Genomic DNA, 460,275 nt, shown 5'->3' with positions numbered 1-460,275 from the left:
ACGGTAGTCATGCACCGGGTCGGGATCCTGATCATCGGCCTTGTATTCAAAACAGATGTGTTCGCCACGGGCGTTCATGCTTTCGCACAGCAACCAGCTGGCGATTCGCCCTCGGGCCTCAGGATCGGCGAGCCGTGTGGCTTCGGTCTTGCCGTAAAGGTGTAGCGAGCCGTCGGCGCCGTGTATCAACCAGAATACCGGTGGATCTGCTTCTCGGGTCTGGCGCTGCCAGCGCTCGCGCAAGGCAAAATCGCTTTCGACTCGAGGCCAGTAGCGCACCACCCTGTGCGGGCCGATGTCGACGCCGTTGTAGGTGCTCTCTTCACGGAATTTGAGCTCGCCATCCTCGTCCAGCTCTGGCATCCACACTTCCCCATCGACGCCGATGATCTCGTCGTGATCGGTGTAACGCGGCACACCTTTATGGGTTCGGCGGCTGATCTGACCCACGCCGCCCAAGTGCCAGGACAGACCGAATGGACCGTTGCCGCTCTGACTGTTGTAGCTCAGCGAAAACTGTGGATCCCAGCCCCGGCCGGGGGAAGTCGGGATCGGCAGCTCGAACGATGCCGCGCCAGTCGGCCCCACGGCGCCCCAGCTTTTACCGATGGTGGCGAGCGATGCGCTTTTGGCGATGGCAGGTGTGGTGATGCTCAGTTCTTGTCGGTCAGGCATGCTCGAATCCATTGCGCACGGGGTTGGCGTGAATGGATTGACGCTATCAAGAATGGCATTGGAATTAACCTGTCATATCTGACAGGTGCGCAAGAACATTTTGTATGCTTTGGCAGGTTTTTTATCGCATTGGGTTTGCACATGCAAAAACGGCCGGTCATCCCTGGGGATGAGCCGGCCGTTTTCATAGGGCGAAGCGCTTACTGCACTTCGACCGCCAGGCTTTCGCTGATCTTCTGTTGCCAGATCGCAGGACCGGTGATGTGCACCGATTCACCTTTGCTGTCCACCGCAACGGTGACCGGCATGTCCTTGACCTCGAACTCGTAGATCGCTTCCATGCCGAGCTCGGCGAATGCCAGCACCTTGGACTTCTTGATGGCCTGAGCCACCAGGTACGCGGCGCCACCGACGGCCATCAGGTACACGGCCTTGTTGTCCTTGATCGCGTCGATCGCGGTCGGGCCGCGCTCGGACTTGCCGATCATGCCCAACAGGCCGGTTTGCTCGAGGATCTGCCGGGTGAACTTGTCCATCCGCGTTGCGGTGGTCGGGCCAGCCGGACCAACCACTTCGTCACCGACCGGGTCAACCGGGCCAACGTAGTAGATGAAGCGACCTTTGAGGTCTACCGGCAGGGTTTCACCCTTGTTCAGCATCTCGACCATGCGTTTGTGCGCAGCGTCGCGACCGGTGAGCATTTTGCCGTTGAGCAGGACGGTTTCGCCCGGCTTCCAGCTCTGCACGTCTTCCGGGGTCAGGGTGTCGAGGTTGACGCGGCGAGCCGACGGGCCGGCTTCCCAGACGATTTCCGGGTAGGCGTCCAGCGGTGGCGCTTCCAGCGAGGCTGGACCTGTACCGTCGAGCACGAAGTGCGCGTGACGGGTGGCGGCGCAGTTCGGGATCATGCACACCGGCAGGGATGCGGCGTGTGTCGGGTAGTCCATGATCTTCACGTCGAGCACGGTGGTCAGGCCACCAAGGCCCTGGGCGCCGATGCCCAGCTGGTTGACCTTCTCGAACAGCTCCAGGCGCATTTCTTCAATGCGGTTCTGCGGGCCACGGGCCTTCAGCTCGTGAATGTCGATGGATTCCATCAACACTTCCTTGGCCATCACCGCGGCTTTCTCGGCGGTGCCGCCGATGCCGATGCCCAGCATGCCCGGTGGGCACCAGCCGGCGCCCATGGTCGGAACGGTCTTGAGTACCCAGTCGACGATCGAGTCGGACGGGTTGAGCATGGCCATTTTCGACTTGTTCTCGGAACCGCCGCCCTTGGCTGCCACGTCCACTTCCACGGTGTTGCCCGGGACGATGGAGTAGTGGATGACTGCCGGGGTGTTGTCCTTGGTGTTTTTACGAGCGCCCGCCGGGTCGGCGAGGATCGAGGCACGCAGGACGTTTTCCGGCAGGTTGTAGGCGCGGCGCACGCCTTCGTTGATCATGTCGTCCAGGCTCATGGTGGCGCCATCCCAACGTACGTCCATGCCCACACGCACGAACACGGTGACGATGCCGGTGTCCTGGCAGATCGGCCGGTGGCCGGTGGCGCACATGCGCGAGTTGATCAGGATCTGCGCCATCGAGTCACGGGCCGCTGGCGATTCTTCGCGCAGGTAGGCTTCATGCATCGCCTGGATGAAATCCACGGGGTGGTAGTAGGAAATGAACTGCAGGGCGTCGGCAACGCTCTGAATCAGGTCGTCTTGCTTGATCACGGTCATGAGTCGCGCTCCTCTAAAAAACGGTGGGGCAGCTACAAGCTTCTAGCTTCGAGCGGCAAGTTAAAGCAGTACGCGGACAGCTTGAGCTTGAGCTTGAGCTTGCCGCTTGAAGCTTGCGGCTCGTAGCTGTCCCTCTGTGGCGCGACGCTAAAAAGGCGCGGCAGTATACCGCGCCTCGATGGGGCGTACACGCGCCGGCAGTCATTCGTTGGTCGCATGGGTGGGCGAATATCGGACAGCGGGTTTGCACTTCAAGAGCTATCCCCTCACCTGAGTCCTCTCCCCAGAGGCGAGGGGGCCGATCTTCACACTGTTCAAACCTGAGTTCGACTCAGGAAAGGGTCCGATCTTCATGCTGTTCAAACCTGAGTTCGGCGCGATGTTTCAGGTCGGCGTACCTCGGATAAACCACTCGGTCAGTCCCCTCTCCCTCCGGGAGAGGGTTAGGGTGAGGGGCTTTTCAGGTCATGCATTTGACGTCAATTTTCGAGCCCGAAAATCGGTGGTCATTTATCGACTACGCCACTAAAGTGGCAGCCGGTCTGTAGAGTAGGACACTCGGTCAGCCTCTTATCGCACGGTGAGTCAACGATTGACCCATAACGCCATTCAACGTCTTTTGCTCAAACGCTTCGCCCTTGCTGCGGCCACCTATGGATTGGCTTTGCTGCTGCTGTGGCTGACGTTTTTCACCGGTCATTACGACCAGTCCCTGAGCTCCGTGGCCACTGGCAGCGCGCTGGTGGTGATCAGTCAGGCGACGCTGTTCGCGCTGTTCTGGAGCGGACGCAACCAGCGCTTTTCCGACCCCAGCCTGACCGAAGCGCAGGTGCTGCTCGGGCTCGGCTGGCAAACCTGGCTGATGGCGCATCTGGATGAAGCCCGCGGCGCGTTTCTGGTGTTTTACGTGCTGATCCTGTTGTTCGGCCTGTTTCACCTCAGTCGGCGGGCGTTCATCCGCTGTGCGCTGTTGGTGTTCTTCAGTTTTTGCACGATCACGCTGTGGGACGCCTATCAGTTTCGCCTGCGCGAGCCGGCACTCGCCGCGTTGCAGGTGTGCATTCTGGCCATGGTGCTGGCGTGGCTGGTGCTGTACGCGCGCTTCGTTCAAGTCTCGCGCCAACGCATGCGTCAGCGCCGGTTTGCCTTGCAGGCGCATCAGGACACCCTGCGCGGGATGATGCGTCAGCTCGAAGACCTGGTTGCCACCGACGAGCTGACCGGGTTGTTCAACCGCCGGCACTTTCTGCGCCTGGCCTCGCGCGAACTCAATACGATGGACAGCGATGTCGTGCACGGCCTGGCGCTGATCGATCTCGATCATTTCAAACGCATTAATGACCTGCACGGCCATGCCGCCGGCGATCAGGTGTTGCAGGCATTCGCCGGTGTCGCTCAGGCCTGTCTGCGCGACGGCGATGTGCTGGCGCGTTATGGTGGTGAGGAATTTGTGCTGCTGCTGCCCGATTGCGACGCCGAACGCCTGACCGCCTGCTGCGAGCGCTTGCGCATCGCCTTCACCGATGTCGAACTGGTCGGTCTGAATGTGGGCTCGCTCAGCCTGTCGGCGGGCATGACCTTGCTCGGCCTGGGTGACGATCTCGACGACGCCTTGCAACGTGCCGATCAAGCGCTTTACCGGGCCAAGCGTGACGGGCGCAATCGCTGTGCGGCGGCCTGGGAGAATGTCGATGCCTGAACTTCGTGTCGGTGAACGACAGTGGTCGGTGGCGGCGGGCAGCAACCTGCTCGACGCCCTTAATCAGAACGGTGTCGCCGTGCCTTACAGCTGCCGCGCCGGCAGTTGCCATGCCTGTCTGGTGCAATGTGTGCAAGGCCTGCCGGCGGACAATCGCCCGGACGCCTTGAGCGCCGAGCAACGCCAGCAGGGCTGGCGGCTGGCCTGTCAGTGTCAGGTGGTCGAAGACTTGCAGGTGCACACCTTCGATCCGCTCACCGACGGACGCCCCGCCGAAGTCGAGGCGCTGGACTGGCTCAGTGACAGCGTGCTGCGCCTGCGCCTGACCCCGCAACGCCCGTTGCGCTACAGCGCCGGACAACACCTGGTGCTGTGGCTCGATCACATCGCCCGGCCGTATTCGCTGGCGAGTCTGCCGGAAGAAGACCGCTTTCTCGAATTTCACCTCGACTGCCGCCAGCCCGGCGAATTCAGCGATGCCGCTCGACGTCTGCAGATCGGCGACCCGGTGCGCCTCGGCGAACTGCGCGGCGGCGCGTTGCATTACGACCCGGACTGGCACAGCCGGCCGCTATGGCTGCTGGCCGCCGGCACTGGCCTGGGCCCATTGTTCGGGGTGTTGCGCGAAGCCTTGCGCCAGGATCACCAGGGCGCGATTCGCATCATTCATGTGGCCCATGAGGCGAGCGAACACTATCTGGCCAAACCCCTGATGGCACTGGCCGCGCAGCGCGAAAACCTCAGTGTCGAGCTGTGGACGGCGGCCGAGTCAGCCGCCGCTTTGGCGCAACTGCGCCTTGTATCCCGGCAAACCCTGGCCTTAGTCTGCGGCTCAACCGCCAGTGTCGATGCCTTTGCAAAGCGTCTGTATCTGGCCGGACTGCCGCGCAATCAACTGCTGGCCGATGTGTTTCTGTCCCGCGGTTAAGCGCTGATATTCATGGGTTCGAAGAGCCTCTGATGAGGGGGCCTGTGTTGTGGAAGTGTCTGTGGCGAGAGAATTTATCCCCGCCGGGCTGCGCAGTGGCCCCATGATTTTGTGAGCGCTGCGCACTCAAACGGCGATAACCCCCCTCGCCACAGCCTCCCTTCACCCTCACTGAACTTCGCAACCCGGCACTGTTGAGAGATGCCATGACCGAAGCCATCCTGCTGGAGCGCGAACGCGGTTTACTGACCCTGCGCTTTAACCGTCCGGACAAGAAAAACGCCCTGACCCGCGCCATGTACAGCCGGCTCGCCGAGGCGCTGAAACAGGCCGACAGCGATCCTGCGATCACCGCCGTGCTGATCACCGGCAGTGCCGAGTGCTTCACCGCCGGCAACGACATTGCCGACTTCATCCAGCAACCGCCGAGCGACCTCGATAGCCCGGTGTTTCACTTCATGCTCAACCTGCTCGAATGTCGCAAACCGGTGATCGCGGCCGTGGCGGGGGCCGCGGTGGGCATCGGCACGACGCTGTTGCTGCATTGCGATCTGGTCTACGTCAGCCGCGACGCACGACTGCGCATGCCGTTCGTCAATCTTGGCCTGTGCCCCGAGTTTGCGTCCAGCCTGATTCTGCCGCGCCTGCTCGGTCAGGCCAGGGCGGCGCAGTTGTTGCTGCTCGGCGAAGGGTTTACCGGCGAGCAAGCGGCGGCGTGGGGCATTGCCAGTGAGGCGTTGGGCAGTGGCGCTGCGGCTTTGGCCAAGGCCCGGGAAATGGCGCTGCGCTTCGATGAATTGCCGCCGCAAGCGGTGCGGATCAGCAAGCAGTTGATGAAGGCGCCGGATCGTGAATTGATCCGCCAGGTGATCGAGGAGGAGGGCGCGCTGTTCACCCAGCGGCTGCGTTCGCCGGAAGCGCTGGCGGCGTTGACCGGGTTTATCAAGCGGCAGTGAAAGATCGCTGCCTTCGACAGCAACGGCCGCAGGTGTGTGTTGACCCGACAGCGCTGGCGAAGGTGGCGACCAATGGGTTCTTCAGGGGTCGCTCAGTCATGCTTGCGGGGCGATAAGCCCCCTGGCAACCCCCAACTGGTGATGATTATTGACGCGGACTGCTGCAAAAAACAGCACCGTGCGATCCGTGATCAAGGCGGACGCCATCCCGAAGGGGTCGGCATCGAACTGCAGCCAGCCCGTGCCCGCACCAAAGTTTTTGTCCAGGATGCCGGCGTCGGTGAATCGGGCCACGACGACCTGCGCGGGCTTATAAATGTGGCCATACACCAGAATGCTTCCGTCCTTCTGGACAGACGCGTGATGCCAGTAAGTTTCACGGTCGTCCAGACTGGTCAGCAGCGGCTTGCCGCGATTGAACTGGATGTTGGCACTGCCATCGGATTCACGACTGACCAACAAACCGCATTCTGCGTCATCCAGCGTGTAACCGATGCCAAGCAAGCGTTGGTTCGTCTGCGCAACAAGACGTTCTAACAGAAAGCTCATTGAAGCTTCCTGCGGTTCAATTAACCGATAGCCATTGTTGCCGAATGAGACGTCAGTTGCGCCAGTGGCAAGCAATCTCGTGAAGAGCGCACGGGATCCTTCATTAGCCAGGTCCCGGCAATAACCACTGAATACGTATTTGCCGTCAGCGCTGACCAGAACGTCGGTGAGGTGGGTATGCGCAAAATCGGCAAAGGCAATCCGGACGATGCCCGTCTGGTTGAAGTCGGGATCGAGCGCACCGTCCGGTGTCAGGCGAATGATCGCCGTTTGGGTTTCTTCCACGCCGTCATACACAGGTTCATGCAACAGGATTTTGCCGTCAGGCAGAATCACACTGTTACCTGCGGCAGCGATGCCGGAGGAGGTCGACGGCGCTTCAAAACTGTGCGCCTGAATCTCGCCGATGCTGCCAAGTGCAATCAGCACTGTGCCGTTATTGCCGAATGTCGAGTCCGGAGTGCCATCGGGATGCAGACGGATCAGGCCTTTCCAGGTGTTGAAGGTGCCATCGTAATAGTGGCCGATCAGTAAGATTTTTCCATCGCTGAGTTCAACCACCTCGCTGATCTGCGAGTAGGAGCGCCCTTCATCGTTTTCGACAAACGCCGCGATGACATAACCGTCCTTGCCAAATGTCGGGTCGATCATCCCGTTTGCCGTCAGCCTCACGCAGTAGTAATCAACCCGCTGACGCTTGAGCTGCACATCGCCGACCACATACAGTCGACCGTCAGCATCAACGCCCATGCCTTTGGGGTTAACGCTGCCTTCGGGAGCGCCGGGAGCATTCAGCAAGACCAGGCCGCCGTCACCAAAGGCGGGGTCGAGCTGTCCTTCATTGCGCAAAACCTTTGAATCAATGCTCATGTTCATCTCCTTGAAATAGCCCGCCCCTTGTTCAGTCACGCCCGTGGTAACGCAGGACCCATCCTTGATTCGTCGAGTCTTTGAGGTAGGTTCCGGCCACTACGATTTTTCCATCCGCCTGGAGCGCGAGGCTGTCGAAAGAAAGCGCCCCGGTAAATGGCGTGCCCACCCAGCCGGCGTTGCCGAATGTTGAATCGAACGAGCCGTCGCTCAACATTCTGCCGATGACGGCGGGGGACGGTTGGTCGGACTGCTGGTATTTACCGACCAGCACGATCTTGCCGTCCGGTTGCATGACCCCGCTGCTCCAGTAGGTGGATGCATACTCCAATCGGGTCAGCAGAGGCTTGCCGCGATTGAACTGGATATTGTATTCACCATCCGGTTCCAGGCTGATCAGGAGACCTTCAGTGCCGGTTTTGCCGATGCCCAGCAGCCGCTTGTTCGGTTGCTGGATCACGCACTCAAGAACCGGAGACCCCGACATCGGCTCAATGACAAACCCGTTGTTGCCGAACTGCGGATCGAGGCTGCCGTCGCGCAGGTAGCGTGCAAACAGGGCGGCGGATGTGCCGGAGCGGGGTGCCAGTGCGCCGCAGATGACGAGCTTGCCATCCTGATCGATCAAGCCGTTGCGCACCTTTACATCGGCAGGCGCCGCACCCGGGTAGAGGACCTGAACATAGCCTTTGTTATTGAAGGAGGTGTCCAGAGAACCATCGCTGTTGAGCAAGTACAGGAACGCCTGTGTGTCCTCTCCGTGCGTAATGGCGTAGGTGTACACCACGAGGATTTTTCCGTCGTTCAGCGACACGATGCTGCCCGATGAAGCCTGTTCGCTACCACTGGCTGCCTTCGCGGTCTGTTCGTCAGCACCTGCGGGCAACCGGAGGATGACGTAGCCCTGGTCTCCAAACGTGCTATCCAGCACACCTGCGGATGTAAAGCGCGCCAGTGCAGGTCTGCTTTCAGCGACGGTGCCCAGAAGCAGTTTCTTGCCGTCGCTCAGGCAGATGACCGATCGCCCCTTGGACTCGGTTCTGACGGTAAAAGCACCACTGGCAATGCCCTCGTTTCCAAAGGTCGGGTCCAGCTTGCCGTCCAGCGTCAGGCAGCCCAGAACGTAAGCCTGATCAGTGACCCCGGAGCCTGCCTGACCTGCGAAATACAAGCGTGTCGAGGCGCTGTCCGAACTGATCCCCCCCACATGGCTTTGCCGTCCGAGGGCCGGCAGCGTCAGCCGGAAAACGCCAGCGTCGGCAAAGTCTTCATCCAGCGTTCCCGCTTTTGGTGCCTGTCGGTTCGAGTGATCCATGGCGTTCTCCTTGAGTAGAGGATTCTCGACTCAAGTAACTGCCCGAATGCTTGCCCCGTCTACTGTCAGATCTGACAGTTGACACAGTGCTTGCCACAAAATTGCAGCTGCGGCCACGCTTGAAAGGACCCCGCCAATCACGTGCAGGTGCTGCACAAGGCTGCGATTTTTTGATGGGCCGGAAAACAAAAAGCCCCGCCGTTCACACGGCGGGGCTTTGGTTTTTCAGCAACCGGTCACTCAGACCTGCGGGTCGCCCACGTGCAGGATCTTCATGCCGTTGGTGCCGCCGGTGGTGTGGTAGCTGTCGCCCTTGGTCAGGATGACCCAGTCGCCTTTTTCCACTACGCCGCGCTTGACCAGTTCGTCGATCGCCTTCTGGCTGACTTCGTGCGGTTCCAGCGAAGCCGGGTCGAACGGGATGGTGTACACGCCACGGAACATCGCCGCACGCGCCTGGGTCTCGCGGTGTGGCGAGTAGGCGTAGATCGGCACCGAGGAGCGGATGCGCGACATGATCAGCGGGGTGTAACCACTTTCGGTCAGGGCGATGATCGCCTTGACGCCCGGGAAGTGGTTGGCGGTGTACATGGTCGCCAGTGCGATGCTTTCGTCGCAGCGGGTGAATTCCTTGCCGATACGGTGGCTGGAGGTCTTGCCGGTCGGGTGCTTTTCCGCGCCGACGCAGATGCGCGCCATCGCCTGCACGGCTTCCAGCGGGTACTGGCCAGCGGCGGATTCGGCCGAGAGCATCACGGCGTCGGTGTAGTCGAGCACGGCGTTGGCCACGTCGGACACTTCGGCGCGGGTCGGCATCGGGTTCTGGATCATCGACTCCATCATCTGGGTCGCGACGATCACCGCCTTGTTGTGGCGGCGTGCATGCAGAATGATTTTCTTCTGAATGCCCACCAGCTCGGCGTCGCCGATTTCCACACCCAAGTCACCACGGGCAACCATCACCGCGTCGGACGCCTTGATCAGGCCGTCGAGGGTTTCGTCGTCGGCCACGGCTTCGGCGCGTTCGATTTTTGCCACCAGCCAGGCGGTGCCGCCGGCCTCGTCGCGCAGTTGACGGGCGTATTCCATGTCGGCCGCGTCACGCGGGAAGGACACCGCGAGGTAGTCGACTTCCATTTCCGCTGCGAGCTTGATGTCGGCCTTGTCTTTTTCAGTCAGGGCCGGCGCGGTCAGGCCGCCGCCGCGACGGTTGATGCCTTTGTGGTCGGACAGCGGGCCGCCGATGGTCACCACGCAGTTGAGTTCGGTGGCGGTGGCGGTTTCGACGCGCATCACCACGCGGCCGTCGTCGAGCAGCAGCTCGTCGCCCACGCCGCAGTCCTTGACCAGGTCCGGGTAGTCGATGCCGACCACTTGCTGGTTGCCTTCGGTCAACGGATGGCTGGTGGAGAAGGTGAACTTGTCACCGATCTTCAGCTCGATCTTCTTGTTGGCGAATTTGGCGATACGGATTTTCGGGCCTTGCAGGTCACCGAGCAGGGCGACGAAGCGGCCGTGCTTGGCAGCGAGGTCACGCACCAGTTTTGCGCGAGCCTTGTGCTCGTCGGGGGTGCCATGGGAGAAGTTCAGACGGGCGACGTCCAGGCCAGCCAGAATCAGCTGTTCGAGAACTTCCGGCGAGTTACTGGCCGGGCCAAGGGTAGCGACGATTTTGGTACGACGGACGGACATGCAAAGACTCCTCAGGTTCAAGCGCCAGCGAAGGCTACTATGCTCTTTGGGTGTAGTCATTGTTCGTTTGCACTACTTATCATTTTCTTTATTGAACGCGGCAACTTTGGGACAAACGCGCCTGAAGATTTCCGACCATGGGTCGATACAGAGCTCAAGACAGGAGAACCCCCATGCGATTGTTGCCCATTGCCGCCCTTGCCCTCAGCGTCCTCGCCGTCACGGGCTGCACCCGTTGGTCGATGAACCATCATTTGAACAACGCTTACAGTGCCTATGACCGTGGCAATTGCGAGCAGGTGATGCTCGAACTGTCCAAGGTCGAACGCGCCAGCCGTGCCCGCCCGTATGTGTGGCCGGAAGTGTCGATGATGCGCGGCCAGTGCCTGGAGCGGCAGAAGATGTTTGTCGATGCGGCGCAAACCTATCAGTTCATCATCGCCTCGTACCCCAACAGCGAATACGCCTTCCGCGCCCGCGCCCGTCTGGAAACCCTGCAGAGCCTGGGCCATTACCCGACCCGCAGCGCAGCAGCGGTGGTGCGCCCGACGGGCTCTTGATGACAGTTGTCATACAAAAGCTGGCCGGTTGTACAGGCTGAGCTATAGTCGAATGAATCGGGTCGCCGGTGAATCCGCGATGACCCGTGCAACACCTGCGACTGGCAGTTGTAAGGTGATGGCGTATTAGCGACCGTCACACCGGAAGCGGGGAGAGCGTGCCTGCGACACAGGCGCGTTCCGAAGCAAGGGTGCGGCTCTGTGAGGGAGCCTTGCAGGACGAACTGCGCATCATGTTTACCGACCGCCGGATCGAACGGCATCAGCTGCCGTACTTCCTCAGAGTGTTCAACAGCGTCACCGACAAACCCATCGGTTTTCTGGGCAATGTGTCCGAAGACGGGCTGATGCTGATCAGCCAGTTGCCGATGATGGTCGGTGCGGATTTCCATCTGCGCCTGAAAATTCCCTGCGGTGACGGTTGCCAGCAGGTGATCGACCTGGCCGCGTCATGCCTGTGGTGCCACGAGGATGCGACGCCGCTGCATTACGACGCCGGTTTCAGTCTGCTGCGAGCGCCGCCCGAATACGGGCAGTTGGTCGAGGCGTTGCGTCAGTACTTCAGCTTTCAGCCGTTGCCGGCCTCGGCCTGAGTGCGGCGGCGCCGTCATTATTGTTATCGCTGGCAAGCCAGCTCCCACAGGGTTTTCGTCGCGCTCGGAGGTTGTGTCCGCGCGCAGAACCTGTGGCAGCGGGCTTGCCCGCGATGGCGGCAGTGCAGGCCCGCAGGGTTAACGATCAGGTCACGGCAATCGCCCGCTCACGGTCGAGCGTCTTCTCCGCCAGCAACAGGCCCATTTCGCTCAATTGATAGATCGCCATCGCCAGATGGCGCGGCTTGTCGTCCAGGCTGTCGGCCAGGTCGAGCAGCAGAATGCTGACCGAGGAAAAGGTTTCGTAAGTCTGGATGGCCACGGCTTCGGGGTTGAGGTCGGGGCTGACCATGAACATCTGCATGCCGCGATCCACGGAGTTGCGCGATGGGGGTTCGGGTTTGAGGTAGTGGTCGAGGGCGCGCTCGGCGGCCTCGTTGAGTTTTTTTGAATCGGCTGAGGTGTAGGGGGAAACCGGGTCGGTTGCCGGGGGATTCGGTGTGTCTTTGAACATAGTGATAACCCTTGTAGTGAGGGCCTTCACCACTTCGCGACTAAACGAAGGGTGGCGGCTGGACGCAGGTTAGTCGACCGGGGGGTATCACCAAAAACCGGCGCGCCGAAGCGCCCTGCGAACAGCCACCATCGAGTGCGGGGATAGGGAATACCCGACTGGATGACGCTTATACACATTGGTGACACACCCCTGGGCGACTAAACCCGACCACTGATTGGCAGCGGCACGGACCAAGTTACGGGGCATCACCAAAGCGCACAAGTCGGCGGATTCTGAGGGATGTGTAGGCAACGGCGCAAGGCACTGTAGCCATGTGCGTATGGCTGAAGGACGTTGCCAGCCTGCGTTGTAGGAAAAGCTACCGTCTGTCGGGACTGTCAGATTTTACAGGTAGGCAGCCGGTTATCCGGCGGCGTACACATACCTCTCGGACATAGCGACGATGAGGGCAGAGTCATGTCAAAGGATACGGATCTGGAAGGTGCACCCGGCGAGGCCGACGTGTTTGGCGCCAATCAAGAACCGCCGCTTCTCTCGGATGGGGTGAGTCCGGACGGACTGTATGTCGGGCCTTTGCAAATTCGGGATTGGGAGTTTACCGAAACCGTCGATACCAACAGTTCGATCATCTTCAATGTCCCGCAGTCTGACGGAGAGCATCAGGTCTGGATTGATTACTACGGCCCCAACGGATATTACGTGAAATTGCTTGAGGGGGTCTGGTACAAGGGCCGCCAATGGAACGAATGCCTTGCTATTGGACTTCCGGAGGGTTATGGCGAGTATTCCACGGTATGGAAATACAAAACCGATTGGTCCGAGACAAGAAACAAACCGGTATTCGTCAGAAAGCTACCTGTTATCACCGGTAAAGATGAACTGACAGCAACAGTCTTCGGCACGGGTGTTACGAGTGGCTATCTTGACATCGTCGAAGACAGCACTAACGCCTCCATGAGTCCGGCGATTCTCGGCAACCAGGCCAACTGGACCCTCAAAGTGCGCGAGGGCTTAAAGCCCTGGACTTACAGCATCAAGGTCAGGCATTCGCAAACTGGATGGGCTACTCGTTACTCGACGCCGATCAGTTTCAATTATTACGGCGTCCCTACCATCCGTGAGCCGAAACAGGATGATGTCGTAAGGGAAAGCAGACCCAGGGTTGAAGGCCAAGGGTTTCCGTCTGCAACCGTGAAAATTTATCAATCAGGCTCGGGCATCATTACCTATGGTGAGGCCCAGGTTGGCAATGACGGGCTCTGGTCGACGTATTTGCAGCACGACTTGCCCTATGGATCCTTTACGTTTATCGCTCAACAGTCGATGGGCAATTCTGTATTGCCCGGCTGGTCGAATCTGGTGACGGTCAATGCCAAATTTCCGCCCGGTACCCCTGCAATAAATTCCATGATTCCTGTCACGGAGCAGAATCAGAGTTTTACCCTGACTGGATCGAATGGCGGGGTCGGGGGGATTGTTCGAATTTTCATCGACGGGACGTCAACCCCGGTCGGTGAAAGCGCCGTGCTGACGCAGGCAAACTGGAGTGCCGAGGTTCAAGTGCCCGTAGGGCCCGCCTCGTTGGTGGCCATAAACGTGCGGGACGAATACGAATCCGGGCGCAGCGGTCCCCGCGCCTTCAAGATCCGCCCCCCGGCGCTGCTGGAACCACAAATGACCGTTCTCGCGGATGGCGGCATTCGGTTCTCAGGCAGCGGCCACTCCAGTGCAACGGTCGAATTCACTCTGCCCTCAGACTCGGGAGTCACTGCACCGCCGTCTGTTGTAGTCAGAGACGGCTTCTGGCAAACAACCGCGACAGGCTGGCCATTCGGCACTTATAAGCTCAAGGTCATTCAAAAGGTTCGGGACGGAGCCAATGGCTGGATCGAGTCAGTCAAATTGGAGTACACGGTCGACAAGCAAATGCCTGATGTGTATGAAACGGACTTCTCAAGGGAGTACCAACCCACCTTCAGCGGCAAAGGTTACAACGGCGCCACCGTCAGGCTCTACCATCCCGGCGGCATACATCTGGCCGCCCCCGATGTCGTCGTGAAGGGCGGGGAATGGTCCAGCATGGCCATCGAGCAATGGGGGCCGTCGGACGAACGGGAAGTTCATATCAAGCAGTTCATCGGCGTAGAGTGGTCGCCGACCTGGGTGGCACTGAAGGTCACGATCCCGCCACGGGCTCCCGGCGTGGATGATCCGCTCGAGGATGGCCTCTCACCCATGTTCCGTGGCACATGCTGGCCGGGAGCAGACGTCAACATCCGCTTCAGCGACGAAGAGCACGTTGTGTACCCGGGCATTGTCAGTGAAGGCAGCTGGCAATTTCGGCGTGACAAGGCGTTTGCCGCGGACGTGGTACATACCGTGACCGTGACTCAATTCGTCGACGAGCAACCCTCGGATCCGGCATCGAAAAGCTTTACCGTCCATCTACCCATGCTGGTGCCGGTGATCACTCAGCCCGAAGGCGACGCGAAAGTCGGCCGCGTCATGACGGTCGCAGGCCAGAACGGTATGCAAGGCGCCACGTTGCAGTTGCGTGACTTCCTTTCCGAGAGTCCTCTGGGGGCGCCAAAAAAACTGGATCAGGACGGTGACTGGTCGATCGATCTGAGCGATCTGGAATTCAGGCGCTACACCATCGATGCTCGGCAGACACTGGCCGGACGGCACTCTGAGTACAGTGACCGGCGCTCGTTCGAGGTGGTACTGCTGCCTCCGTTCATCACCCAGCCGACGATGAACGACAAGCTGCCACGTACCGCGATGCTGGAAGGAACGGGGATGGCGAATGGGCTGGTCGATGTGTTTCTGCAAGGTCTCTCCGAGCCTTGGCTCAAGGATGTGGCGGTGAACCAGGAGGGCTACTGGAAAGCCGAAGTGACCTTGCCGGTGGGCCACAAAACCATCTGGGCCCGGCAATGGTTCATGGATGACACCGGCAAGCGGCGCGAGTCGGACAATACCGAACCTGTGAACTATCAGGTCGTCCCGGCCGCCCCGTTCATCGAAACCCCGGTCGAGGGCGACGTCATCGGACGGTGGGTGGTGGTGTCGGGATTCGGTGTACCCGGCGATACCGTCAGTGTGACGTTGGCCGGGGCTGCGCGGGCAGTGCTGGCAAGCGCCATCGTGCAGGACGATCGCACCTGGTCGGTGGCGAGCGATGTCGGCCCCCTCACCGGGGGGCATTACCGGTTGCAAGCGGTAGCGTCACTGCAGGAGTTCGAATCGGTCGAGGCACTGCGACCGGTCATGCTGGGGGCGTTTTTGCCCAGCCTCGAGCGGCCGGCGGCGGGCAAGTGGGTCAGCCAGCCGGTGCAGTTTTCCGGTCGCGGCCGGGAGGGCATGGGCGTCGCCGTCAGTTGGTACAACCCGGATGTGCAGTGGGCGCAATTGCCCGTTACCGGCCAGCAGTGGGACGCAGAGGCGACGCAGACATTGCCCGAGGCGGGTCACTGGTACCGATTCCGGCAGACCCTGACTGACGGCGCGGACGACGCAACGATGTCTGACTGGGTCGACAGTGCGCGTTTTGAAGTGGAGTCCGCGCGCCCGCTCCGGAAGGATTCCTGAAGTCTGTTTCCGACTAACGGTCTGTGCACCTGTCAGATCTGACAGTAGACGGCGCTGCTGTCGAAGCGCTCAATCTTCCTCATCGAATGTGCAACCTGACACCAAGTGTCAGGTTGCTCGGACCTTCTGTCGCCTCAAGGAACCCTGATCATGGCTGATTCGCGCCGTCCTGCCGTGCAACTGTTCGAGCAGTTGTTTGGCGAAGAAAAACAATCCCGGGATGCTGGGCTGGAAAGTCTCAGGCAGTACCTTGAGGAGGGAGGCTCGATTTTTCCACTGGTGGAAAAAGGCGTTCAGGGCCTGGTGCTGGAGCACACGCTGGGTGCGGAGGATGCCCGGCAAATTCTGCGCCGGTTGAACAGCATGGCCACCTACGTGCGTCGCCAGTTCATTCAGCGGACCCTCAGCGGCGATAAAGGGGCGCAGGCAGCGCGGTCGAGCGGGATTCTGGCGATGGTCGATGGTCCGAGTTATGAACGCCTGTTCCCCACCTCTTTTGATTCGCTGTGCCCACCGGATGGCCTGGAGTCGATCACCTCGCCGGTGGCGTATCTGATCGATCTGTTGCGCTGGATCCGCGACCGTATCGAACTTTACGGCGTCGAGACAGAAAAGTTGCCGCTGCATGATCGACGCAAGGATCTGAAGCGGCTGTCGGTCGATTTCAATGCGGTGTACCGCTCGGTATCGTCGGTCGACATCATTGTCGCGGTGCTGGAAACGTTCATCTCCGAACACCAACCCGGCGTGCCACTGGAAGATGCGTTGCTCGCGGCGCGTTACCCCAACGGTCTGCCCTATTACCAGCACTGGGTCACGATCGACACGGTCGCCCGTCACCACGGATTGTCGGTCGGTGATTTTTCCCGACGGGTTGATCTGATCTATCCCTATTTTTTGTCGCCGCTCCCCGGCGATACCGATGCTGCGCGTGCTGCCATGATCCATGCATCGCGGCTGGGGCCCAAACAGCGGCAATTGCTGACTGAGCCGGCCGCAGTGGTGGGCGAACGTAACGATTTTTACCGGGACAACTATGGCGCCGACGTGCTGGATTGGCAGAACCTCAACCAGGTGACGTTCTTCGGTGGACGGACAAAGCTCGATACCCGGGCAATCGAAAGCCTGTTGTCGGTGCGCACCTTTGCTCCGGTGCGTTCGGCCAATGTGAAATTCACCCCTGAAGTACCGCCCAATGAGGCGGAAAGCGGTCATTCCGGTTCGATTTACATCAACAAGAACCAGCATTCGGCGATCGGACTCACCGAAGACAGTTCAGCCCCGTCAATTCTGCACAAATTGACAGCAAATCCTAGCGACGCCGCAGGGCTGAACGGCTATGACCGAATGAACCGAATGGTGCGTCTGGCCAACTGGCTGGAGTTGCCGTTCGATCAGGTGGACGCGCTTCTGGCGGCTGCCATGCGCGCTGAAAGTCGCGGCACCGAAACGGCGAACAATTGGGAAATTACCGAAGGCGTGGTGCGGGCTCTCGGCCTTTACCAGAGCCTGCGCGAGCGCTACCAATGCACGCCGGCGGACTTTGCGGTGTTTATTGACGAATTGGCGGTTTACGGTCGCGCCGAGGTGCTGTCACCGTTTGATCAGGTCTTCAATCATCAGGGCGACTACCGCCAACCGTTCAAGCTCGATGGCGCGACGTTTCCGCTGATGCCGCTACCGGGCGTCTCGGACCTGACCATCAGCCAACTGTGCGAGGGTCTGGCGATCGACCTGCAGACTTATCATTACCTGGCGTTAGCGGTGGCCTCTGCACACGGGCTCTCCCAAGACCTGACGCGCACCGCGGCGATCGTTTCCAGTTTTTATCGGCTGGTGAAGTTGCCTCGGCTGTTGAACATTACACCGATGGAAGGTTTGCTGATGCTGACATTGCTCGGTGGCGAGCACGAGCAATGGCTTCCTGCTCTCGCAGGCGAGCCGGCCATCCACGCGCCCAATTCGGGCACACCGGATGTGTTGAACCTGATCGAGGCCATGTCCAGCTGTGTGCAATGGTGCGAGGACAGCGGGCTGTCGGTGTCGTGGATGCTGCAACACGTGGCACCGGTGCAGCCCATGAGCGAGGCGTCGGAGTCGGATCGGCAGTTTTTCGAGCAGATTCGCAATCTGCTGTCGACGGCGCTGTTGAGCAACGGCGCCTTGTTGATGGCCGGCGTACCCTCTGCAGGCGCGGCCAACTGGCTGGACTTTCTCACCAGTCACGCGGACAACCTCGACCCTGTCGTGGATGCTGACGGCCTGGTATTGGCCCCAGTGGGAACAGCAGACGCTTATTTGAGCTTCCTGCGTGCCAAGTTGGCGTGGGCGGTTGAAAGTGCTCTGGGTGACATCGGCACGCCGCAGCGCGATTCGATTGTCGAAACCATGCTCAGTGTGGTCTTGCAGGCGCGGGACGCTCAGGTGTCGTTGGTCAGGGAGACCCTGGCTGTCTATGCAGGCGTTCCGGTCGATCGGTCCATTGCCCTGCTCGATTGGTCAAACGCTACGGTCTACCAATTACTGCGACAGGTGATCGAACACGTCGGTCTCGATGTGCAGGAAACATTACGCGGGCGCAACGAAGAACCGGATCCGTTACTGACGCTGTTGGGCGAGGTGCGCCGGCGGGCGGAGGTGACGACGACGCTGGGGTTGAGCGCCACGCTGTTGCAGGACTATCTGGATTACGGTCATCTGGCCTGGCTCAATCAGGCGGACAAATATGCGTTCACCGTGCGTACGCTTTATTACCTCACCACGCTCACACGGGCGTTCAGCCTGAGTGAACAGCCAGAGCAGGCGCTTCTGGACTATCTGCGTCAGGTCAATGCACTGCCGAAAGTCACCGGCCATGCTGCGCGTCTGGCGCAACAGGCCGCCGCGATCAAACTGGCCGGGTTCTTCGGCTGGAGCGTGCAGGAAGTCAATGAGTGTGTCAGCCGCGTTGACGAGTCAGAGCTCAAAGTGTTGAAGGACCTGACACAACTGGATCTGTTGATGCGCGTGCGTGTGCTGTCAGCCGACAGCGGCATGGATGCGCTGACGATTTTTCTGATGGGCCGGTTGCCCGCGACGCTCGACAAAGGGGCCTACGCCGAAGCGGCGGAACTGGCCTTGCTGAGCGAGACTCGGGCGCGAGTGCCGGTTATCCAGGCGCAGGGCGACCTGAAACAACTGGTCACGATCACGTGCAACGTCGACAACTCGACCGTTGTAGCCAACAAGTCCGATTCGAAAGCCACCTACACCGTGACCCTCACGGATGCTGAGGGGCAGGCGTTGAAGTTCGTTACGGTTTATTGGCGTGCGACGCTCGGCACGGTTGAAACTAAACAAACCGATGTAAACGGCGTGCTTCAAACCGATTTTGTTCCGGGCAAGGTCATGGGAACGGACACGCCGCAATACTGGCTGGATTTGTTTGAGCCCGAGAACGCTCCGCCCATCCAGGTGATGGCCGATTTCGACTCGCTGAGTTTTTCGGAGAGGGACAAATCCCCAGTGCCCCTGGAAACCGTGCCGCGGGGCCAAGAGGTCGAGCTCTACGCCAGGCTGCGGGATAACTATGGAAATCTTGGCCAAAACCTGCTGGTGGACTGGAGTTACAGGCCTGTCAATTCGAATAAAAGGCAGAGTGTGAGCATCCGGCCTGCGCAAGGCTTCACCAATCAGGAAGGGCTGACGCGTGTCTTTGTCTCCAGCGCTACTGGCGGGACATTCGTGTTCATTGTCTTCAGTCAAACCGGCAACACCTCTGCCAATTTTGAGGCCATCACCTTTGAAGGCGATGAGGTGCCGGCATGAGCCTGCGCAACAGTTTCACCCCGAGTGATACCCCCAGGGAGCAAAGATCATGGCATTGAGCAATATTGGCGGGCTGTTGGAAAAACGTCGTTTGGCGCTGCTTGAATACTGCATCGGACAGTTCGGCGCACAGACTTATGATTTTCTGGAAACACCGGATGACCTGTTTGAACTACTGCGCATGGACCCGCTGGACACCTACCCGGTGCAGAGCTCCTGGGTGGCCGAAGCGACCAGTTGCGCGCAGCAGTACATCCATGCCGTTTATCGCAAACTAGAGCCAGGTTATACCACGCACCAGTTCGACCCGCGCCATCTGGCCGAGTGGGAACTCACCAACAATTACCCGGACTGGGCCGCCGTGCAGTTGATCGCGTGCTACCCGGAAAACTTCATCAATCCTTTTGTACGGCAGCGCAAGACCAGCCTGTTCAAAACCCTGGAGAGTGCTCTCACTCAGAGCCGCTTGAGCAACGATTCGGCACAGGCGGCGCTGCGTGATTACCTGCAAACGTTCGAGCAGACCTGCAATCTGGATGTCATCAGCGGCTACATGAACGGCAAGACCCCGGCCCGCGCCGATTATTACTTTGTCGGGCGTCAGCGCGAGCAGCCGTTCCAGTATTTCTGGCGCAAGGTCGAGGTTGAACTCACTTCCATGGATAAGGCCATCAATCCGGCGGCCTGGAGCGAATGGCAGGCGGTGGACATCCCGGCGGGTAATCGCGTGCTGGATATTCGCCCGGTGTTCTGGAATGGCCGCTTGTGTCTGGTCTGGGCAGAGTGGCGCGACCGGGTGCCCCTTAAGAAGGCGGACGAATACATTCCCTACAAACTGGAGATCAACCTGGCATTCATGACGCAGAACGGCCAATGGTCGGCGCCGTTGGCTGTGCACAGTGCGGAGTATGAAGAGGATCTCAGTGCCGGTGCGCGGCTGATTGCGACGGTGCGCGAGAACTATCTGCACCCCAAGGGCAAGCTGGGTGTGTTGATCACCAACGACGAGACGAGTGACAAAAAGAAGCTGAGCGCGCAGGTCGTCCGTGATGTGCTGATGCAGCCTGTCACTGACGATGGTGGTGCCTGGCTGGAATCGGCGCTGCAGCATCGTTTTGTCAGCGCCGAGACGGTGCAGCACCCAATCGGCAGTCAGGTAACGGTGGTCTCTCGCGTAACGACGCTGGGCGCCATGACGCCCTATCTGGATGTGCAATTCACGGCGTTGCGTGTGGATGGCAAAGATGTGCTGACGGTTCAGGGTTTTTGCCGGCCAACGGGACTGGGCGACGGCGATGCGACCATGAAACTGGCCTTGAACTTCAGAACCGAGGATGACCCTGCGGATGTTGTTCAAACCTTTTCAATAGCGGGCGGCTGGACAACTGATGTGCTGACCTACTCGCGAAGAGCCGGTAGCTGGGGGGCAACCACCTTCTCCTTCGGCGATGCTGCCGGCAAACTTGGAGGCAAGGCATTTGACCTGACCATTGTCGATCTCATGGATTTCTCCGCGCCGACACTGGTAAAAAACAGCATCGACGCCGCGCAATTTCTGTCTCTCAATCAGCCCGGCCTGGCGCTGAAATTCTCCCGTCTGAATTCACTGTTCGCTCCGGAACTGGTACAGCGCGCCGGTATTTCCGTGGATGCGGTACTGGATTGGGATACCCAGTTTCTGTCCGAACCACCGCCTACCGGCGTCGTATTCACCGAGCCCAACGGTGCTTTCGACGGTGCCAACGGTCTGTTCTTCTGGGAGTTGTTTTTTCATCTGCCGCACTTGATGGCCACGCGTATGCGCGACGAGGAGCGCTTTGGCGAAGCGCAGGTCTGGCTGCATTACCTGTTTGATCCGCAAGCCGTCGCCGATCCACAAACGCCGGCGAAGCTTGTCAATCCGAAACCGCGGTATTGGCGCTGCCGTCCACTGGCGGACCTGGGCAATCCGGGGTTTGAGGCCATGGCCCCCACCGACCCGGATGCCATCGGTTATGCAGCACCGGAACACTTCAAGGTTCTGGTGTTCAGCGACTACGTGAGAAACCTGATGGCATGGGGCGACTGGTATTACCGGCAACTGACCCGTGACAGTCTGGTGGCGGCCAAGTTGTGCTATGTGCAGGCCGGGTTTCTGATGGGCAAGGCACCGACGGCACGCACCGTGACCCGTTGGCAAACCGCGACGGTTGAGAGCTTGCTGACCCAGTGCGGTGCGCGCACGGCGCTGGATGAGTTCGAGCAAACGCTGGATTACAGCCTGGCGGATCTTCCTGCCGCTTCCGATACCCCGCCCATTCTCGGGGTGGTGGGTTGCGGGCCTTTTGAAATACCGATCAATCAGTCACTGCTGGACCTGTTCGCGGCACCGCAACAGCGTCTGGATAACCTGCGCAACAATCTCACCCTCGATGGCAAACCACTGGATATCCCGTTGTTCAGCCCGCCCACCGATCCCAATCAATTACTGCGTGATCTGGCAGCGGGCGGTGTCGCCGGGCCGCGGCCGATGGGCGGGCGGTTGGTCGTCAACGCGTTCCGCTGGCGGGTGATATTCGAGGTCGCGTTGCGTGCGGTGCAGTCGCTGCAGGATTACGGCAGCCAGGTGCTGAACCTGCTGGAACGCAGGGATCGTGCCGAGCAGGAAGAGACGCAGCAAAGCCATATCGTCGAATTGGGCGCTTACGCCCGGTCCATGCAGGAGCAATCCATCGCCCAACTGGAGGCGAATGTGACCGCGTTGCAGCAAAGCAGCCTGGTGGCCAGCGAGCGCGCCGAAGCCTACAACAAACGCTATGTCGAAAATATTTCGCAATACGAATATGAGGTCATGGACAACCTGGCCACAGCGAAAGTCCTGGCGGTGACGTCCTCCAGTATCAAGCCCGCTGCGGCGTTGATGGCGGCGCTGCCGAATATTTTCGGCTTCGCCAATGGCGGGCACCGCGCCGACCAGGTGCTTGAAGCCGTCAGCTTCGGATTGGGCATCGCCTCGAACATGAAGCAGCTGGATGCCGACAGGCAAGCCACCACCGAAGCGTATCGCCGTCGTCGCAACGAATGGGCGCTGCAACGTGATCAGGCCTTGGCGGAAGTGCGGGCCATCGACGCGCAAATCGTGGCGCAGGGTTACGCCATCACGGCGGCCCGATTGAATCTTGAGCAAACCCTCAGGGCCAACGATCAGGCATTGACGGTTTACAACTTTCTGAAAAAACGCGCGAGCAATGCCGAGCTGTACGGCTGGCTGTTGGGCCAGCTCAAGGCCTTGCACTATCAGGCTTACGATGCCGTCATCAGCCTGTGCCTCAACGCCCAGGCATCCCTGAGCGCCGAGACCGGTGATTACGATGCGCAGATTCCCCTGCCCAATGTCTGGCTTGATCATCGGCATGGTCTGACGGCCGGCGAGCACCTGCGTGGGCATTTGCTGCGTATGGAGCGTGAATACCTGCAGCGCCACGAGCGGCGGCTGGAACTGGTGAAGACCGTCTCCCTGCGGCAGTTGTTCGAGGACCGGGTGGACTTGCAAACCGGCGCTGACGGCTGGGCCAGTGCGCTCAAAATATTGCGCGAGAGCGGCACGCTGGAATTCAAACTGACGCAGCTATTGTTTGATCGTGATCATCCGGGGCACTACTGCCGCCAGATCAGTGGGGTAGAAGTCGATCTGCCGGTGTTGACCGGTCCCTACGAGGACGTGCGGGCCACTTTGCTGCAGATCGGCAGCATGACGGCGACCCGAGCCACGGCGCAGTCGGTGGCCTATTTGCACAAACCGACAGGCACGGCGCCTTCGGATGTGTTGTTCAACCTGCGTAGCGGTCAGCAGATTGCCTTGTCCACAGGCGTTGCCGACAACGGTCTGACGGCGATGAAACCCGACGAGGGTTTGCTCAATCCTTTTGAAAATACCGGGGTGGTTTCCAGTTGGAAAATCAGTTTTCCCTGGCCGTTGAAAAGCCCGCAAGCGGCCACGCTGAACTCGCTGACGGACATCATCTTGCGTGTTCGCTACACCGCAAAGGCCGGCGAGCGGACCTTTGCCCGAACGGTCGAAGACATGGTGACCAAAGCTGAACGTACCGGTCAAAACACAATGCTCAAGGGAGTGCGCAATCATGAATGAACCGGTGATTCAAGCGAACGAGAGTCTGGTGCGCAACGGCGAATTTACCGATCTGGAGCACTGGAGCAGAAGTGGCCTGGTCGGCACCGGCAGTGAAATGTATGAGGGTAACGTCACCTCCTTTCTGCAAGCCGTGGACGGAGGCTGGGTGAGACAAGAGATGACCTTGCCCAAAGACCCCGGCGTCGACGCGCATTACACCCTGACTTTCCTCTGTGAGATACGGCACGAGGAATCAGGCTGGCTGCGCCTCTGGAGAGATACGCAGTTGTTATTGGAGATTGAACTCAAGCCTGGAGACTCGCGCAATAGCGAGCAAGACCGGGCCCGACTGGCAGCGGGACAACCGCTGGAGTTCAGGCCGATTAAATACGAACAGGCGCTGGAACTGCCGATTGCGCGTGGCGACATACTTCGTCTTGAAATTACCAGCCCTCTGAATGAAGCGCATATTGAGGCTTCGAGACTGCGTATCACCCACGTCGACATCCAATTGCGTCTGGCGCCGCTGGCGTTGCAGGCGTTGCAGATAGACCAAGAGACCCTGGCGCCAGGCCGTACGTTGCACCTGTGCATTGGCGCGACAGACACCGATTCTCACCGATTGACCTTTGTGCCTGAGCCGGACAATAGCTGGCGTGAAACCAAGGCTGCACTGATCATCCAGGGCAATCCGCAAGACGCCATTCTGGCGACACCCGACTGGCAGGTTGATCAGCCGCTGCAAGACCAATGGTTGCTCGACTGCCCCTTCCTCGGCGATGACCAAGAGCATGAGTTGACGCTGAACCTGCTCAACCAGTACCGCGCCGAGGCTTACACCATTCCCGTATCGCTGGGGCATCACCGTTTGGCTTTCGGGGCGGAAAAGGACGCGGCTTACTACCCGATTTTCGAATACGGGCAACAGGTGCAATTGGGGGTTCGAGTGGTGTCGTTTTACACCGCGCAGGCCATCAGCGGGCGCACCGTGACCTGGGCGCAAGCGGGTGCAGGCGTCAAAGGCGCCGCTGTTTCCGGTGACGATGGTTGGGCGTATTTCGATTACCAGCCAACGCAGGCCGGTGAGTTCGTCATCGAAGCGTCGGTTGTCAGCCCTTATTACGCTGGCGGTGTGGTTTCACGCCGCTTCGATGTCCGCGTACTGGCCACGGACCCGTGGCGTGAGCTGTCGGTGATTGTCGACGAAAACGCGACGGGCTGGGAGGCGACCGGTTATCCGAATCGTGGCAGTGCCCATCCCTTGCAGATCCGCGTGCCTGTCGACAGTCCTTTGTTGGACTCTGAACTGTCGCTGCATTGGCGCGGCGATAGCCAGACGCAATTGGGCGTCGTGGTCAGCCCGGCGCTTGAACAACCCGTGCCGGTCGACAGCGTCGACACGGTCTGGACGCTGACCAGCGACGACAGCAGTGACGGCCGGTTTGTATTGTCACTGGTCTGCTCGAAGCTGCTGTTGCCGTCACCGGATAAACCCATGTCACTGGCGCGCAACCGGGTCAAGGTCGGCGAGGTGCGCGGCGCCAATAAGTTTCCGATTGTCGATGAGCAAGAAAGCGTGTTGCTGCGCGTGCAGGTATTACACGACGTGACCCTGGGGGACGGCGATCCGGTGACCAATGCGTTGGTCGACTGGGAGACACCCGAGGACGACATCGTGCGCACTGTCACCGGGGCCGGTGGCTGGGCCAGTTTGCTCTACACGCCAAAAAGCGCCGGGGCCAGGACGGTCACGGCCAGCGTCAAGGCACATGCCGAGGCCAGTGCGATCGAGCAGTCGTTCGATGTCACAGCTGTCGCGACCAGTCCGTGGAAAAACCAGGTCAACATTTTTCTGGACGGGGTGGAAGTCGAGCGCAATACGCTGGGCGTGCTGTGTCGTCGCGGGCAGATCCATACGCTGCGAGTCGAACCGGTTAGCGGCAGCCCGTGGACCGATAAAAACATCAGTTTGCACTGGCGAGGTGAGGCGCCCGCGATCGGCTTGCAACCTGCCGATCTGGACATGCCCAAGGCATTGGTACAGGCAGGGGTGCAATGGCAACTCGCCTCAACGGCGGAGTCCAGCATCAGCAGCCTGTTCGATCTGGTGTTGCGCCTTGAAAGCGTTGAGCTGCCACGGGAATTGTCCGGGCGTCTGATCGCCGCAGACCTGACTGAAGAGTTGAGTCTGGTGCTCGATCAAATCCACGCTGAGCTGGATTCTCGCAGCCTTTTTCCGTGCCTGGGCGCGCGGCACCGCTTCAACGTTTTGCCCAATGCATTGAGCCCGTTGGTGGGTTTGCAGGCATGGCTGGTATGGTCGGGTACCTCCGCCGAAGCATTGGCCGCGACAGTGCAGCCAGCGCTGAATGCCGGGCAACCGTTGAGTGATGGCGGGGCGCTGTGGACATTGGATTTTTCCGCCAGCGAGCAACCTGGCCAGTTTTCATTGTCGCTGGCGCTCCCTCAGCTGGACTTTGCTGCCACGCCCAAACCAATGGACCTGGCGCACAACAAAGTCCGCATCGAAGCGTGGCGTGAATCGCCGATCGAGCCCGTAGTGAACGAGGATTCGGCGTGGATGTGGGTCCAGGTGGTTTCGAATTTCACCGACCGTGCCGTCGATCAGGCCCCCGTCAGTTGGGTGGCGGAGGAAAAAACCCACGAAATGAATACCGCCGCCGATGGCTGGAGCGGGTTCCCGTTTGTGCCCACCTCTGCCGGGCAGAAAACGGTGCAGGCATCGCTGTTCAGCCCCTATGACGGCTATCGGGATTCGCAGTCAATGACCGTCGAAGCGCTGGAGGTCGATCCGTGGAAGGGCGTGACGGTCAGTTTCGATGGTCAGCCAGCGCAGCCCTGGGGGGAGGTAACCTGCTTCCCGCGCCGCCGCGCTCAGCACACCATCCATGTGATGGCTGCGCAAAACAGCCCCTTGTTCGATCATCAACTGACCCTGGGGATGAGCGGGGCAGGGCCTGCCGAGTCTGGGATCCGTTTCGAATATCCCGGCCTTGGAACGCCTATATCTTTCAGCAACGCGGGTTTTCCTTACACCTTCGTGACCGGCGATCTGAAGGACGCCAGCTTTGCCCTGCGCCTGGCCTCATCGAAACTGGCCAGGCTGTCCCCGGCCAATGCAATGTCATTGGGGTCGGGAACTCAAGTGCTGAAAATCCTTGCCAGTCAGCGAGCCACGCAGACGCTGCTGTGGGGCGAGGCGGTGTCTGAACAGATCAGCGTGGTCTCGTCTGTCAGTGGCAGGCCGATGGCGGGCCTGACGGTAACCTGGCGCAGCCCGGAGCTGGGCGTGGTTACCACGGTGACGAACTTCTACGGGGTTGCGAAGATCCGTTTTGTGCCCACTACGCCGGGGGCCATTGAGCTGACGGCGACGGTGGGCGATGCGCAGTATTCGGAATCGGTTTCGTTTGCGTTTTTCCTTGATGAACCTCGTCAAATAAAGTCGCTGTTCAGCGTCGATTCACCGGGGCAGCAAGTCCATGTGGGTGTGACTGTTGTTTCGGCCTTGACGGGGAAACCTCTGCCGGATGTGTGGGTGAAGTGGACATTTGAAAACGTCTCGCTCTTACAGAGCAAAACGAATGAAGACGGGATCGCAATGGTCATCTTCAAACGTCCCTTGATCAGGCAGGGTTTTTTACAAGCCTTGGTCAAGGGCGGCCTTGCCGGCTGGGAAATACAATCTCTAGCGGTGCCAATTGATGTTCCCTAGGTGAAGCGACTGACTGTACCGGGAAATCAAGTGATTCAGGTGGGAGAATTGACACTCATCTCTGCGCTGATCTTTTCTGCTGTCAGTCAAGCGCCCCTTGAGAGCGTGGAGGTAGTCTGGATCAAGAACGGCGTCGAGCAAGAGTTGCGAACTAAAACCAATATTCGAGGCGAGGCGTATGAAAACTTCAGGGCCAGTGCAGCGGGAAGCATGACCATCCAGGCACAAATTCGTGACCCCAAAGGAAAGCCTTTCGACAGTAAGCAATTTGTATTCACCGTGGTCGAGCGGCCCTGAGGCTGGGAGCGAAGACGCTACAGGTTTCCCGCTCGTTTCCACTGCAGATACTGCGTCACCAACTCGGCCCCTAACTCCGGGGGCCGAACATCCACCACCGGAACGCCATGCGCACTCAAGCGCTCATGGAGTTCTGCCCGCTCATTCAAGTAATTCACTGTCCCGCAATAAGCCAACGCCTCAGGCAGCGTTTGTACCGTGGTCTGGCGTAACGTATCCAGCGTCTCTTCACGCAGACTGGCCACCAGCACCCGATGTTGCGTGCTCAGGCGTTTGACCGCGTTGAGCAGTTCATCATCGTCTTCATCGCGCAGGTTGGTCACGAGAATGACCAGCGCTCGGCGCTTGTGCCGAAGCAGTAGCTGATTGACTGCAGCCTGATAGTCGGCAGGGTGTTGCGTGCTGTCGAGATCGTAGACGCTGTTGAGCAACACATTGAGCTGGCCGCTGCCTTTGACTGGCGCCAGATGGCGCGGTTGATCGCTGGCGAAGGTGCTCAGCCCCACCGCATCGCCCTGACGCAATGCCACATGACTGAGCAGCAGGCAGGCATTGAGTGCGTGATCGAAATGCGACAGCTCATCGTCCTGGCTGCGCATCCGTCGACCACAGTCGAGCATGAAGATGATTTGCTGATCGCGCTCGTCCTGATACTCCCGGGCAATCGGCGTGCGCTGGCGGGCGGTGGCTTTCCAGTCGATCTGACGCAGGCTGTCGCCTTCGCGGAATTCGCGCAGCTGATGGAACTCCAGACCCTGCCCGCGACGCTGCCGCTGGCGTACGCCGAGCTGGCTGAGCCAGTTGTCCACGGCCAACAGTTCGCCATCGTAGAGTCGGGCGAAATCCGGGTAGACGCGGGTGTTGTCGACGACGCTGAGCAGGCGCTTGCCTGACCATAATCCCAATGGGCTCGGCAGGTTGATCTCGCAATGTTCGAAGCTGAAGTGACCGCGTTTGAGCGGGCGCAGGCGATAGCCGATCAGGCTGCGCTGGCCGGGTTGCAATTCGACCGACAGCGGCAAGTGCTCGAAACTCAAACCCTCGGGGACGTGATCGAACACTTGAACCTGCAACGGCTCGGTAAATTCATGCGCGACCTCCAGACTTACCTCGCTCCAGCGACCGAGCGCCAGGCTGCCGGGAATCTGTCGACTGATGCGCACTGCGGGCAGGCGTTTGAGGCGCATTGCATCGAGCGTCGCCAAGGCGAGCAAGGCCAGTAGCAATCCCCAGTTGATCGACAGCAGGCTCGCCGGGACATTGATCTCCAGTGCTTGCAAGGTGCCCAGCACGATGCCGATGGCCGCCAGGATCAGCAGCCAGATCAGCAGCAGGCGCGAGGGTTTCACAGGCGCGGCGCCGGGACTTGATCGAGCAATTGCTGCAACACCTGATCGACTTGCAAGCCTTCGATATCCAGCTCCTGGGCGAGGCGCACACGATGGCGCAGCACGGCCAGGGCGCACCCCTTGATGTCGTCGGGAATCACGAATTCACCGCCACGCAACAGGGCGCGGGCGCGTGCGCAACGTGCCAGTGCAATCGAGGCGCGCGGCCCGGCGCCAAGGCTCAGGCCCGGCCAGGTGCGGGTGCTGCGTGCGAGTCTGACAGCATAGTCGAGCACCTGATCGTCCAGCGGCAAATCGCTGGCGATGCGCTGCAGTGCCTGCACATCCTTGGCCTGCAATACCGTGCGCAGCGGCTGCACGTCGAGCATGTCGGCGCGGGTCGAACGGCTGACCTGACGCACCATGTTCAACTCTTGATCGGCATCGGGATAGTCCATGTGCACCTTGAGCATGAAGCGGTCGAGCTCGGCTTCCGGCAACGGATAAGTGCCTTCCTGTTCGATCGGGTTTTGCGTGGCGAGGACCATGAACGGTTGAGCGATCGGCAGGGCCCGGCCTTCGAGGGTGACCTGGCGCTCCTGCATCGCTTCCAGCAACGCCGCCTGGGTTTTCGCCGGGGCGCGGTTGATCTCGTCGGCCAGCAGCAGGTTGGTGAACAGCGGGCCTTTGCGCAGCTTGAACTGTTCGGTCTGCAGGTCGTACACGGCGTGGCCGGTGACGTCGCTGGGCATCAGGTCCGGGGTGAACTGGATGCGCGCAAACTCGCCGCCAAAGCAGCGTGCCAGTGCCCGCACCAGCAAGGTCTTGCCGAGCCCCGGCACGCCTTCGAGCAAGACGTGGCCACCGGCAATCAGCGCGGTCAACACGTCGTCGATCACGGCGTTCTGGCCAATCAGTGCCTTCTGCAATTCGCCGCGCACGGCCTGCGCCAACTGACTGGCGCGCTGGCGCTGCTGGGCGGCGTGGCTGGCGCTGCCGGGCTCGATCTGTTCAGTCATAACGTGTTCCTCAAGGTTTGCAGATGGGCGACCTGACGGCAGAAGTCAGCACTGGACAGGCGCCGCTTCGACACCGGGCTCAGGGCCTGGCTGATGGCGCGGGTGGGTTGCCGGGTCAGGCGTGACAGCGCCAGCCATTGCTCGGCGACGTTCAGTTGAGCGAAACCGGGATGTCGGCGGCGGGCGCGGCGCAGGACGTCCTGTTGCAAGGCCTGCAACAACGCCTGCTGGCCCGAGTGGCGCAGGGTGAAGTCGGCACTCGCGCGCAGGTGTTCCTGCAACTGTCGGCGCCCCTTCGGCGCCGGCGCCTGCAGCGGACCATGACGTACGCCGGCCTGCCACAACCACAGGCCAATCAGCGCGAGCAGGGCGACGATGGCCTGGGGGAAATAGCGCCAGAGCAAGGTCAACAGGCCGTCGTGCACGGTGTTGTAAATCAGTGTGACGTCGGTGTCGGCGCTCAGATACCAGAGCAGCCAGGCGTTGTCGTACTGGCTGATGGCGGTGGATTTCCAAAGGTCGGCATCGGTGACCACGGTGATCGAGCCGAGGCTGTAGGGCAGTTGCATCATGTGCGTGGCCTTGGCGCTGTTGGCCCAGGCCTGTGCGAGGTTCTTCGGGTCATCGAGATGGAAGTCGGTGTCGAACCCGGCGTAGGCCGGTGCGTCCTCATCTTCCAGGTACAACCTGGTCAGTTTCGGGAAGCGCTCTGATTCCGGAACAGGGGGGGAGTCTTTCAGATCCTTGCTCAAGGACTGATGCAGTTGCACCCGGTCGAGCAGCAGGTCGTTGCTCTGCTTGGTCTGCTCGTCCCATATCGACTCCGCCACGAACACCAGACGTCCGCCGGCGCGCGCCCAGTTCAATACCTGATCGACCTGACGCGGCGTCATCCGTGAACGGTCGTTGAACAGCAGAAGCGTGTGTCGACGCGGGTCGATCTGCGGCAATACGGTAAGGCTTTCAGCGTGGCTGACATTGAGGCCGCGCTCACGCAGAAACATCTCCGCTGCCAGATAGGGATTGGCTTGCGCCGCCGGCGATGGGCCGTGATCGACCACTTCTTGATAAGGCCTGGCCTTGAGATACATAAAAACGCTCAATACGCCGAGCAGCATGACGATCAGTGCGCCAAGCCACCACACCGTACGCCGGCTCAACGCGCAGTTCCGTGGTCGAACAACGCGCGCCAGCCATCGCACAATTGTTGTTGCAGATGCGCCGCCGGCAGGCGATGCCCATAGGCCATGTTTTGCCAGTGCGTGGTCAGGGTGCGGCTGAAGGCGAGCAGTTCCGGGCGCTGCAGTTGTTCGATCCGGGCGAGTACCTGATGTTCGGTGTCGGCGGATTTCAGCGGCAGATCGAAGTCATGGAGCAGTTGGCTGAGCAGCCCGCGATAGAGCAGGCTCAACGCTGCACGGGGCTGGCTGTGCCAGAGTTGTTCGGCACTGCCGGCGATATCGTCAGGCAGGGTGTCCCGGTTCAGATCCAGACCGAACGCCTGCGCTGGCAGGGTTCGTGCAGGCTTGGCCGGCAGTGTCGGGCGGCGACTGACAAAAGCTTGCAGAAACTCGCGATAGCGCCAGATCAAGCCGCCGAGCAACGCGATGACAATGCCCCACAGCAGCACTTCAATAAACTTGGCGAGGGTGTTGAGGTGCTGACCGTCGAGCCAGCCCAACAGGGTTTTCAGCCACTGCGGCAATTCACCGGGCGTTTGCTCTTTGGCCGGGGCCGCCGGGTCATCGCCGAAGCGGTAACGAGTAACGCTTTCTTTGTTCTTGAACGGCGGTTGTTCAAGCAGGGCCTTGATGCTGTCGCGCGACGCCTGACTGGTCAGGGGCTGATTCAGCAGTCGTGGGGCGTCGGGGTCGGTGTCGGGTTCGCCAGCCCGGACTGACGGTACATTCGGCAACACCAGGCAGACCGCCAGGATCAGCCCCAACACACTGTGGTTCAGACGCTGGCGCAAGCGGCGGAACACCAGTTCGATGTCCCAGGCTTCGAGTTGCGTGCGGCGGTTCAGATACAGGCTGAAACCACAGGCGACATATATCGGTTCCCACACCACAAGCACCAGCGCATACAAGGCATTGGTCAGGTGTTCGAGCCAGCGCCAGTCGTGATCCGCCGCGAGGATCAGCGACTGCCAGTCCCAGTCGGTTTCGATCTGCTGCGGCAAGAGCATGTAGAACAGCACCATCAGGCCGATCCACAGTGCGGTTTCCAGATGCACGCCGATGATGGTCAGCCATTGCGCGGCGCCGGCGTTGCGCTGCAGCAGTACGTGCAGACGTTGCTGCCTGGCATTGCCGTCCAGCCCTTCGAGCTGCATCACCGGCATCAGAAAACTGCGGCTGACACTCAGGCGTCGCCAGGTCAGACTGGCCAGCAGTTGTGGCCTGAGCAGGCGCGGCCATTCGCGCAAGGCTTGTCCGAGTGTCGGCGTTTCCCCGAACAGCGCCCTGGACAGGATGTACAGCGGCAGTCGTTCATACGCCGGCTTCAGCCACCAGAAGATAAACACCGCCAGTGACGGCGAGTCCCACAACACCACCGTGAGCAAGGCAAACAGCGGCAGGGTGACGATCGCCCAACTGGTCATCAACAAACGTCCATGTTGCTGACACATGAGCACGCCCAGATCCATGGCTTCCCAGGTCGTGCGCGGACGGATCACCACGGTGGCGTCACTCAGGCGCATGGCGTGTCCTTCCGGCGAACAGCAAATAAGCGGCGACCCCTAACCACAGTCCCGCACCCACCAGATATTTGGTGTGCGGTGCAACGCTGGTTCTGGATGACCAGTACGCCTCGATGAACGCCGCAATAAGCAGGAACAGCATCACGCCGCAGACCAGCAACACGCTTTTGCGCGCCGCCCGTTTCAACGCCTCGGCGCGAGTCAGGCGGCCGGGGGCGATCAAGGCCCAGCCGAGTTCAAGACCGGCTGCGCCGGCAAGCGCGATCGCGGTCAGTTCAAAGGCACCATGGGCGATCACGAACGACCAGAAGGTCTGGCCGAAACCGATTTCGGTGAGGTGCCCGGCCACCGCGCCGATAACCAGACCGTTGTAGAACAGGAAAAACGCACTGCCCACGCCCATCAGCAAACCGCTGGCAAAGGTCTGAAAGGCGATGCCGATGTTGTGCATCACGTAGTAACCGAACATGACCCAGTCTTCACTGGCGGCACGTTCGACGGGGCGCCCGAGGTGACCGGCCACCGGGTCGTACATGCCTTGCATCTCACGCACCTGGTCGGCCGGGATCAGGTTGTAGACCAGTTCGGGAAAGGCATACACCAGCACGCCAACGCCGATCAGGCTCCCGAAAAACAGCAGGCCGGCGACCAGTACGAAGCGCCATTCGGCGCGCACCAGCCTGGGGAAGTCGGCAAGAATGAAACTCAAAAGGTTGGCGCCCAAACGGCTGCGATGCCGGTATAGCTGTTGATGCCCGCGCAGTACCTGCTGTTGCAGCGAGTCGATGAGGAAACTGCTGTAACCGCGTTCCCGGGCCAGTGCCAGGTGGTGGCAGAGGCTGCGATAGGCTTTGGGGAAACCGGCGACTTGCGAGGTGTCCTTGCCGCGCTCGAGACGTTCGAGGGTCAGCGCAAAACGCTCCCATTCGGCCTTGTGACGACTTTCGAAAAGGCTTTGCTTCATGTCGGCCCCAACAAGCCACGGGCGATGCCATTGAGTTCCGCGACTGCCTTCGGCGCGGAGATATGCAGTGGCTGGGCCAGCAATGCTGCCAGTTCATTGACCCGCGACACTGACAACTCGCCCTGACGTTCGGCAAAACCGAGGATGGCGCGTTGTTCGTTGAGGCTGAGGGCAATGGGCGATCGACGAGGTTCGGCGCTCGGCAATGGCGGGCGCGTCAGTGGCCGCTCGCTGTAGACCACCAGCGTGCCCGCTGCCATATCGCCAAGCCGTTTGAAGGTCGGGTGTTGCAGGCAACTGATGGCGCCGAGGAAGTAGCCGAACGGCAGCAGATCGACGAAGCGCAGCAGGTTGCGCAGCAGCGAAGCCGACCAGCCGACGGGCGTACCGTCGTCGTGCACCACGCGCAGGCCCATCCACTGTTTGCCCGGTGAGCGGCCCTGACGCAACACTTCGAACAGCACCATGTACCACCAGCTGATCGCAAACAGTAGCAGCGAGCCCAGACCCATGCCGAGCTTGCCGAGAAACGCCAGAGCGATAAACAGCACGGCCATGATCGCGCCGCGAATGCCCAGATCGATCGTGAAGGCCACGGCCCGCACCATCAACCCGGCCGGGCGCAATGGCAGGTCGATGCCTTCCGGCGTTTCGACCTGATACCGCGTATCCAGCGGCGGGGTCAGCGGTGCTTTCCTTGGCAGTGCTGTAGGCTCGAGCATGGGCTACCTGATGTTCGCCTGTTCGGGGTGCAAGTGAGTCCGATGCTAGCAGTCTCTCGGGGGAAAACGACATAACTATGTATTGCACATCGTGTGTCGCAGGGTGCCTGAATGACGCGAGGCTGGCCGCGACCGCAGTTGAACGCCTAGACTTCGCCGATCTTCAGTTCAGGAACCGCCCGTGACTTCTATCTTCTGGTACGACTACGAAACCACTGGCATCAATCCCCGTAGCGATCGCCCGTTGCAGGTGGCGGGGATTCGCACTGACCACGCGCTCAACGAAATCGACGAGCCGGTCAACCTCTACTGCCAGCCCAGCGAAGACATCCTGCCGCATCCGGCCGCCTGTGCCATCACCGGTATCACCCCGAGCCAGCTCGCCGAACAGGGCTTGAGCGAAGCCGATTTCATGACCCGCGTGCACGCGCAGCTTGCTGCGCCAGGCACGTGTGGCGCGGGTTACAACACCCTGCGTTTCGATGATGAGATGACGCGTTACAGTCTGTATCGCAATTTCTTCGACCCCTATGCCCGCGAGTGGCAGGGCGGGAACAGTCGCTGGGATCTGATTGATGTGGTGCGTGCGGCCTATGCCTTGCGCCCCGACGGTCTGGTCTGGCCGACCGATGACGAAGGCCGGGTGACCCTCAAGCTCGAACGCCTGACCGCCGCCAATCACATTGATCACGGGCATGCCCACGAAGCGTTGTCCGACGTGCGCGCGACCATCGCCCTGGCGCGCTTGATCCGCGAGAAGCAGCCAAAACTCTATGACTGGCTGTTTCAGTTGCGCAGCAAGCAGAAGGTGATGGATCAGATTCGCCTGTTACAGCCTTTGGTGCATGTGTCCGGGCGCTTCTCGGCGGCGCGCAGTTACGTCGGTGTGGTGCTGCCACTGGCCTGGCACCCGAAGAATCGCAATGCCTTGATCGTCTGCGATCTGCACCTCGATCCGCAGGGCTTGCTCGATCTTGACGCGCAGACCCTGCGCCAGCGGCTGTACACCCGTCGTGACGATTTGCCCGAAGGCCAACTGCCGGTGCCGCTCAAGCTGATTCACATCAATCGTTGCCCGGTGGTCGCGCCCCTGGCGGTGTTGCGTGGCGAAGATCAGCAGCGTCTGGGGCTGGACATGGCGTTGTATCAGGCACGAGCGCTGCGACTAACTGACGCACAACAAGTTTGGAAAGATAAAGTCGCGGCCATTTATGCCAGCGAAGATTTCATCCCCAGCGAAGATCCGGAGCAACAGTTGTACGACGGATTTATCGGTGACCGCGATCGACGTCTATGTGAGCAAGTCAGAAGCGCTGACCCTGCTCAACTAGCGCAAGAGCAATGGCCTTTCGATGATGAACGTTTGCCCGAATTGCTCTTTCGATATCGAGCGCGCAACTTTCCCGATACGTTGAATTCTGAAGAGCAAGAACGCTGGCGGATATTTTGTCAGCAGCGTTTGTCTGCTCCGGAATGGGGCGCTCCGAATACCTTGGCATCTTTTACAGAGGCGGCCGGCGAATGGATGCATAGTGCGACGGCGAGTCAGAAAGAGGTGCTCAATCAATGGCAGAATTATGTCCAGGCATTACGCAAACGTTTGGATCTTTGAAAACGAACATGACCGGCTCTGAAAAACGCACATAAAAAACGCCAGCATTCGCTGGCGTTGTTTTTTTCGCGGATTGCTCTGCGAAGGCGTTGCGGCTTAGCCCAGCAGGGTAGCCCAACCTTCAACCACGTCGCCGCCCCACTTGGCTTTCCACTCTTTCAGAGTTTTGTGGTTGCCACCTTTGGTTTCGATGACTTCGCCATTGTGCGGGTTTTTGTATTGTTTAACTTTGCGTGCACGCTTGGTGCCAGTAGTTTTTACTGCACCGCCACGTGGTGCCTTGGTTTTTGCATCCGGATCCAGCAGTGCGATGATGTCGCGCAGGGATTTGGAGTATTCGCCCATCAGGGTGCGCAGTTTGCCTTCGAATTCCAGCTCGGCTTGCAGTTTGTCGTCTTGCGACAGGTTCTTCAAACGGGCTTGCAGCTCTTTGATTGCTTCTTCGGTGGCGCGATATTCGTTGATCAAGGACATGATTACTACCTTAGTAGAGTGCTGGATGACAGGGGACAGTGCCGCAATAATAGTCAGGCTGTTTCATCAAGTAAACATTTAACCGGACTTTTTATTTAATTTAGTTACAAGAGTTAGCGATAAATTGAATGCCCCGTTAAATAGTGTGATGCAGTCATCACAGATATTCACAGTTGCCTGATCAATCAGGCCATCGGTGCGCCACTGTCCTGACGAATCATTCCGTCAAAAAGCCGTAATTCGGAGCGGTAGCCACGGTAACGGTCATCCAATACTGCAGTTTTCCTGCGCAGTCGCTAGAATGGCGGCCTTTGCGAAGTTCTGGAGTTTCCCCCTCATGCGCACCTATCGGCTGGTGATCTCTTGCCCGGACCGCGTTGGCATCGTTGCCAAAGTCAGTAACTTTCTGGCGTCCCACAACGGCTGGATCACTGAAGCGAGCCACCACTCCGACAATCAGATCGGCTGGTTCTTCATGCGTCACGAAATTCGTGCCGATTCGCTGCCCTTCGGTATTGAAGTATTGCGCGAGAAGTTTGCGCCAATCGCCGAAGAGTTCTCGATGGACTGGCGCATCACCGACACCGAGCAGAAAAAGCGCGTGGTGCTCATGGCCAGCCGCGAATCCCACTGCCTGGCCGACCTGCTGCACCGCTGGCACAGCGATGAACTGGACTGCGAAATCTCTTGCGTGATTTCCAACCACGACGACCTGCGCAGCATGGTCGAGTGGCACGGCATTCCTTATTACCATGTCCCGGTCAATCCGCAGGACAAGCAACCGGCGTTCGCCGAAGTGTCGCGCCTGGTCAAACAGCACGATGCCGAGGTGGTGGTGCTGGCGCGCTACATGCAGATTCTGCCGCCGGAGCTGTGCCGCGAATATGCGCACAAGGTGATCAACATTCACCACAGCTTCCTGCCATCGTTCGTCGGTGCCAAGCCGTACCACCAGGCTTCCCTGCGTGGGGTGAAACTGATCGGTGCGACCTGCCACTACGTGACCGAAGAGCTGGATGCCGGCCCGATCATCGAGCAGGACGTGGTCCGCGTCAGCCACAGCGACAGCATCGAAGACATGGTGCGTTTCGGTCGCGATGTCGAGAAGATGGTGCTGGCCCGTGGCTTGCGTTATCACCTCGAAGATCGCGTGCTGGTGCACGGCAACAAGACCGTGGTGTTCTGATCGAACGCACGTGCGCTTGAATTCTGAAGGGCCTGGGCGTTCAATCGCTCAGGCCCTTCTTCATTCAGGCCCCTTCGCCGTTTCCGACCCGAGGACATGCTGATGAGCGATCCACTGGACAAAGCCACTTCCAAAGCGCCCGCCACATTGGGCGAAGGTTGTCTGAGCCGCTATGACCCGGAGGATATGAGCCCGGAGGATGGTACGGAGTTTCCCGGGGCTGCCGAGTTGTGGGAGCAGTTAAAGGAAGAATCCGACGATTCAGATTCCAGACGCTGAAAAGAGCGCTGCCGGAGTCTGTGATCTTTTTACGTCTGCGACACCTTCATCAACTTGCGCAACAGCGGCCGCCCCAACATCAACAGAAACACCGGCCCACCCACCAGCAAATAGAAGTAATACGTCACCACTCGCCAGATCAGGATCGCTGCCGCGGCGGTGGATTTGCCGACCATGGGCGTCAACAGTGCCGCCGAGGTCAACTCCGCAGCGCCCGCGCCGCCGGGTAACAGGCTGAACTGCCCGGCACCCAGCGACAGCATCTGTACCAGAAAACTCCACGCCCACTGCAGGTCCGCGCCCAGCCCGCGCAGGGCCAGATACAGCACGCTGTAGCGCAGCAGCCAATGCACGCAGGTCAGGGCGAAAACCTTGATCAAGGTCTGTGTCGGCAGTTTCAGGGTGTCGATGAACGCCGCGAGAAAGTGCAGGAGTTTGCGCGCCCAGCGCCGGCGTGTTCGGTGCTGGACATTCATGCCGGCGAGCAGGCGTCCGCTCATGCGAATCAAGCGGCGATGGTAGCGCGCCAGGACGACGCAACTGAGCAGGCCGCCGAACAGGGAAACCGCGCTGACGATCAGCAGCCACTCCAGGCGATCGCTGAGGTGCTGAAACAACGCGTAGATCAGAATCGCGCTCAGGGCGCAGAGAAAGAACAGCAAGTCGCTCAACTGATCCATGGCAAACACCGCGCTGCCACGGGCCGGGCGTACCCCGCAGCGGGCCAGCAGCGCCATGATCGTCAGCGGTCCGCCGCTGCCGCCGGGGGTGGCGCAGTAGGCGAATTCGGCGGCCATCACCACCCCCAGACTCTTCAGCGGTGTGACGCGCTCCCGTTGATCGCCGAGCAACAGCCTCAGGCGCAGGGTGTTGATCCCCCAGCACAGCAGAATCATGCCGAACATGATCAGCAACCAGTTCAGCGGAAAGCTTTGCAGGCGCGCCCAGGTGTCGCTGCCGCCAAGCACGACAGGGATCAGCACCGCCGCGAGCAAGCCGATCAACAACAGAATGCCGCGGCTCATGCGGCGTGCTCCAGGCACTGGCGCTGTTGCGTCAGCCAGTCGATCTTGGTCATTGGCACTCGTCCTTCAGCCAGCAGTCGTTCAAGGGTGTGCAGCCAGTAATCCCGAGAGAAGGGGTGGCGCATGTCCACCGGGTGCAAGCCTAGACGAATCACCGGTGCCTGGCGCCAGCGCTGTTCGCGCTGGGCACTGACTATTTTTGACACGCCCCGACGCCAGGCACTGCGTGCGCTCCAGACCAGCCCCGGGGCAGCGATGGGGGTGAAATCCGGCAACCGATAGAGATGTTGCGGATCACTGGTGTAGCTCAGCGGCAATTCGCGCAAGGCCTGACGGGTGCCGTCGCTCATCAGCCACGCCGGGGCGACAAAACCGTGCAGCGGCCAATCGTGGCGTTGGAACGTTGCAATGCCGGCACGCAGGCGGGCGAGGGCGGCCTCGTTTGGCAACTGATAGAACTCGCCCTCATGGGTGTAGAGACGACGCATGAACCAGTCGCGCGGCGTGCTCGGGCCGGGTTCCTGGTCGTCATGGAAATAGCCGTGCAGGGCCAGTTCATCGCCACGGGCAACGCGTTCGCTGAGCAAGCGACAAAACCCCGGATGGGCGTCGAGCGCGTTACGGCGGTGAAAATCCGGCACGACCAGCCAAGTCATCGGCACGTCGCCCATGGCGTCGACGGCTTCGACAAACGCTTGGTAGTCCGCCCATGTTTGCGGTGCCACGTCGTGCAGCACCAGTAACACGGCGGGACGATTCAGTGGCTCAGCCATTGGCAACCTTGGGCAGCGCGTGGCCGAGCACGGCGTGATAGTGGCCGAGCAGGCTGTCGACCACCGTGTCCCAGGCGTAATGCCGCTCAACATGCTGGCGTGCCTGCTGACCGAGCTTTTCAGCGCCGCGACTGAACAGCTCGCGCACGGCATTGGCCATGGCTTGCGGGTTATTCGGTGCACAGAGCAGGCCGCAGGATTCGCTGACGATCTCTGTGAAAGCGCCGGCCGCCACGGCCACCACCGGAATGCCACAGGCCATGGCTTCAAGGATCACCAGACCGAAGGTTTCCTGATCGCCGGCATGCAACAGCGCATCGGCGCTGGCCATCAGGCGCGCGACGGTCGCCGCCGGGCAGAAGCTGTCGATCACGCTGACGTTGTCTGGCACCCCGGCGGGCATTGACGAACCGACCAGCAACAAGTGATAGCGTGGGCCCAGGCGCTGCATGCATTTGAGCAGGATCGGCAGGTTTTTTTCTTTCGAGCCGCGCCCGGCGAAGATCAACAGGCGTGTGTCCTCACCGATGCCCAGTTCTGCGCGCAGTCCGGGGTCGCGGGCGTCAGGATGGAAGGTTTGCAAATCGACGCCCAGCGGTTGCACGAACACATTGCGCACCCCAAGGCCGATGAGTTTGTCGGCCATCACCTGACTCGGCGCCAGGACCCGGTCGAAGTTGCCATAGAGCCGGGTGACATAGGCTTCGATATTCGGCGTGACCCAATGGCCCATGCGGTTGCTGACCAGCAGTGGCAGGTCCGAGTGATAAAAGCCGATCACCGGCACATCCAGTTGCCGCCGCGCATCAAGGGCAGCCCAGGCGGTCAGATACGGATCGCCCACTTCGATCAGATCGGGCTGCAAATCCTGCAGGACGTTGCGCCACGGCGCGAGCCGCACCGGGAAACGATAGCCTTTGCCAAAGGGCAGAGCGGGGGCGGGAACCGTGTAAACGCCATCGTGTTCACTGAAGTGGGCGCCAGGGATCAGCAGGCTGTGGCGAGTTGCAGGTTTAACGCCCAGCCGGCGGTGTTTGGCATCCAGATAAGTCCGCACGCCGCCGCTGGCCGGGGCGTAGAACATGGTGATGTCGGCGATGTGCACGGTGACCGTCCCTCCGCTGCGTGGTACTCCCTAGGTTGACCTTTATCAAGAATAGATGTTCGGTCGGGATTGCGCGGTGGGGCGGTTAGTGAAGTTTTGCCGTGTTTTGCGGTCCGTAATCGCTGGCAGGCGGGTTTCCACAGGGATTTGCGATAACGCAGCTCCCATGTGTGAGCCAGCCTGCTGGCGATGAGGGGCGTGCAGACGCTAGATGCGGAAACTGCCGACCAGTTGCTTCAACCGCGAAGCCTGTTGTTCCAGATCGGAACAGGCGCGCAACGTTGCCTGCAGGTTTTCCACGCCTTCCTGGTTCAGCGTGTTGATCTCGGTGATGTCGACGTTGATCGACTCCACCACCGCCGTCTGCTCCTCGGTCGCCGTGGCCACCGACTGGTTCATCCCGTCGATCTCGCCAATGCGCTGAGTCACGCTGTTCAGACGCTCCCCGGCGAGGTTGGCAATCTCGACGCTGTCCTGACTGTGGCGCTGGCTGTCGCTCATGGTGCTCACCGATTCGCGGGCACCGACTTGCAGCTCCTCGATCATGGTCTGCACCTGTTGCGCCGATTCCTGGGTGCGGTGCGCCAGGTTGCGCACTTCATCCGCCACCACGGCAAAGCCACGGCCGGCTTCACCGGCACGCGCCGCTTCGATTGCGGCGTTGAGCGCCAGCAGGTTGGTTTGCTGGGAAATGCTGGTGATCACTTCGAGAATCTGACCGATGTTCACGGTTTTGCTGTTCAGCGACTCGATGTTGCTGCTCGACGCGCTGAGCATGCTCGACAGCTGATTCATTGCCTTGATGCTGCGATCGACCACTTGTTGGCCGTCTTCGGCGAGGCCACGGGCGTCGCTGGCCTGGTTCGAGGCTTGCGCGGCGTTGCGGGCGATTTCCTGGGCGGCGGCGCCGAGCTGGTTGATCGCGGCGGCCACGCTGCTGGTGCGCGAAGCCTGTTGATCGGAGTTGTACATCGACGAATTCGACGCCGCGACCACGCGCAACGCGACCTCGTTGACCTGTCCGGTGGCCGACGACACTTCGCGGATCGAGCCATGAATACGCTCGACGAAACGGTTGAACGCCGTGCCCAGCACACCGAATTCATCGTGATTGACGATAGTCAGCCGTTTGGTCAGGTCGCCTTCGCCGTCGGCGATGTCTTCCATGGCGCGGGTCATGACGTGCAGCGGCTGGATCAGCAGGCGGATCAGCATGCCGAGCAGGGCGATGATGATCGCCACCGCAATGACGGTCGCAATCACCGCCGAGGTGCGGAACTGGCTGAGCATGGCGAAGGCTTTGTCCTTGTCCACCGACAGGCCGATGTACCAGTTCACCGACGGCAGGCCTTTGATTGGTGCGAAGGTCACGATACGGGTCTTGCCATCGACGGTGACTTCACTGAAATCGCCGCTGATGCGCGGGGTGTCCTGGGGATAGGCTTCCTTCAGTGATTTCATCACCAGTGCCTTGTCCGGGTGCACGAGGATCTTGCCGTCCGAGCTGACCAGGAACACATAACCCATGCCGTCGAAATCCCGTGCGGCGAGGGTGTCGACCAGCGATTGCAGGCTCAGGTCGCCGCCGACCACGCCAACGCTCTGGCCGGCCTTCTTCGAGGCGGTGGCGATGGAAATGATCAACTGGCCGGTGGCCGCGTCGATGTATGGTTCGGTCAGGGTCGAGGTGCTGCTGCTCTCGGCGCCCTTGTACCAGGGACGAACCCGAGGGTCGAAACCGTCCGGCATCTTCGTATCCGGGCGAATGGTGAAGTGACCGGTGGCGTCACCCAGATAGGTGGCCATGAACGTCGACGTCAGGGTTTTCTGTTCCAGCAGGCTGGCGACGTTGGCGGACTCGGGGTTGATGGCGATGTTCTGGGCGGCGTTTTCGATCAGCAGGATGCGACCGTTGAGCCAGGTCTGGATATTGCCGGCAGTGACTTCGCCCATCTCGTTGAGATAGTTCTTCAGGTCATCGCGGATCGCGTTGCGCTGGAGCCAGTCGTTGTACAGCGTGAACGAGGCGAAGGCGGCGATGACGATGAGGGCGGCGGCAAGCAAAATTTTATGGCTGAAGCGCAGATTTTTGTTCATGGCTTGGGGTTCCGCTAAGGTCTTAATGTCCAGGGCGTGCTTTTATAGAAGCGCGCGTAATGGGCAAGGGTGAAAGTAAGCTGATATTTCCGTCTCTCCTTAGGGAAATGTCCGGCCCGACTTGTGATCGGGCTCTCACCTCTGTTTATCGGCCATGCAGAATCAAAGATTAACCATTGGGTGACAAAATGCCTGACTCCTCGCAACTCGTAATCGGTGCCGATCTCACAGGACAGCAGGTGGGGCAGGCCATGCGCCTGGCGAACCGCCACGGGCTCGTCGCCGGCGCCACCGGTACGGGTAAAACCGTCACCTTGCAGCGCCTTGCCGAAGCGTTCAGCGACGCCGGCGTGGCGGTGTTTGCCGCCGACATCAAGGGTGATCTGTGCGGCCTTGGCGCCGCTGGCAACCCACAGGGCAAGGTCGCCGAACGTATTGCCGGCATGCCGTGGCTCAATTACCAGCCCAAGGCTTACCCGGTAACGTTGTGGGACATCCACGGCGAGTCCGGTCATCCGTTGCGCACCACGCTGAGCGAAATGGGCCCGCTGTTGATCGGCAGCCTGCTGGAACTCACCGACAGCCAGCAGTCGGCGCTGTATGCCGCGTTCAAGGTCGCAGACCGCGAAGGGCTGTTGCTGCTGGACTTGAAGGACCTCAAGGCCCTGCTTAACCACCTCAAGGACAATCCGCAGTTGCTTGGCGAAGACGCGGCGCTGATGACCACCGGTTCCAGTCAGGCACTGTTGCGGCGACTGGCGATCCTCGAACAGCAGGGCGCCGAGGCGCTGTTTGGCGAGCCGGCGCTGCAACTCGAAGACATTCTGCAACCGACCGCCGACGGCCGTGGACGCATTCACCTGCTGGACGCCAGTCGTCTGGTGCATGAAGCACCGAAGGTCTACGCGACCTTCCTGTTGTGGCTGCTGGCCGAGCTGTTCGAGCAGTTGCCGGAGCGCGGCGATGCCGATAAACCCCTGCTGGCCTTGTTCTTCGATGAGGCGCACTTGCTGTTCGGCGACACGCCCAAGGCCTTGCAGGAGCGCCTGGAGCAAGTGGTGCGGCTGATTCGTTCGAAAGGCGTCGGCGTGTACTTTGTGACCCAGTCGCCGGCGGACTTGCCGGATGACGTGTTGGCGCAGCTGGGTCTGCGCGTTCAGCACGGTTTACGTGCGTTCACCGCCAAGGAGCAGAAATCCCTGCGGGCAGTGGCCGATGGCTTCCGGCCGAACCCGGCGTTCGACAGCCTGGCGGTGTTGACGGAGCTTGGCATCGGCGAGGCGCTGGTCGGCACGCTGACAGAAAAAGGTACGCCGGAAATGGTCCAGCGCGTCCTGGTGGCGCCGCCGCAGTCGCGGATCGGGCCGCTGAGCGAAACCGAACGCACGGTATTGATCGCCGGGTCGCCGTTCAAGGGCCGGTATGACAAACCGATCGACCGCGAGTCGGCGTATGAAATTCTGATGGGGCGCAAGGGGCTGGCGCCAGAAACTGAGGTCCCGGCAGGTAAGCCCGTGCCCGAAGAGCCGAGTCTTGCCGACAGGGCCGGGGAGTTTCTCGGGACGGCGGCCGGGCAGGCGTTGAAATCCGCCATGCGCCAGGCGGCCAATAATTTGGGTAAACAACTGGTGCGCGGCTTGATGGGCTCTTTGCTTGGAGGCAGCAAACGCCGCTGACCATTCTTTGCCGGCGAGCTAAATGTGGGAGCGAGGCTGCTCCCACATTGGATCTGCGCCCACGTTCAGATAGATTTCAGGACTTGTCTTTAGCGTGCGCCGCCAGCCGTTCCAGTGCCGCCCGCAGCCCCGGATCACTGATCCCGTCGGCCGTGGCCTGAATGGTCGCCGCCGCATCCGTCGACAAATCCATCGTATGTCCGGTCGCCCCGCGCTGCACGGTAGGCGGCTGCACCTTGAACAGAATGCGCGTCAGGCTGGCGAACTCGTCGAACATCTGCAATTGCCGTTGCAAGCGTTTCTGCTGATAACGCAGACGGGTGGCCCAATGGCCGTCGGTGACAATCAGCAACAGACTGCCTTCACGCCAGGACGCCACATGACAATGTTCGCGAGCGGCGGGTTGCAGCTGGCTTTCGAGCAAGCGTTGCAGATGCCCCAGACGTTGGGCATGGCCGAGAATGGCTTTGAGCGGCTTGGCTTCGCGCAGCAGAACGGCGGGTGCTCTGGCCGTAAGAGGGCGGAATGCCATGATCGAACACCTGAAGTAACAGAAACGCCATGGTAGCAGAAAGCGGCAAAATCACTCGCCCATTGCTTTTGTCCCTGCTTTACCCATTAAATCAACGACTAACTTCTTTCCTGTACGGGTTGAAGTTGAGCAAAACGCCCCTATCTTAAGTGAGCCCCGTCAAAGCGCAGTGCCAGCATCGTGGAACATCGCCACTTTCCTCACTTCCGTTTCCGGGTAGAATGCTCGTTCGCATGCGGCCATGAGGGCTGCACGGGCGACGCTCACGGGGCCGCCCTCCATCCCTTTAGTGTGGAAGATCCTGCCGATATGTTTGCGCCTTTGTTAAAGAAACTTTTTGGAAGCAAGAACGAGCGTGAAGTCAAACGCATGCTCAAGACGGTGCAGCTCGTCAATGCCTTCGAAGAGCAAATGGTGGCCCTTTCGGACGATCAATTGCGTGCCAAGACCGCCGAGTTCAAGGCCCGCATCGCCAAAGGGGAAACCCTCGACAAGCTGCTGCCAGAAGCCTTTGCGGTCGCCCGCGAAGCCGGCAAGCGCGTCATGGGCATGCGCCACTTCGACGTACAGCTCGTCGGTGGCATGACCCTGCACGAAGGCAAGATTGCCGAAATGCGTACCGGTGAGGGTAAAACCCTCGTGGCGACCCTGGGTGTTTACCTCAACGCGCTGTCCGGCAAGGGCGTGCACGTGGTGACGGTGAACGACTACCTGGCCCGTCGTGACGCCAACTGGATGCGTCCGCTGTATGAATTCCTCGGCCTGACCGTCGGCGTCGTGACGCCGTTCCAGCCGCCGGAAGAGAAGCGCGCCGCCTACGCCGCCGACATCACCTACGGCACCAACAACGAATTCGGGTTCGACTACCTGCGCGACAACATGGCGTTCAGCATGGAAGAAAAATTCCAGCGCGAACTCAATTTTGCCGTGATCGACGAAGTCGACTCCATCCTCATCGACGAAGCGCGTACCCCGCTGATCATCTCCGGTCAGGCCGAGGACAGCTCCAAGCTGTACATGGAGATCAATAAACTGATCCCGCAGCTGGAACTGCATGTCGAAGAAGTCGAAGGCGAAGTCACCAAGGCCGGCCACTACACCGTTGACGAGAAGACCCGTCAGGTCGAGCTCAACGAAGCCGGTCACCAGTTCATCGAAGACATGCTCACCCGCGTCGGCCTGCTGGCTGAAGGCGAAAGCCTGTACTCGGCACACAACCTGGGCCTGCTGACCCACGTGTATGCCGGTCTGCGTGCGCACAAGCTGTTCAATCGCAACATTGAATACATCGTGCAGGACGGTCAGGTCGTACTGGTCGACGAACACACCGGTCGTACCATGCCGGGCCGTCGTCTGTCCGAAGGCCTGCACCAGGCCATCGAAGCCAAGGAAGGTCTGAACATCCAGGCCGAGAGCCAGACCCTGGCCTCGACTACGTTCCAGAACTACTTCCGTCTGTACACCAAGCTGTCCGGCATGACCGGTACCGCCGACACCGAAGCGTTCGAATTCCACCAGATCTATGGTCTGGAAGTCATGGTCATTCCGCCGAACAAGCCGTTGGCGCGTAAGGACTTCAACGACCTGGTGTTCCTGACTGCCGAAGAGAAGTACGCGGCAATCGTTACCGACATCAAGGAAAGCATGGCCGCCGGTCGTCCGGTGCTGGTGGGTACCGCGACCATCGAAACCTCCGAGCACATGTCCGCATTGCTCGTGAAGGAAGGCATCGAACACAAGGTTCTGAACGCCAAGTTCCACGAAAAAGAAGCCGAGATCATCGCGCAGGCCGGTCGTCCGGGCGCCCTGACCATCGCCACCAACATGGCCGGTCGTGGTACCGACATCCTGTTGGGCGGTAACTGGGAAGTGGAAGTCGCGTCGCTGGAGAACCCGACCCCCGAGCAGATCGCGCAGATCAAGGCCGACTGGCAGAAGCGCCACCAGCAAGTGCTGGAATCCGGCGGTCTGCAGGTGATCGCGTCCGAGCGTCACGAATCCCGTCGTATCGACAACCAGTTGCGTGGCCGTGCCGGCCGTCAGGGCGATGCCGGTTCCAGCCGCTTCTACCTGTCGCTGGAAGACAGCCTGATGCGCATCTTCGCCTCTGACCGGGTGAAGAACTTCATGAAAGCCCTGGGCATGCAGCCGGGCGAAGCGATCGAGCACCGCATGGTGACCAACGCGATCGAGAAGGCGCAGCGCAAGGTTGAAGGCCGCAACTTCGACATCCGCAAGCAACTGCTCGAGTTCGACGACGTCAACAACGAACAGCGTAAAGTGATCTATCACATGCGTAACACGTTGCTGGCCGCTGACAACATCGGTGAAACCATCGCCGATTTCCGTCAGGACGTGCTCAACGCCACCGTCAGTGCCCACATTCCGCCGCAATCGCTGCCAGAGCAGTGGGACGTCGCCGGTCTGGAAGCCTCGATTGCCAGCGATTTCGGCGTGAAGCTGCCGATCCAGCAGTGGCTTGACGAAGACGATCACCTGTACGAAGAAACCCTGCGCGAGAAGCTGATGCAGGAGCTGATCGCCGCGTACAACGAAAAAGAAGACCAGGCCGGTGCCGACGCACTGCGCTCCTTCGAGAAACAAATCGTTCTGCGCGTACTGGACGATCTGTGGAAAGACCACCTGTCGACCATGGATCACCTGCGTCACGGCATCCACCTGCGTGGCTACGCCCAGAAGAACCCGAAGCAGGAATACAAGCGCGAGTCGTTCACGCTGTTCTCCGAGCTGCTGGATTCGATCAAGCGCGACTCGATCCGTGTGTTGTCGCACGTTCAGGTTCGTCGCGAAGATCCGGAAGCCGAAGAACAACGCCTGCGTGAGGAGGCCGAAGCACTGGCCGCCCGCATGCAGTTCGAACACGCCGAAGCCCCGGGCCTGGACCAGCCGGAAGCCCTGGTCGGTGAAGAGGTCGATGTCGCCCTCGCCACCGCCCCGGTTCGCAACGAGCAGAAGCTGGGCCGCAACGAACTGTGCTACTGCGGTTCGGGCAAGAAATTCAAGCATTGCCACGGGCAGATCCAGTAAAACCCGTTTCAGTCGCTGAAATACCCGCGCCGCGACCGGCTCCTGCCGTCGCGGCGTTTTGCCATTCAAGCCACCGTCCCTACGATTGGCGGTGCTGACATCATTGAGTAAGGAGCGCATTCATGGCTGTTGGTCTTGGTCCTTTGCCAACGTTGCACCCGGTTGCCGGTTTTGAACTCGGTATCGCCTCGGCCGGCATCAAGCGCCCGGGGCGCAAGGATGTGGTGGTGATGCGTTGCGCCGAAGGCTCTACGGTGGCGGGCGTGTTCACCCTGAACGCCTTTTGTGCGGCGCCGGTGATCCTGGCGAAACAACGTGTGCACAACGCTGTGCGCTACCTGCTGACCAACACCGGCAACGCCAATGCTGGTACCGGTGAGCCGGGCCTGGCTGCGGCCGAGCGCACCACGGCGAAGCTCGCCGAGCTGACCGGTGTCGATGCCAGCCAGATCCTGCCGTACTCCACCGGTGTAATCGGCGAGCCACTGCCGGTCGAGAAGATCGAAGGCGCCCTGCAAGCGGCGCTGGACGACCTGTCGGAAAACAACTGGGAAGCCGCAGCCACGGGCATCATGACCACCGACACCCTGCCCAAGGGTGCCAGCCGCCAGTTCCAGCATGATGGCGTGACCATCACCGTGACCGGTATCAGCAAAGGTGCGGGCATGATCCGCCCGAACATGGCGACCATGCTCGGCTACATCGCCACCGACGCCAAAGTCTCCCGTGATGTATTGCACAACCTGATGCTCGACGGCGCCAACAAGTCGTTCAACCGCATCACCATCGACGGCGACACCTCGACCAACGACTGCTGCATGCTGATTGCCACCGGCAAGGCTGCGCTGCCGGAAATCACTCGCGCTGAAGGCGAGCTGTTCACCAAGTTGAAGCAAGCGGTGTTCGAAGTGTGCATGGACGTGGCCCAGGCCATCGTGCGTGACGGCGAAGGCGCGACCAAGTTCGTCACTGTTGAAGTCAACGGCGGCGGCAATCACCAGGAATGCCTGGACGTCGGCTACACCGTGGCGCATTCGCCGCTGATCAAGACCGCACTGTTCGCCTCCGACCCGAACTGGGGCCGTATCCTGGCCGCTGTCGGCCGTGCCGGTGTGCCGGACCTGGACGTGAGCAAGATCGACGTGTTCCTCGGTGACGTATGCATCGCCAGCCGTGGCGCCCGCGCAAGCACCTACACTGAGGCGCAGGGTTCGGCTGTGATGCAGCAGGAAGAAATCACCATCCGCATCGAGCTGGGTCGCGGTGATTGCAGCGAAACCATCTGGACCACCGACCTGTCGCATGAATACGTGAAGATCAACGCCGAGTACCGCACTTGATCTAAAAGGTGGGGGCGGGCTGTCGGCCTCTTCGCGAGCAAGCTCGCTCCCACAGTGGTTTCGGCCGTTCACACATGCTGTGTACACCCAAGAACCTGTGGGAGCGAGCTTGCTCGCGAAAGCGATGGTTCAGACTCGACAAGTTTAGAAGCTTCCTCTGACGAAAAGGCGCCACACCCATGTCCCTGCACCTGATCATCGGCGACAAACTGCTTTCCTCCTGGTCCCTGCGCGCGGCACTGGCCGTCGAGCTGACCGGCGCACCCTACACCGAAGAGTTGATCAGACTCGGCAAACCCGACACCCGTGAGCGTCTGCTCAAGCATTCGCCAACCGCCAAGGTCCCGTTGCTGAAAACCTCACGGGGCACCATCGCCGATTCGCTGGCCATCGCCGAATACCTCGCCGAACAGTTTCCGTCCGAACAGCTCTGGCCGAGCGATCTGTTCGCCCGCGCCCAGGCCCGATCCGCCTGCGCGCAGATGCACAGTGGCTTCTTCGCCATGCGCAATCACATGCCGTTCAACCTCAGCCATGACGCGCCGCTGAGCCCGGTGCCGCCAGAAGTGAAGGTCGACATCGAGCGCATGCTCGCGCTGTGGGCTGAATGCCGTGCTGCTGCCACCGAGAGCGGGCCGTACCTGTTTGGTCGGGTGAGTCTGGCCGATGCCTTCTTCGCGCCGATTGCCGTGCGCCTGCGCACCTATCAGGTAAAGCTGCCGGCGGCCGACGAAGCCTATGTTGAAACCGTCTACCAATGGCCCGCCTTCAAGGCGTGGCAAAAGGCTGGACTGGAGGAGTTGAATCCGTGAAACGCGTACACGTCGCCGCCGCCGTCATTCGTGACGACAGCGGCAAAGTTCTCATCGCCCGCCGTGCCGACACCCAGCATCAGGGTGGCTTGTGGGAGTTTCCCGGCGGCAAGGTCGAGGCCGACGAGTCGGTGGAAACCGCGCTGGCCCGTGAGCTGCACGAAGAATTGGGCATTGTCGTCGGTGCTGCCCGTCCACTGATCAAGGTTCACCACGACTATCCCGACAAGCAGGTGTTGCTGGATGTCTGGGAAGTGTCGAGCTTCAGCGGCGAACCCCACGGTGCCGAAGGTCAGCCGCTGGCCTGGGTCACCGCGAAGGAGCTGGTGGACTATGAGTTCCCCGCCGCCAATCAGCCGATCGTCGCGGCGGCGCGCTTACCGGGCGACTATTTGATCACTCCGGAAGACCTGGAAGCCCCGGCCTTGTTACGCGGCATCCAGAAAGCGATTGCCGGCGGGATCAAGTTGATCCAGTTGCGCGCACCGAACGGCTATGACCCCAAGTATCGCGATCTGGCGGTGGACGCGGCCGGTCTGTGTGCCGGCAAGGCGCAGTTGATGATCAAGGGTCCGTTCGAGTGGCTCGGCGATTTCCCGTCCGCCGGTTGGCACATCACGGCCGCGCAATTGCGTAAATACGCGGCGGCGGGGCGGCCGTTGCCGGCGGAGCGCTGGCTGGCGGCGTCGTGCCACAGCGCTGAAGAACTGGCACTGGCCGAGCAGATGGGCGTGGACTTCGTCACGTTGTCGCCGGTGCAGCCGACCTTGACCCATCCGGATGCGCAGCCATTGGGCTGGGAGCAAGCGTCGACGTTGATCGACGGCTTCAGCAAGCCGGTGTTTCTGTTGGGTGGAGTTGGCCCGGCGGAGCGCGAAAAAGCCTGGGGCGTCGGTGCACAAGGCGTGGCGGGGATTCGGGCGTTCTGGCCGGATTCTCTGTAACGGCTGCTGGCCTCTTCGCGAGCAAGCTCGCTCCCACATTTGACTGCATTCCAACTGGATGAACCGAATCAACTGTGGGAGCGAGCTTGCTCGCGAAGGCGGCCTGTCAGACGCTACTTTTCTGCAGGTTTTACCGCCGGCTGCCAAAGAATCTCCGCAACCCCCTGCCGCCGCGCAATCAACCTTGCCGCGACGAACAACAAATCCGACAACCGATTGATATACGCCAGGCCGACTCCGGCCAACGGCTCAAGCGCATTCAAATGCTGACAACGTCGCTCGGCACTGCGCGCCAGGCTCCGGCACACATGCGCCTGAGCAATCAGCAGCGAACCGCCGGGCAGTATGAAGTTCTCCAGCGGCCCCAATTCTTCATTCCACACATCAATCGCTGCTTCCAGACGCTGGATTTCCGCCGTATTCAACGCCTGATATTCCGGCATCGCCAGCTCGCCGCCGAGATCGAACAGCCGGTGCTGACAAGGCGCCAACACGTCAATCAGCTCATTCAGCCCCGGACAGGCCTCGCGCTCGGCCAGCAACCCGGCCAGCAGCACGCCGAGCTGACTGTTCAGCGTATCGACTTCGCCAATCGCCTCGATCCGCGGATGATCCTTGGGCACGCGACGTCCATCGCCCAGGCCAGTTTCGCCTGTGTCGCCGGTGCGGGTGTAAATCTTCGACAAGCGAAAGCCCATGCTTTACCTCGGTAGTTGATTGTTTTCGGCCGCTATCGGCGCAGGTTGCGTCAGCGGCAGGCGCAGGGTGAAGCAGGTACCCTGGCCGGGCGCCGATTGCACTTCCATCTGGCCTTTGTGGTTGTTGGTGATGATGAAATACGACACCGACAAACCCAGCCCCGTGCCCTGGCCGATTTCCTTGGTGGTGAAGAACGGCTCGAACGTGCGTTTGCGCACGCTCTCGCTCATGCCGATCCCGTTGTCTTCGACCTGAATTTCGGCCCACGGCGGATTGAGCCGGGTGCGCAGGATGATCCGCCCGGGTTCGCTGTCATCTTCGCGCTGGTGAATGGCCTGCGCGGCGTTTTTCAGCAGATTGAGCAACACTTGCTCCAGCTCGTTGGCGGTGCCTGGCACCGGACCGAGGGCCGGGTCGAATTGACGGATGATTGCTTGCCCCTTGAAGTCGAAGCCGATGGCCAGGTCGAAGTCGTTGCCGGCGATTTCCACGGCCTGATCAATCAGCGCCGGCAGATCGCATGGCGCCATTTGCCGGGTGCTGCGACGGCTGAAGCTGAGCATATGGGTGACGATCTTCGCGGCCCGTGCGCCGGCCTGTTGAATGCCGTCGAGCAACTGCGGGACCTCCCGGCCCTGCAAGTAACGGTTGACCGTGTCCAGATCGATGCCCAGTTGCTCGGCGGTTTCGAGGTTCTTCGGCAGGTCCGCCGACAGCCGCCGACGAATGTTCTGCACGTTGTGCAGGATCGCCCCCAGCGGGTTGTTGATTTCGTGAGCCATGCCAGCGGCAAGTCCACCGACCGAAAGCATTTTTTCCGACTGCACCATCATCTCTTCCAGCGACAGGCGCTGGGTGATGTCGTCGATACGGATCACCACGCCACGCCCGGCGCCGCCCATCAATGGGTAGAAGGTCAGGGCGTAGTGCTTGGGTTCGTCGTCCTTGAACCAGGTCACCCGCTCGATTTTCGCCACGGTGTGTTCTTCCACAGTCTGCTTGAGTTGTGGCAGAAATGGCTTGAGTGGCTCGAACGCGAGGAAGATCGGCTGGTTCAGCGCTTCGTCCAGGCGCGTACCGGAAAGCGCACTGGCCTCCTGGTTCCACTGGGTGACATAAAGCTGTTCGTCGAGGGCGATCAGTGCCGAGGGCATCGAGTCGATGATGCTGTTGAGGTAATTCTGGAAGCCGGTGAGCTTCTTCTCGATCTTGCTGCGCACCTGGACTTCCAGTTCCAGTTTGCGGTTGGTGTGGCGGGTCTCCTCGGCAAGCCCCTGCGCCTGATCGTAGGCGGCTTGCGAGTCATCGCGCGCACGCTTGAGCTGTTGCTCACGGGCTTCGATGCGCGACAGCATGGTGTTGAACGCTTCCGCGAGGCTGCCGATTTCGTCGTGGTTGCCCCGTGAGGCGCGCAGGGCATAGTTTTCCTCGCGGGTCACCTGGCGCGACAACTCTTCAAGTTGATGAATCGGATGGGTGATCAGGCGTTTGATCTGCCGGGCAATCACCAGCCACAGCAGCACACTGAAGATCAGGATGCCGAGGCTCGCGGTCAACGTGCCAGTGTAGAACGCCATCGGCAGCTCGCTGCTCGCGACCAGTAGCAAATGGCCCGGTGCGGTACCGGGGCGGGGCAGGGTGATCAACTGGTTACTGCGAAACTCGGTGAGTTGCCAGGCTTCGATGTGCCGGTAACGTTCCGGCAGGTTGAGTTTGTCGCCGCGTTGCATCTGCGCGAGCCGTTCGCCTTTGCCGTCATACAGCGCGGCGGCGCGCAGCGGAGAATAGCTGTCGAGTTCCTTGAGCAGGCGCTCGGCGCTTTGCGGCGATTCCAGGGCTTGTGACACCAGGCTGGGGTTGGAAATCAGCCGGCCGATGGTCTGCAGTGCCTGCGGCGCCATGCTTTCCTGGGAGATGTAGTAGGCGGCACTGATGAACGTCAGGTTGGCAACCAGCAGGACAGTGGTCAACAGCACCAGCAGGGCGGCCAGCAGTTTCTGGCCGACCGGCAGGTTTTCAAGGCGCTGGCGCAATGGCATCAGAGTAATCGCAGCAAAGGAACAAGCGGTCAGCGTAGCGGGTGCTCAGTCGCCGGGCAATCCAAGGCTGTGCAGATGAGCGACCAGGCGCACTTGCAACTGATTGAGATGGGGCAAGTGCAGTTGATGGCGCGTGGCAACTTTGCAGGCGTGGCCCAATAGATAACTGATTTCGGTACGGCGTCGGCTGGCCACGTCCTGATACATCGAAGAGTAATTGGCCGCGGTGGCCAGGATCACCCGCTCGACTTCCTGTTGCAGGTTGTCTGCCGCTGCCGGTTGGCCGCAGCGCTGCAGTAACTCGGTCAGTTCCGCGCACAGGATAGTGACTTCACAGTGATGCGCCTGCAATCCACCGTTACGGCAGTCATGCAGCACGGTCAGCGGGTTGATCGCACAGTTGAGCGCCAGCTTGCGCCACAGCCGGGTGAGGATATCGGTGCTCCACTCATGAGGGATTTTCGCCGCGTCCAGATCATCCAGCCAGATCGGCGCCACCGCATGCGCGACGTCGCCGAGCCAGGTGTAGCCGTGACCGGCAAACACCACCCGCCAGTCGCCGTCGCGAAAGGCGCCTTCGGTGCTCGAGGCGCTGATGCAGCGTGCCTGCGGGACGCGGTTGGCGACGGCCTCCTGACTGCCGATGCCGTTTTGCAGCAAGATCAGTTCAGCGTCGGCTGTCAGGCGTGAAGCGAGGCCGGCGACGGCGTTTTCGGCGTCGTATGCCTTGCACGCCACGAGCAGGCGGCGGATCGGCTCTGGGTCGTCGGTCGTTTGCGCGGGGACGGCATAGGTGTTGGCTTCGCCGTGTTCGACCAGCGTCAGGCCGCCGGCTGCGTTATAGCTGCGCAAACGCTCGGCATCACGCACGATCAGCCGCACCGCCAGCCCCGCCCGGGCCAGGCGGGTGGCCCATAGCGTGCCGAGGCTGCCGGCGCCGAGAACGTGCCAGGGGGTGGACATCAGTTTTTCACTCGGTAAGGTACTGGCATGCAAGGCTCGCCGTATCGGTGGGAAAAGACCCGTTATAATGAGCCCGATTTTAACCGCAAGCCAAGCGCGCTCCATCCTCATCGGGCGCGCCTTTTTATTGGAGAGATTACATGCCGTCGTTCGACGTGGTATCCGAACTGGACAAACACGAGCTGACCAACGCGGTCGAGAACGCCGTGAAGGAACTCGATCGTCGTTATGACCTGAAAGGCAAAGGCAGCTTCGAGTTCAAGGAAAAGGACCTGACCGTCAACCTGACCGCTGAAGCCGGGTTCCAGCTGGAAGCGATGATCGAGATCCTGAAGCTGGCCCTGACCAAGCGCAAGATTGATGTGCAGTGCCTGGAAGTCAAAGACGCTTACGCCTCGGGCAAGCTGATGAAGCAGGACGCCATCCTCAAGGAAGGCATCGACAAGGAGCTGGCGAAGAAGATCGTCGCGCACATCAAGGACGCCAAGCTCAAGGTCCAGGCCGCCATCCAGGGCGAGCAGGTGCGTGTGACCGGCAAGAAGCGCGACGACCTGCAGGAAGCCATCGCGGCCCTGCGTGCCAAGGAATTCGGCATGCCACTGCAATTCAACAATTTCCGCGACTAAGCTTTCCGGTCGGGGAACCTCTCGGCGTTTTCAACGTCCGAGGGCCCAGCAGCGGCAGAAACGATTGAGCCCCAACAGGTTCAGTCTTTCTGCCGTTGATTTTTTACAGGCCGGGTAGCCGGAAATCAGGAGATAGAAGATGGATTTGAATGCTGAGGTAGACAACCTGGTCAAGGCATCCCAAGCGTGGATTCCGATGATCATGGAATACGGCAGCCGCGTGTTGCTGGCGGTGATTACCCTGGCGATCGGCTGGTGGCTGATCAACAAGGTCACGCAAAAACTCGGCGGTCTGCTGGCCCTGCGCAATGCCGACCTGGCGCTGCAAGGTTTTATCAGCAGCCTGGCGAACATCATTCTCAAGGTGCTGCTGATCGTCAGCGTGGCCTCGATGATCGGTGTGGAAACCACCTCGTTCGTGGCTGCGATCGGTGCGGCCGGTCTGGCCATCGGTCTGGCATTGCAAGGCAGCCTGGCGAACTTCGCCGGCGGCGTGCTGATTCTGCTGTTCCGCCCGTTCCGCATCGGTGACTGGATCGAAGCGCAGGGCGTGTCGGGTACGGTCGACAGCATCCAGATTTTCCACACCGTGCTGCGTACCGGCGACAACAAGACCATCATCGTGCCGAATGGCAACCTGTCGAACGGCATCATCACCAACACCAATCGTCAGCCAACCCGCAAAGTGGTGTTCGATGTAGGTGTCGATTACGAAGCCGATCTGCAAAAGGCCCGTCAGGTGCTGCTGGATCTGGCCAAAGATGAGCGTGTGCTGCAGGATCCTGCGCCGCAAGCCGTGATTTCGACACTGGGTGACAGTTCGATCACTGTTTCCCTGCGTGTCTGGGTTAAAACCGTAGACTATTGGGATGTAATGTTCATGTTTAACGAACAGTCGCGTGATCGTTTGAAGGCGGCCGGTATTGATATCCCGTTTCCACAGCGGGTGATCCGTGTGGTGCAGGAATCGGCAACATAATGATAGGTTGCTAATTAATTGCCTGACTTGTCGGTCAGTCAACTATGACAAGTGACAGGCAATAAAAAAGGCCCATCGCAAGATGGGCCTTTTTTTATGCTTCCAAACTAACCACTGACAATTACAGGATGTTCAGTGGGTATTCGGTGATCAGACGGAACTCTTTGACATCGCCTTCGCCTTCATCAGCGTTAGCAACGTGCCAGGCTTGACGGATGCGGAACGACAGATCTTTCGCTGGGCCAGACTGAACAACGTACTTGGCTTCGAAGTTGGTTTCGTGGTGTTTGCCGTCTTCACCGTAAAGACCGGTGTAAGCGCTACCCGCTGGGGTGTGGGTACCGTCGATATCCCAACCTTTAACGTAACGAACCATGAAGCTCAGACCAGGAACGCCGTACTCGGCCATTTTCAGGTCGTAACGAGCTTGCAGGGATTTCTCGCCTGGAGCGTTGAAGTCAGAGTACTGGATAGAGTTGGCGAGGAAGATCGAGTCGCCACCACGGTTGTTCTTGCCCACACCGACGTAGTCGAACGGGGTGTCGCCGTTGACCTTCTGGAAGCCCAGGGTGAAGGTATGTGCCTTCAGGAACGACAGGGCGGTTGCCAGCGAGAAGGCGGTGTTGCTGATGTCGCCCGCTTTGGCGCTGCCGGTGTCGGTGGTGCGGTAGATGTTGAAGTCAGTGTTCAGCGAAGTGTCACCACCGAATGGCGTGGTGAGGTTCACGTTCGCGTAGTACTGGTTCCAGATGTCTTCCAGCTTGGCGCCGTAGAGCGAAGCAGTCAGGTTTTCAGTGATGCCGTACTTGCCGCCGAAGTAGTCGATGGACTTGGCTTCAACGCCAGCGTAGTTAGCGTACAAGCCGCCGTTACGGGCGTTTTTGTCCTGGCTGGTCGCCGAGTAGAAGTGACCGGCTTCGAGGTCAAGGTCTTTGACTTCGCTGCTCTGCAACTGGAAGCCACTGGCAGATTGCGGAATAACACGCGAGCCGCCAACTGCGAACACAGGAGCCGTGCTTGGCTGCTGGTCGCCGATTTTCAACTCGGTTTTGGAAATACGGAATTTAACGGCTGCGCCGGCTTTGCCTTGGCTGTCGTTAACGTCGTGCGCATAACCGTTGGCCTTGACGGTGTCGCTACGGCTCATGTTGCCGGTGCCGGAAGTACCATCACCGCCATCCAGTTTGACCGCCAGGTAACCGAATGCATCGATACCGACGCCTACGGTGCCTTGGGTGTAGCCGGAAGTGAAATTGCCGAGGAAGCCCTGGGTCCAGTCTTTCTGATCGTGGCCACCGTTCTTGTTGTCGCGGTTGAAGTAGTAGTTCTTCAACGTCTCGGTGAGTTTCGCGTCTTCAACGAAACCTTTGGCTTCTGCCTGGTCACTAACAAACGGGGCGGCCGTAGCCACTTGAGTACTGGCTGCTGCTGCAACTGCCAGTGCGATCATGCTCCACTTCATCACGCGCATCGTGATTTGCTCCTTTGGTTTTAGAAGAGTACTGCCGTCCCACCTGTTTTATTATCTGGGCGGCTCTTTCTTTTTGTGTCGGCGCAAACTTATATCACGCCGACAATGTTGGCGATACTTGCTGATCCAACCTTTCAGCATCTTTACGACGTTGTCGCAGATGGCGTGGTGGATGTCGCAAATTCACAGTACCGACGCAGCCGGACTGACAACTTTCTCGCTGTTTTTTTTGCCTTCAGCATCGGTAAAAAAGAGTCCCTGGCAAAACACTTGAATCTCCATCGGGCAACCCTGCCACTGTTCTTATGGGGCTTAAGGCATCCACTTCCAGTGGTGCGCTTATAGTCCATATGGGTATGAATGCAACAAGCGTGCACAAACCGCAATTTTGCTGCGGTTATTTTTCTGAACACCCGCTTGAGCATGTGAAAACCTTGTGAAACCTAGGCTTCAAGACCGATTTTTTCAGTGCTTGACGCCTTTCCTTCTATGGTGTTGCCGCACCGTAAAGTGCGCGTGACAACCAAAAACGTTACCGGTTCACCCCGCCAGTGAGTATTTGGCGGATACCCGACGCACTCAGCGTAGACGCACTGTGCGGTTTTGGTGCAAAAAATTTTACAGCTGTTCCGGATTCATACAGTTGAGATCGGGCTGGAGGCTGAGCGCATCAGGGTTTTTCAGTCATTTCCTTGCTTTTGAAACCGATATGGGTGCTGTACTGGTGCGCGGCCTCGATAAATGTTCCATGCCGGGGCGGGCGCAGCGCTCGCGATCACAGCCTTCGTGAAGGTCGGCGCAATCGCAGGTATGCTGCCGTCCTGTCGCTTGGTGCGTCTTTCGCGAGAAGGGCCGCTAAGCTGAATAATGTCGATCAGCCGGGAGTGCGCGCAGTGTTTGCTTTAGATTCACGACTTCAACAGGACACGCTGGTCATCGGTGACTTTCCGCTGTGCCGGCTGCTGCTGTCCAATGACGCCAACTACCCGTGGTTCATCCTGGTGCCTCGTCGTGACGATATCAGCGAGTTGTTTCAGTTGGATGTCGCCGACCAGCAGCAGCTGTGGCAGGAAACCACCACGCTGGCCGAGTTGCTCAAGGATTCGTTCGACGCCGACAAGTTGAACGTGGCGACCCTGGGGAACGTCGTCAGTCAGTTGCACATGCATGTGATTGTGCGTAAGCGCGACGACGCCGCATGGCCGGCGCCGGTCTGGGGCAAGCACCCGGCCAGACCTTACAGCGCCGGGCAGGTGGCCGCGATTCGCGAGCGCCTGCGCCTGGTGCTGACCGAAGATTTCACGTTTCTGGAGGGCTGAATCATGAGCCTGGAACAACGCGTTACCGATCTGGAAAGCCGTCTGGCCTTTCAGGATGACACCATTCAGGCGTTGAACGACGTCCTGGTGGCGCAGCAGCGGGTAGTCGAGCGGCTGCAATTGCAGATGGCCGCATTGCTCAAGCGTCAGGAGGAGATGGTCGGGCAGTTCGAATCGTTCGAGGAAGAGGCGCCGCCGCCACACTATTGAGCCAGGAGCTCTTCTCCAGGCATAAAAAAACCGCGTACAGCCCAGGCTGTTCGCGGTTTTTTTTGCTTTGGATCAGCGACGCGGCAGAGCGGCGATCACGTCTTCGGCTTGCAGACCCTTGTCCCGGTTCATCACCGAGAACTCCACGCGCTGGCCTTCGACCAGAACGCGGTGGCCTTCGCCACGGATGGCGCGAAAGTGCACGAAAATATCATCGCCGGAATCCCGGGAGATAAAGCCGAAGCCTTTGGAAGTGTTGAACCACTTGACGGTACCGGTATCGCGGTTGCTCATGTCGTAGCTGGTTGGCGCGGCGGCAGGTGAAGACTTATAGAAGCTGACGGCCAGGTGCAGGATCACGGCCACCAGGGCAATCGCCAGGCTGAACAGCACGGCTGGCTGGCCGGCGATGACAGGCATCGGCGCGATCAGGGTCAGCGTTTGCAGGACGACGGTCAGAATCAGAAGCGCGCTGACCAGGTTTTGCAGATGCTGACGCGGGCCCTTGTTCCAGTACGGGATCACTGGGGCGAGAAGCAGGTTCAGCAGGCCGAAAAAGGCCAGGTAAAGTGCATCGGGTTGTTGCAGGTAGGGAACAGCTTCGGATTTCAAGCTAGGGATGAACGACAGCAGCAATGCCGCTGCGCCCATTAGCAGGTGGACGATTTTCAACATTTTGATTGGCTCACGTTTTATGACGGCTCACAAGGAAGAGCTGAAGGCGCACGGTTCGCTTCGAACAAAATAAAGAGGCGGTAGGCACGTACACGTCATCAGCCTATGCGCCACGCCCCGAAAAATGGGGCGTGGCGACACACTGCCTATTTAACAGCAAAGCCTGCGGCTACTCAAATCAGCCCGGCCAGCGGCATGGCGACGGTCGATTTGTCGCAGGCTGTGCACCCGATCAGGGCTGCGGGCTGTCAATAGCCTTGCTAGAGTGGGTCTGCACCTGTTGGATGAATTCAATCGCCGTTAGGGGGTAAACATGGCAATCGATATCGGTATCAGTGAAGAGGATCGCAAGTCCATCGTTGAGGGGCTGTCGCGTCTGCTGTCGGACACCTACGTGCTGTATCTGAAAACCCATAACTTCCACTGGAACGTGACCGGTCCCATGTTCCGTACGCTGCATTTGATGTTCGAAGAGCAATACAACGAACTGGCGCTGGCCGTGGACTTGATCGCCGAGCGTATCCGGGCCCTGGGGTTCCCGGCACCGGGCGCCTATGCCACTTACGCACGTCTTTCTTCTATCAAGGAGGAGGAGGGTGTCCCGAGCGCGGAGGCCATGATCAAACAACTGGTCGAGGGACAGGAAGCCGTGACCCGCACCGCGCGCGGCATTTTCCCGCTGCTGGACAAGGTCAGCGACGAGCCGACGGCCGACTTGTTGACCCAGCGTATGCAAGTGCATGAGAAAACTGCATGGATGTTGCGCGCCTTGCTCGAGGCCTGACCGACGGCGCGCGCGGGCAGGCCTGAGGGTTGCTCGCGCGCTGTCCGCAATCTTACTGCTGTCGTTGGCTTATCCTACGTTGATGGTCAATAAGTCATCTGGATATAACTTTGCGTCTGCGCTTTTATGAAGGCCACAGGGAGTGACTTTCACAACAGGCAGAGATGACAAAGGAGTGTCACCGATATGGTAGATGGAGACAGGCGAGGCGACAGCCATACTGGCGTGCCTCATGCGTTGAGAGTCGATTCGTTCGTCAATGAATTCGACATGTCATTGATCCGGCCGTTATCCCGGTCCGTTCGTTTGAATGGTTATGCGACCTGCCTGAGACTGGAGCAGGTCTACTGGAACATCCTCGGCCAGATGGCCGCCGACAATCGTTGTTCGGTCAGTTCACTGTTGTCCCGCGTCGATCGCGAAGTGCAATTGCGTCACGGGGGGGTGAAAAACTTCAGTGCACTGGTTCGGGTCGTGTGCGTGATGAACGGCGCCAAGGAGAAGGCGCCCGCCATTGCGCTTTGAAAACGGCGGTCGTCAGTAAGGTCGCGGCCTGTGCAGTCTTACGGCTGCACAGGCCGCATTTAATGGATATAATCCCGCTCTTTCGCCGCAAAGCCCTGCGCGCGGTGGCAATCTGATCGCCGAGACACCCCCATGCCGATGTACGATTACCAATGTGCTTCCTGTGGTCATCAGTTGGAAGCCATTCAAAAGATCAGCGAGGCACCGCTGGTCGACTGCCCTGCCTGCCAGGCGCCAGAGCTCCGGAAACAGCTGTCCATGCCAGGCTTTCGCCTCAGCGGCAGCGGTTGGTACGAAACCGATTTCAAGACCGGCGCCAAGAAGAATCTGGCCGGTGGCGACAAATCTGACTAGGGTTCAGGCCCAGGTCGAACGACACGCGTGAGTTTCTACATGTCGCACAATGCTTGAGTGCGGCGGGATCTCCACCGAATTTCGAATTACGAGAAGCGAACCACTACCATGATGCGCAGCCACTATTGCGGCCAACTGAATGAAAGCCTGGAAGGCCAGGAAATTACCCTTTGCGGATGGGTTCACCGTCGCCGCGACCACGGCGGGGTGATTTTCCTCGATATCCGTGACCGTGATGGTCTGGCTCAGGTGGTGTTTGACCCGGATCGCGCCGAGAGCTTCGCCGCCGCTGACCGTGTGCGCAGCGAGTACGTGGTGAAGATCACCGGTAAAGTGCGTCTGCGTCCGGCCGGCGCGACCAACGCCAACATGGCGTCGGGCATGATCGAAGTGCTGGGTTACGAGCTGGAAGTGCTGAACGAGTCGGAAACCCCGCCGTTCCCGCTCAACGAATACTCCGACGTCGGCGAAGAAACCCGCCTGCGCTATCGCTTCCTCGACCTGCGTCGTCCGGAAATGGCCGAGAAGCTGCGTCTGCGTTCGCGCATGACCACCAGCATTCGTCGCTACCTCGACGAGAACGGCTTCCTTGACGTGGAAACGCCGATCCTGACTCGCGCAACGCCAGAAGGCGCCCGTGACTATCTGGTGCCAAGCCGTACTCACGCCGGTTCGTTCTTCGCCCTGCCGCAATCGCCGCAGCTGTTCAAGCAACTGCTGATGGTCGCCGGCTTCGACCGCTACTACCAGATCGCCAAGTGCTTCCGCGACGAAGACCTGCGTGCCGACCGTCAGCCTGAGTTCACTCAGATCGACATCGAGACCAGCTTCCTCGACGAAAAAGACATCATGGGCCTGACCGAAGGCATGATCCGCAACCTGTTCAAGGAAGTGCTGGATCTGGAATTCGGCGAATTCCCGCACATGACCTTCGAAGAAGCCATGCGTCGTTACGGCTCCGACAAGCCGGACCTGCGTAACCCGCTGGAACTGGTCGATGTTGCCGATCAACTCAAAGAAGTTGAATTCAAGGTCTTCAGCGGCCCGGCCAACGATCCGAAATGCCGTATCGCCGCACTGCGCGTTCCAGGCGGCGCGAGCATGCCGCGCAAGCAGATCGACGACTACACCAAGTTCGTCGGCATCTACGGTGCCAAGGGCCTGGCGTACATCAAGGTCAACGAGCGTGCTGCCGGTGTTGAAGGCCTGCAGTCGCCGATCGTGAAGAACATCCCTGAAGACAAGCTGAACGTGATCCTCGATCGCGTCGATGCTGTCGATGGCGACATCGTGTTCTTCGGCGCCGACAAGGCCAAGATCGTCAGTGAAGCCCTGGGCGCGCTGCGGATCAAGCTCGGTCACGATCTGGACCTGCTGACCTGCAAGTGGGCACCGATGTGGGTCGTTGATTTCCCGATGTTCGAAGAAAACGACGACGGCAGCTTCTCGGCCCTGCACCACCCGTTCACTGCGCCGAAGTGCTCTCCTGAAGAACTGGAAGCCAATCCGGCCGGCGCACTGTCCCGTGCGTACGACATGGTTTTGAACGGCACTGAACTGGGTGGCGGTTCGATCCGTATCCACCGCAAGGAAATGCAGCAAGCGGTGTTCCGTCTGCTGGGTATCAATGAAGCAGAACAGGAAGAGAAATTCGGCTTCCTGCTCGACGCGCTGAAGTACGGTGCACCGCCGCACGGTGGTCTGGCCTTCGGTCTGGACCGTCTGGTGATGCTGATGACCGGCGCCCAGTCGATCCGTGAAGTGATCGCCTTCCCGAAAACCCAGAGCGCTGCCGACGTCATGACGCAAGCACCGGGTGTGGTGGATGCCAAGGCGCTGCGCGAACTGCACATCCGTTTGCGCGAAACGCCAAAGGCTGAGTAAGACGGGCCTGAAGGCGCATCTTCGGATGCGCCTTTTTTCTTTCCAGAGAGAGCAGGTCGAGATTTTTTTGTTTGCCGGCCAGCGCAGTTTCGCGCGGCGGGCAACGTTTCAAAGAGAATTCGGAGCGAGTTATGGCAGGTCATTCCAAGTGGGCGAACATCAAGCACCGCAAAGAACGTCAGGATGCCAAGAGAGGCAAGATTTTCACCAAGTGGATCCGTGAACTGACCGTTGCCGCCCGTCAGGGCGGCGGCGATCCGGGTTCCAACCCGCGTCTGCGTCTGGCCCTGGACAAGGCGCTGGGTGCAAACATGAGCCGCGACATCATCGACCGCGCCGTGGCCCGTGGCGCCGGTGCGACCGAAGCGGACAACGTCGAGGAGCTGACCTACGAAGGGTACGGCCCGGGCGGCGTGGCGGTGATGGTCGAGTGCATGACCGACAACCGCAACCGTACTGCCGCCGCCGTGCGCCATGCGTTCAGCAAATGCGGGGGCAACCTTGGCACCGACGGTTCGGTGGCCTACCTGTTCGAACGCAAGGGCCAGATCAGCTTCGCGCCGGGCGTTGACGAGGACGCCTTGACCGAAGCGGCGCTGGAAGCCGATGCCGACGACGTGGTGACCCACGACGACGGTTCGATCGACGTGTTCACCTCGTTCACCAGCTTCTACGCCGTGCGCAACGCGCTGGAAGCGGCCGGGTTCAAGGGCGATGACGCGGAAATCGTGATGCAGCCGACCACCAGTGCCGAGCTGGATCTGGAAGGCGCGGAGAAGGTGCTCAAGATGATCGACATGCTTGAGGACCTGGATGACGTGCAGAACGTCTATTCCAATGCGGACATTCCGGAAGACGTGGCCGCTCAGCTCGGTTAAGAGCGACTAGGCTTGAATGTGGGAGCTGGCTTGCCAGCGATGGCGTCGACCCATCAGGTAATGATGGCGCTTGACACTCCGTCATCGCTGGCAAGCCAGCTCCCACATTTGTTTTTGTGTTATTTCGAACCAGCAGGCCTATGACTTTAATTCTTGGTATCGACCCCGGCTCGCGCATCACCGGTTACGGGATTGTTCGCGATACCGGGCGCGGTGGCTGTATCTACGTGGCCTCGGGCTGTATCCGCACCGGCGCCGGCGAGCTGCATGAGCGTCTGCAGATCGTCTATCGCGGCGTGCGTGAAATCATTCAGACCTACGGTCCGGTCACCATGGGCATCGAAAAAGTGTTCATGGCAAAAAATGCCGATTCAGCGCTGAAGCTGGGACAGGCCCGCGGGGCTGCTATTGTGGCGGGCGCTGAAGAGTGCCTGGAGATTGCCGAGTACACTGCAACACAGGTCAAGCAAGCCGTGGTCGGCACCGGGGCGGCTAATAAAGAACAAGTGCAGATGATGGTCATGCACATGCTGAAACTGACCAGCAAACCGCAGATCGATGCTTCGGATGCCCTGGCGATCGCCATTTGTCACGCGCACACCCGCTCCAGTCTGTTGCCTCACGGTCTGGGCGCCGCACGCAGTCGTGGCGGGCGCTTGCGTCTCTGATAGCATCAGCATCAATTTTTCCGGAATGCGGATGGCGCCCCAGGGTTGTCGGCACGCAACCCGCATTCCAACAGTCGCCAGCCCCCGGCTGGCCAGTGCTCAAGGATCTGAAACGTGATTGGACGCTTGCGCGGTACTCTGGCTGAGAAGCAGCCGCCGCACCTGATTCTGGATGTAAATGGCCTTGGGTATGAGCTGGAAGTGCCCATGACCACCCTTTATCGCCTGCCGTCGGTCGGTGAACCACTGACCCTGCATACCCATTTGGTCGTGCGCGAAGACGCGCAGTTACTCTATGGTTTTGCCGGCAAGCGTGAGCGAGACTTTTTTCGCGAGTTGATCCGTCTCAATGGTGTCGGGCCGAAGCTGGCGCTGGCACTGATGTCGAGCCTGGAAGTCGACGAGCTGATTCGCTGTGTGCAGTCGCAAGACACCTCGGCGTTGACCAAGGTGCCGGGGGTTGGCAAGAAGACTGCCGAACGTTTGCTGGTCGAACTCAAGGATCGCTTCAAGGCCTGGGAAACCTCGCCGGCGATGTTTGCTCTGGTGCCGAACCAGCCTGACGGCCCGGCGCCGGTCAATACCGCCGAAAACGACGCGGTCAGCGCGCTGATTTCCCTGGGTTACAAGCCGCAGGAAGCGAGCAAGGCGATTTCCGCGATCAAGGACAAGAATTTGAGCAGTGAAGACATGATCCGCCGCGCCCTGAAGGGAATGATTTAAGTGATTGAAGCTGATCGTCTGATCGCCGCCGCGCACAGTCCGCGCGAGCGCGAAGAAGTCCAGGACCGGGCCATCCGCCCGGTCAGTCTGGCCGACTATATAGGCCAGCCGACGGTACGCGAGCAGATGGAGCTGTTCATTCAGGCTGCCCGTGGCCGAAACGAATCCCTCGACCATACGTTGATTTTCGGCCCGCCGGGGCTGGGCAAGACCACGCTGGCCAACATCATCGCCCAGGAAATGGGCGTGTCGATCAAAAGCACGTCGGGCCCGGTGCTCGAGCGTCCCGGCGATCTCGCCGCGCTGCTGACCAACCTTGAACCGCACGACGTGTTGTTCATCGACGAAATCCATCGCCTGTCGCCGATCGTTGAAGAGGTGCTGTACCCGGCGATGGAAGACTTCCAGCTCGACATCATGATCGGTGAAGGACCGGCGGCGCGTTCGATCAAACTCGATTTGCCACCGTTTACGCTGGTGGGTGCAACCACCCGGGCCGGCATGCTGACCAATCCGTTGCGTGACCGTTTCGGTATCGTCCAGCGTCTTGAGTTCTACAGCACCGCTGACCTGTCGACCATTGTCAGTCGCTCGGCGAACATTCTCGGCTTGCCGCTCGATCCGGACGGCGCCTTTGAAGTGGCACGCCGGGCTCGCGGGACGCCGCGAATCGCCAACCGGCTGTTGCGCCGGGTGCGCCGATTTCGCCGAAGTGCGGGCCAAGGGGCATATCACCAAAGCAGTGGCGGACCTGGCGTTGAACCTGCTGGATGTCGATGAACATGGTTTCGATCATCAGGACCAGGCGTCTGTTGCTGACCATGATCGAGAAGTTCGATGGCGGTCCGGTGGGGGTCGACAGCCTCGCCGCTGCCATCAGCGAAGAGCGCCACACCATCGAAGATGTGCTGGAGCCGTATCTGATTCAGCAGGGCTACATCATGCGCACGCCGCGGGGCCGGGTGGTGACGCGACATGCCTATCTGCACTTCGGTTTAAACATTCCGTCACGAATGGGCGAAATGCCCGTGGCAGACGAGTTTCTCGATGCCGTCGACGACTGATACACATTTTTTGGCGATTTATTCAGGGTTTGTACTGTCAGAGGACGGTACTTTTGCGGTAAAGCCGCGAATCAATGAAAAACAGTTGTCTGGCCGGATTGGCAACCTGAGGAGTAAGCACTAGAGTATGCGCGCGCAAAACGGGCTTGAGCCGTTCGCACATCGTTGTCGCGTTTATTACGAGGACACCGATGCGGGCGGCATCGTGTATTACGTTAATTACCTCAAGTTTATGGAACGGGCTCGAACCGAGCGGCTCCGCGAGCTGGGCTTTGCCCAATCGCAGCTGGCAGGGGAGGACCTGTTGTTCGTCGTGCATTCCAGCGAAGCGCGTTATCACGCGCCGGCGCGACTGGACGATGAACTGCTGGTAAGCGCTGATGTAATCGAATTGAACCGTGCCAGCCTGCGCTTCAAACAGCAGGTCAGGCGGGCAACGGATAATGTGCTGCTCTGTGAAGGGCAGTTTTTGGTGGCCTGTGTGCGCACTAACAGTTTGAAACCCCGGGCCCTTCCCGATGATCTGCGTGCGGCCTTCGCCGACGCGGTCGGTCCGGGTACACACTCTAAGCAGGAGATAAAGCGTGGAAGCTAACGTCGTCGACCATTCCTCCATGTGGAGCCTGGTCAGCAATGCCAGCATCGTGGTGCAGTTGGTAATGTTGACTCTGGTGGCCGCATCGGTGACCTCATGGATCATGATCTTTCAGCGCAGCAACCTGCTGCGTGCCGGTCGACGCGCCCTGGAGAGCTTCGAGGAGCGCTTCTGGTCGGGCATCGACCTGTCCAAGCTGTACCGTCAGGCGGGCAGCAACCCGGACCCGGATTCGGGTGTGGAGCAGATCTTCCGTGCCGGTTTCAAGGAATTCTCCCGTCTGCGTCAGCAGCCTGGCGTCGATCCTGAAGCGGTGATGGAAGGCGTGGCCCGTGCCATGCGCGTCGCCATCTCCCGCGAAGAAGAGAAACTGGAACAGAGCCTGCCGTTCCTCGCCACTGTCGGTTCGGTCAGCCCGTACATCGGTCTGTTCGGTACTGTATGGGGCATCATGAACTCCTTCCGCGGTCTGGCCAGCGCCCAGCAAGCGACCCTGGCCACCGTGGCTCCGGGTATCGCCGAAGCCCTGATCGCCACGGCGATCGGCCTGTTTGCCGCGATCCCGGCCGTTATCGCTTACAACCGTTTCTCTGCCCGCAGCGAAACCTTGCTGAGCCGCTACTACACCTTCGCCGATGAATTCCAGGCGATCCTGCACCGCAAAGTGCACACCAGCGAAGAATAAGCAGGTATTTCCGATGGCTTTAATCGCTCGAGCCCGAAACAAGCGCAAGCCGGTCGCCGAGATGAACGTAGTGCCTTACATCGACGTGATGCTGGTACTGCTGGTCATCTTCATGGTGACCGCGCCGATGCTCAATCAGGGCGTGAAAGTGGATCTGCCCAAGGTTTCCAGCGAAGCCTTGCCGCAGGACAACAACACTCAGGTGCTGACGATTTCGATCAAGGCTGACAAGACCTATTACTGGAACCTTGGCAGCGAAGTCGATACCGAGAAGCAGCAGGACAGGGCCATGACCCTGCCGCAGATGACCGACGCGGTGACCAAGATCATTCGTGCCGGCACCGAAGGCGGCAAGCGTACCCAGGTCTTTATCCGCGGCGACAAATCCGTCGATTACGGCGCCGTCATGGGCGCCATGGGCGGGTTGCAGAAAGCCGGGGTCGGTAATGTTGGTTTGATTACCGAGGCCCCCTGATGCAGCAACAGCGAGAGCCGTCCGCCTCGGAAAGCTACTTCTGGCCTAGTGTTCTGGCGATTGTCCTGCACGTGCTGGTGTTCGGCATGCTGTTCGTCAGTTTCGCCTTCACACCAGAACTGCCGCCGGCCAAGCCGATTGTCCAGGCGACCCTGTATCAACTGAAATCGAAAAGTCAGGCAACCACCCAGACCAATCAGAAGATTGCGGGTGAGGCGAAGAAATCCGCCGCGCGCCAGACTGAAGTCGAGCAGATGGAGCAGAAAAAGGTCGAGCAGGAAGCGGTGAAGGCTGCGGAACAAAAGAAAGAAGAAGCGGCTCAAAAGGCCGAGGAAGCCAAGAAGGCCGACGAGGCGAAGAAAGCGGACGAAGCGAAGAAGGCTGATGAAGCCAAGAAAGCCGACGACGCGAAGAAAGCCGAGGCCAAGAAGGCAGAAGAGAAACAATTGGCTGATATAGCCAAGAAGAAAGCCGAAGAAGAAGCCAAAAAGGCAGCTGAAGAAGAGGCCAAGAAAGCGGCCGCTGAAGAAGCCAAGAAGAAAATCGTCGAAGACGCGAAGAAGAAAGCCGCCGAAGACGCCAAGAAGAAAGCTGAAGCTGAAGAGGCGAAGAAGAAAGTCGCCGACGAAGCGAAGAAGAAAGCTGCTGCCGATGCTGCGAAGAAGAAATCGCAGGAAGCGGCACGTAAATCCGCCGAAGAGAAAAAGGCTCAGGCCCTGGCTGATTTGCTTTCCGACACGCCGCAGCGTCAGCAGGCCTTGGCCGATGAGCAGGGTGACGAAGTCGCGGGCAGTTTCGATGACTTGATTCGTGCACGGGCAGCAGAAGGTTGGGCTCGTCCTCCTTCGGCACGCAAAGGCATGACGGTCGTGCTGCAGATTGGCATGTTGCCGGACGGTACGGTGACTTCGGTCAGCGTGGCCAAGTCCAGTGGCGACGGTCCGTTCGATGCCTCGGCAGTGGCGGCGGTGAAGAATATTGGACGTTTGACAGAAATGCAGGGAATGAAGGCGAGCGATTTCGCTCCATATCGTTCATTCAAGATGACATTCACACCTGAGGACTTAGCCTTGTGAGAAACCTTCTTCGAGGAATGCTGGTCGTGATCTGCTGCATGGCAGGGATCGCGATGGCTGATGAAAAGAACATTCTGGTCACCAGCGGCAGCGATCGGGCTACTCCGATCGCCGTTGTACCGTTCGGTTTCCAGGGCGGTGCCGTCCTGCCGGATGACATGGCTGAAATCATTGGTAACGATTTGCGCAACTCGGGCTATTACTCGCCGATTCCAAAGCAAAACATGATCAGCCAGCCAAGCCAGCCGAGCGAAATCATCTTCCGTGACTGGAAGGCGGTGGGTGCTCAATACATGATGGTCGGCAGCATCGTTCCAGCGGGCGGTCGCCTGCAGGTGCAATGGGCGCTGTTCAACGTGGCCACCGAGCAGAAAGTGGCTGACGGCAGCGTTTCCGGTACCACCGAGCAACTGCGTGACATGGCGCACTACATCTCTGACCAGTCGTTCGAGAAACTCACCGGTATCAAAGGTGCGTTCTCGACCCGTCTGCTGTACGTCACAGCCGAGCGTTTTTCCGAGAAGAACACTCGCTACACCCTGCAGCGTTCGGACTACGATGGTGCTCGCGCGGTGACCCTGCTGCAATCGCGCGAGCCGATCCTGTCGCCGCGTTTCGCGCCGGATGGCAAACGCATTGCCTATGTGTCGTTCGAGCAGAAGCGTCCGCGCATCTTCATGCAGAACATCGACACCGGTCGCCGTGAGCAGATCACCAACTTCGAAGGCCTGAACGGTGCGCCTGCCTGGTCGCCGGATGGCAATCGCCTGGCGTTCGTGCTGTCGAAAGACGGTAACCCGGACATCTACGTGATGAACCTCGGTTCGCGTCAGATCACTCGCGTCACTGCGGGCCCTGGCATCAACACCGAACCGTACTGGGGCAAGGATGGCTCGACCATCTACTTCACGTCGGACCGTGGCGGCAAGCCACAGATCTACAAAACCAGCGCCAGTGGCGGTGGTGCCGAGCGTGTGACCTTCATCGGTAACTACAACGCCAACCCGAAACTTTCGGCTGACGAAAAGACCCTGGTGATGATCCATCGTCAGGACGGTTTCACCAATTTCAAAGTGGCGGCTCAGGATTTGCAGCGCGGAAGTGTAAAAATCCTAACTGATAGCACTCTGGACGAGTCGCCTACTGTTGCGCCCAACGGCACCATGGTAATCTACGCCACCCGCCAGCAGGGCCGGGGAGTCTTGATGCTCGTGTCCATTAATGGACGCGTGAGGCTCCCGCTTCCTACCGCTCAAGGCGAAGTCAGAAAACCGTCCTGGTCCCCTTACCTGAACTGACGCGGCGCTTTACGTTTTACTTAACACACTGGGGTTCATTAGGAGTTTCACGATGGAAATGCTGAAGTTTGGTAAATTTGCTGCGCTGGCTCTGGCCATGGCTGTAGCTGTAGGTTGCTCGTCCAAAGGCGGCGACAACGCCGGTGAAGGCGCTGTTGATCCAAACGCTGGTTACGGCGCAAACACTGGTGCCGTTGACGGTTCCCTGAGCGAAGAAGCTGCTCTGCGCGCAATCACCACCTTCTACTTCGAATACGACAGCTCGGACCTGAAGCCAGAAGCCATGCGCGCTCTGGACGTTCACGCCAAAGACCTGAAAGCAAACGGCGCTCGCGTTGTTCTGGAAGGCAACACCGACGAACGTGGTACTCGTGAGTACAACATGGCACTGGGCGAGCGTCGTGCGAAAGCCGTTCAACGCTACCTGGTACTGCAAGGTGTTTCCCCAGCTCAGCTGGAACTGGTTTCCTACGGCGAAGAGCGTCCAGTTGCTACCGGCAACGACGAGCAGTCCTGGGCTCAAAACCGTCGCGTCGAACTGCGTAAGTAATTCGATATGCGAACGTGCCGTCGTGCTGTAACTGTTCTGGCTCTCAGCCTCGCGCCGCTTGCGGCGTGGGCTGCGGTTCCTGTGGTCGATGACAACTCCGGTTATAACAATAGCGGGAGCAGTTATCCGCCTGCGGGTTACGGTACGAACGGCGCCTATGCCGGGGGAGCGGCTTCGGCCCCTGCCTCGGCACAAGGCATGCTGTTCAACCAACTGCAACAGATGCAGGATCACGATTTCTCGCCAGCAAGGCGTGATCGAAGAACTGCAGAATCAGGTTGCGCGCATGAAGCAAGAATCCCTGGAGCGATACCAGGATCTTGATCGGCGCATAGGATCCGGTGTTGCACCAGCCGCGACTCCTGAGAATTCTTCTGCCGGTGGCGACGCAAGTGCTGCTGCCGGTGCTGCTGCCGGTGCCGGGGCTGCTGCTGCGGCCCAAGCGCCTGCCGCGAGCAGTGAACCGGGTGATCCGGCCAAGGAAAAGCTGTATTACGATGCCGCTTTCGACTTGATCAAAGCCAAGGATTTCGACAAGGCCAGTCAGGCTTTTGCCGCTTTCCTGCGCAAATACCCGAACAGCCAATACGCGGGCAATGCCCAGTACTGGTTGGGTGAGGTGAACCTGGCGAAGGGTGATCTGCAAGGCGCAGGTCAGGCGTTCGCCAAGGTTTCGCAGTTGTATCCGAAGCACGCCAAAGTGCCGGATTCGCTGTACAAGCTGGCTGACGTAGAGCGCCGCCTCGGTCACACCGACAAGGTCAAGGGCATTCTGCAGCAGGTGGTTTCCCAATATCCGGGTACCTCCGCCGCTCAGTTGGCCCAGCGCGATCTGCAGCGCATGTAATTCAGCTTCACCCGTTTGGAAGAAACCCGCGCTTGTCGCGGGTTTTTTCGTTAGAATTCACGCCCTTTTTCTGAAACACGCTTCTGGTGATCTACGCGATGGCGGGGTTGCCTGAGGTGCCTGACGGAGGCGGACAGCCTGTTTAGCTGTTACGCCCGTGGCGACTATGCAAGACACATTGAGAATCACCGAAGTTTTCTACTCGTTGCAGGGGGAAACGCGGACTGCCGGGCTGCCCACGGTTTTTGTGCGCCTGACCGGTTGCCCATTGCGTTGCCAATACTGCGACAGCGCCTATGCGTTCAGCGGCGGTACGATCCGCACCCTCGACGATATCCTCGAGCAAGTGGCTGGCTATCGTCCGCGCTATGTCTGTGTCACCGGCGGCGAGCCGCTGGCACAGCCGAACGCTATCCCTTTACTCAAGCGTTTGTGTGATGCCGGTTACGAAGTGTCACTGGAAACCAGTGGTGCGCTCGATATCTCGGCAGTCGATTCGCGCGTCAGTCGTGTTGTCGACTTGAAGACGCCGGACTCGAAAGAGGCTCATCGCAACCGTTACGAGAACATCGAGCTGCTGACCGCCAACGATCAGGTGAAGTTTGTCATCTGCTCGCGGGAAGACTATGACTGGGCGGTGTCCAAGCTGATTCAGTACGGTCTCGAGCGACGTGCAGGCGAAGTGCTGTTTTCCCCAAGTCACCATGACCTGAATGCTCGAGATCTGGCGGACTGGGTGGTGGCGGATAACCTGCCGGTGCGCCTGCAACTGCAGCTGCATAAATATCTTTGGAATGATGAGCCGGGGCGCTGAGATGACTGAACCACTGAACACTGGCGAAAAGCGTGCAGTCATTCTGCTGTCCGGTGGCCTGGACTCGGCCACAGTCGTGGCGATGGCCCGGGCTGAAGGCTATGCCTGCTACACCATGAGTTTCGATTACGGACAGCGTTCGCATGCAGAGTTGCATGCCGCCGCGCGCGTTGCTCGCGACCTCGGTGTGGTCGAGCACAAAGTGATCGGCCTGAACCTGAACGGCATGGGCGGCTCGGCGCTCACCGATACCAGCATTGATATCCCTGAAGCACTGGGCGAGGGCATTCCGGTGACTTACGTGCCGGCGCGCAACACCGTGTTCCTGTCGCTGGCCTTGGGCTGGGCTGAAGTGCTTGGCGCCCGTGACATCTTTATCGGGGTCAATGCCGTGGATTATTCCGGTTACCCGGATTGCCGTCCCGAGTTCATTGAGTCGTTCGAGCGCATGGCCAATCTGGCGACCAAGGCGGGCGTGGAGGGCAATGGCTTCCGTATTCAGGCGCCGCTGCAGAACCTGAGCAAGGCGCAGATCGTCCAGGCAGGTGTGAAGCTGGGTGTCGATTACAGCCTGACCGTTTCCTGCTATCAGGCCGATGATGATGGCCGTGCCTGCGGCAAATGCGACAGCTGCCGCCTGCGAGCGGAAGGCTTCGCGGCAGCCGGTGTAAGCGATCCAACACCTTATTTTTGATTTTTTTCAAAAAGGTGTTGAATAGTCCTTAAAAATCAGTATTATACGCGCCACCACACAGCGGGTCGTTAGCTCAGTTGGTAGAGCAGTTGGCTTTTAACCAATTGGTCGTAGGTTCGAATCCCACACGACCCACCATATTTGGCGGTTTAGAAAATCCGGAAGGCCCACGAAAGTGAGGATTTCCGGGTTTTTTTTTGCCTGCGATTCGGGGGTGTGTTCTTTCCCGGTGTCCGCGCTGACGCAGGTCAGAATCATCTTTTGCATCTACGGGATATTCTGTAGCCTTGCGCAGCTTCAATGTTGTCCGTGCCTGATAATACTCACTCTCCCGGCGGTACCCTCAAGCGGTCCGGAGCCGGGTGTATACTCGACTTTCGCGCGAACGCGCCTGCAGGTCTTGCGAACATGACGCAGATTTCCGAACGCCTACTGGTTCAAGCCCACCTCGACGCCAAACAGCCAAAACCGCTGACTGCCGAGGAAGAGGCTTACTACCGTTCCGCCATCGCCGCCGAGCTCAAGGCTCAGGACGCGGTACTGGTGGCTCACTTTTATTGCGATCCGGTGATTCAGGCCCTGGCCGAAGAAACCGGTGGCTGTGTTTCCGACTCCCTGGAAATGGCTCGCTTCGGCAATGCCCACCCGGCCAAGACCGTGGTGGTCGCCGGCGTTAAATTCATGGGTGAGACCGCGAAGATCCTCAATCCGGAAAAACGCGTGCTGATGCCGACCCTGGACGCCACCTGCTCGCTGGACCTGGGGTGCCCGGTCGACGAGTTCTCGGCGTTCTGCGATCAGCACCCGGAGCGTACGGTGGTGGTTTACGCCAACACCTCGGCAGCGGTCAAAGCCCGGGCTGACTGGGTCGTGACGTCGAGCTGCGCACTGGAGATCGTCGAAAGCCTGATGGACAACGGCGAGACCATCATCTGGGGCCCGGACAAGCACCTGGGCACTTACATTCAGCGCAAGACCGGTGCCGACATGCTGCTGTGGGACGGTGCCTGCATCGTCCACGAAGAGTTCAAGTCCAAGCAGCTTGAAGACATGAAGGCGCTGTACCCGGATGCCGCGATTCTGGTTCACCCGGAATCGCCGACCTCGGTGATCGAACTGGCCGACGCCGTCGGTTCGACCAGTCAGTTGATCGCCGCCGCTCAATCGCTGCCGAACAAGACCCTGATCGTCGCCACTGACCGTGGCATCTTCTACAAGATGCAGCAGCTGTGCCCGGACAAGGTCTTCATCGAGGCGCCTACCGCCGGTAACGGCGCTGCGTGCCGCAGTTGCGCACATTGCCCGTGGATGGCCATGAACACCCTTGAGCGCACGCTCAAGAGCCTGAAAGAAGGGACGAACGAGATCTTTGTTGATCCGGCGTTGATTCCCCAGGCGATCCGACCTTTGAAGCGCATGCTGGATTTCACCCAGGCGGCACGGATGAAGCTGGCCGGCAACGCTTAAGCTCAAAGGCATTACACAAAACCTGTGGGAGCGAGCTTGCTCGCGAAAGCGGTGTGTCAGTCACCATTGGAATCGACTGATACGACGCCTTCGCGAGCAAGCTCGCTCCCACAGTGGTATGGGGTGTCACGAAGTTATTTGGTCTTTTTCGGAATTCGCACGAGGCGGGTGTCGGAATAGATGTCGTGCCAGGTGCGCTTCTGCTTGTCGTACAGCGACCAGAAGAACCCAAGCCCCACGCACAGCCACGAAGCGATCGACACCATGAAGCGCAGCAGCGCCTGCCACAGGCTGATCGCGCTGCCGTCGGCGTTCTGCACACGAATCCCCCACACCTGCATGCCCAGCGTCTGCCCGCCATGGGTCCAGAACTTGGCGAAGAACGCGAACAGCACCAGCAGCAGCACCGTGGAGTACAGCGGATCACCGTCCAGTTGCCCGGCGTCCGTCATCACCCGCAGGCGTTCTTCACCGATGATTGCCGCCTGGATCAGCTTGTAAACGAATCCGGTGACGATCAGCAGGGCGGTGCACAGCAGGAAGTCATAGAACATCGCGGCCAGGCGACGGCCGAGGCCAACGGCAGGAAAGTCGCCCTGTGGGATGAGCAAGGTTTTCGACATGGCAGCCTCTGGACGCAAAATGAAGCGCCATTTTACGGATTCGCGCGCACAAAAAAGCCCCTGATATCAATATCAGGGGCTTTTTCGTAACAGAAATCAGGCTTCTGCTTGTACTTCGTCAGCCTGCATGCCTTTCTGGCCTTGCACAGCAACGAAAGTCACTTTCTGGCCTTCTTTCAGGCTTTTGAAGCCGTTGCCCTGAATAGCGCGGAAATGCACGAACAGATCCGGACCGCTTTCTGGAGTGATAAAACCAAAACCTTTCTCGTCGTTAAACCACTTGACGGTACCGCTCTGACGTTGGGACATTTCTTATTTCCTTTGACGCAAAAATTGATGACAGTCTCTTCCTCATGAAAGAGTACTGGGGCTGGTTGCAGGAGAGTAAGAAGACGTCGAACGGGATGTAGCTAACTTGTAGGCTACTGCCCAGGTCACGATTCCAAGCTGACCCATGCAAACACAGTGGACAAACTCTACGCCAACTACGGGAGAAAAAACAAGCCCCGCGAAGCCCCCGGTTTTCCTGCACTTGCTGGCAGTTAGTCAATTCACTAGTGCGGCTTAGACGATTAGCTCGTTCAATTGTTTTCGAACGTTATAAGCAAAGTTCATATTCGAATCAGATGTTAGAAAATGCACTTTTTTGTGGCGATTGCGTTACACATTAGTGCACGCATAACGCAATCGCGTTACTTATAGAAACAGTCAATCAGCCACGATAGTAGCGTTGTGGAACAAATGGCATTTTGCTTACAAGCATTGGCACCTTTTTCCCACGGACGATTGCCCAAACGGTGGTGTCGAGGGTGACATAAGCGCTGTCGAGGTATCCCATCGCCAGAGGGCCGCCCAGGGTCGGCCCGAAACCGCCGCTGCACACGCTGCCGATGATCTCGCCCGCCTCGTTGACGATTTCCGCGCCTTCACGCACCGGGGTGCGTTCCTGCGGCAACAGGCCGACGCGTTTGCGTGCGACACCATTCTGCTGCTGGGCAAATACCTGTTCCGCCCCCGGGAAGCCGCCGGCTCGCGCGCCGTCGGCACGGCGTGTCTTCGAGATCGCCCACAACAGGCTGGCCTCGATCGGCGTGGTCTCGGTGTTCATGTCGTGGCCGTAAAGGCACAGGCCGGCTTCCAGACGCAGTGAATCGCGGGCGCCGAGGCCGATGGCCTGGACTTCCGGTTCAGCCAGCAGGGCGCGGGCGAGTTTTTCCGCATCGGCGGCTGGCACCGAGATTTCGAAACCGTCTTCACCGGTGTAACCCGAACGGCTGACGAAGCAATCGACGCCCAGCAGTTGCACGCGATTGAACTGCATGAAGGTCATTTTCGCCACGTCCGGCGCCAGCCGCGCGAGCACGGTGACGGCTGCCGGACCTTGCAGGGCGAGCAGGGCGCGCGCTTCGAACAGCTCCGTTATGGTGCACTGATCGCCGATGTGTTTTTGCAGATGCGCCAGGTCCTGATCCTTGCACGCGGCGTTGACCACCAGGAACAGCTCGTCGTTACCGAGGTTGGCGACCATCAGGTCGTCGAGGATGCCACCGTTGTCGTTGGTGAACATCGCATAACGCTGCATGCCCACCGGCAGGTCGATGATATCCACCGGCACCAGGGTTTCCAGGGCTTTGGCGGCATTGGCACCGGTCAGGCGGATCTGGCCCATGTGCGAGACATCGAACAGGCCGGCGTGCTCACGGGTGTGTTGATGTTCCTTCATCACGCCCAGCGGGTATTGCACCGGCATGTCGTAGCCGGCGAACGGCACCATACGGGCACCAAGTTCGAGGTGCAGAGCGTGCAGCGGGGTTTTCGACAGTTGTTCGGTGGACATGCGTGGCTCCTTGAAAATGTGATTCGGGATCGGGGGCAAGATCAAAAGCCCCTCACCCCGGCCCTCTCCCGGAGGGAGAGGGAGCTAGTTACGTTTGTCTCCCGGAGGGAGAGGGTGCCAAGTACGATCGTCTCCCTGAGGGAGGCGGAGTTAAATAAGGTTCAGCATTCGATAATGTTGACCGCCAGACCGCCGCGGGCGGTCTCCTTGTATTTGCTTTTCATGTCGGCGCCGGTCTGGCGCATGGTGCGGATGACCTTGTCGAGGGAGACGAAGTGTTGGCCGTCTCCGCGCATGGCCATGCGTACCGCGTTGATCGCTTTCACCGAGCCCATCGCATTGCGTTCGATGCACGGCACCTGCACCAGCCCGCCAATCGGGTCGCAGGTCAGGCCGAGGTTGTGTTCCATGCCGATTTCTGCGGCGTTTTCCACTTGCTGCACGCTGCCGCCAAGGACTTCGCACAACGCACCGGCGGCCATCGAACAGGCGACACCGACTTCACCCTGACAGCCGACTTCAGCGCCGGAGATCGAGGCGTTTTCCTTGTACAGAATGCCGATGGCGGCAGCGGTCAGCAGAAAGCGCACGACGCCGTCATCGTTGGCTCCGGGAATAAAGCGCATGTAGTAATGCAGCACTGCGGGGATGATTCCCGCCGCGCCATTGGTGGGGGCGGTGACCACGCGTCCGCCATTGGCGTTTTCTTCGTTGACCGCCAGCGCGTACAGGTTGACCCAGTCGAGTACCGACAGCGGATCGCGCAGTGCCGACTCCGGGTTCTTGCACAGTTGCCGATGCAGCGCCGCCGCCCGGCGCTTGACCTTCAGCCCGCCCGGCAGGATGCCTTCGTTTCGGCATCCGGCGGCGACGCAGTCCTGCATCACTTGCCAGATGTTCAGCAGGCCGGCGCGGGTTTCCGCCTCCGGACGCCAGGCGCTCTCGTTGGTCAGCATCACCTGACTGATCGACAGCCCATAAGTGGCGCAATGACCGAGCAAATCCTTGGCGCTTTTGAACGGGAAGGTCAGCGGCGTAGCATCTTCGACAATCCGGTCGGCGCCGGCAGCGTCTTCGTCGACGACAAAACCACCGCCAACCGAGTAGTACTCGCGGCTGCGAATCTGAATGCCGGCGGCGTCGAATGCGCGAAAGATCATGCCGTTGGGGTGATAGGCCAATGGCTTGCGGATCATCGCCAGATGTTCTTTCTCGTTGAACGCAATGCTGTGTTCGCCGAGCAGGTTCAGCTGGCCATTACCGCGAATGGCTTGCAGGCGGGCGGCGACGGTTTCGGTGTCGACGGTGTCCGGGTGTTCCCCCTCAAGGCCGAGCAGCACGGCCTTGTCACTGCCGTGACCTTTGCCGGTAGCGCCCAGCGAGCCATACAACTCGACGCGCACACTGGCGGTTGCGCTGAGCAGGTTTTCCCGGCGCAGGCCTTCGGCGAAGCGCGCAGCGGCACGCATCGGGCCGACGGTGTGGGAACTGGAAGGGCCGATGCCAATCTTGAACAGGTCGAACACGCTTAACGACATGAGTGGTTCTCCTGCGGAGCAGTTGTGAGCTTCAAGTTGCAAGCTACAAGTGAAAGCGGATCGGGTTTTTCCTTGCGGCTTCTATAAGGCCGCAGTGCATGCAGCGAGACACAAGCCGCAAGTAAAAAGCAGATCGGCCCTTACTTGCAGCTTGTAGCTCAAAGCTCGCAGCTGCTTTCCTTAAGCGTAGCTTTCGATCGACGGGCAGGCGCACACCAGGTTGCGGTCGCCGAACACGTTGTCGACGCGGCCGACCGGCGGCCAGTATTTGCCTTCAACCAGCGACGCCACCGGATACACCGCTTGCTCGCGGCTGTACGGGTGGGTCCACTCGCCGACCAGCTCCGCCGCAGTGTGCGGGGCGTTCTTCAGCGGGTTGTCGTCCTTGTCCAGTGTGCCGTTTTCCACTGCGCGGATTTCTTCGCGGATGCGGATCATGGCGTCGCAGAAGCGATCCAGTTCTTCCTTGGATTCGCTCTCGGTCGGCTCGATCATCAGCGTGCCGGCGACCGGGAACGACATGGTCGGCGCGTGGAAGCCGAAGTCGATCAGGCGCTTGGCAACGTCATCGACGCTGATGCCGCTGCTGTCTTTCAGCGGACGCAGGTCGAGGATGCACTCGTGCGCCACCAGCCCGTTGCTGCCGGTGTACAGCACTGGGTAGTGCTCTTCCAGACGACGGGAAATGTAGTTGGCGTTGAGGATCGCCAGTTGCGAAGCGCGCTTCAGACCGGCGCCACCCATCATGCGAATGTACATCCAGGTGATCGGCAGAATGCTCGCGCTGCCGAACGGTGCCGCGCAGACCGCGCCTTCCTTGCGCTCCATCTGGGCGTGGCCCGGCATAAACGGTGCGAGGTGTGACTTGACGCCAATCGGGCCGACGCCCGGGCCGCCACCGCCGTGTGGAATGCAGAACGTCTTGTGCAGGTTCAGGTGGCTCACGTCGCCGCCGAACTTGCCCGGCGCGCAGAGGCCGACCATCGCGTTCATGTTGGCGCCGTCGATGTACACCTGGCCGCCGTTGTCGTGAATGATCCCGCAGATTTCGCGGATACCTTCTTCGAACACGCCGTGGGTCGACGGGTAGGTGATCATCAGTGCAGCGAGGTGTTCGCGGTGCTCGATGGCTTTGGCACGCAGGTCTTCGATGTCGACGTTGCCGCGGGCGTCGCACGCGGTCACAACCACGCGCATGCCGGCCATATTGGCGGTGGCCGGGTTGGTGCCGTGGGCGGACGACGGGATCAGGCAGATGTCGCGGCGCTCATCGCCACGGCTCTGGTGGTAAGCGCGAATCGCCAGCAGGCCTGCGTATTCGCCCTGCGAACCGGCGTTCGGTTGCAGCGAGATCGCGTCGTAACCGGTAGCGGCGCAGAGCATCGCTTCCAGTTCGTCGGTCAGTTGCTGGTAGCCGGCGCTCTGTGCGGCAGGAGCGAACGGGTGCAGTGCGCCGAATTCGGCCCAGGTCACCGGGATCATTTCGCTGGCGGCATTGAGTTTCATGGTGCACGAGCCCAGCGGGATCATGGTGCGATCCAGGGCCAGATCCTTGTCCGCCAGTTTGCGCAGGTAGCGCATCAGCTCGGTTTCCGAGTGATAGCGGTTGAACACCGGGTGGCTGAGGATCGGCGACTGACGCACCAGCGCAGCCGGGATGGTGCTTTGCACCGAGGCGGCCAGTGCCGCGAAGTCCGGCAGGGTCTTGCCGTCGGCGAACAGACTCCACAGGGTTTCAATATCAGCCTGAGTGGTGGTTTCGTCCACCGACAGGCCCAGACGCTGAGCGTCGATCACCCGCAGGTTGATCTGCGCAGCGTGTGCCTTGTCGTGCAGCGCGGCGGTTTGCGCGCCGGTGGCGAGGGTCAGGGTGTCGAAGAAGCTGTCCTGCTCGACGTTGGCGCCCAGTGCGTTCAGGCCCTTGGCCAGAATCGCGGTCAGGTGATGCACGCGGTTGGCGATCTGGGTCAGGCCTTTCGGGCCGTGGTACACGGCGTACATGCTGGCGATATTGGCCAGCAGCACCTGCGCGGTGCAGATGTTCGACGTGGCCTTCTCGCGGCGAATGTGTTGCTCGCGAGTCTGCATCGCCAGGCGCAGGGCCGGCTTGCCGAAACGGTCAACCGAGACACCGACCAGACGGCCCGGCATGTCGCGCTTGAACGCATCCTTGGTGGAGAAGTACGCGGCGTGCGGGCCGCCGAAGCCCAGCGGCACGCCGAAGCGCTGCGCCGAACCGATGGCGACGTCCGCGCCGAACTCGCCCGGGGCGGTCAGCAAGGTCAGCGCCAGCAGGTCGGCAGCCACGGCGACCAGCGCGTTGGCGGCGTGGAAGCGTTCGGTCAGTTCGCGGTAGTCGAACAGGTCACCGTTGCTCGCCGGGTATTGCAGCAGCGCGCCGAAGAACGGCGTCACGTCAGTCAGTTCACGCTCGTCGCCGACGACCACGTCGATACCCAGCGGCTCGGCACGGGTGCGCAGCACGTCGAGGGTTTGTGGGTGGCTGTGGATCGAGGCGAAGAATTGGTGGCTGCCCTTGTTCTTGCTCAGGCGTTTGCAGAAGGTCATGGCTTCGGCAGCAGCGGTGGCTTCGTCGAGCAAGGAGGCGTTGGCGATCGGCAGGCCGGTGAGGTCGCTGATCAGGGTCTGGAAGTTCAGCAGCGCTTCGAGACGGCCCTGGGAGATTTCTGGCTGGTACGGGGTGTACGCGGTGTACCAGGCCGGATTTTCCAGGAGGTTGCGCAGGATCGGCGACGGCGTGTGGCAGTTGTAGTAGCCCTGGCCGATGTAGGTCTTGAACAGCTGATTCTTGCCGGCGATGGATTTGATCATCGCCAGGGCGTCGGCTTCGCTGAGGCCGTCGTCCATGCCGAGCACGCTGGTGCCCTTGATGCTTTCCGGGATCACGCTGGCGCTCAGGGCTTCGAGGGAATCGAAGCCGAGGCTGTTGAGCATGGCTTGCTCGTCAGCGGCGCGCGGGCCGATGTGACGGGCGATGAATTCGTTGGCAGTGCCGAGGTTTACTTGGGTCATGTCGCTACTCCTCAGGCTTCGGCTTGGGCTTTGATCAAACGATCGTAGGCGTCTTGATCCAGCAGTTTCGCCACAGCCGAGGCGTCGCTTGGCTGGAAGCGGAAGAACCAGCCTTCGCCCAGCGGATCTTCGTTGACCAGTTCCGGTGCGTCTTCCAGTGCCGGGTTGATTTCCAGTACGTCGCCATCGAGGGGCATGTACACGCCGCTGGCGGCTTTCACCGATTCCACGGTGGCGGCTTCGGCGCCTTTTTCGTAAGCCTGCAGCTCAGGCAGTTGCACGAACACCACGTCGCCCAAGGCGTTCTGCGCGAAAGCGGTGATGCCGACAGTAACGCTGCCGTCAGCTTCAGTGCGCAGCCATTCGTGATCTTCAGTAAAACGCAACTCGCTCATGGAAACTCCTAAGGGGGCCAGACTCGTCTGGTGGACGCGGTGGAAGGCTCGGGCGGCAAAGCCCTGATTTTATGAACGGTTACTTAGCAAGAACGCGGCCATCTTGAATTTATCGTTATAAATCAATTGGATAGCTATTTATGGCGATGCCGCAGATTGTGTGCGTGTAGCGAAATCGCTACAGCTTGGGGCGGGGAAAAAAGCTGAACGGGATCAAAGCCTTGCACTGTGGTCGCCGGAGGAGGGTGTAGCGATATCGTTCCGCTGTAGCGCTTTCAGTACAGATGGAGGTCGCTTTTGAACGGATTTCGAATCCGTCACAAATCATTGTAGGAGTGAGCCTGCCAGGGGATTTGCGGCGTGATCAGGGCTTGTTGGGAATGCCGTACTTGCGCAGGCGATGGGCGATGGCGGTGTGCGAGGTTTGCAAGCGGCTCGCCAGTTGCCGGGTCGAGGGGTAGCTGACGTAGAGCTGTTCCAGCAGCGATTTTTCGAAGGACTCGACGGCTTGTTCGAGGCTGTCGACATCGCTGTCGGTCTGGCGCGCCACGGAGGTGCCGGCGATGTCGAGATCGCCGATATCGACCAGGCTGCTTTCGCAGATCGCGGCGGCGCGGAAGATCACGTTCTGCAGTTGCCGCACGTTCCCCGGCCAACGATTACCGAGTAGCGCCGGATAGGTGCCGGGGGCGAGGCGGCAGACCGGGCGCTGGATCTGCGCGCAAGCCTGCTGCATGAAATAGCGCGCCAGCAGCAGGATGTCCTGACCGCGTTCGCGCAGCGGCGGCACTTCAACGTTGAGCACGTTGAGGCGGTAGAACAGGTCTTCGCGGAACAGGCCTTCGCTGACCATTTTTTCCAAGTCGCGGTGGGTGGCGCTGAGGATCCGCACGTTGACCTTCACTTCGCGATCACCGCCGACCCGACGGAAGCTGCCGTCATTGAGAAAGCGCAACAGCTTGGCCTGCAAGTACGGCGACATCTCGCCGATTTCGTCGAGAAACACCGTGCCCTGGTTCGCCAGCTCCATCAGCCCCGGTTTGCCACCACGCGCCGCGCCAGTGAAGGCGCCGGGGGCGTAGCCGAACAGTTCGCTCTCGGCGAGGTTCTCCGGCAGCGCCGCGCAGTTCAAGGCGAGAAACGGCGCACTGTGCCGCGCACTGATGGCATGGCAGGCGCGAGCCACCAGTTCTTTACCGGTGCCGGTTTCGCCCTGAATCAGCAGCGGCGCGTCGAGGGCCGCGACCCGTTGCGCGCGCGCCTTGAGGGTGCGGATCGCCGGGGATTCGCCGAGCAATGCATCGAAACCTTCGGCGTGGTCGTGGTGCAGTGCCGACAATTGTTCGCCGATGCGGTTGGGTTGATAGAGCGTGAGCAAGGCGCCGGCATCGGTGATCGGTGTGGCGTCGAGCAACAGGGTCTGGCCGTTGACGGTGATCTCGCGCAGCGGCAGGCGGAAGCCTTGCTCGAGCAGGGTGTCCAGCAGGCCGGGATCGTTGAACAGCTCGGAGACGCTTTCCCCCGCCGGTTCACGCCCGTACAGCGCGATCAAGGCCGGGTTGGCCAGCAACACCTTGCCGGCGCTGTCGAGGGCCAGCACCGGGTCGGTCATCGCCGCGAGCAAGGCATCGAGCTGCAAGTGCCGACGCTGGCCGGGGAGGATGTCGACGACCGTCACCGCTTCCACACCGCGCACGCGAAACAGTGCATCTTTCAGCTCTTCGAGCACTTGCGGGCTCAGGGTCGGGGCGTCGATGTAGACGTTGGGTGGAATCATCTCCACCGCATCCAGATTGAGATTGCGCCCACCGAGGATAGCCAGGACTTCCTGGGTGATGCCGACGCGGTCGATGAAGCTGACGTGGATACGCATGGGGCGGTTCAGTGATCTGCAGTGCGAAGGGTGGCAAGTATGCCTTAAATCAAAAACACCCTCACCCCAGCCCTCTCCCGGAGGGAGAGGGGGCCGATAGTGGAATGCTCACGAGGTACGCCGATCTGAAAATACGGCTGTGAATCACGAGGTACGTCGACCTGAAAAATAGGGCTGTGAATCCAAAATCGACCCGGTCTTTCAGGTCGAAGCCTGTCATCTGACACTTCGGTCAGCCCGTCTCCCTTCGGGAGAGGGGCCGATAGTGGAGTGCTCACGAGGTACGCTGACCTGAAAATACGGCTGTGAATCCAGAATCGACCCGGTCTTTCAGGTCGATGTCTGTCATCTGACACTTCGGTCAGCCCGTTTCCCTTCGGGAGAGGGGGCCGATAGTGGAGTGCTCACGAGGTACGCCGACCTGAAAATACGGCTGTGAATCACGAGGTACGCTGACCTGAAAAATACGGCTGCGAATCCATAATCGACTCGGTCTTTCAGGTCGATGTCTGTCCTCAGACACTTCGGTCAGTCCCCTCTCCCTTTGGGAGAGGGCTAGGGTGAGGGGCTTTTGAGGTTACTCGAAGTGCTCGAGATTGACCGGGTCGCCGGATTTCATATCGAGCTGCTTACGGATGTCTTCGAACATCAGATCGTAATGCTTGTGCACCGAGCCGATCTGGCTGTGGGTTCTGGGGATGCCGTATTTCTCGGCGATTCGTGTCACGTTGTTGGCAAAGTTGTAAGCCTCTTCCTTGGGCAGGAAGAAGGTCTCTTTCATGTCCTTTCCCTGAAGGCTGCCATGCATCGTGAACTGGATGCCTTTGCCTTTTTGCGGATCGGTGAACACTTCATAGTCGAGGCACACGTTGTAACTGACGTCATCTGGCGTCAATGCGTGCCGCTCGATATGCAAATGACCAGGTTCGAATTGGGCCATGGGTTTCTCCTTTCAAGGCATGGGAGAAGGGCAGACCCTGGGTCTGCCCCCGGAGTTTCTATTTATCGATAACGGATGCCCGGCTTCGCGGTGCTGACGCGAGTACCGGCGGTGCCCTGGACGATCGCTTCGATGTCCGCGAGTGAGCCGATCACCGCGACCTTGCCAGTATGGCGTGCGAATTCGCATGCTGCCTGCACCTTCGGTCCCATGGAACCGGCGGCGAAGCCCAGCCGTTCCAGTTCATCCGGATGCGCCTCGGCGATGGCTTTCTGCGTTGGCTTGCCGTAGTCGATGAACGCCGCGTTGACGTCGGTGGCGATCACCAGCAAATCGGCTTCCAGCTGTTCAGCGAGCAGCGACGAGCACAGGTCCTTGTCGATCACCGCCTCGATGCCCTTGAGGTGGCGATTCTCGTCGTACATGGTCGGAATCCCGCCACCACCGGCGCAGATGACGATGCTGCCCTTGTCCAGCAGCCACTTGATCGGACGGATTTCAAAGATGCGTTTCGGCCGTGGGCTGGCGACCACGCGGCGGAACTTGTCACCGTCCGGGGCGATGGCCCAGCCTTTCTCGGCGGCGAGTTTTTCCGCTTCGGCCTTGTCGTAGACCGGGCCGATCGGTTTGCTCGGGTTCTGGAAGGCCGGGTCCTTGGCGTCGACTTCAACCTGGGTCAGCAGGGTGGCGAATGGCACCTCGAAGTCCAGCAGGTTGCCCAGTTCCTGTTCGATGATGTAGCCGATCATGCCTTCGGTTTCGGCACCGAGCACGTCCAGCGGGTAAGGGGTGACGGAGGTGTACGCCGCCGCCTGCAGCGACAGCAGGCCGACTTGCGGGCCATTGCCATGGGCGATGACCAACTGGTTGCCGGGATGGATCTTGGCGATTTGCTCGGTGGCGATGCGGATGTTGGCGCGCTGGTTGTCAGCGGTCATCGGTTCACCACGGCGGAGCAGGGCGTTACCGCCCAGAGCTACGACGATACGCATGGTGCATGTCCTTCTAGAAAACAGTGAGTTCGTGCAGGACGAATACGATCCCTGTGGGAGCCGGGCTTGCCCGCGATGGCGGTGTATCAGTCAGCATTGCTGTCGGCTGACACACCGCTATCGCTGGCAAGCCAGCTCCCACAGTGACCGTGTCGATCAATTACAGATCAGCCAGGGTCGAGACCAGAATCGCCTTGATCGTGTGCATGCGGTTTTCCGCTTGCTCGAAGGCGATGCAGGCGGGCGACTCGAACACGTCGTCGGTCACTTCGATGCCGTTGGCCAGGTGCGGATACTGCTCGGCGATCTGTTTGCCGACCTTGGTATCGCTGTTGTGGAAGGCCGGCAGGCAGTGCATGAACTTGGTGCGCGGGTTGCCGGTGGCTTTCATCAGTTCGGCGTTGACCTGGTACGGCAGCAGTTGCTGGATACGTTCGGCCCAGGCTTCCACCGGTTCACCCATCGACACCCAGACGTCGGTGTGGATGAAGTCGACGCCCTTGACGGCGGCTTTCGGGTCTTCGGTCAGGGTGATGCGTGCACCGCTTTCTTCCGCGTATTTGTTGCAGCGCTCGACCAGATCGTCATGCGGCCACAGGGCTTTCGGCGCGCAGATGCGCACGTCCATGCCGAGTTTGGCGCCAACCAGCAGCAGCGAGTTGCCCATGTTGTTGCGGGCGTCGCCGAGGTACGCGTAGCTGATTTCATGGATCGGCTTGTCGGCGTGCTCACGCATGGTCAGCACGTCGGCGATCATTTGCGTCGGGTGATATTCGTCGGTCAGGCCGTTGAACACCGGCACCCCGGCGAACTTCGCCAGCTCTTCGACGATTTCCTGTTTGAAGCCACGGTACTCGATGGCGTCGTACATGCGACCCAGCACGCGGGCCGTGTCTTTCATGCTTTCCTTGTGGCCGATCTGCGAGGAGTTCGGGTCGATGTAGGTGACGTTGGCGCCCTGGTCATAGGCCGCCACTTCGAACGCGCAGCGGGTGCGGGTCGAGGTTTTTTCGAATATCAGGGCGATGTTGTTGCCCTTCAGGTGTTGCTGCTCGGTGCCGGTGTACTTGGCGCGTTTCAGATCGCGGGACAGGTCGAGCAGGTAACGCAGCTCACGTGGGGTGTGGTGTTCCAGGCTGAGCAGGTTACGGTTGTGAATGTTAAAAGCCATGATGGATCTCCTTCGGTGTCGGTTATCCCCCTGGCCGCACTTTATAAGTGCCGGCCAGGGCTCAGAGGTTTAGTAATCGATTGGTTCGCGGATGATCGGGCAGGTCATGCAGTGGCCGCCGCCACGGCCGCGGCCGAGTTCGCCGGCGCTGATGGTGATGACCTCCACGCCCGCCTTGCGCAGCAGGGTGTTGGTGTAGGTGTTGCGGTCGTAGCCGATGACCACGCCCGGTTCCACGGCCACCACGTTGTTGCCGTCGTCCCATTGCTCGCGTTCGGCGGCGAAGCTGTTGCCGCCGGTTTCCACCACGCGCAGCTTCGGCAGGTTGAGGGCTTTGGCCACGGTGTCGAGGAAGTTGGTTTCTTCGCGGCGAATGTCGATGCCGCCCTGTTTGCTTTCGTCAGGGCGCAGGGTGAACGCGACGATCTGGTTGACCACTTCCGGGAAGATCGTCACCAGGTCGCGGTCGCAGAAGCTGAACACGGTGTCCAGGTGCATCGCGGCGCGGGACTTCGGCAGGCCGGCGACGATGACTTTCTCCACGGCTTTGTTCTTGAACAGGTTCAGCGCCAGTTGGCCGATGGCCTGGCGAGAAGAACGTTCGCCCATGCCGATCAACACCACACCGTTGCCGATCGGCATCACGTCGCCGCCCTCAAGGGTGGCGCTGCCGTGATCCTTGTCCGGGTCGCCGTACCAGATCTCGAAATCGGCGTTGGTGAACTGCGGGTGGAATTTGTAGATGGCGGTGGCCAGCAGGGTTTCCTGACGGCGCGCCGGCCAATACATCGGGTTCAGCGTCACGCCGCCGTAGATCCAGCAGGTGGTGTCGCGGGTGAACTGGGTGTTCGGCAGCGGCGGCAGAATGAAGCTGGAGTGGCCGAGGAAGTCGCGGAACATCTGGATGGTCTTGCCACCGAAGCTGTCTGGCAGATCATCGGCCGACACGCCACCGATCAGGAACTCGGCGATGTGCCGTGGCTCTAGGCTTTTCAGCCAGGATTTGACTTCGCTGATCAGGCCCAGGCCCACCGAGTCGGCGGTGACCTTGCGGTCGAGAATCCAGTCCAGCGCTTCAGGGATGGCGACGATGTCGGTCAGCAGGTTGTGCATTTCCAGCACGTCGATCCCGCGTTCACGCATCTTGGTCACGAAGTCGAAGTGGTCGCGCTTGGCCTGGGCGACCCACAGCACGTCGTCGAACAGCAGTTCATCGCAGTTGTTCGGGGTCAGCCGCTGGTGGGCCAGACCTGGGGAGCAAACCATGACTTTGCGCAGTTTGCCGGCTTCGGAATGGACGCCGTACTTAACTTTTTCCGTGGTCATTGCAGTGATCCTCCAGAGATAAAATTTTGGGCAATTACAGAGTCAGGAAGCCGTCGTAGAGACCGTAGGCAGCCACCAGGGCACCGACGACCACCGCGGCGAAAATCAGCTTCTCGACGTTGGTGAAAACCGCTTGTTTGAGTTCGAGCTTGGCCTTGGCGAACAGGATCGCGCCGGGGGCATACAGCAGGGCCGAGAGCAACAGGTACTTGACGCCGCCGGCGTACAGCAGCCAGACCGCGTAGACCAGGGCGATGCCGCCGATGATCAGGTCCTTGCGCCGCTCGGCCGCGAAGCCTTCGTAGGTTTCGCCACGCACCGCGATCAGCAGGGCGTAGGCCGCCGACCACAGGTACGGCACCAGAATCATCGAGGTGGCGAGGTAGATCAGCGACAGGTAAGTGCTGGCCGAGAACAGAGTGATGATCAGGAAAATCTGCACCATCGCGTTGGTCAGCCACAGGGCGTTGACCGGTACGTGGTTGGCGTTTTCCTTACGCAGGAACTCCGGCATGGTGTGGTCTTTGGCGGCGGCGAACATGATCTCCGCGCACAGCAGCACCCACGACAGCAGCGCCCCCAGCAGCGAGATGATCAGCCCGACGCTGATCAGCACCGCGCCCCAGTGACCGACCACGTGCTCGAGCACGGCGGCCATCGACGGGTTCTGCAACTTGGCCAGTTCTGGCTGAGTCATGATGCCCAGCGACAGCACGTTCACCAGCACCAGGAACAGCAGCACGGTGATGAAGCCGATTACAGTGGCCTTGCCCACGTCGGTGCGTTTTTCTGCCCGCGCCGAGAAGATGCTCGCGCCCTCGATGCCGATGAACACCCACACGGTGACCAGCATCATGTTGCGCACCTGGTTCATCACGCTGCCCAGGTCGGGGTTTTTCAGGCCCCAGATGTCAGCGGTGAAGATGTCCAGTTTGAACGCGAAGACCGCGATCAGGACGAACAGCAGCAGCGGCACGACTTTGGCGACGGTGGTCACCAGGTTGATGAACGCCGCCTCCTTGATCCCGCGCAGCACCAGAAAGTGCACGGCCCACAGCAGCACCGAGGCGCCGATCACCGCAGCAACGGTGTTGCCCTCGCCGAAGACCGGAAAGAAATACCCGAGGGTGCTGAACAGCAGAACAAAGTAACCGACGTTGCCCAGCCAGGCACTGATCCAGTAACCCCAGGCGGACGAGAAACCCATGTAATCGCCAAATCCGGCCTTGGCGTAGGCGTAGACGCCGCCGTCCAGGTCAGGTTTGCGATTGGCGAGGGTCTGAAAGACAAAAGCGAGGGTGAGCATGCCGACTGCGGTGATGGCCCATCCGATCAGGACCGCGCCGACGTCGGCGCTGGCGGCCATGTTTTGTGGTAACGAAAATATCCCGCCACCGATCATTGAACCGACTACCAATGCAACGAGTGCACCGAGTCGTAGTTTTCCGGGAGCTTCAGACATTGCATAACTCCATTGCAGGAGAGAAGAGTTCACAGCGTAGTGCTGTTATCTGTACAAACAGCTGACTTGGATCAGTTCATGGTCACATTCCATTGTTAATGAATGACTTATGAAAAGACTGGTGGCATAAAGCTGCTGCCTGAAGAGCCCTGTTCCAGAGGCTTTCGGCAGATGTGGTTGGGAATTGCTCCTATTACTTTCGAATTATCACGCTAGTTGCTTTTCAGCTTTTGGCAAATTTTTGGCATCTGTTTTCAATACAGAATCGATTAATCAGGATTGGTGCACAAAACGGATTAACCGTGTTATGCGTTAGCGTTGTTGGCTATATATAAAAGGCGTTAATTGGCGTTATTCAATAAACGTACTTACGCTTATCCGTTTAGTTAATACCCAGAAATAGACACACCTTGTGGCGAGGGGATTTATCCCCGATGGGTGGCGTAGCCGCCCCAGATCCATTCAGCGCGGTGCATCAGGCAGAACGAGTTCTCAGGTTTTGGGGCGGCTTCGCCACCCATCGGGGATAAATCCCCTCGCCACAGGTATAAACAGGTTTCGAGAACCTTTGTCAGGAAGAGGGAGACTGGAATGTCGCAACCGACGCAAAAGCTGCGACTGGGGGCGTTGATCGCCTTGGTAGTGGGTTCGATGATTGGCGGGGGGATTTTTTCCCTGCCGCAGAACATGGCGGCCCGCGCCGATGCCGGGGCGATCCTGATCGGCTGGGGCATCACCGCCATCGGCATGCTGACCCTGGCGTTCGTGTTCCAGACCCTGGCCAATCGCAAACCCGAACTGGACTCCGGTGTCTACGCTTACGCCAAGGCCGGGTTTGGCGACTACATGGGGTTCTCGTCGGCGTGGGGTTACTGGATCAGCGCCTGGCTGGGCAACGTCGGTTATTTCGTCCTGCTGTTCAGCACCCTCGGCTACTTCTTTCCGGTTTTCGGTCAGGGCAACACCCCGGTCGCCATTGCCTGCGCGTCGGTGTTGTTGTGGGCCGTGCATTTTCTGGTGATGCGCGGGATCAAGGAGGCGGCGCTGATCAACCAGTTGACCACCATGGCCAAGGTCGTGCCGTTGATCATGTTCATCGTCATCGCGGCGCTGGCGTTCAAGGCAGATATTTTTACCCGTGACATCTGGGGCCACAGCAACCCGAATTTTGGCGGGGTGATGGATCAGGTGCGCAACATGATGCTGGTCACGGTGTTCGTGTTCATCGGCATCGAAGGCGCCAGCGTCTACTCGGCGCGAGCAGAGAAACGCAGCGACGTCGGCCGCGCCACGGTGATTGGTTTCATCGGGGTGCTGGCGCTGCTGGTGCTGGTCAACGTGCTGTCGCTGGGGATCATGAGCCAGCCGGAACTGGCGACCTTGCAGAACCCTTCGCTGGCGGCGGTGCTCGAGCATATCGTCGGGCCGTGGGGCGCGTTGTTGATCAGCGTCGGCCTGGCGATTTCCCTGCTCGGTGCGTTGCTGTCGTGGGCATTGCTGTGCGCGGAAATCCTCTTCGCCACGGCCAAGGACAAGACCATGCCGGCGTTCCTGAAAAAGGAAAACAAGAACCACGTGCCGGTCAACGCACTGTGGCTGACCAACGTGATGATCCAGATTTTCCTGTTGATCACGCTGTTCTCCGCAGGCACCTACACCAGCCTGATTTACCTGGCCTCGTCGATGATTCTGGTGCCGTATTTGTGGTCGGCGGCGTACGCGGTGCTGTTGAGCGGTCGCGGCGAAACCTATGAGCACGCGTCGGCCGAGCGCACCAAAGACCTGCTGATCGGCGGCATCGCCCTGTGCTACGCGGTGTGGTTGTTGTACGCCGGCGGAGTGAAGTATCTGCTGCTGTCGGCGTTGTTGTATGCGCCGGGGGTGTTGCTGTTCGCCAAGGCCAAGCGTGAGCAGGGCGAGCCGTTGTTCACCCATGTCGAGAAAGCGATTTTCACCTGCGTGATCATCGGCGCCGGGCTGGCGGCGTACGGTTTGTACAGTGGTGTGCTGTCGCTGTGAGGTTGATGCTGGCCTATCGGCCACCCTATGACTGGACGGCGATGCTGGGCTTTCTCGCTGCACGGTCAGTGGTCGGCATGGAAACCGTGGTGGACGGCGTGTACTCGCGCAGCATCGGCGTGAACGGTGTCCACGGCTCGCTGTCGGTCTGGCCGGGGAGGGGCGATGCGCTGGAGGTCGAGCTGGATTTTCCCGATCCGGCAGCACTGCCCGAGATTGTTGTGAGGCTGCGGCGGCTGTTTGATCTGGATGCCGATCTGCCGTCGATGCAGCGGCATCTGGCTGACGACCCGTTACTGGCGCGGTTGATCGCCGAACGTCCGGGGCTGCGAGTGCCGGGGGCGTGGGACGGTCTGGAGCTGGCCTTTCGTGCGGTACTCGGGCAGCAGATTACCGTGGTCGCGGCGATCCGGCTGGCGGGGAAACTGGTGGCGCAGTATGGCGCGCCGTTGTGCTCGGCGGTACCGGGTTTGGCTCGAGTATTTCCCGATGTCCAGGTGCTGGCGGCGGCTGATCTGGCGGCGCTGGGCATGCCGAAAAGTCGTGGACGGACGCTTTCGGGCATGGCGCAGGCGCTGCTGGAAGATCCGCTGTTGTTCGAGCCGGGGCGCGAGAGTGGCGTGGCGCGTTTGCTGGCGTTGCACGGGGTCGGCGAGTGGACGGCGCAGTACATCGCGTTGCGCCAGTTGCGCGATATGGACGGGTTTCCCCATGGCGATGTCGGGTTGCTGCGGGCGCTGGAGGTGCTGGAAGGTGTGCGACCCGCAGCGCGGGAACTGGCTGATCGGGCTGAGGCCTGGCGACCCTGTCGCGGGTATGCGGCGCAGGTGTTGTGGACGTCTTTGAGCGCTGTGCCCGCAGCCCAGCCGTCTCCTGGAGGGAGAGGGGGCTGACCGCGGTGTCTTTCGTGAGACATCGACCTGCAAGATCGAGTCGATTATGGATTCAACTTCGATCTTTCAGGTTGGTGAGCCACTTCAATATCCCCCAATCAGTCCCCGCGCCTCGGGGAGAGGGTCAGGGTGAGGGGCTGTTATTAAAACCACTGTGGGCGATGCGTACCCAATTCGCTGGCCGGCAACGCCCACTGCAGCGGCGTTCCGCTGATTTTCAGCGGTGCCAGCAGCCGGTGTGCCGGCCCCCAGGGTGTCTGCTCCAACACTGAGTTTTGATCCTGCGCATCTTCGGCGCGCAACGCCTCGCTCGTCCCCGGCCCATGCTCAATCAACAACTTCGCCGTGCGCGCCAGTGACAGACGCGCCGCGCCACCCCGACCAGTCTTTAAACGTTCAGTCAAAAGGCGCATCGCACTCGCCGCCAGCAGATACCCGGTCGCATGGTCCAGCGCCTGCACCGGCAGTGGCGTTGGCTTGTCAGCGGTTTTCCAGCGCTGCCCGGCCTCGGCGATGCCGCTGCTCATCTGCACCAGGCTGTCGAAGCCGCGGCGGTTCTGCCACGGGCCGCTCCAGCCGTAGGCGTTGAGGCAGACGTCGATCAGCGCCGGGGCCAGTTGTCGGCGGCGCTCGGCGCCGAAACCGAGGTGTTCCAGCGCGTCGGCGCGGTAGCCGTGCAACAGGATGTCGGCGTCCTTGAGCAGGTTTTCAAACACCGCACGATCTGCCGGAACATGCAGATCCAGCCGAGCGCAGCGTTTGCCAAGGGTGACTTCCGGGACCACGCCTGGTTCGTTCCAGCCCGGTGGGTCGATACGCAGCACGTTCGCACCGAGGCCCGCAAGAAAACGGCTGGCGGTGGGGCCGGCGAGTACGCGGGTCAGGTCCAGCACCTTGAGGCCGGCCAGCGGTTGCGCCGCCGAGCCTTGCCACACACTGACGTTTCCAGCCTGCGAATGGATGACATGCACCAGCGGTTCGGCATTCACCGCCATTCCCTGCGGATGCTGCTGCCACTGTGCCCAACTGCGCATTTCGGCGGCGCAGCCCTTGGCCTCGACCAGTGCTTGCTCCAGATCGGCACTGGTCCACTGCGCGACTTTTGCTGCCATCGCGGCACGGTCGGCGCAGGCGCCGAGCACACGTTCAGCGGCGGCGCGGTGGTGCGGGGCGTTAGTGTGCAGGCGGATCCAGCCGTCCCGGGTTGCGTAGTCACCGGCCACCGCATCCCACAGTGGTGGGACTTCCCAGCCCATCGGACGCAACGAGGTGGCGAACCAGAACGAGGCCAGTCTTCGGTCGACTTCGACGGCGGGCAAGTGTCCGGTTTGTTGCTGGAGCAGTTCGCTGACGGCCTGACCGGCCGCGGCGATGCTCGCGCAGGCCAGGTCGGTGACGGCGAATGCCGAGGGCAGGGCGCCCTGTGCGGTGAAGGGAATCGGCGTGTGCGGCAAGCCGAGTGCGGCTTGAATGGACGTGAGCAGATCAGTCATCGAAGGCCCTCCGGAAGAGAGGGCGATGATAGTGCAAAACAATCTCGAGTCAGATGAAAACGCCAGCGGGTGAACACTCACCACTGTGGGAGCGAGCTTGCTCGCGAAGAGGTCATCACATTCAACATCATCATTGAATGGCAGACCGCATTCGCGAGCAAGCTCGCTCCCACAGGGTTCAACGGTGTGGCTTATACGCGGAACTGATCCATCAACTTCATCTGCTGACTGGCCAGTGCATTGAGCTGGCTGCTGATCGCCGCCGACTCAGTGGCTTGCTCGGTCAGTGTCTCGGTGACGGTGCGAATCGCCGAGACATTGCGGTTGACCTCTTCGGCCACTGCGCTCTGCTGCTCGGCGGCGCTGGCGATCTGCAGGTTCATGTCGCTGATCACCGTCACCGCATCGCTGATCTTGCCCAGTGCGTCCACCGCCTGACGGATCTGCCCGGCGTTGTTGTGGGCCTGGGTCTGGCTCGAGTGCATGGTCGCGACCACGCCACGGGTACCAGTCTGGATGCGCTCGATAACGATGCGGATTTCTTCCACCGAATCCTGGGTGCGTTTGGCGAGGTTGCGCACTTCATCGGCCACCACCGCGAAACCACGGCCGCTCTCACCGGCACGGGCCGCTTCGATGGCGGCGTTCAGGGCCAGCAGGTTGGTCTGTTCGGCGATGCTGCGGATCACTTCCAGCACCGAGCCGATTTGCTCGCTGTTGACCGCCAGCGCTTCGACTTCGGTCACCGCTTTGCTGACTTCGTCGGCCAGTTGATTGATGTCGCGGGTGCTGCGTTCGATGATCGACATGCCGTCCCTGGCCGATTGATCGGCACCCTTGGCCGCGTTTGCGGCGTTCGAGGCGCTGTTGGCGACGTCGTGGGCGGTGGCGCTCATTTCGTTGGACGCGGTGGCGACCTGATCGATTTCGCGGAACTGCACCTGCATGCCTTCACTGGTCTGGCGCGCAATTTCCGAAGACTGATCGGCGGTGCCCCGGGCCTCGGTGATGCTCTGCTTGATCTGGGCGATGGTCGGTTGCAGCTTGTCGAGGAAGCGGTTGAACCAGTTCACCAACTCGCCCAGTTCGTCCTTTTTGCTGTAGTTCAGACGCTGAGTCAGATCACCTTCACCGCTGGCAATGTTCTTCAGCATTTCGGCAACGCTGTTGATCGGCCGGGTGACGCCGGACGCGGTCAGCCAGATCAGCAGCAGACCAATCAGGCCGGCGACCACAGCGACCAGCAGCGCGGTGATCACACCGGTTTCCTGCGCGTCGTCGAGCACCGCTTGCAGCTTGACCGAGTCGGCCAGCAGCACCTGTTTCGGCAGGTCGATGACCACGCCCCAGGCCCGCGAGTTGCCAATCGGGTCGACCGGATACACGGCGCGAATCAGCTCGCCCTGTTCGAGAATCTTCGGTGTGCCGCTGTTGATCAGTTGCAGCAGGTCCTTGCCGTCGGCGCCGAGGGTGTCAGTGATTTTCTTGCCGACCTTGGTTGCGTCGGAACTGTCGGCACCGAGCACGCCGCTGCCGGAGACGATCAGCATGTGCCCGGCGTTGTTGAACAGGTTGCGCTGGGAATCCACGGCGGCCGCTTGCAGGGCGTCGAGGGCGATGTCGACCCCGACCACGCCAATGGCCTTGCCGTCGACGATCAGCGGCACGGAAATGGTCGTCATGAGCATTTCCTTGCCACCGACGGTGTCGGCGTACGGGTCAAGCAGGCAGGTACGTTTGTTGTCGCGAGGGCAGGTATACCAGCTGTTGTACGGCGTGCCGCTGAGGCTGAGGGTGGTCTTGGTCATGTCTTCTTCGACCATGATCGTGTTCAGCGCCGAGCCGGCAGCGCGGCTCCAATACGTCGCGAAACGCCCGGCCTCGTTGGACTGACGTGCGGCGTCATTGACGAACTCACTGTCCTTGCCGTCGAGGCCGTTGGGTTCGAAGGCGAGCCAGATGCCGAGCACTTTGTCGTTGCGCTCGAAGGCGGTCTTCAGGCTCAGGTTCAGCTCTTCGCGCAGGGCGCCGGCGTCCAGCGAACGCTTGGCGGCCATCACCCGCATGTCCTTGATCTGGTCGGCCAGGGCGGTGATCACCGTCAGGCTTTCGCCGAAGGTTTTCTGCACCCGCACTGCTTGTTCCGCAGCCTTGGCCTGCAACAGGTTCTGCACGCTGGCGGTGAGCAACTTGTTGCTGGAGTCGCTGACCAGTTCGTCGTTCTGGTTGGTCTGGTAAATGTTCATGCCGACGATCAACGCGACCACACCGAGCAGGCACAGACCGGAGAGCAGGACGATTTTCAGGCGAATGGAGAGAGAGTCGAACATGGGGCGATCTCGTGAATGAATAAACGGGTGGCTTCGGGTACGCACGACCCGTTTCGCCAAATCCATTCAGCGCCATGCCATGCACATCGGCGCCTGGCGCAGGTGCATGAGGACGTTGCCGACGAACGGTCAGCGCTAAACGTTTGCGCAGGGGATTGTGCTGAAAAGGCGATTAATTACAGGGAAGTTTCAGGCTGATGAACGCCGGAGTGTTTTTGTGCTGATGAGGCTTTTGTGGCGAGGGAATCAGGCAGGGATAGATTCCGGGCGCGACCAGATCCACAGATTGCCCAGGCTCATCCCGGCAATCGCCAGGTAAACCGGCCAGCCGTGATCGAGCATGATCAGCATCAGTGTCGCGCACAGCAGCATGCTGACCGTGGCGCTGACCTTGGCTTTACGCGCGATGATCTTGCCGTTGCGCCAGTTACTCAGGATCGGCCCGAACAGCCGATGGTTTTCCAGCCAGGCACTCAGGCGCGGCGAGCTGCGGGTCGCGGCCCAGGCGGCGAGCAGGATGAACTCGGTGGTCGGCAGGCCGGGCACGACGATGGCAATCAGGCCAATGCCGAGGCTGACGTAGGCCAGCAGGCCGAACAGCAGGCGGGCGAGTTTCGAGGAGGCGGGTTGCGGCATGGGCTCGGGATTGCAGTGAGGCGAAACGGGGATTCTACAGGCTTGCAGAGATCCCTGTGGGAGCTGGCTTGCCAGCGATAGCGGTGGGACAGTCGACATCGTATTGACTGATCTATCGCCATCGCTGGCAAGCCAGCTCCCACAGGGTCTTGTGTTGTGTCAGTCAGGCCGGTTCTGCTTCGGTGGCGTAAGCCTGTTCCAGCAGCACGGTGAAGCGGTTGAACGCATCCAGTGCGCCTTGCTCGACGTCAGCCTCTTCTTCAGCGCTGAACTGCAGCGAATCGAGCGTACGCACAAAGCGCTTCCAGCCTTCGGCACGGCCGCCTTCTGGCTCGCCGAGGTGACGGGCACCGAAGGTTTCGCTCAGCTCCAGCGCGACGGCGCGCTTGATCAGGAACGCCGCGCCGAGCTTTGACCCTTCGGAAACAAACAGCCAGCCCAGGGCGCGGGCCTTGCTCGGGTTGGCCACGGCACCCGCCACTGGCGCCGGGACTTCGGTGTCCAGATCAGCGAGATCAGCCTTGGCCGCTTCCGCGCGGCAACGGGCCGGCAGATCCGGAACGATGGCGCTCAGTTCAGCGTCGTTGTAGAGGTCAACCAGTTCCGACTGGAACAGGTACTGCGCGACCACAAAGCGGGCGAAGCTGGCGCGGGTCTCGAACGGCGCGTGGGCTTTGACCAGGGCGTCGAGCTTGCTGTGCGGCGCGTGGGTGATCTGGTTCAGGCGTTGTGAACGCAGGGCTTTTTCCGAAATGGTCATGACATGTCCTTGATAAAAGAGGCGCTTGATAACGAGACGAACAAGGCAACGTGCAAGCGTAAAAAAACCTCACGGCGCGGTGCCTGAACACACGCCGTGAGGTTGACCGGATCAGATGTCCCAGATCAGGTTGATCGCGAAGTTGCGGCCCGGTTGGGTCAGGCGATCAAGGTTGGCCGGTTGCGTTACCGAAGCCTCGCCGACGCTGTCGTAACCGCGCACGTCATCCCACAGCCAGTACTTCTTGTCGGTCAGGTTGTAGATGCCGCCGCTGACAGTGACGTCGTCGGTGACTTTGTAGTACCCGGCCAGATCAAGAATGCCGAAGCCCGGGGTTTTGAACTGACTGCTGACGCCATCCGGCGACTTGAAGTTGCTGTCGTCGACGCGGTCCTTTTTCTTCACCACGGTCCAGCTCAGCAGGCCGCCGTAGTGGTCCTGGTCGTAACCCAGGCCGAACACGCCGGTCAGCGGATTGACGCTGTTGAGTGGCTCGCCGTTGTCGTTGTTGCGACCGTAGGCGTAGGCGATCGAGCCCTGGGTGTAGAGGCCTTGCGGGGCACCAAACGCATCCAGATTCAAGCGCCCTTTGACTTCCGCGCCCTTGATGGTGGCGTGCTTGATGTTGGCCGACTGGAAGGTCAGTTCGTTGCGGCCCGGGGTCACAGCGTCTTCGTTGATGAAATCGCGGTACTTGTTATAGAACACCGCCACATCGAACGAGCCTTGTTCGAATTGGCCACGCAGACCGGTTTCGTAGCTTTTGCTTTTTTCCGGTTCGAGGTCCGGGTTCGGCGCCACGCTATAACCGGTGGTGGTGTTTTCGAAGCGGCCGTACAGGGCTTTCGCGGTCGGCGTGCGGAAACCTTCGGCGTACTGACCGTACCAGGTGTAGTGGTCGCTCAGGGCGTAGGTCAGGCCGAATTTTGGCGAGACTTTGTGCCAGGTCTTGTTCTTGTCGCTGACCGTGCCCTGGCCGTCAGCCGCCACGGTATTGAGGAATTCCTGAGTGATGTGCGGTTTGAGCTGGGTGTAGTCGTAGCGCAGGCCCGGCAGGAAGGTCCAGTTGTTCCAGCTGATCTGATCCTGAGCGAACACGCTGTAGGTGTTGATGGTCGGGTCCGGGAAATCGGTGGCCTTGGCCAGCACGTCAGCGCTACTGGTCGCACCAATGGCGGTGCAGCCACGACCGACGGCCAGGCACGTGCCGTTGCCGCTGCGCGAGCCGGTGACTTTCTGTTGCTTGATGGTGGTGCCGTAAGTCAGGACGTGATCGGTCTCGCCGATGGCGAAGGCCTTGTCCAGTTGAGCGTCGAACACCCACTGCTTTTCTTCGTAAAGGGTGTCACGGGTGCGCAGCACTTTACGGGTGATCGGGTAGTAGAACTCGGTGGTGCTCTGGTCGGTCTTGGCGATCTGGTGGTTGAGGCTCCACTTCACGTTGTCGACCAGCAGGCTGTCGAGGGCGAACGAGTGTTCGATGCCGAAACGCTCACGGGTGATGGTGTCGTTGCCGGTCCGCCACTGATACATGCCGCCGGGCAGTACGCTATTCGGAATGGTCGGTGCGCCATTGAAGTACGGCCCGCCATAAGCACTTTTCTGATCGGTGTCGCGATCATCCTTGTACTTTTCGTAGGTCAGGCCCAGACGCGCATCTTCGTTGTAGTTCCAGCCGATCTTGGCCAGTACGTTGTAGGCGTTGACGTCTTCCGGGTTGGCGGCGGTGCGTTGCAGACCGGTGCCGTTGTTGCTGCCGTAGGAGTCGGTTTCATGGCCGTCGCGCTGGCTGTAGTGCAGTAAGCCGTCGAACTGCTCGGCGCGACCGGCGACGGTGGCGGATTTCAGCCAACTGTCATCGGCGGAGCTGTAGCCGGTTTTCAGGCGTGCGCCGACGTCCTTGCCGGGCTTGATGATGTCGTCCGGGTCGAGGGTGTAGTAGCTGACGGCGCCGCCGATGGCGTTGCTGCCGTACAGCACCGAGGCCGGGCCGCGAAGGATTTCCACGCGTTTGACGATTTCCGGGTCGACGTAATTGCGCTGGGTCTTGGCGTACGGGCCGTTGAAGAAACCGTCCGGCACTTCGACACCGTCGACTTGGGTCAGGATGCGGTCGCCGTCGATACCACGGATGTTGTAGCCGCTGATGCCGCCGCGCTGGCCGGCACCGCCGACGGACACGCCCGGCTCGTAGCGCACCAGATCCTTGATGGTGTTGACGTTGTTGCGATCCAGATCCTGGCGGGTCTGCACGGTGACAGTGGCCGGCACGCTGTTGACCGACTGTTCCTGACGGGTGGCGCTGATGGTCACCTGATCCAGATTGAGCGTGCCGCTGGCGTTGCGTTTTTCCAGTACGACGTTGTTGTTGCTGATTTTGCGGAAGCTCAGATTGGTCCCCACCAACAGACGCTCCAGGGCTTTTTCCGGTGGCAGCGAGCCACGCACGCCCGGCGAGGACACGCCCTGACCCAGTTCTGCCGGCAAGCCGACCTGCCAACCGGTCACGGCGGTGAAGGCATTGAGCGCCGACACCAGAGGTTGCTGGCCGATCGAGAACGAATAATCACCCATGTTGCGCGCCGGTTGTTCGGTGGCAGCCATCAGCGGTGCAGTGCCGGCCATGAGGATGGCGGCCGTCAGCAGCGACAATACGCGGGAAGGGGAAGCAGTCTGGCGGGTAAGGCGAGAGGACATCGATAGCGCTCCGTGTCGCACGAATCTTTATAGGTGCTGATCCGCATCAGAAGATGCGAATCAATTGCATTGGCTATAACGAGACGAACGGACTTTCGCTATCGAGTAAAAATAATTCTCATTTAGTTCAGGATCACCAGCGCCGGGAATTCCTGCAGGCGCGCCGATGTGATGTGGGCGAGGGAGCGCACTGCGTCCAGTGGCTGGTCGAGGCGATAGTTACCGGTGACGTTGACGTCGGCCAGCTCCTCGTTGGTGTTGATGATCCAGCCCGGGTAGTAGCGGCGCAGTTCCGCCAGGACCTGATTCAACGGGCAGTTCTCGAACACCAGCCGGCCCTGGACCCAGGCCAGGTCGGTGGTGGCATCGAGCTTGGCCGGGCGATCAAAACCGTTGGGGCCGATGCGGATGCTCTCCCCGGCGGACAACCGCACCCGTGCATCGTTGTGGGTGGCGCGCAGATCGACATCGCCACGTTGCACATTGACCTGCGCCACGCCGTCCAGATAACGCACGGCGAACGCGGTGTCGCGCACGCTGGCCTGTACCGGGCCGGCGTCGATTTCCAGTGGCTGAGCACGGTTGGCGGCGACCTCGAAAAACGCTTCACCCTGATACAGCCGTGCTACTCGCTGGCGCTCGTTGATGGTGCTGGAGAATGCGGAGTTGGTGTTGAGCAGCACCTTGGAGCCATCCTCCAGTTGCAGGCGCTGACGCTCGCCGACCACGGTCAGGTGATCGGCCTGGAGGCGCATCGGCAGGTTGCTGAAACTGAACAGGCCGAGGATCAGCACGGCGGCGGTGGCCAATGGTTTCCAGTGCGGACGCAGACGTTTGAGGACAGTGATTTTTGCAGGCTGCGCAGCGAGACTCTGCGCGCATTGCACCACTTGCGGTCCATCCCAGATCGCCTGAGCCTTGGCGAACGCCTCGGCATTCAACGGATCGGCCGCCAGCCAGGCGTGGAACTGCCGGGTCTGCTCCTCGTCCGGGCTGCCGAGCACGATGAGCCAGTCCAGAGCCTGGTCCATTGCACGGGCGGCGTCCTGCGCCGTTGCGGGCGAAGGCGGGCGGTGGGTGTCCGTCACGGTGTGTCCTCGAGCTTTTGCAAAGCAGTTTCAAGTTTCAAGCCGCAAGCTGCAAGCCAGATGCGTGTACTGCTTTTGGTTTTTACTTGGGGCCTGAAGCTTACAGCTTGCCGCTGCTGTCGTGTCGTTCAGCGACACCGATGCAGATCGACATGATCAGCTTGAGTTCCTTCTGCACGGTGCTGAGGGACACGTTCAACTCGTCGGCGATTTCCTGATAGCTGTGCCCGTGCAGGCGGCTGAGGATGAAAATCTGCTGCTGGCGGGGGCTGAGTTGACTGAGGCTCACGTTCAGGCGCTCCAGCAATTGTTCGGCGTGGGCGGCGTCTTCGGCGCTGCTGGCGGGGGCAGCGACGCTGTGCACGACATCCTGCGGCACGTCGTCGACCATGGTCCGCGAGTGAATCTTGCGCGCACGCAAATGATCCAGCGCCAGATTGCGTGCGGTCTGGAAGACAAAAGGTTCGAGGTGATCGACGGTTCGTTCGCTCAACGCCCGCGTCACGCGCAGGTAGGTTTCCTGCAGCAGGTCTTCGGCGGTGCTGTGGTTGTTGACCATCCGTTCCAGCGTACGCAGCAGCGAAGTGCGCTGCGTGAGGAAGACGTGGTGGAAGCGCGACTGACTCACGGGAGGACCTGATCGATTTCAAGCGAATGATAATGCTTATCATCTAGTTGAATGGTCAAGTGTTGATTTCAAATTGAAATCGAAACCCTGTGGGAGCGAGCTTGCTCGCGAAGGCGTAGTGTCAGCCAATTCAACTAGCGACTGACCCACCGCTTTCGCGAGCAAGCTCGCTCCCACAGGGATAGGGGGATTACTTGAGATTACTCGGCGTTGCACAGCGCCAGGCAGTTATCCAGCATGCGGTTGGAGAAGCCCCACTCGTTGTCGTACCAGGCCAGCACCTTCAGCAGTTTGCCGCTGGCTTTGGTGTGGTTGGCGTCGAAGATCGACGACAGCGGGTTGTGGTTGAAGTCGCTGGAAACCAGCGGCAACGTGTTGTAACCCAAAATTTTCGAGTGCTGGCTGGCCGCCTTCATCAGCGCGTTGACTTCGTCGGCGCTGGCTTCCTTTTTCAGCTGCACGGTCAGGTCCACCAGCGATACGTTGATCACCGGTACACGCACGGCCATGCCGGTCAGTTTGCCCGCCAGTTCCGGCAGCACCAGGCCCACCGCTTCAGCGGCGCCGGTCTTGCTCGGGATCATGTTCTGCGTGGCCGAACGTGCGCGGTACGGGTCGGTGTGGTAGACGTCGGTCAGGTTCTGGTCGTTGGTGTAGGCATGAATGGTGGTCATCAGACCGCTTTCGATGCCCAGCTCGCGGTGCAGCACCTGCGCCACGGGCGCCAGGCAGTTGGTGGTGCACGATGCATTGGAGATGATCTGGTGCGACTGGCGCAGAATGTCGTGGTTAACACCATAAACGACGGTGGCGTCGGCGCCTTTGGCCGGGGCCGAGATGATCACTTTGCGTGCGCCGGCCGTAATATGCGCGGCCGCTTTGGCGCGATCGGTAAAGAGACCGGTGCATTCGAACACCACATCAATCTTTTCCGCCGCCCATGGCAGTTCGGCCGGGTTGCGAATCGCGCTGACCGCAATGCGGTCGCCGTTGACGGTCAGACTTTCATTGTCATGCTCGACTTGCGCGTCGAACGTGCCGTGAACGGTGTCGTATTTGAGCAGATGGGCATTGATCGAGCTGTCGCCCAGATCGTTGATGGCGACGATCTGCAAATCCTGTCGATAGCCTTGGGTATACAGTGCGCGCAGGACATTACGGCCGATGCGGCCAAAACCATTGATTGCGATTCGAAGAGTCATTGAACAGCGCCGCCGTCGTTTTGTTGTTGGAATTACAAGATTATTCGCATAAAAATAGAAAACAAGCCTTTTTAGTGGCAATATTTTGTTTTATCTACAACGAGTGACCTGAATCAACTGGTCCGAATGGTCAAAAAAGCCGTCTGTCATTCCAACAACAACGGCGTTTGATCAGCATAGACAATCAGGTCGCCACATCCGTTAGCCTGGAGTTCTACACATGCATCCCCGCGTCCTTGAGGTCACCGAACGGCTTATCGCCCGCAGCCGCGCCACGCGTCAGGCTTACCTTGCACTGATTCGCGGCGCCGCCACTGACGGGCCGATGCGCGGCAAGCTGCAATGCGCCAACTTCGCCCACGGCGTGGCCGGGTGCGGCAGCGAAGACAAGCACAGCCTGCGGATGATGAACTCGGCGAACATCGCCATTGTTTCGTCGTATAACGACATGCTCTCGGCGCACCAGCCATACGAAGTGTTTCCGCAACAGATCAAAAATGCCCTGCGCGAAATCGGGTCGGTCGGCCAGTTCGCCGGCGGCACGCCCGCCATGTGCGATGGCGTGACCCAGGGTGAGCCGGGCATGGAGCTGAGCCTGCCGAGCCGCGAAGTGATCGCCATGTCCACGGCGGTGGCGCTGTCGCACAACATGTTCGATGGTGCGCTGATGCTCGGCATCTGCGACAAGATCGTCCCGGGCCTGATGATGGGTTCGTTGCGTTTCGGTCATCTGCCGACGATCTTCGTCCCGGGCGGACCGATGGTCTCGGGGATTTCCAACAAGGAAAAAGCCGACGTGCGGCAGAAGTACGCCGAAGGCAAGGCGACCCGTGAAGAGCTGCTGGAATCGGAGATGAAGTCCTACCACAGCCCGGGCACCTGCACCTTCTACGGCACCGCCAACACCAACCAGTTGCTGATGGAAGTCATGGGCCTGCACTTGCCGGGCGCCTCGTTCGTCAACCCGAACACGCCGCTGCGCGATGCCCTGACCCGCGAAGCCGCGCATCAGGTCACGCGCCTGACCAAGCAGAACGGCAACTTCATGCCGATCGGCGAAATCGTCGACGAGAAGGCGCTGGTCAACTCGATCGTCGCATTGCACGCCACTGGCGGCTCGACCAACCACACCCTGCACATGCCGGCCATCGCCATGGCCGCGGGTATTCAACTCACCTGGCAGGACATGGCCGACCTCTCCGAAGTCGTGCCGACCCTGAGCCACGTCTACCCGAACGGCAAAGCCGACATCAATCACTTCCAGGCGGCGGGCGGCATGTCGTTCCTGATCCGCGAACTGCTCGAAGCCGGCCTGCTGCACGAAGACGTCAACACCGTGCTCGGCCACGGCCTGAGCCAGTACACCAAGGAGCCGTTCCTCGATAACGGCCAGTTGGTATGGCGTGAAGGCCCGACCGACAGCCTCGACGAAAACATCCTGCGGCCGGTCGCTCGCGCATTCTCGCCAGAGGGTGGCTTGCGGGTGATGGAAGGCAACCTTGGCCGCGGGGTGATGAAAGTCTCCGCCGTCGCGCTGGAAAATCAGATCGTCGAGGCGCCAGCGATGGTGTTCCAGGATCAACAGGATCTGGCAGACGCGTTCAAGGCCGGTTTGCTGGAGAAGGATTTTGTCGCGGTGATGCGCTTCCAGGGCCCGCGCTCCAACGGCATGCCCGAGTTGCACAAGATGACGCCGTTCCTTGGCGTGCTGCAGGATCGCGGCTTCAAAGTCGCGCTGGTGACTGACGGGCGCATGTCCGGCGCGTCGGGGAAAATCCCGGCGGCGATTCACGTCAGCCCCGAGGCTTATGTCGGTGGTGCTTTGGCGCGGGTGCAAGAGGGCGATATCATCCGCGTCGATGGCGTCAAAGGTACTTTGGAACTCAAGGTCGACGCCGCCGAATTCGCAGCGCGCGAACCCGCCAAAGGCCTGTTGGGCAACAACATCGGCAGCGGCCGCGAACTGTTTGGCTTCATGCGTTTGGCCTTCAGCTCGGCGGAGCAGGGCGCCAGCGCCTTCACTTCTGCCCTGGAGACGCTTAATTGAAACTGGCTTTGGTCGGTGACATCGGAGGCACCAACGCGCGGTTCGCGTTGTGGAAAAACCAGCAACTGGAATCGGTTCAAGTGCTGGCCACGGCCGACCATGCCAGCCCGGAGGAGGCCATCAGCCTCTATCTGAGCGGCCTCGGTCTGGCGCCGGGTTCGATCGGTTCGGTGTGCCTGTCGGTGGCCGGTCCGGTCAGTGGCGATGAATTCAAGTTCACCAACAACCACTGGCGCCTGAGCCGTACGGCGTTCTGCCAGACCTTGCAGGTCGAGCAGTTGTTGCTGGTCAATGACTTCTCGGCGATGGCGCTGGGCATGACCCGCTTGCAGCCGGGCGAATTCCGCGTGGTTTGCGAAGGCACGCCGGAGCCGTTGCGTCCGGCGGTGGTGATCGGTCCGGGCACTGGCCTTGGCGTCGGCACGTTGCTGGATCTCGGTGAAGGTCGTTTCGCGGCGTTGCCGGGGGAGGGCGGTCACGTCGATCTGCCGTTGAGCAGCCCGCGTGAAACTCAACTCTGGCAGCACATCCACAACGAAATCGGCCATGTCAGCGCGGAAACCGCGTTGAGCGGTGGCGGCTTGCCACGGGTGTACCGGGCGATCTGCGCGGTGGATGGCCACGAGCCCGTACTCGATACGCCGGAAGCGATTACGGCAGCTGGCCTTGCGGGTGATCCGATTACGCTGGAAGTGCTGGAGCAGTTCTGCTGCTGGCTCGGACGCGTCGCGGGTAACAACGTGTTGACCACGGGGGCACGTGGCGGGGTTTATATCGTTGGCGGTGTGATTCCACGCTTTGCCGATTTCTTCCTCGAAAGCGGTTTCGCCCGCAGCTTTGCTGACAAGGGGTGCATGAGTGATTACTTCAAAGGCATTCCGGTGTGGCTGGTGACAGCGCCGTATTCCGGCCTCGTTGGTGCCGGTGTGGCCCTGGACCAATCAATCCCAACCTGAAATGCAATCCCCCCTGTGGGAGCGAGCTTGCTCGCGAATGCGGAGTATCAGTCAACCCAAATGTTGAATGTAATGACGCCTTCGCGAGCAAGCTCGCTCCCACAGTGGTTCTGTGGTGTTTGTTAGTTTGATGCTTAAGGCATAATCCGCCCCAATTCCAACAACAAGGATGCCTTCGAAGTGAGCTCAGTCAACAAGTCGATATTGTTGGTCGATGACGACCAGGAAATACGCGAGTTGCTGGAAACCTACCTGACCCGTGCCGGGTTCCAGGTACGGGCCACCGCCGATGGTGCCAGTTTCCGCCAGGCCCTTAACGAGGCGCCGAGCGACCTGGTGATCCTCGATGTCATGCTGCCCGACGAAGACGGCTTCAGCCTCTGCCGCTGGGTGCGCCAGCATCCGCGTCAGGCGCAGGTGCCGATCATCATGCTCACCGCCAGTTCCGACGAGGCCGACCGGGTGATCGGTCTGGAGCTCGGCGCTGACGACTACCTCGGCAAACCGTTCAGCCCTCGCGAACTGCAAGCACGGATCAAGGCGTTGCTGCGTCGCGCGCAGTTCGCCCACGAACGCAGCGGTAGTGAAGTGCTGGCCTTCGACGAGTGGCGGCTGGACATGGTCAGCCATCGGCTGTTCCACACCGACGGTGAGGAAGTGATTCTTTCCGGCGCCGACTTCGCCCTGCTCAAGCTGTTTCTCGACCACCCGCAGGAAATCCTCGACCGCGACACCATCGGTAACGCCACCCGTGGCCGCGATCTGATGCCGCTTGATCGCATCGTCGACATGGCCGTGAGCCGGTTACGCCAACGCCTGCGCGACACGGAAAAACCGCCACGACTGATTCGCACCGTACGCGGCAGCGGCTACCAACTGGCAGCCAACGTGGTTGCCGGCAATGGTCACTGAGTCGCTGCGCAAACTTGCCGCCAGGGTGCCGGTGCCGCGTTCGCTGCTCGGGCGGATGTTGCTGCTGACCTTGCTCGCCGTGTTGTTTGCACAGACGTTGTCCAGTGTGATCTGGGTCTCGCAACTGCGCGCCACGCAGCTTGAAGGGCTGGTCACCAGCGCCCGCAGCCTCGCCCATTCGATGACCGCCAGCGTCAGTTACTTCCGCTCGTTGCCGGTGGCTTATCGGCCTCTGGTGCTGGATCAATTGCGCAGCATGGGCGGCACGCGGTTCGTGGTGACGCTTAACGACAAACCGCTGGGCATGGATGTGCTGCCGGTCACCCCGCGCAAGGCTGCGGTGATGAAAGCGGTCGATGAAGTGCTGCGCCAGTCGCTGGGCAATGACACCGATATCTCGGTGACCTTCGTCAGTCCTGAAGATCTGCGCATCTTCAATGCCGGCCTGAAGCTCGACGAACTGCCACGCTCCTGGGCGCATTACGCGCTGACCCTGGAACCGGTGAACCCGCCAGTGCTGGTCACGCAGATCCAGATGGCGCCGGGCGAATGGCTGTACATCGCCTCGCTGTTGCCTGAGCCCTACACCAGTCTTGAAGAACAAGGTCTGCCGGCGCAGCAGGTATGGTTCATCGTGCTCACCAGCGGCTTTTTGCTGTTGTTCATTGGTCTGCTGGTGCACTGGCAGAGCCGGCCGCTCAAGCGCCTGGCGCGGGCGGCGCGGGATCTGTCGCTGGGCGCCGACGTCGAACCGGTGGCCGAGGGCGGCGGCAGCGAAGTGGTGGAAGTGGGCCGTGCGTTCAACACCATGCGCGAACGTATCAGCCGCTACCTGACCGAACGCAGCCAGTTGTTCAGTGCGATTTCCCATGATCTGCGCACGCCGATCACCCGCCTGCGCTTGCGCGTCGAGCTGCTGGAGGACGAGCAACTGCAAGCCAAGTTCGGCCGCGATCTGGATGAGCTGGAGTTGCTGGTCAAAGGCGCATTGCAGTGCGTGAAAGACACCGATATCCACGAAAACATCGAGCCGGTGGACCTGAACCATGTGCTCGACTGCCTGGTGGAACCGTATCTGGCGCCCAACGGCAATGGCCGCGTGACCCAGCAAGGCAAGGCGCTGGCGACGTATCCGGGCAAGCCTTTGGCGCTGAAACGCTGCATCGGTAACCTGATCGACAACGCGTTGAAATACGGGCAGAACGCTCATCTGCACATCGACGACGATGAGCGCGCGTTTGTCCTGCACGTCGACGATGAAGGCCCGGGTGTGCCGGAGCAGCGGCTGGAGCAGGTGTTCGAGCCACACTTTCGTCTGGCGGGGCAGCAGCAGGGTTATGGTCTGGGTTTGGGTATTGCGCGCAACATCGCCCATAGCCATGGCGGTGAGGTGACGTTGCAGAACCTGCGTGAGGGTGGGTTGCGCGTGACCCTGCAACTGCCGCGCTCGGTGGATTAGCTCAAAAGAGCCCCTCACCCTAGCCCTCCTCCCAAAGGGAAAGGGGACTGATCGGGGGATGCTGCAGAGATACGCCGACCTGACCGTACAGCGCCGAATCCATAATCGGCTCGGTATTTCAGGTCGGCGGAAAGCTTGTTACACGCCGGTTGGCTGCCTCTCCCTCCTCCCAAAGGGAAAGGGGACTGATCGGGGGATGCTGCAGAGATACGCCGACCTGACCGTACAGCGCCGAATCCATAATCGACTCGGTATTTCAAGTCGGCGGAAGCTTATTACACCTCGGTTGGCTGCCTCTTCCTCCTCCCAAAGGGAGAGGGGACTGATCGGGGGATGCTGCAGAGATACGCCGACCTGACCGTACAGCGCCGAATCCATAATCGGCTCGGTATTTCAAGTCGGCGGAAGCTTACTACACCTCGGTTGGCTGCCTCTCCCAGGGTGGGGTGAGGGGGCTGAGCGCGTTGTTCATTCGAATTGCGCCGACCTGATGCATTGAGTCGATTGTGGATTCGGTACAGCACTTTCAGGTCGACGTAACTCTTCAGTATCGTGCGGTCGGCCCCCTCTCCCTCCGGGAGAGGGCTGGGGTGAGGGTTGCTCTTTGTCACGGATCAGTGACAAAAACCGCCCCCTTCGTTACAAGCCCATCCCGACCCGTTGTTTAGACTGCCCGCAGTCATAACAACAAAAAAGGCCACCCATGGATCTCTTCCACCCAGGCTTCAGCAGTTGGCTGAACGCCCCTGCCCACCAGCAATGGCTCGCCGACGAAGGTCTGCGCCTGCTGGCATTCGCCAAGGCTTCAAAGCTGCCTGAAGGTTTCGGCAACCTCGACGAACGCGGCCGTCTGCCAGCGCACGCGCAAGCCGAAACCATGAACACCGCGCGCATGACCCACAGCTTCGCCATGGCCCACATTCAGGGCCTGCCGGGTTTCGCCGAACTGGTCGATCACGGCATCGCGGCCCTGCGCGGCCCGTTGCGTGATGCACTGCACGGCGGCTGGTTTGCGGTCGCCGAACACCGCGACGGCAATACCGGCAAGAACGCTTATCTGCATGCCTTCGTCGCGCTCGCGGCCAGCTCTGCAGTGGTCGCACAGCGTCCCGGCGCCCAGGCCTTGCTGGATGACGCCATCGACATCATCGACACGTATTTCTGGAGCGAAGAAGAGGGCGCCATGCGCGAATACTTCAATCGCGACTGGAGCGAAGAAGAAGCCTATCGCGGTGCCAACAGCAACATGCACGCGACTGAAGCGTTCCTTGCATTGGCCGATGTCACCGAAGATCCGCGCTGGCTGATCCGTGCACAACGCATCGTCGAGCGGGTGATCCACGGTCATGCTGCCGCCAACGGGTACATGGTCATCGAGCACTTCGACCGCGATTGGCAACCGCTGCGCGACTACAACCTCGACAATCCCGCTGACGGTTTCCGCCCTTACGGCACCACGCCGGGCCACGGTTTCGAATGGGCGCGGCTGTTGCTGCACCTCGAAGCGGCGCGGGTTCAGGCCGGCATGCTCACACCCGGCTGGCTTGCCACTGATGCGGCAAAACTGTTCGAGAACAACTGCCGCCACGGCTGGGACGTCGATGGCGCGCCGGGGATCGTCTACACCCTCGACTGGGACAATAAATCCGTGGTGCGCCATCGCCTGCACTGGACGCACGCAGAAGCCAGCGCCGCCGCCAGCGCGTTGCTCAAACGCACCGGCGATGCGCAATACGAAGCCTGGTACCGACTGTTCTGGGAATTCTGCGAAAACCATTTCATCGACCGCTGCGACGGCAGCTGGCACCACGAACTCAATCCGCAAAACCTGCCCAGTGCCGATATCTGGCCGGGCAAACCCGATCTGTACCACGCCTGGCAAGCCGTGCTGATCCCTCGTCTACCCTTGTCGCCGAGCATGGCGACTGCGCTGGCGCAGTTGTCCCAGAGCTGTCCTGTGTAACCATGTGGTGACATTCGCGCGTCCCTTCGTTACCTGCGAGGGGAAACGTCCTGTTTAAACTCCTATGCAGCGCAAGCACCAGACTTGCAATGCATAACAACAAGAAAGGTACATCTCAGATGAATGCGATTTCTCGCCTCGCTACTGTCATTTCTGTCGCCTCCCTGTTCCCGCTCGCAATTCTGCCTCTCAGTGTTTCCGCTGCCGAATCCAAAGGTTCGGTGGAAGTCGTGCACTGGTGGACGTCCGGTGGCGAAAAAGCTGCCGTTGATGTGCTCAAGGCCCAAGTCGAAAAAGACGGTTTCACCTGGAAAGACGGCGCTGTCGCCGGCGGTGGCGGTGCCACGGCCATGACCGTGCTGAAAAGCCGTGCCGTGGCTGGCAACCCGCCGGGCGTCGCCCAGATCAAAGGCCCGGACATCCAGGAATGGGCGTCGACCGGCCTGCTTGACACCGACGTGCTCAAAGATGTCGCCAAGTCGGAAAAGTGGGACAGCCTGCTCGACAAGAAAGTCTCCGATACCGTGAAGTACGACGGTGATTACGTGGCCGTGCCGGTGAACATTCACCGCGTCAACTGGCTGTGGATCAACCCGGAAGTATTCAAGAAAGCCGGTATCGCCAAAGCCCCGACCACCCTCGAAGAATTCTACGCCGCTGGCGATAAGCTGAAGGCAGCGGGCTTCATTCCGCTGGCTCACGGCGGTCAGCCTTGGCAGGACAGCACCGTGTTCGAAGCCGTTGTGCTGTCGGTCATGGGCGTTGATGGCTACAAGAAAGCCCTGGTCGATCTGGACAACAAGGCGCTGACCGGCCCGGAAATGGTCAAGGCGCTGACCGAGCTGAAGAAAGTCGCGACCTACATGGACGTCGACGGCAAAGGCCAGGACTGGAACCTGGAAGCGGCCAAAGTCATCAACGGCAAGGCCGGCATGCAGATCATGGGTGACTGGGCCAAGTCCGAATGGACCGCTGCCAAGAAAGTCGCCGGCAAGGACTACGAGTGCGTAGCGTTCCCGGGCACCGACAAGGCGTTCACCTACAACATCGACTCCCTGGCGGTGTTCAAGCAGAAAGACAAAGGCACTGCGGCTGGTCAGCAGGACATCGCCAAAGTCGTGCTGGGTGAAAACTTCCAGAAAGTCTTCAGCATCAACAAAGGCTCGATCCCGGTGCGTAACGACATGTTGAACAACATGGAGAAACTCGGTTTCGACTCCTGCGCGCAGACCGCGGCCAAGGACTTCCTGGCGGATGCCAAGTCCGGCGGCCTGCAACCAAGCATGGCGCACAACATGGCGACCACGCTGGCGGTGCAGGGCGCGTTCTTTGACGTAGTCACCAACTACATCAACGACCCGAAAGCCGACCCTGCCGATGCGGCCAAGAAACTGGGCGCGGCGGTTCAGTCGGCTAAATAAGCCATAGCGGCAAGCTGCAAGCTGCAAGTCAGAGCGCTGCCCTGCTTATCTTGCAGCTTGAAACTTGTAGCTTGTAGCTGCTCTTTTCTTTTTTATGGATTTCCCCATGAGTTCTGTTGCTGTGTTCAGCAAAGCCTCGCCGTTCGATGCACTGCAGCGCTGGCTACCGAAACTGGTGCTGGCGCCGAGCATGGTCATCGTGCTGGTTGGCTTCTATGGCTACATCCTGTGGACGTTCGTGCTGTCGTTCACCACCTCGACGTTCCTGCCGAACTACAAGTGGGCCGGCCTGGCGCAATACGCCCGGCTGTTCGACAACGACCGCTGGTGGGTGGCGAGCAAGAACCTCGCGGTGTTCGGTGGCATGTTCATCGGTATCACGTTGGTGATTGGTGTGCTGCTGGCGGTGTTCCTCGACCAGCGTATCCGTCGCGAAGGCTTTATCCGCACCATTTACCTGTACCCGATGGCGCTCTCGATGATCGTCACCGGTACCGCGTGGAAATGGCTGCTCAACCCGGGCATGGGCCTGGACAAATTGTTGCGTGACTGGGGCTGGGAAGGCTTCCGTCTGGACTGGCTGATCGACCCGGATCGCGTGGTGTACTGCCTGGTGATCGCCGCAGTGTGGCAAGCCTCGGGTTTCATCATGGCGATGTTTCTCGCCGGCCTGCGCGGTGTCGATCAGTCGATCATCCGTGCTGCACAGATCGACGGCGCGAGCATGCCGACCATCTACTGGAAAGTGGTGCTGCCCAGCCTGCGTCCGGTGTTCTTCAGTGCGGTGATGATCCTCGCCCACATCGCCATCAAGAGCTTCGACCTGGTCGCGGCGATGACCGCAGGGGGGCCGGGTTATTCCTCCGACCTGCCGGCGATGTTCATGTATTCCTTCACCTTCAGTCGCGGCCAGATGGGCATGGGCTCGGCCAGTGCGATTCTGATGCTCGGTGCGATCCTCGCGATCATCGTGCCTTACCTGTACTCCGAGCTGAGGACCAAGCGTCATGACTAGTCTCGCTGCCAAACCTGCCATCAGCCTGAGTCGCATCGCGATCTACGCGGTGCTGATTTTCGCCGTGTTCCTGTACCTGGTGCCGCTGGTAGTCATGCTGCTGACCAGCTTCAAGACCCCGGAAGACATCAGCACCGGCAACCTGCTGAGCTGGCCGACCGTGGTCAGCGGTATCGGCTGGGTCAAGGCCTGGGCCACGGTTGACGGTTACTTCTGGAACTCGATCAAGATCACCGTGCCGGCCGTAATCATCTCCACCGCCATCGGTGCGTTGAACGGTTACGTGCTGTCGATGTGGCGCTTCCGTGGTTCGCAGTTGTTCTTCGGGCTGCTGTTGTTCGGCTGCTTCCTGCCGTTCCAGACCGTGCTGCTGCCGGCCTCGTTTACCCTCGGCAAGATGGGCCTGGCGAGCACCACCACCGGGCTGGTGTTTGTTCACGTGGTTTACGGCCTGGCGTTCACCACGCTGTTCTTCCGTAACTACTACGTGAGCATTCCCGATGCGCTGGTGAAGGCTGCACGTCTGGATGGCGCGGGTTTCTTCACGATCTTCCGCCGCATCATTCTGCCGATGTCGACGCCGATCATCATGGTCTGCCTGATCTGGCAGTTCACCCAGATCTGGAACGACTTCCTGTTTGGTGTGGTGTTCTCCAGCGGTGATTCGCAACCGATCACGGTGGCGCTGAACAACCTGGTCAACACCAGCACCGGGGCCAAGGAATACAACGTTGATATGGCAGCGGCGATGATCGCCGGGCTGCCGACCCTGCTGGTCTATGTGGTCGCAGGCAAGTATTTCGTGCGCGGGCTGACGGCCGGCGCAGTCAAGGGGTAATCATGGCAACGCTCGAACTTCGCAACGTCAACAAGACCTACGGTGCCGGCCTGCCGGACACCCTGAAGAACATCGAACTGTCGATCAAGGACGGTGAGTTCCTGATCCTGGTCGGCCCGTCGGGCTGCGGCAAGTCGACCCTGATGAACTGCATCGCCGGTCTGGAAACCATCAGCGGCGGCGCGATCATGATCGGCGATCAGGACGTCAGCGGCATGAGCCCGAAAGATCGCGACATCGCCATGGTCTTCCAGTCCTACGCGCTGTACCCGACCATGAGCGTGCGCGAGAACATCGAGTTCGGTCTGAAAATCCGCAAGATGCCACAGGCGGCGATCGACGAAGAAGTCGCGCGCGTGGCCAAGCTTCTGCAGATCGAACACCTGCTGAATCGCAAGCCTGGTCAACTTTCCGGTGGTCAGCAGCAGCGTGTGGCGATGGGCCGTGCATTGGCGCGGCGGCCGAAGATCTATCTGTTCGACGAACCGCTGTCCAACCTCGATGCCAAGCTGCGGGTCGAGATGCGCACCGAAATGAAACTGATGCACCAGCGTCTGAAAACCACCACGGTCTACGTGACCCACGACCAGATCGAAGCGATGACCCTGGGCGACAAAGTGGCGGTGATGAAGGACGGGATCATCCAGCAATTCGGCACGCCGAAAGAGATCTACAACGACCCGGCCAACCTGTTTGTGGCGAGCTTCATCGGTTCGCCGCCGATGAACTTCATTCCGCTGCGCCTGCAGCGTAAGGACGGTCGTCTGCTGGCGCTGCTCGACAGCGGCCAGGCCCGTTGCGAGTTGCCGATGGGCATGCAGGACGCCGGGCTTGAAGATCGCGAAGTGATCCTCGGCCTGCGCCCGGAACAGATCGTGCTGGCGAATGGCGAAGGCAATGGTTTGCCGAGCATCAAGGCTGAAGTGCAAGTCACCGAACCGACCGGTCCGGACACCCTGGTGTTCGTCAACCTCAATGACACCAAGGTCTGCTGCCGTCTGGCACCGGACGTGGCACCGCAGGTGGGCGAAAGCCTGACGCTGCAATTCGATCCGTCGAAAGTGCTGTTGTTCGATGCCAAGACTGGCGAGCGTCTGGGCGTTGCGGGCCAGGCGCAGGCCGAAGCGCGGTCGGCGAACGTCGCGCAATTCAAGGGGCGCTGAGGACCAAATGTGGGAGCGAGCTTGCTCGCGAAAGCGGTGTGTCATGCAACACATGTATCAACTGACATAAAGCCTTCGCGAGCAAGCTCGCTCCCACAAAGGAGCACGCGGTGGATGGCCTGTTATCCATCGCACTTTATGTAAACCGCGTTAGATAAAAACAGTTAATAACAATAAAGACGAGGATGTAGGGATGAAAAAGAAACACGTCAATGCCCGCTTGATCTGCCAAGTGTCAGCGGCAGCAGCACTGGTGCTGGCCGGCAATGCAATGGCGGCCGATGCGTTCAGCTCCGATTCCAAGTGGATGACCGGCGACTGGGGTGGCGAGCGGACCAAGCTGATCGAGCAAGGTATCGACATCAAGGCGGACTACGTCGGGGAAGTCGGTGGCAACCTGCACGGCGGCTACAACGACGACAAGACGGCGCGTTACGCTGACCAGTTCGGTCTGGGCGTGGCACTGGATCTGCAAAAACTCTGGGGCTGGGACAACACCCAGGCGAAGATCCAGCTGACCAACCGTAACGGCTACAACATCTCTAACGATCGCGTGGGCGATCCGCGTGCCGGCACCTTGTCTTCCTCGCAGGAAGTCTACGGTCGTGGCCACATGGTGCGTCTGACCCAGTTGTGGATTCAGCACCAGTTCTTCGACAACAAGCTCGACGTCAAGGCCGGTTACTTCGGTGAAGGCGAAGACTTCAACACCTTTCCGTGCGACTTCCAGAACCTGGCGTTCTGCGGTTCGCAAGTGGGTAACTGGGCGACCAACATCTGGTACAACTGGCCCGTCAGCCAGGCCGCGATCCGCGTGAAGTACAACATCAACGACGAGCTCTACGCGCAAATCGGTGCATACAACCAGAACCCGTCGCAGCTGGAACACGGCAACGGCTTCAAACTCAGCGGCAGCGGCACCAAAGGTACCGTTCTTCCTGTCGAGCTGGTCTGGTCGCCGAAGGTCAACAGCCTGCCGGGCGAATACCGCGTCGGTTACTACAAGAGCACTGCTGATGCCAGCGACGTTCGTGAAGACGTCAACGGTTTCGACGCTGCTACTACTCGCGACGCGTACAAAACCCACAGCAGCAAAAGCGGCTACTGGTTCGTGGCGCAACAGCAACTCACCAGCCACAACGGCGACGCTTCCCGTGGTCTGAACATCGCGGCCAACGCCACTTTCCACGACAAGGACACCAACTTCATCGACAACTATCAGTCGGTGATGTTTGTTTACAAAGGTCCGTTCGACGCGCGTCCGAAGGATGACGTCGGTATCGGCGCGGCGCGTATCCACGTCAACGATGACGTGAAGAAAAACGCTGAACTGCTGAACGTTTCCAACGGTGTGTCGGATTACGACAATCCGGTGTTCTCGCCAATTCGCGAAACCGAATACAACTACGAGATCAACTACGGCTTCCACGTCACCAACTGGCTGACCGTACGTCCTAACCTGCAGTACATCACTCACCCGGGTGGTGTGGATGAAGTGGACAACGCTTTGGTCGCCGGCCTGAAAATTCAGTCTACGTTCTGACGCGTCTGCGATAAGCTCCTCTCTATGTGCGCATATTTGCGGACAGCGGGGGGGCGTTCTCAATTGTTTTGCCCGGCGCGGTGGGAAAAACAATTGAGAACGCCCCCTAGGCTGTCCGCTTTTTTTTGAGGGCTGGCGCAGCCCGTAACAGATGAATTCGGAACCGTGGCCAATGCATGAGCATCCGCTGCAACGCTTCTTCAAATCCCTGCGTGAACAACCGGTGTTCGCCTGGGAGCGCTATCAGATGCGCGACGTGTTGGTGATTGATCATCCGCTGTGTCAGGCGGTGTTCAGTCGTCAGGGCGCGCAGTTGCTGCACTTTCAGCCACGCGGGCAAAAGCCGTGGTTATGGTGTGCGGCGAAGTGGCCGCACGTTGGCGCCATCCGTGGCGGCGTGCCGGTGTGCTGGCCGTGGTATGGCCGCCATCCGAGCGAAAACGCCTGGCCGTCCCATGGTTGGGCGCGGCTGCTCGACTGGAAACTGCTCGACAGCAGCAGCGCCGAGGATGGCGTGCGCCTGCACTGGCAATTGCAATTGTGCGACTGGCAGGTCGACCTGCACGCGCACCTCGGAGAACGCATGGAGTTACGCCTGAGCACTGAGCATCAGGACGACATGCCGTGCCAGTTGAGCCAGGCGTTGCACGCTTACTGGCGTATTGGCGATGTCGGTGAGATAGCGCTGTCTGGCCTCGAAGGCGCGCAGGGTTATGACCAGTTGAGTCGCCAGTCTTGTCAGCAGGAAGGCGAGTTACGCGTCGATGGCGGCTGCCAGCGTGTGTTCCAGCACGACGGCGAATTACAGCTCAAGGATCACGCCTGGCAGCGCGAGTTGTGCATTGATACCGGTGACAGCGGCGACACGGTGGTCTGGCATCCTGGAGCGCGGCCGTTGTTGGGCGTGAGCTGGGATGAGATTTCCGAGTTTGTCTGTGTTGAAGCGGCGGCGGGTGGGACTGACAGCTTGCATCTGGCGCCGGGGGAGAAGGCGCATTTGAGTTTGCAGGCGTGGGCGGCGGCTTGAGTGTGTCAGTCACATCGTAGCCCCTCACCCTAGCCCTCTCCCGGAGGGAGAGGGGACCGAATGGGGGATGCTTAAGCGTTACGCCGACGTGAAAGTGCAGCGCTGAATCCATAATCGACTCTATTTTTCAGGTCGATGTATAGCGCAAGACACCTCGGTCGGCTCCCTCTCCCCCCGGGAGAGGGGGCGAATGGGGGATATTCGAGAGATGCACCGACCTGAACGGATGACGTTGAATCCATAATCGACTCGGTGTTTCAGGTCGATGTATAGCGCAAGACACCTCGGTCGGCCCCCTCTCCCTCGGGGAGAGGGCTGGGGTGAGGGGCTTTTGATCTTTAGTTGAATTCATCCCCAACCGGATACCGGCTGGCATTCAAGCTCTCTTTGATCTTGCGCAAATGCGGCTGGAAATCCACCCCGCGCCGCAAGGTCATGCCGGTCGCCAGCACATCCAGCACGGTCAACTGAATGATCCGCGAGGTCATCGGCATATAGATGTCGGTGTCTTCCGGCAGTGGAATGTTCAGGCTCAGGGTGCTGGCCTTGGCCAGCGGCGAATTCTCCGCCGTCAGGCCCAGCACCGAAGCGCCGTTCTCCCGAGCAATGCGCGCCACTTCCACCAGCTCGCGGGTGCGCCCGGTGTAGGAAATGATCACGAACAACTCACCGGTGTGCGCCACCGAAGCAATCATCCGCTGCATCAGCACATCGGCATGCGCGGTGACCGCCAGGTTGAAGCGGAAGAACTTGTGCTGCGCATCCAGCGCCACCGGTGCCGAGGCGCCGAGGCCGAAGAAGTGGATCTGCCGCGCCTGAATCAACAGGTCGACGGCGCGGCTGATCAGGTTCGGGTCCAGCGCCTGGCAAGCGCTGTCCAGCGAGGCGATGGCACTGCCGAAAATCTTCTGCGTGTACGCCTCTGGATTGTCATCGGCTTCCACCGCACGGCTGACATACGCTGCGCCACTGGCCAGGCTCTGCGCCAGTTGCAGCTTGAGTTCGGGATAGCCGCTGACACCGAACGAACGGCAGAAACGGTTGACCGTCGGCTCGCTCACCGACGCCGCCTGGGCGAGGGCGGCGATGCTGAAGCGGGTGGCCTGCTGCGGGTTGAGCAGGATCACCTCGGCGACTTTGCGTTCGGCCTTGTTCAGCTCTTCAAGGCGACTCTGGATCTGTTCCAGTAAATTTCGCACGCGGTCCATATGAAATTCCTAATTCACCTGCGCAAAGGTGCGCCGGGCTATGCAAATTGGGCCTTTGATATGGCCCGTAACGGTGGCCTATCCTACTGATGGCTCCGACCGACCACCACTCGGAATCTGTATTTTGCGAAAATGTTGTGGTTATTACTACATTTTCCCTTGAGTGATGCCTTGAAAAAAGGTATTTGTAGCTTAACTTGATAAAAGAACAAACATCATGCCTTCGATTACGGTTGAACCGTGCACCTTTGCCTTGTTCGGCGCTCTTGGCGATCTGGCCCTGCGCAAGCTGTTTCCTGCCCTTTACCACCTCGATGGCGCTGACCTGTTGCACGAGGACACGCGGATCATCGCGCTGGCCCGTGAAGCCGGTAGCGAACAGCAGCACCTGGCGTTCATCGCCGCCGAATTGCGTCGGTATGTCGGCAAAGAGCTGGACGAAGCCGTGGCCGAGCGCTTTCTGGCGCGCCTGACTTATCTGCACGTCGACTTCCTCAAGGCTGAAGACTATGTGGCGCTGGCCGAACTGGCCGGCAGCGCGCAACGCATGATTGCCTACTTCGCCACACCGGCGGCGGTGTACGGCGCGATCTGCGAGAACCTGGCGAAAGTCGGTCTGGCGGAAAATACTCGCGTGGTCCTGGAAAAGCCGATCGGCTCCGACCTTGAATCCTCACGCAAAGTGAACGACGCCGTGGCGCAGTTTTTCCCGGAAAACCGCACCTACCGCATCGACCACTATCTGGGCAAAGAGACCGTCCAGAACCTGATCGCCCTGCGTTTCGCCAACAGCCTGTTCGAAACCCAGTGGAACCAGAATTACATCTCCCACGTGGAAATCACCGTGGCCGAGAAGGTCGGCATCGAAGGCCGTTGGGGCTACTTCGACAAGGCCGGCCAACTGCGCGACATGATCCAGAACCACCTGTTGCAGCTGCTGTGCCTGATCGCCATGGATCCGCCGGCCGACCTGTCGGCTGACAGCATCCGTGACGAAAAGGTAAAAGTGCTCAAGGCCCTGGCGCCGATCAGTCCGGAAGGCCTGACCACTCAGGTGGTGCGCGGCCAATACATCGCCGGCCACAGCGAAGGCAAGTCCGTACCGGGCTATCTGGAAGAACCGAATTCCAACACCCAGAGCGACACCGAAACCTTCGTCGCTTTGCGTGCCGACATCCGCAACTGGCGCTGGGCCGGCGTGCCGTTCTACCTGCGGACTGGCAAGCGCATGCCGCAGAAGTTGTCGCAGATCGTCATCCACTTCAAGGAACCGTCGCACTACATTTTCGCGCCGGAACAACGCCTGCAGATCAGCAACAAACTGATCATCCGTCTGCAACCGGACGAAGGCATTTCCCTGCGCGTGATGACCAAAGAGCAGGGCCTCGACAAAGGCATGCAGCTGCGCAGCGGCCCGCTGCAACTGAATTTCTCCGACACCTGGCGCAGCGCGCGGATCCCCGACGCCTACGAGCGGTTGTTGCTGGAAGTGATGAACGGCAATCAGAACCTGTTTGTCCGTAAAGATGAAATCGAAGCCGCGTGGAAGTGGTGTGACCAGTTGATCGCCGGCTGGAAAAAGTCCGGTGACGCGCCCAAGCCGTATGCGGCCGGGTCGTGGGGGCCGATGAGCTCCATTGCACTGATCACGCGGGACGGGAGGTCGTGGTATGGCGATATCTGATGTGCAACTGCCTGCGGGCGTGAATGCCCACGAGTTCAAGAGCCCGGTGCTGTTGGCCGAAGGTCTGGCGCTGAATGTGGCCAAGCAACTGAGCGAGGCCATTGCTGCACGCGGCAACGCGGTGCTGGTGGTGTCCGGCGGTCGCAGCCCGGTGGCGTTCTTTCAGCACCTGGCCAAGCAGGCGCTGGACTGGTCGAAAGTCGTCGTGACCCTGGCTGATGAACGCTGGGTCCCGGTTGAGCATGCCGACAGCAATGCCGGTCTGCTCAAGCAGTACCTGCTCAAAGGTCCGGCGGCGAAGGCGCAGTTCCTCAGCCTCTACAGCGCTGCGGCGAACGTTGAGCAAGCTGCCGAACACGCCGATCGCCTGCTCGCCGAATTGCCACCGATTGACGTGCTGGTGCTGGGCATGGGCGATGACGGTCACACCGCATCGCTGTTCCCCGACAGCCCGAACCTCGCCGAAGCGTTGCAGGCCGATGGCAGCCGTCGCTGCTGGCCGATGCTGGCGCCGAGCGTGCCGCGTCAGCGCCTGACCATGAGTCGCGCGCTGCTGGCGTCGGCCAGGCACAAGATTCTGTCGATTTCCGGTCAGTCGAAACTGACCACCCTGAATGCCGCACTGGCATCCGACGACGTCGCGGCCATGCCGGTGCGCGCGTTTCTGCAACCTACGTTAGAGATTTACTGGTGCCCATGAGCCAAGGAACAGCCGCTATGACAACCCCATCCCCGACCGTTTCCATGGCGGACAAAGTTGCCCTGATCGACAGCCTCTGCGCCAAGGCGCGGATTCTGCCGGTGATCACCATCGCCCGTGAGCAGGACGTACTGCCGCTGGCCGACGCCCTGGCCGCTGGTGGCCTGACGGCGCTGGAAGTGACCCTGCGTTCGCAGTTCGGTCTCAAGGCAATCCAGATCCTGCGCGAGCAACGCCCGGAGCTGGTTACCGGTGCTGGCACCGTGCTCGATCGCAACATGCTCGCGGCGGCTGAAGCGGCCGGTTCGCAATTCATCGTCACCCCGGGCATCACCCGTGATCTGCTCGAAGCCAGCGTCGACAGCCCGATTCCGCTGTTGCCGGGCATCAGCAACGCCTCCGGCATCATGGAAGGCTACGGTTTGGGTTATCGCCGCTTCAAGCTGTTTCCGGCGGAAGTCAGCGGCGGCGTGGCCGCGATCAAGGCGCTCGGCGGCCCGTTCGGCGAAGTTAAATTCTGCCCGACCGGCGGCGTTGGCCCGGCCAACATCAAGAGCTACATGGCGCTGAAAAACGTCATGTGCGTGGGCGGTAGCTGGATGCTCGATCCGGAGTGGATCAAGAACGGCGACTGGGCGCGCATTCAGGAATGCACCGCTGAAGCCCTGGCGCTGCTGGATTAACAGTTTTATCTGACACTTCGTTGTGTGTTCTACGGCTTTACGGTGCGCTTGGTCGGTGCACCGTTTTTTTTGCCCGGCAAAAACCTGTTCCGGCCAGCGCTGCCACAATTGAAGTTACGCGGCGATACATAGTTACTGCACACAGGTTTTTCCACGGCGCTAATCTGCGTTCATCTTATGGATGAGAGAACGTGTCATGGACCCAGACTTCGCAATCCCCGTACCCTGTCCGGTGTATCAACTGGCCCCCGAGCAAATCGCCGGGCCGTTTTTCCGTAATCCGAAACTGCTGCGTCGCAATATCAGCGAAGGTGCGGATGGTTTGCCACTGTTGCTGCGCCTGACCATTGTCGATGCCATGACCGCAGAACCGGTGGTTGGCGCGAGGGTGGATATCTGGCATTGCAATGCGCGGGGCGCGAACGCGGGCGGGTGTCCGGTCAATCAGGGCCTCGATGCCAGGACAGCAATCACCGGCGACGATGACACCTACCTGCGCGGCAGCCAGTTCTGCGATGCCCGGGGCAGGGTGCGCTTCACCACGATTTATCCAGATTCCCATGCCGGCCGGGCGCTGCATCTTCATGTGGCGGTGCGCATGGTTGTCGGCGACGAATATCCCGCCGAGCACGATGTCGCCTGGACCGGCGAGCTGCAGCTCCCGGAAATCATCTCGCGCCCGACACACCACGCCAAAGCCTGGGGCGGGCGCACTTCGATGCGGTTGAACAATGCTTCGGACAGTTTGCCACCCGGCATTGGCCGCGAAGCCTCGACCCTGTATGTATGGCCGATCGGCCGTGACTCCCACGAGGACGGTTACTTCGGGCACCTCACGATCGGCATCGACACCTTTGCGGTGTCGTCGCAGATCAAACCCGAGGACTTCGACAAATACACGCTTTAGCGCATCAGCGCAGTTCGTTCAGCGCGCGAGTCAGCCGTTGCATGTCGCCTGCGGTGGTGGTCAGTCCCGGCGTGATGCGAATGCACGGCCCGCAGGCGGCACCATTGCGGACCACGGTGAACAGGTTGAAGTCATTGAGCAGGCGGTCGGCCATGGCCTTCTGGTCAGCATGTCGGCTGAAGCGCAGCGCGGTGATGCCACAATAAAGCTGCGGATCGTCCGGTGTCATGACCTCGATACCCGGCAGATGACGCACCGCGCTGACCCACAGGTTGCGCAGGTAATTGAGGCGTGCGCCTTTTGCCGGTGCACCGCCGATGGAGCGGTGTTCTTCAAAGACCAGCGGCAAGCTCATCAGCGCCGGAATGTTCGGCGTGCTGTACGGCGTGCGGGCGCGGATGTCGCTGACCGGGTAGTGCATCTCGCCCATGTCCGGGTCGATGTCGGCCAGACGCTGCGGCGCGATATACATGAAGCCGAGTGTCAGCGGCGCGCCGATCCATTTGTGCAGGTTGTAGCCGGCGAAGGCGACGCCGAGGGCTTCGAGGTCGAACTCGATCTGGCCGAGGGCATGGGCACCATCAAGGATGATGTCGATGCCATGCTCTTTGGCCAGTGCCGCGATGGCCTGCACCGGCATCACCAGTCCCGTACGATGGGTGACATGGGTCAACGCCATCAGTTTGAGTTTCGGGTGGCGGACGAAGGTTTCGCGATAGGTCTCCAGCAGGCTGTCGAAACTGGCCGGGTGCGAGTGCGCAATCTCGATGACGTCGACGCCGCGATGCTCGCCCAGCCAGCGCATCGCGCCTTTGACCGTGTCGTACTCGAGGTCGCAGATCAGCACCTGATCCCCCGGTTGCAGGCGGTTGTAGTTGCGGATCAGCGATTGCAGGCCTTCGGTGGCATTGCGGGTGAACGCCACACTCTGCGCGTGTACGCCGATCAACTCGGCCAGTTGCGCGCGAATGTCGAGGTGGTCGCGTTGTTCGAATTGCTGGCGCACGTACACCGAGTTGCTGGTGTTGATCAGCTCTATGTTGCGCTGATACTCCTCGATCACCGTGCGTGACATCCGTCCGAAGTAACCGTTTTCCAGGTTCACGGGGCCTGGTTGAACATCGTAACGGTCGGCGAACGTCTGCCAGAAGGCTTCGTCACGGGCGCGGCGGGTGTTATCGGGCATGGTCGGCAAGCTCAGTAGAGGAGGGCGTTTCAGTGGCGCGGGGCGGGTTTGCCGTGTTTGGCGCGCAGCGGTTCGAGCAGATCCGACAAACCGTTGTGATCGATTTCCTGCATCAAGGCCAGCAGTCCGCCGAGCTCGCCGTTCGGGAAACCTTCACGGGCGAACCAGTTCAGGTAGGGGCCGGGCAGGTCGGCAATGATCCGGCCCTTGTATTTGCCGAAAGGCATTTCGCGGGTGATCAGCAGTTCGAGTTTTTCGGGATTCATCAATGCATTCGTCTGGCTTGAAATCAAACTGGAAAATACAGGCATTCTGCATGCAGGCCAAATGACAGATCATGCAAATAGCCGTGATACAGATAGTTCAATCGTCTTTAAATAATTGATAAATAACGATTTTTTATAGAAATAAAAACTGGCACGCACACTGCAATATCCCTTGCATCTTCAACCAACCGCAAGGAATTTGAAAAATGACTGACATGAATAAAGAAGCCATCTCTGTACTCAACGACCTGATCGAAACCAGCAAAGACGGTCAGGAAGGGTTCAAGACTTGCGCCGAAGATATTAAGCACCCGGAACTGAAAGCACTGTTCGCCAAGCGCTCGGCCGATTGCGCCACCGCCGCTGCCGAACTGCAAGCCACCGTGCGTTCGATGGGCGGTGATCCGGAAACCTCTACCAGCGTCAGCGGTGACCTGCACCGTCGCTGGGTCGACGTCAAAGCCATGTTCACCGGCAAAGACGAAGAGGCTGTGCTCAACGAAGCCGAGCGCGGTGAAGACCACGCCCTGAAGGCTTATCGTGAAGCCATCGAGAAAATCAACAAGCACAATCTGGTTGGCATTCGTGATCTGGTTGAACGCCAGTATCACGGCGTACAGCGTAACCACGACCAAGTGAAAGCCCTGCGTAACGAGGCTCGTGCCCGTTCTTAAGCGCTTGTCGGTTATAAAAAACGCCAGCTAGTCTGGCGTTTTTTTATGGGGTTGGGAAAAGCAGAAGTCCCTCACCCTGGCCCTCTCCTGGAGGGAGAGGGGACTGACCTGATCTGGCTTAATGATTCTGGACACCCTTAAAGGGCGGTAATCTACGCCCAGCGAAGAGGTGGCATTTGACTAGACGATATTTTTCGACAGATTTCAAACGGGATGCAGCTTGCCTGGTTTTGGATAAAGACTATTCGGTGAGTGAAGCCTGCGAAGCAATGGGCGTCGGACCTACAGCACTGCGTCGCTGGGTTGAGCAGTTGCGAGCTGAGCGCAACGGTAAGACGCCTGAGAAGTCCAAGGCCATGACTCCTGACCAACAACGCATCCAAGAACTGGAAGCAAAAATCCGACGGATTGAGCGAGAGAAGGAAATCTTAAAAAAGGCTACGGCTCTCTTGATGTCGGATTCCCTCGATCAGTAAGGCTGGTCGAGGAATTAAGCGAGCAATATCCAAGATCCGAGTTGTGTGGCGTGTTTGGTATCAACCGCAGCAGTTATTACGAGCGTCTGAAACAGCGGACAAAAGTGGATGCCGAGCGCGAGCGCCTCAAGATCAAGGCTGCTGAATTACATAAGCAAAGTCGCGGTTCAATGGGCGCGCGCAGCCTGTCAAAGGCGTTGTGTAACGAAAAGGAGTCGGTAGGTCGTTACATGGCTCGTAGCCTGATGCTCGAGATCGGATTGAAGAGCCAGCAACGACGCAGACATCGTTACAAACCTAGCGGCGCAGAGGCTCAATACGCCCCCAATCATTTGGAGCGTAAATTCAACGTTGAGGTGCCCAATCAAGTGTGGTGTGGCGATGTGACTTACATTTGGGCCGGTACTTACTGGGTTTATCTGGCTGCGGTACTAGACCTGCATGCCCGACGCGTCGTCGGTTGGGCGATATCCAGAAGTCCCGATTCGGCTCTGACCTGTAAAGCGTTGAGGATGGCTTTCGAGTCGCGAGGACGCCCTGAAAACTTGATGTTCCATTCGGATCAGGGTTGTCATTACAGCAGCAAAATGTTCCGAGAAACGCTGTCGGAGATGCGAATAAAACAAAGCATGAGTCGACGAGGAAACTGCTGGGATAACGCCCCGATGGAACGTTTCTTTGGCAGTTTGAAATCTGAATGGATACCCAAGGTCGGTTATCGAAACGAAGATGAAGCCAGTAGCGATGTGCTGCGCTACCTGACCCACTATTACAATCGGATCAGGCTACACAGTCACAACGGCTATCGAACTCCGGTAGACATGGAAACCCTGGCGGCATGAAAAGGGATAAAACCCTATAACTGTGTCCAGGATCGTTTGACCAGATCAACCGAGGTGGATGTTGGAGATGCACCGACTTGAGCGACCTGAGGTGAACTCAGGTTTTGAAAAGCATCAAGATCAGCTCCATTCCCCTTCGCGCCCCCCTGGGGGAGAGGGCTGGGGTGAGGGGGAAAAGCTCTCACTGACACCCCACCAATCAATCAGCCGATGCTGATCGCCGGCAACGTTGGCAGGGTCACGGTCTGCTGCTTGCGCGGCGCGAGGATCTCGGCCTCGCCATCCACTACCAATTCATCACGCTGATTGAATACGCGAGTGGCGATGCGCACACGAAACTTCGGCAGCTTCTCGAGAATTTCCAGGCGCACGGTCAGGGTGTCGCCAATCTTCACCGGCTTCTGAAAGCTCATTTGCTGACCGATATAAATAGTGCCCGGCCCAGGCAGTTCGCAAGCCACCGCAGCACTGATCAGCGCACCGCTGAACATACCGTGGGCGATGCGTTCCTTGAACATGCTGGCGGCGGCGAACTCGGCGTCCAGGTGCACCGGGTTGTGGTCGCCCGACATCGCGGCAAACAGCTGAATGTCGCGCTCTTCGACCGTCTTGCTGTAGCTCGCGGTCTGGCCGACTTCGAGGGCTTCATAAGGGATGTTGGTAACCTGGGTCATCGGTCTTGATTCCTGTGACGGATTAAATGAATCCACAAAAATTATTCGCTGCGATGCGGGCGCGGATGGCTCAGCGCCTGGTCGATCCAGGCCAGCACATCGGCGATCACTTCGTCGCGATTGGTTTCGTTGAACAATTCGTGCCGGGCCTGCGGGTAAATCTTCAATTGCAGGTTCTGGCTGCCGGCGTTGCGCAGTGCATTGGCCAGATCTGTCAGACGTTTGCCTTCACTCACCGGATCACATTCACCGCCGATCACCAGCAGTGGCAGGCCCGGGTCGATCTGCGCGAGAGTGGACGCTTTGCTGATTTGCTGCAAGCCGCCGAGCAGGTCGATCCACAACTGGTTGGTGCAGCGAAAGCCGCACAGCGGGTCGGCCACGTATTTGGCGACTGCGGCCGGATCGCGGCTGAGCCAGTCGAACGGTGTGCTCACCGGTTTGAAGGTGTTGTTGAATGAACCAAACGACAACCATTCGATCAGCGCACTGCGGCCCTTGCCACCCTGACGCAGTTTTTCCAGGCGGGCAATTTGCCGGGCGGCGCGATAGAGGGCCGGGGGCTGGAAATTCGAACCACTGAGAATCGCCCCGTGCAGGCTGGCGCTGTGGTGCAGCAGATAACCCTGAGCGAGGTAACTGCCCATGCTGTGCCCGAGCAGAATGATTGGCACGCCGGGGTGTTGCTGGCCGATGTATTGATTGAGGCTGGCGAGGTCGCTGACAACCTTGCACCAGCCGTCGTCATCGGCGAAATGGCCGAGGGTGCCGTTCTCGGCTGTCTGGCCATGACCGCGCAGATCCGGGGCGTAGACACCGTATCCTTTGTCGCAAAACGTTTCCGCCAACTGTTGATAACGCCCGCTGTGTTCCGCCATGCCGTGGGCAATCAGGACCACCGCTTTCAATGGTGCGGCCGGCAGCCACTGATTGACGAAAAGCCGGCTGCGGTCATTCGCATCAAGCCATAGGGTGTGGTGGATCATGGCGATTCCTTTGCTCAGGGTCGAAACATTGTATAGCGCATCCGCCAGGTTAAGTCTGATCAGCCCACGCCACGGCAGGAAGATTCACGCGATCAATGACGAGATGGCCCATATTTGCCTGAATGGCCATAGCTGCTAGTGTCCGGGAAGCACCGCTTTTTCAGAAATGACAGAGAGCGGCCCGGATCAGCTCAGGTAAAGAGGACAAAAACAATGCAACCTGATTTCTGGAATGACAAACGCCCGGCCGGCGTACCGCTGGACATCGACATGGGGGAGTTCAAGTCGGTGATCGAGGTGTTTGAACGTTCCTGCAAGAAATTCGCTGATCGCCCGGCCTTCAGCAACATGGGCGTGACCCTGACGTATGCCGAGCTGGAGCGCCAGAGCGCGGCCTTCGCCGGTTACCTGCAAGCCCATACCGATCTGGTCCCGGGGGATCGCATCGCGGTGCAGATGCCCAACGTTCTGCATTATCCGATTGCTGTGTTCGGGGCGCTGCGCGCCGGGCTGATCGTGGTCAACACCAATCCGTTGTACACCGCGCGGGAGATGCGTCACCAGTTCAAGGACTCCGGGGCGCGGGCGCTGGTGTACCTGAACATGTTCGGGCAGAAAGTCCAGGAAGTGCTGGCCGACACCGATATTCAATACCTGATCGAAGCGAAGATGGGCGACCTGATGCCCACTGCCAAGGGCTGGCTGGTCAATACTGTGGTCAGCCAAGTGAAGAAGATGGTCCCGGCGTATTCGCTGCCCCAGGCGATCTCTTTCAAAAGTGCGTTGCGCAGGGGCCGTGGCCTGGGCATCAAGCCCTTGAAGGTCAGCCTCGACGATATCGCCGTGCTGCAATACACCGGCGGCACCACCGGACTGGCCAAAGGCGCGATGCTCACCCACGGCAATCTGGTGGCGAACATGCAGCAGGTTCGTGCCTGTCTCGCGCAACTCGGCCCGGATGGCCAGCCCCTGCTGCGTGAAGGTCAGGAGGTGATGGTCGCGCCGCTGCCGCTTTATCACATCTATGCCTTTACGGCGAATTGCATGTGCATGATGGTTTCCGGCAATCACAACGTGCTGATCACCAACCCGCGGGACATTGCCGGGTTCATCAAGGAACTGAAAAACTGGCGTTTTTCGGCCTTGCTGGGGCTGAACACGCTGTTCGTCGCGCTGATGGATCATCCGGATTTCAAGACCCTCGACTTCTCCAGCCTGAAGCTCACCAACTCCGGCGGCACCGCGCTGGTCAAAGCCACCGCCGAGCGTTGGGAACAGCTCACCGGTTGCCGCATCACTGAAGGTTACGGCCTGACCGAAACCTCGCCGGTGGCCTGCACCAACCCGTATGGCGATCAGTCGCGCCTGGGCACAGTCGGCTTGCCGGTACCGGGCACATTGCTCAAAGTCATCAACGATGACGGGGTCGAACAACCGATGGGCGAGCGTGGCGAGTTGTGCATCAAGGGCCCGCAGATCATGAAGGGCTACTGGCACCAACCCGACGCCACCGCCGAAGTGCTGGATGCCGAAGGCTGGTTCAAGTCCGGTGATATTGCGGTGATCGATCCGGACGGCTTCGTGCGCATCGTCGACCGCAAGAAGGACATGATCATCGTCTCCGGTTTCAACGTGTACCCGAACGAAATCGAAGACGTGGTCATGGCCCATCCGAAAGTCGCCAACTGCGCGGTGATCGGCGTGCCGGACGAGCGTTCCGGGGAGGCGGTGAAGCTGTTTGTGGTGGCGCGGGAAACCGGCGTGAGCCTCGAAGAGCTGAAGGCGTACTGCAAAGAGAATTTCACCGCGTACAAGGTGCCGAAGCACATTGTGTTGCGTGATTCGTTGCCGATGACGCCGGTTGGCAAGATTCTACGGCGGGAGTTGCGCGATATCGCCTGATCGGTGAATGGCCGCGCTGTGCGCGGATCGCGGGCAAGCCACGCTCCCACAGGGATTTTCATCAACCTTGTGGGAGCGGGCTTGCCCGTGATGCTTTTTGGAGGGGGCAAAGGCCCGGAAAACCGGGACTTTCACAGGTTTCTAGGATTTTTGCTCTAAAATGACTGTTAGAAAGTCTTGAGTCATCAATGTGACTGTGTGGGCCGCTTTTGGCTCTAGTCGGCACTTGGCAAAGCTGCTACTCTCGGCGCGCTTTGTGACTTCTCGGCCTATATAAAAGCCAGATTCACCAATACAAAACACACACCAATAATAATCGCATCAAATGCGGTGAAGAATTCGCGTTGCTGAGGAGTGGGCTTCCATGATCGAAGACTTTTGGAAGGATAAATACCCGGCTGGAATTGCTGCCGACATCAATCCAGACGAGTATCCGAACATTCAGGCAGTGTTGAAGCAATCCTGCCAACGCTTCGCCAACAAACCGGCTTTCAGCAACCTGGGCAAGACAATCACCTACGGTGAACTGTACGAATTGTCCGGTGCCTTTGCCGCGTATCTGCAACAGCATACCGATTTGCAGCCCGGTGATCGAATCGCCGTGCAACTGCCCAACGTTCTGCAGTACCCGGTGGCCGTCTTCGGTGCGATCCGCGCCGGGCTGATCGTGGTCAACACCAACCCGCTGTACACCGCGCGGGAAATGGAACACCAATTCAACGACTCCGGTGCCAAGGCCCTCGTCTGCCTGGCCAACATGGCTCACCTGGCGGAAGCCGTGGTGCCGAAAACCGGGGTCAAGCACGTCATCGTCACTGAAGTGGCCGACCTGCTGCCGCCGCTCAAGCGTCTGCTGATCAACAGCGTCATCAAGTACGTGAAGAAGATGGTGCCGGCGTATCACTTGCCCAAAGCCGTCAAGTTCAACGACGTACTGAGCAAGGGCCAGGGCCAGCCTGTGGCCGAAGCCAATCCGCACAGCGGCGATGTCGCGGTGCTGCAATACACCGGCGGCACCACCGGTGTGGCCAAGGGCGCGATGCTGACTCACCGCAACCTCGTCGCCAACATGCTGCAGTGCAAGGCGCTGATGGGCTCCAACCTCAATGAAGGTTGCGAGATCCTGATCACGCCGCTGCCGCTGTACCACATCTATGCGTTCACCTTTCATTGCATGGCGATGATGCTGATCGGCAACCACAACATCCTGATCAGCAACCCGCGCGACCTGCCGGCGATGGTCAAGGAGCTGTCGAAGTGGAAGTTCAGCGGCTTTGTCGGCCTGAACACGCTGTTCGTCGCACTGTGCAATAACGAAGGTTTCCGCAAGTTGGACTTCTCCAATCTGAAAGTCACCCTGTCCGGTGGCATGGCCTTGCAACTGGCCGCTGCCGAGCGCTGGAAAGCGGTGACCGGTTGCTCGATCTGCGAAGGTTACGGCATGACCGAAACCAGCCCGGTGGCCACGGTCAACCCGATCCAGCAAATCCAGATCGGCACCATCGGCATTCCGGTGCCGTCGACCCTCTGCAAAGTCATCGACGATGCCGGTGTCGAGCAGCCGCTGGGCGAAATCGGTGAGCTGTGCGTCAAGGGCCCGCAAGTGATGAAGGGCTACTGGCAGCGCCAGGAAGCCACCGACGAAATCCTCGACAGCGAAGGCTGGCTGAAGACCGGTGACATCGCGCTGATCCAGCCGGACGGCTACATGCGCATTGTCGATCGTAAGAAAGACATGATTCTGGTCTCCGGTTTCAACGTCTATCCGAACGAGCTGGAAGACGTGCTGGCGACCCTGCCGGGCGTGTTGCAGTGCGCCGCCATCGGCGTGCCGGACGAGAAGTCGGGCGAGGCGATCAAGATTTTCATCGTCGCCAAACCGGGCGTGACCCTGACCAAGGAAACCGTGATGGAGCACATGCGCGCCAACGTCACCGGTTACAAGGTCCCGCGTTCGGTGGAGTTCCGCGATGCGCTGCCGACCACCAACGTCGGCAAGATCCTGCGCCGCGAGTTGCGTGACGAAGAGCTGAAGAAGATCAAGGCGAAGAACGCCGCATAAAACAAAAAGCCCCGCAGATGCGGGGCTTTTTGTTGGGGCGGAGCAGGGCTGGGATTTTGTGTTGAACCTGCCCCTCACCTGGCTGGGGTGAGGGGGCCTTTCATAACCTGAGTTCAACTCGATATCTCAGGTCGATGTAGCTTATCCAAACACCTCGGTCAGTTCCCTCTCCCTTGGGAGAGGGCTAGGGTGAGGGGAAGGGCGGCGGCACAAATCCTACTGACGGAACGGCGCAAAATTCACGTTGGTCCCCGCCGGCCGCATGTCCTGCAGGTACGAATCCTTGTCCGCACTCAACTCCAGGCTCAACGCGGCCTTGCGCTTGCCTTCGTTGCGAATCACCAGGCCTTCGAGTTTTTCCCGCAGGAACACCGTCGGCACTTTCAGGTGCAGCAGTTCGTCGGTCGCCGGGGTGTGCATCAGCAGGTGAATCCACTCGTACTGACCGACGGCCAGGCGCGACACCGGCAGGTCGAACCACCAGATGTTGCGGTTGCGGTTCAGTTCGGCGAAGTGGCAGTTGTTGGTGCCGAGCACCGCGCCGCCCAGTTCCTGGTTGCGACGGGCAATGGCCTGCTTTTTATCGAGTTTCATAACATTCCTGCGGGATCTGATCGTTGGCGCACCGCGCCCATAGCTGCGCATTCTCGGGGCTTGGGGGGCAAACATAAAGCCCAACCTGCATTGCCCGACGAAAAGAGGAGCAAAAATAAATGAAACTCGTGGCAAACCGCGCCAGTCAATCATTACGTACTGACTTTTCCCCTTCAATGCACCAAGGAGAAACACCATGAGTAGCACTGGCGATAAAGTAAAAGGCATGGCCAACGAAGCGGTCGGCAACATCAAGCAAGGCGTCGGTAAAGCCACTGACAACACCAAGCTGCAAGCCGAAGGCAAGGTTCAAGAGAAAAAAGGCGAAGCCCAGCAAGCAGTCGGCAAAGCCAAAGACGCAGTGAAGAAGACCATCGACAAGGCGTAATCCGGCCTTGAACGAAACACACGAACGGCCATCCAAGGATGGCCGTTTTTGTGTCAAAGCCCGACAGTCATCCACGAAGGTCGCCAAGTAGGCTACCGTGATGTAAAAAACGGCCCCTGAGTCGCCACGACTTCAACCTGTTTCTGCGGCGAAAGGAGACGCGAATGATTTTTCCGGACATGAAAGGTCTGCCCTTGCACCGGGTGATGGTGCGCACGGTCACTGAGTTCGTTGACGACGAGATGTCGACCTACGCTTCGGCACTGGCCTACCAGATGCTGTTCTCGCTGTTCCCGTTCATTCTGTTCCTGATTGCCCTGATCGGTTTCCTGCACCTGCCGGATTTCTTCACCTGGCTGCGCCTGCAATCGGAACTGGTCCTGCCACCGCAGGCGCTGGAACAGGTCAACCCGGTGATCGACCAGTTGCAGCAATCCAAGGGCGGCCTGCTCTCGGTCGGTATCGTTATTGCCCTGTACACCGCGTCTGCCGGTGTGCGCCTGATGATGAGTGCGATGAACGCCGCCTACGACGTGGTCGAGGGCCGGCCGATCTGGAAGCGTTTCCCGCTGTCGATTGTCTACACCGTCGGCATTGCCGGCATGCTCCTGGTGGCCGCCGCGCTGATGGTGCTCGGGCCGCAGGTGATGGGCTGGATCGCCGCGCAGGTGGGGCTGGAAGACTTCATCGTTACCGTGTGGACCATCGCGCGCTGGCCGGTGATCGTGATTCTGATGATGGTCGCTGTGGCACTGATCTACTACGTCATGCCCGACGTCAAACAGGAATTCCGCTTCATCACCCCCGGTTCGGTATTGGCCGTGGTGGTGTGGATCATCGCCTCGTTGGGTTTCGCTTTCTACGTGAAGACCTTCGCCAACTACAACGCGATGTATGGCAGCATCGGGGCGATCATCGTGCTGTTGCTGTATTTCTACATTTCCGCTGCGGTGCTGTTGCTCGGCGCCGAGATGAACGCGGTGATCGAGCACATGTCCAGCGAGGGCAAGGATGCGGGTGAGAAAGTCCCCGGCGAACTCGATGCACACCCCAAACAACACGTCTCGGGCCTGGGGCGCGATCACTCGCTCAAGCCGGACACTGACGAAGCCTGATCATGATTCGTGAAATCCTCAAAATGGGCGACGAACGCCTGCTGCGCATCGCCCCGCCCGTGCCGCCGGAAATGTTCGACAGCCCCGAACTGTGGCAACTGATCGACGACATGTTCCAGACCATGGAAAGCGTCGGCGGTGTTGGTCTGGCCGCGCCGCAGATCGGCGTCGACCTGCAACTGGTGATCTTTGGCTTCGAGCACAGCGAACGTTATCCGGACGCTGAAGCGGTGCCGCAGACGATCCTGATCAACCCGCTGATCACACCGTTGAGTCCGCTGACCGAGGAAGGTTTTGAAGGCTGTCTGTCGGTGCCGGGATTGCGTGGCGCGGTGGATCGCTATCAGCAGATTCGTTACGAAGGTTTTGATCCGAAGGGCGAGCCGATCGTGCGCGTGGCGTCAGGTTTTCACGCACGGGTGGTACAGCATGAATGCGATCATCTGATCGGCCGCCTGTATCCCTCGCGCATCACCGATTTCAGCAAGTTCGGCTTTACCGAAGTGATGTTCCCGGATCTCGATCCAGCCGCCGACGACTAATCCGGGTCAAACGCGATTCTCCCCTGTAGGAGTGAGTCACGAACGATCCAGCCCCATCGCAATCATCGGCTTGCTCCGCGCATACCGGCTCAACCGCTCGGTCATCGCCTGGGGCAGGGCCGGGTCGAAGCTGAACCCGCGCCGCTCATAAAAACCGCGCAAATCCGGATGACAGAACAACCACACCGGTTCCATCACATCCTTGACGGCCGCCGCGATCAACTGCGCGGCAATCCCTTGTTCGCGGCACTGTGGATCAACAAACAAACCGGTCAACCAACGCCCGCCCGCGACCGGCCGCAAACACAGTGCGGCAACGATTTCCTCGCGCCGCGCCACCCACAATTGCGCATCGCGCACGGCTTTCATCGACGACTGGTGGCTGCGGTAGAACTTGTTCATCAACGGCCACAACGGCTCGTCGAGCAGGACGTACTGGGTATCGGGCATGGGATCGGACTGTCGGCGGGCAAAGCGGCGATTATAAAAGAACGCGCGAGGCGCGATAGGTGTATACCTGAGCCTACATCCCCTGTGAGTGGAGTACGCATCATGTCCAAAGGTATGGATTCAAAGAAAGCCGCGAAGAAGAAGCCGGCCAAGACCGCGATTGAAAAGCGTGCGGAGAAGAAAGCCAAGAAAGTCGACATCTTCGGTCATTGATCACGCCTTTCCGGAGCCCGGTTCTCGGGCTCCTGCCTGCACCCGGAAAATAATCTGCAAGATTTATCAATGTTGTTGCACAGAAGGGGAAGATTCCCGTTCCGAGCAACGCCATGCCCCATTACTTCGACGCCGCTCATCGCCAGTACATCGAAACCCTGAGAAAGTCGACTTGCCGATTGATCTGCTGAACCAGACCCTGGCGGCCATGAGCGAAAAGCGCCAACAGCCGAGAGTGGTGGCCGAGGCGTTCCTGCGTGATCAGCCGCAGGTGTGGAAGTCTTGGCTACCTGCGGATGTAGCTACCAAAGTGACTGGAAGTCTGTAAGTCATTTCTGTTGTTTCTGTAGTGCTTGTAATGGCCTCAGCACTGGCAAGCCAGATCCCACAAGACCTGCGCTGATTTGATCCAGCGCAGCCCCTGTGGGAGCTGGCTTGCCAGCGAAAGCGTCAGACCCGCCAACACCTGCCACCGCGCTGAACCGATTCTTGTGCAAAAAGTGCCAGATACTGGCCGACTAGTGGCCTTGCGCAAGGCTTCGCGCTGTCTATGCTGACCTTTAACTGACTATGTTGACCGTCATGTCAATCCAATGAGGGTCGTACACGGTTGGTCCGTGACTTCATGCTGCCAGAGTGCGCAATTAAAGGCACCGACACTGAACCGACAAGGAGCATCGTTTTACATGGAAGTTCTTCAACGCGTTAGGGCTGGCCCGCGTGCGGGCTATCAAGAGAAGGATGTCTTGATTAGAGCGTCGCTGCATGGACTCTCCGATTGACCATCATTTATCACCTGACAACTTCCTCCCGTGGAGGAGTGCGTGTGCCTGTTCTATGGAACGTAGTGGTGGATCTTGAAAGACCTGAACTTTCATCAAATCAAAAGACCGCGCGGAAGGTGATACAACCATGTTCAACCTACATCACAAGGCTGACCTGCAGGAAATCGAGCGTTTCAGCTGCGCCTTGACCGAAGCCAATGCCAAACTCGAAGCGATCAGCCGCTCGATGGCGATGATCGAATTCACGCCCGAAGGCATTGTTCTGGATGCCAACGAAAACTTCTGCAAGACCATGGGTTACAGCGCCGAGGAAGTGCGCGGCAAACATCACCGGGTATTTTGCGAAGAGGTGTATTACCGCAGCGAGGACTACGCCAGGTTGTGGCGTGACCTGGCCCGGGGCGAGCCGATCAGCGGCACGTTTCTGCGCTTGAACAAAAGCGGCAAGGAGATCTGGCTCGAAGCCAGTTACATGCCGGTGTACGGCGCGGACAAACAAGTCAAAAGTGTGATCAAAGTGGCGGCGGACATCACCGCACGGGTCAATAAAGAGCATGAAGAAGAAAGCATGCTGGCGGCGATCAGCCGTTCGATGGCGGTGATCGAGTTCACTCCGGAAGGCAACGTGATTACCGCCAACGACAACTTTCTCAGAACGATGCAGTACTCGCTCAATGAAATCGTCGGTCACCACCACAGCCTGTTTTGTCACCGTTCCGAATCCGAGTCGGCGCAGTACAAGGCGTTCTGGGCATCACTCAATCGCGGCGAATACCACTCGCACCGTTTCGAGCGCAAGAACAAGTCCGGGCAAATGGTTTATCTCGAAGCCTCGTACAACCCGTTGTTCGATACCAAGGGCCGTTTGTACAAAGTGGTGAAGTTCGCCAGCGACATCACCCAGCAGATGACCACTTTGCAGAACGCGGCGGAATCGGCTCACAGCACCTCGGTACAAAACGACGCCTGCGCGCAAAAAGGCTCACAGGTCGTGCAGCAAACCGTGCAGATCATTCAGGACATTTCCCGCGACCTCAACGAAGCGGCGCGAAGCATCGACGCGGTCAACAAGCAGTCGGACATCATCGGCACCATCGTGCAGACCATTCGCGGGATTGCCGACCAGACCAACCTGCTGGCACTGAACGCCGCCATCGAGGCGGCGCGGGCCGGTGAACACGGGCGTGGTTTTGCGGTGGTGGCGGATGAGGTGCGAAGTCTGGCGGCGCGCACCAGTCAGGCGACGCTGGAAATTGTCGACGTGGTGCGCAAGAACCACGATCTGTCTTTGAGTGCGGTGTCGAGCATGCAGTCGAGCCTGAGCCGCACCGGGCTCGGGGTGGAACTGGCGAATGAAGCGGGGGAGGTGATCCTGGAAATTCAACAGGGCTCACGGCATGTGGTGGATGCCATCGGGCAGTTCAATGCGACGCTGCAACTGAACTAGCCACCCCTGAACAACTGTAGGAGTGAGCCTGCTCGCGATTGCGGCGTGTCAGTCACCGGATAAGTAACTGATGTACCGTTATCGCGAGCAGGCTCACTCCTGCATTGGGTTTCATGCAACTTTCAGATCAAAGCGCAGCGAGAAACTTGTCCGCCAGTTTGTCACTGTCCTTGACGTCGTTGACGTTCTCTTTCTCCGATTGCGCCAGTTGCATCTTGTCCTGCAGGCGCTGGGCGATCTCTTTGGCCACCGCCAGTTGTTTCTCCGGCGGCAGGTTGGCGATGTCTTCTTCGGTCAGGCCCATGTCCTTGAGGATACTGTCGCGCAGCCGTTGTTCCGGCGTCTTGCTCATGTAGTCCTTGAACTCGTCGGTGGCGCTTTTGCCGGTGCCGCCGGTGGCATCGGTCGATTGCAGATTGACGCGGGTCTTGGCGAACGCTTCATTGACATTGTCGCTGATGCGCGAGGCTGCACTGACCTGTTGGGTCGCATTCTGGGTGGCCGAGTCCTGCACCTTGGCCGTGGCTTCCGTGCTTTGCGTCTGCACCTGGTTCTGCAGGGCTTGCAGCATCGCGCCGTGGAGGCCGCCTTGCAGACCTGCCGCCGCGGTGGCAGTGGCGTCTTCAGCCAGCCGCTTGGGCAGCGGGAGCGTTTCCATGTGTTTTGCACTGACCAACATGATGAATTGACCTGTAGGTAATGACTGACTGCCGTACAGGAGCAATTACCGTGCCCGTTGCATAAGTTGTTGTGTTTCAGGGGGTTGGCGTGTCAGCCAAGCGAAGAAGCGGTCAGCCGTTGCCGTCTCGCGGCAGAGGATGACCGCTCGGCTGTCAGCGATGGGCAATGTTCTCCAGCGCCAGATTGCGGGTGCGCGGGCCGAAATAGCCAATGGTCAGCATCACGATGAGCATGCTGCTGACGATGAACGCCAGCACCCCGGGTGTGCCGAAGTGATCGAGAAACACGCCGATCAACAGGCTGCTGAACACGGTCGACAATCGACTGAACGAATAGCAGAACCCCACCGCCCGGGCGCGGATGTTGGTGGGGAACAGTTCGCTTTGGTAAGAGTGATAACTGAAGCTCAGCCAGGCGTTGCAGAAGGTGATCATCACCCCGCAGACAATCAGGCCGAACGCACTGGTCTGCCAGGCGAACAGGGTGCCGAAGGTCATCGAACCCAGGGCCGAACCGACGATCTGCCACTTGTTTTCGAACCGGTTGGCAAACTTCACGAACAGTAACGGCCCGAGCGGGTAGGCGAGGGTGATGATGAACGCATACATCAGGCTATGGGTGACGCTGACGCCCTGACCGGAAAGCAGCGCCGGCAACCAGTTGCCGAAACCGAAGAAGCCGATGGCCTGAAAGATGTGGAAAACGATCAGCATCAACGCGCGCCGACGATACGGCGGTTGCCAGATATCAGCGAAACGCCCCTTGCCTTCGACATCGACCGGCACAGTTTCGGGCTGATCCAGTGGCTGGCGATGATCCTTTTCGCAGCGCGCCTCGATGTCATCGAGGATGCGGTTGGCTTCGTCGAAGCGGCCATGTTGCGCGAGCCAGCGCGGCGACTCCGGCAAGCGCTTGCGCAACCACCAGATAAACAGCGCGAACACCGCGCTGGCCAGCACCACCCAGCGCCAGCCGCTGATCCCGAACGGCGCCTGCGGCACCAGCCACCACGACATCAGCGCCACCGCTGGCACCGAGAGAAACTGCACGAAAAAGGCGAAGGCGAACGCCGAGCTGCGCATGCGCTTGGGCACCAGTTCCGAGAGATAGGCGTCGATGGTCACCAGCTCGATACCCAGGCCAATGCCCACCAGAAAACGCATGCAGATAATGCCCAGCGCCGAACTCTGAATGCCCATCAGTACCGTGGCCACCGTGTACCAGACCAGCGCAAAGGTGAAGATCGCCCGCCGGCCGAAGCGATCGGCCAATGGGCTGAGCAGGCTGGCGCCGAGGAACAGGCCAAGGAACGTCGCCGAGGCAAACGCGGCCTGATCGGAGAAGCCGAACACGCCCTGATTGCCGGTGGCGAAGAGGCCGTCGCGGATCAAGCCGGGGCTGATGTAGGCGGTCTGGAACAGATCGTAGAGTTCGAAGAAACCGCCGATCGACAACAGCGCCACCAGTCGCCAGATCGTGGCGACGGCAGGGAGGCGGTCGATGCGGGCGGAAATCTCGGCGGCGCGTATCGGGTCGATGCCATCGCGTAGCGCGGTGGCGGGGGCGTGAGCAGTCATCGGCTGATCCATTTTTTATTGATGGAAAAGCTTAGCCTGCTATCGGAGTTCACGGATTGTGAATATCGGCGGTTTACCCGGAAAAGCCGCCGATTTCTTGCAATAACTGGTTACCAATTAACGATTTATGCCGCGGCGGGCGAATCGGGCAGCGCCGACGCCGGCAAGCCGAAGACGCGATCGAACAGCCAGTTGAAGGCGAACGTGTAGCACGGGATGAAGATGATCAACGCCAGATCCAGCAGGAATGCCTGCACCAGACTGATGTTCATCCACCACGCGATCAGCGGAATCAGGAACACGATCAGCGTCAGTTGAAAACCGACCGCGTGGGCGATCCGCCGTTTGACCGTGCGCGTGCGCGATGGCTGATGGCTTTCCCAATGCTCGAACAGCGAGGTGTAGATGAAATTCCAGGTCACAGCGATGGTGGTGATGATCACGGCCAGCGGCCCGGTGCTGCCCGGCGAGGTGCCGGACAGCAGCGCCAGACCGAGGGCGGAGAAGGTCATGCCGATCACTTCATAGAGCGACACGTAGATCAGTTTGCGTTTGACGCCTTGCATGGGGTTTTGCCTCTTTCTTGCAGCGTGTTGGCCAGTGGGGCTGGCGAAGGCGACGAAAGATAGCTTCAATAAGCGTGACAGAAAAAGTCAGAAGCTTTCAGTTTCATTGATAGGTGAGTGGAGTGAATTTCAACAGTGACAGCATCGAACTGTTCCTCGCGGTGATCGAGCGCGGTTCGTTTTCCGCCGCCGCCCGGGCCTTGGGTAAAGTCCCCTCGGCGGTGAGCATGGGCATCGGCAACCTTGAGGCGGAACTCGGTTATTCGCTGTTCGACCGCAGCCATCGCGAGCCGAAACCGACGGCCATGGCCCTGTCGCTGGTGCCTCACGCACGGCTGATCGCCGAGCAGCTCAAGCAGTTACAAGTCCACGCGGTGGAACTGTCGTTGGGGCTGGAGAGCAAGTTGTCGATTGGCGTGGTTGCCGATATCGACCGTCGGCGTTTACTGGCCGCGATCAAGGTGATTGCCGAGCGCCATCCGCTGCTCGACATCGAAGTGCTGACTGCGCCGCAGGATGACGTGCTGGCGATGTTGCACAGCGGCCGGGTCAGCGTGTGCCTGGCGTTTGCCGGGTTGAGCATGCACGTGCTGGAGCGCTTTCAGTTCGTCGGCAGCGAACGGATGATCGCCACGCTGGCGGCGGACAGTCCGTTGTTGCAGGGGCAGGATCTGTTTCTCGAAGACCTGGTGCACGTGCGGCAGATCTTCGTCGCCAGTCGTGATTTGCCGATCAGCGAAACCCGACCGCTGGTGGCCGAATCGCACTGGCGCACCGACACCCTGGAGGCGGCGCTGGAGATGGTCGAGGCGGGACTGGGCTGGGGCAATTTCCCGTTGTCGGTGGTGCAGCCGTGGCTGGACAGCGGGCGTTTGAAGCGGCTGAATTTCCGCAACATCGAAAACGGTCTGGTGCTGCCGGTGCATGCGGTGTGGCTCAAGAGCCAGCCGTTACAGAAGGGCGCGTTGGCGCTGGTCGAACTCCTGGGCGATTGACCCCGCGCAAATCCCACAGGGATTGCGGCTAAACCTCGGATTTGAGAACGCCACAAAAAACTGTGGGAGCTGGCTTGCCAGCGATAGCAGGGGGTCAGTCAACAATTTATCGACTGACTTGACGCCATCGCTGGCAAGCCAGCTCCCACAGGGATTTCGGGGTCAGGTACTTTCGCGGATTTTCAGTTCGAAGCCCATGTCTTCGACCGGCCGCGCCACGCGGTTGCCGGCCATCAACGTCAACATCTGCTCCGCCGCGCGCCGGCCAATCGCCTCGCGCGGGGTGTTGATACTGCTCAGGCGCGGCACCATGTGCTCGGACATCGGCAAGTCGTTGAAGCCAAGAATCGCCACCTGCTCAGGAATCTTGATGCCATTGCGCAACGCTTCCAGCAACGCTCCCTGCGCGAGGTCGTCGTTGCCGAAGAAGATCGCATCGACATCCGGATGCGCCGCGAGCAGTTGCAGGAACAACTCGCCGCCCAGGCCCACCGACGATGATCGCGGGGTCAGCACTTCCAGATCCGGGTCATACCGCCCGGCCTCCTGCAACGCTTTGCGGAAACCTTCGCCGCGCAACAGCGTGCGCTGGTCGAGTTGCGCGCCGATGTAGGCCAGACGCTTGCGCCCACGGGAGAGCAGATGCTGCGCTGCGGTTTCGCCGGCACTGAGTTGCGAGAAACCCACGCAATTCACGCCGGCGGCGCTGTCCAGTTCCATCATGTAGACGCAGGGAATGTTGCTGGCCTCGATCATCCGTCGCGAACTTTCCGTGCGATCAAACCCGGTCAGCAGCAAACCACGGGGCTGATAGGCCATGTAGTTACGCAGCAGGTTCTCTTCTTCATCGCGCGAATAGTGGAAGTTGCCGATCAGCACTTCAAAGCCCTTGGGCGTCAGCACGCGATGAATGGCTTCCAGCGTATCAATGAACAACAGGTTGGACAGCGATGGCACCAACACCACCACCGAGTGGCTCTGCGCCGAGGCCAGGGCGCGGGCGGCAGGGTTGACCACGTAGTTGAGTTCGAGGGCGGCTTTCTGGACTTTTTCCACCAGTTCAGTGGCCACGGTGCTGACCCCGCGCAGGGCGCGGGAGGCGGTAATCGGGCTCACCCCGGCGAGGCGGGCAACTTCGTTAAGGGTGGGACGGCCGGTGGTGCGAGTGTTTTTATCGTTTTTAGGGGTGGTCATCGGGCGGCTTGCCAAACAAAAATCAAGGCACTAAGGTAGCGCTGTCCTGATGCAGCTGCAAATGCGTGAGCGAGGTCCTGCCTGATCCTCGCTTTTTGGCGTTGGACGAAAACCTGCTGCAACCCAAAAAAACGACAAGAAGGCGTCGGCAACTTCTGCCTGTGCACTAGAGTCATAGCTAGCAAAGGTAGCGCTGTCTGCGCGCTGAGGTGTTATATGAGTCATCCCATCACCGCCCTGGTCATCATGGGCGTTGCCGGTTGCGGCAAGACGTGCGTCAGCGAGGCCCTGTGCCAATTGAGCGGCGCCACTGCCATTGAAGGCGATACTTTCCATCCGGCCGCGAACATCGAAAAGATGAGCGCGGGGATCCCCCTGAACGACGACGACCGTGCCGGCTGGCTCGACAGCCTGTGCGATGAGTTGCGTCGTGTCGATGCGTTGGGCGAGCGCCCGGTGCTGACCTGCTCGGCCCTTAAACACAGTTATCGCGAAGTGCTGCGCAGTGCCTTGCCGGGCCTGGGCTTCGTGTTTCTTGAGCTGACCCCTGAAGTGGCCGCCGAGCGTGTGTCCCACCGCCCGGGTCATTTCATGCCGGCCACGTTGATCGAAAGCCAGTTCGCCACGCTCGAATCGCCGAAAGGCGAGCCGTTGACCCTGGCGCTGAATGCCTCGATTCACAGTGTTGAAGAACTGGCGGCGCAGGCTCATGTCTGGTGGCAGGCCCACGGTCTGAAACAGGCGGTATGAGTGTGTTGAAAGAGATAGCGCTGTCCTCCCGACTTCTGTTTAACCCGTTTTAATAACAACAACAATCCAGGAGACACCCCCAATGTTTGGCATGTCCCACGACGCCTACCTGCTGCTCGATGCAGTGGTCACGGTAATCGGCCTGATTATCCTGATCACCAAATTCAAGATTCACCCGTTCATTTCCCTGACCATCGCGGCCGCGTTCCTCGGCCTGACGTCCGGCATGCCGATCGGCACCATCATCAAGGCGTTCCAGGACGGCTTCGGTGGCGTGCTCGGTTTCGTCGGCATCATCCTGGCGCTGGGCACCATGCTCGGCAAAATGATGGCCGAATCCGGCGGTGCCGACCAGATCGCCCAGACCCTGATCCGCGCCTTCGGCAAAGACAAGGTCCAGTGGGCGATGATGTTCGCCGCGTTTCTGGTAGGCATTCCGCTGTTCTTCGAAATCGGTTTTGTGCTGCTGATTCCGCTGGTGTTCATCGTCGCCCGACGCACTGGCGTGTCGATCATCAAGATCGGTATCCCGCTGCTCGCCGGCCTGTCCGCCGTGCACGGTCTGGTGCCGCCGCACCCGGGGCCGCTGCTGGCCATCGGCGTATTCGGTGCTGACATCGGCAAGACCATTCTTTACGGTCTGATCGTTGCGCTGCCGACGGCAATCATTGCCGGTCCGATCTTCGGTACGTTTATCGCCAAGCACATTCCGGGTCACCCGAATCAGGAACTGGTCGATCAACTGGCCCGCGAAAATGACGACTCGACTACGCTGCCTAGCTTCAGCATCACCCTGATCACCGTGCTGTTGCCGGTGTTCCTGATGCTGCTGAAAACCTTCGCGGACGTGGCGCTGCCGGACGGTCATTTCTTCCGCACCTGGATGGACATGATCGGTCACCCGATCTCGGCACTGCTGCTGGCCTTGCTGCTGTCGCTGTACACCTTCGGGCACAAGCAGGGCATCGGTTCCCAGCAGATGCTCAAGTGGCTCGACGCGAGCCTGGCGCCGACCGCTGCGATCATCCTGATCATCGGCGCCGGCGGTGGCTTCAAGCAGATGCTGGTGACCAGTGGTGTAGGTGACGTGATCGGCCACATGGCGGTGAGCGCACAGATCTCGCCGATCCTGCTGGCGTGGCTGGTGGCGGCGGTGATTCGTATCGCTACCGGTTCGGCAACTGTGGCGACCATTACCGGCGCGGGCATTGTCGTGCCGGTGGTCGGGATGATCCCGGGTGTCAACCGTGAGCTGCTGGTACTCGCGACTGGCGCGGGCTCGTTGATCCTGTCCCACGTTAACGACGCCGGTTTCTGGCTGGTGAAGCAGTACTTCAACATGACCGTGGCCGAGACGTTCAAGACCTGGACGGCGATGGAAACCATCCTGTCCATCGTCGCCTTGGGCTTTATCCTGCTGTTGTCGCTGTTCGTTTAAGCGGCTTCTTGCAGGCACAAAAAAACCGCAGCGATGCGGTTTTTTTGTGGGTGATGATTTCTTCGCTACACACAAAGCCAATGTGGGAGCGAGCTTGCTCGCGAAAGCGGTGGCTCAGTCAGCATTGATGTAGCTGACACGACGCCTTCGCGAGCAAGCTCGCTCCCACAGGGGATAGGTGTCAGGCGGAAGTTTTTGGACTCAGGCCATCGGCCCGGAACATCCCGCGAATCCCGCGCACTGCCTGACGAATCCGGTCCTGGTTTTCGATCAGCGCGAAGCGCACGTGATCATCGCCATACTCACCAAAACCCACCCCCGGCGAAACGCAGACCTTGGCCTCGGCCAGCAACTTCTTGGCGAACTCCAGCGAACCCAGATGCGCGTACTGCTCAGGAATCTTCGCCCAGACATACATCGAAGCCTTCGGATTCTCGACCATCCAGCCCAGTTCATGCAGGCCTTTGACCAGCACGTTGCGGCGCTGGCGGTATTGTTCGGCGATGTCGCGCACGCACTGTTGATCACCTTCCAGCGCGGCAATCGCCGCCACTTGCAGCGGGGTGAAGGTGCCGTAGTCGTGGTAGCTCTTGATCCGCGCCAGCGCATTGACCAGCTCCGGGTTGCCGACCATGAAACCGATCCGCCAGCCAGCCATGTTGTAGCTCTTGGACAGGGTGAAAAACTCCACCGCGATGTCCTTGGCGCCCGGCACCTGCATGATCGACGGGGCTTTCCAGCCGTCGTAGACGATGTCGGCGTATGCCAGGTCGTGAATCACCAGCACGTCGTACTGTTTGGCGAGGGCGATCACCCGTTCGAAGAAATCCAGCTCCACGCACTGTGCGGTGGGGTTGGACGGGAAGCCGAGGATCATCATCTTCGGCTTCGGGATCGAGCCGCGGATGGCGCGTTCCAGTTCGGCGAAGAAGTCCACGCCCGGCACCAGCGGCACCGAACGTACCTGGGCACCGGCAATCACTGCGCCGTAGATGTGAATCGGGTAACTCGGGTTCGGCACCAGTACGGTGTCGCCCTGATCCAGGGTCGCCAGCATCAGGTGCGCCAGGCCTTCCTTGGAGCCGATGGTGACAATGGCTTCGCTTTCCGGGTCGATGTCGACCGCGTAGCGTTCCTTGTACCAGTTGGAAATCGCCCGACGCAGGCGCGGAATGCCCTTGGACGTGGAGTAACCGTGGGTGTCTTCGCGCTGGGCGACCTGCACCAGTTTTTCGACGATGTGCGGCGGCGTGGCCCCGTCGGGGTTGCCCATGCTCAGGTCGATGATGTCTTCACCACGCCGCCTGGCGGCCATCTTCAGTTCGGCGGTGATGTTGAAAACGTAAGGGGGGAGTCGATCTATGCGCGCAAAGCGGCGCGGCGAACCTTGTTCAGCCATTGTTGCCTCGGATAACGTAAGCGCCCGGAACCGTCCGAGCGACGCTGGTCACTGCGGTGACCTGTTGGCGAAGATAAGGGCTGTGATGGCAGACTGTCCAGCCCCCCGGTGTTCAAACAATCGTTAAACAAATTTTCCCAAGGAAATTGGTAGATGGAATTCACCAGCGGCTTCTTGCTGAGCCTCTCGCTGTGCCTGGACATCGGCGTGGCCAACATCGCGATGATTACCCTGGCGATGCAGCGCGGTTATTTCCAGGGCTTCGCGCTGGGCCTCGGTACCTGCGTCGGTGATCTGATCTACGCGGTGCTGGCGCTGGCCGGGATGACCGTGTTGCTGCAATACGAAACGGTGCGCTGGGTCCTGTGGATCGGCGGTTCGGCGCTGCTGATCTATTTCGCGGCGAAGATGATCTATTCGGCGATTCACCACGAGGCGCAACTGGCGGCGACCGCGGAAGTAGGGCAGAACTCGCACCGCAAGGAGTTCTTTCGCGGGATCTTCCTCGCCATGTCCTCGCCAAGCGCGATTCTGTGGTTCGCGGCAGTGGGCGGCACCTTGATCGCCCGTTCCGGCGGTGGTGGTCCGGTCAGTTCGGCGCTGTTCCTCGGCGGGTTTCTCTGCGCCGGGCTGCTGTGGTCGGCCGGTTTGTGCTTTGCCGCGAGCCACGGCGGCAAGTTGCTCGGCGACAAGCTGTTGCGCTACTCGTACATGGCATCGGCGGCGATCTTCTGCTATTTCGCGGTTTACGTGATCGTATCCGGTTATAACGAGTTCGTTGGCTCCGGGGCGGCCGACCAGTTGCACGCCTTGTAACATTGCGAATCGGGTTTGGCTTCTATACTCACCTGCCGAACCCCTTTTTTTGTTCCAGGAGTCGAGTCATGGATGAGCAAAAACGCGTCGAAGTGTCAGAACCTCGCTTCGAACATGGACACTTCCTGCTGATTGCAGGATTTCGTGGACGATTTACCCAGGACAGCGCCAAGGACATCCCCGCACTGTGGGAAAAGTTCTTGCCGCACCTGGGAAAGATACAGGGACAAAAAACCGAAGTGACCTACGGCGTCTGCAGTAACTTCGATGGCCAGGGCGGCTTCGATTACATCGCCGGGGTGGAAATCAGCAAGCTCGATGACCTTGACCAGAAGGTCTACCAGTGGATCGAAGTGTTGCCCAGGCAGTATGCGGTGTTCGAGCACAAGGGACCGCTCGATCAGTTGCCGCAGACTCTGCAGTACATCTACAAGACCTGGTTGCCGACGTCCCATTACGTGGAACTCAACGCGCCGGAAATCGAGCGTTACAGCGCCGATTTCAATCCGCGGCTGCACACCGGCAAACTGGAAATCTGCGTACCGGTCGACACCCGGGCCTGAGCGCATAAGCATGAGGCGGATCAATGATCCGCCTCATGCTGTTCAACCGCGTTTACCTTTGCCCACCCGTCGCGCCCGCAACAGGTCGATGCCCAGGGTGATAAAGCCGAACGTACTGATGCCCAACACCATCAACAGGCCGATTTCCACGCTGCTCATAAGCGGTTTCCCCCAAGGGTGATCAGAGACACGCCTCAGAAATAGCTCGCCGCCGGCACGAAGAAAAGCGCTTATACGCAGGCTTTACGCGCCCTGCACAGATCGATATGGGCACCTTATTCCTTTATGCTTTGCGCACTTTTCTCCGCTGATTTTCGAGCTGCCATGAACACCCTCATCCGCAACGTCACCGCTGCCGACCTGGACCGCTGCTACGCCATCGAAACCGTTGCCTATGAAGGCGATGAAGCCGCCACCCGCGAGAAGATCGCCACCCGCATCGCCACCTGGCCGGAAGGCTTCATCGTCGCCGAGGTGGACGGGGTGGTCGCCGGTTTCGTCAACTCCGGTGCGGCGTTTGATGTGCAGATGTCGGACGAGGCGTTCAAGGAGCTGATCGGCCACGATCCGCAAGGGCCGAACGTGGTGATCATGTCGGTGGTGGTGCACCCGGACTACCAGGGTCAGGGCCTGGCCAAGCGCCTGATGGCCGAGTTCATCGAACGCATGCGCGGGATGGATAAAGCGACGATTCATCTGATGTGCAAGGAGAAGCACATCCCGCTTTATGCCGGGTTTGGCTTTGCCTACATCAAACCGTCAGAGTCCGATCATGGCGGGATGGCGTGGCACGAGATGATCCTCACTATGTAAGACATCACTCATAACCTGTGGGAGCTGGCTTGCCAGCGATAGCGGTGGGTCAGTCGACATCAACGTCTGATGTGCCGACGCCATCGCTGGCAAGCCAGCTCCCACAGGTTCTAGCGGTGTTTGCAATTCCCCGTTCAGTAGAGAGTGTCGCTTACTCTTTTCGGCGCTTCCCGGTCGTAGGTCTCGGCATCAAACTGCCCGTCATTCAGGCGCTTGTGAAAGGCGCCGGCGGAGGGCAGGGCCGAGCGCGGCAGGTGGGTTTGCGGGTTCCACGCATCCGAACGCACAAACGCTTTCGAACAGTGGAAAAATGCCGCCTCCACCGTCACCAGCAACACCGTTTTCGCCGGTTTGCCATTCACCGCAAAGCTTTCCAGCAGTTCGGGATCTGCACTGATGGTCGCGGTGCCATTGACCCGCAGTGTCTCGCCAATCCCCGGAATGATAAACAGCAGCGACACTCGCGGATCGTGCAGCACATTGCGCAGGGTGTCGATGCGGTTGTTGCCCGGGCGATCCGGCAGGGCCAGGGTGTTTTGATCAATGATCCGTACAAATCCTGGCGCATCACCCCGCGGCGAATTGTCGAGACCGTCGGCGCCCACCGAACTGACGATCACCAGCGGCGACAGGCGCACCATCGCCTGATAGTCCTCGTTGAGAAAGCCGATCTGCTTGCGCACCGCGCGCTCGTGGGGCAATCCGTATATCGCTTCCAGTGCTTCCAGTGCTTCGATTGATTCGATCATCGTGCAATCCTTGCTGACTCAGAAAAACAGCCCCATGCGCCGCTCGTAACCGACCCGGCCCTTGTACGCTTCGCCGCTGTCAACGAAGCCGTATTTGGCGTACAGCGCGATCGCTGCGTCGTTATCCGCATCCACCGACAGCTCCAGGCCCTTGATCTCCGGCCATGCTTCACGCGCCACGGCGGGCAATGCTTGCAGGCAGGCCTTGCCGTAACCCTTGCCCTGCGCCCGATGGTCGACCTGCAAAGCGTGCAGGGTGGCGCTGTGTGCATCGGCCCAGTCCGGCAACACGGGCGGGCGCTTGAGCAGCAGGAACGCCACCGGTACTTCCTCCGCCAGCAGCGCGAAGCCCTTCACGCCGGGGCCGGGTCTGGACAGCAGCGTGTGCAGCGCGCCGTGGATGTCGCCGGAAAACTTGATCTGCTCGGGATGGATTTCAATCGCCTCGACTTGCTGACGCTGCAAAGGGCTCAGGCTGTCGTACGGCACAAGTTGGGCTGACACGGGAATTTCCTTTTTCCTACAAAGATAAGCCTCGGATTCTAGCGATTTTGTCTTCGGCGGAAATTTTTTGTTTCGTCTGTCGATCCGTTCGATGGCTGAACGACTAAGGGTGTCTTCACCACAAAAACCGGAGAACACCATGAGCGCACACGCTGACATCCAGAGCCTGATCAATACTTACCGCGAGGCGGTGATGAGCAAAAACGTCGAGCAAGTCATGGCGTTGTACGCCGACGACATCGTCTCGTTCGATGCGATCAAGGCCCTGCAATTCAAGGGCAAGGCGGCCTACCGCGCACACTGGGAAGCCTGCATGGAAATGTGTGCCGGCCCGCACGTTTTCGAGTTCCACGAAATCGCCATCGAGACCGCCGACAACCTCGCCTTCGCCCACTGGGTCGCGCATTGCGGCGGGACCAACGACAAGGGCGAAACCCAGAGCTGCTGGATGCGCGCCACCGCGTGTTATCGGCAGGTGGGCGGGACGTGGAAGATTGCCCACGAGCATTGGTCGGCCCCGTTCGATCCGATGAGCGGCGCCACGCTGTTCGACGTGCAGCCCTGATCTTCAGCCATAGTTGATCCGTTCGAATCAGGAGAAAGCCATGAAGTATCTATGCCTGGTCTACAGCGATGAGCGCCTGCTGCACACGTCGCCCGACAGCCCGGAAGACGCCGAATGCTGGGCGTATGCCGAGTCGATTCAGGGCAGCGGCCGCATGGTTGCCGCCGAAGCGTTGGAGTCGGTGCAGACCGCGACCACGGTGCGCATGCGCAACGGCAAGCTGTCGATCACCGATGGCCCGTTCGCGGAAACCAAGGAGCAACTGGCCGGTTTCTACCTGATCGACGCCAAGGACCTCAACGAAGCGATTCAGGTCGCCGGCAACATTCCGGCGGCCCGGGTCGGCAGCGTCGAAGTGCGCCCGGTGCGGCAGCTGAATGTCTGACGTCCGGGCGCGGGTCGAGCAGGTCTATCGCGAGGATTCGCGGCGGATCCTCGCGACGCTGATTCGCCTGCTCGGCGATTTCGACCTCGCCGAAGAAGCCTTGCACGAGGCGTTCTTCGTCGCGGTCGAGCGTTGGCAGCGCGACGGTGTACCGGACAATCCGCGCACCTGGCTGGTGTCCACCGGGCGCTTCAAGGCCATCGACGTGTTGCGCCGACGTGCGCGTTTCAAAGCCTCGCAGCCATTGCTGCTGGCGCAACTTGAAGAACTGGAACAGGCCGACTGGAGTGGCGAAGATGTGGAAGACGATCGCCTGCGGTTGATCTTCACCTGCTGTCACCCGGCGCTGGCGGCGGATGCGCAAGTGCCGCTGACCTTGCGCGAAGTCTGCGACCTCACCACCGAAGAAATTGCCCGCGCCTTTCTCTCGGCGCCGGCGGCCATCGCCCAGCGCATCGTGCGGGCCAAAGCCAAGATCCGTGACGCGAAAATCCCCTATCAAGTCCCCGGCCTGAGCGAACTGCCCGAACGCCTCGACAGCGTGTTGCGGGTGATCTATCTGGTGTTTAACGAAGGCTATTCGGCGTCGATGGGGGCTGAACTGATCCGTGAAGACCTGACCCGCGAGGCGATCAGGCTCGGGCGTTTGCTGATGGAGCTGCTGCCGGAACCGGAGGTGATGGGGCTGTTGGCGTTGATGCTGCTGCACGAGTCGCGGCGGCCGGCGCGCACCTCGCCGGACGGCGAGTTGGTACTGCTGGATGACCAGGACCGCTCGCGCTGGGATGCCGGGCTGATTGTCGAAGGTTGCGCACTGGTGGAGCGGGCGCTGACCACGCGGCGATTCGGTCCGTATTGCCTGCAAGCGGCGATTGCTGCGGTGCATGCCGAGGCGCCTTCAGCGGCGCAAACGGATTGGCAGCAGATCGTCGGGCTGTATGACGTATTGCTCCGAGCGATGCCATCGCCGGTGATCGAACTGAACCGCGCGGTGGCGGTGGCCAAACGGGATGGGGCGTTGGCCGGGTTGACGCTGATCGAGGGGATCCTGGATCGCGGCGAATTGCAGGATTACCACCTGGCGCATTCGGCGCGGGCGGAGTTCTGTCGGAAGTTGGGGCGGGTGGAGCAGGCGCGGCTGGCGTATCGGCGAGCGCTGGAGCTGACGCGGCAGGAGCCGGAGCGGCGGTTTATCGAGGGGCGGTTGAGCGAACTGGATTGACCCGAGACCTTCAGTGGCAGTGTCGGCCTCTTCGCGAGCAAGCTCGCTCCCACAGGTGATCGCATTCCAAATGTGGGAGCGAGCTTGCTCGCGAAGAGGTCAGTAAGGCCAGTATCAATAAACCAGGCCTGCTCGCGAATGGGCGCGCCACCTATTCCAGCATCTTGCTCAACAACCAGCTCCCCGCCGGCCCTGGCGGATAAATCCGCGACCACAACGCATCGACGTACACCGGTCGTGGCCAGCCGCGCACGGTCAGTTCCACCAGCGAGCCATTACCGAAGCGCCCCACCAGCCAGCGCGGCAGCGCCGCCCAGCCAAAGCCCATCTCGGCCATTTCCATCAACATCAGGTAACTCGGTGCGGACCACACCCGGCCCTTCGCCCGGCTGTCGTAGGGATTGACGATGGTCGCCAGCCGCAACTCGCGATGCTGCTGCAGAACCGCCTGGTCGATATTTTCGACGTCGGTCAGGTTGTGGTCGTCCTTCACGAACAGGGCAATGTCTGTGCGCTCGGCCACCGTCGAGGTCACCAGGTCGGGCGGATAGCTGTCCTGCATTTCGGCAAACGCCAGATGTGCGCGACCACGCTGGACCAGTTCGATGAGGTCGTCGCACTCGGCGATCAGGCATTCCAGCTCCAGATCGGGATAACGCTGCTCGAACTCGACCAGCGCCGCTTCGAAGCGCGCCGATTGGTAGGTATCGGAAAGCGCCACGGTCAGCTTCGGCTCGACGCCTTCGGCCAGTTGCCGCGCCGTCATTTCCATGCGACTGCTGGCCGCCAGAATCGCTTCGGCCCGTTGCAGCATCACATGGCCGGCCGGGGTCAGGCTCGGTTTGCGGCTGGTGCGATCGAACAGTTGCAGATCGAGGTCGATCTCCAGGCTGGCCACTGCCGCGCTGATGGTCGACTGACTGCGCCCCAGTTTGCGCGCCGCCGCCGAGAACGAACCTTGGGTCGCCGCCTGGACGAACGCCAGCAGCACTTCCTGCGAAATCATCAACTATCGCCTTGGTAGATGGTTATTGGTTATGAAGTATCGGTATCCAGGTGGATCATGGCAACCATCTTCACAGAGGAATCAGGCCATGACTGCCAATAAATCCATCGTTGAACGAATTTGCCAGGCCATCGGTTTCGAACTGCTGGCGATCCTGATCTGTACCCCGTTGCTAGCGTGGATCATGGATAAACCGCTGCTCGACATGGGCGCGGTGACCGTGCTGATCGCGTTGTTGGCACTGGCGTGGAACGTGGTGTTCAACCGCTTCTTCGACCGCATGCTTGCGCGCCTGAACGTCGCCCACACCGCTTGGGTGCGCGTGATCCATGCGCTGCTGTTCGAAGGGGGCTTGATCGTGATGGGCGTGCCGCTGATTGCCTGGTGGCTGTCGGTCAGCCTGTGGCAGGCGTTCCTGCTGGACATCGGCGTTCTGCTGTTCTTCCTGCCGTACACCTACGTGTATCACTGGGGCTATGACGTGGTGCGGGAGCGCTTCTTGATGTCGCGTGCGGTTTAAATCCGCACTACAACCTGTGGCGAGGAGCGCTTGCTCCCTCGCCACAATGTGTGTTCGCGGATTTCAGTGTCAGAGGAACATCCCGCCCGACGCTTCAACCCGCTGGCCATTGATCCACTGGCCACCCGGCGACAGCAGCAACGCCAGCGCGCCACCAATGTCGTCCGGTTGCCCGGCACGGCCCAGTGCGGTGTTGCTGGCGACCATCGCATTGATAGCCGAGTTGTCGCGCACCGCACCGCCACCGAAGTCAGTCTCGATTGCCCCCGGCGCCAGAATGTTCACGCCGATCTGCCGTGTACCGAGTTCCTTGGCCTGATAGCGGGTCAGCACTTCCATTGCCCCTTTCATTGCCGCGTAGGCGCCGTAGCCCGGCAGGCTGAAGCGGGTCAGGCCGCTGGAGATGTTGATGATGCGCCCGCCGTCGTTGATCAGCGGCAGCAATTGCTGGGTCAGAAAGAACGGCCCTTTGAGCTGGATGTTCATCAGCAGGTCGAACTGCTCTGGCGTGGTCTCGGCGAACAGCGCGTGCACACCGATCCCGGCGTTGTTGATCAGGAAATCGAAGCGCGAACGTCCGAAGGTCTCTTGCAACGCCTGCTCAATCCGTACGCCGAAATCGGCGAAGCTGTCGCTGCGGCCGACGTCCAGTTGCAGCATCACGGCTTTGGCGCCGCGGTGTTCCAGTTCAGTCACTAGCGCCTGGGCTTCATCGGCGCGGCTGTGGTAAGTGCCAATGATGTCGATGCCCTGGGCGGCGAGGTGCAGTGCGGCGTTTTTGCCCAGGCCACGACTGGCACCGGTGATCAATGCGATTTTGCGATTCATGTGAAATCCTCGATTGCGGTGAGTGGTGTTGAGCAAAGTTTATTTATCCGCCATGAGGTGATAAACAGGCTGAAACCGGAATCACTGGTCGGATCTGCCGAACAATTAACGGGTGTCCTCATGAACAAACTGGAACTGCTGCGCACCTTCGTCCGGGTCAGCGAACTGTCGAGTTTCACCCTCGCCGGCGAAAGCCTGGGGCTGCCGCGCTCGACGGTGTCCGAGCATGTGCAGGCGCTGGAAGCCCTGCTCGGTACACGCCTGCTGCAACGCACCACGCGCAAGGTGCAGGCGACGCAGGATGGTCTGGTGCTGTACGAGCGCAGCAAGGATCTGCTGTCGCACATGGATGAGATCGAGGGCTTGTTTCGTCAGGATCCGGCCTCGCTGAGCGGTCGGATTCGCGTCGACATGCCGAACATTCTCTCGCGCCGCCTGATCATGCCGCGGCTGCCTGAGTTCATGGCGCGTCACCCGAATCTGGAGCTGGAAATCAGCAGCACCGACCGCCGGGTCGATCTGCTCAGCGAAGGTTTCGATTGCGTGGTGCGCATCGGCGCGCAGCCGGATCAGTCAGTGGTGGCGCGGCACCTCGGTGACTTCCCGATGATCAACTGCGCCAGCCCCGCGTACCTCGAACGTTACGGCGTGCCGCAGACGCTGGAGGATCTGGCGCAGCATCGACTGGTGCATTACGTGGGCGTGCTCGGTTCGCGCTCGGAAGGGTTTGTGTATGAACAGGACGGGCAGGTACGGCGCCTGCCGATGGCTGGCAGTGTCACGGTCAACAGCACCGATGCCTACGAGTCGGCCTGCCTCGGCGGCTTCGGCTTGATTCAGGTGCCGCGCACCGGCATGCAGCCGCACCTGGACACTGGTGAACTGGTGATTGTGCTGCCGCAGTTCACTGCGCCGGCGATGGGGATTTCGATTTTGTATGCGCGACAACGACATTTGCCGTTGCGGGTGCGGGTGTTCATGGATTGGTTGGGCGAGGTGATTCGTTCGACGCTCTGACTCACACCGCAGATCAACTCTAGCGAGCCTGCTCGCGATGGCGTCCTGTCAGTCGATGCAGAGGTGACAGATGTACCGCTATCGCGAGCAGGCGAAGGCCTACAAGGGAACCCGTGTTGTTCAGAAGAACCGGGTAAACAGCCAATACAGGCTGCCCGACAGCAGAATCGCCGCCGGCAGCGTCAGCACCCACGCCATCAGCAGATTGCGGATGGTCTTCATCTGCAAACCACCGCCATTGGCGACCATGGTCCCGGCCACGCCCGATGACAGCACATGGGTGGTCGACACTGGCAAACCAAACATGTCCGCTGCGCCGATGGTCAGCATCGCCACGGTTTCCGCCGAGGCGCCCTGGGCGTAGGTCAGGTGGGTCTTGCCGATTTTCTCGCCGACCGTCACCACAATCCGTTTCCAGCCGACCATGGTCCCCAGCCCCAAAGCGATGGCCACGGCGATCTTCACCCACAACGGAATGAACCGCGTAGCGTTGTCGATCTGCTGCTTGAACAGTTGCAGTTTGTCAGTGGTGTCGGCGTCGAAGTTACCGACCTTGTTCTTGTCCATCAGGCGAATACTTTCGCTGGCCAGGTACATGTCGTTGCGCACGTTGCCCATGGCTTCGGCCGGGACTTTCGACAGCGAGCCATAGCCTTTGACCTCTTCGCCAATGTGCCCGGTCAGAGCGGCGAGGGCGGGGATCAGTTGCGGCGTCGCTTGCTTGCTGCGCACGTAATCGGAGAGCACCGGACGCGGATCGGCCGGGGCCGGCAGCGGGGTGTTTTTTATCAGCGCCTGCTGGGTGACCTCGGCCACCGCGGCGAACTGCAACGCCTGATCGGCGGGCATGGTGCGGTTAAGCGCATAGGCCATCGGCAAGGTGCCGACCAGAATCAGCATGATCAGGCCCATGCCTTTCTGCCCGTCGTTGGAGCCGTGGGCGAAGGACACGCCGGTGCAGGTGACGATCAACAAACCACGAATCCACCACGGTGGCGGGGTGTTGCCTTCCGGGGCCTTGTACAGCGCACGGTTCTTCACGAACGCACGCAGGGCCAGCAGCAACAGCGCCGCGCAACCGAAACCCACCAGCGGCGACAGCAGCAAGGCGTAACCAATCTTGGTCGCCTGCGCCCAGTCCACACCGCTGGTGCCGTCGCGCCCGTGCATCAGGGCATTGGCCACGCCGACGCCGATGATCGAACCGATCAGGGTGTGCGACGACGAGGCTGGCAGGCCCAGCCACCAAGTGCCGAGGTTCCACAGGATCGCCGCGATCAACAGGGCGAAGATCATCGCGAAACCGGCGGACGAACCGACCTGCAGAATCAACTCCACTGGCAGCAAAGCGATGATGCCGAACGCCACCGCGCCGCTGGACAGCAGCACCCCGAGAAAATTGAAGAACCCCGACCAGACCACCGCCACGTTCGGCGGCAGCGAGTGGGTGTAGATCACCGTTGCGACCGCGTTGGCGGTGTCGTGGAACCCGTTGACGAACTCAAAGCCCAGCGCAATCAGCAGCGCCACGCCGAGCAGCAGAAACGGCGTCCAGGTGGTGACGGTGGTGCCCAGCTCGTGCATGTCATGCATCAGGCTGTAGGCGGTGAACAGCATCCCCATGGCCAGCACTGCGAAAAAAATCACGTAGGTGAACGGGCTGGCTTTATTGTCGAGGGCGGGTCTGCCGCTGGGGGCGGACGCCTGGCGGGCGGTCAGGGAAGGAGTAGCCATGAGCGGACAATCCTGAGCGAGGAAAGGAGTGTCGCCCATGATCGTTGCTAAATATTACAGAGAAGCTGCGTCAGATCAGTGTTTGCGGGATTAGTCTGACCATTGATCCCAGGGCAATAAACAGCCGCTGCAGGCGTGAGCCTGCTCGCGATGAGGTTGGCACATTCAACACAGAGGTGCCTGCCACACCGCTATCGCGAGCAAGCTCACGCCTGCAAGGGATCTGTGCTGGGGCAGAGTATTTAGCGGGTTAGTAATCCCCACGCTTGCGAAATGCCCAGCGCCCGGCAATCACGGTGAACGTCGCCACCAGTGCCACCAGAATCCAGAACCCCTCCGGATCCGTCGCCAGCGGTACACCGCCAACGTTCATGCCGAAGAAACCGGCGATGATGTTGATCGGCAGCGCCAGCACCGTGACCACGGTGAGGGTGAACAGCGTGCGGTTGCTCTGTTCATTGAGGTTGGCGGCGATCTCTTCCTGGAGCAACTTGATCCGCTCGCCGAGGGCGGTGAGGTCGTTGATGATCAGCGCAAACTCCTCGGTGGACTTGCGCAACTCCTTGACGTCCTCCTTTTGCAGCCACGGCGGCGGCCGGTTGAGCAGGCGCAGCAACGAGCCCGGTTCCAGCGCCAGCAGCCGTTGCAGGCGCACCAGCACGCGACGATTGGCGCCCAGTTCGGCGCGGTTGGTCGACAGGCGCGAGGAAAGCAATTCGTCCTCGACCTGGTCGACGCTCATGCTGGTCTTGCGCACGATCTGTGTCAGCACTTCGCCCTGATCGCGCAGCAGGTGCACGAGCAATTCCGACGGCGAACGAAAACGCTCGCCGGCCTTCACCGACGAGCGCAGTTTGTCCACCGAGTGCAGCGGTTGCAGGCGTGCACTGACGATCAGTTTGCTGCGCACGCAGACCCAAAGTGTCGACACGTCCGAGGACACCATGCTGCTGAGGTTGAACACCACGTCGTTGACCACCGCCAGCAACGCCGAATCGACGTGCTCGATGCGCGTCGAACGCGAACCTTCGTGCAGCGCTTCGAAAAACTCTTCGGGCAATTGCAGATGGCTTTTCATCCAGCGCTCACACGCGGCGTGGGCCAGGTTCAGGTGCAGCCAGAGAAATTCACCGCTGTCGCCGTCTTCTTGCAGACAGCGCAGGGCGGTGGCCGAATCGACTTCGCGGCCCTTTTCACCGGGCAGGAAACGAAAGCCGTAGAGCAAACCGAACAAGTCAGGATCACGATGACTGAGGTCGAGGCTGTGGTTCATGGAGGCTCGCTGCGAGGAGGGCGTCCGGGGCGGAATTCCCGGATTCACCTGAGCCGCATCATCGCAATGTCACATGACGCTTGTGTGACAGCAAAATGACGTCAAATCAGCGACTTACCGGCGGTCGGAATTTCTTCAAGAAGCGCTCTGGCACGCCGATCACGCTTAGGTTACGTTGCGCGCGCTTGGCCAAGAGCCAAGGCTCGCCGACATGGATGTCCGGCAAAATCCCACGCCTTATCGGGCGTGCCTCATCCCTGTCCTGAGTATCTTGCGATGCTGCAAAAATCCCTGAGAGCGCAAATTCTCGCCCTGCTGAGCGGCAGCCTGCTGGCGACACTGTTGATCGCGCTGGCCTGCTTTCACTTCCTGTCCAACGGCGTACAGAACTACAGCCAGTTGATCGCCGGTCCGTTGCACACCTCGCAACTGATCGACGAAGCCAACCTGCAATTCAAGGTGCAGGTGCAGGAATGGAAAAACGTCCTGCTGCGCGGCAAGCAACCGGCGGATCTGAGCAAATACTGGAGCCAGTTCGAAGATCGCCAGCGCGATGTACAGAACATCCTTGGCGAACTGGCCGGCCAGAAAGGCATCGAGCCGGCGCTGAAAACCCGCATCGAACGCCTGCGTGAAGAACACCGCCTGCTCGGCGCTGCCTACCAGAAGGGGCGCGATGCCTATGTGGCCGCCGGTGCCGATCCAGCGGCTGGCGATGCCGCCGTCAAAGGCGTGGACCGTGCCGCCAGCGATCAGATGAGCGCGTTGGTGGCCGAATTGCGCAAGCAGGGTGACGAGCAATCGCTGCAAATCAACGACAGTGCCAACAACACCGTGATGCTGGGTATTCTGGTGATGCTCGGCTCCGGTCTGCTGATTGGTCTGTTGAGCCTGTGGCTGGTCAACCGCAACCTGATCGAACCGATCCGCAAGCTGATCGATTACGTCACCCAATTGAGCCGCGGGCGCCTCGCTGAACGTGTCGCCAACGACCGTCAAGACGAGTTGGGCAACCTCGCCGCAGCCGCCAATACCCTGCGTGATTTCCTTGCTGAAACCTTCACTCATCTGCAACGCAGCGCCAGTGATCTGGACAGCGCCAGCGGCGAGTTGAATGCGATCGCCACGACCATGGCCGGCGGCACCAACGAGCAGTTCAACCGCACCGACCAGGTGGCCACGGCGATGAACGAAATGTCCGCCACCGCCCAGGAAGTGGCGCGCCATGCCGCCGATGCCGCGCGCGCCGCCGATGATGCCGACCAGTCCGCTCAACAGGGCGAAAAGGTCATGCAGAGCACCATCCATTCCATCACCCAGATGCGCGGTGAAATCGCCAACACCGCCACGGTGATCCGTCGTCTGGAAGCCGACAGCGGCCGTATCGGCAAGGTGCTGGAAGTGATTCGCGGCATCGCCGAGCAGACCAATCTGCTGGCGTTGAACGCGGCGATTGAAGCGGCGCGGGCCGGTGAGGCCGGGCGTGGTTTTGCCGTGGTCGCCGATGAAGTGCGCAACCTGGCGCAACGCACGGCGGAGTCGATCATCGAGATCAACCAGATCATTCAGAGCGTGCAGACCGGCGCGGTGGACGCGGCCCAAGCCATCGACAGCGGCCAGTCGCGCAGCGATGAAAGCGTCGAGCAAGTGACCCAGGCCGGCGCCATGCTCGAGCGCATCACCCACGCCGTGGAAGCGATCCGCGACATGAACCGGCAGATCGCGACGGCGGCGGAAGAGCAGACTTCGGTGGCCGAAGACATCTCGCGCAACCTCACCGAGATCACTTCGATTGCCAGCACCAACCTCGACAACGTGCAGCGCACCGAAGCGGCCAGCCAGAACCTGCATGGCCTGTCCGGGCAACTCAATGAAGTCACCGCTCGCCTGAGCGCGTGAGCCGTTGGCTGTGTACCGGTTCGGATACCGAGTCGGTACACAGTCAATCTCAAATTGCTGCGCACAGGGTCGATGACCGGGTATCTAAAACCGGCATTGGAGCACTCCCATGGTCAGCATCACGTCTGTCTCGATCAACCAGACCCTCAGCACCTCGACAAGCAAAACGTCGATCACTGACGCCAGCGAAGACACCTCTGCCAGCGCCACGGCCAGCACCAGCGCCGCCACCGACGCCCCGAAAGCTGCCGGCGGTGCAGCCCCGTCCGGCGACAGCAGTTCCAGCAGCGAAGAATCGGATTCGGTGAAGGAACTGCGCAAGCAGATTGCCGAACTGCAGAAGCAATTGCAGGAGGAACAGCAGGCGCTGCAAGCGGCGCAGGCGAAGCAGGACAACTCGGATGCCAAGGCGGCTGAAGTGGCAGCGGCTCAGGCGCAGGTCACCGCCACCTCGGCGTCCCTGTCAACCGCCACAGCTTCATTGTTGCAGGCGTTGCAGGATTCCGACTCGAGCACTTCGGGGTCGTTGGTCAGCACCTCGGTGTGATGCCTTTTCCCCTCACCCTAGCCCTCTCCCAAGGGAGAGGGAACTGACCGCGGTGACTATTCGAGCTACGCCGACCTGAAATATCGAAGCGCACTCAGGTCCTTGTTGTTTTCCTGATCGGCTTCAAGATTGCGAGTCGAACTCAGGCTTTGAAAAGCCCCCGATCGGCTCCCCCTTGGGGGAGAGGGCTGGGGTGAGGGGGAGAAAATCTCACTGACAACACAGCAAAAAAGCCGAACACAAAAAAGCCGCACGATTTCTCAATCGTGCGGCTTTCCGTATTCGCTGTATCAAGTGTCTTGCTTGTTGCTCAGCACCTTGCCGGTGGTGGCGTCGAAGTCGACGTCGAACTCTTTGCCGTCAGCGGTTTTCAGCTCAACTTCATATTCATAACCGTTGAAGTGGTTATCCAGGTCGGTGTCGGTGATGGTCGCACCCGGATGCAGTTTCAGCGCTTCGGCATTCATCGACTCCAGCGACTTGATCTTGCCGTCTTTAACCAGTTGCGGAATCTGATCGACGCGCACATCAGCCTGGGCCAGGCCAGCGGTGAGGGTCAGGGCAGCGGCGGTAAACAGGGCAGTCAAAGTTTTCATGAGTTCGTTCCTTGCTTGTTTAAGTGCGTGTTCTGTTGAAGTGAGTTCAGATTAATCACTGCAACTTAATTCACCCTTAAAACAACGCATCGCGCGCAGGACTCGTAGGAGCGAGCCTGCTCGCGATGCGGACAACCGGGTTTATCTATCAGAACCCGTTGTTCTTCAACACCTGATCAACACTGGCACTGGCCGGGCGCTTGTAGAACTTCAACAGCTCACTGGCGCGGTTGGTGAAAATGCCGTCGACACCGGCGGCCATGACTTTCTCGAAGTCCACCGGCTCATCGACGGTGTACACGTGCACCAGCATGCCCTGATCGTGGGTGTACTTATTCATCCAGGGTTGCACCAGGTCCGAATAACTCTGGTCGCCGCCCTTGGTCAGCTTCGCCGAAGGGCCGGTGCCGATCGCCCCTTGCGCCTTGGCGTAATCGACCCACTGCTTGAACTCGGCTTCGGACTTCGGTTCCTGCTTGCCGTAAAACACGTTCTTGTCCTTCTCGCCGGAGTCGGCGAAAGACACTTTCGATTTTGGTTCGATGCTGCCTTCACCGACCCACAACAGCAGGATCTTCGGCACTTGCGGCATTTCCTTTTGCAGCAGTTCGAGGCTGTTTTTCTCGAAGGTCTGCAGGATCACCTTGCCTTTGCCCTGGCCGACGCCGAGCTCGCTCTTGGCCAGTTTCGAACCGGCCTGGCTCAACCAGCCGCGGTCCTGCAGCTTCTCCTTGAGGTCATGCTCGATGCCGGGAAATAGCTGCGGCTCTTTGGTTTCGATGTACAAGCCCGGCTTGTGTTTCGGGTTGGCCTGGGCGATGTCGATAATCTCGTCCAGGGTCAGGATTTTCAGGCCGGCGTAGGTCGGACGCGCGCGATCCGGGTAGGCCGTGTTGTACCAACTGCCGGCGTCGAGGGTTTTCAATTCGGCCATGGTGAAGGCATTGGCCGGGCTGTCCTTGCGCTCCGGGAACTTGCTGGCGACGTCAGTGGTGCGTTGCAGGTTGTTGTCGTGCAGGGCGAACAGCACGCCGTCCTTGCTGCGCTGCAAGTCCATTTCCAGGTAATCGGCGCCGAGGTCGCGGGCCAGTTTGTAGGACGCGGCGGTGGACTCCGGTGCATCGAAGGACGCGCCACGGTGGGCGATCACCGCCGGGTGCGGGATACCGTGTGCCGCAGCGACGGCCTCGGGATCGGTCTGGCTGGCGGCCTGCGCCTGACCGAGAGCGAGCAGCAGGCTCAGCATGAGGGCGCTTTTGGTGAAAGTGGCGGGCATGTTCGAGTTCCTTTCGCAGGGCATTTTCAAAGACGTACCTTTTAACAACTGAATCGGTTGCGTGCTATCGCCAGACCGACATAAACGTATTAAAAGCGATTTTTCCTGCACTTTTGTGGCGCGGTTTGCAGTACGCTTGCCCTCGGCAGACGTCCCGGCAGAGGGCGCGCCGTTCCGTTGCCCTGCGTGTAAACCATCGAACACTTTTCGTGAGGTTTACCATGCGCATCACCTCCCAACTCATCTGCCAGGCGGCCGACGACCTCAAGGGCTTTGTCGGCCTCAACCGCAAAACCGGTCAGTACATCGTGCGATTCAGCGAAGATTCGTTCGGCATGGACGTGGCCGATGACGGCATCATTCCCACCAGTGAATTTGTCTGGGCGGCGGCCTCTGAGACGACCATGACCCTGAAGCGCGAGCTGATTCAGTTACTGCTGGATCAGAACATCCATGACCGGATCAACATCACCGAGCCGTTGCGGGTGTACATGAGCAAGGTTGAGGTGCCGGAGATCGTGGCGGTGCGCAGTCTGGTGAGGGGCTGAGATTTTGCGCAGTCTGTGAAGGCCTCTTCGCGAGCAAGCTCGCTCCCACAGTTGATCGCATTCCTCCTGTGGGAGCGAGCTTGCTCGCGAAGAGGCCAATCAGTGCGCCGCTGCACTCACTGCTCAAACCGATACTCGCGCTCCACCCGACACACTTGCGTGTGGAATTTCGAATACCACTGCGCGCGCCCTCGTGCCTGAATCACCCGGTGCTCGGGATGCTCGCGCCAGGCCAGAATCGCCGCCTCGCTCGCCCAGTACGAAATGGTGATCCCGACCCCGTCCTCGCCCCGGATCGAATCCACGCCGAGGAACCCCGGCTGCTGCACAACCAGCTCCATCATCCGCTCGGATGCCGCCGCGTAACCGTTGTCGCCCTCGGTGCGGGTCGAGGTGAAAATCACCGCGAAGCAAGGCGCGTTAGGTTTCATTGTTTTTGCTCCGCACACGCTTCAACGAATGCCCGCACCAGCGGCGGGACCAGACCCTTGAGCGCCGCACGTTCCGGCTGGAACAGTGTTGCGACGAAAAATACATGGTTGCTCAATTCGATCGCCCGCAAATCTCCCGCCGAATCATGGCCCACAGCGTGTAGCTGATGGTTCAGCAACGCTCGTTCGAACTGCGGATTCACACCGAACCTGCAGCGATAGCCCTCACGAATCTCCGATGTTTCGTACGCCTTGGCGATCAACGAGCCTGCGACCAGATGAATGCTGTCCACGGCTTCCACCAACGAACAGGTCAGCGGCGTGAGCACCGCTCGCTGCGAATCGGGTGACGTCTCGCCATGTTCGGCATCGGCCCAACCCAGCACGTTGCGGGAAAATTCCAGCACCGCATGCTGAAAACCGCCGCAGGTGCCGAGGAAAGGTCGCTGTTGTTCGCGGGCAAAACGAATGGCGCGCAAGGCACCAGCTTCGCTTTTGTAGGGGCTGGCCGGTACGCACCAGAAACCGTCGAAATGCGCCAGCGCGGCATCAGCGTGGATCTGTTCGGTGGGCAGCCATTGAAATTGCACCTCGCGGCCGGTCTGCTCGGCGAGCATGCCCAGCGCAACGGGGATCGCTTGGTGCGCGGTGACTTGCGGGTCGTAATCGCCGATCAGGGCGATGCGGATGGCGCGGTTTTCCATGAGTGTTCTCTGCGCTTGTTGATTGATGGGGCTCACTATAGATTGGCGTTCACGCACTCAATATTGGCGTATTCCCAAGTGATCAATGCAGCGACGCACTATCGACTCGACTACCCGGATCTGGCGCTGATTCTCGCTCTGGTGCGCGGAGGTTCTCTGGCTCGGGCTTCGCAGTTGCTCAGGGTAGACGTGTCGACGGTGTTTCGCGCCGTGCGTCGTCTGGAGTCGGCGCTAGGTCAGCAACTGTTCGAAAAGAGCCGTGCCGGTTACCTGCCCACCACGCTCGCGCAGACCCTGGCCGAACAGGCTGAGCGCGCCGAGCAGGCGCTGGAAGCGGCGCGCATTGGTGTGGAGCAGGGCGGAGAAGTCGTCAGCGGCACGGTGCGCCTGACCTGTACCGATTCGGTGCTGCAAGGGCTGCTGTTACCGGCGCTGGCGCAGTTCATGCCGAACTACCCGGCACTGACCCTTGAGCTGAGCACCTCCAACGATTTCGCCAACCTCAGCCGGCGCGATGCGGACATTGCGCTGCGTTTGACGCGGACACCACCGGAGCATCTGGTCGGACGGCAACTGGCGAAGATTTCCTACCGGGTCTGTGCCAGTACGCGCTATCTGCAAAACATTGATGCAACGGATCTGGCGGCGCTGACCTGGATCGCCCCGGACGAGTTTTTGCCGGATCACCCGACCGTCGCCTGGCGCCGCCAGCAGTTGCCCGGCGTGACCCCGGCTTATCGCTGCAACAGCATGCTGTCGGTGACTGAACTGGTGCGCAGCGGACTCGGTGTGGCGGCATTGCCGGACTTTCTGATTACCGAGGGTTTGCAGGCCCTCAGCGAACCGCTGCACGGCTACGACACCGCGCTGTGGCTGCTGACCCGCCCGGACTGCCGGGCCTTGCGCTCGGTGGTCACGCTGTTCGATGAGCTGGGGCGGGCGCTGCGGCTGCCGTGATCAGCGTTTCGGGTTCTGGCAGATGTGCTCATGCAGTTCGCGGGTCAGGCCTTCGATGCGTTCAGTCAGGCTCTTGGTCATTTCGGTGAGGCGGGTGTTCTGCTCCAGCAATTCGAGCAGTTGCGCGGTGGTTTGCGCGGCCTGCGCCTGGCGTTCGGCGTTGGCCACCGCCAATGCTTCACGGTGCTGTGCGTCGGCGTCCGACTGCGCCTTGTCCCGTGCGGCCTGACGGGTCTGCGCCAGCAGGATCAACGGTGCGGCGTACGCGGCTTGCAGGCTGAACGCGAGGTTGAGCAGGATGAACGGGTAGACGTCGAACTGTGTCACGCCCGACACGTTGAGGCCGATCCACACCGCGACGATCGCGGTTTGCGCGCCGAGAAACAGCGGTGTGCCGAAGAACCGCGCGAAGGCCTCGGCACGCAGTGCAAACTTGTCGTTGCCGAACGTGGTGTTGAGGTGGGCGTGAGGGCGATGGAAGCGCAGGTGATCGACGGGGGCGGTGGCGGGGGAGGCAGATTTTTCGGTGGTCATGATGGGCTCGGCAGGCTTCAGGGCTATTGTTCACTATAGCCTTGTGCCGAGGCTGACGGCCTCTTCGCGAGCAAGCTCGCTCCCACATCGGAATGCGTTTCCCTGTGGGAGCGAGCTTGCTCGCGAAGGCCGCGACGCGTTCTACAGACCCAGTACATCGATCACCCAGGCGCCCGCTCATTGGCAAACATGCTCACCGCCTGCACCGCCTCACTGGCGCCATCGCGAATCTGCAGAATCACGCTGCCGGCCTGATCCGCCAGTTCAACGCCTTGCGCCGCTCGGCCACGGGTGCCTTCCATGCTCTTGATCGCCTGACGGGTTTCGCTCTGGATCAATCCGATCATGTTGGAAATCTCCGCCGTCGAGCCGCTGGTGCGCGCCGCCAGTTGCCGCACCTCGTCCGCCACCACGGCAAACCCGCGACCTTGATCCCCGGCCCGCGCCGCCTCAATCGCCGCGTTGAGCGCCAGCAGATTGGTCTGGTCGGCAATTGCGCGGATGGTGTTGACGATCGCGGTGATCTGCTCCGAGCGTTCGCCGAGCTGCGCGATCAATGTCGAAGACTGGGCGATGTCGTCAGCGATTTCGCGCATTTCGCTGGCCGCTTGCTGGATCACCTGAGTACCTTGCTCGGCGACTTTGCGGGTTTCCACGGAGATGTGATAAGCCGCGCTGGCACTGCGGGCATCCTGCTCATGCTGCTCGACGCGGGCGGTGACGTCCGTGGCGAACTTCACCACTTTGCACAACCGCCCGGACGCGTCGTACACCGGGTTGTAGTTGGCTTCCAGCCACACGGTCTGGCCGCGCTTGTCGACGCGCTCGAACTGGCCCTGAAACAACTCACCCTGGTTCAGCCGCCGCCAGAAATCCTCATAGGCGCTGCTGTTGACCAGATCCGCGCGGCAGAACAAACGGTGATGTTTACCTTTGAGTTCAGCGAGCGTGTAACCCATGCGTGTCAGAAAATTCTGGTTGGCCGTGAGAATGCCGCCGTCGAGGTCGAATTCGATCACCGCCATCGCCCGGTCGATCGCCTGCAGCTTGGCGTTGGCCTCGCTTTCCTGCTGGACCTTGGTCGTCACGTCCATGGCGTACTTGACCACTTTCACCACACGCCCCGACGCATCCTTGATCGGGTTGTAGTTGGCTTCCAGCCAGATCGGCTGGCCCTGGCTGTTGACCCGCTCGAACGTGCCGGACTGGAACTGGCCGTTTTTCAGACGCGACCACAACTCGGTGTATTGCGCGCTGCGGCCAAACTCCGGGGTGCAGAACAGACGATGAGGCTGGCCGATCACCTGATCAGCGCGGTAGCCCGTGGTTTTCAGGAAGTTGTCATTGGCCGTCAACACCACGCCATCGAGGTCGAACTCGATCACGGCCATGGAGCGGTCGATGGCTTCGAGCAGGCCGTTCTGTTCGGTGATGGTGTGTTGAAGGTCGTTGAGGGCGGACTGATGGCGTTTGAAAAACATAGGGGCAGTACCTGGAAGTAGGGAAAGACGAGGTTTTTGTCCCTGTTTCCGCGCTGGCAGAGCAAATGCCGGGTGAGCACTTGTCATTGACTGCAAAGTGCCAGCATCCAGGCTGACGAGGGGATCTTATACAAACTGTTTGTCGTTGTACAAGAAAATGCGTATCAGCATGACTATCGGTGTTTTCAAAGGCTGATGGAGTTGGCGTCGTTGGTGCGCGGCTGGCTCAGCGCCACGCTGATCGTGTTGCGTCCCGTGTGTTTGGCGGTGTACAGCGCTTTGTCAGCGTCATCCAGCCAGGCCAGTGCGTCGCGGTACGACGGCTGAAACCGCGCCAGACCGATACTCAGGCTGACCCGCAGTTCCGGCACATCCGGGTGACGGTATTGATCCAGCGCCTGACGCAATCGTTCCATTTGCAGTTCGGCTTTTTTCAGTGGCTGGTCGGGCAGGATCAGGCAAAACTCGTCGCCGCCGTAGCGGCCGGCCCGTTCGCTTTTGCTCACCATGCCTTTGAGTTCGCCGCTCAGTTGGCTCAGCACCGCATCGCCAATGATGTGGCCATAGTTGTCGTTGATGGACTTGAAGTGGTCGACGTCGATCAGCGCCAGAATGTCCTGGGTGTGATTTTGCCGGCACAGCTCGAACCTGGCGTGCAGCTGATCTTTCCAGGCGCCGTGGTTGAGTAGTCCGGTGAGGCTGTCGGTGCGGCTCAGGTCGCGCAGCGTGCGTTTGTGCTGCGCGAGTTTGATCGCCAGTTGGTAACAGACCATGCCCAAGGCCAGTGGATACAGGGTCAGCATCGGCAGGCAGGCCCAGGCTTCAATTTGAGTCATGGTCGGACTGAATTTGAAGCCGAAGATCGAGCCGCCCAGCAGTACACCGACGCACTGCGCGACGGCGCCGAGCAGGAACAGGCGTCGGCCACCGGCGGCGACGTTGTTCATGGTCATCATCGACAGGATGGTCACGCTGGTCAGCGGATTGAACTGAAAACACGCGGTCCAGAAGCCGCCGCACAACGAGTCGTACAACAGATTGCGACGCTCGGCGCGGTAGGGGAAGGTTGCGCGGGTTGATACCTGATAAGCCAGATGCGGCCAGACAAATCCGTTGAACACCAGCAGCGCCCATAGCCATGCCGGCATGTTCAACGGATACAGCGCTGCCGCGACGCTGAAAAAGCCGACGCCCAGACCGATAGTCCTAGGCAGATAGATGCGTCTGGCGAATGACAAGCCTTTGCCGCGTGGGTTTTCCATGATGTCCTGCGCCAGATTCATCCTGAAATACTTTGCCGTATTTTTTTCAGGTAGACCATTCGTCGGTCAATTGTCGGACATTGTCATTTATTCCAGCGCGAATAATCAGTGTCCTTCCGAGCCATTTAATCGACGGATCGCGCGCAGAGGCACGGTTTAGAGCTGGTAACGCGCCAGAAACATCTCCAGTGCCGATTCGGCCACGGCTTTTTGGGTGGCGGTATCCAGTGGCGGCTGGCCCATGGAAATCTGCGGCCAGAAGCCGAACGACTTCAGCAGCCCTTGCAGCTGCTGCCCGGCGAATGCCGCGTCCACGGGTTTTAGCCGACCGTCCGCCTGAGCGGCGCGAATCCACACGGTCAGGCCTTCTTCGCGCGCGCCCATGCGCGCCACCATATCTTGTGCGCGCTCCGGGGAGTGGATGGTGGCAGCAATCGCCACGCGGGCCAGACTGAGAAAATTGTCATCGGCCATCATCTGCAATTTTGCCCCCAGCATCTGTTGCAGTTGCTCGCGCAGCGGCTGATCGGCGCTATAGGTCACGGTCTGCTCGGCGGTGATGCGTGCCCAGAGTTGGTTGAGAATTTCGGCGAACAGCTCTTCCTTGCTGGGAAAATGGTTGTACACCGTGCGCTTCGACACCCCGGCGGTGGCCGCGATCTTGTCCATGCTGGTGATCTCGAAACCGTTGGCACGGAATTCGGCAATGGCCGCCTGGATAATGGCTTCGCGTTTGCGGTCAGTGAGGCGCTGTGGAGCTGTCATAAGTAAGCTTCGGCAGGAAAAGTGGAAATTACACTTGGAAGTTTACTTGTCATGCGCTTTCATGCAACCTAGAAACTACACCGACCAGTGTAATGTTGCGTTAATCCTCGCAACCTAAAAAACAGCAGTTCGGCCTATGCGTGCAGCTCTGGCCATTTATCGTCCCACCGCGAAAAATCGTGAATTGCGCGGTTTTTCTGGAGTCATTTCAGTCATGGCCAATCCAGTTTCCCTCCCGGATAAAATTTCCACGCCTGAAGCCTCTCGACAGGATCAAGGGCTGTTCCGCAACCATGCGCCGGTGCGCCGCGAAGGCTTTCGCAAAATGCTGCGCATCATGTGGAACATGATCTTCCACAAACCGCGCAACACCCGACCCGCCGCCGCTATCCCGGTACAACCGTTGACCCGCGACGACCTCCTGGCAGCGCCCAACCACAGCGTGTTTCGCCTCGGCCATTCGACCCTGTTGCTGAAACTGCAGGACAAATTCTGGATCACCGACCCGGTGTTCGCCGAACGCGCCTCGCCCGTGCAATGGGCCGGCCCCAAGCGATTCCACCAGCCACCGATCAGCATCAACGAATTACCGCCGATTGAAGCGGTGATCCTGTCGCACAACCACTACGACCACCTCGACTATGCGGCGGTACTGCGGCTGGCGGCCAAGACCAACCTGTTCCTGACTCCGTTGGGCGTCGGCGATACCCTGATCAAATGGGGCATCGACGCCAACAAAATCCGTCAGTTCGACTGGTGGCAGGGCACCGAAATCGCCGGTATCCGCTTCATCGCCACGCCGTCGCAACACTTCTCCGGCCGTGGCCTGTTCGACAGCAACAGCACCCTGTGGGCCTCGTGGGTGATGATCGACGGCGACACGCGGATCTTCTTCAGCGGCGACAGCGGCTACTTCGACGGCTTCAAACGCATCGGCGAACAATACGGCCCGTTTGACCTGACCCTGATGGAAACCGGCGCCTACAACGTCGAATGGCCGCACGTGCACATGCAACCGGAAGAAACCCTGCAAGCCCACCTCGACCTCAAGGGCCGCTGGCTCTTCCCGATCCACAACGGCACCTTCGATTTGGCGATGCACGCCTGGCATGAACCGTTTGACCGGATTCTGGCGCTGGCGTGGGAGCGCAGTGTTTCGATTACCACGCCGCAGATGGGTGACGCGTTCAATATTGCTCAACCGCATCGTGGCGAAGCGTGGTGGTTGGCGGTTGAAGGGGAGAGTGAGGGTGTGGCGCAGAACGCCTGACGCAAGCTGATATTGATTTGTGGCGAGGGCATTTATCCCCGTTGGGTCGCGAAGCGGCCCCCTCTGTTCAATCAAGACAAGGGGCCTGCTGCGCAGTCCAACGGGGATAAATCCCCTCGCCACAGGTCCTTAATCAGCCATTGCATAATCCCCACGCCCCACCGATTTCGATGGCACGCCCATACTCGCACTGCGCCCCGGCGCAAACCCCGGAAAGAACACCAACCCCTGTGCCTCAAACCGATACGCCAACGCCAATCGCGCTGCATCCGCCACGTCCTGCTGCGCTTCAAACCGCTGGATGTCGTCCGCTGCGACCTTCGCCTCGCGCGACAGCTGTTCCACGCTCCAGCCCAGCATCGCTCGGGCCTGGACGCAGTGCGTCGGGGTGAACTGGAAAAGGGCAATGCGTTCGAGGATGTGGTTCATCGCAAGAGAGGCCATGGTGTGCTCCGGGCTCAAGAGTGCTGATTGAAAATGTACTGTGTTTTTGTACAGTTGTTTTCGGCCGGGATCAAACGCATTTTTTGATTTGCCCTAGTTCGCCGCCTCCAACCAGACGGACGGTGCCTGACCGAGCATGCGCCGGAACATCGTCGAGAACGCCGCCGGGCTCTCATAACCGAAGTCCAGGGCGATCCGCGTTACCGCTTCACCGGCTGCCAGCCGTGCCAGTGCCAGCACCACGCAAGCCTGTTGCCGCCATTGGCTGAAGCTCAACCCGGTCTGTTGCCGAAACAATCTGTTGAAGGTACGCAAGCTTATGTGCAACTGCTCGGCCCAGTGTTGCGGCGACTGATGTGCGTTCGGCTGACGCAGAAAGTTCTGACACAACGCCAGGAGTTTTCCGTCAGACGGCAGCGGAATGTGCAGGGGCAGGGGCGCGCTGCGCGCCAGTTCATGCAGCAACAGCTCGATCAGCACGCCATTGCGACCCTCAAGCTCATAGGCCAGCGGCACCTCCACCGCTTCCATCAACAGGTGCCGCATCAACGGCGAAACACTGATCACCTGGCAACGCGGTCCCAAGTCCACCGTCCCCGGCTCGATGTACACGCTGCGCGTGCTCACCCCCAGCATCAACACCTCATGCGCCACCCCCGGCGGAACCCACACCGCCCGCTGTGGCGGCACCACCCAGTTGCCGTCATGGGTGCGAACCTGCATCACTCCGGTCGCGCCATACAACAATTGCGCCCGCCGATGCGTATGAAATGGCAACAGCTGACCGTGGGAATAATCCGTACCAATCGCCACCACCGGGCGCGGCGTGTGATCCAGCAGATTGATCGAAACATTGCGCATCAAGCGTTTTCCGGTAGTTGGCGTAAACGCAAACATTATTGGCTGAGTTGCTGAAGCAGGCCAAGCCGCGTGGCTCTATCGTCGACCGCTCGCCCTCATCGGATAACGCGCCATGTTCTACATTCTGCTGACCCTGTTCGGCTGCCTGACCGGCATCACCGCCGTCCTGTTCGGCTTCGGCGGCGGCTTCGTCGTCGTGCCGCTGCTGTATCGCCTGCTCAGCGCCAGCCACGGCGCCGACGACCCCATCGGCCAGTCGGCGATGCACATCGCCGTCGCCACCTCGACCTGCGTGATGATCGTCAACGCCCTGATCGCCACCGACAAACACCGCCGCGCCGGCAACCTGATCCGCCATTATTTGTGGCCACTCGGCAGCTTCATCGCCCTCGGTGCGATCCTCGGCGCGATCGCTGCGGTGTGGGTCAGCGGCGAGGTCATTCGCTACGCGTTCATTGGCTATCTCGGCGTGACTATCGTCGATTGCCTGCTGAGGCGCGGCTTCCTCACTCAGAACGCAGACGTCATCCCACGCCGACTTGGCGCTACGGAAACTTCCGCAGGCGGTGTAGGCATCGGCGCCATTGCGACGTTTCTGGGTGTAGGAGGCAGCGTCATGACCGTGCCGCTGTTGCGCCGCTGTGGACTGAGCATGTCGCAAGCGACGTCCATGGCCAATCCTCTGAGCGTGCCGGTGGCAGTAGCGGGGACGCTGACGTACATGGCATTGGCCGGGTTCAGTCAGGCTGAGTTGGGGGCGTGGTTTGTCGGGTATGTGGATCTGCTCGCGTTTGCGGTGCTGACGGTTGGCTCGCTCATCGGGATTCGATTGGCCGCGCCATGGATTGGGCGGATACCAGACCAGGTGCATGCCTGGGTCTATATCGGGTTGCTGATTATTGTGCTGCTGTGCATTTCGCTTAAATGAATCATTGCCAGGTTACAGCGGAAGAAATAAAAATCGGTAACTAAGCGCCGTCCTCCAGCAATGACCAGAGAACCAGGATGTTGATCTTCAATTGCACCGAAGCAGCCAGCAAGTTTTTCAGCCGTGTTCACAAGGGCAAAAAAATCACGCCGTTGGATGCTAATCCGCCGTCCTCAATCATTGAAGATGATGAGTTGAACGGCGCTGACGAGCAGTGGCTGGTGCACGCGATAACGGTACAACGCAAGCATGTGCTGCTGGTCATTCACATCAAAACCCGTTATTGCGTGATTTTGGCTGACGTCAAAAAGGCTGATGCTGAGGGCTTCATTGCGCGTTTTATTGATCGCTGGGTCAAGGGATTGGTGATCAACGCGCATCATCATGACCTCGGGCAGTGGCTTAACCCTGAATTGATGTTGGCGCGGGTGCAGCAGACTTGTGAGCATCATCGCTTTTATCGACGCAGCCATCGCAGCGCGCAAAAACACATTGATGAGATTGCATGGATTTTCCAGGACAAGGTCGCTCATACGGGCTCTTTGCCACCGGATGAAATCACAGCGATGGTATTTGACGAGCAAATGAATGACACGCCCAGAAGCAGTAAGGGCGCCAAGTCTTACTACTTTCCGAATGAGGAAATGGCGCTTCACTGGCTGCGTCATTACTGCTTTCTTGATGACGTCCAGCTTCATGCTGCCAAGGAGCGTCGCCATCAAAGGGTTCAGGAAATTGCGGCCCTGGAGCGCGAAGCCTGGCTTAAAAATTACGAGCGAGAAAACTCGAATCGTTAAGCTACCCACGCCATAATCCGCAGCGTATTTTTCAGCGCCGGCGCCTATGCGCCGACGCGACCTCCGATTCCTTCAAGGATTGATCCATGCTCAAGGGACTGCTGCGCCTGGCGCCATACGCTGCGGCGCTGTTCACACTGATTTCCACTGCCCATGCCGAAGAGGGCCGGCGCGTGTTCACCGGCACGCTGGGCAAGATGCCGATTGTGCTGGAGCTAAACACCACGCAGCAGGATGAAGTCACCGGCCGCTACTTCTATGAGAAGTATCACCGCGACCTGGAACTCAGCGGTTCGCTGCAAGACAGCACGTTGAATCTCGTTGAGGGCAACAACCGCTATGGCGACGATAAACCGCTGCCGACTCTGAAGCTGGAAGAGACTGCCAATGGCTGGCAGGGTGAATGGCAAAGTCCGCAGGGAAAGAAGCTGCCGGTTAAACTCGCCGAGGCCAAACTTCCCGCGCCAACGTCAGCAACTTTGCCGTTCGTTGCCGCGCTGCCAAACGACGAGCCTTACGAGTATCTGCGCCTGCAGGGACTCAAACTGAAACCGGCGAAGAAAGAAAACTTCATGGGCTACGAGCTGCAATGGTGGACGGAGCCTGAGACAAAGATCTCGCTGTTCAGCGTGGAGTCCGGACTGTCGAAAGATGATCAGCAGCGGATAAACCAGCAGTTGCTCGGGCGACTCTGGAATGAAGTCATCAGTTACCACAGCTGCCAGCTGCGGGGCGGAGAAAACGTCGAATTCATGCAGCAGGCAGAACCGAAAATGATCTCGCCAGCCGTGGTCAGCCTGAACATCTCCACCAGCTACTACTGCGGCGGCGCGCATCCGGATTTCGGTGATTCCCCGCTCAACATCGACGTGAAAACCGGCCACCCACTGTCGCTTGAAGATGTGTTGTGGGTCGGTGAGGGCAAACCATTGCTACACGCCGAGCGCGACAGCCTGGGCGACAAACCGCTGAGCGAGGCCGAAAGTGACGCGCGTTATCGGTATGTCAGCAAAGAGCTGGTGCCTTGGATCATCCAGCAATTCACCGCCCTGTACCCCACGGAAATGAAGAAACCCGCACAAGATGACGACTGTGATTTCACAGATGAAAGCATCTGGGGAACTACGCCGTGGTACTTCACTGATAAGGGCCTGTACCTGGGCGCCTACTTCGCTCGCGTACAACGCTCTTGCGACAGGCCAGACTGGTCGATCCTGCCGTACTCCGTCGTCAAACAACACCCGGGCGCGGTCGAACTTCAACTGCCCAAAGGCTAACCGTCACGCCAACCCCGGCGCTTCCCGCACAATAAAGTGATCCAGGTTCTCGATGTTGGCACTGAACACCCCGAACGTCTGTTCGGGGTTCTTCTTGCTCGGCACCTGCTTCAACTCCGGCGTCACGCCATAGAAGAAACAGAACAACTCCTTGTCGCTGTCAATCGCGTGCTTGATCTCTTCCAGAAACGCCTTGCGCTTGCGGTAGTTGTCGATCAGCTTCTTGCTCAAGTACACGTTCACCGAATACGGCTTCTTCTTCGGCTCATCTGCCTGCTTGAACCAGACCTTCTGCTCGAAGTCGATGCGAAAACTCTGGGTGTAATCCTTGATCTCCTTGATCTTGCCCCAGTAAATCAGCCCCTTGTTGTCCGTCAGATACTCAATCTTCTTGAAGAACGAGCCATAAGGCGCCGTGTGCTCACCGATCTTCAACGGCATGCGCTTGAGCAACTCCTTGTCGGCGAAGTTCGACACAAAACACTCCACCGGATGCGCAAACACACTGGTCTTGTCCGGCGCCGTCTCACGCCCAGGCGACTCTCTACCAATGTCCGCCGCCGCCCGAACCGGATCATCCCGCAACACATCCGCCGCCCCCGCGGGCGCAGCAGGCTTGCGCACATACGCACGCCGCGTCAGCAACAACTCTGATGGGAAATGCTCCTCCCGCCCGTCATCCGTTTCGCCATCCGCCGTCTCAACGCCAGATGCCGACGCCTTCAAACTCACATACGGACAACCCGCTACATGCTGCGTAGTGGGCAGATTCTTGAAGTGCGGCGTGCGCACGTAATTCACGTTCTTGGCGTTGAACGTGCCCAACTCGTTAGATGCATCGAACGCCGAACGACAGGCATCGTTGGGGCACTGGAAATGCTCCTTGGTCGAGTCGAACGCCACCGTCTCATCGAAATTGAGATCGCGAACGTCATAGATCGACAACTTGTCGTCGAGGCTGAGGCAGTAGGCGAGATCGAATTTCATGGCAGGGCTCGGATCCTTGAGTGGGGGAGGGGTATTAATAGCGGGAGGTGGCGCGGGTTGCACTGATTGTTTTCAGGATGATGCGGAATCTGTGGGAGCCAGCCTGCTGGCGATTCTCGGCATCAACCAGATTTCAATCCTCACGCCAACATCGCAGGCCACACATCCATCTGTGGCAAGGGAGCTTGCTCCCGCTGGGCTGCGAAGCAGCCCCAAGCATTTTGAACCACAAAAAAATCCGCTACTTGAAACCCAAGCAGCGGATCTCGAAACACTCATCAACCACGCAACAATCGCGAAGCCCTACGCCACCAGGATTCCTGCCGATTGAACCGATCCTCCGCCAGTAAACAAGGCATATCCCGCAACCGAATCCACGGCTCGTCCCGCCAGTGCAACGTACTCAGCGACATCTGCGGCCAACTCAAGACACTCAATATCGGACGCTCAACCGCGCGCGCCGGACGAGCGTCACGCAGCGCAGGCACGACCTGATGCGTCAGCCACTCACGAAGCTGCCGGTACTCAGGACAGTAGTGATAGATCAGCAGTGCATACACACCGGACTCACTCACCATCATGTGGTCCTCGGCTTCGCCATAGGTCTCCACGCACATCATCTGACGCTGATCAGCGTCGAGTTTGCGCAACTGGCGCTCATCAAGATGTTTGCCCATCAACCGGCCCAACTCATGGACGCAGAACCACGCTTGGTTCTCGACCAGAAGGGCGTGCAGGTGAGTTTTGTTGCGGGTGAAACGAGTCGGGAGAAGTGGTTCAGACATGGCATGCCTCCTGATCGAGAGGCAAGGGATTCGAGCGGCGGGTACAGCGATTCACCTTCATCATGAAGGTTGGATATCCAGGCATTTCCATTTACCTCTGGCTGCTTTCTTAGGGCATTCGTTAGGGTGTCGGGAGCTAAGAAACCCACCAGAGACGGGCCGGACATATTCCCCTTTCGGGTCTTGTATTCGCCCACTCCCGACATAACGGGACTTTTCGCAGGCGTAGAGAAACCGCAGACGAAAAAAAGCCGCATGACTGTCGGGTGCGGAGGACCGCTCTGGTTGAGGCGTTTCTTAGGCGCCGAGTTGTGAGCCTAGGGGCTCAGAGGTGCATGGTCAAGCCTTCAAAAACGACAAATATTCTGAGATGAAGGGGCGTGTAGTTCTTAGGCTTCAACGTTGAACGCCTTTTGGATTTCAGTACGTAGGAGATCTCTGTTTTTTGTGTGGCACTCCCAGACCGTTGCCACCCGCCACCCCAGATTGATCAGAGCCTGTTGGGCTTTAAGATCCCTTTCAACATTTTTCGTCAATTTGGTTTGCCAAAAATCGACCCTGCTTGTTGGCATGTATGCATATTTACAATTGGGATGTCGGTGCCAAAAGCAGCCATGAACGAACATACATAAACGATATTTCGGGAACACTAGGTCAGGTGTTCCCGGTAGGTCTTTTCTGTGCAGGCGGAATCGAAGCCCCATCTGGTGACATAGCGAACGTACAACCATTTCTGGCTTCGTGTTCTTACCCCGGATCTTGGACATGATCCTGGAGCGATGCTCGGGGGAGACTATGTCTGCACTCATTCACACCTCGTTCAAGGGGAAACTCATGTTCAACCACGTCATCACTGCGTTGCTATCCTGCAGTCCAGTTTCGCGAAGAAGCTCAACAATGTCTCTTCCTGCAAGAATCATCACAGGATGGCCGTCTTCTACGATCTCCTTGTAGGCTTGGTCATGAAGCCAGGAGGTGGTGATGATCACACCGAATTGTCGATGCCGTAGGCGAGAGATCAACCTGGACACTTCACGAACGCCTACCGAGTTAGCAATCCCGTAGCATTTAGCTTCGATTGCAAAATCTACTAAAACTGACGTTTCCGGCCTTCCAATTCTGAGTTTCCCCGTACCGTCTCGACCACCATCGCGATACCGCCTCGTCAGATCGAGTTCAACGGTGTCTGGCAAGCAGACCCTCACCAGATGTGCCGCGCATGCCTCAAATGCGTACGGATCTGACTCGAAGTGCTTGTGGAGGATCGAAAGCATTTTCATGTCTTCTTTCGAAGATGGCAGCTGTTCCTTTTTTGAGCGGATAGGCTGAGATCGTTTGGCAATCAGAGGAGTGTATTGCCCGGAGCGAACCCATTTCATCCACTCAAGCGGTGCGTGTTCGCTATCGCTTGCTCGCGTGCCATTGATGATGTCCGTCAGCCAGTCTCGTGAAATTTCCGGCAAGTCGAGAATGGTGAAAGTCGCCCTGTAGTTCTGAAATCGCTGACCTTTGCTGGCATGCCACACAGCTACCAAATCATCATTGTGAGTGCTTCCGATTCGACCTGGGACGGCAAGCCCCCTAAAAATCACATCTCGATAGATCCCTGCTTTGGTGAAAACGAAAATGGGTGGGATATCTGCCCTGTCACCTGAGTGTTGCCGCTCGAAAATTAGCTCTAAAAGATTGTTGCCATAGCGATGGGTTTCGTCCAATTTACGCCCGGGCTTCTTGTTATCGCCGTAGTAGGTGAACACACCCGTAGAGAGGTCCAATTCGTCGGGCCAATCAAGATCCTCCATGCTCGATAACAGGGCTATGAGGCGTGGGTCATTTCGTTTTCCTCTGATCCTGAAGCCACCTTGATTGCTAAGGTTCAGTAGCTTCGTCAGCGGATCGTCGCTGGAATTGCCATTGCGGCTACCGGCGTAGTGGGCGTCAATCATCAAATCTGAGCTTGAAAGCTCGTCAACAGAGTAAACCAGGTTGTCTGTCATGGTGGTGTCCTAGTGCCATCAGTGTTGAATGGTGCCGGGAACCTGGTAACCTGGCTAGAAGATTAATTTAAAGGCTTTGAAATGGATCAGATTCGCGCGTTTGACATGTTCTGCGGGGCAGGAGGTGCCAGTTTAGGAGCCCGAGAGGGAGGCGCGACTATCGTCGGAGGTGTAGATCTTTGGGGCCCTGCTGTGGACTCATTTCGGCTCAATTTTCCAGAGGCTCAGGTCTATCAGGGGGATCTACGAAAGCTTAGCCCCAGGAAGATATTAAAAGAGACTGGGCCCATTGACCTGCTTATTTCATCGCCAGAATGTACTCATCATACGTGCGCGCGTGGTGCTAAACCTCGTTCTGAGGATAGTAAGGACACCGCGTTCCAAGTTATTCGCTATGCAAAAGTAATGAAACCTCGTTGGATAACGCTCGAAAACGTGGTTCATATGAAACCATGGTCTCGTTATGACGAGTTATTAAATGAATTAGAGCGGTTGAATTATAAGGTTCGAGAGCAAGTAATTGATGCGTCTAAGTTTGGAGTCGCTCAGCGCCGTCGACGATTATTTATGATCGCTGATCGTCAAGAGCTTCCGGATGTTGTTGTGCCAAGTAATACAAAATACAAAAATGTTTGGGATATTTTGGATCGTAGCGGAAAGTACAAGATGACGCCATTGCGCATTCCCCGAAGAGCTAAAGATACACTCGCGCGCGCGGATCGAGCTATAGCTGAGTTGGGGGGCAATAAGGCATTTTTAATTGTCTATTATGGAACGGATGGTTCAGGTGGTTGGCAGCGAATGGACGACCCACTGCGTACTATAACAACGGTTGATAGGTTTGCATTTGTAATGCCGACACCCAGCGGGCATATGATGAGAATGTTACAGCCAGAGGAGCTTCGGCGCGCAATGGGGTTTCCTGAGAACTACATCTTTCCTGATGTTACTAGGCGAGATAAGGTTAAGCTGATGGGGAATGCAGTGTGTTCTCCGGTTATGGAAGAGATTGTTAAGGCTATTATTGATAGATCTTCAAAGCAAGGCGTATATAAAGCGGCGTAATTTCTATGAAATTTTAAGTTTCCGAGGTGTCTATGGAAGATGATATCGAAAGCGGGCCTTCAGCTTTTCGGCCTCGGGCTAGAATAATGAAAACGCTGGGTGAAGAGTTAATTAGTAGCGATACAGTCGCGGTTATTGAGCTTGTAAAAAATGCTTATGATGCTGGTGCGAAGAATGTTTTAATTAAATTTAAGAATGAGCTAGTAGCTGGGGCAGGTGGAATAACAGTCATAGATAACGGGTTAGGGATGGGGCTCGATACAATTCGTGGAGCCTGGATGGAGCCTGCTACTCCTTCGAAAAAAAAGAATAAAAATAGTCTTGATGGTTCACGTCGCGTCTTAGGTGAAAAAGGCGTAGGGAGATTTGCTGCATCTAGGTTAGCGGTCTCATTAGCATTGGCAAGCCGAAAGCAAGGTGAGGATATTGAGTCCTATGCTTTTTTTGATTGGAGCCAATTTGATGATGAAGAAAAGTATCTTGATCAGATTAAAATAGAAACTCAGCAGCGTATACCGGAAGATATTACTCTTCTAAATAAAGAAGTTCCTATAGGTTTTTTTGAATCTGAAGATGCTGTGCATGGTACTGCGCTTCGTATGAATGGACTAAGGAACTCCTGGGATGAAATGAGTTTCCTGGCATTGCAGAGAGGTTTATCCCGTTTAGTTTCTCCTTTTTCTGAGGTTGATGGCTTTGAGATTAAAATTTCAGCTCCTCCACCATATGAGAAATTTTCTAAAAGTATCGAGCCTCCACAAGCGGTAAAATATCCTCACTATACAGTTTCTGGACGTGTTTCTGAAAGTGGTGAAGTGGATTTGACTTATACCGTTTTAGCTAGTGGCAACTCGGTTGATGTGAAAGGACGTATTGTTCCTGTCAATGATGATGGTCGCTGGGAATTTCTAGAATCAAGCGCTGAAAGTGATGAAGATAATTTTCGTAACCCAGCTTGTGGCGCATTGGATATTGAACTAAGGGTCTGGGATCGTGATGATCTTGGAAATATAGTTCAAATGATTAATAGCTCAATCTCAAATGTTCGGAAAGACCTCGATGCATTTGCAGGTGTGAATATTTACAGGGACGGATTTAGGGTCTTACCTTACGGTGAGCCGAATAATGATTGGCTTCGTTTGGATCTGCGTCGTATTCAGAATCCTTCGCTTAGAATATCGAATAACCAAATTTTTGGTTATGTCCAGATAACCGCAGATCGAAATCCAGAGTTGAAAGATCAGTCAAATCGTGAAGGGTTGCGAGAGAATCAGGCATACTTTGATTTGAGAGAGATAATGATCACTATCCTCTCCAGATTGGAAGTGCATCGACGCCAGTATAAGAAGAGGGAAGATAATAAGGGTAAGAAGGATGATAAGCAGCGACCGGGACTGTTCGACTCTTTAGATTTTGAAGGTATTAAAAGCCATTTAGCTGAAAGGCATCCCTCAGACAAGGCCGCTCTAAATATCGTTGAGAAAGTAGAAAAAGATTATTTTCGAAAGATCGAAGAAATAAAGCTTGTTGTAGCGCGATATCATGGGCTGGCTACTCTAGGGCAGCTTATTGATCGACTCTTGCATCAGGGGCGTCATCCTCTAGCCAAGATAGTTGGGTACGCGCAGTTAGGCTTGAATAGCGTCATACGTATGAGGGATGAGGGGGATTCCAGTTCCGGTGTAGCAAAGCTAATCGAACGGTTTACAAAAATTTTAGGACAGGGAGATGTTTTAGATGGAGTGTTCCGTAGGATTGAACCATTCGGTGGGCGGCGAAGAGGGCGCCCTTCGCAGCTATATTTAGAGAAATTAATAAAAGACTCTTATGAGATTTTAGCTGAAGAATTTGAAAGGAATAATGTCCAATTCTCCTCTCCTAACTCACAAACTCTTGTGAGCGTAGATCCATCTGAGTTTCAAGAAATTATTGTCAATCTCTTTCAAAATAGTCTTTATTGGTTGAAGTTGGCTCCAGAGGATAAAAGGATAGTAGCAGTTACAGTTAAGCGGAATGCTGAGGGGGCCGTTGAGCTTATTGTTGCTGATAGCGGGCCAGGAATACCTACTGAAAACCGGGAATTGATTTTTGAGCCTTACTTCACTACGAAGAATGATGGGATCGGATTGGGGTTGTCTATTGTAGGTGATATTGTGACTGACTATTATGGAGGCAGTTTCGAGTTGATGGATTCAAATCCCCTGGGTGGTGCTGCTTTCAGAGTTACGTTAAAAAGGAGGGTGTAATGGCTAGGGTGTGGAATTTTTTAGTTTTTGATGACGATAGAGAGATTTTAGAACTTTTAGTTGAGGAATTAGAGGAGCCTGGTTTTTTAGGTGAAGATGTAATCAGGTGCACAACCGTAGATAATTTTTTAGATGCAAGGAAATACGTCGAGACTGGGAATTTTGATTTGGTTATCTTAGATCTTCAAGATGAGGGAGTTGATCTAGATAATAGAGGGGGGATGATCGGTTTAGTGGTGAAAAGGTACTAGGCTATCTGAAAGATAAGCAGTTTATTCCTGTTGTTTTTAATACGGGGTATGCTGAGAAAATAATGCACCTTCAGAGCCATTTCGTTAAGGTTGTGAGGAAGGGGGCGGCCGGCGAATTAAGTCGCGTTGTGAGGGAGACTTTTGAAACTAAGCTGCCTGATTTGATTCGTTATATTCAGGATGAACAGAGAAAATACCTTTGGGGGCATGTCGAGGAACACTGGAATAGTGCTGATGAGCTTAAAGAGGATGGGGAGGTAGCCTATCTCTTAGCGCGTAGATTGTCCAACTCATTAAATGCTTCTTCAATTCGAAAGTTTTTTAACCCTGAATATGTTGGTGCTTCGACTGTTCACCCTGTTGAGTATTATATCTGGCCCGCACTTAATTCATGCGTAAGTTTGGGTGATTTGTATCGTGCTAATGAGTGCGGGGCTATCTATCTTGTGATTAACCCGGCCTGCGATTTTGAGCAGGGAAAAGCGGATTTTGTCTTGCTGGTAAAATGTAGAAAGATTGAAGAGTTTTCTGAGTTCGAGAGCATACGGAATGCGCTTGCTGAGCAGCAGGTAGTTAGCGCTGGTAAACGAAAGGAATTAAATGCCTTGATTGGCGATAACAGAAAGGTCGCTGGTGGGCAGCCTGATAGATATAAATATCTTCCAGGTACATCATTTCTTCCTCATCTTGTTGCGGATTTTCAGTTGGTATCACAGATACCAATAGATGCTTTTTTGAATGGCGATAGCTTTACAAAAATTGCAACTTTGGATACGCCGTTCGCTGAGGGCGTTCAAGCTAAATTTTCACGGTACTATGGTCGATTTGGTATGCCTGATCTTAATTTTGAATCTATTGCGGGTGACTTGATTTCTGCAATGCAGAATATACGTGCTTAGGTTGCTAGCGTGTATAGGGAGACTTTTTGGTTTCCCGTTTGCCTCGAAGAGTACTATCTGTTAAGTTTAAATTCTGAGTATTTCAAGTTTGAAAGAGTCCTTAGATTTTCTAGCTTGATAGAAAATTACGTGGTTCTTATCTGTGTTCTTGCATATTTCAATTATTTTGCACCTGTCTTCTTCGCTGGTTCTTATTCCAAAAGTAATAGATTTTAAGCACCTTGGTTTGAATTTTTTAACGCCGTAAGATTTTTCATCTACTAATCTAAACTCTTGTTCGTAAGACCATTTGTGGTACTTGTCTGTTAAAACAGATATGCCTCCTCTTCGATCATCCTCTTTTTTCAGGATTTCGGCTAGTTTGTCACTTTTGGCTTTCCACGCTCTCGGTGGGAGGTGTCTATATTTGCTGAAAATATCGGTATAGAATTTAATGATTATTTCGGGATCGTTTAGGTCGGAAAAAGTGTCTTTGTAGTTTACGGGGAATAATTTTGTTTGTGGAATTGTGTTTTTGTGTAGAGTGTCAAAGCCTATGCAGAATCCTTTATGATTGTCTGCATAATGGCTCCACATTAATATTTCGTCATTTACGCTGCTGAGGCTATAAATTCCGACGTTTTTCAGCTTTTCCCTGATTCTGAGATGGGTTTTATCTAGTATTGGATCGCCATTTTTTATTATGTCTATGCATATGTTTTTTAGGTGTAAATATATTGGTGTGTTTAGAACTCCTTGGTTATGTAATAAGTCTAGTTCGATTGATGCTCTGTTGTACATTATAGGGAGGTTGGGAAATGGTGTTGAGAACTCAAATGGATCATTGAAGTCTGTATAAGTTGAAAAATAAACTGTATTGTTTTTAAGGGTTTCTAATGAGTATTCATTTATGCCGCGATATTTGTAGCCGAACATCTCTCTTCCTTGATTATTAAAAAATGGCCAAAAAAAACCCTGAGGTCTCAGGGTTTTTTTGGTGGGGGCTACTCAATCCCAGCTCAAAGCACCACCAGTTTGGTATTCGATCACACGAGTCTCAAAGAAATTCTTCTCTTTCTTCAAGTCCATAATCTCGCTCATCCATGGGAACGGGTTAGTCGTCCCTGGATACTCTTCTTTCAAACCAATCTGGCTCAAACGACGGTTTGCGATGAACTTCAGGTAGTCCTCCATCATCGCCGCGTTCATGCCCAGTACGCCGCGAGGCATGGTGTCACGGGCGTATTCGATCTCCAGCTGCGTACCCTGCAGGATCATCTGGGTCGCTTCTTCCTTCATTTCGGCATCCCACAGATGTGGGTTTTCGATTTTGATCTGGTTGATCACGTCGATGCCGAAGTTCAGGTGCATGGATTCGTCGCGCAGGATGTATTGGAACTGCTCGGCGACGCCGGTCATTTTGTTGCGGCGGCCCATGGAGAGGATCTGGGTGAAGCCGCAGTAGAAGAAGATGCCTTCCAGAACGCAGTAGTAGGCGATCAGGTTGCGCAGCAGTTCTTTGTCGGTGTCCGGGGTGCCGGTTTCGAACTTCGGATCGGAGATCGAACGGGTGTATTTCAGGCCCCAGGCTGCCTTTTTGGCGACCGATGGGATCTCGTGGTACATGTTGAAGATTTCGCCTTCATCCATGGCCAGCGATTCGATGCAGTACTGGTAAGCGTGGGTGTGGATCGCCTCTTCGAAGGCCTGGCGCAGGATGTACTGGCGGCATTCCGGGTTGGTGATCAGGCGGTACACGGCCAGTACCAGGTTGTTGGCAACCAGGGAGTCGGCGGTGGAGAAGAAGCCGAGGTTGCGCATCACGATGCGGCGCTCGTCGTCGGTCAGGCCTTCCGGGTTTTTCCAGAGGGCGATGTCGGCGGTCATGTTGACTTCTTGCGGCATCCAGTGGTTTGCGCAGCCGTCCAGGTACTTCTGCCAGGCCCAGTCGTACTTGAATGGCACGAGTTGGTTGAGGTCGGCGCGGCAGTTGATCATGCGCTTTTCGTCAACGGCGACACGGGCGGAGGCGCCTTCGAGTTCGGCGAGGCCTTCGGCGACGTCGAGGGAGTTCAGTGCAGCCTTGGCACGAGCCACGGCGGCCGAGTCGTCGGCGGTCACGGCGCGGGCTTCGAGCGCGGCGGCGCCGCCGGCGTTGTCGAGGCGGTCCATGTTGGCTTCAGAAGCGTGGCCGGCGTTGGCGCCTTTCACTGCTGCTACTTCACTGTCTTCTTTGTCGAATTCGTCCCAGCTCAGCATGACGTGTCGTCTCCTGCGTGAGGGCCTGTCGCCCCGTGTGAAACCTGATGGTTGGTTGTTCACACGGTCGTACAGACCGCGTTGGATCTTAAGGAATCGTTTTTTGCAGCAGCTAAGGCAGGCAATAAAACAGAATTTTGTTCGGGGTTCCGAGAGCCTCTGACGGGCGCAGATCAGCGTTGACGCTGCTGCGGGGCTTCAGAATGGCTTTGATCCCTGTAAGGGAATATTGCTGACCCGATTAGGGCGGCATTATAGGGAAAAAAACACGGGCGTGGGGGAGGGCGAAACACCGCAGGGCGTTCGATCGGCCGGGTGATTTCGATCGGAGCGAGGGTTTACAGGGCTTTCGCTGGGATTGGCCTGCGAGATTTTTTTTTCATTAATTTTTTTGCGAGGCTTCGGTTGCTCAAGAAATGAGCAAAAAACCGGGTTTTTCACTATATCTTGTGTTTTGCAACCCTTTTGAGCGACCCCAGACACAACTGAGCCCGACCGAAGTCGGGCTGGAATCGACCCTCAAATGAGGCGCTGAGTGATCCGATTCGGTGCAGTCTCAATCATCAATTGGTGCAGCCGTTACCCATGACGCTGTAACGCAGGATGTGACGCTGACCTTTGGAGTCGTCGTATTCCATTTTGGCCGGAACCACTTCGCAAACATTCGGTACTTCGCTCATGGATACAACTTTGGCGATGTCCAGGTGAGTGGAGTAAGTGTATTCCTCGATAACCGGTTGTTGCTGCGCGACATCAGTCGGAACCTCGTCTGCCATGGCGGTTGCGCACAGACTGCTGAGGGCCAGAACCAATAAAGCTTTCATTTCAAATTTACCTTCTTGAGGTCGAGTGGGGTCACGCAACCTTTTTAGGGTTGCGTGTGGAACTTCATCGTTTGCAGTTATTACTTGAGAGCTGGATTAACGGCCTTCGTGGGGGCTGTAACGTTGTTAATCGCGTTTGCCTTGTCGGCGAGGTGGATTTTAGGGAGGTGGAGTGTGGGTAAACAGGTGGGGTTTTGATAAACACTTTTGGCAGATTTGGTAACAATCGGTCGAAATCGTCTGCAACCGGGTTTGCTGGTGATGGGGTTTGCCTGAATAACCGAGTCGTCGGAATCGCTGGCAAGCCAGCTCCCACAGGGGTTGTGGGGTGTTGGAGCAAGCAGCGCAGGGCTTGCGTCAGGGGTAACTGGATGTTTTGTAGGGGCTTGTTACTACCATCGTCGAATGGTTCTATGGGGCCGGCCCGGCTACAACGGGGTCATACAAAAACAACTATTACACCGAGGTAGGAAAGATGAGTGCGGCTTCTCTGTATCCCGTTCGTCCCGAGGTTCTGGCTAATACGCTGACTGACGAGGCGACCTACAAAGCCATGTACCAGCAGTCGGTCGTCAACCCTGACGGCTTCTGGCGCGAGCAAGCCAAGCGTCTCGACTGGATCAAGCCTTTCACCACGGTGAAGCAGACGTCGTTCGACGATCACCATGTCGACATCAAGTGGTTCGCCGACGGCACCCTGAACGTTTCCTATAACTGCCTCGACCGCCATCTGGCCGAGCGCGGCGATCAAGTCGCCATCATCTGGGAAGGCGACGATCCTTCCGAAAGCCGCAACATCACCTACCGCGAACTGCACGAACAAGTCTGCAAACTGGCCAACGCCCTGCGTGGTCAGGACGTGCACCGTGGTGACGTGGTGACCATTTATATGCCGATGATCCCGGAAGCCGTGGTCGCCATGCTGGCCTGCACCCGGATCGGCGCGATTCACTCGGTGGTGTTCGGCGGTTTCTCGCCGGAGGCCCTGGCGGGGCGGATCATCGACTGCAAATCCAAAGTAGTGATCACCGCTGACGAAGGCATTCGTGCCGGCAAGAAGATTCCGCTGAAGGCCAACGTCGACGACGCGCTGACCAACCCGGAAACCAGCAGCATCCAGAAAGTCATCGTGTGCAAGCGTACCGGTGGCGACATCAAGTGGAACCAGCATCGCGACATCTGGTACGAAGACCTGATGAAAGTGGCGGGCACCGTGTGTGCGCCGAAAGAGATGGGCGCCGAAGAAGCGCTGTTCATCCTTTATACCTCTGGCTCGACCGGCAAGCCGAAGGGCGTGCAGCACACCACCGGCGGTTATCTGCTGTATGCGGCGATGACCCACGAGCGTGTGTTCGACTACCGTCCGGGCGAAATCTACTGGTGCACCGCCGACGTCGGCTGGGTCACCGGCCACAGCTACATCGTCTACGGCCCGCTGGCCAATGGCGCGACCACGCTGCTGTTCGAAGGCGTGCCGAACTACCCGGACATCACTCGGGTGGCGAAGATCGTCGACAAGCACAAGGTCAACATCCTCTACACCGCACCGACCGCGATCCGCGCAATGATGGCGTCGGGCACCGCCGCTGTTGAAGGCGCTGACGGCAGCAGCCTGCGTCTGCTCGGTTCGGTGGGCGAGCCGATCAACCCGGAAGCCTGGGACTGGTATTACAAGAATGTCGGCAAGTCGCGTTGCCCGATCGTTGATACCTGGTGGCAGACCGAAACCGGCGGCAACATGATGAGCCCGCTGCCGGGGGCGCACGCGCTGAAGCCGGGTTCGGCGGCGCGTCCGTTCTTCGGTGTGGTGCCGGCACTGGTCGACAACCTCGGCAACATCATCGAGGGCGAGGCCGAGGGCAATCTGGTGATTCTCGATTCGTGGCCAGGTCAGGCGCGCACGCTGTATGGCGACCACGACCGCTTCGTCGATACCTACTTCAAGACCTTCCGTGGCATGTACTTCACCGGAGACGGTGCGCGTCGTGACGCCGACGGTTACTACTGGATCACCGGGCGCGTGGACGACGTGCTCAACGTGTCCGGCCACCGCATGGGTACCGCCGAGATCGAGAGCGCGATGGTCGCCCACCCGAAAGTCGCCGAAGCCGCGGTGGTTGGCGTGCCGCACGACATCAAGGGGCAGGGCATTTATGTCTACGTCACCTTGAAGAATGGCGAGGAGCCGAGCGAGCAGCTGCGCCTGGAGCTGAAGAACTGGGTACGCAAGGAGATCGGCCCGATTGCTTCACCGGACGTGATCCAGTGGGCGCCGGGGCTGCCGAAGACCCGTTCGGGCAAGATCATGCGCCGCATTCTGCGCAAGATTGCCACGGCGGAATATGACGGGTTGGGGGATATCTCGACCTTGGCCGATCCGGGGGTGGTGCAGCATTTGATTGATACGCACAAGACGATGAATGTGGCTTAAGCGTTAGCTTCATGGAAGCCCTGTCCGGTGATGCCGGGCGGGGCTTTTTTGTGTCTGATGGGGTTGTGGTGGCTTTGCTGGCCTCATCGCTGGCAAGCCAGCTCCCACAGGTTTTGGGGTGTATACGGGGTTTCACTCTCAACCGAATCCCTGTGGGAGCTGGCTTGCCAGCGATAGCAATCTGACGGGCGCCGATGTAATACCCTGTCGGAACCCAAACCCACCCAACCAATAATTATCGATCTCCCCCGCAAGACATTTCCCGCTGTTACCCGCGCCCAGCCGAGTAACCATATGTGTAACCGTCCGCCCCGTAGCGGGGCAAAGGGAAACGCAACGCTCCGTTTTAGAGCCTCAAAACCCCCGGTGAAAAATAAGACACAACGCTGCGCTTGCCGGATTAGAAGGGTTTGCGAATAATAGGCCCGCAATTTGCAGCATAGATCGGTTCACTGTCTTTCGCTCTTGCATGATTTTGCAAGGCTGTCAATGTGCTCAAGCGGGTTTCTCTGTGCATCTGTAATTAGTTGTCGCATTGAAGAAATATCGGCTTCGGGCCTGTCGTTAGAATGCCGATCACTCGCTCATCGTGGCTGACGTTGAAACCTTCGACGGTTTCAATGGGAAATTTCCCACCGATGCTGCACCGATTTCCCGATTCACCCATTCGCATATTGGGCTGTCGCTCACTCTGCCGTTTTTGCCCTTTACCGATGGAGTCCCAAGATGAAGAAACTTGTGCTGCTTGGCGCCCTGGCACTGTCCGTGCTGTCGCTGAATTCCTTCGCTGACGAAAAACCTCTGAAGATCGGTATCGAAGCGGCTTACCCTCCGTTCGCTTCCAAAGCCCCGGACGGCAGCATCGTCGGTTTCGACTATGACATCGGCAACGCTCTGTGCGAGCAGATGCAGGTCAAGTGCGTGTGGGTCGAGCAAGAGTTCGACGGTCTGATCCCGGCACTGAAAGTGCGCAAGATCGACGCGATCCTGTCGTCCATGTCGATCACTGAAGACCGCAAGAAGTCGGTGGACTTCACCAACAAGTACTACAACACCCCGGCACGTCTGGTCATGAAGGCCGGTACTCAGGTCAGCGAAGGTCTGGCTGAACTGAAGGGCAAGAACATCGGCGTACAACGTGGTTCGATCCACGAGCGTTTCGCCCGCGAAGTCCTGGCCCCGCTGGGTGCCGAGATCAAGCCATACGGCTCGCAGAACGAAATCTACCTCGACGTGGCCGCCGGTCGCCTCGACGGTACCGTGGCTGACGCTACTCTGTTGCAAGACGGCTTCCTCAACACCGACGCCGGCAAAGGCTTTGCGTTTGCAGGCCCGGCGTTCACCGACGTCAAATACTTCGGTGACGGCGTAGGTATCGCTGTGCGCAAGGGCGACGCGCTGAAAGACAAGATCAACGCTGCCATCGCGGCCATCCGCGAAAACGGCAAATACAAGGCAATCCAGGACAAGTACTTCGCCTTCGATATCTACGGCAAGTAACACGTTTCTGCGACAAGTCCGAAATGGCGCAAGCAACAGGATCTCTGCGGTTTGCGCCATTTTTTCATCCCAACTTTCGAGGACCTGAATCATGTTGAAAGGCTACGGGGCTGTCATCCTCGATGGCGCATGGCTGACGCTTCAGCTCGCCTTGTCGTCCATGGCCCTGGCCATCGTTCTCGGGCTGATCGGTGTCGCGTTGCGCCTGTCGCCGGTGCGCTGGCTGGCGTGGCTGGGCGATCTGTATTCCACGGTGATCCGCGGGATTCCCGATCTGGTGCTGATCCTGCTGATCTTCTACGGCGGTCAGGATCTGCTCAACCGCGTTGCGCCGATGCTTGGCTATAACGATTACATCGACCTGAACCCGCTGGCCGCCGGTATCGGCACCCTTGGTTTCATCTTCGGTGCGTACCTGTCGGAAACCTTCCGTGGCGCGTTCATGGCGATTCCCAAGGGGCAGGCCGAGGCCGGTCTGGCGTATGGCATGAGCAGTTTTCAGGTGTTCTTCCGGGTGATGGTGCCGCAGATGATTCGCCTGGCGATTCCCGGTTTCACCAACAACTGGCTGGTTCTGACCAAGGCCACCGCATTGATTTCTGTGGTCGGTCTGCAAGACATGATGTTCAAGGCCAAGCAGGCGGCGGATGCCACTCGCGAGCCTTTTACCTTCTTCCTCGCAGTGGCGGCGATGTACCTGGTGATCACCAGTGTTTCGTTGCTGGCGTTGCGTCAACTTGAGAAGCGCTACTCGGTAGGCGTAAGGGCGGCTGATCTATGATCTTCGACTACAACGTCATTTGGGAGTCCATGCCGCTGTACCTCGGCGGCCTGCTGACCACCCTCAAACTGCTCGCGCTGTCGCTGTTTTTCGGTCTGTTGGCAGCCCTGCCGCTGGGCTTGATGCGCGTGTCCAAGAATGCCGCGGTCAACGGCATTGCGTGGCTGTATACCTACGTGATTCGCGGCACGCCGATGCTGGTGCAGCTGTTTTTGATCTACTACGGTCTGGCCCAGTTCGAAGCGGTGCGTGAAAGCTTCATGTGGCCGTGGCTGTCCAGCGCAACGTTCTGTGCGTGCCTGGCGTTCGCGATCAACACCAGCGCTTACACCGCAGAAATCATCGCCGGCAGCCTCAAGGCCACGCCGAACGGTGAGATCGAAGCGGCCAAGGCGATGGGCATGTCGCGCTTCAAGATGTACAAGCGCATCCTGTTGCCATCGGCCCTGCGCCGGGCGCTGCCGCAGTACAGCAACGAAGTGATCATGATGCTGCAGACCACCAGTCTGGCGTCCATCGTGACCCTGATCGACATCACTGGCGCGGCCCGTACCGTCAACGCGCAGTTCTACCTGCCGTTCGAGGCGTACATCACCGCCGGCGTGTTCTACCTGTGCCTGACCTTCATTCTGGTGAAGCTGTTCAAGCTGGCCGAGCGTCGCTGGTTGAGCTACCTGGCCCCGCGGAAGCACTGATATGGAACGCATCGACCACGTATTGCCGTGGAGCCATCTGGGCAGCGAGCGCAAGATCTCGGTGTTCCGGTTTGGGAGCGGCGAGCGCAAGGCTTACATCCAGGCCAGCCTGCATGCTGACGAACTGCCGGGCATGCGCACCGCCTGGGAGCTGAAAAAGCGCCTTGGCGAACTCGAAGCCCAAGGTCTGCTCAACGGCGTGATCGAGCTGGTGCCGGTCGCCAACCCGCTGGGCCTCGGCCAGTTGCTGCAAGGCAATCATCAGGGGCGTTTCGAAGCCGGCAGCGGCAAGAACTTCAACCGCGATTTCGTCGAGCTGAGCGCGCCGGTTGCGGCGGCGCTGGCCGACCGTCTCGGTGACGATCCGCACGCCAACATTCGCCTGATCCGTCAGGCGATGGCTGATCATCTGGCGGCATTGCCCGAAGCGAGCAGCCAGTTGCAAGGCATGCAGCGCGTTTTGCTCAGCCATGCCTGCACCGCCGACGTGGTGCTGGATTTGCACTGCGACGCTGAAGCCGCGCTGCACATGTATGCGCTGCCGCAGCACTGGCCGCAGTGGCGTTCGCTGGCCGCGCACCTGGATGTGAAGGTCGGGTTGCTGGCGGAAGATTCTGGTGGCAGCTCCTTTGATGAAGCGTGCTCGTTGCCGTGGCTGCGCCTGTCGCGGCAGTTCCCGGACGCGCAGATTCCGCTGGCGTGCCTGGCGACCACCGTCGAGCTGGGCGGTCAGGCCAATACTGATCGCGCGGATGCGCTGGCGTGGGCCGAAGGCATTCTGGCGTTCCTCGCCGAGCAGGGCCTGATCAGCGGCGAGTGGCCGAAACCGGCGCACGAAGCCTGCGAAGGCATGCCGTTCGAAGGCACTGAATTGCTGTTGGCACCGCACCCCGGTGTGGTGAGCTTTTTGCGTAAACCCGGCGAGTGGGTCGAAGCCGGGGATGAGATTTTCGAAGTGATCGATCCTGTGTCCGATCGGGTCAGCACGGTGTGTGCTGGTACCTCCGGGGTGCTGTTTGCCATTGAACGGCTGCGCTATGCCCAACCCGGTTTCTGGCTGGCCAAGGTGGCGGGGCGCGAAGCGCTGCGTCACGGGCGCTTGCTCAACGACTGACTGACTGTTTTTGTGAGAACCGACCGCATGTACAAACTTGAAGTCCAAGACCTGCATAAACGCTATGGCAGTCACGAAGTGCTCAAGGGCGTGTCCCTGAAAGCGGCAGCCGGCGATGTGATCAGCATCATCGGCTCCAGTGGCTCCGGCAAAAGTACTTTCCTGCGCTGCATCAACCTGCTCGAGCAGCCGCACGCGGGCAAGATTCTGCTCAACAACGAAGAGCTGAAACTGGTGGCGAACAAGGATGGCGCGCTGAAAGCCGCTGATCCGAAACAGCTGCAACGCATGCGTTCGCGCCTGTCGATGGTGTTCCAGCATTTCAACCTGTGGTCGCACATGACCGCGCTGGAAAACATCATGGAAGCGCCGGTCCACGTGCTGGGCGTGTCCAAGGCCGAAGCCCGCGAGAAAGCCGAGCACTACCTGAACAAGGTTGGCGTGGCCCATCGTAAAGACGCGTTCCCGGGGCACATGTCCGGTGGCGAGCAGCAGCGTGTGGCGATTGCCCGTGCGCTGGCCATGGAGCCTGAGGTGATGCTGTTCGACGAACCGACCTCGGCCCTTGACCCGGAACTGGTTGGCGACGTGCTGAAAGTCATGCAGGCCCTTGCTCAGGAAGGCCGCACCATGGTTGTGGTGACCCACGAAATGGGCTTTGCCCGTGAAGTGTCGAACCAGTTGGTGTTCCTGCACAAAGGCGTTGTTGAAGAGAGCGGCAACCCGCGCGAAGTGCTGGTCAATCCGCAATCGGAGCGTCTGCAGCAGTTCCTGTCCGGTAGCCTCAAGTAATCGCTGCCGTTATGCACCAAATTAGGTCATGCTTCGCGACCTAGAGATTGGCGCGGATCCCTGTGGGAGCGAGCTTGCTCGCGAAAGCGGTAGTTCAGATAGCAACGATGTTGACTGATACACCGCCTTCGCGAGCAAGCTCGCTCCCACAATGAATCTCGGTTGGTTTCGAGATTTGCGTTCATTTACGGGCTAGCATTGGCCCATGCCTTCATCACCGTTGTTCGTTCCGGATTGCCCGCCCATGACTGCCCATCGAATTGGTTTCCTGATTTGGCCCAGCACTAAAGCTCTGACGCTGGCGCTGGCGGAGGAGGCCTTGCGTGTCGCTCAGCGGGTTCACCCGGACGTGGTTTACGAGTTGTCCTTCCTGCACGCCGAGCCACCGGCCGAAGGCGCCTGGCAATTGCCGGGGGAGGCCTGGACCGGCAAGCTGGAAAACTTCCAGAAACTGTTCCTGCTCGCTGACGAGCCGCCGACCACTCTGGCCCCGGCGCTCAGCAGCGCGCTCAAGCAGCTGGTGCGCGCCGGTTGTGTGATCGGTGGGTTGTCGGCCGGTGTCTATCCGTTGGCGCAACTCGGTCTGCTCGACGGTTACCGCGCCGCCGTGCACTGGCGCTGGCAGGACGATTTCGCCGAGCGCTTCCCGAAAGTCATCGCCACCAGTCATCTGTTCGACTGGGATCGCGATCGCCTGACCGCGTGTGGCGGCATGTCGGTGCTCGACTTGCTGCTGGCGGTGCTGGCCCGCGATCACGGTGCGGAACTGGCCGGTGCCGTCTCTGAAGAACTGGTGGTCGAGCGCATCCGTGAGGGCGGCGAGCGTCAGCGCATTCCGTTGCAGAACCGCCTCGGTTCCAGCCATCCGAAGCTCACCCAAGCGGTGCTGCTGATGGAAGCCAACATCGAAGAGCCGCTGACCACCGACGAAATCGCCCAGCACGTGTGCGTGTCCCGTCGGCAGCTGGAGCGGATCTTCAAGCAGTACCTCAACCGCGTGCCGAGCCAGTATTACCTGGAATTGCGCCTGAACAAGGCCCGGCAGATGTTGATGCAAACCAGCAAGTCGATCATCCAGATCGGCCTGTCGTGTGGCTTCTCCTCGGGGCCGCACTTCTCCAGCGCCTACCGCAACTTCTTCGGTGCCACGCCGCGGGAAGATCGCAACCAGCGGCGCAGCAGCAGCCCGTTCGAATTGTCGTCAGTGCCGTCCGAGCGTAGCTGAACGCGACCTGTCAGAGTGACGATCCCGAGAGTCCGCTTGAGGTGGAGGACTGACCGCTGCCATAGGGTAAGTTCGGGTTTGTAACGTTTTGGAGTTGCTGCTGCTGTCGTTTTTGTTCGGCCAGTGCATTTGCCCTTGCCAGACGCTGGATTTCGACGTGGTGCAGGCTTTCCCCCGAGAGCGGGTTGTCGCTGAAAATAAAGTCGGCGCTATTGATGCTCGCCAACTCGGCAGGCAAATCGGTGAAGGCATTGCCGGACAGGTCGGCGTACACCAGGTGCGGACGGTTGAACAACCCTGACGGGATTCGGCTGAGCCCTGTGTTGCCCAGATCCAGCCAGACCAGTGCGGTCATCTGACTGAGGTCGGGCGTCAGGCCCAGGGAGTTGTTGCGCAATTCAAGGCGACTCAGGTTATTCATGACGCTCAATGCATCCACGTTGGCGGGCGTCAGGGTGACGTTGCATTCGGGCAGGTTGAGTTCAGCCAAATCCTCCATGGTCAGCACCGCGTCGGGAATGTTCCCCAGTTGATATCCCTGGATCGTCAGACTGCGCACCTTGGGAAAACCATTCAGGAACTGGCCGAGTTGAGAGGCCGCGCCGCCTGTTCGAGTCAGTTTCAGGGTGCGGATATGTCCGAAGTCCGCCGACAGGGTCGGCAGTTCGCCAGTGAGCGGAACGCTGGATGAGAATTCAAACTCCGAGGTATCGTCCGGGGTGATTCGGCGCCAGCAATGTTCGAGCTGTTCCTTGAATTTCATCCGGTTGGTGCGTTCCTGCAGCAGGGCGTCGTCTGTCAGGGGGACCCGAGTGACAGGGTCGAGCGGAACGGTATTGGCCCATGATTGCAGATCGCTGGACAGGGTGGCGATTTCAGTCTGGCGCCGCACAAGTTCCAGGCGCCCTTCGGCGAGTGTCCCCGGCAGGCTGTAGACGATCTTGCTCAGGCGCTCTCCGGTGACGTCAGGGTAGAGCGTACGTCCCAGTTCGATATCCTCGGGTTCGACCCACACATTGAAGTCGCTTCCCGTGCGTTGGTGGTAGATCTTTATCCGTTCCCGTGTCGTCAATGACAACGGATTGTTGCTCAGGTCAAATCCGTCGCTGACGTTGGCCGGGACCCGGAAAAGGGCCTCCGGAAGTTCGCTGATACGATTTTCGCTGAGTATTGCGTATGTGAGTCTGGAGCGTTCCAGCAGCCCGATGGGGATCTGGTCGATTCCGGTGCTGGCCAGGTCGATGACATTGAGTTCCGGCAGAGCAGAAAGAACCGGGGTGCGGCCCAGAGGATTGTCGTACAGGTCCAGCGATTGCAGTTTGCTCAGGGACGACAGGAGCGTCTGCGCGGGTTCGTCGAAAACGATGTCACAGCGACTCAGTACCAGCGTTTCGAGATCGGACATGGTGGCGACAGCCTCAGGGAATTTGCCCAGTGTGAAGTCGCGCATTGCCAGGGTTTTCAATCCGGTAAAGCACCGCAGGAAACCTTCAGCGGAGGTCAAATCCTTGTTGCCCAACAGGGAGAGCTGAACGATGTGGCTGAAGTCAGCCGACAGCGCTGGCAAGTCACCGAAAAAAGTCAGATCGGCGATAAAACCATTGGATCCGGGCTTTGACCGGGAGACGTGCCGGTTACGCCAGAACTGCTCGACTTTCTTGCCGAACGCGCGCCTGTTCAGGCGCTGCGTTGCCCTGTCCGCAGCGCCCATGACCTGGGCGGGGACGCGATTCGACCATGCCTCGAGATCGCTGAGCATTTTGCCGATTTCCGTTTCCCAGCTCGCCAATTGCGCAGTGCCATCGGCCAATGTCCCGGGCAAACGATAAACCACGTCTGCGGCCTCTTTAATATTCAGGGTTGGAAACAGGTTCCGTGTGCGGCTGATGTCGGCCTGGTCCGGCAGCACGCCAAAGTTGGCCCCGTGTTGCGTGTAATAAACCTTGATGCGCTCGCGGGCTGCCTGGGACAGAGGGTTGGCGGACAGTTTTGTCGCACGGGCGAGTTTGATGTCGAGCTCAAAAAAGGCTTCGGGCAGGTCGGTAATCGCGTTGTTGTCGAGGTGCGCTTCACGCAGGTTCGGGTGTGTGCCAATACCGTCCGGGACTGCGGTAATTTCGGTGCTGGACAGGCGAAGGTCACTGAGTGCCGGCATGTTCGTGATGTCCGGCGCCCGCGTCAGCGGATTGTGGCGCAGATCCAGGCTCTCAAGATCGGGCAGTGACTCCAGTACTGTCTGGCCGTTGTCGGTGAGGGTCAGGTTGCAGTTGGCCAGCGTGACGTCTATGAGTTCCGTCGTGCGAGTCAGGGACGCGGGTATTTCTCCCAGGGAGAAATCGTGGAGCTCAAGAATCTGCAGGTTGCCGAACTGCTCAATGAACGGGCCTGTGCCACTGATCGCAGGGTTGCCCCGAAGATTAAGTTTCAAGACGTGGCTGAAATCGGCGGTCAGAACCGGCATGTCGCCCTGGAAGGTCGGGTTAGCCGTGAAAGCGTCCATGCGTATGCCGGAGGTCTCTGAGCGTGTTCGCCAGAGTTGCTCGAATTGGTCGGCGAATTCCCTTCGGGAGGTGGTGTTGATGAATTGTTCGGCGGCGCTGATCGCTTCGCCAGTCACGGGATCCTGCTTCGGTACCTGGGTTGCCCAGGCCGTGAGATCGGCCAGCAGGGTAGTCAGTTCGGCCTGCCAGATGTTGAGCCGGGTCCGGCTGTCGGCCAGTGTTCCGGGCAGGTCATAGATGATCCCGCTGGCGTCTTCCTGGTCAAGGGACGGGAACAGTGATTGCATCAGCGCGATGTCCTCGGGAGCAGCCAGAACATTGAAGTCTTGCCCGGTTTTGCGGTAATAGGTTTTTATCCGCTCGCGAGTCACCGGCGACAATGGGTTGTCGGCAAAGATCATACCGTCGGTGCGAATGGCGGGCAGGTCAAGCAACTCGACGGGGAGTTCTCTGATCCTGTTGCCGCTGAAAACAGCGATGACGAGGTTGGCGTGATCGGCCAGTCCGGGAGGCACCTGCGACAGGTGGGTGTTGGCCAGATCGAGACGGTTCAGTTCTGGCAGAAAAGTCAGGTCGGGAAACGTGCCCAGCGGGTTGTCGCTCAAGTCCAGCATTTGCAACTGCGGCATCGAGACAAGCTTTGCCTGGTTTTCCGGGGTCATCACTACACCGCAATCCTGGAGTTGCAGTGTCTGCAGGTCGTGCAGGTCAACAGCTGCCAGCGAGTTCGGGTCGAAGTCGAAAACACTCAGCTCCAGTGACGTCAGCTTCTGGAAGCGTCGCAAGAACGGTTCTACGCCGGTCACCCCTTTGTTGCCATTGAGCGTCAGGTGGGCAACATGGTTGAAATCGCTATCGATCACCGGCATATCGCCCAGGAATCCGAGGGTCAGCTCCAACTGACTGCCGCGGTGCTCGGGAACGAAGGGTGATTGGTTACGCCAGAAATTCTCCAGCCTCTGGCTGAAGTCCAGCCTGGCGAGACGATCGCGGGTTCGTTCGCTGAGCGTCAACGGCTCTTGGGTAGCGGGAGAGCGTCGGGGGGTATCGTTGCTCCATCTCGCGAGCTCGACTTGCAGCCGTCCAAACTCTGCCTCCCAGGCTGTGAGTCTGGCGTGGCCGTCCACCAGCGTTCCGGGTAATTGATAAATCAGATCCACGGCTCGATCAGCGGTGACGGCGGGAAAGAGCCGGGTGGCCAGTTCGATATCGGCGAGGTCAGGCACTACGCCGAAGTGCTTGCGTGTCTGTTGGTAGTAAAGCTTCACTCTTTCCCGGCTGGCTGCGGACAGCCGCGGGTTGGCGCCGAAGAGGAATCTGTCACTGAGTGCGCTGGCGAGATTGAAGAACTCATCGGGAATTTCAGTGATCGGATTACCGGCGAACCGTCCGGAGACCAGGCTTGGATGAACAAGCATGCCCGCCGGCACCGTCGAAATGCCGGTGTTATCGAGGTTGAGATAACTCAATGCGGGCATCGTGCGCACATCAACCGGCTCACCCAGCGGATTGTCTGAAAGATCCAGGACTGAGACCTGCGGCAGGGACGTCAGTGTCGCCCGGTTCGCCTGGGTCATGGTGATGCCGCAGTTGCGCATGGTCAGTCGCTGCAGGCCCGGCATCGAGGTCAGGGCCTGGGGCAGGGTCGGCAGGTCGAGGTTCTGCACGTCCAGGGAATGCAGTCCCGGGCATTGTCGCAAAAACGGTTCCAGGCCACGGGTACTGGCATTGCCGTTCAGGATCAGCGATCTGACATGACTGAAGTCGCCGCTCAAGGTCGGTAGATCGCCCATTATCGGATCCGTGATCTGCAACAGGTACCCGGCCGATTCCTGTGTTTCCCGGCGCCAGCAGCGTTCGATAGCATTGCTGAACGCCCGGCGGCTTTGTTGTGCCGCGCGACGTTGAGTGTCAGTCAGCGCGATTGCGCTACGCGGGTCTCTCGTCGGAACCCGGGTTTCCCACACACGCAGGTTGTCGCGCAACAGGGTGAGCTCGTCACTCAGGCGGGCGAGCTCATTGGCGATGCTTCTTGGGTTGTTCGCAAATCTCGCGGCAAAGGCACGTGCGTCTCTGGCGGTGTAACCGCGATAGATCACGCGAATCCTGTCCAGAGGCGCCTGATTTACCTCCTGGCGCCGTGTTGCAAGGAATTCTGACACGGGAGACAGTCTTTCACGGCTCCGGAAGCCGACCAGACGCAGGGGGTCGACTTCCGGGTGACGGACCGGCGCCAGCGAAACGGCTACACGAAAATCGCTGCGATCGAGGGGCCGTGCACGGATGGCGGTCTTGAGTTTTTGCGCCTGACCGATATGGATGTCCATGGCCTGACGCTCGGCGTCCGGCAGCGCATAGAGGATGCTTGAGTACACGTCGGTGGCCCCGTGCAATTCATGCCCGCGGTCATCGAAGGGCTGATAAGTGCCATCGGGTTTGCGCACCAGAACCTTTTGTTCCGGCGCATCAGCGCGGCCGGTGCTGTCGAGCATCGGGCCGGCATAGGTGCCGTCGCGGATTTCCAGGCGTACCTCGCCGCTCCAGCCGGGCACGTACCGCAGACTGTGCAGAACCAGGGTGTCGGTGTCCGGATTGGTCACCGAGTCCAGTTCCAGCCCTTCGAATGCGCGGGTGACGCGTACTTCTTCGCTGGCCACCTGCATGAGCTCCTGCTGTCGCTGGGGCAGTTGGCCTTCGCTGATTTGCAGCAGCTCATCACTGCGGGTGGTGTTGAGCAGTTCCTGGGTGACACGCGGTGGCAGGGGCGGTTCGAATTGGGCAAGGGTGGTGTGCAGCGGGTCGTCGACGTTCTCGAGGGCTCGGTAACGCGACTCGAACAGGTGGCTGCGTTGCGCCTTGGCCAATTGCAGCAGTTGTTTGCGCAACTCGCGGGCGCGGATATCCAGCGGCAGGTCCGGGCCACCAAACGGCTCGTCGAGCAAGGCCTTGGCCTCTTGTTCGCTGAGGTCCTGCAGCAGTGATGTGAGCACATCATTGTCGATCAGACTGGTCTGGCGCAGATCGGTCAGTGGCAAGGTTTCGTCGCTCGACGACTGCCAGATGACCTCTCCTTGTCGGTCCAGCAAGCGCAGGCGTTTACCCGCAGGCCAGCGTCCGTGTTCGGTGAGCAATTGCAGTTGCGTCTGCGGATCGGCGCGGCGGTATTGTTCGGGCAGGTCGCTGGCCAGTTGGTCGATGAACACTTGCAGGTCCTGGTCGATCCGGAAGCGGCTGATGCTGTCGGCCAGCAGTGGCGGCACTGACGCCTGCTCGGCGTGCATATTGCGCAATGCGTCTTCGTCATAGCCGCTGACTTGCAGAATGCGTTCACGCCGTTCCGGTGTGAACCCTTGCATCTCATGACCGATGCGGCGCAACGCGGTCGCATTGTCCCATTCCAGCGGTTGCTCGAGTTCGGTGTGCCAGGCGCCATCGCCGTTGTGGCGCACGACGGGTTGGTAGGCGTCGGGGCGGGTTGGGTGTTCGATACGGTACTGGCCGGGGATCGCGGATTCGCTGACGGCAAAGTGCGCGTCTTCCAGCGGCAGAATCTGTTTGCCCTGATGCTCGTGCAGACCCAGTGGAGAGGGTTTGGAATCGGCTGCCGGCAGGGATGTCTGCTGATAGCGGGTCAAGTCCTGATCCCAGTAGCGGGTATTGCCGTTCGCCAGCTTCACCGGTTTGAAACGCTCGATGAACGCGATGACTTCCTTGGGCAGGACTTTACGAAACTCACCCACTGCAATCGAACCGCCGACGGCAAACAGGCCCAGTTGAATCGCTGCGTCCACCATCCCCACCAGATGCGTGAACGCTTCGGTGATCTGGCCTTGCGCCCATTCGACGATGCCCTCGAACACTTCGTCGAGAAACTGATAAGCCATGTAGGCCATCATCAGTTCGCCCAGCCCCGGCACGAACGGCGCGATGATGAACACGGCGGTCTGCAAAATGGCCGAGGCGATACCGACGAAGGAATCCCACAGCGCCCAGCGGGCATTCGAGTCGACCGTGGCGGTGGCGACCGCGATGACCTGGCCGTCATTGAGAATCTTGTTGAGTTTTTCCTGGTACTGGTGCTGCCACAGATCACCGAGGATCACTGTAGCGGCCAGTTGCAGATCAGGCTTCTCGAGCGGCTCGCTGCGCCAGATCGGGTCCTGACTGCCGTGCACCGCTTCATGCCACTTCACCTGGCTCAGGCGAGTGTTCAGGCTGGAGAAGAAAACGCCGCGCTGTTCGTGGTTGACGAAGCGGCTGAAGAATTTCTGATAGTCCTGCGCGCGCAGCTGACGGGTCAGTTCCTTTTCCAGCTCCGCCGAAGAGGCGTACTCCTTGACCGGATGCTCCGGGTCATCCGGGACGTAGGCGACCACTCGCGCTATTGTGTGGACTTCATCGGCCTGGGGGGCGAACACCAGGATACCGGTGAGCGGCGCGCCCATCATGGTCAGCGCCTGAGCTTGCAGGTGCTGCCCGTCGATGCGCAGGTGCCGCACGCCGTCGATCAGTGCAACGATCGTGCGACAGTAACGGTCGCTGATATCGCCCGTCAGACGGGCGAATTGCAGGGCGGCCTTGAGCGCGGCCTTTTCGCTCTTGTCGACATGTTTGCGTAACGTTGCGCCTTTTTTCGCGTCGGTCATGCCGAGGTGGTCTTCGAGGTACGTCTTGTACTGCGCACCAATGTCCAGCTCCCGGCACATTTTGGTGAACGCCGGGATGCTCATTTTTTCCTTGAGCCAGGGCAGGGTGTCGAACTGTGCGGTGGCCGAGAGCGGCGTGTCGGACTGCGCGGAAGGCAAGGACTGCATGATGTACGTCGACGCGGCGTCATAGGCATCGTCCTGCGTCTCCTTTTCTTCGAAGTTATGCAGCGCCGCCGCCAGCAGCGACACCGTCCACGTGCGTGCGCCGGTCTTGATGCCGAACAGCGGCGTGGTGGCAGGGATATACAGACGCAGCTGGATGTTGCTGACATCCAGTTCCAGGTCGAAGTGGGCCTTGATCGCGGCCTTGAGCAGCGGTTCGGCAAAGGCATTGATGTCCCTGAATTGCTCCAGTTGGCGGTCGACATCGTTTTGGGCGGACCAGTGGGCGGAATTGAGCGCCTTGAGCGCCTGATGCTCGGTCGCCGAACGCGCTAGAAGTTGAAGGGGCATCGCTGGCAGGGTGTTTTTCAATGCCTCGCGTCTGGACGCTGAAGCATTGCCGAGCCATGTGGGCAGGCTGGCTTGCAGGTGCAGATAGTGAGTGTCGGGTTGTGCCCCGAAAGGGGTGTCGTTGGGGTGTTCAGTCGTTTGCATCGGGCCAATCCTTGGCATCTGGAAAGCACCAAGCAAATCAGAACGATGCATGGGGGGTGCGGTACATATTTATAGCTGTGCCGCGCCGTTCAGTTGATATCCTCCCGGGCCTGCCGCAAATCGGCAGCGACAGTTTAAACTGCGCCTTTGCGACGCTATATGTCGCATTGCCGTAAACCCGGGAAAATTCAGGGTTTGCGCTATAAGAAGTTGTCGCTTGGCGACAAGGCCGGGCTGAAAACTGTCCTTACAATCCTCACCAAGCTCGCCAGTTTCAGGCGGGTGTTCCTCTTCAGGAGACTCCGATGTCCGTTGATCACGCTGCGGTAGAACGCGCCGATTTCGACCAGGTAATGGTTCCCAACTACGCGCCTGCCGCTTTCATTCCGGTGCGTGGCGCCGGTTCCCGCGTCTGGGACCAGAGCGGCCGCGAGCTGATCGACTTCGCCGGCGGGATTGCCGTAAACGTATTGGGCCACGCGCACCCGGCGCTGGTCGGTGCGCTGACCGAGCAAGCGAACAAGCTGTGGCACGTGTCCAACGTGTTCACCAACGAGCCTGCCCTGCGCCTGGCGCACAAGCTGATCGACGCCACGTTCGCCGAGCGCGTGTTCTTCTGCAACTCCGGCGCTGAAGCCAACGAGGCCGCGTTCAAGCTGGCCCGTCGCGTGGCGTTCGACCGTTTCGGCAGCGAGAAGTACGAAATCATCGCCGCGCTCAACAGCTTCCATGGCCGTACCCTGTTCACCGTCAACGTCGGTGGCCAGTCGAAGTACTCCGACGGTTTCGGTCCGAAAATCACCGGCATCACCCACGTCCCTTACAACGACCTGGCCGCGCTGAAAGCGGCGGTGTCCGACAAGACCTGCGCGGTCGTGCTGGAACCGATCCAGGGCGAGGGCGGCGTGCTGCCGGCCGAACTGGCTTACCTGCAAGGCGCCCGTGAACTGTGCGACGCGCACAACGCGCTGCTGGTGTTCGACGAAGTGCAAACCGGCATGGGCCGTACCGGCCACCTGTTCGCCTACCAGCATTACGGCGTGACCCCGGACATCCTGACCAGCGCCAAGAGCCTGGGCGGTGGTTTCCCGATCGCGGCGATGCTGACCACCGAAGCACTGGCCAAACATCTGGTCGTCGGCACCCACGGCACCACTTACGGCGGCAACCCGCTGGCGTGCGCGGTAGCCGAAGCGGTCATTGACGTGATCAACACCCCTGAGGTGCTGAACGGCGTCAACGCCAAGCACGACAAATTCAAGACCCGTCTGCAGCAGATCGGCGAGAAGTACGGCCTGTTCACTCAGGTGCGTGGCCTCGGTCTGTTGATCGGTTGCGTACTGAGCGATGCCTGGAAAGGCAAGGCCAAGGACATCTTCAACGCCGCTGAAAAAGAAGGCCTGATGATTCTGCAGGCCGGCCCGGACGTGATTCGTTTCGCTCCGAGCCTGGTGGTCGAAGATGCCGATATCGACGCTGGTCTGGATCGCTTCGAACGCGCCGCAGCAAAACTGACGCAAGCCTGATAGACCCTTCGACGCCTGGAGTTTTTTCAGGCGTCGATCAAATTTTTTGATACCGAGCACTATCAATGTGGGAGCGAGCTTGCTCGCGAAGAAGGAGTGTCAGTCGCCATCTAAGCTGACTGATATACCGCTTTCGCGAGCAAGCTCGCTCCCACAGTGTCCGGTGTTTTTTCTGTGAATTGATAAGAGAAAAGGAGTGACACCATGCTGGTGATGCGCCCTGCGCAAATGGCTGATCTGGGCGAGGTACAGCGTCTGGCTGCGGACAGTCCGATTGGTGTCACTTCCTTGCCGGATGACGTGGAACGTCTGAGCGACAAGATCGCCGCAAGCGAAGCCTCGTTTGCCGCCGAAGTCAGCTTCAACGGTGAAGAGAGTTACTTCTTCGTCCTCGAAGACACCGCCACCGGCAAACTGGTCGGCTGTTCGGCCATCGTTGCTTCGGCCGGTTATTCGGAGCCGTTCTACAGCTTCCGCAACGAGACCTTCGTCCACGCCTCCCGCGAGCTGAAGATCCACAACAAGATCCACGTGCTCTCGCAATGCCACGACCTGACCGGCAACAGCCTGCTGACCAGTTTCTACGTGCAGCGCGAGCTGGTGGGGTCGCCGTGGTCCGAGCTCAATTCCCGTGGCCGTCTGCTGTTCGTCGCCAGCCACCCGGAGCGTTTCGCTGATTCGGTGGTGACCGAGATCGTTGGCTACAGCGACGAGAACGGTGATTCGCCGTTCTGGGACGCGATCGGTCGCAACTTCTTCGACCTCAACTATGCCGAGGCCGAGCGCCTGTGTGGCCTGAAGAGCCGCACGTTCCTCGCCGAGCTGATGCCGCATTACCCGATCTACGTGCCGCTGCTGCCGGATTCCGCTCAAGAAGCGATGGGCCAGGTGCATCCGCGTGCGCAGATCACCTTCGACATCCTGATGCGCGAAGGCTTCGAGACCGATCACTACATCGACATCTTCGACGGTGGCCCGACCCTGCATGCGCGGGTTTCGGGGATTCGTTCGATCGCCCAGAGCCGCGTGGTGCCGGTGAAGATCGGTGAGCCGGTCAAAGGTGCCGGGCGCCAGTATCTGGTGGCCAACGCGCAGTTGCAGGATTACCGCGCGGTGTTGCTGGAGCTGGACTACGCGCCGGGCAAACCGGTGACCCTGGATCTGGAAGCGGCCGAAGCCCTGGGCGTCGGTGAAGGTGCCAGCGTGCGCCTGGTGGCGGTTTAACGCCTTAGCGAGTTTCACGGGTGGCGAAGGCGGCCCGTTTGAGGAGATAGCATGATTGTTCGTCCCGTACGCAGCAGCGATTTATCCGCGCTGATCGACCTGGCCCGCAGCACCGGCACCGGCCTGACTACTTTGCCAGCCAACGAAGAACGCCTGACCCACCGGGTCGGCTGGGCCGAGAAGACTTTTCGCGGCGAAGCCGGCCGTGGTGATGCGGACTACCTGTTCGTGCTCGAAGACGACAACGGTCGCGTGGTGGGGATTTCCGCCATCGCCGGCGCGGTCGGGATGCGTGAGCCGTGGTACAACTTCCGTGTCGGCCTGACCGTCAGCGCCTCGCAGGAGCTGAACATCTATCGCGAGATCCCGACGCTGTTCCTCGCCAACGACCTGACCGGCAATTCCGAGCTGTGCTCGCTGTTCCTGCACGCCGATTACCGCACCGGCCTCAATGGCCGCATGTTGTCCAAGGCACGCATGCTGTTCATCGCCGAGTTCCCGGAGCTGTTCGGCAACAAGATCATCGCCGAGATGCGCGGTGTCTCCGACGAAGCCGGGCGTTCGCCGTTCTGGGAAAGCCTGGGTCGGCACTTCTTCAAAATGGAATTCAGTCAGGCCGATTACCTGACCGGTGTCGGCAACAAGGCGTTCATCGCCGAACTGATGCCGAAATTCCCGCTGTACACCTGCTTCCTCTCGCCGGATGCGCGCAACGTCATCGGCCAGGTGCACCCGGACACCGAGCCCGCGCTGGCGATGCTCAAGGGCGAAGGCTTCAGTTATCAGGGTTACGTCGATATCTTCGACGCCGGCCCTGCCATCGAGTGCGAAACCAGCAAGATCCGCGCCGTGCGTGACAGCGAAGCGCTGGTGCTGGCGATCGGTACGCCGGGCGATGACGCTACGCCGTTCATCATCCATAACCGCAAACGCGAAGATTGCCGCATCACCGCTGCCCCGGCCCGTCTGGCCGCCGGCACGCTGGTGGTCGATCCGCTGACCGCCAAACGTCTTCAACTCAACGCCGGCGATCAAGTGCGCGCCGTGGCGTTGTCTGCTGCCCGGGAGTCGAAATAATGAATTCGCTATACATCGCAGGTGAATGGCTGGCCGGTCAGGGCGAAGCCTTTCAGTCGCTGAACCCGGTGACCCAGCAAGTGCTGTGGTCGGGGGAGGGCGCCACCGCCGCTCAGGTCGAGTCCGCCGTGCAGGCGGCGCGTCAGGCATTCCCGGGCTGGGCGCGCCGTTCGCTCGACGAGCGCATCAGCGTGCTCGAGGCCTTTGCCGCCGCCCTGAAAAACCACAGCGACGAACTGGCCCGCACCATCGGTGAGGAAACCGGCAAGCCGCTGTGGGAAGCCGCGACCGAAGTCACCAGCATGGTCAACAAGATCGCGATTTCGGTGCAAAGCTACCGCGAACGCACCGGCGAGAAGAGCGGCCCGTTGGGCGACGCCACCGCCGTGCTGCGCCACAAGCCACACGGCGTGGTCGCGGTGTTCGGCCCTTACAACTTCCCGGGCCACTTGCCGAACGGGCACATCGTACCGGCGCTGCTGGCCGGTAACAGCGTGCTGTTCAAGCCCAGCGAACTGACGCCGAAAGTCGCCGAGCTGACGGTCAAGTGCTGGATCGAAGCCGGTCTGCCGGCCGGCGTGTTGAACCTGCTGCAAGGCGCTCGTGAAACCGGCATCGCGCTGGCGGCGAACCCGGGCATCGACGGTCTGTTCTTCACCGGTTCGAGCCGCACCGGCAATCACCTGCATCAGCAGTTCGCCGGACGTCCGGACAAGATCCTCGCGCTGGAAATGGGCGGCAATAACCCGCTGGTGGTCGATCAGGTGGCTGATCTGGACGCGGCGGTGTACACGATCATTCAGTCGGCGTTCATTTCTGCAGGCCAGCGCTGCACCTGCGCCCGTCGTCTGCTGGTGCCGCAAGGTGCGTGGGGCGACAGCCTGCTCAAGCGTCTGGTTGAAGTCAGCTCGACGATTGAGGTGGGTGCGTTCGATCAGCAACCGGCGCCGTTCATGGGGTCGGTGATTTCCCTTGGCGCGGCCAAAGCGCTGATGGATGCCCAGCAACATCTGCTGGCCAATGGCGCCGTGTCGCTGCTGGCAATGACTCAGCCACAGGCGCAATCGGCCTTGCTGACCCCGGGCATTCTAGATGTGAGCGCAGTCGCCGAGCGTCCGGACGAAGAACTGTTCGGCCCGTTGCTGCAAGTGATCCGCTACACCGATTTTGCTGCAGCGATCGCTGAAGCCAACGACACCGCGTATGGCCTGGCGGCAGGTTTGCTGTCCGATTCCGAAGCGCGTTATCAGCAGTTCTGGCTGGAAAGCCGCGCCGGTATCGTCAACTGGAACAAACAGCTGACCGGCGCCGCGAGCAGCGCGCCGTTCGGCGGTGTCGGCGCTTCGGGCAACCATCGCGCCAGCGCCTACTACGCGGCAGATTACTGCGCGTACCCGGTGGCCTCGCTGGAAACCCCGAGCCTGGTGTTGCCGGCGGCCCTGACGCCTGGCGTGAAAATGGTCTGATGCCTATCGCTGGCAAGCCAGCTCCCACAGGGATTGAGTCGTCCACAGAGTCTGTGAACACTGCTAATCCTGTGGGAGCTGGCTTGCCAGCGATGGCCGCGACGCGGTCGCACTGAACAGTTAGTTACTGAAGCCTATAACAACAGATTCTCGTGGAGCCTCGCTGATGAAATCCTATGAAGTCAATTTTGACGGTCTAGTGGGGCCGACCCATAACTACGGTGGTCTGTCCTACGGCAACGTTGCGTCCCAGAGCAACAGCCAGCAATCCTCGAATCCGAAGGAAGCGGCGCTGCAAGGTCTGGCGAAAATGAAAGCGCTGATGGACATGGGCTTTCAGCAAGGCGTGCTGGCGCCGCAGGAGCGTCCGGACGTGGCTGCGTTGCGCCGTCTGGGTTTCAGTGGCACCGACGCGCAAGTGATCGAGCGCGCTGCCAAAGAGGCCATGCCGCTGCTGGTCGCCAGTTGCTCGGCGTCGAGCATGTGGGTGGCCAACGCCGCCACCGTCAGCCCGAGCGCCGACACTGCTGACGGTCGCGTGCATTTCACCGCCGCCAACCTCAACTGCAAATACCACCGCAGCATCGAGCACCCGACCACTAGTCGCGTGTTGGGGGCGATGTTCGCCGATCAGCAGCACTTCGCCCACCACGCCGCCTTGCCGGCGGTGGCGCAGTTCGGTGACGAAGGCGCCGCCAACCACACGCGTTTCTGTCGTGAATACGGCGAGGCCGGTGTCGAGTTCTTCGTGTTCGGTCGCAGCGCATTTGACACTCGTTACCCGGCGCCGCAGAAATACCCGGCGCGCCAGACTCTGGAAGCGTCGCAAGCCGTAGCGCGTCTGCACGGTCTGCGGGACGAGGGCGTGGTTTACGCTCAGCAGAATCCGAACGTGATTGATCAGGGCGTGTTCCACAACGACGTGATCGCGGTGGGCAACGGCGAGGTGCTGTTCTATCACGAGGACGCGTTCCTTGAGACTGAGCACATGCTGGCCGAGCTGCAAGGCAAGCTCGCCAACGTCGGCGGCAAGTTCCAGTCCATCTGCGTGCCGCGTTCGGCGGTCAGCGTCGATGATGCCGTGCGCTCGTACCTGTTCAACAGCCAGTTGCTGTCGCGCCCTGACGGTTCGATGTTGTTGATCGTGCCGCAGGAATGCCAGGCCAACGAGCGCGTGTGGGCTTACCTGCAAAGTCTGACCAGCTCCGGCGGCCTGATCCGCGAAGTGAAAGTCTTCGACCTCAAACAAAGCATGCAGAACGGTGGTGGCCCGGCGTGCCTGCGTCTGCGTGTCGCGCTCAACGAAACCGAACTGGCGGCGGTCAACCCAGGGGTTATCATGACCGCGCCGTTGTACGGTTCATTGACCGCATGGGTTGAAAAGCACTATCGCGACCGCCTGAGCGAGAGCGATCTGGCGGACCCGCAATTGCTGCTTGAATGCCGGACGGCACTGGATGAACTGACGCAAATCCTTAAACTGGGCGCGGTTTATCCATTCCAGATCAATTGATGGCCGGCGCGTCGCCTGAATGCGGCGCGCGGCTTGTCTCCCCAAGAGAGTAAAAACATGAGCGATTCCCTGCAGCTGATCCTTGAAGATACCGACGGCACACAACTGCCAACCTCGTGCACCCGCGTCGCGGTCATGTGGCAAGGCAAAGAGCTGTGGATCCAGCAGGATGGCCGTGGCCAACTGCTGATTGGCGTGGACGTCGAGGAAGGTGACGAAGAGTACGCCAATCTGCTGCTGCGCCCATTGGCGACTAATCTGGTAAGTCTGCAACTGGAAATGGAACCGGCTGACCTCGGCGCTGACGAGGATCACGTGCACGGCCCGGATTGCAACCACGATCACTAAGGAAACCGCTCTATGCTCGCCCTCGGCAAACTGCTTGAACTGACCCTCGCCGGCCGCGAACCGGCGGAGAAGACTCAACTGACTGTCGAAGGCGTGCGCATGCGCTGGTTGAGCGAGGGTGCGCTGGAAGTACGGCCACCCGAAGCGCGTGACAATGGCCTGGACCTGCTGCTGTCGGCAGGCATCCACGGCAATGAAACCGCGCCGATCGAGTTACTCGATCGGCTGCTGCATGACATCGCTCGCGGCGACCTGAAGCCGCGCGCACGCATTCTGTTTCTGTTCGGCAATCCGGAAGCGATTCGTAAAGGCGAGCGCTTCGTCGAGCAGGACGTCAATCGGCTGTTCAACGGCCGTCATGAACAAACCAGTGGTTCCGAAGCGCTGCGCGCCTGTGAGCTGGAGCGACTGGCGGCAAGTTTCTTCAGTCTGCCGGATCGTGATCGCCTGCATTACGACCTGCACACGGCGATTCGTGGCTCGAAGATCGAGCAGTTCGCCCTGTATCCGTGGAAGGACGGTCGCCAGCATTCGCGCCGCGAACTGGCGCGCCTGCGTGCCGCCGGGATGGAGGCGGTGCTGCTGCAGAACAAGCCGTCGATCGTGTTCAGCTCCTACACCTACGACAAGCTCGGTGCCGAGGCCTTTACTCTGGAACTGGGCAAGGCGCGGCCGTTCGGGCAAAACGAAGGGGTCGACGTTTCGCGCCTGGAAACCCGCCTGCAGCAGATCATCGAAGGCAATGAGCCGGGTCTGGCCGAAGAAGGCCTGGACGGTTTGCAGCTGTTCAGCGTGGCCCGGGAAATCATCAAGCACAGCGATGCCTTTCGCCTGAATCTGCCGGCGGACATCGAGAACTTTTCCGAGCTGGATGTGGGGTATCTGCTGGCCGAAGACCTGGCCAATACCCGCTGGGTCATCGAGGAAGAGGGCGCACGGATCATCTTCCCTAATCCGAAGGTCAAGAACGGCCTGCGCGCGGGCATCCTGATCGTGCCGACCGGCGACGAAAACCTCGCCTGACCTCAATCGCAAGGTCTACACAAAACCACTGTGGGAGCGAGCTTGCTCGCGAATGCAATCTGACATTCAACATTTGAGTTGGCTGTCAGTCCGCTTTCGCGAGCAAGCTCGCTCCCACAGTGGAAAGAGTGAGGCCCAAGGCCTCACCCATGGGCTATCAGACCGCTACAGCATGCGGCTCACTGCGGCGCAGTGCGCGAACCTTGCGCAGCGTATCCGCGCACGTCCGCGCCGCTTCCTGACCCTTGTGCACAAAATGCTCGAAGAAGAACTTCTGATGTTCTTCGCCGGCATGGAAGTGGTGCGGGGTCAGGGACACCGAGAACACCGGCACTTCGGTCTCCAGCTGCACCTGCATCAAGCCGCTGACCACCGACTGGGCGACGAACTCGTGACGGTAGATGCCGCCGTCCACCACCAGGGCTGCAGCGACGATGCCGGCATAACGACCGGTCTTGGCCAGCAACTTGGCGTGCAGGGGCATTTCAAAGGCGCCGCCGACTTCGAAGAAGTCGATGTCCGATTCCTGATAACCCTGGGCCAGCATTTCGGTGATGAAGCCTTTACGGCTCTGGTCGACGATTTCCTTGTGCCGAGCAGGCCTGGATGAACGCGACGCGCTCGCCATGTGGGTGTTTGCTTTTGCTGTCGATAGCGGTGGGTTGCATGTTCTGACTTCTGTTTCGTGTGAAAAACAGGGCGTTATGAATCGAAAGGGATTCAAGGGTGCGCACGCTCGCACGACTGCTCGCGGACGGCCCTTTGGCGTCAATCCCGTTCTCTCTTCATCCGGACTATGACCGTCGGCCCCGGAATCACACCGGGTCTGCTGACCTTGCCGCCACCCACCGCAAAAACGGTGTGCGTCGCCAAGCGCTCGCGGGCTATGCGCATTGCGCGCAATTACCGCCGGTGGGGAATTGCACCCCGCCCTGAGAACGTTTTTGCCGCCCTTTGTCGGGCGGCGCAGCGTTTTTAACACAGATTGTGCGTCTGTGCATTGCGCCTTTCCGATGATTGCCATCGAATTTTTTGACTGCCCGAAACGACTTTTCCTTGCGCAAGGGTTGATTAATCCGCGCCATGACCGCAGTAATTCACCTTCGTAAAGGGATTTCCCCTGCTGACTTGAGGCCAGGTTCATGAGCGTTATCGATCTTCGCAGCGACACCGTCACCCAACCGACTCCCGCCATGCTCGACGCCATGACGGCGGCGGACACCGGCGACGACGTGTATGGCGAAGATCCGACGGTCAATCGTCTGGAAGCCGAACTGGCCAGGCGCCTGGGTTTTGCTGCGGCGCTGTTCGTGCCGACCGGCACCATGAGCAATCTGCTGGGGTTGATGGCGCACTGCGAACGTGGCGACGAATACATCGTCGGCCAGCAGGCGCACACCTATAAGTACGAGGGCGGCGGCGCGGCAGTGCTTGGCTCGATCCAGCCACAGCCGCTGGAAGTGCAGGCCGATGGTTCGCTGGATCTGGATCAGGTCGCGGCGGCGATCAAACCGGATGACTTTCATTTCGCCCGCACCCGTCTGTTGGCGCTGGAAAACACCATGCAAGGCAAGGTGCTGCCGCTGGAGTATCTGGCCCGGGCACGCCAGTTTACTCAGGATCATGGCCTGCAACTGCACCTGGATGGCGCGCGGTTGTACAACGCGGCGGTCAAGCTGGGCGTGGATGCCCACGAGATTACCCAATACTTCGATTCGGTCTCGGTGTGCCTGTCCAAGGGCCTCGGTGCGCCGGTCGGCTCGGTGCTGTGCGGCGCCGAGGCATTGATCGGCAAAGCACGCCGCCTGCGCAAAATGGTAGGCGGCGGCATGCGCCAGGCCGGATTGCTCGCAGCAGCGGGGCTGTATGCGCTGGATCACAACGTCGAGCGTCTGGCGGACGACCACGCCAACGCGCTATTTTTGGCCGAAGGTCTGCGCGACGCCGGGTTTAGCGTCGAGCCCGTGCAGACCAACATGGTCTACGTGCAGATGGGCGATAAAGCCGAAGCGATCAAGGCGTTTGCCGCCGAGCGCGGGATTAAATTGAGCGCCGCCGCACGTCTGCGCATGGTCACGCACATGGACGTCAATCGCTCGCAAATCGAGCAAGTGATCGCGACATTCGTCGAGTTTTCGCGCAAGTGACAGCGTTAGCCGTCCAATTGACCGTTTCTATCGTATAAACACGCTGTACCCCGCGCGCAGGGCCGATATAATGCGGCCCTTTGCCGTCGCTTCGTCTGTTGACGTTTCGAACAGGCCTTTGGCCGCAGCCTCCGTGGAAGAACCTAATGAAAAGCGCAGAAATCCGTGAAGCCTTCCTTCGCTTCTTCGAAGAGCAAGGCCACACCCGTGTAGCCTCCAGCTCTTTGATTCCGGGCAACGACCCAACCCTGCTGTTCACCAACGCGGGGATGAACCAGTTCAAGGACTGCTTCCTGGGCCAGGAAAAGCGCGCGTACACCCGCGCAACCAGCAGCCAGAAGTGCGTGCGCGCCGGTGGCAAGAACAGCGACCTGGAAAACGTCGGTTATACCGCTCGTCACCACACATTCTTTGAAATGCTCGGTAACTTCAGCTTCGGTGACTATTTCAAGCACGACGCGATTACCTTCGCCTGGACCTTCCTGACCGGCGTTCTGAAACTGCCGAAGGAAAAACTCTGGGTCACCGTCTACGCCTCCGACGACGAAGCGTATGACATCTGGACCAAAGAGATCGGCGTGCCGGTCGAGCGCATGATCCGCATCGGCGACAACAAAGGCGCGCCTTACGCGTCCGACAACTTCTGGACCATGGGCGATACCGGCCCGTGCGGCCCATGCACCGAGATTTTCTACGATCACGGCGACCACATCTGGGGTGGCCCACCGGGTTCGCCGGAAGAAGACGGCGACCGTTACATCGAGATATGGAACAACGTGTTCATGCAGTTCAACCGCACCGCCGACGGCGTGTTGCATCCGTTGCCAGCGCCGTCGGTCGACACCGGCATGGGGCTGGAGCGGATCAGTGCGGTGATGCAGCACGTCAATTCCAACTATGACATCGACCTGTTCAAGAACCTGCTGAAAGCCTCGGCTGAAGCCATCGGTTGCGAAAATGGCGATCAGTCGTCGCTGAAAGTGGTGTCCGACCACATCCGTTCGTGCGGCTTCCTGATTGCCGACGGCGTGCTGCCGTCCAACGAAGGCCGCGGCTACGTGCTGCGCCGGATCATTCGTCGTGCCTGCCGTCACGGCAACAAGCTGGGTGCCACTGGCAGCTTCTTCTACAAGATCGTGGCTGCGCTGGTCGCCGAGATGGGCGAAGCCTTCCCGGAACTGAAGAAGCAGCAGAGCAACATCGAGCGCGTACTCAAGGCCGAAGAAGAGCAGTTCTCCAAGACTCTGGAGCACGGCCTGAAGATTCTCGAGCAGGACCTGCTGGAACTCCAAGGCACCGTGGTGCCGGGCGACGTGGTGTTCAAACTCTACGACACCTACGGTTTCCCGATGGACCTGACAGCTGACATCGCTCGTGAGCGCGGCCTGACGGTCGACGAAGTCGGCTTCGAGCGTGAAATGGAAGCCCAGCGTGTTCGTGCGCGTTCGGCCAGCTCGTTCGGCCTGGACTACAACACCCTGGTCAAGGTTGATGTGGCCACCGAGTTCACCGGTTACAAAGACACCAGCGGTTCGGCAAAAATTGTCGCCATCTATAAAGATGGCCAGTCGGTCGACGTCTTGAATGAAGGCGAAGAGGCGGTGATCGTTCTGAATCAGACGCCGTTCTACGCGGAGTCCGGCGGTCAGATCGGCGACTGTGGTTTCCTGCAGGCCGGTAGCGCACGTTTCGACGTTCGCGACACCACCAAGACCGGCGGCGCATTCCTGCACCACGGTGTGCTGGATTCGGGCAGCCTGACCATCGGCGCACCGGTGGAAACCCACGTCGATGCCGAAGTGCGTCACGCGACTTCGCTCAACCACTCTGCCACTCACTTGCTGCACGCTGCGCTGCGTCAGGTCTTGGGCGAGCACGTGCAACAGAAAGGTTCGTTGGTTGATAGCCAGCGTCTGCGCTTCGACTTCAGCCACTTTGAAGCGATCAAACCAGAGCAAATCAAGGCGCTGGAAGACATCGTCAACGCCGAGATTCGCAAGAACTCCGCGGTTGAAACCGAAGAAACCGACATCGAAACCGCCAAGCAGAAAGGCGCGATGGCGCTGTTCGGCGAGAAATACGGCGACAACGTGCGCGTGCTGAGCATGGGCGGCGATTTCTCCGTCGAACTGTGCGGCGGTATCCACGCCAACCGTACCGGCGACATCGGCCTGCTGAAAATCATCAGCGAAGGCGGTGTGGCATCGGGCGTGCGTCGTATCGAGGCAGTCACCGGTGCTGCGGCACTGGCCTACTTGAACGCGGCAGAAGAACAACTCAAGGAAGCGGCCAACCTGGTCAAGGGCAGCCGCGACAACCTGATCGACAAGCTGTCGGCCGTGCTGGAGCGCAACCGCGCACTGGAAAAGCAGCTCGAGCAGTTGCAAGCCAAGGCTGCCAGTGCCGCGGGCGACGATCTGTCGAACTCGGCAGTGGACGTCAAGGATGTGAAGGTTCTGGCCGCACGTCTGGATGGTCAGGACGGCAAGGCGCTGCTGGCGCTGGTCGATCAGCTGAAAAACAAACTCGGCCGCGCAGTGATCCTGCTCGGCAGTGTCCATGAGGAAAAGGTCGTACTGGTTGCAGGCGTAACCAAGGACCTGACTGGCCAACTCAAAGCCGGTGATTTGATGAAACAGGCTGCTGCGGCAGTGGGCGGGAAGGGCGGTGGTCGTCCGGACATGGCGCAGGGCGGCGGTGTCGACGCCGGCGCACTGGATGGCGCATTGGCGCTGACCGTTCCATTCGTCGAGCAGGGTTTATAAGGCAGTCCGTCCGGCCCGCAGTCTAGTGGCGGGCCCGGCGGCTGTTCGAGTGATTATTGGGCGCCCTTCATGGGCAGAGGCGGCTTTGAAATGGCTTTGATCGTACAGAAATTTGGAGGCACCTCGGTCGGCACTGTCGAGAGAATCGAGCAGGTCGCCGACAAGGTTAAGAAATTCCGCGATGCCGGCGATGACCTGGTGGTTGTGCTGTCTGCAATGAGCGGCGAAACCAACCGTCTGATCGATCTGGCCAAGCAAATCAGTGGCGACACTCAACCGGTTCCGCGTGAACTGGACGTGATCGTTTCCACCGGTGAGCAGGTGACGATTGCCCTGCTGGCGATGGCGCTGATCAAGCGCGGTGTGCCGGCGGTGTCGTACACCGGTAATCAGGTGCGGATTCTGACGGACAGTGCGCACAATAAAGCGCGTATCTTGCAGATTGATGACCAGAAAATTCGTGGTGATCTGAAGGCGGGTCGCGTTGTTGTTGTCGCCGGTTTCCAGGGCGTCGACGAGCACGGCAACATCACCACCCTCGGTCGTGGCGGTTCCGACACCACCGGCGTGGCACTGGCGGCTGCATTGAAGGCCGATGAGTGTCAGATCTACACCGACGTCGATGGTGTCTACACCACCGACCCGCGTGTGGTGCCGGTCGCTCAGCGTCTGGACAAGATCACCTTCGAAGAGATGCTGGAAATGGCCAGCCTTGGTTCCAAGGTGCTGCAGATCCGTGCGGTGGAATTCGCCGGCAAGTACAACGTTCCGCTGCGCGTACTGCACAGCTTCAAGGAGGGTCCGGGCACCCTCATTACTATTGATGAAGAGGAAACCATGGAACAGCCGATCATTTCCGGCATCGCTTTCAACCGCGATGAAGCCAAGCTGACCATCCGTGGCGTGCCAGACACCCCGGGCGTGGCGTTCAAGATTCTCGGCCCGATCAGTGCCGCGAACATCGAAGTCGACATGATCGTGCAGAACGTCGCGCACGATAACACCACCGACTTCACCTTCACCGTGCACCGCAACGACTATCAGGGCGCACAGACCGTGCTGGAAAACACCGCTCGCGAGATCGGTGCCCGTGAAGTCGTAGGCGACACCAAGATTGCCAAGGTCTCGATCGTCGGCGTCGGCATGCGCTCCCACGCAGGCGTGGCCAGCCGCATGTTCGAATCCCTGGCGAAAGAAAGCATCAACATCCAGATGATCTCGACGTCGGAAATCAAGGTTTCCGTGGTGATCGAAGAGAAGTACCTGGAATTGGCCGTGCGCGCTCTGCACACGGCTTTCGAACTGGATGCTCCAGCCCGTCAGGGCGAGTAATTCCGTTTACATGAAGGGCGCGGTCTGACCGCGCCCTTTATTTTTGAATGGCGCGAGCCCCTGATCTGTTCTTTTGCTCGCGCTGGTCAATACTCAGGCATGTAGGGCTACGATCGCTCCGGTTGTAGGTCGGGTGCCTTTTTTTTGCAGACTGTTGTCCCTGAAGAATTGCGTGAGGAGAGAGGTATGCTGATTCTGACTCGTCGGTGCGCAGAAAGCCTGATTATCGGTGATGGCGAAATCACCGTGACCGTGCTCGGCGTCAAAGGAAATCAAGTGCGTATCGGCGTCAACGCCCCGAAAGAGGTAGCCGTGCACCGTGAGGAAATTTACCTGCGTATAAAGAAAGAGAAGGACGAAGAACCAAGCCATTAATTTTTATCGTTTTTTATGTTTGCAAACGGGGAAGAAGGTGGTTAATATACGCCCCGTGTTGCGGAGAGCTGGCCGAGTGGCCGAAGGCGCTCCCCTGCTAAGGGAGTACACCTCAAAAGGGTGTCGGGGGTTCGAATCCCCCGTTCTCCGCCATTATTTGCTTAGTACGTTGTAATCTGGCTTTTTCGGTAAGTTGTTGAAATTACTAGAAAAAGTGGTTGGAATAGAGATTAAACGGGCTATAATGCGGCGCAACAAATGCACTCGTAGCTCAGCTGGATAGAGTACTCGGCTACGAACCGAGCGGTCACAGGTTCGAATCCTGTCGAGTGCACCATTTAAGAGTCAGTTGCAGCAATGTAAATGACTCGGCTTCAACCAGGTGTGATCTGGTCTAACAAACACAAATGCACTCGTAGCTCAGCTGGATAGAGTACTCGGCTACGAACCGAGCGGTCACAGGTTCGAATCCTGTCGAGTGCACCATTTAAGAGTTAGTTGCAGCGATGTAAATAACTTGGCTTCAACCAGTTGTGGTCTGGTCTAAAAACACAAAATGCACTCGTAGCTCAGCTGGATAGAGTACTCGGCTACGAACCGAGCGGTCACAGGTTCGAATCCTGTCGAGTGCACCATATACCGAAAAGCCCGCGTTTAACGCGGGCTTTTTGCTGTCCGGGATTTGGCTTTTCCCTTCACGCATCCCCTCTCATCGAAATCGACTTGAGCACTGCGGCCTCGCTTGAGGTCATAGCGATAGCTGGTTGTCGAAGTCCGGACATTCACCTTGTCGGGTTTGCCCAGTGCGCTTTCAACATCCTCTTGGCTCATGCCGGCAATCACGCGTTGATTGATGATTGCTTCACGACGTTGCCTGGCGCTGATCAGATTGCCGCATTGATCTACTGCCGTGCCGACAACGCCTGGTTCGCGTCTTCTGGTTTTCATACCGGATGTTTCTTCGTGGTCGTGTTCGGGCATCACCGCGATGACCGAGCCTGGCAAGTAGGGGTGAACTTCCTGCACGGATCGCTGCTCGCCGCTGGCGCAGCTCATGCTGGTGAAGGTGACACTGCCGTCGACGGCTTCGCAACGATGAAGCGTGGTGGCGGCCCCGGCGGGAGGCAGGCAGAGCAGGCTGGTCAGGACAAAAATAGAAGTTTTCGATGGCATTCGGCGTCCTCCATGACGATCTACGCTCAAGGGTAGTCGCTACATTTTTTGTCGCCGGTGTGTTTTCTTTTCAGGATGAGTCGTCGCATTTGCAAGGATCAGGACTGCGCTCAGGTTTGTTTCGCAAGCGCTTGTTTCGACCGTGATTTTTTAACGTTTAAAACCGTCAGGCGGTGTATCATTGCGCCCGTCAGCCCCGCCGGGGCTTATGGAAAACCTCCATGGACTTACCCAGTAGTTACTCAGTACCGCGTTTTACCAATCATGAATTGACTGATTGATCCTTCCGGCGTGCCCCGCTGCTGGGAGTGGAGTTCGCCTATGTCCGAAATCGAAGTAAAGAAAACACAGGAAAGCCTGCAGGATCGCCTGGCTCAGGTCGTCGAGCTGCTGCAGCGCCAGCGTGTCGTTGAAGACCTGACTCATCGTCAGGAAGGTCCGCATCACGACCGGGTCGAAAACCTGGTTCACCGGCAAAATCTCGTCGAGTTGCAACGCAAGCTCGATGATTTGCACTCCGCCGACGTCGCTTACATTCTCGAAGCCTTGCCGCTGGACGATCGTCTGACGCTCTGGCAACTGGTCAAGGCCGATCGCGACGGCGACATTCTGCTCGAAGTATCCGATTCCGTTCGAGAAACGCTGATCGCCGACATGGACGATCACGAGCTCCTGGCTGCGGCCAAGGACATGGATGCCGACGAACTTGCTGACCTGGCTTCCGAGCTGCCGCGAGACGTCGTCCATGAGCTGATGGAGAGCCTGGATAACCAGCAGCGCGAACGGGTGCGTTCGGCCCTGTCCTATGACGACGAGCAGGTCGGCGCGCTGATGGACTTCGAAATGGTGACCATCCGTGAGGATGTCAGCCTCGAAGTGGTGTTGCGTTATCTGCGCCGTCTCAAAGAGCTTCCTGGTCATACCGACAAGCTGTTCGTGGTCGATTACGACGGTGTGCTCAAGGGTGTGCTGCCGATCAAGCGTTTGCTGGTCAACGATCCGGAGAAACAGGTTTCTGAAGTCATGGCCAGCGATCCGGTGAGTTTCCACCCGGACGAAGACGCCTACGACGCCGCTCAAGCGTTCGAACGTTATGACTTGATCTCGGCCCCGGTAGTCGACAAGAACGGCAAGCTGATCGGACGTCTGACCATCGACGAAATGGTTGACCTGATTCGTGAGGAAAGCGAAAGCGAAGTCCTCAACATGGCCGGTCTGCGCGAAGAGGAAGATATCTTCGCCTCGGTCTGGAAATCCCTGCGCAACCGTTGGGCGTGGCTGGCCATCAACCTGATCACGGCGTTCGTCGCATCGCGGGTGATCGGTCTTTTCGAGGGCTCGATCGAGAAGCTGGTAGCGCTCGCGGCGCTGATGCCGATCGTGGCGGGTATCGGCGGCAACTCCGGTAACCAGACGATCACCATGATCGTGCGCGCCATGGCGCTTGACCAGGTCAGTACGGGCAACACTTCGCGCCTGATGCGCAAGGAGCTGGCGGTTGGGTTGATCAACGGTCTGGTCTGGGGCGGGGTGATCGGTGTGGTTGCCTATCTGCTCTACGGCAGTTGGTCGTTGGGAGTGGTGATGACCGCTGCGATGACGCTCAACCTGTTGCTCGCGGCGCTGATGGGGGTGCTGATTCCGATGACCCTCGCGAAGATGGGGCGCGATCCGGCGATGGGCGCGAGTGTGATGATCACCGCCATGACCGACAGCGGTGGCTTCTTCATCTTCCTGGGGCTGGCGACAATCTTCCTGCTCTAACCGGCTGCAAAGAAAAGGCCCGCCAAAATGGCGGGCTTTTTTGTGCCTGTTGATGGGTGATTAGTAACCTGTGGCGAGGGGATTTATCCCCAATAGACTGCGCAGCAGTCCCTCTTTTTGGGGCCGCTTCGCAGTCTATTGGGGATAGATCCCCTCACCACGAATGTATGTCAGGCGGCTAACGCGTCAAATCGCAGGCAAAAAAAAGCCAGCACTTATGCTGGCTTGAGATGTTCGGTATGGCTCAGGACGCGTCTGCGGCCATCTCGGCGTCGTGAGCGATCAGCGACACCAGAGCGTTCTGTTGACGGTGAGACAGCTGACGGAAGCGTTGCAGCAGTTCACGCTCGTGCAGCGAAAGCTCTGGGCTGTCCAGGCGCATGCTCAGCTCTTCGCCCAGTGCACCTTCCTGAATAAGACTCTGCTCAAGGCGTGCAATGATTTCGGAGTTCATGCTGCGATGATGATTGCGAGCCACCTCGGCAATGCGTTCACGCATCCCGTCTGGCAGACGTACGACGAACTTGTCAGCCGTACGGCTGGAATAAATTGCCTGTTTCAATGGGCGCATATATTTAACCGGTTAGTTCAGGGGAGCGGTTCTCGGAATTGGCCGCAGGATGTGTGGTAGGACAAGCATCCGCGCCAAATGGTTCAACCTGAATTGTTAAGAGGCCCGCATCATGCCTCAAAATTGCCAGATCATTGGCGTCAATTCTGTGACAAATATTGAGCTGGGTAAAGGCGTAATGCCAGCACCAATTATCAGAAATGCGGACTGGTTGGAAAACTTTGCCTTGGCCCGCATCAATGGCCGCTTCCTGATGCACATCAATTGATGCCCGAAGGCTTCAGAACGTGCATGCTATGCGGCTTTCTATCCTTGTTTCCTTACCTGTACAGGATAGTGGCAATTTGCCGATTTACTAGGGGCAGACACGTTCCGGAGGATGTTTTCAGGATGGATGGCAGGCTTATTTATCTGATGGGGCCTTCCGGATCGGGCAAGGACAGCCTGATCGAAGCGGCGCGTGAGCCGTTACGGGCAATGAACTGCGAAATCATTCGCCGGGTGATTACCCGATCAGCGGAGTCGGTGGGTGAAGACGCCGTCGGCGTCACGCCGCAAGAGTTCGATCAGCGCGAGCGTGACGGCGATTTTGCCCTCGCCTGGCACGCCAACGGCCTCGCGTATGGCATCCCGATAGAAATGGACGAATGGTTGCGCGCCGGTCGTCATGTGCTGGTGAACGGCTCGCGCGCCAATCTGCGTGACGCGCTGACACACTATCCGACGCTGATCCCGGTGCTGCTGACGGTGAAGGATGAAGTATTGCGCGAGCGCCTGGTGCGGCGCGGTCGAGAGACCTTTGAGCAGATCGATGCGCGGCTTGCGCGTAACGCGTTATTCAAGGACCGGCGAACCAGCGATCTGCCTGTTCATCTGATCGACAATTCAGGTGCTCTGGTGGATGCCGTCAATCAATTACTGGACTTGATCCGGCTCAACGCAACACCGGATCGAACTTGATCCTGCGTCCGGCGACCAGTGCCAGTGCGAACAACACCGCAAACACGCCGCAGCCAACCAGGGGCAGGGTGATTTCGGTTTCCTCGAACAGCGAAAAATGCACGACGCCACTCAATAAGGCGAGGATCAGAAATCCTGCGGCTGATTTGGACATGCTGTACTCCTGAAGATATTTCAAAAAACCAGACGTTCGGTGTCGCGCGTCGGCAGTGCTTGCTCAGGCTCATTGACTGCCTGCGCCGCGAAGTCGCTCTGATCGCTCAACACCGCCCACTGCGGTGCTTTCTGCACCTGCAAGTAATGCGGCATACGCTGAGCCACCGGTTCAGCACTCTCGGGAACAAAATGAAAGCCAACCAAAACCGCGAGAGCGATTGCGTTTGCAAGCAGGAGAGTGCTGTTCATGGGGCGGACTCCGTTTGTTCTGTTATGTGAACAGACAAAGCAGCCGTCGTGCCAACAGTCTAACCGCTGTTAAGTCCCTTAAAAACAAGCATTTGGAAGGGTTTTTCAACAGGCTCAGGTTGCATTCTGCAATGATGGCTTTTTGCGGCAGTGCAAATTGCACGGTAAATCATCCCGCAAGGTTGTAGGGCGCCTGCCTACACTTAAAAAGCCCACGGACGACATGACAAATAGAGGGCTGGCCGTTAACATGCTCGCCGTCCGTCGCGCCGCATCCGGCCGTGACAACTCAGTGTCTCAGTAGCTCAATTGGATAGAGCATCCCCCTCCTAAGGGGAAGGTTGGCAGTTCGAACCTGCCCTGGGACACCATATAAATCAAGGTCTACAGCGTTTTCTGTTTTTCTCGTCAATGCTCCGTGGGTGCAAGGCGGGTGCAAAATTGCTTAGATCTATGTCTTAGCGCCGCCGTTCATGGGCTATTTGGTTTTGGTCCTGGTTCGAACTTTGAATCCAGCCCTTGTCGGACTATCGCAGTAGTCGGAAAAGCAGCGGAGATCAGATTCGTGGCTGAATGTACGGTGTCTGCACACCAAGAAATTGTTGCCATAAGGTAGTCAATGTCCGCTTCATTTGCGGCACCTGACCCACGACCGTCAGGTTCCATACTTGTGAAGGACATCGGCAAAACGTGCGCATACTGAGACAGCAGATCCCAAATCGCGTAGAAATTCGCCCTTTCCCATCCGGCCTGCTCAAGCATTTCGTCTCTGCTGGAGATCATAAGATTATCTCCAGCCAAACAGCGCTTTTTAACCTTTTCGTCGAGAGTGATGAACCAAGGGTTTATCTTCAGTCTCTGCCGTAACTCTTCTGCTTGGCGTGTCCAGTCGTTCGCCTCCTCAGCTACCCCGACATTCCTCATCATTTTCGCTCGCCTCGTGCAATCGTTGATGTAAAGCACGAAGAGCCTTGCTGACCATTCCGCATCGCAAGATGGTGTTTTGGTAAGGTAGAGAAATAGTAAATACCCCTCGATGATCGCGCGACATTGACCAGCAGCACAGGCGAAATCCCAGTTCTCAAAATCCGATTTCACCCAGCGCGATCGAGGTACTGCACAGATCAGTGCGACGGAGTGGCTGCATAATTTTTTGAAAATCTGTACAGAGAACCCTAGATGTAGTTCTGAGCTTTCAACATCAATAGCTTGACTAACCGCCATCGCTTCACACGTGGCTACGTCTAGCTTTGTAAGGGCTGTGTTATACGCTAGGTCGACACTTTCGCTGTGTTGGGCGTTATCGCGATCGTCCATTGATTGCATTCTCTGTGTATGTGGTGGAGCAAGGGTTAAGCATTTAACTGATCGCGAATGCGTAATACGGTCGTTGTGGAGCAGCTGGCGTGCCGAGCCGTTGCGCGAATGCCGAGGCCGGCGCCTAGTAGTTCGGTCACACGCTTATGCATATCAGCGTCAACGGGGCGGCCTTGGTACTTGCCAGCGGCCTTAGCCTTCTCGATGCCCTGGGCCTGGCGCTCGCGACGCTGCTCGTAATCTTTACGCGCAATGGCGTCCATCATTTCCACCAGCATTGAATTGATTGCTCCCAGCATCCGCCCGGTGAACTCATCCCCCTTAGTGTCCTGCATACCCTGGTGGCTGGTCGGTAGATCTAACGCGACGATGCGCAGGCCCTTGGAGTCGATCGCAGCCTTGAGCTTCTGCCAATCCTCTACAGGAAGGCGCGAGAGGCGGTCTATTGATTCCACCAGCAGCACATCACCCTTGCGGGCATCCTTGAGCAGGCGCAGCAGCTCAGGCCGGTCCGCGGTCGCTCCGCTGGCGTTCTCTAGGTACTCGCAGGCAATAACTTTGTTCTGGTCGCTCGCAAACTTCTCGAGAGCCGTGCGTGCGCGGCCGGCATCTTGCTCGTCGGTTGAGGCTCGAAGGTAAGCGCGGATGAACATAATGCAACCTGTATCAGTTAGGGTGTTGTCCTAATAACGTTGCATTTTGGGTGTCACATATCAAGTGAAAAGGCTGGGAAAGGTGGAATCAGCCTGTATCAGCCTAGGCATACCTTACCTTACACATGGTAACTACCGAGAAGGCAAGGCAAAATGGCATCATCAGCCGCAGGAAGCCGTTCATCAAAGGAGAACCGAATCGTGAGCACCACTGAATCCACATACGACGAGATTGACGACAGCACCGAGCTAGAGGACTCTGCCGAACAGGAGGAAGCAACCGAATATAAATTTGATCTGACATTCTATGGGGCTGACTATCCGGTTGATGGTTTAGTTAGTCGACTGAAGAAAAGTGACATCGTGATTCCGTCATTCGACCCTTCAAACGATTTGGTTTTTGAAGTTGAAGCTTTCCAGCGCAAGTTTATCTGGAGTAAACTTCAATGCGATCGTTTTGTAGAGTCCTTGCTTCTAGGTTTACCAGTACCTGGGATTTTCTTAGTGCAGCAGTCAGATAAGAGACTGCTAGTGCTGGATGGTCAGCAACGCCTGCTCACACTCTCCGCCTTTTACGAAGGCATGTTGAATAAGAAAGAGTTTTCATTAGAAGGTGTTCAAGAACAGTTTAAGGGTAGAACATATAAGACGCTTGACGAGGATCAAAGAAGGACGCTTGATGATGCAATTATTCACGCCACCGTGATTAAGAAAACTCAGGAGTCACAAGATCTTTCAAGTATCTACACGCTTTTCGAACGCCTAAACTCTGGCGGAACAAGATTGTCTCCGCATGAAATTCGAGTGGCTTTAGCTCCTGGTAAGTTGATGCACTTAGTGCGGAAGCTTAATGAAACTAAAGCATGGCGCGTAGCTTTCGGCAAGCCGTCCAGAAATCTCAAAGACCATGAGTTGGTGCTTAGATTCATCGCGCTACAGTTCTCACCTGTGCCATACTCAAGCCCAATGAAAGATTTCCTTACGATATATGCACAGTACAATCAGAATCTGACGAAAGAGAGCGACCAAGTAATCGAGAAAGCTTTTGTTGACGCAATCAACTTAATTACTGAGGTAGTTGGGCCTAAACCATTCAGGTTGACCAATGCTCTGAATGCTGCTGTCTTTGACTCTGTTATGCTTGGCGTAGCGAAACGACTTGAGAAAGGCGGGGATATCGACAAAGGGAAAGTCCTACACGCTTACGAAAACCTGCTGAAGTGTGACAAGTTTTTAGCAGCAGTAGGGAAAGCCACCGCGCGGGAGGATCAAGTTGCTGAGCGCATAAAACTGGCTGAGTTAGCGTTTAGTGAGGTTTAGACCATGAAGCGTCATGCCTCGCTAAAAAATGCACTCGATGCAGCATTTGCCCGTGCAGACAAAATCGATATCATGGAAACCGAACTACGTGCTGATTTCGCAAGACACTTGTGTGTTTTGGTTTCTGGGTTTCTAGATCAAACAATAAAGAACTTTACCACCGAGTACGTGAAGAAACGCGCGTCTCCACAAATAACGCACTATGTATCCGGATCTATCAAGAACCTCACGAACTTGAAGTCTACTAAGCTGTCAACTCATCTGCTTTCTTTCGATGAGAGTTGGAGGGTTGATATTGAGAAGCTTATCTCGGATGAAAGAAAAGAAGCTATTGATAGTCTTGTAACCCTTAGGCATGGGATAGCACATGGCCAGCCTGGTGATGTTTCATTGGCTAGGGTTAAGGGCTACTACAATGAAATTGTAAAAGTTATCCAAGGGATCAAGGCGATAATGGACATTGATAACGGAGTTTAATCAGGAGCGTATAATTGCCTTTGGCATTAATCACATCTGTTGGTCGATCCGTTGGTCTGATAACAAAATAAATTTTGTATCTTTCCTACCTGATTGGCATGAGTCTAAATGCCAATCAGGCAGGAGAATGACTAGAGTGCGTCTGTTTCAGGTGCTATAGATACGCAATTCAAGTAGCCGGTGTATTTCCGGCTGTCATATTCTGCCGCAAAAACAGGCTGTGTATTATTTAACCTATTTTGGCACATTGCGGAAGCATGCTCTCCGTAGAATGTTGCTATATCTTGCGCTTCGCACTCAGCACTACCCTGTTTTTTGAAACGGCCACTTCTTCCATCCAAGGGGCAAGTTTCCAAGAACATGATTGTTTGAGGAGCTTCCGAGATATATAGTTTGCGCCCATCATTTTTCGGGTCGTCATTATCTAAGCAACGGAACAATGCCTCACGTTCTTTATCTTGTGGGGTGCGGGCGGCCATTAGCACGTTCGATAGTGCCGAGCACATGCTGCTTGCGTAATTCTTGTTATTAAACTCAGCTACCTTGTACTCATCGTAGTCGCATCCAGCGCCAGCTGCGCAGGCTAGCGAGAGAATTAGAGTAAACATATAAATCCTTTTATGATGGATCAGTAAGATAGTTATGGAAGGTACTTGGCGTTCGCACCTCATAAGATCCTACTCACCACCATTCCGAGCGATCCATTCAAGCGCATCCGCACGCTCTTGCGTCATGCTAATCTCACAACCAGCCCCATTAAGAGTGTCCATATTGCCGCCCGAAAGATTATAGTAGATACTACAGTCAGCATTCCTGAATTTAATCCAAATCCGTTGAGCTTCCCGTAGTCTGTTCTTGCTCTCGTCTGATAAAACGCCCATTGCGTTTTTGTAAGCAAGATTTGATCTTGCATCTTGTAGTGAGAGTTCGGCACTGGAACATTCGACCATGTCATAGGTCGCACCGCCAGCTTTGTCCATGCAGTTGCTATATGCTGGTGAATAATTGTCCTTAGCAAGTGCGCTGTTAGAAAGGCCGCAGACGATTGCAACAATTGAATAAATAGTAGATCGCATAATTGATTCTATATAAGTAAATGTGTATTGCTTACGTTATGCGTTTTCAAATTCAATAGAAGATCTGGACTTGCTTGCGTCCTCGATGGCAGAAATGCACTCGTCGCGCTTTTGCTTTTTAGAGAACTCCATGCCTCGCGATCCAAGCTTGCCGTGAATATAGAGTTTTTTTCCAGCTTGACGGGTGATACGCCTAACTTGACTCAATGGAACCTCCTCCATTGTCCCGAGCTCGGTAACAAATTTAAGGTTGAAATAGTCGGAGATAGAGTAGTTGGCCATATCCTTGGGAAGCAGTACTCTGTCATTTTTAGGATCTACCACAACCCCAAAATACGTCGTGGCTACGGATTGAGCTATTTTTAAAAAGGTAAATATAGCGAGAGCTAAAATAAAATAGCCTATTACCGTCGAGGCAATCGATTTACCGCTAGCAAACATGGCGTATAGCCAATAAAAGATGAAAATTGCACCCATTGAGGTCCCGCATGGTCGAATCAGGTTGCCAATTGTTGCCGCTGACCGAAAACTGACCCAGTAAAGGCTGTTCTGCCGACTGAAAACTGACCCAGGTGTTCAACTGCTTCTGCTCACTTTTCGAGCAGGAGAACACAGGGTTATCAGCATGGAAATGTTGGGAAAAATCCGGCGGATGTACTTCCGCGACAAGCTTTCGCTGCATCAGATAGCCAAGCGTACCGGACTGTCGAGAAACACCATTCGAAAATGGGTCAGAGCACCCGAAGCCACCCAGCCGGTGTACCAAAGGTGCGCAACCTTCAACAAACTCAGTCCATTTCACGAGACGCTGGAGCATGCGCGCATTGTCGACGTCTTGATCGAAATTGCGGAGAGAATGGCCGCTGCCGTGAAACCGGTGGCGGCTGGCGAATGCAGGCAATCAGATTGAGCTACGCAGCATGGCTGCCTTATGTAGTAGGCATCGTGTTGGGAGGCGGACCTATGCACCGTGCATAGGTCTTGAGTTTCGTGAGGAGTCGACGCTACCTACTTCACTCTATGCGTCGATATCAAGTTGACGCAGATGTTCTACGGTATATCCGCTTTACTTGCCGTGAAGGTTTTAGGTTTTTGAGTGAGAGGGCCAATTCGATTATTTCTATCCGGTAGGTGTCGCGATTGGCAATAATCTTGATCGCGATGGCACTGATGGACACCATTAGCAAGGCGATCATGCCGAATACGAAAATCTGGTCGATCAGAGGGCTAGTGAAGCTGGTAGCTGTGAGTTTTGACCAGTCGGAATGGGTAACTGAGTTGCCGAACGCGTAGCTAAGAGAAATAAGCGAGAAGAGCGCGGTTTTTTTTGCATCCGCCTCCATAAAAAGACCTAGACGTCGCTCTTGACGCTTTATCTTGAGTTCTAATCGTTGTTTTGCAAGCTCCAGTTTGTTTGCCGGTTCTTCCATCAAACTGGATGCTTGGAGGTGGTCATGTTCGATCTCGCCTTTGCGATAACTACGGTTGTCATCTCGCCAAGAAAATATTGTACGTGCCATCATCAACATCGGCGCGGCGAAAGACAAGAGGGCAATGCCTTGTGCAATCGGACCACTCCAAAGCGCTACAGTGACCCAGCCACTGGACAAAGGTGAATAGAGTTTGTGCCACATAGCTAGGAGGCACAATACAGCAAAGGGCACCATGGCAGTGGCAAGACCATAGGTGAAGGATTTTTCCAGAAAAGCCTCGTAGACCGTTTTTGGGGCGCTGGGACGGTAGGGCCTCACGGAGTCTAATTTTTCCAGAAGGCGCTCAATTTCGTGCATCGAAACTCCTAAGCTGTAGCTGTACATGGATGAATAATGTTCGAGTATTGATTATTTACTCAATACCTCCAAAGTCTTTCATTTGCCCAAGCTGGATTGCCGCAATTAAAGATGTGAGATGAGTGCCAATCATAAGTCCCTTGCTCTCCTTATAGGTATGAAAAATACCTACCAAGCGAGTGAGAGACCAATCATTAGATAGTTCATGGCCCTCGGGCCATGCAAATATGCCGCCCCCGCTCACGCCTCGAGGGCTGAGAGGGTTGATTTTTTTTCCACTCCCAGAAGAAACAGCATTTTTTTTCTTAAAGTGCACCACGATGCTTGAGTCTGCAAATAGACCTAGCTCTTGATAGGTTCGCTCCTCTGCAACAACTCCACGGTATGATGCAGTCTCTGAACTAAAACGGTCTCCGTTTTGTCGTGCTTTGCTGACTGGGTAGCCGTAGATAGAACAAATGCCAAGATCCAGTGCGCTATGAATAATCTCGCAGCGAGACTGTGGGAGTGGTTTAAAATAAGCAAGCATACTCTTGGCAAAATTAGTACTGAGTCTACAGTACGCAATGTCTACTGGATCATCCTCCCTATTTTCTTCAGGGGGGAGGTCAACATAGGCCATGTACCCATCAATTTCGACGAGCCCATCGGAAGTAGGGACCATTAATTGTCCGCTACGCATCGTGTCTGTAACGTGTGCAGCGGTAAACAAAAACGGCTTTGCTTGGAATTCGACAAATATTCCAGTTCCTACCTGTTGGATTCTTCCTGAGTCGCGAGACTCTACGAAAATTGGTACTAGTGCCTCTTGCGGGTCAATTGCGTGCATGCTTAAGATCCATGTAAGTCTTATGTTTAAAGCCATATTTCATCGAGATTACTACAATATTTTTACACCTTGTTAATCGGATTTTTTACCAATTTTTTCCTTGAGGCTTTGAAGATGATCTATCAGAATTTCCAGTTGGGGGCGAGTAACCGCGAGCGGGTATCCACCTAGGCCTGAGCGGAGCACATTGTGGTGGTCAACAAGAAATAGTTCGTTACTGAGATATTTTTTATATTTGGGTAAAGACATTTCATGCATTGTGGGGATGTCGATGGCTTCGATTTCTATTTTAGATTTTAACCTTGGAATGGGCATAAGGTTTCTCCGACTTTTTGCTCAATATGATGAGCTCGGTTGTCGCGATGAATGGTGTTAGTTTTTGATGTTTTTTTCGATTGTCTCTTTGATGGCGCGTTTTTTTGCACGCATTACTTTCTGGTAGTAAGAAAAGGTTAGAGTGGCTATAGGAATAATTGATGTATATATTCCAAGGCCCAGGCCGATTCCCTGTCTGAAAGAGAATTCATTTTCTTTCGCCAGGTTTGCGGGAGTTTCCATGATATACATTGCATACAGCATGCCGAGCGCCATGCAAATTAGAATGGCAAGGGCACCTCGTTGAAGTAGCTTTGGCCCTGATGGTGCGTACTTTTTAAATAGTTGTTCTAGGTCTGATGTTGACATGGGTTTTCCTTGATTGAGCTTGTGATTGATTTGATTTTTACAATGTTATGTTTTGGGGACGGTTGAATTTTGTTCTGCAAGACCGGAAAGGATGCCACTGATTTGACTTTCGTTTAATACGTGTTTTGGTATGAAGTCCATTTCCTGGGGAAGGTTGTTCAGTGGTAATAGGATCGCGCCTTTTCTCTCTCCGAAAATATTTATAATGAAACTCTTCAGGAGACTTGGCCCCTTGAGCGCATATGCTGATCGGAAAAGTGACAGGTCGCAAATGTAGCCGCCAACTTCAACCCAACAGTGTCCATTCCAGTGTTCACGAATAGTCGAATTGTCGCGGCTCGGTGTGGGGATGTTTTGTGCACTTGAATACGGGGGCGCCGTTAATGTATAGGTCACCTATTACAGCAATAGCTGGAATAGAGTAGTAAGATTTCAGCGCCGCTACGAACCCTGCGCTAATCATCACACAGGATCCAAAAACAGGTGGAACTAAAGCTAGCGTTTTTCGCGCCGCTTCGATTAATTTATCAGGAGAGTTAACTGCAAAAGGGGAATACGCAGCAAAAGCATCTCTGCCAATGTCCCCACAAACTATTTCTTTGATTTTTGATTCACGCAAAATTCATATCCCTATGATGCTTAGCAATATCAAGGTCTTATCCGAAAAATTGTTGCGACAAGCGTGTGATCGGCTCATAGATCGCGACATATGCGGTCGTCTTAGTCGTATCGCCAGATTTCGAAGCAATCGTGTAACGCTACTAATTTGCCATCATTTTGTCCACCATCTCCTTGGCTGGATTAGCTCGCATGCCTGGTTTTCACCTTAAGCAGCTGCACCGGTAGATCTCAGAGGGCCTTCCCTGAATTATTTGAGGGGGGCGAGCGCGAGGCGGACGCGTTTCACATTGAAACTGACTAAAAAACGACGTTTTGAACCCCATCTCGCGCACTTGTAAAGCTATCAAGCTGGTAAGTATCTTAAATTCTAGTGACAGCTCTATCATGGAGGTGCACTCACATTATCGGCTATCGGCTATCGGCTATCGGCTATCGGCTATCGGCTATCGGCTATCGGCTATCGGCGTGAAGCCTGGAGACTATGAAGGTAAACCACCAGAATTTGGATAAAATCGTACGCTAAGCGTGAATCGCCCCGGGTTTCGTAGACACCTCTTTGCCTTAAACTGAGGCCAATTAGGAGGTGCCATGAGCAACCCGCATTACCCCGAAGAATTCAAAATCCAAGCGGTCAATCAAGTGATCGAAAAGAAGCTACCCGTCGCTGATGTGGCGGCCCGTCTCGGCGTGTCGACGCATAGCCTCTATGCCTGGATAAAGCGCTACAGCAAACCTCAAGAAGAACGGCAGCAGGATGATGATCAGCACGCTGAGCTACGTCGTCTGCGAGCGGAACTCAAGCGCGTCACTGAAGAGCGAGACATATTAAAAAAGGCCGCCGCGTACTTTGCCAAGGAGTGCGGCTGAAGTACGCCTTTATCAAGCAGCGCGCGGGCGACTATTCGATTCGACGGCTTTGCCTGACGCTGAAAGTCCATCCCAGCGGTTATTACGCCTGGCTGTCTGAGCCGCAATCTGTACGCGCCAAAGACGACCAGCGACTGCTGGGTTTGATCAAGCATTCCTGGCTGGAGAGCGGCGGCGTTTATGGCTATCGCAAAATCCACGACGATCTGCGCGAGGTCGGTGAAGATTGTGGCCGCCATCTTGTAGCGAGGCTGATGCGTCTTGAAGGTCTGCGCTCTCAGACAGGGTATCGGCGTCGCCCTGGAAAGTATGGAGGTAAGCCAGCGGTCGCCTCACCCAATTTGCTGAAGCGCCAGTTCGATGGTCGTGGAACCCAACAAGGTTTGGGTCACCGACATCACCTACATTCGTACGTATGAAGGCTGGTTGTATTTGGCGGTGGTACTGGATCTGTTTTCTCGTCAGGTCGTTGGCTGGTCAATGAAGTCGCAGATGACCAGTGATCTGGCTATTGATGCGTTGTTGATGGCGGTTTGGAGGCGTAAACCGAAGCAAGAGGTGATGGTTCATTCCGACCAAGGTAGCCAGTACAGCAGCTCCGATTGGCGCAGTTTTTTGAAGGCAAACAATTTGATTGCCAGCATGAGTTGCCGAGGCAACTGTCATGACAACGCCGTGGCCGAGAGCTTTTTCCAGCTTCTGAAACGGGAACGGATCAAGCGAAAAATCTACACCACGCGCGAAGATGCTCGTAGTGATGTGTTCGATTACATCGAGATGTTCTACAACGCAAAACGCCGGCATGGTTTCAACAATCAACTGTCACCGGTAGAGTTTGAAAAGCGTTACGCAATGAGTTTGCAAGGTGCCTAGAGAATCCGGGGCGATTCAATCTGGTCTGGTGTGGCGACATCACCTACATCTGGGCTCAAGGGAAATGGCATTACCTGGCTGTCGTTATGGATCTTTACGCGCGCCGAGTGGTGGGCTGGGCGCTGAGCGACGTGTTTTTCTCGGCTGGCTTGGCGTATGGAGTCATATTTGAACACGCTAAGCGAGACTTAGAAGGACGGTTTTCGGATGGCCACCTGCTGCGAACTTCGACCATACGTTTTGTCCGTAAAGAGGGCAGGTTCTGGGTGATCACTACCCAAAATTCGAGGTACTTGATCGCATCCTTCAAAAAAGGAAATGGCCGGGCGAGCTTCAGAGCTTTCTGCTATCTACAACAATTGGGAACCAGGCACTAACAGTTTGATGAGTTCGAGGCAGGCCTGTAGCCAACCTGGTAAAACCTCGGAGGATTTAAAAATGGCTCGAAGAGACGACGACACAGTTTATTGCGACGTTCAAATGCCGATTGCCCAAGCTCGAGAGCTTTTGCAACTGGTGACTGTTCTACATGAATCGCGTGCTCATCCCGGTTTCGATTCTGTATTTTAGAGCATTAAGCGCGAGCTAACGATGTCGATAGACTTTGTTGAGAATTCGCCCAGTTGGGGGGCTGGAAAGCCAACGAAGCATTAAAGAACTATGGTCAAACTCTCTCGGGTTTGTGATGTAAAGACCTAGCGTACCGAAGTGTACCAGTCGCCGATTTAGACATATCCATGATGAAGCCCTATAAGGCTCCCTTTTGCGGCAAATCGAGTAAGGGAGTGATCAGGTCAAGGCGAGCAACGACTATATATCTGCGACAAAAGATTCGTTGTTGAGATGATTTGTTGCAGGAATGAAAATCCTCCCTAGTTATAGGAGGCTTTTAAATCATGGGTCAACTATTTGGCCAAATTTATCAATTCCGTGATGGCGTTGGTCTATGTTATCAAATATTATAATTCCTCTATAAAAGCCACCTCCACCTGATTCTGACATAGTCTTGGTTTTAATTTTTGGTGGGGTGGGTTTGCAGTCGTTAGATAGCGCAGCAATCCCTAAAGGGATCTTATTTGACTGTGGGCAGGACACAACCGATGAATTGGTTATTCCTATGCTATTGAGCCTGCTGGCAAGATTTTTTAAGAAAATGCAGCTCCCATTGCTTTCATAAATATCCCAGAATGCCTTGCTATACATAATGGCTGTATTTGTATCACCTGAGTTATAGGCAGTAGCAGTTCTATCATAAGCTTTTTGACCAAACTCCTCTGCAGAAGAACATTCCAGGCCATCACCGGCCTTGGCAATTGTTACAAATGATAGAAGTTCAATGCATAAGACAATTATCAGTCTGTTTGTTCTCATTTTTAGGGTTCTCTATAAACTGTTTTGTCGGCTGGTGTTACTCCATGGTCGATCATGTTTTCGAATGGCGTGTTTAACGCTCGCATTAACGAATATCTTCTAATTCGCCACGAGTGCCCATTCCTGTGCGAGTACCACCTCCACCTGTAGTTTTCTTAATTGTGCATGGTGGAGGGCAGCTATTAAGCATATTCCTTAAATCAACATTATTCTGAGACGTTATGGATGTCTTGGTTATTCCTTTGCTGTTTAGCTTGTCAGCTAATTCTTTAATGAATGGACAGTTTTTGTTGCGTTCGTAAATCTCAAAAAATGATTGGCTGTACCTATTGGTTTGAAACTTATTTCCTGAATTATAGGCGTCAGCAGTTTTGTCATAGGCTTCTTGGGCAGCCTCCTCTGCAGCGGTGCACTCCTGATTATCTCCATTCTCGGCCATTGCTGTGAATGAAAGAAGACCAAGCCATAGCGCAAGCATTAGATTAATCGCTTTCATTTCAAGGCTTCCCAGCTTGTTCTTTTTTCAAAGAATCGTTGTATTGTTTTCGTAATTCAGAGGATTTTGGTAATAGAATAGGTGGCGGTGAGCTAGTCTGTGCTTCTGTTGATTGCGTGCTTCCTGAAGTAATTTCTACACGATCAGGGGCCGTGTAGTTATTTGTAGAACGAGCAAACAGCGCGGCGATAATGATAATGCCGCCCATGAAAATACCCACAATACCTGGGGTATGGGTGGCCACCATAGCTTTAAATGACTCACCAGCAACGGGCAGCGCATGAAGTGAAATTCGATTTGAGTCACTGCTCGAAAAGAAGGACACGGCCAGGCCACCGAATATAATTCCTGCACCAATCAGCATCGCCAACAGTCGCAGGAGCGTATTGTTGATTAACCCTAGTCCGGAAAAAGTGAAAGCCAGGTCATCACCACTATTCGCATCAATGATGGAGGTCGTTCTCCAGATGGAGGTGGCGACTAACCCGATTAGCAGAAGGCCGGCGATGCCAAGGGCGATGCCTACGCCTTTCCACATGCCCGCTTGCCATGCAGGCCAGTGAAAAATGTGCATTCGCTTATCAACGACTTCGTCATTTACTGGGGGAGCCCCAGAGACAGTGGCGGGTGTTTGGACGGAGACAGGCGCTGTGGCGGGTTCTACAGCGGCGTCTTGATCAGTGGCGGACATATCAGAGCCTCTTGAATGGCCGAGCGACCCTTGATATGCCGTAACCGGCGTAAGCCGCAAACCAAGTCTTTAGAATCTCAGCAGACAAGCCATATAGGCGTGCCTGCTGCTAAAGCGTAGCTATGAACGTTTGCTTTGCAAGCCAGGTCATCGACGGCTTCTTGATTGTGTGGCTAGCAAAGAAATGTACAAGACGAACCAAATGTAGTCCGGCATATACTTGCCGAGAATAAAGTTCAAGGATTCAACCTCTAACACGCGACTTCCATTTTTGTGCCACTGCCAATTGGCAGATGATCAGCCGGGCCATTTTGTTTGATGATTCTTGCGGATTAATGGGAGTGAGCTAGTCTTCGAACGACATATGAATGGCAGTAAATCATCTAAAAGTGAGGAAGCCATGGAGTTCAAACGTCGGCACGGTAGTCTCTGCAACGCCAGCCGCAGGGAAAATTAAAGTTGCGCCACAGGCAAAGCGCGGAACCGAGAAGACCCTTTCTAAGCAGCCGCCCAAAAAAGACTGAAGTGCTGAAGCGTAATTAACTCGTCGCTTAATTTTGATGGGGGAAACACAGTGTGTAGGCTTCAACACACTGTGTTGTTCTCGACGTGGTAAAAAGCGTGAACGCTTTAGAGGCAAGATCTGAGGCTTGTTGCGCCGCGATCAGATATCCAGTTCATGCTGCCGTCAGAAAAAAATCGACTGTTGTCCTGTCGTTGCTACCGACCACATCGACCATCCCACGATATTTGAACCGACCACTGACACGCCACCTCCGGGCCTTGCTGAAGACTCACGCTGTTGTGAATCCCAGCCAAAGGCTCATTAAGACATGAGGACGAACTTTGAATCATGAATTATGGCTTGAGCCCGATGGCTTGCAGTTGTTTTGTCCCTCGGGGCCTCACGGCGATGAATCACGTGCACTGCTTGAGCCGGGGTCGAAGCTGGTTTGGGAAGTCGAAGCGGCAAGCCGTTTCGAAGCGATGACTAAGTACTATGAGTACATGGATTGGGGGGAGTGGACCACGGATTTTCCCGAGCTGGATAAAACTCCTTACGGAGGGCCTGGCTGGGAGGATTACCCCGCATGACATATGGAGGGGCGTAGTGAAGATTCAAGACCTGCGCGACTTGAATCAATACATGAGTGCTGTGATTACCAGCACTCGCTGAGATTGAGATCATTCGGCTAGTTGTCGCCGTTCTCCTCGAACTTGCCAATCGAGGTGCTGACCCCGCTCAGCTGACGACGTCCTTTGACCTCGTAGGTACGTCCGCCGTCTTCCGGGTCTGGCTTGCGCACGGTCATTTGCGCAAATAATCCGTCCTTCTCGCTGTAGGCGCCGAACCAATTGTTCATCCGGCCGATAAAACACTCCTTGCCGATGAACACCGGGAAGTCAGCGACCGACTCGATGGCATAATAGCCGGCTCCATAGCTGTAATACCCCTCAGTATCGGTGGCCGTTGGTGGAATCGGGCAGATCGGTGTTCTCTGCTCGCTGGCCTGAGTCTGACTTTCAGTTACATGAGTCAATGCTTGGTTGAGTGACTGATGCAGAGCTGGCTCCAGTTTGAATGTCGTCTTGCCGTCCTCATTGTGCTGAGTCCGGGGAACGCTAAGTCGGTAGTCGTAGCGAACCTCGATGATGGGCACTTCGTGGTTGATTTGCAGGGGGTTGAGCAAATACACCCGATCAACTCCGTACGCGCCGGCGCGATAAGCCGCGTAAACCTTGCCACCAATATTGACCCAGTTGACCGACTGGTTGGCGCCGCGGTCGTTGGTAGAGTAGAGCGAACCGCCAATGGATTCGCCGTCGGACGCCGGGGTTCTGCGGTTGAACTTGTCGCCCTCACGGCGAAAGGTCTCGACGAACGTGTACAGGCCGGTGCCGCCCGTGTAGGTCTCGACTATCAGGTCACGTTGCCGGTCACCGTCAAGGTCAATCAGGGTAAACATGGTCCGGCCCAGGGCCGTATCAGCGTCGAACTCGGTGGTGCTCAAGGCCTTCCATTCGTCTTGGGAAACGCCTTTGGGCCGAGTCTTGGGGAAGTGCGTTTTGTCTGAGAATTGATCGGCGTCCGGGTCGGCGGAAAACGTGGTCCCAGGGCTTTTCAATGACAGTGAGGCGAGTGTCCGTTCCAGGGCAAATTGCGGATCAGTTTTGCTCGCGGCCCGAATACTGTTTTGGAGGTCATCCAAGACCTGTTTATCAACACCATCCGGTTGATGGGCGGCGGACTGTGTCCACTGCGTTTGCAAAAGTTGCAGGCGCTCGCGATAGCGCAAATCCAGGCAGGTAACCTCGTCGGCGCACTCATTGCGTGTTTTCAACCAGCTACGCTGCGTTTGCTTCAGGTCCGGTTGGGCTTGCGCAGAGGTGGTCATCAGTTGCCGATAGAGCATCCCCATCTGCGCATCCAGGTCATACAACCCTTTATTCGCGCAAATCGTCTTTTCGACGGTATTCGAAGCTTTCGCACAATCCATTCCAGCCGCCATCGCTTGCTGGATAAACAGCAGCGCACAGGCGGACACGATGTAACGTCCTTTGATGTACACGAGATAAACCTTGTAGTGGAAAGGTAAGCCGGCGCGCAGGGTAATCGCTGTACGAGGAATCTTGAAGTGTCCGCTTCAGGGAACGTCACTTGTGGCCGATAACCCACTCGGTGACTTAAAAGTCGCGTGAAATCGCTTGATAGCATTTGGCCGGCAGCTATCATCTGCGCGCCTGAAATTGCCCTCACTTCAATTGCCTGGAAATCCTCGATGCTGTCGTATCACCAAAAGAGTTTTCTGATCGTCGATGATTTCTCGGATTTCCGCAGTTCCGTGCGTTCGATGCTGCGTGAGCTGGGGGTCAAGGATGTGGACACCGCCGATACCGGCGAGCAGGCACTGAAGATGTGTGCGCAGAAGTCCTACGATTTCATCCTGCAGGATTTCCATCTCGGCGACGGCAAGAAGAACGGCCAGCAGGTGCTCGAAGACCTGATGTCGGAAAAGCTCATCAGCCATGAAGCGGTGTTTGTCATGGTGACGGCCGAGACCAGTCAGGCGATGGTGCTCAGTGCCCTGGAGCATGAGCCGGATGCGTACCTGACCAAACCGTTCAACCGTTCCGGCCTGGCGCAGCGCCTGGAACGTCTGGAGCAGCGCAAGACGTTGCTCAAACCGATTCTGCAAGCCCTCGATCGCGGTAAGCCGGTCGAGGTGCTCAATGCCTGTATTGCGCTGTGCAAGCAGGACATCCGCTATTCGCCGCTGTGCCTGCGTTATCGCGCCGATGCATTGCGCGACATGAACCAGAACGAAGCCCTTGAGCGCCTTTACGACGGCATCATTGCCGACCGGCCGTTGCCGTGGGCGTTTGCCGGGTTGGGCAAGTTGCTGTTCAAGCGCGGGCAGGTGGCGCAGGCCAAGGGCGTCTATGAGAAAGCGCTGAAAGTGTTTCCGATGATGCCGGCGTTGTACGACGGCATGGCCGATGTGCTGGTCGCCGAAGGCGATACCAAGGGCGCGCAGCGGGTGCTGGAAGAGGCGATCCGGTTGTCGCCGCTGGCGGTGCGTCGGCAAGCGCTGCTCGGCAAACTGGCAATGGCCAACGAAGACTTCGACACCGCCTCGCGCGCTTATCGGCAAGCGGTGGCGCAGGGCGCGCAGTCGCGGTTCAAGGATCCGGAAAGCAACCTTGGTCTGGCCCATGCATTGATCAGCAAGGGCAGCGAGCGCGGTCTCGACACCCGCACGCGGCTGGAGATCAACACCACCCTCAGCGCGGTGGCCAAGGAGAACCCGACCGACCCTGGCCTGCAGATTCGCGCGCGCCTGATGAAGGCCACCAGCCTGTTGCTCAACGACGCGGAAACCGCTGACAAGCTCACCGAGCAAGCGCTGATGCGTCTGGACGGCATGGAGCAGTTCATGAGTCCTGAAGCGGCGCTGCTGGTCGCCAAGCAACTGCAGATGCTCGGTCAGGCCGAAGCCGGCACGTCGATGCTCAAGAGCTGCGCGGAAATCTATGGTGATGATCCGGCGGTGATGAAAGACATCGCCAAGCTCACCGACGACCCGACTATCCTCAGTTCGAGCAACGCCGCCGCTGACCTCAACCGTCAGGGCGTGCGTGTGTACAAGACCGGCAACCTGGTGGAGGCCCGCGAGGTGTTCCGCAAGGCGCTGAAGATGCAACCGAAGAACATCAGTATCGCGCTGAACATGGCCCAGTCGCTGCTGCACGGCACCGACACCAATGTGCCGTCGGCGGAGCTGGAAGAATGTCGGGCCTGCCTGAAAATGGTCGGCCTGATGCCCGACACCGACGCGCGTTATGCGCGTTATCAGAAGCTGAAAAGCAAGGCGTTTGGCGAATGAACCAAGACGAGCAGGCGCTGGATTTTTCCACGGTGATTGCCTCCACCGTTCACGACATGAAGAACTCGCTGGCGATGCTGATGCAGGCCCACAGCCAATGGCTGGCGCGCTTGCCTCAAGCGCAGCGCAGCGGGGCAGAGCAGGGCGTGATCGACTTCGAGTTCGCCCACCTCAACGGCATGCTGGTGCAGTTGCTCGGGCTGTATAAGCTCGGCGTCAACCAGATGCCGCTGCAACCGGCGTATCACGAGCTGGATGATTTCATCGAGGCGCAACTGGCGGCGCATCAAGAGGTGTTCGCCAGTCGCGGCATTATCGCCACTTATGAAGTCGATCCGCTGAGCCCGCTGGGGTTCTTCGATCGCGAATTGGTGGCGTCAGTGTTGGGCAACTGCATCAACAACGCCATTCGTTATGCCCGCGAGTCGCTGTTGATTACCGTCAGCGACGAGGCCGGGCAACTGGTGTTGAGCATCAACGATGACGGCGACGGTTACCCTGCCGAGATGCTCGAGCGCCAGGCCGATTACGTGCAGGGCATCAATCACGGCAGCGGCAGCACCGGCCTGGGCCTGTATTTCGCTAACCGCATTGCTGCTTTGCATCAGCGCAATGGCGTGGTCGGGCATACCGAAATCAGCAACGGCGGGCCGTTGGGTGGCGGGGTGTTCAGCCTTTATCTGCCGTGACCCGGATTTTTGTTTGACGCTGCTTGATATTCCGAACAGCCGGAGCCTATTTTGTACGGGTCGCCGTTCGCGGCTCGCACAATAACAAGGATTGCGTCATGACAACCGATGGCCAGCGTTCACTCGCGCAGCGACTGACCGGCATTGATGAGATTGAGTGCGTCACGCCGGATTTGAATGGCGTGCCGCGAGGCAAGGTGATGACCGCCGAGGGTTTCCTCGAAGGGCGGCGTTTGCAGATGGCGCGGGGAGTGCTGTTGCAATGCATCATGGGCGGTTATCCACCGGCGCGGTTTTACGGCAGTGATGACGGCGACCTGGCGCTGGTGGCCGAGCCGAGCATGATCCATCCCCTGCCATGGAGCGACGAGCCGCGTGCCCTGGCCATCTGCGATGCCGATGAACTGAGTGGCGAAAGCTCCAATCTGTCGACTCGTGGTCAACTCAAGAAAGTTATCGCTCGTTACGCCGCTCGCGGTCTGGCACCGGTCGTAGCGACCGAACTGGAATTCTTTGTCTTCGCGCCGAACACCGATCCAACCCAGCCGTTCCGTCCGCCGGTTGGCCTCGACGGGCGTCGCGAGGATGGCCAGTCGGCGTTCAGCGTCAGTTCCAATAACGGTCTGCGGCCGTTCTTCAGCGAAGTCTATAAATGCATGGCGGCCCTCGGTCTGCCGCGCGATACCTTTATGCATGAGATGGGTGTCAGCCAGTTCGAGATCAATCTGCTGCACGGTGATCCGCTGTTGCTGGCCGACCAGACGTTCCTGTTCAAGCACCTGCTCAAGGAAGTCGCGCTCAAGCACGGCCTGAGTGTGGTGTGCATGGCCAAGCCGCTGGCGCACACGCCGGGCAGTTCGATGCACATTCACCAGAGCCTCGTCGCGATCGCCACCGGCAAGAATGTGTTCAGCGACGAGAGCGGCCAGCCGACCGCAATGTTCCGCCATTTCATCGGCGGGCAGCAGGCGGGCATGGCGGATTTCACGGCGCTGTTTGCACCGAATGTGAACTCCTATCAGCGCCTGTGCCACCCGTTTGCGTCACCGAATAACGCTTGCTGGTCCCACGATAACCGCGCCGCAGGGCTGCGGATTCCGGCCAGTTCGCCGGTCGCTCGTCGGGTCGAAAACCGGTTGCCGGGGGCCGACGCCAACCCCTATCTGGCCATCGCCGCCAGTCTGGCCGCCGGTTTGCATGGCATCGAGCATGAACTCGAACCGACCGAAGCGATTCAGGGCGAGTTCGAGGTGCCGGACAATCTTTCGCTGCCGTGTACCTTGCATGCCGCACTCGAGCGTCTGAAACGTAGCCAATTGGCGAGGGAACTGTTCGGACAAGAGTTCATCGAAGGCTACATCGCTTCGAAGACCATGGAGTTGACCAGTTTCTTTGACGAAATCACTCCCTGGGAACGGCGTGTTCTAGCAGCCCAGGCCTGACGTACTGTCGCCACCGGGCTATCGTTTTGATAGTCCGGTCTTTACTGCAAGGAGCCGCTCGGAACGCCGATGCGCCAAATCTGGAAATCCTTTCGAGCGCTGTATTTCGCCTCGCTGATGATGTTGATCGGCTCGGGCCTTCTATCTACTTATCTGGCGTTGCGCCTGGCCGCTGACCATGTCGACGGACTGTGGGTTGGTGCGCTGATGGCGGCCAACTATTTTGGCCTGGTGCTGGGCGGCAAGATCGGTCACCGCTTGATCGCCCGGGTCGGGCATATCCGCGCGTACTCGGCGTGTGCCGGGATCGTCGGCGCGGCGGTGCTCGGGCATGGTCTGGTCGACTGGCTGCCGGCGTGGCTGGTGCTGCGGACCATCGTCGGCCTCGGCATGATGTGCCAGTACATGGTGATCGAGAGCTGGCTCAATGAGCAGGCCGACGCCAACCAGCGTGGCCTGGTATTCAGCGGTTACATGATCGCGTCCTATCTGGGGCTGGTGCTGGGGCAACTGATTCTGGTCATGCACCCAGGCCTGGGCCTGGAACTGTTGATGCTGGTCGCGCTGTGTTTCGCCCTGTGTCTGGTCCCGGTGGCGCTGACTCGGCGAATTCACCCGGCGCCGCTGCATCCGGCGCCGATGGAACCGCGCTTCTTTATCAAGCGCGTGCCGCAGTCGTTGAGCACGGTGCTGGGGGCCGGTCTGATCATCGGTTCGTTCTACGGTCTGGCGCCGCTGTATGCCTCGCAGCAGGGGCTGTCGACCGAGCAGGTCGGTCTGTTCATGGGTAGCTGCATTTTCGCCGGGCTGCTGGTGCAGTGGCCGTTGGGCTGGTTGTCCGACCGCTATGACCGGGCGCTGCTGATTCGTTGCTTTGCCGGGTTTCTCGCGGTGGCGGCATTGCCGTTGGCGATCCTGCCGCAGGTGCCGCTGGAGGTGCTGTTCGTGGTCGGCTTCCTCTGTTCGCTGGTGCAGTTCTGCCTTTATCCGCTGGCCGTGGCGTTCTCCAATGACCACGTCGAAGGTGATCGTCGGGTGTCGCTGACGGCGATGCTGCTGGTGACCTACGGGGTCGGCGCAAGTATCGGCCCGCTGCTGGCGGGTGTGCTGATGAAACTGTTCGGCAGCCAAAGTCTGTATGCGTTCTTCAGCTTCTTTGCGCTGGTGCTGGTGTGGCGCATTCGTCCGAAAGCGGTGACCAATCTGCACCAGGTCGACGACGCGCCGCTGCATCACGTGGCGATGCCGGACAGCATGTCCAGCTCGCCATTGGTCGCCGCGCTTGACCCGCGGGTGGATGAGCAGGTGGTGCAGGAGCAGATGCAGACGACGGTGACGCCTGAGCCTGAGACTGAGCCGGACAAAGAACCTGAGTCTGAGCCCGTTGCAAGCCCGGATGACGCCAGCGATAAACCTGCTCCGGACATCAGTGGTGCCAGGCCCTGACAGTTGAGCTGGGATGGAAATCCGTGGCGAGGGGATTTATCCCCGTTGGGCTGCGAAGCGGCCCTGAAACCCGGCAATCACATCTTTATGACGCTCTGCGCTGAATGGTCTTAAGCCTGCTGCTCAGTCGGGCGGGGATAAATCCCCCTCGCCACAGAATGTCCTGCCGAGCATTCATTCAGCGCAAAAAAAAGGGCAGTCCCGCCAAGGACTGCCCTTTTTCATTGTGCGTTCGACTCAGAGGTCGTCTTTATCGAAACGCCGTGCCTCACGCTGCAACTGGTACACGAAGCGCTCGACATTACGTGCCGCCGGGCCACTGATGTTGTGGAAGCGCAGGCCGGCGAAGGTGATGTTGAGTTTTTCTTCGAAGTGCAGATAGCGCAGTTCGACGGAGGTCGGCTGGTTGCCGAACAGCGGCGGAGCGATCAGCCGGTCGTAGACCTGGCCCAGTTGCAGGCGGTCAGTGATGTCACCTTCGAAACGCAGCTTGCAGCCGGTCGCGGAGATATCCAGCAATTTGCCGTTGATTGGCGCCTTGAGCTTCTCGCCGCCCAGTTCGACGCTGACCAGATCGGTCAGTTTCAGAGCTGCGCGAAAGGCATTGCGGCGCTGGTGGTAAACCACTTCGGTGGGCAAGTCGCCAGTGTAGAAACGGTCGCCATCGGACTCTTCGATGTTCAGCCTGCCGGTGCATTCCCAGGCAATGCGCACGCCTTCGTGAAAGCCTTCGACCTTGAACGGCTCGCCGGCCAGCAGGAAGCGTTCGCCATCGCGCGGGATCATCTCGTCTAGGGCGATCGAGGCGCTGTCGCGGTCAACCTTGATCAAATAACTCTGGAAGCGCTGGCTGCGTTCATGGAAGGTGATGATCAGTGGATCATGACTCTCTTGCAGTTGGCGCAGGTTGCTGGAGATTTCCAGGGGCGTGGTCAGCACCTTTGGTGGCTGCGGAGCATCATCCGCGCTTAGGGCGTTTGGCACGTTTTCTCAATCTCCAGACAAAATTTGACGATGACTAGCCGGCATTTTGCCAGCATGCTTCACGTGTTGATAGTGCGGGCCCATCGAATGGCTCACGCCTGGCTGAACGTACGCGGCTTGACGGGCTTGGCGAAGGTTCCGCTGGCGTCGTAGAGCGCTGGCGGCTCGCCACCGGTGAGGATCTTCAGCTGATTGGCTGTGGCAGCCTGCTGGACCAGGATCGATTGGCCATTGTTGACGTTGGCCGCCTGGCATTGGGCAATGAGATCGGTGAGGACATCACTTTGACTGAGCAATTGGTCGCCGATGCTCGACTGGCTGGCCAATTGCTCAAGACCCTGCCGATTGGTCGGCAGGTTGAGGCTGGCGAGGATTTCGCTGCGCTTGCGGCCATGCTGTTCGAGCAGAATGATCAATGCCTGTTTGCGCGCCAGAATTTCTTCCAGCAGTGGCATGTCGCGACCGTGCAAGGCGAGGGACTCGTTTTGCAGCAACTCCAGCAATTGTTGAGCTGGAGCAAAGTCGTCGATGATCAGTTGCAATAAATTAGTGTCGTGCATGGCTGGCCTTGGTTTCTAAGCGTCCAAAAGCCTCGCGCTGGCGGTGGCCTAGCGCTGGGCTTCGAAGTTGAGCAGTTTGCTGGCTACACGGTTGCTGTCGACTTTATAGCTGCCATCGGCAATCGCGGCTTTCAACTCGGCCACACGGGCTTTGTCGACAGCAGGCTGATCGCGCAGCTTGTCAGTGACCTTCTGCAACTGTTGAGCCTCATTGCTGAGGTGTACCGATTCCCCGCTTTTTGCGGTACTGGCCGATTCGGCCGGGGTATTCAGCGGTGCGGAAGTGCCGTTTTCAACGGTTTCCTTCGGCGCGCTGGTACGCGTACTGCCTGTAAGTGACGAGGAGCTGTTCAAACGGCTGAAATCGATGACCATGATAAAAAACCTCTGGGAATTTGGACGCTTGCCATGTTTTCGGCCATCCCCTGGAAAACTTTAGGCCCATTTGGCAATGAGCCTCATGTACCGGCGCGTGTCCTGCTGCGGCACAGTTTAGGGAAGCGGCGAGGTCGGCGCCAGTTTTCTGCTCAGTGGTTCACATGGCCACTTCCACTTGGCCGGGCGCGATGACCTGCGCCTTGATGACCCGCTGGGAGTTGAGGTTTTTCACCCGGATCTGCTCCTTCAAGCCGCCGTTGGACAGGGCTTCGCCCGGCATTCGCACAGCCAGCGTACCGCTGCGGGCGATGATGACCACTTGATCGCCCTTGCGAATGACTTCTGCCTGTTCCAGATGCACCTGGGTAATCACCTGATCGGCGACCGTTGGTCGGGTCAATTTCTGCCCGATCGCTTCGTCTACGGACGTCAGAAAACCCTGATTGATCAGGCTGACGTCGCGCTCGCGCAAGGTCACGTCCCGCGGCTCGATAATGCCGGCGCGTTTGAGCGGTCGAGTGGTGGTCACAATCTCGCGAAACAGGCGGACTTGAGCGGGCACGAACACGGTCCAGGGCGAGGTGCCTTCACAGCGAACCTTTACCGTTACCCGGCCCAACGGACGTGCCGGACTCTCCAGGCTGGCTGTCAATTCCTTGTCGCACATAGGCATGTGCATGCGGGGGTCGAGCTGGTTTACTTCGATTTCGTAGCGGCCTTCCGTTTGACTGGTAGCCAGATAGTCTTCTACGGTGAACTCAAGAAAGCCCTGAGTGACGCCGATAAGCATGTCAGGCAAGGTAACCGCATCAGCAATGGCAGGGCTGCCAGCGAAAAAGAAGCAAACGGCGGACACCGCGCAAAGCCCTCTGCGAAGGGAAGATGTCAGGCGTCGGAAAAATGTCGTTTGAGCGTTCATACGAGTTAAAAAGCAAGCGCCGTGCCGTTTAGCAATGAATGTGCGTCGCAACAACACTTGGCGTTGGTGTAGGAGTCTGGGCATGGCTGGTGTAATGGATTCGGTAAACCAGCGCACGCAACTGGTAGGGCAGAATCGCCTGGAGCTGTTGTTGTTCCGTCTCGACGGTCAGCAGCTCTACGGAATCAACGTGTTCAAGGTGCGGGAAGTGCTGCAATGCCCGTCGCTGACGTTGATGCCCAAGTCCAGTCCTGTCGTGTGCGGGGTGGCGAATATCCGGGGGGCAACCATTCCGATCCTCGATCTGGCAATGGCGACCGGTTCCGGGGCGTTGAAAGACAAGAACAGTCCGTTCGTGATCATTACGGAGTACAACACCAAGACCCAGGGTTTCCTGGTTCGCTCGGTGGAGCGCATCGTCAACATGAACTGGGAAGAGATCCATCCGCCACCCAAGGGCACGGGTCGCGATCACTACCTGACCGCTGTGACTCGAGTGGACAATCAGTTAGTCGAAATCATCGACGTCGAGAAAGTGCTGGCGGAAGTGGCGCCGACACCGGAAGCGATTTCGGTGGGTGTGGTCGACGTCGAAACCCAGAGCAAGGCGTTGTCGCTGCGCGTGCTGACGGTCGATGACTCGTCGGTGGCGCGCAAGCAGGTCACGCGTTGCCTGCAGACGGTCGGCGTCGAAGTGGTGGCGCTGAACGACGGCAAGCAGGCGCTGGACTATCTGCGCAAGCTGGTCGACGAGGGCAAGAAGCCGGAAGAAGAGTTCCTGATGATGATTTCCGACATCGAGATGCCGGAGATGGACGGGTACACCCTGACGGCGGAAATCCGCAGCGATCCACGCATGCAAAAGCTTCATATCATCCTGCATACTTCGTTGTCGGGGGTATTCAATCAGGCGATGGTCAAGAAAGTCGGTGCCGATGACTTCCTGGCCAAATTCCGTCCTGATGACCTGGCATCCCGGGTAGTCGACCGGATCAAAGCAGCAGATATCAGCTAGGGGCGCTTTGCCCCTGGCGGTCAACACGATTTAAGAGGCGGCATCATTGTCTACGGGTAATTTGGATTTCGAACAGTTCCGGGTCTTCCTGGAAAAAGCCTGTGGCATTTTGCTCGGTGAAAACAAGCAGTACCTGGTCTCGAGCCGTCTCAACAAACTGATGGAGCAGCAAGGCATCAAATCCCTGGGTGAGCTGGTTCAGCGCATCCAGACCCAGCCGCGCAGCGGTTTGCGCGAGCAGGTGGTCGATGCCATGACGACCAACGAAACCCTGTGGTTTCGTGACACCTATCCGTTTGAAGTCTTGAAGAACAAGGTGCTGCCCGAGGCGATCAAGGCCAGCCCCAACCAGCGTCTGCGGATCTGGTCGGCGGCGTGCTCGTCGGGTCAGGAACCGTATTCGCTGTCGATGTCGATCGACGAGTTCGAGCGCAGCAACCTCGGCCAGTTGAAGATGGGCGTGCAGATCGTTGCCACGGATTTGTCCGGCAGCATGCTGACCAACTGCAAGACCGGCGAGTACGACAGCCTGGCGATCGGTCGCGGCTTGTCCGCCGACCGTCTGCAGCGTTACTTCGACCCGAAAGGGCCGGGGCGCTGGGTGATCAAGGCGCCGATCAAGAACCGGGTGGAATTCCGTTCGTTCAACCTGCTCGACAGCTACGCCAGTCTGGGCAAGTTCGACATCGTGTTCTGCCGCAACGTGCTGATCTACTTCTCCGCCGAGGTGAAGAAAGACATCCTGTTGCGCATTCACAGCACGCTGAAACCGGGCGGGTATCTGTTCCTTGGCGCTTCCGAAGCGCTGAACGGTTTGCCGGATCATTACCAGATGGTCCAGTGCAGCCCGGGGATCATTTACCAGGCGAAGTGATTGGCTGCGGCAACACAAAAAAACGGGAGGCCCTAAAAGGCCTCCCGTTTTTTTGTGCCTGGCATTCAGTCTCAATTCACCCCAAACCCCCTGTAGAAGTGAGCCTGCTCGCGATAGCGGTAATACATCCAACATCATCGGCGCCTGACACACGGCTATTGCGAGCTGGCTCACTCCTGCAGAGGACATTGGTGGGTGAGAGAGGGGGGGCAAGCGGCAGAAAAGCGGCATCCGGCGGAAACCGGTTGCCGCTTTTCTGGCATTGCCGCATTGCCGATCCCCCGCCAGGCCCCGGTTTACGGGGGTTCTTCTGTTTGGCACGGCCCTTGCTAAAGCTCAGGTACGAAAAACCGGTCACCTGAAGGTTCCCGACATGAGCATCAGCTTCGACAAAGCGCTCGGCATTCACGAACAAGCATTGGGCTTCCGCGCCCAGCGTGCCGAAGTGTTGGCCAACAACATCGCCAACGCCGACACCCCGAACTACAAGGCGCGGGATCTGGACTTCTCCAAAGTGCTCGAAGCACAGACCGAGAAAACCAAAAGCGGTGGCACGTTTGCCCTGAACATGACCAACAGCCGTCACATCGAGGCCGAAGGTCTGGGCAATGGCGACGAATCGCTGATGTATCGCACGCCGATGCAGCCTTCGATCGACCAGAACACCGTGGACGCTCAACTGGAGCAGTCGAACTACGCGGAAAACGCGGTCGGCTTCCAGGCCAGCTTCACCCTGCTCAACAGCAAATTCAAAGGGCTGGTGTCAGCCCTGCGCGGAGAGTAATCCATGTCCCTGTCCAGCGTTTTCAACATTGCCGGCAGCGGCATGAGCGCACAAACCACGCGTCTGAACACCGTGGCCTCGAACATCGCCAACGCCGAAACCGTTTCGTCGAGCATCGACCAGACCTACCGCGCCCGTCACCCGGTGTTCGCCACCATGTTCCAGGGCGGCCAGAACAGCGGCAGCAACTCGCTGTTCCAGAGTCAGGACGCTGCCGGTCAAGGCGTGCAGGTGCTTGGTGTGGTCGAAGACCAGAGCAACCTCGAAGCGCGTTACGAGCCGAACCATCCGGCCGCCGACGCCAAGGGCTACGTCTACTACCCAAACGTCAACGTGGTGGAAGAAATGGCTGACATGATTTCCGCGAGCCGTTCGTTCCAGACCAACGCCGAAATGATGAACACCGCCAAAACCATGATGCAGAAGGTACTGACCCTCGGTCAGTAATAAGGGGCGACTGCCATGAGTGTTTCCGATTCCACCAGCGGCGTGAATATCAAGGACGTCCTGTCCAATTCTTCGGTCAAGACCGGGACGACCACTGGCGGCCTGGCTGCAGCCACCAATAGCGCCACCGGCAAGCAGGCCCTGGGCAAAGATGCGTTTCTGCAACTGCTGGTCACCCAGCTGAAAAACCAGAACCCGCTCGATCCGCAGGACAACAGCGAGTTCGTCGCGCAACTGGCGCAGTTCAGCAGCCTGGAAGGCATCACCACGCTGAACACCACCGTCAGTGGCATCGCCGGCAACTACAACTCCTCGCAGGCCCTGCAGGCGTCGTCGCTGGTCGGTCGCTCGGTCATCGCTCAGACCGACAAGGCCGTGGTCGACACCAGCAAGAGCTTCAATGGCTCTGTGGTGGTCCCGGCGTCCGGCGCTGTCTCGGTCACCATCAAGGATACCGACGGCAAAGTCGTGCGCACCATCGACATGGGCACCCAGAAGGCCGGCAACGCCAGTTTCATCTGGGACGGCAAGGACGCGTCCGGTGCGGTCGCGGCCGCGGGCACTTACACGTTCACTGCCAGCGCCACTTACGACGGCAAGGCCACCTCGCTGATCACGTATCTGCCGGCCACCGTCAACAGCGTGACCATCAGCCAGACCGGCGGTGAGTTGATGCTGAACCTGGCGGGCCTGGGCAGCGTCGCGCTGTCCAAAGTACAAACCATTGGTATATAGAGCCGACTAACCGGCACAAAGGAGTGGAATATGTCTTTCAATATCGGCCTTAGCGGTCTCTATGCTGCCAACAAGCAACTGGACGTCACCGGCAACAACATCGCCAACGTGGCCACCACCGGTTTCAAGGCGTCCCGTGCAGAATTCGAAGACGTGTACTCGGCCACCCGCCTGGGCACCGGCAGCAAGACCGTCGGTAACGGCGTGCGTCTGGCCAACGTTTCCCAGCAGTTTGGCCAGGGTGACGTGAACAACACCGGCAACGTGCTGGACATGGGCATCCAGGGCAACGGTTTCTTCATCCTCAGCGACAACGGTTCCCTGAGCTACACCCGTGCCGGTGCGTTCAAGACCGATGCTGAAAACTACGTGGTCGACAACAACGGCAACCGTCTGCAGGGTTATGGCGTCGATGCCAACGGCAAGATCATGACCGGTGTGCTGACCGACCTGAAGATCGACACCTCGTCCCTCAAGCCGAACGCGACCACCAAGATCGACCAGACCATGAACCTGAACTCGGAGGACGTCAAACCTACCGTGGCGCCGTTCAGTCCCACCGATCTGAACAGCTATAACAAGCTGATTTCCACGCCGGTCTTTGACACTCAGGGTAACGAGCACCGCATGGATCAGTACTACGTGAAAACGGGTACCAATGCGTGGAGCGTTTACACCTACATGGATGGTCGTACGCCATCGGACCCGGCCAACAACACCCTGACGCCGCTGACCCACAACATCACCTTCAACTCTGACGGCACCATCAATACCGTGACGGCAGGTGCTGGCTGGACCCAGGCCGGCAACACCCTGACCATGACCGGTTGGGTACCAGGTGTCGTGACCAACCCGGCGACCACGCCTGTGACCTGGGGGCCGAACGGTTCCAAGGCTAACCCGACCGGTATCGCGTTCAACATGTCGTTGACCACCTCCTTCAACTCGCCGACCGCGCGTACGGCGCAGTACCAGGACGGTTATGCGACTGGCCAGATTTCCAGCCTGACCATCGACTCGACCGGTGTGATGACCGCCAACTTCAGCAACCAGCAGACCAAGGCGATCGGTCAGGTAGCCGTGGCGAGCTTCGCCAACGAGCAAGGCCTGCAGCCGATTGGCGGTACTCGCTGGAAGGAAACCTTTGCCTCGGGTGTGGCGGGTGTTGATGCGCCGAAGACCGGCACCCTGGGGTCGATCGTGTCGAACTCGCTGGAAGAGTCGAACGTGAACCTGACCAATGAGCTGGTGGACCTGATCAAGGCCCAGAGCAACTATCAGGCGAACGCCAAGACCATTTCGACCCAGAGCACCATCATGCAGACCATCATTCAGATGACCTGATTGTGTCGAAACCGCTCTGCCACTGAAAACCGACGCCTTGGGCGTCGGTTTTTTTTTACCCTGGGGAAATTCAAAATTTCAATAACCCACCGTTCGTCGGGTTGTTGGTTTGAAACTTGCACTCCGCACGCCCAAAGAAAGTTACGCGTCAAAACTTCATATGATTTGCTTCATTGAGCCAGGACATCGTTCGGCAACAAGGAATTCAGGAAGCTTTCGCACAAGGTTTCACCGTAGTTTCCAACCCACACAAGGAAGATGTAATGGCTGTAATTTATGGTTCTGATGGTGCAGATACTTTGATGGGTACTGCAGGAGACGATCAGATACGCGGGCTTGCCGGTGACGACATCATCAATGGTGGCGATGGCAATGACGTACTGATCGGCGGCGCGGGTGCCGACCAACTGATTGGCGGTGCCGGCATCGATACGGCCAGTTATGAGGATGACAATTCGGGGGTGGGCGTCACCGTCAATCTGAAGACTGGCGTCAACACCGGTCTGGCCAAGGGCGATACGTTCGTCGGGATCGAAGCCTTCCGGGGCACGGTGTACAGCGATAACTTCGTCGGTAATGCCGAGGCCAATACTTTCGACGGTGCCGGTGGTTATGACACTCTGAGCTACGCCACGTCCGAGCAGGCCGTGAACATTACCGTCAATGGCACCACCGGAAGCGGTCTGGGAGGGGACGCCCAAGGCGACCTGTTCAGCAACATCGAGGTCATCACCGGCTCTGCCAATGCCGACGTGTTTACCGTGAACTCCGGCAGCGTGACGCTCTACGGCGGCGCCGGTAACGATGTGTATATCCTCAATGGCAAAGATTCCATGGCTATTGGTGAACTGGCTGGAGGCGGCGACGACGAGATTCGTACCAACCAGGCCGGCATGGGGATGAGCGGCGAGATCGAGCGCCTGACCTTTACCGGTACCGGTAACTTCACCGGGCGTGGCAATGCCGGGGACAACATCATTACCGGCGGCGCGGGCAACGACGTGCTCATCGGGGGCGCCGGGGCCGATCAGTTGATTGGCGGCGCGGGCATCGACACGGCCAGTTATGAAGATATCGTTTCGGGCGTCGGTGTGACGGTCAACCTCAAGACCGGCGTGCATACCGGCATTGCCACAGGCGACACGTTCAGCAGCATCGAGGTGATTCGCGGTTCCAGCTACGCCGACAATTTTGTCAGCGATGCTGCGGCAACCACCTTTGAGGGCGGCAATGGTTTCGACACATTGAGCTTTGCCGGCTCGGAACAGGGCGTCAATCTGACGGTGGCGAACTCAGCCGGCACCGGCAGCGGTGGCGATGCGCAAGGGGATGCCTTCAGCAACATAGAAGCTTTCTACGGCTCGGCCCAGGCTGACGTGTTCACCGTGACCGCCGGCAGCACCACCTTTTACGGGGGGGCCGGTAACGACGTCTACATCATCAATGGTCCGGGTACGGGCGGGGTTATCGAACTGGCGGGAGGCGGTGACGACGAGATTCGCACCAACCTGACCAGCCTGACCATGGGCAACGAAGTCGAGCGCCTGACCTACACCGGTACCGGTAACTTCACCGGTCGCGGCAGCGCCGGCGACAACATCATTACCGGCGGTGCAGGCAACGACCTGCTGATCGGCGGGGCGGGGGCCGACCAACTGATCGGTGGCGCCGGCATCGACACGGCCAGCTACGAGGACAGCCTCGCCACTGGCGTGACCGTCAATCTGAAAACCGGCGTTAACACCGGTTTCGCTGCGGGCGATACGTTCTCGGGCATCGAGATCATTGTGGGCAGCAAAAACGCCGACACCTTCGTCAGCGGCGTTGAAGCCAACATCTTTGATGGCGGCATTGCCGGGGGTGTCGACACGGTCGATTATTCGACCTCGACACAAGCCGTCAACATCACCCTGACCACGCTCGGCACAGGCAGCGGGCAGGGCGGCGATGCCCAGGGCGATACCTTCACCAATATCGAGAAAGTCGTCGGATCGGCACAGGACGATGTGTTCACCACCGGTGCCGGGACCTTCACGTTGCAGGGTGGGGCGGGTAACGACCTGTACGTGATCAACGGTCCTGCCTATCAAACAATCGTCGAGCTCGCCGGAGGGGGTGACGATGAGGTGCGTACTTCGCTGACGAACATGACGTTGAGCGCCGAAGTCGAGCGCCTGACCTACACCGGTGCCGGCAACTTCACCGGTACCGGCAATGCCGGTAACAACATCATCACCGGTGGCGTCGGCAACGACGTATTGATGGGGGGCGCGGGTGCAGACGCATTCATCGGTGGCGCCGGTAACGATACCGTCAGCTATGACGATTCTTCTGTGGGCGTGACGATCAACCTTAAAACCGGTGCCCACACCGGCATCGCCACTGGCGATACCTTCAACGGCATTGAAGTGATTCGCGGCTCCAAATTCAGCGACACATTTATTGCCGGCAGCGCTGCCGACAAGTTTGAAGGCGGCGCTGTCACGACCGATAACGTCGACGTGGTGGACTACTCGCAATCGGCTGCCGGGATCAATCTGACCCTGGCATCCGGTGCTGGCACCGGCACCGGCGGCGATGCCGAAGGGGATTCGTTCTCCGGCATCGAGAAGATCATCGGTTCTGCCTACGACGACGTATTCAGCTCGAGCACCGGCGGCTTCACATTGCAGGGCGGGGCGGGTAATGACGTCTACATCATCAACGGCAACGCTTCGCCGGTCATTATCGAGGTGGCCGGGGGTGGTAACGATGAGGTACGTACTTCGCTGTCGAGCATGACGTTGAGCGCCGAAGTCGAGCGCCTGACCTACACCGGCACCGGTAACTTTACCGGTGCCGGCAACGCCGGTAACAACATCATCACCGGCGGCGCGGGCAACGACAATTTGTACGGTGGCGGTGGCGCCGACACGTTTATCGGAGGGGCTGGCACCGACACCGTCGGCTATGACGACAGCAACGCGGCGATCACCTTCAACTTCAAGACTGGTGTGCACACCGGCATCGCCGCCGGCGACACTTACGTCGGTATCGAAATGATTCGCGGCACGCAGTACGGTGACACGTTCATCGCCGGTGCCGGCGCAGACAGGATTGACGCAGGTACCGGCACCGCCGTAGACGTGCTGGATTACTCGCAATCCGGCCAGGGCGTAAACCTGACACTGGGTGCGGCCGGCGCAGGATCGGGCGTGGGGACGGGCGGTGACGCCGAGGGTGACAGCTTTGTCGGCATCGAGAAAATCATCGGCTCGGCCTACAACGATGTCTTCACCGCCACTACCAACTCGACCGGTTTTACCGTGCAGGGCGGCAGTGGCGATGATGTCTACATCCTCAATAATGCGGCCTACGGCGCGATCGTCGAACTGGCCGATGGCGGCAATGATGAAGTGCGCACCAATCAGTCGTACTACATCCTCAATGCCGGTATCGAGCGATTGACCTACACCGGAACCGGCGCGTTCATCTCTCGGGGGAATGCGCTGGATAACGTGATCACGGGCGGGGCGGGTAACGACATTTTGTCGGGGGGCGAGGGTGCCGATACCTTCATCGGTGGCGATGGCTTCGATACGGTCAGCTATGACGACGCCGGCGCAGGCGGTGTGACGATCAACCTCAAGACCGGTGAGCACACCGGGATTGCCAAGGGCGACAGCTTCCAGAACATCGAGAGGTTCCTCGGTTCGTCACGTGATGACACGTTCTACGGTAACGAACAGGTCAACAACTTTGATGGCGGCAACGCTCGCGACACCGTGAGCTTCGCCTTGGAAGGTTCAGCTATCACGCTGGATCTCACCAAGCCACTGACCGGCGCGGCGGCTGGCGACACCTACACCAATATCGAAAACTGGGAAGGCACGGCTTTCAACGATACGTTGATCGGCGGCGCCGGTTCCGAGACGTTTATCGGTGGCAAGGGCGCCGACTTCATCGACGGCGGTGCCGGCACCTCCGATGCCGCCTGGTACACGGGCAGTTCGGCGGCGGTACAGGTCGATCTGCTGGCCAACACTGCCACCGGCGGTGATGCCACCGGTGATGTCCTGGTCAATATCGAAGGGCTGCATGGCTCCGCGTTCAACGACACCCTGACAGGCAACGCCACCTGGAACCAGATCTATGGGGGGGAAGGCAACGACCTGGTCTATGGCGGCGATGGCGACGACGCGATTTACGGTGGCAAGTATGAGCCTTACTCCATCAACGGTCCTGATCGCAGCGGCGCTGCCGAGGCCGATCAATTGTTTGGGGGTAACGGTAACGACACCCTATTCAGCGCGAACAACGATATCGGCAGTGTCTTGCACGGTGATGCCGGTAACGACCAGGTCACCGTCTATGCAGGCACCGCCTACGGTGACGAGGGCAACGATATCCTGGAAGGTGTCGGCTCGGAGTATCAGCTGTTTGGTGGCGCCGGTGCTGACACCTTGATCCTGTCTGCCGGCGGTTATGCCTACGGCGGCGAGGGTGGTGACACTTACAAAGTGAATTCGTCGACCACGGTCTTGATCAAGGATGACGGGCTCTATGGCAATGACAAGGTCGAGTTGCAGAACATCAAGTCGTACGCCGATGTGATCATCAAGACCGATGGCACCAATGCCTACATCTTCAACGCGGTGGAGTGGAACGCCGGCAAGCAGAATAATGCGGTGATCCTCGCAGACTGGTATGCCGGTTCCAACACCATTGATACCTTTGTCACCAGCAATGGCGATACCTTCACCATTCCGGTGGTAGGGCAGGCAATGGCTGAGTCGTTTATGGTCTGACGCAGCACTGTAGAAACAACTGGCGGCGAAACCTGAACTTCAGGTTTCGCCGTTTTTTTTGCCCCCGGCTTTTTCCGGTCTGCCAGTCTCCCGTGGGAGCTGGCGCAGGTGCAAAAGAAAACCCCCGACAAACCAGAAGTCTGTCGGGGGTTTCTTTTATCCGGAGGTATCAGGCGTCTCGCAACGCCTGATCGGCTCAGCTTATTGGCAAGCTTCGCAGTCCGGCTCGTCGATCGCGCAAGCCTTTGGCACAGGTGCCGGACCGGCCGGAGCAGCCAGTACGGAGTCGTCGCCGTGGTTGCCGCCGCTGGAAACAGCGTTCAGCTTGCCGGTGTTGATGGTCGACTTCTCGGTGCTGGTCGCGGCCAGGGCACGGAGGTAGTAGGTGGTTTTCAGACCACGGTACCAGGCCATGCGGTAGGTCACGTCGAGCTTCTTGCCCGAGGCGCCGGCGATGTACAGGTTCAGCGACTGGGCCTGGTCGATCCACTTCTGACGACGGCTGGCGGCGTCAACGATCCACTTGGTGTCCACTTCGAACGCGGTCGCGTAGAGCTCTTTGAGTTCTTGCGGGATGCGCTCGATCTGCTGAACCGAACCGTCGTAGTACTTCAGGTCGTTGATCATGACCGAGTCCCACAGACCGCGAGCCTTGAGGTCGCGAACCAGGTACGGGTTGATCACGGTGAATTCGCCCGACAGGTTCGATTTCACATACAGGTTCTGGTAGGTCGGTTCGATCGACTGCGAAACGCCAGTGATGTTGGCGATGGTCGCGGTCGGTGCGATGGCCATGATGTTCGAGTTGCGAATGCCTTTCTGTACACGGGCGCGAACCGGTGCCCAGTCCAGGGTTTCGTTCAGGTCAACGTCGATGTACTTCTGGCCACGCGCTTCGATCAGGATCTGTTGCGAATCCAGCGGCAGGATGCCTTTGGACCACAGCGAACCGTTGAAGGTCTCGTACGAGCCACGCTCGTCAGCCAGGTCGCAGGACGCCTGGATCGCGTAATAGCTGACCGCTTCCATCGACTTGTCGGCGAACTCGACGGCAGCGTCGGAACCGTAAGGGATGTGCTGCAGGTACAAGGCGTCCTGGAAGCCCATGATGCCCAGACCGACCGGACGGTGCTTGAAGTTGGAGTTCTTCGCTTGCGGCACCGAGTAGTAGTTGATGTCGATCACGTTGTCGAGCATGCGCACGGCCGTGTTCACGGTGCGTTGCAGCTTGGCGGTGTCCAGCTTGCCATCCACGATGTGGTTCGGCAGGTTGATCGAGCCCAGGTTGCAAACGGCGATCTCGTCCTTGTTGGTGTTCAAGGTGATCTCGGTGCACAGGTTCGAGCTGTGAACCACGCCAACGTGCTGCTGCGGGCTGCGCAGGTTGCACGGGTCTTTGAAAGTCAGCCATGGGTGGCCGGTTTCGAACAGCATGGACAGCATTTTGCGCCACAGATCTTTGGCCTGGATGGTCTTGAACAGCTTGACCTTGCCCGGGTACTCGGTCAGCGCTTCGTAGTACTCGTAGCGCTCTTCGAAGGCTTTGCCGGTCAGGTCGTGCAGGTCCGGTACTTCCGATGGCGAGAACAGGGTCCACTTGCCGTCATCGAAGACGCGCTTCATGAACAGGTCAGGGATCCAGTTGGCGGTGTTCATGTCGTGGGTACGACGACGATCATCACCGGTGTTTTTACGCAGCTCGATGAACTCTTCGATGTCCATGTGCCAGGTTTCCAGGTAGGCACAGACAGCGCCTTTGCGCTTGCCACCCTGGTTGACGGCTACCGCGGTGTCGTTCACCACTTTCAGGAACGGAACCACGCCTTGCGACTTGCCGTTGGTGCCCTTGATGTAAGAGCCCAGTGCACGCACCGGCGTCCAGTCGTTGCCCAGGCCACCCGCGAATTTCGACAACATGGCGTTGTCGTGGATCGCGTGGTAGATGCCCGACAGGTCGTCCGGAACGGTGGTCAGGTAGCAGCTCGACAGCTGTGGACGCAGGGTGCCGGCGTTGAACAGGGTCGGGGTCGAAGCCATGTAGTCGAAGGACGACAGCAGGTTGTAGAACTCGATCGCACGGTCTTCTTTCTGCTTTTCTTCGATCGCCAGGCCCATGGCCACACGCATGAAGAAGATCTGCGGCAGTTCGAAACGCACGCCATCCTTGTGGATGAAGTAACGGTCGTACAGGGTCTGCAGGCCCAGGTAGGTGAATTGCTGATCGCGCTCGTGGTTGATCGCCTTGCCCAGTTTTTCCAGGTCGAAGGTGGCCAGCACAGGGTTCAGCAGTTCGAACTCGATACCTTTGGCGACGTAGGCCGGCAGTGCCTTGGCGTACAGGTCGGCCATTTCGTGGTGAGTGGCGCTTTCGGCGACACCGAGGAAGCCCAGGCCTTCGGCACGCAGGGTGTCCATCAGCAGGCGGGCGGTCACGAACGAGTAGTTCGGCTCGCGTTCAACCAGCGTACGCGCGGTCATCACCAGGGCGGTGTTGACGTCGTTCAGGGCCACGCCGTCGTACAGGTTCTTCAGGGTTTCGCGCTGGATCAGATCGCCATCGACTTCTTCCAGACCTTCGCAGGCCTCGGTGACTATGGTGTTCAGACGACCCATGTCCAGAGGCGCAAGGCTACCGTCGGCGCGGGTGATGCGGATCGACGGGTGGGCCTGTACCGGCTCTTCGGTGGTGCGAACGGCGCGCTCTTTGGAGCGGGCATCACGGTAGATCACGTAGTCACGAGCGACTTTCTGCTCGCCGGCACGCATCAGGGCCAGTTCGACCTGGTCCTGGATTTCTTCGATGTGGATGGTGCCGCCCGATGGCATGCGACGCTTGAAGGTCGCGGTGACCTGTTCGGTCAGGCGGGCAACGGTGTCGTGGATTCGCGACGAAGCAGCAGCGGTGCCGCCCTCAACTGCGAGAAACGCTTTGGTGATAGCGACGGTGATCTTGTCATCGGTGTAAGGAACGACAGTGCCATTACGCTTGATCACGCGCAGTTGACCAGGCGCGGTGGCTGCCAGATCCGAAGTCGAATCGGCGGCCTGCGGCAAGGTGCCCTGCGGGTTCTCGCGAGTTGTGTCGGTTTGCATGGGGGGTGATCTCCACATTCTCTATGTTTGTTTGGGCACCATCATGGTGCTCACCGTTCTGGTCCGAAGCACTACAACCGACGGGCGTCGGGCATAACAACTTCGGACCAGTAGGAAAAAGGCTAATGACGCCGCATCCTTGCCGAAGTTTTTGGCTGCGAGCCAGGGCTCGAGCCGGATTCCTTCCAGGGTGACAGTCATGACTGCAACACCCGTACCGTTCCGGTCGTTTCCAACCTGAAAAACGATGCCATCCGCAAGTGCGGTTTGGGCTTTGAAAAACTTGCTTGGTTCAACCGGAAACTGGCAATAAAGCGCTTGAGTTTCAGGTCCGAAATGTGGTTGGGCGTTTAAGCGGAAAACCCTATATGTAGGGTCTATCCTTGCGCCGTGCTACAAGATAATGCGTTTCGAGGGGGCTTGCAACGTACTAGCTGTGGATAAACCTGTGCGTAAATTGTGTAAGAAACACGGAATTCCCGTGTAGGCCGCGAACCTGCTGAGCTAGACCGTCTGTCACCGTTTTTTCCTTGGGAAAAACGCTTCAGCGGATTTTTAAGGGCGCGAACCCTATCACAAAAAACCGCCTTGTCCGAACGCATTTACCGACTTGTGTTCTGGCTGTACGCCGTTTATACAATCGGCCCACAAGTACGCATTCTTATCCTCCGAAAAGATGACAAAAAGACGGGGGACAGGATGTCAGTCAGTGACTGGCGCAGGGTTGCGGGAGCGGGCTTGCTCGCGAATGCGCATGTGTCATGGAGCCTCAATGTCGAGCGCGCCGTCGCCTTCGCGAGCAAGCCCGGTCCCACGGGGTATTGTGTTGAGTCAGGCGTACCTCCTTTATTAATAACAATGGAAAGCAGAGGTCAGCGGTGGAGCAACAAGCCTTTCAGGTATTGATCGTCGAGGATGACCAGCGTCTGGCCGAGTTGACGCGTGACTACCTGCAAGCCAATGGATTGCGTGTAGACATTGAAGGCAACGGGGCGCTGGCGGCGGCGCGGATCATCAGGGAGCAGCCGGATCTGGTCATCCTCGACCTGATGTTGCCGGGCGAGGATGGCCTGAGCATCTGCCGCAGAGTGCGCAGTCAGTACGACGGGCCGATCCTGATGCTCACCGCACGTACCGACGACGCCGACCAGATCCACGGCCTCGACCTCGGTGCCGACGATTACGTCTGCAAACCGGTGCGCCCGCGCCTGTTGCTGGCGCGGATTCAGGCGTTGCTGCGCCGCAGTGACACACCGGAACCGGCCAGCGAGAAATCCCGGCGTCTGCAATTCGGCCCGCTGGTGGTCGACAACGCCTTGCGCGAAGCCTGGCTGAGCGACACCGGCATCGAGCTGACCAGCGCCGAATTCGACCTGCTCTGGCTGTTGGTGTCCAACGCCGGGCGCATCCTGTCACGGGAAGAAATCTTCACCGCCCTGCGTGGCATCGGCTACGACGGCCAGGACCGCTCGATCGACGTGCGCATCTCGCGCATCCGTCCGAAAATTGGCGACGACCCCGACCATCCACGGCTGATCAAGACCATTCGCAGCAAAGGCTACCTGTTCGTCCCTGAAGCCTGCGCAGACCTGCCGCTGTGAACTCGATCTTCCTGCGCATCTACGGTGGCATGTGCGCGGCGCTGATTCTGGTGGCGGTGCTCGGCGTGCTGGCGCTGAACCTGCTCAATCAGGTGCGCAGCGAGCAGTACCGCGAGCGTCTGGCCCACGGCACGTTTTCGTTGATGGCCGACAACCTGCAACCGATGAACGAAACCGAGCGGCATCGTGCCTTGCTGGTGTGGGAACGATTGCTCGGCATTCCGCTGGCACTGAAAAAGTTTGCCGAGACCGACCTCGATCTGGCTCAGCGCACCCGCGTGCAGCGCGGCCAGGCCTTGGTAGAACAGACTGGCCCACACGCGGCCAGGGTCTTCCGGCTGGTCAGTGACAAGGAACAGCTTGTGCTGGTGGGGGAAGTGCAGCAGATCAGCGAACAACTGGCCCGGGCGACGATTTACCTGCTGGCCGATGAACTGGTGCGCGTGCCGGTCGGCGAACAGCCCAGGCGTCTTGCGCAGATAAAGGAAGAGAAAGGCTTCGGCTTTGATCTGCGCCTGGTCACCGTGGAAGACGCCGACATGGACGAAGACCAGAGCCGCCGCGTCGCCGAGGGCGATACGGTGATGGCGCTGGGCAAGGGCGGCGATTCGATCCGGGTGTTCGCCGGCATGGTCGGCACGCCGTGGGTACTGGAAATCGGCCCGTTGTATCAGATGAATCCGTATCCGCCGCAATGGCTGGTGCTGATCGCAGCGCTCGGGCTGAGCCTGATCGGCCTGATCGTTTACCTGTTGGTGCGTCAGCTCGAACGCCGCTTGCGTGGCCTCGAAGCCGCCGCCACGCGGATCGCCAAGGGCAGTCTGGAAACCCGCGTACCGGCGCGCGGCGCCGACTCGGTCGGGCGGCTGGCGTCAGCCTTCAACAAAATGGCCGAGCACTTGCAGCAGTTGCTGGCCATCCAGCGTGAACTGGTGCGGGCGGTGTCCCACGAATTGCGCACGCCGGTGGCGCGCTTGCGCTTCGGTCTGGAAATGATCGGCTCGGCGACCACGCCGCAGGCGCTGGAAAAGTACCGCGAAGGCATGGATCACGATATCGAGGACCTCGATAAGCTGGTCGATGAAATGCTCACTTACGCACGCCTGGAACAGGGTTCGCCGGCGCTGACGTTCCAGCGCATTGATCTGGATGCGCTGGTCAATCAAGTCATCGAGGAACTGGCGCCGTTGCGTGCCGAGGTCACGGTGCAGCGGGGGTTGTGCCTGTCTGCTGCCGATAATGACGGGGCCTGGGTCGAGGCCGAGCCGCGTTATCTGCACCGGGCGCTGCAGAATCTGGTGAGCAACGCCATGCGCCATGCGCGTTCGAAGGTCACGGTGAGTTATCAGGTCGGGCAGTTGCGTTGTCGGGTCGATGTCGAGGATGACGGGCCAGGTGTGCCGGAGGTGGCGTGGGAGCGGATATTCACGCCGTTCCTGCGCCTGGATGACAGCCGGACGCGAGCGTCGGGCGGGCACGGTCTGGGGTTGTCGATCGTGCGGCGGATCATCCATTGGCATGACGGCCGGGCGATCATAGGCAAGAGCAAGAGTCTGGGAGGGGCGTGTTTCAGCCTGAGCTGGCCGAGGAATCAGGAGCGACGTTGAGTATTTGTGATGGTTTTGCTGGCCCCGTCGCTGGCAAGGCAGCTTCCACAGGGCTTGCGCACGCCCGGAGCCTGGGGGAGCGGGCCTGCCGGCAATGGGGTTCTGAGCGGCGATAAAGATTTCAGGCAGGGATGCTCACCAGACTCAACAACTGCCCCTCCTGCACCCCAAATTGCGCCTCCAGCTCAGTGCCATGACGCCATTCTGCGGACAGATCAGTCAGCAGCCGCAGCCGCACGTGACCTTGCGCCGTCCACTCCAGCACTTCAGCGTGCTCGAAATAGAAACGCTGTTGCACGATCGGATACAGCGCCTTGAACAGGCTTTCTTTCACCGAAAAAGTCAGCGTCACGCACAGGCCCAACTGCTCTGGCGAGCCGGCGGCCATGCGCTGCAATTCCGCCGGCGTCAGGATTTCTCCGGCGAGGCGTTCGGCGCGGTCGCTGTCGAGCAGGTTTTCCAGGTCCATGCCCAGGCCGCGCCAGTGCTGTTTGTTGGCGACTATCGCCGCCGCACGCCCGGTGCTGTGGGTGATCGAGCCGCAGATGTGCGGCGGCCACACGGGTGCGCGATCTTCGCCAATCGGCGGGACAACCCCTGCGCCTTGCAGTTGTTGCAGCGCCGCACGGGCGCAGATACGCCCGGCCAGAAACTCGGCCTGACGCTTGGCGACCGAACGCTGAATGCTCGGCGGCGGCACGACGGCGCTGCGCTGGAAGTCATCCCCGAGCAGTTGCGCCGGGTCGAAATGGGTGCTGAGCAGGACGGTGTCGGGCAAGACGTTTGGCAACGGCCAGTGGGCGTCGAGCGGGGTGCAGCAGGCGGGAAGGATCGGGCTGACATTCATGGCGGGCATTTTGCCGGTTGATGTCGATGCTGGGTAGTAGGTCATGCTGTTTTGGCGAGGGAGCATGCTCCCTCGCGCCACAGGTCATCCTGCAGCGTTTGATCAACTGAAGATTTTCTGGAAGAACGCCTTCATGTCCGCCCAGGATTTTTCATCGGCGGCCTTGTTGTAGCCGATATCCGGGCCACCGTGTTCGCCGTGGCTCAAGCGGTCGGCATCCGGATTGGTGAAACCATGTTTGGCGCCGTTGAGGCTGACGAACGTGTAGTCGGCACCGGCGTTGCCCATTTCCGCCTTGAACGCGGTGACGTTGTCGGCGCTGACCATGCTGTCCAGCGCGCCATGTTCGACCAGAATCTTTGCCCTCACACTGCCGGGCGTGGCCGGGGTCGTGGTTGCCAGTGCACCATGGAAACTCACCACACCTGCCAGCGGCACACCCTGGCGCGCAGCGTTCAGGACCACGCCACCGCCGAAGCAATAGCCGATGGCGGCGATTTTATTAATGTCGGTCTGCGGCTGTTTTTTCAGCAGATCCAGCCCGGCCTCGAAACGCTTGCTCGCAGCGGCCGCGTCCTGGGTCGCGGCCTGCATGAACGCCATCGCATCCTTCGGGTGCTCTGTGTTCTTGCCTTCGCCGTACATGTCGATCGCCAGTGCGCTGTAACCCAGCCCGGCGAGGTCGCGTGCGCGGCGCTTGGCGTAATCGTTCAGGCCCCACCATTCATGCACCACCACCACGCCCGGGCGCTTGCCCTTGATCGCGTCGTCGTAGGCGTAATAGCCGATCAGTTGTGTGCCGTCGGCGCTCTGGTAGGGAATCTCCTGAGTCTTGATCGCGGCGTTGGCCAGGCTGCTGACAGCGAGCAGGGTGAGTGCGAGGAACAGGCGCATGGTCGGTCTCCTTGTCGAAAGTGGTCAGGACAGCCTAGTCGATTTGATTCGGCGCCGGTTTCAGAGAGTGTTCAGGGCAGGTACAGGGGCGGCTTGCTAACCTTGCACCCTACCGAACAGCAGTGAGAAAGTTGTTGCCTGTGCCGTCGCCTTCGCGAGCAGGTTCGCCCCCACAGGTAGGCTGTTGAAGTTGGAGCGTTTGATTTACCCGGGAGAGCGTTATGAAATTGTTGGTCGTCGAAGATGAAGCGCTGTTGCGTCATCACCTGCAAACCCGCCTCACGGAGAGCGGTCACGTGGTCGAGTCCGTGGCCAATGCCGAAGAGGCGCTGTACCAGACCGGACAGTTCAACTTCGATCTGGCGGTGATCGATCTGGGCTTGCCGGGCATGGGCGGTCTCGACCTGATTCGCCAGTTGCGCTCCGGCGGCAAGGCCTTCCCGATCCTGATCCTCACCGCGCGCGGCAACTGGCAGGACAAGGTCGAAGGCCTCGCCGCCGGCGCCGACGACTATCTGGTCAAGCCGTTTCAGTTCGAAGAACTCGATGCGCGGCTGAATGCCCTGTTGCGCCGCTCCAGCGGGTTCACCCAATCGACCATCGTCGCCGGGCCGTTGTTGCTCGACCTGAATCGCAAACAGGCATCGCTGGATGAAGAGCCGCTGGCGTTGACGGCCTACGAATACCGCATCCTTGAATACCTGATGCGGCACCACCAGCAAGTGGTGCCCAAGGATCGCTTGATGGAACAGCTTTACCCGGATGACGACGAACGCGATCCGAATGTCATCGAAGTGCTGGTCGGCCGTTTGCGCCGCAAGCTCGAAGGCCCGGCCGGGTTCAAACCGATCGACACCGTGCGGGGTCTCGGCTACCTGTTCAATGAGCGCTGCACTTGATTCGTTCCCTTCGCGTTCGCTTGATGCTCGCCGCCGCCACGTTGGCGGTGTTGTTCATGCTGGCGTTGCTTCCGGCGATGCAAGGTGCGTTCAGTCTCGCGCTGCAGGATTCGATCGAGCAGCGTCTGGCTTCGGACGTCACCACGTTGATTTCCGCGGCGCGGGTCGAGAACGGTCGGCTGCTGATGCCCGATCAGTTGCCGGACGAGCGTTTCAACCTCACCGACTTCCGCTTGCTCGGCTACATCTACGACCGCGAAGGGCATCTGGTCTGGCGTTCGCGAGCCACCCAGGAAGAGCAGATCAATTACAAACCGCGCTACGACGGACTCGGCAACGAGTTCGCGCGGATTCGCGAGACCAACGGTCAGGAATTCTTCGTCTATGACGTTGAAGTCAAACTGCTTGGCGGCAAAAACGCAGCGTTCAGCATCGTCGCCCTGCAACCGGTGCGCGAATACGAAACCACCCTCGAAGGCCTGCGTGAGAATCTCTATCTGGGTTTTGGCGCGGCGCTGCTGGTATTGCTGGTATTGCTCTGGATCGGCCTGTCCTGGGGCCTCAAGGCCTTGCGTCAGCTCAGCCAGGAACTCGATGAAATCGAAGGCGGTACTCGCGAAAGCCTGACTGAACAACACCCGCGCGAACTGTTGCGCCTGACCGGCTCGCTCAACCGTTTGCTGCTCAGCGAGCGGCAACAGCGCAGCCGTTATCGCGACTCCCTCGATGATCTGGCGCACAGCCTGAAAACCCCGTTGGCCGTGCTGCAAGGGGTCAGTGAGGACATGGCCCAGCGCCCCAAGGACCTCGATCAGGCCTGGGTCCTGCAAAGCCAGATCGAACGCATGAGCCAGCAGATCAGCTATCAACTGCAACGCGCCAGCCTGCGCAAAAGCGGTCTGGTGCGCCATCAGGTGCGGCTACAGCCGGTGTTGAAAAGCCTGTGCGACACCCTCGACAAGGTGTATCGCGACAAACGTGTGCGCGTGGCGTTTGATCTGCCGGAGCATTGTTATGTGCCGATCGAGCAGGGCGCTCTGCTGGAGATGATGGGTAACCTGCTGGAGAACGCCTATCGTCTGTGCCTGGGGGAAGTGCGCATCAGCGTGCGCGAGACCCTGGCCGGGGTCGAATTGTGCGTCGAGGACGATGGCCCGGGCGTGCCACCTGATCAGCGTGCGCGAATTCTCGAGCGTGGCGAGCGCCTGGATCGTCAGCATCCGGGGCAGGGCATCGGGCTGGCGGTGGTCAAGGACATCATCGAGAGTTACAACGCCAAACTGATGCTGGGGGATTCGCCGATGGGCGGGGCGGCGTTCAGGATTCATTTTCCGGCGGTTTAGTCGCCGGCCTTTCGGGCGCCATCGCTGGCAAGCCAGCTCCCACAGGTTTCGATGTCGTTCGAGGGTTTTGCGTTCGGCCCGGACACTGGAGCTGGCAAGCCAGCTCCCACAGGTTTCGATGTCGTTCAAGGATTTTGTGTTCGGCCCGGACACTGTAGCTGGCGAGCCAGCTCCCACAGATTTCGATGTCGTTCGAGGGTTTTGTGTTCGGCCCGGAGACTGTGGGAGCTGGCTTGCCAGCGATCAGGCCAGTCAAGGCGCCACAGGCTGCGAGCAGATCACTGCTCCTGCGCCCGATAAGCCCCCGGCGTCAGCCCCGTCCACTTCTTGAACGCCCGGTGAAATGCCGACGGCTCGGAAAACCCGAGCTGCTCGGCGATCTGTTGCAACGACAGATCCGCGCGGCCCAAATGGTAAATGGCGATATCCCGCCGCAACTGATCTTTCAGCGCCTGAAAACTGGTGCCTTCCTCACGCAAATGCCGGCGCAACGTCTGCGGGCTGATGTGCAGGTGCGCGGCCACCGCCTCCAGATCCGGCCAGCGCGCACTGTCGCGGCTGAGCAAGCGGCGCAGGCGGCTGCTGAGGCTGTCGCCGTCGTCGGGGCGCGAGAGCAGGTCGGCGGGGGAGCGCTCGAGGAAATGCTTGAGGGTGCGTTCGTCCTGCAACAACGGCATGTGCAGGTAGCGGCTGTGAAAGACCAGACTGCTCTGCCCGGCGCCGAAGGTCGTGGGGCAGGGGAACAGCAACTCGTATTCCGCACCATGGGCGGGGCGCGGGTAGCTGAACGTGGCCTGTTCGAGGCGAATCCGCTGGCCGATCATCCAACTGCCCAGGCGATGCCAGATCACCAGCAGGCTTTCGCTGAGAAAGTGATCCGGATCCCATAGCTGCGCATCATCGAGACTCAGGCGCACCCATTCGTCTTCACGGCGCAGGCTCAGGCGCGGGGCTTGCGGGAATAGGCTATAAAACAATAAACCGCGTTGCAGTGCCTTCTCCAGATTGCGGCAGTGAATCGAGGCATGGCACATCATGGCGAAACTGCCGGGTTTGCTGGGTGCGTGGCCGAAACCGAGGTATTCGTCGTCCAGGGCCAGCCACAGGTTCTGGATCAACCGGGTGAATTGTTCCGGAGCTATGCGCGCGCGGGGTTCATCTAGCAATTCCGGGCTGATGCCCAGTTGCGACAGCAGGTTCGAATAATCGAAACCCAGGCGACGTGCGCCACCGAGGGCGGCACGGGCGAAATGACTGGCGATGGTGCGTTCGCGCATAAGCGGCAGATCCTTCCTCAGGCGCCGGATGGTAGCCGGCGGCCGGATGCACCTACAAGGCGGATTTCCGCCAAATTGTAGGACCAGAAGCGTCTGGTTGGCGGAAATCCGCCACACATGAGTCACCGGATGGTGACATTCATGCACGTGTAATCCCTGACATCAAAAGGCTTGTAGGCAATCGCACCAAAGTGGCACGACGTTTGCGATACAAGCCACAGAAGCGTGCGTTTCACCTGATGGAAAACGCTGCTCCAACAACAAATCCCTCCAGTGCAGGAGGGTTCGCAATTAAGGTTTCGCGGCCAACAGATGGATGTTGCTACGCGGGACGCTTGAGGAAAACTGCAATGACGACTCGTCAGCCACTGTACAAATCCCTGTATTTCCAGGTGATCGTTGCCATCGCCATCGGCATCCTGCTTGGTCACTTCTACCCTCAGACCGGTGTGGCCCTCAAGCCGCTGGGTGACGGGTTCATCAAACTGATCAAAATGGTCATCGCCCCGATCATCTTCTGTACCGTTGTCAGCGGCATCGCCGGCATGCAGAACATGAAATCCGTGGGCAAGACTGGCGGCTACGCGCTGCTGTACTTCGAAATCGTTTCCACCATTGCCCTGCTGATCGGTCTGATCGTGGTCAACGTTGTGCAACCGGGCGCCGGCATGCACATCGACGTCACCACCCTGGACGCCTCGAAAATCGCCACTTATGTGACGGCCAGTAAAGACCAGAGCATTGTCGGTTTCCTCCTCAATGTAATTCCGAACACCATCGTCGGCGCGTTCGCCACCGGTGACATCCTGCAAGTGCTGATGTTCTCGGTGATCTTCGGCTACGCCCTGCATCGCCTGGGTTCGTACGGTCGTCCGCTGCTGGACATGATCGATCGCTTCGCCCACGTGATGTTCAACATCATCAACATGATCATGAAACTGGCGCCACTGGGTGCATTTGGTGCCATGGCCTTCACCATCGGTGCCTACGGTGTCGGCTCGCTGGTGCAACTGGGCCAGTTGATGATCTGCTTCTACATCACCTGCATCCTGTTCGTGGTGTTGGTGCTGGGTGCGATCTGCCGTGCTCACGGTTTCAGCGTGTTTAAACTGGTACGTTACATCCGTGAAGAACTGTTGATCGTACTGGGTACGTCCTCGTCGGAATCGGCACTGCCACGCATGCTGATCAAGATGGAGCGTCTGGGCGCGAAGAAATCGGTAGTGGGTCTGGTGATCCCGACCGGTTACTCGTTCAACCTCGACGGTACGTCGATCTACCTGACCATGGCGGCCGTGTTCATCGCTCAGGCGACCGACACCCACATGGACATCACCCACCAGATCACCCTGCTGCTGGTACTGCTGTTGTCCTCCAAAGGCGCGGCGGGTGTCACCGGTTCGGGCTTCATCGTACTGGCCGCTACCCTGTCGGCGGTCGGTCACCTGCCGGTGGCCGGTCTGGCGCTGATCCTCGGTATCGACCGCTTCATGTCCGAAGCCCGCGCACTGACCAACCTGGTCGGTAACGCTGTTGCGACCATCGTGGTTGCCAAGTGGGTGAAAGAGCTGGACACCGACGTGCTGCAATCCGAGCTGGCCTCGGGCGGTCGTGGTATCGCTGACACCCGTCCTGAAGATGACCTGGGTGTGGCTGAAGGCGCGACCCCGAGCAACGTCAAGTAACTGCACTCGGGTAATACTCTGTGGCGAGGGGGCAAGCTCCCTCGCGACAGATGCACTGAGAAACCCGCTTCGGCGGGTTTTTTCTTGCCCCTGATTTGAGCGTAACGGTCACCCCCGCTGACATATCCGGTGATTGCCGGACGCGGCATCGCTGCCTAGGCTGGGTGCATTGCCCAAGGAGATCGCCCATGTCTGCGCCGCTGGCCTCATTGAAGATTCTGGATTTCTCGACCCTGCTGCCAGGCCCGTTCGCCTCGCTGTTACTGGCGGATATGGGCGCCGAGGTGCTGCGCATTGAATCGCCGACGCGCATGGATCTGTTGCGGGTATTGCCGCCGCATGATGGCGGAGTATCGGCCAGTCACGCCTACCTCAATCGCAACAAGCGCAGCCTGGCGCTGGATCTGAAACAACCCGAGGCGCTGGAAGTGGTCAAGCAACTGCTGACCGATTACGACATCGTCCTCGAGCAGTTCCGTCCCGGTGTGATGGAGCGTCTGGGTCTGGGGTATGAGGCGCTGAAGGCGATCAATCCGAAGCTGATTTACGTGTCGATCACCGGGTACGGTCAGACCGGGCCGTACAGGGATCGCGCCGGGCATGACATCAACTACCTCGCACTGGCCGGGCTGGCCAGTTATACCGGTCGCGCCGACAGCGGTCCGTTGCCGCTGGGCATGCAGGTGGCGGATATCGCCGGTGGTTCGCTGCACGGCGTGATCGGCCTGCTGGCGGCGGTGATTGCCCGGCAACAGAGCGGGCAGGGCACCCATCTGGACGTGAGCATGACCGATTGCGCGTTCAGTCTGCACGCGATGGCCGGTGCCGGTTACCTGGCCTGTGACGAGGAACCGCACTGGGAAGACCAGATGCTCAATGGCGGCAGCTTTTATGACTATTACCGCTCGCGTGACGGGCGCTGGTTGTCGGTGGGCAGTCTGGAGCCGGCCTTCATGCAGCAACTGTGTGCGGCGTTGGGCCGGCCAGAGTTGGCGGCGCAGGGCTTGTCGCCCAAGCCCGAGCAGCAGCGGTTATTGAAGGACGCACTGAAAGTGGAATTCGAGAAACACGACTTTGCCGAGCTGTGTGAATTGTTCGCCGGGGTCGATGCCTGTGTCGAGCCAGTGCTGAATCTGAGCGAGGCGGTGCTGCATCCCCAGTTGCAGGCGCGTGAACTGGTGACCCAGGTGCCGCGTGGGGATGGTACGACGCAGGCGCAGATTGCCTGTCCGCTGAAATTCTCCGAGGCGCTGCCGGCACCGCGACATGTCGGGGCGGGGTTGGGGCAGCATACGGAGCAGGTGTTGGGCGAGTTGGGGTTTGGTGCGCAGCGGATTGCCGAGTTGCGTGCTTCCAAAGTCATTCTTTAGGGCCTGTACCGGCCTCATCGCTGGCAAGCCAGCTCCCACAGGTTATGTGTCGTGTACAGAGCCTGTGAACACCCGGAAACTGTGTGAGCTGGCAAGTCAGCTCCCACAGGTTTTGTGTCGTGTACAGAGCCTGTGAGCACCTGGAAACTGTGGGAGCTGGCTTGCCAGCGATGAGGCCCTGCGGTCCAGCTGAAAACTGACTATTCCACCCGCATCTCACCACTGAATACCAAGGTGTTGCGGCATCTACGGCACAAATACCGTCGCCCCTGGCGCACCAGGCTATGACGCTGTGCCGAAAACGGAAAATCACTGTCGGCGCACGGGCATTTGTAGATGTAGCGGGTCACGCTGCGGCGTTTGACGGCGTAGGTGTGGCAGCGATCCGGCGGCAGTTCATAGACCCCGCGCATGATCAGTTGCCACTCTTCGCCGTGTGGCTGGATGCGGTCGCCGAACAGTTGATGGGCGATCAGGTGCGCGACTTCGTGGGCCACGGTCTGCTTGAGGAAGTGTTCGGTGTTTTCCCGGTACAGCTGCGGGTTGAAGCGCAGCAGGTTCTCGTGCAGATGCGCGACACCGGCTTTTTGCCCGCGCAGCTTGAGGCTGACGACGGGGCGTTGGAAATGACGTTTGAAAAAGGCTTCTGCGAGTTGGTAACAGTCTTCGACGCGGGTATTGAGTTGCTCGGGCATGCTTGATGGATCTCCAGAGGCGTCGAGTATGCCGCAACCTCCCGGACTTGCGAATCGCCGACCTGCCGAATGGTCATCCGCCAAACGAGAAGGCCGCCTTGCGGCGGCCTGTATTGGCAGATCTTGTCGTTCTCGGGGGGGAATCATGTCAGTTGGTATACACCGGCCCTACGCCGAGGCCCCAGACAATCACGGTGAACGCCATGATGGCCACCAGCACCACCAGACCGACCGCGAGCACTGAGCTGGAAAACAGAAAGCCTTCGTCCGAGGGAATGTTCATGAACGTCGGCAACCCGACGTACAGCAGGTAGACCGTGTAGCAAATGGCCGCCGTGCCGACGATCATCCCCAGCCACATGTGCGGATACAGCGCCGCCAGGCCGCCGACGAACAGCGGCGTTGCGGTGTAGGTGGCGAACGCGACGCAACGGGCGAGGCTCGGGTTGGCGTCATAGGTGCGCGCCATCCAGTGCACGAAAGCGCCCATCACCGCGACCCCACCGAGCATCGCCAGGTATGACATCACAGTCATCCAGATCGCGCTTTCGACGGTGAGCATCACCGGCGCCCGGTTGCCGATCACCCAGCCAACCTGGGTGGTGCCGATAAACGCCGAAACGGCCGGAATCGCCGCGAGAATCAGCGTGTGGGTCAGGTACATGTGGCTGATGCTTTCCTCTTGGTCGCCACGGATCTCCTTCCATTCCTGATCGGGGTGGGTAAACAGTCCCACTACGTGATGGATCATGCCAGTCACTCCTCTTGTTATTGCCATCGCCCCCCAGCGGAGCGCCTACGGGCCAAGGTGGCCGAGCAAATACAGGTCTTCAGATGTGTGCGACCTTATGACGCAGTATAGAAAGGTCTTAACCGCACTGGGACTGGGGGCTTAGAGCAAATCGCGCTGTAAATACGGGGCTTAATCGCCTTGGGGTCTTGGCATCTGCTCTTTTTTATCTTTGAAATACATTTGTGGTGAGGGGATTTATCCCCGATGGGGTGCGAAGCCGCCCCAAAACCTCAGAACTCTATTTTCCCGATACTTCGCGATGGATGGTTTGACGACTGCTGCGCAGCCGATCGGGGATAAATCCCCTCGCCACAGAGGGCAATGCAGACCTCGGAAGAATGGGGCAGACTCTCGGCCCTTCGCCCCCACGGGGTTTTTGCGTAAAATGCCCGCCTTTCGTCACACCTCACGGATTTCGCGTCATGGGCACTCTTACGGTCAACCAGAACAAACTGCAAAAGCGCCTGCGCCGCCTGGCCGGCGAAGCGGTCGCCGATTTCAACATGATCGAAGACGGCGACAAGGTCATGGTCTGCCTGTCCGGAGGCAAGGACAGCTACACCATGCTCGACGTGTTGATGCACCTGCAGAAGGTTGCACCGATCAAGTTCGAGATCGTCGCGGTGAACATGGACCAGAAGCAGCCGGGTTTCCCCGAGCACGTGCTGCCGGCCTACCTGAAAGAGCTGGGCGTCGAGTACCACATCGTCGAGAAAGACACCTACTCGGTGGTCAAGGAGCTGGTGCCGGAAGGCAAGACCACCTGCTCGCTGTGCTCGCGCCTGCGTCGCGGCACGCTGTACACCTTTGCCGACGAAATCGGCGCGACCAAAATGGCCCTCGGTCACCATCGCGATGACATCGTCGAGACGTTCTTCCTCAACATGTTCTTCAACGGCACCCTCAAGGCGATGCCGCCGAAACTGCGTGCCGATGACGGCCGTAACGTGGTGATCCGCCCGCTGGCCTACTGCAACGAGAAGGACATCCAGGCCTACTCGGACTTCAAGGCTTTCCCGATCATCCCGTGCAACCTCTGCGGTTCGCAGGAAAACCTGCAGCGTCAGGTGGTCAAGGAAATGCTTCAGGACTGGGAGCGCAAGACCCCGGGTCGAACCGAAAGCATCTTCCGCAGTCTGCAGAACGTGGTGCCGTCGCAACTGGCCGACCGCAATCTGTTCGACTTCACCAGCCTGAAGATCGACGAAACAGCGGCTTCGCGCTTCGTTAACGTCGTCAACCTGTAAACATACTTCAAATGTGGGAGCGAGCTTGCTCGCGAAGGCGTCGTGTCAGCCGACATCAATGTTGAATGGCATACCGCTTTCGCGAGCAAGCCTGCTCCCACAGTGTTTTGTGTTCAAAGGTAGAATTTCATTTTCATTTCCCAGGAGAGGGCATGCGCGATTACAAGTGGCTGCACGAATACTGTCTGAACCGCTTCGGTTCGGCGGCTGAACTGGAAGCCCATCTGCCCGTTCCCAAGACTGCGGCGCAATTGCGCAAGATCAGCGATGACCGCTACCTCTCGACCATGGCCCTGCGCGTGTTCCGCGCCGGGCTCAAGCACAGTCTGGTGGACGCCAAGTGGCCGGCCTTCGAGGACGTGTTCTTCAAGTTCGACCCGGAAAAAGTCGTGCTGATGAGCGCCGAGCACCTCGAACGCCTGATGCAGGACGCGCGGATCATCCGCCACCTGGGCAAGCTCAAGAGCGTGCCGCGCAATGCGCAGTTCATCCTCGATGTCGAGAAGGAGAAGGGCAGTTTCGGCGCGCTGATCGCTGACTGGCCGGTGACCGATATCGTCGGTCTGTGGACCTACCTGAAAAAGCACGGGAGTCAGCTGGGCGGGCTGTCGGCGCCACGCTTTTTGCGCATGGTCGGCAAGGATACCTTCGTGCCGAGCTACGACGTGGTCGCCGCGCTGAATGCACAAAAGATCGTCGACAAGGCCCCGACCAGCCTGCGCGATCTGGCGATTGTGCAGGAGACGTTCAACCAGTGGCATGAACAGAGTGGCGGGCGGCCGATGAGCCAGATTTCGATGATGCTCGCTTACACCGTCAATCATTAAGACCGCGTCGCTCTAATCGCTGGCAAGCCAGCTCCCACAGGGCCTGTGTTGAAACACAACTTAGTGATCGACACAGAAACCTGTGGGAGCTGGCTTGCCAGCGATAGCGGTTTGTCAGGCGACGGAGACTTCGCCTTCACCCGCCAGTTTGCGATTCAACTGATACCGCCAGCGCACATACAGCAGCGCCGAACAGAACAGCGCCAGGCTGGCGACCATCTCCAACACGCCAAACAGCTGGCGGCTCGGGTCATAGGCCGCCAGTGCGCCCTTGATGAAATACAGGTTCACCACAAAGCACATCCACGAATGCCCGCGGGCGCTGCCCATGATCATCGCCGGTGCGAGAACGATCCACGGGATCAGCTCGACCAGCAGAATCACCCACGGTCGGGCGCCGTGCAGGTCGGCGAACACCAGGTAGTAAGCGGCGAGCAGCCCGGCGAGGCCGAAGAAGCACAGCAGGCTGATGATCCGCATTGCCTTGACGCGGGGTTCGAGCCACTCGACGGAGGGCAGGACTTTCGGCTTCTTCGCCACCCTCAGCCCTCCAGTTTTTGTGCGGTCTTGGCCAGGCGCAGGCCCAGCGCGCGACACAGTGCCATTTCGTGCTGATCGAGGCCTTTTTTACCGTCCGCCCCGGCGTGATGGCTGGCGCCGTAAGGCGTGCCGCCGCCCTGGGTTTCCAGCAGCGCCGACTCGCTGTACGGCAGGCCGGTGATCAGCATGCCGTGGTGCAACAGCGGCAGCATCATCGACAGCAGAGTGGTTTCCTGGCCGCCGTGCAGGCTGGCGGTGGAGGTGAACACACCGGCCGGTTTGCCCACCAGTGCACCGGTCAGCCACAGGTTGCTGGTGCCGTCGAGGAAGTACTTCAGCGGCGCGGCCATGTTGCCGAAGCGGGTCGGGCTGCCCAAGGCCAGGCCGGCGCAGTTCTTCAGGTCATCGAGGGTGGCGTAGAGCGCACCTTCGTCGGGAATGTCCGGGGCCACCGCTTCACACTCGGTGGAGATCGCCGGCACGGTGCGCAGGCGCGCTTCGAGGCCGGCCTGCTCGACACCGCGAGCAATCTGCCGGGCCATCTCGTTGGTCGAGCCGCTGCGGCTGTAATACAACACCAGAATGTACGGCGCGCTCACGGCAGCAACTCCAGGATCTGCTCCGGCGGACGACCGATCACGGCCTTGTCGCCGACTTCGAGAATCGGTCGCTCCATCAGCTTCGGATGTTCGGCGATGGCGGCGATCAATTGCGCTTCGCTGAGGTTTGTGTCGGCCAGCTGAAGCATTTTGTATTCATCTTCCCCGGTGCGCAGCAACTGGCGTGCGCTGATCCCGAGCTTGCCGAGCAGGGCCTTGATTTGCGCCGCGTTCAGCGGGGTTTCCAGGTAACGCACGACGTTCGGGGTCAGGCCGCGGGCTTCAAGAAGCTCCAGTGCGCCGCGGGATTTCGAGCAGCGCGGATTGTGATAAAGCGTCAGATCGGTCATGGCGGGTCGCTTCTGGCGTAAAGTGGCGGCTATTCTAACTGTGCAGCGCGCAATCCAGAACCGTCAGAGGCGTTGGGTCGCAGGCGCATTCAATTTTTGACCAGGGAACATGACATGACACGGCGATTGGCAGCGGCATTGACGATGATCGGGGCGTTGATGCTGGGGGGCTGCGGCAATGATTACGGGATCGACCAGAACGGCCAGAAAGTCGCGTCCGAGCGTTTGGACAAACAATGGGTGGTGCTCAACTACTGGGCTGAATGGTGCGGTCCGTGCCGCACGGAAATTCCGGAACTCAATCATCTGGCTGAGGAGCTGAAAGGCAAGAACATCGGCGTGTTCGGGGTCAACTTCGACAACGTGCAGGGCGAGGATCTCAAGTCTGCCAGCGAGAAGCTGGGCATCAAATTCACCGTGCTGGCGCAGGATCCGGCGGACCTGTTCGACGTGCCGCGCAGTGAGGCTTTGCCGGTGACCTACATCATCGACAACAAGGGCAAGGTGCGTGAGCAGTTGATGGGCGAGCAGACGGCGGCGGGGGTGATGGCGAAGCTTGAGGCGCTACAAGCGACCAAGTAACGTCAAAAGCCCCTCACCCCAGCCCTCTCCCGGAGGGAGAGGGGGCCGACCGAGGTGTCTTACGAGCTACACCGACCTGAGAGATCGAGCGGATTACGGATTCACCAAAGCAAGATCCAGTCGATTATGGATTCGCCAAAGGAAAATCCAGTCGATTATGGGTTCGCCAAAGCAAGGCCCAGTCGATTATGGATTCGCCAAAGCAAGATCCAGCGGATTATGGATTCGCCAAAGCAAGGTCCAGTCGATTATGGGTTCGCCAAAGCAAAATCCAGTCGATTATGGATTCGGTGAAGGCCTTTCAGGTCGGCGTACCTCTTCAATATCCCCCAATCAGTCCCCTCTCCCTCTGGGAGAGGGTTAGGGTGAGGGCTTTGGCGGCCTGAGGGTTAACCCTCTTCCAGCCACCAGCGCAATGGCTTGCCTTCAGCCGGCCAGAAGCGCATCTGCTCGATCGGCGAGACGTCCCAGCGTTCGACGCCTTGCAGCGCCTGCAGGAAGCGTTGTTCCTGCTCCATCAACGCGGGTGCGCAGAGTTTGCGGGTCTTGCCGATTTTGCCGAAGCTCAGCTTGTCGCCGTCGAGGGTGTACGGCGCGAACCAGTGATTGCAGCCGCCATTGCCATACGCGCGACCATCGTCGCCGAGGGTCACGGTCAGATGGCTGTAATCCATCAATGGTCGCTCGCCGATCCACTCCAGAATGTAGCTGCGGTTCTGCTGCAACTGCACAGGCTCCGCGGCGCAGCCAACCAGGCCTGCACCGATCAGCGCAGTCAGGGCCAGGCCTTTCATCACGCGGGCTCCTGGCATTTCGGGCACAGGTGCTTGTCGCCGACGGCTTTCCAGCCCAGCTCGGCGATGCGCGCCGTGGCGGCCGGTTGCTCGGCGGCCTTGCCCAGTTTGGCGTCCACGGCGAATTCGAAGCTCAGCTCTTTGGCGCAGCTGTCGCAGTTGACCTGCCAGGTGTGAATCGCCAGTTCGCCGAACACCGGGCCCGTGGTCATCGCGGTCCATTGACCCGGCGGGTTGATCAGGTGGCGCACGGTTTCGACGGTCAGGCGCATGGACAAGTCCTTGCTGCCTTTGAGGGTCACCAACAGGGTATCGCCGATGCGGATCGAGCCACCGTTGCCGGTAACCTGATAGCGGCCGGGTACGAGGGCGCGGCATTCGGTGAGGGTGTGTTGCGGGTTCATCAGGGTGTAGCGGAAATCGTGTTCGACCATGGGTCCTCCAAATATGCGCGACATGCTAGCACGGGCTCGATTGCAGAATGGTGCACGCGTGCGACCTTCGATCCGGTTCAAATCGACCGACGCTCATGGCAAACTGCCGCCCTCGACTCTGAAGGAACGGAACATGGCGCTGATCGAATGTTATGAATGCAAGCGGAGCATCAGCTCCGAAGCCCAGGCGTGCATTCATTGCGGGGCTCCGATGGCGGAGCAACCGGTACAGGCGCACGTGCAAGCGGGGCCGGCGCAGGCATCGACAATTTCGTTCGGTAGCCTGCCGCGCAACCGGGCAGTCCCCGAGGCTGCCGCCGTGCCTCCGGTCGCCGAGCCGCTACCGAAAGTGATGCCGGCCGCCGCGGGGCGTCGCCGTCGCCAGCAAGCCGCGCAAGCGGTGGAGGCTCACGTCAATGCCGACGGCAGCCGTCCGGTGGAAGGCTGGCTGAAGATCATGGTGTTTCTGCTGCCGATGGTGTTCGTCTGGTTCCTGCTGCGCAACGGCCATTCGGCGAAACAGCGGCTGTTCGGTTTCGGCTGGCTGGGCCTGCTGATTCTGGCGTCCTCGCTCTCGCCGAAATAACCCTCAACCTTCGACCTGGTTCTGCGGCGTTCCTGCCGCCCAGGTCGCGATGTTGTGTAAGGTCGTCGCCGCGATCGCGCCCAGCGCTTCATGGGTCAGAAACGCCTGATGCGCCGTGACGATCACGTTGGGAAACGTCAGCAGACGCGCCAGCACATCGTCCTGCAACGGCAGGTCGGAACGGTCCTCGAAAAACAGCTGCGCTTCCTCCTCATACACATCCAGCCCCAGATAGCCCAGTTGACCGTCCTTCAACGCGTCGATCAGCGCCGGCGTGTCCACCAGACCGCCGCGTCCGGTGTTGATCAGCATGGCGCCCGCTTGCATGTGCGCCAGTGAGTCTCGGTTGATCAAGTGCCTGCTTTGCTCGTTGAGCGGGCAGTGCAGGCTGATGATGCGTGATTGCGCGAGCAGTTCCGGCAGGCTCAGATAACGCGCGCCCAACGCCAGCACGGCGGGATTGGGAAAGGGGTCGTAGGCCAGCAGTTCACAGCCGAAGCCATGCATGATTTTCGCGAAGGTCGCGCCGATCTGCCCGGTGCCGACCACACCGACCGTTTTACCGACCAGATCGAAACCGGTCAGGCCGTGCAGGCTGAAATCACCTTCGCGGGTGCGGTTATAGGCACGGTGCAAACGCCGGTTGAGCGCGAGGATCAGCGCCACTGCGTGCTCGGCCACCGCATGTGGCGAGTAGGCCGGGACGCGCACCACCGACAGGCCCAGGCGTTTCGCCGCGACCAGATCGACATGGTTGTAACCGGCCGAGCGCAAGGCGATCAGCCGTGTGCCGCCGGTGGCCAGGCGTTCCAGCACCGGTGCACTGAGATCGTCATTGATAAAGGCGCAGACCACCTCGTGATGTTCGGCCAGGGCCGCCGTATCGAGGCTCAGCCGGGCTGCTTGAAAGTGCAGCTCAAGGCCGGCCGGACAGGTGGCGGCGAGAAAGCTCTCGCGGTCGTAGGTCTGGCTGCTGAAAACAATCGTGCGCATGAATTCCTCCTGGAACAGCGTGGCCGGTCAGTATCGACCTGCCACTACCTTAGCGTGAGCGCGCGGCATCGGCATTGTCGTGGATCAGGCGCTGATCCTCGCTTGAGCGGCGAGGCGATTGATCGCCCGCTCCAGTTCTTCCAGCGCCGCCACGGCTTTGGGGTCGCCTTGTTTGAGCAGGGTTTCGCTGCGTTGGCAGGCCGCGCGCAATTGCGGCACGCCGCAGTAACGGGTGGCGCCGTGCAGGCGATGGACGCGTTCGATCAGGGCGTTCTGGTCACGGCTTTCACACGCTGCACGAATGGCCTCGCGGTCGGCTTCCAGCGAAGCCAGGAGCATTGCCAGCATGTCTGCCGCCAGATCCGCCTTGCCCGCGGCCAGGCGCAGACCTTCTTCGTGATCGAGCACCGGCAGTTCATTGTTCGCCGCGGCGCTGTCGCTGACCCGCTCCGGTCCATGATTGCGCAGGGCCAGGCCGGTCCACTTCAGCACCACTTGCGCCAGTTGCCGCTCGCTGATCGGTTTGGTCAGGTAGTCATCCATGCCGCTTTGCAGCAGCGCACGTTTCTCGTTGGCCATGGCGTGGGCCGTGAGGGCGACGATCGGCAGCGGTGTGCAGTGCCGTTCGCTTTCCCACTGGCGGATGGCTTCGGTGCTCTGGCGTCCGTCCATGCCGGGCATCTGCACGTCCATCAACACCAGGTCGAAGGACTCGGCCTGTACTGCTTTCACCGCCGCGTAGCCGCTTTCCACCGCGAGCACCTTGGCGCCCATGTCTTCGAGCAGGGTCTGCACCAGCAGCAGGTTGGCCGGGTTGTCATCGACACACAGCACTTTCGGCGCGCGACTCGACAGCGGCTCGCCCGGCTCATTGCGCGGCTGGCGCGGGTTGGCCAGATCCGACAGCGCCCGGCGCAGCTTGCGCGTGCAGGCCGGTTTGGCCTGCAACTGGCTGTGCGGGTTCGGTACTGAGAGGTGAAACAACGTTTGTTCGGTGGTCGGGCACAGCACCAGCACTTTGCAGCCCAGGTGCTCGAGGTCCCAGACATGCTGGTTCAGGCGTTCCGGCAGCATGTCGCTGCTGGTGATGCCGAGCACCGCCAGATCAATCGCCTGATCGGTCTGGTGGGCCCCGGTGACGCCATTGGTCAGGGTTTCCAGGGTATTGAAGGTCGTGACGTCGAGGCCGCAGTCTTCCAGTTGATGCTGCAACGCCTGGCGCGCCAGTTCATGGCTTTCCAGCAAGGCGACGCGCCGTCCGAGCAGCGGCGCCGAAGGCAGGTCTTCGGCATCGTCACGGGTTTTCGGCAAGCTCAGGCTGATCCAGAACTCCGACCCTTCGCCCGGCGTGCTGTCGACCCCGATTTCACCGCCCATCTGCTCGATCAGGCGCTTGGAAATCACCAGCCCCAGGCCCGTGCCGCCGGGTTGCCGCGACAGCGAATTGTCGGCCTGGCTGAAGGCCTGAAACAAAGCGCGCACGTCCTGATTCGACAGGCCGATGCCGGTGTCCTGAATGCTGATGCGCAGTTGCACGCTGTCTTCGTGTTCGTCCTCGAGCATGGCCCGGGCGACGATGGTGCCTTCGCGGGTGAACTTGATCGCGTTGCTGACCAGGTTGGTGAGGATCTGCTTGAGTCGCAGCGGGTCACCGACCAGCGACAACGGCGTGTCGCGATAGACCAGACTGACCAGTTCCAACTGCTTGGCGTGGGCGGCCGGGGCCAGAATCGTCAGGGTGTCCTGCAACAGATCGCGCAGGTTGAACGGGATATGGTCGAGCACCAGTTTGCCGGCCTCGATCTTCGAGAAATCGAGGATCTCGTTGATGATCCCGAGCAGGCTGTCGGCGGATTTTTCGATGGTGCCCAGGTAGTCGAGCTGGCGCGGGGTCAGTTCGCTTTTCTGCAACAGGTGGGTGAAGCCGAGAATGCCGTTGAGCGGCGTGCGGATTTCATGGCTCATGTTGGCGAGAAATTCGGATTTGATCCGGCTCGCTTCCAGTGCTTCTTTACGCGCCAGATCCAGTTCGATGTTCTGGATTTCGATGGTTTCCAGGTTCTGGCGCACGTCTTCGGTGGCCTGATCGACGCTGTGCTGCAATTCTTCGCGGGCGTTCTGCAGGGTGCCGGCCATGCGGTTGATGCCTGAGGCCAGTTCGTCCAGTTCCTGACTGCCGAGGGGCGGCAGACGGGTTTCCAGATGGCCGTCCTTGAGTTGCGCGACGGCTTGCTTGATCTGGCCCAGCGGCCGATTGATGGTGCGGCCCATGCGCACGGCGAGCAGGGCGGCACCGGCCAGGCCGGCGGCGATCAGCAACAGGCTGGCGAACAGGCTGCGATATCCGCGCAGCAGCATGCCGTTGTGCGACAACTCCAGTTCGACCCAGCCGAGCAACCGGTCGGATTCGGCTGGAATCAGTTCGCCGGCGAGGTTGCGGTGTTTGCCGAAGACCGGCATCAGGTAGCGGGTCGCGTCATTGCCACTGCGCCGTTGCAACTGCGTGCTGTCGCCGGTGGGGGCCTGATTGAGCATGGTCGGGCCGGCGTGGGCCAGCGGCGAGCGATCCGGCGCCAGAAAGGTTACCGCGCGCACGTCCGGTTGTTCGAGGGATTGGGTGGCGATGCGTTCAAGCAGGTCGTTGTTGCCATGGCCCATGGCGGGGGCGACCAGCGGCGCCAGTTGCTCGGCGATCATTTCGCCGCGCTGCATCAATTGGGTCTGCAAGTCGGACTGTTGCGTCCAGGTGAAGTAACCGCCCAGCACCAACGCCATCAGGCTGGTCGGCAACAGGGTCAGCAACAACACTCGACCTTTGATTCCCAGTTTCTTGAGCACGCCCATCTCCTGCATCCCGCTGATCCGTTGACTCATGCGTGCATCCGGCACGCGACATGGGCGCAGTGTAGCGATTTGCTCGCGGGCAATCTCCGGAAAAATGCGCGCGCCATCGGTCGTCGCGCCGGTGCGCGTTTGTCCGGCAGGTCAAGCTTGTGTTGCCCCACGCCCGGCAATCTTGAATAATCGCCGCTCAACTGAGAATGACTTGCAGATACTCATGACTCCTGTTTCCGTTGGCCAGCCGCGCATTCTTTCCATCGAAGACGATCCGGTCCTCGGCGCCTACGTTCACGAACAGCTGGGCCGCAGCGGCTTTCAGGTGACCTGGTGCCAGAACGGCCAGGAGGGCCTGAGCATCGCCCGACGCCAGCCGTTCGACGTGGTGTTGATGGACATTCTGTTGCCCGGGCTGGACGGACTGAATGTGCTGACGCAATTGCGCCAGAGCCATTCGACGCCGGTGTTACTGATGTCGGCGCTGGGCGCCGAGGCGGATCGCATCAGTGGTTTTCGTCTGGGCGCCGATGATTATTTGCCCAAGCCGTTCAGCATTGCCGAGTTGCACGTGCGCATCGAAGCGATCCTGCGACGGGTGGCCCTTGATCGGCGTCCGCCGGTGCTTGCAACGCCGCTGACCACGGGAACCCTGCGCTTTGACGACGCACAGTGCGAGGTGTTTTTCCGCGACCAGGCGGCTGGCCTGACCCGCAGCGAATTCCGCTTGCTGGAAACCCTCGAGCGCAATGACGAGGAAGTCTTGAGCAAGGCCTTCCTTTATCAGCACGTTCTGCAACGCGGCTATGCGGCGCACGATCGCAGCCTCGACATGCACATCAGCCAGATCCGCCGCAAACTCAAGGCCATCGGCTACACCGAGCGGGAAGTGCGCACGGTGTGGGGCAAGGGCTACGTATTGAGTGGCCGTGCCGATGAAGCGCTCTGAATTGCCGGGGCGCCATTCGCTGTTCTGGAAACTGGCGTGTCTGCTGGTCGCGTTCTGTCTGCTGATGATCTGGCTGAGCTGGTCATGGGGCCGCTACATGGAGGAGCGCAACCAGTTTCTCTCCGACGAGGCGCGCGGTACGCTTACCCGGTATGCGGCTGAGGCCGAACGGGCCTGGCAGCGCGGTCAGCGTGACGGTATTGATAGCTGGTTGCAGAGCATGGAATTGCGTGAGGCCGCTTGGGCTGGCGTGATCGACCGCAACTTGCAGTCGCTGAGCAGCGAGCCGTTGAATGATCAGGAAGTGCAGCGCCTGACGTTTTTGCGCGGGCTTGACTGGCCAATCCACAAGCAGGGCCGACCGTGGTTGCGCGTGCCGTTTCCCCATGATCCTGCTACCGGCAGTTTAGTGATTGAACTGCCCGAACGTTTTTTGCCGGGGAAGTACCGGGTGTTCTGGCGGGTGATCACCAACGGCGTGATCCCTGGACTGTTCACTTTATTGCTGTGCGTCGGCCTGTATCGCCTGCTGGTGGTGCCGCTGAACAACCTGCGCGAACAGGCCAACGCCTGGCGCGCCGATCAACTGAATGTGCGGCTGTCGAGCGGCATCACTCAGCGGCCGGACGAACTCGGTGAACTGGCCCGCGCCTTCGACTCGATGGCCGAGCGCCTGCAATCGACCGTTGCCTTGCAGCAACAACTGTTGCGCGATTTGTCCCATGAATTGCGCACGCCTCTGAGCCGGCTGCGTGTGGCCAGCGAAAGCGAGCAGGATCTGCGGCAACTGCGCGATCGCATCGGCCGTGAAGTCGACGGCATGCAGCGGCTGGTCGAGGACACCTTGCAATTGGCCTGGCTCGACACCGACCGCACGCCGTTGCCCGACGAGGCGATCCAGATTCAGGCTCTGTGGGAAATGCTCACGGATAACGCCTGTTATGAAAGCGGCTGGCCGAGCCTGCAATTGCAGTGTGCGGTGCCGTCGTCGTGCTGGGTGCGCGGCAACCTCAACACCTTGGCGCAGGCGTTGGAGAACATCCTGCGCAATGCCATTCGACATTCGCCCGAGGGCGGCATCGTGCGCCTCGACGGACGGCGTGACGGCGATTACTGGCATTTGTGGCTGGAGGATCAGGGCGGCGGAGTGGCGGAAGGGGATCTGGAGCGGATCTTCTCGCCGTTCACCCGCCTCGACGGCTCGCGGCCCGGAGACGGTGGATTTGGCTTGGGGTTGAGCATCGCGCGCAATGCCGTGCAGCGCCAGGGCGCAAGTATTTGGGCGGAGAACAGCGGGGCGGGGTTGCGCTTGAATTTGCGCTTGGTGGCTGATGACGGTGTTGGGCCGACTGACGCCTTCGCGAACAGGCTCGCTCCCACAGTTGAACCCGGTTCGCCGCAGATTGTGTGATCAACGCTGATCCCCCGGGGGGAGCGAGCCTGCTCGCGAAGAGGCCGTACGCTTCACCGCCCACTAAGGTGACCCACGGCAAAAGTCGCACCACTGGTGCGACTTTCAATCCCTTATTCCCATAAACCATAAGCACCGCACTTTGCGTGATATGGCCTGCGCAGGTTTGCCGGTATGATAGGCGCCCCCGCACGTCTGGATTGCGAATACGCCATGACCTTGCAGTACCCAACCATCGCCGATTGCGTCGGCAACACTCCGCTGGTTCGTTTGCAGCGCCTGCCTGGCGCCACCAGCAATACCCTTTTGCTCAAGCTCGAAGGGAACAACCCGGCGGGTTCGGTCAAGGACCGTCCGGCGCTGTCGATGATCACCCGCGCCGAGTTGCGCGGGCAGATTCACGCCGGCGACACGCTGATCGAAGCGACCTCGGGCAACACCGGGATCGCCCTGGCGATGGCCGCCGCGATCAAGGGTTACAAGATGATCCTGATCATGCCGGACAACTCCAGTGCCGAACGCAAGGCGGCGATGACCGCCTACGGTGCCGAGCTGATTCTGGTCAGCCAGGAAGAAGGCATGGAAGGCGCCCGCGACCTCGCTCAGCGCATGGAAGCTGAAGGCCGTGGCAAGGTGCTCGATCAGTTCGCCAACGGCGACAATCCTGAAGCGCACTACACCACCACCGGCCCGGAAATCTGGCGCCAGACCCAGGGCACCATCACCCATTTCGTCAGTTCGATGGGCACCACCGGGACCATCATGGGCGTGTCGCGCTACTTGAAAGAGCAGAACGACAACGTGCAGATCGTCGGTCTGCAACCGATGGAAGGCTCGGCCATTCCCGGCATCCGCCGCTGGCCGCAGGAATACTTGCCGAAGATTTATCAGGCCGACCGCGTCGACCGCATCGTCGACATGGCGCAAAGCGAAGCCGAGGACGTCACCCGTCGTCTGGCCCGCGAAGAAGGCATCTTCTGCGGCGTGTCCTCGGGCGGTGCGGTGGCAGCGATGCTGCGCCTGTCCAAAGAAGTTGAAAACGCGGTGATCGTCGCGATCATTTGCGACCGTGGCGACCGTTACCTGTCGACCGGCATTTTCGACGCGCCCAACTGATGGCCAAGCATGAGAGAGGCCTGCGCTTCCAGCCCACCGGCGGCAGCAAGGCCGCGCAAATTCCGACCGGCAAAAAGCAGCGCCTGACCATCGAGCGTCTGGCCAATGACGGTCGCGGTATCGCGTTTTTCGAAGGCCGCACCTGGTTTGTCCTCGGCGCCCTCGCGGGTGAAGAGGTCGAGGCGCGGGTGCTCGGCGCCCACGGCAAAGTGGTCGAGGCGCGAACCGAGCGCGTGTTCAAGGCCAGCGAATTACGCCGCCCGGCACCCTGTCCGCACGCCGGTCGTTGCGGTGGTTGCAGCGTCCAGCATCTGCCCCACAGCGAACAGCTTGCCCTGAAACAGCGCATGCTCGCCGAGCAATTGTCGCGCGTTGCCGGTGTCGAACCCGAAGCATGGGCAGCACCGCTGACCGGACCTGAATTCGGCTATCGCCGTCGCGCCCGCATCGCCGTGCGCTGGGACATGAAGGCCAGGCAACTCGAAGTCGGTTTCCGCGCCGCCGGCAGTCAGGACATCGTCGCGATCAGCGAATGCCCGGTGCTGGTACAGCCCTTGCAACCAATCATGACCCGGTTGCCGGAGATGCTTCGTCGGTTGAGCAAACCGCAGGCGCTGGGGCATGTCGAGTTGTTCAGCGGCTCGGCGCTGGCGGTGTTGCTGCGTCATATGGCGCCGTTGTCCGAAGCGGACCTGACGATCCTCAAGGAGTTCTGCCAGTTCCATGAAGCGCAATTGTGGCTGCATGGCGAGGGCGAGCCGCAACCGGTCGATGTTTCGCAGACGCTGGGCTATCGCCTGGAACAGTGGGATCTGGATCTGGCGTACCGCCCGGGGGATTTCATTCAGGTCAACGCCGGGGTCAACGAAGCCATGGTTGCGCAAGCGCTGGACTGGCTGAAACCCGGCAGCGACGAACGCGTGCTGGATCTGTTCTGCGGCCTCGGCAACTTTGCTTTGCCGCTGGCCAAAAGCGTGCGTGAAGTGGTGGCGGTCGAAGGTGTGCAGACCATGGTCGAGCGCGCTGCGGCGAATGCCGCTAGTAACAATTTGCATAACACAAAGTTTTTTCAAGCCGATTTATCCCAGCCTTTGAGCGATGCCGAGTGGATCGCAAACGGCTTTTCTGCGGTACTCTTGGACCCACCGCGTGACGGTGCTTTCGAGGTGGTGCGCAAGCTTGCGACCCTGGGCGCGAAGCGGTTGGTGTATGTGTCGTGCAACCCTGCAACTCTGGCGCGCGATACGGTCGAATTGATCAAACAGGGCTACCGGTTAAAACGTGCCGGGATTCTCGATATGTTTCCTCAGACGGCACATGTCGAGGCCATGGCGTTATTTGAAGCGAGCCAGGATGGCTCGTCATCCGTCTGACCTGTCCTGGCAGCGCTCGCTCGAGCCCCGCGAGCGCAAACGGGCAATGAAGGTCAGCGATTTGACGCATTGAATCTGCGTCGTAGGGAAGGTAAAGCAAGATGGTACAGGTGAGAGCACACCAGCCGATCAACACTGACGGCAGTATCAATCTCGAGGCTTGGCTCGATCACGCGGTCAGTGTCGATCTGGCACTGGATCGCGAAGCCTTGAAAGAAGCCTGCGAGTTCGCTCGCGAGGCCGAACAACAGTCCAACGCCGCGAAGAATCTGTGGTCCGAAGGCACCGGCAGTTTCAGTACCGGCCTTGAGATCGCCGAAATTCTCGCTGACCTCAAACTCGATCAGGATTCGCTGGTCGCGGCGGTCCTTTACCGTGGCGTGCGCGAAGGCCAGATCGAGCTCGCGGCCGTCAGCCAGCGCTTCGGCCCGGTGGTGGCCAAACTGATCGACGGCGTGCAGCGCATGGCGGCCATCAGTGCCAGCCTCAGCCCGCGCCAGTCGATGGTGATGGGCACGCAAGGGCAGGTGGAAAACCTGCGCAAGATGCTCGTCGCGATGGTCGACGACGTGCGCGTTGCCCTGATCAAATTGGCCGAACGGACCTGCGCGATCCGTGCGGTGAAAACCGCTGACGACGAAAAACGCAACCGCGTCGCCCGGGAAGTCTTCGACATTTATGCGCCGCTCGCGCATCGCCTGGGCATCGGTCATATCAAGTGGGAACTGGAGGATTTGTCCTTCCGTTACCTGGAACCCGACCAATACAAACAGATTGCCAAGCTGCTCCATGAGCGGCGGCTGGACCGTGAGCGTTTCATCAGCGACGTGATGACCCAGCTCAAGGACGAATTGCAGGCCACCGGCGTCGACGCCGACATCAGTGGCCGGGCCAAACACATTTATTCGATCTGGCGCAAAATGCAGCGCAAGGGTCTGGAATTCAGCCAGATCTACGACGTGCGCGCCGTGCGCGTGCTGGTGCCGGAAATGCGCGACTGCTACACCGCGCTCGGCATCGTCCACACCCTGTGGCGGCACATCCCGAAAGAGTTCGACGACTACATCGCCAACCCGAAAGAGAACGGCTACCGCTCGCTGCACACAGCGGTGATCGGCCCGGAAGGCAAGGTGCTGGAAGTCCAGATCCGTACGCATTCAATGCACGAAGAAGCCGAACTCGGCGTCTGCGCGCACTGGCGCTACAAGGGCACTGACGTCAAATCCGGTTCGAACCACTACGAAGAGAAAATCTCCTGGCTGCGTCAGGTCCTCGAGTGGCACGAAGAACTGGGCGATATCGGTGGTCTGGCGGAACAGTTGCGGGTCGATATCGAGCCGGACCGGGTCTACATCTTCACCCCTGACGGTCACGCCATCGACTTGCCGAAGGGCGCAACGCCGCTGGACTTCGCCTACCGCGTGCACACCGAAATCGGCCACAACTGCCGTGGCGCGAAGATCAACGGCCGGATAGTACCGCTCAACTACAGCCTGCAGACCGGTGAACAGGTCGAGATCATCACCAGCAAGCACGGTACGCCGAGCCGCGACTGGCTGAACCCGAACCTTGGTTACGTCACCACCTCGCGGGCGCGGGCGAAGATTGTTCACTGGTTCAAGCTGCAGGCTCGTGACCAGAACGTCGCGGCCGGTAAAACCCTGATCGAACGCGAGCTCAATCGCCTCGGTCTGCCGGCGGTGGATTTCGACAAGCTGGCCGACAAGGCCAACATGAAAACCGCCGAAGACATGTTCGCCGCCCTCGGTGCCGGCGACCTGCGTCTGGCGCAACTGGTCAACCTGGCGCAGCAACTGGTCGAGCCGGAACGCGGCAACGAACAGCTGGAGCTGATCCCGCGCAAGGCCACTGGTTACAAGCCGGGCAAGCGCGGCGATATCCAGATCCAGGGCGTCGGCAACCTGATGACGCAGATGGCCGGCTGCTGCCAGCCGCTGCCGGGCGATGCGATCGTCGGTTACATCACCCAGGGCCGCGGTGTGAGCATCCACCGTCAGGACTGTGCCTCGGTGCTGCAACTGGCCGGGCGCGAGCCGGAGCGGATCATCCAGGTCAGCTGGGGCCCGGTGCCGGTGCTCACCTATCCGGTGGACATCGTCATTCGCGCCTACGACCGTTCCGGTCTGCTGCGTGACGTCTCGCAGGTGCTGCTCAACGAGCGCATCAACGTGCTGGCGGTCAACACCCGTTCGAACAAGGAAGACAACACTGCGCTGATGTCGCTGACCATCGAGATCCCGGGGCTGGATGCGCTGGGGCGCTTGCTGGGGCGGATTTCGCAGTTGCCGAACATCATCGAGACGCGGCGTAACCGCACGCCTTGATGACCAACCCCGATCAACTGTGGGAGCTGGCTTGCCAGCGATTGCATCACCTCGATTGTCCTGATTCACCGAGGTGTCTGCATCGCTGGCAAGCCAGCTCCCACATGGTTTTGTGGTGAGAGATAAATGATGTACAGCCTTGAAGACCTGCTGCATTTGATGAGCCGTCTGCGCGACCCGCAGTACGGTTGCCCGTGGGACATCAAGCAAACCTACGCGACCATCGTCCCGCACACCCTCGAAGAAGCCTACGAAGTGGCCGACGCGATTGAGCGTGGCGACTTCGATCACTTGCAGGGCGAACTGGGCGATCTGTTGTTCCAGGTCGTCTATTACAGCCAGTTGGCCCGGGAAGAAGGGCGCTTTGAATTCGCCGGGGTGATCGACAGCATCACCCGCAAACTGATTCGCCGTCACCCACACGTGTTCCCCACCGGTGATCTGTACGCGCCGCTGGACGTGCCGCGTCTGAGCGAGGAACAGGTCAAGCAGCGCTGGGAAGCGATCAAGGCCGAAGAGCGCGCCGAGAAATCCGTCACACCCGAACAACTGTCACTGCTCGATGACGTGCCCGCCACGCTGCCAGCCTTGTCACGTTCGGCCAAGCTGCAGAAGCGTGCCGGGCAGGTCGGTTTCGACTGGCCGGATGCCTTGCCAGTGCTGGACAAGGTGCGCGAAGAGCTCGATGAAGTTCTCGAAGCCATGTCCGAAAATGATCCCGCAGCAGTGGCTGACGAGATCGGCGACCTGCTGTTTTCCGTGGTCAATCTGGCCCGGCACCTGAAGGTCGATCCGGAAACGGCGTTGCGTGGCGCCAACGCCAAGTTCGAACGACGTTTCCGATTTATCGAACAGGCATTGCGCGACACCCACCGTCCCATGGAAGATTGCACCCTCGAAGAGTTGGACGCCCTGTGGGGCGAAGCCAAACGCCAGGAAAAGAATGTGCCCAGCTGCGGCTGAGCAACTGCCCAAGTGAGTAAGCACCATGAGTATTTCCCTTCGCGATCAGTTGCTCAAAGCAGGGCTGGTCAACCAAAAGCAGGCCAAACAGGTCAGCAAGGATAAGCAGAAGCAGCAGCGTCTGGCGCACAAAGGCCAGATCGAACTGGATGATTCGCAGCAGCGCGCCGCCCAGGAAGCCATGGCCGAGAAGGTCAAGCGCGACCAGGAGCTGAACCGTCAGCAGCAAGAGAAAGTCGAGGCCAAGGCCCGTGCTGCGCAGGTCAAGCAACTGATCGAAGTCTCGCGTCTGCCGAAGCTGAACACCGAGGATTACTACAACTTCGTCGACGACAAGAAGGTCAAGCGCATTTCGGTCAACACGCTGATGCGCAACAAGCTCAGCAACGGTTCGCTGGCGATCGTGCACCACGGCGGCGGGTATGAAGTGATCCCGCGTGAGGCGGCCCTGAAGATCCAGGAGCGCGACCCGCAACGCATCGTCCAGCTCAATGTGCAGACTGAAGAGGTCAGCACCGAGGACGATCCGTACGCGGCCTACCAGATCCCTGATGACCTGATGTGGTAAAGCGATAAAGCTGTAACAACACAAACCCCGCTCATGGCGGGGTTTGTCGTTTTTAATGCTGTGGTTGAATCAGGCGGATTTCAGATCCCGCTGCTGTTCTTGCAGTTCCAGTTCGGCCTTGTAGTTGTGGGCGTCGATTTCGTTGTGGAACATGCCGACCAGCAAGTCTTGTTGATGCACATCCCAGATCCGTACACCGGCGGCTACGCCTTCATGGGACATGTGTGAATCGTCGCGTTCAGTTACTTTTACAGTCATCTGCTAGCTCCAAATCTCAAGTTATCTGCAGCAAGGCGTGTGCAGGACTCTTTTATATGATTTGTTAGCTTGCTAAGTAAACGCTTGATTTGCGCAAGGTGTTGTTGCGTTTTTTGCAACAGTGCTGCAGCCCGCGTAATCCGCGACATTCGGTCGCAGGGCGAAAGGTTTCATGACAGAAGTTTCATTTTCAGAGCACCCTGGAACCCTGTGGGAGCTGGCTTGCCAGCGATGACGTCGGCACTGCAAACATCTTCGTTAACTGACACTCCGCTATCGCTGGCAAGCCAGCTCCCACAGGGATCAGCGGTGTTCCGGCTGATTGCTTCAGGCAAAAAAACGCCCCGAACCAGTCGGGGCGTTTTCAGGTGTGGCTCAAGCGGGGGGAATTACTTGCCTTCCCAGCGCTTCAGGACCAGCGTGGCGTTGGTGCCGCCGAAGCCGAAGCTGTTGCTCATCACGGTGTTGATGGTGGCGTTTTCGCGGGTCTTGGTCAGCACCGGCAGATCGGCCACTTCAGGGTCCAGCTCGTCGATGTTGGCGGAACCGGCAATGAAGTTGCCTTCCATCATCAGCATGCAGTAGATCGCTTCGTGAACGCCGGCGGCGCCCAGGGAGTGACCGGACAGGCTTTTGGTCGAGCTGATCGCGGGTGCCTTGTCGCCGAACACTTCACGCACACCTTTCATTTCCGCGACGTCGCCGACCGGAGTCGAAGTGCCGTGGGTGTTCAGGTAGTCGATTGGCGTATCAACGGTGGACATTGCCATCTGCATGCAACGGATCGCGCCTTCGCCACTCGGGGCAACCATGTCGTAGCCGTCGGACGTTGCGCCGTAGCCAACGATTTCGGCGTAGATCTTGGCGCCACGGGCCAGAGCGTGTTCCAGCTCTTCAACCACGACCATGCCGCCACCGCCAGCGATGACGAAACCGTCACGGTCGGCGTCGTAGGCGCGGGAGGCTTGTTCCGGGGTGTCGTTACGCTTGCTGGACAGAGCGCCCATCGCGTCGAACAGGAACGACTGGCTCCAGTGCTCTTCTTCACCGCCACCGGCGAAGACGATGTCCTGCTTGCCCATCTGGATCTGTTCCATGGCGGTACCGATGCAGTGAGCACTGGTGGCGCAGGCAGAAGCGATGGAGTAGTTCAGGCCCTTGATCTTGAACGGAGTGGCCAGGCACGCGGAAACGGTGCTGCTCATGGTCCGCGTGACGCGGTATGGGCCAACGCGTTTCACGCCTTTCTCGCGCAGGATGTCCAGCGCTTCCATCTGGTTCAGGGTCGACGCACCACCCGAACCGGCGATCAGGCCGGTACGCGGGTTGGACACTTGTTCTTCGGTCAGGCCGGAGTCAGTGATGGCGTCTTTCATGGCCAGGTAGGCGTAAGCCGCAGCGTGGCCGACGAAGCGATAGATCTTGCGATCAATCAGCTCTTCAAGGTTGAGGTCGATGGAGCCGGAAACCTGGCTACGCAGACCCATTTCAGCATATTCCGGGTTGAACCGGATGCCAGGGCGGCTTGCACGCAGGTTAGCGGAGACGGTCTCTTTGTCATTGCCCAGGCACGAAACAATGCCCAGACCAGTGATAACGACGCGGCGCATGCGAATAACCCTTAGAAGTTGTCAGTGGAGGTGAAAACGCCGACGCGAAGGCCTTCGGCGGTGTAGATTTCGCGACCGTCGACAGTCACCGAACCATCGGCGATGGCCAGGTTCAGCTTGCCCTTGAGGACGCGTTTGATATGAATGTTGTAGGTGACTTTCTTGGCGGTCGGCAGCACCTGACCGAAGAATTTCACTTCGCCCGAACCCAGCGCACGGCCACGGCCCGGCAGGCCTTGCCAGCCCAGGAAGAAGCCGACCAGTTGCCACATGGCGTCCAGACCGAGGCAGCCCGGCATCACCGGATCGCCTTCGAAGTGGCACGCGAAGAACCACAGGTCGGGGTTGATATCCAGCTCGGCGACCAATTCACCTTTGCCGTACTTGCCGCCTTCTTCGCTGATCAGGGTGATGCGATCCACCATCAGCATGTTCGGGGCGGGCAGTTGCGCGTTACCTGGGCCGAACAGCTCACCGCGACTGCAGCGCAGCAGATCTTCCCGAGTAAAGGCGTTTTGTTTGGTCATGCGAGCTCCTCAATAATCCCATGCGGCAGGTGGGGCAAATCTTCCCGGCCGATCGACGCGTTCATGCCTCGTACCGGCAGCCTACTCATAGACTATTGCGTTGTGGTGAAAGTCACAGCACCAAGGACATGAATGTACACTTGTGCACTGAAATTTTTATTCAAGCCCCTTTTGAGGCTTGTTCGGGTGCCTAAGACTGCCGCACTTTCGCTTTTCACGCCAGTCGCAGATGGTCGAAAAACCGTCACTACTGCACCCAGCGTTGCAGAATCTGTTGTAGGTCATTGCGTTTGAACGGTTTGGCCAAATAATCGTTCATGCCTGCCGACAGGCAAGTTTCGCGGTCGCCCTGCAAGGCGTTGGCGGTCAACGCGATGATCGGCACCTCGCGGCGTCCAGGCAGCAAACGGATCTGCCGGGTCGCCTCGTAACCGTCGATGATCGGTAAGCGACAATCCATCAAAATTACTTCGAATTCGCTGCCCTCGGCACTGCGCACCGCCTGCACGCCATCGGTTGCCACACTGACAGTAAAGCCCAGGCTGCGCAGCATCGCTTCAATCACCGTCTGATTGACCGGGTTGTCCTCCACCAGCAACACGTTGCGCCCTTCACCGTGGTCGTTGCCATTCAGTGCGCGCGGTGCGGCCAGTTGCGGCAACGCCTGTTTATAAAGGGCCAGGGGAATTTCCAGGGTGAACACCGAACCACGACCTTCCTCACTCTGCGCGCGCAAGGTGCCGCCCATGCGTTCGGCCAGGGTACGGGCAATCGGCAGACCGAGGCCGGTGCCACCGTAACGCCGGGAAATCGAACTGTCGGCCTGCTGGAAAGCGTTGAACATCAGCTCCAGACTTTCGGCCGAAATGCCGATGCCACTGTCGCGCACCGAGCAGGTGAACCAGAGCAGTTCGTGATCCAGCGACTGCCATTGCGCTTCGATGCTGACCCGCCCGCGCTCGGTGAATTTCAAGGCATTGCCGACCAGGTTGACCAGAATCTGCCGGATCCGCGTCGGATCGCCCTGCACCTGCAACGCACGCATGTCCTCGGGGATGCGCAGGTTCAATGTCAGACCACGCTGCACCGCACTGTGCTGGAACGACTGGGCGCAGGCGCCGATCAGTTCGGCAAGATTGAAAGGAATGTGCTCCAGCTCCAGTTCCGAACGCTCGATCCGGGAGAAGTCGAGGATGTCGTTGATGACCTTCAGCAAGTGCTCGGTGGACTCCGACGCAAGGGCGGCATACTCGATCTGCTCCTCGGTCATGTCGGTGGTTTCCAGCAACTGCAGCATTCCCAGCACGCCGTTCATGGGGGTGCGCAGTTCGTGGCTCATCATCGCCAGAAAATCGGATTTGGCGGTGTTGGCCTTTTCCGCTTCCTCGCGGGTCTGGATCAGTTGCGCCATCGCCTGGTGCTGTTCGCGGCTGGCCTGTTCCAGCGCTTGGGCGAGGTTGTTGATGTGCTGCGACAGGGCGCCCAGTTCGGTGTCATCGACGATCGGCAGCGGGGTTTTGTAGTCGCCGTCCTGAATCGCCTTGACCGCATTGCCGATATCACGGATCGGCTGCGACAGGCTGCTGGCCAGGCGCCGCGCCAATACGAAAGTGAAGAGCAGGGCAAACAGCGCGAGGATCCCGGCCTTGAGGAGGATTTCCTGCTGGCGCTGACTGAAGGCATCGCTGGACAGCCCGACGATTACCCGTCCCAGATAGTCCTCGCTGGCGCCGCCATTGTTGACTTTGCCATCCTGAAAAAAATCAGTGTGCAGGGCGATCCGTTGCAGGCGTACCGGTGCCTGAAACACTTCCACCTGATGTGCGTGACTGTGGGCGGCGGCCGGTTGTTCGACGTACACCAGAATCCGGTTGGCGCTGTCCTGTACTTCGAGAAACCGCACGTTAGGCGTGGCCAGGGTGGCTTTGAGCAGACTCTCCAGCACTTCGTTATTGCCGGAGATCACGCCGTATTCGGTGGCGGGCGCCAGTTGGTTGGCGATCAGTTGGCCGGTGTGATTGAGCTCCTGGCGCAAATCCTGAATACGCACGAAGGTGAAGAAACTGATCAACAGTAGAGTCAGCAACAGCGCCGGGCCCAGGCTGATCAACTGGGTGCGGGTGTTGATGTCCCAACGGCGACGGAAAATCATGGACGGCGTTCTCCTTCGGCCAGCGCTCTGGCAACAGACGCATCATTCAAGGGTTCGATCCCTAGGGAACGAGCGACCTGCGCGTTACTTGAGACTTTAAAACGTTCGGGATAGAGCGTTCGCGGCCAACTGGCCGGTGGCTGGTCGAGCAATTGATCGAGGATCGTCAGCCAGTCGTTCTGGTCGCTGTAACTGCTGGCGAGGCTGCCGGCGCGGACGAAGGCGACGTTGGGACCGACCAGCGCCACTTGCCGCGCGTAGCTGCTGAGCAGCAGGTTTTTCGCGGTTTTCGGGTTGTACAGGTCGGGATCGTCGAGCCCCAGCAACACGTCACTGTTTTTCAGCACCGATTGCAGCGGGCGACTGTCGTGAATGTTGTCCCAGCGCTGACTGACAATTTCCAGATTCAGCGGCTGTGCGGCCAGGCTCAGCTCGTGGAGCAGAAATTCGCTGTGCTGATCGAACAGCACGCCGATGCGCCGTGCCTGCGGCAGAATCCGCCGGATCAATTGCAACTGCCGGCTCAGTGGCGGATCGCTCCACAGCAGGCTCAAGTGCGGCGGTTGCGCAGTGCCGAGACGTTGCCGCGCCTGCAGGCGGCTGATGCGCAGCACCAGCGTCGCCGGGCCCTGGGCATCCTGCAGGCGCCAGTCGAGGCTGGGCAGGTCGAGCAGAATCAGGCGCAGGCTGGACGGTAATTTACCCGGTGCCGGCAGACTCGCCAGCGGCTGGAAGTGCACGTTATCGGTGGGCCGCAACTCGCTGAGCGCCTGAACGAACGCCTGCACGCCGGCGCTTTCTTCGGCGCCGGTCAGCAGAATGTCGGCGGCCTGCACCGCCACGCCATGCAGCCACGCGGTCAAAAACAGGCACAAACCCGCCAGCCAGTGGCCTAGGGTTGGCGTCTTGTGAAACAGGCTGCCGCGCATCTAGAACTCCAGCTCGGCGCTGAAGTACATCACCCGGCGTTCGTCGTAATGGTTGTCGACGAAGGTGGTCGGCTGGTTATCGAGGCGCTGTTGCAGTACCCCGGCCAGTTGCAGGTGCGCCTTGCCCAGAGCGATGCGTTTGGCGATGCGTGTGTCGACCCGCTCGAAGCGGTAGCCGTTGAGTGCGTTGTCGCCGTAATAGAAGAGGGCGCTGTTCCAGCCGTGGCCCCAATCGCGTAACCAGCCGGCGGAACCGCTGTTGCTCGCGGTGAATTGCTGATCGAGCGGATTGCTCGCCTCGGCGTCGACATAGGCGTAGGTGACGCGCAAACGGTCGGCCAGGCTCAGGCGCCAGTCGAGCTGGGTTTCCGTGCCGCGAAAACGCGAGCTGTTGGCGTTGCTGGCAATGTATTGGTTGTTGCGCAGCGGTTCGCTGATCATGCCGGTGATCTCGTCGTAGAACAGCTTCACATCGACGGCCAGCCCCAGTTCGGCGAAGTAGCCGTTATAGCCCAGCTCCCGCGAGCGCATGTGTTCCTGTTCGAGGTCGCCCGGGCCGCGGGTCTTGACGAAATAGCGTGCCGACGACTGACCGTAGGCCGACGGCTGCAGATTCTTGACCAGGTAACTCCAGTTCACATTGTTCTCGAACATATCCGGCGAGCGGATCGCCTCCGAGTACACCGCGCGCAGGCCGTGGCGCGGGTTGATCAGGTAATTGATCGCAAAGCGCGGCGTCAGCGAACTGCCGATCAGTTGCGTGTCTTCGAACATCGCGCCGCCCTGCAACAGCCAGTGGTCAGTCGCGCGCCACTCCAGTTGGCCGAACGCCCGCCACGTGGTGTCGTCGAGTGTGCCATTGAAGTAGGTCTCGGAGTCGGCACGGTCGTAACGATAGTTCATGCCGCTGACCAGTCGCAGACTGTCGGACAGGCTGAGGGTGTCCTGCACTTCGAGGTCGTAACGCGATTCCCGGGCGCTCTGGTCGATATCGCCGCACAGGGTGCGACTGGCACCGTTGCGCCACTGATCGAGCACCTGATTGGCCAAGGCCATTTCCTGTGGCGTGCCGGGCGCGGCACCGGGACCGGTGAAACGGGTGATGTTGCGCGCCAGACGTTCGGTGTAGTTCGGGTTGAGCTGCCACAACTGCGTCAATTCAGGGCTGAACGACACCTCGGCATCGCAGGCGCGCCACACCTGCTGACGATCCCAATGCTGTGCCGAGCCTTGGATATAGACGCTGTGCTCGGGGTTGAGGTCGAGATTCCAGCGCACCGAGCCGGCGTAATCCTTGGCCACCACGTCGGAATTGTCCCCGGCGGCGGTAATCCCCGAGAACACCGGGCGGTAGGTGTAGGGCCGCTGGTTGGTGCCGTCCTTGGCGTTGACCTGCCAGTCGAGGCTCTGGTTGTCGCTGAGGGTGTGGCTGACCGCGAGGCTGAAGCGGTTCAAGCGGCGGCTGTCGCGGTAATCGGCACCGTTGCGATCGCTGTCGAAACCGTCGTCTTCCTGCCCGGACAACGACAGACGCAAATCGCCGCCATTCCAGCCGGTGCCCTGACTGGCATAAAAGTCGTTGATGCCGCGCTGACCACGGGTGTACTTCAACCGCGTGCCGTGGCTGTCGGCGGGGTGGCGGGTGATGATGTTGACCACCGCCATCAGCGCATTGGCGCCGTAGCTGACGGTGTTCGGGCCGCGAAACACTTCGATGCGCTCGATGTCTTCCATGGCCACCGGAATATCGCTCCAGTCCACCGTGGCGAGACCGGCGCGGTACACCGAGCGGCCGTCGATCAGCACCTGCATGCGCCGCGCCTCGGTGGCGTTGGTCCCGTGATAATTGACCGCTGCCTGATTGCCGCTGATGTTGCCGACCATCATCCCCGGCACCAGACGCAGCAGTTCGCTGATGTCGCGGGCGCCGCTGGCGTTGATCAGTTCGCTGTCGAGCACGGTCATGCTGCCCGGTACTTCCGCCGGTGTCTGTTTCAGACGCGTGGCCGTCAGTACCTGAGGCAGTGCGTCGTTGTCCAGAAACAGGTCGTCCGCCAGCAATACCGGGCTGAACAACAGCGCCAGTAACACCGACGAAAGCGCAGACGAAGGGCCAAAAGACACGGCACAACCTAGATAGCGAAGAATTGGCGCGCATGTTAACCGAGGGCAGCGACTTTTCCAGTCACGTTGCAGGCATTTTCCTAGGTTTTATTGGTCTTCTTCCTACAAGTGTCGGTAATTGATGCAGGGGCTGGCCGCGACTCGGTCGCCCCGTATAATGCCGGCATCGCCACTGGTATGGATTAACGGATTGCATATGACTGAACAGCGCCCGATTGCGGTCCTGGGAGGCGGAAGTTTTGGTACCGCCGTGGCCAATCTATTGGCCGAGAACGGCCATCAAGTCCGGCAGTGGATGCGTGACCCCGAGCAGGCCGAGGCCATTCGGGTCAATCGCGAGAACCCGCGTTATCTCAAGGGCATCAAGATTCTGCCGGGAGTGACCGCCGTCACCGACTTGCAGGCAACCCTCGACGCCTGCGAACTGTGCTTCGTCGCGCTGCCTTCCAGCGCACTGCGCACGGTGCTGGCCCCCCACGCCGAGCGCCTGAGCGGCAAGATGCTGGTCAGCCTGACCAAGGGCATCGAAGCCCAGACCTTCAAGCTGATGAGCCAGATCCTCGAAGAAATCGCCCCGCAGGCGCGCATCGGCGTGCTGTCCGGGCCGAACCTGGCGCGGGAAATCGCCGAGCACGCGCTGACCGCCACGGTGGTCGCCAGTGAAGACGAAGACTTGTGCAAGCAGGTGCAAGCCGCGCTGCACGGTCGCACCTTCCGCGTTTACGCCAGTGCCGACCGCTTTGGTGTCGAACTGGGCGGGGCGTTGAAAAACGTCTACGCAATCATTGCCGGCATGGCGGTGGCGCTGGAGATGGGCGAGAACACCAAGAGCATGCTGATCACCCGCGCACTCGCCGAGATGACCCGGTTTGCAGTGAATCAGGGCGCCAACCCGATGACCTTCCTCGGTCTGGCCGGGGTCGGTGACTTGATCGTCACCTGCTCCTCACCCAAGAGCCGCAACTATCAGGTCGGGTTCGCCCTCGGCCAGGGCTTGAGCCTCGACGAAGCGGTGTCGCGTCTGGGCGAGGTGGCCGAAGGGGTCAATACCCTGAAAGTGCTCAAGGCCAAGTCCCAGGAGGTCGGTGTGTACATGCCGCTGGTCGCCGGGCTGCACGCGATCCTGTTCGAAGGACGGACGCTGGAACAGGTGATCGGTCTACTGATGCGTGCCGAGCCGAAAACCGACGTCGACTTTATTTCCACCAGCGGTTTCAACTGATTCAACAGGAAGCGAACCATGAACGATCCGAAAACCGAAGCCAAGTACGAATCCATCCTCCTGCGGGTGCTGTGGATGATCGTCTACGTGCTGGTCTGGCAAGTGGCGCAGTTCATCCTCGGCGCGGTGGTGCTGGTGCAACTGATCTATCGTTTGATTTATGGCGCTCCAAGCGCCGGCCTGATGAATTTCGGCGACAGCCTGAGCCAGTTTCTCGCGCAGATCGGGCGTTTCGGCAGTTTTCACAGTGACCAGAAACCGTGGCCATTCGCCGACTGGCCAACGCCGCGCACCCCGGAAGGTGAAGCGCCGCACGCCGTGCCACCGGCACCGCATCCGGCTCGAGATGAGGAACCCAAGCTATGAAACTCTGGGTATTGCGTCATGGTGAGGCCGAGCCTTATGGCTCGCGCCCCGACTCCGAGCGGGAGCTGACTGAACACGGTCGTCAGGAAGCCTTGAAGAGTGCAGCCCGGTTGATCGGTCAGCCGCTGACGGCGATCTACGCCAGCCCCTATCTGCGTGCACAGCAGACAGCGCAGATTGTTCGCGAGGCGCTGGGTTTCGAGCCGGAAATTCGCACTGTCGAATGGCTGACGCCGGAGTCCGACCCGGACAAAGTCGCCGAGCAACTGGTGTCGGTCAGCAATGTACTGCTGGTCAGTCACAACCCGTTGGTGGGCTATCTGCTCAGCTATCTGCAACATGGCGCCGGGTATCCGCCGGAGAAAGTCAGCACCGCGGGGCTGGCCGAGCTGGAAAGCCCTGAGCTGCTGATTGGCTCGATGACGCTTAACAGCCTCAAGCACCCATAACACCGTTCCCTGCAGGCTCACTCCTGCAGGGTCCGCGTGCGGACGAAATTATTTGTCTGAATTTTCCAACCAAGCACTTGCTTGGTTGACTACGCTTGCTCCAGACCCAAAAAACAGGAGCGAGTCGCATGTCTGCTGCCTTCCGATTGCCGCTGGACGTGTTTTACGAACGCGAGGCCCGGCATCCGCGCCAGCGCTTTCTGGTACAGCCCATCGGTGGCGGGCAGGTCGAGACCCTGACCTGGGCCGATGTTGGCCATCAGGCCCGGTGCGCTGCGCACTGGCTGCGCGCCCGGGAGTTGCCGCAAGGCAGCCATATTGCCCTGATCTCGAAAAACTGCGCGCACTGGATCATCGCCGATCTCGCCATCTGGATGGCCGGGCATGTCTCGGTGCCGCTGTATCCCAACCTCACCGCTGACTCCGTGAATCAGGTTCTCACGCATTCGGACAGCGTACTGGCGTTCATCGGCAAGCTCGATGACTGGCCCGGCATGTCCCGAGGCATACCGCAGGGGCTGCCGACCATCAGCCTGCCGCTGCATCCGCCCGGCGCGTTCGATTTCGCTTGGGACGACCTGCAAAAGAGCTCGCCGATCCGTGACGATCCGCGCCCTGCTGGCGAGCAACTGGCGACCATCATCTACACGTCCGGCACCACCGGCCTGCCCAAAGGCGTGATGCACAGCTTCGCCAACCTTGGGTTTGCCACGACTCATGGCACGCAACTGTTCGGGCTCAACGAGAACGACCGGTTGCTGTCGTACCTGCCGCTGTGCCATGTCGCTGAGCGGATGTTCGTCGAACTGGCGTCGATCTACACCGGGCAGACGGTGTTCTTTGCCGAGAGCCTCGACACCTTCATCACCGACCTGCAGCGGGCGCGGCCCACGGCGATGTTCGGTGTACCGCGGATCTGGACCAAATTCCAGATGGGTGTGTACGGCAAGATCCCGGCCAAACGTCTGGATTTCCTCCTCGGACTGCCGTTCATTGGCAAGCGGGTTGGGCACAAAGTGCTCGCGGGGCTGGGGCTGGATGCCTTGCATGTGGCGTTGTCCGGCGCAGCGCCGGTGCCGCAGTCCCTGCTCGACTGGTATCAGACGCTTGGCCTCGAGGTGCTGGAGGTCTACGGCATGACCGAGAGTTGCGGCTACTCGCACATCTGCCTGCCTGGCCAGTACAAACAGGGCTGGATCGGCAAGCCGTGCCCGGAGGTCGAGGTGCGCATTGATGAGTCCGGCGAAGTGCAGGTGCGCAGTCAGGCGAACATGCTCGGCTATTTCAAGGACCCGCAGAAAACCGCTGAAACCCTGACCGGGGACGGTTTTCTGCGCACCGGCGACAAGGGCGAGCAGGATGCCGAGGGGCGCTTGCGCCTGACCGGGCGGCTCAAGGAAATCTTCAAGACCAGCAAAGGGAAATACGTGGCTCCGGCACCGATCGAGAACCGCCTGGCGGTGCATTCACGGATCGAGCAGGTGTGTGTGGTCGGTGACGGCCTGAGTGCGCCGCTGGGCCTGTGTGTGTTGTCGACGGTCAATCAGGACGAGGGGCGGGCGAGCCTGCATTCGAGCCTTGAGAAGCTGCTGGAAGAGGTCAACGCGGTGCTCGACAAACATGAGCGCCTGCGCCGGCTGGTGGTGGTCAAGGACAGTTGGGCGGTGGAAAACGGTTTCCTCACGCCGACATTGAAAATTAAACGCAATGTCATCGAAGACACTTACGGCGCGCGCTTCGAAGAATGGAGCGAGCGCAGCGAGGCGGTGCTGTGGCAGGATTGAGTGACGATCAAAACAACAAAGGAAGCCTGCGATGACCTTGTGGCGCACCACTCCGAACATCGAGCAGTTGAACGCAATCCAGAAAAACACCATCGGCGAAGTGCTGGATATCCGTTTCGAGTCCTTCGACGAGGAATCGCTGACGGCGAGCATGGTCATCGACCACCGCACCCACCAGCCTTACGGTCTGCTGCATGGCGGCGCCTCGGTGGTGCTGGCGGAAACCGTCGGCTCGATGGCCAGTTACCTGTGCATTGATGCCAGCAAGTTTTATTGCGTGGGGCTGGAGATCAACGCCAACCATTTGCGCGGCTTGCGCAGTGGGCGAGTGACAGCGGTGGCCACACCGATTCATATCGGCCGCACCACCCATGTCTGGGATATCCGCCTGACCAGCGATGAAGGCAAGGCCAGTTGTGTTTCGCGGTTGACCATGGCGGTGGTGCCGTTGGGCGAGCAGCCACCGGCGCGTTGAGTGGGTTTATTCAGTGATGCCCTCATCCCGGCCCGTGGGCCGGACGTGCGGTTTTCACGTTCTCCATCGACCTGAAAGATCGAGTCGAGTATCGGCTTTGAAAGCCATGAAGATCTGCTCCCACCCCTCGCCCCCTTGGGAGAGAGGGTCGGGGTGAGGGGGCAGCGATCTCCCGGACGCACCATCACGCTGACCAGACTGTCATCATTCCTGGCAGTTACGGTCATTGCCGGGAGGCGCGGTCTTACGGACAATCAACGCCACGTTTCCCGCTCATGGATTTACCCGCATGTCGCAACCGATCTTTTTCGCCCACGCCAACGGGTTCCCCTCGGGTACCTATGGCAAGTTGTTCGCGGCGCTGGCGCCCGAGTACCGGGTCGCGCATCTGGAGCAGCATGCCCATGACCCGCGTTTCCCGGCGGATGACAACTGGTACAACCTGGTCGACGAGTTGATCCACCATTTGCAACAGCAGGATCAACCGGTGTGGGGTGTGGGCCATTCCTTCGGCGGCGTGTTGCACTTGCATGCGGCGCTGCGTTGCCCGGAACTGTATCGCGGCGTGGTCATGCTCGATTCGCCGGTGTTGACCCGCACTGACCAGTGGGTGATCCGCGCTGCCAAGCGCTTCGGTTTCATCGACAGGCTGACCCCGGCCGGGCGCACGCTGGGACGCCGTGAAGAGTTTGCCGACCTCGACAGCGCGCGCAGCTATTTTGCCGGCAAGAGCCTGTTTCGCGGTTTCGATCCGGAGTGCTTCGACGCCTACCTGCAACACGGTTTGCACAAGGTTGGCGACAAGCTGCGCCTGCGTTTCGATCCGGCCACCGAAATCAGCATCTATCGCGGCGTGCCGCACACCAGTCCCGGCCGCACACGACAATTGCAGGTGCCACTGGCAGTGGTGCGCGGGCACAAGAGCAATGTGGTCATGCGCCATCACACCCGCTTCGTGTCGCGCCTTGCCCAGGGCGAGGCGTTGAGCATGCCCGGTGGCCACATGTTCCCGCTTGAGCGCCCGCAAGACACCGCACGCTTGCTGAAGAACCTGTTCAACCGTTGGGAAGCCCGTCAGGACAAGGATTGCGCATGAGCCCGACCTTCGAAGAAGTGCGCCTGAGCCTGCCGCATATCGAGCTGGCGGCGCATTTGTTCGGCCCCGAGGACGGTCTGCCGGTGATCGCACTGCATGGCTGGCTCGACAACGCCAACAGCTTCGCGCGGCTGGCCCCGAAGCTCAAAGGCCTGCGCATCATTGCTCTGGACATGGCCGGGCACGGCCATTCCGGGCATCGTCCGAACGGTGCTGGTTATGCACTCTGGGACTATGCCCATGACGTGCTGCAAGTGGCCGAACAACTGGGCTGGCAGCGCTTCGGCCTGCTCGGGCATTCGATGGGCGCCATTGTTTCGCTGGTGCTGGCGGGTTCGCTGCCGGAACGCATCAGCCACCTGGCGTTGATTGACGGGGTGATTCCTCCTACCGACAAAGGCGAAAACGCCGCCGAGCGCATGGGCATGGCCCTGCAGGCGCAACTGGACCTGCGCGAAAAGCGCAAACCGGTCTACCACACCCTCGACCGGGCCATCGAAGCGCGAATGAAAGGCCTGGTGGCGGTCAGTCGCGAGGCCGCGCAGTTGCTGGCGCAACGAGGGCTGATGCCGGTGCCGGGCGGTTATACCTGGCGCACCGATAATCGTCTGACCCTGCCATCGCCGCTGCGCCTGACCGAGGAACAGGCGATGGCATTCGTTCAGCGCATCCAGTGTCCGGCGCACCTGGTGGTCGCGGCGGACGGCATGCTGGCCAGACACCCGGCGCTGCTGGAGCGTCTACCCTTTAGCCGGGAACAGCTGCCGGGTGGGCATCATTTGCACCTGAACGACGAGGCCGGTGCCGACCTTGTCGCAGACTGTTTCAATCGGTTCTTCGCCATTCCTTGACTTGCTGCGGGCAACTGTCGAGGCTGGTCGGGTTGAAATGGGAGACAACCACGATGGATTGCTATACCGCTGCGACCCCGATCCGCCACGACATGTCTATCCGATGAGCCGGACTATGCGCTCACTCGGTCTGTTGGTGCTGTGCTGTTGCAGTTCCTTGTCATTCGCCGCCGATGTGCCGGGCAGTCAGGATCTGCAGATCGTGCCGCGTCTGGCCGATGCGCAAATCGTCGATTATCGGCCTCCGGTCGAGCTGGAGCGGATCTACCCGATGGGCTCGATTCGCAAGATCAGCGGGCAGTTGCGCTTCGACGGGCAGGTCACTGCCCGTGGCCAGACCACCTCGGTGACCTACGAATTACCCCCGGAACATTCCGCTACCGAGGCGTTTACCGCCGCGCGTGAAGCCCTGCAAAAACAGGGCGCCGGGTTGTTGTTCTGGTGCCAGGCCCGTGATTGCGGCGAAAGCAGCCTGTGGGCCAACGAGGTGTTCGGCAACGCCAAACTGTACGGTGCCGACGAGCAGCAGGCGTATCTGCTGTTGAGGCTGGCGGCACCACAGGACAACACACTGGTGGCGCTTTACAGCATCACCCGCGGCAATCGCAAAGCCTATCTGCACGTCGAGCAGTTCGAGGCGATGGCGCCGCTGGGCGAGCTGCTGCCAACCTCGGCGACCTTGCTGCGCCAGCTCAAGAGCACCGGCGAACTGCATTTTCCCCAATTGGTGAATGAGCCCGATGACACCTGGTTGCGCCTGATTTCGCGTGGCCTGAACCTCGATACCACCCAGCGGGTGACGGTTTCCGGGCCCAAAGCCGAGGCCTGGCGCCAGGCCCTGATCAATCAGGGTGTGCGTGCCGCCCGGATGGAAACCGGCAGCGTCGACGGCGCTGGCCTGCGCATCGAGCTGTTGCGATAAGCTCTGGCGGGCGAGCACGAACCGCGTGTTCGCCTACTCTTGGCCTGACTGACTTTTTTTCGAGACCTTACATGCTCAATAACGATCGACTGCTGGTGCAGATCCTGCTGCTGGTGTTGTTTGGCGCCAGCCTGTGGGTGATGGCGCCGTTCTGGTCGGCGCTGTTCTGGGGCGCAGTACTGGCCTTTGCCAGCTGGCCACTGATGCGCCTGCTGACCCGTTGGCTCAATGGTCGCGAATCCCTGGCGGCGGCGATCCTGACCCTGGGCTGGATGTTGCTGGTGGCGGTGCCGCTGGTGTGGCTGGGGTTCAATCTGGCCGATCATGTGCGCGATGCCACAGCGTTCATCAAGGATGTACAGGTGGACGGCTTGCCCGAAGCGCCGGCCTGGCTCGGCACGTTGCCATTTGTGGGCGAACGGCTGGTGGGCATCTGGAACAGCATCGATCAGCAGGGCGCGGCCCTGATGGTGTCGGTCAAACCCTATCTGGGACAGGTCGGCAACTGGCTGCTGGCGCGCAGTGCGCAGATCGGTGGCGGGATTCTCGAACTGACCCTGAGCATTGTCTTTGTGTTCTTTTTCTACCGTGACGGGCCGCGACTGGCGGCGTTTGTTCATGGGTTGCTGCAGCGCTTGATCGGTGAACGCGCGGGTTATTACATCGAACTGGTGGCCGGTACGGTGCAGCGGGTGGTCAACGGGGTAATCGGGACGGCGGCGGCACAGGCCGTGCTGGCGCTGATCGGGTTTTTGATTGCCGGAGTTCCCGGGGCGTTGGTGTTGGGGATCGTGACGTTTCTGCTGAGTCTGATTCCGATGGGGCCGCCGCTGGTCTGGGTACCGGCCACGGCCTGGCTGGCGTGGAAGGGTGAGTATGGGATGGCGGTGTTTCTCGGGATCTGGGGGACGTTCATCATCAGTGGCGTGGATAACGTGCTCAAGCCGTATCTGATCAGCCGTGGCGGTAATCTGCCGTTGGTGATTGTGTTGCTAGGGGTGTTTGGCGGGTTGATTGCGTTTGGGTTTATCGGGTTGTTTATTGGGCCTACGCTGTTGGCGGTGGCTTATAGTTTGTTGACGGATTGGAGTAAGAGTCAGGTTCGGGTTGAGGATCGGCGTTGATTTTTTTGGGCTTTTTTTGGGGGGGGCATATCCGTTGCTGCGGTAACGGCGGCTTAGGGTTCCGCCCTTACGGCGGGTCACTTTTGACAAACGCCTCAAAAGTAACCAAAAAGGCTTGCTCCTACGTGCGGCCCGCTCGCTGGGGCTCGGGGTTCCTTCGCTCCGGGCTCCATCCGGGCGCATCGCCTCCGGTTTGCTTCGCTGCACCTCCTCTCGATGTGTTTGGCTGCGCCAAACGGTCGCTGCGCTCCCACCCCCGGATGAATCCCTCCACTCAGCCTTCCGAAGTCGCCCGTGGATCAAGATCAAAAGCTGCAGCCGAGCTTGCGCTCATCCTGTTGAGTGGTGAGGGGCAGAAGCGGTGCACGGTGGGCGCAGCTCTTGCTTTGACTTTTCTGTGGGAGCTGGCTTGCCAGCCGATGGCGGCCTGACAGCCGACCAATCCCTTGCAAGACTGCCCACGATCCACCTGTAGGAGTGAGCCTGCTCGCGAAGGCGGCCAGCCAACCAACCAATCCCTAACTGAATGCCCCCAACCCACTGTGGGAGCTGGCTTGCCAGCGATGGCGGCCTGACAGCCAACCAACCTCTTGCAGACTGCCCACGCTCCACCTGTAGGAGTGAGCCTGCTCGCGATGGCTGCCGGCCAACCAACCAATCCCTAACCGAATGCCCCCAACCCATTGTGGGAGCTGGCTTGCCAGCGATGGCGGCCAACCAGCCAACCAATCTTTTACTGATGTACCCGATCCACCTGTAGGAGTGAGCCTGCTCGCGATGGCGGCCGGCCAACCAACCAATCCCTAACCGAATGCCCCCAATCCGATGCAAGCTCCCGAAAGCTGCAATCTTTTGATCTGGCTTTGGCTTTGGCTCTGGCTTTGGCTCTGGCTTTTGATGTTGCTTTTGATCTGCCACCCCATCGGCAGGCCGAGCGGAGGTGTTCATCAGGGGGGTAGGCGCGCAGCGCCGTGCGGCGAAGCCGCATTCATCGAGAGGAGGTGCAGCGAAGCAAACCGGAGGCGATGCCCCCTGGTGGACACCGTAGCGAGGGAACACTGAGCCCCAGCGAAGTGCCGTACGTCAGGGGAAGCCTTTTTGGTTACTTTTTCGGCGTCTGGAAAAAGTGACCCGCCGTAAGGGCGGAACCGTAATCAGCAACACCCGCAGCAACGGATATGCTCAAAAACCCCCAAACCCCAACCGAATTCCAACCGAATTCCAACCCAATAACTGCCGAATACTGCGCACTCCAGCTCCCAAAAAAACCAAAAGATCGCAGCCTTCGGCAGCTCACACAGCCATTACGTGGCAACGTTGAGATATTTGCCCACCGGTGCCGTACTGGTCAGTGAATACTGCTTGCTCAGGTTGGCAATCATACGGTTCAGCGCTTCGGCAGTCGTCTGCGCAGAAGCCGTCTGCTCTTCATCCGGTCGTTCACCACCTGCCTGTAAAGCGGCTTTCAGCTCATCACTGCTGACACCGCCACTGCTGTCGCTGTCCAGCACCTTGAGCAGCGCGGCGCTGTTGTCGGTGCTGGTGGTCGAGGTGCTGTCGCGGGTCTGCAGCGCGCTGCTCAGTTCGGTAGCGGTCACGCTGCCGTCGCCATCGGTGTCGAGCTGGCTGAACAGTTCGTCACTGTTCGCTTCTGGCGGTGGGGGCGGCGGGGTCAGGCTGGCGGTGAGTTCGTCCTGGCTGACAGTACCGTCCTTGTTCTTGTCCAGGGCCGAGAAGATCTGGTTGCTGTCAGCGCTACTGCCGGCGCTGGTCAGGCCGCTGCTCAGTTCGTCGCTGCTGATGGCGCCGTCGCTGTCGGTGTCGAGGGCGCTGATCAGGGCGTCGGCCAGGTCGGTGTTCGGGGCCTGGTCGCGGGGCGGTGGTGGCGGGGTCATCGCGGTCATTTCTTCGGCGCTGAGGCTGCCGCTGCCGTCGCTGTCCAGATCACCGAACTGTTTGCTCAGGTTGACCAGCAGGCCATCGTCGGATTTCTCCGACAGGGCGCTATTCAGTTCGTCCTGATTCACCGCGCCGTCGCCGTTGCTGTCGAGTGTGGCGAACAGTTGCTTTTGCAGTTGCTGGCTGCGGGCGTTTTGCGTGGAGGTGCTGCTGGTACTGGTATAGCTCGTGTAGTTGCTGACGCTACCGATCATCGGACTCACTCCCTGGGATGGAAAACCGGTGGTGTACCGGCTTATGCAGACTCAAGGGGCAACGTGTCCTGGGTGTTTGGACTTTGTACCGGTGGTTACACAGATTGGCAGCGCACGCAAACCTACAACGATCGGTGGTGTTCTCAGGTGCGCGGCAGGCGGATGATGGCGGTCAGGCCGCCGCCGGGTGTTTCTTCCAGATTCAGCTGCCCGCCCAGCCGCTGCGCCGCCTCGCGCGCGATGGTCATGCCCAGACCTACACCGCCGGAGTTGCGGTTGCGCGAGCCTTCCAGGCGATAAAACGGTTCGAACACCGCCTCACGTTTGTCTTCGGCAATCCCCGGGCCGTGGTCGATCACGCGAATCAGCAGTTGCTCGCGCTGATCCTGCAATTCGATGCGTGCCTGTCCGGCGTAGCGCAAGGCATTGTCCATCAGGTTGTTGATGCACGAACGCAAGGCCATCGGCTGCACGGGCAACGGTGCGCAGTGGCCGCTGACCTGCACGTCCGCGCCCTGGTCCTGAGCGTTTTCGCAGAGCGATTCGACCAGGGCCTGCACGTCCATCAATTGCAGCGCCTCGCTGGTGCGCTGTTCGTGCAGGTAGGTGAGGGTGGCGTCGAGCATGTCGATCATGTCGTTCAGATCCTGACGCATCTGGCTTTGCAGCTTGTCATCGCTGATGTTTTCCAGGCGCAGTTTCAGGCGTGACAGCGGTGTGCGCAGGTCGTGGGAGACGGCGCCGAGCATCCGCGCGCGTTGCTGGACCTGTTCGCGAATGCGTTGCTGCATCAGGTTGAAGGTGTGTGCCGCTTGCCGCGCCTCCCGTGGGCCGGACTCGTCCAGCGGCGGGCTGTCGAGGTCTTCGCTGAGGCGCTCGGCGGCGTCGCTCAGGCGCTGGATCGGTCGACTGAGCAACTTGGCGCCGTACCACGCGGCAATCATCAGGGTGATGAACTGAAACGTCAGGGGCACCACCGGGCCGCCGAACCATGGGCGCGGTGGGTGTGGCGGGTAACGAAGGTCCCGTGGCAGCGGCTGCCCCTCGGCATTTTGCGCAAACTCCGGGGGCGGTGGTGGGGGCGGTGGACCGTAATGGTGAAACCAGGCAAAGGCCAGCAGGTGCGCCAGGACAATCGCCACGAACAGCACGCCAAACAGGCGGCCGAACAACGTGTCGAAGCGCGCTCGCATCAGCCGATGTCCCTGGCGTCGAACAGGTAACCCTCACCGCGCACGGTTTTGATCAACTGCGGTGCTTTGGGATCGTCGCCGAGTTTCTGCCGCAGGCGCGACACCAGCAGATCAATGCTGCGGTCGAACGCTTCGATCGAACGACCACGGGCGGCATCGAGCAATTGTTCGCGGCTCAGTACCCGGCGCGGGCGTTCGATGAACACCCAGAGCAGACGGAATTCGGCGTTGGACAGTGGCACCACGAGGCCGTCGTCGGCGATCAACTGGCGCAAGACGCTGTTCAGGCGCCAGTTGTCGAAGCGAATGTTGGCTCGCTGCTCGGTACGGTCGTCGCGCACCCGGCGCAGGATGGTCTGGATCCGTGCCACCAGCTCCCGTGGTTCGAACGGTTTGGCCATGTAGTCGTCGGCGCCCAGTTCCAGGCCGATGATGCGGTCGGTGGGTTCGCAACGGGCGGTGAGCATCAGAATCGGGATGTCCGATTCGGCGCGCAGCCAGCGGCATAGCGACAAGCCGTCTTCGCCAGGCAGCATCAGATCGAGCACCACCACGTCGAAATGCTCGGCCAGCATCGCCTGACGCATGGCTGCGCCGTCGGTGACGCCGCTGGCGTGAATGTTGAAACGGGCCAGATAGTCGATCATCAACTCACGGATCGGCACGTCGTCGTCGACGATCAGGGCGCGGATGCTCCAGCGCTTGTCGTCTTTATGCTCATCCGTCATGGTGCTTTGGGTGTTGTGCATGGGGCTGTTCATCTGCCAGTAGGCCGCCAACCACAAAGATGGGCTGCGAGGTGGTGGTTTCAGCATAGGCGTCCTACCGTGAGGCGGGAAGTGCTGATGTAAGGACGTGTTGCGGCTGGCGAGGCTAGCGTGGGCGCTTGTTGGCGGCGTGTCGGTTGTGTATCGGGATCGACACAATAGCAGCGAGCGCTATGCTGATCACGGCCGGCGCGACGATTTACCGATCATCGGGTGCCGCGCCGCCGCCGGTTCCGCTACAATGCGCGCCGATTTCGACTTGCCTGAGAGCCCATCCATGTCCGCCTGCCAGACTCCTATCATCGTCGCCCTGGATTTCCCCACCCGTGACGCCGCACTGAAGCTGGCCGACCAGTTGGACCCGAAACTGTGCCGGGTCAAAGTGGGCAAGGAACTGTTCACCAGTTGCGCCGCGGAAATTGTCGGCACCCTGCGTGACAAAGGCTTCGAGGTGTTCCTCGACCTGAAATTCCACGACATTCCCAACACCACCGCAATGGCCGTGAAAGCCGCTGCCGAGATGGGCGTGTGGATGGTCAATGTGCATTGCTCCGGTGGCCTGCGCATGATGGCGGCCTGCCGTGAAGAGCTGGACAAACGCAGCGGCCCGCAGCCATTGCTGATTGGCGTGACCGTGTTGACCAGCATGGAGCGCGAGGATCTGGCCGGTATCGGTCTGGACATCGAGCCACAGGAGCAGGTGCTGCGTCTGGCGGCGCTGGCCGAGAAGGCCGGAATGGACGGTCTGGTGTGCTCGGCGCTGGAAGCCACGGCACTGAAAACCGCGCACCCGTCGCTGCAACTGGTGACCCCGGGGATTCGCCCGGCGGGCAGTTCGCAGGACGATCAGCGTCGCATTCTGACCCCGCGTCAGGCGCTGGATGCAGGTTCCGATTATCTGGTGATCGGCCGTCCGATCAGCCAGGCGGCGGATCCGGCCAAGGCACTGGCTTCGGTCGTGGCCGAAATCGCCTGAGCAAACACCGCAAAACCCCGTAGGCGTGAGCCTGCTCGCGATCACGGTGTATCAGTCAACATTGCCGTTGCTTGATACACCGCTATCGCGAGCAGGCTCACCCCTGCAATTGTCGGGTGGTGGCCTCAGACTTTCAGCACCAACTTGCCGAAGTTCTCCCCGCTGAACAATTTCATCAGCGTTTCCGGAAAGGTCTGCAGACCTTCGACGATGTCTTCCTTGCTCTTGAGTTGCCCCTTGGCCATCCAGCCGGCCATTTCCTGTGCAGCACTGGCGTATTGCGCCGCGTAGTCCATCACCACAAAGCCTTCCATCCGCGCACGGTTGACCAGCAGCGACAGGTAGTTGGCCGGGCCCTTGACCGCTTCTTTATTGTTGTACTGGCTGATGGCGCCACAGATCACCACCCGTGCCTTCAGGTTCAAACGGCTCAGCACCGCGTCGAGGATGTCACCGCCGACGTTATCGAAATACACGTCGACGCCTTTCGGGCATTCGCGTTTAAGCCCGGCGATCACGTCTTCGTTCTTGTAGTCGATGGCGCCGTCGAAGCCCAGTTCATCGACAAGGAATTTGCACTTGTCGGCGCCACCGGCAATGCCGACCACGCGGCAGCCTTTGATCTTGGCAATTTGTCCGGCAATGCTGCCCACCGCACCCGCGGCACCCGAGAGAACCACGGTGTCGCCCGCCTTCGGTGCGCCCACGTCGAGCAGGGCGAAGTAGGCGGTCATGCCGGTCATGCCCAGCGCGGACAGATACACCGGCAGCGGCGCCAGTTTCGGATCGACTTTATAGAAACCTCTGGGCTCGCCAAGGAAATAATCCTGCACACCAATGGCACCGTTGACGTAGTCCCCGACCGCAAAACCCGGATTGTTCGAGGCGATCACCTGGCCGACACCCAAGGCACGCATGACTTCACCGATGCCCACCGGTGGAATGTACGATTTGCCCTCGTTCATCCAGCCGCGCATGGCCGGGTCGAGGGACAGGTATTGGTTCTTGACCAGAATCTGGCCTTGCGCCGGTTCGCCGACCGGCACTTCCTGATAGGTGAAAGTCTCGCGGGTTGCGGCACCCACCGGGCGTTTGGCGAGCAGGAACTGGCGATTGGTCTGGGAAGTCATGGCAGGCACTCAAACGGAATGAAGCCTTGTTGATAGACCTTCATCGACGATGTCGCAAGGTTGGCTGCCGGGGCGAATGCTGGTCGATCCAGTGCAGTGATAGTCACCCGCACAGGTTTATCACTGTGACGCATGGGCACCTAAACAGCCGTTTGATAGTGCTGACGCCCGACAGCCCCCGGTGGCTATGCTGCAAGTCTGCACACCCTCTGCATCCAATCCCTTAGAGGACATAACAATGAGCATGACGTTTTCCGGTCAGGTTGCCGTGGTCACTGGCGCTGCCAACGGCATCGGCCGCGCGACCGCCCAGGCGTTCGCCGCCGAAGGTCTGAAAGTAGTGGTGGCCGATCTGGACACGGCGGGGGGCGAAGGCACCGTAGCGCTGATTCGTACAGCCGGTGGCGAAGCGACCTTCGTACGTTGCAACGTAACCGTTGAAAGCGAAGTGAAAAGTCTGATGGACGAGGTGATCAATACCTACGGTCGTCTTGACTACGCCTTCAACAATGCCGGTATCGAAATCGAGAAGGGCAAGCTGGCCGAGGGCTCGATGGACGAGTTCGACGCGATCATGGGCGTCAACGTCAAAGGCGTCTGGTTGTGCATGAAGTATCAGTTGCCGCTGTTGCTGGCTCAGGGCGGCGGCGCGATCGTCAACACGGCGTCGGTGGCCGGCCTCGGTGCGGCGCCGAAAATGAGCATCTACGCAGCCTCGAAACACGCGGTGATCGGCCTGACCAAGTCGGCGGCCATCGAATACGCGAAAAAGAAAATCCGCGTCAACGCAGTGTGCCCGGCGGTGATCGACACCGACATGTTCCGCCGCGCCTATGAGGCGGATCCGAAGAAAGGCGAATTCGCCAACGCCATGCATCCGGTCGGCCGTATCGGCAAGGTCGAAGAAATCGCCAGTGCCGTGCTTTATCTGTGCAGCGACGGTGCGGCGTTCACCACCGGGCATTCCCTGGCGGTGGACGGCGGCGTGACCGCGTTCTGAAACCGTCCTGCCAGAAAACAACCCGCCTGCGTGCGGGTTTTTTTATGGGCGCGGATCGGTTCCATTAAACCGCTAAACAATGTGTATCAAAGGGTTAGAACGGGTGCTTTTGGCGGCGTTGTCGCACAGCCTGTGCGCCGCGGCTGTGATTTACTGCGGGCAGCAAAACGGACAGGAGTTTGCTTGCTCATGGAATTGAGAATTGACCGACAGGCAATGGTGCCGGTGGTGCAGCAGATTGTGGATGGATTGACGGGATGGATCCTGCAAAATGACGTACCACCGACGACCCGACTTCCCTCCGTGCGGCAAATCGCCCGCGACAATCTGCTGAGCCAGTCGTGTGTCGTCGAGGCGTGCGAGCGGTTGGTCTCGCAGGGGGTTCTGAGTGCGCGTCAGGGTGCGGGGTTTATCGTCGCTGCAACGCCATCGCTGTTGAGTGTCGAGGATGAATCTGGCTTGCTGGAGAGCCAGCAGGCCAGATGTGGTGCGGTGTGTGGCGGCCCCCGTGGCCTGAAGCTTGGAAGCGGTGGTTTGCCGCAAAGCTGGCGTGAGCCGGACGACCTCAGCTACGCACTGCGTGAAGTGGCGCGCACCGACATGGCCAGCCTGTTCGACTACAGCTCGCCACTGGGCCTTCCGGCGCTGCGCGAGCAGATCGCCAGACGTCTCAAACTGTTCGATATCGAGGCGCGCAGCACCCAGCTGATGAGCACCAACGGCGCCAGTCATGCACTGGATCTGATCGTGCGCACATTGTTCAAGGCCGGTGACTGCGTGGTGGTCGAGACACCCGGCTATCCAGGGTTGTTCGACCTCCTGCGCTTGCATGGGCTGCGCATGCTCGAAGTGCGTCGCACGCCGAGCGGGCCGGATGTCGAGGCGCTCGAGGCGTTGCTGCGCCAATATCGGCCCCGCGCCTTGTTCGTCAACAGCCACCACCACAACCCCACCGGCAGTTGCCTGACACTGGCCATCGCCCAGCGTCTTGTGCAATTGAGTAAAACCTACGATGTGCGCTTGATCGAAGACGATGTCTACGCCGATCTGCATACTGGCAACGGTACACGCCTGGCCGCGCTGGACGATGAGGGGCGGGTGATTTACGTGGGCAGCTTTTCCAAGACTCTGAGCAGTTCGCTGCGGGTCGGATTTGTCCTGGCCGACCGCGAACTGCTGGTGCGCCTGGCCCAGGTCAAGATGATCAGTGGCCTGGGTGGCAGCGGGTTCTCCGAGGCGGTGCTGGCCAGCCTGATGGCGTCTGGCGCGTATCGCAAACTGGTGCAGCGCCAGCGTCAGCGCTTGAATGCCGACCGCGCGGCAGCACTGCAGGCGCTGGAGGACGCCAATTGGCAGGTTTTCGGCAAGCCGACGGGCGGGTTGTTTATCTGGGCGCGTGCGCCGCTGGCCGATCCAGTCCGCGTACGAACGCAGGCGCAACGCAGCGGCGTGTTGCTGGCCGCCCCGGAGGCGTTCAGTCCCAGTGGTGAGACCAGCGACTGGCATCGGATCAACATCGCCTTCGCCTGCGATCCACGCGCCCGGCAGTTTTTCCGCAATACCGGTGTGGATCGACCTCCAGTGTTCTGAAAACGACGCGGACCTAGCTTTTTGCCATTATTCCGACGCCAGAGACTTGTGCCGTTGATTGGCCATTGCGAATCTTCGTCAACAGACTAAGGCAGAGGGCTACGCGCAATGATTTCGGCCGTGCAAGGACGTTTTGCCAACCTCGGTATGGCGAAAAAACTGGGTGTCGGGTTTGTGCTGGTTTTGCTGCTGACCGCTTTGGTGGCAGCCATCGGTGTCTGGTCCCTGCAAACCATCAGCCAGCGCTTCGAAGGGCTCAAACAGATGTCCTCGCTCAACAGCGGCCTGCTCAAGGTGCGTCTGCTCGAGCAGGAGTACGCCTTGCGCGGCAATCCGAAAACCGCCGATGCCTTGCGCAAGGGGGTGGACGAGCTGGTCGCTCAGGCCAACGAACTCAAGGCGCAATCGCCGGCCTACGTGACAGTGATGACGGATGTCGAACAGTCCCTGGGGGCTTATCGCAAGGCGTTCGATGAATTCGTTTCGTTGACCCAGGCGAAGGACCTTGCCCTGGAAATGGCCAGTTGGTCGGTCTCCAGCGTGGCCAACAACCTCGATGTGTTGCAGGCAGGGCTGGCCGATGATGGCGCGTATACCTTGAAAGACACCGAGGGCAAGGACGGTGCGCAGTTTATCGAGCAGGCCGGGCAGGTCAGTCAGGTGTCGATGCTGATGCTGCAAGCGATGAACGAGGCGCGGGTGCGTCTGGATCAAAGTCGCAAAGGCGATGCCGACAGTGCCGGCAAGGGCAATATCGAGCAAGCGGCGCAGGCGCAGACACAGGCCGAGGCGCTGAAGTTGACGGTCAAGGACGAAGGCTATCTGACGGTGCTCAACGAAGTCTCCGGGCACATTGCCGGCTTCAACGACAAACTGGCCGAATACACTGGGCTGCTGACCCAGGAAAAAACGGTCTACGAGCAATTGCATCAACGTGCCGCACAAGTGGTGGAGCGGGTGGATCAAGCGTCGGTCGCCGAAGACGCGGCGATGCAGGCCGAACTGAAGAAAAACTCGCTGTTGATCATCGGCTCATCGGCGCTGGCGTTGCTGGTCGGGTTGATTGCCGCGTGGGTGATTACCCGGCTGATCGTTGCGCCGCTGCGCAGTGTGATTCAGGTTGCGCAGCAGATCGCGGCCGGTGATCTGAGTGCGACGGTGCAGGTCAACCGTCGCGACGAAATTGGCCAGTTGATGCTGGCCATGCAGCAGATGGGCGCCGGGCTGAGCACGATTGTCAGCGGTCTGCAGGCGGGGATCGAGCAACTGGCGAGTTCGGCGCAATCGCTGTCGGCGGTGACTGAGCAGACCAACCTTGAGGTCAGCAGCCAGAAGGAAGAAACCGAGCAGGTCGCCACCGCCATGAACCAGATGACAGCGACGGTGCATGATGTCGCGCGCAATGCCGAAGAAGCGGCGCTGGCGGCGCAGACAGCGGATGACAAGGTTGAGAGCGGTCAGCAAGTGGTGCGCCAGAGCATGGCGCGGATCGAGCAGTTGGCGGATTCGGCGACGTCGGCCAGTTCCAGCATCGACAGCCTGAGTGCGCAGATCCAGAACATCGGTACGGTGCTCGAGGTGATCAAAAGCGTCGCCGAGCAGACCAATCTGCTGGCGTTGAACGCGGCCATTGAGGCGGCCCGGGCCGGGGAGCAGGGCAGGGGCTTTGCAGTGGTGGCCGATGAGGTTCGCGCGTTGGCCCGGCGTACGCAGCAATCGACCGAGGAAATCGAGCGCCTGGTCAGTGCGTTGCGTGCGGCGGCGCACTCCTCGGTGCAACAGATTCAGAGCAGCGGTGAACTGGTGAAGCTGGCGGTCAGCGATGCGCTGCAGACAGAGAGTGCGCTGGGCAGCATTGCGGCGGCAGTGTCGTTGATTCAGCAGATGAATCAGCAGATTGCGGCGGCGGCCGAGGAGCAGAGTTCGGTGGCTGAAGAGATCAACCGCAGTGTCACGAGTATTCGGGCAAGTGCGGATCAGTCTTCGCTGGCGATGCGGGGGAATGCGGCTTCGAGTGTTGAGCTGGCTCAGTTGGGGAGTGAGCTTAAGGGGATGGTTGGGCACTTTCGGCTTTGACTTGGCGGCCTCTGGGCCGCTGCGGGATTCATCCGGGGGCATCGCCTCCGGTGTGCTTCGTTGCACCTCCTCTTCGATGTGTCTGGTTTCGCCAGACGTCCCCGGATGAATTCCACCACTCAGCCTGTCGTTGGGACCTCGCAGATCAAGTTCAAACGCAGGCGAGCTGACACTCGGCCTTGTGGCAGGCTCGGTCATTGCGCGAGCCCGTCTGACAGCCCGGTATTTTCCTGACGAAGGCATTCTCTGCAGGCGCTGCCAAAGGTTGTGGACTTGGCATTGCCTGCGCTTACCTGTTTCGGTTTTGGTTTATCCGAGAATGGGGCTTGTGTCGCTTTCGAATGTTTTGTACGGGGGGACAAGACTGATGTGGGTGATGGCTTGATGGCGGATGACTTCTGTCTGGTTGGCTCGAAGAGTCGGTTTTTGAATGATTACTGTGGCGGTATCAATGCTGACGATTTTTGCGTAGCGGCTGGTGATGCTGTTCTGAAAATCAAAATGCCCTTGCAGATAAACTTTATTGCCCGGACCGATGGCAGTGAGTTGCGACTGTGCAGCTAGGTTGTCCATAGTGACGTGTCCATTTTGTTATGAATGAAGGTTGCCAAATATGCGATCTCGTGAATTCAACTGAAAAGATCGAATGGGCTTCCAGGCAGTTCTGTTCGACAGCCATTCTGGGCAGCGGATTTGAGTGGAAACAGAAGACCACTCCTCTTTATCTGTAGGGTGTTTCTCTGTTTTCTCGGGGGGATAAATAAGCAGTAGCGCAGAGGGAAGTGTGTTTCAGATTCGAAATGTTTAACGCGTGTACCGAGTTTGCTGTGTGTGGGAATGATCAACCCTGTGGGCTGGCTTGCCTGCGATGGTGGCCTCCCGCCCGACCAGATACACCCGGTCTCCCTGCGGTAGCGAGCCTGCTCGGGAAAGCGCCCCGACATTCATCCAGTCCCTATCGGGTTCACAGCCGCGAGCCCACAAAAAAGCCACCTCTCGGTGGCTTCTCTTTCAACATCTGCAATCAGTCGTAAATCACTTTCTTCTTCCAGTCCGCATCGGCTTCGACGTCTTTGAGGCCGGCGGTCAGTTGGTTTTCTTCGCCTTCAACCGGGGCGATTTTGTCCATGACCTGGGCGTTGGCGCGGGCCAGCAGTTTTTCCAGGTATTGCAGTTGTTCGGAGTACATCTGGGGATCCTGCTGTTTGCGCAGGTATTGCACGCCGCGTTCGAAGGCGAGGCGGGCCTGGCCGGGCTGGTTTTGTTGCAGGGACTGTTGGCCGAGGTTGTTGAAGAACTCGATATGCAGCAGTACCAGGATGTGGCGGACTTCGCGGACCCACTGTTTGGCTTCGTTCGGCGGCAGAAAGCCATCGTGGGCGGCGCGGGTGATCTGGCCGTGGAGGGCTTCAAGGAGGAAGCGCACGTCCTTGGCCTTGGCTTCGGTCAGGATCGGTGCTGGCGGGTTGTTGACCGGAATCGATTCGCCCTGGGCCACCAGCGCGCTCAATTCGGTGATGCGGGCCTTGGTCGTGGCGCTGGTTTTTTCCAGGTTCAGCAGGCGCTGGCAGACGTTCAGTTCCAGGCGGGTCAACAGCAGTTTCAGTGCCGGGGTCATGAATTGGCCGGGGAAGGTCTCGGTCAATTCGCCACAGCGGCGCAGGCGGTCATTGAGTTCGACTTTGGTGCGGGCCTTCTCCAGTTTGTTGTTTTCCACCACATGGTTCATGTAGCCAATGGCGATCAGAATTGCGATCCCGGCTATGACAAGCAGGGTGATCATGAGTGGTGTCACCGGTAAGACCTCTTTATAGGGTTCGCATGCGAGTGTAGTGGTTGGCCTTTTAGGTGCCTAGCACCGCTCGACGTGTTGATTCGGCAGGTTCAACCTGTATCGGCCGCGCATGGCTTATATGAATGCTGGCGCTTGATGTGCAGATTGCCATCACTGGGGTGGACTATAACGCCTTGGCGAGTGGCGGAATATAGGCGTCAATCGTCGGGCGACGCAAAACCCCGATTGCTCCCGTAAACGACGTCGAAGTCATTGATTTAAATAAATTTATATCTGGGGGTTGACGACCTTCCAATCCATCCATAGAATGCGCGCCACTTGCAGCGTAAAGCACACAGCGAAACGCGGCAGGGAGTGAATGTTGTAGCGTGTCCCCTTCGTCTAGTGGCCTAGGACACCGCCCTTTCACGGCGGTAACAGGGGTTCGAGTCCCCTAGGGGACGCCAATGCGGGAATAGCTCAGTTGGTAGAGCACGACCTTGCCAAGGTCGGGGTCGCGAGTTCGAGTCTCGTTTCCCGCTCCAATTTTAAACAGCACTGCTTTCGGGCGGGGCTGAGTGAAACCAGAACCAAATCTCAGGATGCGGATCTGGACACCGAAACACACACCATGTGTTCCGGGTAGCGTGTCCCCTTCGTCTAGTGGCCTAGGACACCGCCCTTTCACGGCGGTAACAGGGGTTCGAGTCCCCTAGGGGACGCCATTTGCGGGAATAGCTCAGTTGGTAGAGCACGACCTTGCCAAGGTCGGGGTCGCGAGTTCGAGTCTCGTTTCCCGCTCCAAATTCAAAAGCGCCGCTCGGCTAAGAGCGGCGTTTTTATTTAAGTGAAAGTTGTAGCCTGTCCCCTTCGTCTAGTGGCCTAGGACACCGCCCTTTCACGGCGGTAACAGGGGTTCGAGTCCCCTAGGGGACGCCATTGCGGGAATAGCTCAGTTGGTAGAGCACGACCTTGCCAAGGTCGGGGTCGCGAGTTCGAGTCTCGTTTCCCGCTCCATATTCACAAAAACGCCGCTCAATAGAGCGGCGTTTTTGTATGCGCGTTTTTTGTGTTTGCCCTGCCTTTTACAATTTTCCTACAGCCGATCCGTGAGATCAGGACGCGTCTGACAGTCAGCGCGAGGCAATTCTGGGATAACGACTGGCCTTGCTCACCGAGCTTTTTCTGTTGATTCCGGAGATCCTTCAATGTCATTGAAATCAGTGTCGCGCGGCAGTTTGTCCGAGATTCGTGCCACCGCGCTTCTCGCGCTACCTCTGATGGTCGGCCATGTCTGCGCCGGGTTGATTGCCTTCGTCGACAACCTGATCGCCGGCAACCACGGCACCGACACGCTGGCGGCGGTAACGCTGGGCACCGCATTGTTGTGGCTGCCGATGCTGGTGCCGATCGGTACGTTGATTGCGTTGACGGCGTCGGTCGCGCGTTTACAGGGGGCGGATCGTACCCATGAAATCGCGCCGATCTTTCGCCAGGCATTGTGGCTGGCGCTGTTCATGGGGCTGTTGATGTTTGCATTTCTGAGCCTTGTGCCCCTGTTGCTCGCGCCTGCCGGGATCGCCGAGCAGATGATTCCCGGCGCTCAGGCGTTCCTGCATGCAGTGCGTTGGGGCAGTCCGGCGTTGACGCTGTTTTTCTGCATGCGTTATCTGTGTGAAGGGATGCACTGGATGCGTCCGACGATGATGTTCAGTTTCGGCGGTCTATGGGTGCTGGCGCCGCTGGGCTACGTGTTGACCAATGGCAAATTGGGCTTTCCCGAGTTGGGCGCGCAGGGGCTGGGGATCGCTTCGGCCGTGATGATGTGGCTGCAGGCATCGTTGTTTGCTGGCTATCTCTGGTTTGGCAAGCGTTTGGCGCATTTGCACCTGTTTGCACGTTTCGATCTGCCGAGTCGCTCTGGGATCATGAATTTGTTGCGCACCGGCATGCCAATCGGCATTGCGATTCTGATGCAAGGCAGCCTGTTCATTGTGACTTCGTTGCTGATCGGGCGATTGGGCTCGACGTTTCTCGCGGCGCACCAGATTGCGGTGAACCTCGCGCAGCTGTGTTTCATGATCCCGGTGGCTGTGGCGGAGGCGACAACGGTTCGCGTGGGCCATGCGTCAGGGCGCGGCGATCTCCAGCGTGTCCGGCAAGCCGCTTGGGCCGGTTGCGTGATTGTGTTGCTGACGCAGAGCGTATCGGTCGTCATCTTGTTGTTGGGCAATGAAGCGATTGCCAGCCTGTATAGCTCCGACATCGCCGTCACGGCATTGGCCTCGACGCTGTTGTTGTTTGCCGCCGCTTTGCAGTTTCCCGATGGCTTGCAGATGCTTTCGGCGGGTGCGTTGCGTGGTCTGCAGGATACGCGCGTGCCAATGTGGCTGGCGGTTTTCTGTTATTGGGGCGTCGGTGTACCACTCGGCGCGGGTTTGGCATTTGGACTGGAGTGGGGGCCGCAAGGGATCTGGACGGGATTGATCACGGCGCTGAGCCTGGCGACGCTTTTGATGGGCGCGCGATTTATCCATAGCAGCCGGGTCAGGGTGACTGCCATCAGTTGAAACAAAAAGGCCCGCCGATGAACATCGGCGGGCCTTTCGTTTGCCGGTGAGTTACCAGGACATCATCAAGCGGCCGGCGAACAGGATCAGCACGACACCCATGGTGCGCTCGAACCAGTGCCCCATGCGCAGGAACAGCAGGCGCACCTTGGCGCTGGAGAAAAACAGCGCAACGATGACGAACCACAATGCGTTCACACAGCACATCCACAGGCCGTACAGCGCCTGGATGTTCAGCGGCGTGCTGGCGCTGATGATCGTGGTGAAGATTGCCAGAAAAAACAGCGTGGCTTTCGGGTTGGTGGCATTGGTCAGGAAGCCGGTGGTGAAAGCCTTGAGTAGGGTCTGCTCGACTGCCGGCTCGTCGACAGCTTTTTCCCCTTCAATTGCCGACTTGGGTTTGCTGCGCAACAGGCTGACACCCAGATACAGGATGTAGGCGCCACCGATGACCTTGGCCACGGTCAGCAGCCAAGGGGTGGTGTGCATCAATGCGCCGACCCCGAGCAATGTATACAGCACGTGCACGGAGATGCCCGCGCCGATCCCCAGCGCCGTGCAAATGCCCACGACTCGGCCGAAACGCACGCTCTGGCGGATAGTGACGGCGAAGTCCGGTCCGGGGGCGACCACGGCCAGAAAATGAATGGTGGCCAATGCCAGAAATTCGCCCAGGTAGTTCGATAACATCTCAGCTCCAGAAAGTCAGGGGTGAAGCATTGCCGCGGTAGCCGACAAAGAACGAAAGGCTCAAGCGCGGATCCGCCACACCCGGGGTTACCGAGTGCATGCAGCGTGAATTGAACATGATGAAATCTCCGGGATTCGGCCGTACTTCAAGGGTCGGAGGGCCGAGCAGGGCAGGGTCTATGCCATAACTGTCGCCACGCATTTCGTCGAACCGGTCAGCAGAAATGTCGTCATCCCACATCTGTAATGCGCCGCCTTCGGTTGGCATGTTCAGGTAAACATTGCAGGCAAACTGTGCTTCCAGGCTGCGAGCCTGAAAGCTGTCCGGGGCGTCTTTGGCAAAGATGTCGTGATGCGCGAGGAAGCACACTCCCGGCTTCACTACGCGTGACAACCCGACATACATTTTGCGCCCGTACAGGTTTTCCAGATGCGCACCGGCCGGCCATGACTCATCGAGCATGCAGCGCAGCGTGTCGACGGGAGAGGAGTAGGGCGCGCAACGGTTACGCAATTCAGCGATGTTGCTGGTTGCACGCTCGAAATAGTCTTCGATCAGCAGCGGCTGGTTTTCTGCCTCATAGAACGCCATGCCGATGCGGCCGATGCTCGGTGCGTTGATATAGCCTTCAAAGCCTGGAGCGAGGATTTTGTCGCCAATCTGGATTGCCAATGCTTCGGGCAAAAAGCCTTTGACGCGGATGGCGAGGACTTCTTCGTTGGCCAGTTTTTTTATGCACGTCTCATCGAGACGCTCGACGTCTAGCATCATTTTTTGTAGGTCCATCTATCGGTAGTCAACGGAACCTGCGAATGCGGTTCCCCGGCGTCGGGCGATGCGTGCTGCACCGCCCAAAATCCTTAATCCACGCTGTAGTGGACCGACAAGGTGCCCTTTTTCTGCGCAAGGGACGCGATCGTGACTGTGCCCAGATCCTTCAGGCTACGTACATGGGTGCCGCCACAGCCGTAGGCGGGCAGCTCACCGAAACCGATTTCACGCACTCCTTCGCGCAACGAGGTCAGGCGTGGCAGGTCGTGTTCTATCCATTGGTTGATGCCGTATTGGACGCTTTGCGCATCGACTTCCCGGGCACCTTCTGCCGGTTTGAATTGCACCCGGCCTTCGTCTGGCCAGTGGTGCGCCTTGATCGGCGTCCAGCCCATTGCCTGGATAAAGTGGCCAATCAGGTGGCCGGCCGAATGCATGCGGGAATTGAAGCAACGCTGTTGTTCATCGACGCGAATCTGCGTCATGCCAGGCTTCACCGGCTGATCCACGTAATGCACGATCCGGTCGGGTTCCTGCACTACGCGCAGAACCCGGCTTTCATCGATCCAGCCAGTGTCGCAAGGCTGACCGCCGCCTTGCGGATGAAACAACGTGGCGCGCAGCACCACGGCAAATTCGTTCTCGTGGGGCGTGCAGTCGAGGACTTCCACATTGGCCTTGAGCTCATCACTATGGAAAAAGAGGCGAAGCGTCATATTCCATGCCCTTATTAAAATTTCTATTTTTATTATATGAATCGTGCAATAACGTGATAATCCGTTCAAACATCAAAGGACTTGTGCGCTGTGAGCATAAATCTCCCGCTACCCCTGCTCGGTGAAATGGCGATTTTCGTCAAGGTTGTCGAGACCGGAAGCTTCTCTGAAGCGGCCCGTCAGCTTGGCTCTTCGCCGTCAGCCGTGAGTCGCAGCATTTCGCGACTGGAAAAGGCCCTGGCCACGCGACTGTTGCAACGCACTACCCGCAAATTGCGTTTGAGTGACGGCGGAGAAGAGGTCTTCAAGCGTTGTCAGGAGATGGTCAGTGCTGCCAGATCGGTGATGGAAATCAGCGGCCAGTTCACCCACGAAGCGGAAGGCCTGGTGCGGGTCAGCGTACCGAAAGCGGTGGGGCGTTTCGTGATTCACCCGCACATGCCCGAATTCCTGCGGCGTTACCCCAAGGTCGATGTCGAACTGCTGCTCGAAGACCGACAGGTTGATTTGATCGACGACCATGTCGATCTGGCGATTCGTATCACGGATCGGCCGCCGGCCGGATTGGTCGGGCGGCAGTTGCTGACTATTGACCATCTACTGTGCGCCACACCGCAATACCTGGCTGAACACGGCACGCCGACGCACCCTCACGATTTGCTCAAGCACAGCTGCATTTATCTGGGGGAAACGCCGAGCGATGCGCGCTGGAAGTTCAAGAAAGGCAGCAAGGCGGTGACGGTGGGAGTACGTGGACGATACGCCGCGAACCACACGGGGGTGCGTCTGGGCGCGGTGTTGCAGCACCTGGGCATTGGCAGCCTGCCGTATTTCACTGCCCGATATGCACTCGAACAGAAGTTGATTGTGCAGGTGCTGCCGGACTGGACCTTCCTCGCTTCCTACCATGGCGGACTGTGGCTGTTACATTCGCCGACGCGTTATCTGCCACCCAAGTTGCGAGTGTTTATCGATTTTCTGGTTGAGTGCCTGGAGAAGGAGCCGACGTTGAGCAAGCCAGCGAGGACGGGGGCGCCGAACAATCTGGCGATGGCGTATGAACTGCCGGAAAGTGAGGGGCTTCTATAAAGCAAAAGATCGCACCTTCGGCAGCGCCTGCAATCCATGCAGGCGCTGCCGAAGGTGCGATATTTTGATCTGTGGAAACTTAGTGCTTGCTGTCCTGGGCGGACATCGCCAGCAGCTGTTTTTCCTGATTCCAGTCGAACGGTTCGTCGTTCTGTTCGGCTTCGTAGCGACGCTCTTCCAGAGCCTGATACAGGTCGATCTCTTCATCAGACAGGTAGTGCAGGCAGTCGCCGGCGAAGAACCACAGCAGATCGCGCGGGATCAGGTGGGCAATTTGCGGGTAACGGGTAATCACTTGAGTCAGGATGTCCTGGCCCAGGTATTGGCTTTCGATCGGATCGATCGGCAAGGATGCCAGCAGTTCGTCGAAGCGCTCCAGGAACAAGGCATGGCTTTCTTCGGGAACCTGTTCGGCCTCACCTACGGCGACCAGGATACTGCGCAGGTGGTCGAGCAAAACAAGATGATCGGCAACGACGTTGGACACGAGATAAGTCCTCAAGAGCAAAACGGGCGCGGGAGTATAAAGCTCCCGCGCCCGTTTTTATATGTTTGAGGGGATCAGCGCACTTTCCCCTCTGCCTGTTTCAGCTCCTCTTTGTCGAAATCATCGACGTCGATCACCTTGCGTCGTGCCGCTTCGGCATCGCGCAGACTCTGCGCTTCCGCCGGTTGCAACACCCCCGCTTCAAGTGCGGCATCAATGGCATGTTCGCCCGCGGCCGGTTTGACCTGACCGCTTTTCAGCGAGGTGTGCAGTTTTTTGTGCAGAGGCTGCGCGGCGTGCAACAGATCGCTGGCGTGTTGCAATGCGCCGACCGCATCGTCTGCCGATTGCGGGCGATAGCAGCCGGCAAGCAGCTCTTCCAGCGCCGGATCGCCCTTCGCGCGACCAATCACCCCGGCGACTTCGGCCCCCAGTTTGTCCGACGGGCCTTTGTGGCGACGACCGAACGGGAACACGATGACCCGTAGCAGGCAGCCGAAGACTTTGTTCGGGAAGTTGCTCAGCAGTTCATCCAGCGCCCGTTCCGATTGACCGAGGCTTTCCTCCATCGCCCAGCGCAACAGCGGTTCCATGTGCGCGGGTGAATCCAGATCGTGATAACGCTTGAGCGCGGCGGAAGCCAGATACAGGTTGCTCAAGACATCGCCCAAACGTGCCGACAGACGCTCGCGGCGCTTCAGTTCACCGCCCAGCAACATCATGCTGAAGTCGGCGAGCATGGCGAACGCCGCAGCCTGGCGGTTGAGGGCACGGAAGTAACCTTGGCTGATTCTGTCGCCCGGTGCGTGTTCGAAGTGACCGAAGCCAAGGTTCAGCACCAGTGTGCTGGCGGCATTGCTCACGGCGAAACCGATGTGTTTGAGCAGCAGGCCATCGAACTCTTTCAGCGCCTGATCCTTGTCCTCGCGCCCGGCCAGAGCCATTTCCTTGAGCACGAACGGATGGCAGCGAATCGCGCCCTGACCGAAGATCATCAGGTTGCGCGACAGGATGTTCGCGCCTTCCACGGTGATGAAGATCGGCGCGCCGTTCCAGCTGCGCCCGAGGTAGTTGTTGGGGCCCATGATGATCGCCTTGCCACCGTGCACATCCATGGCGTGGCTGATGCACTCGCGGCCGCGTTCGGTCAGGTGGTACTTGAGGATCGCCGACAGCACCGACGGTTTCTCACCGAGGTCCACCGCGTTGGCGGTGAGCATCCGCGCAGCGTCCATCATCCACGCGTTGCCGCCGATGCGCGCCATGGCTTCCTGGATGCCTTCGAACGCCGACAGTGGCACGTTGAATTGCTCGCGAATCTGCGCGTATTGGCCGGTTACCAGACTGGTGAACTTGGCCGCACCCGTACCGACGGCTGGCAGCGAGATCGAACGGCCGACCGACAGGCAATTCATCAGCATCATCCAGCCCTTGCCGAGCATTTCCTGACCACCGATGAGGAAGTCCAGCGGGATGAACACGTCTTTACCGGAGTTCGGGCCATTCATGAATGCCGCGCCCAGCGGCAAATGACGACGGCCGATTTCCACGCCGGCGGTATCGGTCGGAATCAACGCGAGGCTGATACCGAGGTCTTCCTTGTCGCCCAGCAGATGCTCCGGGTCGTAGGCCTTGAACGCAAGGCCGAGCAGGGTCGCGACCGGGCCGAGGGTGATATAGCGCTTTTCCCAGTTCAGGCGCAGGCCGATGACTTCCTGACCTTCCCACTGACCTTTGCAGATGATCCCGGTGTCGGGCATTGCCCCGGCGTCGGAACCGGCGAGCGGGCCGGTTAGGGCGAAACAAGGGATGTCGTCGCCACGGGCCAGCCTTGGCAAGTAGTGATTGCGCTGTTCGTCGGTGCCGTAATGCAGCAACAGTTCGGCAGGGCCGAGGGAGTTGGGCACCATGACGGTGGAGGCGAGGTCGCCGCTGCGGGTGGCGAGTTTCATCGCCACTTGCGAGTGAGCGTAGGCCGAGAACCCCTTGCCCCCGAATTCCTTGGGAATGATCAGGGCGAAGAAGCCATGCTCCTTGATGTGCGCCCAGGCTTCAGGCGGCAGGTCCATCGCCTGGCCGATCTGCCAGTCGGTGACCATGGCGCAGAGTTCTTCGGTCGGACCGTCGATGAACGCCTGTTCTTCTTCGGTCAGTTGCGCCTTGGGATAGGCCAGCAGTTTTTCCCAGTCGGGACGACCGCTGAACAGCTCGCCATCCCACCATACGGTGCCGGCATCGATCGCGTCGCGCTCGGTCTGCGACATCGGCGGCAGGGTTTTCTGAAACCAGTTGAACAGCGGCGCGGTGAAGTGTTGGCGGCGCAGGTCAGGCAACAGCAACGGTGCGGCGACCACCGCCAACAGGACCCAGAGCACCACCAGCAGCCAGCCCGGTGCATGACTGAAAATACCCATTGCCAGCAGATAGACGGCAACGATGCCCAACGCCGGCAGCGGGGCGACGCGCCGGTGGGCGAGATACGCCACGCCAACGATCAAAACCAGTATCCACAACAACAGCATATTCAGTCCTCCGTGAACCAAGGCAAATCGACCCTCCAGAGCTTAGACGGCATCTGTAAAACCGGGTGGTCAGAGCAAGGTGATTGAAATCGTGGGAAACCCCGGATGGTTTTCGTAAGTTCGGTGGGCAACACGTGTGGGAAATCGTTCGCTCATCCCGCGCCTTTGCGTCCAAGTTTGGCCGAAACGTCGTTATCTCTGTGCTTGGGCTGTCGCTAGACTCGGGGCTCACCCAGGAGAATGTCGTCATGCACGAGTATCTGAGTCCCGGCCGCTTCATCGATAGTGACCACCCCGCCGTGGTGGAGTTCGCCGAACAGTACCGTGGAGCCAGCCGCGATCCGCTCGCGCAGGCGGTCAGTCTTTACTACGCCGTGCGCGAGGCGGTGCGCTACAATCCCTACACCTTCAGTCTCGACCCGCAAACCCTGTGCGGCAGCTATGCCCTGGCGACGGGGGAGAGTTATTGCGTGCCCAAGGCCACGTTGCTGGCCGGGTGCGCGCGGCATTGCGGGATTCCCGCGCGCATCGGTCTGGCCGATGTCAGAAATCATCTGTCGACCCCGCGTCTGCTGGAGTTGCTGCGCAGCGACGTGTTCGCCATGCACGGCTACACCGAATTGTTCCTGAACGGGCGCTGGGTCAAGGCTACACCGGCCTTCAACCAGAAACTCTGCGAACTGTTCAACGTCGCGCCGCTGGAATTCGACGGCATCCACGACAGTGTTTTCCACCCGTTCAACCGCGACGGCGCGCAGTTGATGGAGTACCTGGTCGATCACGGCCAGTTCGCCGATGTGCCGGAACAGTTCTTCTTCGAACACCTGAAAAAGTGCTACCCGCATCTGTTCGGCGATAAACAGGCGACGGTGCTGGGTGATATGCAGAGTGATTTGAGCCGTGTCTGATCCGGCGTATGCTGCTTGCCCACTCATTTGAAAAGAGGCGGTCATGCTGAAGATCTGGGGACGGAAAAACTCATCGAATGTCCGGAAGCCGCTGTGGGCCGCCGAGGAGTTGGGTCTGGCGTATGAGGCGATTGATGCCGGTGGCGCCTTCGGTGTGGTCGATACGCCTGAATATCGGGCGATGAACCCGAACGGCCGGGTACCGGTGATCGAGGATGACGGCTTTGTGCTGTGGGAATCCAACGCGATCGTGCGCTATCTGCTGGCCAAACATGCGCCGAACAGTGCGTGGTACTCGGCCGATCCACAGGCACGAGCCAGCGCTGACAAGTGGATGGACTGGACCTCCTCGAGTTTTGCCGGTCCCTTCCGTACCGTGTTCTGGGGCGTATTGCGCACGCCCGCCGACAAGCAGGACTGGCCGGCAATCAACGCTGCGATCAAGGAATGCACCGAGCTGTTGAACATGGCCGAGCAGGCGCTTGCCAGCCAGCCTTACCTGTCCGGAAGCGAAATCGGCATGGGTGACATTCCCCTCGGCTCCTTCATTTATGCCTGGTTCGAGATGCCCATCGAGCGTGCCGCACAGCCGTATCTGGAAGCGTGGTATGCCCGGTTGAAGCAGCGTCCGGCGTATCAGAAAGCAGTCATGACCGCGTTGACTTGATAATAACTATCGACACACTTGACTGTACTTGTGTGGCGGCGGCAAGCACCATTGCGTTCGCGCGCCGTGGTTGTTTTGTTCGCCGCCCGGCCCAATCTTTCCTTTTCTTCCCTTCTTGGTGCGTAAATCCGATATGAGTTCCGCTCTGTCCATCCGGCAGCTAACCAAAACCTACGGCAACGGGTTCCAGGCCTTGAGTGGTATCGATCTGGACGTCGCCGAAGGTGACTTTTTCGCCTTGCTCGGCCCCAACGGTGCCGGCAAATCCACAACCATCGGCATTCTCTCGACCCTGGTGAACAAGACCAGCGGTACGGTGAATATCTTCGGCCATGACCTGGACAAGAACCCGGCAGCGCTCAAGCGCTCGATCGGCGTGGTGCCTCAGGAATTCAACTTCAACCAGTTCGAAAAGACCTTTGACATCGTCGTGACCCAGGCCGGCTACTACGGCATTCCGGCGAAAATCGCCAAGGAACGCGCCGAGCAGTACCTGACCCAACTCGGCCTGTGGGACAAGCGCGATGTGCCGTCGCGGTCGCTGTCCGGCGGCATGAAGCGTCGCTTGATGATCGCCCGGGCGCTGGTGCATGAACCGCGCCTGCTGATCCTCGACGAACCGACCGCCGGGGTCGACATTGAGCTGCGCCGGTCGATGTGGACGTTCCTCACTGAACTGAACGAGAAGGGCATCACCATCATCCTCACCACGCATTATCTGGAAGAGGCTGAGCAGCTGTGCCGCAACATCGGCATCATCGACCACGGCACCATCGTCGAGAACACCAGCATGAAACAACTGCTGGGCCAGCTGCACGTCGAGACCTTCCTGCTGGACCTGAAAACCGACTTGAACGTGGCGCCGCAATTGCTCGGCTATCCCGCCCGGTTGATCGACAGCCATACCCTGGAAGTCCAGGTCGACAAGTCCATGGGCATCACCGCACTGTTCACTCAATTGGCGCAGCAGAACATCGAAGTGCTGAGCCTGCGTAACAAAACCAATCGCCTCGAGGAGCTGTTCGTGTCCCTGGTGGAGAAAAATCTGTCGAAGGTGGCGGTATGAGTTCCGAATTCCGTCCCAACCTCGTCGCCCTCAACACCATTGTTTATCGGGAAGTCCGGCGCTTTACCCGGATCTGGCCGCAGACCCTGCTGCCGCCGGCGATCACCATGGTTCTGTATTTCGTGATCTTCGGTAACCTGATCGGCCGGCAGATCGGCGACATGGGTGGCTTCACCTACATGGAGTACATCGTGCCGGGGCTGATCATGATGTCGGTGATTACCAACTCCTACGGCAACGTGGTGTCGAGCTTTTTCGGCAGCAAGTTCCAGCGCTCCATCGAAGAACTGATGGTGTCGCCGGTATCGCCGCACACCATCCTGATCGGCTACACCGTTGGCGGCGTGCTGCGCGGCTTGATGGTCGGGGTGATCGTGACGATTTTGTCGTTGTTCTTCACCCATCTGCAGGTGCATCACCTCGGCGTGACTTTGCTGGTGGTGATTCTGACGGCGACGATCTTCTCGCTTCTGGGCTTCATCAACGCCGTGTTTGCGCGCAACTTCGATGATATTTCGATCATCCCGACGTTTGTGCTGACGCCGCTGACCTACTTGGGTGGCGTGTTTTATTCGATCACGCTGCTGCCGCCGTTCTGGCAGACCGTGTCGCTGGCCAACCCGGTGCTGCACATGGTCAACGCCTTTCGGTACGGCATTCTTGGTGTGTCGGATATCCGTATCGGCATTGCGATCACCTTCATGCTGGTGGCGACCGTGGTGCTGTATGTCGGTTGTGCGCGGTTGCTGGTGAGTGGGCGCGGGATGCGGACCTGATCCCAAACCGCGTCGCTGTCATCGCGGACAAGCCCGCTGCGACAGGGATTGTGTCGTTCACATAATTCCGGGCAAACCCGATTCTGTGAGAGCGGGCTTGCCCGCGATGGGGTTCATTCAGACGCTACAAAAAAACGGCCTCCAATGCGGAGGCCGTTTTGCATTCAGCGCATGCGGCTTTTCTTGCGCCGCGCCCATTGCCGCGCCACCCACCAGCGCCAATACATCATCACAATGCAGTAGGCGAGGGCACCGAGTACCAGCCCGCAGACCACCGAGCCCAGCAAAAACGGCTGCCACAACGTCGACAATTGGCCGCTGATCCATTCCCAGGTCAACTCATCCGGCAGATGCCGGGCAGGCACATCCATCAACCATGCCCCGGCCTGATAGGTGCAAAAGAACACCGCCGGCATGGTGATCGGGTTGGTCAGCCAGACCAGACTCACGGCGATCGGCAGATTGCCACGCACGGTAATGGCCAGCGCAGCGGCCACCAGCATCTGCGCCGGAATCGGCAGAAATGCAGCGAACAGGCCGACGGCCATCGCACGGGCCACCGAGTGGCGGTTGAGGTGCCAGAGGTTCGGGTCGTGCAGCAACTTGCCGAGAAAGCGTAAGGATTTGTGTTCCCTGATGCTCGTCGGGTCGGGCATGTAACGTTTGAATAAGCGCCGGGGCATAAGGCTTCTCGGTCGGTTAAGGCGGCAAGTATGTCTGGATTCTACGAAGCGCCCATTCAGACTTTGTGACAATTGTTGACGACGGTCGTGCCCGCCAACCGCTATGCCTAAGTGCGGGACTCTCAAGGACGGGCTTATGCGCACAGGGATGATGGCGCTGGCAGTCGGTCTGCTGGTGCCGCTTTTTATGCCGGCGTTACCGCCGGTCGGGGTCGTGGTGCTGCTGCCGGTGGTGGCGTTGATGGTGTTGCCGTTTCGCAGCTATCCAGTGGCGTTTCTGCTGTTCGGCTTCACCTGGAGCTGCGTCGGTGCGCAGTGGGCGTTGAATGATCGACTCTCGCCAGTGCTGGACGGCGAAACCCGCTGGATCGAAGGGCGGGTGACGGGATTGCCGCAAACCAGCGATGGCGTCGTGCGCTTCGAATTTGCCGATGCCCGCTCGCGTCACGAGAAACTGCCAACGTTGCTGCGGCTGGCCTGGTATGCCGGGCCACCGGTCAACAGCGGCGAGCGCTGGCGATTGGCGGTGAAGTTCAAGCGCCCCGGCGGGCTGCTCAATCCGGATGCCTTCGATCATGAGGCCTGGTTGTTGGCCCAACGCATCGGTGCGACCGGCACGGTCAAGGACGGGCAGCGTCTGCGCGAGGCACACTGGGCTTGGCGTGACAGCATTCGCCAGCGTGTGCTGGCGGTGGATGCGCAGGGGCGGGCCGGAGCGCTGGCGGCTTTGGTGCTGGGTGACGGCTCGGGGCTCAGTCGCGAAGATTGGCGCATTCTGCAAGACACCGGCACCGTGCATTTGCTGGTGATTTCCGGCCAGCACATCGGCCTGTTGGCGGCGGTCATGTACCTGTTGGTCGCCGGATTGGCCCGTCTGGGCGTGTGGCCACTGCGCTGGCCATGGCTGCCGTGGGCCTGCGGTCTGGCGTTCGCGGCGGCGCTCGGCTACGCGTTGCTGGCCGGGTTTGACGTGCCGGTGCAACGCGCCTGTGTGATGGTGGGGCTGGTGTTGCTGTGGCGCCTGCGCTTTCGTCATCTGGGCGCGTGGTGGCCGCTGTTGCTGGCGTTCAATGGCGTGCTGTTGCTCGATCCACTGGCCGGGTTGCGGCCGGGGTTGTGGCTGTCCTTCGCGGCAGTGGCGGTGCTGATCTTCACCTTTGGCGGACGCCTCGGTGCCTGGCGCTGGTGGCAGACTTGGACTCGGGCGCAATGGCTGATTGCGATCGGTTTGTGTCCGGTGTTGCTGGCGCTGAACCTGCCGATCAGCCTCAGCGGGCCGTTGGCGAATCTGTTGGCGGTGCCTTGGGTCAGTCTGGTGGTACTGCCACCCGCGCTGCTTGGCACGGTGTTGTTACCGCTGCCGTATGTCGGCGAAGGTTTGCTGTGGCTGGCGGGTGTCTTGATCGACGGGCTGTTTCGCGGGCTGGCGCTCATTGCCGGACACTGGCCGGCCTGGGTGGCAGCTTCGATGCCGGTGTGGGTCTGGGCGATCGGCGCACTTGGCGCGTTGCTGTTGCTGCTGCCGCGAGGCGTGCCCATGAGGATTTTGGGCTGGCCACTACTGCTGATCCTGGCGCTGCCGCCACGCGAGCCACTGGCACACGGCCTGGCGGATGTCTGGCAATTGGATGTTGGCCAGGGCCTGGCGATTCTGATCCGCACGCGTCATCACACGTTGCTGTATGACGCCGGGCCGCGTTTCGGCGATTTCGACCTCGGTGAACGGGTGGTAGTGCCGGCGTTGCGCAAACTGCGCGTGGAACACATTGATCTGATGATGCTCAGCCATGCCGACGCCGATCATGCCGGCGGCGCCCTGGCGATCACACGCGGCTTACCGGTGGCGCGAGTCATCAGCGGCGATCCGCCGGGCCTGCCTGCCGAATTGAGTGCCCAAGCCTGCGAAAGTGGACAGCAGTGGCAGTGGGATGGCGTCCGTTTTCGTCTCTGGCAATGGGCCGATGCCGACGACAGCAACCAGCGTTCCTGCGTGTTGCAGGTCGAGGCCAATGGCGAGCGCCTGTTGCTCACCGGCGACATCGACCTTCACGCCGAACGGGTTCTGCTCGACAGCGCGCTGGCAGTCCCGACCCAATGGCTGCAGGCCCCCCATCACGGCAGCCGCACCTCTTCCTCGATGGCCCTGCTCAAGGTGTTGAATCCTGAAACGGTGCTGATTTCCCGCGGCCACGGCAATTCGTTCGGCCATCCTCATCCCACGGTACTGGCGCGCTATCGCAAGCAGGGCCTGCGCATTTACGACAGCGCCGAGCACGGCGCGATTCATCTGCAACTGGGCAGGTTCAAACCGGCGCGGACGATGCGTCAACACCGGCGTTTCTGGCGTGATTCGCCAGTATTGGCCCGTTGATCGGAGCGCGCTTGAATGCACCATCACGGTCGTCGGGCCGGCGGGTCCTGATCGCGAAGCGGTATGGTAAAGTGGCGCACTTTTTCGAGGGGACTGTCACTGTGTGGGAATTGGTCAAATCCGGCGGCTGGATGATGTTGCCGATCATTCTGAGTTCCATCGCGGCCATGGCGATTGTCGCCGAGCGCCTGTGGACCCTGCGCGCCAGTCGCGTCACCCCCGAGCATCTGCTGGGCCAGGTCTGGGTGTGGATCAAGGACAAGCAGCTCAATAAAGAAAAACTCAAGGAATTGCGCGCCAATTCGCCGCTGGGTGAAATCCTTGCCGCGGGCCTGGCCAATTCCAAGCATGGTCGCGAGATCATGAAGGAATGCATCGAAGAAGCCGCCGGGCGGGTGATCCACGAGCTGGAGCGCTACGTCAACGCGCTGGGCACCATTGCTGCGATGGCGCCGCTGCTCGGCCTGCTGGGTACGGTGCTGGGCATGATCGACATTTTCAGTGCCTTCACCGGCTCCGGCATGACCACCAATGCATCAGTGCTGGCCGGCGGTATTTCCAAGGCGCTGATCACCACGGCGGCGGGCCTGATGGTCGGTATTCCGTCGGTGTTCTTCCACCGTTTCCTGCAACGCCGCATCGACGAACTGGTGGTGGGCATGGAGCAGGAAGCGATCAAACTGGTCGAAGTGGTGCAGGGCGACCGTGACGTCGATCTGGCCGGGGAAAGAGCGTGAAATTCCGTCGCAAACCCCGGGAAACGGTGGACATCAATCTCGCGTCGCTGATTGACGTGGTGTTCATCCTGCTGCTGTTTTTCGTCGTGACCACCACCTTCACCCGCGAGACCCAGCTGCGTGTCGATCTGCCAGAGTCAGTCAGCGGTTCGCCCGCCGAAGACCAGCAGCTCAAGCAACTGGATGTCGCGATCAGCGCCGAAGGCGTGTTCTCGGTGAACAACAAGATTCTGCCGAAGAACGATCTGGCGACCCTCATGGAAGCCATGCAGAAAGAAGCCAACGGTGACACCAACATGCCGTTGTCGATCAGTGCCGATGGCAAGACTCAGCACCAATCAGTGATCACCGCCATGGATGCGGCCGGCAAGCTCGGTTTCAGCCATCTGCGCATGACCACGGTCGAGGCGGCGCCCAAATCCTGATGAGCCTGTCCGATCGCTTGCTCGCCGCGTGGTATCAGGGGCACCCGGCCCTGACGCTGTTGCGGCCGCTGGAAATGTTGTATCGCCGCGTGGTGGTCAATAAACGCCGGCGCTTTCTTGATGGTGAAGGCGCAATCTATCAGCCGCCGGTGCCCCTGATCGTCGTGGGTAACATCACCGTCGGCGGTACCGGCAAGACGCCGATGATCCTCTGGCTGATCGAGCACTGCCGGCGCAGCGGTTTGCGCGTGGGCGTGGTCAGCCGTGGTTACGGTGCCAAGCCGCCGCAATTGCCGTGGCGGGTCGAAGCCGACCAGCACGCCGCCATCGCCGGCGACGAACCGCTGCTGATCGTCCAGCGCACCGGGGTGCCGCTGATGATCGACCCTGATCGCAGCGCCGCCGTCAAAGCTTTGCTCGCCAGCGAGCCGCTGGACCTGATTCTCTCCGACGATGGCATGCAGCATTACCGCCTGGCCCGGGATCTGGAACTGGTACTGATCGACGCCGCCCGTGGCCTCGGAAACAAACGCTGCCTGCCGGCCGGTCCGTTGCGTGAGCCGATCGAGCGCCTGCAAAGCGTCGACGGTGTGCTGTTCAACGGCGCCACGGCCGACCGCGACGATGGCTTCGCGTTTCGCCTGCAACCGACCGCGCTGGTCAATCTGCGCAGTGGCGAGCGCAAGCCGCTCGAGCATTTTGCGCCCGGTCAATCGGTGCACGCAGTGGCCGGGATCGGCAATCCGCAACGTTTCTTCAATACCCTCGAAGCGCTAGACTGGCGGGCAATCCCCCATGCGTTTGCCGACCACGCGCAATACAGCGTGCAGGCCTTGAATTTCACACCGTCATTGCCATTGGTGATGACCGAAAAGGACGCGGTGAAGTGCCGTGCCTTTGCGGCTGACGACTGGTGGTATCTGGCGGTCGATGCCGTGCCGTCACCGGCCTTCGTGGCCTGGTTCGACACACAGTTGATGCGCCTGTTGCCCGATCGCCTTTTGCCTTAACTCTTTATCCAGGGAATGTTCATGGACACCAAATTGCTCGACATCCTCGCGTGCCCGATCTGCAAAGGCCCGCTCAAGCTCAGCGCCGACAAGACCGAACTGATCAGCAAGGGCGCCGGCCTGGCCTACCCGATCCGCGACGGCATCCCGGTGATGCTCGAAAGCGAAGCGCGCACCCTGACCACCGACGAGCGTCTGGATAAATGACCACTGCCTTCACCGTTGTCATCCCGTCGCGTTACGCCTCGACCCGTCTGCCGGGTAAACCGCTGCTGGATATTGCCGGCAAGCCGATGATCCAGCACGTCTGGGAACAGGCGAGCAAAAGCAGCGCCAGCCGTGTGGTCGTGGCGACAGACGATGCGCGCATTGTCGAGGCCTGCCAGGGTTTCGGCGCCGAAGTGGTGCTGACCCGTGAAGACCACAACTCCGGCACTGACCGCCTGGCCGAAGTCGCGGCGAAACTGGGCCTTGAGCCTGACGCGATCGTGGTCAACGTGCAGGGCGACGAGCCGCTGATCCCGCCGAGCGTGATCGATCAGGTCGCCGCCAACCTTGCCGCCCACACCGAAGCGCGCATGGCCACCCTGGCCGAGCCGATCGAGGACGTGCAGACCCTGTTCAATCCGAACGTGGTCAAGGTTGTCAGTGACCTCAACGGTCTGGCGCTGACCTTCAGTCGCGCAACCTTGCCGTGGGCGCGCGATGCATTCGCCAAGAGCCGCGAGCAGTTGCCCGAGGGTGTGCCGTACCGTCGTCACATCGGCATTTATGCCTACCGCGCCGGTTTCCTGCAGGATTTTGTGAGCTGGGGCCCGTGCTGGCTGGAAAACACGGAATCCCTCGAGCAACTGCGTGCCCTGTGGCACGGCGTGCGGATTCATGTCGCCGATGCGTTGATCGCACCGCCGACTGGCGTCGATACCGTCGAAGACCTCGAGCGCGTTCGTCGCCTGCTGGAGGCCTGATGCGCGTTCTGTTCGTGTGCCTGGGCAACATTTGCCGTTCGCCCACCGCCGAAGGCGTATTGCGCCACAAACTGCGCGAAGCCGGGCTGGCGGATCGAGTCGAGGTGGCTTCCGCCGGCACCGGCGACTGGCACGTCGGCAACCCGCCGGACAAGCGCAGCCAGGCCGCCGCCAAAGTGCGCGGCTATGACCTGTCGGCGCAACGCGCGCAGCAGGTCAGCCGGGCCGATTTCGCCAGTTACGACCTGATTCTGGCCATGGACAACAGCAACCTGCGTAACCTCAAGGCGCTGCAACCGTCCACCGCCAAGGCCGAACTGGATCTGTTCCTGCGCCGTTATGCCGGGGTGGTCGATGAAGTGCCGGATCCGTATTACGACGGCGATCAGGGTTTCGAACAGGTGCTGGATCTCATCGAAGCGGCCTGCGACCAACTGTTGATCGAAGTGAAGGGCCGGTTATGAGTGTGCAACTGCAACGGCAGGTTTCCCTGAAACCGTTCAACAGTTTTGGCGTGGATGTTCGCGCGCAACTGTTTGCCGAAGCCCACAGCGATGCCGATGTCCGTGAAGCGCTGGCTTATGCCGCTGCGCATGACATGCCGTTGTTGGTGATTGGCGGTGGCAGCAATTTGTTGCTGACCGCAGACATTCCGGCGCTGGTGCTGCGCATGGCCACTCGCGGCATTCGTGTGGTGAACGATGACGGCAATCACGTCGTGATCGAAGCTGAGGCCGGCGAACCGTGGCATCCGTTCGTCCAGCACACGCTGGCGCAGGGTTTTTCCGGTCTGGAAAATCTCAGCCTGATCCCCGGCACTGTCGGCGCTGCGCCGATGCAGAACATCGGCGCCTACGGTGTCGAGATCAAGGACGTGTTCGCCGGGCTGACTGCGCTGGATCGCCAGACCGGTGAGCTGCGCGACTTCAGCCTGGAAGAATGCAACTTCGCCTACCGCGACAGCCTGTTCAAGCAGCAGCCGGGGCGTTGGCTGATCCTGCGCGTGCGCTTCAAGCTCGACCGGGTCGCCCATCTGCATCTGGACTACGGCCCGGTGCGTCAGCGCCTGACCGAGCAGGGCATCGAGCAACCGACGCCCACCGACGTCAGCCGGGCGATCTGCAGCATCCGCAGCGAAAAACTGCCGGACCCGGCGGTGCTCGGCAATGCTGGCAGCTTCTTCAAGAATCCGCTGGTATCGGCCGCCCTGGTTGAGCAGATCAAGGCGCAGCACCCGGATCTGGTGGCCTATGCGCAACCGGACGGGCAGATGAAGCTGGCCGCTGGCTGGCTGATCGAGCGCGCTGGCTGGAAGGGTTTCCGTGAGGCCGATGCCGGCGTGCATAAATTGCAGGCGCTGGTGCTGGTCAATTACGGCGCGGCCACCGGCCTGCAACTGCTGGAGCTGGCGCAACGCATCCAGAAAGATATTGCCGAACGTTTCAATGTCGAGCTGGAAATGGAACCCAACCGCTATTAATGCAGCTACGAGCCTCAAGTTTTTAGCGGCGAGCTACAATCTTGATCGTGAGCCAGCTCCTGCTTTTGCTTGCAGCTTGTAGCTAGAAACTTGCAACTGAAAAGCCCTGTCTCAGCAGGGCTTTTTTGTTAACGATGGGTTAACTTAGCCAGCTAACGATAACCGTCATTTGCTTCACCAAAGGCCCGGTGCAGACGTTCGCGTCGGCACGAGAGAGCCTATTAGCCTGAGTTGATCTGCGTGAACCATCGCCAGCCTCCGGCGGCAGATTGCTCGACCCCATAACCACCAAGAATATGCGGGCGTGCCCATGATTACCCTGAAACTCAACGGTCAAGACCATCCTCTCGATGTCACTGAAGACATGCCGCTGCTTTGGGCCATCCGTGATGTCGCCGGTTACAACGGCACCAAATTCGGCTGCGGCATGGGCCTGTGCGGCGCCTGCACCATTCACATCGACGGCTTGCCCGCCCGCAGTTGCATCACCCCCATAGGCTCGGTGGTCGGACAAAACGTCACCACCATCGACAACCTGCATGCCGATCCGGTCGGGCAAGTCGTCCAGCAAGCCTGGCTCGACAGCGCCGTGGCCCAATGTGGTTTCTGTCAGGGCGGGCAGATCATGTCCGCCACCGCGTTGCTCAAGACCAACCCGAACCCGAGCGATGAGCAGATTGAAGAGGCGATGGTCGGCAACATTTGCCGGTGCGGTACTTACAACCGCATCAAAACCGCGATCCGCCAGGCTTCCACTCATTTGAAGGAGGCCAAGGCATGAGCCGTTTGCCGAATGATTTTGCCCTGAGCAACCTCAGCCGCCGTGGTTTCCTCAAGGGTGTCGGCGCCACTGGCGCATTGGTGCTGGCCGCCAGTTGGGGCTGGCAGGACGCGTTGGCCGAAGATGCACCGAAGAAATTCGGCGCTGACGGCATGCCCAACGGCTGGATCGACGATCCGAAGGTCTACGTCAGCATTGCTGCGGACGGCACGGTGACCGTGGTCTGCAACCGTTCGGAAATGGGCCAGGGCGTGCGCACCAGCCTGACCATGGTCGTTGCCGATGAACTGGACGCCGATTGGGCCAAGGTCAAAGTCCGGCAGGCGCCGGGCGATGAAGTGCGGTTCGGCAACCAGGACACCGACGGTTCGCGCAGCATGCGCCACTGGTATGAGCCGATGCGCCGTTGCGGTGCGGCGGCCAGGACCATGCTGGAGCAAGCCGCTGCTGCGCAGTGGAAAGTGCCGGTGGGCGAGTGCCATGCGCAGTTGCACAAAGTCCTGCACAAACCGTCCGGTCGTGAACTGGGTTATGGCGAGCTCGCCGCTGCCGCCAGTGCGCTGGCCGTGCCGGCGCGCGACAGTCTGCGCCTCAAGCAACCGGCGGAGTTCCGCTATATCGGCAAGGAAGGCACCAAAGCCATCGACGGCGACGACATCGTCAACGGTCGTGCGGTGTATGGCGCCGATGTGCATTTTGACGGCATGTTGTTCGCCACTGTCGCCCGTCCGGCGGTGTACGGCGGCAAGGTCATGTCGGTGGATGACAGCGCCGCGCTGAAAGTCCCGGGTGTGCTTAAAGTCATTCAGATCGAAAGTCGTCCGTTGCCGTCGGAGTTTCAGCCGTTGGGTGGCGTGGCTGTAATCGCCAGCAACACCTGGGCAGCGATCAAGGGCCGCGAGGCGCTGAAGATCGAATGGGACGATGGCCCGAATGCCAGTTACGACTCGGTGGCCTATCGCAAGGAACTGGAAGCTGCCGCGCTGAAACCCGGCAAAGTGGTGCGCAACACCGGTGATATCGACAAGGCCCTCAGTGGCGCCGCGAGTACGCTGGAAGCGTCTTACTATTTGCCGCACCTGGCGCAGGCGCCGATGGAGCCGATGGTCGCCATCGCCCGTTACAAGGACGGCACTTGCGAAGCCTGGGCGCCAAGTCAGGCGCCACAGGTGACCCGTGAACGGATTGCCGAGCGCCTTGGCCTGCCTTTCGATAACGTCACCTTCAATGTCACGTTGCTGGGCGGTGGTTTCGGGCGCAAGTCGAAACCGGATTTCGTCGTAGAAGCGGCGATCCTCGCCAAGGAATTTCCCGGCAAGGCCGTGCGGGTGCAGTGGACGCGGGAAGACGACATCCATAACTCGTATTTCCACACGGTGTCGGCCGAATACCTGAAGGCCGGCGTCGGCAAGGATGGCATGCCGTCGGGCTGGCTGCATCGCACGGTGGCGCCGAGCATCACCGCATTATTCGCGCCGGGCATGAACCATGAGGCGGCGTTCGAACTGGGCATGGGCTTTACCAACATGGCCTATGCCATTCCCAGCGTGCGCCTGGAAAACCCAGAAGCGACGGTGCACACCCGGGTGGGCTGGTATCGCTCGGTGTCGAACATTCCTCACGGCTTCGCGATCCAGAGTTTCGTCGATGAACTGGCGCACAAGGCCGGCGTCGATCCGCTCGAGTATCAGATCAAACTGCTTGGCCCGGACCGGCAGATTGATCCGCGCACCCTCAGCGAAGAGTGGAACTACGGCGAATCTCCCGAGCGTTATCCAATTGATACCGGGCGCATGCGTGCAGTGCTGGAGACGGCGGCGAAGGCAGCCGGCTGGGGTCGCCAATTGCCCAAGGGCCGCGGCCTGGGGCTGGCGGTGCATTACAGCTTTGTCACTTATGTGGCGGCAGTCATTGAAGTCGAGGTCAAGGACGACGGCACGCTGATCGTGCACAAGGCCGATATCGCCGTCGATTGCGGGCCGCAGATCAACCCGGAGCGTATTCGCTCGCAGTTCGAGGGCGCTTGCGTGATGGGCCTGGGCAACGCGGTACTGGGGGAAATCAGCTTCAAGGATGGCAAGGTCCAGCAGGACAACTTCCATATGTACGAGGTGGCGCGCATGTCGCTGGCACCCAAGGAGGTCGCGGTGCATCTGGTGACGCCACCGGGTGACGTGCCGTTGGGCGGTGTCGGTGAGCCAGGCGTGCCGCCGATTGCGCCGGCGCTGTGCAATGCGATTTTCGCCGCCACCGGCAAACGCATCCGTGACTTGCCAGTGCGTTACCAGTTGCAAGGCTGGCAGAAGGCGCAGGCGTAATGGACAGCGCTGATCTCAACGTCCTGCGCAGCGTGCTGGAATGGCGCCGCGCCGGGCAGCGGGTGGTGTTGTTCAGCGTGGTGCAGACCTGGGGCACTGCGCCCCGCGCGCCCGGTGCGATGCTCGCGTTGCGCGAGGATGGCGTGGTGATCGGTTCGGTGTCGGGCGGGTGTGTCGAGGATGACTTGATCGCGCGCCTGCATGACGGACGGATCGCGAGCGACGGCCCGCCGGTGCAGTTGATTACTTATGGCGTCACCCGTGAAGAGGCGGCGCGCTTCGGTTTGCCCTGTGGCGGCACGTTGCGCCTGACTGAAGAGCGGGTCGGCGATCCGGCCTGGGTTGCCGAACTGCTCGCTCGATGCGAGGCCCATGAAATCGTCGCCCGTGAGCTGAATATCGCCACCGGTGAGGTGCTGCTGACGCCCGCCAGCCCAGCCGATTCGCTGCAGTTCGATGGTCAAACCCTGCGGGCGATTTACGGTCCGCGCTGGCGTCTGCTGTTGATCGGTGCCGGACAGCTGTCGCGGTACGTGGCAGAGATGGCGCGGTTGCTGGATTTCGAGGTGCTGATCTGCGACCCGCGCACCGAGTTCGTTTACGGCTGGGCAGAGCAACAGGGCCGTTTCGTTCCGGGCATGCCCGATGACGCGGTATTGAGCATTCAAACCGACGAGCGCACGGCGATTGTTGCGCTGACCCATGATCCTCGCCTGGACGACATGGCCTTGCTGACGGCGCTGGATTCACCCGCCTTCTATGTCGGTGCACTCGGCTCCCGGGTCAACAGTCAGAAACGCCGGGAGAATCTGGCTCAGCTAGGCTTGTCAGAAGCAGCCATTGCGCGATTGCACGGGCCGATCGGTCTGCACATTGGCAGCCATTCGCCGGCGGAAATTGCCTTGTCGTTGCTGGCGGAGATTGTTGCGGTCAAGAACGGCATCGCGTTGAAACAGAAAAAGCCGGCGGAGGGCACATGAGTCGATCCATTGCAGTGATCGTGCTGGCAGCGGGCGAGGGCAGCCGCTTTCGCCAGGTGGCCGGCGCGGACAGAGACAAGTTGCTGGCCGACTGCACCGGGCGCGATGGCGCGGTGCGGTCAGTGATCGAGCAGGTGTTGGTGAATCTGCCCGCCAGCCTCGACAAGCGTGTGCTGGTGACCACCGAGGCGCGACCGCAAGCGATGCGTATGGCGCAGGCCTACGGCTGTGAAGTGGTTTCCATAGGCACCACCGGAATGGGCGACAGCATTGCTGCCGGGATTGCTGCGTGCCCGAAAGCCGATGGCTGGCTGATTGTATTGGGGGATATGCCGTTTATCTTGCCGTCGACGCTTGAGCGGGTGGTCGCGGCCATGGCGGACGATGCCGTAAGCGTACCAGTGCAGGCAGGTGAGTTTGGCCATCCGGTGGGATTTGGGCGTTCGTTTGGCCCGGCGTTGTTGGGGTTGAGTGGCGATCGCGGGGCCAGGCCGCTGTTCAAGCAGGGGCGCGTGGTGGAAGTGGCGGTGGATGATCCCGGAGTGTTGTGGGATATCGACGTGCCTGAAGCGTTGGTGTTTCCCCGGTCCTGAGGCCTGAACGGATGACCTTGTGGTAGCGGGCAGTGATGTCGAACACGAAGGCAAAAAAAAGCCCCGCCTGATTGCTCAGGCGGGGCTTTTTACTGGCTGTTGGAATCAGACGAGCGGTTTAGGCTCGTGTTCTTTTTCCTGGGCCACTTCGTGCTGCTCGACCGCGTCCTGAACGGAGCGTGGTGCTTCAGCAATCACCGACTCAACGACAGCTTCCTCTGCGGCCGGGGCAGGGGCTGCCTCGACTACTTCAGCAGCGACCGCTGGAGCTGCCGCAGCAGCCAGTTCGGCTTCTTTGGCCAGACGCTCTTCTTCACGCTTGCGACGACGCACTTCACGCGGATCGTTAGGCGCGCGACCGTTTGGCGTCAGGGCGCTGACCGGTGCTGCAGCTTCAACCACCGGGGCCGGAGCTTCGGCTACCACGGGCGCTTCGACAACCGGCGCTTCAACGACTGGCGCTGGAGCAGGTTGAACGGCTTCCACTACGGGTTCGGCAGCCTTGGCTTCTTCAGCGGCTGGGGCCTCGACAACGGACGCCGGGGTTTCAGCGACGGCAGGCTCGGCCACCCAGTTGAATGCGGTTTGTTCTTCACGAACTTCACGCACGCTTTCAGTCACGGTTTCAGCGACGGTTTCAACAACCTGCTCTGCCACCACAGCAGGGGCTTCGACAACCGGCGCTGGCTCGGCAGCAGCTTCAACCTGAGGCTGAGCTTCGCGAACCGGTGCCACTTCGACTTCCGGAGCGGCGATCACTTCCACCGGCGTAGTCGCTTCGACAACCGGCGCTTCCACTGGAGCGGTTTCCAGGGTGGCGGCGGTGGCGCGTTCGGCTTGCTCGTGAGCCTGTGCTTCAGCCGGAGCGCTGATCACGCTGCTGGCAACAGCGGCGGTGACGGCCAGGCCGGCAGCCAGATCGGCAGTGCCTGGTGCTTCAGCGTTTTCGCCAGACTCGGATTCTTCCGAACCTTCGATTACGTTGCCGTTGGCATCACGCTGACGCTCACGACGGTTGCTGCGACGACGCTGACCACGGGAGCGACGACGCGGACGATCGCCTTCGGCGGTGTCCTGACCGTCTTCCGGCAGTTGCTCTTCGTTCGTAGTCACTTCTTCTTCGGCAACGGCAGCAGCGGCCTGCTCGGCACGTGGCTGACGCTCTTCACGCGGCGGACGTGGCGCGCGCTCTTCACGCGGCTGACGAGCCGGACGCTCTTCGGCAACGACAGCGGCAGCGGCGGCTGGAGCGGCAGGAGCGGCGTCCAGAGGTTCGCGCAGTTCACGCACACGCTCTTCACGCTCGCCACGTGGCTTGCGGTCTTCACGTGGGGCACGCGGTGCACGTTCTTCACGCGGAGCGCGTGGTGCGCGTTCCTCGCGGGCGGCTGGTGCTTCGCTGCGGGCTTCACGCGGCTCGCGGACTTCACGGGCTTCACGTGGGGCGCGTTCTTCACGCGGCTCACGCGGTGCACGTTCTTCACGTGGCGCACGTTCTTCGCGCGGCTTGCGTTCTTCATCGCGGCGACCATTACGGTTGCGGCTCTGCTGACGACCGTTGCGACGCTCTTCATTGCGGGCCGGACGCTCGGTGGCCGGTTTTTCAACCACGACCGGAGCGGCTGGCTCTTCCTTGGTGGCGAACAGGCTGACCAGCGATTTCACCAGGCCTTTGAACAGGCTTGGCTCTGGCGCGGCAACCGGTGCCGGTGCTGGAGCCGCAGGTGCGGCGACTTCGGTCGGCACCGGAGCGTTGGCGCGGGCCGGTGCAGTCTTGACCGCGGCTTCCTGGCGAACTAGGGTGCGGGTCGCGGCGGCTGGCTGGACTTCTTCGACTTCGGCCGCAGCCGCAGCGATTTCGTAGCTGGACTGGTTGGTCGCGGCTTCCGGGCTGTCGTCACGCAGACGCTGAACTTCGAAGTGCGGCGTTTCGAGGTGATCGTTCGGCAGGATGACGATACGGGCACGGGTGCGCAGTTCGATCTTGGTGATCGAGTTGCGTTTTTCGTTGAGCAGGAACGCGGCGACCGGAATCGGCACTTGAGCGCGCACTTCGGCAGTGCGGTCTTTCAGGGCTTCTTCTTCGATCAGGCGCAGGATGGCCAGCGACAGCGATTCAACGTCACGGATGATGCCGGTGCCGTTGCAACGCGGGCAGACGATGCCGCTGCTTTCACCCAGGGATGGACGCAGGCGCTGACGGGACATTTCCAGCAGGCCAAAGCGCGAGATGCGGCCGATCTGCACGCGAGCGCGGTCGGCTTCCAGGCATTCGCGGACTTTCTCTTCCACGGCGCGCTGGTTCTTGGCAGGGGTCATGTCAATGAAGTCGATGACGATCAGGCCGCCGATGTCGCGCAGGCGCAACTGACGGGCGATTTCTTCGGCCGCTTCAAGGTTGGTCTGCAGGGCGGTTTCTTCGATGTCGCTGCCTTTGGTGGCGCGCGCCGAGTTGATGTCGATGGACACCAGGGCCTCGGTCGGATCGATAACGATGGAGCCGCCGGAAGGCAGTTCGACGACACGCTGGAACGCGGTTTCGATCTGGCTTTCGATCTGGAAACGGTTGAACAGCGGCACGCTGTCTTCGTACAGCTTGATCTTGCTGGCGTACTGCGGCATCACCTGGCGGATGAAGGTCAGGGCTTCGTCCTGGGCTTCAACGCTGTCGATCAGCACTTCGCCGATGTCCTGGCGCAGGTAATCGCGGATGGCGCGGATGATCACGTTGCTTTCCTGGTAGATCAGGAAAGGCGCGGAGCGATCCAGCGAGGCTTCTTTGATGGCGGTCCACAGTTGCAGCAGGTAATCGAGGTCCCACTGCATTTCTTCGCTGCTGCGGCCCAGGCCGGCAGTGCGCACGATCAGACCCATGTCGGCTGGTGCCACCAGGCCGTTCAGCGCTTCACGCAGTTCGTTGCGCTCTTCGCCTTCGATGCGACGGGAGATACCGCCGGCACGCGGGTTGTTCGGCATCAGCACGAGGTAACGACCGGCCAGGCTGATGAAGGTGGTCAGGGCGGCGCCCTTGTTGCCACGTTCTTCTTTTTCGACCTGAACGATGACTTCCTGGCCTTCGCTCAGGACGTCCTTGATGTTGACGCGGCCTTCAGGGGCTTTCTTGAAGTATTCGCGGGAGATTTCTTTGAGGGGCAGGAAGCCGTGGCGCTCGGAGCCGAAATCGACAAAGGCAGCCTCAAGGCTTGGTTCGATGCGAGTGATACGGCCTTTATAGATGTTGGCCTTCTTCTGCTCGCGTGCACCGGATTCGATGTCCAGGTCGTAGAGGCGTTGGCCATCTACCAGTGCAACACGCAACTCTTCGGGTTGAGTCGCGTTAATCAGCATTCTTTTCATGTAGTACCGTCGGTTTCCGGGCTGCCGGAAACGGCGTTCGGCACACACGACTTCTCACGGTCGGTGTCAGGTGCGTCGGGAATGGTTGGCCATTCCCGTGTCCAGCGATGTCAGGCCAATTGGGCCGATACCGCGACGTACGCGTCCTGCTTGCTGTGGCTACATAAGCACTCAGTCAGGAGGAGGAATCAACCAGCGGCTGTGGACGAGATGAAGCGTCTTGATAAAGCCTATTGCTACACAGTCCGGCGGTTGTGCATCTCCACCCTACACGTATCCCTGATAATTCGGGTGCTGCCGCGCGCAGAATCCGCAGCGGGTTGGCATTTACCGTGAGCTCCGAAAGGGGAGGTCACGCATCATGGCTAATTCAGGCGATGTTTCCGAAACATTCGCTCGGGGTCATCTGCAGCTGACTGCACTTTGTGAACTGGCCTCGAATATTTGCCTGTCAGGCGAGTGAAAACTCTGCTCGACGGTGTAATTCAGGCCTCATGTCACCTGCGCTTGTTACAACTGCAAACTCCACCGTTACGTAGCGAAAGCCCCGTAGGACGGCCTCGCGTCCTGGTGAATTGCGTTGGTCAGGGCCGGTTTTTGACCGTGGTTCCGCTGTCCAGGCCGCTTTTGGCGGCGTTCGCGACTATAGCAGCAATGATTAAGTGCTTCAAATCCATAAAAATTGTTATCATCCGCGGCATGACAACTACTGCCCCTTCGACTCCAGGCGTTCAACTGCTTGAAGTCTCGCCGGAGTATGCCGGCCAACGAATCGACAACTTTCTCCTCGCCCGGCTCAAAGGCGTGCCCAAGACCTTGATTTACCGCATTTTGCGTAAAGGCGAAGTGCGTGTGAACAAGGGGCGGATCAAGCCCGAATACAAGCTGCAGGCCGGTGATATCGTGCGCGTGCCGCCGGTTCGCGTGCCTGAGCGCGACGAGCCGGTGCCTCTGGCGCAAGGCTTGTTGCAGCGTCTGGAAGCCTCGATTGTCTACGAAGACAAAGCCCTGATCGTGATCAACAAGCCCGCCGGCATTGCGGTTCACGGCGGCAGCGGCTTGAATTACGGCGTCATCGAAGCCTTTCGTCAGTTGCGCCCGGATGCCAAGGAGCTGGAACTGGTTCACCGACTTGACCGGGATACCTCCGGCCTGCTGATGATCGCCAAGAAACGCAGCATGTTGCGGCACTTGCACGCCGCATTGCGCGGTGACGGCGTCGACAAGCGCTACATGGCGCTGGTTCGCGGCAACTGGGCAACTTCGATCAAGCAAGTCCGTGCGGCGCTCGGCAAGAGCAATCTGCGCTCCGGCGAGCGCATGGTCGAGGTCGATGAGGAGGAGGGCAAGGAGTCGGTGACCGTGTTCAAGGTCCTGCGTCGCTTTGGCGACTTTGCCACCTTGATCGAGGCCAAGCCGATCACCGGCCGCACGCACCAGATCCGCGTCCACACGTTGCACGCCGGGCACTGCATTGCCGGCGACACCAAGTACGGCGATGACGGTTTCAGCAAGGAAATCCGTGATCTGGGCGGCAAGCGCCTGTTCCTGCACGCCTACATGCTGACCGTGCCGCTGCCCGATGGCGGTGAACTCAAGTTGCAGGCACCGGTCGATGAAATGTGGGCCAAGACCGTGGAGCGATTGAGTGCGCCCATCTGATTGCAAACTGCTGATTTTCGATTGGGACGGCACCCTCGCCGATTCCATTGGTCGGATTGTCGAGGCGATGCACTCTGCGTCCGCGCGTTCCGGTTTCGAGTTGCGTGATGATTTTGCCGTCAAAGGCATCATCGGCCTGGGCTTGCCCGAGGCGATCCGCACCTTGTATCCGGACATCAGCGATACCGAGATGACCTTGTTTCGCGAGTATTACGCCGATCACTACATCGCGGCAGAAGCCGTGCCTTCGCCGTTGTTCGATGGCGTAGTCGAGTCGATGGCGTCGTTTCGCGAGCAGGGCTATTACCTGGCAGTCGCGACCGGTAAAAATCGTCGCGGACTGGATCGGGTGCTCAAGGCCAATGGCTGGGAAGACTATTTCGATATCACTCGCGCCGCCGACGAGACTGCGAGCAAGCCGCACCCGCTGATGCTTGAGCAGATTCTCGCGCATTGCGGTGTGCGCCCCGAGCAGGCGTTGATGGTAGGGGATTCGTCCTTCGACCTGTTGATGGCGCGTAACGCGGGCATGGCGTCTGTGGCGGTGAGTTATGGCGCGCAGTCGATTGAATCGCTGCAGCAGTTCGAGCCGCGCCTGTCGATCGACCGGTTTAGTGAATTGCACGCCTGGCTGGGGCAGCAGGCTTAATACGTTTTTGCTGGGGTACAGCGCATGACCGACGAATGGAAAGCACCGGCCAAGGCAAGTGCCGACGACGGTGACGAGAAAAGCTGGAAACTATTGGAGAAAACCCTGCTGGCCGGCGTGCAGGAGCAACGTCGTTCGCGGCGTTGGGGGATTTTCTTCAAGCTGCTGACGTTTGTTTATCTGTTTGTTGCGCTGATTCTGTTCACGCCGCTGATGGACATGGAAAAGAGCGCCACCCGTTCTTCGAACTACACAGCGCTGATCGACATCACCGGCATGATCGCCGACAAGGAGCCGGCCAGCGCTGACAATATCGTCGGCAGTCTGCGGGCGGCCTTCGAGGACAAGAAGGTCAAGGGTGTGATCCTGCGCATCAATAGTCCAGGCGGCAGTCCGGTGCAGTCGGGTTACGTGTATGACGAGATCAAGCGTCTGCGGGGGCTGAACCCGGACACCAAGGTGTATGCGGTGATTTCCGATCTGGGGGCGTCCGGTGCCTATTACATCGCCAGTGCGGCGGATCAGATCTATGCCGACAAGGCCAGTCTGGTTGGCTCCATCGGTGTGACGGCGGCGGGTTACGGCTTTGTTGGCACGATGGACAAGCTGGGTGTCGAGCGTCGTACGTATACCTCGGGTGAGCACAAGTCGTTCCTCGATCCGTTCCAGCCACAGAAAGCTGACGAGACGGCGTTCTGGCAGACCGTGCTGGACACCACGCACAAGCAGTTCATCAACAGCGTCAAGCAGGGGCGCGGCGATCGCCTCAAGGACAAAGAGCATCCGGAGCTGTTCTCCGGGCTGGTCTGGTCCGGTGAACAGGCGCTGCCGCTGGGGCTGATTGATGGCCTGGGTAACGCCAGTTCGGTGGCGCGGGATGTGATCGGCGAGAAAGAGCTGGTGGATTTCACCGTTCAGGAATCGCCGTTTGATCGCTTCTCGAAGAAGCTGGGTGCCAGCGTGGCTGAGCAGTTGGCGATGTGGATGGGTTTCCACGGGCCTTCGTTGCGTTAATTCGTTTCAAGTCAAAAGATCGCAGTCTGCGGCAGCGCCTACAGAGATCGGTGTAGGAGTTGTCGCAGGCTGCGATCTTTTGCTTTAAGGGATCTGTACGCCTTCGGCCAGCAGCATGTCGATCAGGCGAATCAACGGCAGGCCGATCAGGCTGGTCGCGTCAGGCCCTTCGGTGGATTGAAACAGGCTCACGCCCAGCCCTTCGGCCTTGAAGCTGCCAGCGCAGTCGTAAGGCTGTTCAATGCGCAGGTAGCGCTCAACGCGAGCCTGGTCCAGTTTGCGCATGTGAACGGTGAACGGCACGCAGTCGACCTGGCATTGGCCGGTCTGGCTGTTAAGCAGGGCCAGGCCGGTCAGGAAGGTCACGCTTGCGCCGCTGGCGGCCATCAATTGTTCGCAGGCCTTGTCGAAGGTGTGCGGCTTGCCGATGATCTGCTCGCCAAGCACGGCGACCTGGTCAGAGCCGATGATCAGATGGTCGGGGTGGCTGGCGGCCAGTGCCCGGGCTTTCTGTTCGGCGAGACGTTTGACCAGTTCGATGGCTGATTCGCCAGGGCGATGGCTTTCGTCGATATCCGGCGAACAGCAGACGAACGGCAGGTGCAGGCGGGCGAGCAAATCCCGGCGATAAGTCGAGCTTGAAGCAAGTAATAAAGGCAGCATTGGCGTCTCCTGAGGCAGGCGCGAATTCTAGCGGAGGCACGCAAGTGACGGACAGGGCACAATTTCCTTTGACATGGGTGGGTGCATCCCTATAATGCTGCGCCTATGTTGAATGACCCGATTCCACCTCACGTTGACCCGCGCAAATTGGCTGACCGTGGCACCACCCTTCAAGGTGAACTGCTGCTGGCCGATTTGAAGAGACTCTGCGACCCGCTTTCCGACAATGTCGGTACGGTGCAGGCCAAATTCGTTTTTGAACGAGATGAACGTAAATCTGTGGTGATCCACAGCTTTATCGACACCGAAGTCAAAATGGTTTGCCAGCGTTGTCTTGAGCTGGTCACCCTGCCGATCCACAGCGAATGCAGTTACGCTGTAGTGAAGGAGGGTGCGAATACCCAGTCGTTACCGAAAGGTTATGACGTGCTGGAACTGGGCGAAGATCCATTGGATCTGCAGTCACTGATCGAGGAGGAGCTTCTGCTCGCCTTGCCCATTGTGCCTGCTCATCATCCGGAAGAATGCCAGCAGCCGGCGGGAGCAGATGAACCCGTATCGAGCGAGGACGAGGTAACGCGGTCCAACCCGTTCAGTGTATTGGCGCAGTTAAAGCGTGACCCAAACGTTTAGGAGTTAATCAATTATGGCTGTTCAGCAGAACAAAAAATCCCGCTCTGCCCGTGACATGCGCCGTTCGCACGACGCTCTCGAGGCTAGCACTCTGTCTGTAGAAAAAACCACTGGTGAAGTTCACCTGCGTCACCACGTATCGCCAGAAGGCGTATACCGTGGCCGTAAAGTGATCGACAAGGGCGCTGACGAGTAATCACTTGTCCGCTCAAGTCATCGCGATTGACGCAATGGGCGGGGACTTCGGTCCCCGCAGCATTGTTCAGGCCAGCCTTGCTTGCCTTTCTGCTACGCCCTCGCTGCACCTGACCCTCGTCGGTCAACCCTCCCTCCTTGAAGAATTGATCCACGGCCAATCGGCTGCCGATCGCGCGCGCCTGACGATTATTCCGGCGTCCGAAGTCATCACCATGGACGAAAAACCGACCCAGGCCTTGCGTGGCAAGCCGGACTCGTCGATGCGTGTCGCCCTTGAACTGGTGCGTGATGGCAAGGCTCAGGCCTGTGTCAGTGCCGGTAATACCGGGGCGCTGATGGCGTTGTCGCGCTTCGTGCTCAAGACGTTGCCGGGCATTGATCGACCAGCGATGGTGGCGGCGATTCCGACGCAGACGGGTTATTGCCAGTTGCTCGACCTGGGCGCCAATGTCGATTGCAGTGCCGAGCATCTGTTGCAGTTCGCGGTGATGGGGTCGGTGGCAGCGCAGACGCTGGGCATTGCCCGGCCACGAGTGGCGTTGCTCAATATCGGCACCGAAGACATCAAGGGTAACCAGCAGGTCAAGCTGGCAGCGACCTTGTTGCAGGCGGCGCGAGGTATCAATTACATCGGTTTCGTCGAGGGCGATGGCCTGTATCGCGGTGAAGCGGACGTGGTGGTGTGTGACGGTTTTGTCGGCAATATCCTGCTCAAGTCCAGCGAAGGCCTGGCGACGATGATCGCGGCGCGCATCGAGGCGCTGTTCAGGAAAAACCTCGCGTCCCGGGTTGTCGGGGCGTTGGCGTTGCCATTGATGAAGCGCTTGCAGGCGGATCTGGCGCCGGCGCGACACAACGGCGCAAGTTTTCTCGGTCTGCAGGGCATCGTGGTGAAAAGTCACGGTTCGGCCGGGGTTCAGGGTTTTCAGAGTGCGATTCAGCGGGCCTTGATCGAGATCCAGGAAAATCTTCCCGAGCGCCTTCATGGTCGTCTGGAGGATTTGTTGTCTTAGGCGTTTTCGTCGGACAATGCTTAAATGTGACCGCCCGGTTCAAAGGGCCATCCAACTGTCAGTTTCTTGCGTCCCCACGTGGGGCGTCATTTTTCGACGACAAGATCATTAGGGGCTTGTTACATGTCTGCTTCCCTCGCATTCGTCTTTCCAGGACAGGGTTCGCAGTCCCTCGGCATGCTGGCCGAGCTGGGCGCGGAATATCCGTTGATCCTCGAAACTTTCAAAGAAGCCTCTGAGGCTCTGGGCTATGACCTGTGGGCGCTGACCCAGCAGGGTCCGGAAGAGCTGCTCAATCAAACCGATAAAACCCAACCGGCCATTCTGACCGCTTCGATCGCCCTGTGGCGTCTGTGGCTGGCGGAAGGCGGCGCGCGTCCGGCCTTTGTTGCCGGTCACAGCCTGGGTGAATACAGCGCGCTGGTCGCTGCCGGTAGCCTGACGCTGGCTGACGCGGTGAAGCTCGTCGAGCGCCGTGGTCAACTGATGCAGGAAGCGGTTCCGGCCGGGCAGGGCGGCATGGCGGCCATTCTCGGTCTGGAAGATGCCGACGTACTGGCGGCCTGTGCTGAAGCAGCGCAGGGCGAGGTGGTCAGCGCCGTCAACTTCAACTCGCCAGGCCAGGTGGTCATCGCCGGTGCCAAGGCGGCCGTTGAGCGCGCCATCGAAGGCTGCAAGGCCCGTGGCGCCAAGCGTGCCATGCCGCTGCCGGTGAGCGTGCCGTCGCACTGCGAACTGATGCGTCCGGCCGCCGAGCGCTTCGCCGAATCCATCGCCGCCATCGACTGGCAGGCGCCGCAGATCCCGGTGGTACAGAACGTCAGCGCGCAAGTGCCGGCCGATCTGGAAACCCTCAAGCGTGATCTGCTCGAACAACTGTACAAGCCAGTGCGCTGGGTTGAATCGGTCCAGACCCTGGCCGCCAAAGGCGCGACCAGTCTGGTCGAATGCGGCCCGGGCAAAGTCCTGGCCGGTCTGAACAAACGTTGCGCCGAAGGCGTTTCGACTTCCAACCTCAATACCCCAGACGCTTTCGCTGCCGCTCGCGCAGCGCAAGCCTGAATCAGGAGAAGCTTGCATGAGTCTGCAAGGTAAAGTTGCACTGGTCACCGGTGCAAGCCGCGGTATCGGCCAGGCTATCGCGCTGGAACTGGGTCGTCAGGGCGCCATCGTCGTGGGTACCGCGACCTCCGCCAAAGGTGCCGAGGCAATTGCCGCCACGCTGAAAGAGCACGGCATTCAGGGCACCGGTCTGGAACTCAACGTCACCAGCGACGAATCGGTCAGCAAGGTGCTGGCGAGCATCCAGGAGCAGTTCGGTGCGCCGGCGATCCTGGTCAATAACGCCGGCATCACCCGCGATAATCTGATGATGCGCATGAAAGACGACGAGTGGTACGACGTGATCGATACCAACCTGAACAGTCTGTATCGCCTGTCCAAGGGCGTTCTGCGCGGCATGACCAAGGCGCGTTGGGGTCGAATTATCAGTATTGGCTCGGTGGTGGGTGCCATGGGCAACGCAGGCCAAGTAAACTATGCAGCCGCCAAGGCCGGTCTGGAAGGTTTCAGCCGGGCGATGGCGCGTGAAGTCGGTTCTCGTTCGATTACGGTCAACTCGGTGACCCCTGGGTTCATCGACACCGATATGACCCGTGAACTGCCTGAAGCACAGCGTGAAGCCTTGCAGACGCAGATTCCGCTGGGTCGTCTGGGGCAGGCTCAAGAGATCGCATCTGTGGTCGCTTTTCTTGCATCCGACGGTGCGGCATACGTCACCGGGGCTACAATCCCGGTGAACGGTGGGATGTACATGTAAGTAAAATGTGACGGATTGCTTCAAAAAAATGTCATACGAGCTGTCTAAAATCCGTTATAAAGCTGCAATCTATTTATAGGCAGAGGGCCGCAGGGTTTGAGGAGTGAAGCTTTCAGTTGAAAAGCTGAAAAGTCTTTCTATACACTTACCCACTGGCCAGCTGCCTGAATTTGTCCATTAGGAGTGAAAACAAGGTATGAGCACCATCGAAGAGCGCGTCAAGAAAATCGTTGCCGAGCAACTGGGTGTTAAAGAAGAAGAAGTGGTCAACACCGCTTCCTTCGTAGAAGACCTGGGTGCCGACTCCCTTGACACCGTTGAGCTGGTGATGGCTCTGGAAGAGGAATTCGAGACCGAAATCCCTGACGAAGAAGCTGAGAAGATCACTACTGTACAAGCTGCAATCGACTACGTTACTAGCCACCAGGCGTAATAGTTTGTAATCGTTGTTTGCTGTCATGGAAAAACCGCACTGCCATCATGGCGTGCGGTTTTTTCTTTAGGCCTGATGCAAAATCGTCATTTGAAAAAGGAGAGTGCTGTGTCGCGTAGACGCGTCGTAGTCACCGGTATGGGTATGTTGTCGCCACTGGGCACGGATGTGCCGAGCAGTTGGCAGGGCATTCTGGCTGGCCGCAGTGGCATTGGTCTGATCGAACACACCGACCTTTCTGCCTATTCCACCCGCTTTGGCGGCTCGGTAAAGGGCTTCAATGTCGAGGAATACCTGTCGGTCAAGGAAGCGCGCAAGCTCGACCTGTTCATCCAGTACGGTCTCGCGGCAGGCTTTCAAGCCGTGCGCAATGCCGGTCTGGAAGTCACCGATGCCAACCGTGAACGCATTGGCGTGGCCATGGGTTCTGGCATTGGCGGTCTGACCAACATCGAAGAAACCAGCCGTACCCTGCATGAAACGGGTCCGCGTCGAATCTCGCCATTCTTCGTGCCAGGCTCGATCATCAATATGATTTCCGGTTTCCTGTCCATCCATCTGGGGGCACAGGGGCCTAACTACGCCATTGCCACCGCGTGCACCACCGGTACGCACTGCATCGGCATGGCGGCGCGCAACATCATGTACGACGAAGCCGACGTGATGATTGCTGGCGGTGCCGAAATGGCTGCTTGCGGCCTCGGCATGGGCGGCTTCGGTGCCTCCCGTGCGCTGTCGACCCGCAACGACGAGCCGACCCGCGCCAGCCGTCCGTGGGACAAGGGCCGTGATGGTTTCGTCCTGTCCGATGGTGCCGGCGCCCTGGTCCTCGAGGAGCTGGAGCACGCCAAGGCACGCGGCGCGACCATCTATGCCGAGCTGATCGGTTTCGGTACCAGTGGCGATGCCTTCCACATGACCTCGCCACCTGCCGATGGCGCCGGTGCTGCGCGCTGCATCACCAATGCATTGCGCGACGCGAAGATCAACGTCGATCAAGTGCAATACATCAACGCCCACGGTACTTCGACCCCGGCTGGCGACCTCGCCGAAGCCAATGCGATCAAGTCCGTGTTCGGTGACCATGCCTACAAAATGGCGGTCAGCTCCACCAAGTCCATGACCGGTCACCTGTTGGGTGCGGCGGGTGCGGTCGAGGCAATCTTCAGCGTGCTGGCGATCAACAGCCAGGTGGCGCCACCGACCATCAACCTCGATGAGCCGGACGAAGGCTGCGATCTCGACTTCGTGCCGCACACAGCGCGCAACATGGACATTGATGTCGTGCTGTCCAACTCCTTCGGTTTTGGCGGCACCAATGGCACCTTGGCATTCCGCCGGTTCGCAGGCTGATGGACAGCTGGGTCGACGGTCAACCGGCTGACACTCTGTCGCTGAAAGATCGCGGCCTGGCTTACGGCGACGGTCTGTTCGAGACCATCGCCGTGCGCAGCGGCCAGCCGCTGTTGCTGGATCGCCACCTGACGCGTCTGGCCGATGGTTGTGCGCGCCTGGCCATCGCGGCGGACTTCGATCAGGTTCGCCACGAACTGCTCGTTTATGCGGCGGCGATGGGCGAGGGCGTGCTCAAGCTCATCCTCACCCGTGGCGACGGCTTGCGCGGTTACGCGCCGGATCCGGCGGCGTCTGGCCGGCGCATTCTGCAAGGCAATCCTCCTGCGGCTTATCCGGTGGTTCATGCTCAACAAGGCATCCGCCTGTTTCCGTGCAGCACGCGTTTATCAAAGCAGCCGTTGCTTGCCGGGCTCAAACACCTCAATCGACTGGAACAGGTTCTCGCCCGTGCCGAATGGCAGGACAGCGAACACGCCGAAGGCTTGATGCTCGATCAGGCCGGTCGCGTCATCGAAGGAGTGTTCAGCAATGTCTTTGTGGTGCGCGACGGGGTGCTGATCACGCCGGATCTGAAGCGCTGTGGTGTCGCCGGCGTGATGCGTGCCGAAATATTGTTTCAGGCCGAGTCACTGGCCATTCCCACCCAAATCGCCGATATCAGCCTCGAACAGCTGCAATGGGCTGATGAAGTTTTTGTCTGTAACAGCGTGTATGGCGTCTGGCCGGTTCGTGCCTATGCTGCGCTGAGCTGGCCGGTTGGCCCGCTCACCCGTAAACTGCAAGCCATTGCCCGCGCCCTACTGGATGCCTGATTCGTGAGACGTAAACTTTTGCTGCTGCTGGAAACCGGACTGGTTCTGGCAGGGCTGCTGATGGGCGCCAGCGCCTGGAAGATTCACTCCGCACTGGAACAGCCTCTGAACATCACGCAGGAAGAACTGCTGGATGTGCCGAAAGGCTCGACCCCGACCCGTACTTTCCTCGAACTCGAAACCGATGGCGTCATCAAGGATGCCTTCTGGTTGCGGATTTACTGGCGCTTCAATCTCGCCGGCACGCCGATCCACAGCGGTGAATACCGCATGCAGCCGGGCATGACCGTCAACGGCCTGATCGACTTGTGGAAGCGCGGTGAAGTGGTGCAGTACAGCCTGACCCTGGTTGAAGGCTGGAATTTCCATCAAGTGCGCGCCGCGTTGGCGAAAGACGAAAAGATCGAGCAAACCCTCAACGGTTTGAGCGACAGCGACGTCATGACAAAGATCGGCCACAAAGGGGTATTCCCGGAAGGGCGGTTCTTCCCGGATACCTACCGCTTCGTGCGCGGGATGTCTGATGCCGAGCTGCTGAAGAAGGCGTTCGATCGACTCGATGAAGTGCTGGCCAGGGAGTGGGAAAAACGCTCCGCCGATGCGCCCTACACCGAGCCCTATCAAGCGCTGATCATGGCCTCGCTGGTCGAGAAGGAGACCGGAGTGCCACAGGAGCGCGGGGAAATTGCCGGCGTCTTTGTGCGCCGTATGGCCCTGGGCATGCAGTTGCAGACCGATCCGACGGTCATTTACGGGCTGGGCGATCGCTACACGGGCAAGCTGACCCGTGCCCATCTCAAAGAGCCGACGCCTTACAACACTTACGTGATTCCCGGTTTGCCGCCGACGCCGATTGCTATGGTCGGGCGTGAAGCGATTCACGCCGCGCTGAATCCGGTCGACGGCACCAGTCTGTACTTTGTGGCGCGTGGCGATGGCAGCCATGTGTTCTCCGATGATCTGGATGCGCATAACAGTGCCGTGCGCGAGTTCCAGCTCAAGCGACGTGCCGATTACCGTTCGAGCCCGGCGCCGGCGACTGCGCCTGAAGCAGCTCCGACAACCGAGGAAGCGATTCCTGCGGCATCACCGGACACCGCACCGCAAGCACTGCCACCGGTTACGCCGCCGCAGCCCGCGCCGGAACCGGAAGCCGCCGCCCCGAAAAACGCGCAATGACTTTGATTAAGGACTGCCTGTGACTGGCTTGTTTATTACCCTGGAAGGCCCGGAAGGCGCCGGTAAAAGCACCAACCGCGAATACCTCGCCGAGCGCCTGCGCGCCGCAGGTGTTGAGGTGTTGCTGACCCGTGAGCCCGGCGGTACGCCCCTGGCTGAACGGATTCGCGACGTGCTGCTGGCCCCGGCCGACGAAGTCATGAACCCGGATACAGAGTTGCTGCTGGTGTTCGCGGCGCGTGCCCAGCATCTGGCCGAAGTGATTCGCCCGGCACTGGCCCGCGGCGCCGTGGTCCTGTGTGATCGTTTTACCGATTCGACTTACGCCTATCAGGGCGGCGGCCGTGGTTTGTCGCTGGAGCGGATCGCCACGCTGGAAACCTTCGTGCAAGGTGACCTGCGTCCGGACCTGACGCTGATTTTCGATCTGCCGGTGGAAATCGGCCTGGCCCGCGCCAGTGCCCGTGGCCGTCTGGATCGTTTCGAGCTGGAAGGCCGGGCATTTTTCGAGGCCGTGCGTAACGCGTTCCTCAAGCGTGCCGAAGCCGATCCTGCGCGCTACGTGCGGATCGACGCCGGTCAGCCGTTGGCCAAGGTTCAACAATCGCTGGATACCCTGATTCCGAATTTGCTGGAGCTGAGCCGTGGCTGAGGCCTATCCATGGCAGGACAGCCTCTGGCAGCAACTGGCCGGACGTAGCCAGCACGCCCACGCCTACCTGCTGCATGGTCCGGCCGGCATCGGCAAACGTGCGCTGGCCGAACGCTTGATGGCCAGCCTGCTGTGCCAGCGCCCGACGCCTGAGGCTTGCGGCGAGTGCAAATCCTGCCTGCTGCTCAAGGCCGGCAGTCACCCCGATAATTACATCCTCGAACCGGAAGAGGCCGACAAGGCCATCAAGGTTGATCAAGTGCGTGATCTGGTCAGCTTCGTGGTGCAGACCGCGCAGCTGGGCGGGCGCAAAGTGGTGTTGATCGAGCCGGTCGAGTCGATGAACATCAATGCTGCCAACGCCTTGCTCAAGAGTCTGGAAGAACCGTCCGGCAATACCGTGCTGCTGCTGGTCAGTCACCAGCCGAGCCGTTTGTTGCCGACGATCAAAAGTCGTTGCGTGCAGCAGGCCTGTCCGCTGCCGGGTGAGGCGATGAGCCTGCAATGGCTGGCCCAGGCATTGCCGGACTGTTCCGCAGAAGAGCGTGTCGAACTGCTGACGCTGGCGGCCGGTTCGCCGTTGGCGGCGGTCAGCCTGCAGTCGCAAGGCGTGCGCGAACAACGCGCGCAAGTGGTCGAAGGCGTAAAGAAGCTGCTCAAGCAACAGCAATCCCCAACGCAACTGGCCGAGGAATGGAAAAACATTCCAATGCTGCGCCTGTTCGACTGGTTCTGCGACTGGTCGAGCCTGATCCTGCGCTATCAACTGACTCAGGATGAAACCGGCCTCGGCCTGACCGATATGCGCAAGGTCGTGCAGTACCTGGCGCAGAAAAGTGCCCAGGGTAAAGTGCTCGATATCCAGGACTGGATTCTCGCCCAGCGCCAGAAAGTCCTGAGCAAGGCCAACCTCAATCCGGCCCTGCTGCTGGAGGCGCTCTTGGTGCAATGGGCGGGATTGCCTGGTCAAAGATAAGAATGTGTACCTAGACTCTGAACATCAGCAGTGGAGGTCGTCATGAATGAACCCGCCAGCCCGGGGCCGCGTAACGGCATCTTGTCTCTGACCATCAAGGACAAGTCGGTGCTTTATGCCGCCTACATGCCATTCATCAAGAACGGTGGCCTGTTCATCCCGACCAACAAGAGCTACAAGTTGGGCGATGAGGTGTTCATGCTGCTGAACCTGATGGACGAGGCCGAAAAGATTCCGGTCGCCGGCCGAGTCACCTGGATCACGCCCAAGGGCGCGCAGGGTAATCGCGCTGCCGGTGTCGGCGTGCAGTTCAACGAGGGCGACAACACCGCCCGCAGTCGCATCGAAACCCATCTGGCCGGAGCCCTGAAGTCCGACCGTCCCACCCATACGATGTAAGTAGCCGTGTTTTTATGCTCGTAGATTCCCATTGTCACCTTGATCGCCTCGACCTCGCCGCCCATGACGGCTCGCTGGATGCCGCACTCGACGCGGCTCGCGCACGCGGGGTCGGGCACTTTCTGTGCATCGGCGTGAGTGCCGATAATGCTGCCGATGTCAAAGCCCTGGCTGAGCGTTATGCCGACGTCGATTGCTCGGTCGGCGTGCATCCTCTGGACGTGCAACCTGGCGCGGCCCCGGCGCTGGACTGGCTGCTGGAAGAACTCAATCACCCGAAAGTGGTGGCGATCGGTGAAACCGGTCTGGACTACCACTACGAGCCGGAAGCTGCCGAGTTGCAGCAGCAATCCTTCCGCCTGCACCTGCAAGCCGCCCGGCAGACCGGCAAACCGGTAATCATCCATACTCGCGGCGCCCGTGCCGATACCCTTGAGCTGCTGCGCGAAGCGGCACTGCCTCAGGCCGGTGTGCTGCATTGCTTCACCGAAGACTGGGACATGGCCAAGGCGGCGCTGGACATGGGGTATTACATTTCCCTGTCGGGCATCGTCACGTTCCGCAATGCCGATGCGCTGCGCGACGTCGCGAGCAAGGTTCCGGCGGATCGCCTGCTGGTGGAGACCGACTCGCCGTATCTGGCGCCGATTCCTTATCGGGGCAAACCGAACCTGCCGCAATACGTGCGCGAAGTGGCGGAGTTTCTGGCGATGCTGCGTGGGGAAAACTACGAGCGGTTTGCCGAGCAGACCACTGAAAATTTCAAGCGGCTGTTCCCGCTGGCCTCTGTCAAATCTGCCATGTAGGCGTTGCCGAAGGCTGCGATCGGTTGATCTTGCTCTTGGGAGATAAAGTCAAAAGATTGCAGCCTGCGGCAGCGCCTGCTGGTGAGCGATCATCAAATCGCAGGCAAAAAAAACCCGGGTTCTGGGGGGTGAATCCGGGTTAAGACCATTAGGAGTAAAACAAAGGCACGCGGTCCCTTGGTACCTTTATCGGCGCGGCACTTGGGGGAGATGCCGCCCGACAGTTCAAGTATTGATCAGTCTGGCGTTCAGTCCAGTTAGCCGGTCGGGGTTTTTAAACAAATTTGGAATACGTTCGCTTCGGTTGAGTTCTCATTGCGCCCCAATCGTTCTCAAAACGAACGGGAAACACAGATATGGTCGGATGATCCGTGCATTTTTGTGCAAGTTAGGCATAATACGCGGCTTCGAATTTTGACCCTTCAGACCTTTTCTTATGCACAAAGAACCTCGTAAGGTCCGTGAGTTTCGTCGCCGCGAGCAAGAAATTCTCGATACCGCGCTCAAGCTGTTCCTCGATCAAGGTGAAGACAGTGTCACCGTCGAGATGATTGCTGATGCCGTGGGTATCGGCAAAGGCACGATCTACAAGCATTTCAAGTCCAAGGCCGAGATCTATCTGCGGCTGATGCTCGATTACGAGCGCGATTTGAACGAGCTGCTGCATTCGGCCGATGTCGACAAGGACAAGGAAGCATTGTCCCGTGCCTACTTCGAATTCCGCATGCGCGACCCGCAGCGCTATCGCCTGTTCGACCGCCTCGAAGAGAAGGTGGTCAAGGGCAATCAGGTGCCGGAAATGGTCGAGGAGCTGCACAAGATCCGTGCCTCGAACTTCGAACGCCTGACCCTGCTGATCAAGGGCCGCATCAGCGAAGGCAAGCTCGAAGACGTGCCGCCGTACTTCCACTACTGCGCATCCTGGGCACTGGTGCACGGCGCTGTCGCGCTGTATCACTCGCCGTTCTGGAGCAATGTGCTGGAAGATCAGGAAGGTTTCTTCCAGTTCCTGATGGACATCGGCGTGCGGATGGGCAACAAGCGCAAGCGCGACCCGGAAACCCCGAGCAGCTGAATCATTCAGCGACCTGATGGCGCCATGATTTCGCTACATGACGCAGTACCGCAGGAATATACTCAGGCATAGGGCTTGCTAAAACTTGATTTGTGAGTCAAGTTTTAGCGGCTCGAATTTCTATCGCCGGAGTGATCATGATCGTTGACCGTCAAGGCAGGCGTTTTCGCAATTTGCGGATCAGTCTGACTTCCGCCTGCAATTACGCCTGTACCTACTGCGTGCCCAACGGCAAGCGGCTGGTGGCTGCGCAGGATGAGCTGTCGGCCGAAGCGATGGCACGCGGTGTGGCGTATCTGATAGAAGCCGCCGGTATCGAGCGCTTGCGCATCACCGGTGGCGAGCCGCTGGTCAGCCCCAAACTCGAGTCATTCATGACTGCCGTCGGCCGGATGGGGCTGGAAGACATCAGCCTGACCACCAATGGCCAACTCCTCGCGAAGAAACTGCCGCTGCTGGTGGATGCCGGTCTGCGCCGGATCAACGTGTCCCTCGATACCCTTGACGCCGGTGCGTTCCGCAGCATCGCCCGTGGCGGCGATCTGGCGAGCGTGCTCGACGGCATGGACCAGGCGAAAGCGGCGGGGCTGAAGATCAAGGTCAACATGGTGCCATTGCGCGGGCAGAACCTCGATCAGGTCATGCCACTGCTCGATTACTGCCTGGAACGTGGCTATGAGTTGCGCTTCATTGAGTTGATGCGCATGGGCCACCTCGCCACCGACTCCAATGCCTTCCTGCAACAGTTTGTCAGCCTGCAGCAACTGCTGAGCCTGATTGGCGAGCGCTACGAATACGCCCAGGCCGATGCGCCGGTGGACGCCACCGCTGTGCGTTATGCCATCCCTGGCGTCGGTCACTTCGGCGTAATCGCCAATGAAAGCGTGCCATTCTGCCGGACTTGCTCGCGTTTGCGCCTGTCGTCCACCGGTTGGCTGCATGGCTGCCTGTCGTCGAGCAACCGCCACTATGTCGGCGATCTGCTCGACAAGCCGCGCCATCAGGCTCTGCCGGCGTTACAGCGCTTGCTGGTCAAGGCGTTGGGTGACAAGCAGGAAGTGGCTTTTTCCGGTGGCGCGACGGTCATGAAGATTATTGGCGGCTGAGCTCCCTCGCCACAAAAGCCTCATTTCAAATTCGATACCTGTAGATTTCTGTGAGCTGGCGCAAAAGCTGCATTCAACGGCCATTCGCCGGTTTTCCGTCACCGGCTTCTGGAGGATGAGGATGCGTAGCCTGGTTTTGCTGCTGGCCGTTTTGGCGCTTGGCGGCTGTATGACTGTCAGCGATATGGCCGAGGGCACTCGCTATCAGATGAGCGACGCGGGGCTGCTGGATCACAGCGACAGCCGCCGGGTGAACAACTTCCGCATTCAGCCGGACTCGTTCATCTACATCGCCCAGGGTTCGTTCGCACCGCCGGGTGGTTCCTATCCACGGCCGAACGTGGTCGCCGAAGAAGCCTTCAAGGGCTTTGTGGAATACTTCCCGATGGTTCGTCGCGCCCGTGCGCCGGAAGGCCTCGATCAGGCGATGGGCGAAGCCCGCGATGCTGGCGCGCATTATTTGCTGTACACCCGTTTTGCCAAGGCTGACGACCGCATCGGCAACTCCGACGAGTGGCTCGATCAGGAAGCCGTGGATCGCGTGGGCATCGACGGCGGGGTGATTCAGATCATGTTGATCGAGACCAGCACCCAGTATTTGATTGATACTGCACGGATCAAGAGTCGTGGCGGTTTACTGACGTTCCACGACAACAAGCCTGAAGACCTGATCGGCCCGCCACTGGCGCAATACGCGCGCAGCCTGCTGGGAGTCGGCGACCAATAAACCAAGGAGAACGCCATGAGTGGCCCGCAAAAAGCCAATGACCTGTTGGGACAGATCCCCAAAACCAAAGGCCTGCCGCCGGTGCACTTGTGGAACCCGGACTTCTGCGGCGACATCGACATGCGCATCGCCCGCGACGGCACCTGGTATTACCTGGGTACGCCGATCGGGCGCAAGCCGATGGTCAAATTGTTCTCCACGATCATGCGCCGCGACGGCGATGATTACTTCCTGATCACCCCGGTCGAGAAGGTCGGGATCAAGGTCGACGATGCGCCGTTCGTGGCGATCACCGTGGAAGTCGAAGGCGAGGGTGAGGCGCAGGTGCTGCGATTTACTACCAATGTCGATGAGACGACCGAGGCCGGGCCCGAGCATCCAATCCGCGTCGAGATCGACCCGGCGACACAGGAACCGGCGCCGTATGTGCATGTGCGCACCAACCTTGAAGCGCTGATCCATCGCAATGTGTTCTACCAACTGGTGGAGTTGGCGGTCAGTCGTGAAGTCGATGGCCAGCGCTGGCTTGGCGTGTGGAGCGGCGGCGAGTTCTTCCGCATCGGCCTCGAACCCTGATCCAAAACAAAAAACCTGCAGGAGTGAGCCTGCTGCATTTGTTTTGCGTTTCCGCAGTAAATCCTGATTGACACCCAATCATATGATCATTAGCGTGAACACCCATCGCGAACCGCTTTGAGGTGTTCATGTCCAGCAGCTTTCATGTGTCGACCGTCGACTGGCTGGGCAGCTGGATCGCCGCTGGCCAGGTCAAACCGGGTCAGACCCTCAAGGTCGAAGCGGATTTGGGTGAACAACTTGGCGTCAGCCGCACCGTCATCCGCGAGGCGATCAAAACCCTGGCGGCCAAAGGCATGCTCGAAGTCGGGCCGAAGGTCGGCACGCGGGTGTTGCCGGTACGGCGCTGGAACCTGTTCGATCCGCAAGTCGTCGGTTGGCTGTCGCGTAATGGTTTGCCGGAAAACTTCGTCGATGACTTGCTCGATCTGCGCCGCACCATCGAGCCCATGGCCGTGCGCTGGGCCTGCGAGCGCGCCACCGTGGAACAGATCGAGACGGTGCAACTGGCTTACAACGCCCTGGAGCGAGCCGTGGACAGCGGCGTTGATTACAACCGCGCCGACCAGTCGTTTCACGAGTCCATTCTCGCGGCGAGTCACAACCAGTTCATTGAGCAAATGGTCCCGGCCCTCGGCGCCTTGCTGGCGGTGTCGTTCGAGGTCTCGGCTGCCGACCCGGATGAGCTGCGCCGCACCTTGCCGATCCACAAGGACATGGCCGAGGCCATCGCTGCCCGGGATTCGGCGCGCGGGGTATGGGCGTGCATGACCCTGATTGATAACGCCGACCTGGCCATCAAGCGCTTCTACCCGAAGGTGATGGCCGACAAGAAAGCCAGCTGACAACCCAAATCCCCCTGTAGGCGCGAGCCTGCTCGCGATAGCGATTTCATCAGTGCCAGACATCCCGACTGACCCGACGCCATCGCGAGCAGGCTCGCTCCTACAGTAAAAACAACAACATGAAGGATTCAACATGACGTGGACCGCCGTAACCCAACACCGCGCCCGACTTGGTGAAGGTCCGTTCTGGGACGCGCCGACCCAGGCGTTGTACTGGGTCGATATCGCCGGCAAACAGGCCCTGCGGCTGATCGGCCAGAACGTGCAGATCTGGCAGATGCCGGAGCACGTGTCCGCGTTCATTCCCTGTGCCAGTGGCGATGCCCTGGTCACCCTCAGCAGCGGTGTCTATCGCCTCGACCTTGATTCCCCGGGCCTCGAACCGCGCCTGACCCTGTTCTGCGTCGCCGACCCGCAACCGGGCAACCGTGCTAACGAGGCTCGTTGCGATGCTCAGGGTCGACTGTGGCTGAGTACCATGCAAAACAACATCGGCGAGCAGGGCGAGGATCTGCCGATCATTCGGCGCTCTGGCGGTCTGTTTCGGGTCGATGCCGATCAACGTGTGACGCCCTTGCTGCGCGGTCTGGGGATTCCCAACACGCTGTTGTGGAGCAATGACGGCACCACGCTGCTGTTCGGTGACAGCCTCGACAGCACGCTTTATCGCTATTTCATTCACACCGACGGCAACCTCGACACTGCTTACGTCTGGTACGGCCCCGATCAGCACGGCGGCCCGGACGGTTCGGCGATGGACGCCGAAGGTTACGTGTGGAATGCGCGCTGGGATGGCAGTTGCCTGTTGCGCCTGACCCCGGATGGCGACGTTGACCGCAAGATCGACTTGCCCGTCAGCCGACCGACCAGTTGCGTGTTTGGCGGTGAAGACCTGAAAACCCTGTACATCACCAGTGCCAGTAGTCCGCTCAACCACCCGCTGGACGGCGCGGTGTTGTCGATGCGCGTCGAGGTGGCCGGTAAACCGTGCACTCGGTTTGCGGGATAAATCCCAAAATATGGGATGCAAAATTATATATTGAGATTATTTGTCGGTCGGGTTTATAGTCGGCTCCAGCAGTAACACGCACTCACACTTAAAAAGAACAAAACAGGTGAAGTGATGCAGCGAATCCATCTCGCACTCCCGAGCGGAGTCCGCGTCTTGCAACGGCCCACAGCCGTCAGCGGCGCCTGCCTGTTTCGTTCCACACGCCTTCCAGACCGGACATCGGCAGATGCCCGGTTTTTTTGTGCCTGCGAAACAGGAGTCCTGATCCATGGCTGAACCCCTTTCCCTGCCGCCGGTGCCTGCACCGCCGAAGGGCGAGCGTCTGAAAAACAAGGTTGTGCTGCTCACCGGCGCCGCGCAAGGCATTGGCGAAGCCATCGTCGCGGCGTTCGCCACGCAGCAAGCCAGGTTGGTGATCAGCGATATCCAGGCCGAGAAAGTCGAGCGGGTCGCCGCGCACTGGCGCGAGCAGGGCCATGACGTGCAGGCGCTCAAGGCTGACGTGTCGCGCCAGGAGGATCTGCATGCGATGGCCAGACTGGCTGTGGAGCGGCACGGGCGCATCGACGTGCTGGTCAACTGCGCCGGAGTCAATGTGTTCCGCGATCCGTTGCAAATGACCGAGGACGACTGGCATCGCTGCTTCGCCATCGACCTCGACGGCGCCTGGTACGGGTGCAAGGCCGTGCTGCCGCAGATGATCGAGCAAGGTGTCGGCAGCATCATCAACATTGCCTCGACCCATTCGAGCCACATCATTCCCGGCTGCTTCCCGTACCCGGTGGCCAAGCACGGCCTGCTTGGCCTGACCCGCGCCCTCGGTATCGAATACGCGGCGAAGGGCATTCGCGTCAACGCCATTGCCCCGGGCTACATCGAGACGCAACTGAACATTGATTACTGGAACGGCTTTGCCGACCCGCAGGCCGAACGCCAGCGCGCACTCGATCTGCATCCGCCCAAGCGCATCGGCCAGCCGATCGAAGTGGCGATGACGGCGGTGTTCCTGGCCAGTGATGAAGCGCCGTTCATCAACGCCGCGTGTATCACCGTCGATGGCGGGCGCTCGGTGATGTACCACGACTGAACGCAGCGGCTTTCAGGCGGATAAGTCCGTTTGAAATCCAATCATCATACGATATGACTATTTTCGACAGGTTTTGCAGGAACACGCTTTAACGCTTTTCAAACATTGCTCAAAAAAAATAACAAGGAGTCAGCTTATGAAACGTCGTTTCGGGATTCGTACCCTGTGCAGTGCTGCCCTGGCGGTCACCGCGTTCAGTCTGAGCAGTGCGCTGCTCGCCGCCGACACCGTGAAGATCGGTTTTCTGGTCAAGCAGGCGGAAGAACCGTGGTTCCAGACCGAGTGGGCCTTCGCCGAAAAAGCCGCCAAGGACAAGGGCTTTGAACTGATCAAGATCGCCGTGCCGGATGGCGAGAAAACCCTCTCGGCCATCGACAGCCTGGCGGCCAATGGCGCCAAGGGCTTTGTCATCTGCCCGCCGGATGTCTCGCTCGGCCCGGCGATCATGGCCAAGGCCAAACTCAATGACCTCAAAGTGATTGCCGTCGATGACCGCTTCGTCGACGCCAACGGCAAGTTCATGGAAGACGTGCCGTACCTCGGCATGGCCGCGTTCGAAGTCGGCCAGAAGCAGGGTAACGCGATGGTTGCCGAAGCGAAGAAACGCAACTGGGACTGGAAAGACACCTACGCGGTGGTCAACACCTACAACGAACTCGACACTGGCAAGAAGCGCACCGACGGTTCGGTCAAATCCCTGGAAGACGCCGGTATGCCGAAGGATCACATCCTCTTCGCCGCGCTGAAAACCCTTGATGTGCCGGGCAGCATGGACGCCACCAACTCGGCGTTGGTGAAGCTGCCGAGCGCGGCGAAGAACCTGATCATCGGCGGCATGAATGACAACACCGTGCTCGGCGGCGTGCGCGCCACCGAAGCCGCCGGGTTCGCGGCGGCCAACGTGATCGGCATCGGCATCAACGGCACTGACGCCATTGGCGAACTGAAAAAGCCTAACAGCGGCTTCTTCGGTTCGATGCTGCCAAGCCCGCACATCGAAGGCTACAAAACCGCCGAGATGATTTACGAGTGGGTTACCACCGGCAAAGAACCGCCGAAGTACACGGCGATGGACGACGTCACCCTGATCACCCGCGAGAACTTCAAGCAAGAGCTGGAAAAAATCGGCCTGTGGAACTGACGGCTGCTCGAACGCTGTGAAGAGGTGGCTTTATGCACGCGCAAGTACAGACACATGAACAGGGCCGCGCCGGCAGCCTGCGCTTCAACGGGATCGGCAAAACCTTTCCCGGGGTGAAAGCGCTGGACGGCATCAGCTTCGTCGCCCATCCAGGTCAGGTTCACGCCTTGATGGGCGAGAACGGCGCCGGTAAATCGACCCTGCTGAAAATCCTCGGTGGCGCCTACATTCCGAGCAGCGGCGAGTTGCAGATCGGCGAGCGGACGATGGCTTTCAAGTCCACGGCCGACAGCATCGGCAACGGCGTCGCGGTGATCCACCAGGAGCTGCATCTGGTGCCGGAAATGACCGTGGCCGAGAACCTGTTTCTCGGTCATCTGCCGGCCAGTTTCGGTTTGATCAATCGCGCCACGCTGCGCCAGCAGGCGTTGAATTGCCTCAAAGGCCTGGCCGATGAAATTGATCCGCAGACCAGGGTCGGGCGCTTGTCCCTTGGCCAGCGGCAACTGGTCGAGATCGCCAAGGCGCTGTCGCGCGGTGCCCATGTGATTGCGTTCGACGAACCGACCAGCAGCCTCTCGGCCCGCGAAATCGACCGTTTGATGGCGATCATCGGGCGTCTGCGCGACGAGGGCAAAGTCGTGCTTTACGTGTCCCATCGTATGGAAGAAGTGTTCCGTATCTGCGACGCCGTTACGGTATTCAAGGACGGTCGCTACGTGCGCACCTTCGATGACATGAGCCAGTTGACCCACGATCAACTGGTGACCTGCATGGTCGGTCGCGACATTCAGGACATCTACGATTATCGCCATCGCCCGCGTGGCGCGGTGGCACTGAAAGTCGATGGCTTGCTGGGTCCTGGCCTGCGCGAGCCGGTCAGTTTCGAGGCGCACAAGGGCGAGATTCTCGGCCTGTTCGGTCTGGTCGGGGCAGGGCGTACCGAGCTGTTTCGATTGCTCAGCGGCCTGCAGCGCAATACCGCCGGACGCCTTGAATTACGCGGCCATGAATTGAAGTTGCGCTCACCGCGCGACGCGATTGCGGCGGGCATTCTGCTGTGCCCGGAAGACCGCAAGAAGGAGGGCATCATTCCTCTGGCCAGCGTGGCCGAGAACATCAACATCAGCGCCCGTGGCGCCAACTCCGGCCTTGGCTGCCTGCTGCGCGGAATGTGGGAGAAGGGCAACGCCGACAAGCAGATCAAGGCACTGAAAGTGAAAACGCCCCACGCCGGCCAGCCGATCAAATTCCTTTCCGGCGGCAACCAGCAGAAGGCCATTCTTGGCCGCTGGCTGTCGATGCCGATGAAAGTCCTGCTGCTCGACGAACCGACCCGCGGCATCGACATCGGCGCCAAGGCCGAGATCTACCAGATCATCCACAACCTCGCCGCCGATGGCATTGCGGTGATCGTGGTGTCCAGCGACCTGATGGAAGTGATGGGTATTTCCGACCGCATTCTGGTGCTCTGCGAAGGCGCCTTGCGCGGCGAAGTCAGCCGCGATCAGGCCAATGAATCCAACCTGCTGCAACTGGCTTTGCCGCGCCACCGCGCTGACGGCGTGGCGAACTGAGAGGTGACTATGATGACAACCCAAAACGAAACCCTGCCCAAAGAGCGCAAACCGCTGGACATGCGCCGCTTCCTCGACGACTGGGTCATGCTGCTAGCGGCCGTGGGCATTTTTGTCGCCTGTACCTTGCTGATCGACAACTTCCTTTCGCCACTGAACATGCGTGGCCTGGGCCTGGCGATTTCCACCACCGGCATTGCCGCGTGCACCATGTTGTATTGCCTGGCGTCGGGGCATTTCGACCTGTCGGTGGGCTCGGTGATTGCCTGCGCCGGGGTGGTCGCGGCGGTGGTGATGCGCGACACCAACAGCGTGTTCCTCGGCGTCAGCGCGGCGCTGGTAATGGGCCTGATTGTCGGGCTGATCAATGGCATCGTGATTGCCAAGCTGCGCGTCAATGCGCTGATCACCACGCTGGCGACGATGCAGATCGTCCGTGGCCTGGCTTACATTTTTGCCAACGGCAAAGCGGTGGGCGTGTCGCAGGAATCGTTCTTCGTCTTCGGCAACGGCCAGTTGTTTGGCGTACCGGTGCCGATCCTGATCACCATCGTCTGCTTCCTGTTCTTCGGCTGGCTGCTGAACTACACCACCTACGGGCGCAACACCATGGCCATCGGCGGTAACCAGGAAGCGGCATTGCTGGCCGGGGTCAACGTTGACCGGACCAAGATCATCATCTTCGCCGTGCACGGTGTGATCGGCGCGCTGGCCGGGGTGATCCTCGCTTCGCGCATGACCTCCGGGCAGCCAATGATCGGTCAGGGTTTCGAGCTGACGGTGATTTCGGCATGCGTATTGGGCGGGGTGTCGCTGAGCGGTGGGATCGGCATGATCCGGCATGTGATTGCCGGGGTGTTGATTCTGGCGATCATCGAGAATGCGATGAACCTGAAAAACATTGATACGTTCTACCAGTATGTGATTCGCGGTTCGATTCTGTTGCTGGCCGTCGTCATTGACCGTCTGAAGCAGCGCTAAAATCAAGAGCCCCTCACCCCAGCCCTCTCCCAGAGGGAGAGGGGGCCGACCGAGGTGTCTTGCGTAATCCGTCGACCTGAGAGTTCTCGTCGATTATGGATTCGTCATGCATCGACCTGAAAGATTGGGGCAATTATGGATTCGGTCAGCCACTTTCAGGTCGATGTATCTCCCAAATATCCCCCATTCAGTTCCTTCTCCCTCCGGGAGAGGGCTAGGGTGAGGGGCTTTTGATCTTCTCGCCTTTTGTCCGCCCCCCTAAATTTAACTTGCTCGCCCGCATCCGTTTCGGGTATCAATTTGTACATGATTAGACAGGTACGATTTGACAAGAAACAACGGGTGGTCGACGAACTCGTCCGGCGCATCGAAAGCGGCCTCATGGAGGACGGCTTTCTGTTGCCCGGGGAGCATCAGTTGGCTCAAGAATTCAAGGTCAGCCGTGGCACGCTGCGCGAAGCGCTGGCCGAACTGAAGCGGCGCAATTACATCGCCACGCAAAGCGGGGTCGGCTCGATCGTCACGTTCGACGGTGTGGTGCTCGACCAGCGCAGTGGCTGGGCGCAGGCGCTGGCCGACAGCGGCGCGCTGGTCAACACCGAAGTGCTGCGCCTCGAAGCCGTGACCCGGCCAGACCTGCTCTCGCGTTTCGGCACCGACCAATTCATCACCCTCGACCGTCGCCGGCGCTCCAATGACGGCACGCTGGTGTCTCTCGAACGTTCGTTGATGCCGGCCACCGGCGGCCTGGAAAGCCTGCCGCGCGTCGGTCTGATCGACAATTCCCTGACCATCACCCTGGCTGCCTATGGCTACATCGGCGAGCGCGGCGATCAGTGGATCGGCGCCGAACCGCTGAATGCCGTGGACGCCGAACTGCTCGGTCGTCCGGTGGGCACCGTTTTCCTCAAAGCCTTGCGCACCACCTACGACCGGCAGAACCGTTTCATGGAGCAGGTCGAAAGCTTGCTCGATCCGGTGCATTTCCGCCTGCACCTGCAGTTTGGAGAATCGAAATGACCGCGTTCAACCGTGCCCTCGGTGCGTTTTACGGCCTGGCCCTCGGTGATGCGCTGGGCATGCCGACGCAGTCGCTGAACCGCGAAACGATCAAGACCCGCTTCGGCCGGATCACCGATCTGCAGGACGCCGGTCCCTTGCAACCGATCGCCGCCAATATGCCCAAGGGGTCGATCACCGATGACACCGAACAGGCGATTCTGGTCGGTGAGTTGCTGATCGAAGGCAAGGGCCGCATCGAGCCGGCGATCCTCGCGCAGCGTCTGATCGAGTGGGAAGCCGAAATGCAGGCCAAGGGTTCGCAGGATTTGCTCGGGCCCTCGACCAAACGTGCCATCGAGATGATCCTCGCCGGGCATTCGGTCGAAGAGGCCGGGCGCTACGGCACCACCAACGGCGCAGCGATGCGCATTACTCCGGTAGGGATCGCGGCGGACGTCGCCGAGCCCCAGCGCTTCATCGCCGCCGTGGTACAGGCCTGTCAGGTCACCCACAACACCACGCTGGGGATTTCCAGTGCCGCGGCGGTGGCAGCGGTGGTCTCGGCCGGGATCAACGGCATGGACCTTGGCGAAGCGCTGAACCTCGGACAGCAGATTGCGCAACAGGCCGAAGCGCACGGGCACTGGGTCGCCGGTGGGCGTATCGCTTCGCGGATCAGTTGGGCGCGCAGCATCAGCGTCGACAGTGACAAGGCGTTGTTGGCGGACTTGCTGTACGACGTGATCGGCACGTCGGTGGCGTCGCAGGAATCGGTGGTGGTGTCGTTCGCCCTGGCGCAGCAAGTGGCGGTCGGCGAGATGAGCGCGTTCGATGCATTGTGCATGGCCGCCAGCCTGGGCGGTGACACCGACACCATCGCGGCGATTCTCGGCGCCATGCTCGGGGCCTGCCTGGGCCTTGAGAGCTGGCCGGTGCCGATGATTGCCACGGTGAAAGCGGTCAATCATCTGGAGCTTGAGCCGTTGGTGCAGGGGCTGTTGGCCCTGCGTTGACGGGCTACGCCAACGCTGGCAAGCCAGCTCCCACAGGGATTGGGCCTGTCTCAAGGTTAACTTTGAACCTGTGGGAGCTGGCTTGCCAGCGATAGGCGCACCGCATAATCGAATTTTCAACCCGCAATGGATCGCGCAGACAGGCCGAGGACGGCCGGGATGTCTTGTCGTTCTGCATCATTGCCACAACCACAATAAAGGCAAACAGGAGCACAGTTCATGAGTTCATCAAACGCCGGGCAAAGCGCCGGACAGCTGGAGACCCGGGGTATCGAACCGGTGCCGGAAGCCGAGTGCAACGGCCATCCGCTGCAACTGTTCTGGGTCTGGTTCGCCGCCAACATTTCCATTCTCGGTCTGCCGCTGGGCGCCACGCTGGTTGCGTTTCGCGGGCTGGCGATCTGGCAGGCGATCATCGTTGCGATTGTCGGCGCAGCCGGTTCGTTCGCGGTGGTGGGGATCATCTCGATCGCTGGCCGTCGTGGCCGTGCGCCGAGCCTGACCTTGTCGCGAGCGATCTTCGGTGTGCGCGGCAACATTGGCCCGACGCTGGTCTCACTGATGTCGCGGCTGGGCTGGGAAACCGTCAACACCACCACGGCGGCATTCGTGTTGCTGTCGCTGTGTTCGATCCTGTTCGGCTCGCCGGTGGAAGCGAAGAGTGCGCCAGTGCTGACGCTGATCTTCATCGCGATTTTCGTCCTGCTGACCCTGTCGGTTTCCGGCCTCGGCCACGCCACCCTGCTGGTGATCCAGAAGTGGGCGACTTATGTGTTCGGCGCGCTGAACATCCTGGTCGGCGGTTTTCTCTGCGCGACCATCGACTGGAGCGCGGTGTTCAACGCCACCCCGGCGCCGCTGAGCGCAATGATCATCGGTATCGGCACCATGGCTGCCGGCACCGGGATCGGCTGGGCCAACGCCGGTGCCGACATGTCGCGCTATCAGCACCGCAGCGTCAAAGCCGTGCGTCTGGTGGCGTCTGCCGCGTTCGGCGCCGGGATTCCGCTGGTGCTGCTGATTACCCTCGGCGGCCTGTTGTCGGTAGGCAACAATGATCTGGCGTCGGCGACTGACCCGATCGTGGCGATCCGCGACATGCTGCCGACGTGGATGGCCGTGCCATACCTGATCACTGCATTCGGCGGCCTGCTGCTGTCGAACAACCTGTCGGTGTACTCCGCCGGCCTAACCACGCTGACCCTCGGCCTCAAAGTCAAACGCGTCTACGCAGTGGTGGTGGACATCGTCGCGATCTTCGCCGGTTCGATCTACTTCATGCTGATTGCGGATAGCTTCTACGGCCCGTTCATCACCTTCATTTCCCTGCTGGCGGTGCCAATCACCGCGTGGGTCGGGATCTTCGTGGTTGATCTGATTCACCGCCACTACTACAGCCCCAAAGACCTGCTCGACGTCAGCCCGAGCAGCGCTTACTGGTATCGCGGCGGCATCGAATGGCGCGCGTTCGGCGCGTGGGCGATTGCCATCGTGCTCGGCTTCAGTTTCACCACCATTGGCACCACCGCCGAGAACGTCTGGTTCAAGGGCTTTCTGTCCGACTCGTGGCTGGGCCACAACGGTCTGGGCTGGATCGTGACCTTCGTGGTGGCCGGTGGCATTTACTTCGTCCTCGGCGGGGCGAAAGACCGTCGCGCTGCGCAAGTCGAGCGTGCTCATGCCTAAGATGTTGCACACCGGCCAGGTCATCATCGACTTGGTCATGGCCGTGGAAAAATTGCCGCAGGTCGGCGGTGATGTGCTGGCGCAATCGGCCGGTTTCGAAGCCGGCGGCGGTTTCAACGTGATGGCCGCTGCCGTGCGCAATGGCTTGCCAGTGGTTTATCTCGGTCGCCATGGCTCCGGGCGCTTCGGTGACCTGGCGCGTCAGGCGATGAATGACGAAGGCATTCATATCGGCATCCAGACGCCTGCGCCACGCGACACCGGGATTTGCGTGGCACTGACCGATGCGTCAGCTGAGCGCAGTTTCATTTCCTATATCGGCGCTGAAGGTGAGGTGACGGCGGAGGATCTGAACAGCGTTGCGGCGGAGGCAGGCGATTACGTTTATCTCAGCGGCTACAGCTTGCTGCATGAAGGCAAGGCGCAGGCGTTGCTCGACTGGACGTTGGCCTTACCGGATACGATCAACGTGGTGTTCGATCCGGGGCCTTTGGTCGAATCACCGGACTCACCGCTGATGCAGGCGCTGTTGCCGCGCATCGACGTGTGGACCAGCAACAGTGTCGAAGCGCTGCGGTTTACCGGCGCTGAAGAGATTGCATCTGCACTTGATCGTCTCTCTGAGCATCTACCCAAAGACGTATTGATGGTGGTCCGCGACGGTCCGCAAGGCTGCTGGATTCAACAGCATGGCGAGCGCCGGCATGTGCCGGGGTTTGTCGTTAAAGCGCTGGACAGCAATGGTGCTGGGGATGCGCACGCCGGGGTATTTGTCGCAGGGTTGGCGCAGGGATTGAACGCGCATGAGGCGGCACGCAGGGCGAATGCAGCGGCGGCTCTGGCGGTGACCCGGTGGGGGCCGGCGACTTCGCCGGAGGCTGCTGAAGTCGATGCGTTTATCCGCGAGTCACTCTGCGACTGATTTGTCGCTATCGCGGGCAAGCCAGCTCCCACAGGTTTTGATGGTGAACTGCTGCCGCAGGCTGCGATCTGTTGATCCGGAAATCAAAAGATCGCAGCGTGCAGCAGCACCGGAATGATCACGCGTTCACACAATCACCGCGCCGGGTCGTCGAGCTTTCGCGCCGCTTCAACCCCGGCCGCGCTGAGCTTGATCGGCAGGTTCAACGAGTGTTCGCCGGCCTCGTTGCAGGTCACATGACCATGGTGGATCAATCCGCGATCCTGCAGGGCGGCGAGGGCGCTGGCGACGACTTTTTCGCCGCGGTAATTGTCCAGCACCTCCTTGCCCAGACCACTGGGGTGAGCGTGCAGCAGGCGGGTGAGGACTTCTTTTTCCAGGTTTTTATCGACGTTCATGGTTACCTCTTCATGGATGTGAACAGGACGCTCGCGTCGGCGAACTACTGACTGCCGCCTTCGGAGCCCGAACCACCGGTGGTGGTTTTCGAGCCGATGCCGTGGCCGGCGTTATCGGGTGTAGCGGGGGAGTCAGGGGTGTTCATGCCACCCTGGCGGCCGGGATCGCTGCCTTGGGTGCGTGGGTCGGTGCCGGTGGCCGGTGGCTGGTTGATCAACGGAACACCGGAACCATCGGTGTTCATGCCGGGGGCACTGTTGATAACGGGGGCTCGCGGAGCCGGAGTCGGATCGGTGGGGCCGGTGCCCGCTGCGGTGGTAGAAGCGGCAAAAACCGCGGGACTCAGCAGGGCGGCGAAAACGAGGGCAGTCAACCTTGACGGGATCATAGGGCGTCTCCAGTGATTGAAATCCTTACCTGTCGTTGGTCTGCCCTCTTGTCCGATTGGTGCCTGATTAACGACGAACGGTCGAGACGCAGGACGATCAGCCGATGCCGATTTCCTCCTTGAACTGCTCCATGAAACCCTTCAGGCGTTGATGGCGGATCTGCGCCAGACCTTGACCGGCAGCGGTCTGGAAGCCCTCGGCCAGGTGCAGCAGTTTGGTCTGGAAGTGGTCGAGGCAAAAGCGCATGTCGTCGTAGTCGCGCTCTTTTGCTTCGGGATCATGTGGGTCATACAGCGCCGAACCCATGCGCCCGGCGACGTAGAACGTGCGAGCAACGCCGAGCATGCCCAATGAGTCGAGCCGGTCGGCGTCCTGGACGATTTTTGCCTCAAGCGTGAGCGGGCTGATGTTGGCGGAAAAGCTGTGGGCTTCGATGGCGTGGGCGACGCTGCTGATCTTGCTTTCGGGCCAGTCCAGCCCGGCCAGCACATTGGCGGCTTTCTTTGCGGCAAGACGCGAAGCCTGTGAGCGCAGCGGCGAGTTCTTTTCCACGGACACGCAATCGTGCAGCAGCACGGCGGCGAGCAACACTTCCAGGTCTCCACCTTCCTCGGCCTGCAAGGTGCGTACGTTGTGCCAGACCCGTTGCAGGTGGGCGAGGTCATGGGCGCCGTCTTCGGAGGGTTCGAGGGCGTGGGGCAGCAATTCGCGGGCGAGGGTGATCAGAGGGGCAAAAGCGTTGGCAGACATAAGTGTTCTTTCAGTTGAGTTGAGCTTCTGTGGCGAGGGAGCTTGTTGAATCGTCGCGCCGTTCCGCGCGACTGCGCGGCAGTCGCAAAACCCGGAAAACAAGCCCTGTCTGATAGATCACATTGGATGGAATTGGGGCCGCGCGCAACCCAGCGGGAGCAAGCCGCCTCGCCACAAAAGCCATGCAGCTTTAGTATGGCGCTTTCCATTTCCGACAAGGCCCGTTCATGACGATCGAAATCCGCCCGGCGACCCCCAGCGATGCTCCGCAAATCCTCGCCTTCATCACCGAACTGGCAGATTTCGAAAAGGCCCGCCACGAAGTGATCGCCAGCGTCACCGACATCGAGCGCAGCCTGTTCAGCGAAGGCGCTACCGCCCACGGTCTGATCTGCCTGCGCGACGGCTTGCCGATCGGCTTCGCGGTGTTCTTCTTCAGCTATTCGACGTGGCTCGGCAGCAACTGCCTGTACCTCGAAGACCTCTACATTACCCCCGAACAACGCGGCGGCGGTGCCGGCAAAACCTTGTTGCGCCACTTGGCGAAAATCGCCTGCGACAACGACTGCGGCCGTTTCGAGTGGAGCGTGCTGGAGTGGAACACCCCGGCCATCGACTTTTACAAATCCCTCGGCGCGCAGCCGCAGGAAGAATGGGTGCGCTATCGCATGGACGGCAAAGTGTTGCGCGAGTTCGCCGAGGGCTGAACAACAATGTTGGCGACCCCGTGCTGATTTGATTGTCGCCAGCCCTCTAGTCCGGCACTCTACGCGCCATTTTTGCGCGATCACGGACGACACCTGCAATGCCTCTGGCAAAATTTCTCCACGCCCGTGGAGCCTTCGCTGCGTCAACGAGTGACCGGCGATGAGCGGACTACGGGCGTCAATGCGTCTGTATGGCCTGGTGAAAAACTCAGGCTCCACCGACAACCCCACGCGTCAACCGGTCGACATTCTGTGCATGACAAATCGCAGGGGCGGCAGCGCGATTCGTGCGTTCGTGTCACGCCTTGATGCCGAGTTGATGACGCGCAGTTCCGGGCTCGCCGATTACCGCATGGTACCGCTGCGCACCTTCGATCCGACGGCGTTTATCGACGCTCATCAAGGCTGGCTGACGCTGCACGTCTGTTGCGGTTTCGTCGCCCCCGCCGGGCATTCGCTGCTCAAGGACGGCGGGTTGATGCCGATGGGCTGGTACGTCTATTCCGAGATCGGCCAGTGGACGGCCCAGCATCATCTCGACCTCGGCGCACAAATGGCCGAGCTGCTGCAATCGACTTACGAGCGTAATCACCTGCGCAACTACAACGCCTGGCTCAACGAACTCGACGACGCCTCGCCGGCCGAACTGGCCTGGCAAACCGACGAAGCCTGGCGACACCTGCAAACCGCCGCATCACCCGACAGCCGTGAGCATCGCCACGCCCTGTTCGACCCCGTCGACAACCGCTGGCGCTTCGCCGCGACCGACATCGATATTCATCAGCCGCACCCGGAACCCCTGAAGCAAGGAGCTTTGAATTGAGTGGTAAACCCGCTGCACGCGTCACCGACCCGACCGCCTGCCCACTGCCAGGCCATGGCACCAACCCGATAGCCTCCGGCTCGCCGAACGTCTTCTTCGACGGACTCGCCGCCGCGCGCATGACCGATAAATCGGCGTGCGGCAGTCCGATTACCGGAGCCGTTTCCGGCACCGTATTCATCAACGGCCTGAACGCGGCCACGCTCGATAGCACCGGTGGCCACGGCAATGTCGTGGTTGGTGGTTCGGGGACGGTGATCATTGGGCAGAGTGGTGGAGGGGCGGCGTTTAGTGGATTGTTGCCGATGCCGGTGCACTTTACGGACAGGTTGCAAGTGGTGAATGAGGACACCGGAGAGCCGGTGCCCTACCACCCCTACACGATTCAGCGCGGCGATGGCAGTGAGGAACCGGGAATTACGGATGCGTTGGGATTCACCCATACCGTCAGCTCGCATTTGGCTGAAACTATAAATTTGTTTGTGGAGTGATGATAAATGGCAGAAGGAAGTGCGACAGCAGACACTCCAGAAGTGCCGGTAGCTAGAAGGAATCCAGTTACCCATACGCTCACTTGTAAGACTGATCAGTCTGTTAAGCAAGCATCGGTAAAATTGCGGGATGTAATGGTATTTCTTGTTGGCGGGGCGGGCGATCAGGAAAGATATTATGTTGATGGCCCTAACCACAACGTCGATTACGTTCGAGACATGGTTGATGCAGATATCGAAGCTCTAGAAATCAAGAAGTACTGCACTACCTTGCCTCTTGGTTATAACGCGTTCATGAGTGAAGAGGATCTGGAAAATAATGTAATTGGTAAGATTTCAAACTGTAATACCGCCGTTTACATTATCGGTCATAGCTTGGGTGGGTGGAATGGCGCGCACCTATCGGCTGTTTTGTCCGATCGTGGATTTAAAGTCAAAATGCTGGTCACCCTAGACCCTGTAGGCCACGGAAAAATTGTCTACGGTATTTCGAAGATATACAGGCAGGTTCCTCAGCCAAAAGCGGAATATTGGGTGAATATCAGAGCTGCTGCAGTTGATTGGAATTTATCGGACGTCGTTGCGGATTTTGGTGAGCAATGGGAAATCTCCGCTGGACCGAATGTAATGGGACGGCTGGACATCAATCACGCGGATGCTAACTTTATGTACGCGCGACCTTTGCCTGGTGGCAAGTCAGCTCGACAGATTTTAAGGGAATCAATTTTGAAATGGACCAAGGAGTAACGTTTTGTGAGATTTATAACGTTGGCAGTCATGATTCTGATGGTCTCTGCGTGTTCTTTGAATCATGGTCGGCCTATCGCTAATTTACAGTACTCAAAGACTGATCGGCTTCGCAGTACCGGGATTTATCAAATTTATTTTTCGTCAGACGTAGAACTGCTTCAGTTGTTCAAGTCGTCTATTGGTCAGGGCCTTGTATGTTCGTTAACGGACGATCAAGATTTTTCACAGGCGCACCGTATAAAGCAATCCGGTTTCGGGTTCATTGAAAAAGTATCAACTGATTCACTGATCTATAGGGCGGATGTTCTTTTCGATGAGCAGGTAGATGATAAGGGTGAGGAAAGACGTCTCAAAGGAGATTTATTAGTCCCGTTTTTGAAATCCAGAGATTCCATTTCTTGTGTGTTTAGAGTTCATTCGACTACTTACAAAACGTATTTCTCGAAGATCATGCAAGTCCCGAGTGTAGATTTGATGAATCCGGGAACTGCAGAGTAGCCGCATATTTTAGCGGCCTTGCCTACTTTGAAGGCCGTTTCCACCATGACCAGTTCGTGTCCATATTATGGGTTTACGACCATTGGGTAATAATAAGACGGCTCGCAGTATTTTTAATAAATTGGTTTCGAATTTCTTCAAGGAGTGAAGCTCGCACCACGATATTTTTTTGATCTGTTCGGTAAATAACGATCATCACTACTTCTTCGATCCGAATCTGCATGAACTCCGGTTTGCAGAGGAAGAATTTTCAATCTGAAAAATCCCATAATATGGGATGTGAAATTACATATTGAGATTTACCGTCTGAGAGGTCTATAGTCCGTCGCACTCACTGCCAAAAACAAAACAGGTGAAGCGATGCAGGCGCAATTGATCGCGCTCGATTGGGGGACGACCTCATTACGTGCTTACAAACTCGCGGCGGGCGGGGTGGTGCTGGAGCAGCGTGCGCTGGCGTCCGGGATCATGCAGTTGCCCGCGACTTCGCGAGTCATCAACGGTCGCGAATGCACTGACGGTTTTGAACTGGCCTTTGATGACGCGTGCGGCGACTGGCTCGACGCGCAGCCGGATCTGCCGGTGATCGCCTGCGGCATGGTCGGCAGCGCCCAAGGCTGGCGCGAAGCGGCCTACTGCGAAACACCGGCGAACGTCGCCCATCTCGGAAATTCCCTACAAACACTGGCCAGTCTGCGCGGCACGCGGGTGCACATCGTGCCGGGCGTGATTCAGCGTTCACACCTGCCCAACGTGATGCGCGGCGAAGAAACCCAGGTCCTCGGCGTGCTGCAGAATCTGCCGGCCGAGGCGAGCGGCGATCTGTTGATCGGTCTGCCGGGCAGCCATTCCAAATGGGTGGAGGTGGTCGATGGCTGCATCACTCATTTCGATACCTTCATGACCGGCGAAGTGTTCGCCGTGCTCAGCGAACACAGCATCCTTGGCCGTACCCAACAGCACGGCGCGGCTTTCGATGGCCCGGCGTTCGACCGTGGCGTGCAGGTGGCGCTGTCGGCGGACGGCGAGCTGGGCGTTCTATCGACGCTGTTCAGTGCCCGCACCCTGGGCCTGACCGGCGAACTCGGCGCCAGTGCGCAACCTGATTATTTGTCCGGCCTGTTGATCGGTCATGAACTGGCGGCACTCGCCACGGTTCAGCGCCGCCGCCGCAACAGCGCGCAGCTTCCTTCGATCATCCTCATCGGCAATGCGCAACTCTGCGCGCGTTACAGCCGTGCCCTCGACGCCTGCGGTTTCGCCGCGGTGACGCTGGCCGAGCAGGCCACAGAGCGTGGTTTGTGGCAACTGGCGCTGGCCGCCGGACTGCTCGATTCCTCATCCCGTTAACCCTGACTGGAGGCCTGACATGCTCAAGCAAGCATTGGCGCAAAACGGTCTGATCGCGATCCTGCGTGGCCTGCATCCGCAGGAAGCCGCTGCGGTCGGAGAAGTCCTGTATGCAGCTGGATTTCGCGTCATCGAAGTACCGCTCAATTCCCCTTCGCCGTACGAAAGTATCCGCATCCTGCGCAAGACCTTGCCCGCCGATTGCCTGATCGGTGCCGGCACGGTGTTGACCCCGGAACAGGTCGAGTTGGTGAAAGAAGCCGGCGGGCAAGTGATCGTCATGCCGCACAGCGACGCCAAGGTCTTGCGCGCGGCGAAAGCGGCGGGGCTGTTTCTGTCGCCAGGTGTGGCCACACCGACCGAAGCATTCGCGGCGCTGGCGGAGGGCGCAGACATTCTGAAGCTGTTCCCCGCCGAGCAGATGGGCCCGGCGGTCGTCAAAGCCTGGCTGGCGGTGTTGCCATCCGGGACGGTTCTGGCGCCGGTTGGCGGTATTACGCCGGACAACATGCAGGCGTTCATCGACGCCGGCGTGAAAGGTTTCGGCCTCGGTTCCGGGCTGTTCAAACCGGGCATGACGCCGCAGCAAGTGGCGGTGAACGCCGAGGCCTACGTGGCCGCGTGGAAGGCGCTTGGTTAAGACTTTTTGGCGCTGCGTGCGCTGCATCTAACAAGAGAGACAAACAGATGAAAATCACCAAACTCACCACCTTCATCGTCCCGCCGCGCTGGTGCTTCCTCAAGGTCGAAACCGATGAAGGCGTGACCGGTTGGGGTGAACCCGTGGTTGAAGGTCGGGCGCACACCGTGGCCGCTGCCGTCGAAGAATTGTCCGACTACCTGATCGGCAAAGACCCACGCAATATCGAGGACATCTGGACGGTGCTGTATCGCGGCGGCTTCTACCGTGGCGGCGCGATACACATGAGTGCGCTGGCTGGTATCGATCAGGCGCTATGGGACATCAAGGGCAAGGCCCTCGGCGTATCGGTCAGTGACCTGCTCGGTGGGCAGGTGCGCGACAAAATTCGCGTGTACTCGTGGATCGGTGGCGACCGTCCGGCCGACACCGCGCGCGCGGCGAAAGAGGCGGTGAGCCGTGGTTTCACCGCGGTGAAAATGAACGGCACCGAAGAACTGCAATTCCTCGATACCTTCGAAAAAGTCGATCTGGCGCTGGCCAACGTCGCTGCAGTGCGTGATGCGGTCGGGCCGAACGTTGGCATCGGCGTCGACTTCCATGGTCGCGTGCACAAACCGATGGCCAAGGTGCTGATGAAGGAGCTCGATCCGTACAAACTGATGTTCATCGAAGAGCCGGTGCTCAGCGAAAACTACGAAGCATTGAAGGAGCTGGCGCCATTGACCAGCACGCCGATCGCTCTCGGCGAGCGGCTGTTCTCGCGCTGGGACTTTAAACGGGTGTTGAGTGAAGGCTACGTCGACATCATCCAGCCGGATGCCTCCCACGCGGGCGGCATCACTGAGACCCGCAAGATCGCCAACATGGCCGAAGCCTACGACGTGGCGTTGGCGCTGCATTGCCCGTTGGGGCCGATTGCGCTGGCCGCGTGTTTGCAATTGGACGCGGCTTGTTACAACGCGTTTATCCAGGAGCAGAGCCTGGGCATCCATTACAACGAGAGCAACGATTTGCTCGACTACGTGAAAGACCCACGGGTGTTCGACTACGACCAGGGTTTCGTGAAGATTCCGAACGGGCCGGGACTGGGTATCGAGATCAACGAGGAATACGTGATCGAACGCGCCGCCGTCGGCCACCGCTGGCGTAACCCGATCTGGCGCCATGCCGATGGCAGTTTTGCCGAGTGGTGAGTCCCTCCTGACCTACCACTAAACCCTGTGGGAGCTGGCTTGCCAGCGATGAAGGCGGCACGTCCGACACTGATGTGACAGACGCACCGCTATCGCTGGCAAGCCAGCTCCCACAGGGTTCGGCGCACGCTCTACGACTGTCCTCAAATAATCATAAGAAGAGGCACCCCCCATGCCACCGCAAACCCTCACCGGGCAGGCGTCTTTAGTCACGCCCAGCCGCAAGCGGTTTTTCATCATGGTGCTGCTGTTCATCACCGTGGTCATCAACTACCTCGATCGCAGCAACCTGTCGATTGCCGCGCCCGCGCTGACCAGCGAACTGGGCATTGATCCGGTTCACGTCGGGCTGATTTTCTCGGCGTTCGGCTGGACCTACGCCGCGATGCAAATCCCCGGCGGCTGGCTGGTCGATCGCGTGCCGCCGCGCATTCTTTATAGCGTCGCGTTGCTGCTGTGGTCGCTGGCCACGGTGATGCTCGGCTTTGCAGCCAGCTTCATTGCGCTGTTTGTGCTGCGCATGGCGGTCGGTGCGCTGGAAGCGCCGGCTTATCCTATCAACAGCCGTGTGGTGACGACCTGGTTTCCTGAGCGCGAGCGGGCCACGGCGATTGGTTTTTACACGTCGGGGCAGTTTGTCGGGCTGGCGTTTCTGACCCCGGTACTGGCCTGGCTGCAACATGAGTTCGGCTGGCACATGGTGTTCGTCGCCACCGGTGCAGCGGGGATTGTCTGGGCGGCGATCTGGTACGCGGTGTATCGCGAGCCGCGAGACTTCAAAGGCGTCAACCAAGGCGAAATCGACCTGATTCGTGAGGGCGGTGGGCTGGTCGATATTCAGCAGGAGACGGCCAAGGTCAAAGCCAGGTTCAGCTGGACCGATCTGGGTATCGTCCTGACCAAGCGCAAGTTGTGGGGCATCTACCTCGGCCAGTTCTGCCTGAACTCGACGCTGTGGTTCTTCCTCACGTGGTTCCCGACCTATCTGGTGAAATATCGCGGCATGGACTTCATCAAGTCCGGCCTGCTGGCGTCGCTGCCATTTCTGGCTGCTTTCGTCGGTGTGCTGTGCTCGGGGTTCTTTTCCGACTTGTTGATTCGGCGTGGCTGCAGCGTCGGGTTTGCGCGCAAGTTGCCGATCATTGGCGGGCTGCTGATTTCTACCTCGATCATCGGCGCCAATTTCGTTGAATCGACACCGCTGGTGATTGCCTTCCTGGCGCTGGCGTTTTTCGGCAACGGGCTGGCGTCGATCACCTGGTCGCTGGTTTCGACCCTCGCTCCGGCACGTTTGCTCGGTTTGACCGGCGGGGTGTTCAATTTCATCGGCAACCTGTCGGCAATTGCCACGCCGATTGTCATCGGTTTCCTCGCCAGCGGTGATTCGTTCGCCCCGGCAATCACCTACATCGCGGTTCTGGCGCTGATCGGTGCGTTGTCCTACGTGCTGCTGGTGGGCAAGGTCGAACGTATCGAGTTGTAGTGCTCCGCCTCGGGCGACCATAATGCCGCCCGTTCCCTCGCTCAACGGTAAAGGCTGGATATGCAGGAAGACGCCCCGGAAAAAACCAAGGACGCCGCACCCACCGGCACTCAGACACTGCTTCGCGGCCTGGGCGTGGTGCAGGCGGTGGCCAGTGGCGCCCGCGATCTGAAAGAGATTGCCCGGCTGATCGGCACCACGCGCAGCACCACCCATCGCTTGGCCAGTTGTCTGGTGGATGAGCGCTACCTGCGCGTGGTCCCGCAAATGGGTTATCTGCTGGGGCCGAAGCTGATCGAGCTGGGGTTTCAGGCACGCGAAGAGTTGCCGCTGGTGAGTCTGGCCGGACCGTATCTGGACGAGTTGTCGGCGCTGACCGGGGACACCGTGCATCTGGGTATTCGTGAAGGCGACGAGGTGCTGTATCTGCTGAAGAATCCGGGGCGCAATGGCCCGGAAATGCGTTCGCGGGTCGGCCATCGCATGCCGCTGGCGCGAACCGGGATCGGCAAGGCGTTGATGCTCGATGACTCGCCGCAGGATTGGCAGCGCCTGTACGACATCAGCCTGCCGGCGGGTGGGAAAAGTCAGTTCTGGCCGCAACATCCCCAGCAATCGTGGGAACAGCTTGAGCAGCGCATGACCGATTACGTGGCCGGCGGCTACGCTTTCGATCTGGAGGACAACGAACCGTCGATCCGCTGCGTGGCGGCACCGATTCGTGATGCGAGCAAGCGCATTGTGGCGGCGATCAGCATCGCCAGCACCGTGCCGTACATGCCGCTGGAAAAAATGGCCGAGCTGATCCCCCTGATCAAAGGGGTCACAGCCCGGCTGTCGGCGGAGCTTGGCTTGAAGGTGTGAGGCCTTAAACCTTGAGCGTCGCCATGTCGATCACGAAGCGGTATTTCACGTCGCCGGCGATCATCCGCGCGTAAGCCTCGTTGATCTGGCGGATGTCGAGCATTTCGATGTCGCAGGTGATGTTGTGCTCGGCGCAGAAATCCAGCACTTCCTGGGTTTCGGCGATGCCGCCGATCAACGAACCGGCCAGCACGCGACGGCCCAGCACCAGGTTGGCTGCATGCACCGGCGGGTCGATCGGCTCGATCAGTCCCACCAGAATATGCACGCCATCAAAGCGCAGGGTTTGCAGGTACGGGTTGAGGTCGTGCTGCACCGGAATGGTGTCCAGCAGAAAATCGAACTGGCCTGCGGCGGCAGCCATCTGTTCGGCATCGGTGGAGACGATCACATGATCGGCACCCTGACGACGACCTTCTTCGGCCTTGCTCGCCGAACGGGTGAACAACGTCACTTCCGCGCCCAGGGCCTTGGCGAATTTGATGCCCATGTGGCCAAGGCCGCCCATGCCGAGAATACCGACCTTGTCACCGGCCTTCACGCCGTAGTGCTTGAGCGGCGAGTAGGTGGTGATGCCGGCGCAGAGGATTGGCGCGGCGCTGGCCAGGTCGAGTTTTTCCGGGATGCGTACCACGAAGTGCTCGCTGACGACGATGCAGTCCGAATAGCCGCCCATGGTGTTGCTGCCGTCGACCCGGTCCGGGGTGGCGTAAGTCATGGTCGGGCCTTCGAGGCAGTATTGCTCGAGGTTCTGCTGGCAGGCGGCGCAGGTGCGGCAGGAGTCGACCATGCAGCCAACGCCGACCAGATCTCCGACTTTATGTTGGGTGACGTTCGCACCGACGGCGGTGACTTTTCCGACGATCTCGTGGCCGGGCATCAGCGGATACACAGCGATGCCCCATTCGTTGCGGGCCTGGTGGATGTCGGAGTGGCAGACGCCGCAATACAGGATCTCGATCGCCACGTCGTCAGCGCGAGGGCTGCGGCGTTCGAATTTCATCGGGGCGAGGGGAGTGGTGGCCGATTGAGCGGCATAACCGATAGCGGTGTACATGAATAACCTCGCAGAAGCAGTGACAGGTGAGGTGGCGCATTCTGGGCGTCGTCTGTCGCGGCGGCCATGACGATTCCTCCGGGTCTCATGCCTAATCCTCCGGCATGCAGGTTTCGGCGAGCGCATGGGCAAAAGGATCTGCGATGATGCTTGCATGCCTTTTTCCGTGACTTTTTTGAAGACCCCTCCGATGCAGTTGACCCGCCATCTTGATGCCAATGCCACGCTGGTTTCGCTGATCGAGCCGCTGGCGCTTTGCGACGGTTACAGCCAGACCGGGCTGCCGGGCGTGCAGGTCTTGCGCGCCAGTTGCGACGTGGCGCGTGGCCCGCATATTTATGAGCCGAGCCTGATGATCATCGCTCAGGGCAGCAAACTGGCGTTTCTCGGCCCGCGCACTATGGAGTACGGCGCCGGGCACTACCTGATTCAGGCGCTGCCGGTGCCGTTCGAGTGCGAAACCTTTGCCTTGCCCGATGCGCCGTTGCTGGGCGTGTCGGTGGCCATCGATCGGGTGCTGCTCGGCGAGTTGGTGCTGGCCATGGGGCTGGCGCCGGGGCGGCACATTCCGGCACAGACGCCGGAGTCGATGACCTCGGTGGTGCTCGATGATGACATGCGCGGCTGTGTCGAGCGCTTGCTGCGCTGCCTGCACGATCCGCTGGAGCGCCAGATTCTCGGACCGGCGCGGGTGCGCGAATTGTTGTTCACCGCACTGCGCGGGCCGCAGGCCGATGTGTTGCGTGCACTGGTGGAGCAGCAGGGACAGTTTGCCCGGGTCGCTGCGTCGATCAGTCACCTGCATGCGCATTACACCGAACCATTGAATGTCGAGACCCTGGCCAGTTGCGCGAACATGAGCGTTTCGTCCTTTCACGAGCACTTCAAACGCAGCACGTTGCTGTCGCCGGTGCAGTACCTGAAGCGCTTGCGATTGCTCAAGGCGCAGACGTTGCTGGTGGCGGAAGGGCTGGGCGTGGCGCAGGTGGCGCATCGGGTGGGGTATCAGAGCACGTCGCAGTTCAGTCGCGAGTACAAGCGTTACTTCGAGCGCAGCCCTGGCGACGAACGCGTGGCCTGAGTCTGCGCGGATCCCTTGTAGGAGTGTTGAAACAGAAATCATGGGCAACAAAAAGGCCCCCATCTCGGGAGCCTCGTTGTTCAGCGGTACAACTTACATGTTCGGGTAAGTCGGGCCACCAGCGCCTTCCGGCGTGACCCAGGTGATGTTCTGCGAAGGGTCCTTGATGTCACAGGTCTTGCAGTGCACGCAGTTCTGGGCGTTGATCTGGAAACGCTTCTCGCCGTCTTCCTTGGTGATCACTTCATACACGCCGGCCGGGCAGTAGCGCTGCGCCGGTTCGTCGTACAGCGGCAGGTTCTTGCTGATCGGGATGCTCGGGTCGGTCAGCTTCAGGTGGCACGGCTGTTCTTCTTCGTGGTTGGTACCGGAGATGAACACCGAGCTCAGTTTGTCGAAGCTGAGTTTGCCGTCCGGCTTCGGATAGTCGATCTTCTTGCAGTCGGCGGCCAGCTTCAGGCATGCGTAGTCCGGCTTGGTGTCGTGCAGGGTGAACGGCAGTTTGCCGCCGAAGATGTTCTGGTCCAGCCAGTTGAAACCACCGCCGACAATGGCGCCGAATTTGTGGATCGCCGGCCCGAAGTTACGACTGGCGAACAGTTCGTCGTACAGCCAGCTCTTCTTGAACGCGTCGACGTAGGTGGTCAGCTCTTCGGTGCCATCTTTCTCGGCGAACAGGGCGTCAGCCACCGACTCAGCGGCGAGCATGCCAGAACTTCATCGCGGTGTGGCTGCCCTTGATCTTGGCGAAGTTCAAGGTGCCGAGGTCGCAACCGATCAGCGCACCGCCCTTGAAGACCATTTTCGGCAGCGAGTTCAGGCCGCCTTTGCAGATCGCACGGGCGCCGTAGCTGACGCGCTTGCCGCCTTCCAGATACTGAGCCAGCACCGGGTGATGCTTGAGGCGCTGGAACTCGTCGAACGGCGACAGGTAGGTGTTGCTGTAGGACAGGTCAACAATCAGTCCGACCACCACCTGATTGTTTTCCAGGTGATAGAGGAACGAGCCGCCGGTGTTTTCGGTGCCCATGATGTCCAGCGGCCAGCCGGCAGTGTGGACCACCAGGCCTGGCTGATGTTTGGCCGGGTCGATTTCCCAGATTTCTTTCAGGCCGATGCCGTAGTGCTGGGCGTCGGCATCGCTGTCGAGGTTGAAGCGCTTGATCAGTTGCTTGCCGATGTGGCCACGGCAGCCTTCGGCGAACAGCGTGTACTTGCCACGCAGTTCCATGCCTGGGGTGTACAGGCCTTCTTTCGGGTTGCCTTCGCGGTCGACGCCCAGATCACCGGTGATGATCCCGCGAACCACGCCTTGCTCGTCGATCAGTGCTTCCTGAGCGGCGAAGCCCGGGTAGATTTCCACGCCCAGGTTCTCGGCCTGCTGGGCCAGCCAGCGGCACAGGTTGCCCAGGGAAATAATGTAGTTGCCTTCGTTGTGCATGGTCTTGGGCACAAAGAAGTCAGGAATTTTCTGCGCGCTGTCGGCGTTTTTCAGGACGAAAATATCGTCGCGGGTAACCGGAGTGTTCAGCGGGGCGCCGAGTGCTTTCCAGTCCGGGAACAGTTCATTCAGAGCGCGTGGTTCGAACACGGCACCGGACAGGATGTGTGCGCCGACTTCGGAGCCTTTTTCGACCACGCAGACGCTGATTTCCTTACCGGCTTCGGCGGCCTTCTGCTTCAGACGGCAGGCGGCGGACAGGCCAGCGGGGCCGGCACCGACGATGACCACGTCGAATTCCATGTATTCGCGTTCCACAGGCTATCTCCTACTCAAGGCTCAACAGTTTTTTTTCTAATTTGGAGGTTCGGTGACGCATCCGTTATTGCCTTTACGTTAACGTCAAGGGTAATAATGGGCAAACCACCTTTCTCTCTAGGCGGCGCATTATATCTACACCACTCTCAGCGTCCAATACAAACGTTTGTTTGAATCGGCTCCAGCCCAGAGAAATCAAAGAAGCGCGGCTTATGAATGGTCATTTTGCTGTATTGACCGGAATAGGCGTTCCGGTCAAGATACGGGCGGTTTTGCGCTCGTCGTAGGCAGACTGGCGGTTTCAAGAGCACCTCTAAAGACAGGGCACAGGCCGTAGAAGGTGATGCGCAGTGCAGGTCCGGCGCGCAGTTTACATGGCGTGAAGAGCAATGACTGGTCGGTCACCCCTGACGAACGGTCAGCGCTGTTCATAAAGTGAAATCACCCCGCACCCACGTCGGCGTTTTTAGAGGTGCCCTTTAGCCTGATGAGCATCAACCGCCAGGTTCGCCTAGGCGACTTTCTTTTCACCGGAGAGTAACGAGGAATCCATGAAGGTTCTTGTAGCTGTCAAACGCGTTGTGGATTACAACGTCAAGGTTCGCGTCAAGGCGGACAATTCCGGCGTCGATCTCGCCAACGTCAAGATGTCGATGAACCCGTTCTGCGAAATCGCAGTGGAAGAAGCCGTACGCCTGAAAGAGAAAGGCGTTGCGACTGAAATCGTCGTCGTCTCCATCGGCCCGTCCACCGCTCAGGAACAGCTGCGTACCGCACTGGCCCTGGGTGCCGACCGCGCCATCCTCGTCGAATCGGCTGAAGACCTGACTTCGCTGGCCGTGGCCAAGCTGCTCAAGGCTGTGGTCGATAAGGAACAGCCGCAACTGGTGATCCTGGGCAAGCAAGCGATCGACAGCGACAACAACCAGACCGGCCAGATGCTCGCGGCACTGAGCGGCTACGGTCAGGGCACGTTCGCCTCGAAAGTCGAAGTCTCCGGCGACAGCGTTGCCGTGACTCGCGAAATCGACGGCGGCGCGCAGACCGTTTCCCTGAAACTGCCAGCGATCGTCACCACCGACCTGCGTTTGAACGAGCCGCGCTACGCGTCCCTGCCAAACATCATGAAAGCCAAGAAGAAGCCTCTCGAAGTGCTGACTCCGGACGCTTTGGGCGTTTCCACCGCCTCTACCAACAAGACCCTGAAAGTCGAAGCGCCGGCTGCACGCAGCGCAGGTATCAAGGTCAAGTCGGTGGCTGAACTGGTCGAGAAACTGAAAAACGAAGCGAAGGTAATCTAAATGACTATCTTGGTTATTGCTGAACACGACAACAAAGTGCTGGCCCCGGCCACACTGAACACCGTGGCTGCTGCTGCCAAAATCGGCGGCGATGTCCACGTTCTGGTTGCAGGTCAAGGTGCTGGCGCCGTGGCTGAAGCCGCTGCGAAAATCGCGGGCGTGAGCAAAGTCCTGAACGCTGACAATGCCGCTTACGCGCATCAGCTGCCGGAAAACGTTGCGCCGCTGGTTGCCGAACTGGGCAAGAGCTACAGCCACATCCTGGCTGCCGCTACTTCCAACGGCAAAAACATCCTGCCACGCGTTGCCGCGCAGCTGGACGTTGACCAGATCTCCGAGATCATCTCGGTAGAAAGCGCTGACACCTTCAAGCGTCCGATCTACGCCGGTAACGCCATCGCTACCGTACAGTCGACCGCTGCGATCAAAGTGATCACCGTGCGTGCCACCGGTTTCGACCCGGTTGCCGCTGAAGGTGGTTCGGCTGCTGTTGAAGCCGTTGCTGCTGCGCACAACGCCGGCACTTCCAGCTTCGTCAACGAAGAGCTGGCCAAGTCCGATCGTCCGGAACTGACCGCTGCCAAGATCGTCGTTTCCGGCGGCCGCGGCATGCAGAACGGCGACAACTTCAAACACCTGTACGCCCTGGCCGACAAGCTGGGCGCAGCCGTGGGTGCTTCGCGCGCTGCGGTCGACGCAGGTTTCGTCCCGAACGACATGCAGGTCGGTCAGACCGGCAAGATCGTTGCGCCACAGCTGTACATCGCCGTCGGTATCTCCGGCGCGATCCAGCACCTGGCCGGTATGAAAGACTCCAAAGTGATCGTTGCGATCAACAAGGACGAAGAAGCACCGATCTTCCAGGTGGCCGATTACGGCCTGGTGGCGGATCTGTTCGAAGCCGTCCCTGAGCTGGAGAAGCTGGTCTAATCCGGCGGCTTCACTTATAAAGAGCCCGACCTTTTGGTCGGGCTTTTTTTTGTCTCGCATTTGAGTGGAGCGTGTTGCCATGGATCTGCGCCGCAGGTTGTTATTGGGATTGATCCTCTTGCCGGGAATGGCGGCGGCCGCCGGCAAGTGTGAGCGCCTCGTCGTCACCGGCAGCCCGGACGCGCCGCCGTATCTGTGGCAGGACCCGCAGAATCCCAAACAACTGATGGGTGCCAGCGCCGACTTGTTACAGCAGATCGCCAAGGATCTGGGTATCAAAGTCGAGTTGCTCTACGCCGGTAAACGCTCGCAAGCCCTTGATGAAGTGCGCAGCGGGCGCATGGACATGCTCGCCGACGCGCCGCTGACCCTCAATGAGCTGGAAAACCTCGACTACATCCATCCGCCGTTGCTGGAAAACGATTATCTGGTGTGGACCCGCAAAGGCTCGACGCTGGTTTACAGCGAGGCCAAAGACCTGCACGGCCACACGGGCGCGTTGTCGGAAAAGTCTCGCATGACCCAGGCATTTGGCACTTTCGCCGAGCAGAATCTGACCCTGACCCGGACAGCCAACCTCACCCAGGCTTTTCAGAAACTTCTGCTGGGCGAGGTGGAATATGTCCTCGCTGGCCGCTACTCGGGCATGGCCGCCGCGCAGGCGCTGGGGATGGCCAATGACTTGTTGGCCTTCGAACAACCGATCGACCGGCCGGGCCTGTTCCTCGCGGTTTCCCATAACTCGGCCTGCAACGATCCGTGGTTGCGCGGACAGTTGGCCAAAAAGATGACAGAATTGCCCGCGTCCGGACTGACGGAAGCCGCGCTGCAACGCAATATCGAGCGCTGGAAGGCGCAGCAGCAACAGCCGCAACAAGCCGTCAGCGCCCCAAAACAGTAGGGATTCTTAGTGAGTATTCGACCTCTTTTCGCGGCTGTGGCCGTTCTGGCCCTGGCCGGTTGCGCAACCGATCCGGCACCCATTGAACAAATGCGTTTGACCGAGCAGGCCATCACCCAGGCCAAGGCCGTTGGCGCCACCGCTGATGAAGTGCCTGAAATGAAACTGGCCGAAACCAAATACGACCGCGCCAAAGGCAACATGGCCGATGAGTCTTACCGCAACGCACGCATGCGGTCAGAGCAGGCTGAACTCGATGCGCGTCTGGCGGAAGCCAAAGTGCTGACGCAAAAGAGCGAAGAGCAGGTGAACGTGCTCAATACCCGCATCATCCGTCTGCGCAAACAACTGGGGGATGCCCAATGAGCCGCAAGTCCACCGTGCTCGGCGGTCTGATCCTCGCCGGTTGCGCCAGTCTGTACGGCTGCGCCGGCCAACACAGTGAATCCGCTTTGCAAGAAGCCAGTGCCGACTTCCAGAAGGTCAAGGAAGATTCCAACGTGTTGCGTATCGCGCCGAAAGACGTGATCCGCGCCGGTGAGTCGCTGGCCCGTGCCGATCGGCTGTCGACCTATTGGGGCAGCGGTTCGGACGTGGTGCATTACGCCTACCTGAGCCAGCGTTACAGCGAAATCGCCCGCGAGCACACCAATCAGGTGCTCAACGAGGAGCGCGCGGCCAAGCTCGAACTGGAACGTCAGCGCCTGCAACTGGCCTTGCGTGAGTCGAAGTTGCTCAGCGTGCAGCAGCAAGGCAAGTGGCTTGAAGAGCAGATCGTTGCGCTGGCCACCACCCAGACCGACCGTGGTCTGGTGATGACCCTCGGCGATGTGCTGTTCGATACCGGTGAAGCAGAGCTGAAGAATTCGGCCAACCGTGTCGTGCTGAAGATCGTCCAGTTCCTGCAACTGAATCCCAAACGCGTGGTGCGCATCGAGGGTTACACCGACAGCACCGGCGGCAAGCAGGAAAACCTCAAGCTGTCCCGCGATCGCGCGCAAGCGGTGGCCGACGTGCTGATGGACTTGGGCATCGACGACAAACGCATTCAGGTCGAAGGCTACGGCGACGAATACCCGGTGGACGCCAACGCTTCCGAGCGCGGGCGGGCACAGAACCGTCGCGTGGAAATTGTCTTCTCCGATGAAAAAGGCCAGCTCGGCGCCGCCCGCTGAGGGTTGCGTCTCTGGAAAGCCCGGCCTGTCATGCAGTGCCGGGCTTTTTTACGTGTGTCGAATGGCTCGCAAATCCGTACAGTCGGGGGCAGACACCGCACTGTATGGTCGAGTAATGTGGCAACTGTCCCAGTACACTTCTAAACTGTTCCGGTATTGTTTCACACAAGAATAAAATGCCCGTGAAATCGAGTGCTGCGTCATGACCAATCTCTTGCTCTACCAACGTATTGCTCAGCAACTGGCCGAAGACATCCGTCGTGGCGTCTATCAACCGGGAGAACGCGTGCCGTCGGTGCGCAAGATGAGTTCGCAGCTCAACGTCAGCCATGCCACGGTGTTGCAGGCTTACGCCAACCTCGAAGATCAGGGGCTGATTCGGGCGCGCCCGCAATCCGGTTATTACGTCCACCAGACGCCCGCCCTGACCGCGCCGACGCCCGACATTGCTCGGGTCGAGCGGCCGGGATTGGTCACCCGCAGCAGCATCATTCAGCAGGTTCTGGTCGAGTCACGCCGTGAAGGCGTCTTCCCGCTCGGCGCTGCGGTGCCAAGCGTCGATTATCTGCCGGTGCGCGCACTGCATCAGCAACTGGCCAAGGTCACGCGCTTCCATAGCCCACGGGCGTTCAGCTACATGTTCAGCCCCGGCTTCGAGCCGCTGCGCCGGCAGGTGGCGATCCGCATGCGCGACGCTGGCGTGGTCATCGACCCGTCGGAAGTGGTGATCACTCACGGCTGCGTCGATGCCTTGCAGATGTCGTTGCGGGTGCTGACCCGTCCGGGCGATCTGATCGCCGCCGAATCGCCGACCTATTACGGGCTGTTGCAACTGGCCGATCTGCTCGGTCTGAAAGTCATCGAAATCCCCAGCGATCCCGCTACCGGCATGAGCCTCGAAGCATTGCAACTGGCCGCCAACCAGTGGTCGATCAAGGCCCTGGTGCTGACCACGCGCCTGAGCAATCCACTGGGCGGGACCATGCCGGAGGAGCGCCAGAAACAGCTGTTACGTCTGGCGTCGGACTTCGACATCCAGATCGTCGAAGACGACATCTATGGCGAGTTGATGTTTGAACAGGGGCGCACCAAGGCGCTCAAGGCCTATGACCGTCTTGACCGGGTGATCTACTGCTCGAGTTTCTCCAAGACCTTGTCGCCGGGGGTGCGCATCGGCTGGATGATTGCCGGCAAGTATCAGCAGGAAATCCAGCGTCTACAGACCTTCAGCACCCATTCGGCCTGCAGCGTGACGCAGATGGCGATCGCCGCTTATCTGGAAAACGGTGGTTATGACCGGCATTTACGGTACATCCGCCAGGAATACCGGAAAAACCTCAGCGCCTTCCAGCTGGCAGTGCAGCAGTACTTCCCCGAAGGCACGCAAATGACCCGGCCCACGGGCGGTTTCATCTTGTGGGTAAGCTTGCCGGGCAGGGTCAACACCCAGGAATTGCATGTCCGCGCCTTGCAGCAGGGCATCAGCATTGCACCGGGTCTGATCTTCAGTAATACCGAGCAATTCAACCACTGTATCCGCCTCAATTGCGGCATTCCGTGGAACCGCGAGGCGGAGCGGGCGTTGATGACGCTCGGCCTGCTGGCGACTCAGCTGTGTCAGGAAACGGCGGGCGGATTTTAAGCCAGCAGTGGCTCGTGCTTGTCTTGTAGCGCTCAACAAGCGAGCATATGGCCCTCTGCCGTTAGTGTTGTAGGGTCCATGAAAGCGATTTTTTCTGCCGCCGGAGTCATCTTGGGTTTGCTACTGATCAGTCATGCGCCGAGTGCCTTGGCGGCAGCCGTTCAAGAAAAGCCGGCAACGGCTACCTCAGAAAAAAAGCCTGCAACGAGCGCAAAAGCGGCCCCGGACAAAAAATCGCAGCAGAAGAAAGCCGCCCCGGTGAAGAAGCGCCCGCCGATTGCGTCGAAATCAAAGTCGGCCAAAGAACTGGTGAACACACCGTTGCCGCCCGCCAGGCTCGACCTGAGTCTGCCCAAGGAGATGGTTCAGGAGCTGAAACCGCCCGGCACCGTGGTGCTGCCGAAGCACGATCAGATCCTGCCGCAGTTTTTTGGCGAGAAAAACAGTGGATTCCAGCTCAACGGCCGCTTGCTCAGCAACGAAATGCAGTTGCAACTGCGCAACGAAGACCGCCGGGAAATCGAAGGCGCGGCGCTGGATTTCGAATTCAAGCAGTAATTCCTGCTCACCTGTGACCCGCAGACCAGACGCTTTGTCGGAGACTGGTCAGTCACATTCACTTATCGGTAAAAACCCCGGATCAGGGAATTTTAAACAGCCGTTTTAGCGGTTACTCTGTTCCGCGTCTCTTTAGCACATTACCCGTCGTGAGGATTTGCCCGTCATGAAATGCCGTGAAGGCTGTGGCGCTTGCTGCATTGCCCCTTCCATCAGTTCGGCGATTCCCGGTATGCCTGATGGCAAACCTGCCGGCGAACGTTGCGTGCAACTCTCGGTCGAAAACCTGTGCAGCATTTTCGGCCAGCCAGAGCGTCCCGCTGTCTGTTCCGGTTTTGCCGCCGATGTCGAAGTCTGTGGCAGCAGCTCGGAAGAGGCGATCAGGTTGATCGGCTGGTGGGAGCAAATGACGGCGGCGTGATGTGTCAAACGAACGGAACTTCAACAATAAGGAATAAGACTATGGGTTCGCTGCATCGTATCGCTGTGTTGTGTGGTTTGACTGCCGTGCTGGCTACTTCGGCGGTTCAGGCTGAAGACTGGAAGGTCGCCAAGAACGAAGACGGCATCAAGGTTTCCCTGAGCGAAGTGCCGGGTTCGGACTACAAGTCCTATCAGGGCGTGGTCTTGATGAAGACCACCATCGCCAAACTGCGCGCACTGCAGGAAGACGTTTCCGGCGCCTGTGCCTGGATTCACGAATGCAAGACCCAGAAACTGCTCAAGCACGAAGGCGATCAGAGCTGGACCTACACCCAGTTCAACACGCCATGGCCAGTCACTCCGCGCGATTCGGTGCTGCACATCACCACCGTCGAAGGCGCCGATGGCAGCCTGATCCGCAACCTTGAAGGCGTGCCGAAGTACGTGCCGGAAGAGAAAGGCTTCGTGCGCGTTGCCCAGGTCAAGGGTTTCTGGAAGTTCGTGCCCAAGGGCGATCAGGTCGAAGTGACCTATCAAGTCCACACCGAGCCGGGTGGCAGTGTGCCGGCGATGGTGGCCAACAAGTTTGTCGTCGATGCGCCGTTCAACACGCTTAAAGCGTTGAAAGAACGCGCCGAGAAGTAATCGCCGCCGGTTGAGCAAAACGCCCCGATCAAGTCGGGGCGTTTTTGTTTTGTCGCTATATTGTGTTTCCAGATATGCGTTGAACGAAATTTTCACAACGTGTTCAAGACAATTCGCCCGCGCCGTTGGCACGCGGCCGCGCTACTGTGGCATTAAATGAAAGTGTCCGGCACCGAGGCAGTAATCAATGGTAATGGTGCGGGTGATCGTGCAACATTTGCGCACCGCGCAAGCCCCGGGGTCTGGAATGGCCAATAGAGGGCATGGCGCCGCTGTATTTTTGCAACTTTAACTTCCAATGGGTCCTAAAACGACATGGCAAACCCGGACGCCCTGAATCAGCAGCGATCTTCTGCTCGCCTGCTGCAACCGACCGTCAAATCGCATCTGGCCTACACGCTGCTTTGTGCACTGGTCATGATGGTGATGTTTTCCGTGCTGCGCCTCGCGCTGCTGGTCTACAACCGCGAGATGATCCTCGACACCCCGGCTTCGACCTTCATTGAAGCGTTCGCCAACGGCCTGCGTTTCGACCTGCGCCTGGTGGTGTACATTTGCATTCCGCTGGTGCTGGCGCTGTTCAGTGCCCGCGCCATGGCCGTGCGTGGTTTCTTCCGTCTGTGGCTGACGATCGCTTCGAGCATCGCGCTGTTCCTCGGCCTGATGGAGATGGATTTCTATCGCGAATTCCACCAGCGCCTCAACGGCCTGGTCTTCCAGTACGTGAAAGAAGACCCGAAAACCGTGATGAGCATGCTCTGGTACGGTTTCCCGGTGGTCCGTTACCTGCTGGCGTGGGCGATCGGCACTGTCATCCTGACCCTGGCGTTCAAAGGCGCCGACCGTGCGACCCGTCCACGCGGCCCCTTCAGTGGCGGCAACGTCGGCACCCGTCAGGTGGCGCCGTGGTACACCCGCCTGGCGGTGTTCGTGGTCTGCCTGCTGATCTGCGTCACCGCTGCTCGTGGCACCCTGCGTCAGGGCCCGCCGCTGCGCTGGGGTGACGTGTACACCACCGAGTCGAACTTCGCCAACCAACTGGGTCTCAACGGTACGCTGTCGCTGATCGCTGCCGCCAAGGACCGCATGGGCGAGGATCGCAACAACATCTGGAAAGCCACCCTGCCACAGGAAAAGGCGCAGAAAGTCGTGCGCGACATGTTGCTGATGCCTGACGACAAACTGGTCGATGCCGACATCGCCGCCGTGCGCCGTGAATACACGCCGCCCGCCGACAAGACCTTGCCGATCAAGAACGTCGTTGTGATCCTGATGGAAAGCATGGCCGGTCACTCGGTGGGTGCTTTGGGCGCGCCGGGCAACATCACCCCTTACCTCGACAAACTGTCGAAGGAAGGCCTGCTGTTCGACCGCTTCTTCTCCAACGGCACGCACACCCACCAGGGCATGTTCGCGACCATGGCATGCTTCCCGAACCTGCCGGGTTTCGAATACCTGATGCAGACCCCGGAAGGCAGCCACAAGCTCTCCGGCCTGCCGCAACTGCTCAGCGCGCGCAAGTATGACGACGTCTACGTCTACAACGGTGACTTCGCCTGGGACAACCAGTCGGGCTTCTTCAGCAACCAGGGCATGACCAACTTCGTGGGTCGTAACGACTTCGTCAACCCGGTGTTCTCCGACCCGACCTGGGGCGTGTCCGACCAGGACATGTTCGACCGCGGTCTGATCGAACTGAAGGCGCGGGAAAACGGCAAGCCGTTCTATGCGCTGCTGCAAACCCTGTCCAACCACACGCCATACGCTTTGCCGACACCCTTGCCGGTCGAGCGCGTGACCGATCGTGGCAGCCTCAACGAGCACTTGACCGCCATGCGTTATGCCGACTGGGCGTTGGGTCAGTTCTTCGAGAAGGCGCGTAAAGAGCCGTACTTCAAGGAAACCCTGTTTGTCATCGTCGGCGACCACGGTTTCGGCAACGAGCGTCAGATCACCGAAATGGACCTGGGCCGCTTCAACGTACCGATGCTGATGATTGCGCCGGGCATCCAGGAAAAGTTCGGTACCCGTGACCACACCGTGGGCACGCAAATCGACATCGTGCCGACCATCATGGGCCGTCTGGGTGGCGAAGTACGTCATCAGTGCTGGGGCCGTGACCTGCTCAACCTGCCGGAAGGCGACACCGGCTTCGGTGTGATCAAGCCGTCGGGCAGCGAGCAGACCACTGCCATCGTCACCGCTGACCAGATTCTCGTGCTGCCAAAGGATAAAGAAATGGCACCGAAGATCTGGCAGTACCAGTTGGGCGCCAATCCGCATGCCGAGATCGTGCAGGATGCACCGCGTACCGCTGAATTGAAACTCAAGCTCGAATCGTTCCTGCAAACGGCGACCAAGAGCCTGATGGACAATACCGCCGGCGTGATTAACGGCAAGCCGGACTGATAAAAAACGCTGCATAAAAAAGAGGCCCCTGAGGGCCTCTTTTTTTGTCCTGCGTTTTATATCCTGCCGAGTAACAGCAAGACCAGCAGCACTACCAATACCACGCCAATAATGCCCGACGGGCCATAACCCCAACTTCTGGAGTGCGGGAAGACCGGCAGACCACCGATCAGCAACAGGATCAGGATAATGATAAGAATTGTGCCCATGTCGATTTTCCTTGTTGATAGTATTCGAGAAGTCTTGATGTTCAGGGGCGGCTGGTAATTAACTAAATCCAGACGGCTTACAAATTCCGACTGTTGTGCATGAAAAAAAATTCAATGTTTTTTTAATGTATTTGGATCGCTCGCTTATTTCCTTTGAAACAAAAAAATCGCGGCCTGGTTCCTCTCGGCCGCGCCTGCACGAATCTTGTAGGCGCTGCCGAAGGCTGCGATCTTTTGATCCTGTATTCAGCAGTCTGATGGAGCGTGGAGGGCTAAGGATCCTTCGCTACACTCCGCGCATCTTCCCCGGAACAACAAGGCTGTCTGCTATGCAAAATCGCATGATGATCACTGGCGCGGGCTCGGGTTTAGGTCGGGAAATCGCGCTGCGCTGGGCGCGTGAAGGCTGGCAACTGGCCTTGTCCGACGTCAGCGAGCCCGGTCTGCAGGAAACCCTGAAAATGGTGCGCGAAGCCGGTGGCGACGGTTTTATCCAGCGCTGCGATGTGCGTGATTACAGTCAGCTCACGGCGTTCGCCCAGGCCTGCGAAGAGAAGCTTGGCGGCATCGACATCATCGTCAACAACGCCGGTGTGGCATCGGGCGGGTTCTTCAGTGAGTTGTCGCTGGAAGACTGGGACTGGCAGATCGCGATCAACCTGATGGGCGTGGTCAAGGGCTGCAAGGCATTCCTGCCGCTGCTGGAGCAAAGCAAAGGCAAGATCATCAACATCGCGTCCATGGCGGCCTTGATGCAAGGCCCGGCCATGAGCAACTACAACGTCGCCAAGGCCGGTGTCGTAGCGCTGTCGGAAAGCCTGCTGATCGAACTGGCGCAACAGGAAGTCGGCGTGCATGTGGTGTGCCCGTCATTCTTCCAGACCAACTTGCTCGATTCGTTCCGTGGGCCGACCCCGGCAATGAAAGCGCAGGTCGGCAAGTTGCTGGAAAGTTCGCCGATCAGCGCAGCAGACATCGCCGACTACATCTATCAGCAAGTCGCCGCCGGCGAGTTCATGATCCTGCCCCATGAGCAGGGCCGCATGGCCTGGGCCATCAAGCAGAAGAACCCGCAACTGCTCTACAACGAAATGACCGCGATGGCGGAAAAAATGCGCGCCAAGGCCAAACAGAACAACGGCTGAGCTTGCCCGGCGGGTGTCGCGTGGTTAGGGTGGCCGCAATGGTCACCCTGACGAGACGCTTCGATGCTCAATTACTTGTGGTTTTTCCTTGCGGCGCTGTTTGAAATCGCCGGTTGTTTCGCTTTCTTCATGTGGCTGCGTCAGGGCAAAAGTGCCCTGTGGGTGATTCCTGCGTTACTCAGCCTGACCCTGTTCGCCCTGTTGCTGACCCGCGTTGAAGCGGCCTACGCCGGTCGCGCCTATGCCGCGTATGGCGGGATTTACATTGTCGCCTCGATTGGCTGGCTGGCCGTGGTCGAGCGCGTTCGCCCGTTGAGTTCGGACTGGATCGGCGTGGCGTTGTGTGTAATCGGCGCCAGCGTGATTCTGTTCGGTCCGCGCTTCTCGGTTGCTTGAATTGACGGTTTTGTACGAAACGTCTGACGGCCTGTCGGCGGGGTGGGTGTAAGGCAAGACTGATTTGCCGGCCGCGCATTGTGTCGCACCGGCAAGCCGCGCATCTTCAGGGTTCGTTAACCCGGAAGGACCAATCCCATGCTTGTACTCAGCCGCGTCGTCGGTGAATTGATTTCAATCGGCGACGACATTTCCCTGCGCGTTCTGTCAGTGAACGGTTCCAGTGTGCGTTTCGGCGTCGAGGCGCCCCAGAAAGTCAACGTGCATCGCGCCGAAGTCTACGAACGGATCCAGCGCAAGCAGGCCTCTGAAAAGGCCCGCTGACGGGCTCAGTCGAACAGGTGCTTGGGCACGTCGTGCTTGAGCATCAATTGGCATTGCTCACTTTCCGGGTCGAAGACGATCAGCGCCTGGCCTTTGGTCAGGGCCTGGCGTACGCGCAGGACACGGGTTTCCAGCGGCGTGTCATCGCCGTTGTCGGTGCCGTCGCGGGTGACGAAGTCCTCGATCAGGCGGGTGAGGGTGTCGACTTCAAGTTGGTCGTGGGGAATCAGCATGGGCACCTCGGTTCAATCAAGGTCAGGATGCTACGGCGATTGTCGGTTGCCTGCCAGTTTTGTGTGGGGTGTACCGGCCTCATCGCTGGCAAGCCAGCCCCTACAGTTTTTGGTTGGACCACAGGGCCTGTGAGCGGCACAAGCCCTGTGGGAGCTGGCGTGCCGGCGATGCGGGCAGTCCAGCCGCTACAGTAACCGAATCAACTGTCGGAACGCTGCCCCACCAGACTGTCCACCGACGGCACCCGCGTATCACTTTCCATCTGCGTGTCGTGCTCGATCTGATGACTGAACCGGTCGAGCGACGCATTGGCCGGCGCCGCGTCGCTGGCAAACACTGGCGGACTCAGAATATAGGCCCCGAGCAAGCGACTGAGCGCCGCCAGGCTGTCGATGTGCGTGCGCTCATAACCGTGGGTGGCGTCGCAGCCAAAGGCGAGCAGGGCGGTGCGGATGTCGTGGCCGGCGGTCACCGCCGAGTGGGCATCGCTGAAGTAATAGCGAAACAGGTCGCGGCGCACCGGCAACTCGTTTTCACTGGCCAGGCGCAGCAAATGCCGTGACAGGTGATAGTCGTACGGCCCACCGGAATCCTGCATCGCCACGCTCACCGCGTGTTCGCTGGAATGCTGGCCGGGGGCGACCGGCGCGATGTCGATACCGACGAATTCACTGACGTCCCACGGCAATGCTGCCGCCGCGCCGCTGCCGGTTTCTTCGGTGATGGTGAACAGCGGATGGCAGTCGATCATCAATTCCTGACCGCTGTCGACGATCGCCTTGAGCGAGGCGAGCAGCGCTGCAACCCCGGCCTTGTCATCCAGGTGACGGGCGCTGATGTGACCGCTTTCGGTGAACTCCGGCAACGGATCGAACGCCACCACGTCACCGACACTGATGCCCAGCGAATCGCAATCGGCCTTGGTTGCGCAGTAGGCGTCCAGACGCAGCTCGACGTGATCCCAACTGATCGGCATTTCGTCCACGGCGGTGTTGAATGCGTGCCCGGACGCCATCAACGGCAGCACGCTGCCGCGAATTACGCCGTTGTCGGTGAACAGGCTGACGCGGCTGCCCTCGGCAAACCGGCTCGACCAGCAGCCGACCGGGGCCAGGGTCAAACGCCCGTTGTCTTTCACGGCGCGCACGGCCGCACCGATGGTGTCGAGGTGCGCCGAGACCGCGCGGTCGGGGCTGTTTTTCTTGCCCTTGAGGGTGGCGCGGATCGTGCCGCGACGGGTCATCTCGAAGGGAATGCCCAGCTCTTCCAGACGCTCGGCGACGTAACGCACGATGGTGTCGGTGAACCCGGTGGGGCTGGGAATGGCGAGCATTTCCAGCAGGACTTTTTGCAGGTAGTTCAGATCCGGTTCAGGGATTTGTGTGGTCATGGAAACTCCTGATGAGTTGAGGCGCATCGATGGTTTCGATGAGGGGATTTGTATTGCCTGTCAGTGCCCCATCGCTGGCAAGCCAGCTCCCACAGTGATTGGCTACACCGCTGGACCTGTGGGAGCTGGCTTGCCAGCGATAGGGTCGGTTGAGGTTCTACATGATCAAGAAACAGCCGGCTGACTGTGCGGAAACAGCAGATCGACAAACCGCTCCGCCGTCGGCTGCGGTTCATGGTTGGCCAGCCCGGCCCGTTCGTTGGCTTCGATAAACACGTACTCCGGTTGATCCGCCGCCGGCACCATCAAATCGAGACCAACCATCGGAATGTCCAGCGCCCGTGCTGCGCGCACGGCGGCATCGACGAGGGTCGGGTGCAGGATCGCCGTGACATCTTCCAGTGTGCCGCCGGTGTGCAGATTGGCGGTGCGCCGCACGAACAGATGCTCACCGGCCGGCAGGATGCTGCTGTAGTCATAACCAGCCGCGTGCAGGGTGCGTTGGGTTTCGTGATCCAGCGGGATCTTGCTCTCGCCACCGGTCGCCGCCTGACGGCGCCGGCTCTGCGCTTCGATCAACGCACCAATCGAATGGTGCCCGTCACCGACCACTTCCGCAGGCTTGCGAATCGCCGCCGCCACCACGTCAAAGCCAATCACCAGAATCCGCAGATCGAGGCCTTCGTGGAAGCTCTCCAGCAGCACCCGGCTATCGAATTGTTTTGCGGTTTCGATGGCACGCTGCACCTCTTCGATGCTCTGCAAATCCACCGCCACGCCCTGGCCCTGTTCACCGTCGAGCGGCTTGACCACCACCCGCTGATGCTCGTCGAGAAACGCCAGGTTATCGTCGGCATTGCCGGCCAACTGTTGCGACGGCAGGTTGAGGCCGGCGGCTTTCAGCACCTTGTGGGTCAGGCTTTTGTCCTGGCACAGGCTCATGCTGATCGCGCTGGTCAGGTCGCTCAACGATTCCCGGCAGCGCACCCGGCGCCCGCCATGGCTGAGGGTGAACAGCCCGGCGTCGGCGTCATCGACCTGAACGTCGATGCCACGTCGATGGGCTTCTTCGACGATGATTCGCGCATACGGATTGAACTGCGCCTCCGGTCCCGGACCGAGGAACAACGGCTGGTTGATGCCGTTCTTGCGCTTGATGGCAAACGTCGACAGGTTGCGAAAACCGAGCTTGGCGTAGAGATTCTTGGCCTGACGATTGTCGTGCAACACCGACAGGTCGAGATAGCTCAAGCCGCGACTCATGAAGTGCTCGATCAGATGACGGACCAGCACTTCACCGACACCGGGCCGCGAGCATTGCGGATCGACCGCCAGGCACCACAGGCTGCTGCCGTGCTCCGGGTCGTTGAACGCTTTGTGATGATTCAGGCCCATGACGCTGCCGATCACCGCGCCGCTGTCTTCATCTTCAGCGATCCAGTACACCGGGCCGCCCTGATGATGCGGGGTGAGCCGCGTGGCGTCGATCGGCAACATGCCGCGCGCCTGATACAGCACATTGATCGCCTGCCAGTCCGCCTCGCTCTGCGCGCGACGAATGCGGAAGCCGCGAAACACCCGTGTCGCCTGACGGTAATCGCTGAACCAAACGCGCAAGGTGTCGGACGGATCGAGAAACAATTGGGTCGGTTCAAGACCGAGAATCTGCTGCGGCGCGGCGACGTACAGCGCGATGTCGCGCTCGCCGGGTTGCTCGTTGAGCAATTCCTGCGCCAGCGTCGCCGGGTCAGGAAAGGTGTGGCCGATCAGCAGCCGGCCCCAACCGCAATGCACGGCGATAGGGTCGGCGCCGAGTTCGCTGCCGTCTTCGGCCAGACGCGCCTGCAAGCGTTCATACGACGGGGTCTGACCGCGCAGCAGGCGTTGGCTGATAGCCGTGGCGTGGGGTTTCATCAATCAGATTCCTTGTTCACTGAGCCACAGGTTCAAGGCCGCCAGTTGCCACAGTTTCGAGCCGCGTAACGGGGTCAGTTGGCCTTGCGGATCGGTCAGCAGTTTGTCGAGCATCGCCGGGTTGAACAGGCCGCGATCCTGACTCGGATCAAGCAGCAGTTCGCGCACCCAGTTCAGCGTGTCGCCTTGCAAATGCTTGAGGCCGGGCACCGGGAAGTAGCCTTTTTTGCGATCAATCACTTCGCTCGGAATGACCCGTCGCGCCGCCTCTTTGAGCACCTGTTTGCCGCCGTCAGGCAGCTTGAAGCGACCAGGCACACGAGCCGACAGTTCGACCAGGCGATAGTCGAGAAACGGCGTGCGAGCTTCCAGGCCCCAGGCCATGGTCATGTTGTCGACACGTTTGACCGGGTCATCCACCAGCATCACCGTGCTGTCCAGGCGCAGGGCTTTGTCCACGGCGGCATCGGCGCCCGGTTGGGCGAAATGTTCCTTCACGAAGTCGCCGGCAGCGTCATTGGCCGTGAGCCATTTCGGCTGCACGGTGGCAGCGTAGTCGTCGTAGCTACGGTCGAAGAATGCCGCGCGATAGGCCGCGTACGGATCCGCCGCACCGTCCACTTGCGGGTACCAGTGATAACCGGCGAACAACTCGTCGGCGCCCTGGCCGCTTTGCACTACCTTGCAGTGTTTGGCCACTTCGCGAGACAACAGGTAGAACGCGATGCAGTCATGGCTGACCATCGGTTCGCTCATCGCGCGGAAGGCAGCAGGCAGTTGTTCGATGATCTCTTTTTCGTCGATGCGCAACTGATGGTGCTGCGTGCCGTAGTGTTTGGCGATCAGGTCCGAATACTGGAACTCGTCACCGCGCTCGCCGCCAGCGTCCTGGAAACCGATGGAAAAGGTCGACAGGTTTTCCACGCCGACTTCCCGCAGCAGACCGACGAGCATGCTCGAATCGACACCGCCGGACAGCAGCACACCCACATCCACCGCCGCACGTTGGCGGATCGCCACGGCTTCGCGGGTGCTGTCGAGCACGCGGTCGACCCAGTCTTCCAGCGTCAGGTTTTTCTCATCCTCGTGTGGGCCGTAGGGCAGGGTCCACCAGGTTTTCTGTTCGGTGGTGCCATCAGCTTCAACGCGCATCCACGTGGCGGCCGGCAGCTTTTCGATGCCGGCCAGCAAGGTGCGCGGGGCCGGGACCACCGCGTGGAAATTCAGATAGTGATTGAGCGCCACCGGGTCGAGGATCGGGTTGATGTCGCCGCCCTTGAGCAGCGCCGGCAGGGCCGAGGCGAAACGCAAACGCTGACCGGTGCGCGACAGGTACAACGGCTTCACGCCGAGACGGTCGCGAGCGATGAACAGGCGCTGGGCGTCGCGCTCCCAGATGGCGAAGGCAAACATGCCGTTGAGTTTCGGCAGCATTGCTTCGCCCCAGGCGTGGTAACCCTTGAGCAGCACCTCGGTGTCGCCACCGGAATAGAATGCGTAACCGAGCGCTTCGAGTTCGGCGCGCAGTTCCGGGAAGTTGTAGATCGCGCCGTTGAAGGCCAGGGACAAGCCCAGTTGACTGTCGATCATCGGCTGCGCCGAGCCGTCCGACAGGTCCATGATTTTCAGGCGACGGTGGCCCAGGGCAATCGGCCCTTGAGCATGGAAGCCCCACGCGTCGGGGCCGCGAGGCGCCAGGTGATGGGTGATTCGCTCGATGGCTGCAAGGTCTGCAGGGTGTTGATCAAAACGTAACTCGCCAGCTAATCCGCACATAAAATCCTTACCGGTTTTTCCGTTGGGGAGGGTGATTCTCAGTCAGGCCAAAATGGCCGTTACTCAGAAACTGACCCGGTGCAGTTGTGGGAGTTTTAGAACGATGAGTTATAAGGGGCGGCGACTGACCGGCGGGCAGTCGCTCTTTTTCATTTGCCGCGAATCAACGTGCGCAAGGCAAAACGGTTGGGATGGCAGGCTTCGGCGACGCTTCTAGGCAGGGGCAGCGGCTCGTTGTCCAGCCACGCCGCCAGCAGTTCGCCGGACAGCGGTGCGGTGATCAGCCCGCGTGAGCCGTGGCCGCTGTTGACATACAAGCCGTCGAGCCACGGGCAGGCAATGTCCGGCACTTGTCGCGCATCCTTGCTTAACGCCTCGTAGACCTGAGCGAAGGCTTCGCGGTCGGCCAGCGGGCCGACAATCGGCAGATAATCGGGGCTGGTGCAGCGAAAGGCGGCGCGGCCCTCCAGCGTTTCTGCAGGCAGGTCATTGATGTGCAGACGCGCCACCAGATCGCCGGAGATCCCCTCCAGCATCGCCAGATTGCCCAGGTGTTCGGCGGTCGTCGGTGTCAGATCATCGCTGGTGAAATCGAAACTGGCGCCCAGCGTGTGTTCGCCCAGGCGCGCCGGGGCGACATAACCTTCGGCGCAGACCACGGTGCGTAGCGTCTGGCTTTCCGTGGTTTGCGGCAGGCGCGTGATCTGCCCGCGAATGCGTTTGAGCGGCAGCTCGGCACTGTGTGCAAAGCGTTTGATTTCCGCAGCGCCGGCCAATACCACCACCGGTGCGCTGGCGAGCACACGGTCGCCGGCGAGGGCTTGCCACTGACCCTCGACCTTGCGCAGTTCCAGCGCCTCGTGATGCTTGAGCAATTCGATGTTCGCTTGCGCGGCCTGTGCCTGGCACAGCGCGGGCGGATGCACCCAGCCGCCTTCGGGGTAATACAAGCCGCCGTGGCTCAGTCCGACCCCGGCCTGAATCTCGGCCTGCGGCTGGTCGAGCCAGTGCACCAGATCTTCCGGGAACGCCGCCGCCAGTTGTGCATGGCGCTCGGCTTCCTTGGTATTGAATGCCAATTGCAGCACGCCGCAATCGTCCCAATCCGAGCCGCGTTGCAGGGTTTCCAGCAGGCGGCGGGTGTAGCCGAACCCGCTGACGATCAGTTGCGACAACGCGGTGCCGTGGGCCGACAGCTTCAGGTACAGCACGCCCTGTGGATTGCCCGATGCTTCCTGCGCCACGTCGGCATGCCGTTCCAGCAGGCTGACCTGCCAGCCCCGCGCCGCGAGACTGGCGGCGCTGGCGCACCCGGCCAGCCCGGCGCCGATCACCAATGCGCGGCGCTCACCGGTCAGCGGGGCAGGGCGGGCGAACCACGGTTTGTCTGGCGCGGGTGGCGCAACGTCCTGCGGCCAGCCGACAAATTCACCGCGCAGGATTTCCCACTTGTGGCCGATGCCCGGCGTGCGTTTCATCTTGAACCCGGCGGCATTGAGCAAGCGCCGCACCCAACCGGTGCTGGTAAAGGTGCTGATAGTCGAGCCGGGCGCGGCCAGGCGGGCCAGTTCGACGAACAGCTCGGCGGTCCACATGTCCGGGTTTTTCGCCGGGGCGAAGCCGTCGAGAAACCACGCGTCGATCTGCGCATCGAGCTGCGGCAATTGCTCCAGCGCATCGCCGATCAACAGCGTCAGCGTGACCCGGCCATTGCCCAGAATGAGCCGCTGAAAACCCTGATGGATCGCCACGTAATGGGTCAGCAACTGATCGGCCAGCGACTTCAGTTGCGGCCACAAGGCCAAGGCCCGCTGCAAGTCCGCAGGGCTCAGCGGATACTTTTCGACGCTGACGAAATGCAGGCGCGCCCCGGCCACCGCATGTTGCTCGAACAGCTGCCAGGCGCAGAGAAAATTCAGCCCGGTGCCGAATCCGGTTTCGCCGATCACCAGTCGCCCGTGCGCCGGCAACGCGGCAAAACGCTCGGCCAGACGGTTCTGTTCGAGGAATACATAACGGGTTTCTTCCAGACCTGACTGATCGGAAAAATACACGTCATCGAACACCCGCGAACGCGGGCGTCCCTGGTCATCCCAGTCGAGCTGGGCGTGGGGCAATACGGGTTTCATGGCAGGCTCGGCAATCACAAGGCGGCCATTCTAGCCGATCGGGCGCTGGGTGCTTGATCCATGGCAAGGGGGGCCAGGGTCGAATGCAGGATCATCACCGGCTTTTGTGGCGAAGGCGCTTGCTCCCGCCGGGGTGCACAGCAGCCCCAAAACCGGTGAACGCGATGTGTCTGGAGGACCGTGGTTGCAGGTCTTGCGACTGCTGCGCACCCCGGCGGGAGCAAGCGCCCTCGTCAACGTTATTCATTCATTTAACTCACCTTGGCGGAGGAATTTCTCCGCCATCGCCGTGCCCAATCCGCTAGTCTTGCTGCATTCTGGAAGGAGCCGTCCCATGTTTGAATCCGCTGAAATCGGTCACGCCATCGACAAAGAAACGTACGACGAGGCGGTGCCTGCGCTGCGTGAAGCTTTGCTGGAAGCGCAGTTCGAGTTGCAGCAGCAGAAACGCTTCCCGGTGATCATTTTGATCAACGGCATTGAAGGGGCCGGCAAGGGCGAGACCGTCAAGTTGCTCAACGAGTGGATGGACCCGCGTCTGATCGAGGTGCGCACCTTCGATCAGCAGACCGATGAAGAGCTGGCGCGGCCACCGGCCTGGCGTTACTGGCGGATGCTCCCGGCGAAGGGGCGGATGGGGGTGTTCTTCGGTAACTGGTACAGCCAGATGCTTCAGGGGCGGGTTCACGGTCTGTTCAAGGATCCGCGCCTGGATCAGGCAATCAACGCCGCCGAGCGTCTGGAAAAGATGCTCTGCGACGAAGGTGCACTGATCTTCAAGTTCTGGTTTCACTTGTCGAAGAAACAGATGAAAGCGCGGCTCAAAGCCCTGGCCGATGACCCGCTGCACAGCTGGCGCATCAGCCCGCTGGACTGGCAGCAATCGCAGACCTACGACAAGTTCGTCAAATACGGCGAGCGCGTGTTGCGCCGTACCAGCCGCGACTACGCGCCGTGGCACATCATCGAAGGCATGGACGCCAATTACCGCAGTCTGGCGGTCGGCAAGATTCTGCTCGAAGGTCTGCAAAATGCGCTCAAGCGTCAGCAGGTGCACACCGAAGAAGTCAACGCGGCACCGCTGGGTACGGCGGTCGATCAACTGAACCTGCTCGACAGCCTCGACCTCAGCCAGCAGTTGGAAAAGAAAGACTACGAAGAACAACTGATCACCGAGCAGGCCCGGTTGTCCGGGCTGATGCGCGACAAACGCATGCGCCGCCACGCTCTGGTGGCGGTATTCGAAGGCAACGATGCTGCGGGCAAGGGCGGGGCGATCCGGCGGGTGGCGGCGGCGCTCGATCCGCGTCAGTACAGCATCGTGCCGATCGCCGCGCCGACTGAAGAGGAACGTGCGCAACCGTACTTGTGGCGGTTCTGGCGGCACCTGCCGGCGCGGGGCAAGTTCACCGTGTTCGACCGCTCCTGGTATGGCCGGGTGCTGGTGGAGCGGGTCGAGGGCTTTTGCAGCCCGGCCGACTGGCTGCGCGCCTACAGCGAGATTAATGACTTCGAAGAACAGATTGCCGACGCCGGGGTCATCGTCGTCAAATTCTGGCTGGCGATCGACAAGGACACGCAGATGGAGCGCTTTCAGGCGCGGGAGCAGATTCCGTTCAAGCGCTTCAAGATCACCGAAGACGACTGGCGCAACCGCGACAAGTGGGACGCCTACCGCGCTGCCGTGGGCGATATGGTCGACCGTACCAGCACCGAAATATCGCCGTGGACGCTGGTCGAGGCCAATGACAAGCGCTGGGCACGGGTCAAGGTGCTGCGCACCATCAACCGTGCGCTGGAAGAGGCGTTCGAGAAGTCCGACAAGCGCACGAAAAAGCACAAGGACTGAACCGATGGGCACGCATACGCGGGGTGAATGATTGTCGCGGTCGGCGATGAGGTGGACTTATGCTCGGTCCACTCTCAACCGACAACAACAATGAGGTATGCCATGCGTGAAGTGGTGATCGTCGACAGCGTGCGGACCGGCCTGGCCAAGTCCTTTCGCGGCAAGTTCAACCAGACCCGCCCCGATGACATGGCGGCCCATTGCGTCAACGCGCTGTTGACACGCAATGACATCGACCCGGCCAGCGTCGAAGACTGCATCGTCGGCGCCGGTTCCAATGAAGGTGCGCAGGGCTACAACATCGGCCGCAACGTGGCAGTGCTCTCGCGCCTGGGCACCCACGTGGCCGGCATGACCCTCAATCGTTTTTGTTCCTCGGGTTTGCAGGCGATCGCCATTGCCGCCAACCAGATTGCCTCGGGTTGCAGCGATATCATTGTCGCCGGCGGCGTCGAGTCGATCAGCCTGACCCTGAAAAGCGTCAACACCGATCACCTGATCAACCCGCTGCTCAAACAGCAGACGCCGGGTATCTATTACACGATGGGCCAGACGGCCGAAGTGGTGGCGCGCCGTTATGGCGTGAGCCGCGAGGACCAGGATCGCTATTCACTGCAAAGTCAGATTCGCACGGCACAGGCGCAGGCTGCGGGGTTGTTCGATGACGAAATCGTACCGATGGCCGTGAAGTATCGGGTCGAGGACAAAGCCAGCGGTGAAGTGCAGGTACTCGACGGTGTCGTCGAGCGCGATGACTGCAACCGCCCTGACACCACTTATGAAAGTCTGGCGGGGCTCAAGCCGGTGTTTGCCGAGGACGGTTCGGTGACCGCGGGGAACTCCTCGCAACTGTCCGACGGGGCCTCGATGACGCTGGTGATGAGCCTGGAAAAAGCTCTGCAACTGGGGCTGAAGCCGAAAGCGTTTTTCCGCGGCTTCACCGTCGCCGGCTGCGAGCCTGACGAGATGGGCATCGGCCCGGTGTTTTCGGTGCCGAAATTGCTCAAGGCCAAGGGCTTGCAGGTAGCGGACATTGATTTGTGGGAGCTGAACGAGGCGTTCGCGTCGCAGTGCCTGTACAGCCGCGATCGGCTGGAGATTGATAACGAGAAGTACAACGTCAATGGCGGCTCGATTTCCATCGGCCACCCGTTCGGCATGACCGGGTCGCGGCAGGTCGGGCATCTGGTGCGCGAGTTGCAGCGGCGTCATCTGCGTTACGGCATCGTCACCATGTGTGTGGGCGGCGGGATGGGGGCGGCAGGGTTGTTTGAGGCGGTGCGCTGAATCAGGAAGAAAGTTGTTGGCTGATAGATTGCTATCGCGAGCAGGCTCGCTCCTGCATTTTGGAATGCGTTCCCTGTAGGAGTGAGCCTGCTCGCGATTGAATCAACCCGGTGACCGATTGGAATCCACAACCTGCATCCGCGCGATATACGCCTTTATTTCCAGCTCAGCCTTTTGCGCACTGGCAAACGGCCCCTCCAGGGTATTTTCCCGAGTGCTGAAGAACAGCTCGCCATTGACCCGACACAACCGCTCACTGCGAAAATGCGTCGCGGGGGCGCTGTCCTGAGCGCGCATGCCGTACATGATCGGCCTCCTTGGTAAGAAGTCAGTGAATGCATCCCATGAGCTTATGCCTGAAGCACTTGGCGCGCCTGGCCAGACGATCAACGGCACTCCGTCAATTTAATGCTGCGACCTGCACAGTTTCATTCGCGGCCTGGCCTGAACTGTCCCTGTGTTGCGCCTGCATGCGGGCCTAGAATGACCGCTCTTGTCAGCAGGCATTGGGGTTCGCATGCACATTTCATCCGGTCGCTGGGTTTACGGTCTGTGCCTGGCGCTGCTGACAGCGTTTTTGTGGGGCATTTTGCCGATCAAACTCAAGCAGGTATTGCAGGTGATGGACCCGATCACGGTGACCTGGTTTCGCCTGATGGTCTCGGGCGGCTGCCTGTTCATTTATCTGGCCTCGGTCAAGCGTCTGCCGAGCCGTAAAGTGCTGGGGCCCAGAGGCGGTTGGCTGGTGCTGATGGCGGTGCTCGGGTTGGTGGGCAATTACGTGCTGTACCTGATGGGCCTGAATCTGCTCAGCCCCGGCACCGCGCAACTGGTGGTGCAGATGGGCCCGATCATGTTGCTGATCGCCAGCCTGTTTGTGTTCAAGGAGCGTTTCAGCATTGGCCAGGGGATCGGGCTGGCGGTGCTGCTGATCGGGTTTGTGCTGTTCTTCAATCAACGTCTGGCTGAATTGCTCACCTCATTGTCGGACTACACCGCCGGCGTGTTGCTGGTGCTGTCGGCCTCGACGGTCTGGACGTTCTATGCGCTGGGTCAGAAGCAGTTGCTGACGGTGTGGAATTCGTTGCAGGTGATGATGGTGATCTACCTGTTCTGCGCGCTGTTGCTGACACCCTGGGTGCATCCGCTGGAGGCGCTGGCGCTGAGCCCGTTGCAGGGCTGGCTGCTGCTGGCGTGCTGCATGAACACGCTGATTGCCTATGGCGCATTTGCCGAGGCGCTGGCGCATTGGGAAGCGTCGCGGGTCAGTGCCACGCTGGCGATCACGCCATTGGTAACCTTTGGTGCGGTGGCGCTGGCGGCGTGGATGTGGCCGGAGTATGTGCATGCCGAGCAGATCAATGGTCTGGGCTATGGCGGGGCGGTGCTGGTGGTGCTGGGCTCGGCGCTGGTGGCGTTGGGGCCGTCGTTGATTGGCGGGCTCAAGGCGCGGCGGATGAAGATGGCAGCAGGTTAACCGCGTCAGGGCCATCGCGAGCAGGCTCACTGCTGCATGGGGAACGCATCCCCCCCTGTAGCAGTGAGCCTGCTCGCGATGACTTATTAAGCAACGCTACAAATCTCAGCCCTTGGCGCCAGCCTCGATCATGTTCTCCGGCCGCACCCAGGCATCGAACTGTTCATCGCTCAGATACCCCAGTTGCAGCGCCGCCTCACGCAAGGTCAGGCCTTCGCTGTAAGCCTTCTTGGCGATTTCCGCCGACTTGTCGTAACCGATGTGCGGGTTCAGCGCCGTCACCAGCATCAATCCGCGCTCCAGGTGTCTGGCCATGACGTCGGCATCCGGCTCAAGCCCGGCGATGCAGTGCTGCTGGAAGTTGCTGCAACCATCGGCGAGCAAGCGGATCGATTGCAGCACGTTATGGATGATCACCGGTTTGAACACGTTCAACTGCAAGTGACCCTGGCTCGCGGCGATGCCGATCGTCACGTCATTGCCCAACACCTGACACGCCAGCATCGACAGCGCTTCGCACTGGGTCGGATTGACCTTGCCCGGCATGATCGAGCTGCCCGGCTCGTTCGCCGGCAGCTTCACTTCGGCAAACCCTGCGCGTGGGCCGGAACCGAGCAGACGCAGGTCGTTGGCGATTTTCATTAGCGCGACGGCGAGGGTTTTCAGCGCGCCCGACAGGTTGGTCAGCGGTTCATGGCCGGCCAGTGCCGCGAACTTGTTCGGTGCGGTGACGAAGGGCAGGCCGGACAGCGCGGCGAGCTCTGCGGCAATCGCCTCGCCGAAACCGTGTGGCGAATTCAACCCGGTACCGACCGCTGTGCCGCCCTGCGCCAGTTCACACACCGCCGGCAGCGCTGCGCGAATCGCCCGTTCGGCGTAATCCAGTTGCGCGATGAAGCCCGACAGTTCCTGACCGAAGGTGATGGGTGTGGCGTCCATCATGTGTGTACGGCCGGTTTTCACCAGTTTCATGTGGCGTGCGGCGAGTTCCGCCAGGCCGCCGGACAGCTCGGCAATCGCCGGCAGCAGTTGCTCTTGCACCGCTTGCGCGGTGGCGATGCTCATGGCGGTGGGGAAACAGTCGTTGGAGCTTTGCGAGCGGTTGACGTGATCGTTCGGGTGCACCGGCGTCTTGCCGCCGCGCGGGTTGCCGGCCAGTTCGTTGGCGCGACCGGCGATCACTTCGTTGACGTTCATGTTGCTCTGGGTGCCGCTGCCGGTCTGCCAGACCACCAGCGGGAACTGGTCGTCGTGCTGGCCGTCGAGCACTTCGTCGGCAGCCTGTTCGATCAGGCGGGCGATGTCGGCGGGCAGGTCGCCGTTGCGATTGTTGACCCGGGCGGCGGCTTTCTTGATCAGGGCCAGGGCGTGCAGGACCGGCAGCGGCATGCGTTCCTGACCAATGGCGAAGTTGATCAGCGAGCGTTGCGTCTGAGCACCCCAGTAGGCGTCGTCCGGGACTTCGATCTGGCCCAGGCTGTCGGTTTCGATACGGCTCATCGTGCACACTCCTGTTGGTCTGTTTGCGCAGTTTAGGCCCGGTCAGGCCCAGGTGGTTCCATCGGGGCGATTGTTGACCGGTAAAACCCGGTCAATCAAGCGCGGCAAGGGGCGGGGGTTGAGCCACAGCGTTTTTTAGGCGCAGAATGGGCGCCCTTGGGGTTTGACCTCGCCTGTTAGAAAAGGAAACTCGATGACTCGTCTTCGTGCCATCTGTACCGCGGTTGCACTGGTTTGCGCCAGCGGCCAGGTGCTTGCCGATACCGCCAGCCACAACGCCAGTGCCGAAGCTTTCCTGACCCTGGCGCACGCTGACAAACTGGGTACTCCGGTGTACATGCAAGTGCAGCAAATGTTCGCCCAGCGCTTTGAACAGACCAAAGCCCCGGAGTCGAAGAAAGCCGTTCTGGAAACCTACCAGGCCAAGGCCAACGCCGCCCTGGACCAGGCCATTGGCTGGAACAAGCTCAAGCCTGACATGGTCAAGCTCTACACCAGCAACTTCAGCGAATCCGAGTTGAAAGACCTGGTTGCGTTCTACCAGTCGCCACTGGGCAAGAAGGTTCTGGAAAAAATGCCGCAGCTGACCCAGCAATCGGCCCAGATGACTCAAGCCAAACTGGAAAGCGCCGTGCCGGTCGTCAACAAGCTGCTCGACGACATGACCAACGAGTTGGCACCGAAAGGCGCTGCGCCGGCCAAGAAGAAGTAAGCGGAGTTCGTGATGACCATGCAACAACGCATCGAATCGACGCTGGGCCTGCTTCAGCCTGAACATCTGCAGGTGCTGGATGAAAGCCACATGCACAGTCGCGGGTTACAGACTCACTTCAAGGCAGTGGTGGTCAGCGCGCAGTTCGAAGGCCTGAACCGGGTCAAGCGCCACCAGAAAGTCTACGGCACGCTCGGCGAGCTGATGGGCGAGTTCCATGCGTTGGCGCTGCACACCTACACCCCGCAGGAATGGGCAGAGGTGGGCGCCGCTCCGGCGTCGCCAACCTGTGCAGGAGGAAAGCAGCGATGAGCTTCAAGCGGCAAGCTGCAAGTTAAAGGCGAGTGTTCCTGGCTTGTCGCTTGAAGCTCGCCGCTTGAAGCTGCTTTTTTGCTAGAATCCGCAACGCGCCGTTCAACCGGCGCGTTTTTTTTTGAATCCGGTTCACCCTTTGCGAGGGTAGCCACCTGGAGAAATACCCATGACACAACCGATTGTCGTGGCGGCACTGTATAAGTTCGTCACCCTCGAAGATTACGTCAACCTGCGCGAGCCCCTGCTGCAAGCGATGGTCGACAACGGTATCAAAGGCACTCTGCTGATCGCCGAAGAAGGCATCAACGGCACGGTGTCCGGCAGCCGCGAAGGCATTGATGGCCTGCTCGCTTGGCTGAAGAACGACCCGCGCATGATCGACATCGACCACAAAGAGTCGTACTGCGACGAGCAGCCGTTCTACCGTACCAAGGTCAAACTGAAGAAAGAGATCGTCACCCTCGGCGTCGAAGGCGTGGATCCGAACAAAAAGGTCGGCACCTACGTCGAGCCGCAAGACTGGAACGCCCTGATCAGCGACCCGGAAGTGCTGCTGATCGACACCCGCAACGACTACGAAGTGTCGATCGGCACCTTTGAAGGCGCCATTGATCCGAAAACCACCAGTTTTCGCGAATTCCCCGACTACATCAAAGAACACTTCGACCCGGCCGTGCACAAGAAGGTCGCGATGTTCTGCACCGGCGGTATCCGCTGCGAGAAGGCTTCGAGCTACATGCTGGGCGAGGGCTTCGAAGAGGTCTATCACCTCAAGGGCGGTATCCTGAAGTACCTCGAAGAGGTGCCGCAGGAAGAAACCAAGTGGCAGGGCGACTGCTTCGTGTTCGACAACCGCGTGACCGTGCGTCACGACCTCAGCGAAGGCGACTACGATCAATGTCATGCCTGCCGCACACCGGTCAGCGTTGAAGATCGCGCTTCCGAGCACTACGTGGCCGGCATCAGTTGCCCGCATTGCTGGGACAAGCTGAGCGAGAAAACCCGCCGCAGCGCAATCGATCGGCAAAAACAGATCGAACTGGCCAAGGCGCGCAACCAGCCGCACCCGATCGGCTACAACTATAAGCAAGCATCTACCGAGGCTTAATCATGTCTGCGCGCCTGCTCTATGTGATGGATCCGATGTGTTCCTGGTGCTGGGGGTTCGCTCCGGTGGCCAAGGCACTGGTCGAGCAGGCGCAGGCCGCCGGGGTGGAGTTGCACTTGGTGGTTGGCGGCTTGCGCACCGGCAGCGGTGCGGCACTGGAGCCGACCACTCGGCGCTACATTCTCGAACACTGGCAAGCGGTCACCGAGGCGACCGGTCAGCCATTCAAGTTCGACGGCGCATTGCCGGACGGATTTGTCTACGACACCGAGCCTGCCTGCCGCGCGATCGTCACGGCGCGCAGCCTGGCACCGGATTGCGCGTGGACCTTGCTCGGCCTGATTCAACACGCGTTTTACGCTGAAGGTCGCGATGTCACCCAGGCCAGCGTGTTGGTCGATCTGGCCGAACAGGCGGGCGTGCCGCGCATCGAATTTGCCGAACACTTTGACCGCGCCGAACAGCACGAAGCCACTCTGGCGGATTTCAACTGGGTGCAGGATCTGGGCATCGCCGGTTTCCCGACCCTGCTCGCCGAACGCAATGGCCAACTGGCGTTGCTGACCAATGGCTATCAACCGCTCAGCGAGCTGTCGCCGTTGCTCGGCCGCTGGCTGGAGCGCGCAGCCTGTGCCTGACCTGGCCGATGACACGTCAGCCGTAAAGCGTGTCGACCGGCTGAGCTGGGCAGAAGTCCGGCGACTGGCACTTCATCACAAAAAATCCTTGTGGATCGCCAATGGCGTCGCCGTGCTGGCAACGCTGTGCAGCGTGCCGATTCCGTTGCTGTTGCCGTTGCTGGTGGATGAGGTGTTGCTCGGTCACGGCGATGCCGCACTGAAAGTCATGAACCATGTACTGCCGGGTATGTGGCAACAAGCGGCGGGTTATATCGGCCTGATGCTGGTGGTCACGCTGACCCTGCGCTGCAGCGCCCTGTGTTTTGGCGTGTTGCAGTCGCGGTTGTTTGCGCGACTGGCCAAGGACATCGTTTATCGCATCCGCGTGCGCCTGATCGAACGCCTCAAGCGTATTTCCCTCGGCGAATACGAGAGCCTCGGCAGCGGCACAGTGACCACGCACCTGGTCACCGATCTGGACACCCTCGACAAGTTCGTCGGCGAAACCCTCAGCCGCTTTCTGGTGGCGATGCTGACCCTGGTCGGCACGGCGAGCATCCTGATGTGGATGCACTGGAAACTCGCGCTATTGATCCTGCTGTTCAACCCGCTGGTGATTTACGCCACGGTGCAGTTGGGCAAACGGGTCAAGCACCTGAAGAAACTCGAGAACGACAGCACCTCGCGTTTCACCCAGGCGCTGAGCGAAACCCTCGATGCCATTCAAGAAGTGCGCGCCGGCAACCGTCAGGGTTACTTTCTGGGTCGCCTCGGTCTGCGCGCGCAGGAGGTGCGCAACTACGCGGTCAATTCGCAGTGGAAAACCGACGCTTCCAACCGTGCCAGCGGTTTGCTGTTCCAGTTCGGCATCGACATCTTCCGTGCGGCGGCGATGCTCACGGTGTTGTTCTCCGACCTGTCGATCGGCCAGATGCTCGCGGTGTTCAGTTACCTGTGGTTCATGATCGGCCCGGTCGAACAACTGCTCAATCTGCAATACGCCTACTACGCCGCCGGCGGCGCGCTGGCGCGGATCAACGAACTGCTGGCGCGCGCCGATGAGCCGCAATATCCGGGCGGTGTCGATCCGTTCAAGGGTCGCGAAACCGTCGGCATCGAGGTTCAGGGCCTGAGCTTCGGTTATGGCGATGAGCTGGTGCTGGATCAGATGAACCTGTCCATTGCCCCGGGTGAGAAAGTTGCGATCGTCGGTGCCAGTGGCGGTGGCAAAAGTACCCTCGTGCAGTTGCTGCTGGGGTTGTACACGCCGTTGGCCGGTACCATCCGCTTCGGTGGTTCGACCCAGCAGGAAATCGGTCTGGAGCTGATCAGGGAGAACGTCGCGGTGGTGCTGCAGCACCCGGCGCTGTTCAACGACACGGTACGCGCCAACCTGACCATGGGCCGCACCCGCAGTGACGAAGCCTGTTGGCAGGCACTGGAAATCGCTCAGCTCGAACCGACTATCCGCGCCTTGCCGGATGGCCTCGACAGTATCGTCGGGCGCTCCGGCGTGCGCCTGTCCGGCGGTCAGCGCCAGCGTCTGGCGATCGCGCGGATGATTCTCGCCGAGCCGAAAGTGGTGATCCTCGACGAAGCCACCTCGGCCCTCGACGCCGCCACCGAATACAACCTTCACCAGGCCATGGCGCGGTTCCTCAATGGCCGCACCACGCTGATCATTGCCCATCGTTTGTCAGCGGTGAAGCAGGCCGATCGCGTGCTGGTGTTCGATGGTGGTCAGGTCGCCGAAGATGGCGATCATCAACAGTTGATTGCCGACGGCGGTCTGTATGCCAAGCTTTATGGTCACCTGCAGCAGATCCAGCGCCCTTGAGTTTCGTGCCGATTTCTGTGCTTAGTGCTTGAATTGCATTGAGTAAAATCACTCGGAACGCCCGCACAGTCCCGCCATTTGCACAATCGACCTAGAGGACGGCCAAGCTGTCCCTTTGACTTGGCGAAAATTAGCCTAGGCTGAGCTGTCAGGAGCGGGATTTTCCGGTGTTCATCTGGCAGTGCTTGCGCAAGGGATCTCATGAAGCAAAAGCGGACTCTCGGAACGCCACGGTTGTTGGGCATCGTCTGGCCATTTATTGCCGTCGTGTTGTTTCAAGCGTTATTGGGCGGCGTGAGTCTTTACGTGCTCTCGGCGGTTCGCGGTTACGTCGCCGGCGAAAGTCTCTGGTCCAAGGGCCAGAAAGACGCGATTTACTACCTTAATCTCTACGCCGACAGCCGTGACGAGGCGATCTTCCTCAAGTACCGCACTGCGATCGGTGTACCGCAAGGCGGGCACCAGTTGCGTCTGGCGCTGGATCATCAGCCGCCGGATCTGGCCGCAGCGCGCGAAGGCATTCTCAAGGGTGGCAACCACCCGGATGACGTTTCCAGTCTGATCTGGCTGTACCTCAACTTTCGCCATTTCAGTTATCTGGAGACCGCGATTGACCGCTGGACGGTCGGTGACGCCTATCTAATCGAGCTGGATAACGTGGCGCAGGAGATGCACCGCAGCATTTCACAGAACAATGCCGGCAGCGCCGATATCCAGCGCTGGAAGGCACGGATTTTCGCCATCAACGATGGCGTGACCCCAGCCGCAAAAGCCTTCAGCGATGCCTTGGGCGAAGGCTCGCGGATGATTCTGCGGCTGCTGCTGTTAACCAATCTGGCCACGGCGCTGGGGCTGATCGTGCTGGCCTTGTGGCGCACGCACAAGTTGCTCAAGCAGCGCCATGCCTTTGCCGAGGCGTTGCAACTGGAGAAGGATCGGGCGCACGTTACCTTGCATTCGATCGGCGACGGGGTGATCACCACCGATGTCGACGGCGCCATTGACTACATGAACCCCGCCGCCGAAGCCATGACCCACTGGAAGGCCGAACAGGCGGCGGGCCTGCCGCTGGCGGCGTTATTCAATCTGCTCGATGACAACGCCCAGTCCGAAGGTCTGACCCTGATCGAGCACATTCTCAGCGGCAAGCTCAGTGGCGGCAGCGAGCATTCGAAACTGATCCAGCGCCTGGACGGCAGTACGGTGTCGGTGACCCTGGTCGGCGCACCGATCCGCAATGCCGGCAAAGTCAGTGGTACCGTGCTGGTGCTGCACGACATGACGCAGGAACGGCAATACATCGCCAACCTTTCGTGGCAGGCCACCCACGATGCGCTGACCGGTCTGGCCAATCGCCGCGAGTTCGAATATCGCCTGGAGCAGGCGCTGCACAACCTCACCCGCCAGGCCGGGCGGCACGCGCTGATGTTCCTCGATCTGGATCAGTTCAAGCTGGTCAACGACACGTGCGGCCATGCGGCGGGGGATGAGCTGTTGCGGCACATCTGCACCCTGCTGCAGTCGGGATTGCGCGAAGGCGACACCCTGGCGCGGCTCGGCGGCGACGAGTTCGGCATTCTCCTGGAAAACTGCGCGCCGGACGCGGCAGAAAAAATTGCCGAGGCACTGCGCCAGACCGTGCAGAACCTGCATTTTGTCTGGAAGGGGCGGCCCTTCCTCACCACCGTCAGTATTGGCCTGGTGCATGTCGCACAGACCCCGACGACCCTGGAAGCGTCCCTGCGGGCGGCAGACATGGCCTGCTACATGGCCAAGGAGAAGGGGCGTAACCGCGTGCAGGTCTACCACGCCGACGATTCCGAACTGTCCCTGCGCTTTGGGGAAATGGCCTGGGTGCAACGCCTGCACATGGCGCTGGAAGAAAACCGCTTTTGCCTGTACGCCCAGGAAATCGCTCCGCTCAAGCCCAGTGACGGCAAAGGCGGGCACATCGAAATCCTGCTGCGTCTGCATGACGAGGCCGGGCGGATGATTCTGCCGGACAGCTTCATTCCTGCCGCTGAGCGCTATGGTTTGATGAGTCAGCTGGATCGTTGGGTCGTACAAAATGTTTTTAAGGTTATTGCTCAATGTATTGCCCAGGAACAGCAAGGGCCATTAGCAATGTGTGCGATTAATCTGTCAGGCATTACTATAGGAGATGACGCGTTTTTGCACTTTCTGCGAGAACAGTTTGTTAACTACGCTATACCTCCTGAAATGATTTGTTTTGAAATTACTGAAACCAGTGCAATTTCAAACTTGGGCAGTGCAATTAGATTTATCAATGAGCTCAAAGGCTTAGGTTGTTACTTCTCACTAGATGACTTTTGTGCCGGAATGTCTTCGTTCGCTTATCTGAAACATTTGCCTGTAGACTTCCTGAAGATCGACGGGAGTTTCGTAAAGGATATGCTGGACGACCCGATTAACCGGGCAATGGTCGAAGTGATCAATCACATCGGGCATGTCATGGGTAAGCAGACAATTGCCGAGTTTGTTGAAACCACCCAGATCGAGCAGGCACTGCTTGAAATTGGCGTGGATTACGCTCAGGGTTATGTCATCGAGCGCCCGCAATTGTTTACCTGCGACAGTTTGCAAAGTCGGCCCGCCAGACCGCAACCGCTGTTATTCAAAGCGCCTGGCACGTTCCGTTGAAGTCTCTCGCCGATCCTTACAATCACAAATCAAAAGGAGCCGAACAGTGATCGACACATTCAACCGAACCGGACCACTCATGGAAGCTGCAAGTTATCCCGGCTGGGCACAACAGCTCATTCAGGACTGCAGCGAGAGCAAGCGCCGGGTTGTCGAACATGAACTTTACCAGCGCATGCGTGATAACAAACTCAGCGCCAGGACCATGCGTCAGTACTTGATTGGCGGCTGGCCGGTGGTCGAGCAGTTTGCGTTGTACATGGCGCAGAATCTCACCAAAACCCGATTTGCCCGTCACCCCGGCGAAGACATGGCGCGCCGCTGGCTGATGCGCAATATCCGCGTCGAGCTCAATCATGCCGACTATTGGGTGCACTGGAGTCGGGCGCATGGCGTCAGCCTGGAAGATCTTCAGGCCCAGCAAGTGCCGCCGGAACTGCATGCGCTGAGTCACTGGTGCTGGCACACCAGTTCGGCCGACTCGTTGATCGTCGCCATCGCCGCTACCAACTACGCCATCGAGGGCGCGACCGGGGAGTGGTCGGCGCTGGTTTGCTCGACGGGCGTATACGCGGCGGCGTTTCCCGAAGAAGATCGCAAACGCGCGATGAAGTGGCTGAAGATGCACGCCCAGTACGACGATGCCCACCCTTGGGAAGCTCTGGAAATCATCTGCACGCTGGCCGGCCTGAACCCGAGCAAGGCGTTGCAGGCCGAATTGCGCCAGGCCGTGTGCAAAAGCTATGACTACATGTACCTGTTTCTGGAACGCTGCATGCAACTGGAGACGTCGGAACGCTTGCTGGTCAACCGAGAGCGCAGGGTAGTCGTCGAGAGCTGATACACCGCGTAAAAATGTAGGAGTGAGCCTGCTCGCGATAGCGGACTGTCGGTCAACATCAGTGTTGAATGTCAGATCGTCATCGCGAGCAGGCTCACTCCTACAGTAGATTTGTAGTGTCTGGAAAGGCTTAGCCCGCCATCGCCAGGCGGTTACGACCTTCGCGCTTGGCCACGTACAACGCACTGTCGGCGCGACGCAGCAGGCTGTCGGCCGATTCGCCGGGCAACAGCGTCGAGCAGCCGAGGCTGACCGTCAGTTCGATCAACTGGCCATCGGCGTAATACTCCGCCGCTTGCGCCGCATAGCGCAGTCGCTCGCCGACCATCGCTGACGCTTCGCGGCCGGTGTTCGACAGCAGAATCAGAAACTCTTCGCCGCCATAGCGAAACACCATATCGACGTTGCGCAACTGACCCTTGATCGAGGCGGCCACGGCTTTGAGCACATCATCGCCGGCACTGTGGCCGTGACTGTCATTGACCCTTTTGAAGTGGTCGATATCCAGCATCAGTACCGACAATGGTTGCAGGTGCCGGCGCGACATTTCGATCTCGCGTTGCAGGGTCTGCTCCATGGCGATGCGGTTGCCGGCACCGGTCAGCGGATCGCGCAGGGCGCTCTGAGTCGCGGCGCGGTAGAGCAGGGCGTTGCGCATCGGGTACAGCAACACCGACAGCAGCGATTCGAGGTGCCCTTGCTCCTGATCGTTGAAGCGCTGATTGCGGCGGAACACCAGTTCGCCCATGTGCTCGCCTTCATGGCTCAGGCTATAGCTGACGGAATGATGACCGCGAGCACCGAACTCCAGGCGCAAGTCGCTGCCCTTGTGCACATAATGCAAGGCGTCCAGCGGCACGAGGCGCTGAACTTCGCGGAAAAACAGACCGAGGATGCGTTGCGGTTCAAGGCTGGTTTGCAGTTGCAGGCTCAGTTGCTGGCGCAATTGCGCGAGACTGGCGGGCCGCTCCAGAAGTGGCGGCTGCTGACCGAAACCCAGGCGTTGCAATTTGGCACTGTCGAAGTCAATTGCATTGGTCTGGGAGGGTGATTTCATATGGCGTGAGCCCCTAAGCAGTAAGTCTGTCTTACAGGCTGGGTGAGAGCGGCTATGGGCTGCGCGTCATACTGATCCATCAGTCCCGTAGGACATTTGGCGTAAGTTTAGTCTGCCTGATGTCGATTAGTCAGCTATCGAAATCGCCCCGGCGCCACTGCCTTCACACGGCATGCTTTGAGGGAATTTAGAGCGAAAGTCGTGCCATTCAGTTCAGGTTAATTAAAGCCTTTTGTATTCAATGGCTTACGATCTTGATGGGGAAAACAGCGCTGGATTTTTGACTGACTGGTGACGGTCGGTGCTGGTAAAAGCCTGCCGCGACGGGAATCCGCCGCGGCAACAAAAGCGACGTATGGCACTACTGAGCGTTGAATGCCTGGCCGTTGATACCCGTACTGTCCGGGCCCATCAGGTAGAGATAGACCGGCATGATCTCCTCGGGCGTCGGATTGTTCAGCGGGTTTTCCCCGGGATATGCCTGGGCGCGCATGCTGGTGCGGGTGCCACCCGGGTTGATGCTGTTGGAGCGAACCGGTGCCACGCCGTCGACTTCGTCGGCCAGGGTTTGCATCAGGCCTTCGGTGGCGAACTTCGACACACCGTAAGCGCCCCAGTAAGCCCGGCCCTTGCGGCCGACGCTGCTGGAGGTGAATACCACCGAAGCGTCCTGCGACAGCTTGAGCAACGGCAGCAGGGTGCTGGTCAGCATGAACATGGCATTGACGTTGACCTGCATGACCCGCATGAAGTTGTCGCCGGAGAGTTGTTCGATTGGCGTGCGCGGGCCAATGATCGAAGCGTTGTGCAGCAGGCCGTCAAGGTGGCCGAATTCGTTTTCGATCATCGCCGCCAGTTCATCGTATTGATGGGGCAGGGCGGTCTCGAGGTTGAACGGAATTACCGCCGGTTGTGGGTGACCGGCCGCTTCGATTTCGTCATAGACCTGGGTCAGATTGGCCTCGGTCTTGCCCAGCAGCAGGACGGTAGCGCCGTGGGCCGCATAGGTTTTCGCGGCAGCTGCGCCGATGCCACGACCGGCTCCGGTGACCAGAATGACCCGATCCTTGAGCAATTCGGGGCGAGCGGTGTAATCAAACATAAAAACCTCACAATCCATTCATGAAGACCTGCTTCGCACTTGTGGCGAGGGGATTTATCCCCGATGGGTTGCGAAGCAGCCCCAGCATTCTTCCAGTTCGATTTGACGTGCAGGTTTTACGGCGGCTTCGCCGCCGATCAGGGATAAATCCCCTCGCCACAAAGGCATCCTGCAAACAGTCAGGTCAGCAACTGCAGAGTGCGCTGTCCAGCACCTTGCGCAGCTCCAGCGGATGATCCACCACTACGTCCGCGCCCCAGTGCCGCGGGTTGTCGTCCGGGTGAATGTAGCCAAAGGTCACTGCGCAGGTCTTGGTGCCGGCATCGCGCCCTGACTCGATATCGCGCAGATCATCGCCCACAAACAGAACGGTCGATGGATCCAGATCAAGCATTTTGCATGCGAGGATCAGCGGTTCCGGATCCGGCTTGCTGTTTTTCACGTGATCCGGGCAGATCAGTAGCGCAGAGCGCTCGGCCAGCCCCAGTTGCTGCATGATCGGCTCGGCAAAGCGCAGCGGCTTGTTGGTGACCACGCCCCAGATCAGATTGGCTTTTTCGATATCGGCCAGCAGTTCGCCCATGCCATCGAACAGCTTGCTGTGCACGGCGCATCCCACCAGGTAGCGTTCGAGGAACTCAAGGCGCAGCTCCTCGAAGCCCGGCGATTCCGGGTCCATCGAAAACGTCACCGCGACCATCGCCTTGGCGCCGCCGGAAATTTCGTCACGGATGTGCTTGTCGTTCATCGGCGGCAGGCCGCGGTCCGCACGCATGGCCTGGCAGATGGCGATGAAGTCCGGCGCCGTGTCGAGCAGGGTGCCGTCCATGTCGAAAAGAACTGCTCTGATGGCCATCGGCTTATTCCTCGCGCAGGGTCTGGATCATGTAGTTGACGTCAACATCGTTGGCCAGCTTGTAGTGCTTGGTCAGCGGGTTGTAGGTCAGGCCGATGATGTCCTTGACGGTCAGGCCAGCCATGCGGCTCCAGGCGCCGAGCTCGGACGGGCGGATGAATTTCTTGAAGTCGTGGGTGCCGCGTGGCAGCAGCTTCATGATGTATTCGGCGCCGATGATGGCGAACAGGTACGCCTTCGGGTTGCGGTTGATGGTCGAGAAGAATACCTGGCCGCCGGGCTTGACCATGCGGAAGCAGGCGCGGATCACCGACGATGGATCCGGCACGTGCTCAAGCATCTCCAGGCAGGTGACCACGTCGAACTGCTCGGGCATTTCTTCGGCCAGGGCTTCGGCGGTGATCTGCCGGTATTCGACGTTGACGCCGGATTCCAGCTGATGCAGTTGCGCAACGGCCAATGGCGCTTCGCCCATGTCGATGCCCATGACAGTGGCGCCACGCTGGGCCATGGCTTCGCTGAGGATGCCGCCGCCGCAACCGACGTCGAGGACTTTCTTGCCGGCCAGATTGACCCGTTCGTCAATCCAGTTGACCCGCAGCGGGTTGATGTCGTGCAGCGGTTTGAACTCGCTCTCGCGGTCCCACCAGCGGTGGGCCAGGGCTTCGAATTTGGCGATTTCGGCGTGGTCGACGTTGCTCATGATCAATTCCTCGAAAAACTTGAAAAAGGCTGTAGTCCCGGAGTCTGTCCCGGGGTGTTTACGATTCGGTGTGGCCGCTGATGCGCTGTCCCCAGGCGCGGGCGGTGGCGCCCAGCTGTTGTTCATCCATACGCGTCAGGCGCCGGTCGTCGAGTAACTGTTTGCCGGCGACCCACAGGTGCTTCACGCAGTCGCGACCGGTGGCATAAATAAGTTGCGAAACCGCGTCGTAGACCGGTTGCTGCGCCAGGCCGGACAGGTCAAAGGCGACAATGTCGGCGGCTTTGCCGATCTCCAGCGAACCGACTTGCGCTTCGATGCCCAGGGCTCGCGCGCCGTTGAGGGTGGCCATGCGCAGTGCGCGATGAGCGTCCAGTGCGGTGGCCGAACCGGCGACGGCTTTGGCCAACAGAGCCGCGGTGCGGGTTTCGCTGAGCAGGTCGAGATCATTGTTGCTCGCTGCACCGTCGGTGCCGATCGCGACATTTACCCCAGCCTGCCACAAACGTTCTACCGGGCAGAAGCCGCTGGCCAGTTTCAGGTTCGATTCCGGGCAGTGGATCACGCTGGTGTTGCTTTCTACCAGCAGCGCCAGGTCGTCATCGCTGATCTGCGTCATGTGCACGGCCTGGAAGCGCGGGCCGAGCAGGCCGAGGCGACCGAGGCGCGCCAGCGGGCGCTCGCCACGCTGCTCGACGGCCTGCTGCACTTCAAAGGCGGTTTCGTGCACGTGCATATGAATCGACGCGTCCAGCTCCTCGGCGATCACGCGGATTTTCTCCAGGTTCTCGTCGCCGACGGTGTAGGGTGCATGAGGGCCGAAGGTGATCCTGATCCGCTCGTGGTGCTTCAGATCGCCGAACAATTCGACGCCCTGACGAATGGCTTCATCGGCGCTGCCAGCGCCCGGGATCGGGAAATCGAGGATCGGAATGGCGATCTGCGCACGAATGCCGCTGTTGTGCACGCGCTCGCTGGCGACCTTCGGGAAGAAATACATGTCAGAGAAACAGGTGATGCCGCCCTTGATCTGCTCGGCGATGGCCAGGTCGGTGCCGTCACGGACGAAATCTTCATCGACCCATTTGGCCTCGGCCGGCCAGATGTGGTTTTCCAGCCAGGTCATCAGCGGCAGATCATCGGCCAGGCCACGGAACAGCGTCATCGCCGCGTGGCCGTGAGCGTTGATCAGGCCCGGAGCGAGCAGCATGTCCGGCAATTCACGGGTTTCAGTGGCGTTACACTTCAGTGCTTCGACGCGTGGGCCGATAAATACGATGCGACCGTCGCGGATCCCCAGGCCATGCTCTTTGAGCACGACGCCAGCGGGTTCGACAGGTACCAGCCAGGTCGGCAGCAATAATAAGTCGAGCGCAATGGCAGGTTTCGGCATCGAGGTCGGTTCCAGTGCTTTTGTAAAGGATGGCGAAGTATACCCGAGCGTCTTCGCGGGGGGATCGCTATAATCGGCGGCTTTTGTTCATGAGTGCGGGGTGAGGGATGCGCGATCGACTGTTGGCTGCGGAGAAAGTAAAGGCCATCGTTTGGCGAGACGGCGCGCTCCACCTGCTGGATCAGCGTGTTTTGCCATTCGAGGAAACCTGGATCGCCTACACCAGTGCCGCGGGCGTGGCTGAAGCCATTCGTTCGATGGTGGTGCGTGGCGCGCCGGCCATCGGCATCAGTGCCGCGTATGGCATCGTCCTCGCGGCCCGTGCCCGCGTGGCCGAAGGTGGCGACTGGTATGCGGCGCTGGAAGAGGATTTCGCCTTGCTGGCCGATTCTCGTCCGACCGCAGTCAATCTGTTCTGGGCGTTGGGTCGCATGCACGATCGGCTGGATCGTCTGAAAGACCATGCTGATCCACTGGCCGCGCTGGAAGCCGAAGCTATCGCCATTCATGAGAGTGACCGCGAAGCCAACCTGACCATGGCGCAGCTCGGCGTCGATCTGATCCGCAAGCACCAGGGCAATGCGCAGGCGATCCTGACCCACTGCAATACCGGCGCACTGGCCACCGGCGGTTTCGGTACGGCGCTGGGGGTGATACGCGCCGCTTATCTGGAAGGCATGGTCGAGCGTGTCTACGCCGACGAAACCCGGCCATGGCTGCAGGGTTCGCGCCTGACCGCCTGGGAACTGGCCAACGAAGGCATCCCGGTCACGTTGAGCGCCGACTCCGCCGCTGCCCACATCATGAAAACCAAAGGCGTGACCTGGGTGATCGTCGGCGCTGACCGGATTACGGCCAACGGTGATGTGGCCAACAAGATCGGCACCTATCAGCTGGCCGTGAACGCCATGCATCACGGCGTGCGTTTCATGGTGGTGGCGCCGAGTTCGACCATCGATATGACTCTGGCCAGTGGCGATGACATTCCGATCGAAGAGCGTGATGGCGCCGAGTTGCTGGAAGTCGGTGGCAAGCGTGTGGGGGCGGACGTCGAGGCGTTCAATCCGGTGTTCGACGTCACCCCGGCGGATCTGATTGATGCAATCGTCACCGAAAAGGGCATCGTCGAGCGTCCAGATACGGCGAAAATGGCCCAGTTGATGTGCCGCAAGCGCCTGCATTGATTGGCTGTGGCGTCTGTAAGGACGCCATCGCTGGCAAGCCAGCTCCCACAGGTTTTGTGCCCGCGGCCGATCCTGTGGGAGCTGGCTTGCCAGCGATGAGGCCCTAAAAGTCAATAAACATTCCCAAACCAAGCCTCAATTCTGCATTCAACGAAGCTCTGAGCTTCTCTGGTCCCCTTTAAGCCTGTCACCGGTCAACTAACTATGCTCCATGCGCATCTGGGGGATAGGTGCGTGGCGGCTCTTGTGATAACATCCGGCGTTTTCCGAGGCAGCTTCACGGAGCTGTCTTCACTGCGCAAATCCGCGATCCAATGTTGATTTGTCGTAAGTCGGTGCATGGCACTCGGCCGGCCCCGACGAGCTTCGTTGCTCCCACATGGATATGACGAAGTTTCACCAGAAAAAGGAATCAGGCTTCTCATGGGCGAACTGGCCAAAGAAATCCTCCCGGTCAATATCGAAGACGAGCTGAAACAGTCCTATCTCGACTACGCGATGAGCGTAATCGTCGGCCGTGCACTGCCGGATGCGCGCGATGGCCTCAAGCCCGTGCACCGTCGCGTACTGTTCGCGATGAGCGAGCTGGGCAACGACTTCAACAAGCCGTACAAGAAATCTGCCCGTGTTGTCGGCGACGTGATCGGTAAGTATCACCCGCACGGTGATACCGCGGTGTACGACACCATCGTTCGTATGGCTCAGCCTTTCTCCCTGCGCTACCTGCTGGTAGACGGTCAGGGCAACTTCGGTTCGGTCGACGGCGATAACGCTGCGGCCATGCGATACACCGAAGTGCGCATGACCAAGCTGGCGCACGAGCTGCTGGCTGACCTGCACAAGGAAACCGTGGACTGGGTGCCGAACTACGACGGCACCGAAATGATCCCGGCGGTCATGCCGACCCGTATCCCCAACCTGCTGGTCAACGGCTCCAGCGGTATCGCCGTGGGTATGGCGACCAACATTCCGCCGCACAACCTCGGTGAAGTCATCGACGGTTGCCTGGCGCTCATCGACAACCCTGAGCTGACCGTCGATGAACTGATGCAATACATCCCCGGTCCGGACTTCCCGACCGCCGCGATCATCAACGGTCGCGCCGGCATCATCGAAGCCTACCGTACCGGTCGTGGCCGTATTTACATGCGCGCCCGCTCGATCATCGAAGACATCGACAAGGTCGGTGGCCGTCAGCAGATCGTCATCACCGAGCTGCCGTACCAGTTGAACAAGGCGCGTCTGATCGAGAAGATCGCCGAGCTGGTCAAAGAGAAGAAGCTCGAAGGCATCACCGAGCTGCGTGACGAGTCCGACAAGGACGGTATGCGCGTCGTGATCGAGCTGCGTCGCGGCGAAGTGCCTGAGGTGATCCTCAACAACCTCTACGCCCAGACCCAGCTGCAATCGGTATTCGGCATCAACATTGTTGCGCTGATCGACGGTCGCCCGCGCATCCTGAACCTCAAGGATCTGCTGGAAGCCTTCGTCCGTCACCGTCGCGAAGTGGTCACCCGCCGTACCGTGTTCGAACTGCGCAAGGCGCGCGAGCGTGGTCACATCCTCGAAGGTCAGGCCGTTGCTCTGTCGAACATCGACCCGGTCATCGCCCTGATCAAGGCTTCGCCGACCCCGTCGGAAGCGAAGGAAGCGCTGGTCAGCACCCCGTGGGAATCCTCGGCGGTGGTGGCGATGGTTGAGCGTGCCGGTGCGGACTCGTGCCGTCCGGAAAACCTCGATCCGCAATACGGTCTGCGCGAAGGCAAATACTTCCTGTCGCCAGAGCAGGCGCAAGCCATTCTCGAACTGCGTCTGCACCGTCTGACCGGTCTGGAACACGAGAAGCTGCTGGCCGAGTATCAAGAGATCCTCAACCAGATCGGCGAGCTGATCCGCATCCTCAACAGCGCCGTGCGCCTGATGGAAGTGATCCGCGAAGAGCTGGAAGTGATCCGCGCCGAATACGGCGACGTGCGTCGCACCGAAATTCTCGATGCCCGTCTCGACCTGACCCTGGGTGACATGATCCCGGAAGAAGAGCGTGTCGTGACCATTTCCCACGGTGGCTACGCCAAGACCCAGCCATTGGCGGCGTACCAGGCTCAGCGTCGTGGCGGTAAAGGCAAATCGGCGACCGGCGTCAAGGATGAGGACTACATCGCTCACCTGCTGGTTGCCAACAGCCACACCACGCTGCTGCTGTTCTCCAGCAAGGGCAAGGTGTACTGGCTCAAGACTTACGAAATTCCGGAAGCATCGCGCGCCGCCCGTGGTCGCCCACTGGTCAACCTGCTGCCGCTGGATGACGGTGAATACATCACCACCATGCTGCCGGTCGAGGAGTACACCGAAGGTCACTACATCTTTATGGCGACCGCCAACGGCACCGTGAAGAAGACCCCGCTGGAATCCTTCAGCCGTCAGCGCAGCGTCGGTCTGATCGCGCTGGAGCTGGATGAAGGCGACGTGCTGATCTCCGCGGCCATCACCGATGGCGAGCGTGAAGTGATGCTGTTCTCCGACGGCGGCAAGGTCACCCGCTTCAAAGAGTCCGACGTCCGTGCGATGGGCCGTACCGCCCGTGGTGTGCGCGGCATGCGTCTGCCAGAAGGGCAGAAGCTGATTTCGATGCTGATTCCGGAAGAAGGCAGCCAGATCCTCACCGCTTCCGAGCGTGGTTATGGCAAGCGCACCGCGATCACCGAGTTCCCTGAGTACAAGCGTGGCGGTCAGGGCGTGATCGCCATGGTCAGCAACGAGCGTAACGGCCGTCTGGTCGGTGCGGTGCAGGTGCTCGACGGCGAAGAAATCATGCTGATTTCCGATCAGGGCACCCTGGTGCGTACCCGTGTCGACGAAGTGTCGAGCCTGGGTCGTAACACGCAAGGTGTGACGCTGATCAAGCTGGCCAAGGATGAAACCCTGGTCGGTCTGGAGCGGGTTCAGGAGCCGTCGGAAGTCGAAGGTGAAGAGCTTGAAGGTGAAGAGGGCGAGGAGTTCGAAGGCAGCGTCGTGAGCGACGATGCTGGCGAAGACCAGCAACTCGACGCCGCAGCAGACGAAGAACCGCAAGAATAAGCGGGCAAACGAGGGGGCGGATGAGAATTCGCCCCCTTGTTATTTGTCCGGTATGAAATATCGACGCCCATGATGAACCCTGTGGGAGCGAGCTTGCTCGCGAAAGCGGAGTAACAGGCGACATTGTTGTTGAATGTCAGTCCGCTTTCGCGAGCAAGCTCGCTCCCACACACGATTGGCGCCGACTGATATGTGATACCACCAAATCAGAGCGAGATTGGATGTGAGCAAGCGAGCCTATAACTTCTGCGCCGGTCCTGCGGCGCTTCCTGAAGCTGTCCTGCAGCGCGCCCAGGGTGAACTCCTTGATTGGCACGGCAAGGGTTTGTCGGTCATGGAAATGAGCCATCGCAGCGATGAGTTCGTGTCCATCGCCACCCAGGCCGAGCAGGATCTGCGTGACCTGCTGAATATCCCGTCGAACTATAAAGTGCTGTTTCTGCAAGGTGGCGCCAGCCAGCAATTCGCGCAGATTCCACTGAACCTGTTGCCTGAAGGCGGCTCTGCCGACTACATCGACACCGGTATCTGGTCGCAGAAAGCCATTGAAGAGGCCTCGCGCTACGGTCACGTCAACGTTGCCGCTACCGCCAAGCCTTACGACTATTTCGCCATCCCGGGCCAGAACGAGTGGAACCTGTCGAAAGACGCCGCTTACGTTCACTACGCGCCGAATGAAACCATCGGCGGTCTGGAGTTTCAGTGGATCCCGGAAACCGGTGACGTGCCGCTGGTGGCTGACATGTCTTCGGACATTCTGTCGCGTCCGGTCGATATCTCGCGTTTCGGCATGATCTACGCCGGCGCGCAGAAGAACATCGGCCCGAGCGGCATCGTCGTCAACATCATCCGCGAAGATCTGCTGGGCAAGGCCCGTTCGCTGTGCCCGACCATGCTCGACTACAAGGTCGCGGCCGATAACGGCTCGATGTACAACACCCCGCCGACCCTGGCATGGTACCTGTCCGGCCTGGTGTTCCAGTGGCTCAAAGAGCAGGGCGGTGTCGAAGCCATCGCCAAACTCAACGACGTCAAGCAGCGCACGCTGTACGATTTCATCGACGCCAGCGGCCTCTACAGCAACCCGATCAACAAGTCCGACCGCTCGTGGATGAACGTGCCGTTCCGTCTGGCTGACGACCGTCTGGACAAGCCGTTCCTGGCCGGTGCCGACGCGCGTGGCCTGCTCAACCTCAAGGGCCACCGCTCCGTGGGCGGCATGCGCGCCTCCATCTACAACGCCGTCGACATCAACGCCGTCAATGCGCTGGTGGCGTACATGGCTGAATTCGAGAAGGAACACGGCTGATGTCCGAGCAAGAACTCAAGGCACTGCGCGTTCGCATCGACGCTCTGGACACCAAGGTCCTCGAGCTGATCAGTGAGCGTGCGCGTTGCGCCCAGGAAGTCGCGCGAGTAAAGATGGCCTCGCTGGCCGAAGGCGAAGTGCCGGTGTTCTATCGTCCCGAGCGTGAAGCTCAGGTGCTCAAGCGGGTGATGGAGCGCAATCAGGGGCCGCTGGGCAACGAAGAGATGGCGCGGTTGTTCCGCGAAATCATGTCCTCGTGCCTGGCGCTGGAGCAACCGCTGAAAGTGGCTTATCTGGGGCCTGAGGGCACTTTCACCCAGGCGGCGGCCATGAAACACTTCGGTCACGCGGTGATCAGCAAGCCGATGGCGGCGATCGACGAAGTGTTCCGAGAGGTGGCAGCAGGTGCGGTGAATTTTGGCGTGGTGCCCGTGGAGAACTCCACCGAGGGCGCGGTCAACCACACGCTGGACAGCTTCCTCGAACACGACATGGTGATCTGCGGCGAAGTCGAGCTGCGCATTCACCATCACTTGTTGGTTGGTGAAAGCACCAAGACCGACAGCATCAGTCGCATCTACTCCCACGCGCAGTCGCTGGCCCAGTGCCGCAAGTGGCTGGACGCGCACTACCCGAATGTCGAGCGCGTGGCGGTGTCCAGCAACGCCGAAGCGGCGAAGCGGGTCAAGGGCGAGTGGAACTCGGCGGCGATTGCCGGCGACATGGCGGCAGGGCTGTATGGTCTGACGCGTCTGGCGGAGAAGATCGAAGACCGTCCGGACAACTCGACGCGCTTCCTGATGATCGGTAACCAGGAAGTGCCACCGACCGGCGACGACAAGACTTCGATCATCGTCTCGATGAGCAACAAGCCCGGCGCGCTCCACGAGCTGCTGGTGCCGTTCCATGACAACGGCATCGACCTGACCCGGATCGAAACCCGTCCGTCGCGCAGCGGCAAATGGACCTACGTGTTCTTCATCGACTTCGTCGGCCACCACCGTGATCCGTTGATCAAGGGTGTGCTGGAAAAGATCAGTCAGGAAGCAGTAGCACTCAAAGTGCTGGGTTCCTACCCGAAAGCAGTTCTCTAAGGGCGGTAGCAAATGAGTGGCAACTTCCTCGCTCTGGCACAGCCGGGCGTGCAACAACTTTCGCCGTATGTTCCGGGCAAGCCTGTGGATGAGCTGGCCCGCGAGCTGGATCTGGATCCGGCGAAAATCGTCAAACTGGCGAGCAACGAAAACCCGCTGGGCGCCAGCCCGAAAGCGCTGGCGGCGATCCGTGAAGAGCTGGCCGAGCTGACCCGTTATCCGGACGGCAACGGTTTTGCACTGAAATCCCTGTTGGCCGAGCAGTGCCGCGTCGAGCTGAGCCAGGTCACTCTGGGTAACGGTTCCAACGACATTCTCGAGCTGGTGGCGCGCGCCTATCTGGCGCCGGGCCTGAACGCAGTGTTCAGTGAGCATGCGTTTGCTGTCTATCCGATTGCGACTCAGGCCGTTGGCGCTCAGGCCAAAGTGGTTCCGGCCAAGGATTGGGGGCATGACCTGCCGGCCATGCTCGCGGCCATCGACGCCAACACCCGCGTGGTATTCATCGCCAACCCGAACAACCCGACCGGTACCTGGTTCGGCGCCGAAGCGCTGGACGAGTTCCTGCAGGATGTGCCGGAGCACGTTCTGGTGGTGCTGGACGAGGCTTACATCGAGTACGCCGAAGGCAGTGATTTGCCGGACGGTCTGGACTTCCTTGCCGCGTATCCGAACCTGCTGGTTTCGCGCACCTTCTCCAAAGCTTACGGTCTGGCGGCACTGCGCGTTGGCTACGGTCTGTCGACTCCGGTGGTCGCTGATGTGCTGAACCGCGTTCGCCAGCCGTTCAACGTCAACAGCCTCGCCCTCGCGGCAGCCTGTGCAGCATTGAAGGACGATGAGTATCTGGCGCAAAGCCGTCAGCTCAACGAGTCGGGCATGCAGCAACTGCAAGCCGGTTTCCGTGAGCTGGGTCTGGGCTGGATCGAATCCAAAGGCAACTTCATCTGCGTTGATCTCGCTCAGGTCGCTGCCCCGGTGTTCCAGGGACTGCTGCGCGAAGGCGTGATCGTGCGTCCAGTGGCCAACTACGGCATGCCGAACCACCTGCGGGTGACCATCGGTCTGCCAGCGGAAAACAGCCGCTTCCTCGAAGCGCTGCGCAAGGTTCTGGCTCGTGGGTGATGTCACTGCACTGCAATCTGCTGCACCTATGATCGGGCGCCTTGTGGTGGTCGGTCTGGGGTTGATCGGTGGTTCGTTTGCCAAAGGCTTGCGTGAAAGCGGCGTGTGTCGCGAAGTGGTCGGGGTCGATCTCGACCCGCAATCGCGCAAGCTGGCGGTCGAGTTGGGGGTGGTGGATCGTTGCGAGGACGATCTGATCGCCGCGTGTCAGGGCGCCGACGTGATTCAGCTGGCGGTGCCGATCCTGGCCATGGAAAAAGTGCTGGCCCGTCTGGCGAGCGTTGATCTGGGCGCGGCGATTCTGACCGATGTCGGCAGTGCCAAGGGCAATGTGGTGCGTGCGGCGACCGAGGCGTTCGGCGGCATGCCGGCGCGTTTCGTGCCGGGGCATCCGATTGCCGGTTCCGAGCAGAGCGGGGTGGAAGCTTCCAACGCTGAACTGTTCCGTCGGCACAAGGTGATCCTGACACCGCTTGAGCAAACCGATCCGGCGGCGCTGGCGGTGGTCGATCGCTTGTGGCGCGAATTGGGCGCAGACGTCGAGCACATGCAGGTCGAGCGTCACGATGAAGTGTTGGCTGCGACCAGTCATCTGCCGCACCTGCTGGCCTTCGGTCTGGTCGATTCGTTAGCCAAGCGCAATGAAAATCTTGAGATCTTCCGTTACGCTGCGGGCGGTTTCCGCGATTTCACAAGAATCGCCGGAAGCGACCCGGTGATGTGGCACGACATCTTCCTTGCCAATCGCGAGGCTGTCCTGCGCACACTCGATACATTTCGCAGCGACCTCGACGCCTTGCGCGACGCGGTCGATGCAGGGGATGGGCACCAATTGTTGGGCGTCTTCACGCGCGCCCGGGTTGCCCGCGAGCATTTCAGTAAAATCCTGGCCCGCAGGGCCTATGTGGACGCTATGAATTCCAACGATCTGATCTTCCTGGCTCAACCTGGTGGCCGCCTTTCCGGTCGGATTCGCGTACCGGGTGACAAATCGATTTCCCACCGCTCGATCATGCTCGGCTCCTTGGCTGAAGGCGTGACTGAAGTGGAAGGTTTCCTCGAGGGCGAAGACGCCCTGGCGACCTTGCAGGCTTTCCGCGATATGGGTGTGGTCATCGAAGGCCCGCACCACGGCCGCGTGACCATTCACGGTGTCGGCCTGCATGGCTTGAAACCGGCGCCGGGCCCGATCTATCTGGGCAACTCCGGTACGTCGATGCGCCTGCTGTCCGGCCTGCTGGCCGCGCAGGACTTCGACAGCACCCTGACCGGCGATGCGTCGCTGTCCAAGCGTCCGATGAATCGCGTGGCCAATCCACTGCGTGAAATGGGCGCCGTGATCGAAACCGCTGCCGAAGGTCGTCCGCCGATGACCATTCGCGGTGGTCACAAGCTCAAGGGGCTGACCTACACCATGCCGATGGCCAGCGCCCAGGTGAAATCCTGCCTGCTGCTCGCCGGCCTGTACGCGGAAGGCAAAACGACCGTTACCGAGCCTGCGCCAACCCGCGATCACACCGAGCGCATGCTGCGTGGTTTCGGTTACCCGGTCAGCGTTGAAGGTGCGACGGCTTCGGTCGAGTCCGGTGGCAAGTTGACTGCGACCCACATTGAAGTGCCGGGTGACATCTCGTCGTCGGCGTTCTTCCTGGTGGCAGCGTCGATCGCCGAAGGTTCGGAGCTGGTGCTAGAGCACGTCGGCATCAACCCGACTCGTACCGGTGTTATCGACATCCTGCGCCTGATGGGTGCGGACATCACTCTGGAAAACCAGCGTGAAGTCGGCGGCGAGCCTGTGGCTGACCTGCGCGTGCGGGCAGCTAAGCTTAAAGGTATCGAGATTCCGGAAGAGTTGGTCCCGTTGGCGATCGACGAATTCCCGGTGCTGTTCGTGGCTGCTGCCTGTGCTGAAGGGCGCACCGTGCTGACCGGCGCTGAAGAGCTGCGGGTCAAGGAATCGGATCGTATTCAAGTGATGGCGGACGGCCTGTTGGCGCTGGGCGTCAAATGCCAGCCGACTCCGGACGGCATCATCATCGACGGCGGCCAGATCGGCGGCGGCGAAGTGCATGGTCACGGCGATCACCGTATCGCAATGGCTTTCAGTGTGGCCTCCCTGCGTGCCACCGCACCGATCCGCATCCATGATTGCGCCAACGTCGCGACGTCGTTCCCCAACTTCCTCGCATTGTGCGGGCAGGTCGGCATTCGTGTGGCACAAGAGGCTCAGTCGTGAAAAACATTGCACCGGTCATCACCATTGATGGGCCAAGCGGCTCGGGCAAAGGCACCGTAGCCGGGATTCTGGCCAAGCGTCTGGGCTGGAACCTGCTGGATTCCGGTGCGCTTTACCGTTTGCTCGCCTTTGCCGCGCATAACCATGGCGTTGATCTGACCAATGAAGAGCTGCTGAAGAAACTCGCCGCTCATCTGGATGTGCAGTTCATTGCGGCGACCGAAGGTCAGTTGCAGCGAATCATTCTGGAAGGTGATGAAGTCAGCGATGTCATTCGCACCGAAAGCGTCGGTTCCGGCGCTTCGCAAGTGGCTGCATTGCCCGCCGTACGCGAGGCGCTGCTGCAGCGCCAGCGTGCTTTCCAGGAAGCGCCGGGCCTGGTGGCCGATGGTCGCGACATGGGCACGGTGGTGTTTCCCGATGCACCGCTGAAGATTTTCCTGACCGCCAGTGCCGAGGAGAGGGCGCGCCGTCGATATTTGCAGTTGAAGGGCAAAGTCGAGGGTGTTAGTCTGTCGAGTCTGCTAGATGAGATCCGTGCACGCGACGAGCGTGATACCCAGCGCGCAGTGGCCCCGCTCAAACCGGCGGCCGACGCGATACAGCTGGATTCCACGGAGTTGTCCATCGATCAGGTGCTTGAACGCATCATGAGCGAGATCGCCATTCGCGATATCGCCGGGTGACCAAGAAGGTTGCAGGGGACCAGTCATAGTCCTGCGGCGCTTCTTCTATATGAAACTAACCCACACCGTCTGGGGTGTGGAGATGGGCGTATCCTTCGCCCTCATTTACAGGAATTAAAATGAGCGAAAGCTTTGCGGAACTCTTTGAAGAAAGCCTAAAAACCCTGAACCTTCAGGCAGGCTCCATCATCACCGGTGTTATCGTTGATATCGATTACCAAGCTCGCTGGGTAACCGTTCACGCTGGCCTGAAGTCTGAAGCACTCATCCCGCTTGAGCAGTTCTACAACGACGCTGGCGATCTGACTATCAATGTCGGTGACGAAGTTCACGTTGCGCTGGACTCGGTTGAAGACGGTTTCGGTGAAACCAAGCTGTCCCGTGAAAAAGCCAAGCGCGCTGAATGCTGGATCGTTCTGGAAGCAGCCTTCGCAGCTGAGGAAGTGGTCAAGGGCGTTATCAACGGTAAGGTTAAAGGCGGCTTCACTGTCGACGTTAACGGCATCCGTGCGTTCCTGCCAGGTTCCCTGGTTGACGTCCGTCCAGTGCGCGACACCACGCACCTGGAAGGCAAAGAGCTGGAATTCAAGGTCATCAAGCTGGACCAGAAGCGCAACAACGTTGTCGTTTCCCGTCGCAGCGTCCTGGAAGCCGAGAACTCCGCCGAGCGTGAAGCTCTGCTGGAATCCCTGCAGGAAGGCCAGCAAGTCAAAGGTATCGTCAAAAACCTCACCGATTACGGCGCATTCGTCGATCTGGGTGGCGTGGACGGCCTGCTGCACATCACCGACATGGCCTGGAAGCGCATCAAGCATCCTTCCGAGATCGTCAACGTTGGTGACGAAATCGACGTTAAGGTTCTGAAATACGATCGCGAACGCAACCGTGTTTCCCTGGGCCTGAAGCAACTGGGCGAAGATCCATGGGTTGCTATCAAAGCCCGTTACCCAGAAAGCACTCGCGTTACCGCTCGTGTAACCAACCTGACTGACTACGGCTGCTTCGCTGAGCTGGAAGAAGGCGTTGAAGGTCTGGTACACGTTTCGGAAATGGACTGGACCAACAAAAACATCCACCCTTCGAAAGTCGTACAAGTCGGCGACGAAGTGGAAGTCATGGTTCTGGACATCGACGAAGAGCGTCGTCGTATCTCCCTGGGCATCAAGCAGTGCAAGTCGAACCCGTGGGAAGACTTCTCTGGCCAGTTCAACAAGGGCGACAAGATCTCCGGCACCATCAAGTCGATCACCGATTTCGGTATCTTCATTGGTCTGGACGGCGGCATCGACGGTCTGGTTCACCTGTCCGACATCTCCTGGAACGAAGTGGGCGAAGAAGCCGTACGTCGTTTCAAGAAGGGCGACGAGCTGGACACCGTTATCCTGTCGGTTGACCCAGAGCGCGAGCGCATCTCCCTGGGCATCAAGCAACTGGAAAGCGATCCGTTCTCCGAGTACGTCTCGGTTAACGACAAAGGCGCAATCGTTACTGGCACCGTGAAAGAAGTTGACGCCAAAGGCGCCATCATCGTTCTGGCCGACGATATCGAAGCGACTCTGAAAGCCTCCGAAATCAGCCGTGACCGCGTTGAAGACGCGCGCAACGTTCTGAAAGAAGGCCAGCAAGTAGAAGCCAAGATCATCAGCGTTGATCGTAAGAGCCGTGTAATTCAGCTGTCGATCAAATCGAAAGACGATGCTGAAGAGAAAGAAGCTATCCAGAGCCTGAACTCCGTTCAGGAAGCTCCAGCCGATACCACTATGGCTGCTCTGCTGAAGCAAGCAATGGCCAAACAGAACTAAGTTCTGCTTGATCATGAAAAAGGGCGACTTCGGTCGCCCTTTTTTGTGCCTGCGATTTACCGATTTTTGCTGTCCTTTTTTATGAGTGTGCTTGTAGGTGAAACCAAATCATTTCCCTGATGGTCTGTTTCTTTAATCGGATCAATCGCCTATTCACGACTAAGCTAGTTCTTAAGCGTGTAGTCGTCGGGCTTCGCCTGGCATAAGGAAGTGAATGAACAAGTTTATCGTCCTCTTGGCTGCTGTGGTTCTAGCGGGCTGTACCACCAGCGCCAAGACCCATGCGGTGCGAGGTGTCAGTGGCATAGAGATAGACTGCTCCGGATTGGGCTCTGGCTGGGACAAGTGTCAGCGGCGTGCGGCGAAGGAGTGCAAGGGGGCTGGATACAAGGTGATCACGCGATCTGACGATGCCAGGGATGAGGAGGAGTTTCCTTTTGGCTTCAACCCGGCAGGCTACGTCACCCGCACGATGCTGGTGATATGCCGGTAGAGCGTGTTTGCGGGTTTGATGCCCTGAAAACGGGCGTTTCGGCGCCGAGGAAGATATGTCAATCCCTGGGCTGTTCAAAATCTTCCGGGCGTGCTAAAACCTTTCAAGCGCTGATCTAGCTGCTTGAAAAAGAAGGGAAAAATATGACGAAGTCGGAGTTGATCGAACGAATTGTCACCCATCAAGGGCTACTCTCATCCAAGGATGTGGAGCTGGCCATCAAGACCATGCTTGAACAAATGTCCCAATGTCTGGCGACCGGTGATCGTATCGAGATCCGTGGGTTTGGCAGCTTCTCATTGCACTATCGTGCCCCGCGCGTAGGCCGCAATCCAAAAACCGGCCAGTCGGTCAGCCTTGACGGCAAATTCGTTCCGCATTTCAAGCCAGGTAAAGAGCTGCGTGATCGGGTGAACGAAGAGGAGGACGAGATTTGACCGTCGCGACCCTGCAGGGAGTTTTTCATGCGTAATCTCAAGCGCATGCTTCTTGGCGCATTCATTCTTTTGCTGGTGTTGGTTGTTCTGGCATTCGTTCTGGAAAACCAGCAATCGATCTCGCTGATATTCCTCGGCTGGTCGGCTCCACAACTTCCGGCATCGCTTGTAATGGTTTTGGCGTTGCTTGTCGGTATGTTGATTGGTCCAATACTCGCCTGGTTTCTGGGGCGTTCGTCCAGAGCCTCGCGCAAGCGTCTGGTCTGAAATGGCAGCGGCGGGGCATCTGTCGAAATTGCGCTCTGGTCCATCTATATCCATTAGTAAATCGTTCATTAAGCTGTAAAATGCCGCCCTTATTCGATAGCGGCCTGTTTGCGCGTCGTCAAAGGCTGGCTTCGGCAGACGCCTTTCGATGTAATGACAGTTGCGATCATGGACCGGACAGCGCTCGATTGGCGGTACTGTCAGCAACTCAAGGGTATGGTTTCGCGTGAAAATTCTAGTGACCGGCGGCGCCGGGTTTATTGGCTCGGCAGTTATTCGTCATATTATTTCCAATACAACCGACTCCGTAGTGAACGTCGACAAGCTGACGTATGCCGGTAATCTTGAATCGCTGGCGCAAGTCAGTCAGGACGAACGTTATGTTTTCGAGCGAGTGGATATCTGCGATCGCCAGCAGATAGACCGTGTGCTGCAAGCGCATCAGCCGGATGCGATCATGCACCTGGCGGCAGAGTCCCATGTCGACCGTTCGATTTCCGGGCCCTCCGAATTCATTCAGACCAACATCATTGGTACGTACACCTTGCTGGAGGCAGCACGCCACTATTGGCTGGCCCAGGACGATGTGCGCAAGGCCGCTTTTCGCTTCCACCATATCTCGACGGATGAGGTGTACGGCGACCTTGAAGGGCCTGAAGACCTGTTCACCGAAGAGACACCCTATCAACCGAGTTCGCCATATTCGGCCAGCAAGGCCAGTTCCGATCACCTGGTGCGTGCGTGGGCCAGAACCTACGGCCTTCCGACCCTGGTCACCAATTGCTCGAACAACTACGGTCCGTGTCACTTTCCCGAGAAGCTCATTCCGCTGATTATCCTCAATGCGCTGGAAGGCAAACCCTTGCCGGTGTATGGCAAAGGTGACCAGGTACGTGACTGGCTTTATGTCGAGGATCATGCCCGCGCGCTTTATAAAGTCGTGACCGAAGGTGTGGTCGGCCAGACTTACAACATTGGCGGCCATAACGAAAAGCAGAATATTGAAGTAGTGCACACGCTGTGTGCGTTGCTCGATGAGTTGCGCCCCGATTCGGCCTATTGCCCGCACGCCAGTCTGATCACTTATGTGCAGGATCGACCTGGCCACGACCAGCGTTATGCAATCGATGCCAGCAAGATCCAGCGTGAGCTGGGCTGGACGCCAGAGGAAACCTTTGAGACCGGGATCCGTAAAACGGTCGAATGGTATTTGAGCAATGCTGATTGGGTTGCACATGTGAAGAGCGGCGCCTACCAGCAATGGATCGATCAGAATTATGCGGATCGTTCGAGCCAGTGATGAAAATTCTGCTGCTGGGCAAAAGCGGGCAAGTCGGGTGGGAGCTTCAGCGCTCGCTCGCTCCGCTCGGCCAGTTGATTGCCCTTGATCGTCACGGCGCAGATGGCCTTTGCGCAGATCTCTGCGACCTCGTCGGGCTGCGCGCCACGATTCGCACGCTTCGTCCCGATGTCATTGTCAACGCTGCTGCATACACCGCCGTCGACAAGGCTGAGGTCGAGACGCAACTGGCCGATTGTGTGAACGCTCAGGCCAGTCAGGTCATGGCTGAAGAGGCGGCGGCCTTGGGGGCATGGCTGATTCACTATTCGACCGACTATGTATTCAACGGCCAGGGAACCACGCCCTGGGTGGAAACAGATGCCGTCGATCCGCTGAATCATTACGGCGCGAGCAAAATGGCTGGTGAAAACGCCATTATTGCCTCGGGCTGCAAACATCTGATTTTTCGAACCAGCTGGGTTTACGGCGCCCGGGGCAGCAACTTTGCCAAAACCATGATGCGCCTGGCCAAAGAGCGCGAAACCCTGAAGGTCATTTGCGACCAGATTGGTGCGCCAACGGGGGCGGATCTGATTGCCGATGTCACCGCTCTGGCGATTCAGCGCGTCAAGCTGGATCCGCAGTTGTCCGGCGTGTACCACCTGGTGGCCGGCGGGGAAGTGTCCTGGCATGGTTATGCGTCCTTTGTGATTGACTTTGCCCGTACCTGCGGCGAAGCGTTCGCGGTCACTGCGATCGACCCGATTCCCACCAGCGCCTATCCGACGCCGGCGTGCCGTCCCTTGAATTCTCGTTTGAATACACGGAAGTTGTGTGACGCCTTTTCTCTACACTTGCCGGACTGGCAAAGTGGTGTAACCCGAATGCTCAGGGAAATTCTGAATAAATGATCAAGACTAACCGTAAAGGCATCATTCTGGCCGGCGGCTCGGGGACTCGTTTGCACCCGGTCACCCTGGGCGTGTCCAAGCAGCTGCTGCCCATCTACGATAAACCGATGATTTTTTACCCGCTGTCGGTACTGATGCTGGCAGGCATGCGTGAAATCCTGATCATTTCCACCCCGGAGGACTTGCCGAATTTCCGCAAGTTGCTGGGTGATGGCAGCCTGTACGGGATCGAGTTGAGTTATGCCGAACAGCCAAGTCCCGACGGGCTTGCGCAAGCCTTCATCATTGGTGAAGAGTTCATTGGCGACGACCCTTGCTGCCTGATTCTCGGCGACAATATTTTCTACGGACAATATTTCACCGAGAACCTGCGCTCCGCCAATGCCCAGCCTTCGGGGGCAACGGTCTTCGGTTATCACGTTTCCGATCCGGAGCGTTTCGGGGTGGTGGAGTTCGATGCCAACGGCAGCGCGCTGAGCATTGAAGAGAAGCCGCAAAAACCGAAATCCAATTACGCGGTCACCGGCCTGTATTTTTACGATAACCAGGTCGTGGAAATCGCTAAAAACATCAAGCCTTCAGAGCGTGGCGAGCTGGAAATCACCGACATCAACCGCGCTTATCTGGAACAAAAGACGCTCAACGTCGAAATGTTGGGTCGCGGTTTCGCCTGGCTGGATACCGGTACACACGACTCGCTGCTTGAAGCCGGTCACTTCGTGCATACCATCGAGCATCGCCAGGGCTTGAAGGTCGCTTGCCTGGAAGAAATTGCGTATCACAACGGCTGGATTACCGCTGAGCAGGTCGATGCCCAGGCGCAGCGCCTGAAGAAAACCGGTTATGGTCAATATTTGCAGAAGTTGCTGGATCAGCCGTCGCATTGATGGCCGTTTTGCCCTTGGCGTCGGTCTGTTGCATTCAATTGTCGAGTTATTAATAGCGGGCAGCCGCTGTAGAATGGCCGACAGTATCGGGCAATGTATTCGACGCTTGTAAAGGTGCGAGTGTCATGGGTTCCGTCGCCTTGAAGTGGGCAGACGGGGCAAGGGTCCTTCACCTGATTCGGTGCAGGAACGACTAGAAACATAACTGAGCCTGCTTTCCTGAAGATCACCGCAGGAAAGGGGATTAAGGACTTAGAGCATGGAACTGATTCCCGTAATTTTGTCTGGCGGAGTGGGCAGCCGGTTGTGGCCTGTTTCCCGTGAAGCCCATCCCAAGCCTTTCATGGATTTGCCGGATGGCCAGAATCTGATCCAGAAGACGTTCCTGCGTGCTTCACGTCTTGAAGGTGTCGTGGAAGTCCTTACGGTGACCAACCGTGAGTTGCTGTTCAAGACTGAAGACGAGTACGGGGTGGTCAATACCGCCAAGCATGCGCAAGGGTTCATCCTCGAACCGTTCGGGCGCAACACTGCGGCGGCAGTAGCGGCGGCAGCATTGCAACTGGACGCCACTCATGGCCCCGACGCCCATATGCTGGTGCTGGCAGCCGATCACCTGATCAAGGACGAAAAGGCCTTCGCCGCCGCAGTTGCCAGCGCGGTTGCGCTGGCAGGTGAAGGCTGGCTTGTCACTTTCGGTATTCAGCCGACGTATCCTGAAACGGGCTTTGGCTACATCGAAGCGCAAAAGGATGCCCCGCTCAACGGTGGTTTGAAGGTCGCGCGGTTTGTCGAAAAGCCGGATCTGGAAACCGCACAGGCCTACGTAGGTGCTGGCAACTACTTCTGGAACTCGGGCATGTTCTGCTTCCGTGTCGGCACCGTTCTGGAAGAGCTGCGTCTGCATGCGCCCGACGTCGTCGAGGCTGTTGCCAAAACCATCGAGGTGTCGCGTCTGACCTCGTCCAGCAAATACCGTTGCCTGGCTCTGGATAGCGAAAGCTTCGCCCAGGTGCCGGATATCTCCATCGACTATGCGCTGATGGAGCGCTCGGACAAGGTCGCGACCATTCCTTGCGATATCGGCTGGAGTGACATCGGTTCCTGGAACGCCGTAAGCGAATTGACTGCGCCAGACGAAAACGGCAACCGCTTCGAAGGTGAAGTGCTGTCTCACGGTTCGCGCAACAACTATGTGAACAGTGAGGGGCGTCTGACAGCTCTGGTCGGTGTGGAAGACCTGTTGGTCATCGACACCCCGGATGCGGTGATGATCGCCCACAAGGACCATGCCCAGGATGTGAAGCACATCGTCAACCAGCTCAAGGCCTGCAGCCATACGGTGCATTTGCTGCATCGCACGGTCCACCGTCCATGGGGTACCTACACCACCCTGGAAAATGGCGAGCGCTTCAAGATCAAGCGTATCGTCGTGAAACCGAAGGCTTCGCTCTCATTGCAGATGCATCACCATCGCAGTGAGCACTGGATTGTTGTCAGCGGGATGGCCGTGGTGGTCAACGACCAGCAGGAACTGATGCTCAACACCAACGAATCGACGTTCATTCGTGCCGGACACCAGCATCGCCTGATGAACCCGGGCGTCATTGACCTCGTCCTCATTGAAGTGCAAAGCGGCGATTATCTGGGTGAAGACGATATCGTGCGTTTTGAAGACAACTACGGCCGCGTTGACAAGTAACCGCGTGCTGCCAGTCATAAGCCTGGTCGGTGATTGTTTTGCCGATCAGGCTTATTTGCATGTGCCCACCTGCGACTTCAATCCCTATAGATGACACACAGCCGTGGCGCTCCCCATCCGCCGTCTCGGACTACCAGGCAAGAGATCAAAATGCATACCCCGATCAAAACCCGATGCTTCAAGGCTTATGACATCCGTGGCGAAGTGCCGTCCGACCTGAACGAGGATGTCGCTTATCGAATTGGCCGTGCAATGGTCGTTGAGCTGCAAGGTAAAAGCATTGTGCTGGGGCGAGACATGCGCCTGGAAAGCCCGATGCTCGCCGAGGCGATGACCCGGGGTTTGATGGAGGCGGGCGCGGATGTCATAGATATCGGACTGTGCGGTACCGAAGAGGTCTATTTTGCCACCAGTGCATTCGGTGCCGACGGCGGGGTGATGATCACCGCCAGCCACAATCCAAAAGGCTACAACGGGATGAAGCTGGTCAAGTCGCAGTCGCGACCGATCAGTGGCGACACAGGCCTCAATGCGATTCGTGACCGGGTGGAAAGCGGCGATCTCGGTGCGCTGGCGGACAAGGCTGGTGAAGTTCGGCATGAGCTCGATAAGAGCCGCTACATCGATCACTTGCTCACCTATATCAACGTCGCAGAGCTCAAGCCGCTGAAAGTGCTGGCCGATCCGGGCAATGGCGCGGCCGGTCCGGTGTTGCAGGCCCTGATCGACAAGCTGCCGTTCGAATGGGTAGTGATCAATGCCGAGCCAGATGGCCATTTTCCCAACGGCGTACCCAATCCGCTGCTGCCGGAAAATCGCGAGCTGACCCGCCAGGCGCTGCTCGACAATGGCTGTGATGTCGGGCTGGCATGGGACGGCGATTTCGACCGCTGCTTCTTTTTCGATGAAACCGGCCGGTTTATCGAAGGCTATTATCTGGTCGGGTTGCTGGCAGAAATGCTGCTCAAGCAACACCCTGAAAGCAAAATCATTCATGACCCGCGCCTGACCTGGAATACCATTGATCAGGTCGAGCAGGCCGGTGGTGTGCCGGTGTTGTGCAAGACCGGGCATGCCTTCATCAAAGAGCGCATGCGTCTTGAAGATGCCATTTATGGTGGCGAAATGAGCGCTCACCACTATTTCCGCGATTTCGCCTACTGCGACAGCGGGATGATTCCCTGGTTGCTCGTGACGGCCCTGATGTCCACCACGGGCAAGACCCTGGCGCAACTGGTCGACGAGCGCATTGCTGCCTATCCGTGCACCGGCGAGATCAACTATCGCGTCGAGGATGTACCGGCGATGCTGCAGAAGGTTCTGGCGCATTATTTGCCGCAGAATCCTGAGATCGACAGAACCGACGGCATCAGCGTTTCCTTTGCCGACTGGCGTTTCAACCTGCGCGGCTCCAACACCGAACCGCTGTTACGGCTCAATGTCGAAGCCAGAGGCGATCAGGCGTTGATGTGGGCGCGTTTGAAAGAGATCGAGCTGTTGATCAAGGGCGCTTGAGTCTTCGTTTCTTTGGTATTCGACGGCGCCCGAGTCTCGATGAGCGAACCATTGCGGTGCGGGTGCAGGTTGTGAAATATCAATTCAATAGGTTCCTATTTTGAAAACGGTTTTATTGTTAAGCACCTATCCGATCGCCTCTCCCCGACACGGGGGGCAGGTCCGGGTTGCCAATATCGCGAAAACCTTTGGCGAAAATGGCTGGAGTGTGACTCATCTGGCGGTTTATGAGCCGGAGGGCTATCCGCCTTCGAGCCTGGGAGCCAACGATGTCAGTTTTCCCGCTGGCAGCCCCTTCCGGAAATACAAGGGCACCTATGTTCCCTTGATCAACGACTTGCTTTCGGGCGAATTCGCCGCATCGGAACAAGGCGGGTTCGCAGACATTCTCAAGAAATTGCCGCCGGTTATCGACGTGATTCATGTCGAGCAGCCGTGGCTGTGGCCCTTGGTACTGAAGATCCGTCAGATGCCGCAGCACGCCAATGCGTGCCTGATTTACGGATCGCAGAACATCGAGGCTCCGCTGAAGCAGGAAATCCTCGACAGTTACGCTATCAAAGGTGCGGAGCCGGTCATCGCGGATATCGAGGCCCTGGAGCGCAAGGCGGCTCTTGAGGCCGATATTGCCGTGGCCGTTACCCAGGCGGATTACGACATTCTCCAGGCCTGGGGGGCGAAAAAACCACTGCTTGCCTCCAATGGAATCGCGCCATGGTCGGCGAAGCCGGAGCTGCTCGCCAGCTGGAAAGAGCGTCTGCCGCAGTCTCCGTGGATTCTCTATGTTGCCAGCGCCCACCCGCCTAATTTCAAGGGCTTCAATGAGTGCCTCGGCAGTTCACTGGCGTGCATACCGCCGGATAGCAAACTGGTGGTGGTCGGCAGTGTGTGTGAGCACCTTGAGGCAGCGCTGCGTGACAGTCGCTGGGGACAGCTGAATCTGTCGCGTCTGCAGCTGCTCTACATGCTGCCGGATGAAGACCTGGATGCCGTGAAAACGCTGGCGCATGCGTTCCTGTTGCCGATTCCTCATGGTGGCGGTTCCAACATCAAGACGGCCGAAGCCATCTATTCGGGCAAGTACGTCATTGGCACAGAGTCGGCTTTCCGTGGCTTTGAGCAGCACCTGAATCTGCCGGAAATCAGTGTTGCCCGTACGCCGGACGAGTTTCATGCGGCGATTCGCCTGCGCCTGACGGGGCCGGCAACCATTGATGCCAACGGGCCGGACAGGGTATCCCGCGAACCATTGACCTGGGTCCGTAGCCTTGAGTCGATCCCGCATGCAGCGGCAGAAGTCATTGAAAAGAAGGCGCAAGCATGACCACCTGGTTTGATGTAACGACCATTCTCGGCTGGCGTCGGCCGGCGGTAGGCATTATTCGCACGGAGGCAGAGGCTGCCACCCATGCACTTGAGTTGATTGCTGCGGGCGAAGATGTGAAGTTTTGCTTCTACAGTCATGCCACCGGTTACAGCGCAATTGACGCAGCCGAGGTCGCTGCCACCCTGAAAAGAATTTCTGGCGCGCACATGCCTGCGCCAGGCCGGATCGCTGCAGGCAGTTCGAATAAAAGTTCAATTGAGGCCCGGTTGAAAGAAAAGGCAATCAAGGTACTCAATCGCCTGCCGCCCAAGGTGAGCGGGCGCATTTATCAGTTCTTTCAATTGCGCCGTACCTCCATTGTCGAAGCCGTGATTGGTGTTCGACACCTGAAGTCGGCGACTCTGGCGTTCTTCAGGCCAGCCAATCGCAGCCATGTGTTCAATCCTTCGTTTCACAAGGTGCGCACCGGCGGTCATCCTTTCGCAAAGGGCGATAGTTACATCTCGGTTGGGCTGGACTGGGACAACAAAAACCTGCCGCATCTTTATGAACTCAAGAAGCAAGTTGGTCTGCGCGTCGTTCTTTTCTGCTACGACGTGATTCCGGTAAGACTGCCGCATCTGTGCGTCGGTGATGTGGCCGCCAAGTTTGCCAACTACTTTGCCGATGTTGCGTGGTGTGCGGACAAGATCCTGTGTATCTCGGAATGCACGCGCAAGGATCTGGTCGCGCTACTCGAAGAGTTGGGTGCCCCTGTGCCCGAGACGGCGGTGGTCAAGTTGGGTTGCCAGCTCTCCCATGAGTTGAGCGACACCATCAGTGCAGATGTGCAGGCCTTGCTGAAAGAGCGCTTCGTATTGTTCGTTTCGACGATCGAGCGCCGCAAGAACCATGAGGTCCTGTACCGTGCCTATACCCGTCTGATCGATGACGGAGTCAAGGATTTGCCAAAACTGGTGTTTGTCGGGATGCCGGGTTGGGGGGTAGGTGATTTGTTGTCGGATATCGCGCTTGACCCGCGGACAAAGGACTACATTCGCATCCTCAACAACGTTTCGGACTCTGACCTCATGCACTTGTATCGCAACTGCATGATGACGGCATTCCCGTCCTTGTATGAAGGCTGGGGTTTACCGGTTGCAGAAAGCCTGGCTGCCGGCAAGTACTGCCTGGCCTCCAATGCAGCGTCGATTCCCGAAGTGGGCGGGGAACTGCTGGATTATCTGGAGCCATGGGATGTGTCGGCGTGGGTCGCCGAACTGCAGAAGTATGCTTTTGATCCGCTGGCACTGGCGGCCAAGGAAGAAGCGATCAAGCGTGACTACAAACCCGTTGCCTGGAAAGACACGGCACAGTTTGTTTTTGGAAGTTTGAAGCAACAATAACGCGGGCGGTTTGCGGTGGATCAGATGCTGATCCACCGCACGTCCGGTTCAGACGATCGTATTGGTATTGAAGATGCTCAAGGGCTTGAGGATCTCCGGAGTCCCGAGCAATTCAGGGCTGGCTGACCATTTTTCGATGATGGTCGCAAAATGATCGACTGCCGAAATCACCACCTTCGCTCGAAGCACGACCGGAATGGCCTGTTCCAGCTTGTGAGCGTAATTCTCGGCGGTGAAAGTCTCTTTGGCCCATGCTTGCGCCTGTTTGCCGATCTCGGCGGCCGAAGATGGCTTGCTGCGCAGCGAAAGGAAAATCTTTTTCAGATCTTCAATCTCGTTGTCGGGCGACACTTTCAATACATATTGGTCCGGTAGTTCCTTGTAGAAGCCGGTGTCGGTGACGATAGTGGCTTTGCCATAGAGCATCGCTTCAATGGCTGAAGCAGAAGCGGCTTCCAGGCTAGGCCAGCGCAGGCAACTGATCACGTCGGCTTCTCTGATGGCTTCGGACAGCGTGGCATCGTCGACTTCGTTGGAAATGATCAGTTCGACCCCTCCCTTGGCGGCCATTTCGGTCAGTTTACTTTCGACGTCCGGAAGAATGGCGCCTACCAGGCGATAGCTGATGTTCTTGCGCAATGAAGCGTTGCTTGCGATGGCCTTGATGCAGCTTTCAACCCGCTTGTTCGGGTTGACATGGCCGATCGTCAGCACCTTCAGTTTGCCGTCACTTTTGCGTTCTTCTTCGGCGTCAACAGCTCCTGGTGCATCGTAGGCCAGCGGCGTCACGAAAACCGGACCTGCACACGCAGCCATTACTCGCTTGCAGCCCCAGTTACTGTGGGTGATCACGCCGGTGGCCATCGAGCTGATCCATTCGGTCAGCGGGGCAGTCTCGCGTGTCGAGCTGATAAAGGTGGCGCTATCACTGACATTGAAGTAGTTGGTGGCAATTTTGCTGCCATACCACTGAGTCAGGATGTCATTGGCCTCATCGCGTCGTTGTTGCGCCCAGCCCCAGAACAGGTGGCCAAGAAAGAAATCGTGCAGGCAAACAATGCCCGGGGCCTTATGCAGCCAGGCCACGCCACCTTCATGAAACTCGTAATTGTCGCCGATCTGGTAGACAAGGCAGTCGGCGCTGGCCACTTCTTGAGCAACCTGCTCTTCGTCGGTCCAGGGGATGGCGGTGCAACCAAAGTCGTGCGGCTCTTTGGCCAGGACATGGGCGCTCTCGGTTCGTACCAGAACAACGTGATGCTGCTGGCTCAGCAGTGCACGCACCACGAGGCGCGTCATCCGGCCAATGGCAGAGGATTTGACGCCGGGTGTGAAGATGACAAGTTTCATTTGAGAAGCGCCTCGATGGTCTCGGGCCAATTGATGCCCAGCGTATTCCACAGCGCCTGGGCGCCTTCACCATACTGGATGGTCCGGGTCTTGCTCTCAAAAGCGGCATTCATGGCTTCCGCGAGACTTTCGGCGGTGGGTTCTGCCCGCCAGCCGGACTCGTGGGGGGTGACCAGGCCAAGGATCCCGCCACTGTCTGTCGTGGTGATCAGCGCTTTGCGCGCCGTTGCAGCTTCCATGGCCACATAGCCCAGCGAATCTTCGTCAAAAGGGATGTAGGCGACGGCGAGCGCCTGATTGACGTAGTTGACGTAGGTGGCACGCGGCAGGAAGCCAAGGTCAAGCTTGACGCGGTCATGCAGGCCGAATTCGTTGATGATCGAATGCAGTTGCAGCGTATCGGCATGGGACTCGGGAGGGCCGGCAATGACCAGCTTGACGCGTTGATCGGCTTTGGCGAGCGCCTGCAGGAGCAGGTACTGACGCTTCATGCTGTTGACGCGGCCACCGGCAAAAATATAGTCGCCATACTCCCCGCCGGTGAGCGCTTCCGGGTCGTTGACCGGCGGCAGCAGCACCTGCGAATCGAACCCGTTGTATTTGAACAGGCGCTGTCGCGTGACTTCCGAGTTGGTGTAGATGTGGCGGCTCTCGGCGAAGGTTTCGTTGTCCGCGTTGATGATGGCGTTGCGAATGTCCGTACCGCTTTGGTCCGCTGGCAGATTGGTTTGCCCGACATCGTACAGGTCGTAGGCCTGACGATATTGATGCAGCAGCCACAATGACTTTCTGTGGTGGCGGACCAGATACGCCGGAAACTTCAAGGCGATGACGTGATCGGTGTTGAAGATTTCCATGGTGCGCGTCATCAGCATCTGGGAGGGGATGCGCGAGGCAGGTTCCCACTGAGCCGGTATGCGCATGACTTCGGCATCGTGACCGGCAATGATCAGGTTTCTTTGCAGATTGACAGCCAGCTCTTCCGCACCGCCCCAGATGAACGGGGCCATGTTGTTTACAATCAGGACTTTCATGCCAACAGACGCTCCAGCACATGTGACCAGGAAATTTTCAAGTCAACCAATCGCTGTTTGGCGTTCTTGCCCATGGCTTCGGTGTTGCTCCGATCCCTGTACAACTTGTCCATCGCCTGGGCCAGGGACTCGGGCGTCGGTTCGGCGATGTAGCCGTTATAGCCGTCCTTGACCAACTCCAGCACGCCACCCGAGTCGGTGGTGGTGAGAATCGGTTTTTCGGCGTGACTGGCTTCCAGGCTCGGATAGCCGTAGGAGTCCTCGTCGACCGGCAGGTAAGCGGCGGCGAGACATACCGACAGATGCTCGACCTTTTCCTCTTCAGTGATCCAGCGATCATCAAGGGTCACGCGATCTTCGAGACCGTATTCCTCGATCTTCTGCCGCAGGGAAATACCGTAGTCAGGCCCGGCTCCCGTTCCCAACAGACGCAGGCGAACCGGCGTCGTGGTATAGCTCAGTGCATCGATCAGCAAGTGCTGGCGCTTGTGATGTTCGAGGCGGCAGATATAAGCGATCTCGTCGTTGTATCCGGCGCAAAAGAACCGTTCCGATTCGAATACAGGCGGGTAGAGCACCTCGCTGTCGACATCGTTATAGGTCTTGAGTCGGTTGGATACGACCTTGGAGTTGGTGAAAATGGTCTTTGCTTCGCCCAGTGCCCTGGTATCGGCGTCAGCCAGTGCATCGCGGATGGCGCGATGCTTGGCGTTGTCCGGAAAGTCGCGATACGGGCTGTCCCACATATCGTAGAACGCACGGATATGGTGGATAAACCAGAGGATTTTATGCGGGTGAGGAATCAGGTGCGACTGGGGGCGGAAGCAGATGATCCGATCGGCGGCCTGAATATCCACCCAACGCAGCGCCATCATCTGCTGGAACAGCAGATCCGGCGCATCGAGTTCAGGCAGGTAGACGACTTCGACCTGATGCCCGGCAGCCGTCAGGGTAGAGGCCAGCCAGTCGACGATATTTCTTCCGCCCCCGCGGATAAAGGGCACAAAAGTGGAGCAAAGGGCGATTTTCATCAGTCTGCCAAGACCTCACGCAGGCTGGCTGCAATTCTGATGATGTCTGCCTGAGTCAGGTCCTGGTGCGTTGGCAGGTTGATGCCGCGGCCCGACCAGAGGTCTGCCACAGGGTAGACATTGTCTTCCTTGTAAGGTGGCAGAACGTGCATCGGATAGAAAACGGGGCGGGTTTCGATGCCCATCGCATCCAGTTTCTGCATGACCGCGTCGCGTTTGTGCTCGTCACCATCGGCCAGGAAGATGTTGTACATCCAGAACACCTGTTTGGCCCAGGCGGCCTCGGTTGGCAGAACGATCTTGCCCTTGAGGTCTGCCAGCGCTTCGTTGTACCAGCCGGCCAGACGATCGCGATCGGACAGTGCAGTGGCAATGTTTTCCATCTGGGCCAGACCGATGGCTGCCTGGATGTTGGTCATGCGGTAGTTGTAGCCGATCACCGGGAACCAGTACCGACGATTCGGATCCATGCCCTGACCACGGAACAGGCGCAGTTTGGCGGCCAGTTCATCGTCGTTGGTGGTGATCATGCCGCCTTCGCCGGTGGTGATGATCTTGTTGCCGAAAAAGCTGAAGGTCGCACAAGTCCCCAGGCTGCCGACTTTGCTGCCTTTTACTTCGGCACCGTGTGCCTCGGCAGCATCTTCCACCACCCAGAGGTTGTGTTTGCGGGCGATTTCATTGACGACATCCATTTGTGCAGGATGGCCATAGAGGTGCACCGGGATAATGCCTTTGGTTTTTGCAGTGATCTTGCTTTCGATCGTCTGCGGATCGATGTTCATGGTGTCGGCGCACACATCCACCAATACCGGGGTCGCCCCGCAATAGCGCACTGCGTTCGCCGTGGCAATGTAGGTCACCGTCGGGATGATGACTTCGTCGCCCGGTTGCAGGTCCAGTACTACCAGGGCCAGGTGCAGCGCAGTCGTGCCGTTATTGGTGGCGATCGCATGCTTGACGCCGCAGAAGGCTGCAAAGCTTTCTTCGAAGGCGCCGATGTATTTGCCGTTGGAAGAGATCCAGTTGGTGTCCAGGCAATCCAGCACGTAATTGCGTTCATTGCCGGCGAGCTTTGGTTGTGCAACAGAAATACGTTTCATGTTTCTTCCTTCAAATTTTGTGTAGAGCTTTGGCTGGCACGCCGACTACTGTGGTTGCCGACCCGATATTCGAAATGACCACGCTTCCGGCACCGACCATGACCGACTCACCGATGTGGATCTCGGGAATGATTTTGCTGCCGACACCGATAAAGCTCAGGGTGCCCACCTGCACGTTGCCCGCCAGCGCGCACTGAGGGGCGATGTGTGCAGCGGCTCCAATCACGCAATCGTGGTCAATGGTGGCGCCGGTGTTGATGATGCAAAGGTCAGAAATCGTCGCCTCGGCATTGATGACCGCACCGGCCATCACCGCAATGCCTGTTCCCAGCAAGGCTGAAGGTGAAACCACTGCCGCCGGACTGATGGCATTGACCAGGCGGAACCCCATTTCGGTGACTTTCCGGGCCAACTTGTTTCTCAGTGAATTCGAGCCGATGGCAATGAACACCTGTTCGTATCCGTCCTGACGCAGGGCTGCAAGGTGATCGTCGCTTTTGAGTACGGGGATGCCCAGGCAGGTATCCGGGCTGTCCGGATTACCAACGCAATAGGCCACCTTGTCGCCTTGCGCATGCAGCAGTTCGATGCACACCTTCGCGTGCCCGCCGGCACCGACCACGATGACTTCAGTCTTCATGCGTCCTCACCTCGGGCCAGCCGCGTATTGTCCACGCGTTCACCCGGTGGGGCGTCTGCTACCGGGATATTGTTGCCGAGGCTTTTCTGTTCTATCCGGTCCAGTTGCTGTTGCAGACTTTCCAGCGAGTGCTGGCTGGAAAAGATTTTCTGTGACAACCGGGTCTGGATTTTCGCCGAGTTTGCCAGGCGCTGAAACTCCAGGACGATCTGCTGGTGCTGCTGGTACTGGATCTTTTGCAGCTTGCTGAACTCTTCCAGCATTTCCTGGCGGATGGCTGCGGTGAAGTAATTGCGTAGACGAAACAAAAGCGGGCGGGTCAGCGGTCGCACGACGCGCAAGCTGTGGTGGGCAATGCGACGAAGCGTCTGCTTTGTGTAGTGGCGAATGATCAGGCGCATGCCTGGCTGCATAGGTGCGACGTCCTCGGGTACGGCGGCGCCCGTTTCGATGGTGTGTTTTGCGTGCAGTCGTCTGGATGCCAGGGTGAAGGCCACCTGGATATCCACGCCATTGCGCTTGGTACTGTTCATTGACTCAAGCTCCGAAATAGGCAGCGGTGACCGTCGCCGGGTCGCCATCCATCTTTATTTTGCCGTGTTCCAGCCACAGCACCCGATTGCAGGTGTGCATGACCAGTTCGCGCGAATGGCTGGCGATCACCAGGATATTGGTCGACTTCACCAGCTCGTTCATGCGGATTTCAGCCTTGTGCTTGAAGCCTTCGTCGCCCACCGAGAGCCATTCGTCCATCAACAGGATTTCCGGTTTGATCGTCGTCGATACCGCGAACGCCAAACGCAGGTGCATGCCTGACGAGTAGGTGCGGATTGGCATATCGACGAAATCGCCCAGTTCGGAAAACTCGATGATCTCGTCCAGCTTTTCGGCGATCTGTGCCTTGGTCATCCCGAGGATGCCGCCACGCAGGAAAATGTTCTCCCGCCCGGTGGCTTCCGGGTCCGTGCCCAGCGAGATGTCGATCAGCGAGCCGATTTCACCCTTGATCACGGCAGTGCCAGTGGAGGGCTCGTAAACGCTGCTGAGCAGGCGCAGCAGGGTGCTCTTGCCGGCGCCGTTATGTCCAAGCAGTCCGACGCGATCGCCGTCGCGCAGGGTAAACGTCAAGTCTTCCAGTGCTCTGACAACTACGCGACCTTGTTGGTCCGCACCCAACTGACCGCCGGTCGCAACCTGCATCAGACGCTTTTTCAGGGAGCGGCCGTTAGCGTTGTAGATCGGGAAATCTACACAAACATTTTTGAATTCGATCAAGGACATTAGTAGTTCTTCTTAGAGCCAGTAAGCGATACGGCGCTTGTAGCGACCGTAGACCACGAGCGCAATGGCCCAGCCGACGACGGCCATGCCCAGGGAAACCCACCAGTTGGTGGCAGTTGGCAATTGACCGATCAGCGGCGAACGAACCACCGACATGATGTGGTAGGCCGGGTTCAGGTCCAGCAGGTACAGCCCGGCACGCTGTGGCAGCAGGCTTGGCATCCACATGATCGGTGTGAGGTAGAACACGACTTGCAACAGACTCCCGACGATTTGCGGGAGGTCGCGGTAGCGTGCGCAGAGAATCCCCAGCAGCAGGGCAATCCACGTCAGGTTGAGCAGTGCCACGGCGAAGCCCGGAATGCTCAGCAGCGCCAGCCATGTCAGTGGCTTGCTGACCGCGAGCAGCACCAGGGGAAAGATCACGATGTTGTGGCCCAGAATCAATATGTTGCGCCAGATCATGCGCATGATGTGCGCGAATAGCGGGATCGGCAGTTGTTTGATGATGCCTTCGGCCGCAATGAACCCGGTGCATCCTTCAGTAATGACCGTGGACATGAAACTCCACAGGATCATGCCGATGGCGAGGAATGGAAGGAATTCCTGAATCGGCGAATTGAAGATCTGGCCGAAAACCACGCCGATGGTACCGATCATGACGCCCATGCTGATGGTCAGCCAGAACGGTCCCAGTGCCGACCTTCTATAGCGCTGCCGGACGTCTTGCCAGCCTAGCATCCCTACTAATGAGTAGCGCCTTGTCGCGGCGATGATGTCCGACACGGCGATACTTACTGAACCATTGCGCATTAATAGCACCAGATTGTTGATCAAAAAAACACGCCATTTTAGGCTGGGGGGCGGGGAGTGTCACCCTTTCTACATTATTTCTTTG

406 protein-coding genes, 12 tRNA genes, 16 pseudogenes and 1 riboswitch (1 of these 435 running past the window's edge) are annotated in these 460,275 nt (G+C 59.4%); of the genes and pseudogenes, 271 read left to right on the top strand and 163 right to left on the bottom strand.

Annotated features, from left to right (window positions below; all coding sequences use genetic code 11):
- Both ACXX9E_RS27430 and ACXX9E_RS27425 read right to left on the bottom strand, forming a co-directional pair.
- Positions 1-675, bottom strand: the 5' end (the start) of a protein-coding gene (locus ACXX9E_RS27430) for a SpvB/TcaC N-terminal domain-containing protein (RefSeq protein ID WP_458556497.1). 3,837 nt of this gene lie to the left of the window's left edge; the window shows 675 of its 4,512 coding nt (coding positions 1-675); its start codon is at positions 673-675; the stop codon falls past the left edge of the window.
- A 200-nt stretch (positions 676-875) separates the two neighbouring features.
- Positions 876-2,399: a fumarate hydratase gene (locus ACXX9E_RS27425; protein ID WP_085689500.1), complete on the bottom strand. Its 1,524-nt coding sequence runs from the start codon at positions 2,397-2,399 to the stop codon at positions 876-878.
- Between the two features lie 592 nt (positions 2,400-2,991).
- Between ACXX9E_RS27425 and ACXX9E_RS27420 the strand changes: the two genes are divergently transcribed.
- The 3 genes from ACXX9E_RS27420 to ACXX9E_RS27410 all read left to right on the top strand — a co-directional run bounded on the left by ACXX9E_RS27420 (position 2,992) and on the right by ACXX9E_RS27410 (position 5,982).
- Complete coding sequence (locus tag ACXX9E_RS27420; protein WP_128613703.1) at positions 2,992-4,098, top strand: GGDEF domain-containing protein; 1,107 nt, start codon at positions 2,992-2,994, stop codon at positions 4,096-4,098.
- Positions 4,091-5,026 (top strand): iron-sulfur-binding ferredoxin reductase, encoded by a 936-nt coding sequence (locus tag ACXX9E_RS27415; RefSeq protein ID WP_128613704.1) that lies wholly within the window; start codon positions 4,091-4,093, stop codon positions 5,024-5,026. The genes ACXX9E_RS27420 and ACXX9E_RS27415 overlap by 8 nt, the downstream gene beginning before the upstream one ends.
- A gap of 206 nt (positions 5,027-5,232) precedes the next feature.
- Positions 5,233-5,982 carry an enoyl-CoA hydratase-related protein gene (locus ACXX9E_RS27410; protein ID WP_128613705.1) on the top strand — a complete coding sequence of 250 codons (750 nt, stop codon included), beginning with the start codon at positions 5,233-5,235 and terminating at the stop codon, positions 5,980-5,982.
- A 96-nt stretch (positions 5,983-6,078) separates the two neighbouring features.
- Here ACXX9E_RS27410 and ACXX9E_RS27405 read toward each other — a convergent pair whose 3' ends face one another.
- The 3 genes from ACXX9E_RS27405 to pyk all read right to left on the bottom strand — a co-directional run bounded on the left by ACXX9E_RS27405 (position 6,079) and on the right by pyk (position 10,408).
- Positions 6,079-7,401 carry an NHL repeat-containing protein gene (locus tag ACXX9E_RS27405; RefSeq protein ID WP_458556496.1) on the bottom strand — a complete coding sequence of 441 codons (1,323 nt, stop codon included), beginning with the start codon at positions 7,399-7,401 and terminating at the stop codon, positions 6,079-6,081.
- Positions 7,402-7,432: 31 nt separating this feature from the next.
- Positions 7,433-8,716 (bottom strand): hypothetical protein, encoded by a 1,284-nt coding sequence (locus ACXX9E_RS27400; protein WP_458556495.1) that lies wholly within the window; start codon positions 8,714-8,716, stop codon positions 7,433-7,435.
- A 240-nt stretch (positions 8,717-8,956) separates the two neighbouring features.
- The gene (gene pyk, locus ACXX9E_RS27395; protein ID WP_123467280.1) at positions 8,957-10,408 is read right to left on the bottom strand and encodes a pyruvate kinase; all 1,452 of its coding nucleotides are present in this window, start codon (positions 10,406-10,408) and stop codon (positions 8,957-8,959) included.
- Between the two features lie 173 nt (positions 10,409-10,581).
- On the opposite strand from pyk, the gene ACXX9E_RS27390 reads away from it, so the two are divergent.
- On the top strand, positions 10,582-10,968 hold the full coding sequence (locus tag ACXX9E_RS27390; RefSeq protein WP_123467278.1) for a tetratricopeptide repeat protein: 387 nt from the start codon (positions 10,582-10,584) through the stop codon (positions 10,966-10,968).
- Between the two features lie 233 nt (positions 10,969-11,201).
- Positions 11,202-11,561 carry a PilZ domain-containing protein gene (locus tag ACXX9E_RS27385; protein WP_123467324.1) on the top strand — a complete coding sequence of 120 codons (360 nt, stop codon included), beginning with the start codon at positions 11,202-11,204 and terminating at the stop codon, positions 11,559-11,561.
- 145 nt (positions 11,562-11,706) lie between these two features.
- On the opposite strand, the gene ACXX9E_RS27380 is transcribed toward ACXX9E_RS27385, so the two are convergent.
- Complete coding sequence (locus ACXX9E_RS27380) at positions 11,707-12,075, bottom strand: DUF6124 family protein (RefSeq protein WP_123467276.1); 369 nt, start codon at positions 12,073-12,075, stop codon at positions 11,707-11,709.
- Positions 12,076-12,534: 459 nt separating this feature from the next.
- On the opposite strand from ACXX9E_RS27380, the gene ACXX9E_RS27375 reads away from it, so the two are divergent.
- The 5 genes from ACXX9E_RS27375 to ACXX9E_RS27355 all read left to right on the top strand — a co-directional run bounded on the left by ACXX9E_RS27375 (position 12,535) and on the right by ACXX9E_RS27355 (position 27,620).
- Positions 12,535-15,669 (top strand): hypothetical protein, encoded by a 3,135-nt coding sequence (locus tag ACXX9E_RS27375; protein ID WP_458556494.1) that lies wholly within the window; start codon positions 12,535-12,537, stop codon positions 15,667-15,669.
- A gap of 150 nt (positions 15,670-15,819) precedes the next feature.
- Positions 15,820-19,476 carry a Tc toxin subunit A gene (locus tag ACXX9E_RS27370; protein WP_458556493.1) on the top strand — a complete coding sequence of 1,219 codons (3,657 nt, stop codon included), beginning with the start codon at positions 15,820-15,822 and terminating at the stop codon, positions 19,474-19,476.
- A gap of 49 nt (positions 19,477-19,525) precedes the next feature.
- Positions 19,526-23,605 carry a Tc toxin subunit A-related protein gene (locus tag ACXX9E_RS27365; RefSeq protein WP_458556492.1) on the top strand — a complete coding sequence of 1,360 codons (4,080 nt, stop codon included), beginning with the start codon at positions 19,526-19,528 and terminating at the stop codon, positions 23,603-23,605.
- Positions 23,598-27,323, top strand: a complete 3,726-nt coding sequence (locus ACXX9E_RS27360) for an Ig-like domain-containing protein (protein WP_458556491.1) — start codon at positions 23,598-23,600, stop codon at positions 27,321-27,323. The genes ACXX9E_RS27365 and ACXX9E_RS27360 overlap by 8 nt, the downstream gene beginning before the upstream one ends.
- The gene (locus tag ACXX9E_RS27355) at positions 27,324-27,620 is read left to right on the top strand and encodes a hypothetical protein (RefSeq protein ID WP_148050917.1); all 297 of its coding nucleotides are present in this window, start codon (positions 27,324-27,326) and stop codon (positions 27,618-27,620) included.
- A gap of 17 nt (positions 27,621-27,637) precedes the next feature.
- On the opposite strand, the gene ACXX9E_RS27350 is transcribed toward ACXX9E_RS27355, so the two are convergent.
- Genes ACXX9E_RS27350 through ACXX9E_RS27325 form a run of 6 tightly spaced genes read right to left on the bottom strand, consistent with a single transcriptional unit; the run spans position 27,638 to position 34,357 of the window.
- Positions 27,638-28,969 carry a DUF58 domain-containing protein gene (locus ACXX9E_RS27350; RefSeq protein ID WP_458556490.1) on the bottom strand — a complete coding sequence of 444 codons (1,332 nt, stop codon included), beginning with the start codon at positions 28,967-28,969 and terminating at the stop codon, positions 27,638-27,640.
- The gene (locus tag ACXX9E_RS27345; RefSeq protein WP_458556489.1) at positions 28,966-29,967 is read right to left on the bottom strand and encodes an AAA family ATPase; all 1,002 of its coding nucleotides are present in this window, start codon (positions 29,965-29,967) and stop codon (positions 28,966-28,968) included. Before ACXX9E_RS27345 ends, ACXX9E_RS27350 begins: the two co-directional genes overlap by 4 nt.
- A complete protein-coding gene (locus tag ACXX9E_RS27340) occupies positions 29,964-31,127 on the bottom strand; it encodes a DUF4350 domain-containing protein (protein WP_458556488.1) in 1,164 nt (387 codons plus the stop codon). The genes ACXX9E_RS27345 and ACXX9E_RS27340 overlap by 4 nt, the downstream gene beginning before the upstream one ends.
- Positions 31,124-32,671 carry a DUF4129 domain-containing protein gene (locus tag ACXX9E_RS27335; RefSeq protein ID WP_458556487.1) on the bottom strand — a complete coding sequence of 516 codons (1,548 nt, stop codon included), beginning with the start codon at positions 32,669-32,671 and terminating at the stop codon, positions 31,124-31,126. The genes ACXX9E_RS27340 and ACXX9E_RS27335 overlap by 4 nt, the downstream gene beginning before the upstream one ends.
- Positions 32,658-33,635 carry a stage II sporulation protein M gene (locus ACXX9E_RS27330; RefSeq protein WP_186748187.1) on the bottom strand — a complete coding sequence of 326 codons (978 nt, stop codon included), beginning with the start codon at positions 33,633-33,635 and terminating at the stop codon, positions 32,658-32,660. Before ACXX9E_RS27330 ends, ACXX9E_RS27335 begins: the two co-directional genes overlap by 14 nt.
- Entirely contained in the window at positions 33,632-34,357 is a 726-nt protein-coding gene (locus ACXX9E_RS27325; RefSeq protein WP_123467256.1) for an RDD family protein, read from the bottom strand. The genes ACXX9E_RS27330 and ACXX9E_RS27325 overlap by 4 nt, the downstream gene beginning before the upstream one ends.
- 181 nt (positions 34,358-34,538) lie before the next feature.
- Here ACXX9E_RS27325 and sbcB point away from each other — a divergent pair, with 181 nt between their 5' ends.
- A complete protein-coding gene (gene sbcB, locus ACXX9E_RS27320; RefSeq protein ID WP_267798935.1) occupies positions 34,539-35,969 on the top strand; it encodes an exodeoxyribonuclease I in 1,431 nt (476 codons plus the stop codon).
- 96 nt (positions 35,970-36,065) lie between these two features.
- Here the strand turns inward: sbcB and mvaT are convergent, their stop codons facing one another.
- Positions 36,066-36,443: a histone-like nucleoid-structuring protein MvaT gene (gene mvaT, locus ACXX9E_RS27315; RefSeq protein ID WP_038366705.1), complete on the bottom strand. Its 378-nt coding sequence runs from the start codon at positions 36,441-36,443 to the stop codon at positions 36,066-36,068.
- A gap of 337 nt (positions 36,444-36,780) precedes the next feature.
- Between mvaT and purU the strand changes: the two genes are divergently transcribed.
- Both purU and ACXX9E_RS27305 read left to right on the top strand, forming a co-directional pair.
- Positions 36,781-37,629 (top strand): formyltetrahydrofolate deformylase, encoded by an 849-nt coding sequence (gene purU, locus ACXX9E_RS27310; RefSeq protein WP_123467252.1) that lies wholly within the window; start codon positions 36,781-36,783, stop codon positions 37,627-37,629.
- A 102-nt stretch (positions 37,630-37,731) separates the two neighbouring features.
- On the top strand, positions 37,732-37,908 hold the full coding sequence (locus ACXX9E_RS27305) for a hypothetical protein (RefSeq protein WP_186748189.1): 177 nt from the start codon (positions 37,732-37,734) through the stop codon (positions 37,906-37,908).
- Positions 37,909-37,937: 29 nt separating this feature from the next.
- On the opposite strand, the gene gpgF is transcribed toward ACXX9E_RS27305, so the two are convergent.
- From gpgF to ACXX9E_RS27280, 5 genes and pseudogenes are all read right to left on the bottom strand, one after another.
- Positions 37,938-38,933, bottom strand: a complete 996-nt coding sequence (gpgF, locus tag ACXX9E_RS27300; protein ID WP_458556486.1) for a glucosaminyl phosphatidylglycerol flippase — start codon at positions 38,931-38,933, stop codon at positions 37,938-37,940.
- Positions 38,930-39,706, bottom strand: coding sequence for an N-acetylglucosaminyl phosphatidylglycerol deacetylase (gene gpgD / locus ACXX9E_RS27295; protein WP_458556485.1), 777 nt, complete (start codon positions 39,704-39,706; stop codon positions 38,930-38,932). Before gpgD ends, gpgF begins: the two co-directional genes overlap by 4 nt.
- Positions 39,699-40,811, bottom strand: coding sequence for an N-acetylglucosaminyl phosphatidylglycerol synthase (gene gpgS, locus ACXX9E_RS27290; RefSeq protein ID WP_458556484.1), 1,113 nt, complete (start codon positions 40,809-40,811; stop codon positions 39,699-39,701). The genes gpgD and gpgS overlap by 8 nt, the downstream gene beginning before the upstream one ends.
- Positions 40,812-41,018: 207 nt before the next feature.
- Entirely contained in the window at positions 41,019-41,783 is a 765-nt protein-coding gene (locus ACXX9E_RS27285; protein WP_371043227.1) for a methyl-accepting chemotaxis protein, read from the bottom strand.
- Between the two features lie 93 nt (positions 41,784-41,876).
- A pseudogene (locus tag ACXX9E_RS27280) lies at positions 41,877-42,908 on the bottom strand (cache domain-containing protein); the annotation flags it as partial.
- Between the two features lie 188 nt (positions 42,909-43,096).
- Here ACXX9E_RS27280 and ACXX9E_RS27275 point away from each other — a divergent pair.
- A complete protein-coding gene (locus tag ACXX9E_RS27275) occupies positions 43,097-44,584 on the top strand; it encodes a helicase HerA-like domain-containing protein (protein WP_128614081.1) in 1,488 nt (495 codons plus the stop codon).
- A gap of 76 nt (positions 44,585-44,660) precedes the next feature.
- On the opposite strand, the gene ACXX9E_RS27270 is transcribed toward ACXX9E_RS27275, so the two are convergent.
- The gene (locus tag ACXX9E_RS27270; RefSeq protein ID WP_123467243.1) at positions 44,661-45,116 is read right to left on the bottom strand and encodes a DUF721 domain-containing protein; all 456 of its coding nucleotides are present in this window, start codon (positions 45,114-45,116) and stop codon (positions 44,661-44,663) included.
- Positions 45,117-45,425: 309 nt separating this feature from the next.
- Between ACXX9E_RS27270 and secA the strand changes: the two genes are divergently transcribed.
- From secA to ACXX9E_RS27250, 4 genes are all read left to right on the top strand, one after another.
- Entirely contained in the window at positions 45,426-48,164 is a 2,739-nt protein-coding gene (gene secA, locus ACXX9E_RS27265; protein ID WP_128614080.1) for a preprotein translocase subunit SecA, read from the top strand.
- A 122-nt stretch (positions 48,165-48,286) separates the two neighbouring features.
- On the top strand, positions 48,287-49,504 hold the full coding sequence (argJ, locus tag ACXX9E_RS27260; RefSeq protein WP_123467239.1) for a bifunctional glutamate N-acetyltransferase/amino-acid acetyltransferase ArgJ: 1,218 nt from the start codon (positions 48,287-48,289) through the stop codon (positions 49,502-49,504).
- Between the two features lie 179 nt (positions 49,505-49,683).
- Positions 49,684-50,316 carry a glutathione S-transferase family protein gene (locus tag ACXX9E_RS27255; protein ID WP_458556483.1) on the top strand — a complete coding sequence of 211 codons (633 nt, stop codon included), beginning with the start codon at positions 49,684-49,686 and terminating at the stop codon, positions 50,314-50,316.
- On the top strand, positions 50,313-51,260 hold the full coding sequence (locus ACXX9E_RS27250; RefSeq protein WP_267798965.1) for a Nudix family hydrolase: 948 nt from the start codon (positions 50,313-50,315) through the stop codon (positions 51,258-51,260). Before ACXX9E_RS27255 ends, ACXX9E_RS27250 begins: the two co-directional genes overlap by 4 nt.
- A 113-nt stretch (positions 51,261-51,373) precedes the next feature.
- Here the strand turns inward: ACXX9E_RS27250 and ACXX9E_RS27245 are convergent, their stop codons facing one another.
- The 3 genes from ACXX9E_RS27245 to ACXX9E_RS27235 are packed head-to-tail and all read right to left on the bottom strand — an operon-like array spanning position 51,374 to position 54,961.
- The gene (locus ACXX9E_RS27245; RefSeq protein WP_336347269.1) at positions 51,374-51,958 is read right to left on the bottom strand and encodes a cob(I)yrinic acid a,c-diamide adenosyltransferase; all 585 of its coding nucleotides are present in this window, start codon (positions 51,956-51,958) and stop codon (positions 51,374-51,376) included.
- Positions 51,959-51,961: 3 nt separating this feature from the next.
- A complete protein-coding gene (locus ACXX9E_RS27240; protein WP_123467230.1) occupies positions 51,962-53,998 on the bottom strand; it encodes a sensor histidine kinase in 2,037 nt (678 codons plus the stop codon).
- Between the two features lie 45 nt (positions 53,999-54,043).
- A complete protein-coding gene (locus tag ACXX9E_RS27235; RefSeq protein WP_458556482.1) occupies positions 54,044-54,961 on the bottom strand; it encodes a putative 2-dehydropantoate 2-reductase in 918 nt (305 codons plus the stop codon).
- 140 nt (positions 54,962-55,101) lie between these two features.
- Here ACXX9E_RS27235 and ACXX9E_RS27230 point away from each other — a divergent pair, with 140 nt between their 5' ends.
- Together ACXX9E_RS27230 and ACXX9E_RS27225 are read left to right on the top strand one after the other, a co-directional pair.
- A complete protein-coding gene (locus ACXX9E_RS27230) occupies positions 55,102-55,587 on the top strand; it encodes a YajQ family cyclic di-GMP-binding protein (RefSeq protein ID WP_003227548.1) in 486 nt (161 codons plus the stop codon).
- A gap of 139 nt (positions 55,588-55,726) precedes the next feature.
- Positions 55,727-56,566: a mechanosensitive ion channel family protein gene (locus ACXX9E_RS27225; protein ID WP_458556481.1), complete on the top strand. Its 840-nt coding sequence runs from the start codon at positions 55,727-55,729 to the stop codon at positions 56,564-56,566.
- Positions 56,567-56,687: 121 nt separating this feature from the next.
- Here the strand turns inward: ACXX9E_RS27225 and ACXX9E_RS27220 are convergent, their stop codons facing one another.
- Positions 56,688-58,037, bottom strand: coding sequence for an OprD family porin (locus ACXX9E_RS27220; protein WP_186748195.1), 1,350 nt, complete (start codon positions 58,035-58,037; stop codon positions 56,688-56,690).
- An 893-nt stretch (positions 58,038-58,930) separates the two neighbouring features.
- On the opposite strand from ACXX9E_RS27220, the gene ACXX9E_RS27215 reads away from it, so the two are divergent.
- Both ACXX9E_RS27215 and ACXX9E_RS27210 read left to right on the top strand, forming a co-directional pair.
- The gene (locus ACXX9E_RS27215) at positions 58,931-59,356 is read left to right on the top strand and encodes an HIT family protein (RefSeq protein WP_123467222.1); all 426 of its coding nucleotides are present in this window, start codon (positions 58,931-58,933) and stop codon (positions 59,354-59,356) included.
- Between the two features lie 3 nt (positions 59,357-59,359).
- Positions 59,360-59,566 (top strand): SlyX family protein, encoded by a 207-nt coding sequence (locus ACXX9E_RS27210; RefSeq protein WP_123467221.1) that lies wholly within the window; start codon positions 59,360-59,362, stop codon positions 59,564-59,566.
- A 72-nt stretch (positions 59,567-59,638) separates the two neighbouring features.
- Here ACXX9E_RS27210 and ACXX9E_RS27205 read toward each other — a convergent pair whose 3' ends face one another.
- Positions 59,639-60,241 carry a cold-shock protein gene (locus ACXX9E_RS27205; RefSeq protein WP_123467219.1) on the bottom strand — a complete coding sequence of 201 codons (603 nt, stop codon included), beginning with the start codon at positions 60,239-60,241 and terminating at the stop codon, positions 59,639-59,641.
- Between the two features lie 313 nt (positions 60,242-60,554).
- On the opposite strand from ACXX9E_RS27205, the gene ACXX9E_RS27200 reads away from it, so the two are divergent.
- From ACXX9E_RS27200 to nadA, 19 genes and pseudogenes are all read left to right on the top strand, one after another.
- Complete coding sequence (locus tag ACXX9E_RS27200) at positions 60,555-61,025, top strand: Dps family protein (RefSeq protein WP_123467217.1); 471 nt, start codon at positions 60,555-60,557, stop codon at positions 61,023-61,025.
- A gap of 186 nt (positions 61,026-61,211) precedes the next feature.
- Complete coding sequence (locus ACXX9E_RS27195) at positions 61,212-61,550, top strand: ribbon-helix-helix domain-containing protein (RefSeq protein WP_128616506.1); 339 nt, start codon at positions 61,212-61,214, stop codon at positions 61,548-61,550.
- A gap of 132 nt (positions 61,551-61,682) precedes the next feature.
- On the top strand, positions 61,683-61,904 hold the full coding sequence (locus tag ACXX9E_RS27190) for an FmdB family zinc ribbon protein (protein WP_025112785.1): 222 nt from the start codon (positions 61,683-61,685) through the stop codon (positions 61,902-61,904).
- A gap of 108 nt (positions 61,905-62,012) precedes the next feature.
- Positions 62,013-63,788 (top strand): aspartate--tRNA ligase, encoded by a 1,776-nt coding sequence (gene aspS / locus ACXX9E_RS27185; protein ID WP_458556480.1) that lies wholly within the window; start codon positions 62,013-62,015, stop codon positions 63,786-63,788.
- Positions 63,789-63,919: 131 nt separating this feature from the next.
- The gene (locus ACXX9E_RS27180) at positions 63,920-64,666 is read left to right on the top strand and encodes a YebC/PmpR family DNA-binding transcriptional regulator (RefSeq protein WP_123467211.1); all 747 of its coding nucleotides are present in this window, start codon (positions 63,920-63,922) and stop codon (positions 64,664-64,666) included.
- A gap of 140 nt (positions 64,667-64,806) precedes the next feature.
- The gene (gene ruvC / locus ACXX9E_RS27175; protein ID WP_123467209.1) at positions 64,807-65,334 is read left to right on the top strand and encodes a crossover junction endodeoxyribonuclease RuvC; all 528 of its coding nucleotides are present in this window, start codon (positions 64,807-64,809) and stop codon (positions 65,332-65,334) included.
- A 114-nt stretch (positions 65,335-65,448) separates the two neighbouring features.
- Positions 65,449-66,057 (top strand): Holliday junction branch migration protein RuvA, encoded by a 609-nt coding sequence (gene ruvA, locus ACXX9E_RS27170; protein ID WP_123467207.1) that lies wholly within the window; start codon positions 65,449-65,451, stop codon positions 66,055-66,057.
- Positions 66,058-67,121: pseudogene (gene ruvB, locus ACXX9E_RS27165) on the top strand (Holliday junction branch migration DNA helicase RuvB). It abuts the gene before it with no gap.
- A gap of 127 nt (positions 67,122-67,248) precedes the next feature.
- Positions 67,249-67,716 carry a tol-pal system-associated acyl-CoA thioesterase gene (ybgC, locus tag ACXX9E_RS27160; protein WP_123467202.1) on the top strand — a complete coding sequence of 156 codons (468 nt, stop codon included), beginning with the start codon at positions 67,249-67,251 and terminating at the stop codon, positions 67,714-67,716.
- On the top strand, positions 67,706-68,401 hold the full coding sequence (gene tolQ, locus ACXX9E_RS27155; RefSeq protein WP_007912733.1) for a protein TolQ: 696 nt from the start codon (positions 67,706-67,708) through the stop codon (positions 68,399-68,401). Before ybgC ends, tolQ begins: the two co-directional genes overlap by 11 nt.
- Positions 68,402-68,423: 22 nt before the next feature.
- On the top strand, positions 68,424-68,876 hold the full coding sequence (tolR, locus tag ACXX9E_RS27150; protein ID WP_161794900.1) for a protein TolR: 453 nt from the start codon (positions 68,424-68,426) through the stop codon (positions 68,874-68,876).
- A complete protein-coding gene (gene tolA, locus ACXX9E_RS27145; protein WP_123467200.1) occupies positions 68,876-69,952 on the top strand; it encodes a cell envelope integrity protein TolA in 1,077 nt (358 codons plus the stop codon). The genes tolR and tolA overlap by 1 nt, the downstream gene beginning before the upstream one ends.
- Before the next feature lie 17 nt (positions 69,953-69,969).
- A complete protein-coding gene (gene tolB, locus ACXX9E_RS27140; RefSeq protein WP_458556621.1) occupies positions 69,970-71,250 on the top strand; it encodes a Tol-Pal system beta propeller repeat protein TolB in 1,281 nt (426 codons plus the stop codon).
- 52 nt (positions 71,251-71,302) lie between these two features.
- The gene (gene pal, locus ACXX9E_RS27135) at positions 71,303-71,800 is read left to right on the top strand and encodes a peptidoglycan-associated lipoprotein Pal (protein WP_003178634.1); all 498 of its coding nucleotides are present in this window, start codon (positions 71,303-71,305) and stop codon (positions 71,798-71,800) included.
- Between the two features lie 6 nt (positions 71,801-71,806).
- Positions 71,807-72,647 (top strand): annotated as a pseudogene (gene ybgF, locus ACXX9E_RS27130) (tol-pal system protein YbgF).
- Positions 72,648-72,813: 166 nt separating this feature from the next.
- Positions 72,814-73,461 carry a 7-carboxy-7-deazaguanine synthase QueE gene (gene queE, locus ACXX9E_RS27125; RefSeq protein ID WP_123467196.1) on the top strand — a complete coding sequence of 216 codons (648 nt, stop codon included), beginning with the start codon at positions 72,814-72,816 and terminating at the stop codon, positions 73,459-73,461.
- Between the two features lies 1 nt (position 73,462).
- Positions 73,463-74,155 (top strand): 7-cyano-7-deazaguanine synthase QueC, encoded by a 693-nt coding sequence (queC, locus tag ACXX9E_RS27120; RefSeq protein ID WP_186748200.1) that lies wholly within the window; start codon positions 73,463-73,465, stop codon positions 74,153-74,155.
- Between the two features lie 62 nt (positions 74,156-74,217).
- Positions 74,218-74,293, top strand: a tRNA-Lys gene (locus ACXX9E_RS27115).
- Between the two features lie 270 nt (positions 74,294-74,563).
- Positions 74,564-75,622, top strand: a complete 1,059-nt coding sequence (gene nadA / locus ACXX9E_RS27110) for a quinolinate synthase NadA (RefSeq protein ID WP_003227499.1) — start codon at positions 74,564-74,566, stop codon at positions 75,620-75,622.
- 134 nt (positions 75,623-75,756) lie between these two features.
- On the opposite strand, the gene ACXX9E_RS27105 is transcribed toward nadA, so the two are convergent.
- The 12 genes from ACXX9E_RS27105 to arcD (ACXX9E_RS27050) form a co-directional block, all read right to left on the bottom strand.
- Positions 75,757-76,245 (bottom strand): RDD family protein, encoded by a 489-nt coding sequence (locus ACXX9E_RS27105; RefSeq protein WP_186748201.1) that lies wholly within the window; start codon positions 76,243-76,245, stop codon positions 75,757-75,759.
- A gap of 96 nt (positions 76,246-76,341) precedes the next feature.
- On the bottom strand, positions 76,342-76,554 hold the full coding sequence (locus tag ACXX9E_RS27100; RefSeq protein WP_003175786.1) for a cold-shock protein: 213 nt from the start codon (positions 76,552-76,554) through the stop codon (positions 76,342-76,344).
- 403 nt (positions 76,555-76,957) lie between these two features.
- Positions 76,958-78,082 carry a glycine cleavage system aminomethyltransferase GcvT gene (gcvT, locus tag ACXX9E_RS27095; RefSeq protein ID WP_267799112.1) on the bottom strand — a complete coding sequence of 375 codons (1,125 nt, stop codon included), beginning with the start codon at positions 78,080-78,082 and terminating at the stop codon, positions 76,958-76,960.
- Between the two features lie 161 nt (positions 78,083-78,243).
- Positions 78,244-79,620, bottom strand: coding sequence for an L-serine ammonia-lyase (locus ACXX9E_RS27090; protein WP_128613969.1), 1,377 nt, complete (start codon positions 79,618-79,620; stop codon positions 78,244-78,246).
- A gap of 180 nt (positions 79,621-79,800) precedes the next feature.
- Positions 79,801-82,653: an aminomethyl-transferring glycine dehydrogenase gene (gene gcvP / locus ACXX9E_RS27085; RefSeq protein WP_458556479.1), complete on the bottom strand. Its 2,853-nt coding sequence runs from the start codon at positions 82,651-82,653 to the stop codon at positions 79,801-79,803.
- Between the two features lie 11 nt (positions 82,654-82,664).
- Positions 82,665-83,048: a glycine cleavage system protein GcvH gene (gene gcvH, locus ACXX9E_RS27080; protein WP_123467185.1), complete on the bottom strand. Its 384-nt coding sequence runs from the start codon at positions 83,046-83,048 to the stop codon at positions 82,665-82,667.
- Positions 83,049-83,412: 364 nt separating this feature from the next.
- The gene (gcsR, locus tag ACXX9E_RS27075) at positions 83,413-84,921 is read right to left on the bottom strand and encodes a transcriptional regulator GcsR (protein ID WP_186748206.1); all 1,509 of its coding nucleotides are present in this window, start codon (positions 84,919-84,921) and stop codon (positions 83,413-83,415) included.
- Between the two features lie 577 nt (positions 84,922-85,498).
- Positions 85,499-85,861 (bottom strand): DUF5064 family protein, encoded by a 363-nt coding sequence (locus ACXX9E_RS27070; RefSeq protein ID WP_123467181.1) that lies wholly within the window; start codon positions 85,859-85,861, stop codon positions 85,499-85,501.
- Between the two features lie 62 nt (positions 85,862-85,923).
- The gene (gene arcC / locus ACXX9E_RS27065) at positions 85,924-86,853 is read right to left on the bottom strand and encodes a carbamate kinase (protein ID WP_186748764.1); all 930 of its coding nucleotides are present in this window, start codon (positions 86,851-86,853) and stop codon (positions 85,924-85,926) included.
- Positions 86,854-87,013: 160 nt separating this feature from the next.
- Positions 87,014-88,024 (bottom strand): ornithine carbamoyltransferase, encoded by a 1,011-nt coding sequence (locus tag ACXX9E_RS27060; protein WP_128614871.1) that lies wholly within the window; start codon positions 88,022-88,024, stop codon positions 87,014-87,016.
- A gap of 69 nt (positions 88,025-88,093) precedes the next feature.
- The gene (arcA, locus tag ACXX9E_RS27055; RefSeq protein WP_458556478.1) at positions 88,094-89,350 is read right to left on the bottom strand and encodes an arginine deiminase; all 1,257 of its coding nucleotides are present in this window, start codon (positions 89,348-89,350) and stop codon (positions 88,094-88,096) included.
- A gap of 34 nt (positions 89,351-89,384) precedes the next feature.
- Positions 89,385-90,812, bottom strand: coding sequence for an arginine-ornithine antiporter (gene arcD, locus ACXX9E_RS27050; RefSeq protein ID WP_123467173.1), 1,428 nt, complete (start codon positions 90,810-90,812; stop codon positions 89,385-89,387).
- Between the two features lie 591 nt (positions 90,813-91,403).
- Between arcD (ACXX9E_RS27050) and arcD (ACXX9E_RS27045) the strand changes: the two genes are divergently transcribed.
- Complete coding sequence (gene arcD / locus ACXX9E_RS27045; RefSeq protein WP_186746688.1) at positions 91,404-92,831, top strand: arginine-ornithine antiporter; 1,428 nt, start codon at positions 91,404-91,406, stop codon at positions 92,829-92,831.
- Positions 92,828-93,724, top strand: a complete 897-nt coding sequence (locus tag ACXX9E_RS27040) for a DNA-3-methyladenine glycosylase family protein (protein WP_458556477.1) — start codon at positions 92,828-92,830, stop codon at positions 93,722-93,724. The genes arcD (ACXX9E_RS27045) and ACXX9E_RS27040 overlap by 4 nt, the downstream gene beginning before the upstream one ends.
- Positions 93,725-93,867: 143 nt before the next feature.
- Here the strand turns inward: ACXX9E_RS27040 and ACXX9E_RS27035 are convergent, their stop codons facing one another.
- The 9 genes and pseudogenes from ACXX9E_RS27035 to gap all read right to left on the bottom strand — a co-directional run bounded on the left by ACXX9E_RS27035 (position 93,868) and on the right by gap (position 104,558).
- A complete protein-coding gene (locus tag ACXX9E_RS27035) occupies positions 93,868-95,217 on the bottom strand; it encodes a CoA transferase (protein ID WP_128615077.1) in 1,350 nt (449 codons plus the stop codon).
- Positions 95,218-95,408: 191 nt separating this feature from the next.
- A pseudogene (locus ACXX9E_RS27030) lies at positions 95,409-95,936 on the bottom strand (methyl-accepting chemotaxis protein); the annotation flags it as partial.
- Between the two features lie 330 nt (positions 95,937-96,266).
- Positions 96,267-97,274: pseudogene (locus ACXX9E_RS27025) on the bottom strand (methyl-accepting chemotaxis protein); the annotation flags it as partial.
- Between the two features lie 519 nt (positions 97,275-97,793).
- Positions 97,794-98,183, bottom strand: a complete 390-nt coding sequence (locus tag ACXX9E_RS27020) for a YbaN family protein (protein ID WP_123467163.1) — start codon at positions 98,181-98,183, stop codon at positions 97,794-97,796.
- Positions 98,184-98,346: 163 nt separating this feature from the next.
- On the bottom strand, positions 98,347-98,943 hold the full coding sequence (locus ACXX9E_RS27015; RefSeq protein WP_458556476.1) for a biliverdin-producing heme oxygenase: 597 nt from the start codon (positions 98,941-98,943) through the stop codon (positions 98,347-98,349).
- 111 nt (positions 98,944-99,054) lie between these two features.
- Positions 99,055-101,640: a TonB-dependent receptor gene (locus tag ACXX9E_RS27010; protein WP_458556475.1), complete on the bottom strand. Its 2,586-nt coding sequence runs from the start codon at positions 101,638-101,640 to the stop codon at positions 99,055-99,057.
- 122 nt (positions 101,641-101,762) lie between these two features.
- A complete protein-coding gene (locus ACXX9E_RS27005; RefSeq protein WP_123467158.1) occupies positions 101,763-102,728 on the bottom strand; it encodes a FecR family protein in 966 nt (321 codons plus the stop codon).
- Positions 102,729-102,828: 100 nt separating this feature from the next.
- Positions 102,829-103,356 carry an RNA polymerase sigma factor gene (locus ACXX9E_RS27000; RefSeq protein ID WP_128614658.1) on the bottom strand — a complete coding sequence of 176 codons (528 nt, stop codon included), beginning with the start codon at positions 103,354-103,356 and terminating at the stop codon, positions 102,829-102,831.
- Between the two features lie 200 nt (positions 103,357-103,556).
- A complete protein-coding gene (gap, locus tag ACXX9E_RS26995) occupies positions 103,557-104,558 on the bottom strand; it encodes a type I glyceraldehyde-3-phosphate dehydrogenase (protein WP_123467154.1) in 1,002 nt (333 codons plus the stop codon).
- 220 nt (positions 104,559-104,778) lie between these two features.
- On the opposite strand from gap, the gene edd reads away from it, so the two are divergent.
- The 11 genes from edd (at position 104,779) to ACXX9E_RS26940 (ending at position 118,902) form a co-directional block, all read left to right on the top strand.
- Positions 104,779-106,605 (top strand): phosphogluconate dehydratase, encoded by a 1,827-nt coding sequence (gene edd / locus ACXX9E_RS26990; protein ID WP_267799138.1) that lies wholly within the window; start codon positions 104,779-104,781, stop codon positions 106,603-106,605.
- Positions 106,602-107,561, top strand: coding sequence for a glucokinase (locus ACXX9E_RS26985; RefSeq protein ID WP_458556474.1), 960 nt, complete (start codon positions 106,602-106,604; stop codon positions 107,559-107,561). Before edd ends, ACXX9E_RS26985 begins: the two co-directional genes overlap by 4 nt.
- A gap of 180 nt (positions 107,562-107,741) precedes the next feature.
- A complete protein-coding gene (locus tag ACXX9E_RS26980) occupies positions 107,742-108,473 on the top strand; it encodes a response regulator (RefSeq protein WP_123467146.1) in 732 nt (243 codons plus the stop codon).
- Positions 108,463-109,932, top strand: a complete 1,470-nt coding sequence (locus tag ACXX9E_RS26975) for an ATP-binding protein (RefSeq protein ID WP_128616502.1) — start codon at positions 108,463-108,465, stop codon at positions 109,930-109,932. The genes ACXX9E_RS26980 and ACXX9E_RS26975 overlap by 11 nt, the downstream gene beginning before the upstream one ends.
- Before the next feature lie 703 nt (positions 109,933-110,635).
- Positions 110,636-111,895, top strand: coding sequence for a D-mannose isomerase (locus ACXX9E_RS26970; protein WP_458556473.1), 1,260 nt, complete (start codon positions 110,636-110,638; stop codon positions 111,893-111,895).
- A gap of 119 nt (positions 111,896-112,014) precedes the next feature.
- The gene (locus tag ACXX9E_RS26965; protein WP_186746667.1) at positions 112,015-113,316 is read left to right on the top strand and encodes an ABC transporter substrate-binding protein; all 1,302 of its coding nucleotides are present in this window, start codon (positions 112,015-112,017) and stop codon (positions 113,314-113,316) included.
- Between the two features lie 106 nt (positions 113,317-113,422).
- Entirely contained in the window at positions 113,423-114,331 is a 909-nt protein-coding gene (locus ACXX9E_RS26960; RefSeq protein WP_123467138.1) for a carbohydrate ABC transporter permease, read from the top strand.
- Positions 114,324-115,169, top strand: coding sequence for a carbohydrate ABC transporter permease (locus ACXX9E_RS26955; protein WP_042607262.1), 846 nt, complete (start codon positions 114,324-114,326; stop codon positions 115,167-115,169). The genes ACXX9E_RS26960 and ACXX9E_RS26955 overlap by 8 nt, the downstream gene beginning before the upstream one ends.
- A 2-nt stretch (positions 115,170-115,171) precedes the next feature.
- Complete coding sequence (locus ACXX9E_RS26950) at positions 115,172-116,332, top strand: ABC transporter ATP-binding protein (protein WP_123467136.1); 1,161 nt, start codon at positions 115,172-115,174, stop codon at positions 116,330-116,332.
- Positions 116,333-116,525: 193 nt separating this feature from the next.
- The gene (locus ACXX9E_RS26945) at positions 116,526-117,875 is read left to right on the top strand and encodes a carbohydrate porin (protein WP_123467134.1); all 1,350 of its coding nucleotides are present in this window, start codon (positions 116,526-116,528) and stop codon (positions 117,873-117,875) included.
- A 172-nt stretch (positions 117,876-118,047) separates the two neighbouring features.
- Positions 118,048-118,902 carry a D-hexose-6-phosphate mutarotase gene (locus ACXX9E_RS26940; protein WP_222832218.1) on the top strand — a complete coding sequence of 285 codons (855 nt, stop codon included), beginning with the start codon at positions 118,048-118,050 and terminating at the stop codon, positions 118,900-118,902.
- A 338-nt stretch (positions 118,903-119,240) separates the two neighbouring features.
- On the opposite strand, the gene ACXX9E_RS26935 is transcribed toward ACXX9E_RS26940, so the two are convergent.
- Entirely contained in the window at positions 119,241-120,101 is an 861-nt protein-coding gene (locus ACXX9E_RS26935) for a MurR/RpiR family transcriptional regulator (protein WP_169842436.1), read from the bottom strand.
- A 226-nt stretch (positions 120,102-120,327) separates the two neighbouring features.
- Here ACXX9E_RS26935 and zwf point away from each other — a divergent pair, with 226 nt between their 5' ends.
- From zwf to ACXX9E_RS26915, 4 genes are all read left to right on the top strand, one after another.
- The gene (gene zwf / locus ACXX9E_RS26930) at positions 120,328-121,794 is read left to right on the top strand and encodes a glucose-6-phosphate dehydrogenase (protein WP_123467130.1); all 1,467 of its coding nucleotides are present in this window, start codon (positions 120,328-120,330) and stop codon (positions 121,792-121,794) included.
- Positions 121,781-122,494 carry a 6-phosphogluconolactonase gene (gene pgl / locus ACXX9E_RS26925; RefSeq protein ID WP_123467128.1) on the top strand — a complete coding sequence of 238 codons (714 nt, stop codon included), beginning with the start codon at positions 121,781-121,783 and terminating at the stop codon, positions 122,492-122,494. Before zwf ends, pgl begins: the two co-directional genes overlap by 14 nt.
- A gap of 17 nt (positions 122,495-122,511) precedes the next feature.
- Positions 122,512-123,177 (top strand): bifunctional 4-hydroxy-2-oxoglutarate aldolase/2-dehydro-3-deoxy-phosphogluconate aldolase, encoded by a 666-nt coding sequence (locus tag ACXX9E_RS26920; RefSeq protein WP_007969324.1) that lies wholly within the window; start codon positions 122,512-122,514, stop codon positions 123,175-123,177.
- A gap of 196 nt (positions 123,178-123,373) precedes the next feature.
- Positions 123,374-124,084: a peptidase associated/transthyretin-like domain-containing protein gene (locus ACXX9E_RS26915; protein WP_458556472.1), complete on the top strand. Its 711-nt coding sequence runs from the start codon at positions 123,374-123,376 to the stop codon at positions 124,082-124,084.
- A gap of 4 nt (positions 124,085-124,088) precedes the next feature.
- On the opposite strand, the gene ACXX9E_RS26910 is transcribed toward ACXX9E_RS26915, so the two are convergent.
- Positions 124,089-125,270: an aminotransferase class V-fold PLP-dependent enzyme gene (locus ACXX9E_RS26910; RefSeq protein WP_222832221.1), complete on the bottom strand. Its 1,182-nt coding sequence runs from the start codon at positions 125,268-125,270 to the stop codon at positions 124,089-124,091.
- Between the two features lie 29 nt (positions 125,271-125,299).
- Positions 125,300-125,536 (bottom strand): DUF3820 family protein, encoded by a 237-nt coding sequence (locus tag ACXX9E_RS26905; protein ID WP_123467122.1) that lies wholly within the window; start codon positions 125,534-125,536, stop codon positions 125,300-125,302.
- A gap of 206 nt (positions 125,537-125,742) precedes the next feature.
- Between ACXX9E_RS26905 and ACXX9E_RS26900 the strand changes: the two genes are divergently transcribed.
- Both ACXX9E_RS26900 and ACXX9E_RS26895 read left to right on the top strand, forming a co-directional pair.
- Positions 125,743-126,210, top strand: coding sequence for a ferritin-like domain-containing protein (locus tag ACXX9E_RS26900; RefSeq protein WP_123467120.1), 468 nt, complete (start codon positions 125,743-125,745; stop codon positions 126,208-126,210).
- Positions 126,211-126,386: 176 nt separating this feature from the next.
- Positions 126,387-127,528, top strand: a protein-coding gene (locus tag ACXX9E_RS26895; RefSeq protein WP_458555753.1) for an IS3 family transposase whose coding sequence is annotated in 2 segments (ribosomal slippage) — positions 126,387-126,648 and positions 126,648-127,528 — 1,143 coding nt in all. Because the reading frame shifts where the segments join, the coding sequence is not laid out codon by codon here.
- A gap of 203 nt (positions 127,529-127,731) precedes the next feature.
- Here ACXX9E_RS26895 and ACXX9E_RS26890 read toward each other — a convergent pair.
- A complete protein-coding gene (locus tag ACXX9E_RS26890) occupies positions 127,732-128,202 on the bottom strand; it encodes a MaoC family dehydratase (protein ID WP_003227420.1) in 471 nt (156 codons plus the stop codon).
- A gap of 41 nt (positions 128,203-128,243) precedes the next feature.
- Positions 128,244-129,188, bottom strand: coding sequence for an alpha/beta hydrolase (locus ACXX9E_RS26885; RefSeq protein ID WP_222832222.1), 945 nt, complete (start codon positions 129,186-129,188; stop codon positions 128,244-128,246).
- A 213-nt stretch (positions 129,189-129,401) separates the two neighbouring features.
- Between ACXX9E_RS26885 and fadD2 the strand changes: the two genes are divergently transcribed.
- A complete protein-coding gene (gene fadD2 / locus ACXX9E_RS26880) occupies positions 129,402-131,090 on the top strand; it encodes a long-chain-fatty-acid--CoA ligase FadD2 (RefSeq protein ID WP_222832223.1) in 1,689 nt (562 codons plus the stop codon).
- A gap of 364 nt (positions 131,091-131,454) precedes the next feature.
- Positions 131,455-133,152 carry a long-chain-fatty-acid--CoA ligase FadD1 gene (fadD1, locus tag ACXX9E_RS26875; RefSeq protein WP_458556471.1) on the top strand — a complete coding sequence of 566 codons (1,698 nt, stop codon included), beginning with the start codon at positions 131,455-131,457 and terminating at the stop codon, positions 133,150-133,152.
- A gap of 216 nt (positions 133,153-133,368) precedes the next feature.
- Here the strand turns inward: fadD1 and ACXX9E_RS26870 are convergent, their stop codons facing one another.
- Entirely contained in the window at positions 133,369-133,746 is a 378-nt protein-coding gene (locus tag ACXX9E_RS26870; protein WP_041068691.1) for a hypothetical protein, read from the bottom strand.
- 196 nt (positions 133,747-133,942) lie between these two features.
- On the opposite strand from ACXX9E_RS26870, the gene ACXX9E_RS26865 reads away from it, so the two are divergent.
- From ACXX9E_RS26865 to def, 3 genes are all read left to right on the top strand, one after another.
- Entirely contained in the window at positions 133,943-134,134 is a 192-nt protein-coding gene (locus ACXX9E_RS26865) for a CsbD family protein (RefSeq protein ID WP_025112838.1), read from the top strand.
- 164 nt (positions 134,135-134,298) lie between these two features.
- Positions 134,299-135,249, top strand: a complete 951-nt coding sequence (locus tag ACXX9E_RS26860; protein WP_458556470.1) for a YihY/virulence factor BrkB family protein — start codon at positions 134,299-134,301, stop codon at positions 135,247-135,249.
- A gap of 2 nt (positions 135,250-135,251) precedes the next feature.
- A complete protein-coding gene (gene def / locus ACXX9E_RS26855) occupies positions 135,252-135,791 on the top strand; it encodes a peptide deformylase (protein ID WP_103522058.1) in 540 nt (179 codons plus the stop codon).
- A 36-nt stretch (positions 135,792-135,827) separates the two neighbouring features.
- On the opposite strand, the gene ACXX9E_RS26850 is transcribed toward def, so the two are convergent.
- Positions 135,828-136,241, bottom strand: coding sequence for a GNAT family N-acetyltransferase (locus ACXX9E_RS26850; protein ID WP_458556469.1), 414 nt, complete (start codon positions 136,239-136,241; stop codon positions 135,828-135,830).
- A 373-nt stretch (positions 136,242-136,614) separates the two neighbouring features.
- On the opposite strand from ACXX9E_RS26850, the pseudogene ACXX9E_RS26845 reads away from it, so the two are divergent.
- The 3 genes and pseudogenes from ACXX9E_RS26845 to ACXX9E_RS26835 form a co-directional block, all read left to right on the top strand.
- Positions 136,615-136,782, top strand: a pseudogene (locus tag ACXX9E_RS26845) (ABC transporter substrate-binding protein); the annotation flags it as partial.
- A gap of 584 nt (positions 136,783-137,366) precedes the next feature.
- Positions 137,367-138,143, top strand: a pseudogene (locus tag ACXX9E_RS26840) (PAS domain-containing protein); the annotation flags it as partial.
- Between the two features lie 3 nt (positions 138,144-138,146).
- Positions 138,147-138,686: a methyl-accepting chemotaxis protein gene (locus tag ACXX9E_RS26835; protein WP_225931099.1), complete on the top strand. Its 540-nt coding sequence runs from the start codon at positions 138,147-138,149 to the stop codon at positions 138,684-138,686.
- 127 nt (positions 138,687-138,813) lie between these two features.
- Here the strand turns inward: ACXX9E_RS26835 and ACXX9E_RS26830 are convergent, their stop codons facing one another.
- The 3 genes from ACXX9E_RS26830 to ACXX9E_RS26820 form a co-directional block, all read right to left on the bottom strand.
- The gene (locus tag ACXX9E_RS26830; protein WP_458556468.1) at positions 138,814-139,365 is read right to left on the bottom strand and encodes a hypothetical protein; all 552 of its coding nucleotides are present in this window, start codon (positions 139,363-139,365) and stop codon (positions 138,814-138,816) included.
- 154 nt (positions 139,366-139,519) lie between these two features.
- The gene (locus tag ACXX9E_RS26825) at positions 139,520-140,944 is read right to left on the bottom strand and encodes an MFS transporter (RefSeq protein ID WP_222832230.1); all 1,425 of its coding nucleotides are present in this window, start codon (positions 140,942-140,944) and stop codon (positions 139,520-139,522) included.
- Positions 140,945-141,069: 125 nt separating this feature from the next.
- Complete coding sequence (locus ACXX9E_RS26820; RefSeq protein WP_447807306.1) at positions 141,070-141,510, bottom strand: PACE efflux transporter; 441 nt, start codon at positions 141,508-141,510, stop codon at positions 141,070-141,072.
- Between the two features lie 122 nt (positions 141,511-141,632).
- On the opposite strand from ACXX9E_RS26820, the gene ACXX9E_RS26815 reads away from it, so the two are divergent.
- The gene (locus tag ACXX9E_RS26815) at positions 141,633-142,505 is read left to right on the top strand and encodes a LysR family transcriptional regulator (RefSeq protein ID WP_458556467.1); all 873 of its coding nucleotides are present in this window, start codon (positions 141,633-141,635) and stop codon (positions 142,503-142,505) included.
- 162 nt (positions 142,506-142,667) lie between these two features.
- Here ACXX9E_RS26815 and gntR read toward each other — a convergent pair whose 3' ends face one another.
- Complete coding sequence (gene gntR, locus ACXX9E_RS26810) at positions 142,668-143,699, bottom strand: HTH-type transcriptional regulator GntR (RefSeq protein ID WP_458556466.1); 1,032 nt, start codon at positions 143,697-143,699, stop codon at positions 142,668-142,670.
- A 216-nt stretch (positions 143,700-143,915) separates the two neighbouring features.
- On the opposite strand from gntR, the gene ACXX9E_RS26805 reads away from it, so the two are divergent.
- Both ACXX9E_RS26805 and ACXX9E_RS26800 read left to right on the top strand, forming a co-directional pair.
- Positions 143,916-144,449 carry a gluconokinase gene (locus ACXX9E_RS26805; protein WP_123467095.1) on the top strand — a complete coding sequence of 178 codons (534 nt, stop codon included), beginning with the start codon at positions 143,916-143,918 and terminating at the stop codon, positions 144,447-144,449.
- Positions 144,450-144,531: 82 nt separating this feature from the next.
- Positions 144,532-145,887 (top strand): GntP family permease, encoded by a 1,356-nt coding sequence (locus ACXX9E_RS26800; protein WP_095048166.1) that lies wholly within the window; start codon positions 144,532-144,534, stop codon positions 145,885-145,887.
- A 181-nt stretch (positions 145,888-146,068) separates the two neighbouring features.
- Here the strand turns inward: ACXX9E_RS26800 and alaC are convergent, their stop codons facing one another.
- Positions 146,069-147,286: an alanine transaminase gene (gene alaC, locus ACXX9E_RS26795; RefSeq protein WP_128613976.1), complete on the bottom strand. Its 1,218-nt coding sequence runs from the start codon at positions 147,284-147,286 to the stop codon at positions 146,069-146,071.
- A gap of 153 nt (positions 147,287-147,439) precedes the next feature.
- Here alaC and ACXX9E_RS26790 point away from each other — a divergent pair, with 153 nt between their 5' ends.
- The 3 genes from ACXX9E_RS26790 to ACXX9E_RS26780 all read left to right on the top strand — a co-directional run bounded on the left by ACXX9E_RS26790 (position 147,440) and on the right by ACXX9E_RS26780 (position 149,478).
- Complete coding sequence (locus tag ACXX9E_RS26790; protein ID WP_123467091.1) at positions 147,440-148,102, top strand: LysE family translocator; 663 nt, start codon at positions 147,440-147,442, stop codon at positions 148,100-148,102.
- Between the two features lie 68 nt (positions 148,103-148,170).
- Positions 148,171-148,665 (top strand): GyrI-like domain-containing protein, encoded by a 495-nt coding sequence (locus ACXX9E_RS26785; RefSeq protein ID WP_458556465.1) that lies wholly within the window; start codon positions 148,171-148,173, stop codon positions 148,663-148,665.
- 324 nt (positions 148,666-148,989) lie between these two features.
- Positions 148,990-149,478, top strand: coding sequence for a GNAT family N-acetyltransferase (locus ACXX9E_RS26780; protein WP_447807303.1), 489 nt, complete (start codon positions 148,990-148,992; stop codon positions 149,476-149,478).
- Between the two features lie 134 nt (positions 149,479-149,612).
- Here the strand turns inward: ACXX9E_RS26780 and ACXX9E_RS26775 are convergent, their stop codons facing one another.
- A complete protein-coding gene (locus ACXX9E_RS26775; RefSeq protein ID WP_458556464.1) occupies positions 149,613-150,227 on the bottom strand; it encodes a pyridoxamine 5'-phosphate oxidase family protein in 615 nt (204 codons plus the stop codon).
- An 18-nt stretch (positions 150,228-150,245) separates the two neighbouring features.
- On the bottom strand, positions 150,246-150,731 hold the full coding sequence (locus ACXX9E_RS26770; protein ID WP_222832234.1) for a GNAT family N-acetyltransferase: 486 nt from the start codon (positions 150,729-150,731) through the stop codon (positions 150,246-150,248).
- Positions 150,732-150,870: 139 nt separating this feature from the next.
- Here ACXX9E_RS26770 and ACXX9E_RS26765 point away from each other — a divergent pair, with 139 nt between their 5' ends.
- From ACXX9E_RS26765 to ACXX9E_RS26755, 3 genes are read left to right on the top strand one after another with little or no spacing between them, the layout of a single operon-like run.
- Entirely contained in the window at positions 150,871-151,296 is a 426-nt protein-coding gene (locus ACXX9E_RS26765; RefSeq protein ID WP_123467081.1) for a YybH family protein, read from the top strand.
- A gap of 40 nt (positions 151,297-151,336) precedes the next feature.
- The gene (locus tag ACXX9E_RS26760) at positions 151,337-151,681 is read left to right on the top strand and encodes a YciI family protein (RefSeq protein ID WP_007969364.1); all 345 of its coding nucleotides are present in this window, start codon (positions 151,337-151,339) and stop codon (positions 151,679-151,681) included.
- Positions 151,674-152,903 (top strand): RNA polymerase sigma factor, encoded by a 1,230-nt coding sequence (locus ACXX9E_RS26755; protein WP_458556463.1) that lies wholly within the window; start codon positions 151,674-151,676, stop codon positions 152,901-152,903. Before ACXX9E_RS26760 ends, ACXX9E_RS26755 begins: the two co-directional genes overlap by 8 nt.
- A 151-nt stretch (positions 152,904-153,054) precedes the next feature.
- Here the strand turns inward: ACXX9E_RS26755 and ACXX9E_RS26750 are convergent, their stop codons facing one another.
- Complete coding sequence (locus ACXX9E_RS26750; protein WP_458556462.1) at positions 153,055-153,909, bottom strand: LysR family transcriptional regulator; 855 nt, start codon at positions 153,907-153,909, stop codon at positions 153,055-153,057.
- An 88-nt stretch (positions 153,910-153,997) separates the two neighbouring features.
- On the opposite strand from ACXX9E_RS26750, the gene ACXX9E_RS26745 reads away from it, so the two are divergent.
- Positions 153,998-154,429, top strand: a complete 432-nt coding sequence (locus ACXX9E_RS26745; protein WP_128616035.1) for a multidrug/biocide efflux PACE transporter — start codon at positions 153,998-154,000, stop codon at positions 154,427-154,429.
- A 69-nt stretch (positions 154,430-154,498) separates the two neighbouring features.
- On the opposite strand, the gene ACXX9E_RS26740 is transcribed toward ACXX9E_RS26745, so the two are convergent.
- A complete protein-coding gene (locus ACXX9E_RS26740) occupies positions 154,499-155,257 on the bottom strand; it encodes an SDR family NAD(P)-dependent oxidoreductase (protein ID WP_458556461.1) in 759 nt (252 codons plus the stop codon).
- Between the two features lie 120 nt (positions 155,258-155,377).
- On the opposite strand from ACXX9E_RS26740, the gene ACXX9E_RS26735 reads away from it, so the two are divergent.
- Positions 155,378-156,274, top strand: a complete 897-nt coding sequence (locus tag ACXX9E_RS26735; RefSeq protein ID WP_123467071.1) for a LysR family transcriptional regulator — start codon at positions 155,378-155,380, stop codon at positions 156,272-156,274.
- Positions 156,275-156,394: 120 nt separating this feature from the next.
- Here ACXX9E_RS26735 and ACXX9E_RS26730 read toward each other — a convergent pair whose 3' ends face one another.
- Together ACXX9E_RS26730 and ACXX9E_RS26725 are read right to left on the bottom strand one after the other, a co-directional pair.
- Positions 156,395-158,008: an inorganic phosphate transporter gene (locus ACXX9E_RS26730; RefSeq protein ID WP_123467069.1), complete on the bottom strand. Its 1,614-nt coding sequence runs from the start codon at positions 158,006-158,008 to the stop codon at positions 156,395-156,397.
- A 250-nt stretch (positions 158,009-158,258) separates the two neighbouring features.
- A complete protein-coding gene (locus ACXX9E_RS26725; RefSeq protein ID WP_123467067.1) occupies positions 158,259-159,281 on the bottom strand; it encodes a transporter in 1,023 nt (340 codons plus the stop codon).
- Between the two features lie 276 nt (positions 159,282-159,557).
- On the opposite strand from ACXX9E_RS26725, the pseudogene ACXX9E_RS26720 reads away from it, so the two are divergent.
- From ACXX9E_RS26720 to ACXX9E_RS26710, 3 genes and pseudogenes are all read left to right on the top strand, one after another.
- Positions 159,558-160,247 (top strand): annotated as a pseudogene (locus ACXX9E_RS26720) (methyl-accepting chemotaxis protein); the annotation flags it as partial.
- Between the two features lie 165 nt (positions 160,248-160,412).
- Positions 160,413-161,180, top strand: coding sequence for a methyl-accepting chemotaxis protein (locus ACXX9E_RS26715; protein WP_458556620.1), 768 nt, complete (start codon positions 160,413-160,415; stop codon positions 161,178-161,180).
- Between the two features lie 109 nt (positions 161,181-161,289).
- The gene (locus ACXX9E_RS26710; RefSeq protein ID WP_458556460.1) at positions 161,290-161,727 is read left to right on the top strand and encodes a hypothetical protein; all 438 of its coding nucleotides are present in this window, start codon (positions 161,290-161,292) and stop codon (positions 161,725-161,727) included.
- 290 nt (positions 161,728-162,017) lie between these two features.
- On the opposite strand, the gene ACXX9E_RS26705 is transcribed toward ACXX9E_RS26710, so the two are convergent.
- Together ACXX9E_RS26705 and ACXX9E_RS26700 are read right to left on the bottom strand one after the other, a co-directional pair.
- Positions 162,018-162,323, bottom strand: a complete 306-nt coding sequence (locus ACXX9E_RS26705) for a PepSY domain-containing protein (protein WP_064588817.1) — start codon at positions 162,321-162,323, stop codon at positions 162,018-162,020.
- Between the two features lie 148 nt (positions 162,324-162,471).
- On the bottom strand, positions 162,472-163,599 hold the full coding sequence (locus tag ACXX9E_RS26700) for a glycerophosphodiester phosphodiesterase (RefSeq protein ID WP_123467061.1): 1,128 nt from the start codon (positions 163,597-163,599) through the stop codon (positions 162,472-162,474).
- Between the two features lie 221 nt (positions 163,600-163,820).
- Here ACXX9E_RS26700 and ACXX9E_RS26695 point away from each other — a divergent pair, with 221 nt between their 5' ends.
- Complete coding sequence (locus tag ACXX9E_RS26695) at positions 163,821-164,147, top strand: DUF2025 family protein (RefSeq protein ID WP_123467059.1); 327 nt, start codon at positions 163,821-163,823, stop codon at positions 164,145-164,147.
- Between the two features lie 116 nt (positions 164,148-164,263).
- Here the strand turns inward: ACXX9E_RS26695 and ACXX9E_RS26690 are convergent, their stop codons facing one another.
- Positions 164,264-164,578: an antibiotic biosynthesis monooxygenase family protein gene (locus tag ACXX9E_RS26690; RefSeq protein ID WP_458556459.1), complete on the bottom strand. Its 315-nt coding sequence runs from the start codon at positions 164,576-164,578 to the stop codon at positions 164,264-164,266.
- Positions 164,575-165,282, bottom strand: coding sequence for a CTP synthase C-terminal region-related (seleno)protein (locus tag ACXX9E_RS26685; RefSeq protein WP_458556458.1), 708 nt, complete (start codon positions 165,280-165,282; stop codon positions 164,575-164,577). The genes ACXX9E_RS26690 and ACXX9E_RS26685 overlap by 4 nt, the downstream gene beginning before the upstream one ends.
- A 15-nt stretch (positions 165,283-165,297) precedes the next feature.
- Between ACXX9E_RS26685 and ACXX9E_RS26680 the strand changes: the two genes are divergently transcribed.
- Positions 165,298-166,239 carry a LysR family transcriptional regulator gene (locus ACXX9E_RS26680; RefSeq protein WP_458556457.1) on the top strand — a complete coding sequence of 314 codons (942 nt, stop codon included), beginning with the start codon at positions 165,298-165,300 and terminating at the stop codon, positions 166,237-166,239.
- Here ACXX9E_RS26680 and ACXX9E_RS26675 read toward each other — a convergent pair whose 3' ends face one another.
- From ACXX9E_RS26675 to ACXX9E_RS26655, 5 genes and pseudogenes are all read right to left on the bottom strand, one after another.
- On the bottom strand, positions 166,240-166,773 hold the full coding sequence (locus tag ACXX9E_RS26675) for a DUF1003 domain-containing protein (protein ID WP_458556456.1): 534 nt from the start codon (positions 166,771-166,773) through the stop codon (positions 166,240-166,242).
- Positions 166,774-166,934: 161 nt separating this feature from the next.
- Positions 166,935-167,372, bottom strand: a pseudogene (locus ACXX9E_RS26670) (methyl-accepting chemotaxis protein); the annotation flags it as partial.
- Positions 167,373-167,480: 108 nt separating this feature from the next.
- A pseudogene (locus ACXX9E_RS26665) lies at positions 167,481-168,164 on the bottom strand (PAS domain-containing protein); the annotation flags it as partial.
- 275 nt (positions 168,165-168,439) lie between these two features.
- The gene (locus ACXX9E_RS26660; protein ID WP_458556455.1) at positions 168,440-169,537 is read right to left on the bottom strand and encodes a diguanylate cyclase; all 1,098 of its coding nucleotides are present in this window, start codon (positions 169,535-169,537) and stop codon (positions 168,440-168,442) included.
- A gap of 135 nt (positions 169,538-169,672) precedes the next feature.
- On the bottom strand, positions 169,673-170,281 hold the full coding sequence (locus ACXX9E_RS26655; RefSeq protein ID WP_458556454.1) for a TetR/AcrR family transcriptional regulator: 609 nt from the start codon (positions 170,279-170,281) through the stop codon (positions 169,673-169,675).
- A 214-nt stretch (positions 170,282-170,495) separates the two neighbouring features.
- Between ACXX9E_RS26655 and ACXX9E_RS26650 the strand changes: the two genes are divergently transcribed.
- Positions 170,496-171,551 carry an MBL fold metallo-hydrolase gene (locus ACXX9E_RS26650; protein ID WP_123467046.1) on the top strand — a complete coding sequence of 352 codons (1,056 nt, stop codon included), beginning with the start codon at positions 170,496-170,498 and terminating at the stop codon, positions 171,549-171,551.
- Between the two features lie 129 nt (positions 171,552-171,680).
- Here the strand turns inward: ACXX9E_RS26650 and ACXX9E_RS26645 are convergent, their stop codons facing one another.
- Positions 171,681-171,995, bottom strand: coding sequence for a helix-turn-helix domain-containing protein (locus ACXX9E_RS26645; protein WP_123467044.1), 315 nt, complete (start codon positions 171,993-171,995; stop codon positions 171,681-171,683).
- 93 nt (positions 171,996-172,088) lie between these two features.
- A complete protein-coding gene (locus tag ACXX9E_RS26640) occupies positions 172,089-172,856 on the bottom strand; it encodes an AraC family transcriptional regulator (protein ID WP_458556453.1) in 768 nt (255 codons plus the stop codon).
- A gap of 112 nt (positions 172,857-172,968) precedes the next feature.
- Here ACXX9E_RS26640 and ACXX9E_RS26635 point away from each other — a divergent pair, with 112 nt between their 5' ends.
- The 3 genes from ACXX9E_RS26635 (at position 172,969) to ACXX9E_RS26625 (ending at position 175,858) form a co-directional block, all read left to right on the top strand.
- On the top strand, positions 172,969-173,784 hold the full coding sequence (locus tag ACXX9E_RS26635) for a sulfite exporter TauE/SafE family protein (protein ID WP_458556452.1): 816 nt from the start codon (positions 172,969-172,971) through the stop codon (positions 173,782-173,784).
- A 77-nt stretch (positions 173,785-173,861) separates the two neighbouring features.
- Positions 173,862-174,581, top strand: a complete 720-nt coding sequence (locus tag ACXX9E_RS26630; RefSeq protein ID WP_222832248.1) for a DUF6933 domain-containing protein — start codon at positions 173,862-173,864, stop codon at positions 174,579-174,581.
- 86 nt (positions 174,582-174,667) lie between these two features.
- Complete coding sequence (locus ACXX9E_RS26625) at positions 174,668-175,858, top strand: hypothetical protein (protein ID WP_458556451.1); 1,191 nt, start codon at positions 174,668-174,670, stop codon at positions 175,856-175,858.
- Between the two features lie 3 nt (positions 175,859-175,861).
- Here ACXX9E_RS26625 and ACXX9E_RS26620 read toward each other — a convergent pair whose 3' ends face one another.
- From ACXX9E_RS26620 to ACXX9E_RS26605, 4 genes are all read right to left on the bottom strand, one after another.
- The gene (locus tag ACXX9E_RS26620; RefSeq protein WP_458556450.1) at positions 175,862-176,845 is read right to left on the bottom strand and encodes a hypothetical protein; all 984 of its coding nucleotides are present in this window, start codon (positions 176,843-176,845) and stop codon (positions 175,862-175,864) included.
- 278 nt (positions 176,846-177,123) lie between these two features.
- Positions 177,124-177,630, bottom strand: a complete 507-nt coding sequence (locus ACXX9E_RS26615; RefSeq protein WP_458556449.1) for a BRO-N domain-containing protein — start codon at positions 177,628-177,630, stop codon at positions 177,124-177,126.
- 389 nt (positions 177,631-178,019) lie between these two features.
- Positions 178,020-178,439, bottom strand: a complete 420-nt coding sequence (locus ACXX9E_RS26610) for a very short patch repair endonuclease (protein WP_458556448.1) — start codon at positions 178,437-178,439, stop codon at positions 178,020-178,022.
- Positions 178,440-179,627 carry a restriction endonuclease gene (locus ACXX9E_RS26605; RefSeq protein ID WP_458556447.1) on the bottom strand — a complete coding sequence of 396 codons (1,188 nt, stop codon included), beginning with the start codon at positions 179,625-179,627 and terminating at the stop codon, positions 178,440-178,442.
- An 81-nt stretch (positions 179,628-179,708) separates the two neighbouring features.
- On the opposite strand from ACXX9E_RS26605, the gene ACXX9E_RS26600 reads away from it, so the two are divergent.
- From ACXX9E_RS26600 to ACXX9E_RS26585, 4 genes are all read left to right on the top strand, one after another.
- Entirely contained in the window at positions 179,709-180,692 is a 984-nt protein-coding gene (locus ACXX9E_RS26600; protein ID WP_458556446.1) for a DNA cytosine methyltransferase, read from the top strand.
- A 32-nt stretch (positions 180,693-180,724) separates the two neighbouring features.
- Complete coding sequence (locus ACXX9E_RS26595; protein ID WP_458556445.1) at positions 180,725-182,938, top strand: sensor histidine kinase; 2,214 nt, start codon at positions 180,725-180,727, stop codon at positions 182,936-182,938.
- A complete protein-coding gene (locus tag ACXX9E_RS26590) occupies positions 182,938-183,189 on the top strand; it encodes a hypothetical protein (protein ID WP_458556444.1) in 252 nt (83 codons plus the stop codon). The genes ACXX9E_RS26595 and ACXX9E_RS26590 overlap by 1 nt, the downstream gene beginning before the upstream one ends.
- A 62-nt stretch (positions 183,190-183,251) precedes the next feature.
- Positions 183,252-184,088, top strand: coding sequence for a hypothetical protein (locus ACXX9E_RS26585; RefSeq protein ID WP_458556443.1), 837 nt, complete (start codon positions 183,252-183,254; stop codon positions 184,086-184,088).
- Positions 184,089-184,154: 66 nt separating this feature from the next.
- Here ACXX9E_RS26585 and ACXX9E_RS26580 read toward each other — a convergent pair whose 3' ends face one another.
- The 3 genes from ACXX9E_RS26580 to ACXX9E_RS26570 form a co-directional block, all read right to left on the bottom strand.
- Entirely contained in the window at positions 184,155-185,003 is an 849-nt protein-coding gene (locus ACXX9E_RS26580) for a DUF2971 domain-containing protein (RefSeq protein ID WP_458556442.1), read from the bottom strand.
- A 72-nt stretch (positions 185,004-185,075) separates the two neighbouring features.
- Complete coding sequence (locus ACXX9E_RS26575; protein ID WP_095126160.1) at positions 185,076-186,326, bottom strand: ribonucleotide-diphosphate reductase subunit beta; 1,251 nt, start codon at positions 186,324-186,326, stop codon at positions 185,076-185,078.
- Between the two features lie 563 nt (positions 186,327-186,889).
- Positions 186,890-187,150, bottom strand: coding sequence for a DUF2790 domain-containing protein (locus tag ACXX9E_RS26570; RefSeq protein ID WP_027612631.1), 261 nt, complete (start codon positions 187,148-187,150; stop codon positions 186,890-186,892).
- Positions 187,151-187,625: 475 nt separating this feature from the next.
- Between ACXX9E_RS26570 and acs the strand changes: the two genes are divergently transcribed.
- The 7 genes from acs (at position 187,626) to argR (ending at position 195,688) form a co-directional block, all read left to right on the top strand.
- Complete coding sequence (acs, locus tag ACXX9E_RS26565; RefSeq protein ID WP_123467028.1) at positions 187,626-189,581, top strand: acetate--CoA ligase; 1,956 nt, start codon at positions 187,626-187,628, stop codon at positions 189,579-189,581.
- Between the two features lie 726 nt (positions 189,582-190,307).
- Positions 190,308-191,081 (top strand): L-arginine-binding protein AotJ, encoded by a 774-nt coding sequence (gene aotJ, locus ACXX9E_RS26560; protein WP_123467024.1) that lies wholly within the window; start codon positions 190,308-190,310, stop codon positions 191,079-191,081.
- Between the two features lie 91 nt (positions 191,082-191,172).
- Positions 191,173-191,862, top strand: a complete 690-nt coding sequence (locus ACXX9E_RS26555) for an ABC transporter permease (protein ID WP_128614309.1) — start codon at positions 191,173-191,175, stop codon at positions 191,860-191,862.
- Positions 191,859-192,557 carry an ABC transporter permease gene (locus ACXX9E_RS26550; RefSeq protein ID WP_123467020.1) on the top strand — a complete coding sequence of 233 codons (699 nt, stop codon included), beginning with the start codon at positions 191,859-191,861 and terminating at the stop codon, positions 192,555-192,557. Before ACXX9E_RS26555 ends, ACXX9E_RS26550 begins: the two co-directional genes overlap by 4 nt.
- A gap of 1 nt (position 192,558) precedes the next feature.
- Complete coding sequence (locus tag ACXX9E_RS26545) at positions 192,559-193,671, top strand: M14 family metallopeptidase (protein ID WP_267802006.1); 1,113 nt, start codon at positions 192,559-192,561, stop codon at positions 193,669-193,671.
- 27 nt (positions 193,672-193,698) lie between these two features.
- Complete coding sequence (locus tag ACXX9E_RS26540) at positions 193,699-194,463, top strand: ABC transporter ATP-binding protein (RefSeq protein WP_003227281.1); 765 nt, start codon at positions 193,699-193,701, stop codon at positions 194,461-194,463.
- A 244-nt stretch (positions 194,464-194,707) separates the two neighbouring features.
- Positions 194,708-195,688: a transcriptional regulator ArgR gene (gene argR, locus ACXX9E_RS26535; RefSeq protein ID WP_123467017.1), complete on the top strand. Its 981-nt coding sequence runs from the start codon at positions 194,708-194,710 to the stop codon at positions 195,686-195,688.
- Positions 195,689-195,698: 10 nt separating this feature from the next.
- On the opposite strand, the gene ACXX9E_RS26530 is transcribed toward argR, so the two are convergent.
- A complete protein-coding gene (locus tag ACXX9E_RS26530) occupies positions 195,699-203,495 on the bottom strand; it encodes a dermonecrotic toxin domain-containing protein (RefSeq protein WP_458556441.1) in 7,797 nt (2,598 codons plus the stop codon).
- Between the two features lie 305 nt (positions 203,496-203,800).
- Here ACXX9E_RS26530 and ACXX9E_RS26525 point away from each other — a divergent pair, with 305 nt between their 5' ends.
- The 7 genes from ACXX9E_RS26525 (at position 203,801) to astE (ending at position 211,672) form a co-directional block, all read left to right on the top strand.
- Positions 203,801-205,021: an aspartate aminotransferase family protein gene (locus ACXX9E_RS26525; RefSeq protein WP_123467013.1), complete on the top strand. Its 1,221-nt coding sequence runs from the start codon at positions 203,801-203,803 to the stop codon at positions 205,019-205,021.
- Positions 205,022-205,225: 204 nt separating this feature from the next.
- Complete coding sequence (aruF, locus tag ACXX9E_RS26520; protein WP_007951057.1) at positions 205,226-206,245, top strand: arginine/ornithine succinyltransferase subunit alpha; 1,020 nt, start codon at positions 205,226-205,228, stop codon at positions 206,243-206,245.
- 51 nt (positions 206,246-206,296) lie between these two features.
- Positions 206,297-207,322 (top strand): arginine N-succinyltransferase, encoded by a 1,026-nt coding sequence (gene aruG, locus ACXX9E_RS26515; protein WP_123467011.1) that lies wholly within the window; start codon positions 206,297-206,299, stop codon positions 207,320-207,322.
- Positions 207,319-208,788: a succinylglutamate-semialdehyde dehydrogenase gene (gene astD / locus ACXX9E_RS26510; protein WP_458556619.1), complete on the top strand. Its 1,470-nt coding sequence runs from the start codon at positions 207,319-207,321 to the stop codon at positions 208,786-208,788. Before aruG ends, astD begins: the two co-directional genes overlap by 4 nt.
- A gap of 166 nt (positions 208,789-208,954) precedes the next feature.
- Positions 208,955-210,301, top strand: a complete 1,347-nt coding sequence (gene astB, locus ACXX9E_RS26505) for an N-succinylarginine dihydrolase (protein WP_123467006.1) — start codon at positions 208,955-208,957, stop codon at positions 210,299-210,301.
- 57 nt (positions 210,302-210,358) lie between these two features.
- Positions 210,359-210,649: a topoisomerase II gene (locus ACXX9E_RS26500; protein ID WP_458556440.1), complete on the top strand. Its 291-nt coding sequence runs from the start codon at positions 210,359-210,361 to the stop codon at positions 210,647-210,649.
- Between the two features lie 12 nt (positions 210,650-210,661).
- Entirely contained in the window at positions 210,662-211,672 is a 1,011-nt protein-coding gene (gene astE, locus ACXX9E_RS26495) for a succinylglutamate desuccinylase (RefSeq protein WP_267802008.1), read from the top strand.
- A 157-nt stretch (positions 211,673-211,829) separates the two neighbouring features.
- Here astE and ACXX9E_RS26490 read toward each other — a convergent pair.
- Positions 211,830-212,340: pseudogene (locus tag ACXX9E_RS26490) on the bottom strand (6,7-dimethyl-8-ribityllumazine synthase).
- Between the two features lie 104 nt (positions 212,341-212,444).
- A riboswitch (FMN riboswitch) is annotated at positions 212,445-212,616 on the bottom strand.
- 198 nt (positions 212,617-212,814) lie between these two features.
- Here ACXX9E_RS26490 and ltaE point away from each other — a divergent pair.
- From ltaE to ACXX9E_RS26450, 8 genes are all read left to right on the top strand, one after another.
- Positions 212,815-213,819 carry a low-specificity L-threonine aldolase gene (gene ltaE, locus ACXX9E_RS26485; RefSeq protein WP_458556439.1) on the top strand — a complete coding sequence of 335 codons (1,005 nt, stop codon included), beginning with the start codon at positions 212,815-212,817 and terminating at the stop codon, positions 213,817-213,819.
- 146 nt (positions 213,820-213,965) lie between these two features.
- Positions 213,966-216,584 carry an alanine--tRNA ligase gene (gene alaS / locus ACXX9E_RS26480; RefSeq protein WP_123466996.1) on the top strand — a complete coding sequence of 873 codons (2,619 nt, stop codon included), beginning with the start codon at positions 213,966-213,968 and terminating at the stop codon, positions 216,582-216,584.
- Between the two features lie 90 nt (positions 216,585-216,674).
- Positions 216,675-217,916: an aspartate kinase gene (locus ACXX9E_RS26475; protein ID WP_123466994.1), complete on the top strand. Its 1,242-nt coding sequence runs from the start codon at positions 216,675-216,677 to the stop codon at positions 217,914-217,916.
- 186 nt (positions 217,917-218,102) lie between these two features.
- Positions 218,103-218,291, top strand: a complete 189-nt coding sequence (gene csrA, locus ACXX9E_RS26470) for a carbon storage regulator CsrA (RefSeq protein ID WP_002554426.1) — start codon at positions 218,103-218,105, stop codon at positions 218,289-218,291.
- Between the two features lie 62 nt (positions 218,292-218,353).
- A tRNA-Ser gene (locus ACXX9E_RS26465) sits at positions 218,354-218,444 on the top strand.
- A gap of 107 nt (positions 218,445-218,551) precedes the next feature.
- A tRNA-Arg gene (locus ACXX9E_RS26460) sits at positions 218,552-218,628 on the top strand.
- A 72-nt stretch (positions 218,629-218,700) separates the two neighbouring features.
- A tRNA-Arg gene (locus ACXX9E_RS26455) sits at positions 218,701-218,777 on the top strand.
- 72 nt (positions 218,778-218,849) lie between these two features.
- A tRNA-Arg gene (locus ACXX9E_RS26450) sits at positions 218,850-218,926 on the top strand.
- Between the two features lie 19 nt (positions 218,927-218,945).
- Here ACXX9E_RS26450 and ACXX9E_RS26445 read toward each other — a convergent pair.
- The gene (locus ACXX9E_RS26445) at positions 218,946-219,464 is read right to left on the bottom strand and encodes a cell envelope protein SmpA (RefSeq protein ID WP_267802406.1); all 519 of its coding nucleotides are present in this window, start codon (positions 219,462-219,464) and stop codon (positions 218,946-218,948) included.
- 321 nt (positions 219,465-219,785) lie between these two features.
- On the opposite strand from ACXX9E_RS26445, the gene mgtE reads away from it, so the two are divergent.
- Positions 219,786-221,228 (top strand): magnesium transporter, encoded by a 1,443-nt coding sequence (gene mgtE, locus ACXX9E_RS26440; RefSeq protein ID WP_123466990.1) that lies wholly within the window; start codon positions 219,786-219,788, stop codon positions 221,226-221,228.
- A 244-nt stretch (positions 221,229-221,472) separates the two neighbouring features.
- Here the strand turns inward: mgtE and ACXX9E_RS26435 are convergent, their stop codons facing one another.
- A complete protein-coding gene (locus ACXX9E_RS26435) occupies positions 221,473-221,799 on the bottom strand; it encodes an Arc family DNA-binding protein (RefSeq protein WP_003178899.1) in 327 nt (108 codons plus the stop codon).
- Positions 221,800-221,911: 112 nt separating this feature from the next.
- On the opposite strand from ACXX9E_RS26435, the gene ACXX9E_RS26430 reads away from it, so the two are divergent.
- Positions 221,912-222,067 (top strand): hypothetical protein, encoded by a 156-nt coding sequence (locus ACXX9E_RS26430; protein ID WP_177490689.1) that lies wholly within the window; start codon positions 221,912-221,914, stop codon positions 222,065-222,067.
- A 122-nt stretch (positions 222,068-222,189) separates the two neighbouring features.
- The gene (gene phnN, locus ACXX9E_RS26425; protein WP_186748718.1) at positions 222,190-222,759 is read left to right on the top strand and encodes a phosphonate metabolism protein/1,5-bisphosphokinase (PRPP-forming) PhnN; all 570 of its coding nucleotides are present in this window, start codon (positions 222,190-222,192) and stop codon (positions 222,757-222,759) included.
- On the opposite strand, the gene ACXX9E_RS26420 is transcribed toward phnN, so the two are convergent.
- Positions 222,734-222,913, bottom strand: coding sequence for a PA3371 family protein (locus tag ACXX9E_RS26420; RefSeq protein ID WP_123466986.1), 180 nt, complete (start codon positions 222,911-222,913; stop codon positions 222,734-222,736). The genes phnN and ACXX9E_RS26420 overlap by 26 nt on opposite strands.
- A gap of 20 nt (positions 222,914-222,933) precedes the next feature.
- On the bottom strand, positions 222,934-223,164 hold the full coding sequence (locus ACXX9E_RS26415) for a hypothetical protein (protein ID WP_003227247.1): 231 nt from the start codon (positions 223,162-223,164) through the stop codon (positions 222,934-222,936).
- A 294-nt stretch (positions 223,165-223,458) separates the two neighbouring features.
- Between ACXX9E_RS26415 and ACXX9E_RS26410 the strand changes: the two genes are divergently transcribed.
- Positions 223,459-223,535: transfer RNA gene (locus ACXX9E_RS26410), tRNA-Arg, on the top strand.
- Between the two features lie 100 nt (positions 223,536-223,635).
- Here ACXX9E_RS26410 and ACXX9E_RS26405 read toward each other — a convergent pair.
- Positions 223,636-224,481, bottom strand: coding sequence for a hypothetical protein (locus ACXX9E_RS26405; protein WP_458556438.1), 846 nt, complete (start codon positions 224,479-224,481; stop codon positions 223,636-223,638).
- A gap of 35 nt (positions 224,482-224,516) precedes the next feature.
- Complete coding sequence (locus tag ACXX9E_RS26400) at positions 224,517-225,134, bottom strand: recombinase family protein (protein WP_458556437.1); 618 nt, start codon at positions 225,132-225,134, stop codon at positions 224,517-224,519.
- 201 nt (positions 225,135-225,335) lie between these two features.
- Between ACXX9E_RS26400 and ACXX9E_RS26395 the strand changes: the two genes are divergently transcribed.
- Together ACXX9E_RS26395 and ACXX9E_RS26390 are read left to right on the top strand one after the other, a co-directional pair.
- Entirely contained in the window at positions 225,336-226,454 is a 1,119-nt protein-coding gene (locus tag ACXX9E_RS26395) for a DUF262 domain-containing protein (RefSeq protein WP_458556436.1), read from the top strand.
- 3 nt (positions 226,455-226,457) lie between these two features.
- A complete protein-coding gene (locus ACXX9E_RS26390; protein ID WP_458556435.1) occupies positions 226,458-226,931 on the top strand; it encodes a HEPN domain-containing protein in 474 nt (157 codons plus the stop codon).
- Between the two features lie 131 nt (positions 226,932-227,062).
- Here ACXX9E_RS26390 and ACXX9E_RS26385 read toward each other — a convergent pair whose 3' ends face one another.
- The 3 genes from ACXX9E_RS26385 to ACXX9E_RS26375 form a co-directional block, all read right to left on the bottom strand.
- Positions 227,063-227,539 (bottom strand): hypothetical protein, encoded by a 477-nt coding sequence (locus ACXX9E_RS26385; protein WP_458556434.1) that lies wholly within the window; start codon positions 227,537-227,539, stop codon positions 227,063-227,065.
- A 69-nt stretch (positions 227,540-227,608) separates the two neighbouring features.
- The gene (locus ACXX9E_RS26380; protein WP_458556433.1) at positions 227,609-228,007 is read right to left on the bottom strand and encodes a lysozyme inhibitor LprI family protein; all 399 of its coding nucleotides are present in this window, start codon (positions 228,005-228,007) and stop codon (positions 227,609-227,611) included.
- Positions 228,008-228,043: 36 nt separating this feature from the next.
- Complete coding sequence (locus tag ACXX9E_RS26375; protein ID WP_458556432.1) at positions 228,044-228,484, bottom strand: hypothetical protein; 441 nt, start codon at positions 228,482-228,484, stop codon at positions 228,044-228,046.
- A gap of 148 nt (positions 228,485-228,632) precedes the next feature.
- Between ACXX9E_RS26375 and ACXX9E_RS26370 the strand changes: the two are divergent.
- Positions 228,633-228,839: pseudogene (locus tag ACXX9E_RS26370) on the top strand (helix-turn-helix domain-containing protein); the annotation flags it as partial.
- 199 nt (positions 228,840-229,038) lie between these two features.
- Here the strand turns inward: ACXX9E_RS26370 and ACXX9E_RS26365 are convergent.
- From ACXX9E_RS26365 to ACXX9E_RS26350, 4 genes are all read right to left on the bottom strand, one after another.
- The gene (locus ACXX9E_RS26365) at positions 229,039-229,797 is read right to left on the bottom strand and encodes a YuaM family protein (RefSeq protein WP_458556431.1); all 759 of its coding nucleotides are present in this window, start codon (positions 229,795-229,797) and stop codon (positions 229,039-229,041) included.
- 55 nt (positions 229,798-229,852) lie between these two features.
- The gene (locus ACXX9E_RS26360) at positions 229,853-230,626 is read right to left on the bottom strand and encodes a hypothetical protein (RefSeq protein WP_458556430.1); all 774 of its coding nucleotides are present in this window, start codon (positions 230,624-230,626) and stop codon (positions 229,853-229,855) included.
- Positions 230,627-230,698: 72 nt separating this feature from the next.
- The gene (locus ACXX9E_RS26355) at positions 230,699-230,941 is read right to left on the bottom strand and encodes a hypothetical protein (protein WP_458556429.1); all 243 of its coding nucleotides are present in this window, start codon (positions 230,939-230,941) and stop codon (positions 230,699-230,701) included.
- A gap of 57 nt (positions 230,942-230,998) precedes the next feature.
- Positions 230,999-231,310, bottom strand: a complete 312-nt coding sequence (locus ACXX9E_RS26350) for a hypothetical protein (RefSeq protein WP_458556428.1) — start codon at positions 231,308-231,310, stop codon at positions 230,999-231,001.
- Between the two features lie 1,209 nt (positions 231,311-232,519).
- Here ACXX9E_RS26350 and ACXX9E_RS26345 point away from each other — a divergent pair.
- Positions 232,520-233,671: pseudogene (locus ACXX9E_RS26345) on the top strand (IS3 family transposase).
- Between the two features lie 17 nt (positions 233,672-233,688).
- A pseudogene (locus ACXX9E_RS26340) lies at positions 233,689-233,799 on the top strand (DDE-type integrase/transposase/recombinase); the annotation flags it as partial.
- 766 nt (positions 233,800-234,565) lie between these two features.
- Here ACXX9E_RS26340 and ACXX9E_RS26335 read toward each other — a convergent pair.
- From ACXX9E_RS26335 to ACXX9E_RS26320, 4 genes are all read right to left on the bottom strand, one after another.
- Entirely contained in the window at positions 234,566-235,042 is a 477-nt protein-coding gene (locus ACXX9E_RS26335; protein WP_458556427.1) for a hypothetical protein, read from the bottom strand.
- Between the two features lie 85 nt (positions 235,043-235,127).
- Positions 235,128-235,538, bottom strand: a complete 411-nt coding sequence (locus ACXX9E_RS26330; protein WP_458556426.1) for a hypothetical protein — start codon at positions 235,536-235,538, stop codon at positions 235,128-235,130.
- Between the two features lies 1 nt (position 235,539).
- Positions 235,540-236,229 carry a hypothetical protein gene (locus tag ACXX9E_RS26325; RefSeq protein ID WP_458556425.1) on the bottom strand — a complete coding sequence of 230 codons (690 nt, stop codon included), beginning with the start codon at positions 236,227-236,229 and terminating at the stop codon, positions 235,540-235,542.
- Between the two features lie 1,193 nt (positions 236,230-237,422).
- Positions 237,423-238,799 (bottom strand): lysozyme inhibitor LprI family protein, encoded by a 1,377-nt coding sequence (locus ACXX9E_RS26320; protein WP_458556424.1) that lies wholly within the window; start codon positions 238,797-238,799, stop codon positions 237,423-237,425.
- Positions 238,800-239,009: 210 nt separating this feature from the next.
- Here ACXX9E_RS26320 and ACXX9E_RS26315 point away from each other — a divergent pair, with 210 nt between their 5' ends.
- The 4 genes from ACXX9E_RS26315 (at position 239,010) to ACXX9E_RS26300 (ending at position 244,191) form a co-directional block, all read left to right on the top strand.
- The gene (locus tag ACXX9E_RS26315) at positions 239,010-240,614 is read left to right on the top strand and encodes a tetratricopeptide repeat-containing response regulator (RefSeq protein ID WP_123466971.1); all 1,605 of its coding nucleotides are present in this window, start codon (positions 239,010-239,012) and stop codon (positions 240,612-240,614) included.
- Entirely contained in the window at positions 240,611-241,303 is a 693-nt protein-coding gene (locus ACXX9E_RS26310; protein WP_123466969.1) for a sensor histidine kinase, read from the top strand. The genes ACXX9E_RS26315 and ACXX9E_RS26310 overlap by 4 nt, the downstream gene beginning before the upstream one ends.
- A 200-nt stretch (positions 241,304-241,503) precedes the next feature.
- Positions 241,504-242,745, top strand: a complete 1,242-nt coding sequence (locus tag ACXX9E_RS26305) for a glutamine synthetase family protein (protein ID WP_458556618.1) — start codon at positions 241,504-241,506, stop codon at positions 242,743-242,745.
- Positions 242,746-242,814: 69 nt separating this feature from the next.
- Entirely contained in the window at positions 242,815-244,191 is a 1,377-nt protein-coding gene (locus ACXX9E_RS26300) for an MFS transporter (protein WP_458556423.1), read from the top strand.
- Between the two features lie 237 nt (positions 244,192-244,428).
- Here ACXX9E_RS26300 and ACXX9E_RS26295 read toward each other — a convergent pair whose 3' ends face one another.
- From ACXX9E_RS26295 to flgA, 4 genes are all read right to left on the bottom strand, one after another.
- Positions 244,429-245,175: a flagellar brake protein gene (locus ACXX9E_RS26295; protein ID WP_123466963.1), complete on the bottom strand. Its 747-nt coding sequence runs from the start codon at positions 245,173-245,175 to the stop codon at positions 244,429-244,431.
- 92 nt (positions 245,176-245,267) lie between these two features.
- Positions 245,268-245,735, bottom strand: a complete 468-nt coding sequence (locus ACXX9E_RS26290; protein ID WP_123466961.1) for a flagella synthesis protein FlgN — start codon at positions 245,733-245,735, stop codon at positions 245,268-245,270.
- Positions 245,736-245,783: 48 nt separating this feature from the next.
- Positions 245,784-246,110 (bottom strand): flagellar biosynthesis anti-sigma factor FlgM, encoded by a 327-nt coding sequence (gene flgM / locus ACXX9E_RS26285; protein WP_123466959.1) that lies wholly within the window; start codon positions 246,108-246,110, stop codon positions 245,784-245,786.
- A 160-nt stretch (positions 246,111-246,270) separates the two neighbouring features.
- Positions 246,271-247,032, bottom strand: a complete 762-nt coding sequence (gene flgA, locus ACXX9E_RS26280) for a flagellar basal body P-ring formation chaperone FlgA (protein WP_123466957.1) — start codon at positions 247,030-247,032, stop codon at positions 246,271-246,273.
- An 82-nt stretch (positions 247,033-247,114) separates the two neighbouring features.
- On the opposite strand from flgA, the gene ACXX9E_RS26275 reads away from it, so the two are divergent.
- The 7 genes from ACXX9E_RS26275 to ACXX9E_RS26245 all read left to right on the top strand — a co-directional run bounded on the left by ACXX9E_RS26275 (position 247,115) and on the right by ACXX9E_RS26245 (position 257,018).
- Entirely contained in the window at positions 247,115-248,047 is a 933-nt protein-coding gene (locus ACXX9E_RS26275; RefSeq protein ID WP_041074300.1) for a chemotaxis protein CheV, read from the top strand.
- A gap of 46 nt (positions 248,048-248,093) precedes the next feature.
- Positions 248,094-248,921: a protein-glutamate O-methyltransferase CheR gene (gene cheR / locus ACXX9E_RS26270; protein ID WP_007963053.1), complete on the top strand. Its 828-nt coding sequence runs from the start codon at positions 248,094-248,096 to the stop codon at positions 248,919-248,921.
- Between the two features lie 373 nt (positions 248,922-249,294).
- Entirely contained in the window at positions 249,295-249,705 is a 411-nt protein-coding gene (gene flgB / locus ACXX9E_RS26265; protein WP_123466954.1) for a flagellar basal body rod protein FlgB, read from the top strand.
- 3 nt (positions 249,706-249,708) lie between these two features.
- Positions 249,709-250,152, top strand: a complete 444-nt coding sequence (gene flgC / locus ACXX9E_RS26260) for a flagellar basal body rod protein FlgC (RefSeq protein ID WP_003227217.1) — start codon at positions 249,709-249,711, stop codon at positions 250,150-250,152.
- A gap of 15 nt (positions 250,153-250,167) precedes the next feature.
- Entirely contained in the window at positions 250,168-250,887 is a 720-nt protein-coding gene (flgD, locus tag ACXX9E_RS26255; RefSeq protein ID WP_123466952.1) for a flagellar hook assembly protein FlgD, read from the top strand.
- Between the two features lie 30 nt (positions 250,888-250,917).
- Complete coding sequence (gene flgE, locus ACXX9E_RS26250; protein WP_128614136.1) at positions 250,918-252,231, top strand: flagellar hook protein FlgE; 1,314 nt, start codon at positions 250,918-250,920, stop codon at positions 252,229-252,231.
- A gap of 263 nt (positions 252,232-252,494) precedes the next feature.
- The gene (locus ACXX9E_RS26245) at positions 252,495-257,018 is read left to right on the top strand and encodes a beta strand repeat-containing protein (protein WP_458556422.1); all 4,524 of its coding nucleotides are present in this window, start codon (positions 252,495-252,497) and stop codon (positions 257,016-257,018) included.
- A gap of 201 nt (positions 257,019-257,219) precedes the next feature.
- On the opposite strand, the gene ACXX9E_RS26240 is transcribed toward ACXX9E_RS26245, so the two are convergent.
- A complete protein-coding gene (locus ACXX9E_RS26240; protein WP_123466946.1) occupies positions 257,220-260,111 on the bottom strand; it encodes a ribonucleoside-diphosphate reductase subunit alpha in 2,892 nt (963 codons plus the stop codon).
- An 878-nt stretch (positions 260,112-260,989) separates the two neighbouring features.
- On the opposite strand from ACXX9E_RS26240, the gene ACXX9E_RS26235 reads away from it, so the two are divergent.
- Positions 260,990-261,712: a response regulator gene (locus tag ACXX9E_RS26235; protein ID WP_222832276.1), complete on the top strand. Its 723-nt coding sequence runs from the start codon at positions 260,990-260,992 to the stop codon at positions 261,710-261,712.
- Positions 261,709-263,319 carry an ATP-binding protein gene (locus tag ACXX9E_RS26230; protein WP_128614892.1) on the top strand — a complete coding sequence of 537 codons (1,611 nt, stop codon included), beginning with the start codon at positions 261,709-261,711 and terminating at the stop codon, positions 263,317-263,319. The genes ACXX9E_RS26235 and ACXX9E_RS26230 overlap by 4 nt, the downstream gene beginning before the upstream one ends.
- Before the next feature lie 121 nt (positions 263,320-263,440).
- Here the strand turns inward: ACXX9E_RS26230 and ACXX9E_RS26225 are convergent, their stop codons facing one another.
- Both ACXX9E_RS26225 and ACXX9E_RS26220 read right to left on the bottom strand, forming a co-directional pair.
- The gene (locus tag ACXX9E_RS26225) at positions 263,441-264,166 is read right to left on the bottom strand and encodes a 4'-phosphopantetheinyl transferase family protein (RefSeq protein ID WP_457237024.1); all 726 of its coding nucleotides are present in this window, start codon (positions 264,164-264,166) and stop codon (positions 263,441-263,443) included.
- 102 nt (positions 264,167-264,268) lie between these two features.
- Complete coding sequence (locus ACXX9E_RS26220) at positions 264,269-265,060, bottom strand: dienelactone hydrolase family protein (protein ID WP_458556421.1); 792 nt, start codon at positions 265,058-265,060, stop codon at positions 264,269-264,271.
- Positions 265,061-265,281: 221 nt separating this feature from the next.
- Between ACXX9E_RS26220 and ACXX9E_RS26215 the strand changes: the two genes are divergently transcribed.
- From ACXX9E_RS26215 to ACXX9E_RS26205, 3 genes are read left to right on the top strand one after another with little or no spacing between them, the layout of a single operon-like run.
- The gene (locus ACXX9E_RS26215; protein WP_123466936.1) at positions 265,282-265,959 is read left to right on the top strand and encodes a response regulator transcription factor; all 678 of its coding nucleotides are present in this window, start codon (positions 265,282-265,284) and stop codon (positions 265,957-265,959) included.
- Complete coding sequence (locus ACXX9E_RS26210) at positions 265,956-267,302, top strand: ATP-binding protein (RefSeq protein ID WP_123466934.1); 1,347 nt, start codon at positions 265,956-265,958, stop codon at positions 267,300-267,302. The genes ACXX9E_RS26215 and ACXX9E_RS26210 overlap by 4 nt, the downstream gene beginning before the upstream one ends.
- A 20-nt stretch (positions 267,303-267,322) precedes the next feature.
- Positions 267,323-267,460 (top strand): hypothetical protein, encoded by a 138-nt coding sequence (locus ACXX9E_RS26205; protein ID WP_458556617.1) that lies wholly within the window; start codon positions 267,323-267,325, stop codon positions 267,458-267,460.
- Positions 267,461-267,580: 120 nt separating this feature from the next.
- Here ACXX9E_RS26205 and ACXX9E_RS26200 read toward each other — a convergent pair whose 3' ends face one another.
- Complete coding sequence (locus ACXX9E_RS26200) at positions 267,581-268,579, bottom strand: AraC family transcriptional regulator (protein WP_123466933.1); 999 nt, start codon at positions 268,577-268,579, stop codon at positions 267,581-267,583.
- A gap of 350 nt (positions 268,580-268,929) precedes the next feature.
- Between ACXX9E_RS26200 and ACXX9E_RS26195 the strand changes: the two genes are divergently transcribed.
- Positions 268,930-270,264: a dicarboxylate/amino acid:cation symporter gene (locus ACXX9E_RS26195; RefSeq protein ID WP_458556420.1), complete on the top strand. Its 1,335-nt coding sequence runs from the start codon at positions 268,930-268,932 to the stop codon at positions 270,262-270,264.
- Positions 270,265-270,452: 188 nt separating this feature from the next.
- Complete coding sequence (locus ACXX9E_RS26190) at positions 270,453-271,634, top strand: CaiB/BaiF CoA transferase family protein (protein WP_458556419.1); 1,182 nt, start codon at positions 270,453-270,455, stop codon at positions 271,632-271,634.
- A 200-nt stretch (positions 271,635-271,834) separates the two neighbouring features.
- On the opposite strand, the gene ACXX9E_RS26185 is transcribed toward ACXX9E_RS26190, so the two are convergent.
- Both ACXX9E_RS26185 and ACXX9E_RS26180 read right to left on the bottom strand, forming a co-directional pair.
- Positions 271,835-272,329 (bottom strand): SprT family zinc-dependent metalloprotease, encoded by a 495-nt coding sequence (locus tag ACXX9E_RS26185; RefSeq protein WP_041067555.1) that lies wholly within the window; start codon positions 272,327-272,329, stop codon positions 271,835-271,837.
- Positions 272,330-272,477: 148 nt separating this feature from the next.
- Positions 272,478-273,080, bottom strand: a complete 603-nt coding sequence (locus ACXX9E_RS26180; protein ID WP_007917515.1) for a Yip1 family protein — start codon at positions 273,078-273,080, stop codon at positions 272,478-272,480.
- Positions 273,081-273,544: 464 nt separating this feature from the next.
- On the opposite strand from ACXX9E_RS26180, the gene ttcA reads away from it, so the two are divergent.
- Entirely contained in the window at positions 273,545-274,369 is an 825-nt protein-coding gene (ttcA, locus tag ACXX9E_RS26175; protein ID WP_123466926.1) for a tRNA 2-thiocytidine(32) synthetase TtcA, read from the top strand.
- 152 nt (positions 274,370-274,521) lie between these two features.
- Entirely contained in the window at positions 274,522-275,196 is a 675-nt protein-coding gene (locus tag ACXX9E_RS26170) for a DNA-3-methyladenine glycosylase I (RefSeq protein WP_123466922.1), read from the top strand.
- A gap of 114 nt (positions 275,197-275,310) precedes the next feature.
- Here the strand turns inward: ACXX9E_RS26170 and ACXX9E_RS26165 are convergent, their stop codons facing one another.
- From ACXX9E_RS26165 to arsC, 3 genes are read right to left on the bottom strand one after another with little or no spacing between them, the layout of a single operon-like run.
- Positions 275,311-275,736, bottom strand: a complete 426-nt coding sequence (locus tag ACXX9E_RS26165) for a DUF2069 domain-containing protein (RefSeq protein WP_123466921.1) — start codon at positions 275,734-275,736, stop codon at positions 275,311-275,313.
- Positions 275,737-275,738: 2 nt separating this feature from the next.
- The gene (wrbA, locus tag ACXX9E_RS26160) at positions 275,739-276,335 is read right to left on the bottom strand and encodes an NAD(P)H:quinone oxidoreductase (protein ID WP_128615318.1); all 597 of its coding nucleotides are present in this window, start codon (positions 276,333-276,335) and stop codon (positions 275,739-275,741) included.
- Positions 276,332-276,685 (bottom strand): arsenate reductase (glutaredoxin), encoded by a 354-nt coding sequence (gene arsC, locus ACXX9E_RS26155; protein ID WP_123466916.1) that lies wholly within the window; start codon positions 276,683-276,685, stop codon positions 276,332-276,334. The genes wrbA and arsC overlap by 4 nt, the downstream gene beginning before the upstream one ends.
- Positions 276,686-276,799: 114 nt before the next feature.
- Here arsC and ACXX9E_RS26150 point away from each other — a divergent pair, with 114 nt between their 5' ends.
- Positions 276,800-277,267, top strand: coding sequence for a TlpA family protein disulfide reductase (locus tag ACXX9E_RS26150; protein ID WP_123466914.1), 468 nt, complete (start codon positions 276,800-276,802; stop codon positions 277,265-277,267).
- A 389-nt stretch (positions 277,268-277,656) separates the two neighbouring features.
- Here ACXX9E_RS26150 and ACXX9E_RS26145 read toward each other — a convergent pair whose 3' ends face one another.
- Positions 277,657-278,061: an META domain-containing protein gene (locus ACXX9E_RS26145; protein WP_123466912.1), complete on the bottom strand. Its 405-nt coding sequence runs from the start codon at positions 278,059-278,061 to the stop codon at positions 277,657-277,659.
- Positions 278,061-278,495, bottom strand: a complete 435-nt coding sequence (locus ACXX9E_RS26140; RefSeq protein ID WP_123466910.1) for a hypothetical protein — start codon at positions 278,493-278,495, stop codon at positions 278,061-278,063. Before ACXX9E_RS26140 ends, ACXX9E_RS26145 begins: the two co-directional genes overlap by 1 nt.
- 133 nt (positions 278,496-278,628) lie before the next feature.
- Between ACXX9E_RS26140 and ACXX9E_RS26135 the strand changes: the two genes are divergently transcribed.
- Entirely contained in the window at positions 278,629-279,081 is a 453-nt protein-coding gene (locus ACXX9E_RS26135) for a hypothetical protein (protein ID WP_123466908.1), read from the top strand.
- A gap of 3 nt (positions 279,082-279,084) precedes the next feature.
- Here ACXX9E_RS26135 and ACXX9E_RS26130 read toward each other — a convergent pair whose 3' ends face one another.
- Positions 279,085-280,074, bottom strand: coding sequence for a 2-hydroxyacid dehydrogenase (locus ACXX9E_RS26130; protein WP_458556418.1), 990 nt, complete (start codon positions 280,072-280,074; stop codon positions 279,085-279,087).
- Positions 280,075-280,158: 84 nt separating this feature from the next.
- The gene (locus tag ACXX9E_RS26125; RefSeq protein WP_123467316.1) at positions 280,159-282,912 is read right to left on the bottom strand and encodes a response regulator; all 2,754 of its coding nucleotides are present in this window, start codon (positions 282,910-282,912) and stop codon (positions 280,159-280,161) included.
- 220 nt (positions 282,913-283,132) lie between these two features.
- Between ACXX9E_RS26125 and ACXX9E_RS26120 the strand changes: the two genes are divergently transcribed.
- The 7 genes from ACXX9E_RS26120 (at position 283,133) to ACXX9E_RS26090 (ending at position 291,634) form a co-directional block, all read left to right on the top strand.
- A complete protein-coding gene (locus tag ACXX9E_RS26120; protein ID WP_458556417.1) occupies positions 283,133-283,858 on the top strand; it encodes a response regulator transcription factor in 726 nt (241 codons plus the stop codon).
- Entirely contained in the window at positions 283,845-285,269 is a 1,425-nt protein-coding gene (locus ACXX9E_RS26115; protein WP_458556416.1) for a sensor histidine kinase, read from the top strand. The genes ACXX9E_RS26120 and ACXX9E_RS26115 overlap by 14 nt, the downstream gene beginning before the upstream one ends.
- A gap of 213 nt (positions 285,270-285,482) precedes the next feature.
- Positions 285,483-286,385 carry a cysteine synthase CysM gene (gene cysM / locus ACXX9E_RS26110; RefSeq protein ID WP_177490603.1) on the top strand — a complete coding sequence of 301 codons (903 nt, stop codon included), beginning with the start codon at positions 285,483-285,485 and terminating at the stop codon, positions 286,383-286,385.
- Complete coding sequence (gene rlmD / locus ACXX9E_RS26105; protein ID WP_458556415.1) at positions 286,385-287,758, top strand: 23S rRNA (uracil(1939)-C(5))-methyltransferase RlmD; 1,374 nt, start codon at positions 286,385-286,387, stop codon at positions 287,756-287,758. The genes cysM and rlmD overlap by 1 nt, the downstream gene beginning before the upstream one ends.
- Before the next feature lie 101 nt (positions 287,759-287,859).
- Positions 287,860-290,103: a GTP diphosphokinase gene (gene relA / locus ACXX9E_RS26100; RefSeq protein ID WP_123466896.1), complete on the top strand. Its 2,244-nt coding sequence runs from the start codon at positions 287,860-287,862 to the stop codon at positions 290,101-290,103.
- Positions 290,104-290,232: 129 nt separating this feature from the next.
- Positions 290,233-291,066: a nucleoside triphosphate pyrophosphohydrolase gene (gene mazG / locus ACXX9E_RS26095; RefSeq protein ID WP_123467314.1), complete on the top strand. Its 834-nt coding sequence runs from the start codon at positions 290,233-290,235 to the stop codon at positions 291,064-291,066.
- A 25-nt stretch (positions 291,067-291,091) separates the two neighbouring features.
- On the top strand, positions 291,092-291,634 hold the full coding sequence (locus ACXX9E_RS26090) for a DUF2058 domain-containing protein (RefSeq protein ID WP_123466894.1): 543 nt from the start codon (positions 291,092-291,094) through the stop codon (positions 291,632-291,634).
- A gap of 69 nt (positions 291,635-291,703) precedes the next feature.
- On the opposite strand, the gene ACXX9E_RS26085 is transcribed toward ACXX9E_RS26090, so the two are convergent.
- The 6 genes from ACXX9E_RS26085 to ACXX9E_RS26060 all read right to left on the bottom strand — a co-directional run bounded on the left by ACXX9E_RS26085 (position 291,704) and on the right by ACXX9E_RS26060 (position 299,234).
- Complete coding sequence (locus ACXX9E_RS26085) at positions 291,704-291,892, bottom strand: hypothetical protein (protein ID WP_003227153.1); 189 nt, start codon at positions 291,890-291,892, stop codon at positions 291,704-291,706.
- Positions 291,893-292,281: 389 nt separating this feature from the next.
- On the bottom strand, positions 292,282-293,502 hold the full coding sequence (gene fabB / locus ACXX9E_RS26080) for a beta-ketoacyl-ACP synthase I (protein ID WP_007968959.1): 1,221 nt from the start codon (positions 293,500-293,502) through the stop codon (positions 292,282-292,284).
- A gap of 11 nt (positions 293,503-293,513) precedes the next feature.
- On the bottom strand, positions 293,514-294,029 hold the full coding sequence (gene fabA / locus ACXX9E_RS26075) for a 3-hydroxyacyl-[acyl-carrier-protein] dehydratase FabA (RefSeq protein ID WP_003227150.1): 516 nt from the start codon (positions 294,027-294,029) through the stop codon (positions 293,514-293,516).
- 247 nt (positions 294,030-294,276) lie between these two features.
- The gene (locus ACXX9E_RS26070; protein WP_458556414.1) at positions 294,277-296,181 is read right to left on the bottom strand and encodes an ATP-binding protein; all 1,905 of its coding nucleotides are present in this window, start codon (positions 296,179-296,181) and stop codon (positions 294,277-294,279) included.
- Positions 296,178-297,110, bottom strand: coding sequence for an ABC transporter substrate-binding protein (locus tag ACXX9E_RS26065; protein ID WP_123466890.1), 933 nt, complete (start codon positions 297,108-297,110; stop codon positions 296,178-296,180). Before ACXX9E_RS26065 ends, ACXX9E_RS26070 begins: the two co-directional genes overlap by 4 nt.
- On the bottom strand, positions 297,111-299,234 hold the full coding sequence (locus ACXX9E_RS26060) for a TonB-dependent receptor plug domain-containing protein (protein WP_458556413.1): 2,124 nt from the start codon (positions 299,232-299,234) through the stop codon (positions 297,111-297,113).
- A gap of 196 nt (positions 299,235-299,430) precedes the next feature.
- Here ACXX9E_RS26060 and ACXX9E_RS26055 point away from each other — a divergent pair, with 196 nt between their 5' ends.
- The 9 genes from ACXX9E_RS26055 to ACXX9E_RS26015 all read left to right on the top strand — a co-directional run bounded on the left by ACXX9E_RS26055 (position 299,431) and on the right by ACXX9E_RS26015 (position 307,523).
- The gene (locus ACXX9E_RS26055; RefSeq protein WP_128613915.1) at positions 299,431-300,456 is read left to right on the top strand and encodes an NAD(P)H-dependent glycerol-3-phosphate dehydrogenase; all 1,026 of its coding nucleotides are present in this window, start codon (positions 299,431-299,433) and stop codon (positions 300,454-300,456) included.
- Between the two features lie 18 nt (positions 300,457-300,474).
- Positions 300,475-300,822: a DUF4389 domain-containing protein gene (locus ACXX9E_RS26050; RefSeq protein ID WP_003227139.1), complete on the top strand. Its 348-nt coding sequence runs from the start codon at positions 300,475-300,477 to the stop codon at positions 300,820-300,822.
- Positions 300,819-301,271 (top strand): phosphohistidine phosphatase SixA, encoded by a 453-nt coding sequence (sixA, locus tag ACXX9E_RS26045; protein ID WP_458556412.1) that lies wholly within the window; start codon positions 300,819-300,821, stop codon positions 301,269-301,271. Before ACXX9E_RS26050 ends, sixA begins: the two co-directional genes overlap by 4 nt.
- 128 nt (positions 301,272-301,399) lie before the next feature.
- Positions 301,400-303,055 carry an AMP-binding protein gene (locus ACXX9E_RS26040; RefSeq protein WP_458556411.1) on the top strand — a complete coding sequence of 552 codons (1,656 nt, stop codon included), beginning with the start codon at positions 301,400-301,402 and terminating at the stop codon, positions 303,053-303,055.
- Between the two features lie 31 nt (positions 303,056-303,086).
- Positions 303,087-303,530: a hotdog fold thioesterase gene (locus ACXX9E_RS26035; protein WP_186744970.1), complete on the top strand. Its 444-nt coding sequence runs from the start codon at positions 303,087-303,089 to the stop codon at positions 303,528-303,530.
- Positions 303,531-303,819: 289 nt separating this feature from the next.
- Positions 303,820-304,626 (top strand): alpha/beta fold hydrolase, encoded by an 807-nt coding sequence (locus ACXX9E_RS26030; RefSeq protein WP_123466878.1) that lies wholly within the window; start codon positions 303,820-303,822, stop codon positions 304,624-304,626.
- Entirely contained in the window at positions 304,623-305,477 is an 855-nt protein-coding gene (locus ACXX9E_RS26025; RefSeq protein ID WP_123466876.1) for an alpha/beta hydrolase, read from the top strand. Before ACXX9E_RS26030 ends, ACXX9E_RS26025 begins: the two co-directional genes overlap by 4 nt.
- A gap of 115 nt (positions 305,478-305,592) precedes the next feature.
- Positions 305,593-306,399 carry a DUF4892 domain-containing protein gene (locus tag ACXX9E_RS26020; RefSeq protein ID WP_458556410.1) on the top strand — a complete coding sequence of 269 codons (807 nt, stop codon included), beginning with the start codon at positions 305,593-305,595 and terminating at the stop codon, positions 306,397-306,399.
- Positions 306,400-306,470: 71 nt separating this feature from the next.
- On the top strand, positions 306,471-307,523 hold the full coding sequence (locus ACXX9E_RS26015) for an AI-2E family transporter (RefSeq protein ID WP_123466873.1): 1,053 nt from the start codon (positions 306,471-306,473) through the stop codon (positions 307,521-307,523).
- Between the two features lie 1,304 nt (positions 307,524-308,827).
- On the opposite strand, the gene xopAW is transcribed toward ACXX9E_RS26015, so the two are convergent.
- The 3 genes from xopAW to ACXX9E_RS26000 all read right to left on the bottom strand — a co-directional run bounded on the left by xopAW (position 308,828) and on the right by ACXX9E_RS26000 (position 311,618).
- Complete coding sequence (gene xopAW / locus ACXX9E_RS26010) at positions 308,828-309,676, bottom strand: XopAW family type III secretion system calcium-binding effector (protein ID WP_458556409.1); 849 nt, start codon at positions 309,674-309,676, stop codon at positions 308,828-308,830.
- 143 nt (positions 309,677-309,819) lie between these two features.
- The gene (locus ACXX9E_RS26005; RefSeq protein ID WP_123466869.1) at positions 309,820-310,869 is read right to left on the bottom strand and encodes a sensor histidine kinase; all 1,050 of its coding nucleotides are present in this window, start codon (positions 310,867-310,869) and stop codon (positions 309,820-309,822) included.
- A complete protein-coding gene (locus tag ACXX9E_RS26000) occupies positions 310,869-311,618 on the bottom strand; it encodes a response regulator (protein ID WP_123466867.1) in 750 nt (249 codons plus the stop codon). Before ACXX9E_RS26000 ends, ACXX9E_RS26005 begins: the two co-directional genes overlap by 1 nt.
- A gap of 295 nt (positions 311,619-311,913) precedes the next feature.
- Between ACXX9E_RS26000 and pyrF the strand changes: the two genes are divergently transcribed.
- Positions 311,914-312,612, top strand: coding sequence for an orotidine-5'-phosphate decarboxylase (pyrF, locus tag ACXX9E_RS25995; protein WP_177490680.1), 699 nt, complete (start codon positions 311,914-311,916; stop codon positions 312,610-312,612).
- Positions 312,613-312,737: 125 nt separating this feature from the next.
- Here pyrF and ACXX9E_RS25990 read toward each other — a convergent pair whose 3' ends face one another.
- Complete coding sequence (locus ACXX9E_RS25990) at positions 312,738-313,742, bottom strand: NADP-dependent oxidoreductase (RefSeq protein WP_123466863.1); 1,005 nt, start codon at positions 313,740-313,742, stop codon at positions 312,738-312,740.
- Between the two features lie 238 nt (positions 313,743-313,980).
- On the opposite strand from ACXX9E_RS25990, the gene ACXX9E_RS25985 reads away from it, so the two are divergent.
- From ACXX9E_RS25985 to ACXX9E_RS25970, 4 genes and pseudogenes are all read left to right on the top strand, one after another.
- On the top strand, positions 313,981-314,742 hold the full coding sequence (locus tag ACXX9E_RS25985) for an SDR family oxidoreductase (protein ID WP_123466861.1): 762 nt from the start codon (positions 313,981-313,983) through the stop codon (positions 314,740-314,742).
- Between the two features lie 189 nt (positions 314,743-314,931).
- Positions 314,932-316,332, top strand: a complete 1,401-nt coding sequence (locus ACXX9E_RS25980) for an aminotransferase-like domain-containing protein (protein ID WP_186744963.1) — start codon at positions 314,932-314,934, stop codon at positions 316,330-316,332.
- Between the two features lie 108 nt (positions 316,333-316,440).
- A pseudogene (locus ACXX9E_RS25975) lies at positions 316,441-317,547 on the top strand (HAMP domain-containing protein); the annotation flags it as partial.
- Positions 317,527-318,408: a methyl-accepting chemotaxis protein gene (locus ACXX9E_RS25970; RefSeq protein WP_437180223.1), complete on the top strand. Its 882-nt coding sequence runs from the start codon at positions 317,527-317,529 to the stop codon at positions 318,406-318,408. The pseudogene ACXX9E_RS25975 and the gene ACXX9E_RS25970, both read left to right, overlap by 21 nt.
- A gap of 309 nt (positions 318,409-318,717) precedes the next feature.
- Here ACXX9E_RS25970 and ACXX9E_RS25965 read toward each other — a convergent pair whose 3' ends face one another.
- A complete protein-coding gene (locus ACXX9E_RS25965) occupies positions 318,718-318,981 on the bottom strand; it encodes a hypothetical protein (protein WP_336347330.1) in 264 nt (87 codons plus the stop codon).
- Positions 318,982-319,432: 451 nt separating this feature from the next.
- Positions 319,433-320,191, bottom strand: coding sequence for a hypothetical protein (locus ACXX9E_RS25960; RefSeq protein WP_177490681.1), 759 nt, complete (start codon positions 320,189-320,191; stop codon positions 319,433-319,435).
- Positions 320,192-320,573: 382 nt separating this feature from the next.
- On the opposite strand from ACXX9E_RS25960, the gene ACXX9E_RS25955 reads away from it, so the two are divergent.
- From ACXX9E_RS25955 to ACXX9E_RS25925, 7 genes are all read left to right on the top strand, one after another.
- Positions 320,574-320,649: transfer RNA gene (locus ACXX9E_RS25955), tRNA-Glu, on the top strand.
- 2 nt (positions 320,650-320,651) lie between these two features.
- Positions 320,652-320,727: transfer RNA gene (locus ACXX9E_RS25950), tRNA-Gly, on the top strand.
- A 104-nt stretch (positions 320,728-320,831) separates the two neighbouring features.
- Positions 320,832-320,907: transfer RNA gene (locus ACXX9E_RS25945), tRNA-Glu, on the top strand.
- Positions 320,908-320,910: 3 nt separating this feature from the next.
- A tRNA-Gly gene (locus ACXX9E_RS25940) sits at positions 320,911-320,986 on the top strand.
- Positions 320,987-321,045: 59 nt separating this feature from the next.
- Positions 321,046-321,121: transfer RNA gene (locus ACXX9E_RS25935), tRNA-Glu, on the top strand.
- A gap of 2 nt (positions 321,122-321,123) precedes the next feature.
- Positions 321,124-321,199, top strand: a tRNA-Gly gene (locus ACXX9E_RS25930).
- A gap of 191 nt (positions 321,200-321,390) precedes the next feature.
- A complete protein-coding gene (locus tag ACXX9E_RS25925; protein WP_458556408.1) occupies positions 321,391-322,752 on the top strand; it encodes an MATE family efflux transporter in 1,362 nt (453 codons plus the stop codon).
- 51 nt (positions 322,753-322,803) lie between these two features.
- Here ACXX9E_RS25925 and ACXX9E_RS25920 read toward each other — a convergent pair whose 3' ends face one another.
- The 3 genes from ACXX9E_RS25920 to ACXX9E_RS25910 form a co-directional block, all read right to left on the bottom strand.
- Entirely contained in the window at positions 322,804-323,442 is a 639-nt protein-coding gene (locus ACXX9E_RS25920; protein WP_128616052.1) for a LysE family translocator, read from the bottom strand.
- A gap of 1 nt (position 323,443) precedes the next feature.
- On the bottom strand, positions 323,444-324,214 hold the full coding sequence (locus ACXX9E_RS25915) for a 2OG-Fe(II) oxygenase (RefSeq protein ID WP_123466846.1): 771 nt from the start codon (positions 324,212-324,214) through the stop codon (positions 323,444-323,446).
- An 89-nt stretch (positions 324,215-324,303) separates the two neighbouring features.
- Positions 324,304-324,930: an alanyl-tRNA editing protein gene (locus ACXX9E_RS25910; RefSeq protein WP_123466844.1), complete on the bottom strand. Its 627-nt coding sequence runs from the start codon at positions 324,928-324,930 to the stop codon at positions 324,304-324,306.
- Between the two features lie 90 nt (positions 324,931-325,020).
- On the opposite strand from ACXX9E_RS25910, the gene ACXX9E_RS25905 reads away from it, so the two are divergent.
- Positions 325,021-326,019: a LysR family transcriptional regulator gene (locus ACXX9E_RS25905; protein ID WP_123466842.1), complete on the top strand. Its 999-nt coding sequence runs from the start codon at positions 325,021-325,023 to the stop codon at positions 326,017-326,019.
- A gap of 79 nt (positions 326,020-326,098) precedes the next feature.
- On the opposite strand, the gene ACXX9E_RS25900 is transcribed toward ACXX9E_RS25905, so the two are convergent.
- Both ACXX9E_RS25900 and ACXX9E_RS25895 read right to left on the bottom strand, forming a co-directional pair.
- Positions 326,099-326,506, bottom strand: a complete 408-nt coding sequence (locus ACXX9E_RS25900; protein WP_007967565.1) for a PA2817 family protein — start codon at positions 326,504-326,506, stop codon at positions 326,099-326,101.
- A gap of 74 nt (positions 326,507-326,580) precedes the next feature.
- Positions 326,581-329,028, bottom strand: a complete 2,448-nt coding sequence (locus tag ACXX9E_RS25895) for an acyl-CoA dehydrogenase (RefSeq protein WP_458556407.1) — start codon at positions 329,026-329,028, stop codon at positions 326,581-326,583.
- Between the two features lie 248 nt (positions 329,029-329,276).
- Between ACXX9E_RS25895 and ACXX9E_RS25890 the strand changes: the two genes are divergently transcribed.
- The 4 genes from ACXX9E_RS25890 (at position 329,277) to ACXX9E_RS25875 (ending at position 332,445) form a co-directional block, all read left to right on the top strand.
- On the top strand, positions 329,277-329,936 hold the full coding sequence (locus tag ACXX9E_RS25890) for a transglutaminase-like domain-containing protein (RefSeq protein ID WP_128616055.1): 660 nt from the start codon (positions 329,277-329,279) through the stop codon (positions 329,934-329,936).
- A gap of 43 nt (positions 329,937-329,979) precedes the next feature.
- Complete coding sequence (locus ACXX9E_RS25885) at positions 329,980-330,603, top strand: glutathione S-transferase family protein (protein WP_447807247.1); 624 nt, start codon at positions 329,980-329,982, stop codon at positions 330,601-330,603.
- Between the two features lie 133 nt (positions 330,604-330,736).
- A complete protein-coding gene (locus ACXX9E_RS25880; protein WP_123466834.1) occupies positions 330,737-331,669 on the top strand; it encodes an ABC transporter ATP-binding protein in 933 nt (310 codons plus the stop codon).
- The gene (locus tag ACXX9E_RS25875; protein ID WP_123466832.1) at positions 331,666-332,445 is read left to right on the top strand and encodes an ABC transporter permease; all 780 of its coding nucleotides are present in this window, start codon (positions 331,666-331,668) and stop codon (positions 332,443-332,445) included. Before ACXX9E_RS25880 ends, ACXX9E_RS25875 begins: the two co-directional genes overlap by 4 nt.
- A 164-nt stretch (positions 332,446-332,609) precedes the next feature.
- Here ACXX9E_RS25875 and ACXX9E_RS25870 read toward each other — a convergent pair whose 3' ends face one another.
- Positions 332,610-333,128, bottom strand: a complete 519-nt coding sequence (locus ACXX9E_RS25870) for a DUF2062 domain-containing protein (RefSeq protein WP_123466830.1) — start codon at positions 333,126-333,128, stop codon at positions 332,610-332,612.
- Between the two features lie 136 nt (positions 333,129-333,264).
- Here ACXX9E_RS25870 and ACXX9E_RS25865 point away from each other — a divergent pair, with 136 nt between their 5' ends.
- The 12 genes from ACXX9E_RS25865 (at position 333,265) to ACXX9E_RS25810 (ending at position 344,791) form a co-directional block, all read left to right on the top strand.
- Positions 333,265-335,499, top strand: a complete 2,235-nt coding sequence (locus ACXX9E_RS25865; RefSeq protein WP_458556406.1) for a DNA internalization-related competence protein ComEC/Rec2 — start codon at positions 333,265-333,267, stop codon at positions 335,497-335,499.
- 101 nt (positions 335,500-335,600) lie between these two features.
- Positions 335,601-336,236 (top strand): flagellar polar localization protein PocA, encoded by a 636-nt coding sequence (pocA, locus tag ACXX9E_RS25860; protein WP_123466826.1) that lies wholly within the window; start codon positions 335,601-335,603, stop codon positions 336,234-336,236.
- Positions 336,233-336,661, top strand: a complete 429-nt coding sequence (gene pocB, locus ACXX9E_RS25855; RefSeq protein WP_123466824.1) for a flagellar polar localization protein PocB — start codon at positions 336,233-336,235, stop codon at positions 336,659-336,661. The genes pocA and pocB overlap by 4 nt, the downstream gene beginning before the upstream one ends.
- Positions 336,661-337,671 carry a tetraacyldisaccharide 4'-kinase gene (lpxK, locus tag ACXX9E_RS25850; protein ID WP_186744949.1) on the top strand — a complete coding sequence of 337 codons (1,011 nt, stop codon included), beginning with the start codon at positions 336,661-336,663 and terminating at the stop codon, positions 337,669-337,671. Before pocB ends, lpxK begins: the two co-directional genes overlap by 1 nt.
- A gap of 21 nt (positions 337,672-337,692) precedes the next feature.
- Positions 337,693-337,878 carry a Trm112 family protein gene (locus tag ACXX9E_RS25845; protein WP_003174668.1) on the top strand — a complete coding sequence of 62 codons (186 nt, stop codon included), beginning with the start codon at positions 337,693-337,695 and terminating at the stop codon, positions 337,876-337,878.
- Positions 337,875-338,639 (top strand): 3-deoxy-manno-octulosonate cytidylyltransferase, encoded by a 765-nt coding sequence (gene kdsB, locus ACXX9E_RS25840; protein ID WP_186744947.1) that lies wholly within the window; start codon positions 337,875-337,877, stop codon positions 338,637-338,639. Before ACXX9E_RS25845 ends, kdsB begins: the two co-directional genes overlap by 4 nt.
- Positions 338,639-339,103 carry a low molecular weight protein-tyrosine-phosphatase gene (locus ACXX9E_RS25835; protein WP_123466818.1) on the top strand — a complete coding sequence of 155 codons (465 nt, stop codon included), beginning with the start codon at positions 338,639-338,641 and terminating at the stop codon, positions 339,101-339,103. The genes kdsB and ACXX9E_RS25835 overlap by 1 nt, the downstream gene beginning before the upstream one ends.
- Positions 339,100-340,119, top strand: a complete 1,020-nt coding sequence (gene murB / locus ACXX9E_RS25830; RefSeq protein ID WP_123466816.1) for a UDP-N-acetylmuramate dehydrogenase — start codon at positions 339,100-339,102, stop codon at positions 340,117-340,119. The genes ACXX9E_RS25835 and murB overlap by 4 nt, the downstream gene beginning before the upstream one ends.
- Positions 340,120-340,429: 310 nt before the next feature.
- Entirely contained in the window at positions 340,430-340,900 is a 471-nt protein-coding gene (locus ACXX9E_RS25825; RefSeq protein WP_123466814.1) for a (2Fe-2S)-binding protein, read from the top strand.
- Complete coding sequence (locus tag ACXX9E_RS25820) at positions 340,897-343,218, top strand: xanthine dehydrogenase family protein molybdopterin-binding subunit (protein ID WP_186744944.1); 2,322 nt, start codon at positions 340,897-340,899, stop codon at positions 343,216-343,218. Before ACXX9E_RS25825 ends, ACXX9E_RS25820 begins: the two co-directional genes overlap by 4 nt.
- On the top strand, positions 343,218-344,198 hold the full coding sequence (locus ACXX9E_RS25815) for an XdhC family protein (protein WP_186744942.1): 981 nt from the start codon (positions 343,218-343,220) through the stop codon (positions 344,196-344,198). The genes ACXX9E_RS25820 and ACXX9E_RS25815 overlap by 1 nt, the downstream gene beginning before the upstream one ends.
- Positions 344,195-344,791: a nucleotidyltransferase family protein gene (locus tag ACXX9E_RS25810; RefSeq protein WP_123466808.1), complete on the top strand. Its 597-nt coding sequence runs from the start codon at positions 344,195-344,197 to the stop codon at positions 344,789-344,791. The genes ACXX9E_RS25815 and ACXX9E_RS25810 overlap by 4 nt, the downstream gene beginning before the upstream one ends.
- Before the next feature lie 105 nt (positions 344,792-344,896).
- On the opposite strand, the gene rne is transcribed toward ACXX9E_RS25810, so the two are convergent.
- Positions 344,897-348,148 carry a ribonuclease E gene (gene rne, locus ACXX9E_RS25805; RefSeq protein ID WP_458556405.1) on the bottom strand — a complete coding sequence of 1,084 codons (3,252 nt, stop codon included), beginning with the start codon at positions 348,146-348,148 and terminating at the stop codon, positions 344,897-344,899.
- A gap of 699 nt (positions 348,149-348,847) precedes the next feature.
- Between rne and rluC the strand changes: the two genes are divergently transcribed.
- Genes rluC through ACXX9E_RS25790 form a run of 3 tightly spaced genes read left to right on the top strand, consistent with a single transcriptional unit; the run spans position 348,848 to position 351,473 of the window.
- Entirely contained in the window at positions 348,848-349,810 is a 963-nt protein-coding gene (gene rluC / locus ACXX9E_RS25800; RefSeq protein ID WP_007950779.1) for a 23S rRNA pseudouridine(955/2504/2580) synthase RluC, read from the top strand.
- Positions 349,797-350,459 carry an HAD-IA family hydrolase gene (locus tag ACXX9E_RS25795; protein ID WP_458556404.1) on the top strand — a complete coding sequence of 221 codons (663 nt, stop codon included), beginning with the start codon at positions 349,797-349,799 and terminating at the stop codon, positions 350,457-350,459. Before rluC ends, ACXX9E_RS25795 begins: the two co-directional genes overlap by 14 nt.
- Positions 350,460-350,483: 24 nt before the next feature.
- Positions 350,484-351,473: a S49 family peptidase gene (locus tag ACXX9E_RS25790; protein ID WP_458556403.1), complete on the top strand. Its 990-nt coding sequence runs from the start codon at positions 350,484-350,486 to the stop codon at positions 351,471-351,473.
- A gap of 84 nt (positions 351,474-351,557) precedes the next feature.
- Here the strand turns inward: ACXX9E_RS25790 and ACXX9E_RS25785 are convergent, their stop codons facing one another.
- Positions 351,558-352,136, bottom strand: a complete 579-nt coding sequence (locus ACXX9E_RS25785; RefSeq protein ID WP_340133927.1) for a Maf family protein — start codon at positions 352,134-352,136, stop codon at positions 351,558-351,560.
- Between the two features lie 105 nt (positions 352,137-352,241).
- Between ACXX9E_RS25785 and ACXX9E_RS25780 the strand changes: the two genes are divergently transcribed.
- The 27 genes from ACXX9E_RS25780 to ACXX9E_RS25650 all read left to right on the top strand — a co-directional run bounded on the left by ACXX9E_RS25780 (position 352,242) and on the right by ACXX9E_RS25650 (position 377,162).
- Entirely contained in the window at positions 352,242-352,769 is a 528-nt protein-coding gene (locus ACXX9E_RS25780; RefSeq protein WP_123466796.1) for a YceD family protein, read from the top strand.
- 13 nt (positions 352,770-352,782) lie between these two features.
- Positions 352,783-352,965 carry a 50S ribosomal protein L32 gene (rpmF, locus tag ACXX9E_RS25775; protein ID WP_003179396.1) on the top strand — a complete coding sequence of 61 codons (183 nt, stop codon included), beginning with the start codon at positions 352,783-352,785 and terminating at the stop codon, positions 352,963-352,965.
- A gap of 4 nt (positions 352,966-352,969) precedes the next feature.
- Positions 352,970-353,980, top strand: a complete 1,011-nt coding sequence (plsX, locus tag ACXX9E_RS25770) for a phosphate acyltransferase PlsX (protein ID WP_267802820.1) — start codon at positions 352,970-352,972, stop codon at positions 353,978-353,980.
- A gap of 123 nt (positions 353,981-354,103) precedes the next feature.
- Entirely contained in the window at positions 354,104-355,042 is a 939-nt protein-coding gene (gene fabD / locus ACXX9E_RS25765) for an ACP S-malonyltransferase (RefSeq protein ID WP_123466792.1), read from the top strand.
- A 16-nt stretch (positions 355,043-355,058) separates the two neighbouring features.
- Positions 355,059-355,799, top strand: a complete 741-nt coding sequence (fabG, locus tag ACXX9E_RS25760; RefSeq protein WP_123466790.1) for a 3-oxoacyl-ACP reductase FabG — start codon at positions 355,059-355,061, stop codon at positions 355,797-355,799.
- Between the two features lie 196 nt (positions 355,800-355,995).
- Positions 355,996-356,232, top strand: coding sequence for an acyl carrier protein (gene acpP / locus ACXX9E_RS25755; protein ID WP_003175607.1), 237 nt, complete (start codon positions 355,996-355,998; stop codon positions 356,230-356,232).
- Positions 356,233-356,340: 108 nt separating this feature from the next.
- Positions 356,341-357,585: a beta-ketoacyl-ACP synthase II gene (gene fabF / locus ACXX9E_RS25750; protein WP_123466788.1), complete on the top strand. Its 1,245-nt coding sequence runs from the start codon at positions 356,341-356,343 to the stop codon at positions 357,583-357,585.
- Positions 357,585-358,400, top strand: a complete 816-nt coding sequence (pabC, locus tag ACXX9E_RS25745) for an aminodeoxychorismate lyase (protein ID WP_458556402.1) — start codon at positions 357,585-357,587, stop codon at positions 358,398-358,400. The genes fabF and pabC overlap by 1 nt, the downstream gene beginning before the upstream one ends.
- A gap of 3 nt (positions 358,401-358,403) precedes the next feature.
- Positions 358,404-359,579 (top strand): endolytic transglycosylase MltG, encoded by a 1,176-nt coding sequence (mltG, locus tag ACXX9E_RS25740; RefSeq protein ID WP_128615501.1) that lies wholly within the window; start codon positions 358,404-358,406, stop codon positions 359,577-359,579.
- Positions 359,580-359,598: 19 nt separating this feature from the next.
- The gene (tmk, locus tag ACXX9E_RS25735; protein WP_123466782.1) at positions 359,599-360,231 is read left to right on the top strand and encodes a dTMP kinase; all 633 of its coding nucleotides are present in this window, start codon (positions 359,599-359,601) and stop codon (positions 360,229-360,231) included.
- Positions 360,224-361,207: a DNA polymerase III subunit delta' gene (locus ACXX9E_RS25730; RefSeq protein WP_123466780.1), complete on the top strand. Its 984-nt coding sequence runs from the start codon at positions 360,224-360,226 to the stop codon at positions 361,205-361,207. Before tmk ends, ACXX9E_RS25730 begins: the two co-directional genes overlap by 8 nt.
- Before the next feature lie 42 nt (positions 361,208-361,249).
- Positions 361,250-361,606: a PilZ domain-containing protein gene (locus tag ACXX9E_RS25725; protein ID WP_123466778.1), complete on the top strand. Its 357-nt coding sequence runs from the start codon at positions 361,250-361,252 to the stop codon at positions 361,604-361,606.
- 14 nt (positions 361,607-361,620) lie between these two features.
- Positions 361,621-362,412 carry a TatD family hydrolase gene (locus tag ACXX9E_RS25720; protein ID WP_123466776.1) on the top strand — a complete coding sequence of 264 codons (792 nt, stop codon included), beginning with the start codon at positions 361,621-361,623 and terminating at the stop codon, positions 362,410-362,412.
- Positions 362,413-362,848: 436 nt separating this feature from the next.
- A complete protein-coding gene (locus tag ACXX9E_RS25715; RefSeq protein ID WP_007908276.1) occupies positions 362,849-363,487 on the top strand; it encodes a TetR/AcrR family transcriptional regulator in 639 nt (212 codons plus the stop codon).
- 137 nt (positions 363,488-363,624) lie between these two features.
- A complete protein-coding gene (locus ACXX9E_RS25710; RefSeq protein WP_123466774.1) occupies positions 363,625-364,593 on the top strand; it encodes a GTP 3',8-cyclase MoaA in 969 nt (322 codons plus the stop codon).
- 121 nt (positions 364,594-364,714) lie between these two features.
- Positions 364,715-365,320 (top strand): DUF4823 domain-containing protein, encoded by a 606-nt coding sequence (locus ACXX9E_RS25705; RefSeq protein ID WP_123466772.1) that lies wholly within the window; start codon positions 364,715-364,717, stop codon positions 365,318-365,320.
- A gap of 15 nt (positions 365,321-365,335) precedes the next feature.
- Positions 365,336-365,896, top strand: coding sequence for a DUF1285 domain-containing protein (locus ACXX9E_RS25700; RefSeq protein WP_123466770.1), 561 nt, complete (start codon positions 365,336-365,338; stop codon positions 365,894-365,896).
- A 128-nt stretch (positions 365,897-366,024) separates the two neighbouring features.
- The gene (locus ACXX9E_RS25695) at positions 366,025-366,741 is read left to right on the top strand and encodes a FadR/GntR family transcriptional regulator (protein ID WP_123466768.1); all 717 of its coding nucleotides are present in this window, start codon (positions 366,025-366,027) and stop codon (positions 366,739-366,741) included.
- Positions 366,742-366,874: 133 nt separating this feature from the next.
- The gene (locus tag ACXX9E_RS25690) at positions 366,875-367,750 is read left to right on the top strand and encodes an SMP-30/gluconolactonase/LRE family protein (protein ID WP_123466766.1); all 876 of its coding nucleotides are present in this window, start codon (positions 366,875-366,877) and stop codon (positions 367,748-367,750) included.
- 271 nt (positions 367,751-368,021) lie between these two features.
- Positions 368,022-368,840: an SDR family oxidoreductase gene (locus ACXX9E_RS25685; protein ID WP_123466762.1), complete on the top strand. Its 819-nt coding sequence runs from the start codon at positions 368,022-368,024 to the stop codon at positions 368,838-368,840.
- A 136-nt stretch (positions 368,841-368,976) separates the two neighbouring features.
- The gene (locus ACXX9E_RS25680; RefSeq protein ID WP_458556401.1) at positions 368,977-369,981 is read left to right on the top strand and encodes a substrate-binding domain-containing protein; all 1,005 of its coding nucleotides are present in this window, start codon (positions 368,977-368,979) and stop codon (positions 369,979-369,981) included.
- A gap of 32 nt (positions 369,982-370,013) precedes the next feature.
- The gene (araG, locus tag ACXX9E_RS25675; RefSeq protein WP_429540547.1) at positions 370,014-371,558 is read left to right on the top strand and encodes an L-arabinose ABC transporter ATP-binding protein AraG; all 1,545 of its coding nucleotides are present in this window, start codon (positions 370,014-370,016) and stop codon (positions 371,556-371,558) included.
- Positions 371,559-371,570: 12 nt separating this feature from the next.
- Positions 371,571-372,539: an L-arabinose ABC transporter permease AraH gene (araH, locus tag ACXX9E_RS25670; RefSeq protein WP_026000669.1), complete on the top strand. Its 969-nt coding sequence runs from the start codon at positions 371,571-371,573 to the stop codon at positions 372,537-372,539.
- Positions 372,540-372,845: 306 nt separating this feature from the next.
- Positions 372,846-373,559, top strand: a complete 714-nt coding sequence (locus tag ACXX9E_RS25665) for a GntR family transcriptional regulator (protein ID WP_458556400.1) — start codon at positions 372,846-372,848, stop codon at positions 373,557-373,559.
- Positions 373,556-374,554: an ADP-ribosylglycohydrolase family protein gene (locus tag ACXX9E_RS25660; RefSeq protein WP_458556399.1), complete on the top strand. Its 999-nt coding sequence runs from the start codon at positions 373,556-373,558 to the stop codon at positions 374,552-374,554. Before ACXX9E_RS25665 ends, ACXX9E_RS25660 begins: the two co-directional genes overlap by 4 nt.
- Before the next feature lie 219 nt (positions 374,555-374,773).
- Positions 374,774-376,240, top strand: a complete 1,467-nt coding sequence (locus ACXX9E_RS25655; protein WP_123466752.1) for a purine-cytosine permease family protein — start codon at positions 374,774-374,776, stop codon at positions 376,238-376,240.
- Complete coding sequence (locus tag ACXX9E_RS25650) at positions 376,233-377,162, top strand: PfkB family carbohydrate kinase (protein ID WP_458556398.1); 930 nt, start codon at positions 376,233-376,235, stop codon at positions 377,160-377,162. The genes ACXX9E_RS25655 and ACXX9E_RS25650 overlap by 8 nt, the downstream gene beginning before the upstream one ends.
- Before the next feature lie 134 nt (positions 377,163-377,296).
- Here ACXX9E_RS25650 and ACXX9E_RS25645 read toward each other — a convergent pair whose 3' ends face one another.
- The 3 genes from ACXX9E_RS25645 to ACXX9E_RS25635 all read right to left on the bottom strand — a co-directional run bounded on the left by ACXX9E_RS25645 (position 377,297) and on the right by ACXX9E_RS25635 (position 378,700).
- The gene (locus ACXX9E_RS25645; protein ID WP_123466748.1) at positions 377,297-377,560 is read right to left on the bottom strand and encodes a hypothetical protein; all 264 of its coding nucleotides are present in this window, start codon (positions 377,558-377,560) and stop codon (positions 377,297-377,299) included.
- A gap of 44 nt (positions 377,561-377,604) precedes the next feature.
- On the bottom strand, positions 377,605-377,949 hold the full coding sequence (locus tag ACXX9E_RS25640; RefSeq protein ID WP_128614936.1) for a hypothetical protein: 345 nt from the start codon (positions 377,947-377,949) through the stop codon (positions 377,605-377,607).
- Positions 377,950-378,046: 97 nt separating this feature from the next.
- On the bottom strand, positions 378,047-378,700 hold the full coding sequence (locus tag ACXX9E_RS25635; protein WP_267802850.1) for an HD domain-containing protein: 654 nt from the start codon (positions 378,698-378,700) through the stop codon (positions 378,047-378,049).
- 227 nt (positions 378,701-378,927) lie between these two features.
- Here ACXX9E_RS25635 and ACXX9E_RS25630 point away from each other — a divergent pair, with 227 nt between their 5' ends.
- From ACXX9E_RS25630 to ACXX9E_RS25590, 9 genes are all read left to right on the top strand, one after another.
- The gene (locus ACXX9E_RS25630) at positions 378,928-379,407 is read left to right on the top strand and encodes a GNAT family N-acetyltransferase (RefSeq protein ID WP_123466742.1); all 480 of its coding nucleotides are present in this window, start codon (positions 378,928-378,930) and stop codon (positions 379,405-379,407) included.
- 160 nt (positions 379,408-379,567) lie between these two features.
- Positions 379,568-380,230 carry a hypothetical protein gene (locus tag ACXX9E_RS25625; protein WP_267802853.1) on the top strand — a complete coding sequence of 221 codons (663 nt, stop codon included), beginning with the start codon at positions 379,568-379,570 and terminating at the stop codon, positions 380,228-380,230.
- Positions 380,227-380,721: a PAAR domain-containing protein gene (locus tag ACXX9E_RS25620; protein WP_122842539.1), complete on the top strand. Its 495-nt coding sequence runs from the start codon at positions 380,227-380,229 to the stop codon at positions 380,719-380,721. The genes ACXX9E_RS25625 and ACXX9E_RS25620 overlap by 4 nt, the downstream gene beginning before the upstream one ends.
- A gap of 6 nt (positions 380,722-380,727) precedes the next feature.
- Positions 380,728-381,468 carry an alpha/beta hydrolase gene (locus tag ACXX9E_RS25615; protein WP_128616075.1) on the top strand — a complete coding sequence of 247 codons (741 nt, stop codon included), beginning with the start codon at positions 380,728-380,730 and terminating at the stop codon, positions 381,466-381,468.
- Between the two features lie 861 nt (positions 381,469-382,329).
- Positions 382,330-383,319: a 2-dehydro-3-deoxygalactonokinase gene (locus tag ACXX9E_RS25610; protein ID WP_458556397.1), complete on the top strand. Its 990-nt coding sequence runs from the start codon at positions 382,330-382,332 to the stop codon at positions 383,317-383,319.
- Between the two features lie 19 nt (positions 383,320-383,338).
- A complete protein-coding gene (locus ACXX9E_RS25605; RefSeq protein WP_186744913.1) occupies positions 383,339-383,959 on the top strand; it encodes a 2-dehydro-3-deoxy-6-phosphogalactonate aldolase in 621 nt (206 codons plus the stop codon).
- Between the two features lie 47 nt (positions 383,960-384,006).
- A complete protein-coding gene (gene dgoD, locus ACXX9E_RS25600; protein WP_016770960.1) occupies positions 384,007-385,155 on the top strand; it encodes a galactonate dehydratase in 1,149 nt (382 codons plus the stop codon).
- A 172-nt stretch (positions 385,156-385,327) separates the two neighbouring features.
- Entirely contained in the window at positions 385,328-386,638 is a 1,311-nt protein-coding gene (locus ACXX9E_RS25595; protein ID WP_186744911.1) for an MFS transporter, read from the top strand.
- A gap of 60 nt (positions 386,639-386,698) precedes the next feature.
- Positions 386,699-387,502: an IclR family transcriptional regulator gene (locus ACXX9E_RS25590; RefSeq protein ID WP_123466734.1), complete on the top strand. Its 804-nt coding sequence runs from the start codon at positions 386,699-386,701 to the stop codon at positions 387,500-387,502.
- Between the two features lie 4 nt (positions 387,503-387,506).
- On the opposite strand, the gene ACXX9E_RS25585 is transcribed toward ACXX9E_RS25590, so the two are convergent.
- The gene (locus ACXX9E_RS25585) at positions 387,507-388,559 is read right to left on the bottom strand and encodes an NAD(P)-dependent alcohol dehydrogenase (protein ID WP_458556396.1); all 1,053 of its coding nucleotides are present in this window, start codon (positions 388,557-388,559) and stop codon (positions 387,507-387,509) included.
- A 190-nt stretch (positions 388,560-388,749) separates the two neighbouring features.
- Here ACXX9E_RS25585 and ACXX9E_RS25580 point away from each other — a divergent pair, with 190 nt between their 5' ends.
- Positions 388,750-389,640 carry an AraC family transcriptional regulator gene (locus ACXX9E_RS25580; protein WP_007961974.1) on the top strand — a complete coding sequence of 297 codons (891 nt, stop codon included), beginning with the start codon at positions 388,750-388,752 and terminating at the stop codon, positions 389,638-389,640.
- Between the two features lie 93 nt (positions 389,641-389,733).
- On the opposite strand, the pseudogene ACXX9E_RS25575 reads toward ACXX9E_RS25580, so the two are convergent.
- A pseudogene (locus tag ACXX9E_RS25575) lies at positions 389,734-391,399 on the bottom strand (electron transfer flavoprotein-ubiquinone oxidoreductase).
- A 551-nt stretch (positions 391,400-391,950) separates the two neighbouring features.
- Here ACXX9E_RS25575 and ACXX9E_RS25570 point away from each other — a divergent pair.
- From ACXX9E_RS25570 to ACXX9E_RS25525, 10 genes are all read left to right on the top strand, one after another.
- A complete protein-coding gene (locus ACXX9E_RS25570; protein ID WP_003226982.1) occupies positions 391,951-392,700 on the top strand; it encodes an electron transfer flavoprotein subunit beta/FixA family protein in 750 nt (249 codons plus the stop codon).
- Positions 392,701-393,630 carry an electron transfer flavoprotein subunit alpha/FixB family protein gene (locus tag ACXX9E_RS25565; RefSeq protein ID WP_123466728.1) on the top strand — a complete coding sequence of 310 codons (930 nt, stop codon included), beginning with the start codon at positions 392,701-392,703 and terminating at the stop codon, positions 393,628-393,630.
- 79 nt (positions 393,631-393,709) lie between these two features.
- Positions 393,710-394,531, top strand: coding sequence for a substrate-binding periplasmic protein (locus tag ACXX9E_RS25560; RefSeq protein WP_222832311.1), 822 nt, complete (start codon positions 393,710-393,712; stop codon positions 394,529-394,531).
- A gap of 9 nt (positions 394,532-394,540) precedes the next feature.
- Entirely contained in the window at positions 394,541-394,897 is a 357-nt protein-coding gene (locus ACXX9E_RS25555) for a DUF4398 domain-containing protein (RefSeq protein ID WP_123466724.1), read from the top strand.
- The gene (locus ACXX9E_RS25550; RefSeq protein WP_123466722.1) at positions 394,894-395,706 is read left to right on the top strand and encodes an OmpA family protein; all 813 of its coding nucleotides are present in this window, start codon (positions 394,894-394,896) and stop codon (positions 395,704-395,706) included. Before ACXX9E_RS25555 ends, ACXX9E_RS25550 begins: the two co-directional genes overlap by 4 nt.
- Positions 395,707-395,908: 202 nt before the next feature.
- On the top strand, positions 395,909-397,348 hold the full coding sequence (locus ACXX9E_RS25545) for an aminotransferase-like domain-containing protein (protein WP_123466720.1): 1,440 nt from the start codon (positions 395,909-395,911) through the stop codon (positions 397,346-397,348).
- A gap of 78 nt (positions 397,349-397,426) precedes the next feature.
- Positions 397,427-397,906 (top strand): translation initiation factor 2, encoded by a 480-nt coding sequence (locus tag ACXX9E_RS25540; RefSeq protein WP_128615063.1) that lies wholly within the window; start codon positions 397,427-397,429, stop codon positions 397,904-397,906.
- Between the two features lie 166 nt (positions 397,907-398,072).
- Entirely contained in the window at positions 398,073-398,327 is a 255-nt protein-coding gene (locus ACXX9E_RS25535) for a YkgJ family cysteine cluster protein (RefSeq protein ID WP_123466716.1), read from the top strand.
- A gap of 41 nt (positions 398,328-398,368) precedes the next feature.
- Entirely contained in the window at positions 398,369-398,974 is a 606-nt protein-coding gene (locus tag ACXX9E_RS25530) for an START domain-containing protein (RefSeq protein WP_458556395.1), read from the top strand.
- Positions 398,975-399,289: 315 nt separating this feature from the next.
- Complete coding sequence (locus ACXX9E_RS25525) at positions 399,290-401,383, top strand: LTA synthase family protein (RefSeq protein WP_458556394.1); 2,094 nt, start codon at positions 399,290-399,292, stop codon at positions 401,381-401,383.
- A gap of 56 nt (positions 401,384-401,439) precedes the next feature.
- Here the strand turns inward: ACXX9E_RS25525 and ACXX9E_RS25520 are convergent, their stop codons facing one another.
- A complete protein-coding gene (locus ACXX9E_RS25520) occupies positions 401,440-401,598 on the bottom strand; it encodes a DUF3309 family protein (RefSeq protein ID WP_169432680.1) in 159 nt (52 codons plus the stop codon).
- Between the two features lie 323 nt (positions 401,599-401,921).
- On the opposite strand from ACXX9E_RS25520, the gene ACXX9E_RS25515 reads away from it, so the two are divergent.
- The 3 genes from ACXX9E_RS25515 (at position 401,922) to csrA (ACXX9E_RS25505) (ending at position 403,457) form a co-directional block, all read left to right on the top strand.
- A complete protein-coding gene (locus ACXX9E_RS25515) occupies positions 401,922-402,737 on the top strand; it encodes an SDR family oxidoreductase (RefSeq protein WP_128615059.1) in 816 nt (271 codons plus the stop codon).
- A 63-nt stretch (positions 402,738-402,800) separates the two neighbouring features.
- The gene (locus tag ACXX9E_RS25510) at positions 402,801-403,133 is read left to right on the top strand and encodes a YnfA family protein (protein WP_123466708.1); all 333 of its coding nucleotides are present in this window, start codon (positions 402,801-402,803) and stop codon (positions 403,131-403,133) included.
- A gap of 138 nt (positions 403,134-403,271) precedes the next feature.
- Complete coding sequence (gene csrA / locus ACXX9E_RS25505) at positions 403,272-403,457, top strand: carbon storage regulator CsrA (protein WP_123466706.1); 186 nt, start codon at positions 403,272-403,274, stop codon at positions 403,455-403,457.
- A gap of 5 nt (positions 403,458-403,462) precedes the next feature.
- Here csrA (ACXX9E_RS25505) and ACXX9E_RS25500 read toward each other — a convergent pair whose 3' ends face one another.
- The 5 genes from ACXX9E_RS25500 to mnmC all read right to left on the bottom strand — a co-directional run bounded on the left by ACXX9E_RS25500 (position 403,463) and on the right by mnmC (position 410,900).
- Positions 403,463-403,690, bottom strand: a complete 228-nt coding sequence (locus tag ACXX9E_RS25500) for a YheU family protein (RefSeq protein WP_003199186.1) — start codon at positions 403,688-403,690, stop codon at positions 403,463-403,465.
- A gap of 200 nt (positions 403,691-403,890) precedes the next feature.
- A complete protein-coding gene (locus ACXX9E_RS25495; protein WP_105705262.1) occupies positions 403,891-405,081 on the bottom strand; it encodes an osmoprotectant NAGGN system M42 family peptidase in 1,191 nt (396 codons plus the stop codon).
- 165 nt (positions 405,082-405,246) lie between these two features.
- Positions 405,247-406,995, bottom strand: coding sequence for an N-acetylglutaminylglutamine synthetase (ngg, locus tag ACXX9E_RS25490; protein ID WP_222832314.1), 1,749 nt, complete (start codon positions 406,993-406,995; stop codon positions 405,247-405,249).
- 3 nt (positions 406,996-406,998) lie between these two features.
- Entirely contained in the window at positions 406,999-408,771 is a 1,773-nt protein-coding gene (locus ACXX9E_RS25485) for an N-acetylglutaminylglutamine amidotransferase (RefSeq protein ID WP_458556393.1), read from the bottom strand.
- 149 nt (positions 408,772-408,920) lie between these two features.
- On the bottom strand, positions 408,921-410,900 hold the full coding sequence (mnmC, locus tag ACXX9E_RS25480; RefSeq protein ID WP_458556392.1) for a bifunctional tRNA (5-methylaminomethyl-2-thiouridine)(34)-methyltransferase MnmC2/FAD-dependent 5-carboxymethylaminomethyl-2-thiouridine(34) oxidoreductase MnmC1: 1,980 nt from the start codon (positions 410,898-410,900) through the stop codon (positions 408,921-408,923).
- 334 nt (positions 410,901-411,234) lie between these two features.
- Between mnmC and pap the strand changes: the two genes are divergently transcribed.
- Together pap and ACXX9E_RS25470 are read left to right on the top strand one after the other, a co-directional pair.
- Entirely contained in the window at positions 411,235-412,749 is a 1,515-nt protein-coding gene (gene pap, locus ACXX9E_RS25475) for a polyphosphate:AMP phosphotransferase (RefSeq protein WP_447807218.1), read from the top strand.
- A 102-nt stretch (positions 412,750-412,851) separates the two neighbouring features.
- Positions 412,852-414,036, top strand: a complete 1,185-nt coding sequence (locus ACXX9E_RS25470) for a thiolase family protein (RefSeq protein WP_458556391.1) — start codon at positions 412,852-412,854, stop codon at positions 414,034-414,036.
- 102 nt (positions 414,037-414,138) lie between these two features.
- Here ACXX9E_RS25470 and ACXX9E_RS25465 read toward each other — a convergent pair whose 3' ends face one another.
- The gene (locus tag ACXX9E_RS25465) at positions 414,139-414,342 is read right to left on the bottom strand and encodes a DUF6316 family protein (RefSeq protein ID WP_128614547.1); all 204 of its coding nucleotides are present in this window, start codon (positions 414,340-414,342) and stop codon (positions 414,139-414,141) included.
- A 211-nt stretch (positions 414,343-414,553) separates the two neighbouring features.
- Between ACXX9E_RS25465 and ACXX9E_RS25460 the strand changes: the two genes are divergently transcribed.
- On the top strand, positions 414,554-415,513 hold the full coding sequence (locus ACXX9E_RS25460) for a DMT family transporter (RefSeq protein WP_458556390.1): 960 nt from the start codon (positions 414,554-414,556) through the stop codon (positions 415,511-415,513).
- 105 nt (positions 415,514-415,618) lie between these two features.
- Here the strand turns inward: ACXX9E_RS25460 and ACXX9E_RS25455 are convergent, their stop codons facing one another.
- The gene (locus tag ACXX9E_RS25455) at positions 415,619-417,013 is read right to left on the bottom strand and encodes a class II fumarate hydratase (protein WP_186744888.1); all 1,395 of its coding nucleotides are present in this window, start codon (positions 417,011-417,013) and stop codon (positions 415,619-415,621) included.
- A 193-nt stretch (positions 417,014-417,206) separates the two neighbouring features.
- On the opposite strand from ACXX9E_RS25455, the gene ACXX9E_RS25450 reads away from it, so the two are divergent.
- The 7 genes from ACXX9E_RS25450 (at position 417,207) to ACXX9E_RS25420 (ending at position 425,107) form a co-directional block, all read left to right on the top strand.
- The gene (locus ACXX9E_RS25450) at positions 417,207-417,725 is read left to right on the top strand and encodes a DUF2059 domain-containing protein (RefSeq protein ID WP_003226938.1); all 519 of its coding nucleotides are present in this window, start codon (positions 417,207-417,209) and stop codon (positions 417,723-417,725) included.
- 12 nt (positions 417,726-417,737) lie between these two features.
- Positions 417,738-418,037 carry a BolA family protein gene (locus tag ACXX9E_RS25445; protein ID WP_458556389.1) on the top strand — a complete coding sequence of 100 codons (300 nt, stop codon included), beginning with the start codon at positions 417,738-417,740 and terminating at the stop codon, positions 418,035-418,037.
- 169 nt (positions 418,038-418,206) lie between these two features.
- Positions 418,207-419,148 (top strand): oxygen-dependent tRNA uridine(34) hydroxylase TrhO, encoded by a 942-nt coding sequence (gene trhO, locus ACXX9E_RS25440; protein WP_123466686.1) that lies wholly within the window; start codon positions 418,207-418,209, stop codon positions 419,146-419,148.
- Between the two features lie 35 nt (positions 419,149-419,183).
- Positions 419,184-419,786, top strand: coding sequence for a DsbA family protein (locus ACXX9E_RS25435; RefSeq protein ID WP_177490506.1), 603 nt, complete (start codon positions 419,184-419,186; stop codon positions 419,784-419,786).
- On the top strand, positions 419,779-421,605 hold the full coding sequence (locus ACXX9E_RS25430) for an ABC transporter ATP-binding protein (RefSeq protein WP_267802964.1): 1,827 nt from the start codon (positions 419,779-419,781) through the stop codon (positions 421,603-421,605). Before ACXX9E_RS25435 ends, ACXX9E_RS25430 begins: the two co-directional genes overlap by 8 nt.
- 201 nt (positions 421,606-421,806) lie before the next feature.
- Positions 421,807-424,266: an EAL domain-containing protein gene (locus ACXX9E_RS25425; RefSeq protein ID WP_123466680.1), complete on the top strand. Its 2,460-nt coding sequence runs from the start codon at positions 421,807-421,809 to the stop codon at positions 424,264-424,266.
- A 79-nt stretch (positions 424,267-424,345) separates the two neighbouring features.
- Entirely contained in the window at positions 424,346-425,107 is a 762-nt protein-coding gene (locus ACXX9E_RS25420; RefSeq protein WP_189655776.1) for an iron-containing redox enzyme family protein, read from the top strand.
- A 130-nt stretch (positions 425,108-425,237) separates the two neighbouring features.
- On the opposite strand, the gene ACXX9E_RS25415 is transcribed toward ACXX9E_RS25420, so the two are convergent.
- The 5 genes from ACXX9E_RS25415 to ACXX9E_RS25395 all read right to left on the bottom strand — a co-directional run bounded on the left by ACXX9E_RS25415 (position 425,238) and on the right by ACXX9E_RS25395 (position 430,218).
- A complete protein-coding gene (locus ACXX9E_RS25415) occupies positions 425,238-426,164 on the bottom strand; it encodes a GGDEF domain-containing protein (RefSeq protein ID WP_123466674.1) in 927 nt (308 codons plus the stop codon).
- 361 nt (positions 426,165-426,525) lie between these two features.
- Positions 426,526-427,266 (bottom strand): YciK family oxidoreductase, encoded by a 741-nt coding sequence (locus ACXX9E_RS25410; protein ID WP_123466672.1) that lies wholly within the window; start codon positions 427,264-427,266, stop codon positions 426,526-426,528.
- Positions 427,267-427,450: 184 nt separating this feature from the next.
- Positions 427,451-428,122, bottom strand: coding sequence for an N-acetylmuramic acid 6-phosphate phosphatase MupP (gene mupP / locus ACXX9E_RS25405; protein ID WP_458556388.1), 672 nt, complete (start codon positions 428,120-428,122; stop codon positions 427,451-427,453).
- A 4-nt stretch (positions 428,123-428,126) separates the two neighbouring features.
- Positions 428,127-428,825 (bottom strand): bifunctional 2-polyprenyl-6-hydroxyphenol methylase/3-demethylubiquinol 3-O-methyltransferase UbiG, encoded by a 699-nt coding sequence (gene ubiG, locus ACXX9E_RS25400; RefSeq protein WP_123466668.1) that lies wholly within the window; start codon positions 428,823-428,825, stop codon positions 428,127-428,129.
- Between the two features lie 58 nt (positions 428,826-428,883).
- The gene (locus ACXX9E_RS25395; protein ID WP_457237058.1) at positions 428,884-430,218 is read right to left on the bottom strand and encodes a TRZ/ATZ family hydrolase; all 1,335 of its coding nucleotides are present in this window, start codon (positions 430,216-430,218) and stop codon (positions 428,884-428,886) included.
- Between the two features lie 107 nt (positions 430,219-430,325).
- On the opposite strand from ACXX9E_RS25395, the gene mtnA reads away from it, so the two are divergent.
- The 18 genes from mtnA (at position 430,326) to ACXX9E_RS25305 (ending at position 452,938) form a co-directional block, all read left to right on the top strand.
- Positions 430,326-431,402, top strand: a complete 1,077-nt coding sequence (gene mtnA, locus ACXX9E_RS25390; RefSeq protein WP_458556387.1) for an S-methyl-5-thioribose-1-phosphate isomerase — start codon at positions 430,326-430,328, stop codon at positions 431,400-431,402.
- A 423-nt stretch (positions 431,403-431,825) separates the two neighbouring features.
- A complete protein-coding gene (gene gyrA, locus ACXX9E_RS25385) occupies positions 431,826-434,480 on the top strand; it encodes a DNA gyrase subunit A (protein WP_123466661.1) in 2,655 nt (884 codons plus the stop codon).
- 223 nt (positions 434,481-434,703) lie between these two features.
- Positions 434,704-435,789: a 3-phosphoserine/phosphohydroxythreonine transaminase gene (gene serC, locus ACXX9E_RS25380; RefSeq protein ID WP_115989182.1), complete on the top strand. Its 1,086-nt coding sequence runs from the start codon at positions 434,704-434,706 to the stop codon at positions 435,787-435,789.
- Complete coding sequence (gene pheA / locus ACXX9E_RS25375; RefSeq protein WP_458556386.1) at positions 435,789-436,883, top strand: prephenate dehydratase; 1,095 nt, start codon at positions 435,789-435,791, stop codon at positions 436,881-436,883. Before serC ends, pheA begins: the two co-directional genes overlap by 1 nt.
- A 12-nt stretch (positions 436,884-436,895) precedes the next feature.
- The gene (gene hisC / locus ACXX9E_RS25370; protein WP_128614695.1) at positions 436,896-438,008 is read left to right on the top strand and encodes a histidinol-phosphate transaminase; all 1,113 of its coding nucleotides are present in this window, start codon (positions 436,896-436,898) and stop codon (positions 438,006-438,008) included.
- Positions 438,009-438,036: 28 nt separating this feature from the next.
- The gene (locus ACXX9E_RS25365; protein ID WP_264082482.1) at positions 438,037-440,244 is read left to right on the top strand and encodes a bifunctional prephenate dehydrogenase/3-phosphoshikimate 1-carboxyvinyltransferase; all 2,208 of its coding nucleotides are present in this window, start codon (positions 438,037-438,039) and stop codon (positions 440,242-440,244) included.
- Positions 440,241-440,930 carry a (d)CMP kinase gene (cmk, locus tag ACXX9E_RS25360; protein WP_064391442.1) on the top strand — a complete coding sequence of 230 codons (690 nt, stop codon included), beginning with the start codon at positions 440,241-440,243 and terminating at the stop codon, positions 440,928-440,930. Before ACXX9E_RS25365 ends, cmk begins: the two co-directional genes overlap by 4 nt.
- A gap of 119 nt (positions 440,931-441,049) precedes the next feature.
- Positions 441,050-442,732 carry a 30S ribosomal protein S1 gene (gene rpsA, locus ACXX9E_RS25355; protein WP_025113090.1) on the top strand — a complete coding sequence of 561 codons (1,683 nt, stop codon included), beginning with the start codon at positions 441,050-441,052 and terminating at the stop codon, positions 442,730-442,732.
- 214 nt (positions 442,733-442,946) lie between these two features.
- Positions 442,947-443,225 carry a hypothetical protein gene (locus ACXX9E_RS25350; protein WP_123466655.1) on the top strand — a complete coding sequence of 93 codons (279 nt, stop codon included), beginning with the start codon at positions 442,947-442,949 and terminating at the stop codon, positions 443,223-443,225.
- A gap of 143 nt (positions 443,226-443,368) precedes the next feature.
- Positions 443,369-443,662, top strand: a complete 294-nt coding sequence (gene ihfB / locus ACXX9E_RS25345) for an integration host factor subunit beta (protein ID WP_119429682.1) — start codon at positions 443,369-443,371, stop codon at positions 443,660-443,662.
- A gap of 27 nt (positions 443,663-443,689) precedes the next feature.
- Positions 443,690-443,929, top strand: coding sequence for a LapA family protein (locus ACXX9E_RS25340; protein WP_123466653.1), 240 nt, complete (start codon positions 443,690-443,692; stop codon positions 443,927-443,929).
- 226 nt (positions 443,930-444,155) lie between these two features.
- Positions 444,156-445,229: a dTDP-glucose 4,6-dehydratase gene (gene rfbB, locus ACXX9E_RS25335; RefSeq protein ID WP_186744875.1), complete on the top strand. Its 1,074-nt coding sequence runs from the start codon at positions 444,156-444,158 to the stop codon at positions 445,227-445,229.
- Positions 445,229-446,122: a dTDP-4-dehydrorhamnose reductase gene (gene rfbD, locus ACXX9E_RS25330; protein ID WP_123466649.1), complete on the top strand. Its 894-nt coding sequence runs from the start codon at positions 445,229-445,231 to the stop codon at positions 446,120-446,122. The genes rfbB and rfbD overlap by 1 nt, the downstream gene beginning before the upstream one ends.
- Positions 446,119-447,009, top strand: coding sequence for a glucose-1-phosphate thymidylyltransferase RfbA (gene rfbA / locus ACXX9E_RS25325; protein ID WP_123466647.1), 891 nt, complete (start codon positions 446,119-446,121; stop codon positions 447,007-447,009). Before rfbD ends, rfbA begins: the two co-directional genes overlap by 4 nt.
- A 259-nt stretch (positions 447,010-447,268) precedes the next feature.
- The gene (locus ACXX9E_RS25320) at positions 447,269-448,711 is read left to right on the top strand and encodes a mannose-1-phosphate guanylyltransferase/mannose-6-phosphate isomerase (RefSeq protein WP_458556385.1); all 1,443 of its coding nucleotides are present in this window, start codon (positions 447,269-447,271) and stop codon (positions 448,709-448,711) included.
- A 150-nt stretch (positions 448,712-448,861) separates the two neighbouring features.
- Positions 448,862-450,226, top strand: a complete 1,365-nt coding sequence (locus ACXX9E_RS25315; protein ID WP_458556384.1) for a phosphohexomutase domain-containing protein — start codon at positions 448,862-448,864, stop codon at positions 450,224-450,226.
- Positions 450,227-450,326: 100 nt separating this feature from the next.
- Positions 450,327-451,550, top strand: a complete 1,224-nt coding sequence (locus ACXX9E_RS25310; protein ID WP_148050916.1) for a glycosyltransferase family protein — start codon at positions 450,327-450,329, stop codon at positions 451,548-451,550.
- Positions 451,547-452,938 carry a glycosyltransferase family 4 protein gene (locus ACXX9E_RS25305; RefSeq protein WP_123466639.1) on the top strand — a complete coding sequence of 464 codons (1,392 nt, stop codon included), beginning with the start codon at positions 451,547-451,549 and terminating at the stop codon, positions 452,936-452,938. Before ACXX9E_RS25310 ends, ACXX9E_RS25305 begins: the two co-directional genes overlap by 4 nt.
- A 48-nt stretch (positions 452,939-452,986) precedes the next feature.
- On the opposite strand, the gene ACXX9E_RS25300 is transcribed toward ACXX9E_RS25305, so the two are convergent.
- The 8 genes from ACXX9E_RS25300 to ACXX9E_RS25265 are packed head-to-tail and all read right to left on the bottom strand — an operon-like array spanning position 452,987 to position 460,190.
- On the bottom strand, positions 452,987-454,288 hold the full coding sequence (locus ACXX9E_RS25300) for a glycosyltransferase (RefSeq protein WP_458556383.1): 1,302 nt from the start codon (positions 454,286-454,288) through the stop codon (positions 452,987-452,989).
- Complete coding sequence (locus ACXX9E_RS25295) at positions 454,285-455,322, bottom strand: glycosyltransferase family 4 protein (RefSeq protein ID WP_123466635.1); 1,038 nt, start codon at positions 455,320-455,322, stop codon at positions 454,285-454,287. The genes ACXX9E_RS25300 and ACXX9E_RS25295 overlap by 4 nt, the downstream gene beginning before the upstream one ends.
- The gene (locus ACXX9E_RS25290; protein WP_267802998.1) at positions 455,319-456,353 is read right to left on the bottom strand and encodes a glycosyltransferase family 4 protein; all 1,035 of its coding nucleotides are present in this window, start codon (positions 456,351-456,353) and stop codon (positions 455,319-455,321) included. Before ACXX9E_RS25290 ends, ACXX9E_RS25295 begins: the two co-directional genes overlap by 4 nt.
- A complete protein-coding gene (locus ACXX9E_RS25285) occupies positions 456,353-457,456 on the bottom strand; it encodes a DegT/DnrJ/EryC1/StrS family aminotransferase (RefSeq protein WP_123466631.1) in 1,104 nt (367 codons plus the stop codon). Before ACXX9E_RS25285 ends, ACXX9E_RS25290 begins: the two co-directional genes overlap by 1 nt.
- Before the next feature lie 10 nt (positions 457,457-457,466).
- Positions 457,467-458,096, bottom strand: a complete 630-nt coding sequence (locus ACXX9E_RS25280) for an acetyltransferase (protein ID WP_458556382.1) — start codon at positions 458,094-458,096, stop codon at positions 457,467-457,469.
- Complete coding sequence (locus ACXX9E_RS25275; RefSeq protein WP_458556381.1) at positions 458,093-458,629, bottom strand: hypothetical protein; 537 nt, start codon at positions 458,627-458,629, stop codon at positions 458,093-458,095. The genes ACXX9E_RS25280 and ACXX9E_RS25275 overlap by 4 nt, the downstream gene beginning before the upstream one ends.
- Positions 458,630-458,633: 4 nt before the next feature.
- Positions 458,634-459,377: an ABC transporter ATP-binding protein gene (locus ACXX9E_RS25270; RefSeq protein ID WP_123466625.1), complete on the bottom strand. Its 744-nt coding sequence runs from the start codon at positions 459,375-459,377 to the stop codon at positions 458,634-458,636.
- 12 nt (positions 459,378-459,389) lie between these two features.
- Complete coding sequence (locus ACXX9E_RS25265; protein WP_123466623.1) at positions 459,390-460,190, bottom strand: ABC transporter permease; 801 nt, start codon at positions 460,188-460,190, stop codon at positions 459,390-459,392.
- Between the last annotated feature and the right edge of the window lie 85 nt (positions 460,191-460,275).

This window comes from Pseudomonas sp. GNP014 (assembly GCF_054344005.1).
This window is presented reverse-complemented; position numbering and strand designations above follow the sequence as displayed.

Bases quoted from the DNA above. Each gene is read 5' to 3' on its own strand.
- ACXX9E_RS27425 (WP_085689500.1), bottom strand. From the start codon at position 2,399: ATGACCGTGATCAAGCAAGACGACCTGATTCAGAGCGTTGCCGACGCC.
- ACXX9E_RS27415 (WP_128613704.1), top strand. From the start codon at position 4,091: ATGCCTGAACTTCGTGTCGGTGAACGACAGTGGTCGGTGGCGGCGGGC.
- ACXX9E_RS27410 (WP_128613705.1), top strand. From the start codon at position 5,233: ATGACCGAAGCCATCCTGCTGGAGCGCGAACGCGGTTTACTGACCCTG.
- ACXX9E_RS27405 (WP_458556496.1), bottom strand. From the start codon at position 7,401: ATGAGCATTGATTCAAAGGTTTTGCGCAATGAAGGACAGCTCGACCCC.
- ACXX9E_RS27400 (WP_458556495.1), bottom strand. From the start codon at position 8,716: ATGGATCACTCGAACCGACAGGCACCAAAAGCGGGAACGCTGGATGAA.
- pyk (WP_123467280.1), bottom strand. From the start codon at position 10,408: ATGTCCGTCCGTCGTACCAAAATCGTCGCTACCCTTGGCCCGGCCAGT.
- ACXX9E_RS27390 (WP_123467278.1), top strand. From the start codon at position 10,582: ATGCGATTGTTGCCCATTGCCGCCCTTGCCCTCAGCGTCCTCGCCGTC.
- ACXX9E_RS27385 (WP_123467324.1), top strand. From the start codon at position 11,202: ATGTTTACCGACCGCCGGATCGAACGGCATCAGCTGCCGTACTTCCTC.
- ACXX9E_RS27380 (WP_123467276.1), bottom strand. From the start codon at position 12,075: ATGTTCAAAGACACACCGAATCCCCCGGCAACCGACCCGGTTTCCCCC.
- ACXX9E_RS27375 (WP_458556494.1), top strand. From the start codon at position 12,535: ATGTCAAAGGATACGGATCTGGAAGGTGCACCCGGCGAGGCCGACGTG.
- ACXX9E_RS27370 (WP_458556493.1), top strand. From the start codon at position 15,820: ATGGCTGATTCGCGCCGTCCTGCCGTGCAACTGTTCGAGCAGTTGTTT.
- ACXX9E_RS27365 (WP_458556492.1), top strand. From the start codon at position 19,526: ATGGCATTGAGCAATATTGGCGGGCTGTTGGAAAAACGTCGTTTGGCG.
- ACXX9E_RS27360 (WP_458556491.1), top strand. From the start codon at position 23,598: ATGAATGAACCGGTGATTCAAGCGAACGAGAGTCTGGTGCGCAACGGC.
- ACXX9E_RS27345 (WP_458556489.1), bottom strand. From the start codon at position 29,967: ATGACTGAACAGATCGAGCCCGGCAGCGCCAGCCACGCCGCCCAGCAG.
- ACXX9E_RS27335 (WP_458556487.1), bottom strand. From the start codon at position 32,671: ATGCGCCTGAGTGACGCCACCGTGGTGATCCGTCCGCGCACGACCTGG.
- ACXX9E_RS27330 (WP_186748187.1), bottom strand. From the start codon at position 33,635: ATGAAGCAAAGCCTTTTCGAAAGTCGTCACAAGGCCGAATGGGAGCGT.
- ACXX9E_RS27325 (WP_123467256.1), bottom strand. From the start codon at position 34,357: ATGCTCGAGCCTACAGCACTGCCAAGGAAAGCACCGCTGACCCCGCCG.
- mvaT (WP_038366705.1), bottom strand. From the start codon at position 36,443: ATGTCCTTGATCAACGAATATCGCGCCACCGAAGAAGCAATCAAAGAG.
- purU (WP_123467252.1), top strand. From the start codon at position 36,781: ATGCGCACCTATCGGCTGGTGATCTCTTGCCCGGACCGCGTTGGCATC.
- ACXX9E_RS27305 (WP_186748189.1), top strand. From the start codon at position 37,732: ATGAGCGATCCACTGGACAAAGCCACTTCCAAAGCGCCCGCCACATTG.
- gpgF (WP_458556486.1), bottom strand. From the start codon at position 38,933: ATGAGCCGCGGCATTCTGTTGTTGATCGGCTTGCTCGCGGCGGTGCTG.
- gpgD (WP_458556485.1), bottom strand. From the start codon at position 39,706: ATGGCTGAGCCACTGAATCGTCCCGCCGTGTTACTGGTGCTGCACGAC.
- ACXX9E_RS27285 (WP_371043227.1), bottom strand. From the start codon at position 41,783: ATGTACAACTCCGATCAACAGGCTTCGCGCACCAGCAGCGTGGCCGCC.
- ACXX9E_RS27275 (WP_128614081.1), top strand. From the start codon at position 43,097: ATGCCTGACTCCTCGCAACTCGTAATCGGTGCCGATCTCACAGGACAG.
- ACXX9E_RS27270 (WP_123467243.1), bottom strand. From the start codon at position 45,116: ATGGCATTCCGCCCTCTTACGGCCAGAGCACCCGCCGTTCTGCTGCGC.
- secA (WP_128614080.1), top strand. From the start codon at position 45,426: ATGTTTGCGCCTTTGTTAAAGAAACTTTTTGGAAGCAAGAACGAGCGT.
- argJ (WP_123467239.1), top strand. From the start codon at position 48,287: ATGGCTGTTGGTCTTGGTCCTTTGCCAACGTTGCACCCGGTTGCCGGT.
- ACXX9E_RS27255 (WP_458556483.1), top strand. From the start codon at position 49,684: ATGTCCCTGCACCTGATCATCGGCGACAAACTGCTTTCCTCCTGGTCC.
- ACXX9E_RS27245 (WP_336347269.1), bottom strand. From the start codon at position 51,958: ATGGGCTTTCGCTTGTCGAAGATTTACACCCGCACCGGCGACACAGGC.
- ACXX9E_RS27240 (WP_123467230.1), bottom strand. From the start codon at position 53,998: ATGCCATTGCGCCAGCGCCTTGAAAACCTGCCGGTCGGCCAGAAACTG.
- ACXX9E_RS27235 (WP_458556482.1), bottom strand. From the start codon at position 54,961: ATGTCCACCCCCTGGCACGTTCTCGGCGCCGGCAGCCTCGGCACGCTA.
- ACXX9E_RS27230 (WP_003227548.1), top strand. From the start codon at position 55,102: ATGCCGTCGTTCGACGTGGTATCCGAACTGGACAAACACGAGCTGACC.
- ACXX9E_RS27225 (WP_458556481.1), top strand. From the start codon at position 55,727: ATGGATTTGAATGCTGAGGTAGACAACCTGGTCAAGGCATCCCAAGCG.
- ACXX9E_RS27220 (WP_186748195.1), bottom strand. From the start codon at position 58,037: ATGCGCGTGATGAAGTGGAGCATGATCGCACTGGCAGTTGCAGCAGCA.
- ACXX9E_RS27210 (WP_123467221.1), top strand. From the start codon at position 59,360: ATGAGCCTGGAACAACGCGTTACCGATCTGGAAAGCCGTCTGGCCTTT.
- ACXX9E_RS27205 (WP_123467219.1), bottom strand. From the start codon at position 60,241: ATGTTGAAAATCGTCCACCTGCTAATGGGCGCAGCGGCATTGCTGCTG.
- ACXX9E_RS27200 (WP_123467217.1), top strand. From the start codon at position 60,555: ATGGCAATCGATATCGGTATCAGTGAAGAGGATCGCAAGTCCATCGTT.
- ACXX9E_RS27195 (WP_128616506.1), top strand. From the start codon at position 61,212: ATGGTAGATGGAGACAGGCGAGGCGACAGCCATACTGGCGTGCCTCAT.
- ACXX9E_RS27190 (WP_025112785.1), top strand. From the start codon at position 61,683: ATGCCGATGTACGATTACCAATGTGCTTCCTGTGGTCATCAGTTGGAA.
- aspS (WP_458556480.1), top strand. From the start codon at position 62,013: ATGATGCGCAGCCACTATTGCGGCCAACTGAATGAAAGCCTGGAAGGC.
- ACXX9E_RS27180 (WP_123467211.1), top strand. From the start codon at position 63,920: ATGGCAGGTCATTCCAAGTGGGCGAACATCAAGCACCGCAAAGAACGT.
- ruvC (WP_123467209.1), top strand. From the start codon at position 64,807: ATGACTTTAATTCTTGGTATCGACCCCGGCTCGCGCATCACCGGTTAC.
- ybgC (WP_123467202.1), top strand. From the start codon at position 67,249: ATGCGCGCGCAAAACGGGCTTGAGCCGTTCGCACATCGTTGTCGCGTT.
- tolA (WP_123467200.1), top strand. From the start codon at position 68,876: ATGCAGCAACAGCGAGAGCCGTCCGCCTCGGAAAGCTACTTCTGGCCT.
- tolB (WP_458556621.1), top strand. From the start codon at position 69,970: ATGCTGGTCGTGATCTGCTGCATGGCAGGGATCGCGATGGCTGATGAA.
- pal (WP_003178634.1), top strand. From the start codon at position 71,303: ATGGAAATGCTGAAGTTTGGTAAATTTGCTGCGCTGGCTCTGGCCATG.
- queE (WP_123467196.1), top strand. From the start codon at position 72,814: ATGCAAGACACATTGAGAATCACCGAAGTTTTCTACTCGTTGCAGGGG.
- queC (WP_186748200.1), top strand. From the start codon at position 73,463: ATGACTGAACCACTGAACACTGGCGAAAAGCGTGCAGTCATTCTGCTG.
- nadA (WP_003227499.1), top strand. From the start codon at position 74,564: ATGACGCAGATTTCCGAACGCCTACTGGTTCAAGCCCACCTCGACGCC.
- ACXX9E_RS27105 (WP_186748201.1), bottom strand. From the start codon at position 76,245: ATGTCGAAAACCTTGCTCATCCCACAGGGCGACTTTCCTGCCGTTGGC.
- ACXX9E_RS27100 (WP_003175786.1), bottom strand. From the start codon at position 76,554: ATGTCCCAACGTCAGAGCGGTACCGTCAAGTGGTTTAACGACGAGAAA.
- gcvT (WP_267799112.1), bottom strand. From the start codon at position 78,082: ATGTCCACCGAACAACTGTCGAAAACCCCGCTGCACGCTCTGCACCTC.
- ACXX9E_RS27090 (WP_128613969.1), bottom strand. From the start codon at position 79,620: ATGTCGTTAAGCGTGTTCGACCTGTTCAAGATTGGCATCGGCCCTTCC.
- gcvP (WP_458556479.1), bottom strand. From the start codon at position 82,653: ATGACCCAAGTAAACCTCGGCACTGCCAACGAATTCATCGCCCGTCAC.
- gcvH (WP_123467185.1), bottom strand. From the start codon at position 83,048: ATGAGCGAGTTGCGTTTTACTGAAGATCACGAATGGCTGCGCACTGAA.
- gcsR (WP_186748206.1), bottom strand. From the start codon at position 84,921: ATGCGTATCCACGTCAGCTTCATCGACCGCGTCGGCATCACCCAGGAA.
- ACXX9E_RS27070 (WP_123467181.1), bottom strand. From the start codon at position 85,861: ATGGCCCAATTCGAACCTGGTCATTTGCATATCGAGCGGCACGCATTG.
- arcC (WP_186748764.1), bottom strand. From the start codon at position 86,853: ATGCGTATCGTCGTAGCTCTGGGCGGTAACGCCCTGCTCCGCCGTGGT.
- ACXX9E_RS27060 (WP_128614871.1), bottom strand. From the start codon at position 88,024: ATGGCTTTTAACATTCACAACCGTAACCTGCTCAGCCTGGAACACCAC.
- arcA (WP_458556478.1), bottom strand. From the start codon at position 89,350: ATGACCACGGAAAAAGTTAAGTACGGCGTCCATTCCGAAGCCGGCAAA.
- arcD (WP_123467173.1), bottom strand. From the start codon at position 90,812: ATGTCTGAAGCTCCCGGAAAACTACGACTCGGTGCACTCGTTGCATTG.
- arcD (WP_186746688.1), top strand. From the start codon at position 91,404: ATGTCGCAACCGACGCAAAAGCTGCGACTGGGGGCGTTGATCGCCTTG.
- ACXX9E_RS27035 (WP_128615077.1), bottom strand. From the start codon at position 95,217: ATGACTGATCTGCTCACGTCCATTCAAGCCGCACTCGGCTTGCCGCAC.
- ACXX9E_RS27020 (WP_123467163.1), bottom strand. From the start codon at position 98,183: ATGCCGCAACCCGCCTCCTCGAAACTCGCCCGCCTGCTGTTCGGCCTG.
- ACXX9E_RS27015 (WP_458556476.1), bottom strand. From the start codon at position 98,943: ATGACCATTTCGGAAAAAGCCCTGCGTTCACAACGCCTGAACCAGATC.
- ACXX9E_RS27010 (WP_458556475.1), bottom strand. From the start codon at position 101,640: ATGTCCTCTCGCCTTACCCGCCAGACTGCTTCCCCTTCCCGCGTATTG.
- gap (WP_123467154.1), bottom strand. From the start codon at position 104,558: ATGACTCTTCGAATCGCAATCAATGGTTTTGGCCGCATCGGCCGTAAT.
- edd (WP_267799138.1), top strand. From the start codon at position 104,779: ATGCATCCCCGCGTCCTTGAGGTCACCGAACGGCTTATCGCCCGCAGC.
- ACXX9E_RS26975 (WP_128616502.1), top strand. From the start codon at position 108,463: ATGGTCACTGAGTCGCTGCGCAAACTTGCCGCCAGGGTGCCGGTGCCG.
- ACXX9E_RS26970 (WP_458556473.1), top strand. From the start codon at position 110,636: ATGGATCTCTTCCACCCAGGCTTCAGCAGTTGGCTGAACGCCCCTGCC.
- ACXX9E_RS26965 (WP_186746667.1), top strand. From the start codon at position 112,015: ATGAATGCGATTTCTCGCCTCGCTACTGTCATTTCTGTCGCCTCCCTG.
- ACXX9E_RS26960 (WP_123467138.1), top strand. From the start codon at position 113,423: ATGAGTTCTGTTGCTGTGTTCAGCAAAGCCTCGCCGTTCGATGCACTG.
- ACXX9E_RS26955 (WP_042607262.1), top strand. From the start codon at position 114,324: ATGACTAGTCTCGCTGCCAAACCTGCCATCAGCCTGAGTCGCATCGCG.
- ACXX9E_RS26950 (WP_123467136.1), top strand. From the start codon at position 115,172: ATGGCAACGCTCGAACTTCGCAACGTCAACAAGACCTACGGTGCCGGC.
- ACXX9E_RS26945 (WP_123467134.1), top strand. From the start codon at position 116,526: ATGAAAAAGAAACACGTCAATGCCCGCTTGATCTGCCAAGTGTCAGCG.
- ACXX9E_RS26940 (WP_222832218.1), top strand. From the start codon at position 118,048: ATGCATGAGCATCCGCTGCAACGCTTCTTCAAATCCCTGCGTGAACAA.
- zwf (WP_123467130.1), top strand. From the start codon at position 120,328: ATGCCTTCGATTACGGTTGAACCGTGCACCTTTGCCTTGTTCGGCGCT.
- pgl (WP_123467128.1), top strand. From the start codon at position 121,781: ATGGCGATATCTGATGTGCAACTGCCTGCGGGCGTGAATGCCCACGAG.
- ACXX9E_RS26920 (WP_007969324.1), top strand. From the start codon at position 122,512: ATGACAACCCCATCCCCGACCGTTTCCATGGCGGACAAAGTTGCCCTG.
- ACXX9E_RS26915 (WP_458556472.1), top strand. From the start codon at position 123,374: ATGGACCCAGACTTCGCAATCCCCGTACCCTGTCCGGTGTATCAACTG.
- ACXX9E_RS26910 (WP_222832221.1), bottom strand. From the start codon at position 125,270: ATGCCCGATAACACCCGCCGCGCCCGTGACGAAGCCTTCTGGCAGACG.
- ACXX9E_RS26905 (WP_123467122.1), bottom strand. From the start codon at position 125,536: ATGAATCCCGAAAAACTCGAACTGCTGATCACCCGCGAAATGCCTTTC.
- ACXX9E_RS26900 (WP_123467120.1), top strand. From the start codon at position 125,743: ATGACTGACATGAATAAAGAAGCCATCTCTGTACTCAACGACCTGATC.
- ACXX9E_RS26890 (WP_003227420.1), bottom strand. From the start codon at position 128,202: ATGACCCAGGTTACCAACATCCCTTATGAAGCCCTCGAAGTCGGCCAG.
- ACXX9E_RS26885 (WP_222832222.1), bottom strand. From the start codon at position 129,188: ATGATCCACCACACCCTATGGCTTGATGCGAATGACCGCAGCCGGCTT.
- fadD2 (WP_222832223.1), top strand. From the start codon at position 129,402: ATGCAACCTGATTTCTGGAATGACAAACGCCCGGCCGGCGTACCGCTG.
- fadD1 (WP_458556471.1), top strand. From the start codon at position 131,455: ATGATCGAAGACTTTTGGAAGGATAAATACCCGGCTGGAATTGCTGCC.
- ACXX9E_RS26870 (WP_041068691.1), bottom strand. From the start codon at position 133,746: ATGAAACTCGATAAAAAGCAGGCCATTGCCCGTCGCAACCAGGAACTG.
- ACXX9E_RS26865 (WP_025112838.1), top strand. From the start codon at position 133,943: ATGAGTAGCACTGGCGATAAAGTAAAAGGCATGGCCAACGAAGCGGTC.
- ACXX9E_RS26860 (WP_458556470.1), top strand. From the start codon at position 134,299: ATGATTTTTCCGGACATGAAAGGTCTGCCCTTGCACCGGGTGATGGTG.
- def (WP_103522058.1), top strand. From the start codon at position 135,252: ATGATTCGTGAAATCCTCAAAATGGGCGACGAACGCCTGCTGCGCATC.
- ACXX9E_RS26850 (WP_458556469.1), bottom strand. From the start codon at position 136,241: ATGCCCGATACCCAGTACGTCCTGCTCGACGAGCCGTTGTGGCCGTTG.
- ACXX9E_RS26835 (WP_225931099.1), top strand. From the start codon at position 138,147: ATGACCACTTTGCAGAACGCGGCGGAATCGGCTCACAGCACCTCGGTA.
- ACXX9E_RS26830 (WP_458556468.1), bottom strand. From the start codon at position 139,365: ATGTTGGTCAGTGCAAAACACATGGAAACGCTCCCGCTGCCCAAGCGG.
- ACXX9E_RS26825 (WP_222832230.1), bottom strand. From the start codon at position 140,944: ATGACTGCTCACGCCCCCGCCACCGCGCTACGCGATGGCATCGACCCG.
- ACXX9E_RS26820 (WP_447807306.1), bottom strand. From the start codon at position 141,510: ATGCAAGGCGTCAAACGCAAACTGATCTACGTGTCGCTCTATGAAGTG.
- gntR (WP_458556466.1), bottom strand. From the start codon at position 143,699: ATGACCACCCCTAAAAACGATAAAAACACTCGCACCACCGGCCGTCCC.
- ACXX9E_RS26805 (WP_123467095.1), top strand. From the start codon at position 143,916: ATGAGTCATCCCATCACCGCCCTGGTCATCATGGGCGTTGCCGGTTGC.
- ACXX9E_RS26800 (WP_095048166.1), top strand. From the start codon at position 144,532: ATGTTTGGCATGTCCCACGACGCCTACCTGCTGCTCGATGCAGTGGTC.
- alaC (WP_128613976.1), bottom strand. From the start codon at position 147,286: ATGGCTGAACAAGGTTCGCCGCGCCGCTTTGCGCGCATAGATCGACTC.
- ACXX9E_RS26790 (WP_123467091.1), top strand. From the start codon at position 147,440: ATGGAATTCACCAGCGGCTTCTTGCTGAGCCTCTCGCTGTGCCTGGAC.
- ACXX9E_RS26785 (WP_458556465.1), top strand. From the start codon at position 148,171: ATGGATGAGCAAAAACGCGTCGAAGTGTCAGAACCTCGCTTCGAACAT.
- ACXX9E_RS26780 (WP_447807303.1), top strand. From the start codon at position 148,990: ATGAACACCCTCATCCGCAACGTCACCGCTGCCGACCTGGACCGCTGC.
- ACXX9E_RS26775 (WP_458556464.1), bottom strand. From the start codon at position 150,227: ATGATCGAATCAATCGAAGCACTGGAAGCACTGGAAGCGATATACGGA.
- ACXX9E_RS26765 (WP_123467081.1), top strand. From the start codon at position 150,871: ATGAGCGCACACGCTGACATCCAGAGCCTGATCAATACTTACCGCGAG.
- ACXX9E_RS26760 (WP_007969364.1), top strand. From the start codon at position 151,337: ATGAAGTATCTATGCCTGGTCTACAGCGATGAGCGCCTGCTGCACACG.
- ACXX9E_RS26755 (WP_458556463.1), top strand. From the start codon at position 151,674: ATGTCTGACGTCCGGGCGCGGGTCGAGCAGGTCTATCGCGAGGATTCG.
- ACXX9E_RS26750 (WP_458556462.1), bottom strand. From the start codon at position 153,909: ATGATTTCGCAGGAAGTGCTGCTGGCGTTCGTCCAGGCGGCGACCCAA.
- ACXX9E_RS26745 (WP_128616035.1), top strand. From the start codon at position 153,998: ATGACTGCCAATAAATCCATCGTTGAACGAATTTGCCAGGCCATCGGT.
- ACXX9E_RS26740 (WP_458556461.1), bottom strand. From the start codon at position 155,257: ATGAATCGCAAAATCGCATTGATCACCGGTGCCAGTCGTGGCCTGGGC.
- ACXX9E_RS26735 (WP_123467071.1), top strand. From the start codon at position 155,378: ATGAACAAACTGGAACTGCTGCGCACCTTCGTCCGGGTCAGCGAACTG.
- ACXX9E_RS26730 (WP_123467069.1), bottom strand. From the start codon at position 158,008: ATGGCTACTCCTTCCCTGACCGCCCGCCAGGCGTCCGCCCCCAGCGGC.
- ACXX9E_RS26725 (WP_123467067.1), bottom strand. From the start codon at position 159,281: ATGAACCACAGCCTCGACCTCAGTCATCGTGATCCTGACTTGTTCGGT.
- ACXX9E_RS26715 (WP_458556620.1), top strand. From the start codon at position 160,413: ATGGCCGGCGGCACCAACGAGCAGTTCAACCGCACCGACCAGGTGGCC.
- ACXX9E_RS26710 (WP_458556460.1), top strand. From the start codon at position 161,290: ATGGTCAGCATCACGTCTGTCTCGATCAACCAGACCCTCAGCACCTCG.
- ACXX9E_RS26705 (WP_064588817.1), bottom strand. From the start codon at position 162,323: ATGAAAACTTTGACTGCCCTGTTTACCGCCGCTGCCCTGACCCTCACC.
- ACXX9E_RS26700 (WP_123467061.1), bottom strand. From the start codon at position 163,599: ATGCCCGCCACTTTCACCAAAAGCGCCCTCATGCTGAGCCTGCTGCTC.
- ACXX9E_RS26695 (WP_123467059.1), top strand. From the start codon at position 163,821: ATGCGCATCACCTCCCAACTCATCTGCCAGGCGGCCGACGACCTCAAG.
- ACXX9E_RS26690 (WP_458556459.1), bottom strand. From the start codon at position 164,578: ATGAAACCTAACGCGCCTTGCTTCGCGGTGATTTTCACCTCGACCCGC.
- ACXX9E_RS26685 (WP_458556458.1), bottom strand. From the start codon at position 165,282: ATGGAAAACCGCGCCATCCGCATCGCCCTGATCGGCGATTACGACCCG.
- ACXX9E_RS26675 (WP_458556456.1), bottom strand. From the start codon at position 166,773: ATGACCACCGAAAAATCTGCCTCCCCCGCCACCGCCCCCGTCGATCAC.
- ACXX9E_RS26660 (WP_458556455.1), bottom strand. From the start codon at position 169,537: ATGAATCTGGCGCAGGACATCATGGAAAACCCACGCGGCAAAGGCTTG.
- ACXX9E_RS26655 (WP_458556454.1), bottom strand. From the start codon at position 170,281: ATGACAGCTCCACAGCGCCTCACTGACCGCAAACGCGAAGCCATTATC.
- ACXX9E_RS26650 (WP_123467046.1), top strand. From the start codon at position 170,496: ATGGCCAATCCAGTTTCCCTCCCGGATAAAATTTCCACGCCTGAAGCC.
- ACXX9E_RS26645 (WP_123467044.1), bottom strand. From the start codon at position 171,995: ATGGCCTCTCTTGCGATGAACCACATCCTCGAACGCATTGCCCTTTTC.
- ACXX9E_RS26640 (WP_458556453.1), bottom strand. From the start codon at position 172,856: ATGCGCAATGTTTCGATCAATCTGCTGGATCACACGCCGCGCCCGGTG.
- ACXX9E_RS26635 (WP_458556452.1), top strand. From the start codon at position 172,969: ATGTTCTACATTCTGCTGACCCTGTTCGGCTGCCTGACCGGCATCACC.
- ACXX9E_RS26630 (WP_222832248.1), top strand. From the start codon at position 173,862: ATGTTGATCTTCAATTGCACCGAAGCAGCCAGCAAGTTTTTCAGCCGT.
- ACXX9E_RS26625 (WP_458556451.1), top strand. From the start codon at position 174,668: ATGCTCAAGGGACTGCTGCGCCTGGCGCCATACGCTGCGGCGCTGTTC.
- ACXX9E_RS26620 (WP_458556450.1), bottom strand. From the start codon at position 176,845: ATGAAATTCGATCTCGCCTACTGCCTCAGCCTCGACGACAAGTTGTCG.
- ACXX9E_RS26615 (WP_458556449.1), bottom strand. From the start codon at position 177,630: ATGTCTGAACCACTTCTCCCGACTCGTTTCACCCGCAACAAAACTCAC.
- ACXX9E_RS26610 (WP_458556448.1), bottom strand. From the start codon at position 178,439: ATGAGTGCAGACATAGTCTCCCCCGAGCATCGCTCCAGGATCATGTCC.
- ACXX9E_RS26605 (WP_458556447.1), bottom strand. From the start codon at position 179,627: ATGACAGACAACCTGGTTTACTCTGTTGACGAGCTTTCAAGCTCAGAT.
- ACXX9E_RS26600 (WP_458556446.1), top strand. From the start codon at position 179,709: ATGGATCAGATTCGCGCGTTTGACATGTTCTGCGGGGCAGGAGGTGCC.
- ACXX9E_RS26595 (WP_458556445.1), top strand. From the start codon at position 180,725: ATGGAAGATGATATCGAAAGCGGGCCTTCAGCTTTTCGGCCTCGGGCT.
- ACXX9E_RS26590 (WP_458556444.1), top strand. From the start codon at position 182,938: ATGGCTAGGGTGTGGAATTTTTTAGTTTTTGATGACGATAGAGAGATT.
- ACXX9E_RS26585 (WP_458556443.1), top strand. From the start codon at position 183,252: ATGCACCTTCAGAGCCATTTCGTTAAGGTTGTGAGGAAGGGGGCGGCC.
- ACXX9E_RS26580 (WP_458556442.1), bottom strand. From the start codon at position 185,003: ATGTTCGGCTACAAATATCGCGGCATAAATGAATACTCATTAGAAACC.
- ACXX9E_RS26575 (WP_095126160.1), bottom strand. From the start codon at position 186,326: ATGCTGAGCTGGGACGAATTCGACAAAGAAGACAGTGAAGTAGCAGCA.
- ACXX9E_RS26570 (WP_027612631.1), bottom strand. From the start codon at position 187,150: ATGAAAGCTTTATTGGTTCTGGCCCTCAGCAGTCTGTGCGCAACCGCC.
- acs (WP_123467028.1), top strand. From the start codon at position 187,626: ATGAGTGCGGCTTCTCTGTATCCCGTTCGTCCCGAGGTTCTGGCTAAT.
- aotJ (WP_123467024.1), top strand. From the start codon at position 190,308: ATGAAGAAACTTGTGCTGCTTGGCGCCCTGGCACTGTCCGTGCTGTCG.
- ACXX9E_RS26555 (WP_128614309.1), top strand. From the start codon at position 191,173: ATGTTGAAAGGCTACGGGGCTGTCATCCTCGATGGCGCATGGCTGACG.
- ACXX9E_RS26550 (WP_123467020.1), top strand. From the start codon at position 191,859: ATGATCTTCGACTACAACGTCATTTGGGAGTCCATGCCGCTGTACCTC.
- ACXX9E_RS26545 (WP_267802006.1), top strand. From the start codon at position 192,559: ATGGAACGCATCGACCACGTATTGCCGTGGAGCCATCTGGGCAGCGAG.
- ACXX9E_RS26540 (WP_003227281.1), top strand. From the start codon at position 193,699: ATGTACAAACTTGAAGTCCAAGACCTGCATAAACGCTATGGCAGTCAC.
- argR (WP_123467017.1), top strand. From the start codon at position 194,708: ATGACTGCCCATCGAATTGGTTTCCTGATTTGGCCCAGCACTAAAGCT.
- ACXX9E_RS26530 (WP_458556441.1), bottom strand. From the start codon at position 203,495: ATGCAAACGACTGAACACCCCAACGACACCCCTTTCGGGGCACAACCC.
- ACXX9E_RS26525 (WP_123467013.1), top strand. From the start codon at position 203,801: ATGTCCGTTGATCACGCTGCGGTAGAACGCGCCGATTTCGACCAGGTA.
- aruF (WP_007951057.1), top strand. From the start codon at position 205,226: ATGCTGGTGATGCGCCCTGCGCAAATGGCTGATCTGGGCGAGGTACAG.
- aruG (WP_123467011.1), top strand. From the start codon at position 206,297: ATGATTGTTCGTCCCGTACGCAGCAGCGATTTATCCGCGCTGATCGAC.
- astB (WP_123467006.1), top strand. From the start codon at position 208,955: ATGAAATCCTATGAAGTCAATTTTGACGGTCTAGTGGGGCCGACCCAT.
- ACXX9E_RS26500 (WP_458556440.1), top strand. From the start codon at position 210,359: ATGAGCGATTCCCTGCAGCTGATCCTTGAAGATACCGACGGCACACAA.
- astE (WP_267802008.1), top strand. From the start codon at position 210,662: ATGCTCGCCCTCGGCAAACTGCTTGAACTGACCCTCGCCGGCCGCGAA.
- ltaE (WP_458556439.1), top strand. From the start codon at position 212,815: ATGAGCGTTATCGATCTTCGCAGCGACACCGTCACCCAACCGACTCCC.
- alaS (WP_123466996.1), top strand. From the start codon at position 213,966: ATGAAAAGCGCAGAAATCCGTGAAGCCTTCCTTCGCTTCTTCGAAGAG.
- ACXX9E_RS26475 (WP_123466994.1), top strand. From the start codon at position 216,675: ATGGCTTTGATCGTACAGAAATTTGGAGGCACCTCGGTCGGCACTGTC.
- csrA (WP_002554426.1), top strand. From the start codon at position 218,103: ATGCTGATTCTGACTCGTCGGTGCGCAGAAAGCCTGATTATCGGTGAT.
- ACXX9E_RS26445 (WP_267802406.1), bottom strand. From the start codon at position 219,464: ATGCCATCGAAAACTTCTATTTTTGTCCTGACCAGCCTGCTCTGCCTG.
- mgtE (WP_123466990.1), top strand. From the start codon at position 219,786: ATGTCCGAAATCGAAGTAAAGAAAACACAGGAAAGCCTGCAGGATCGC.
- ACXX9E_RS26435 (WP_003178899.1), bottom strand. From the start codon at position 221,799: ATGCGCCCATTGAAACAGGCAATTTATTCCAGCCGTACGGCTGACAAG.
- ACXX9E_RS26430 (WP_177490689.1), top strand. From the start codon at position 221,912: ATGCCTCAAAATTGCCAGATCATTGGCGTCAATTCTGTGACAAATATT.
- phnN (WP_186748718.1), top strand. From the start codon at position 222,190: ATGGATGGCAGGCTTATTTATCTGATGGGGCCTTCCGGATCGGGCAAG.
- ACXX9E_RS26420 (WP_123466986.1), bottom strand. From the start codon at position 222,913: ATGTCCAAATCAGCCGCAGGATTTCTGATCCTCGCCTTATTGAGTGGC.
- ACXX9E_RS26415 (WP_003227247.1), bottom strand. From the start codon at position 223,164: ATGAACAGCACTCTCCTGCTTGCAAACGCAATCGCTCTCGCGGTTTTG.
- ACXX9E_RS26405 (WP_458556438.1), bottom strand. From the start codon at position 224,481: ATGGACGATCGCGATAACGCCCAACACAGCGAAAGTGTCGACCTAGCG.
- ACXX9E_RS26400 (WP_458556437.1), bottom strand. From the start codon at position 225,134: ATGTTCATCCGCGCTTACCTTCGAGCCTCAACCGACGAGCAAGATGCC.
- ACXX9E_RS26390 (WP_458556435.1), top strand. From the start codon at position 226,458: ATGAAGCGTCATGCCTCGCTAAAAAATGCACTCGATGCAGCATTTGCC.
- ACXX9E_RS26385 (WP_458556434.1), bottom strand. From the start codon at position 227,539: ATGTTTACTCTAATTCTCTCGCTAGCCTGCGCAGCTGGCGCTGGATGC.
- ACXX9E_RS26380 (WP_458556433.1), bottom strand. From the start codon at position 228,007: ATGCGATCTACTATTTATTCAATTGTTGCAATCGTCTGCGGCCTTTCT.
- ACXX9E_RS26375 (WP_458556432.1), bottom strand. From the start codon at position 228,484: ATGGGTGCAATTTTCATCTTTTATTGGCTATACGCCATGTTTGCTAGC.
- ACXX9E_RS26365 (WP_458556431.1), bottom strand. From the start codon at position 229,797: ATGCACGAAATTGAGCGCCTTCTGGAAAAATTAGACTCCGTGAGGCCC.
- ACXX9E_RS26360 (WP_458556430.1), bottom strand. From the start codon at position 230,626: ATGCACGCAATTGACCCGCAAGAGGCACTAGTACCAATTTTCGTAGAG.
- ACXX9E_RS26355 (WP_458556429.1), bottom strand. From the start codon at position 230,941: ATGCCCATTCCAAGGTTAAAATCTAAAATAGAAATCGAAGCCATCGAC.
- ACXX9E_RS26350 (WP_458556428.1), bottom strand. From the start codon at position 231,310: ATGTCAACATCAGACCTAGAACAACTATTTAAAAAGTACGCACCATCA.
- ACXX9E_RS26335 (WP_458556427.1), bottom strand. From the start codon at position 235,042: ATGAGAACAAACAGACTGATAATTGTCTTATGCATTGAACTTCTATCA.
- ACXX9E_RS26330 (WP_458556426.1), bottom strand. From the start codon at position 235,538: ATGAAAGCGATTAATCTAATGCTTGCGCTATGGCTTGGTCTTCTTTCA.
- ACXX9E_RS26325 (WP_458556425.1), bottom strand. From the start codon at position 236,229: ATGTCCGCCACTGATCAAGACGCCGCTGTAGAACCCGCCACAGCGCCT.
- ACXX9E_RS26315 (WP_123466971.1), top strand. From the start codon at position 239,010: ATGCTGTCGTATCACCAAAAGAGTTTTCTGATCGTCGATGATTTCTCG.
- ACXX9E_RS26310 (WP_123466969.1), top strand. From the start codon at position 240,611: ATGAACCAAGACGAGCAGGCGCTGGATTTTTCCACGGTGATTGCCTCC.
- ACXX9E_RS26305 (WP_458556618.1), top strand. From the start codon at position 241,504: ATGACCGCCGAGGGTTTCCTCGAAGGGCGGCGTTTGCAGATGGCGCGG.
- ACXX9E_RS26300 (WP_458556423.1), top strand. From the start codon at position 242,815: ATGCGCCAAATCTGGAAATCCTTTCGAGCGCTGTATTTCGCCTCGCTG.
- ACXX9E_RS26290 (WP_123466961.1), bottom strand. From the start codon at position 245,735: ATGCACGACACTAATTTATTGCAACTGATCATCGACGACTTTGCTCCA.
- flgM (WP_123466959.1), bottom strand. From the start codon at position 246,110: ATGGTCATCGATTTCAGCCGTTTGAACAGCTCCTCGTCACTTACAGGC.
- flgA (WP_123466957.1), bottom strand. From the start codon at position 247,032: ATGAACGCTCAAACGACATTTTTCCGACGCCTGACATCTTCCCTTCGC.
- ACXX9E_RS26275 (WP_041074300.1), top strand. From the start codon at position 247,115: ATGGCTGGTGTAATGGATTCGGTAAACCAGCGCACGCAACTGGTAGGG.
- flgB (WP_123466954.1), top strand. From the start codon at position 249,295: ATGAGCATCAGCTTCGACAAAGCGCTCGGCATTCACGAACAAGCATTG.
- flgC (WP_003227217.1), top strand. From the start codon at position 249,709: ATGTCCCTGTCCAGCGTTTTCAACATTGCCGGCAGCGGCATGAGCGCA.
- flgD (WP_123466952.1), top strand. From the start codon at position 250,168: ATGAGTGTTTCCGATTCCACCAGCGGCGTGAATATCAAGGACGTCCTG.
- flgE (WP_128614136.1), top strand. From the start codon at position 250,918: ATGTCTTTCAATATCGGCCTTAGCGGTCTCTATGCTGCCAACAAGCAA.
- ACXX9E_RS26245 (WP_458556422.1), top strand. From the start codon at position 252,495: ATGGCTGTAATTTATGGTTCTGATGGTGCAGATACTTTGATGGGTACT.
- ACXX9E_RS26240 (WP_123466946.1), bottom strand. From the start codon at position 260,111: ATGCAAACCGACACAACTCGCGAGAACCCGCAGGGCACCTTGCCGCAG.
- ACXX9E_RS26225 (WP_457237024.1), bottom strand. From the start codon at position 264,166: ATGAATGTCAGCCCGATCCTTCCCGCCTGCTGCACCCCGCTCGACGCC.
- ACXX9E_RS26220 (WP_458556421.1), bottom strand. From the start codon at position 265,060: ATGCGCCTGTTCCTCGCACTCACCCTGCTCGCTGTCAGCAGCCTGGCC.
- ACXX9E_RS26215 (WP_123466936.1), top strand. From the start codon at position 265,282: ATGAAATTGTTGGTCGTCGAAGATGAAGCGCTGTTGCGTCATCACCTG.
- ACXX9E_RS26200 (WP_123466933.1), bottom strand. From the start codon at position 268,579: ATGCGCGAACGCACCATCGCCAGTCATTTCGCCCGTGCCGCCCTCGGT.
- ACXX9E_RS26195 (WP_458556420.1), top strand. From the start codon at position 268,930: ATGACGACTCGTCAGCCACTGTACAAATCCCTGTATTTCCAGGTGATC.
- ACXX9E_RS26190 (WP_458556419.1), top strand. From the start codon at position 270,453: ATGTCTGCGCCGCTGGCCTCATTGAAGATTCTGGATTTCTCGACCCTG.
- ACXX9E_RS26185 (WP_041067555.1), bottom strand. From the start codon at position 272,329: ATGCCCGAGCAACTCAATACCCGCGTCGAAGACTGTTACCAACTCGCA.
- ACXX9E_RS26180 (WP_007917515.1), bottom strand. From the start codon at position 273,080: ATGATCCATCACGTAGTGGGACTGTTTACCCACCCCGATCAGGAATGG.
- ttcA (WP_123466926.1), top strand. From the start codon at position 273,545: ATGGGCACTCTTACGGTCAACCAGAACAAACTGCAAAAGCGCCTGCGC.
- ACXX9E_RS26170 (WP_123466922.1), top strand. From the start codon at position 274,522: ATGCGCGATTACAAGTGGCTGCACGAATACTGTCTGAACCGCTTCGGT.
- arsC (WP_123466916.1), bottom strand. From the start codon at position 276,685: ATGACCGATCTGACGCTTTATCACAATCCGCGCTGCTCGAAATCCCGC.
- ACXX9E_RS26150 (WP_123466914.1), top strand. From the start codon at position 276,800: ATGACACGGCGATTGGCAGCGGCATTGACGATGATCGGGGCGTTGATG.
- ACXX9E_RS26145 (WP_123466912.1), bottom strand. From the start codon at position 278,061: ATGAAAGGCCTGGCCCTGACTGCGCTGATCGGTGCAGGCCTGGTTGGC.
- ACXX9E_RS26140 (WP_123466910.1), bottom strand. From the start codon at position 278,495: ATGGTCGAACACGATTTCCGCTACACCCTGATGAACCCGCAACACACC.
- ACXX9E_RS26135 (WP_123466908.1), top strand. From the start codon at position 278,629: ATGGCGCTGATCGAATGTTATGAATGCAAGCGGAGCATCAGCTCCGAA.
- ACXX9E_RS26130 (WP_458556418.1), bottom strand. From the start codon at position 280,074: ATGCGCACGATTGTTTTCAGCAGCCAGACCTACGACCGCGAGAGCTTT.
- ACXX9E_RS26120 (WP_458556417.1), top strand. From the start codon at position 283,133: ATGACTCCTGTTTCCGTTGGCCAGCCGCGCATTCTTTCCATCGAAGAC.
- ACXX9E_RS26115 (WP_458556416.1), top strand. From the start codon at position 283,845: ATGAAGCGCTCTGAATTGCCGGGGCGCCATTCGCTGTTCTGGAAACTG.
- cysM (WP_177490603.1), top strand. From the start codon at position 285,483: ATGACCTTGCAGTACCCAACCATCGCCGATTGCGTCGGCAACACTCCG.
- rlmD (WP_458556415.1), top strand. From the start codon at position 286,385: ATGGCCAAGCATGAGAGAGGCCTGCGCTTCCAGCCCACCGGCGGCAGC.
- relA (WP_123466896.1), top strand. From the start codon at position 287,860: ATGGTACAGGTGAGAGCACACCAGCCGATCAACACTGACGGCAGTATC.
- mazG (WP_123467314.1), top strand. From the start codon at position 290,233: ATGTACAGCCTTGAAGACCTGCTGCATTTGATGAGCCGTCTGCGCGAC.
- ACXX9E_RS26090 (WP_123466894.1), top strand. From the start codon at position 291,092: ATGAGTATTTCCCTTCGCGATCAGTTGCTCAAAGCAGGGCTGGTCAAC.
- ACXX9E_RS26085 (WP_003227153.1), bottom strand. From the start codon at position 291,892: ATGACTGTAAAAGTAACTGAACGCGACGATTCACACATGTCCCATGAA.
- fabB (WP_007968959.1), bottom strand. From the start codon at position 293,502: ATGCGCCGCGTCGTTATCACTGGTCTGGGCATTGTTTCGTGCCTGGGC.
- fabA (WP_003227150.1), bottom strand. From the start codon at position 294,029: ATGACCAAACAAAACGCCTTTACTCGGGAAGATCTGCTGCGCTGCAGT.
- ACXX9E_RS26070 (WP_458556414.1), bottom strand. From the start codon at position 296,181: ATGATTTTCCGTCGCCGTTGGGACATCAACACCCGCACCCAGTTGATC.
- ACXX9E_RS26065 (WP_123466890.1), bottom strand. From the start codon at position 297,110: ATGCGCGGCAGCCTGTTTCACAAGACGCCAACCCTAGGCCACTGGCTG.
- ACXX9E_RS26055 (WP_128613915.1), top strand. From the start codon at position 299,431: ATGACTGAACAGCGCCCGATTGCGGTCCTGGGAGGCGGAAGTTTTGGT.
- ACXX9E_RS26050 (WP_003227139.1), top strand. From the start codon at position 300,475: ATGAACGATCCGAAAACCGAAGCCAAGTACGAATCCATCCTCCTGCGG.
- sixA (WP_458556412.1), top strand. From the start codon at position 300,819: ATGAAACTCTGGGTATTGCGTCATGGTGAGGCCGAGCCTTATGGCTCG.
- ACXX9E_RS26040 (WP_458556411.1), top strand. From the start codon at position 301,400: ATGTCTGCTGCCTTCCGATTGCCGCTGGACGTGTTTTACGAACGCGAG.
- ACXX9E_RS26035 (WP_186744970.1), top strand. From the start codon at position 303,087: ATGACCTTGTGGCGCACCACTCCGAACATCGAGCAGTTGAACGCAATC.
- ACXX9E_RS26030 (WP_123466878.1), top strand. From the start codon at position 303,820: ATGTCGCAACCGATCTTTTTCGCCCACGCCAACGGGTTCCCCTCGGGT.
- ACXX9E_RS26025 (WP_123466876.1), top strand. From the start codon at position 304,623: ATGAGCCCGACCTTCGAAGAAGTGCGCCTGAGCCTGCCGCATATCGAG.
- ACXX9E_RS26020 (WP_458556410.1), top strand. From the start codon at position 305,593: ATGCGCTCACTCGGTCTGTTGGTGCTGTGCTGTTGCAGTTCCTTGTCA.
- ACXX9E_RS26015 (WP_123466873.1), top strand. From the start codon at position 306,471: ATGCTCAATAACGATCGACTGCTGGTGCAGATCCTGCTGCTGGTGTTG.
- xopAW (WP_458556409.1), bottom strand. From the start codon at position 309,676: ATGATCGGTAGCGTCAGCAACTACACGAGCTATACCAGTACCAGCAGC.
- ACXX9E_RS26005 (WP_123466869.1), bottom strand. From the start codon at position 310,869: ATGCGAGCGCGCTTCGACACGTTGTTCGGCCGCCTGTTTGGCGTGCTG.
- ACXX9E_RS26000 (WP_123466867.1), bottom strand. From the start codon at position 311,618: ATGCACAACACCCAAAGCACCATGACGGATGAGCATAAAGACGACAAG.
- pyrF (WP_177490680.1), top strand. From the start codon at position 311,914: ATGTCCGCCTGCCAGACTCCTATCATCGTCGCCCTGGATTTCCCCACC.
- ACXX9E_RS25990 (WP_123466863.1), bottom strand. From the start codon at position 313,742: ATGACTTCCCAGACCAATCGCCAGTTCCTGCTCGCCAAACGCCCGGTG.
- ACXX9E_RS25985 (WP_123466861.1), top strand. From the start codon at position 313,981: ATGAGCATGACGTTTTCCGGTCAGGTTGCCGTGGTCACTGGCGCTGCC.
- ACXX9E_RS25980 (WP_186744963.1), top strand. From the start codon at position 314,932: ATGGAATTGAGAATTGACCGACAGGCAATGGTGCCGGTGGTGCAGCAG.
- ACXX9E_RS25970 (WP_437180223.1), top strand. From the start codon at position 317,527: ATGCTGGCCATGCAGCAGATGGGCGCCGGGCTGAGCACGATTGTCAGC.
- ACXX9E_RS25965 (WP_336347330.1), bottom strand. From the start codon at position 318,981: ATGGACAACCTAGCTGCACAGTCGCAACTCACTGCCATCGGTCCGGGC.
- ACXX9E_RS25960 (WP_177490681.1), bottom strand. From the start codon at position 320,191: ATGATCACCCTGCTTGTCATAGCCGGGATCGCAATTCTGATCGCCATT.
- ACXX9E_RS25925 (WP_458556408.1), top strand. From the start codon at position 321,391: ATGTCATTGAAATCAGTGTCGCGCGGCAGTTTGTCCGAGATTCGTGCC.
- ACXX9E_RS25920 (WP_128616052.1), bottom strand. From the start codon at position 323,442: ATGTTATCGAACTACCTGGGCGAATTTCTGGCATTGGCCACCATTCAT.
- ACXX9E_RS25915 (WP_123466846.1), bottom strand. From the start codon at position 324,214: ATGATGCTAGACGTCGAGCGTCTCGATGAGACGTGCATAAAAAAACTG.
- ACXX9E_RS25910 (WP_123466844.1), bottom strand. From the start codon at position 324,930: ATGACGCTTCGCCTCTTTTTCCATAGTGATGAGCTCAAGGCCAATGTG.
- ACXX9E_RS25895 (WP_458556407.1), bottom strand. From the start codon at position 329,028: ATGCTGTTGTTGTGGATACTGGTTTTGATCGTTGGCGTGGCGTATCTC.
- ACXX9E_RS25890 (WP_128616055.1), top strand. From the start codon at position 329,277: ATGCACGAGTATCTGAGTCCCGGCCGCTTCATCGATAGTGACCACCCC.
- ACXX9E_RS25885 (WP_447807247.1), top strand. From the start codon at position 329,980: ATGCTGAAGATCTGGGGACGGAAAAACTCATCGAATGTCCGGAAGCCG.
- ACXX9E_RS25880 (WP_123466834.1), top strand. From the start codon at position 330,737: ATGAGTTCCGCTCTGTCCATCCGGCAGCTAACCAAAACCTACGGCAAC.
- ACXX9E_RS25875 (WP_123466832.1), top strand. From the start codon at position 331,666: ATGAGTTCCGAATTCCGTCCCAACCTCGTCGCCCTCAACACCATTGTT.
- ACXX9E_RS25870 (WP_123466830.1), bottom strand. From the start codon at position 333,128: ATGCCCCGGCGCTTATTCAAACGTTACATGCCCGACCCGACGAGCATC.
- ACXX9E_RS25865 (WP_458556406.1), top strand. From the start codon at position 333,265: ATGCGCACAGGGATGATGGCGCTGGCAGTCGGTCTGCTGGTGCCGCTT.
- lpxK (WP_186744949.1), top strand. From the start codon at position 336,661: ATGAGCCTGTCCGATCGCTTGCTCGCCGCGTGGTATCAGGGGCACCCG.
- ACXX9E_RS25845 (WP_003174668.1), top strand. From the start codon at position 337,693: ATGGACACCAAATTGCTCGACATCCTCGCGTGCCCGATCTGCAAAGGC.
- kdsB (WP_186744947.1), top strand. From the start codon at position 337,875: ATGACCACTGCCTTCACCGTTGTCATCCCGTCGCGTTACGCCTCGACC.
- ACXX9E_RS25835 (WP_123466818.1), top strand. From the start codon at position 338,639: ATGCGCGTTCTGTTCGTGTGCCTGGGCAACATTTGCCGTTCGCCCACC.
- murB (WP_123466816.1), top strand. From the start codon at position 339,100: ATGAGTGTGCAACTGCAACGGCAGGTTTCCCTGAAACCGTTCAACAGT.
- ACXX9E_RS25825 (WP_123466814.1), top strand. From the start codon at position 340,430: ATGATTACCCTGAAACTCAACGGTCAAGACCATCCTCTCGATGTCACT.
- ACXX9E_RS25820 (WP_186744944.1), top strand. From the start codon at position 340,897: ATGAGCCGTTTGCCGAATGATTTTGCCCTGAGCAACCTCAGCCGCCGT.
- ACXX9E_RS25815 (WP_186744942.1), top strand. From the start codon at position 343,218: ATGGACAGCGCTGATCTCAACGTCCTGCGCAGCGTGCTGGAATGGCGC.
- ACXX9E_RS25810 (WP_123466808.1), top strand. From the start codon at position 344,195: ATGAGTCGATCCATTGCAGTGATCGTGCTGGCAGCGGGCGAGGGCAGC.
- rne (WP_458556405.1), bottom strand. From the start codon at position 348,148: ATGAAAAGAATGCTGATTAACGCGACTCAACCCGAAGAGTTGCGTGTT.
- rluC (WP_007950779.1), top strand. From the start codon at position 348,848: ATGACAACTACTGCCCCTTCGACTCCAGGCGTTCAACTGCTTGAAGTC.
- ACXX9E_RS25790 (WP_458556403.1), top strand. From the start codon at position 350,484: ATGACCGACGAATGGAAAGCACCGGCCAAGGCAAGTGCCGACGACGGT.
- ACXX9E_RS25785 (WP_340133927.1), bottom strand. From the start codon at position 352,136: ATGCTGCCTTTATTACTTGCTTCAAGCTCGACTTATCGCCGGGATTTG.
- ACXX9E_RS25780 (WP_123466796.1), top strand. From the start codon at position 352,242: ATGTTGAATGACCCGATTCCACCTCACGTTGACCCGCGCAAATTGGCT.
- rpmF (WP_003179396.1), top strand. From the start codon at position 352,783: ATGGCTGTTCAGCAGAACAAAAAATCCCGCTCTGCCCGTGACATGCGC.
- fabD (WP_123466792.1), top strand. From the start codon at position 354,104: ATGTCTGCTTCCCTCGCATTCGTCTTTCCAGGACAGGGTTCGCAGTCC.
- fabG (WP_123466790.1), top strand. From the start codon at position 355,059: ATGAGTCTGCAAGGTAAAGTTGCACTGGTCACCGGTGCAAGCCGCGGT.
- acpP (WP_003175607.1), top strand. From the start codon at position 355,996: ATGAGCACCATCGAAGAGCGCGTCAAGAAAATCGTTGCCGAGCAACTG.
- pabC (WP_458556402.1), top strand. From the start codon at position 357,585: ATGGACAGCTGGGTCGACGGTCAACCGGCTGACACTCTGTCGCTGAAA.
- ACXX9E_RS25725 (WP_123466778.1), top strand. From the start codon at position 361,250: ATGAATGAACCCGCCAGCCCGGGGCCGCGTAACGGCATCTTGTCTCTG.
- ACXX9E_RS25720 (WP_123466776.1), top strand. From the start codon at position 361,621: ATGCTCGTAGATTCCCATTGTCACCTTGATCGCCTCGACCTCGCCGCC.
- ACXX9E_RS25715 (WP_007908276.1), top strand. From the start codon at position 362,849: ATGCACAAAGAACCTCGTAAGGTCCGTGAGTTTCGTCGCCGCGAGCAA.
- ACXX9E_RS25710 (WP_123466774.1), top strand. From the start codon at position 363,625: ATGATCGTTGACCGTCAAGGCAGGCGTTTTCGCAATTTGCGGATCAGT.
- ACXX9E_RS25705 (WP_123466772.1), top strand. From the start codon at position 364,715: ATGCGTAGCCTGGTTTTGCTGCTGGCCGTTTTGGCGCTTGGCGGCTGT.
- ACXX9E_RS25700 (WP_123466770.1), top strand. From the start codon at position 365,336: ATGAGTGGCCCGCAAAAAGCCAATGACCTGTTGGGACAGATCCCCAAA.
- ACXX9E_RS25695 (WP_123466768.1), top strand. From the start codon at position 366,025: ATGTCCAGCAGCTTTCATGTGTCGACCGTCGACTGGCTGGGCAGCTGG.
- ACXX9E_RS25690 (WP_123466766.1), top strand. From the start codon at position 366,875: ATGACGTGGACCGCCGTAACCCAACACCGCGCCCGACTTGGTGAAGGT.
- ACXX9E_RS25685 (WP_123466762.1), top strand. From the start codon at position 368,022: ATGGCTGAACCCCTTTCCCTGCCGCCGGTGCCTGCACCGCCGAAGGGC.
- ACXX9E_RS25680 (WP_458556401.1), top strand. From the start codon at position 368,977: ATGAAACGTCGTTTCGGGATTCGTACCCTGTGCAGTGCTGCCCTGGCG.
- araG (WP_429540547.1), top strand. From the start codon at position 370,014: ATGCACGCGCAAGTACAGACACATGAACAGGGCCGCGCCGGCAGCCTG.
- araH (WP_026000669.1), top strand. From the start codon at position 371,571: ATGACAACCCAAAACGAAACCCTGCCCAAAGAGCGCAAACCGCTGGAC.
- ACXX9E_RS25665 (WP_458556400.1), top strand. From the start codon at position 372,846: ATGATTAGACAGGTACGATTTGACAAGAAACAACGGGTGGTCGACGAA.
- ACXX9E_RS25660 (WP_458556399.1), top strand. From the start codon at position 373,556: ATGACCGCGTTCAACCGTGCCCTCGGTGCGTTTTACGGCCTGGCCCTC.
- ACXX9E_RS25655 (WP_123466752.1), top strand. From the start codon at position 374,774: ATGAGTTCATCAAACGCCGGGCAAAGCGCCGGACAGCTGGAGACCCGG.
- ACXX9E_RS25650 (WP_458556398.1), top strand. From the start codon at position 376,233: ATGCCTAAGATGTTGCACACCGGCCAGGTCATCATCGACTTGGTCATG.
- ACXX9E_RS25645 (WP_123466748.1), bottom strand. From the start codon at position 377,560: ATGAACGTCGATAAAAACCTGGAAAAAGAAGTCCTCACCCGCCTGCTG.
- ACXX9E_RS25640 (WP_128614936.1), bottom strand. From the start codon at position 377,949: ATGATCCCGTCAAGGTTGACTGCCCTCGTTTTCGCCGCCCTGCTGAGT.
- ACXX9E_RS25635 (WP_267802850.1), bottom strand. From the start codon at position 378,700: ATGTCTGCCAACGCTTTTGCCCCTCTGATCACCCTCGCCCGCGAATTG.
- ACXX9E_RS25630 (WP_123466742.1), top strand. From the start codon at position 378,928: ATGACGATCGAAATCCGCCCGGCGACCCCCAGCGATGCTCCGCAAATC.
- ACXX9E_RS25625 (WP_267802853.1), top strand. From the start codon at position 379,568: ATGAGCGGACTACGGGCGTCAATGCGTCTGTATGGCCTGGTGAAAAAC.
- ACXX9E_RS25615 (WP_128616075.1), top strand. From the start codon at position 380,728: ATGGCAGAAGGAAGTGCGACAGCAGACACTCCAGAAGTGCCGGTAGCT.
- ACXX9E_RS25610 (WP_458556397.1), top strand. From the start codon at position 382,330: ATGCAGGCGCAATTGATCGCGCTCGATTGGGGGACGACCTCATTACGT.
- ACXX9E_RS25605 (WP_186744913.1), top strand. From the start codon at position 383,339: ATGCTCAAGCAAGCATTGGCGCAAAACGGTCTGATCGCGATCCTGCGT.
- dgoD (WP_016770960.1), top strand. From the start codon at position 384,007: ATGAAAATCACCAAACTCACCACCTTCATCGTCCCGCCGCGCTGGTGC.
- ACXX9E_RS25595 (WP_186744911.1), top strand. From the start codon at position 385,328: ATGCCACCGCAAACCCTCACCGGGCAGGCGTCTTTAGTCACGCCCAGC.
- ACXX9E_RS25590 (WP_123466734.1), top strand. From the start codon at position 386,699: ATGCAGGAAGACGCCCCGGAAAAAACCAAGGACGCCGCACCCACCGGC.
- ACXX9E_RS25585 (WP_458556396.1), bottom strand. From the start codon at position 388,559: ATGTACACCGCTATCGGTTATGCCGCTCAATCGGCCACCACTCCCCTC.
- ACXX9E_RS25580 (WP_007961974.1), top strand. From the start codon at position 388,750: ATGCAGTTGACCCGCCATCTTGATGCCAATGCCACGCTGGTTTCGCTG.
- ACXX9E_RS25570 (WP_003226982.1), top strand. From the start codon at position 391,951: ATGAAGGTTCTTGTAGCTGTCAAACGCGTTGTGGATTACAACGTCAAG.
- ACXX9E_RS25565 (WP_123466728.1), top strand. From the start codon at position 392,701: ATGACTATCTTGGTTATTGCTGAACACGACAACAAAGTGCTGGCCCCG.
- ACXX9E_RS25560 (WP_222832311.1), top strand. From the start codon at position 393,710: ATGGATCTGCGCCGCAGGTTGTTATTGGGATTGATCCTCTTGCCGGGA.
- ACXX9E_RS25550 (WP_123466722.1), top strand. From the start codon at position 394,894: ATGAGCCGCAAGTCCACCGTGCTCGGCGGTCTGATCCTCGCCGGTTGC.
- ACXX9E_RS25545 (WP_123466720.1), top strand. From the start codon at position 395,909: ATGACCAATCTCTTGCTCTACCAACGTATTGCTCAGCAACTGGCCGAA.
- ACXX9E_RS25540 (WP_128615063.1), top strand. From the start codon at position 397,427: ATGAAAGCGATTTTTTCTGCCGCCGGAGTCATCTTGGGTTTGCTACTG.
- ACXX9E_RS25535 (WP_123466716.1), top strand. From the start codon at position 398,073: ATGAAATGCCGTGAAGGCTGTGGCGCTTGCTGCATTGCCCCTTCCATC.
- ACXX9E_RS25530 (WP_458556395.1), top strand. From the start codon at position 398,369: ATGGGTTCGCTGCATCGTATCGCTGTGTTGTGTGGTTTGACTGCCGTG.
- ACXX9E_RS25525 (WP_458556394.1), top strand. From the start codon at position 399,290: ATGGCAAACCCGGACGCCCTGAATCAGCAGCGATCTTCTGCTCGCCTG.
- ACXX9E_RS25515 (WP_128615059.1), top strand. From the start codon at position 401,922: ATGCAAAATCGCATGATGATCACTGGCGCGGGCTCGGGTTTAGGTCGG.
- ACXX9E_RS25510 (WP_123466708.1), top strand. From the start codon at position 402,801: ATGCTCAATTACTTGTGGTTTTTCCTTGCGGCGCTGTTTGAAATCGCC.
- csrA (WP_123466706.1), top strand. From the start codon at position 403,272: ATGCTTGTACTCAGCCGCGTCGTCGGTGAATTGATTTCAATCGGCGAC.
- ACXX9E_RS25500 (WP_003199186.1), bottom strand. From the start codon at position 403,690: ATGCTGATTCCCCACGACCAACTTGAAGTCGACACCCTCACCCGCCTG.
- ACXX9E_RS25495 (WP_105705262.1), bottom strand. From the start codon at position 405,081: ATGACCACACAAATCCCTGAACCGGATCTGAACTACCTGCAAAAAGTC.
- ngg (WP_222832314.1), bottom strand. From the start codon at position 406,995: ATGAAACCCCACGCCACGGCTATCAGCCAACGCCTGCTGCGCGGTCAG.
- ACXX9E_RS25485 (WP_458556393.1), bottom strand. From the start codon at position 408,771: ATGTGCGGATTAGCTGGCGAGTTACGTTTTGATCAACACCCTGCAGAC.
- mnmC (WP_458556392.1), bottom strand. From the start codon at position 410,900: ATGAAACCCGTATTGCCCCACGCCCAGCTCGACTGGGATGACCAGGGA.
- pap (WP_447807218.1), top strand. From the start codon at position 411,235: ATGTTTGAATCCGCTGAAATCGGTCACGCCATCGACAAAGAAACGTAC.
- ACXX9E_RS25470 (WP_458556391.1), top strand. From the start codon at position 412,852: ATGCGTGAAGTGGTGATCGTCGACAGCGTGCGGACCGGCCTGGCCAAG.
- ACXX9E_RS25465 (WP_128614547.1), bottom strand. From the start codon at position 414,342: ATGTACGGCATGCGCGCTCAGGACAGCGCCCCCGCGACGCATTTTCGC.
- ACXX9E_RS25460 (WP_458556390.1), top strand. From the start codon at position 414,554: ATGCACATTTCATCCGGTCGCTGGGTTTACGGTCTGTGCCTGGCGCTG.
- ACXX9E_RS25455 (WP_186744888.1), bottom strand. From the start codon at position 417,013: ATGAGCCGTATCGAAACCGACAGCCTGGGCCAGATCGAAGTCCCGGAC.
- ACXX9E_RS25450 (WP_003226938.1), top strand. From the start codon at position 417,207: ATGACTCGTCTTCGTGCCATCTGTACCGCGGTTGCACTGGTTTGCGCC.
- ACXX9E_RS25445 (WP_458556389.1), top strand. From the start codon at position 417,738: ATGACCATGCAACAACGCATCGAATCGACGCTGGGCCTGCTTCAGCCT.
- trhO (WP_123466686.1), top strand. From the start codon at position 418,207: ATGACACAACCGATTGTCGTGGCGGCACTGTATAAGTTCGTCACCCTC.
- ACXX9E_RS25435 (WP_177490506.1), top strand. From the start codon at position 419,184: ATGTGTTCCTGGTGCTGGGGGTTCGCTCCGGTGGCCAAGGCACTGGTC.
- ACXX9E_RS25425 (WP_123466680.1), top strand. From the start codon at position 421,807: ATGAAGCAAAAGCGGACTCTCGGAACGCCACGGTTGTTGGGCATCGTC.
- ACXX9E_RS25420 (WP_189655776.1), top strand. From the start codon at position 424,346: ATGGAAGCTGCAAGTTATCCCGGCTGGGCACAACAGCTCATTCAGGAC.
- ACXX9E_RS25415 (WP_123466674.1), bottom strand. From the start codon at position 426,164: ATGAAATCACCCTCCCAGACCAATGCAATTGACTTCGACAGTGCCAAA.
- ACXX9E_RS25410 (WP_123466672.1), bottom strand. From the start codon at position 427,266: ATGTTTGATTACACCGCTCGCCCCGAATTGCTCAAGGATCGGGTCATT.
- mupP (WP_458556388.1), bottom strand. From the start codon at position 428,122: ATGGCCATCAGAGCAGTTCTTTTCGACATGGACGGCACCCTGCTCGAC.
- ubiG (WP_123466668.1), bottom strand. From the start codon at position 428,825: ATGAGCAACGTCGACCACGCCGAAATCGCCAAATTCGAAGCCCTGGCC.
- ACXX9E_RS25395 (WP_457237058.1), bottom strand. From the start codon at position 430,218: ATGCCGAAACCTGCCATTGCGCTCGACTTATTATTGCTGCCGACCTGG.
- mtnA (WP_458556387.1), top strand. From the start codon at position 430,326: ATGCGCGATCGACTGTTGGCTGCGGAGAAAGTAAAGGCCATCGTTTGG.
- gyrA (WP_123466661.1), top strand. From the start codon at position 431,826: ATGGGCGAACTGGCCAAAGAAATCCTCCCGGTCAATATCGAAGACGAG.
- pheA (WP_458556386.1), top strand. From the start codon at position 435,789: ATGTCCGAGCAAGAACTCAAGGCACTGCGCGTTCGCATCGACGCTCTG.
- hisC (WP_128614695.1), top strand. From the start codon at position 436,896: ATGAGTGGCAACTTCCTCGCTCTGGCACAGCCGGGCGTGCAACAACTT.
- ACXX9E_RS25365 (WP_264082482.1), top strand. From the start codon at position 438,037: ATGATCGGGCGCCTTGTGGTGGTCGGTCTGGGGTTGATCGGTGGTTCG.
- rpsA (WP_025113090.1), top strand. From the start codon at position 441,050: ATGAGCGAAAGCTTTGCGGAACTCTTTGAAGAAAGCCTAAAAACCCTG.
- ACXX9E_RS25350 (WP_123466655.1), top strand. From the start codon at position 442,947: ATGAACAAGTTTATCGTCCTCTTGGCTGCTGTGGTTCTAGCGGGCTGT.
- ihfB (WP_119429682.1), top strand. From the start codon at position 443,369: ATGACGAAGTCGGAGTTGATCGAACGAATTGTCACCCATCAAGGGCTA.
- ACXX9E_RS25340 (WP_123466653.1), top strand. From the start codon at position 443,690: ATGCGTAATCTCAAGCGCATGCTTCTTGGCGCATTCATTCTTTTGCTG.
- rfbD (WP_123466649.1), top strand. From the start codon at position 445,229: ATGAAAATTCTGCTGCTGGGCAAAAGCGGGCAAGTCGGGTGGGAGCTT.
- rfbA (WP_123466647.1), top strand. From the start codon at position 446,119: ATGATCAAGACTAACCGTAAAGGCATCATTCTGGCCGGCGGCTCGGGG.
- ACXX9E_RS25320 (WP_458556385.1), top strand. From the start codon at position 447,269: ATGGAACTGATTCCCGTAATTTTGTCTGGCGGAGTGGGCAGCCGGTTG.
- ACXX9E_RS25315 (WP_458556384.1), top strand. From the start codon at position 448,862: ATGCATACCCCGATCAAAACCCGATGCTTCAAGGCTTATGACATCCGT.
- ACXX9E_RS25305 (WP_123466639.1), top strand. From the start codon at position 451,547: ATGACCACCTGGTTTGATGTAACGACCATTCTCGGCTGGCGTCGGCCG.
- ACXX9E_RS25300 (WP_458556383.1), bottom strand. From the start codon at position 454,288: ATGAAACTTGTCATCTTCACACCCGGCGTCAAATCCTCTGCCATTGGC.
- ACXX9E_RS25295 (WP_123466635.1), bottom strand. From the start codon at position 455,322: ATGAAAGTCCTGATTGTAAACAACATGGCCCCGTTCATCTGGGGCGGT.
- ACXX9E_RS25290 (WP_267802998.1), bottom strand. From the start codon at position 456,353: ATGAAAATCGCCCTTTGCTCCACTTTTGTGCCCTTTATCCGCGGGGGC.
- ACXX9E_RS25285 (WP_123466631.1), bottom strand. From the start codon at position 457,456: ATGAAACGTATTTCTGTTGCACAACCAAAGCTCGCCGGCAATGAACGC.
- ACXX9E_RS25280 (WP_458556382.1), bottom strand. From the start codon at position 458,096: ATGAAGACTGAAGTCATCGTGGTCGGTGCCGGCGGGCACGCGAAGGTG.
- ACXX9E_RS25275 (WP_458556381.1), bottom strand. From the start codon at position 458,629: ATGAACAGTACCAAGCGCAATGGCGTGGATATCCAGGTGGCCTTCACC.
- ACXX9E_RS25270 (WP_123466625.1), bottom strand. From the start codon at position 459,377: ATGTCCTTGATCGAATTCAAAAATGTTTGTGTAGATTTCCCGATCTAC.
- ACXX9E_RS25265 (WP_123466623.1), bottom strand. From the start codon at position 460,190: ATGCGCAATGGTTCAGTAAGTATCGCCGTGTCGGACATCATCGCCGCG.